Origin of the sequence: Cellulosimicrobium sp. NPDC055967 (assembly GCF_042269845.1) — a bacterium.
Classification (GTDB): Bacteria; Actinomycetota; Actinomycetes; order Actinomycetales; family Cellulomonadaceae; genus Cellulosimicrobium.
This window is the reverse complement of the sequence record NZ_JBHJYJ010000003.1, coordinates 1-396,234: the sequence shown is the minus strand read 5'-3', so window position 1 is coordinate 396,234 and position 396,234 is coordinate 1. Positions and strand designations below refer to the sequence as shown.

Below are 396,234 nucleotides of genomic sequence, written 5' to 3'. Positions count from 1 at the left end.
CCCACGCCGTGTCAGTCAGCTCACCACGCCCCACACCCACAACCCGGACATTACCGGACACATGCCAAGAACATTCGCAGGACAGGGCCTAGGGCCCACCTACGAAGCGCGTCGCCAAACGACCGGGGCGTGGGCGAGAGGCCGGCCGTCGGGAGGGCCTGGTCCTCGGTCAGAGCGAGCCGCGAGGGACGACCCACTCCTGCTGGAACCCCTGGACCGAGGCGGCGATGTGGTCGCTGAAGTCGGAGTCGTAGTGCAGCACGGTGAGACGGTGTCGGTAGGCATATGCCGCGATCATCACGTCGACGGGACCAACCGACCGCAGCTTGCCGTGTGTCGCCAACGCTCGCTGGATGTCCTCGCAGGTGTCGTTGAGGTCGTCAGCGGGCTCGAGGTACACCCCGACGGCGTCGAGGAACCGCTGCTGCTTGTCGAAGTCCTCCTGGGACGTGGCCGAGTAAAGGAACTCCAGACGCTGGGGGGTGACCGTGTAGATCACGTCGGTCAGGCCGTCCACTGCGTGCCGAACCTCAGGAACCTTGATCCGACCCCACACCGAGTTGTCGACGATGTAGCCGGCCACGCCTCACACAGTCCGTTCGACAGGTCGGAACTGGGTGACCTCCGCGAGGTCGGAGACATCCAGGTCATCGAGCATCGACAGCGCCTTTCGCTGAGCGTGAACTCGCTCCTCGCGCATCTCCTCCTCGTCGACGGCGTTCTGGATCAGATCGATGACCATCTCTTGGTTGGACTTGTAGCCGAGGAGCTTCTTGGCCCGGGCCAACGCCTGCGGGTTCGCGCGCACCACCGTGGGCTTGGCCTCACCGGCCCGCAGGTCGACATGAACTCGCGTGACGGTCTTTGAGACAGTCCTGGCCGTCGCCGTTGCCCCGTCCGGGGCGTCGGCCTTGCGCTGCTTCGCCATGCTCATGATGGGCTCCCCTCGACATCCCCTCCAGGATATCAGATCGGAGCGGATCGATATCGCGGATGCTCGGCCACACCAGTCCCGGCCTGGGGCGGTCGACCCAGCGCCGGACGCTTGTGTCGTCGTGCCACTCGGGTGTCAGTCCTCGACGAGCTCCAGGTCCCCCGGGAGCCAGGTGCGGTCGAACCACGGCTCGAGCGGCCCGTAGAGGCGCAGCATGGGGAACCACGACCTGCCCGGGACGGTCCCGACCCAGTTGGACTCGCGTCCCGCCGGGGGCTCCGGGCCGAACCACAGCACGGTGCTGCCGTCCTCCTCCGTGGCCACGGTGCCGCTGAGGCTCAGGAGGCTCGGGTACGGGTCGTCGGTCTGGAGCAGCGACCGGGTCTGGGTGTCGTAGAGGTCCACCGACCAGAAGTTCTTCGCGGGCGGGTTCGGCGGCAGCACGAGCCGGTACGTGCGCGCCCCGTCGAGGATCCGGCCCTGCGCGTCGTGGGCCGTGTAGGCGTACGCCGACCCGGCCCCGACCTGGGCGTGCGCCATGGCGGGGGTGATGACGGTCGCGAAGAAGTGGAACTGCGTGCGCGCGTCCAGCAGGCGCGCGCCGTCGGCGAGGAACTCGTACGAGCCGCCGAGGAACGCCTGGAGCCAGCTCGACCCGGGCGCGATCCGCGCCTCCGGGTCGCGCGGCGAGTAGACGAGCGCACGGCTGACCGCCGCGCCCGCGCGCGCGGCGGTGTCGAGCGTCGCGCGCAGCTCCGGGCTCGGGGCGAACGGGCGGCCGGGCGCGATGCCCACGGCGCGCAGCAGGCCCGCGCGCTCCGGGTCGAGCGCGCTCGTCGGCTCCTCCGCGACGATCTCGGCGACCTCGTCGAAGAACGAGGCGTCGTTGGCGTGCACGGTGTTGACGCGCGTCCCCGCGATGTTGACGAACTCGGTCGGCGGCGGGTCCCCCGCGTCCGCGAGCGGGTAGATCCGCGTCTCCTTCATCGCCGGGACGCCGCCGAGCGCGCGCAGCACGACCCAGTTGGTGAACGTGGGCGTCCGGTAGACGAAGTAGCGGTCCGGCACCTCGTCGTCGTAGCCGGGCGGGAGGAACAGGTAGCGCCCGCCCTCGCCGCGGTCCGGGCCCGCGATGCCCATGTCGGCCACGTAGCGGAACCAGAAGTCGTCCACCACGCACAGCGAGTTCTTGGGGGGCTCGATGACGAGCGGGCCCGTCTCGCGCAGGTCGACGAAGAGCGACCCGTACGTCGTCGCCGTGTTCGGCGTGAGGAAGATGCCGCCCGAGTCGGCCCGCGGGTCGGTGTAGCCGACCTGGTTGGAGCGCAGGAGGCCGAGCTCGCGGAACCCGCGCCGCATCGCCACGAGCGACGCGCCGGGCATCGCGCTGAGGAACGCCTCCACGCCGCGCAGGAAGTCCAGGGACCCGTAGAGCCGCTCGACCGACTCCGGGGTCGGCACCCCGTCGACCAGCTCGAACCGCCCCAGCGGCGTGTCCACCGGCGACGGCGTGCTCACCGCGGCGACCGCCGCGGCCAGGGCGTCGGCCCCGGCGCTCGTCGCCGTGCTGGTCCCGGTGCTGGTCCCGGTGCTGGTCTCGGTGCTCGCGTCGGACATGGCTCAGGCCCCTTCGTCGATCGGTGCACGGCACGCGCGCTCGACGCCGAGCGGCTGCGCCGACCGTAGGTCGAGGGCCACCGCACCGCCACCGGGAGGAAGGCTTGACCCTGCCCCTGGGGCGGACCCGAGGCTCGCCGCATGGACGTCTCGCGCTACGCCACCCACAGCCCCTACTCCGACCCGCGTCACCACGGGCCGCTCCTCGCGGCCGTGGCACCCGACCCGGCGAGCCTGCACGCGGCCGTGACGAACGCCGTCGTGCACTACCGCGCCGGGGCGACCACCGCCACGCCGGACCAGCTCGACGACGTCGACCGGCGCTGGACGGCGTCGATCCTCGACGCGGTCGTGGAGCGCTCGCCCGGCCACCTCGACGCGCCCCGCTCCCCCGAGCGTCAGGTCGGCGGATGCTGCCGCGACCACTCCCTCCTCGCCGTCGCCGTCCTGCGCGAGCACGGCGTCCCGGCCCGGACACGCCTCGGGTTCGCGGGCTACCTCGGGTCGGACGGGTTCCACCACGACCACGTCGTCGTGGAGCGGCACGACGGCGCCCGGTGGGTGCGGTCCGACCCCGAGCTCGCGCCCGACGACGTCGCGTTCGACCCGTTCGACCTGCCGGCCGGCGAGGGGTCGCCCTTCGAGACCGCCGCGGAGGTCTGGACGGCGTACCGCGCCGGACGCCGCGACCTCGCCGACCACGGCGTCGGTCCCGACGTGCCGTGGCTGACGGGGCCCGGGCTCGTGCAGCGGTACGTGCTCGCCGACCTCGCGCACCGGCAGCGGCACGAGCTCCTGCTGTGGGACGTGTGGGGAGCGGCCGCCCTGCCCGGCGCCGCGCCGGACGCGCGTGCCGTGGCGCTCACCGACCGGGTCGCCGACCTCACGCTCCAGGCTGACGCGGGCGACCGGACCGCCGAGGCGGCGCTCACCGTCCTGTGGGCGACGGACGACCGCCTGCGGCCCGGGCGCTACGTGACGACGTGGTCGCCCACCGGCCGGCTCGGCTGGACCGACCTCACCGCGCGCCGGACCGGCTGGGCCGCCGTCCCGCGGGACGCTGCTCTCGTCGGGTGAGCCCGTCGGGTGCGCCCGTCCGGCCCGACGGGTGAGCCCCGCGGGCGGGTCTCGTCGGCCGGGCCGGGGTGCGGCTCAGCCGAGCAGCGCGACCGTCTCCCCGTCCCAGCGCAGGAGCCGGCCCTGCACGGGGACGAACGACGCCCGCTCCCCGTCCAGGTCCTGCTCCCAGACGACCGATCCCGAGGACAGCTCGAGCGCGACCATGCGAGGGTGCGTGCCCGTGGCCGGGTCGACCAGCACGAGGATCGCGCACCGACCGTCCGTGAAGGCCTGCGTCACCCTCGCCGACCAGCCCTCGTAGCCCCCGAGGTCGTCGAGGAACCGCGACCACGTCGGCTCGCCGGAGAGCGCGTCGAGCCCGAAGACCGTGCTCGCCGTCCCGACGACGGCCGTGCCCTCCGCGAGCACGTGGACGACCTCCGGGACGCGCGCGCCGTCGTACGTCCACAGGCGCGCACCCTCCTCGTCGTACGCGCGCAGGTCGATCCCGTCGCGCACGAGGAGCACGCCGGGCGCCGGGTCGTCGGTCGCCTGCGGGTCGAGCACCTCGCCCGGTGCGTCGAGGACGGGCACCCCCGCGGCGTCGAGCACCCGGTCGGGTCGCAGCGCCCCGGTCGTGCCCTGCCGGTCGGTGTCCACGAGGAACCGCCCGCCCGCGAGCGGCACGGCGCCGTCGGCCGGCAGGTCCGGGTCGTCCAGGCGCTCGCCGTCCGGGAGGAACGACGCCGCGACGCCGCAGCCGACGACGTCGACCAGCGACTCCGTCGCGACGAGCGTGAGCCGGTCCGGGTCGATCTCCTCGCCGCCCGTCTCCGGGTCCCACGTGGTGCACGACCACGGCACGTCCTGGAACGGGAGCTCGCTGCGCCAGCGCACGTCGCCCGTCAGGGCGTCCTCGACCGTCACGACCACGTCCCGCCCTGCGACGCCGTCGACCGACTCGCCCGCACCCGGGTCGACCGCGACGGGCGGCCCGCTCGGCTCCCCCGGCTCCCCGACGCGCTCGGCCCGGACCAGGCCGCCGTCGGGGCCCGGCACGAGCACCGCGCCGCCCACCGCGACGTCGCGCTCCCCCACGACCTGCCCCGCCGCGCCGAGCACCGTCACGTGCGCCGGGGGGACGTCCGCGCCCGGCTCGGGCTGTGACCGCGCCCCGGGCTCGTACCAGAACGGCCCCACGCCGGACCCCGCGACGCACACGACCTCGCGCGAGGTGGCACCCGACGGCTCCCACGGGCTCCACGACGACCCGCACACGGCCTCGTCCCCGCCGAGCGGGGCGCGCCAGGCCTCGGCACCGGTGTCCAGGTCCAGCGCGACCGCCTCGTCGCCCTCGACGGTGACGAGCAGGCCCGGCAGGAACCCGACGCCGCGGTCCGTCGCGGCCGGCGCCGTCCACCGCTCGGTCGGGGCGGCGTCGAGGGGCCGCACCGCCCCGCGCGCGACCTCGAGCCGCTCCTGCGCGTCACGGCTCGTCACCGTGTCGACGACGAGCATCCCGCCCACGAGCACCGCCACGACGCCGGTCACCACGGCGGCGGCGACCCAGCGCGCTCGCCTGCGGTCCCCGCGCGGCTCGCGCGGCTCGCGCGGCTCGCGCGGCTCGCGCGGCTCGCGCGGATCAGGGGGCGTCCCCTCGACGCCCACCCCGTCCGGGCCGTCGCCGGCGGGCACCGTCGCGTCGTACGCCCCGAGACCGGGAGGGGTTCCGCGCGGGAGCGCACCGAGCAGCACGGGGTGCGGCGCGTCGAGGAGGTCGGGGTCCACGTCCATCCCGGCCGACTCGACGAGCTCGAACGTGCGGCGGTCGTCACCGCCGTCTCGTCGTCGGAGCGGCACACGCTCAGAGTAGGACGGCCGTCAACCGAGCCGGGTGATCTCCGTCTCGCTCATCCGCAGGAGCCGCCCCTGGAGCGGCGCGACCCAGGAACCCCCGTCCTGACCGGTGGTCTGCGCCGTCCACGCGACGACGCCGTCGGCGAGGTCGAGCGCGAGCAGCGACGTCGTCCCCGCCTCCCAGTCGGAGACGGCGAGGATCGCACGGGACCCGTCCGTGTAGGCCACGTCGGCCGACCAGCCCGCCCCGACCTCCAGCCCCGCGCTCAGCTCCTCGCGGTCGAGCGACCAGCGTTCGCCGCCCGTCGTGAGGTCGAGGCCCGTCAGGGCGCCGTCCCCGTACCCCTGGGAGACGACGAGCGTCCCGCCCGCGGCGACCAGCACCGCGTCGGGGTTGCTCTGCTCGGACGTGCGCCACAGCTCGGTGCCCTCGGCGTCGAACGCGACGAGGTCCAGGCCGTCCCGCACGAAGGTCGGCACCGGGCGCCCGTCGGTCGCCGTCGGCGAGAGGACGCTGCCCGGCGGCTCCCAGTGCACCGACCCGTCCGCTCCGAGGACCGCCGGTGCCGACGTCGGCTCCGTCCGGACCGTCGGTATCCAGTCGTAGCCGGTCGGGTCACGGAAGTAGGTGCCGTCGACGAGCGCGACGACCCCGTCGACGGGGTTGTCGGGCTCGTCCAGACGTGTGCCGTCGGGCGTGAACCACGACGTGACGCCGCAGCCCTCGACGCGCACCAGGCGCGTCTCGACCGCCGTCCACAGGTTCTCCAGGTCGGCGCGGATCGTCTCCTCGCCGTCGGCCTCGCTCCACGTGATGCACTGTCCCGCCCCGGCGACGAAGGGGAGCTCCGCCTCCCAGCGCACGTCGCCCGTGAGCGCGTCCTCGACCTGGACGACGGCGGGACGGCCCTCCGGGATGCCGCTCAGCTCGCCCGTCGTCAGGTCCTGCTCGACCACGGCTCCGTCGCCCGTCGGCATCTCGCCCACGCGCTCGGCGCGGAGGACCGTCCCGTCCGGGCCCGGGGTCAGGAGCGCGCCGTCCGTGCTCGCGTCACGCTGACCCAGCACCTCGCCGTCGTCGTCGACCACCGTGATCGTCCAGGTCGCGGCGACGACGCGCCCGGTCATGGGGTCGAGCTCCAGCGAACCGTCGCGGACGATCCCTCCCGAGGACTCGGGGACGGGGGCGACGCACACGAGCGTGTCGTCCGGCTCCCCCGACGGCAGGGACCAGAAGGGCCCGCTCCCGCACGTCGCGTCCTTCCCGACGTCGACCCGCCAGCGCTCCTCGCCGCTGTCGAGCGAGACGGCGACCGCCTCCCCGTCCGCGACCGTCACGATGCTGCCGGGCAGCAGCGCGAGGCCACCGGTGAGCCCCACGTCGGTGGTCCACTGCTCCCGCGGGGCGTCCGGCAGCGGCTCGACCCCGCCCGGTGCGGCGCGCAGGCGGTCGAGACCGGCCCGGCCGTGCCACGCGTCGACCGCGAGCATCCCGCCGAGCACGAGCGCGACCCCGGCGGCGACGGCCCCGACGACGGCGGCGCGTCGCCCGGGTCGAGCCGCCCGCGGACCGTCGGGGCCGTCCCCCGCGGAGGGAGGCTCGTCCCCGTCGGGCGCGTCCTCGGCGTCCTGGTCCGGGGCGTCGGGTCCGGGAACGGCTGCGTCGAGGGCGACCGGCCGCACCGCGCCCGACCGCGCGGCACCCGACCAGACCGGGCCTGCGGCGACGGTGCGCGGCGCCGCAGCGGGCCCGGTCGCGGAGCCCCAGGCCGGCGTGTCGTCCTCGAGGTCCGCGTCCGCGTCCGCCGACTCGACCAGCTCGAAGGTCAGTCGGTCCCGGGCGTCACGGCGTCGGAGCGGCACGCCGTCCAGCCTAGGGGACCTCGCGGTAGCTCCCGCCCCGGACGCGCGCCGCGCCCGTGCCGCTCCGGTGACGCCCGACGACCGGCGCGTGACGCCGTCGTGAACTCTCGACGAACACTCGTGCTCGCCCCGGCCGCGACCGTCGCGGCGCCGCCACACTGCCCGTGTGCACGACGAACTCACCGAGCTGGCCCAGCACACCGCGATACGCCCGCCGGCGCGCGCGAGCGGCACCGTCGCCGACCTCGCGCGGCCGGTCCTGTCGGTCGGCTCCTCCATGCCCGTCGGGCAGCTCGAGGTCGTGTTCCGCAACCCCGACGTCGCGTGCGTCGTCGTGCACGACGACGAGGTCCCCCCGCCGGGCGCTCCGGGCCCGCGCACGGGGGTCGTGGTGCGCGCGAGCCTCGTCGCCGCGCTCACCGGCCGGCTCGGCTACGGCCGCGCCGTCCTGGAGCGCCGGCCCGTCGCGAGCGTCACGGACTGGGCCCCGCTCGTCGTCGCGCCGACGGCGGCCGTCACGGAGGTCGCGACGCTCGCCATGTCCCGGCCCGACGACCGCCGGTACGACGACGTCCTCGTCCGCGGCGGCCGCTGGGCGAGCGTCGGCGCGGCGGAGCTCGTGCGCTCGCTCGTCGGCACGCTCGCGGAGCGGTCCACGCACGACCCGCTCACGGGACTGCTCTCGCGCCGCAGCACGTGGCACTCGCTCACGCGGCGCTGCCGGCTGGTCGCGCACGGCGGCACGCGCGTCGTGCTGCTCCTGCTCGACGTCCAGGACATGGCCGGTGTCAACGCCGTCCACGGGCAGGACGCCGGGGACGCCCTCCTCACGGGGGTCGGTCGGAGCCTGCGGTCGTGGCTCCCCGGGGGTTGCGAGGCGGGCCGCGTCGACGGCGACCGGTTCGCGGTCCTCGCGACCCTGCCCGCGATGGGCGACGTCGAGGCCGCCGCGAGCGCCGAGGCCCTGCGCCAGGAGGTCCTCGCCCAGCTCGGCGCGCCCGAGGGCCGGATCCGGCCGACGTTCCGCACGTCGCTCACGTGGTCCGTCGCCGGAGCGGCGGACGCCGACGAGCTCGTGCGCGAGGGCGAGGCCCGCCTCGCGGCGGCCCCCACCCCGCCGAACACACCCACGCCGCCGAACACACCCACCCCGCCGAACACGACATGGGTGCCGTTATCCGTCGGATAACAGCACCCATGTCGTGCTCGACAGCGCGTGGAGGCGTGGTCGACCGGCCGGGCCGAGGGTCGGGCCAGGGGTCAGGCCACGCCGAGGTAGGCCTCCTTGATGCTCGAGTCGGCCAGCAGCTCCTTGCCGCCGCCGGTGCGCACCACCTCGCCCGTCTCCAGCACGTAGGCGCGGTCGGAGCGCGACAGCGCCTGCTGCGCGTTCTGCTCCACGAGCAGGACCGTCGTGCCCTGGGCGTTGATCTCCGACACGATGCGGAAGATCTGCTGGATGACCATGGGCGCGAGGCCCATCGACGGCTCGTCGAGCAGCAGGAGCCGCGGGCGAGCCATGAGCGCGCGCCCGATCGCCAGCATCTGCTGCTCGCCGCCGGACATCGTGCCGCCCACCTGCTCCTTGCGCTCGGCGAGGCGCGGGAAGAGGTCGAACACCCGGTCGAGGGTCTCGTCGTGCTCGGCCTTCGACGCGAACGTGCGCGCGTACGAGCCCATCTCGAGGTTCTCGATGACGGTCATGCCGGGGAAGATCCCGCGGCCCTCGGGTGCCTGCACGATGCCCTCGAGCACGCGCAGGTGGGCCTTCATCCTGGTGATGTCCTTGCCGTCGAAGAGAACCTTGCCGCGCGAGACCGGGCGGATGCCCGAGATCGCGCGCATCGTCGTCGTCTTCCCGGCGCCGTTCGCCCCGATGAGGGTGACGAGCTCACCCTCCTCGACGGTGATCGAGATGCCCCGCACCGCCTCGATCCGCCCGTAGGCGACCGTCATGTCCTGCAGCTCAAGCAGAGGCATCGTCGCCACCTCCTTCGGTCGTGGGGGCGGCGGGCCGGTCGTCGGCGGCGGTCGGCTCCCCGTCCATCTCCTCGTCGGGAACGCCCAGGTAGGCCGCGATGACCTTGGGGTCGCTCGTGACCTCGTCGGGCGTGCCGTCCGCGATGACGCGCCCGAACTCGAGCACGACGATCCGGTCCGTCACCCCGCGGACGAGACGCATGTCGTGCTCGATGAGCAGGACGGTGTAGCCGTCGTCGCGGATGTGGCGGATGAGGTCCATGAGGGACTCCTTCTCCGCCGGGTTGAAGCCCGCCGCGGGCTCGTCGAGGCACAGGAGCTTGGGCTCGGTGGCCAGGGCGCGCGCGATCTCCAGACGGCGCTGGTCGCCGTAGGAGAGGTTGCGCGCCTTCTCCGTCGCCCGCCCGCCGACGCCCACGAACTCGAGCAGCGCGAGCGCCCGGTCGATCGCGTCCCGCTCCTCGCGCCGGTGGCGCGGGGTGCGGAACAACGCGCCCGGGACCGAGGTGCGGTGCCGCGCGTCCGACCCGACGACGACGTTCTCGAGCGCCGTCATCTCGTTGAACAGGCGGATGTTCTGGAACGTGCGGGCGATGCCGCGCTGCGTGATCCGGTAGCGCTTGAGCTTGCCGACCGGGGAGCCGTCGAACACGACCTGCCCCTGCGTGGGCCGGTAGACGCCGGTCATCGCGTTGAACGCCGTCGTCTTGCCCGCGCCGTTCGGCCCGATGAGGCCCAGGATCTCGCCGCGCCGGATGTCGAACGTCACGTCGTTCAGCGCGACGAGGCCGCCGAACTGCACGGTGACGTTCTGCATCTGCAGCAGCGGCTCGCCGACCTTCGCGTGGACCGTGCGGTCCGGCGCGACCATCGCGTCGACGAGGTCGGGGTTCGCGAGCTCGGGCCGCACCTCGGCGACGTCGACGATCGCGGGCTCCTCCAGGACGGCGCCCGGCATGTAGAGGTCGGCGCGCGAGGAGTCGGCGCGGCCCGACGACGCGAGGTGCTCGTCGCCGTGCTCGCCGCCCGCACCGATACCGCCGGGGTCGTGGGTGCTCATCGGGTCTCCTCCCCGTCCGTCGTGCTCTCTCCCGTGCCGGTCCCGCCCGTCGTCGGACGCGAGCCGCCCGACGCCGTGGCGACGGCCGGGGAGCCCGGCCGCGCACCGTCGTCGGACCCCGACCGCGTGGCGGCCTGCGCCGTGCGGCGCGCCGCCACGTAGAGCTCGCGCCCGTAGGCGAGCAGCTTCTGCCGGACGGGGATCAGGCCCTGTGGACGGAAGATCATGAGCACGACCAGCGCGATCCCGAAGAACAGGTACCGGTAGCTCGCGATCTCGTTGCCGTTGATCGGGATGCCGAAGAGCTCGGTCCGGCCGAGGAAGAAGTTCGGCAGGTACACGATGATGAACGCGCCGAGGATCACCCCGAGCTTGTTGCCCTGCCCGCCGAGCACGACCGCGCAGAGGAAGAGCACGGAGTTGATGACGTTGAAGTTCGTCGGGATGACGAACTGCACCTGGCCCGCGTAGAGCGCGCCCGCGACGCCGCCGATCGACGCGCCGATGACGAACGCCCACAGCTTGAAGCGGAAGGTCGGGACGCCCATGATCTCCGCCGCGTCCTCGTCCTCGCGGATCGCGACCCAGGCGCGCCCGACGCGCGAGCGCTCCAGGTTCCCCACGAGGAGGAGCGAGATGACGATGAACACGAGGCTGAGCCAGTACCACCACACGCCCGAGTTGAGCGTGCCCGCGGCGTTGCCCGCGGAGAAGACGCCGTTGGGCAGCTCCTCCGAGGCCCCGACGCGCGGGTAGGCCACGCCGCGCAGGCCCTGGCCGCCGCCCGTGAGCTCGTCGAGGTTGTCCGCGAGGAGCCGGACGATCTCGCCGAACCCGAGCGTGACGATGGCGAGGTAGTCGCCGCGCAGGCGCAGCGTGGGCGAGCCGAGGATCAGGCCGGACAAGGACGTGATCGCGACCGCGACGGGGAGCGCCGCGAGCCAGGCCCAGTCGCTCGACAGCCACTCGTCCGTCTGGTTCCACGGGCTGTCCGGGCTCGTGAGGATCGCGACCGTGTACGCGCCGATGGCGTAGAAGCCGACGTACCCGAGGTCGAGCAGGCCGGCCTGGCCCACCACGACGTTGAGGCCGATGGCGATGAGCGCGATCATGCCGAACTGCGCCATCACGCCGCCGAAGTTGGTGCCCACCGTGGTGAGCACCGGGATGTTGAGCACCGGCACGAGCGCCATGAAGATCAGGAACGGCACGCCGATCAGCCACTGGGTGGGCCGCGCCTGGGCGTCCCACCACAGGCGGAACCGGTCGCCGACGCCGCCGTGCGGGCGGTCCTTCGTCGCGACCCGGCCCACGGGGGGCATGGACGTGGGACGGCCCTCGGGCGCCGGCTGCGGTGCGGGGGTCGAGGTGCTCATGCGCGGGCCCTCCCCAGCGACTCGCCGAGGATGCCCGTCGGACGGAACATGAGGACGACGATGAGGAGCACGAACGCGACGACGTCGCGCCACTCCGTCCCGAACACGACCTGGCCGTAGTTCTCCATGACGCCGAGCAGCAGGCCGCCGAGCAGCGCGCCGCGCAGGTTGCCGATCCCGCCGAGCACCGCGGCGCAGAACGCCTTGATGCCGAGGATGAAGCCGCCGGAGTAGATGATCCCGTTCGGCACGCGCAGCGTGTACAGGAGCGCCGCCGCACCGGCGAGGATGCCGCCGATGAGGAACGTCAGCATGATGACGCGCTCGCGCGAGACGCCCATGAGGGTCGCGGTCACCGGGTCCTGCGCGACGGCGCGGATGCCGCGGCCGAACTTGGTCCGGTTGATGAACATGTCCGTCGCGAGCGCGAGGACGAGCGCCGACAGGATGATGACGAGCGTGATGTTCGTGACCGGCGCGCCGCCGATGGTGAACTGCACCTCGGGCTGCACGAGCCGGATCGGCTGCTGCGCGTTGACGCCGCCCAGGGTGCCGCCCGTGAGCTTCGGCAGCACGAAGTGCACGAACTCCTGGATGATGAACGACATCCCGATCGCGGTGATGAGGAAGACGAGCGCCGGTGCGCCGCGCCGTCGCAGCGGCCTGTAGGCCACGCGTTCCAGCCCGACGGCGGCGCCGCCCGCGACGAGCATCCCGCCGAGCATCGCGATGCCGAGGTAGAGGACGGTGAGCGCGATGCCCTTGTCGTACGCGTTCCCGCTCGGGTAGAAGCCCAGGAGCATGAGGGTCGCGTACTGCCCGAACATGCCGAGCATGAAGACCTCGGAGTGGGCGAAGTTGATGAGCCGCAGCACGCCGTAGACGAGCGTGTAGCCGACGGCCACGAGCGCGTAGATCGCGCCGTACGTGAGGCCCTCGATGGTGAGGCCCCAGAAGTTCCGGGCGAGGCCCGCGATGTTGAAGTCGATGAGGGACTGGTGGACGAGGGGACCGGCGGTCGCGCTGTGCATCAGCGCGTCAGCAAGAGCGGGCATGACGCTCCCTGATTCTTTCTCTGGTGTACGAGGTCGTGGTCCACGACGGGCGCCCCGCCCGCCGACCCCCGCGCGGTGCGGGGGCGTCGGGGCAGGGCGCCCGTCGTCGTCGGACTACTGGACCTCGTAGATCCAGATGAGCGCCGAGGCGAGCTCGCCCGTGTCGTCCCACTCGTAGGTGCGGGCCAGGCCCTCACCCGAGTAGTTCGCCACGTAGTCGATCAGGCCCGCACGGTCGGTCACGCCCGAGGCGATGCCGGTGAGCATGACCGTCGCGAGGTCGTAGCCCTCGACCGAGTAGACGCCCGGTGCCTGGCCGGCCGACTCCTCGTACATGGCCGCGAAGTCCTCCGGGGCCGGGCCGCACGGGCAGGAGAGGATCGCGCCCTTCGACGCGGCACCCGCCTGGGAGACGAACTGCGGGTCGTTCGTGCCGTCCGCCGAGACGAACGGGATGTCGACGCCGCCGTCGCGCAGGCCCTGCACGAACGGCGCGGCCTCCGCGTAGTAGCCGGCGTAGAAGACCGCATCGGCGTCGGCGCCCGAGATGATCTGGACGGCGGCCGAGAAGTCCTTGTCGCCGGTCTTGACCTCGGCGGCGCAGTCCTCGTTCGCGGCGTCGCCCAGGCCCTCGGTGATCTGCTGGGCGAGGCCGATGCCGTAGTCCGAGTTGTCGGAGACGACGCAGACGCTGCCGAACTCCTTCGTGTTGACGAGGTACTTGGCGACCGACGGACCCTGGACGGCGTCGTTGGCGAGGCCGCGGAAGAAGTTGGTCCAGCCGTTCGTCGTGAGGTCGGGGTTCGTGGCCGACGCCGAGAGCGACAGCAGGCCCGCCTGGTTGAAGACGTCGCCGGTCGCGGCGGTCTCGCCCGAGAACGCCGGGCCGAGCAGACCGAGCACGGACGCGTCGCCGACGATCTGCGGCGCGACCTGGGTGGCCTTCTGCGGGTCGCCCTCGGTGTCGAACGGCTTGAGCGTGACCTGGCAGCCGGGGTTCGCCTCGTTGAACGCGTCCACCGCGACCTGCGCCCCGTACTGGATGTTCAGGCCGAGCGCGGCGTTCGGGCCGGTGAGGGCACCAGCCATCGCGATCGACGTGCCCTCGGCGCACTCGGCGCTGCCGTCGCCGGCCGGGTCGGCCGGGTTGCCGGCCTCGGTCGCCTCGACCTCGGCGCCGTCGATGTCGATCTGGACCGACGGGACGATGCTCAGGTCGGCCGAGCCACCGTCGTCGGTCTCGGTCGACGTCCCGGTCGTCTCGTCGTCTCCGCCGCCCTGGGACTGGGGACCGCAGGCGGTGAGGACGAGAGTGGCCGCGAGGAGCAGGGCAGCACCCCCGCTCGCCCGTCGTGCTGTGCGATGCATGCCAACCTCCGTGGTCCTGATCCCCGCGGAGGGCGGCCACGCCGCTTCTCTCCGCGGTCGATCGCTGAATTCAACACTGAATTGCGTGCTGAATAGTGACACAGGTCACCCGGGGGCGAAACCGGCCCGCGGACGTGTCGCCCGGAGCCCTCCGCGGCATCTCGGAGGGCTCCGGACCCACGAATCCGCGGGAGGTGGCGCCTCCGCGTTCCTGGGTGACGCGAACGTAGGCGGATCGGATTTCGTGGGACGCAGGGAGTTGTTACCGACTCGTAACGTAAGGGTCTCGTTTCGTTCCGTGGACGGTACGGATGTGCCGTTTTCGGCGTCGGCCTACGGTGGGGTGATGGCCCTCGCATCCCGCATCCTGCACACCCGATGGCTCGTCCGGTCCCCGATCACCCTCTTTCGGTCCGGCCTCGGCTTCCTCGCCGGAGGCAGGCTCCTGCTGCTCGCCCACCGCGGGCGCACGACGGGAGCCACGCGCTACGTCGTCCTCGAGGTCACGGACCGACCGGCACCCGGCACGTGGGTCGTCGTCGCGGGTCTGGGACCGCGCTCGCAGTGGTACCGCAACGTCGTGGCGGACCCGCGCGTGCTCGTCTGGGTGGGATGGCGGCGTCACGTACGGAGCACAGCACGCACGCTCGCGCCCGACGACGGCGCCCGCCTCCTGCGCGGGTACGCCACCCGGCACGAGCGCGACTGGGCGATGCTGGAACCGGTGCTCCGGGAATGGGCAGAGCCGCTCGCCGCCGAGCGCGAGGAGGCCGACTGGCGACGGGTCGTGCCCGTGGTGGAGCTGACCGCGCTCGGGGCGTGACCTGCGACGTCGGGCCCTCGTGAGCACGTCGCGACACTCGCCGGGCAAGCCATGGCCAAGAAGGGGCATACCCTGTACGGTTGACCCCGAGATTGCAGTGCCTCGCTTGTCCTCGCGTCGTTGTGACCGCCACCCGGCGGGCGCCCGGCGGACCTTGTTACCCAAGAGTTGACGACGAACACCGTGATGTACTCCCCTGCGCCCGCGGGGGGTGTTTCCACACTCTTGAAGGAGTAACAATGGCTACCGGAACCGTGAAGTGGTTCAACAGCGAGAAGGGCTACGGCTTCATCGCCCCCGAGGACGGCTCGGCCGACGTGTTCGCGCACTACTCCGCGATCCAGTCGCAGGGCTTCCGCACGCTGGAGGAGAACCAGCGCGTCGAGTTCGACGTGACGCAGGGCCCCAAGGGCCCGCAGGCGGAGAACATCCGCGCGATCTGATCCGATCTCCCCGGTGACGACCCTCGCGGGTCGCGCCGACCGATCGTTCACCGAGTGCCCCCGACCCTCCGGTCGGGGGCACTCGTGCGTCCGGGCCCGGTCGTCCGTCGGGTGAGGTGCCGAACCGGTGGCTGCGGGTCACGCGACGCTCGACATGACGCGTCACCCCGGGCTCGGCGGAGAGCGCGCCCTCGCGAACCCGGGGTCGCGGGGTACGGGAGGGCGCGGGTGGCGCCCAACCCCGGGTTCGGCGGCGCGGGCGGAACCGCGGGGCGAGGCTCCGCGTTGGTCCGGGAGTGAGCCGTACCGGCCACGAGCCACGCGCGAGCGCACGACGCCGCGCCACCGAACTCGGAGGACGACCCATGGGATTCCTGGACCGGCTCCTCGGCCGCGAGCCGCGCGACCCGTACGGCGCCCCGCAGGCGGGCCCCTACGGCTCGCCGGCGCAGCACCCGACCCAGCACCCCGGGCCCGCCTGACGCCCGCGCAGCGGCGACAGGTGCTCACGGAGCTCGGGGAGCAGGTGCCGGCGTCGGAGCGCGCGACGTCCGACGCGCCGCAGGACCTCGCCCGGATGGCGACGCGGGCCGAGATGCGCCAGCCCGGGACCCTCGAGCGCACGTTCGCCGGTCGCGGGCAGGGCGCACCCGGCTTCGGCGCCATGGTCGGCTCGAGCCTGCTCGGCACGATCGCGGGCGTCGTCATCGGCTCGGCGGTCGCGAACGCCCTCTTCGGGCCCGCGTTCGCCGACCCGACGCAGCCCGTCGCGGAGGACGCCGCGGCCGAGCAGGGCGCCGCGGACCCCGGCGCGGCCGAGGGCGGCGACGGCGGTGCCGTCGAGGCCTCGGGCGGGGACCCCGCGGGCGGCGGGTACGACGACGGCGGCGGAGACTTCGGCGGCGACTTCGGCGGCGACTTCGGCGGCGGCTTCGACGACTTCGGGGGCTTCGGCGAGTTCTGACCCGGCTCGACCGCCGGCTCCCGACCCCGTGACGGCGGGGCTCCGACCCCGTGACGCCGGGGCCGACATCCCTGGCCGCGGTCCGGATCCGTGCCGGCACCGCCGTCGGCCTGTGCCCGTCGTCGGGCCAGGTCGGCGGCGGGGCAGGTCGGCGGCGGGACAAGTCGGCGGCGGGTCAGCCCAGAGGCGCGGAGCCCGTCAGCCCGAGGAACGCGCCGAGCTCTTCCACGCCGCGCGTCGAGTGCGGCAGCGCGTCGGTGAGCCCGGGCGACCGCACGACGACCGCGCGCCACTGCGCCCGCGAGACCGCGACGTTGACGCGGTGCCGCGACAGCAGGAACCCGAGGCCGCGGGAGGCGTCGCGGCCCGAGGACGCGGCGAGCGTCACCACGACGACCGGCGCCTCCTTCCCCTGGAACCGGTCGACCGTGCCCACCTCGACGTCCGGGTAGCCCGCGGCCTCGAGCGCCGCGCGCACGGCCCACACCTGGGCGTTGTACGCCGCGACGACCAGCACGTCGCCCTGGCCGAGGGGACGTTCCTCCGTGGCCCCGTCGACCGTCGTCGTCCACGACCGTCCGAGGACGCGCTCCACCTGCCGGACGACCTCGGCCGCCTCCTCGGGCGAGCGCACCGAGTTCCCCTCGTGCTCCACGAGCACCTGCTCGACGCCGGGCGGGACGCCGTCGAGCACGCGGGCCGCGGTGCACGGGTGCGCGTGGAGACGGTCCTCGTACGCGAGGGTGGAGACGGCCTGCGCGAGGCGCGGGTGCAGGCGCCACGTCACGGGCAGGAAGTAGCCGCGGCGCGCGGGCAGCACGCCGTGACCGTCCGCGAGCCAGCCCAGCGCCGAGCGGTCGACGGGCTCCGGGTGGCGTCCCTGGCTCACCTGCGGGAGCTGCTGCGGGTCGCCGAGCAGGAGGAGCCGGTGCGCGGCGCGCGACACCGCGACGGTGGTCGCGAGCGAGAGCTGGCCCGCCTCGTCGACGACGAGCAGGTCGAGCGTGCCGGGCGGGAGCCGGTCCGCCGCGAAGTCCCAGGCGGTGCCGCCGACGACGCGCGGCCCCGGCTGCGTCGCGAACGCCGCGAGGTGGGTGCCGTCGAGCTCGTCGTACACGGCGCGCGGCGACGGGCCGTCCGCCGCGACCTTCTTCGCCACGACCTCGCGCGGGACGCCCGCCCCGAGCACGACCGCCCGCAGCATGTTCTCGACGACCGCGTGCGACTGCGCGACGACCCCGACGCGCCAGCCCTGGGCGACGAGCCGGGCGACCACGCGCGACCCCACGTACGTCTTGCCCGTCCCGGGCGGCCCCTGGACGGCGAGGTACGAGTCGTCGAGGCGTTCGACGGCGGTCGTGACCGCCGTGACCACGTCGCCGTCCACGACGGGCGGGAGCCCGGGAGCGGCCGGACCGTCGGCACCTGCCGGGACGCGCGCGCCGTCCGACCGCACGGCGGTCTCCGGCGCAAGCCGCGGGGGTCGCCGCAGGAGCACGTCGGTCGCGGCGTCGAGCGGCAGCGACCCCGTCGTCCGCCACGTGCCGAGCGCGGCCCGGGCAGCGGCCTCCGCGGCCGCCTCGAGCGGCTTGGCGCTCGGGCCGGGAGACGGGGTGAGGGCGACGGGGGTCGCGTCGAACGGCTCGGCACCGGTCGGGAGCTGCTCGCGCACGACCAGCACGTCCCGGTCGCCCGCGGGCGTCGCCCGACGCCCGGCGTCCACGACCGACGCCCCCGTGAGCCAGCCGCGCACGCCGTCGGCGGCGGTCTTGGCGCACGGGGGCAGGGGCGGGTCGTAGAGCACGTACGGCGCCACCCCGACGCGCAGGTCGCTCCCCTCGGGGAGACGACCCACGAGCTCCAGGCGGCGCGACCGCGTCCGGCGCCCCGGTTCGACCTCCCAGCCCGAGACGACCTCGGCCTGCTCGACGAGGAACGCGTTGCGCCTCCCCAGCCACTCGTCCACCGGGAGCGAGAGCCGCGAGTAGTGCTCGTGCCAGAACGGCTTCGCCTCGCGCCGGAAGTACCCCGCCGCCGCGCCGTACAGCGCGAGCGCCCGCTCGTCGTCGCCGCGCCGGGCCCGGTCCTCCCCCACGACCTCCCGGATCTCCTCCTCCAGCACCACCGCGGACGGCCGCTCCCGCAGCTCGACGTCCGCCGGATCTTCACCCCGCCTGTCGGGCGCGGTCTCGCCCCTGGGAGAGGTGACGGACATGGCGGTGTCGGGGGAGGTGCGCGCCGTCGTGGTCGGGTCTGGCGGGAGCGCCGCGAGGGACGAGCGGCGCGGATGGTAGACGGCGCGCACCTCCCCCGACACCGCACCCGAGGCGACCACCTCGGAGGCGAGAACCGCATGACGCAACCACTCCCCCAGCCGCAGCGTCGACACGCAGTCGTACCGGTTGTAGTCCGCGATCCCGCGGAGCAGCTCTTCGGCCTCGTCGTCGCGCCCCGCCTCGCGCAGGGCGGTGTACTCCGCGTACGCGACGACGGACGCGGCGGCGGTGGTCACGTCGCCGGTGCGCAGCTCGTCGCCCATGTAGAGCGGCTCGAGCTTCTTGATCGACCGGGACTTGTCGGAGACGTGCAGCGCCTGGCGCACGACGGCGTACAGGTCGACGAGCACGCCGTCGCGCAGGAGGTCGTCGACCTCCTCCTCGTACACGCCGTGCCGCGCGGCGATGGCGAGCAGGTGCGCGCGCTCGTAGTCGGCGTAGTGGTAGACGTGCAGGTCCGGGTACGTGCGGCGGCGCGCGTTGACGTGGTCGACGAACGCGACGAGGGCGTCGCGCTCCGCCGCGAGGTCGTGCGCCCAGAGCGCGTGGAAGGGAGGGCGGTCCTCGGGCGCGGCGGGGCGCTCGACCCAGCCGAACAGGTAGTCGAGGCCCCAGCTCGTGCCGCCCTCGTCCGTCCACAGCGGGTCGCCCTCGAAGTCGAAGAAGACGTCGCCGGGGCTCGGCGCGGGCAGCGCGAGCACGGGCGTCGGGTCGTCGATGCGCCACGAGAGCTCGTGCGGCCCCGACGCGTCGGCCCACACGACCGTGCCGTCGGACGGGCCCGTGCCGAGCTGGAGCGCGGCCTGACGCCGCACCTTCGCGAACGTGGACCGGCTCATGCCGTCGGGGACCGGCGTCTCGTCGGTCGCGGCCGCGAGCTCGTCGATCGTGCGGATCCCCGCCGCGTGCAGCCGTGCGCGCTGCGACTCGTACACCCCGCCCACGAGCAGCACGTCGCGGTGGGACTCGATCTGCGCCCGGCATTCGGCGCAGCGCCCGCACGCCCGGACGGCAGGGTCGTCCCAGGGGGCGCGACCGTCGCGCGCGACGTGCTCGGCCGTGAGCCGCACGAGCCGGTCGCGGCGGTCCCGGAACACGGGCAGGAGGTCCGCGAGGCAGTGGGACGTGCGCTCGCGCGTGCCGAGCACGAGCGAGACGTCGGGATCGACGGGCACGCCCGCGGCCTGGAGCTGGTCGCCGTACGCGGCAAGCTGCAGGAGCGCGGGGACCTTGGCGCGCCGCGCGAGCTTGGTGTCGACGACGGCGTAGCGGGCCGCCCCCGCGTCGTCGGTGCCGGTCCGGACGAGGAAGTCCGCGCGCCCGTGGAAGGAGCCGTCGAAGAAGGCCGCCTGGTGCACGACGTCGGCCCCGGCCTCGAGCGCGGCGAGCGTGCGCGCCTGCGCGGCCACGAGCTCGTCCCAGGAGATCCCGCGGGGCGGCTCGAGGCGCACGACGCCGCGTCCCGTCGTCGGGTCGAACGCGCCGTGCGCGGCCTCGTAGCGCGCGAGGACCTCGCGCTCGTGCCGCGCGCCGAGCGCGGCGGTGCGCGCGAGCACGGCGTCCTCCGCCGCGTCGGGACGCGGGGCCCGGCCGAGCTGCTCGTCGAGCCGGCACAGGAGCCGGTACTCGCACTCGGCGGCGACGACGAGGTCGCTCGCCGAGTGCACGAGGGCGCGCTCGCGCGCGGGCGCGCCGCCGGTGGCGGTCCGGCCAGGGTCGGCCGCTGCGGTCCGCAGCGCCGGCTCGTCGACGAGGAACACGCACACCTCCGGGTCAGGGGACGACCGCCGCCGAGACGGGAGCAGGGCCGCCTCGCCGGTCTGCGTCCGTTCTACCAGCGACCACCCACGACGCCGGGCCGCGGGCGCGGCCGTGCCTCGGGCGCACGCCCGGGGGACAGCGGTTCCGGCGCCGTCCTCCCGGCCGGCGCGATTCGTGCCGGAGGCCACGACTCCCCTACTGTTCCCGTCGAACCCGGAGCCCCGTCGAGACCCCGCGTCCCCGTCGACCGTGACCCGGGCGCTACCGAAGGAGGACCCATGGCCGTGCGGTTCGTACCGCCCCCGGGGTGGCCCGTCCCCGAGGGCTTCACCCCCACGACCGACTGGCACCCGGACCCGTCCTGGCCGGCCCCGCCCCCGGGGTGGGTGTTCTGGGAGGACGCGGCGGCCTCCGCGTCCCCGGTGTCCCAGGTACCCTCGGCCCCCGTGCCCCTCCCGGACGCGCCGGTGCTCCGGACGACCGAGCCGCTGCCCTCCGAGCACCTCGCTCCCGCGGGGGCGACGCCGACCCGCCGGTCGCTGCGGGAGCGCTCGTCCGGCGCGACCCCGGCGGTGGGTGTGACCGGGGTCGCGCACCCCGCGGGTCCTGCGGCCGACGCGACGCACGTGGCGACGCTCGCCCCGGTCGCGACGGGCGCCGTCGACGACCACCCGGTCGCCAGCTCCACGATGATCCTCCCCGCGCTCGGCGCGCTGCTGGACGACCCTGCCGCGCGCCCGACGGTCACGGCACCGGCGGTCTCGGCCGGGGCCGCACGCTCCGGCGTCGTCCCCGTCGGTCCGACGCCCACTGGCCCGGCCGCGGCACCGCCGCGCGCGACGGCGAGCCCGGTGCGCGCCACCGGGGGCGTCGGTCCGCTCGCGCTTCCCGGCGCCGACGACGACGAGGACGCCGCCCCCGACCGCGGCCGTCGGTGGCTCGTCCCGACCGCCGTCGGCCTCGCGGGCGTCGCCCTCGGCCTGCTCGTGGGCATCGGCCTGACGCTCTCTGCGCAGGGCGAGGCGCAGCGCGAGAAGGCCGAGGCGCAGCGGGTCCAGAGCGAGGTCGCGGCCGAGCGCGAGCAGCTCGAGTCGGAGCGCGCCGACCTGGAGTCGCAGCGCGCCGAGCTCGACGCGGCGACGACGCAGCTCACCGAGCGCGAGGCGGCGATCACGAAGGCCGAGGAGGACGCCGCCAAGCGGTCGCAGGAGCTCGACGACCGGCAGAAGCAGCAGGACGAGCGCGACGAGCAGCAGGACCAGCCCGGCAACGGCAACGGGAACGGGAACGGGAACGGGAACAACGGCAACAACGGCAACACCGACGACGGCGGCTGGGACTGGGGCGACTGGGGCTGGTGAGGCTGCAGCGGTCCCCCGCGAGCCCGGGGCTCACTTCTCCGGGTCGGGGTGCTCGGCGAGGCGTGCGTAGCGACTGAGGATGCGCGGCCAGCCGGTGAAGCGCGACCGCACGCGCTCGCTGCCGGGCGCCCAGCCGCCGTGCTCGAACCGCACGGCGGTCCCGGTCGCGCTCGGCCGCAGGTCGAGCCGGACGAGCGACGCCCGGCCGGGCGGCTGACCCGGGGTGAACGTGTGCGCGAGGTGCGTCGCCCGCTCCCAGAGCGTGACGCGCCCCCACACGTGCTCGTCGACGCCGTGGGACGCGACCACGCGGCCGCCGACGACGGGCTCGACGACGAGCCCGGAGAACGACGCGGCGTCGTCGGTGAACCCGGGCGGCCACCACTCCGCGATCCGGTCGGCGTACGTGTCGAAGGCGACCTCGAGGGGGCACGCGAGGCGGAGCTCGTGGACGATCGGGGCGAGGCTCATGCGGTCCTCCCGGGGACGACCCGGACGCGGCGGCGGACCCGCGTCAGGAGCATTGAACTGCGCCGCCCCACGTCCCGCCACCGGTGGCCCACGGTCGCCGGTCCTCCGCGAACGTCTCCACGAACGTCTCACGGACACGTCACGGCTTCCGGTCGCGGAACGCACGTCGTTCACGGAAGGTGGGAGGCGTGCTGACGCGATCCCTCTCCCACTCCCTCGCCCCCGCCCCGGACAGCGAGACCCCGATCTACGACGCGCTCGTGGTCGAGCACGAGAACATGCTGCCGCTCGTGCACCTGGGCCGGGCGCTCAGCGGGGAGATGGTCACGGTCGCACGCCCCACCGGTCTCTCTCCGCGCCTCCTCGCGGCGCACGACACCCCTGCGCTCCCGCGCCGCCGTCGCGCAGGCTGAGCGGAAGCGCCAGATCGACCCCCGCGTCACCAGGTCGACCCACCGAGGGTCGATCTCGGACGCTCGGGCCGATCTCGCGGCCACCCGTCGACACCCGTCCGGCGGCGTCGCCTACAGCACGTGCGCGAGGAACGACCGCGTGCGCTCGTGCTGCGGGTCGCCGAGCACCTGCTCGGGCGTGCCCTGCTCGACGATGACGCCCTCGTCCATGAAGACGACGGTGTCCGCGACCTCGCGCGCGAACCCGATCTCGTGCGTCACGACCATCATCGTCATGCCGGACCGCGCAAGGTCGCGCATGACGGCGAGCACCTCGCCGACGAGCTCGGGGTCGAGCGCCGACGTCGGCTCGTCGAACAGCATGAGCGAGGGCTCCATCGCGAGCGCCCGCGCGATCGCCACACGCTGCTGCTGCCCGCCGGAGAGCTGCGCCGGGTAGTGGTCGGTGCGGTCGGCGAGGCCGACGCGCCCCAGGAGCTCGGTGGCCCGCGCGCGCGCCGCCGCCTTCCCGAGCCCGTGCACCTGCACCGGCGCCTCCGCGACGTTCTCGAGCGCGGTCATGTGCGGGAACAGGTTGAAGCGCTGGAACACCATGCCGATGCACGAGCGCTGGCGCGCGACGACCTTGGGGTGCAGGCGGTGCAGGCGTGTGCGCCCGTCCTTGGTCACCTCGCGGTAGCCCATGAGCTCGCCGTCGACGCGGACGCGCCCGCCCGTGATCTCCTCGAGCTCGTTGACGCAGCGCAGGAGCGTCGACTTGCCCGACCCGGACGGCCCCAGGACGACGCACACCGACCCGCGCGGGACCTCGAGGTCCACGCCCCGGAGCACGTGCAGGTCGCCGAACATCTTGTGCAGGCCCTCGACCTGCACCATCGGCGTGCTCGTGCCGGCCTGCGCCCGGTCCTCCGTGCGGCCGGCCGCCGAGGATGCCGCGTCGTGCGTCCCGCTCACGGGGTCACCTCCAGGAAGGGGTCGTCCTTGGTCGTGCCGGACGCCGCGATGAGGTCCTGCTTGCTGGGCTTCCGGCGTCCGCCGCCCGCGCCTCCCGGCCCGCGCCCGCGGCGTCGGGTCGTCTGCGTGCCGAACCCGCGGCCGTAGTACCGCTCGATGTAGTGCTGGCCGACCATGAGGACGCTCGTGATGAGCAGGTACCAGATCGCCGCGACCATGAGCAGCGGGATCGGCAGGAAGAGCCGGTTGCCGATGGCGTTGGTCGAGTACTGCAGGTCGAGCGTGAACGGCACGGCGAGGACGAGCGACGTCGTCTTGAGCAGGGAGATCGTCTCGTTGCCCGTCGGGGGCACGATGACGCGCATCGCCTGCGGCAGCACGATGCGCCGGAGGATCTTGCCGTCCTTCATGCCGAGCGCCTTGGCGGCCTCGGTCTGGCCCGGGTCGACGGACCCGAGGCCCGCGCGCACGATCTCGGCGAGGTACGCGGCCTCGTTGAGCGAGAGCCCGATGAGCGCGCACACGAACGCCGTGAACAGGTCCGCCGTGCGGAACTCGAAGAACTCGGGACCGAACGGGATGCCGAGGCTCAGGCGCGGGTAGAGCACCGAGACCAGGCCCCAGAACACGAGCTGGGTGTAGATCGGGGTGCCGCGGAAGAACCAGATGTAGCCCCAGCTCACCGACTTCATGACGGGGTTGTCCGACCGTCGCATGATCGCGAGCAGCACGGCGAGCACGATCGCGATCGCCATCGAGCAGAACGTCAGCACGAGCGTCCAGCCCACGCCGCGCACGACCGTCACGTCGCGGAAGTAGAGCCAGACGACGTCCCAGCGGAACTTCTCGTTCGTCAGCAGGGCGTTCGCGGCCATCGCGGCGAGGACCAGCAGCACGACGGCGGAGATCCACCGGCCGGGCCGCGGGACGGGTCGGGCGTGGATGCGGTCGGGGACCGGGTCGTCGCCCGGTGCGCCGGCGGCGTCGCCGCCGGGTGTCCTACCGGTCATGGTGCACCTCGGGGGGTCGGGGCTCGGGGCACGAGCCGGGCCGCACGGACGACGTCGTCCGCGCAGGCGTCCAGTGTGCCGGTCGCGGGGGGCCGCCCCCCCCCCCCCCCCCCCCGCGGGGGGGGGGGGGGGGGGGGGGGCCCCCCCCGGCCCCCCCCCCCCCACGACGGAGGCTGGGTCGGGGTGGCTGGACGGGGGCGTCAGCCGACGGACGGGTTGATCTCCGCGGTCTCGAGCGCAGCGTCGCCGCTGCCCCACGCACCGAGGATCTCGACGAGCTGGCCGCTGTCCATGAGCGACTGCAGCGCCGCCTGGATCGCGGCGGCGAGCTCGGTGTCGTCCTTCGCGACGACGACGCCCTGCGGCGCGCTGTCGAACACGTCGCCGAGCTGCTCGAGCTGGCCGCCGGTCTGCTCGACCGCGTAGCCGATGACCGGCGAGTCCGCGTAGAGGACCTGCGCCTTGCCGCCCGCGACGTTCGTCGTGGCGTCGGACTGCGACTCGTACTGGAGGATGTCGATCTTCTCCTCGCCCGCGTCGGTGCACGCCTGGCTCTGCACGGCGATGTCCTCGTCCTGGATGGTGCCGGTCTGGACGGCGACGGTCAGGCCGCACAGGCTCGCCGGGTCGACGTCGTCCGGGTTGCCCGCCGCGACCGCGTACGCGGAGCCCGCGTTGAGGAAGGAGATCATGTTGGCCTCCTGCATGCGCTCCTCCGTGATCGTGAAGGAGGAGATGCCGGCGTCGTACTTGGTGCCCAGCGCCGGGATGATCGCCGGGAAGTCGGCCGACTGGACCTCGACGTCGAGGCCGAGCGTCGCGCCGACGGCCTTGATGACGTCGATGTCGAAGCCGATCGGGGTCGTGCCGTCCGCGTCGATGAACTCGGCGGGGGCGTACTCCGTGTTCGAGGCGACGACGAGCGTCCCCGCGGACGCGACGTCCTCGGGCAGCAGCGCCGCGGCCGCGTCGTCGACCTCGATGGTCGAGGGGTCGAACGACGGCGCGGACGACGTCTCGTCGGATCCTGCGGTGCTGCCATCCGTCCCGGTCTGGGAGGCGTCGGTGCACGCGGTGAGCAGGAGAGCGCTCGTCGCGGTGAGCGCGACGAGGCCGAGGGGGAGCTTGCGCAGGGTCGTACGCATGGTGTTCTCCGATCGGGTGGGGGCCGGGCAGGGGCAGCGTAGACACCGATCGTCTCCGTCGTGTTACGTCAGCACCCGGCCTGGAGGCCGAGGAACGTACGGGGAACAGAGGACCCGGCGGTGCGCAGCACCTGCGCACGAGTGTGAGGCCGCACCGCTCCACTCACCAAACCGGCAGGAACATCGACGCCGAACCGTGACGAACCGCCCCGCTCGGCGGCGACGCCGGGGCTCGTCAGCCCGCCAGGAGACGCTCGACGTAGCCGCCGAGGAAGCGGGCGTCGGGGTCGTAGCGCTGGACGAGGTCGCCGAAGTCGTCGAAGCGCGGGTAGAGCGCCGCGACTGAGCCCGGGTCGTGGACGAGCGCGTGCGAGAGCTTGCCCCAGTGCGGGCGGGCGCCCAGGGGGAGGAGCGCGGCCTCGACGTCGGGCAGGACGCGCGCGACGTCGTCGAGCAGGGGCTTCCACGTGAGGTGGACGCCGACCGCCGCGCCGTCGAACGGGCTCAGCCACAGGGGCTCCGCGTCGGCCGCGACCGTACGGACCTCCCCGACCTGGAGCAGCGGGGTCACGCGCGGGCCGAGGTCGCGCATCGCCGCGAACGCCTCCTGCGCCCGCGCGCGCGGCACGAGGTACTCCGACTGGAGCTCCGCGCCGTTGCTCGGCGTGAAGTCGAGCCGGAAGTGCGGCAGCCGCTCGTTCCACGGGCCGGGCTCGCCGAGCTGGCGCGTGCAGTGCACGGGGTCGACGCCGGGCAGGGGGTGCAGCATGGTCGCGGCGGGCGTCGCCCCGAAGAGGTCCTCGCGCGCGGTCCCGGCCGTCCCCGGCGCGAGGCGCGACTTGCGCCAGACCTGCTGCACGCCGTCGGGCCCCCAGTCGGTGAAGAGGCTCACCGAGTACGCCGACGCGGTGAGCTCGTCGTAGTGCGCCGTGACCGCGTCCCACGGCAGCCTCACGTGCACGTCCTGGCGCACGTCGAACGTCGGGACGGTCTCGAGCTCGACCCGCGTCACCACGCCCAGCGCGCCGAGCGCGACGACCGCGCCCGGGAAGTCCGCGTCCCCGCGCCGCAGGAGGCGCCGCTCGCCGTCGCCCGTGACCAGCTCCAGCCCGACGACGGCGCTCGCGAGCGAGCCGACAGCGTCACCCGAGCCGTGGGTCGCCGTCGCGACGGACCCCGCGACGGAGATGTGCGGGAGCGACGCGAGGTTCGCGAGCGCGCGGCCCGCCGCCTGCACGTGCCGCGTCACGTCGCCGTACCGCAGCCCCGCGGCGACCGACGCCACGCCCGTGGCCGGGTCGACCACGACAGGCAGGCGGCCGTCGTCGTACCGGTCGAGGACGACGTGCGTGCCGGTCGTGTCCGCGACGTCCCCGAACGAGTGCCGGGACCCGAGCGCCTTGACGCGCGGCGAGCGCCGCACGACGTCGGCCAGTGCCTCGGGCGTCCGGGGATGCACGACCTCGACGGAGGAGTAGGTGAGGTTCCCGGCCCAGTTGCCGGAGCGTGCGGGTTCGGCGGTCGTCGTCACACCCCCACCCTGCCACCCCCCGTCCCCGCCGAACACGACATGAGGGTCGTTCTGAGGCCCAGAACGACCTCCAGGTCGTGCTCGACGACGGGCAGGGCCGTGCTCGGCGAGCCGGACGGGGGGGTTGTCCCCACCTTCGGTCGGGGGCGGCCTGGGGTCCGCGGAACGGGACGAAGCGGTGAGATCGAGACATGACGACCAGCGCACGTCCTCTCTCCGCTCCCGCACGGTCCCGGCATGTCTCGCCCGCCGCGCCCCCGGACGCCTCCTCCCTGGCCGCGGACGCCCCCGGGCGGCCCCTCCGCGGCGGGCTCGCCGCGTTCTGGACGCTCGCGTTCGGGCTGTCCTGGGCGTCGTGGGGCGCCGCGTGGCTGCTCGGCGGCGATCTCGCCGACCCGCTCGTGTTCGCCCTCTTCGCGCTCGGCGGCTTCGGCCCGAGCCTGGCCGCGCTCGTGCTGCGGGTGGCCGGCCGCCGCAGCCCGCGGGCCGCGCGCTGGGGCGCGGCCGGGCGTTGGCTCCCGGCCGCGGTCGGGATCGGCGCCGCGCCCGCGGTCCTGACCGCGCTCGTCGTGCCGTTCCTCGGCGGCCCGACGGCGGACCTGTCGGCCGGCGCGGCGGCCGTCGCCGGGTCGGGCGGACCGCTCCTGTTCGCCCTCGTCTCGCTGTGCGCCGGGCCGCTGTCGGAGGAGTTCGGGTGGCGCGGCTACGCGCAGCCCCGCCTGCGGCGTCGGCGCTCGCCGCTCGCGACGTCGGTCGTGCTCGGCGCCGTGTGGGCGGTCTGGCACCTGCCGCTGTTCGCCCTCACCGGGACGTGGCAGTCGTCGCTCGGCCTCGTGAGCGTCGAGGCGGTGCTGTTCCTGCTCGCGATGATCCCGCTCTCGAGCGCGTACTGGCTGGTCAGCGAGCGCCTGCGGGGCGGGGTGCCGGCCGCGGTCGCGCTGCACCTCGTGGGGAACGTCGCGCTGACGGTCCTCGCCGTGACGTCGCCCGTCGCGATGGCGGTGTACGTCGGCGTGATCGTGCTGACGTCGGTGCTGATCCACCTCGTCACGCGCCCCGGCACGCCCCGCCCCTGAGCCGGGGCGAGGTCAGGGCGTCACGAGCTCCACCGGGTGCTCGGCGAGCACCTCGCCCGTCTCCGCGTCGAGCACGACGACGGTCGACGGCGGCAGCGCGGACAGGTCCGGCACCGTCCAGTCCTCGACACCCGTGCAGGTACGGCGGTCGAACGACTCCAGGACGGTGCCGGTCGTCGTCTCGACGGTGACCGTGGCGGGGTGGTCGAGCACCTGGCGGGGCCACTTCTCGACGTCGAGCCACCCACCGGCGTCGCTCGCCGGGGTGCCGTTCCACCAGCCCTCGAGACCGCCGAGCTCGGTCGGCTCGCCGTCGTCGCCGCGGACCTGGACCGGCGTGCCCGCGGTACCGGTGAAGGTGCCGCACTGCTGCACCCCGTTGGTCTCGACCGGTGCCGGCGCGGGGGTCTCCGCGGCGAGCGCCGGGTCGTCCCCGGGGGCCTCCGCGACCGGTGCACCGCCGACGGCGTCGCTCGGCTCGGTGCCCGCCGCGCGGCCGGTCAGCGCCGCGGCGACCCCGACCCCGAGCACCGCGACGACGAGCGCCCCGCCGACCAGCGGCGCCCGCCAGCGGGTCGACCGCCCCGGTCCGCCGTCGTCCCCGGTGCCGTCCGGGCGTGCCCTGTCGTCCTGCGCGGTGTCGCGCATCGTCTCCCCCTGTCCCCTGCGTGGCCCGCCGCTCTGCGGGTGCCCGCACCCTACCGGCGTGCGGGCGCGGTGTCAGCGGGTCGGGACCAGTGCGCGGAGACGGCGGCGACCTGCTCGTCGAACGCCGCCGTCTCCGCAGGCGTGGGCGCGCGGCGCCACTGGGGCTCGACGACGACGCCCCGCGCCCCGACGACCCAGCGCCACCGTCCGACGACCACGCCGTCGACGGCGAGCGCGTGGATGAACGACCCGAGCCGGTCGCCCAGGTCGACCCCCTCCGCCACGACGACCGCACGGGTCTCGCCGTAGGACATGAGGAGCTCGTCGTAGCTCTGCAGCAGGTCGACGACCGGGCGGTCCGGGTCGCCGTCGGGCGCGAGGGCGCCGACGAACGGGCCGGGATCGACCACGCGGGGACCGGCGTCGGCGAGCCGCCACAGGGTCGCCCCCTCCAGCGCGCCCGCGCCGGGCACCGCCACGACCTCCTCCCCGAGCAGGTCGAGCGCGTGCCGCACGTCGGTGAGCGTGAAGCCCGACCACTGCGCGACGTCCTTCACCGTCGCGTACGCGCGGCTCGCGAGGTAGCGGCGCAGCAGCTCGACGAGCGCGGCGTCGCGGTCGAACCGCTCGCCGAGCGGCCCGTAGCCTGCGGGGACGCGGTCGTCGAACGCGGCGTACGTCTGCTGCTTCCCGTCGAGGGGCCCGCTGATCAGCAGCCGGTCGAGCTCGGCGTGCGCGAGCACGTAGCCCAGGGCGAGGCCCTCGAGCGGGCGGCCACGCGCGGCGAGCAGGCCCGCGAGCTCGCGACGCGTCCGGGGCCGCTCCTGGACCGCCGCGACGACGAGGTCGATCTCGGCGGCGTGCCCGGTCGTCCCGACCTGCCGGTACATCGTCCCGTTCGCCTGGTGCACCCGGGGCGCGCTGAGCTCGAGGAGCCAGCGGACGTCGTCGGACCGGACGAGGTGCCAGGTGGGGCGCAGCACGTGCGTGCGCACCACCTCCGCGCGGTCGCAGGCCGCGGCGGCCCCGGCCGCACCGGGCCGTGCGTCGGGCCGCAGCCGGCGCGTGAGGCCCCACAGCGCGGGGTGGAACTCCTGGCCCTGCACGGCGACGAGGTGCCCGACGGCGGTCGGCACGTCGGGCAGGTCGGGCGACCGCAGGCGGTGCGCGGCGAGGCGCGCCGCGCGCACGTGGCGCTCGTCGATCGCCGCCTCGCTCACCGTGCCGCCCCCGTCCCGCCCGGCCGGGTCACGACGCCACCAGGTCCTCGGCGACGACGTCGGTCCCCGTCACGCCGACGCGCACCCCGCCCTCCACGACGGAGACGGAGTCGAGCGCGACCCCGTCGGGCAGGTCGAGCGGGACCCGCAGGTCGGACAGCGCGCGGGAGATCCCGGACGGGAGGTCGTCGACCGACACCGTCCCCAGGCCCGTGCGGACCGCGACGACGTCGACCGCGAGCTCGGCCGGGCCGGAGACGCGCGGCGTCACGTCGACCGTGATCGTCGCGCCCAGCAGGTCGAAGGCCAGCGACAGGACGTCGTCGGTCGCGGTGATCCCCACGTCCAGGCCGGTCTGCTCCGCGACGATCTGCTGCAGCGACTCGGCGGCGATGACCCCCGACGCGGTCCCGGACGCGATCCGGTGCGGCTCCGACGTGCTCACGCCCTCGGCCTCGACCTGCACGTCGGAGATCGCGTAGCCGCCGAACGACGCGGTGTCCGCGGAGCCCGTGACGTGCGACAGCTCGCCGCGCGCGAGCTGCGTGAGGAACGGGAACCCCGAGATGTCGAGCTGCGCCCCGGTGACGTCGTCGGCCTGCTGCTCGAACGCCGTCACCGCGCCGCGCTCCGCGGCACCGACGGCGACCCGGTCCGCCACGACGGCGACCGCCACGATCACCACGAGCGTCACGAGCAGGCCGACCAGTCGCTTCATGCGCCCACCCTAGGTGCCGAGCACGACCTTGCTGTCGTTCTGACGCTCGTGGCGACGGCAAGGTCGTGCTCGACGCGGGGTGTCGGCGTGCTCGTCCCGGACGTAGATTGCCCGGCATGACCTCATCCCGGCACCCGTACCGCATCGGCGTCCAGCTCCAGCCGCAGCACGCCGACTACGCCCAGGTCCGCGACGCCGTGCTGCGCGCGGAGGACCTCGGCGTCGACATCATCTTCAACTGGGACCACTTCTTCCCCCTGACCGGCGACCCCGACGGCAAGCACTTCGAGTGCTGGACCATGCTCGGCGCGTGGGCCGAGCAGACCGAGCGCGTCGAGATCGGCGCCCTCGTGACGTGCAACAGCTACCGCAACCCGGACCTCCTGGCCGACATGGCGCGGACGGTCGACCACATCAGCGGCGGGCGCCTGGTCCTCGGGATCGGGGCGGGCTGGTTCGAGAAGGACTACGACCGGTTCGGGTACGAGTTCGGCACCGCGGGCGGACGCATCGCCGACCTCGCCGACGCGCTGCCGCGGATCAAGGCGCGCTGGGCGGCGTCGAACCCCGCGCCGACGCGCGACATCCCCGTCCTCGTCGGTGGCGGCGGCGAGCGCAAGACCCTGCGCGTCGTCGCGGAGCACGCGGACGTGTGGCACTCGTTCGGCGACGCGGAGACGCTCGCGCGCAAGAGCGCGATCCTCGACGAGCACGGCGAGGCCGTCGGCCGCGACACCGCCGCGCTCGTCGAGCGCTCGGTCGGCGTCTCGCGGCCGCCGTCGGAGTCCGCGGACGCACTCGTCGCCGCGGGCGCGACGCTGTTCACGGTCGGCACGAGCGGGCCGGACTACGACCTGGCGCTCGTGCGGGAGTGGGTCGCCTGGCGCGACGCCCAGGGCTGACCACCGCGCCGAGCACGACGAGCAGGAGCCCTGCGCGCCACCACCACGGCGACCGGTGCACCGTCCGCCCTCCCGTCCCGTCGTTCGATCCCTCGGCTCCCGCGGGGCGCGGGTCGGCCGCCGTCAGTACGACAGTGTCCGCCACGGCGACGACTCGGTGTCCAGGAGTCGTCGCACCGCGCGCTTGAAGTCGGGCAGGTCCTGGTCGATCGGGGTGCGGTTGCCCGCCGACCAGAACGCGCGCCCGGCGAGGAACCCGTCGCCGAACTGCTCCCACGACGCGTACGCGGGGCGCGACATCACGACGGCCTCCTCGATCGCGGCCCACGCCCGCTCGGGCGTGACGAACCCGGCGTCGACCGCGAGGCGGCTGACGTGCACGACCCGGGCCGCGTCCCACGCCGCGATCGACGGCGGCAGCGGGTCCGCGAGCTCGCCGTGCCCGCCCACCTGCGCCGACGCGCTCCAGCCCTGGTAGAAGGAGACCGCGCGCTCGGGGTCGAGGCCGCGCGCCGTCGCCTCCTGCCGCGCCTGGGCGGCGTGCTGCTCGGCCGCGCCCTTCGCGTCACGGCGACTCAGCCGGCCCGAGTACAGCTCCTCGACCTTGGGCATCGCGATCGCGTAGTAGCCGCGGTGCCCCTGGGTGAGCAGGAACTCGTACGTGCGCTCGACGTCCTCCGCGCCCCGCACGTTCCACCCCGCCGCGAGCGGCTTCGCGGCCGTGCGGGCGTCCGCCTCCACCGTCAGCGCGTTGATGGGCAGCACGCCCTCGACGGCGTAGACCGCGCCGAGCGCGAGACCGCGCTGCTGTGCGGGCGTGAGCCCGGGAGCGTCCTCCTTCGCGTACAGGTCCGCGGTCCCCGAGAACATGTCCTTGAGCTTGTCGAACAGGCCCACCGTCGCTCCTTCGTCTCCCCGCGCCACCGACGCGGTCCGTCGCCGCGGTCGTCGCGGCCCCCGGGCAGCGTGACCGCGCGGGCGGCGCCGGGCACGCGTCCCGAACGATCCCGAACGGCGCGGGCGCGTTCTTCACCCGGTCGTCCGCGCCCGGGGCCTCGCGCGCGGCGCGGTCACGTCGGGCGCCGGTCGGTGGCCGTCGCTGGCCTGGCGCGGTGCCCCTCGACCCGCCGCCGTCCCCCGTGGGCGCCGGGTCGGTGGACGAGCTCGCGACCCGTCTGCGGGCGCTGCGCGCCTGGGCCGGCGACCCCTCGTACACGGAGATCGCACGGCGCGTCGGCGCGCTCCGCACCGCGCGGGGAGTGCCCGCCGCGGAGTCGCGCCCCGGCCGCGTGACCGTCTACGACGTCCTCCGGGACGGTCGCTCGCGGCTCGACGTCGACCTCCTCGCCGACGTCGCGCAGGCCCTCGGCGACGCGCGTCCCGCCGGGTGGCGCGCGGCGTACCGGACGGCTGCGCAGGCCGCCTCCGCGCAGGGCACCGCCGTGGACGCGGCGGCGCGCACCGGGCCGCGCGCCGCAGACCGACCGCTCACCGCGGCGCCGACCGTGCGGCGGGGGCCGGTCGCGCGACGGGGGTCGGTCGCGCCCGACCGTGCGCTCGTCGGCCGGGACGGCGAGGTCGCCCGGCTGGTCGCGGTGCTCGCGGAGCCACCGGACGAGGACGCGCCCGGCAGCGCCGCACCGCGCGTCGTGACCGTCACGGGTCTCGCCGGGACGGGGACGACGAGCGTCGCGCTCGCCGTCGCGCGCGAGGTCCCGGCGGACGTGGTCGTGCAGGTCGACGTGCACGGGGAACCGGGCGGCGCGGCGTCCTCGGCCGCCGTCGTGCTCGACGCGCTGCTCCAGGCGCTCGGCGCGCCGCCGCCCGCGGCGGACGCGCGCAGCCTCCCCGCCCTCGCCGCACGCCTCGCGACCACGCTCGGCGGGCGTCGCACGACCGTCGTCCTCGACGACGCGACCGACGCCGCGCAGGTCGCGGACGTCGTCGCGCACCTGCCGACCACGGCGCGCGTCGTGGTCACGGCGCACCGCGTGCTCGACCTTCCCGGCGCGATCGGCACGATCCTGGACCCACTACTCGAGGACGCCGCGCTCGCGCTCCTCGGGTCGGTCGTCGGCGCGGACCGCGTGGCCGCGGAGCCGGAGGCCTCGACCCGACTGGTTCGCGCGTGCGGGGGCCTCCCCGCGGCGCTGGTGCGCGTCGCCGACGACGTCCGTGCGCGGCCCGGCTGGTCGCTCGCCGACCACGCCCGCCGGGTCGAGGAGCTGCCCGGACCGACCCTGCACCCGGCGCTCGCCGCGGCGCACCGCGGCCTCCCCGCCGACCACGCCCGCGCCCTGCGCCTCCTCGCCCTCGTCCCGGTGCCGCTCGCCGCTGCCTGGGTCGCCGTGCTCCTCGGCGTCTCGACGAGCGAGAGCCACGACACGCTCGCCGCGCTGGAGCGCGCGCACCTCGTGACGCACGGGCCGCACGGCGAGGTCGTCGTGCCCGACGCCGTCCGCACCCTCGCCGCCGACCTCGCCCGGTCCGACGACCCGTTCTCCGCGCGGGCCACCGCCGTCGCGCGGCTCGCCGCCCGGCTGCTCGACGCCGCCCGGCCCGCCGTGCGCGCGACGTCGCCCCACCACGACGCACCCGTGCGCACGGCCGGGCCGGGCTCGACCGGGCCAGGGGCGAACGGGTCGGACTCGGCCGGGTCGGACTCGGCCGGGCCGGGGGACGCGGCGGCCGCGCGCACGACCGACGTCGCGCTCGCGTGGCTCGACGCCCACCGTGACCTGCTCGTCGCGACGTCGGCGCTCGCCGCGGAGCACGAGCTCGCCGACGTCGTGACCGAGCTCTCGGCCCTCCTCGCGCCCTACCTCGACTCCGCGGGCCGCTGGGACGACGCGGTCGCGGTGCACATGGCGGCAGTCGAGCACGGGCGGCCCTCCGGACGGTCGCAGGCCGGGCGGGACCTCGGGCGAGCGCTCGAACGGCTGGGCCGGTACGACGAGGCGCTCGCCCAGCTCGTCCGCTCGCTCGAGCGCGGCGACGACCCGCGCCCCGGCCAGACGCTCAACCGCGTCGGCAACGTGTACAAGCGGCTCGGTCGCCTCGACGAGGCCGAGACCGCGTACCGCGACGCGGCGGCCGGTGCGCGGACCGCGGGCGACCCGGTCAGCGAGGGTCGCGCCGTCGGGAACCTCGCGGACGTGCACCGGATCCTCAGGCGGCACGACGACGCGCGTGCCGGCTACGAGCGGGCGCTCGCGCTGTCGCGGCGCGTGGGCGACGTCCTCAACGTCGCCATCGTGTCGAGCAACGCCGCGATCCTCTCCGAGGCCGAGGGCAGCCTCGACCGCGCGCTCGCGCAGCACCGCGACGCGCTCGCCAGCGCGACGTCGCTCGGCGACGCAGGGCTCGCGACGCGCGCCCGGGTGCACGTGGGACGACTCCTCGTGGGCTCCGGCGAGACCGGGGCCGGCGTCGCGGAGCTGCGGGCCGCGGTGGGGGCCGCCGTCGCGCTCGGGGACCCCGACGCCGAGGCCGAGGCCCGCAGCGCCCTCACGACCGCGCTGCTCGCCGCGGGCTCCGTCGCCGAGGCGGTCGCGGCGGGCGAGGCAGCGGTCGACCTGGCGCGACGCGTGCGCGCACGACTCGTCGAGGCGGAGGCGCTCAACGCGCTCGGGGAGGCCGTGCTCGCCGCGGGGGACGCCCATCGCGCGGCGGACCTGCACGACGCGGCCCGCGCGCTCGCCGTCGAGCTCGACGACGCCGCCGAGGAGGCCCGTGCGCGGCGCGGGCTGGCAGCCGCCGGGCACGGGGGCGGGGACAGCGGGGTTCCCGGCCCCGCCTGAGGCCGCCCGCCGTCTCAGCATCCGATCGCGTACGGCGTCCGGGAACATGTGGCGCCCCGCCCGCGGTTGCCGCTGTCATGGCCTCCACCCCACCCGCGACCCCGGCGCCGACCGCGCCTGTCGCCGCCCAGCCGGGCACCGGACCCTCCACGAGCCCCGCCGCTCCCGCCCGACCCGGGCGCATCAGCGCGGGCCTCGTCCTGCTCCTCTCCGCGCTCACCGCGATCGGTCCGCTGACGATCGACCTGTACCTCTCCGCCTTCCCGCGCATCGTCGACGAGCTCGGCACGACCGAGTCCCGCGTCCAGCTCACGCTCACCGCGACCCTCGCGGGGCTCGCGCTCGGCCAGCTCCTCATCGGGTCGGTCTCCGACGCGATCGGGCGCCGCGCACCCCTGCTGGTCTCCCTCGCGGTGTACGTCGCCGCGTCCGCGGGGATCGTGTTCGCCGGGTCCGTCGCCGCGCTCACCGGCCTGCGGTTCGTCCAGGGCCTCGCCGCGGCCGCCGGGATGGTGCTCTCCATGGCGATCGTGCGCGACTCGTTCGAGGGCTACCAGATCGGCAAGGTCATCGCGCGGCTCATGCTCGTCGTGGGCGTCGCGCCGATCCTCGCCCCGACCATCGGCGCCCAGTTCCTGCGGCTCGGCTCGTGGCGCGGCATGTTCGTCGCGCTTGCCGTCGTCGGGGCGGTGCTGTTCGTGCTCGTGCTGCTCCGCCTGCGCGAGACCCTGCCCGCGGAGCGCCGGCGCTCGGGCGGGACCGTCGCCGCCCTGCGCTCGTACGGATCGCTCCTCACGGACTGGTCGTTCATCGGGCTCGCGCTCATTGCGGGCTTCTACATGGCGGCGATGTTCACCTACATCTCCGCGTCGACGTTCGTGTTCCAGGACTTCTTCGGCATGTCCGCGCAGCAGTACGCGATCGTGTTCGGCGTCGGCGCGGTGTCGGTGACCGCGGGCAGCCAGATCAACGGCGCGCTCGTGGGCCGCGTGGCGCCCGAGCGCATCCTCCAGGGCGCGGTCGCCGCGGGCTTCGTCCTCTCGGGCGGCCTGCTCGTCGCGGCGCTCGCCGGCGGCGGGCTCGCGTGGCTCGTCCCGCTCATCGTCCTCACGCTCGGCACCGCGGGCTTCGTCATGCCGTCCGTCCCCGCCATCGCGCTCGAGCGCAACGCGCACCGCGCCGGGAGCGCGGCGGCGCTCATCGGGGCGTTCCAGTTCGGCGTCGGCGCGGTCGTCGCGCCGGTGACCGGGCTGCTCGGCGGGTCGCCGCCCGTGACGATGGCCGCCGTGATGTTCGGTGTCGTCGTCGTCGCGGGGGTCGTCCTGCTCGGCCTGCGGCACACGTTCGGCGCGCCCGTCCCGGACGACGCGGCGGACGCCCTCGGCACCCGGGACGCGGCGGAGGTCGGCAGCACGACCACCACCGACGGGCCGACCGGCGGACCCCCTGCCGCGGGCGCCGTCGACCAGACCGGGCACCGGGCGGCCGTCGACGTCCCCGACGACGCCGCGGCGCTCGCCGACGCCGCGGCGCTCGCCGAGGCCACGGTGCTCGCCGACCGGGGCGCCTGACCCGGCGCTCCCCCGGCGCCGAGAACGACACCACGCGCCGTCGAGCACGACGTTGCTGTCGTTGTCCGGCGGATAACGACAACAACGTCGTGCTCGGCGCGGAGAATGGGTGGGTGACGCCCGACGAACCCGACTATCCGCTCGGCGCGCGCGGCGCGCCGACGCTCGCGGCGCTCGACGCGCACCTCGTCGAGTGCCGGGCCTGCCCGCGGCTCGTCGCGTGGCGCGAGCACGTCGCCGACGTCAAGCGCGCGTCGTTCCGCGAGGACGACTACTGGGCCCGACCCGTGCCCGGGTTCGGCGACGAGCGCGCGGGGATCCTCGTCGTCGGGCTCGCGCCCGCGGCGCACGGGGCCAACCGCACGGGCCGCATGTTCACGGGCGACCGCAGCGGCGACTTCCTCTTCGCGTCCATGCACCGCACGGGCCTGGCCAACCAGGCGACGTCCGTGACCGCCGACGACGGGCTGCGCCTCACCGGGATCCGCGTCACCGCCCCGGTGCGGTGCGCCCCGCCCGACAACAAGCCGACGCCCGAGGAACGCCGCCGGTGCGGGCCGTACCTCGCGCGCGAGGTCGAGCTGCTCGGCGCGACCGTGCGCGTCGCGGTCGTGCTCGGTGGCTTCGGGTGGCAGGCGCTCCTGTCCACGCTCGCGGAGCAGGGCTGGGACGTCCCCCGGCCCCGGCCACGGTTCGCGCACGGTGCGGAGGTGACGCTGCGCCGGCGCGAACCCGCGCCGGCCGGCGCCGCGGCGGGACGTCCCGCGAGCGCGGTGCCCGACGTCGGGCAGGCGGCCCCTGCGCCGACCCTCACCCTCCTGGGGTGCTTCCACGTGAGCCAGCAGAACACGTTCACCGGGCGGCTCACGCCGCAGATGCTCGACGACGTGCTCCTCCGCGCGCGCACCCTCGCCGGCCTGGGCGCACCGGGCTGAGCCCCCGGCGCCGAGAGATGCGCTCCGGGGCGAGGGATCCACCCGGACGTGCAGCGCTCGGCCGCAGACGCAGCGCTCGGCGGCGGGTACGACGCGCGGCCGCAGACGCAGCTCTCGGCCGCGGGTACGACGCTGGGCCTCGGGCGCGGCGCTCGGCCGACGTGCGCCCGACGGGGTCGTCTACCGGGTCGCGGTCGTCGGGGACTGACGTCGCGGCGCGTCCGCCCAGCGGCGACGCTCGGCCACGCGGGGCAGGACGCGACCCACGAGCCGGAGCTGCTCGCGGCGCGCGATGACCTCCATGCGCCGCAGCTCGCGCTCGAGCGGGGACGATGCTGCTGACATTGCTGCTCTCCTTCGACGGCACCGGGCGGCGGTCCACCACGCCGCGGTCGCGACGGTCCCGGTGATGACGCGCGACGACCGCGGTCGGTCGTCGCCCTGCCCCCGTAGGAGGGACGGACGCGGTCCGGGTTCGTGACACCCGCCGCCGCGCCCGTCCGGTCCGCTCACGCCGTCGGGAGGGCGGACTCCTCGTACTGCTCGACGAACTCGCCCGTCGGCGGGATCGGGGTGATGACGTCGAGGAGGACGCCGTTCGGGTCGGCCGTGATGAAGTGCCGCTGGCCGAACGCCTCGTCGCGCAGCGAGCGCAGGATCGGCAGGCGCGCCGCGACGAACCGGTCGTGGACGGCGTCGACGTCCTCGACCTCCAGGTTGAGCAGGAGCCCGTTCGCCCTCCCCCGCCCGCTCTCGGGGATCGTCTCGTGGTCGCCGTCCAGCACGGCGAGGTTCACCGCGTCGTCGTGCACGGACTGCAGGTGCACGTACCAGTCGCTCGTGAAGAGCGGCCGGAGGTCGAGGTGCTCGACGTAGAACGCCGCGGTCGCCGCGACGTCTCCGGTCATGATCACCGGGTACCAGCTCGTGATGCGCACGCGTCTTCTCCTCCTGGTGATGGGCGGGCGGCCGCCCGAGAGAACAAACAAACAGGCTGTATGTATCTAAGAATGACCTACAGTCTGTCGGTATGCAAGAGACCCGTCGCACCAACGCCGAGCGCACCCTCGCGACCCGGACCGCCCTCGTCGCAGCGGCGCGCGAGCTGTTCGTCGACCCCGGGTACGCGGAGGCGTCGACGCCGCAGATCGCCGCGGCCGCGCACGTCACGCGCGGCGCGCTGTACCACCACTACGCGGACAAGCGAGACCTGTTCCGGGCGGTCGTCGAGGCCGAGGCGGAGGCCGTCGCACGCGAGATCGAGGCGCGGACCGGCCCGCTCGGCAGCGCGCACGAGACCGCGGCCGCGGGCGACACCCGGACGGCACCTCGCACGAGCGACGCACCCCCCGGCCCCCGCTCGCGACGCGCGCCCGGAGCGCCCGGGGTCCCCGAGTCACCCGACGCACCCGACGCACCCAACGCCCGCGGGATGCTCGTCGAGGGCGCGCGGGCCTACCTCGACGCGATGGCGGTCCCCGGCCGGACGCGCCTGCTGCTCGTCGACGCCCCGGCCGTGCTCGGCGCCGCCGAGGCCGACGCGCTCGACGCGCGCCACGCCCGTCGCACGCTGCGCGTCGGGCTCGCCGCCGCGATCGACACCCCGCCCGACGACGCCGCTCCCCACGTCACCGCACCCGACGACCCCGCTCCCCACATCACCGCGCCCGACGACACGCCCGACGGCGCCGCGACCGACGACGAAGCCCGCACCGGCCGGGGGCGCGACGGCGGCTCTCAGCGCGCGGGGAGGAACCTGCCGACGTCGCCGCGCGTCGGGGACGACGTCGCGCACGACGACCGCCTCGACGCGCTGACGCTCCTGCTCTCCGCGGCCTTCGACCGTGCGGCGCTCGCGCTCGACGGCGGCGCGCCGCCACACCCCGTGCGCGCGGCGGTCACGGAGCTCGTGGACCGGGTCTGCGCGCCGCGAACCACTCGATGACGCCCGCCCGCGTGCGCTCGTGCCGCTCGACGGTGAGCCCCGCGTCGAGCACCCAGCGCAACGGGCGGCGGCGGAAGTGCTCCCCGGCGAGCGGGACGCTCACGACGTCGGCCGTCGCCTGGAGCGCGCGGAGCGACCACGACGTCGACTCGACGTGGTCGGCGAGGACGAGCAGGCCGCCGGGCCGCAGCACGCGGAGCATCTCCGCGAGCGCGGCACGGTGGTCGGGGATCGCGCAGAGCGAGAACGTGCAGACCACGGTGTCGTAGGCGTCGTCGGGCAGGTCGAGCCGCTGCGCGTCACCCAGCCGGAGGTCAGCGTCGATCCCCTGCTCCGCCGCCCGGCGCCGCGCGAGCGCGAGCATCCCCGGGCTCCACTCGACACCCACCAGACGGCCGTCGAGCACGTGCGCGGGGTAGTGCACGAGGTTGAGGCCCGTGCCGATAGCGATCTCCAGCGTCTCGCCCGTCGCGAGCCCGCACGCCCGGGGACGGACGTCCGGGAAGAAGCGGCGCTCGGCGACGGCCATGCCGCGGTCGTAGGCGCCCGCCTCGCGGTCCCAGCGCCGCCGCAGCCGGGCGGCGCGCGGGGTCACCGCGCCGTCGCGCCCGGTCGGTCCTGCCATCCGCACCACCCCTCGCCGCCCGTGGGCGGTCCGTTGCACCCGGCAGCGTCGACCGGTCGTCGGCGCGGCCGGCCGACGTCGTGCCCTCGGCGTCCCCGGCCGACGTCGTGCCCTCGGCGTCCCCGGCCGGCGTCCCGGGCCGGCACCGCCGTCCTCACGCTCGCACGGTGAGCGTGCTCCCGCCTCCGGGCACGCGCCGCACCTCGATGCGTTCCGCGATGGACTGCTTGAGCGCCTCCACGTGGGACACGACGCCGACGACGCGCCCGCCCGCCCGGAGCCGCCCGAGGGCGGCGAGGACGGCCTCGAGCGTCTCGGGGTCCAGGCTGCCGAACCCCTCGTCGACGAAGAGCGTCCCGAGCTCGACGCCGCCCGCCTCCGCCGTGACGACGTCCGCGAGACCCAGGGCCAGGCACAGGGACACGTAGAACGTCTCGCCGCCCGACAACGTGCGCGGGTCGCGCTCGCGCTCGGTGACGTGGTCGAGGACCTTCATCGCGAGCCCGCGCTTGTGCGCGCGCACGTCCTCGCGCGTCTCGCTGCGCACGAGCTCGTACCGGCCCGACGACATCTCGGCGAGGCGCTCGTTCGCGGCGGCGACGACGTCCTCGAACCGCTGGACGAGGACGAACGTCGCGAGGGTGAGCGCGTGGGCGTTGTCCCCGGAGCCGGACGCCAGCGCGGCCATGCGCGCGACCGGCTCGGCGGCGGCCCGTGCCCGGGCCCAGTCGTCCGCCGCCGTCCCGATCCCCTCCGCGGCGACGCGCGCAGCCTGTGCCTGACGGGCGACGAGCTCGTGCCGACGACCCGCGGCCCGGGCCGTCGCCTCGGCCTCCGCGACGGCCGCCCGCGCCGCGGCGACGTCGGGCTCTGCGTCCGCGGAGAGGTCCGCGGCGAGGTCCGTGAGGGCGGGGTCGGCGAGCGCCGCGGCCGTGGCGGCGCACGCCGCCTCGTGCTCGGCGACGCGGCGCGCGAGCGCCCGCCGGTCCGGCTCGTCGAGCACGGCGGCGAGGGCGTCCGCGGCGTCCGCGAACCCCGACCGGTCGACGATCGCGCTCAGCTCGGCCGTGCGCTCCTCGACGGCCCGTGCCGCGGCGGCGACCGCGGCGCTCGCGTCGGCGAGGGCGTCGATCGTGCGGAGCCTCTCCTCGAGCGCCGCGGCGAGCACGGCGACCGGGTTGCGGGTCCCGCCCTCGTCGGCGAGGGCGTCGGGCAGGTCGGCCAGCTCCACCAGCGGTCCGGCCGCAGCGACCTCCGCGCGGATCTCCGCCCGGTCGGTGTCGAGCGCCGCCTCGAGCTCCTCGAGGCGGGCCGTCGTGCCGGCGATCCCCTCCGCGAGCGCGGCGGCACGCTCCTGGAGCGCGGCCGTGCCGGCGTCGAGGGCGTCGAGCTCCCGCTCCGCGTCCGCGCGCTCGCAGGCCGCCGCTCGCGCGCCCGCGACGAGCGCGTCGACCTCCGCGACCCGCTCCGCCGCCTCGTGCGGCGTCAGCCCCTCGGCGTCCCGACGGCGCGCCGTCAGCCGCTCCGCGAGCACCCCCGCGCGGGCGGAGGCGTCGTGCAGCGCCTGCTCCGCCTCGGCCCGGCCGCGCTCCGCGTCCTCGACGTCCTGCGCCGTGGGGTGGTCGTCCGCGAGCGGTGCCGGGGCCGGGTGGTCCGTCCCGCCGCACACCGGGCACGGTGACTCCTCGACGAGGCCCGCGGCGAGCTCGCCCGCGAGGCCGGCGATGCGGGCCGCTCGGACCCGCGCCTCCTGCTCGACGGCGGCGCGCGCGACCGTCGCGGCTCGCGTCCGCGCGGCCCGGGCCGCCTCCTCCTCCCCCGCGAGCGCCGCCGCCTGTCGGGCCGCCTCCTCGACCGCACGTGCACGCAGCGCCTGCTCCTGCAGGGCACCGAGCGTCCCGGCCCTCTCCGCGAGCGACGTCAGCCGCAGGCGCAGCTCCTCGCGGTGCGCCGGCCGCGCGGCGAGCTCGTCGAGCGTGCGCGCTCGCTCCTCGGCGGCCTGCACGACGTCCTTGCGTCCGTCCGCGACCTCCTGGTCCCGGGCCGGGAGCGAGGCACCCACGGGGAGCAGCCGGGTCACACGCACCCCAGCCGTCGCGACGTCGGCGCGCAGCGCCTCGAGCGTCGTCGGGTCGGCGTCGGCGAGGGTCGCGGGCGCGCCCGTCCGGGCGAGCGCGAGCCGGTCGTGCGCGGCGGTGAGGAGCTGCTCCGCGCGGACGAGGCCCTGCGCCGCGGGGGCGACGACGGCGGCCTGGGTCGCGGCGTCGACGCGACGTCGGTCGTCGGCGACCCGTGGTTCCTCCTCCGCGAGCCGCGCCTCCTCGACGCGCAACCGCGCGACGCGCTCCACCGCGTCGGCGAGCGCCCGCTCGGCGTCGAGCCGGTCGCGAGCCGCGACGAGCGTCGCGTTGGTCGCGAGCTCGCGCTCGGCCAGCGCCTCCGCCTCAGCCTCCAGCCCCGCGACCCGCGCGAGGGCGAGCGCGTGCACGCCCGCGGCCGGGGCCGGGGCCGGGGCCGGGGCCGGGGCCGGGGCCGGGGCCACCGTCTCCCCGTTCGCCGCCGCGGGCAGGAGGGACTCCCCGTCCGCGACCCGTCCGTCGTCGAGCGCGGACGGGGACGACAAAGCGGTGTCCGCGGTGTCCGCGGTGTCCGCGGTGTCCGCGGTGTCCGCGGCGTGCGCGGCTCCCGCGGCTTCCGCGGCGTCGACGCTCGCGGACCCGTCCGCCTCGGTCCGCGCCAGGTCCGCCACGGCCCGGGCGAGGTCGGCCTCGTCGGCCCGCCGCAGCCGCGCGTCGTCCTGCGCGGCCTCGCGCAGGCGCCGGGCGTCGTCGGGCACGAGCCCCGCCGCCCCGGTGAACCGCTCGACCGCGCCGCGCACGCCCTGTCGCGCGCCGTCCGACCGTGCCCGCGCCGTGCGCGCGAGCTCGGCGAGCCGCACCGCCGCGCGGTGGTAGAGCTCGGTGCCGAAGACCTTCTGCAGCAGCACGGCCCGGTCCTCGGGCTTCGCGCGCAGGAACGTCGCGAACTCGCCCTGCGGCAGCACGACGGTCTGCACGAGCTGGCGCCGGTCGAGCCCGACGATCCGGCGGATCTCCTCCCCGGCCTCGTCGAGCCGCGCCGAGAGCAGCTCGCCCGGCGGGCCGTCGACCCCTGCGAAGGCTTCCGGGGACGGGACGCCCGCCAGCCGCCAGAGCCGCACCGAGGCCTGCTGGGTCGTCGTGCCGGTGCCGCGCTTCTTGGGCCGGCGGTACTCGGGCGTCCGGCGCACGCGGTACACGCCCGACGGGACCTCCAGCACGAGGTCGACGAACGACTCGACGTCGGGCGCCGCGAACGCCGAACGGAGGCGGTCGTCGCTCGCGGCCTCGGAGGCGACCTTGCCGTACAGCGCGAAGACGATCGCGTCGATGACCGTCGACTTGCCCGCGCCCGTGGGCCCGTCGAGGAGGTAGATCCCGGACGCGCCGAGGGACGCGAGGTCGACGTGGTGGAGGCCCGCGAACGGCCCGATCGCCTGGAAGGTCAACGAGTGCAGGTGCATCAGGCGCTCCGCTCCTCCGCCAGCGCGAGCTCGAACGCCTCGCGCAGCACGGCGACCTCCGCGTCGCTCGGCGCGTGGCCCGCGACGTGCTCGACGAAGTCCCGCGCGACGTCGAGCGGGTCCCGCCCCGGCCCGACGGCGGTCACGACCTCCCGCTCGGCGGGGCGCGGCGGGCGGTGGGTCACCTGGAGCGCGTGCGGGAAGCGTCCCCGGACGCGCGCGTAGAGCTCCGCGGGGCGCACCGCGTCCGTCACGACGACGCGCAGCCAGTCGTCCACGTGCGGCTCGCCCGCCTCCCCGAGCAGGTCGTCGAGCGTCCCCGTGACCTCGGCGAGCCGCCGCGGCACGGGCGCGGGGACGAGGTCGACCGCCGCGTCCGGGTCGCCGCCGGTGGCACCCGCCAGCCGGTCCAGGTCGACGAGCGCCGTGGACTTGCGCTGGTGCAGCTCCGAGAAGGAGAACGCGAGCGGAGATCCCGAGTAGCGCGCGACCGTCGCCGACCGGCTGCCGTGACCTGCGGTTTCACGTGAAACGTCGGGCACGGTCACGCGCTGCGGCCCATGGAGGTGCCCGAGCGCGACGTAGTCGACCCCCCAGCCCCCGAACGCGGCCGCGGGCACGGCGTCGACGCCGCCCACGCGGATGTCCCGCTCGGACTCCGACGCGAGCCCGCCGACCACGAACGCGTGGCCGACGACGACGGCCCGGGCGGCCGGGTGCTGCACGCGGCGGCGGGCGAGGTCGGCCCCCACGCGCCGCATCGCCGCGGCCATGACGGCCTCGTGCGACCGGGCGAGTGGCCTCCGCGCGGCGCCACCGACGCTCCGGTCGGGGCGCCCGTGCCCGGCGTCGTCGTCCTCGGCCAGGGCGTGGCGCGCCGTGTCCGGGTCGAGGTACGGCAGCGCGTAGACCAGCAGCGGGGCGTCGCCCTCGGCCGCCCGCCCCCGCGGCCCGGGGTGCGGCGCGAGGACGACGGGCGTCCCGACGTCGGACAGCCGCGCGCGCAGGTGCACGCCCGGGCGCATCACGCGGTCCCCGAACCCGAGCCGGACCGCGGAGTCGTGGTTCCCCGGCGTGACGACGACGTGCGCGTGCTCCGCGAGCCGCGTCAGGGTGTCGGACAGGAGCGAGACCGCGTCGACCGGCGGGATGGCGCGGTCGTACACGTCACCCGCCACGACGACGGCGTCGACGTCCTCCGTGCGGGTCAGCTCGACGAGGTGGTCGAGGTGCGCGGCCTGGTGCTCCAGCAGGTCGACCCCGTGCAGCGTGCGCCCGAGGTGCCAGTCGGACGTGTGCAGGATGCGCATGACCGCACCGTACCGACCACGTCCCACAGGCCGAAGGACCGACGGCGGTGCGGTCCGACCTGCGGCGGGGCACCGGGACGCGGACGCGCTCACCGGTAGGGTCGAGCGACACGGCGCCCGCACGGGCGCCCCACCGACGGAGGACCCATGGACCGACGCACGCTCGACCTCGCGGTCCCGATGGTGTACGGGGCGCTCCTGGCCTGTTCCGCGCTGTGGTTCAAGGACGCGCTCGTGCCGATCGCCGTCGTCGGCGGCATGCTCACCGGGCTCTACTGGGCGGCGCTGCGCCAGAAGCTCCCGGTGCAGAACCCGCCGCACGGCTCCGGCCGTCCCGGCACCCAGGACGCGCCGCCGCCCCGCGACGACGACCCGCCGTACGGCTCGGCCTGAGTCAGACCGCTCCGACGACCTCGATGGGGCCGGTCGTCGCGCCGCTGCGCTCCACGGGGATGCGGCCACCCATGCCGATCATGTCGAGCAGCTCGACGATGCTGGTCGACGGGTCGCGGAGCACCACGTCCCGACCGTCCTCCTCACCGAGCATGTAGAGCTGGATGATGAACGCGATGCCCGACGAGTCGATGAAGGTCACGTCGGCGACGTCGACCACGACGCGACCTCGCGTGTCCAGCACGTAGGACATCGCCTCGCTCGCGCGGTCGCGCAGCGCCGCGTCGATCTCTCCCCACATCGTCACGACCACGCCGCCGTCCGCCGGGGCGTAGACGATCCCGCTCGTCCGGTCGATCGCGCTGCCTGTGTCCACGGTTCCCGCTCACCGTCTCTCTCGAGTCGTCCTGCGTGCTGTCGGCCGCCCCTCCGGACAACGTCCGGTGGTGGCGGCCTGTTCCCCGCGCGCCCCCGCGAGGCTCCGTCCGGTCGTGCGCGCCGCCGTCGGGCGACGGGCCGCGCCGGACGACCGTGACCGGAGCAGGACGAGTCTGCACCCGACGCGCTGCGCGCACCAGCCCCCGCGGGGGTGGTCCTCGACCTTTCTCCGAACCCACACAACCGCCGCGCCGCGGCCGGTCGGACGCCCTACAGGGGCTCGGTGACGTCCGCGACCTGCGCGCCCAGCGCGCCGACGAGCGCCTGCCCGTCCACCGTCGCGGCGACGCCGTGCGCGCCCCCGCCGATCGAGACGAGACGCGCCGCGGCGTCGGACCCCGTGCCCTGCCCGTCGGCGTCGCCCGCGACGTCGACGTCGTCGCCCTCCCCCGGCCCGGCCACGACCCGGACGTCCGCGACCACGGGCCACGGGTGCATCGAGCCGAACGGGGTGATCGTGCCGCGCTCGTAGCCCGTGACGTCGCGCGCGACCTCCTTGTCCGGCATCGACAGGCGCGAGACCCCGAGGAGCGAGCGCAGCTTGGGCCACGAGATCTGGCGGTCGCCGGGGACGAGCACGAACAGGTAGTCGTCCTCCGCGCGCCGCACGACGATCGTCTTGAGGACGCGCGACGGGTCCACGCCACGGGCCGCGGCGGCCTCCTCGAGCGACCCCACCCGGCCGTGCCGCGTGACGGTGTAGTCGATGCCCGACGCCTCCAGCGCCGCCAGGGCGCGCTCGCTGCTCATGGCACCGACACTAACCGCCGCGTCCGACGCCCACCCCGCCGTGCGACCCGGGCTCCCGCACGTCAGACGTCGTCGAACTCCGTGACGACCGTGCGCCAGTACTCCGCGCCGTCGCGCGTGCGGTGCACGAGGCCGGCGTCGACCATCGCGCGCCGCAGCGACACGGGGTCCGCCGCGCGGGCCGCGAGCCGCTTGGTCAGCGTGAGCTCGGTGACGGGCTCCTCCAGCGGCAGCACCTGCGCCGCCAGGTACCGCACGACGAGCTCGCGGTCCCGCTGCCGCTTGGGCGAGCGCAGCAGGCGGCCGTCGACGAGGAACCGCTCGTGGCCCGTCGGGCGAGGCGTGGGGACCGACGCGAGCAGCGCCGCGAACCGCTCCGGCGCGGCACGCAGGAACCCGGTCTCGTCGCGCACGACCACCCCGGCCGCGAGGAGCGGTGCGAGCCGCCGCCGCTCGTCGGTCGAGAGCACGGCCTCCGCCGGTCGCTCCGTCACGACGCGCGCGAGCACCCCCAGCCGTCCCGCGTCCGCGAGCGACGCGACGACCTGCTTCCACGCGTTGTCCGGCGGCACCGCACCGGCCTCCTCGACATCCACCCCCCGACCCTAGACACCCCCGGCGTCCAGACCTTGAGAGTTGTCGGCGCCCCACGGGTCCGGGACGCCGGGGCGCCGACAGGTGCGGGGCTCACGCGAGGTGCACGACGTCGCCCGTCCAGCGCTGCCGCAGCCACCGGTCGTGCGACGCGACGACGACGGCGCCCGGCCACTCCTCGACGGCCGCCATGAGCTCCCCGGCGAGGGTGAGCGACACGTGGTTCGTCGGCTCGTCGAGGAGCAGCACGTCCGGCGCCTGCGTGACGAGCATGGCGAGCACGACGCGCCGTCGCTGGCCCACCGACAGCTCCGCGAGCGGACGCCCGAGGTCGCGCGGCGCGAGCAGCCCGTGCGCGTCCACGGCGGCCTCGCGCGCACCCGCCCGGTCGGCCGGGTCCCAGCCCTGCGCGAGGGCGAGGAGCTCGCGCGGGGTGCGGTCGTCGTCGTGCAGGTGGACGTCCTGCTCCAGCAGGCCGACGCGCACCCCCCGCGCCCGTCCGACCGTGCCCGCGTCGGGCACGAGGTCGCCCGCGAGGACGTGCAGCAGCGTCGACTTCCCCGCACCGTTGGCGCCCGTGACGAGCAGCCGCGTGCCGCGCGCGACCTCGATCGAGGGCACGCCCGACGCCGTCATGTCGAGCCGGTCGGCGCGCTCGCCGGGTGCGCCCGTGCCCGCCGGTCGGTGCACGACGACGCCCCGCGCCCACGCGACGACGTCGCCGCCGCCGAGGGTCGCCGCGCCACCGCCGTCCGGCGGGGCGAAGCGCAACGGCGGCGGGGGCTTGCGCACCTGGTCGCGCTCCAGGGCGTCGAGGCGCTGCTGCGCGTTGCGCACGCGCCGCGACACCTGGCTCTGGACGCGCTCCCCCTTGAAGTCGTAGAGGATCTTCGCCTGGTTGCCGCGCTCGCGGTTCTTCGAGACGTCGCGCGCGGTGACCGCCACGGACCGGCGCAGCTCGGCGAGCTCCGCCTGCTCGGCCTCGAACCGCTGCTCCCAGCGCGCGCGCTCGACGCGCTTGGCGTCCAGGTAGTCGCTGTACGTGCCGCCGTACAGCGTGGCGGCGCCCCCGCCGGGGCGCGGGCCGCCGTTCGCGGGGCCCCGCAGCGGCTCGGCCACCGGGTCCAGGTCGAGGATCTCCGTGCACACCTCGTCGAGGAAGACCCGGTCGTGGCTCGCGAGCACGACGGCGCCCGGGAGCGCGCGCAGCGCCGCCGCGAGGAACTCGGCCGCGTCGTCGTCGAGGTGGTTCGTCGGCTCGTCGAGCAGCAGGGCGCCCGGCTGCCGCACGAGGAGCGCGGCGAGCCCGAGGCGCGTGCGCTGCCCGCCCGAGAGCGAGCCCACGGCGCGGCCGGCGACGCCGTCGACGTCGAGCCCCAGGCCCGCGAGCGTGCGTGCGGCCCGGGCGTCGGCGTCCCACACGTCCGCGAGCTCGGCCCGGGCGAGGGCGCGCGCGTACGCCTCGTCGGCGCCTCCGACGGGCCCCTCGACAGGCGACCCGGCAGTCACCGAGCCGGCCGGACCCGCGAGAGCGAGCGCCGCCTCCTCGAGCTCGCGCTCGATCGCCCGGACGCGCGCGAGCGCGTCGTCGACGACCGCACGCACGGTCGTCGAGGGCGGGTACGGGAACTCCTGGTGCAGGAACCCGAGGTCGTCGGGCCGGGTCACCGCCCCGTCGTCGGGCGCGAGCGTGCCCGCGAGCACGCGCAGCAGGGTGGACTTGCCGACGCCGTTCTCGCCGACGAAACCCGTGCGGTGGCCGGGGTCGACGGCGAGGTCGACGCCGCGCAGGACGGGACGCCCTGCGAACGACACGCGGACGTCGGACGCACGCAGGACAGGGGTGGAACGGGCCATGGGTGATCACCTACCAGGGTGCCCGGGCGGCACGCGCACGCGCCGGGACGGCGCGGGGGCCACGACGACGGGCTCGACGGGACGGAGCGGTCGGGGCAGGTGAGGATCACATCGTCGACGAGGCTACGCGGTCGCCGCGCACGGCGCACGGGAATTACCCCGCAAGGTGCGCGGCACGGGCGGGCGACCGGACCACAGGTCTGGTGGGCTCGGCGGTCGCGCGTCAGGGTGCGGTCGTCTCCGTCGCGTCCGCGGCAGGCTCCTCGGTGGGCGCCGACGTCGGCGCGACGGTCGGGTCCTGCGTCGGCGCGGGGTCCGTGGGCTCGGGGTCCGGCGTCGGTTCGGGATCCGGCGTCGGCTCGGGCTCCGGCTCGACGACCGCGGGGCCGGTCGAGACGACGATCGTCACCGTGCTCCCCTTCGCGAGCTCGGTGCCCGAACCCGGGTTGACCGCGATCACGGTGCCCGCCGCGGCGGCGTCCTCCTGCGTCGTCACGCTGACCTTGAACCCTGCGTTCGCGAGCGCGGCCGCGGCCTGGGCCTGCGTCGTGCCGACGAGACCGGCCGGCACGGCGACCTTCGCGGGCTCCTCCGGCTCGGTCGGCGTCGTCGGCTCGGTGGGCTCGGTCGGCGTCGTGGGCTCGGTCGGCGGGGTCGGGGTGGGCTTCGGCGCGGGCGGCAGGGTCGGGGTCGACGGCTTCTGCGGCGTCGTCGGCGACGTGCCCTCGGAGGGCGTGTAGCGCGTCGGCATCTTGCCCGCGGCGAAGAACTCGAAGTGCCACGGCTCGGGCTTGGACCCGTTCGGCCGCGCCCAGGCGGGGTTGTCCCAGCCGTAGTCCGGGCCGTGCGTGCGCAGCCACACGTACTCGCGCGACGTCCCGGACGGGACGTTGCCGCCGATGTCGATCGCCAGGCCCCAGCCGTGCTGGGACGTCCCGGGGACCGCGGCGAGGTAGGGCTTGATGGCCTTGAGCCGCACCTGGTCGTCGTAGGGGCGGTACGCGTCGGTGATCTTGAGCGCGTACCCGAACTCCTTCTGGAACTCCGCCGCGAGCGCCTCGAGCTGCTCCGCCGCGTCGCAGCGCAGCGTCTTGCCCGGCGCGAAGTCGAGCGCGCACAGCGCCTCGGGCGGGATCCGTCCGTTCTGGTACTGCGCCGTCGAGCCCGCGTACCGCTCGACCACCTCGGCGAGGCGCTCCGCGAGGGTCGTGCCCGCGAGCGCCGTGACGCCGGCCGCGGGGACGACGCCGACCGGGGAGAAGTCGGTGCCGAGCAGGTCCGCGAGGTGGGTCGCCGAGACGACGACGTCCTCGAGCGTCACGTCGCCGTGAGCGTGGTCGTCGTCCTCTCCGTGCTCGCCGTCACCGCTGTCAGGCGACGGGTCGGCGAAGTCGTCCGAGCTGCCGTCGAGCTCACCCGGCGCGACGCCGTCGGGAGCCGGCACGGCGTCCTCGGGGAGCGTCCGGTCGCCGGGCGACGTCGTGCCGCCGGTGGAGCCTGGGCCCGTCGGCCCCGTCGGCGCGTCGCCCGACGGAGACGGGCTCGGCGACCCGCTCGGGCTCGGGGACGCGCTCGGGTCGGGGCTGCTCGTCGGGCTCGGGGACGGGGCGGTGCGGGTGGCGGACGTGCGCACCACGTCCGCGTCGCCCGCGGCGTCCACGGACGCCGGCTGCTGCGCGGGGCGCCCGGAGGGCGTCGTCCCCTGGTCGTCCGTGCCGGGGAGCGCGGGGTCGTCCGTTCCCGTGCCCGGGTCGAGCGGCTCCGGCAGCGCGGGGACCTCGGCGTCGTCGAGGGACTCGTCGAGGTCGAGCCCGCCGTCGGGGACGACCTGGACGGGCACGCGGCGCGCGGCGTCCTGCTGGGCGAGGTACGTGGCGAGGAGCATGCCGAGCTCCGCGCGCGCCTGCTCGACCGGGGCGGTGACCTCCCCGTCCGCGAGCGCGTTCGCCGTGGCGAGGACCTCGATCGCGCCGTCGAGCTGCTGGTCCTCGTCGAGCCCGGCACCGAGCGTGCTCGACAGCGCCGAGACCTGCGTCGCGGTCGTGGCCTCTGCGGAGAAGAACGACGCGCCCGGCCGGGGCTCGACGCTCCCGGCGAGCGCCGCGGCGAGCGTGATCGCGAGCGCCGAGGAGATGAGGACGTGGGAGACGCTGCGGGCCCGCCGCGCGAAGGTCGGCGTCGGGGCGGGTGCGGGCGCCGCAGGCTCAGTCGCGTCGGGCACGTCGTCCGTCGCGCCCTCGTGCTCCGCCGTGGTGCTCACCGCTCACTCCCGTGCTTCGTGCCCTGCCACGGACCTGCGGTCCCGCACGCCGGTTCAGCGCGTCGTCGCGCCCGACGTCACGGGTGCGCGCGCCCGCCGGTCGGTGTGCTGCACGCCACAGTGCCCTCGTCCGCCTACCGTACACCGCCTCCACGAGGCTCTCACCCCCGTCTCATGTTCGAGGGGGAGAATGCCGGCATGAGTTCACCCACGCGTCACCGCAGGTCAACGTCACGCTCGCTCGCGCTCGGCGCGGCCGTCGTGGCGACCCTCGCGCTCGCCGGGTGCGCGGAGGACGGCTCGGTGAGCGTGCCGGAGTTCACCCTCTCCGGCGACCAGGTGCAGCAGTTCCTCGACGACGCCCGGTCGCAGGCGGAGACGATCGGCGACGACGTCCGGTCGCTCACCGACGACCTGGGGTCGCTGTCCGGCGACGCCCGCACGCGTGCCGAGGACGCCGTCGCGGCCGCGCAGGAGGCGGCGGACGAGGCGCGCGCCGCGGCGGACGAGGCGGCCGCGGCCACCGAGGACACCCGCGCCGAGGCCGAGCAGCGGCTCGCCGACGCGGAGACCGCGCTCGAGGACGCCTCCACCGAGCTCGACGCGGTCGCGGACTCCCTCTCCGGCGCCGACGCCGCCGTCCGCGACGCGCTCGAGAGCCTGCGCACGCGCGTCGACGAGCTCCGCGCCGACCTCGAGGAGTCCACCGGCTCCTGAGCGGCCCCGCCGCAGGGCCGGGCGAGCGCGCACCGGTGACCTAGGTCCCCGTGGGCGACGACCTTTGCCTGACGTCCACCCTTCCTTCACAGGGGTTTGCTTGGTCTCAGGAGCCCGACCGCACCGGCCGGGTCGATGAGAGGGGACAGTGATGAAGGGGACGATCGAGCGGAACGCCAACACACCGCTCCCCACGGTCGAGGGCAACGAGCCGGAGACCACCAGCCTCGCGGAGCGCGCTCCGCGGCACACCCAGGTCGTCCTCGGCGTCCTGCGGATCGTGGTCGGCTTCTACTTCCTCTGGGCCTTCCTCGACAAGACGTTCGGGCTCGGGTTCGCGACCCCGGCCGAGCGGTCGTGGATCAACGGGAACAGCCCGACCACCGGCTTCCTGTCGAACCTCGAGGGCACGTTCTCGGGCTTCTTCGGCGGCCTCGCCGGCAACGCGTTCATCGACGTGCTGTTCATGGTCGGCCTGCTCGGCATCGGGCTCGCGCTCATCCTGGGCATCGGCATGCGGGTCGCCGCGGTGAGCGGCACGCTCCTGCTCCTGCTCATGTACCTGGCCGAGCTCCCGCTCGTGACCAACCCGATCATCGACGACCACATCACGATGGCCCTGACGATCATCGCGCTCACGCTCCTCGGGGCGGGCAGCGTGCTCGGCCTCGGCCGGACGTGGAAGAAGATCCCGTTCGTCCAGCGCAACCCCTGGCTGGTCTGACGGTCACGACAGCCCGCCGTGTGCGGCGGGCCTACGGGGCGACCGATACCGCGCGACGATTCTGAGGCCGTCGCTGCAGGGAGTCGCTCCCGGGGGAAGAGGGACGTGCGGGCGGTGGGGAGACCACCCGCACGTCCCGCCCCTCGCGCCCGGCAGGGCGACCGACGCTCGACGGAGCGGGTCGCCCGCCGGGCGCCTTTCTGTCCCCACCCGCGTGGCCCCCGATGTCAGCCGAAGCGGGCGAGCAGCTCCGCCGCCTGGGGGTCGCCCTGGGCGGCGGCCTCGCTCCACAGCGTCATCGCCTCGGCGACCCGGCCGGCCCGCAGCCGCAGGACGCCGAGGCTCGTGCGCGCGGTCGGCTCGCCCGCGAGCGCCGCCTGCTCCAGGAGGTCCTCGGCGTCGAGGGCGCGGCCCGCGCGGACGTAGAGGTCCGCGAGCGCTGCGGCGACGCGCGCCTCGCCCGCCTCGGCCCAGCCCTCCAGGAGCGCGACGGCGTCGTCGCCCGTGAGCGCGCCGTTGCGCGTGAGCTCGACGGCGGCCTCCCAGCTCTCGCCCGACGTCGCGACCAGGAGGTCGGCGGCGGCGCCCTGCTCCCCCAGCTCGGCGAGCACCTGCGCGAGCCGCACGGAGGCGCCCTCGACCTCCTGCGCCTGCTCGTACCACCGGCGGGCCGCGTGCAGGTCCCCGCGCTCGCTCGCGACCTGCGCGGCCATGAACGCGCCCAGCCCGTCGCCCGCGAGCCCCGCGAGCTCGAAGCAGCGGAACGCCTCGGCGGCGTCACCCGCCTCGTGGTGCGCGACCGCCAGGCGGTAGACCGCCCCGGGGACGCCGTGCTCGACGGCTGACTCGTAGAACGGCACGGCCGCGGCGGGACTGCCGAGGGCGCGCAGGTCGTCGGCGATGGCGACGAGCTCGGCGGGGTCGTCGGGGTGCAGGTGCCCGACGGCGGCGCGCAGGTCGGCGAGCGCGGTCGCCGTGGCGGGGCCCGTGCTCCGGTCGGTGGTCGGCATGCGGCACCGCGTCCCTTCGGCCCCCTGCGTCGACGGCCTCGGTCGGCTCGCGCCGGGCCGGTTGCGGTGAGCGACCGGCAGGACGGCGACGGACGTCCCGAGATGTGGACGCACGATAGCGCGCGGGTGTCGCCCACGTCACACCCCCACGTCAGGTGGGGTGCTGCCCGGGGCCTCCCGTCTGGGAGACTGGCTCGGGTGAGCGGAACGACCGACCTGCCGACCGCCGTCGGGCAACGCGTGCTGGACGCCGTCGTGGCGGTGACGAGCGACCTCGACCTCCCGCAGGTGCTGCGGCGCATCGTCGAGGCGGCCATGGAGCTGACCGGAGCCCGGTACGGGGCGCTGGGCGTGCTCGACGCCTCGGGCCGCGAGCGCCTCGCGCAGTTCATCCCGCTGGGCCTCTCGGACGACGAGGTCGCCGCGATCGACCACTGGCCGCACGGCGAGGGGCTGCTCGGCGAGCTCATCGACCACCCGGAGCCCATCCGCGTGCCGGAGATCGCCGACGACGTCCGCTCGGCGGGCTTCCCCGAGGGGCACCCGCCGATGCACACGTTCCTCGGCGTGCCGGTCCGGGTGCGCGAGACGGTGTTCGGCAACCTGTACCTCACGGACAAGCGGGTGCCCGGGGCGGGCGGCGAGGACTCCACGACGGAGTTCACGGCCGAGGACGAGGCGGCCGTCATCGCGCTCGCCGCGGCCGCGGGTGTCGCGATCGAGAACGCGCGGCTCTACGGGCGCGCCAAGCAGGTGGGCGTGCTCGAGGACCGCGACCGCATCGCGCGCGACCTGCACGACGTGGTGATCCAGCGCCTGTTCGCGTCGGCGATGACGCTCATGAGCGTGCAGCCGCTCGTCGCCGACCCGAACGCGCGGACCCGCATCGAGGAGACCGTCTCCGACCTCGACGAGACGATCCGGCAGATCCGCTCGACCATCTTCGCCCTGCACACGGCGACCGACCCGGACGCGCCGTCGATCGAGGACCGGTTCCGCGCCCAGGCGGAGGCCGCGACGACGGTCCTGGGCTTCGCCCCGGAGGTGAGCGTCGAGGTCGCGGCCGAGGGGTCGGGCGCGGGCGTGTCCGACGGCGGCCCGAGCCTGCCCGCCGAGGTCGCCGACCAGCTCGTCGTCGTGCTCGGCGAGTCCCTGACGAACGTGGCCCGGCACGCGCAGGCGAGCCACGTCGTCGTGCACCTGTCCGTGACCGCGCACGAGGCGCGCCTCACGGTGACGGACGACGGCGTGGGCATCCAGCCCGGCGGTCGCCGCTCGGGGTTGCGGAACATGCAGGCGCGCGCGGCGGCGCTGGGCGGGTCGAGCACCGCGACCGCGCTGCCCGACGGCGGCACGCGCCTCGAGTGGTGGGTGCCGCTCGTCTGACGCGGCCCGGTGCCTCTCGGTCCGTGTCGGCCGAGGGTCGGCCGAGGGGTCAGCGCAGTATCCGCCGCCCGGTGACGATGCGCGGGACGACCTTGATGACGCGGTCGCGCACGCCCGGCACGAACGTCACGAGCGGGAGGGCGAGCAGCCGTGCGCGCTCCACGGGTTCCGTGACCTCGAACGTGCGGCCCACGAGCACGACGGACCACCCGGAGCGGGCCTCGGCGTCGAACTGGTCCACCTCGAACGCGACGACCGCCCGGCTCGCCGCGACCGCGAGCTTGGAGCCCTCGGCGGTGCGGAACACGACGTCCGGCCCGTCGAGGACGAAGTTCACCGGCTGGATCGCCGGCAGCGCGTGGTCGGTGTAGACGATCCTGCCCACGGGGACGGTCGCGAGGAGCGCGTAGCTCTCCTCCGGCGTGAGCTCCGAGAGCCCTGCCGAGGCGCGGGGGCGCTCGGCCGTCATGGCCCCCGCTCCCGCCACCGGTGCCCCTGTCCCGGTCCGCTCGACTGTGTCCATCTCCACATCGTCGCGCCGCGGTGTCAGATCGGCGAGTGCCGAAGGTCCCGACGCCACGCGGTCGCCCGGACCTTCGCCGTCGGCCCCCGGTCCGTCGGGCGACGAGCCCTCGGGCCCCGCGGGCCGCGCCCCGGCGCCGCCCTCAGGGACGGAAGGGCTGGCCACCGTGCTGCCGGTCCCCTGCCGGCGCGCCCGCGCCCGGGGTGCCCTGGCGCGACGCCTCCTCCTGGCGCATCTCGGTCGCGAGCACCGCGACCTGGGTGCGCCGCTGCAGGCCGAGCGTCGCGAGGACGTGCGAGACGTAGTTCTTGACCGTCTTCTCCGCGAGGTAGAGGCGCTTGCCGATCTCGCGGTTCGTCAGGCCCTCGCCGATGAGCGCGACGATCTGGCGCTCCTGCTGGGACAGGCCCTCGAGCCGGTCGGGGGTCTCGTCCGCGGCGTGGCGCAGGCGCTCGAGCACGCGCGCGGTGCTCGCCGGGTCGAGCAGCGACCCGCCCGCCGCGACGGTGCGGACCGCGCCGACGAGGTCGGAGCCGTGGATCTGCTTGAGCACGTACCCCGACGCCCCGGCGAGCACGGCCTGGAACAGCGCCTCGTCGTCGGCGAAGGACGTGAGCATGAGGCAGCCGACCTCGGGGAGCTCGGACCGGATCTCGCGGCACACCTCGACGCCGGAGCCGTCGGGCAGGCGCACGTCGAGGATCGCGACGTCGGGCCGCGTCGCCTTGATGCGCGCGAGCGCGGAGGCGGCGGTGCCGGCCTCGCCGACGACGGTGATGTCACCGGCCGCCTCGAGCAGCGCGGCGACGCCGCGCCGGACCACCTCGTGGTCGTCGAGCAGGAACACACGGATCGGGTGGGGAGAGCCCATGCCCTCAACGTAGCCCGTCGGGGGCGGATTCTCGCGCGGGTGCGGTGCTCGCGCCGCAGGTGCGGGACCTTCGTCCCGCGACCGGGAGCCGAGGGTCCTCGCGGGCGAGGGCGGTCGGGGGGTGCGCGGGGCCGGGGTCGGGGGGTATCCAGGAGGTGTGCAGGCGGTGGGAGGGAACCCGCCGCGAAGGGGACGAGGGACCGAGGTGGGAACCGTGAGCGGATCGACGCAGCAGGTCGTGCTGGTCGGTGTGGACGGCAGCGCGACGAGCGGCAAGGCCCTGGACTGGGCCGTGCGCGAGGCGGCCCGCCGCGACGCGCAGCTGCGCGTGCTGCACGTCGCGTACGTGCCCGTGGTCGCGACGCCGTTCGTCGGCGGCGCCTACTACCCGAGCGTCGAGGAGCTCGGCGAGATCGCCGGGCCCATCCTGTCGGCCGCCGCCGAGCGTGCCGCGCACGTCGACCCCACGGTCCCCGTGCGCACCACGCTGCGCTCCGGCCCGCCCGCGGAGGCGCTCCTCGACGAGGCCAAGGACGCCGACCTCGTCGTCGTCGGGTCGCGCGGGCTGGGCTCGGTCGGCTCCATGTTCTTCGGCTCCGTCGGGACCCGGCTGGCCGCGCGCTCGCCGGTGCCCGTCGTGGTCGTGCCGCCGGTCGTGGACCGGGCCGAGCGCACGACCGACGTCGTGGTCGGCGTCGACGGGTCCGTGCACGGCGACGCGGCGCTGCGGTTCGCGCTCGACGAGGCCGCCCGGACCCGGTCGCGCGTCGTCGCGGTGTGCGCGTGGCGGCTGCCCGTCGGACCGCTGTGGGAGGAGAACCCGTCGTTCTACACCGCGGCCGAGCGCGACGCGCGGGCCGAGGCGTCGCGCACCGTCGAGGCCGCGCTCGCGCGCGTGCGGACCGCCGAGCACGACGACGTCCTCGTCGAGACGTTCGTCGTGGACCGCGAGCCGTCCGTCGCGATCCGGGAGGCCGCGGCGGGCGCCGCGCTGACCGTCGTCGGCTCGCGCGGTCGCGGCGACCTGCGCGGGATGGTCCTGGGCTCCGTGAGCCAGCAGGTGCTGCACCACGCGACGCACCCGGTCGCGGTCGTGCACGCCACCCGCGCCTGACCCGACCCGCCGAGCACGACATGAGGGTCGTCATCCCGCGGACAGCGACCCTCATGTCGTGGTCGCGCTAGCGTCGAAGGCGTGACCAGCGCATCGCAGTCCCTGTCCCACGACCCGTCCTGGCCGCGGGCCGGCGACTGGCCCGCGCTCCCCGCGGGTGATGTCGACGTCGCCCTGCTCGGGGTCCCCGCCTGGCGCACGTCGCTCTCCCCCACCGGCGCGCACGCGACGCCCGCCGCCGTGCGCGACGCGCTGCGCCGGTTCAGCCCCGCCCTCGCCCCCGACCGCACCCTGCCCGACGGCGGACCCTCCGCCCGCGTCCGGCCCGCCGTCGCGACCGGGCCGGACGCGACGGGCCCTTCCGGGACCGGGCGGGCAGCGTCGTCGGGCCGTGCCGGGCCCGTGGACCTCGCGGGCCTCGCGTTCGCGGACCTCGGCGACGTCGACGAGCCGGACGGCGCGGAGGGCGAGGCGCGGACGCGCGCGGCGGTCCGCGCGGCATTGGAGCGCGCCCGCCTGCTCGTCGCGCTCGGGGGCGACAACTCCGTGACCGTCGCGACGGCGCTCGGGGCGTGGGGCGACGACCTCGCCACCGCGGGCCTCGTCACCCTCGACGCCCACCACGACCTGCGCGACGGCGTGTCGAACGGGTCGCCCGTGCGGCGGCTGGTCGAGGCCGGCCTCGACCCGCGCCGGGTCGTGCAGGTCGGGATCGCGGACTTCGCGAACTCCGCCGAGTACGCGCGCCGCGCGGTCGAGCTCGGGATCACGGTCGTGCACGTCGACGAGCTGCGGCGGCGCGGGCCGGAGGACGTGATGCGGGCGGCGCTCGAGATCGCCGGTTCCGCGGGCGGGCCGGTGCACCTCGACGTCGACGTCGACGTGTGCGACCGCTCCGTCGCGCCCGGCTGCCCCGCCAGCGTCCCCGGCGGCATCGCGGCGTGGGAGCTCCGCGCCCTGGTCCGCGCGGCGGCCCGTGACGACCGCGTGCGGTCCGCCGACGTCGTCGAGGTCGACGCCACCGCCGACGCCCCCGACGGCCGCACCGTCCGCCTCGCCGCCCTCTGCGTCCTGGAGCTCGCCGCCGGCGTCGCCCTCCGCGAGGTAGAGCGTCCGGTCGCGACGTAGGACGCGGCGAGCTCTATCTCGTGACGGGAGGCTCTACCTCGGCGGGAGGCGGACGCCGTTCTGCCAGACCGCGGCGACGAGCGGGACGCCCGGGCGGTAGGCGAGGTGCACGCGGCTCGGGGCGTCGAGCAGCACGACGTCGGCCCGCGCCCCCGGGGCGAGGTGCCCGACGTCGGCCCGCCGCAGCGCGAGGGCGCCGCCCGCGGTCGCGGACCAGACGGCCTCGGCGACGGTCATGCGCATCTCGCGGACCGCGAGCGCGACGCACAGCGGCATGGACGACGTGTAGCTCGACCCGGGGTTGCAGTCGCTCGCGAGCGCGACGACGGCGCCCGCGTCGAGGAGGCGCCGCGCGTCGGGGTAGGGCTGGCGCGTCGAGAACTCCACGCCGGGGAGAAGGGTCGCCACGGTCCCGGCGACCGCTCCCGACTCCGCCCCGCTCCCGGGCGCCGTGTCCGCGGCGGCCCCCGACCACGAGCCCCCGAGCGCCGCGACGTCGGCGTCGGTGAGGTACGTGCAGTGGTCCACCGCGGCGGCGCCGAGCGCGACGGCGAGGCGCACACCCTCCCCCGGCGCGAGCTGGTTCGCGTGCACGCGTACGCCGAGGCCCGCCGCCGCGCCCGCCTCGAGGACGCGACGCGACTGCTCGGGCGTGAACGCGCCCGTCTCGCAGAACACGTCGACCCACCGCGCGTGCGGGGCGCACGCGGCGAGCATGTCGCCGCACACGAGGTCGACGTACGCGTCTGCCCGACCCGCGTACTCGGGCGGCACGACGTGCGCCCCGAGGAACGTGACCTCCGGCGTGACCTCGCGCGCGAGCCGCACGGACCGCTCCTCGTCGGCGACCGTGAGGCCGTAGCCGCTCTTCACCTCGACCGTGGTCGTGCCCTGCCGGGCCGCCTCGTCGAGGTGCCGCGCGAGGCCTGCGCGCAGGTCGTCGTCGGACGCCGCGCGCGTCGCCGCGACGGTCGACCGGATGCCTCCCGCCTCGTACGGGCGCCCGGCCATGCGCGCCTCGAACTCGGCGGCGCGGTCGCCCGCGAACACGAGGTGCGTGTGGGAGTCGACGAACCCGGGGATCACCGCGCGCCCGCCCACGTCGACGGTGACGTCGGGCTCGCGGCCGCCCAGCGCGCGCCCGACGGCGTCGCGCGCCTCCCGCGCCGGCCCCGCCCAGGCGACGCGGCCGCCGTCGAGCAGCACGACGGCGTCGGTCACCAACCCGGTCGGGTCGCCGTCACCCGTGCCGGCCCCGCCGGGCACGTTGGTCGTCAGCTCGCCGATCCCGGTGAGGAGCGTCGACCCACTCGCCGAACCGGGGCCGACGGTCCGCCCAGACGACGCCGAACCCAGGGTCTCTCCCCAGGACGTGCCCTCCGTGGGGAACGACCCCGGGTTCGGCACCGGGGGGTGGGCCATCAGGACTCCCGCGTCGGGACGCGGAGGCCGTTCCGCTCGGCCGTGGCCATCGCGTCGTCGTAGCCCGCGTCGACGTGGCGCAGCACGCCGAGGCCCGGGTCGTTCGAGAGCACGCGCGCGAGCTTGGCCGCGGCGAGCGGCGTGCCGTCCGCGACGGACACCTGGCCCGCGTGGATCGAGCGGCCCATGCCGACGCCGCCGCCGTGGTGGATCGACACCCACGTCGCGCCCGACGACGCGGCCGTCAGCGCGTTGAGCAGCGGCCAGTCGGCGATCGCGTCGGAGCCGTCGGCCATGGCCTCCGTCTCGCGGTACGGGGACGCGACCGACCCGGCGTCGAGGTGGTCGCGGCCGATGACGACCGGCGCGCGCACCGCACCCGACGCCACGAGGTCGTTGAAGGCCAGCCCCGCGCGGTCGCGCTCGCCGTGCCCGAGCCAGCAGATGCGCGCGGGCAGGCCCTGGAACGCGACCCGCTCCTGGGCGGCGCGGATCCAGCGGTGGAGGTGGTCGTCGTCGAACAGGTCGAGCACGGCGGCGTCGGTCGCGGCGATGTCGCGCGGGTCGCCCGAGAGCGCGGCCCACCGGAACGGGCCCTTGCCCTGCGCGAACAGCGGCCGGATGTACGCGGGCACGAACCCCGGGAAGTCGAACGCCCGGTCGTACCCGCCGCGACGCGCCTCGTCGCGGATCGAGTTGCCGTAGTCGAACACCTCGGCACCCGCGTCGAGGAACCCGACCATGCCCTCGACGTGCCGGGCCATGGACTCGCGCGCGCGGTCGGTGAACTCGTCGGGCTTGGCCGCCGCGTAGTCCGCCCACTCCTCGACCGGCACCCCGACCGGGAGGTACGAGAGCGGGTCGTGCGCCGACGTCTGGTCCGTGACGACGTCGACCTCGACCCCGCGCCGCAGCAGCTCCGGCACGACCGTCGCGCTGTTCGCCTCGACCCCGACCGACAGCGCCCGACGCTCGCGCCGCGCGTCCTCGACGAGCCGGACCGCGGCGTCGAGGTCGTCGGCGACGACGTCGAGGTACCGCTCGCGCACGCGCCGGTCGAGGCGCGACCGGTCGACGTCGACCACGAGGCACGCGCCGCCGTTGAGCGTCACCGCGAGCGGCTGCGCGCCGCCCATCCCGCCGCACCCGCCGGTGAGGGTGAGCGTCCCGGCGAGCGAGCCCCCGAACCGCTTCGCGGCGACCGCGGCGAGCGTCTCGTACGTGCCCTGGAGGATGCCCTGCGCGCCGATGTAGATCCACGACCCCGCCGTCATCTGCCCGTACATCGTCAGGCCCATCGCCTCGAGCCGCCGGAACTCCGGCCACGTCGCCCAGTCCCCCACGAGGTTCGAGTTCGCGAGCAGCACGCGCGGCGCCCACTCGTGCGTCTGCAGCACCCCGACCGGCTTGCCCGACTGCACGAGGAGCGTCTCGTCGTCCGCGAGCGTCGTGAGCGTGCGGACGATCGCGTGGTAGCTCGGCCAGTCGCGCGCCGCCCGGCCGGTGCCGCCGTAGACGACGAGGTCGTCGGGCCGCTCCGCGACCTCCGGGTCGAGGTTGTTCATGAGCATCCGCAGCGGCGCCTCGGTCTGCCACGACCGTGCGGTGAGGGTCGTGCCGCGCGGCGCGCGGACCGGGACGGGGGTGCCGAGTCGGTGGGTCGGCTCGTGGGTCATGGTCGTCTCGCTCCTTCGGGGTCGGTCGGGCGGGAGGTCAGGCCAGGTGCCCGACGGCGGCGCTCGCCGCCGCGACCACCGCACCGCTCGTGACGAGGCGGGTCACGGCCTCGATGTCGGGCGACAGGTAGCGGTCCGGGCCGGGACCGTCGACGACGGTGCGCACGAGGTCGCGCACGGCGCCCGTCCCCCGGGCGGGGTGCAGGGACCCGCCGTCGCAGCGCAGGTCGAGCGCGCGCGTCGCGGTGAGCAGCTCGATCGCGAGGACGCGGCCGAGGCCGTCGACGGCGCGGCGGAGCTTGCGCGCCCCGGCCCAGCCCATGGACACGTGGTCCTCCTGCATCGCCGACGACGGGATCGAGTCGACGCTCGACGGCACGGCGAGGCGCTTGAGCTCCGAGACGATCCCCGCCGCGGTGTACTGGGCGATCATGAGCCCGGAGTCGACACCCGGGTCGTCCGCGAGGAACGGCGGCAGACCCTCGTTGCGAGCCTTGTCGAGGAACCGGTCGGTGCGGCGCTCGCTCATGCTCGCGACGTCGGCCGCGGCGATGGCGAGGAAGTCGAGCACGTACGCGACCGGCGCGCCGTGGAAGTTCCCGTTCGACTCGACGCGGCCGTCCACGGTGACGACCGGGTTGTCGATCGCCGCCGCGAGCTCGCGACGCGCGACGGCGGCGGCGTGGTCGAGCGTGTCGCGCGCCGCGCCGTGCACCTGCGGCGCGCACCGCAGCGAGTACGCGTCCTGCACGCGCGTGCACTCCGGGCGGCCCTCGGCGTCGAGCGTGCGATGGCTCGCGACGACGGGCGAGCCGTCGACCAGGGCCCGCAGGTTCGCGGCCGACGCCGCCTGGCCGGGGTGCGGGCGCATCGCCACGAGGTCCGCGGCGAACGGCGCGTCCGAGCCGAGCAGCGCCTCGACGCTCGCCGCCGCCGCGACGTCGGCCGTCGTGAGCAGGGACCGCAGGTCGTGCAGCGCGAGCGCGAGCATGCCGAGCATGCCGTCCGTCCCGTTGATGAGCGCGAGGCCCTCCTTCTCGCGCAGCGTCAGCGGGGCGATCCCGGCGGCGGCGAGCGCGTCGGCGGCAGGCACGAGCGCTCCCGTCGCGTCCCGCACCTCGCCCTCGCCGAGCGCCGCGAGCGCGACGTGCGCGAGCGGCGCGAGGTCGCCCGAGCAGCCGAGCGACCCGAACTCGCGCACCACGGGCGTCACCTGCGCGTCGAGCATCGCGGCGTACGTCTGCGCGACGACGGGTCGCGCCCCGGTCCGCCCGGTCGCGAGCGTCGCGAGCCGCAGGAGCTGCAGCGCCCGCACGACCTCCTGCTCGACCTCGGGCCCCGACCCCGCGGCGTGGGAGCGCACCAGGCTGAGCTGGAGCTGCGCGCGCCGCTCGACCGGGATGTGCCTCCGGGCGAGCGCGCCGAACCCGGTCGAGACGCCGTAGTGCGGGCGGTCGTCGTCCGCGAGCCCCTCGACGACGGCGCGGGTCGCGGCCATCGCGTCGACCGCCGCGTCGGCGAGCCGGACACGCGCGCCGTGCCGCGCGACGTCGACCACGTCGTCGATCGTCAGCGGTCCGGCGCCCACCTCGACGGTGCGCGTCGTCGAGCCGGGACCGCCGGAGGCCCCGTCCAGGACCATCGGGGGATGCGTCGTCGTTGCCATGCCGTCAGCACACACCGTGCTCCGGGGCCGCCGACAGGCCCGCGCTGCAGGTTCGGTCTGGGATCCCAGACAACCACCGGGGGATCTCCTCAGGCCGGCGAACCGCCGGCGACGGCGGAGGTCCACGCCGCGAGCTCGGCGGCCAGCGCGACCGGGGCGTCGAGCTGGACCAGGTGCCCCGCGCCGGGGAGCCGCCGGACCGACGAGCCGGGCACCGCGGCCTGCAGCCGATCGGCACGGTCCACGGGGATCCACGTGTCCTCGGCGCCCCAGACGACGTGCACCGGCTCGGTGAGCGTGCCGTAGAGGGGCTCGATCTCGTCGGTGAAGCGTTCGTCTGCCTGGGCGATCTGCCGATAGAACGCGGCCTGGCCCTCCGGCCCGGTCCAGGGCGCCACGAGCGCCTCACGCTCGGCCGCCGTGAGCCCGCGGTGGCTCGCGCCGGCGACGTAAGCACCCACGATCCCCTCGTGCACGCCGGCCGGGACCCGGGCGAACACGTCGGCGTTGTCCCGGACGAGCCGGAAGAAGGGCGATCCCCACGGGGAGAGCACCACCACGTCGACGAGGCAGAGCGAGGCGAACCGTGCCTCGTGCAGCAGGCGGGCCCGCAGGGCTACGGCGCCGCCGACGTCGTGCGCAACGACGTGCGGCGCGTCCAGCCCCCACGTCTGCAGGAGTTCGGCGAAGAGCAGGCCCTGCGTGCCGAGGTCGACGTCGTGCTCGGGGTCCTTCGAGGAGGCGCCGTAGCCGGGCATGTCCCACAGGTAGACCGTGAAGCTCGACGACAGCGCCTCCGCGTACGGGCGCCAGAGCCATGACGACCACGGCGTCCCGTGCAGCATCACGAGCGGCGGGCCGGACCCCAGTCGGTCCCACGCGACGCGTCGGCCGCGCCACTCCAGCGTCCTGGTGAGCGCGCCCGACGGCGTGCGTCCGTCGTCCCGGGGCGCGCCTGCTCCGTCCATGTCGGGTCAGGAGCCCACGTAGGCCGCGAGGTGCTCGCCCGTGAGGGTGGACCTGGCCGCCACGAGGTCGGCCGGGGTGCCCTCGAAGACGACGCGGCCGCCGTCGTGGCCGGCGCCCGGGCCGAGGTCGACGATCCAGTCCGCGTGCGCCATGACCGCCTGGTGGTGCTCGATGACGATGACGGACTTGCCCGAGTCGACGATCCGGTCGAGCAGGCCGAGGAGGTTCTGCACGTCGGCGAGGTGCAGGCCGGTCGTCGGCTCGTCGAGGACGATGACGCCGCCCTTGTCGCCCAGGTGCGTCGCGAGCTTGAGGCGCTGGCGCTCGCCGCCGGACAGCGTCGTGAGCGGCTGGCCGAGGCTCACGTACCCGAGGCCGACGTCGTCGAGCCGCTCGAGGATCGCCTTCGCCGCGGGGACCTTGGCCTCGCCCGACGAGAAGAACTCGCGGGCCTTCGAGACCGGGAGGTCGAGCACGTCGGCGATGTTCAGCCCGCCGAGCGTGTAGTCGAGCACCGCGGCCTGGAACCGGCGGCCGCCGCAGTCCTCGCAGGGGGTCGAGACGGTCTCCATGAAGCCGAGCTCGGTGTAGATGACGCCCGCGCCCTTGCACTCGGGGCACGCGCCCTCGGAGTTCGCGCTGAACAGGGCGGGCTTGACGCCGTTGGCCTTGGCGAACGCCTTGCGGATCGGCTCCAGCAGGCCCGTGTAGGTGGCGGGGTTGCTGCGGCGCGAGCCTCGCACCGCGCTCTGGTCGATCGTGACGACGCCCTCGCGCCGCGACACCGACCCCTCGACGAGCGAGCTCTTGCCCGACCCGGCCACCCCGGTCAGGACGACGAGCACCCCGAGCGGGATGTCGACGTCCACGTCCTGCAGGTTGTGCGCGTCCGCGCCACGGATCTCCAGCGCACCCGACGGCGAGCGCACCTCGTCCTTGAGCGTCGCCCGGTCGTCGAGGTGGCGGCCGGTCACGGTGTCGCTCGCGCGCAGCCCCTCGACCGTGCCCTCGAACGTCACGTGCCCGCCGGCCGTGCCCGCGCCCGGGCCGAGGTCGACGACGTGGTCGGCGATGACGATCGTCTCCGGCTTGTGCTCGACGACGAGGACCGTGTTGCCCTTGTCCCGCAGCTGCAGCAGGAGGCCGTTCATGCGGTCGATGTCGTGCGGGTGCAGGCCGATGGTGGGCTCGTCGAAGACGTACGTGACGTCCGTGAGCGACGACCCGAGGTGGCGCAGCATCTTGATGCGCTGCGACTCGCCCCCGGACAGCGTGCCCGACGGTCGGTCGAGGCTGAGGTAGCCCAGCCCGAGCTCGACGAACGACGCGAGGTTCTCGCCGAGCGCGTCGACCACCGGCGCCATGCTCGCGGCGGCCGGGTCGTTCCTGAGGTCCCCGATCCACGCGGCGAGGTCGGTGATCTGCATCGCGCACAGGTCGGCGATGTTCACGCCGCGAATCTTCGACGAGCGCGCCGACTCCGACAGGCGCGTGCCCCCGCAGTCGGGGCACGGCGCGAACGTCGCCGCCCGCTCGACGAACGCCCGGACGTGCGGCTGGAGCGAGTCGACGTCCTTGGAGAACATCGACTTCTGGATCTTGGGGATCAGGCCCTCGTAGGTGACGTTGATCCCCATCGCCTTGATCTTGGTGGGCTCCTTGTAGAGGAAGTCCTGCATCTGCCGCTCGGTGAACTCGCGGATGGGCCTGTCGCCCGGGAAGAACCCGGACTCGGCGAACCCCCGCACCATCCACCCGTCCGCGGTGTACCCCGGGACCTTGATCGCGCCGTCGAGCAGCGACTTCGAGTCGTCGAAGATCTCCGTGAGGTCGAGGTCGGAGACGGAGCCGCGCCCCTCGCACCGCGGGCACATGCCGCCGTGGTAGATCGCGTTGCGCACGATCGTCTTCTCGCCCGTGGCCGACGTCATGATGCCGCTCGCCTTGCGCGCGGGGACGTTGAAGGAGAACGCGGGCGGCGGGCCGATCTGCGGCTCCCCGAACCGGCTGAACAGGACCCGCAGGATCGCGTTCGCGTCGGTCACCGTCCCGACCGTGGAGCGCGGGTTCGCGCCGAGGCGCTCCTGGTCGACGACGATCGCCGTCGTCAGGCCCTCCAGCACGTCGACGTCGGGCCGGTCCAGCGTGGGCATGAAGCCCTGCAGGAACGCCGGGTACGTCTCGTTGATGAGGCGCTGCGACTCGGCCGCGACCGTGTCGAACACGAGCGAGCTCTTGCCGGACCCCGAGACCCCCGTGAACACCGTGAGGCGCCGCTTGGGGATCTCGACGCTCACGTCCTGGAGGTTGTTCGACCGCGCCCCCTGGACCCGGATGACGTCGTGCGCGTCGGGGTCCTGTGGCGTCGCGGCCTGCGTTCCCGTCGTCGTTGCCGTGCTCATCGTGTCTCCTCGTCGTCGAGCCTCGTCGCGCGGCCACCGCCGACCCGGTCGACCGGCCGGTCGACGGCGCCGACCGGCCGACCTCGGCAGTCCGGTGAAAGTCTGCCCGAGAACGGGTCGGTCCGGCGCGCGGATCCTGCCGCGGCGCGCGGCCTTCCGGTGTCAGGCGCGCGGCCGTCCTGTGCCAGACCGGCCACGCGGGCGCGGTTCATCGCGGCGTGAGCCGCACGAGCGGGTACTGGCGCTCGGCCTTGCTCTGGTACTTCGCGATCCGCGGCTGCTCCGTGGCGACGCGCTGCCACGCGCGCTCCCGGTCCGCGCCCGCGAGCTCGTGCGGCACTGCAGGGACGGGCGCCCGCCCGGGCAGCTCGATCGCGACGTCGTCGGGGCGGGCCGTGAGGTTCGCGTGCCAGTCCGGGTTGCGGCTCCCGCCCCCGGACGCGACCACGAGGACGGCGTCGCCCTCGTCCGGCAACCACATGAGCGGCGTCTCGCGCGGCACCCCGCTGCGGCGGCCCAGGGTGTGCAGCACGAGGACGTCCATCCCCATGAACGTCGCCCTGCCGCCCCGGACCTTGCGGACGAGCCGCGCGTTCGAGCGTCGCTGCATCCAGCGCGAGAACCGTCCCGGCGTGCCCGGGGCGCGCCCCGCGCCGTTCGTCGTGCGTCCTTCGGTGCTCATCGTCGTCTCCTTCGTCCTCGTGGTCGGCCCCGCCCGTCGGGCCGGTCCGTGGTGCGTCGTGGTGCTGCGTCGTCGGTGCCGCGTCGTCCCCCGGGGGCCGGCCGGGGACGACGGAGGTCCTCACCGCTCGTCGAGCACCTCGCCGTCGAGCGCCTCGTGGTCCGTCGTGAGGCCGAGCGTCGCCCCGACGAGCGGGACGTCGCGCGCGGCCTGCGCCGCGGTCTGCATCGCGGCGGCCGAGTCCCAGCGCCAGATGTCGAGGTACGTCCCGTCCTCGAGCCGGACGAGCGTCGCGGCCGTGAAGGCGGGGTTCGCCGCACGCAGCCCCTGGATCAGCGCGCTGCGCTGCTCGAGCATCTGGGCCAGCCGGCCCGTCTCCACCGTGTACCGGTGCGTCCTGACGACGGCCATGGTCGTCTCCTCTCCGTCCCGCCCGGCGCCTCTCGCCGTGCCCTTCCAGGCTCGGGCCGCCCGCGCGGGCGAACAACGGCCGATCCGGCAACGGTGCTTGCGCCGGGGGTTAACGAACGCGACGATCGTCGGGTGGAGCTGCGCGACATCGAGATCTTCCTGACGCTCGCCGAGGAGCTGCACTTCGGGCGCACGGCGGAGCGCCTGCACGTGTCGGCGCCCCGGGTGAGCCAGGCGATCGCCAAGCAGGAGCGCCGCATCGGCGCCCCGCTCTTCGAGCGCACCAGCCGGCGCGTCGCGCTCACGCCCCTCGGGGAGCAGCTGCGGGCCGACCTCGAGGCCGGGTACCGCCGGATCCTCGAGGGCGTCGAGTCCGCCGCGAGCACCGCACGGTCCGCGCGCGAGACCCTGACGTTCGGCGTCATGGGGCCGCTGTGGCAGGAGCTCGCGCCCGTGACCGCGCTGTTCCGCGCCCGCAACCCGCACGTCGACCTGCGCATGCGTGAGGTCCGCATCGACGAGCCCTTCCGCCTCCTGCGCGACGGCGAGGTCGACGTCGCGCTCCTCTGGCTGCCCGTCGAGGAGAAGGACCTCGCGGTCGGCCCGGTGACGTTCACCGAGCCGATCGTGCTCGCCGTCGGGCGGACGCACCCGCTGGCCACGCGCTCGTCGGTGTCCGTCGCGGAGCTGGCCGACGAGAACGTGCTCCCGTCCGGCCTGCCCGTCCCCGACTACTGGGAGGACGCCGTCAGCCCCGTCCCCCGCAGCGAGCCCGACCGCGGCGGCACCACCCCGACGCGCGAGGAGGTGCTGTGGCGGGTCATGTCCGGCGACGGCGTCGCGGTCGCGTGCGCGCAGGGCATCCGCTACCTGGAGCGGTCCGACGTGGCCTACGTGCCGCTCGACGAGCGTCCCGTGCTGCGCTGGGGCCTCGTCCGGCGCGCCGGGCCGATTCCCCCGCTCGTCGCGGAGTTCTCGCAGGTCGCGGCCGAGCTCGGCCCGCTCGCGCTCACCTTCGACCTCGAGGCCGCGGGAGCGAGCGGCCGCGTCTGACGGCGCCCGCAGCGGGTGTCCCGTCGACGGCCGTGCGCCGAGAGGGACGGTCGCTCAGGGGCGCTGCTGGATGCGGATCTCGTTGCCGGCCGGGTCGCGGAACGCGCAGTCGCGCACGCCGTAGGACTGGTCGATCGGCTCCTGCACGACCTCCGCCCCCGCGGCCTCGATCTGCGCGAAGGTCGAGTCGACGTCCGCCGTCGCGAGGTTCACCCCGAAGTAGGCGCCCTTCGCGACGATCTCCAGGAGCGCGCGCTTGTCGTCGTCGCTCAGGCCGGGCGTCACGGCCGGCGGGTGCAGCACGATCGCCGTGTCCGGCTGGTCGGCCGGGCCCACCGTGATCCACCGCATCCCCTCGTAGCCGACGTCGTTGCGGACCTCGAAGCCGAGGACGTCGCGGTAGAACGCCAACGAGGCGTCGGGGTCGGTCTGGGGCAGGAAGCTGGCGTTGATGGTGAGGTTCATGAGAACGACGCTAGGACCGCCGCCCCACCCGCGCTTCTCGATTCCTGACCGGTCGCGTGACGCGCCGCGCGACACACGCCGGCATCCCGTCGAGCCGCTCCGCGCCGGGGACGGTGCCGGTCCCGCCCGGACGCGCCCGCCCGGCGTCGGTCGGGGTGCCGGCCCCGATCCCGGGCGACGCGGCTGCCGCGGCCGTCCGAGACTCCACGGGCACGGGGGACCCGGCGTCGGCCTCCGCCGCGCGGCGCCGGTAGACGCTCGGCGGCACGCCCACGAGCTCGGTGAACCGCGTGCTGAAGGTCCCCAGCGACGAGCACCCCACGGCGAAGCACACGTCCGTGACGCTCAGGTCGCCACGACGCAGCAGCGCCTTCGCCCGCTCGATGCGCCGCGTCATGAGGTACGCGTACACCGACTCCCCGTACGCGGCCCTGAACTCGCGGCTCAGGTGCCCGGCCGAGACGTGCACGCCTCGCGCCAGCGCTGCGACGTCGAGCGGCCGCGCGTACTCGCGGTCGATCCGGTCCCGCACGCGCCGCAGCCGCGCGAGGTCGCGCAGGCGCTGGTCGTCGGGCAGGGTCGTCACGCCTCGATCGTGCCACGGCCCTACGGTGGTCTCCATGCCGAGCGACGTCCCCGCCGCGCGCCAGGCCGTCCGCGTGCTCACCTACCTCGCCGCGCAGGCCGGCCCGTCGCCCGCGGCCGCCGTCGCACAGGGCCTCGGGCTCCCCCGGTCGACCGTCTACCACCTGCTGTCCGTCCTCGTCGACGAGGGGTTCGTGACGCACCTGCCCGAGGAGCACCGCTACGGGCTCGGGACGGCGTCGCTCGCGCTCGGCTCCGCGTACGCGCGCCAGGCGCCGATCGCCCGCCTCGCCCGGCCCGTCGTCGCGCGCCTCGTCGAGTCGACCGGCGAGAGCGCCCACCTCGCCGTCCTCAACGGGCGCGAGGTGCTCTACCTCGTCGAGCAGCGAGCGCCGCGCCGCCCCACGCTCGTGACCGACGTCGACGTCCGCCTCCCCGCCCACCTCACCGCGAGCGGTCGCGCCGTCCTCGCGGGCCTGCCCGCCGCCCAGGTCCGCGCCCTCTTCCCCAGCGCGGCCGCGTTCGCCGACCGCACCGGCGTCGGGCCGCAGTCCCTCGGCGCGCTGCGCGAGGTCCTGCGCGGCGTCCGCCGGCGCGGCTGGGCCGAGGAAGACGGCGAGGTCACCCCCGGCCTCGCGTCCGTCGCCCACGCGGCGGTGGACCACACCGGCCTCCCCGTCGCCGGCATCGCCCTCACCTTCTGGGCCGACGACGCCCCGCCCGCCCGCCGCGCCGAGCTCGCCGCCGCCGTCGGCCGCGCCGCCACCGAGGTCAGCCGCCGCCTCGGCGCGCGCGAGCGCCCCGCCCCGCCGAGGTAGAGCCCTGGTCGGTCGAGGTAGAGCCCTGGTCGGTCGACGTAGAGGCATGGTGTGCGCTCGTGGCGAGGGCGTTGCGGACGCCGGGTGTGCGGACTAGATTTTTCGGCGTGCCGAACTTTGCTTCCCGGGTCACCGGAAGATCCCGCGCTCGCGCGGCCGTCGCGATCGGGGTGACCGCGCTCGCGCTCGCCGGGTGCTCCGCCGGGACGGACGCGGGGGGCGAGGCCGACGCCGACGACGGGCGGCCGGTCGTCCTCACGACGTTCACCGTCCTGGCGGACATGGCGCAGAACGTCGCGGGCGACCACCTGCGCGTCGAGTCGATCACCAAGGTGGGCGCGGAGATCCACGGCTACGAGCCGACGCCGGGCGACCTCCGCAGGGCCGCCGACGCGGACCTGATCCTCGACAACGGCATGGGGCTCGAGGCGTGGTTCGGGCGGTTCGTCGAGGGGCTGGACGTGCCGCACGTCGTCGTGAGCGAGGGCGTCGAACCCATCGCCCTCGGCGACGACACGGCCGAGGCCTACCAGGGCAAGGACAACCCGCACGCGTGGATGTCGCCGGTGAACGGCCGGCTCTACGTGCAGAACATGGCCGACGCGTTCGCCGAGCTCGACCCGGCGCACGCGGACGACTACGCGGCGAACGCCGCAGCCTACTCGGCCGAGCTCGCCGCGGTGCACGACGAGCTCACGACGGCGCTCGACGCGCTGCCCGAGGGCCACCGCGCGCTCGTGTCGTGCGAGGGCGCGTTCCCCTACCTCGCGCGCGACGCCGGGCTGGCGGAGAAGTACCTGTGGGCGGTCAACGCCGAGCAGCAGGCGACGCCGCAGTCGGTCGTCGGCGCGATCGAGTTCGTGGAGCGGCACGACGTCCCCGCCGTGTTCTGCGAGTCCACCGTCTCCGACGACGCGATGCAGCAGGTCGCGCGCGAGTCCGGCGCGGCGTTCGGCGGGATGCTCTACGTCGACTCCCTCTCCGCGCCGGACGGCCCCGTGCCGACCTATCTCGACCTCCTGCGCCACGACACCGAGACCATCGTCGCGGGCCTCACCGGCACCACCGCGGGCGGTGACGCGTGAGCGGGGGCGGGCGCGCGCCGTCGGGCACGCCCGCGATCGACGTGCGCGACCTCACCGTCCACTACGGCGACGTCCTCGCGCTCGACGGCGCGACGCTCGCGCTCGGGGCGTCGAGCGGGCGCGGGACGGTGTGCGGGCTCGTCGGCATGAACGGCTCGGGCAAGTCGACGCTGTTCAAGGCGGTCATGGGCATGGTCCGGCCGGACCGCGGCACCGTCCTGGTCGACGGCGCACCCCCCGCGCGCGCCCGGCGCGCCCAGGCGGTGGGGTACGTGCCGCAGAGCGAGGACGTCGACTGGGCGTTCCCGCTGAGCGTGCGCGACGTCGTCATGACGGGCCGCTACGGCTACCAGGGCTTCACGCGCCGCACGCGCCCCGCCGACCGGGAGGCGGTCGCGCGCGCGCTGGAGCGAGTCGAGCTGACCGACCTCGCGGACCGGCAGATCGGCGCGCTCTCGGGCGGGCAGCGCAAGCGCGCGTTCGTCGCACGCGGGCTCGCGCAGGGCGCGACCGTCCTCCTGCTCGACGAGCCGTTCGCCGGCGTCGACAAGCGCACCGAGGCCACGATCACCGCGCTGCTGCGCGAGCTCGCGGCGGGTGGCGCGACCGTGCTCGTCTCGACCCACGACCTGCGCGCCCTGCCCGAGCTCGCGGACGAGGCGGTGCTGCTCCAGCAGCGCGTCCTGCTGCACTCGACGCCGGACGAGGTCCTGCGGCCCGAGAACCTCGCGCTCGCGTTCGGCGTGGAGGTGGCGCCGTGACCGACCTCCTCGCCACCCTGCTCGAGCCGCTGTCGTTCGAGTTCCTGCGCACCGCGCTCGCCGTCACGGTCACCGCCGGGATCGTGTGCGGCGTGCTGTCGTGCTGGCTCGTGCTCGTGGGCTGGTCCCTCATGGGCGACGCCGTCTCGCACGCCGTGCTGCCCGGCGTCGTGCTCGCGTACGTCGTGGGGGCGCCGTTCGCGCTCGGCGCGCTGGTGTTCGGCCTGCTCGCGGTCCTGCTCATCGGCGCGGTCCGCGACACGAGCCGCGTGAAGGAGGACGCGGCCATCGGGGTCGTGTTCACGACGCTGTTCGCGCTCGGCCTCGTCCTCATCTCCGTGACGCCGAGCCAGACGGACCTCAACCACATCCTCTTCGGCAACCTGCTCGGGGTGTCGCGCGCGGACCTGCTCCAGGTGCTCGCGCTGGGCGCGGTGACGCTCGCGGTCGTCGTGCTCAAGCGGCGCGACCTCACGCTCTACGCGTTCGACCCGACGCACGCGCACGCGATCGGGCTCTCGCCGCGACGGCTCGGCGCGCTGCTGCTCGGCCTGCTCGCACTGACGGTCGTCGTCGCCCTCCAGGCCGTCGGCGTGGTCCTCGTCGTCGCGCTGCTCATCACGCCCGGCGCGACGGCGTACCTCCTCACCGACCGCTTCTCGCGGATGCTGTGGATCTCGCCGCTCGTCGCGGCGGTGTGCGGGGTCGTGGGCATCTACGTCAGCTACTACCTCGACACCGCGTCGGGCGGGACGGTCGTCGTCGCGCTGGGCGTGGCGTTCGCGCTCGCGTACCTGTTCAGCCCGCGGCACGGGCTGATCGGGGCCCGTCTGGCCGCCGCCCGACGCCGCCGCCTCGTCCGCGTCTGACCCTCGTCCGGCGGGACGGTGCCCGCTCCGGACGTCGGCGACGTGTCACCCACGTGCGCTGTGTGCGAAATCTCCATGAATTCGCCCACGATTCCCTGGCTCTTCTCAGGTTCGACCGGGAGACTGGGTGCCATGTCAGCGAGGACGAGCGAGCCCACGACGCCGCAGCGCACGCGCACGTCTGCCCGGTTCGCCGCGGCGAGCCTGCTCGCGCTGGCCATGATGCTCCCGATGTGCGCCACGGCGACCGCCGCCGAGGTCCAGCAGCTCATCGCCGACGCGCAGGTCCAGACCGAGACGATCGGCGACGACCTGGACCGCGTCCACGCCCAGCTCCCCGCCCTCCACCCCGTGCTCCGCAACGACGTGCTCGACGCCGTCGAGTCGGTCCAGGCGGCGACGGACGAGGCCCGCTCCGCGCTCGACCGCGCGTCCGACGGCGACGAGGCCGCCGACGGCCGGGCCGCCGTCGCGCTGGCCGACGCCCAGGTCGCCCTCGACGCGGCGTCCGCGCAGCTCCGGTACGCGACGGACCTCGCGCACGACGCGGGCGAGGGCGTCGCCGTCGCGCTCGAGCGGCTGCAGGCCCACATCGACGTGCTCCGCGGCGAGACGAGCCGCGCTGGGGTCTGACCCCGCCCCCTCTCCACGCGAGATCGACCCGCACGGTCGAGATCGACCTTCGGAGGGTCGATCTCGTGACGGGGAGGTCGATCTCGCGGCCCGGCCGCCGCCGCGCGGTCCGTCGCGTCGCTTCCTACGATGGCGGGATGCCGCGCGTCACCGGGATCGTCAAGCCGCACGAGGCGTTCCCCCGGGTCGCCCGGCTCGATCGCGCGGTCAACGGCTGGACCAACCGTCGCGCGCTCGGGCCCCGCGCCGACGCCGCGCTCTCGCGGCTGTCCGCCGCGGCCGACCACAGCGTCCTGTGGGCCGGGGCCGCACTCGGCATCGCCGCGACGGGCCCGCGCGGGCGCGAGGCGGCGCTGCGCGGCTACGGCTCGCTGCTCGTCTCGAGCCTCCTGGCCAACGTCGTCGGCAAGACCGTGTTCGGCGGCGAGCGCCCCTCGCTCGAGCCGCTCCCGCTGTGGCGCCGGCTCGCCGACCCGCCGACGTCGCCGTCGTTCCCGTCCGGGCACTCGGCGTCGGCAGCCGCGTTCGTCACGGGGGTCGCGACCGTGCGGCCCGCGCTGGGCCTGGCCCTCGCGCCGCTCGCCGGCGCGGTCATGTACTCGCGCCTCCACACCGGCTCGCACTGGTTCTCCGACGTCGCCGCGGGCGCCGCGCTCGGGGCGGGGGTTGCCCTCGTGGGGCGTGCGCTCGTGCCCGGTCGGGCCGAGCGCGGCCCCGACGTCCCTGCCGGGCCGCCCGCCGTCGTCCCCGCGCTCGACGACGGGGTGGGGCTGTTCGTCGTCGTCAACCCGGCGGCCGGGTCGGGCCGCCTGCTCAAGGAGGACCCGCTCGTCGCGCTGCGCCAAGGCCTGCCGCGCGCCGAGGTGCACGTGCTCGGCGAGGGCGACGACCTGCGGCGCCTCTTCGACGAGGCGGCCGGCCGGGGCGTCCGGGCGCTCGGCATCAGCGGCGGCGACGGGACCGTCTCCACGGCCGCGGCGGCGGCCCGCGCGCACGACCTCCCGCTCGCCGTCTTCCCCGGCGGCACGCTCAACCACTTCGCGCGGGCCGCCGACCTCACGTCGACGAGCGCGACGGCCGCGGCGGTCCGCACGGGCTCGGGCGTGACGATCGACGTCGCGGACCTCGAGGTCGACGGCCACGACGACCGGACCGTGCTCAACACGTTCTCCGCCGGCGTCTACCCGGAGCTCGTCACGGAGCGCGAGAAGCACGAGCACCGCCTCGGCAAGTGGCCGGCGGCGGTGCTCGCCGCGGCGCGGGTCCTGCGGCGGGCCCACCGCGTGCGGATGGAGGTGGACGGGCACGAGGGCGAGTACTGGTCGCTCTTCGCGGGCGTCAACCGCTACTTCCCGCAGAGCCTCGCCCCGGTCGAGCGCCGCCGCCTCGACGACGGCGTGCTCGACGTCCGCACGGCCCGCGCCGAGCGGCGCGCGAGCCGGCTGCGCACCTTCCTCGAGGTCGCGGCGGGCGACACCGGGACACGGATCGCACGGCGGGTGCCCGGCGTGCGCCGGCACCTCGTCGTCGACGCGACGACCGTCCCGACGCTCGAGCTGCGGTTCCCCGGCGGGGGCGCGGTGATCGGCCCGGACAACCCGTCCGCGTCCGACGGCGGGGCCTCGCCCGAGGCGGCCGGGTCGCCGCCCGTGGTGCTCGCGCACGACGGCGAGACGCTCACGCTCGACGCGGTCGCCGACGCCGGGCCGATCACCGTGCGCCTCACCATGCGGCCCGGCGCGGTCCGCCTCTACGCCCCGAGCGACCCGACCCTGGGGTGAGGCGTCGCACCCATACCTTTTGTCCCGTTTTCACGGACATCGGGGAGAACTCCCCCTGTTCAGACACACACGACATGGCCCACAATGAGCCCCGCAGACGCGCGGACGGCCCGTCCGCGCCTCCCCAGGACCCGGCCTCGTCGGCCCACCCAGAAAGCAGAAGAACCATGGCCCAGCAGTACCCCGCCGCCCCCCAGGCTCCCGCCGGCTACGCCGCCCCGATCGAGGACCCGGGCAAGACCCTGGGCATCGTGGGTTTCGTGCTCGCGTTCGTCTTCGCCATCGCGGGCATCGTCGTCAGCGCGATCGCGCGCAAGAAGAGCAAGGAGGCGGGCTTCGACAACCAGCTCGCCAAGTGGGGCCTCATCCTCAGCATCATCTTCACGGTGCTGGGCGCCATCGGGACGATCATCTACATCGTCGCGATCGCCGCGCTCGTCGCGAACGGCGCCGTGACCTCGACGTACTGACGTCCCCGCGCCGCCCGCCGGCGCCCCGTCCGACGGCCGTCGTCCCGCCCGGGACGGCGGCCGTCGTCGTGCGCGGGGCGGTGGCCGTCGTCGTGCGCGGGGGCGGAGGCACGCGAGCGTGCCCGGTCGCGGAAGATCCTGCGGCCGGGCACCGTTGAGACGGCGCACGACCGCGCCGCCGGTGAGCCCCACCGGTCCCCCGACGGTCGCCCGACCGCAGGAGCAGACGATGACCGACGACACGACCTCCCCGACCGCACCCGCGCACGCCCCTGCCGACCCGGCCGCCGTCGAGCTGGGCCTCGACACGTTCGGCGACGTGACCGCCGGCCCGGACGGCGCGCTGCTCAGCGGTGCGCGGACGATCCGCGACGTCGTCGAGGAGGCGGTGCTCGCGGACCAGGTCGGGGTCGACTTCTTCGGCGTGGGCGAGCACCACCGCGCGGACTTCGCGATCAGCGCGCCGGAGGTCGTGCTCGCGGGGATCGCGACCCGGACGTCGCGCATCCGGCTCGGGTCCGCGGTGACCGTGCTCAGCTCCGACGACCCGGTGCGCGTCTTCGAGCGGTTCTCGACGCTCGACGCGCTGTCCGGCGGGCGGGCGGAGGTCATCCTGGGGCGCGGGTCGTTCATCGAGTCGTTCCCGCTGTTCGGCTACGACCTCGCCGACTACGAGGTGCTGTTCGAGGAGAAGCTCGACCTGTTCGTCCACCTGCTCGACGAGGGGCCCGTCACGTGGTCGGGCACGACCCGTGCCGGGCTCGCCGACCAGGAGGTCTGGCCCAAGACCGAGAGCGGTCGGCTCCGCACGTGGGTCGGCGTGGGCGGGTCGCCCGAGTCGGTCGTCCGGACCGCGCGGCACGGGCTCGGCCTCATGCTCGCGATCATCGGCGGCGAGCCCGAGCGGTTCCGGCCCTACGTGGACCTCTACCACCGCGCGGTCGAGGAGCTCGGGAACCCGGTGCTGCCGGTCGGCGTGCACTCCCCCGGCCACGTCGCCGACACCGACGAGCAGGCGCAGGAGGAGGTCTACGAGCACTTCGCGGCGATGAACAACCGGATCGGCCGCGAGCGCGGCTGGCCCGCCTACCACCGCGGGCGGTTCGCCCACGACGTGCGCGACGGCTCGCTCTACGTCGGCTCGCCCGAGACCGTCGCGCGCAAGATCGCCCGCACGGTCCGGCTCCTCGGGGCCGGCCGGTTCGACCTCAAGTACTCGACCGGCACGCTCCCCCACTCGGCCATGCTGCGCAGCATCGAGCTCTACGGCACCCAGGTCGTCCCCCGCGTCCGCGAGCTCCTCGCAGAGTCCTGACCCCGCCCCGTCCGTCAGCCCCGGCCCGGCCCCGCCCCGCCGTCGAACACGAGGTTGCTGTCGTTATCGGGCTGATAACGACGGCAACCTCATGCTCGACGGCGGGCAGGGTCGTGTTCGACGGCGGCCGGTCCCCCCGGGGGGTGGTCCGTGGGCAGCCAGTCGGCGGGTCAGCCGATGGCGGCCGTGCGCTCGGCGGTCGGCGGGTCAGCCGGTGGCGGCCGCGCGGAGGGCGGCGGCCTCGAGGTCCGGCGGGAGCCCGACGGCGGGGCGGTCCGCACGCTGCGGCGTCGCCTCGCCCGCGGCGTCGAGCGTGCGGAGCCAGGCCCAGGTGTCGTGCACGGTCTCGTTCACGTCCCGGGGGCGGAGCCCGAGGGCGTACGCGCGCGAGGTGTCGGAGCCGTGGAGCGCGTCGTGCAGCTCGCCGGGCGGGAGCCACACCGGGAGCTGCGTCCAGGGCTCGATCCCTGCGGCGAGCACCACCTCCGGCTCGACCCACACGAGCTCGGCGGGCGGGTTCCCGGCCGCGGCGGCGTCGTCGGCCGTCACGGCGACGCACGCGGCGAGCAGCTCGCGCATCGTCGTGTGGCCCGGGGCGCTGACGACGTCGACCGGCCCCGACGCGCCCGCGAGCGCCACGTCCAGCGCGAACGCCGCGAGGTCGCGGGCATCGACGTACTGCAGCGGCAGGTCCTCCGGCCCGGGCGCGAGCACCGGCCCGCCCTGCGCGACGCGCCGGAGCCACCACGGCAGCCGCCCGACGTTCTCCCGCGGGCCGAGGATCAGTCCCGCGCGCAGCAGGACGGCCCGGTCGCCGAGCGCGTCGACGGCGGCGATCTCCGCCCCCCGCTTGGCGCGGGCGTAGTCGTCGTGGCTCGTGTCGTCCGGGTCGCCGTCGACGACCGACGCCGTCTCGTCCGCTCCGCGGGGCTTCGGGAACGGGTACACCGAGCGCGACGACACGTAGACGTACCGGCTGTCGCCGGGGATCCTGCCGGCGAGCAGCCGCGCGGCGTCGCGGACCGCCGCGGGCGCCCACGACCACGTGTCCACCACGGCGTCCCACGTCTGCGGGACGTCGTGGGCGCGCAGCGCGTCCAGGCCGTCCGGCCGGGTGCGGTCGCCGACGAGCTGCCGGACGCCGTCGGGCACGGGCGTGCTGCCGCGGTTGAGGACGGTCACGTCCCAGCCACGGGCGAGCGCGTCGTCGACGACGGCGCGTCCCACGAAGTCGGAGCCGCCGAGCACCAGGAGCCGGGTCATGGCCTCACTCTGACGCGTCGTCGGCGCGCCCGCAGCACGTTACGCCGCGGGCAGACGCGGAGCAGGTCTTCGAGCGCGCCGCGCGCCTCGGTGCCGCCTCGTCGCTCCGCACGCCCGACGCGCTGCACCTCGCCGCCGCACAGGTGCACGGGTGCACCGCCCTGTGGACGAACGACGCGCGGCTCGCCGTCGCCGGGCGCGGGCTCGCCGTGGACGTGCTGCGCGGCACCTGACCCGGACCCCCGGTGCGCGCACCGGCCGACGCTCAGTCGGGGTCGGCCGGGTCCAGGGGTGCGTCGGGGTCGAGGTTGACGACGCCGCGCCGCCAGTAGCCGTGCACCTCGACCTGGTCGGGCCGCGCCCCTGACCGCCGCAGGTCGCGGCGCACCGGGACGAGGTCGGTCGCCTCGCCGGCACCGAACACGTACTCGTCGGCGTCGAGCGGGCCGAGCGCCCTCACGGCCTCGGCGAGCTGGCCGGGCCCGTCGGTGCGGTAGAGGATTTCCGCCGTCGCCCGCCCGAGCTCGTCCTCGACGAACGCCTCGTCCACGTCGTCGCCGATCTCCACGATCGCGGTCACGGGGACGTCGGGCCCGACGGCGTCGACCCACCGGGCGAGCGCCGGCAGCCCGGCCTCGTCCCCGACGAGCAGCAGCCGGGCGACGCCGTCGGGCATGTCGCGGCTCGTCGTCGGGCCCGCGAGCACGACCTCGTCGCCGACCTGCGCCCGAGCCGCCCACGCCGATGCCGGACCGCCGTCCCCGGTGGGCGGCGCGCCCGGGTCGGCGCCGCCGTGCAGCACCCAGTCGACGTCGACCTCGGCGACCCCGTCGACCGTCCGCGTCGTCCGCACGGTCATCTCGCGCGAGATCGACACGACGCCGGTCGGGCGCTGGAGCGCGCCGTCCGGTGCGAGCGTCGGGGCGTGCAGCACGCCGGTCGCCGGGTCGGGCAGGAAGACCTTGACGTGGTCGTCCGGGCCCGGGGCGCGCAGCGTCACGAGCGACGCCTCCGGAGGGGTGCCGTGCGAGTCGGCGACGTCGCGGAAGGTGACGCGCCGCAGCGCGCCGGACGTCTCCTGGACGCGGTGCACGCGCACGCGGCGGGGAACGAGGTCGAGGGTGGTGCGGGCTCGGGTGAACACTGCCCCATTCTGCGCCGAGCACGACATGAGGGTCGGTATCCGGCGCTTTCCGTCCTTCAGGTCGTGCTCGACGGCGGGTCAGGTCGTGCTCGACCGACGTCGTGCCCGGGATCGGGACCACGTGCGGACCGCGGCGCACGCCTCGCGCCGAACACGACGTGAGCGTCGTTTTCCGCCGCTTTCCGTCCTTCAGGTCGTGCTCGACGGCGGGTGGGGTCGTTCTCGGCGCCGCCCCCGACGCGAGGCCCGACGGTGGTGCTCGCCCGCGTGGGTGGGGGCGCCTAACGTGGCGGGATGGACGTGGAGGTGCGCTCCGCCGTCGGGCGCTACGACGACTTCGCCACGGTGGTCGGACCGCGGAAGGCGGGCGTGCACGCGTGCTGGTGCATGTCCTACCGCGACAGCCGGGTCAGCGCCGAGGACCGCCCCGGGTTCATGGCCGACCTGTGCACGACCGACCCCGGGCCGGGCGTGCTCGCCTACGTCGACGGCGACGTCGCGGGCTGGTGCTCGGTCGCGCCGCGCAGCACCTACCGGCGGCTCATGAACGCCCGGACCATCCCGTTCGTCGACGACCTCGACGCGTGGAGCGCTGTGTGCTTCGTCGTCCGGGCCGGGTACCGGCGCCGCGGGCTGATGCACGACCTGCTCGCCGGCGCGGTCCAGCACGCGGCCGCGCACGGCGCGCCGGCCGTCGAGGGCTATCCCGTGGACGCGGGCGGCGAGCGCGTCGACGTGATCTCCGGCTACGTGGGTACCGTCGCGCTGTTCGAGCGGGCCGGGTTCGTGCGCGCGGCCCCGACCACCGGTGTCAGCGGCGGCGTGCCGCGGGTCGTCATGCGGCGAGACCTTGGCCGAGCCGTGAAACCCAGGTTTCACCCGGCGCCGGGCTGACAGCAGAGGCCACTCGGCGCGCAGCAGCGGGCGTCGCGCACACGAGGATCGACCGGTGATCACCCGGGCTTGATCAGGTCAGTGTCCAGCGGCTCGGGTCTTGATGGCCTCGAGGACAGGGCCGGCCGCGGTGATGGTGTGCTCGCCGAGGGTGATCTCGATGGTGCGGTAACGGCGGGTGGGCTTGACGAACTTGCGCAGGGACCAGCCGGTCGTTTCCTCGATCCACCGGCCCACAGCGATCGCGGCGAACACGATCAGGAGCTCCACAAGCCGTGCGGGCTCGTCCGACCGTGGTAGGCGCCTCGGCACTCGCAGCGACAGGTCGGCCACCGTGCGGACCGGCGCTCGAGGTGACGATCCTCCGTCCCGACGACGACGGCACGAAGGCGGCCTGATGTTCCCGCGGCGTGCTGACCGTCCGCTCCCCGTTCGAGTCGTGTCGGCGGCGTCCGGCATGCTGGATGCCGAACCGTCGGTCATCTGGAGTGAGGCGTCGAAGTGTCCGTCCTCAGTACCGCGCTGGGCTTGCAGGAGCTCGTCAAGGACGACCCTGCGCTCACGCTGCTGCGCGCCGAGCACCTGCCCGTCGTGGTCGCGGTACTCGGCGAGCACCTGGGGGGTGATGTGCACCGCCGCCCCGCGGAGGAGCTGTACGACCTGGTGGAAGCGGACCTCGACGAGCTACGTGCTCACCTCCACCTGCCACTGACGGGTCGTGCGTACTGCGACGCGTGGCGGGCGAACGGCTTCCTCGTCCGGCGCCCGGCCGTCGAGTCCCGCGGCGAGACACTCGAGCTCTCACCCGGTGCGCTCGCCGCGATCCGTGTCGTCGAGCAGATCACGACGCCGCGTCAGGCGGTCACGGAGTCGCGGCTCGCGAGCATCGTCGGGCGCCTCGCGGACCTCGCGGTCGAGACCGACCCGGACGTGACTCGTCGCCTCGCGGCCCTCCAGGCGCAGCGCGACCGGCTCGACGAGCAGATCTCCCGGACCGCGGCGGGCGAGCCCACGCTCGACGACCGTCGCGCCGCCGAACGCCTCCTGGACATCCTCACCCAGGCGCACGACGTGCCGGCCGACTTCGCGCGCGTGCGTGCCCGGTTCGAGCAGCTCAGCCACGACCTGCACGCGAGCGTCCTCGGCTCCGACCAGTCCTCGCGCACGGTCCTTGCGGAGGTGTTCCGCGGCGTCGACCTCATCGCCTCCTCGGACGAGGGACGGACCTTCGCGGCCTTCTCGCGCCTCGTGCTCGACCCGGCGCAGGGGGCCCAGGTGGACGACGCCGTCACGCGCCTCCTGCGCCGCGAGTTCGCCGCCGACCTCGACCCGGGCGAGCGGCGCTTCCTGCGCCGGTTCATGCGGTCCCTCAAGGAGCACTCCGCGGAGGTCCAGGGTGTCGTGACGACCTTCGCGCGCGGCCTGCGTCGGTACGTGCAGTCCCAGGACTACCAGCGTGACCGTGCCCTGCGCCGACTCCTCGACGAGACGGTCGCCAAGGGCGTCGCCGCCGCACCGCGCACGAAGCCCTACTCCCCCACCGACGTCGTGCTGGAGCTGACCTCGGTCCCGCTGACGAGCATCGGCGAGCTACGCCTGCACGACCCGGCCGAGATGGACGCGACCGCGCCCATGGAGGTCAACGCGGGCGGTGTCGCGAGCCTGGAGAACCTGCGCGCCATCGCGCGCGAGACGGAGATCGACTTCGCCGAGCTCGCCGACGCGGTGGACGCCGTGCTGGCCGGGCGCGCGACCGCGACGGTCGGCGAGGTCCTCGCCGCGCACCCCGCGACGCAAGGCATCGCGAGCGTCGTCGGGCTCCTCACGCTCGCGGCTCGGCACGGCACGCGCGACGACGAGACGACCGAGATCCTCACCTGGACCGGGCTCGACAAGATCCCGCGGCGCGCCGACGTCGTCGTCCATCGCTTCACGGAGAGGACCGCACGATGACGGACGTGACCACGACCGCCCCGGCCCACGCCGGAACCGAACCCGCGGGCACGGACGATCCGCTCGCCCCCACTTCCCCGGACGCGTTGTGGCACGAGGACACCGGGACCCTCGCGAGCGAGTCAGCCCGCCGCGCACTGCTGACCCTCGTCCGCGGCCCGTACCTGTCCGCGGCACGACACCCCGCCCTGTGGTCGGCCCTGCTCTCGGACGAGTCGGCGATCCGCTCCCGGCTGCACGACCTGTTCCTCGACCTCGTGGTCGACCTGGACGCCGAGCTCGCGTTCGTCCGGCGCGCACGCACGGACGAGGTCGAGGTGCCGAGCACCGTCCGCACCGTCCAGCTCACGTTCCTCGACACTGCGATGCTGCTCGTCCTGCGCGAGCTGCTGCTCTCCGGTCAGGGTGAGCGGCGCGTCATCGTCGGGCGTGACGAGGTGTTCGAGCGGTTGCAGGTGTTCCGCACCCGGGATCGTGACGAGCAGGACTTCTCCCGGCGGCTCAACGCGTCGTGGACGAAGATGCGCAACACGCTCCGCGTCGTGCACTCGGCCGGCGCGGCCCGTGCCGACGACGACGACCGGGTCGAGATCTCCCCCGTGCTGCGCGTCCTCGTCGACGAGCAGCAGGTGCGCGCTATCGGCGCCGAGTACGACCGCATCGCCGCGGCGGAGGTCGCAGACCGCCCGACGAACCAGGAGACGGACCGATGACGACCCCGACCCTCGCGCCCCTGGCAGCGGGCCAGTGGCGGCTCGCGCGCGTCGAGCTGTTCAACTGGGGGACGTTCGGCGGGTTCACCCCGATCGGCGTCGCGCGCAGGGGACACCTCGTGACAGGGGCGTCGGGCTCGGGTAAGTCATCCCTGCTCGACGCGGTCGCCGCCGTCCTCACACCGGACAAGTGGCTGCGTTTCAACCTCGCCGCGCAGGACACCGGCGGCCGCGGTGAGGACCGCAACCTCGTCAGCTACGTCCGCGGCGCGTGGAGCAAGTCCGCGGACGAGCACGTGGACCGCGTCGTCACGACGTACGCACGGACGGGCTCGGTGTGGAGCGGCATCCTGCTGCGCTACGAGGACGGCGAGGGCGGCACGGTGGTTGCCGCACGCCTGTTCCACCTGCGCGGCGCGAGCACCGACCGCTCCGACCTGCGCGACGCGTGCCTCCTCCTGCGCACCCCCGTGACGCTCCAGGACCTGGGCCCCTTCGTCGAGAAGGGCATCGAGGCGAAGGCGCTCAAGACGGCGTTCCCCGGCGAGACGGTGACGACCAACGGCAGCCACGCGCAGTTCTACGTCCGGCTCCGCCGCGCGCTCGGCATCGATCACGAGAACGCCCTGCTACTCCTGCACAAGACGCAGTCCGCGAAGAACCTCAGCACCCTCGACCAGCTCTTCCGCCAGTACATGCTCGAGCCGCCGACGACGTTCGCGCAGGCCGACAACGCCGTCGCGCAGTTTGGCGAGCTGCACCGCGCGCACCAGCACGTCGTGACGCTGCGCGAGCAGGCGGAGCACCTGGGCCGGATGGCCGAGGTCGGAGACGAGCACGAGAAGGGCCTCGCGCTGCAGGACCAGTCCGACCGCCTGCTCGCCGCGCTCGACGGCTACGCGACCGGGCTCGAGCTGGATCTGTCCCGCACCGTGCACCACGAGCTGCTCTCGCGGCACGCCCGGGCCCAGGACGACGCGCGCGCCGCCCGTGACGAGGCGAAGCGAGCACGCGAACGCTACGACCTGGCGGTTGAACACACGGCCCGGCTGGGCGGCGGCGAGGTCGGGGCGCTCGCCGGGCGCGTCGAGGACGCGGAGCGTGCGCTGCACGAGGTCGAACGACGCTGGGAGTCGTTCGCGCACGAGCTGCGAGACGTCGGAATCGTCGACACCCCGACGACCCGTACGGAGCTCGCGGAGCTCGCCGAGGTGGCGCGCCGCACCCTCGCGGCGGAGCCCACGGCCGTCCCGCACGACGTCCTCGACCGTGCCGCTCGCACCCGACGGGAGCTCGCGCGGCTCGAGGCGGAGGTGGACGCCATGCGGAGGGGGCGTCCGACGAACATGGACCCGGTGCTGACCTCGATCCGCACCCAGGTCGCGGCCGAGGTCGGCATGCCCGAGGCGGCGCTGCCGTTCGCGGGCGAGCTGATCGACGTCCGCCCCGAGCATGCCGTCTGGACCGGAGCGATCGAGCGCGTCCTGCGTCCGTTCGCCCGGACGCTCCTCGTACGACCCGAGCACCTCGCGGGCGTGCGGCGCGCGATCGACCGACGCCACCTCGGCACACGATTCGTCGTCGAGGTCGCCGGTCGCGGGGCCGAGGCTCCGCGTCCCGCCGCATCGCCAGACTCGCTGCTGCACAAGGTCGACGTCGCACCCGGGCCGCTGCACGACTGGCTCGTCCACACCCTCACGCAACGGTACGACTACGCGTGCGTCGAGACCGCCGACGACCTCGACCACGTGGCTCGCGGGGTGACGCCCGCGGGGCAGGTCAAGACGTCCGCGACGCGGTACGAGAAGAACGACACGCACCCGGTCGACGATCGCCGACGCTGGGTGCTCGGGACGGACAACGCGGCGAAGCTGGGGGTGCTGCTCGAGGCACTGGCCGCCGCCCGCACCGCCCGCGACACCGCGGAGGAGGCAGCCGAGGCGGCCCAGCAGTCCCGGTACCGGGAGGCCGCGCGTCGACTCACGCTCACCCGCGTGACCCGCACGACGTGGGACGAGATCGATCGCGAGGCGGCACGGACCCTGGTCGCAGAACGCCGTGACCAACTCGAGGACGCGACGCGCACGAGCCCCGACCTGCGAGACGCGCAGCTCCGCCGCCAAGAGGCCGCAGACGAGGACGCCGCCGCCAACGAGCGCGCGAACTCCGCGGAGCAGGCATCGGCCGAGCTCAAACGCCTGCTCGTCGAACGCGAGGAGCGCATCGGTGACCTCGAGGCACGGCGCACGGAGGGTGACCGCCTCGACGGGGAGGTCCTCGAGCAGCTCGATCGGAGGTTCCACAGCGACCGGCGCCGCCTCGGGCCCGACGACGTCGCGCGGGTCACCACGCAGGTCACCCACCGTCTGTGGGAGGAGCGGTCGGGCGCGGAGGCGGCGCTGCGCGCCTCGGGCGAGCAGTTCGTCCGGCTCGCCACGCAGTTCCGTGGTCGGTGGCCCGCGACGGCCGCAGACCTGACCACCACCGTCGACGACCGTGCCGGCTACCGCACGGTCCTGGACGACATCGTGGCGCGCGGGCTGCCCGAGCACGAGGCCGACTTCCTGCGGCTGCTGCGCGACCGGTCGGTCGAGCTCGTCGGACACCTGCGCGGGGAGATCCTCGACGCGCCGCAGCGCGTCGCCGAGCGGGTGGACAGCGTGAACGACTCGCTCGCGCTGTCCCCGTTCGACGAGGGCGTCACGCTCATGATCGAGCCCAAGGTCCGCCGCTCGGAGGAGGTCACGGCCTTCCTCTCCGACCTGAGCAGCGTCATCGACGGGTCCTGGGAGGCCGACGACCTCGAGGCCGCCGAGCGACGGTTCGCCGTCCTCGCCGAGCTCATGCGGCGGCTCGCGTCGAACGAGGGCAAAGACCGCGGGTGGCGCCAGCGCTGCCTCGACACGCGCGAGCACGTCACGTTCCTCGCGAAGGTGCTGGACGACGACCGACAGGTGGTCGACGTCTACGACTCCGGCGGTGGTCGGTCCGGCGGTCAGCGGCAGCGGCTCGTGATCTTCTGCCTCGCGGCCGCGCTGCGATACCAACTCTCCGACGAGGGCGAGGTCGCCCGGTACGGGACCGTGATTCTCGACGAGGCCTTCGACAAGGCCGACGCGGAGTACACCCGGATGGCCATGAACGTGTTCGTCCGGTTCGGCTTCCAGATGGTGCTCGCGACGCCCCAGAAGCTCCTCCAGACCATCGAGCCCTACGTCGGTGCGGTCACGCACGTCACGAACCCCGACCGCTACCAGTCTCTCGTGGCCGACGTGACGTTCGAGGAGGGGCGGTGACGGCGCGCCGTCCTGTGCCCGTCACCCCCGCCGACGTCCGTGGGCGCGCCCAGCGCCTCGTCCAGCAGCGGCGCGGTGGTTGGGCCGCGCGGGACGACGCACGGCCAGCGGTCCTCGACGTCCCGCTGCACCCCCCGACCGAGGACGACGTCCGACGCGACGAGGCCGCGGCGCGCGCGTGGGTCGACTCGTGGCGGGCGGTGCGCCCTGCGGACGCGGTCGTCTGGACCGAACGGCGGTGGCCGCGCGTCGGTCGACAGCGCGTCCCCGACCGTGTCGTGCTGGACGGGTCGGACGCGATCGCGTCTTTCGCCGGCCACGGCGTACACGCGCACTGGAGGGCGCTCGACGAGCGATCCGCCGTCGTGCGAACCCGGATCACGGCCGAGGGCTCGGGTACCGAGCTCGACGGCATCGCGCGGGCGATCCGCCGGAACACCGCGACCCTCAGCACGATCGCGGCGGACGACCTGGAGCGTGCGCTCGACGTGGCGACGTGGCTCGCGCAGCGACCGGATTCGGGTCTGCGCGTCCGGCAGGTCCCCGTCCGCGGGGTCGGGACGAAGTGGCTCGAGCGTCACGTCGGCCTGGTCACGTCGTTCCACGAGGCGCTGACCGGCTCGCCGACGCTCGGGCTGGCCCAGGACCAGAACCTCGTGCGCGTCCGGCTCCTCGACCCCGGGCTGCTGCCCGGTGCGCCACGCACCTTCGGCGCCTCTCCCGCCGAGCTCGTCCGGCTCGCCCTCGACCCGGACGCCGTCCTCGTCCTGGAGAATCTCGAGTCCCTGCTGTCCCTCCCCGACGACGACCCGGCGCTGGGTCGAGCTCTTGTCGTCCACGGCTCGGGCTACGCCCTGCCACGACTCCGCGACGTCCCGTGGATCGCCGACCGCCCGCTCGTCTACTGGGGAGACATCGACTCCGACGGGCTCGCGATCCTCGACGACCTCCGCGGCTGGCACCCCCGCGTGACGAGCATCCTCATGGACGAGCAGACGTTCACGGCGCATCACGACCTGTGGGACGTCGAAGCCCGCCCGGTCCTGCGCGAGCCGACGCACCTGACACCCGACGAGCGCAGGAGTCTCGACCGTGTCCGTGCCGAGGGTGGTCGACGGCTCGAGCAGGAGCGCATCCCGTGGGAGACGGCGCTCACCGCAGTCCGGGTGGCGGTCGCCGCGGCGACTCGTCACGCTGGGCGCTCGTCAGGCGCCCTCGGTCGGATCTGAGGTCCGCGGCGCTGCTCGGCTTCTCGGCGACAACTCCCACGGGTCGACGACGTCCACCCCTGTGCCGACGAAGTCGCGGACGTTGCGCGTCGCGAGCGTCGCGTCGTGCACACGACAGATCGCGGCGATCTGCGCGTCGGCCATGCTCATCGGCCGCCCCGCTCGCTCGCGGAGCGCGAGGAGGGTGCCCCCGACGCGCGCGGCGTCGGCGTCGTACGCGAGCACCCTGTCCGAGAAGGTCGTGGTGACGTGCTCCTCGATGAGCGCGGCGAGGCGGTCCCGGCGCCGCCCCTCGGGCAGCCGAGCCACGCCGTGGACGATCTCGCCGACGGTGACGGCCGTGATCCACAGCGCCTCCGGAGCCTGCGCGTCGAGCCAGCGGAGCACGCGCGCCTCGGGTACCGGGCGGATCGCCTCGGACACGACGTTCGTGTCGAGGACGATCACGCGTCCGCGACCTCGCGGTCCGACCCGCCCGGCTCGTCGGAGAAGTCGACGGCGCGTCCGTGTTCCGAGCGCGGGGGCAGGTCGAGCTCGACCGTCAGCCCGGCGTCGGCGAACGAGCTGTGGATGAACGTGCCGAGCCCGCGTTCCAACCCGCTCGGTGCCGTCACCGCAGACGTGAGGATCGCGCGGATCTCCGCCTCCATGGACCGGCCGTGCTCTGCGGCCCGGGCACGCAGCCGTTCGCGCACGTCGTCGTCGAGCCCTCGGATCGTCAGCGTCGCCATCTCGACCACCTCCGAGAACCACGCTAGCAAAACGACAGCACCGTCGGCCAGGGTCGTCCCGCCCTCGGGAGCAATGAAGTTGCGACGGGTTGAGAGAATGGACCGTCGTGAGTACCGAGCCCGCAGCGAACCAGCCTGACGCGCGCCCTGCCCAGCAGGGCGGCGCCGCCGAGGGCACCCCGCGCGAGGGTCGTCGTCGCCGCGGGAACCGCCGCGGACGCGGACAGGGCGACCGCCCGACGTCGGGCACCTCGACGACCGCGACGGCGACGCGGCGCGGGCGGGGCGAGCGGCCGCCGTCGGGCCCGCGGCAGGTGAGCCGCGCGCAGCTCGATCGGGCCGCGCAGGCACGCGAGGCCGTGACGGTCCCGCCCATCACGTACCCGGAGCAGCTCCCCGTCAGCGCCCGACGCGCGGACATCGCCGCCGCGATCCGCGACCACCAGGTCGTCATCGTCGCGGGCGAGACGGGCTCCGGGAAGACGACGCAGCTCCCCAAGATCGCGCTCGAGCTCGGGCGGGGCCGCGCGGGGCAGGTCGGGCACACGCAGCCCCGCCGCATCGCCGCGCGGACCGTCGCCGAGCGCATCGCGGAGGAGCTCGGCACGGAGCTGGGCGGCGTCGTCGGGTACCAGGTGCGGTTCACCGACACCTCCAGCGAGGACACGCTCGTCAAGGTCATGACGGACGGCATCCTGCTCGCGCAGATCCAGCGCGACCCGGAGCTCCTCGCGTACGACACGATCATCGTCGACGAGGCGCACGAGCGGTCCCTCAACATCGACTTCCTGCTCGGCTACCTCGCGCGGCTCCTGCCACGCCGCCCCGACCTCAAGCTGATCATCACGTCGGCGACGATCGACTCCGAGCGCTTCGCGCAGCACTTCTCCCCCGCACACCTCGCCCAGCTCGGCGGCGCGCCGGACTACGTGGTCGACGCGCTGCCCGACACCGCGCCCGTCGTCGAGGTGTCCGGCCGCACCTACCCGGTCGAGATCCGGTACCGGCCGCTGTCCCCCGACGTCGACCCCGGCGCCTCCACCGGCAGCGGCACGAAGGCGAAGGGCCGCGCGGGCGCCGAGGAGAAGGACCTCGTGACCGGCATCGTCGACGCGTGCGACGAGCTCATGCGCGAGGGGCACGGCGACATCCTCGTGTTCCTCTCCGGCGAGCGCGAGATCCACGACGCCGCCGACGCGCTCACCGGCCACCTCAAGGACCGCGTCACCGACCCGAAGCACCCGCAGCGCGTCGAGATCCTGCCGCTGTACGCGCGGCTGTCGTCGGCCGAGCAGCACCGCGTGTTCCAGGCGCACACGTCGCGGCGCATCGTGCTCGCGACGAACGTCGCCGAGACGTCGCTGACCGTGCCGGGCATCCACTACGTCGTCGACCCCGGCACGGCCCGCATCTCGCGCTACTCCAAGGCGACCAAGGTGCAGCGCCTGCCCATCGAGCCCGTCTCGCAGGCGAGCGCGAACCAGCGCTCCGGCCGCTCCGGCCGTGTCGCCGACGGCATCGCGGTGCGCCTCTACTCCGAGGACGACTTCCTCTCCCGGCCCGAGTTCACCGAGCCGGAGATCCTGCGCACCTCCCTCGCGTCGGTGCTGCTCCAGATGATCTCCGTCGGCGTCGTCGAGACCCCCGACGAGGTCGCGCGCTTCCCGTTCGTCGAGCCCCCGGACACGCGCGCCGTGCGCGACGGCGTCCAGCTCCTCACCGAGCTCGGCGCGCTCGCCACGTCCGACGGCGTCACGCGCCTCACCGAGGTCGGGCGCGTGCTCGCGCAGCTCCCCATGGACCCGCGCCTCGCCCGCATGATCTGGGAGGGCTCGAGGCTCGGCGTCGCGCGCGAGGTCGCGATCATCGCCGCCGTCATGTCGATCCAGGACCCGCGCGAGCGCCCCGCCGAGGTCCGCGCGCAGGCCGACCAGGCGCACGCGCGCTTCACCGACCCGCACTCCGACTTCCTCACCTACCTCAACGTCTGGGAGTACGTCCGCGAGCAGCAGCACGAGCTCTCGTCGTCGGCCTTCCGCCGCCTGTGCAAGGCCGAGTACCTCAACTTCCTGCGCATCCGCGAGTGGCAGGACGTCGTCGCCCAGCTCCGCGAGATGTCCAAGCCCCTCGGCATCGACATGTCGTACAAGCCGCGCGCCGGGCGCTCCGGATCGGGTTCGGCGGAGGGGGCCTCGGGCTCAGCCGCCGCGGACCCGACCACGGCTCCCGACCCGGCCGCCGCCGAGCAGAGCGCGGCGTACAAGCGCGCCTGGGACGGCGACACGATCCACAAGGCGCTGCTGTCCGGGCTGCTGTCGCAGCTCGGGATGCAGGACACGGGCGACGTCAAGGCGTCGTCGGTCGCGCACCTCAAGGGCGAGGCCCGGGCCAAGGCGCTGCGGCGCGCGCAGAAGCAGGCGCGCAACGAGTACACGGGTGCACGCGGCGCGCGGTTCGCGATCTTCCCCGGGTCCCCGCTCAGCAAGAAGCCGCCGGCGTGGATCATGGCGGGCGAGCTCGTCGAGACGTCGCGGCTGTGGGCGCGCGACGTCGCGCGCATCCAGCCCGAGTGGGCCGAGGACCTCGCGGGCGACCTCGCGCGGCGCACGTACTCCGAGCCGCACTGGTCGACCAAGCGCGGCGCCGCCATCGCGACCGAGAAGGTGCTGCTCTACGGCGTGCCGATCGTCGCGGACCGCAAGGTGCTCTACGCCAAGGTCGACCCCGAGGCCGCGCGCGAGATGTTCGTGCGGCACGCGCTCGTGCAGGGCGAGTGGACGACGCACCACCGGTTCTTCCACGACAACCGGAAGCTCCTCGCCGAGGCGGAGGAGCTCGAGGCGCGCTCGCGCCAGCGCGGGCTCGTCGTCGACGACGACGCGCTGTTCGACTTCTACGACGAGCGCGTCCCCGACGACGTCGTGTCCGCCGCGCACTTCGACCGCTGGTGGAAGACGGCGCGCCGCCGGGACCCCGACCTGCTCACCTTCACGCTCGAACAGCTCGTGCCCGACGCCGAGCAGATCGACACGTCCCAGTTCCCCGAGACCTGGCCGCAGGGCGAGCTCACGCTGCCGCTCACCTACCAGTTCCAGCCCGGGACCGACGCCGACGGCGTCACCGTGCACGTCCCGATCTCCGTGCTCAACCGCGTCGTCCCCGACGGGTTCGACTGGATGGTCCCCGGCCTGCTCGACGAGCTCGCCACGGCGACGATCCGCTCGCTGCCCAAGCCGGTCCGCGTCCAGCTCGTGCCAGCACCGGACGTCGCGCGCGACGTCGTCGCCTGGCTCCGCGAGCACACGCCCGCCTGGGAGGACATGGCCCGCGCGGGCGACATGGCCGAGCCGTTCCCCGTCGCCTTCACGCGCGCCGTCCGGGCGCTGCGCGACGTCGTCATCCCCGACGACGCGTGGGGCCCCGAGCAGGAGGCGCGCCTGCCCGCGCACCTGCGCATGACGTTCCGCGTCGAGGACCCGCGCGGCCGCGGCGGGTCCGTCGTCCTCGACGAGTCGAAGGACCTCCTCGCCCTCCAGCGTCGTCTCGCCGCGCAGAACCAGGCGGCGGTCCGCGCCGCGGTGAAGGGCGCGGTGGGTGCTGCTCTGCGCGAGGCGGCTTCGGGATCGGTTCCCGGGTCGGGTGCGTCGGTCTCTGGGTCGGGTTCGGCGGCGGAGGGGGCGTCGGTGCTCGGGCTACCATCCGCGCCGCTCGTTCCTCACGGCGCTCCCGCCAGGCCCGCCACGCCCTTCGCATCCGACGCCCCCTCCCCCGCCTCCGCGTCCGGCTCGCCGACGCGCCGCGGACAGGGCACGGCGCCGGACGGCGCAGCGTCGCCCTCGGCGTCCGGTTCGCCGCGGCGAGGCGACGCACCGCCCGCAGACCCCACCACGGCCGCGCTCGTGAGCGAACGCACCAACCTGATCACCTGGCCCGACGACCTCACCGACGGGCGGCTGCCCGCGACGGTGTCGACCGACCTCGGGGGTGGGGTCGTGGTGCGGGGGTACCCGGCGGTCGTCGAGGAGCAGGACGCGAAGGGCAAGCCGGTCGTCGCGCTGCGCGTGCTGGCCGACGCGACCGCGCAGGCGCGGGAGCACGCGCGGGGGGTGCGGCGTCTGCTGCTGACGGAGACGGCGCTGCAGACCGGGCGCATCACGAGCCGGTGGAACGGGACGCAGTCGCTCACCATGGCGGCCAGCCCGTACCGGAACACGGACGCGCTCGTCGCGGACCTCCAGCTCGCCGCGGTGATCGCGCTGACGAGCGGCGGCAGCGGGCCGTACGGCACGCAGCCGGACGTCGCGGCGATCCGCGACGCCGAGAGCTACGCGGCGGCACGGACGTTCGTGCGGGCGCACCTGGAGGACCAGGTGCACCAGGTGGTCGGGCACGTCGTGGCGGCGCTGACGGCGTCGCGCAACCTCGACGCGGAGATCCGCGCGTCGAACAGCCTCGCGCTGCTCAACACGCTCACCGACCTGCGCGACCAGGCTGCGGGCCTGATCCACGACGGGTTCGTCTCCCAGACCCCGCCCCGCCGCCTGCCGCACCTGACGCGCTACCTGCGCGCGGCGTCGTACCGGCTGGAGAAGGCGCAGACGAACCCGAACCGCGACGCCGAGCTCGCGTGGCGCGTCCACGACGTCGAGGAGGCGTACCAGCGCGCCCGGGCCGCCTACGCCCAGGGCCCGGCCGACCCGGTCCGCGCGGCGGACCTGGCCGAGGTCCGGTGGCTGGTCGAGGAGCTGCGCGTGTCGCTGTTCGCGCAGCAGCTCGGCACCGACGGCCCGGTGAGCGAGAAGCGCATCCGCAAGCTCCTCACGCCCGACGGCTGGTGACACGAGGCGGCGCACGGCGCGGGCGCCGCCCGCCGCCTCGCGGTCAGCAGGTCTCGAACACGTACGAGTACGGCTCGCCCGTCTCCTCGACGGGGTCGAACCCGCTCACGTCCGTGTCCGGCGTGACGAGGTAAAGGTCGCGCAGCACGGTCAGGGGTGCGCGGTCGCCGAGAGCGCAGACGTCGGCGAACGTGAGGCCCTCGCCCGCGAGCGGGCCGGGGTACTCGACCTGCAGCACGTGGTCGCCGTACACGTCGGTGTACGCGGAGCACTCGTCCCAGACGGCGCACTCCTCGGTCACGGCGAAGTCGAAGCCGAGGTCGTCGTGCGCGACCTGCGTGATCTCCGCGGCGTTCTTCTGGGCGATGGCGAGCCCGGCGTCGTGCGCGAGACCGACGTACGCCGTCGCGAGCGCGTGCGCGCCGGCCTCGTCGATCTGGTCGAACCGGGTCCAGGTGTCGAGGTTGTCGATCTCGACGGCGTCGAACCCGTCGTCGGCGCACCCGGTGACGACCGGGCCGAGGAGGTCGAGGATCCCGTCCCGCTGCGCGGCGGTCGAGGGGTCGAGCACGAACTCGTCCGGCCAGTCGGGGTCGATCACGAGCTCCCCGCCCGCGTCGTGCAGCAGGAGCTCCTCGTGGTCGAGCCAGAGGTCGGCGTCGTCGGGCTGCGTCTGGAACCCGTTGACGTAGCAGACGTTGTACGCGCCCGCGAGCGGCGTCGCCGTCGCGTCGCGCACCACCACGTCGGGGGCGACCGGCCCGGATCCCGCGTCGACCTGGTCGTACGCGCCGCCGAGCTGGTAGTCGAGGATCCCGCTCGTGGGCGGCAGCTCGACCGCGGCGGGGGTCGTCGCGTCGGTGGAGGTCGTGCGCGCCGTGTCCGGGACGGGGCTCGTGCCGCCGACGGCGGGGCCGCCCGCGCACGCGGTCAGCACCAGCGCCGAGCCGAGGGCCAGGCCGGTCGTCGTTCGTCTCATGTGCTCGTTCCTCTCGTCGTGACGCGCTGCCCGCGCGCCATGGTGGGGGTGCCGATCAGGAGATGCAGGACGGTCCGAGGTGTCAGGCGAACACCTGCGTGCAGAGCCGGTCGACGGCGTCGCGCACAGCCCCTCGCGCCGGGGCGAGGTACTTGCGGGGGTCGGTGACCCCGTCGTTCGCGTCGAGGAAGTCTCGCACCTGACGCGTGTAGCCGACGTTGAGCGCGGTCCCGACGTTGATCTTCCGGATCCCGCGCGCGACGGCGTCGCGCAGCATCGCGGCGGCCACGCCGGACGACCCGTGCAGCACGAGCGGGACGGGGACCTCGGCGGCGATCCGCTCGACGAGGTCGAGGTCGAGCTCCGCGGTCGTGCTCGTCATGGCGTGGGAGCTGCCCACGGCGACGGCGAGCCCGTCGACACCGGTCGCGGCGACGAAGGACGCCGCCTCGTGCGGGTCGGTCCGCACGCCGGGCGCGTGCGCACCGTCCTTGCCGCCGATCGCGCCGAGCTCGGCCTCGACCCACAGCGTGGTGTCGTGCGCCGACCGGGTGAGGTCGCGGGTCGTGGCGACGTTGTCCGCGTAGTCGAGGTGGGCGGCATCGACCATGATCGACGTGATCCCGAGCCGCCACGCCTGGTCGACGACCTGGCGCGCGAGGTCGACGTCCTGGACGTGGTCGAGGTGCAGCGAGACGGGGACGCGCGCCGCGACGGCGATCTCGCGGCAGGCCGCGACCAGGGCCGTCATGCGGCCCTCGTGGTAGCGGACGGCGTTCTCGCTGACCTGCAGGATGCCGGGTGCCCCGGAGTCCTCGAGGCCGGCGACGATGCCCTCGGCGTGCTCGAGCGTGATGACGTTGAACGCGAGCACGGCGCCGCCGTCGCGCGCCGCCGCAGCGACGAGGTTGCCCGTCGCGGCCAGGGTCACAGGGCACCTGCCGGCACGAGGGCGCGCAACGGCTCGGGGAGCAGGTCGCCGTGCGCCGTGACGAGCTCGTCGCACAGGGCCCAGATCTGCTCCGGCGTGAGGGTCGAGGACGCGTTCGGGTCCATGAGCACGGCCTGGCGCACGAGCCGAGGGTCGCCGGTGCGCGCCGCCTCGACGGTGAGCGCGCCGACCGAGACGTACGGCTGGTTGAGCGCCGCGCACTGGGCCGGGAGCGAGCCCATCGGCACGGGGCGCAGACCGTCGCCGTCGACCGCCGCCGGGACCTCGACGACCGCACCCTGGGGCAGGTTGCCGATCAGCCCGTGGTTGGGGACGTTGACGTGCACCTCGCGCGGCGTCCCGGTGATGAGCGAGTGGATGATCTGGGGCGCGTACTCGCTCGCGCCGTCCTCGAGCGCGAGGTCCTCGCCGGCGGCGAGCGCACGCCGCGCCGCCTCGAACTCAGCGACGTTCTCCCGGCTGATGCCGACGTACTCGAGCGGCTGCAGGCGGTAGCGCTCGATCTGATCGTCGGAGCGGAGGAACCAGGGCAAGTACTCGGAGGAGTGCTCGCTCGTCTCCGTCGGGTAGTAGCCGAGGCGACGGAAGATCTCGACCCGGACGCGACGCTCGAGCCCGGGGTCGCGGCGGATCGTCTCGCGCAGCCGGGGGTACAGCGACTCGCCCTGGTGCTCCCACTCGAGCAGCCACGCCTGGTGGTTGACCCCCGCGGCCCGGTACCGCGTCTCCTCCACGGGGACGCCCACGAGCTCCGCGAGGTCGTGCGCCGTCCAGTAGACGGAGTGGCAGAGCCCGGCGACCTTGAGGTCGGGAGCGACGGTGGAGACCCACCACACGTTCATCGCCATCGGGTTCGTGTAGTTGAGCAGCCACGCCTGCGGGCACAGCTCGCGCATGTCGGTCGCGATGCCCTCGAGCACCGGGAACGTGCGCAGCGCGCGGAACACGCCGCCGACGCCGGTCGTGTCGCCGATGGTCTGGCGCAGGCCGTGGCGCGCGGGGATCTCGAGGTCCCTCAGCGTCGCGTCGATGCCGCCGACCTGGATCATGTTGACGACGAAGTCGGCACCGTCGAGGGCCCGGCGACGCTCGGCGTACGCCTCGACGGTGGCCGACGCCCCGAGCTGGCGGCTCACCTGACGCGCGGTGCCCTCGGCGACGCGGAGCCGCTCGGGGTCGATGTCGTGCAGCACGAGGCGGGCGTCGGCGAGCTCCGGGTAGCGCAGGATGTCGGCGACGAGCTGGCGGGTGAAGACGACGCTCCCGGCGCCGACGAACGCGATGCTGACCATGTCGACGATCCTGGGCGCCGTCGAGCGCACTGTGCAAGAATACGATCAGATTTCGCTGATAACACTCACTCTGACTGAGCGATTTGCCTCGTCCGCTGCCGAGAGCGTCGGACACCCGCCCCGCAACCGCCGGAAGGAAGCGCATGTCCGTCGCACCCGACGCCGCGCCCCGCGCGATCTCCCACAAGCGCAGCGACCGCATGATGCGGGCGTTGACGTACGTCAACGAGCACGGCACGGCGCGCCTCACGGAGCTGGTCCGTGAGCTCGGCGTCTCCTCGGCCACGATGCGGCGCGACCTCGCGGACATGGAGGAGCAGGGCCTCGTGCTGCGCACGCACGGCGGGGTGCGCGCCCTCGACCCCACGACGGAGGTCCCGGTGCTCCTGCGCGACTCCCGGTTCCGCGAGGCGAAGCTGCGCATCGCGCAGCACGCCGCCGGGCTGCTCCCGCCGGGACGCTACTCCGTCGCGATCAGCGGCGGCACGACGGCGGCGGCCGTCGCGCGCGCCCTGGCGACGCGACCCGACCTCGCGATCGCCACGAACGCCCTGACGACGGCGACCGAGCTCGCCGCGCGCAGCAACCTGCAGGTCATCATGACCGGCGGGTTCGTCCGGTCGAGCTCGCTGGAGGCCGTCGGCGTGCTCGCCGAGCACACGTTCAACGCGATCAACGTCGGCACCGCGTTCCTGGGCACGGACGGCATCAGCGTGCGCGGCGGCGCGACGACGCACGACGAGACGGAGGCGCGCACCAACCACGCGATGGTCGCGCACGCCGAGCGCGTCGTCGTGGTCGCGGACGGCTCGAAGGTGGGGCGCGTGACGCTGGCCAAGATGGCGGACCTCGAGGAGATCGACGTGCTCGTGACGGACTCGTCCGCCGACCCGGCCGCGCTCGACGCGATCGCCGCGGTCGGCGTCGACGTCCAGGTCGTGCCCGACGACGGTCCGGTCGCGGCCGTGCGGCCGACCGAGGGGCCGACCGCGCAGCGCTGACCCCGCAGCGGGTCTACGGCACCGGGAGCGCCACGGTCTCGACCGTGACCTCGCCGACGAGACGGCGGGCCAGGTCCGCGTCCAGGACGGCCGCACCGGGGACCTGGGCGTTGGCCGTGCCCGCGGCGGCACCGAGCGCCACCGCCTCGGCGAGGGACGCCCCCGCGTCGAGCGCGACGAGCATCCCGCCCAGGAACGAGTCGCCGCTCCCCACCGGGAAGCGGCCGACGTTGCCCTCGAGCCGCACGCGCAGGACGCTCGTGCCGTCGCTCGCCCACGCCCCCTCCGCGCCGTCGGTGACGACCACGAGGCCGCCCGACCGGTCGCGGAGCCCGGTGACGAGCACTGGACCCGGCGTGTCCTCGGGGACGCCCAGCAGCTCCGCCGCCTCGCCCCGGTTCACCTTGACCAGGTCCGGCCCCTCGCCCACGGCGCCCGCGAGCGCCGGGCCGTGGCTGTCCACCGCCACGCGGGCACCCGCCGCCCGCAGCCGACCGACGACGGTGCCGACCATGCTCGGCGCGATGGTGCCGGGGAGGCCGCCGGACAGCAGCCACCACCCGCCCTCGCGCGTGGCGAGGTCGAGCGCGAGCCCGACGACGCGGTCGAGGGTGTCCGGCCCGACGGGGACGGCGCGCTCGTAGATCTCGGTGAGCGCACCGGTGCCCGCGGCCAGGACCGAGACGCACGTGCGCGTCGGGTGCTCTCCCGTCACGACGTGCAGGTCCACACCGTCGGCTCTCGCCCCGGCCGCGACGTCCTCGCCCGACCCCCCGGCGAGGACCGCGACGGCGGTCGTGCGGGCGCCGAGCGACGCCGCGGCCCGGACCGCGTTGAGCGCCTTTCCCCCGCCGACACGTCGGACCTCGCGCGGGCGCTGGATCCCCTCGAGCGCGTCGACGACGTACGTGACGTCGAGCGAGGGGCTGAGGGCGAGCGCGGAGATCATGCGAGCGCGGCCCGGAGCACGGCGAGCGAGGCCTGTGCTCCGGTGCCGCCCGGGCCGAGCGTGGACAACGAGCCGGCGCAGGCCGCCCAGCGCACCCGCTCGGCCTCGTCCGCGACCCCGTGCGCGAGGGCCGCGAGGTAGCCGGCGTCGAAGCTGTCACCGGCGCCGGTCGTGTCGACGACGTCGACGGCGAGACCCGGTGCACGGACCACCTCCCCGACCCGACCCACCGACCACCCACCGCGCGCACCGTCCTTGACGACCACGCGCGGGCCGCGCGCGGCGACCGCCCGGGCGAGCGCGACGTCGGGCTCGTCCGCCGACCCCTCCGGCGAGCGGGCGCCCAGGGCGGCGGCGACGGCGCGCAGCTCGTTGCGGTTCGGCAGCAGCACGTCCACGTGGGGCAGCAGGTCTGCGAGCCCGGTCCAGCGCTCGGCGGGGTCCCAGTTCGTGTCGAGGCTCGTCGTCCACCCCCGCTCGCGTGCGGACGCGAGGACCGCGGGCAGGTCCGCGGCGAGACGCGGCTGGAGGAAGTACGACGCGACGTGCACGACGCCGAGCGGCCCGTGCCAGCCGTCGAGCACGGCGAGCGTGTGGGAGCCGGCGAGGGTCGGGATCGTGCCGGGGACCGTGAGGATCGCCCGGTCGTCGGGCGTGGAGAGGATGACCGAGAGCCCTGTCGGCTCGTCGTGGGCGACGTCGACGGCGGACACGTCCACCCCGGCGGCGCGCAGCGCGTCGAGCGTGAAGGTGCCGAACGTGTCCGCGCCGACGCGCGCGACGAGCGTCGTCGGCACCCCGAGGCGCGCGACGCCGGCCGCCGCGATGCTGGCCGAGCCGCCGAGGACGAGGTCGCCGGAGTCGGCGAGCTGCTCGGCCTGGCCGAAGCGCGGGACGACGTCGCCACGCAGCACGAGGTCGACGTTCGCGTCGCCGACCACGACGACGGGTCGTGCAGTCGTCCGGTCGGGTCCGTCGGGCAGGGTGTAGGGCGTGGTCATCCCTTGACTCCGGTGAAGGTCATGGTGGCGATGAACTGGCGCTGGGCGAACAGGAAGAACAGCACCAGCGGCAGGGTCGCGACGACGTTGCTCGCCATGAGCAGCGACCAGTCGGTCCGGCGCGCGCCCTGGAAGTTCGTGATCCCGAGCTGGAGCGTGAACGACGACGGGTCGTTGATCGCGATGAGCGGCCAGACGAGGTCGTTCCACGAGCCGAGCAGCGTGAAGATCGCGAGCGTCGCGAGCGCGGGCCGCGCGAGCGGGAGGATGATCCGCCAGAACGTCGCGAGCCGGGAGCACCCGTCGAGGACGGCCGCCTCCTCGAGCTCGGGCGGGAGCGACAGGAAGAACTGGCGCATGAGGAAGATCCCGAACGCCGACGCGAGCCACGGGACCATCGCGGCGGCGAGCGTGTCGATGATGCCGATGCGCGCGAAGAGGACGTACGTCGGGACCATGAGGAGCTGGGTCGGGATCATGATCGTCGCCATGATCGCGAGGAACCCGAACGTGCGGCCCGGGAACTTGAGGCGTGCGAACCCGTACCCGGCGAGCGAGCACAGCACGATGTGCGACGCGACGGCGACGACCGAGACGAGGACGGTGTTCGTCGTCCAGCGCAGCACGTCGGTCTCGGTGAAGAGCTTGACGTAGCCGTCGAGCGTGAGCTGCGAGGGCCAGAACCGCGGAGGGAACCGGTTGATCTCCGCCTCGGGCGTGAGCGACGTGAGGAACATCTGCACGAACGGCGTCGCGAACAGCGCGGCGACGGGGACGAGCAGCAGGTGCCACAGCCAGGCGCGTCGCCGCCGGCGCCGCGGTGCAGGGGTGGCGGTGGTGGCGGCGGGGAGCGGGCCGTCCGGGGCGCCGGGCGGCGCCGCCTGCGGTCCGCCGGGAGTCGTGGCGTAGGCGGCAGGTCCGGGAACGGTCGTCGACATCAGAGTCCACCAACCTTCGTGCGGCGGGAGTAGAGCGTCACGGCGATGGTGATGAGCAGGGTCACGGCGAACAGCCCGTACGCCACGGCTGACGCGTACCCGAACTCGAGCTCCTTGAACGCCGCCTTCCACAGGTAGTACACGACCGTCTCGGTCGACCCGAGCGGGCCGCCGCGCGTCGTCGTGTAGACGAGGTCGAAGAGCTGGATCGCCTGGATCGTCTGCCAGATGGCGACGAACACCGTGACCGGGGCGAGCTGGGGGAACGTCACGTGCCAGAACGACTGCCACCGGTTCGCGCCGTCCACGCGGGCGGCCTCCGCGAGCTCGACCGGGATGTCCTGGAGCGCGGCGAGGTAGATGACGGTCGTGAACGCGGCCTGGCCCCACAACGACATGATCGTGATGACGACCATCGCCTGTGACGGGTCCTCGAGCCAGCCCTGCTGCGGGAGGCCGAGGACGCGCAGCACGTTGTTCACGAACCCGAACTGCGGGTTGAACAGGTAGGTCGTGAGGATGCCGGTGGCCGCCGCGGAGACCACGAACGGCAGGAACACGAGGGTGCGGTAGACCCCGACCAGGACGAGCCGGCGGTTGAGCGCGACCGCGAGTCCGAGCCCGAGGAAGAGCGACGCCGGGACGAACAGCGCGGTGTACAGGAGCGTGTGCCCCACCGCGGCTCCCAGCTCGGCGTCGGTCAGCATGCGCCGGTAGTTGTCCGCGCCCACCGGTTCCGGGGTGGAGAAGCCGTTCCAGTCCTGCAACGACAGCAGGAACGCCCAGACCGCGGGGAAGATCGACAGACCGACGACGAGCAGGGTCGCCGGGGTGACGAAGCCCCACCCGGCGAGCGCCTCCCCCGTCCGGCGGCGCCGCGGGGCCCGCCGGACGGGGGTGGGCACGATCGTCGGCGTCACTGGTCCGCCAGCGCTTCGTCCGATCGGTCGGCGGCCCGCTCGAGCGCCTCGCGCGGTTCTCCCTTGCCCTGGAGGACCTCCGAGACCGCCGTGCCGACCGCCTCGGAGAGGTTCACGTACCCCGGCACGGTCGGTCGAGGGATCGTCGCGTTCTCGCTGTTCTGCGCCATGACGTCCAGGCCGGGCATCGCCGCGACCTGTGCCTGGAACTCCGGCGAGTCGATCTCGCTCTCGCGCAGCGGGAGGTTGCCGTAGACGACGTTCCAGCGCACGTCCTGCTCGGGGTCGGTCAGCCACCTCGTGAACTCGTACGACCAGTGCTCACGGTTCGCGTCCTGGTGGTCGAACAGGACCCAGAGGTCGGCGCCGGAGATCGTCGTGTGCTCGCCGTCGTAGGCCGGCAAGGGGACGACGCCGTACTGCGTGCCCGCGACCTGGAGGTCGTACAGCGTCCACGGCCCGGACGTGACCATGCCGATCTGGTCGCTCGCGAAGATCTGCGTGAACTTGGTGTCGGTCTGGTCGAGGTAGACCGACCCGTCCTCGACGGCCATGTCGCGCAGGAACGTCAGCGCGTCCACGCCGGCGTCGGAGTCGAACGTCGCGGTCGTGCCGGACTCGTCGAGGATCTCCCCGCTCCGCTGCCACAAGTGCGGCCAGAACTGCCACGTCGTCTCCTCGGAGCCGGAGACCCCGTAGGCGTAGCCGTACGTGCTCGTCGAGGGGTCCGTGAGCTCCTTCGCCGCGGCGCGGAAGTCGTCCCACGTCCAGTCCTCGGTCGGGTAGTCCACGCCGGCGGCGTCGAACACCGTCTTGTTGTACAGGAGCGAGAGGTTGTCGACGACGGCCGGGAAGCCGATCGTCGTCTCGCCGTCCGGCTGGGCGGTGGCGCGAGCGGCGCCGGAGAACTCGTCCCAGCCGACGTCGGGGTCGCTCACCTGGTCGGTGATGTCGAGCGTGCGCTCCGACTCGGCGAGCTCGCTCGCCCAGGAGCCGAACGCGTAGGAGATGTCCGGGTAGGTGCCGCCCGCGAACGAGGACGACAGCTTCTGCAGCAGGTCCTCCGTCGACGGCGCGCCCGACGACACCTCGATCGTCACGTTGGGGTGGAGCTCCTCGAACTCCTCGGCGAGGCCCGTGAGGATGGTCTGGGCCTGGTCGGCCTGGCCGGTCCACCACGTGAGCGTGACGTCGGCCTCGGGGTCGAGGGTCGTGGCGCCCTGGGTCCCGGACGAGCACGCCGCGAGCAGCAGCGCGCCGGAGACGACGACCGCTCCGGCGGCTCCCCGGGCCACGGTGAGAGGACGGTCGGGACGGCGGCGGGTGGGATGACGGAACATTGTCGGCCTTGTCTCTTGGGCGGTCTCTTCGTCGAGTGTCCGGGTACTGCGTCCCCGTCGTTGACGGGCTGTCGCGGGTCGTCCTCAGCCGAGGACGACGGAGCGGGTGAGGTGGCGCGGCGCGTCCGCGTCGAGGCCGCGGTCGGTGGCAAGGGCGACGGCGAGGCGCTGGCACTGCACGAGCTGGACGAGCGGGTCCCCCTCGAGGTGCACGACGGTCGCGCCGGTGCGCCGCACGTCCTCGGCGAGCGCCGGGTCGTCGTCGCCCAGCAGGATGACGAGCGTCGCGTCGGTGGCGACGGCGACCGGCCCGTGCCGGTAGTCGAGCGCGGGGTAGGACTCGGACCACGCCTGCGCCGCCTCGCGGATCTTCAGCGCCGCCTCCTGCGCGAGGCCGTAGGCCCACGAGCGGCCGAGGAACACGAAGTGCTCGAACGCGCCCGGCTCGACGGGCAGCGGCGTCGCGAGCGCCTGCTCGGCCTGCTCGACGAGGTCGGAGAGGTCCTCGCCGAACGCCTGGCGGGCGACGGCGAGCACGGAGGTCGGGAACCGCGTCTGGACGACCGACTCCTCGTCCGCGAGGTCGAGCACGAGGACGTCGTCCGCCGCGAGGGCGACGGGCGTACCTGCGACCCCGACGACCGCAGCGGTGCGCGTTCCTGCGGGGACGGCCGCGAGCGCCTCGAGGCACTCGCTCGTGGTCCCCGAGCGGCTGATGACGACCACGCGGTCGTAGGGACGCGTCGGGTGCCACTCCGACGCGTACGCGGCGTCGGTCTCGCCGAGGCCCGCGTCCTCACGGAGGACCGCGATCGCCTCGGCGACGAACGCGCTCGTCCCGCACCCGAGCACGAGGACGCGCTCGCCGGGCGCGCCGAGCACGGAGCCGGTGGCGGGTCCGCCCGCGAGGGCCTTGGCCCACACGTCGGGCTGGCTGTGGATCTCTCGCTCGGTGACGGCGCTCGGGCTCACGTGCTTGTCCTGTCGTCGGCGGGGTCGTGACCCCGGGTCCAGCGGTGGTGGGTGCCGCACGGCGCGGACCCGATGCCCAAGATCCTGCTCATCGTCTGCGCGATAGTCACGCAGAGTGGCACATTCACTCACTATGAATGATCGGTTCGCGTAACATCCGTGAAATCTGCGCGCGCGGGGCAGATGCTCGAGGACGTGACCGATCCTCTCCATCACGCCACCCCGCCCCCGGTGCCGCCCGTACCCGGCCTGCGGCTCGCCGACTGGGAGCCGCGTGCCCGCGTGCGGCTCCCCCGGACCGACGTCACCCGGGCCGCGGTGGCCGCCGTCGACGTCCACAACCACCTGGGCCGCTGGCTCACCGCCGACTGGTGCGCGCCGGACGTCCCCGCGCTGCTCGACCTGCTCGACCGCACGAACGTGCGCACGGTCGTCAACCTCGACGGCCTGTGGGGCGACGAGCTCGAGGCCAACCTCGACCGGTACGACCGCGCGCACCCGGGCCGGTTCCTCACCTTCTGCCAGGTCGACTGGGGGGCGCTCGCCCACGCGGGCGGCGAGCGCGAGGTGCAGCGGCAACTCCGCGACGCCGCGGCGCGCGGGGCGCGCGGCCTCAAGGTGTGGAAGAACCTCGGCCTGACCGTCACCGGCCCCGACGGCGCCCTCGTCGCGCCCGACGACCCTCGCGTCGTCGAGACGCTCGCGCTCGCGGGCGAGCTCGGGCTGCCCGTCCTGATCCACGTCGCCGACCCGAAGGCGTTCTTCGACCCGCTGGACCGGTACAACGAGCGCATCGACGAGCTCTCCGCGCAGCCGTCGTGGTCGTTCGCCGACCGGTCCCGGTTCCCGTCGTTCGATCACCTGCTCGACGCGTTCGAACGCCTGCTCGTCGCGACGCCGGGGACCACCTACGTCGGCGCGCACGTGGGCTGCGTCGCCGAGGACCTCGACCACGTCTCACGGCTCCTGCGGTCCGCACCGAACCTCGTCGTCGACGTCGCGGGCCGGCTGGGCGAGCTCGGGCGTCAGCCACGGCGCTTCCGCCGGCTCGTCGAGGACTTCCCCGACCGGGTCCTGTTCGGCACCGACGCGTTCCCGTTGTCTCGCGAGCAGCTCGAGACGCACTTCCGGTTCCTCGAGACGGCCGACGAGCACTTCTCCTACGCCCCCGGCGACCCCGTTCCGCCGCAGGGTCGGTGGGCCATCTCGGGCGCGGACCTCCCGGCGCACCTTCTGCCGGCGCTCTACGCGGGGAACGCGTGCCGGGTGCTGAAGCTCGACGGGTCCTGACCTCCCGGGTCAGGGCAGCACGACCTCCCGCGCCGGGTGCACCGACGCGTCGAGCACGACGCGGTCGCTCAGCGGTTCGTCGAGCTCGACGACGAACGGCGTCGGCGGGTTCGACGGGCAGTCCGCCTCGCCGGTGCGCGGCTCGACGCCGACCGTCACGGCGATCGCGTCGTCGCGCACCGCGAGGTCGGAGAGCCGCACCCGCCCCTCGGCGTCCTGTCCGCTGTTGCACGCCATCTCCGTGACGAGCAGGTGCACCTCGTGCGCGTCAGGCACCGGCGGGTGCTCCGGGTCGAGCGTGAGCGTCGCGGTGCTGAGCCCGCCGAGGTCGGCGCGCAGGGCACAGGTCTGCGCGACGGTGAGGGACCACGTCGGCACGGGGTCTCCGTCCGTGGCGTCGGTCAGCTCGATCACGAGCATCTCGTGGGTCCGGACGTCGCCGGCCCCCAGGTCTTCCGGCTGGTCGAGCACGCGCAGCAGGGCGACCCGCTCGGCCCCGACCACTCTCCCCGTACGTGCCACGCGGTCCTCCTTCATGTCCCGAATGCGTGGCGACCGGGCGCGACCGTGCGGGCCTGCCGTGGCCGGGGTGACGACCCGCCGCTTTACTCGTGGTGAGTGACAGCGTGCGCACTGTCACACTGTCGGACAAGACAAACCCCATACGGATGTCTTGAAATGGGACCCATCGACCACAACCGTCGTCCGACGAGGCGACGCCCGCAGGTAGGGGGACACCATGACACGAGCCGTCGTCACGGGCTACGGGGCGGTGACCCCGGTCGGGCTCACCGCGGCGAGCACCTGGGACGCGCTGCTGCGCGGCGAGCCCGGGGTGCACGCCATCAAGGACGACTGGGCCGCCGACCTGCCCGTGCGCATCGCGGCGCGGGTGGACGACGCGTTCGCGGAGGGGCTCGCCGTGCGCGAGGCGCGCCGCACGGACCGGGCCGAGCAGCTGACGCTCGTCGCGGGCCGCGAGGCCTGGGCCTCCGCAGGGACGCCCGACGTCGATCCCACGCGCCTCGCGGTCGTCGTCGGGTCCGCGAACGGCGGCATCGCGACGACGCTCGACCAGTCCCACGTGCTCGACGAGCAGGGGCCCCGGCGCGTCTCGCCGCACACGGTCACCATGCTCATGGCCAACGGGCCGGCGGCGTGGCTCTCGATCGACCTGGGCGCCAAGGCCGGGGCGCGCGCACCGATCAGCGCGTGCGCCGCGGGGTCCGAGGCGATCACGATGGGCCGGGAGATGATCCTCGCCGGGTCGGCGGACGTCGTCGTGTGCGGGGGTGTGGAGGCGGGCGTCCGGCCGTTCTCCCTCGCCGCGTTCGCGGCGGCGCGCGCCATGTCGACCCGCAACGACGAGCCCGAGCGCGCGTCGCGCCCGTTCGACGTCCACCGGGACGGCTTCGTCATGGGCGAGGGGGCGACGCTCCTCGTCCTCGAGAGCGAGGAGCACGCGCGGGCGCGCGGCGCTGCGGTGCACGGCGTCGTCGCCGGGGCCGCGCTGACCTCGGACGCGTTCGACATCGTCGGCGGGGACCCGGAGAACCAGGCCCGGACGATCGGGATGGCCCTGCGCGCCGCGGGCCTCTCCCCCGCCGACGTCGGCCTCGTCCACGCGCACGCGACGTCGACCCCCGTGGGCGACGTCAACGAGTCCGACGCCCTGCACGCGGCGCTCGGCATGCCCCCGCCCGTGACGAGCACCAAGGGCGCGACGGGCCACCTGCTCGGTGCCTCCGGCGCGCTGGGAGTCCTCGTCGCGCTGCTCGCCGTGCGCGACGGCCGGGTGCCGCCCACGCTCAACCTCGACGCGCTCGACCCGGCGATCGACCTCGACGTCGTGCGGGGTGCCGCCCGGGACACGACCGCCCGCCACGCGCTGGTCAACGCGTTCGGCTTCGGCGGCCACAGCGCGAGCGTCGTCGTCTCGCGCGACTGACCCCTCGGCCCGAGAACGAGGTCGCTGTCGTTCTCGGCGCCAGAACGCGAAGAACCTCGTGCTCGACGGCGAGCAACGCCGTGCTCGCGCGAGGATGGGGACATGGACCTCGACGCCCGGCTCGCCGACATCACGACGCTCACCGTCGACGCCATCGTCAACGCCGCGAACTCGACGCTCCTCGGCGGCGGGGGTGTCGACGGCGCGATCCACGCCGCGGCAGGGCCCCGGCTCCTGGAGGAGTGCCGCCGCATCCGGCGCACGACCCTCCCCGACGGCCTGCCCGTCGGCGACGCCGTCGCCACCGGCGCCTACGACCTCCCCGCCCGCTGGGTGGTCCACACCGTCGGGCCGGACCGGCACCGCGGCCAGACCGACCCCGCGCTCCTCGCGTCGTGCTTCACGCGGTCGCTCGACGTCGCCGCGGGCCTCGGCGCCGCGACCGTCGCCTTCCCCGCCGTGAGCGCGGGTGTCTACGGCTGGGACGTCGACGACGTCGCGCGCGTCGCGGTCGAGGCCGTCCGCGGCTGGTCGGGCGCCGGGGCGGGCACCGACTCCGGCACCGGGGTCGCCGCCGTGACCTTCGCGCTCGCGTCGCCGCGCGCGCTGGCAGCGTTCGAGGCAGCGCTCGGACGCTGAGCCCGGGCTCAGGGTCGCCGGCGCGAGGATCAGGGTCGGTTCGGGGGACATCCCGATACCGACGCCGCACCCGCGCTCCTACCGTCGAGGTATGAGCACCTTCGACGCCTCCGCAGCCTCCTTCCGGCCGACCCTGTCCCGGCCGCGCCACGGTCGCATGATCGCGGGCGTGTGCGCAGGGATCGCGCGCCGCTTCGGCTGGGACCCGACCGTCGTGCGCATCGTCGCCGCGGTCTCGATCCTGCTCCCCGGCCCGCAGGTCGTCGCCTACCTGATCCTCTGGGCCCTCATGCCGAACGACCGCGACTGAGCCCACCCTCTCGCCGCCGAACCCGGGGTTGCGGGCGATCTCGGGCTCGAGACCGCCCGCAACCCCGGGTTCGGCGTGGGGCCGGGGCCGTCAGCCCGGGAGGCCGCGCATGCGGCGCCGGGCGACGACGATCGTCGCGCCGCCGGCGACCAGCACGACGGCGAGGCCCACCAGGGCGCCGACGTGCGCGCCGGTCGTGGCGAGACCGTCGGGACGGCCCGACCCCGCGCCGTCGGACCCTCCGGCCGTGCCGTCCGCCCCGAGCACCTCGAGCTCCGTCCACAGGACGCGTCCGTCCACCTGCCCGACGACCGCGAACCGGTGCACGCCCGCCGCGGCGTCGGCCGGGACGGTCACGGTCGCCGTGAGCGTGCCCGAGGCGTCGGCACGGTACATCCCGAGGTCCGCCGGCGTGGAGAAGAGGGTCGCGGAGACCCACTCGCCGGGCGCGAAGCCCGCGGCCGTCGCGGTGACCTGCTCGCCCGCGCGGACCCGCGCCGGGGAGAGGGTGACGCCGCCGTGGTTCGCGTCGGTGAGGTCGTCGGCGTCGACCGTGTGGAGCGGGGTCGACGGCGGCTGCTCGCCCGCGCCGGGCGTCTCGCCGGGCTCGCCCGGGCCACCCGGGTTCTCGCCGTCGAGGTGACCCTCGAAGACGTCGCTCGCGGCGCCGAGGCGCAGGAGCACCGTCTCGCCCGTCGCGTCGGCAAGGCCGTCGTTGTCGGTGATCGCCCAGACGGTGCCGTCGCCGCCGATCGTGAGGCCCTCGAGCTTCTCCTGCGTCCAGCCGTTCGTGGCGCGCAGGTCGGGCAGGACGTCGTACGCGAGCGTCTTGGTCACGGCGACGGGGGTCGTGGACGCGGCCCCGACGGCGACGTCCGGCACGTCGACCGCGTAGACGCGCTTGACCGTGGCGGCGGGGCCGTTGAGCTTGTCGCGCTCGATCACGGCGAGCGTGTCGTGGTCGACGACGGTCACCTCGCTCAGGCCCATCCAGTCGCCGCCCGTCGTGGTCTGCTCGAGCGGGTACGCGAACCAGTCCCACGTGCCCGACGCGACGTCGTAGCGGCCCAGGCGCGCGGTGCCCGCCGTGCCGCCCTCGTCGGTCGTCAGGCCGCGCTGGAGCGCGACCCACACCTGCTCGCCCGTCCCCGCAGTCCCGTCGGCCGTCGAGACCGCCGGGGCGACCGCGACGCCCTCGATGCCCTGCTTGCCGAGACCCGCGGCGACGCCCTCGGGGAGCGCGACCGACTCGACGACCGCGCCCGCCGCGTCGACGCGCACGATCGCGTTCTCCCCGCCCTTCGCGCCCTCGACGCCGAGCCAGAACCCGCCGTCGGCGCGCGCCGCGACGCCCTCGACGTCGAGGCCCACCGGGGCGCCGTCGCGCGTGAGGGTCACGGTCCGGTCGATGACCGCCGGGGAGCCCTGGCCGAAGCCGCGCACGTCGAGAGACAGGAGCTGCGTCGTGGAGTACGCGGCGTCGGTCGCCGTCCACAGGCGCTGGGGATCGATCGGGTCCGCGGTCAGCGCGCCGAGCGCGCCCCAGCCGATCGGGGCGCCGGCCTGCGGGCCCTCGGTCGCGTCCGCGGAGACGACGCTCGGGAACTGCGGCGTCCCCGCGCCGTCGGCCCACTGCGCACCGCGCCCGAACACCGTGACGGCCGACCGCACGCCCACCCCGGCGTCGTCCTCCTCGCTCGACACGACGAGCAGGTCGCGCTGCGGGACGACGAGCAGGCCCTCGGGGCCGTTGGTCGTCGCGAGCACCTGGACGAACCGCGGGGCGCTCGGGGCGGAGACGTCGTAGACGGCCACGAAGTTCGAGCGCTCCGAGCCGACGAACGCGTAGCGCGTCCCGCCGAGCGTCGCGACGGTCAGCCCCTCGGGCTCGACGCCCTTCTTCGCGGCGCGGTCCTCGGTGTGCAGGCCGACGCGGACGGCGAGGCGCTCGAGCTCCGCGCCCGCGTCCCACACGACCTCGCCCGACGCGGCGTCGAACACCGACCAGCCGCGCGACCCGCCCTTCCAGTCGCCCTCGTTCGCGGTCGCGACGTGCGCGTCGTCGAGCCAGCCGATCGCGTCGGGCTCGCGCGGCGTCGCCGGGATCGACCCGGTCTGGTCGATCACGCCGTCCTTCTTCACGTCGATCCCGGACACGGCCACCGCGCCCGCGGAGAAGACGTTCTCGACCTCGCCCGTGGCGATGTCGACGACGGCGACCCCGTTGTTCTCCTGGAGCGTCACCGCGACCTTCGTGCCCGCGGGGTTGACCGCGACGTACTCGGGCTCGGGGTCCTGCGGGGTGTCGAGGCTGGCGGCCGCGACGACCGGGAGCGGCGCACCGGCCTCGTCGAGGAAGGAGACGGCGCGGGTCGACCAGGCGGCCGGGTCGTCGCCCGGCAGGTCGAGGATCTGGAGGAAGCCGCCGGGGAGCTGCGGGAGGTCGCCCTCGTCGCCTCCGCCGGCACCGCCCTCGGGCGTCGCCTCCTCGTCACGCTGGTTCTCGATCGCGACGACGGCGTGCGAGCCGTCGGGCGTGACGGCGATCGAGTCGGGCTGGCCGCCGAGGTCGAGCGACCGCACGCGCTCGCGCGTCGCGAGGTCGACGACGTCGAGGCGCCCGCTCGGCTCCGTGAAGCTCACCGACGTGTCCACGACGACGAGGACGTACCCGCCGACGACCGCGACCGACGTCGGCTCGTCGTGCTCCGAGCCGAGCTCGGCGAGGCTCAGCGTGCCGAGGCCCTGCGGCGCGCTCGGGTCGGTGATGTCGAGGAAGCCGATGCGGCGCGCGAGCGCGTCCGTGTGGACGACCGTGCGCCCGTCCTCGCTCACCGCCGAGATCTCGGCGACCGTCTCGGCAGCGGCGTCCTCGCCGGCCGGGCGGTTCTGGAACACGGGGTACGTGGCGAGACGGTGGAACGTCTCGTCCGCGGCGGGCGCCGTCCAGGCGGCTTCCGCCGCGAGGCCGAGCGCCGTCGTCGGGGCCGATGCCGCCCCGGCCGGGTGCGCGGGAGCCGCCGCGAGGGCGGGCAGCGCGCCCAGGCCCAGGGTGAGCGTCGCGCCCGTGGCGACGAGCGCTGCGAGGCGCGTGCGGCGGGCCGGGACGCGCACGGGGGTGCGCGTCACCTTCCGCTGCGGGGCCCGCTCAGGGATGGTGGACATGTCTCTCCTTCGACGAGGGTCGAGCAGAGGCTGGTGTCCCGCGGTGGCGCGACGACGACCGTCCCGGGACCGCCGGGTGACCGGTGGATGAACAGTGCGCACCGGCGCGCGCGGGCCGCCGGAGGCCGTCCATGTGCCCCGAGCAACAGGTTCCGCGGTGGAGTACCTGATACTTCGGCCCCGTGACCGAATCGTGACGGCGGAAGTACCTAGTACTCGCTGTCCACCCCGTCCCGCCGGTTGCTAGCGTCTTTCGAGATTTACCTGCTACTCCACGTCCCACCAATGTTGGCGGGCGCGGCCCCGGCGCACTCTCACGCCGGGTGAGCACACGACCCGCCTCTCTCCGCGCCACGCCCTCCCCCGCTTGTCTTCTCCCCCACTGCCGACCGCCCCGCGACGACGCCGGGCGCGAGGAAGGACGACCGATGACACAGCACGCCTCTCCCCGACCGTCGCGCACGCACACGGTCCTCACGTCCGTCGCGCTCGCCGTGCTCGCCCTCGCGGTGGCCGGCCTGATCGCGTTCCTGCTCGTGTACAACGGCAAGGTCGCCGACGGCGCCACCCGCCTCGACGACGGCGCGGCCCAGCTCTCGGACGGCGCGTCGACGCTCGCCGACGGCACCGCCGAGGCGCAGGACGGCGCCCAGCGCCTCGCCGACGGGGCCGGCGACCTGGAGGACGGCGCCGGCGACCTCGTCGCCGGGGCGCAGCAGGCGTCCGACGGCGCGGCCCGGCTCGCGGCGGGCGGCACCACCGCGCTCGAGGGCGCGACCGAGCTCGCCGCCGGTGCGGACGAGCTGAACGCCGGAGCGGCCCGCCTCGCCGCGGGCAGCAAGGACCTCGACGCCGGGGCTGCGCGCCTCGCCACGGGCAGCAAGGACCTCGACGCCGGGGCTGCGCGCCTCGCGGCGGGCAGCACGCGCGCCGCCGACGGCGCGTCGCAGATCGCCGCGGGAGCGGGCGACCTCAGCGCGGGCGCCGGCGACCTCAGCGCCGGGGCCGCGCGCGCCGCGAACGGCTCCGCCGACCTCGCGTCCGGTGCCGGTCGGCTCGCGACGGGGGCCGGCACCCTCGCCGCGGGGACGACCGAGCTCCGGACAGGTGTGCGCGAGAGCCTCGGCGCAGGGGTCCAGGCCCTCGACCAGGGCCAGGCGCAGCTCTCCGGCGGCGCGGCGCGACTGGCCGGTGGGGTCGCCGCGGCAGACGGCGCGGTCGGCACGATCCAGGCCGGGGTCGACCAGCTGCAGGGAGGAGCGGCCCAGGTGCGCGGCGGTGCGGTCGCCCTCGGCGGAGGCGCCGACGAGCTGCAGGGCTTCGCCGGCGAGCTCCAGCGCTCGGCCGTGACCGTCGGGACCAACCTGGACGGCCTGGCGGCACAGCTGGACAAGATCGCGCGCGGAGAGGTCGCGGCGACCCCGGAGACCCTGGGGACGATCGCCGCGAACCTCCGCGCGCTGGGCAACGGCACCGAGTCGGCTCCCGGCGCGTCCGCGCAGATCGCGGGCGGCGCGGGACGACTGGCGTCGGGCGCGGGCGGGCTCTCCGCGGGCGCGGCCGACGTCACCGCCGGCATCGACCGGCTCTCCGCCGGCCTCGGGGCCGGCACCCCGGAACGGCCCGGGCTCACCACGGGGCTCGCGCGGCTCCGCGCGGGACTCGGCGAGGGCACCCCCGCGCAGCCGGGCCTCGCAGCGGGGGTCCAGCAGCTCCGGACCGGCATCGACGTCCAGCTCGCGGGCGGCATCGACGCGCTGGCCACCGGCGCGACGACCCTGGACGGCAAGATCGGCGAGCTCGAGACGGGTGCCGCGACGCTCCACGGGAAGGTCGGCGAGCTCAGCGCCGGCGCCTCGCAGGTCGCGGACGGCAACGCCGACCTCGCCGCGGGCGCCGCGCGCGTGAGCGGCGGCAGCGCGTTCCTCGCGACGAAGACCTCCGAGCTCGCGACCGGCACGTCCGACCTCGCCACCGGCGCCGCCGACCTCCGGGCCGGGACGACCAAGGCCGCCACGGGCGCCGCCGACCTCTCCGCCGGAACAGTACGGCTGCGCACGGGCGCGGGCGACCTGTTCGCCGGGACGACCCGCCTGGAGGACGGGACGCTGCGCCTGCAGGACGGGCTCACGACGCTGTCCACCGGCGCGACGACCCTCGCGGCGGGCAACGCCGCGCTCGCGGAGGGCTCGGCGACCCTGCACGCCGGGACGACGACGCTCTCCGCCGGGGCGTCGGACCTGCACGACGGCAGCACCCGCATCGCGGACGGCGCGGCGGCGCTCTCCGACGGCACGGTGACCCTCTCCGACGGCACGACGGAGCTCAGGGACAGCGTCGAGAACAGCCCCGTCGGACGGGTATCGCTCGGCATGTCGGCGCTCGTCGGCGGGTCCGTGCTCGCGGGCGTCGCGGGCGTCGGGCTCGGGCTGCGCCGTCGGCTCGCGGCGGTCTGACCGACCGTCGCGCACGGCCGGGCGGCCCCTCCTCACCGCGCGGCCCTCGGCTCGAGGGCGGCTTCACGTCGACGGTGTCGCCCTCGCGGGCGGCGGTCCCGGTGGACAGGACTCCGGGACCGCCGCCCTTCTTCGTGCGCACCGACCGCGGACCCGGGTCGATCTCCCGCCGCGGACCCGGCGCGAGCCACCGGACCGCCACGGGCCACCGGACCGCCACGGGCCACCGGACCGGCACGGGTCACCCGACGCGCACGGGCTACCGTGACCGCGTGACGCTGCTCCTCAAGCTCGTGCTGGCGCCCGCCCTGGTGGTCGCGTCCACGCTCGCCGGGCGGCGCTGGGGATCCCGGCTCACCGGCGTGCTCGTCGGGCTGCCCGTCGTGGCCGGACCGATCCTGCTCATCACCACGCTCGACCACGGCACCGCGTTCGGCGCCGCCGCCGCCTCCTCGGCGCTCCTCGGCCTCACGTCCCTCGCGCTGTTCGCCGTGGTGTTCGGCTGGTGCTCGCGCCGGACGGGCTGGCTCGGTGCGCTCGCGGCGTCGTGGGCCGCGTGCCTCGCGGCGGACGTCGCGCTCGCCCGGCTGACGCTGCCCGCCGGGATCGCGTTCGTGGTGGCGCTCGCGACGTTCTGGGGCGCGTCCCGCGTCATGCCGCCCGACGCGCCGGGCCCTCCGCCGTCGTCCGTCCCGTCGCCCTGGTGGGACCTTCCCGCCCGCGCTGCGACGACGGCGGCGCTCGTCCTCGCCGTCACCACCGCGTCGGGCGCGCTCGGGCCGGCGACGACGGGCGTGCTCGCGCCGTTCCCGATCGCGTCGAGCGTGGTCGCGGCCTTCGCCCTGGCGCAGCGCGGGTCGGCCGAGACCGTCCGCCTCCTGCGCGGGCTGCTGGCCGGGCTCACCGGGTTCGCGGTGTTCTGCCTCCTCGTCGCGCTGCTCGTGGACCGGCTCGGCGTCGCCCCCGCCTTCGGGATCGCCCTCGCCACGAGCGTCGCCGTGCAGGCCGTCGTCCCGCTCGCCGTGCGGCTCGCCGCACCCTCGGCAGCACGGCACGTCGACGACGAGCACGCGTCGACCACGCCGGACGACGGTTCCCGTGACCCGGCGCGGACGGGTCGCCGCTAGCTGCCGCCCAGCACGCCCAGCACGCCCCGGACGGCGATCACCGGCAGGGCCACGAGCATCGCGCCGAGCCCCCACCGCGAGAGGTCGGACGACTCCAGGTCGGGGCGGTCGAGCCGGACCGAGTCGGGGTCGCCCGCGCGCTGGACGACCGGGACGACCTGACCCGGCCGGTACTGCCCCGCGGGCACCTTCTGCTCGGGACGCACGCCGCGTGGACGGTCGCGGGTCGCCAGGACGATCATCTCGGTGGGGTGCTCGACGACCGAGCGTCGGTTGAGCAGGGGCGTGGGCACGACCTGCACGACGACCGCCGTGCCGCGCAGACCGCGGCGGTACGTCCCCGCGACCCTGCTCCGGTACAGGAAGAACACGAGCACGAGGACCCAGAGCACGAGCGTGACGACCGCGACCGCCACCACCAGGACGACCGGCGGGATGCCGCCCAGGTCGGTCTCCCCGCTCACCGGAGGACCGTCCCGCAGAGCGCCGCGCGCTCCGTCCGTCCGTCCGTCACCGCGGGCCTCCCCTCAGCCCCCAGGGCTTCCTCCACCGGTCGGTCGCCGACCCTACCGTCCTGCGCGGCACCGCCGCGACGACCGTCGGCCCACGCCTACTGCCGACGCCGCCGGGCGAACACGACCGCCGCCCCGCCGAGGAACACCAGGACCAGGCCGGCGCACCACGCGAGGGCGAGGACCGCCGTCGGCCCCAGGTCCGTGACCGGTGCGCCCGTCGAGTCCATGCCGACGAGCAGGCCGCGGATCGTCTCGATCACCGGCGTGACGGGCTGGTGCTCCGCGAACCCGCGCAGCCACGACGGCATGGTCTCCGGCGGCACGAACGCGCTCGACACGTACGGCAGGAACAGCATGAAGAAGCTGAACCCCCCGGCCGCCGCGGGCGAGCGCACGAGCACGCCCACGACGGCCGCGACGCTCGTGATCGCGAGCACGTACGCGGCGACGACCCCGACCGCACCGAGCCACTCGAGCGCGTCCGCGTCGGGCCGGAAGCCGATGAGGAACGCGACGCCCAGCACGACGGCCGTCGTCACGAGGTTCTTCACGACGCTCGCCACGACGTGCCCCACGAGCACCGTCCAGCTCGCGATCGGCATCGACCGGAAGCGGTCCATGATGCCGCCGGACATGTCCTGCTCCACGGCGATCGCCGTGTTCGACGCCCCGTACCCCGCGCAGAGCAGGATGATCCCCGGTGTCGCGTACGTGACGTAGTCCGTGCCGACGCTCATCGCGCCGCCGAACACGTACACGAACAGGATCATGAGCATCACGGGCAGCACGAGCGCGAGGACCAGCTCGTCCGGCTCGCGGCGCACGAGCCGCAGCGAGCGCGCCACCATCGTCCCGGCGTCGGCGAGCACGTGGCGGCCCGGCCGGGCCGAGGGGGCGGGGAGGCGCGGCGTCGTGCCCGACGGCGCAGCGGCGGTCTGGGCGGTCATGCTGCGGTCTCCTCGCGATCGGCCTCGTGGTCAGCCTCGGTCGTGCCGCGGTCCCGGTCTCGGGTCCGCGCAGCGTGGCCCGTCAGGGTGAGGAACACGTCGTCGAGCGTCGGCTCGCGCACCTCCCACCGCACGGGCTCGACGCCGGTCGCCGCCACCGCGGCGAGGACGTCGCGCACGTGCTCGACCGACCCGTCGGTCGGGACGCGCAGGGCGGTCGGACGAGAGTCCGCGCGGTCGGGACCGGGGGTGGGGGGCTGCGAAGGCGCCGAGGCCACCACGGTCTGCGCGGAACCGACCCGCGCGGCCTCCTCAGGCGTGGTGAACGTGAGCTCGACGCTCGCGTCGCCGACGCGGCGCTTGAGGTCGGACGGGGACCCCTCGGCGACGACGCGGCCGTCGTCGACGAGCGCGACACGGTCGGCGAGCTGGTCGGCCTCCTCGAGGTACTGCGTCGTGAGGAACAGGCTCGTGCCGTCGGCGACGACGCCGCGGATCACCTCCCACATCGTCTGGCGGCTGCGCGGGTCGAGGCCCGTCGTCGGCTCGTCGAGGAACATGACCTGGGGGCGGGTGAGGAGCCCGGCCGCGAGGTCGAGCCGACGGCGCATGCCGCCGGAGTAGGTGCCGACCCGACGGTCGGCGGCCGCGGCGAGGTCGAACGCGTCGAGCAGCCCGTCGACCCGGCCGCGCGCGGCCCGGCGGGGCAGGTGCGCGAGGCGACCCATCATCGTGAGGTTCTCGCGGCCCGTCTGCTTCTCGTCGACCGCCGCGTACTGGCCGGTGAGGCTGATGAGCCCGCGCACGCGCGCGGCGTCGCGTACGACGTCGTGGCCCGCGACCGTCGCCGTGCCACCGTCGGGGCGCAGGAGCGTGGCGAGGATGCGGACCGTGGTGGTCTTCCCCGCCCCGTTGGGGCCGAGCAGGGCGAGGACCTCGCCGCGGTGCAGCGTGAGGTCGACGCCGTCGAGCACGCGCACGGGCCGACGTGGGGTCCCGTAGCTCTTGCGCAGGCCGTCGGCGTGCACGAGCACGTCCGGTGCGGGCATGTGGCCTCCAGGGTTCGGGCGGCAGAACCGCGTGAGATCGAAACTGTTTATGCGATCTACTGTTTCTGTGTACGGTAGACACGGTTTCGCGGGCGGTCAAGGCCCGCGGGAGGATGGCGCGATGACCCCGACCGACCCCGCCGAGCGACGCGCCCTCGCATCCCCCGAGGAGCAGGTCGCGGCGAACGACCTCCCGCCCGTGCTCGCACGCCTCTGGGGTCGCGTCCCGGGGCCGCGACGCGGCCCCAAGCCCGCGCTGACCGTCGAGCAGGTGGTGCAGGCCGCCGTCGACCTCGCCGACGCCGAGGGCCTGCCCGCGGTCTCCATGGCTCGCGTCGCGGAGGCTCTCGGCTACACGCCGATGGCGCTCTACCGGTACGTCGAGAGCAAGGACGAGCTCCTCGTCCTCATGGCCGACGCCGCCGCCGACGTTCTCGCACTGCCCCCGTACGACGAGGGCGACTGGCGCGCCGGTCTCGAGGCCTGGACGCGCGCCCAGATCGCGGGCGTCCTCGCGCGGCCGTGGTTCCTCGACCTGCCCCTGACGACGGCGCAGGTCGGCCCGAACCGGCTGCGCTGGATCGATCGCGCGTTCGCGATCCTCGCACCGCTCGACCTGACGGTGGACGAGAAGCTGCAGGTCGTCGGGCTCCTCGCCCAGCACGTGCTCGGCGAGGGCCGCGTCCAGGTCGAGACCCGGCGCGCGGCCGCGGAGGCCGTGCGCCGCGCCCAGGGCCTCCCCGCCGACACCCCCGAGGCCGACCTCGACGCGGACGCGGTCGCCGCCGCCAACCCGTACGCCGACTACGAGCTCGTGCTCACGCGGCTCGTCGACCCCGAGACCTACCCCGCGCTCACCGGGGCGCTCTCCACCTGGACGCCGACGGCCGTCCAGCCCGACGACTGGGAGAGCGACATCGGATTCGGCCTCGACATCCTCCTCGACGGGATCGAGGCCTTCGTCGCCCGGCGCGCCGCCGCGCGCGGGGCCGCCGACCGCGACTGACCGGCCACGCTGCCGGGTCCGAGGGCGAGACGTCGTCGATGCGCAGGGCCGGTCAAAGGGCCGGTCAATGGGCCGGTCGAGGGGCCGGTCGAGGGGCCGGTCACAGGGCCGGTCAGGGGGTCGGCTGGACCGGGGCGTCGGGCACCTGGACGTCGGGCAGGTCCGGCAGGTCGAGCGTCGGGACGTCGATGCTCGGGATGTCGATGCCCTCCATCCGGTCGCGCAGCTCCTCCTGGCGGATGCGGTTGTTCTCCTGGATGCAGGAGAGACGGGTCGCGGGACGGCCGCCGCACTCCTGGACCTCCGAGTCCGGGTCGCGCGGGGCCTTCGGCGACTGGACGTAGCGGCCGTCGGCGTCGTGCGCGTTCGGCGTGACGGGCAGCGCGACGACGGCCGCGACGCCGCCGAGGGCGAGGAGCGCCGTCAGGACGAGGAGGACCGCTGCGCCCAGCCCGGCGCGGACCGCCGCGGCGGCGCTCACGGACGGGCGCTCGTCCGACGTCGCACGCTGCTGCGCCGCCACCCGCCACGCGACCCACAGCCCGACCAGCACGGGGAGCACGAACGCCACGGCGGCCAGCGCCGCGACCGGACGCGCGTCCTCGCGCGCGAGCGCCCCCGGCCCGATCGCCGCGACGACGACCGCGACGATCCCCAGCACGACCGTGCGACGCACCGCGGCCCCCCGCAGACCCGAGCGCAGCCCGGCGATCCGCGCCGCGCCCGCCGGGCCGGGCGGGAGGTACCCCAGGTCGCGCGTCTGCCTGAGCATGGCCGCGTGCAGGACGGCGGACGTCACGGTCGTCACCGCGAGCACCGCGCCCAGGGCGACGAGGAACCCGCGCACGACGACGGCGTCGCGCACCACGTAGAGCAGCGCGAGCCCGGCGAGCACGCCCACCCAGCCCACGACGACCGCCGCGACGGTCCCGCCCCGGAACGGCGTCTGGCGCAGCGTGCGGCGCAGCAGCCCGCGCGGGACCTGGAGGAGCACGGGGAGCACGCGCAGGGCCGTGATCGCCGTCCACAGCAGGACGACGATCCCCCACAGCGGCACGCTGCCGACGGAGGCGTCGCCCATCGAGAACGTGACGACGAGCGCGACCGCCCCGACGAGCAGCACCGGCATCTCGACGAGGCGCAGCACCTGCTGCCACACGCTGAGGTGCAGCAGGTAGCCGGCCTCGGCGTGCTCCGGGTTCATCGCGAGGACGCTGCTGTACCCCTTCGCGCTGCGCCCGGTGTCGAGGGCGAGCGCCGCGTCGAGGTAGAGCAGGTCCTCGTGCTCCGGGGCGACGGCGAGGCCCTGACGCACGAGGGTGCGCGCCCGGTCGTCGTCCCCGAGCCGCGACCACAGCCGTGCCGCCTGCGCGAGCCGGTCGGGGTCCTCGGGCGCGAGCGCGAGCGCACCGTCGATGCGCTCGCGCGCGAGCCTCCGGTCGGCACCGCGAACCCGGCCCGACAGGTGGGTGTCGGCGAGCTGCAGGTGGTACCGCGCGTCGTCGGGGTCGAGCTCGAGCGCCTTCGCCGCGGCCTCGCGCGCACCCTGCACGTCGCCCGTGTTCTGGCGCGCGACCGACAGCAGGTGCAGCGCGCCGTCGGCCGCGGGCTGCGCGCCGACGACCTGCTCCAGGAGCGGCAGCGCCTCGGCCGACCGCTGCAGGTGCAGCCGCACCCAGGCGGCGGCCAGGAGCAGCCGCGGGTCGTCGGGCACGCTCGCGAGCGCGTCGTCGACCTCGTCGAGCGCGCGCTCGGGTCGCCCCATCTGGACGAGCAGCTCCGCGCGCGAGGCGACGGCGCGCGGGTCGGTCGTGGTGGTCACGGTCGGGTGCCTCCGCGGCTCAGAGCATGCGCCGCGCGCGCAGGTACGCGGCGAGGTCGTCGTAGCGGCCGTCGTTGTTCGCGAACGTGACGACGTTGCGCGCGGACTGGAGCCACGCCGTCGTCGAGGGGCGCACGTCCGCGAGCGCCGCCTCCAGGTCCGCCATGGTGATCGGGCGCACCTGCCCGGTCGCGATGGAGTCCATCATCGCCTTCTCCGCGGCCGTCGCCGCGAGGTGCTCCAGGTCGGCGCCGGAGAAGCCCTCGGTGCGCCGGACGACCGCGCGCAGGTCGATCCCCGCGACCGGGCGGCCCGCGAGGTGGTGGCGCAGGATCGCCTCGCGCGCGGGCTCGTCGGGCGGCAGCACGAGCACGACACGGTCGAACCGCCCCGGCCGCAGGAGCGCCGTGTCGACGTCCCACGGGTGGTTCGTGGCGCCGAGGACGAACAGCCCGTCGTTGTCGGAGCCGATGCCGTCCATCTCCTGCAGGAGCTGGTTGACCACGGTCCGCATGCCCGACGACCCGGAGTACTGCGCGCGCTTGCCGCCGATCGCGTCGACCTCGTCGAGGAACAGCACGGCGGGCGCGAGCTGTCGCGCCCGCTGGAACAGGGCGTGGAGGTTCTGCTCGCTCTCCCCGATGTACTTGTCGAGGATGTCCGCGAGCGTCACGGTGAGGAACCGTGCGCCGAGCTCGCCGGCGACGGCCCGCGCCATGTACGTCTTGCCGGTCCCGGGCGGCCCGTAGAGCAGGAGCCCGCCGCGCAGGGACTTGCCGAACGCCTTCGCGATCGCCTGGTTGCGCATCGGCTCCAGGAACGCCTCACGGATGCGCTGCTTCACCGGCTCCAGGCCGCCGACGTCCGCGAGCGTCACCGTCTCGCGCGAGACCTCGAGCAGCCCGGACCCGTCGTCGGGGGCGTCGTCGCGCGCAGGGACGAGGAACGGCTGGCCGCCCGGGGCCGGGACGCCGCCGCCGTCCTCGTGGGGCGGCCCCTCGCGGGGCGGCACCTCGCCGGCCGGTGACTCGACGGCCGGTGGCTCGACGAACGGGGCCGGGACGTGGACGCCCACCTCGTGCTCCAGCCGGTCCCAGTCGATGCCCGACGGCGCCGCGGGGCCCGGGGCCGCGGGGGTGCCGCGCACGGCAGGCTGCACGGGCTCGGCGGGGATCCCCGTGGTCGGGTTCGCGGGCGCACCGGGGGCGCGCGGGACGGTCGTGTCGGACGGGACGCCCGTGATGATCCCGTCGTCGAGGCCGCCGGGGGCGGACGCCGGCGCGTGCAGCCCGGCGACCGGGGCCGGCGGCGTGGCGGGTGCCGTCGCGGGCCGGTCGGCCACGGGGCTGCTTCCCGTCGCCGCGGCGACGGCCGAGTCCTGGACGAGGCGCAGCGCCTCGCCGTCCGACGGGTCGATCCGCAGCGCGGCGCTCGCCTGCTCGAGCGCCTCGACCGGACGCCCCGCCGCCAGCAGGAGGCTCGCGTAGTGGACGCGCAGCGGGGCGCTCGACGGCGCGGCCGCCACCGCGGCGGCGAGCGCGGCCAGGGCGTCGGACATGGGTGCTCCTCGGGTCGGGCGGGGACGACGACGCCGGTGCACCCGTGAGAGCGGCCGGCCGGGAACAGTGTGCCCCGGACCGGTGACGCCGACCATCGGCACAACTCCCCGAGGCAACTGCTTGCCGCAATGGAAAGTAGATGCTTGGATGGCATCCATGAGCACCGACGACACGACCGCCCGCCCCGCCCCCAGCCCGGCCGAGGCCACCTCCGCGCTGGAGCACGCCGCACGGCTCGCCGCCTCGACACGGACCCGCGGCTGGCGCTGGGTCCGCCTCTACCTCTCGGGCTGGGCGGCGGCGAGCGTCGGCCTCGTGCTCGCCCTGGGCCTCGGCGGGCGGATCGGGTTCGTCGTGGGCATGAGCGCCTGGGCCGTGATCGTCACGGCGGGTGTCACGTGGGCCGCGCGCCAGGGCAGCATGGCCGCCGGCACGCGCCGCCGCCTGGTCCTCGGCGCCGGCTCGTGGGCCGTCGTCTACGGCGCGACGCTCTTCGTCGGGCTCGACCGGTTCGCGGGCGACGTCGCGTTCTGGGTCCCCGCCGCCCTCGTCAGCGCGGTCCCGCTCCTCCTCGCGGCCTGGCTGCCCGCACCGCGCGACGCGGCGGCGTCCGCGTGACCGCCGGACGCGGCGCCGCCGACGACGCCGTCGAGCACCACCCCCGCCACACGCTCGACGAGGTGATCCACTCCCCCGTGCGCCTGTCGGTCGTCGCGGCGCTGTCCGGCGTCGAGAAGGCGGACTTCAAGACCCTGCGCGACACCATCGAGCTCTCCGACCCGACGCTGTCCAAGCAGCTCACGGTGCTGGAGGCCGCGGGGTACGTGGAGATCTCCAAGGAGCGCTCGGGTCGTCGCGCGCGCACGTGGGTCCGGCTGACGAGCACCGGGCGCGACGCGCTCGCCGCGCACCTCGACGCGCTGCGTGCCATCGCGGACCTCCGGCTGCCTCCGGCGCCGTCCCCGGGAGCCTGACCGTGCACAGGCCCGGACACCGCGGCCCCCGTCCACAGCGGGCGCCGGACGGCGCCTCCGTGTCGGCGGGACCGGGCAGAGTGGACGCATGACGACCGACACGACCGCGTCGACACCCCTCGCGGTGCCCGACGACGCGCCCGCCGACGCCCCCGGTCCCGGCGCCCGCTGCTTCGGCGACGGGGACCCGCTCTACGAGGAGTACCACGACACCGAGTGGGCGGTCCCGGTGCACGGGGACACGGCACTGTTCGAGCGCCTGGCGCTCGAGGGGTTCCAGTCCGGCCTGTCCTGGATCACCGTGCTGCGCAAGCGCCCCGCCTTCCGCGAGGTGTTCGCAGGGTTCGACCCGGAGGCCGTCGCCACGTTCGACGAGCCCGACGTCGAGCGCCTGCTCGGCGACGCCCGCATCATCCGCAACCGGCAGAAGATCACCGCGACGATCGACAACGCGCGCGCCCTCCTGGTGCTCCAGGAGAGCGGGCGCACGCTGGACGAGCTGATCTGGTCGTTCGCACCACCGGCCCGCCGCGAGCGCCCCGCGACCTGGGGCGACGTCCCGGGGCTCACCCCCGAGTCGACCGCGCTCTCGAAGGCGCTCAAGAAGCTGGGCTTCCGGTTCGTCGGGCCGACGACGGCCTACGCCGCGATGCAGGCGTGCGGCCTCGTGGACGACCACCTCGCCACCTGCCCCGTCGTGCTGCACCGGCCGTGAGCAGCGGCGAGCCGCACCGCGGTCCGCCCTCCTCCCCGGGGGACGGCCCGCGACTCCGGTGCCGGCAGGGCGAGCAGACCCGTCGGGCATCTCCGTGCGCGGCCCTCGCTGGCGCCGACCACATGGTGAGACGAGGTGCGACGATGGCCTCATGAGCGCGTACGTGTCCGTCCTCGACCTCTTCTCCGTCGGCGTAGGTCCGTCGAGCTCGCACACCGTCGGGCCGATGCGGGCCGCGAAGGCGTTCGTCGCGGCCCTGGACGACCGCGGCGCGCTGGGCGAGGTCGCCGGCCTGCAGGTCGTGCTGTGCGGGTCGCTCGGGGCGACGGGCGTCGGCCACGGCACGCCGGACGCCGTCGTCGCGGGGCTGCTCGGCCTCGACCCCGAGACGTGCGACCCGGCGCGCGTCCCCGGCTCGTGGGAGAAGCTGGGCGACGGGGCGCCCGTCACGCTGCTGGGCCGGCACCGCATCACGATGACGAGCGACGACGTGCGCCTCGCGCCGCTGACCCGCATGCCCGGCCACCCCAACGGCATGCGGTTCACCGCGCTCGACGCAAGCGGGGCGCCGCTCGCGGAGGAGGCGTACTACTCGGTGGGCGGCGGGTTCGTGCTCACCGCCGCGGCGCTCGAGTCCGCGGCCGCGAACGAGGCGGCGCAGGTCGGCGCCGAGCTCGCGGGCGAGGCGATCGACCCCGGGACGGAGCCGACGGGCGTGCCGTTCCCCTTTGCCAACGCCGCCGAGCTCCTCGCGCTGTGCGAGCGCGAGCGCACCTCGATCGCGGCGCTCGCGTGGGCGAACGAGTCCGCACTGCGCCCCGCCACCGAGGTCGAGGCGGGCGTCGACCGGATCTGGGACACCATGAGCGCGTGCGTGGACGCCGGGCTCGAGCGCGACGGGGTGCTGCCCGGCCGCCTCCAGGTCCGCCGTCGGGCGCGGGCGCAGCGCGAGCGTCTCGAGCTGGCCGACGAGCGCGGCGCCGACACGACGATCGAGTGGCTCCAGGCGTTCGCCATGGCCGTCAACGAGGAGAACGCCGACGGGCGCCGCGTCGTGACCGCCCCGACGAACGGCGCCGCCGGCATCATCCCCGCCGTCGGACGCCACTTCCTGCGCACCCACCCCGACGTCGCCGCGGACCCCGCGCGCCGACGTCGGGCCATGCGCACCTACCTCCTCACCGCCGCCGCGATCGGCGCGCTCTACAAGCGCAACGCGTCCATCTCCGGCGCGGAGGCCGGCTGCCAGGGCGAGGTCGGCTCGGCGTGCTCCATGGCGGCGGGCGCGATCTGCGCCGTGCTCGGCGGGACGCCCGCCCAGGTGGAGAACGCGGCCGAGATCGCGATGGAGCACAACCTCGGGCTCACGTGCGACCCCGTCGGCGGGCTCGTCCAGGTCCCGTGCATCGAGCGCAACGCCATCGCCGCGTGCACGGCCGTCTCCGCGGCGCGCCTCGCCCTCCAGGGCGACGGCTCGCACGTCGTCTCGCTCGACACCGTCATCGAGACGATGCGCCAGACCGGCGTCGACATGTCGACCAAGTACAAGGAGACCTCGACGGGGGGCCTCGCCGTCAACGTCATCGAGTGCTGAGCCGGAGCGCAGCGAAGCAAGCGCAGGCTCCAGCACGACCGACAGCCCGCGTGCCGAGCCGGAGCGCAGCGGAGCAAGCACAGGCTCCAGCACGACCGACAGCCCGAGTGCCGAGCCGGAGCGCGAATCACCAGGTGCGGCGCACGGACGCCTTGGTGCCGGTCACGAGGCTGCGCGCCGGGACGTCGTCCGCCACGACCGCGCCGGCTGCGACGACCGCGTCGCGGCCGATGGTCACGCCGGGCAGGATCGTCGCCCCGGCGCCGATCCACACGTTCTCGTGCACGTCGATGGGCCCGCCGGTGAGCCAGACCTTGCGGTCGTCGGTGTCGACCGGGTGCCCGACGGTGACGAACGTGACCTTCGGCGCGACCATGACGCGCTCGGCCAGCCGGATGCCGGCGTAGTCGAGGAACGTGCAGTTCTGGTTGACGAAGACCCGCTCCCCCAGGTCGAGGTTCAGCCCGTGGTCGGTGAAGAACGGCGGGTAGATCGTCACGCTCGGGGGCAGCGGGCGGCCGAGGATCTGCGCGAGCAGCCGCGCCCGGCCGTCCTCGTCGTCGAACGGCAGGACGTTGAGCCGGGAGGTGAGCTCGGTGGCCCGCAGCACCCTCTCGGACATGGCGCGGAACTCGGGGCCGTGGATGCGCATGAGCAGGTCGCTGGGCATCCCCCGATCCTGCCTCCGGGTCAGCGGACGGCGCGCGACGCCTCGCGGGCGGCGACGACCTCCTCGACGACGTCGGCCACGCCGGCCTCGCCCGGCGAGGCGGCGATGTGCTCGCCGAGGCGCTGGCTCGCGCGGGCGTACGACGGGTCGGCGAGCAGGCGCCGCACCGCGCGTCGGACCTGGCCGGGGCGCGGGGTGCTCGTCCGCAGCCGCACGCCCGCGCCGGTCCACGCGACGCGTGCGGCGACCTCCGCCTTGTCCTCGGTCTTGCCCGCGACGACCACGGGGACGCCGTGCCGCAGCGCGTGGTGCACCCCGCCGTAGCCGCCGTTCGTGACGAGGACCGAGGTGCGCGGGAGCAGCGCGTCGTACGGGAGGTACTCGGCCGCGCGCGCGTTCGCCGGGAGCGGCCCGAGCGACCCGACGGGCCGTCCGCCGGTCGCCGCGACGACCAGCACGTCCTCGCCCGCGAGCGCGCGCAGCGTGGGGACGAGGAGCTGGGTCGGGTCCTCGTTCGCGACGGTCCCCTGCGTGACGTGCACGACCGGCCGGCGGGTGTCGAGGTCGCCCCACCACGCGGGGAGGTCGCCGTTCCCCGCCGCCGGGCGCGGCGGGCCGACGAACCGGACGGGGGCCGCGACGTCGGGCCGGGGGTACTCGAGCTCGGGGACGGTGAGCTGCACGACGGCGTCGGCGTCGGCGGGCCAGCCGAGGAAGAACGTGCCGCTCGGCTCCCCGCCCGCCGCTCGGACCATGTCCTGCGCCGCGCGCTGCGGGGCGGCGAACGCGACCCGCTCGACGAAGGCGTGGAGCGCACGGTTGCGCAGGACACCGAGGGGGCCCCGCGCGGGCAGCACCCCGAGGCCGAACGGCGCGGTGTGGTCGCTCTTCAGCCCGAGCGGGAAGATCCCGAGCGCGAGCACCGGTGGTCGACGGTCGGCGGGCACCGAGACGAGCGGCATCGCGCCGAGGAACAGGGGCTCGACGAGCACGACGTCCGCCGGGCGCTCGGCGAGGGACGCGAGCACCGCCCGGTGCTGCGCCGCGCCGGGCGTCACGAAGATCTCGAGCATGTCGTGGCGGATCGCGTCGAGCCCGGTGCGCCCCGCGCGGCCGGGGAACGCGGCGGCGAGGTCGCGGTCGTCGAAGTCGGCCGCGGCCGGGAGCGGGACGTGCTCGGCGCCGGCGGCCTCGACGGCGGCGCCGAACCGGGCGCCGGTGAGGAACCGGACGTCGTGCCCGCGGGCGACGAGCGCTCGGGTGACGGCGAGCAGCGGGGTGACGTGGGCGTGCACCGGGGTGGAGCAGAGCAGGACGGTGGCCATCGGTGGGGCCTCTCTCGTGGCGGCGCGCGTCGCGCCGGTCGGACGGGAAGGCGCAGGACCGGGCCGTCTGCGCGAGGGACGCCGGTGGGGAGACGGCGTGTGAGAAGATCGATCAACCGTCAGGAGTATTCATCACCTTCAAGGGGTAGTCAATAGTGGTGCCTCGTGCCTATACGTCCGACCTCCGCACCGAGCAGGCCGCGCGCACGCGCGAACGGGTCGTGCGCGCCGCCGCGCACGAGCTGACCGAGCACGGCTACGAGCGCACGACGCTCGCGCGCGTCGCCGCGCGCGCAGGCGTCTCGCTCGAGACGGTGAAGGCGCACGGCCCCAAGCGCGCCCTGCTGCTCGCCGCGTTCGAGCTCACGTTCGCCGGGTCGGAGGGCCAGGAGTCCCTGGGCGAGCGGCCCGAGGGACGCTCGGTGGCCGGCACCACCGACCCCGAGGAGTTCCTCGACGGCCTCGTCGCGCTCGTCGCGGCGGCGAACGAGCGCGTCGCCGGCCTGTGGTCCGCCTTCACCTCGGCGGCGCGCTCCGACGACGCCGTCACCGCAGAGCTCGACGCGCTCCTCGAACGCCGCCGCGCAGACCTGCGCGCGAGCGTCGACGTGCTCGCCGCGCACGGGTTCCGCCCCCGGGCACCGCGGGACGAGGCGGCCGAGTCGCTGTCCTACCTCCTCGCACCCGAGGGCTGGACGCACTTCGTCGCGGGCGCCGGCTGGTCGGGCGAGCGGTACCGCGCCTGGCTGCGCGACGGCGTCGTGCGCCTCGTCGCGGCGCCCCCGGAGGACGACGCCGACGCCTGAGCCCTGGCGCGCCGTCGGGCACCGCGCCTACCGTGTGCCATGAGCACGCTCACCCCCGGCTTTCACGGCCGGCCGCGCCCGCAGGGCGTGGCGCTCCCGCCGGGCCAGTACGTCGAGACCGGGTTCCCCGTGCTCTCGGCGGGGCCCACACCGCGCGTCGACACCGCGACCTGGCGGCTCGACGTCACGACCGAGACCGGCACGACGCACGCGTGGTCGTGGTCGGACCTCATGGCGCTCCCCCAGGACGAGCCGACCGTCGACATCCACTGCGTCACCCGGTGGTCGAAGTTCGGGACGTCGTGGCGCGGCGTCTCGCTCGACACTCTCCTCGCCGACGTCGAGTCGACCGCCGACTTCGCGATGATCGGCTGCTACGGCGGGTACACGACGAACCTTCCCGTCGCCGAGCTGCTGGGCGGCAAGGCGTGGGTCGTGCACACGTTCGACGGCGCCCCGCTGCACCCCGTGCACGGCGGCCCGGCGCGGCTGCTCGTGCCGCACCTGTACTTCTGGAAGTCGGCCAAGTGGGTCAACAGCATCACGCTCATGCCCATGGACCGGCAGGGCTTCTGGGAGCGCCTGGGCTACCACGACCTCGGCGACCCGTGGCGCGAGCAGAGGTACCAGGGTGACTAGCGCCCGCGGGACGATCGCGGTCGCGCGATGACCGAGGCGCCCGTCCGCCTCGGTGCCCGGTACGCGACGCCGTCGCGCTGGCAGATCGCGACGCTCGTCGACGCGTGGGCGGAGAGCCCGTCCGCACGGACGCTCGTCCTCGAGGTCCCCGCCTGGCCCGGGCACCTGGCGGGTCAGCACGTCGACCTGCGCCTCACCGCGCCCGACGGCTACACCGCCGAGCGCAGCTACTCGATCGGCAGCACGGCGACGCGCGCGTCCCTGCCCGACGCCGGCTCCCCCGCGCGCGTCGAGGTCACCGTGCAGCGCGTCCCCGGCGGGGAGGTCTCGACCTACCTCACCGACGTGTTCGCGGTGGGCGACGCGATCGAGCTGCGCGGGCCGGTCGGCGGCTGGTTCGTGTGGTCGCCCGAGCGCGACGGCGGGACGCCCGTCCTGCTCTCCGCGGGCGGGTCGGGGCTCGTCCCTCTCATGGCGATGCTCCGCACGCGCCGCGACGCGGGCGACCGGACCCCGTTCCGGCTCGTGTACTCCGTCCGCCGCCCCGAGGACCGGCTGTACGTCGCGGACCTCGACCGGCTCGCCGCCGCGCACGACGGGCTCGACGTCCAGGTCGTCTACACGCGCTCGGTGCCGCTGGGATCGATGCGCGGGCCGGGTCGCCTCGAACGACGCGACCTCGCGGCGTGGGGCTGGCCCGCCGAGATCGAGCCCGCGTGCTTCGTGTGCGGGCCGACGGGGTTCGTCGAGGCCGTCGCCCGCCAGCTCGTCGCGCTCGGCCACGACCCGGCGCGGGTCAAGACCGAGCGCTTCGGTCCCGCCGGAGACTGACGGACGTCCCCGGGGCCCTACCTGTGCGCAAGCCTGGCCCGCCGTGCGACATAGTCAGGTCGTGAGCGTGGCGCGTGCGCCATGGCAGTTCCACGAGGGGGCGGCATGACGACCTGGACGACACATCGGCCCGGCAGGCGGCGCAAGACCGCTCTGACCGGGGTCGTGGCCGTCGCGACCCTGGTGCTCGGGGCGTGCGCGACGCCGTCGAGCGAGCCGCCCGCGGTCACGACCGCGGACGTGGAGCGCCGGGTCGTGACCGTCGCCGACGCTCCCGCGACGGCCTCCGTCGTCGAGGCGACCGAGCGGCTCGGCCTGACCATGCTCGACGCGGCCCCGCGCGAGGGCAACGTCGTCGTGTCGCCGGCGAGCGCCGTCGTCGCCCTCTCGATGCTCGCGGAGGGCGCGCGCGGCGAGACCGCCGCGTCGCTCGACGCCGCGCTCGGCGCGAGCGGGCAGGACCGGACCGACGCCGTCAACGCCCTGCTCGCCGCGCTCCAGGACTACGACGGCGACCCCGCCCTCGTGCAGAAGGACGAGCTCCCGAAGACCCCGCTCGTGCACGTCGCGAACCAGGTCGTGCTCGACGACCAGGCCCAGGTCCACGACACCTACCTCGAAGCGCTCGCCGCCGGGTACGACGCGGGGGTGCTCGAGACCGACCTCGGCTCGGAGGCAGGCCTGGAGCCGCTGGGCCGGTGGGTCCGGCACCACACGGGCGGGCTGATCGAGGAGTCCGCCGTCGAGCCCGACACCGACTCCCGCCTCGCGCTCCAGAACGCCGCGCTGCTCGCGGCGCGCTGGTCGTCGCCGTTCGAGGAGCAGGCGACGCGCCCGAGCCCGTTCGTCCTGGCGGACGGGGCCGACGTCGACGCCGAGGCGATGCACCAGGAGCACGACTGGCGGTACGCCGAGGTGGACGGGTGGCAGGCCGTCCGGCTCCCGTACACCGAAGGCTTCCACGCCGACGTCGTGCTCCCGCCGGACGGTGTCGACCCGGCGACGCTCACGCCGGAGACGAGCGCTGCCCTGCGCGCGGCGCTCGACGCCACCTCGCGCCGCAGCGTCGCGCTCACCCTCCCGACGCTCGACGTCGACGCCGAGGCACCGCTCGACCTGAAGCCCGCGCTCGCTGCAGCCGGGCTCGGCGACCTGCTGGAGACGCCCGACCTGACCGGCATCAGCGACGAGTCGGGTCTGAAGGTGACGCAGGCGTGGCAGCAGGCCGTGCTGCGCGTGGACGAGGACGGCACCGTCGCGGCGGCGGTGACGGAGGTCGTCGTCGGCGTCGAGTCCGCGCCCATGATCGAGGACGTCGTCGAGCTGCGCGTCGACCGGCCGTACGTGTTCTCCGTGTCGCACACGGACACGGGGTGGCCGCTGTTCACCGCCGCGATCCGCGACCCCCGCCACTGACGAGAGGACGGCGAGAGCACCATGGCTCCGCAGACGAGCAGAGTCCGGACCGGCGCCGCCGTCGCGGCGGCGGCAGCCGCCGTCGGGCTGGTCACCGCGTGCGCGACCGGCGTCCCTGCCGGGCCCGATCTGCCCCTCGCGACCGCCGATGCGGCACGTCACGTCGTGACGGTCTCCGACGCGGACGCCACGCCCGACGTGGTCGGCGCGACCGAGACGCTCGGCCTGACGATGCTCGGTGCGGCCCCGCGCGAGGGCAACGTCGTCGTCTCGCCGGCGAGCACCGTCGTCGCCCTGTCCATGCTCGCGGAGGGCGCGCGCGGCGAGACCGCCGCTTCGCTCGACGCCGCGCTCGGCGCGAGCGGGCAGGACCGGACCGACGCCGTCAACGCCCTGCTCGCCGCGCTCCAGGACTACGACGGCGACCCCGCCCTCGTGCAGAAGGACGAGCTGCCGAAGACCCCGCTCGTGCACGTCGCGAACCAGGTCGTGCTCGACGACCAGGCACAGGTCCACGACACCTACCTCGAGGCGCTCGCGACCGGCTACGGCGCCGGGGTCCTGCACACGGGGGACCTCGGGACGGCGTCGGGCATCGCCCCGCTGAGCGACTGGGTCCGGTTCCACACGGGCGGGCTCATCGAGAAGAGCGCGGTCGAACCGGACGTCGACCTCCGCCTCGTGCTGCAGAACGCGGTGCTCTTCGCGGCGCGGTGGGAGGCGCCGTTCGACGAGGGCGAGACCCGGCCGGCACCGTTCCGGCTCTCGACCGCCGAGCAGGTGGACGTCGAGTCGCTGTCGCTCACCGAGTCGTGGGCGTACGCCGAGCACGACGGCTGGCGCGGCGTGCGCCTCCCCTACGTCGACGGGTTCCACGCGGACGTCGTCCTGCCTCCGGAGGGGACCGACCCTGCGACGATCACGCCGGCACGCACGACCGCGCTGCGCGTGGCGCTCGACGCAGCGACGCCGCAGCGGGTGGCGCTGACGATGCCGACCCTCGACATCCCGGTCGAGCGCGCGACGGACCTGCTCCCCGCGCTCACCGCCGCCGGGCTGGGCGGGTTGTTCGACCCCGTCGACCCACCGGACCTCAGGGGCATCAGCAACGAGGACCTGTTCGTGTCGCAGGCGAAGCAGCAGGCGATGCTCCAGGTCGACGCCGAAGGCACCGTCGCGGCGGCCGTGACGGAGATCGGCGCGCTGGCGATGTCGTCGGAGGCGGAGATCGTCCCGCTCAGCTTCCGCGTCGACCGCCCCTATCTCTTCTCCGTCTCCCACACCGACACCGGCTGGCAGCTCTTCACCGCGGCGATCCGCGACCCTCGCCACTGACTCCCCCGGCGTGCCCCCGGTCCACCGACGTAGACCCGTGGTCCACCGAGGTAGAGCCTCGGTCGGACCTCGGCTGTACCTCGCAGGCCAGGGCCCTGTCTCGACAGACGGCGACGAACCGGGCGCATCGGGTGCTTGCGACATCTCTTGACGTGTCCTTCACCCGGCAGTAGCGTTCTTGCGTGTTGACGCAAGAAATCAACACTCCGTTGTGCGGTGCGGCACAGCGGTACCGCAATTCTCGAAGGTACTGACCCGAGCCAGCCGGCCCCCGGCCGGACGTGCGCCGTGGCCCGTCCTCCGACCCGGGCGTCCGGTCCGGCGCGGGGTCGCGCTCGGCGCGGCCTGACGCCCGTCGACGACGACGGGAGATCGAGGACATCGATGAGACATCGACCCAGCACGTCGAACCGCACACCCGCCGGGGCGCCGCAGCGCCGGCTCCGCCTGCTCGCCGCGACCGCGGCGGCGACGGCCCTGCTCGTCCCGCTCGGCCTGACGACCACCGCGACGGCGGCGCCCACCGTGCTGTCCGCCGGCAAGCCGACGGCGGCGAGCAGCAACAACTCGCCGTACCTGTCCGGCAACCTCACCGACGGCAACCAGGGCACCTACTGGGAGTCGACCAACAACACGTTCCCGCAGTGGGCGCAGGTCGACCTCGGCGCGGCCGCCACGGTCGAGGACCTCGTGCTCAAGCTCCCGACGGGCTGGGAGACGCGCAACCAGACCCTCAGCGTGCAGTCCAGCACCGACGGCTCGACCTTCTCCACGATCAAGGCGTCGCAGGCGTACGCGTTCGACCCCGCGTCGGGGAACACCGTGACGATCGACGTGCCGGACACGTCCGCCCGCTACGTGCGCGTGCAGATCACCGCGAACACGGGTTGGCCCGCGGGCCAGCTCTCCGAGCTCGAGGTGCGCGGCACGGCCGGCGGCACCGACCCGGGCGGCCCCGGCGACCCGGAGCCTCCGACCGGCACCAACCTCGCGCTGAACAAGCCGATCGAGGCGTCGTCGACCGAGTGGCAGTTCGTGGCGAAGAACGCGAACGACGACAGCACCTCGACCTACTGGGAGGGCGCGGGCGGCCAGTACCCGAGCACGCTCACGGTCTCGCTCGACGCCGCCGCGCAGCTCACGGACGTCGTCGTCAAGCTCCCGCCCGCCTCCGTGTGGGGCCCGCGCACCCAGACCTTCGAGGTCCAGGGCCGCGCGACCGCGACCGGTGCGTGGCAGACGCTCAGGCCGTCGGCGGGCTACGCGTTCTCGCCGAGCACGGGGAACACCGTGACGGTCCCCGTCACGGGCACGGCCAAGGACGTGCGCCTGCGCTTCACCGGCAACACCGGCTCCGGCAACGGCCAGGTCGCCGAGCTCCAGGTGTTCGGCACCGCCGCGCCCAACCCGGACCTCGTCGTCACGAGCGTCACCGCGACGCCCGCCTCGCCGCTCGAGTCGCAGGCGATCACGCTGTCGGCGGTCGTGAAGAACATCGGTACGCAGGCGTCCGCCGCGACGGACGTCGCGTTCACGCTGAACGGCCAGACCGTCGCGACCAAGCCGGTCGGCGGCCTCGCGGCCGGCGCCCAGGTGACCGTCACGGCCGACGTCGGCGCCCGTCCCGCCGCGAGCTACGCGATCGGCGCGGTCGCCGACGCGGGCGGCACGGTCGCCGAGCAGAACGAGGGCAACAACGCGTACGCGAACCCGACCCCGCTCGTCGTCACCGCCGTCCCGAGCTCGGACCTCGTCCCGACGCTCACGTGGTCGCCCAGCAACCCGTCCGCGGGCGGCACGGTGACGTTCTCGGCGACGATCGCGAACCAGGGCAACGTCGCGACGTCGACGGCCGCGCACGGCCTGACCGTGACCGTGACGAACAAGGCGACCGGCGCCGTCGTGCGCACCCTCACGGGCTCCGCGAGCGGAGCGATCGCCGCGGGCGCGAGCAGCGCGAGCGTCGACCTCGGCCCGTGGACCGCCGCGAACGGCAACTACGACGTCAAGGTCGTCGCCGCGCCGGACTCGACCGAGGTCGCCGCGAAGCAGGCCAACAACACCGCCACCCGACCGCTCTTCGTCGGGCGCGGCGCCAACCTGCCGTTCGACACCTACGAGGCCGAGGACGGCGTCACGGGCGGCGGCGCGACCGTGCTGGCGCCCAACCGCGTCGTCGGCGACCTCGCGGGCGAGGCCTCCGGCCGGCGCGCGGTGACGCTCAACCAGACCGGCGCGTACGTCGAGTGGACCACCAAGGCCCCGACGAACACCCTGCTGACCCGCTTCTCCATCCCCGACTCGGCGGGCGGCGGCGGGACGACCGCGACCCTCGCGATCTACGTCGACGGGCAGTTCCTCAAGAACATCGACCTCACCTCGCGCTACGCGTGGCTCTACGGCAACGAGACCAACCCGGGCAACCAGCCGGGCCAGGGCGCGCCACGGCACGTCTACGACGAGGCGAGCACGCTGCTCGGCACGACCGTCCCGGCGGGCTCGACGATCCGCCTCCAGAAGACGGCGAGCAACACGAGCCAGTACGCGATCGACTTCGTCGACCTCGAGCTCGCGACGCCGCAGGCGAACCCGAACCCGGCGCAGTACACGCAGCCCGCCGGCTTCACGCACCAGGACGTCCAGGCGGCGCTCGACAAGGTCCGGATGGACACGACGGGCACGCTCAAGGGCGTCTACCTGCCAGCCGGCGACTACCAGACGTCGAGCAAGTTCCAGGTCTACGGCAAGGGCGTCGACGTCGTCGGTGCCGGGCCGTGGTTCACGCGGTTCTTCGCGCCGCAGGGCCAGGAGAACACCGACGTCGGCTTCCGTGCCGAGGCGAGCGCGAACGGCTCCACGTTCCGCGACTTCGCGTACTTCGGGAACTACACGTCGCGCATCGACGGCCCGGGCAAGGTCTTCGACTTCGCCAACGTGAAGGACATGACGATCGACAACATCTGGGTCGAGCACATGATCTGCATGTTCTGGGCGTCCAACATGGACGACTCGGAGGTCACGAACTCCCGCATCCGCAACACGTTCGCGGACGCGATCAACATGACCAACGGCAGCGCGAACAACCACGTGCACAACAACCAGGCGCGCGGCACGGGCGACGACTCGTTCGCGCTCTTCGCGGCCACCGACAACGGCGGCAGCGGGCAGCGCGGCAACGTGTTCGAGAACCTCACGTCGACCAACACGTGGCGTGCGGCAGGCCTCGCGGTCTACGGCGGCCAGGACAACACGTTCCGCAACATCTACATCGCGGACACCCTCGTCTACTCGGGCGTCACGATCAGCTCGCTCGACTTCGGGTACCCGATGGAGGGCTTCGGCCCGGCGCCCACCGTGTTCGACGGGCTCACCGTGGTGCGCTCCGGCGGGCACTTCTGGGGCGACCAGGTGTTCGGGGCCGTGTGGATGTTCTCGGCGTCCAAGTCGTTCGGGAACATCCAGGTGAACAACCTCGACGTCATCGACCCGACGTACTCCGGGATCATGTTCCAGACGAACTACGTCGGCGGGCAGCCGCAGAACACGTTCCAGAACCCGACCTTCACCAACGTCACCATCACGGGGGCGAAGAAGAGCGGTGACCGGTACGACGCCAAGTCGGGCTACGGCATCTGGGCCAACCCGATGCCGGAGGCGGGCCAGGGCCCGGCGGTCGGCACGGCGACGTTCACCAACCTCACGTTCTCGGGCAACTTCCGGGACATCGAGAACACGACGTCGACCTTCACCATCACGCGCAACTGACGTCCGTCCGCACCCGATCGACGCCGCAGCCCGCCTCACGGGGCGGGCTGCGGTGCGCGCGCCGCGCCCAGGCCGGTCGACGGCGCGCCGTCGCCGAACCGCCACCGCATCGCCGTGTGCTCGGCCCCGCGCGCGTACGCGAAGACGACGTCCGGCCGCACGGCGAACACGTACGCCTCCCCGCCGCCGCCCGCCGTGTCCCAGAACGCGCCGTCGCGGACCTCGAAGTGCCAGTCGTACTTGCAGCGCCACCGCTCCGCGAGGCGGTGCAGCGTCGCGTCGTCGGTGACGCGCACCGCGTCGCCCTCCACCACGACGTCCATGCCCTCCTCGTACCGGTTGGCCCCGGTCGTGAGGACGACGTGCGGGTTCGCCGCGAGGTTGCGCGCCTTGCGCTCGTCGCGCCCCGTGCAGAAGAACAGAGCGCCGTCGGCCGTCACGGTGAGCAGGGGCGTGACGTGGGGCCGCCCGTCGGGCCGCACCGTCGACACCCACGACACCCCCGCACGCTCGAGCGCCTCCCGGACGGCTGACCACGGCACCCGTGGCGCCTCGGGCGTGCTGTAGGCGGCGAGCAGGTCGCCGTGGTCGACGGTCGGGGCGGGCGTCTCGGTCATGGGGTGCTCCTGTCGAGGCTCGTCGGACGTCGGGGTGGACCGTGGCCGCGCCCGGATCTCATCGGTGCCCGACGCGCGGGACGCGCCTGCGTCCCGACGGTGCGACGTCACCGGGGTGTGACACAGTGGGGACCAGCCCCCGACGTCGACCGGAGACCGCCGCGCCCCCATGACCTCGACCCCGACCGAGCACGCCGTGACCCAGCGACCCCACCGGGCGGCGCGGATCGAGGACCGGTGGCGCGCCGTCGTCTCCCGCTTCCAGAAGGCGCGCGGGTGGCGCCCCCGCGTCGAGCCGTTCGCGGGGTACGGCACCCCGCGGCGCGTGCGCGTGCTGGCGCGCGTGCTCCTCGCGAGCCCCGCGTTCGACCCCGCGCTGCACGAGCGCGAGTCCGCCGACCGGCGCGGCTGGCGCTACTTCTTCACCGCGCCCGCCCCGCGCGAGGAGGTCCGCGTGCACGTCGGCGACGCGACCGTCGACCTCGTCTCCGACCGCAGCGGCTACCTCGACGCGACGATCGACGTCGCGCTCGCCCCCGGCTGGCACGACGTCACGTTCCGCCCGTCCTCGGGCGCGGTCGCGACGGGCCGCGTGTTCGTCGTGGCCGACGGGCGCCGGCTCGGCGTCGTGTCCGACATCGACGACACCGCGATGGTGACCGCCGTCCCGCGCCCCCTCATCGCCGCGTGGAACACGTTCGTCCGGCACTCGAGCGCGCGCGTGCCCGTGCCGGGCATGGCGGCCCTCTACCGCGGGATCGCGACCGAGCGCCCCGGCACCCCGTTCGTCTACCTGTCCACGGGCGCCTGGAACACGGCCGCGAACCTGCGCCGGTTCCTGCAGCGCCACGGGTTCCCGCCCGGCCCGCTCCTGCTCACGGACTGGGGCCCGACGAACACCGGCTGGTTCCGCAGCGGCCCGGAGCACAAGGACACGTCGCTCGACCGCCTCTTCCGGGAGCTGCCCGACGTCGACTGGCTGCTCGTGGGCGACGACGGCCAGCACGACCCGGACATCTACGCGCGCGCCGCGCGCCGGCACCCCGACCACGTCGCGGCCGTCGCGATCCGCGAGCTCACGCCCGCGCAGCAGGTCCTCGCCCACGGCTCGCCGCTGCCCGCACCCGGCAGCCTGCCCGGCGAGGTGCGCGGCGTCCCGACGGCGCACGGCCCCGACGGCGACGCCCTCACCCGCGCCCTCGCCCGGGCTCTGGGCCGCTAGGACGCGCCGACGAGTCCTCGCGCGCCGGGCCGCCCGGCGCGCCGGGATGCTGCGCGTCCTCGCGGGTGATTGCCTGAGGGGATGACGACGCCGGAGCTGCCCTTCCCCACGCCCGAGCCCGAACCCGAGCAGCCGCGGCGGACCTGGCCGTGGATCGTGCTCACTATCGTGGCGGTGCTGGTGATCGCCCTGGTCGTGTGGCTCGTCAACCGCCCGACGCAGGACGCGCCCGCGGCGGAGACCCCGACCGCGACGGAGTCCCCGAACCCGTCGCCGACGGACCCGGGCACGCCGAGCGACGACACGTCGACGCCCGCCGCCGAGGGGTGCCCCGCGGCGGGCGACGGCGTCCCGGCGGGGGCGGGCACGCACGAGATCGTCGACGTGGACGGCGACGGCCGCCCGGACACCGCGTGGCTGACCGGCGGCGCGGACCGCGCGTTCGGGATCACGACGGCGTCGGGCGCGACGTTCTCCGCGCCGATCGAGTCCGCGAGCCCCGTCGCGGCGAGCGCGATCGCCCAGCTCGTCGCTGCGGGCGACGCGACGGCCCCGATCGCGCTCGTCGACACCGGGCGCGAGGTCCTGCTGTTCTCCGCCGCCGACTGCGCGGTGACCCCGACGCAGAACGCCCAGGGCGAGCAGTACACGTTCGACAAGGGGTTCACCGGGTTCGGCACGGGCGTCGGCTGCACCGAGGTCGACGGCGAGCTGCACCTCGCGGGCCTGAACGCCGTGTCCGACGACGGCGCGTCCTTCACCGTGTCCCGCACCTTCGTCGACCTCGACGCGGGCGCGAAGACCGCCACGAACGGCGAGGAGGAGACGGTCGCGCAGGACGCGGCCCCGGACGACCCGGTCGTCACCACGGCGCAGGCAACGAGCTGCGGCGACCTCGTCGCCGGCCAGGACGGCCCGGTCGAGCCCCAGTAGCCGCCGAGCACGACATGAGGGCCGTCAACCGTCGGATAGCGACCCTCATGTCGTGCTCGACCGCGTGCGGTGTCGTGCTCGACGGCGAGCGACGTGCGGGGGTCGGCGCTACCCGCGGCCGCAGGCGCGGCAGGTGCCGCGGCGGCGGAGCCAGTAGGCGTAGGTGGCCGCGCCGAGGGCGAGGGACCACAGCGGCCACAGGAACGTCGGGCCGACGGCGCCCCACGAGTCCGCGGTGAGCGCCAGCCGGCTCTCGCCGAGCCCGATGACGATGAGCGAGAGCCCCGCGGGGAGCACGGCGACCGCCACGATCGTCGCGGGGACGACCGCCAGCCCGACCGGGACCCTGCGGCCCGCGAGCCCGACCATCCACCGGGGGAAGACCTCGCCCCAGCGCTGGAACAGGCCGAGGGTGAGCACGGCGCCGACGAGCGCGAAGCCGCCGAGCCCGAGCGCCGCGACCAGGCCGTCCTCCCCGGCGAGGTCGGCGACGTTCTCCGCCGAGAAGCCGAGCGGGATGCCGAGGACCCAGGCGATACGCGTCACCGCGTAGAACGTCGGGATCGCGGCGGCGACGAGCGCGGCCGTCCGGCCCCAGCGCGCCGCGGCCGCGGGCGTCGTCCAGGCCGGGTCGTGGCCGTCGTGCCGCCGTCCGCACGACGCGCACGCACCGACCCCCCGGCGCACGAACCGCCACGTCGAGGCGACGAGCAGCGCCGCGCCGGCCAGGAGCGCGAGCTGCGTCAGCGGGCCCGCGCCGAGGAAGTCCTGGAACGCCGCCCGGATCACCGGGTCGAACGGCGCCATGACGAGCGTGACCGGCAGGTACCCGAGCCGCGCCAGGATCGACGCGTCGGTGAGCGCGAGGACCCCGGCCGAGACGACCGCGGTGGCCGCGACCGTCAGCGCGCGGTCGGCCCGGCCGACGGTGCCGTGCCGGGCCCCGAGCCACGCCCGCAGCGCGGTCGCCGCGCCGACGAGCGCGAGGACCGCGACCCAGGGCGTGAGCGTCGAGCCCGCGACCCCGCTCAGGGCACCGAACGACAGGTCGTTCGCGTCACCCACCGCGAGCGTGCCGCCGGTCAGGGTGACGACGAGGGCCGCGACGCCCCCGACCGCCCACCACGCGGCGGCTGTCGGGGCGATCCACCGCCCGCGGGCCGCGTGCGCCCCAGGACCGGGCGGCGCACCGGCGAGGGACCCGACGACGACCGTGCGCGGGCCCGACGGCGTGGTGACGGAGGACGGGGGCGGGGTTCGTGTGCTCATGACTCGACCCTCGCGCCCGGCGGGCCGCGACGGATCACCCGCGGCGACGACGTCGCTCCCCCGTGCGGGGGAACGCTCGCGGCCGGTCAGCCCACCCGGACGAAGCCCGACTCGTAGGCGCGCACGACGGCCTGCGTGCGGTCGCGCACCCCGAGCTTCGCGAGGACGTTGCCGACGTGGGTGCGCACCGTCTCGACGCCGAGGTAGAGCTCGCCCGCGATCTCCGCGTTCGACAGCCCCTGCGCGACGAGCCGCAGCACCTCGCCCTCGCGCTCGGTGAGCTGCGCGGCGCGCAGCTCGTCGCCCGCGGGCGGGCGGGCCGTCGCGAGGCGCCGCACCGCGTCGGGGAACAGGAGCGACTCGCCCCGCGCGACGACCCGCACGGCCTGCGCGACCTCCTCGGGCCGCGCGCGCTTGAGCAGGAAACCGTGCGCGCCCGCGCGCAGCGCGTCGAGCACGTGGTCGTCGTTCTCGAACGTCGTGAGGACCAGCACGCGCGGCGCGTCGTCGCGCGCGAGGAGCGCCCGCGTCGCCGCGATCCCGTCGACGCGCGGCATGCGCACGTCCATGAGCACGACGTCGGGTCGCGCCCGCGCGACGACGCCCGGCACCTCCGCGCCGTCCCCCGCCTCGCCGACGACCTCGAGGTCCGGCTCCGCGCCGAGGATGACGCGCAACCCCGCGCGCACCAGGGGCTCGTCGTCCACGAGCACCACGCGCGTCGTCCCGTCGGTCATCCGCCCGATCCTGCCAGGGGGAACGTCGCGCGCACGACCCACGCGCCGCCGTCGGGCGCGGGACCCGCCGAGACCTCCCCGCGCAGCAGGTGGGCCCGCTCCCGCATCCCCGCGAGACCACGGCGCTCGCGCTCGGGGTCCTCGGCGGCCCGGCGCGGTGCACCCGGACCCAGCGGGTTGCGCACCTCGACGACCAGCGCGCCGCCGGGACCCCCCGCCACGCCGACGGCGACCGGCTCGCCCGGGGCGTGCCGGAGCGCGTTCGTGAGCGCCTCCTGCACGACGCGGTACGCCTCCTGCGAGACGGCGCGCGGGACGTCGGCCCGCGCGTCACCGCCCGTGCGCCGCACGTCCGCCCCGGTGCGGCGCGCGTCGTCGAGCAGGGCGTCGAGGTCGGCGAGCGTGCGCGCCGGGCTTCGCACGGGCGCGCGCGAGCCGTCGCCCGTGGCCGCGGCGACGTCCGCGCGGAGCAGGCCGAGCACGTGGTCGAGGTCCGCCATGGCGGTGCGCCCCGTCTCCTCGATCGCGGCGAGCGCGGCACGCGCGGCGACCGGGTCGCGGTCGAGGAGACGGGCGGCCGCGGCGGCCTGCAGGGTCGTGACGGTCAGCGCGTGGCCGACCGAGTCGTGCAGCTCGCGCGCGAGCCGGCCCCGCTCGGCGTCGCGGTCGGCCGCCGCCTCGAGCTCCGCGATGCGCTCCGTCTGGTCGGGGCCGAGGAGCGGGAGCGCCGCCTGCCGCAGCACCGCGCGCGCGAGCGCGACGGCGTACGGGACGGCGAGCAGCGCGAGCACCGCGGTGACCAGCCACGTCCATGCGGGCAGCGCCTCCCACGGCCGCCAGTCGGTGAGGAGGACCGGCTCCACGCCCGTCGCGGAGAGGACGAGCTGCGTCGCGACCGGGACGAGGAACAGCACCACGACGAGCACCGCGGCACCGAGCGTGAGGTGCAGCCCGTACCAGGCCGCGGCGCGCCAGCGCGTGGCCGCACCGGTTGCCGGTGCCCCCGGTGCGGGCAGCGGCACGTCGACGTCGAGGAACGTCCGGACCGCCGCGATCTCCAGCGAGCGCACCGTGGCCAGGAACGGCGGCGTGCTCACGAGGACCGCGGAGACGAGCGCCAGGACGAGGATCGCGACGCGCGGCGTCTGCAGCGAGGCGAACATCTGCACGAACCCGGCGACCAGCGTCACGTACGCGCCCGCGACCACTCCGCCGACCACGAGGTAGACGCCCGCCCGGACGGTGGTCGCGCTGCGCAACGGTGCGACGACCCGTCCCCATCCGCCCCGCCCCGGTGCGGTCGCCGCACGGGTCGGGCGGGCGTCGTCGGGCGTCATGGCCCCAGTCTCCCGGGACCGGGCAGGGCGCGCCTCCCCCGGCCGGGGGAACCGCACGAGCCGACCGCCCGTCCCCGCGCGGTCGCGCCCGGCCGCTGGTCCAATGGGCGCATGGTCGGCTTCTGGTGGGGCCTCGTCGGCGCGTCGTCGCTGCTCCTCGGCGCGGCGCTGGTCTTCTGGCGACCGCCGGGCCAGCGGCTCGTCGGGCTCATCATGGCGTTCGGCTCGGGCGTCCTCATCAGCGCGGTCGCGTACGACCTCGTGGAGGACGCGTCCACGCACGCGAGCGGGCTCGTGCTGCTCGCGGGCCTCGCGGGCGGCGCGCTGACGTTCTTCGTCGGCGACCGCATCATCGACCGGATGGGCGGCGAGGGCCGCAAGCGGTCCACCGGCGTGCAGGCGGAGTCCGTCCAGGCGGCGGGCGGCACGGGCGGCGCGGCGATCGCGCTCGGCACGGTGCTCGACGGGATCCCCGAGTCGGTCGTGCTCGGCGCGACCCTCATCGGGGGCGGCGGGGTCAGCGTCGCGATGCTCGCCGCCGTGTTCGTCTCGAACCTGCCCGAGGCGATGTCCGCGACGTCGGGGCTGCTCAAGGCGGGCACGAAGCCGTCACGGCTCTGGGTGCTGTGGGGGTCGACGACCCTGGTCTCGGCGCTCGCGGCCGGGATCGGCTACGTCGCGCTCGACGGCGCGTCGCCCGCGGTCGTGGCGGTCACGCAGGCGTTCGCCGCGGGGGCGCTGCTCACCATGCTCGTCGACACGATGATCCCGGAGGCCACGGAGTTCGGCGGCCCGGTCACGGGCCTGGTGACCGTGCTGGGCTTCGCGACGGCGTTCGGGCTGAGCTCGCTCTGAGCGTCAGGCCGCGAGGTCCTGGCCGCTCATGCGGTGGATCGACGCCATGACCTCGTCCGTGAGCTCGCGCCGTGCCTGCGCGGGCTTGGTGCCCGCCGTGATCTGGCGCTGCGGGTCGATGGGCTTGCCGAAGTGCACCTCGACGCGGTGCAGGCGCGGGATCCGCTTGCCGATCGGCTGCACCTTGTCCGTGCCGCGCACGGCGACGGGGACGACCGGGGCGTGCCCCGCGAGCGCCAGCCAGGCGACACCGGTGCGGCCGGCGTGCAGCTTGCCGTCGCGCGAGCGCGTGCCCTCGGGGTAGATGCCGAACGCGCCGCCGCGCTGCAGCACCTCGAGCGCGTCCTCGAGCGAGCGCTGCCCGGCGCGCGGGTCGTCGCGCTGGACGGGGATCATGCCGATCGTCGTGAAGAACCAGCGCGAGAGCCGGCCCTTGAGCCCGCGGCCCGTGAAGTACTCGGCCTTGGCGAGGAACGTGACGTGCCGCGGCGCGACGATCGGGATGAGGATCGAGTCGATGAACGACAGGTGGTTGCTCGCGAGGATGACCGCCCCGTTGCGCGGGATGTTGTTGCGTCCGGTCACCTGTGGTCGCAGCAGCACGTAGGCGAGCAGCGACAGGATGAGCCTCAGGACGCGGTAGGTCATCCGTTCATTGTGCACCGTCGTCGGCGCACGTCCGTGCACGCGGTGTTCCACCCGCTCGGGTCGGGTGTCGGACCCCCGCCCTACCGTGTCCGATGAGCTTGACCGTTCCGTTGGCACTCGCGAACACCAGGGGGAAAACCATGACAGAGCCTGCTGTGCCGTGCAGCTGCGGTACACCGATCGCTGACGATGCGCGATTCTGTTCCCGATGCGGCAGTCCGACAGTCCGACATGCACGGATCTGCCAGAGCAACGACGGCCCTGGCGTCAACATCGGCGGCGGGGTCAGCGCCGGGCGCGATGTCACGGTCAAGACGGGAGCCGAGTGGGACACTCGTGTCCCGATCGACTACGAGCGCGGAACTGTCCGGTCCCTCCTGCTCCCACCGGACCTGCTGTCAATCGTCGCCGGCGCCCTGGGGATCGGAACCACGCTCCTCGGCACAAGGTTCGACGTTCCGGTCTTGTCGATGACTCTGGTCGTCGTCGGCCTGGGCCTCCTTGCTGTCGCGTTCCTCGCCGTCCGTGCTCATGCTGACCTCCGCGCCAACAAGTTCCACTGTCTTCCGCTCGGGCTCGGGCTGCTCGAACGCGACCCGAACGGAAGGGTCGTCCGCTCGGACGTTCCGAGCAGCTTCTGTCCATACTGCCGCCCGGACAGCCCCGGCACCCTGACGCTGACACCGTCCCCAGCGGGTCCCTACTGGGCATGCTCCGAGTCGACGCAGCACCGGCTCCGGTTCGACCACACACAGATGCCGTCGATGCGCTGAGCCACCTCGCTGCAGGATCGCGCACCCTCGAACCAAACACGCCGGGCACGACGGCGCCCCGCACCCGGCGCGAGGGGGTCGCTCGGGTGCGGGGCGGCGTCGGGCACGACGCTGTGCCTGCTCGGCAGGTGCGTCTACGGGGTCGCGGTCCGCGGGAGCGGGGCGACCGCGTGCTGCCGGGGAGTCGTGCTCTCGCCGTCGGCGGCACCACCCGCGGGCGCCGCCTCGGGCGCCGGGGAGGGCGCCCCGTCGACCTGCTGCTCGCCCGCGACGGGCGCGGGGTTCGCCGCGGGCTCCGCCGGCGGGACCGTGTCGGTGGCCGCGGGCCGACGGGTCGAGCCGTTGATGACGCCGTCGTCCTCGAGGTCGTCGAGGTCGTCCTCGTCCACCGCGCTCGCACCGTGCTCCGCGCCCGCGGCGAACACGGACGGGTCGGGCGGGTTGCCGAGCTTGACGTGGTTGAACAGCAGGTTGAGCAGGATCGCCATGACCGCGGCGGAGCTGATGCCCGAGTGGAAGATGATGCCGAACCACGTGGGGAACTGGTCGTAGAAGTCGGGCTTGGCGATGGGGATCATGCCGAACGAGATCGACGCCGCCACGATGATGAGGTTCATCGGCCGGGAGTAGTCGACCTTCGCGAGCGTGCGGATACCCGAGGCGGCCACCGAGCCGAACAGCACGACGCCCGCACCGCCGAGGACCGGCGTCGGGACCGCGGCCACGACGCGGCCCAGGACCGGGAGGAGGCCGAGGACCACGAGGATCGCGCCGCCCGCCGCGACGACGAACCGCGACTTCACGCCCGTGATGGCCACGAGCCCGACGTTCTGCGCGAACGCCGACTGCGTGAACGAGCCGAAGAACGGCGAGACGACGGACGACGCCATGTCGGCGCGCAGACCGTTCGCGATGCGCTTGCGGTCCACCTTCGTGCCGACGATCTCGCCCACGGCGATGATGTCCGCCGTCGTCTCGGTGAGGGTCACGAGGATGACGATGAGCATCGAGATGATCGCGGCGATCTCGAACGTCGGGGCGCCGAAGCCGAGGAACGACGGGAAGGCGGCGACCGGGCCGTCGCCGACGCCGGAGAAGTCCGCCTTGCCCAGCGCGAGGGCGATGAGGGTGCCGACGACGATCGCGATGAGGATGGACAGGCGCGAGATCGTGCCGCTGCCCACCTTCGACAGCAGGATGACGATCGCGAACGTCAGCGCGGCGAGGCCGATGTTGCTCACCGAGCCGTAGTCGGGCGCGCTCGCGTTGCCGCCCATCGCCCAGTTGGCCGCGACGGGCATGAGGGTCAGCCCGATCGTCGTGATGACGACGCCCGTGACGACCGGGGGGAAGAACCGGATGATCTGCGCGAAGAACGGCGTGATGAGCAGGCCGACCGCCGACGCGACGAGCACCGCGCCCAGCACCCCGGGGATCCCTCCCCCGCCGTTGACGATCGCGACCATCGTCGACACGCCCGCGAACGACACGCCCTGCACGAGCGGGAGCTGCGAGCCGAAGAACGGGATGCCGAGCGTCTGCAGGATCGTCGCGAGGCCGCCCATGAAGAGGGACGCCGCGACGAGCGTCCCGATCTCGGCCCCGGTCAGCCCGGCGGCGCCGCCCACGATGAGCGGTGGGGCGATGATGCCGCCGTACATCGTGAGCACGTGCTGGAACCCGTACCCGAACGTCGACCCGATGGGCAGCCGCTCGTCCTCGGGGCGTACCGGACGACGTTCTGCGCCGTCCGTGGCCCTCGTGGCTCGCGCGTTCATAGCGGACCTCCTCGTCAGCTATCGTTCCGCTTGGCGGAAAACTACTTCCACTATTCGAACGCCGAGTGTGACGTGTGTCAAGTCCCCTCCGGCAACTCGCACGTGGCCAGCGCGAACACCCCCGCGAGCTGTCAGCACCTCGTCGTCCTGGAGCGCGACCACGTGCTGACAGCTCGCGAGGGCGTCAGCCCGCGACGAGGCGGCGGGCTGCGGCCGAGTGCTCGGCGACCAGGGCGCCGAGGTCGAGGTCCGGGATCGCGCCGTCGACGACGCGCCACTCGCCGCCCACCATGACGCGGTCCGCGCGGTCGGCGCCGCACAGCAGGAGCGCGGCGACCGGGTCGTGGGAGCCGGAGAAGCGCAGCTCGTCGAGGCGCCACAGCGCGAGGTCGGCCTGCTTGCCGACGGCGAGCACGCCGACGTCGTCCCGGCCCAGGACGCGTGCGGAGCCCCGCGTGCCCCAGCCGAGCGCGCGCGTCACGGGGATGTCGGCCCCGTACCTGAGTCGCTGGAGGTAGAGCGCCTGGCGCGCCTCCAGGATCATCGTCGAGGCGTCGTTCGACGCCGAGCCGTCCACCCCGAGCCCGACGGGCGCGCCCGCGTCCTCGAGCTCCACGGCCCGCGCGATCCCGGACGCGAGGCGCATGTTCGACGTCGGGCAGTGCGCGACGCCGGTCCCCGCGGCCCCGAGGCGACGCACCTCGTCGTCGTCGAAGTGGATGCCGTGGCCCAGCCACGCGCGGTCCGTGAGCCAGCCGACCGACTCGAGGTAGTCGACCGTGCGCAGCCCGAACCGCTCGCGGCAGAAGTCCTCCTCGTCGATCGTCTCGGCGAGGTGCGTGTGCAGGCGGACGTCGAGGTCCTCCGCGAGCGCCGCGCTCTCGCGCATCGCGTCGGTCGTCACGGAGAACGGCGAGCACGGCGCGAGCGCGATCTGGACCTGCGCCCCGGCGCCGCGCTCGTGGTGGCTCTCCACGAGGCGCTGCGAGTCGGCGAGGATCACGTCCAGGCTCTGCACGACCGACTGCGGCGGCAGGCCGCCGTCGTCCTGACCGAGCGTCATGGACCCGCGCGTGAGGGTCGCGCGCATCCCGAGCCGCTTGACGGCGGCGACCTGCAGGTCGATCGCGTCGTCCAGGCCGGCCGGGAAGACGTAGTGGTGGTCGGCCGCCGTCGTGCAGCCGGAGAGCAGCAGCTCGGCGAGCGCGACGGTCGTCGCGAGCTCGTGGTCGCGCGGCGTGAGCCGCGCCCACACCGGGTACAGGCGCTGCAGCCAGGGGAAGAGCGGGGCGTCGGCGACCGGCCCCCAGGCGCGCGTGAGCGTCTGGTAGAAGTGGTGGTGCGTGTTGATCAGGCCGGGCGTGAGCACGTGCTGCGACGCGTCGAACGTCTCGTCGACCGGCGCCGACGGCTGCGCTCCCGCCGAGACGACCTCGGCGATCACCCCGTCCTCGACGACGACCCCGCCGCGCGCGTCCGGCGCGTCCGGGGCGTCGTCGGCGGTGAAGACGCCGAGCGGGTCGCGGACCCAGGTGCGGGTGCTGGTCATGGTGCCTCCTGGTGGCTCGTCGCTCACCGGGGCGCGGCTCCGGCGCCACGGTGCGCCGGCTCAGTGGTCCTGTCTGCCGATCCAGGTGCCGCGGGACCCGCGGCTGGGCCGACCGTAGGCCGGGCCGCGACGGACCGTCAACCCCGGCGGACGACGCCGCGGGCCTCCGCCGCGCGCGACCTGCGGCGCTGCGGGATCCTGGGACCCGCCGCCCGCCGACACCCGGAGAACCGCCCGTGAACGTCTACGCCCCGCTCGTCCCGGTGTTCGTCGTCGCGCTGCTGGCGCCGCTGCTCGCAGGGCTCATGCCGGCGCGGTCGCGCGTGCCGCAGGTGGTCGTGCTCCTGCTCGGCGGCATCCTCATCGGCCCGTCCGCGCTCGGCCTCGCGACGCCCGCCGACGTCACGCTCCTGTCCGACCTCGGCATGGGGTTCCTGTTCCTCCTCGCCGGGTACGAGCTCGAGCCGAACCTCCTGCGCGAGCGCGTCGGGAAACGCGCCGGGGCGGCGTGGCTGACGTCGCTCGTCGTCGGGGCGGCCCTCGTCCTCGCCGTCGTCGGCCACGACTCCCCGCACGCGGTCGCGGCCGGGGCGATCGCGCTCACGACCACCGCGCTGGGCGTCGTGCTCCCGATCCTGCGCGACGGCGGTCAGCTCGGGTCGCGGCTCGGGCGCACCGTGCTCGTGGTCGGGGCGGTGGGCGAGCTGGGACCGATCGTCGCGATGGCGGTGCTGCTCGGGACGCGCGAGAGCGGGGTCGCGGCGATCCTGCTGGTCCTGTTCGCCGTCGTCGCGATCGCGCTGTCCGCGCTCCCGGGCCGGCTGGGGCGCCTCAAGGCGCTCGGCGGCGACCGCCTCTTCAGCGCGGCCGAGCACGGGACGGGCCAGAGCACCCTGCGCCTCACCGTGCTGCTGCTCGTCGCGCTGCTCGCGCTCGCCGCGGGGCTCGGGTTCGACGCGGTGCTGGGCGCGTTCGTCGGCGGCATGGTGCTGCGCCGCTGGGCGCCCGGCGACGTCGAGGCGCTGGAGAAGAAGCTCGACGCGGTCGCGTGGGGCGTGTTCGTTCCGGTGTTCTTCGTCAGCTCCGGCATGGGCCTGGACATCGACTCCATCGTCGCGTCGCCGCTGCTGCCGCTGACGTTCTTCGCGCTCATGGTGGTCGTGCGGGGCGGGCCGGTGCTGCTGTGGTTCCGGCGCGAGCTGCCCACGGTCGAGCGCGTCCAGACCGCGCTCTACGCCGCGACCGCGCTGCCGCTGCTCGTCGCCCTCACGGAGATCGCGGTCGAGCAGGAGGCGATGACGTCGCGCGTGGGCGCGGCGCTCGTCGGCGCGGGCGTGCTGTCGGTGATCGTGCTCCCGATGGTCGCGAGCCGCCTCGGCCCGCGACCCACGACCACCGCCGACACCACGGACGCCAGCGACCCGCCGAGCGGTGCACGTACGCACGAGTGAGGCACCCCGGGGTGCACCCTTCGTGCGCACGTGCAGCGCTCGACGCGGGCCGTCAGGCGAGCGGGCAGGACGTCAGAAGGTCCACTGCTGGTTGGTCGAGCCGTGGCAGTCCCAGATCACGAACCGCTGGCCCTCGTAGAGCGGGTTGCCGCCCTCGGCGTCGAGGCACTTCCCCGCCTGCGGGTTGCGCAGCGTCCTCGCCCCCGCGTCGTAGGTCCACTTCTGCGCGTTCGTGCCGTTGCACGTCCAGAGCTGGACCGCCGTCCCGTTCGCCGTGCCGCTGCCGCTCACGTCGAGGCACTTGCCGAGCGCCCTGATGGTCCCGTCGCTCCCCCGCGTCCAGGACTGGGCGACGTTGCCGTTGCACGGGACGATCTGCACGCGGTTGCCGTCGTGCGTCTGGCCCCACGGGACGTCGAGGCAGTACCCGTTCGTGATCCGGATCGTCCCGGTCCCGGTCGGGAGGCTGCCACCGGGGTTCGGGTTGGAGGTTCCCGAGCCGTTGTCGTAGACCCGGACGTAGTCCACCTTCATCTGCTGGGGGAACGAGGTCGTGCCGTCGGGGTACCCGGGCCACTGCCCGCCGACCGCGACGTTGAGGATGAGGAAGAACGGCTGGTCGAACACCCACGCGTTCGCGCCGACGCTCGCGCGCGTGACGCGGTGGAACTGCTGGCCGTCCACGAACCACGTGATCTCGCCCGGCTTCCAGTCGACCGCGAAGGTGTGGAAGTCGTCGGCGAACGACCAGCCCTGCGGGTGCTGGTACATGCCCGTGATGCCGGCGCCGCCCGAGTACCCCGGTCCGTGCACCGTGCCGTGCACGCGGTGCGGCTCGAAGCCGACGTTCTCCATGACGTCGATCTCGCCCGACGCCGGCCAGCCGACCCCCGGCAGGTTGCCGCCGAGCATCCAGAACGCCGGCCAGATCCCCTGGCCGCGCGGGATCTGGATGCGCGCCTCCACGCGCCCGTACTGCGGCTGGAACTTCCCCTGCGTCGTCATGCGGGCGGAGGTGTAGGACCCGTCGGCCTCGCGGCGCGCGGTGATGACGAGGTGGCCCTGTCCGTCGAGCGCCGAGTTCGCGCGCGACGTCGTGTAGTTCTGGAGCTCGGCGTTGCCCCACCCTCCGGCGCCCGTCTCGTGGTTCCAGCGGGCGGAGCTCGGGGCCGAGCCCGCGGCGCCGTCGAACTCGTCCGACCAGATGACGTCACCCGGCGCAGCGGTCGCGGCGGGGGCCGCGACGAGCGCCGCGGCGCTCACGGTGAGCGCCGTGACCGCGACCGCGACGACGCGGCGCGCGGTCTCGCCGACGCGCGGTGCCCGACGGCGTCGCGGCCGGCCGGGTCGTGGGCGGGCGCCCCGCAGGGGCGTGGGACGGGGTGAACGCTGACGTGCGAGGTCCATCGATCCTCCAGGTCCGGCGGCGGCTGCCGCCTGCGTCTCGCCACGGTGCGCGACGTGCTCTCGGCGCGACCCTGCACCGGGGCGGGGGCCGCTCCTCGGCCCTCCGCCCGCGAACCTACGGGGTGTCGGGCTTGTGAGCGAGCGCTCTCTCGGCGTGTCGTGGAATCGCTCCCACATCCCCCCTCGTGAACTGCAAGGCGCCGAGGCCAGGGTCCAGGCGCCCCAGGCTCAGGCCGTCGCCGGGACTGCCGCGTCGAGGATGGCCTCGGCCGCTCGGCGCGCCTGGCGCGCGACGTCGACGTCCTGCGTGATGGCCGCCGTCGTCTGCGCTCCCTCGGCGAGCAGCACGACCTGGAGCGCGACGTCGTCGGGCAGCCCCGCCTCGCGCACGACGTCACGGGCGTACCGCTGGAACGACTCCTTGTGCTCGCGCACGGCCGCGGCGACGGCGGGCGACGTCGCGCCGAGCTCGCCGAACGAGTTGATGAACGCGCACCCGCGGAATCCTTCCTCGCGGAACCACGCGTCGAGGAAGCCGAACACGGCGAGCAGCCGGTCGCGTGGTGTGGTCGCGCCGGCCGCCGCGCGGGTGATCCCCGCGTCCCACTGCTCGGTGCGGTGCCGCAGCACGGCGACCACGAGGTCGTCCTTGGACGGGAACAGCGAGTAGATGCGCTTGAGCGACACCCCGGCCTCGGCACGGACCGCGTCCATCCCCACGGACTGGACGCCGCGGGCGTAGAACAGCCGGTCGGCGGCGGCCACCACCGCCGTGCGTGCGCTCGCGTCATCGAGCATCGTCATCTCCTGTTCACGTCGCGCCACTTGCGCTGAGAACCATCGTTCTCTAGTGTAGCGACCACCGGGAGAACGATCGTTCTCTCGACTCTGCGAAGGGAGCACGGCCATGGGGTACATCACCGTCGGGCAGGAGAACTCCACCGACATCGAGCTCTACTACGAGGACCAGGGCACCGGCCAGCCGGTCGTCCTCATCCACGGCTACCCCCTCGACGGGCACAGCTGGGAGCTCCAGAAGCGCGAGCTGATCGCCGCCGGCCACCGCGTCATCACCTACGACCGCCGCGGGTTCGGCGCGTCGAGCAAGGTCGGCAGCGGGTACGACTACGACACCTTCGCGGCCGACCTCAGCACCGTCCTCGAGACGCTCGACCTGCGCGACGTGATCCTCGTCGGGTTCTCCATGGGCACCGGCGAGCTCGCCCGCTACGTCCACAACCACGGGCACGAGCGTGTCGCCAAGCTCGCGTTCCTCGCGTCGCTCGAGCCGTTCCTCGTCCAGCGCGACGACAACCCCGAGGGCGTCCCGCAGTCCGTGTTCGACGGGATCGCCGAGGCGGCCCGCGCCGACCGGTACGCCTGGTACACGCAGTTCTACAAGGACTTCTACAACCTCGACGAGAACCTCGGGAAGCGCATCAGCGAGGACACCGTCCGCGCGAGCTGGATCACCGCGATCGGGTCCGCCCCCGTCGCCGCGTACGCCGTCGTGCCCACGTGGATCGAGGACTTCCGGGCCGACGTCGAGGCGGTCCGCGCGGCCGGCAAGCCGACGCTCATCCTGCATGGCACGAAGGACAACATCCTCCCGATCGACGCGACCGGGCGCCGCTTCCGCGAGCTCGTGCCGGACGCCGAGTACGTCGAGGTCGAGGGCGCGCCCCACGGCCTGCTCGTCACCCACGCGGCCGAGGTCAACGAGGCGCTGCTCGCCTTCGTCGGGCGCTGATCACCGCGGCGGCCCTCGGGGCCCGGGCGCCGGGAGACCGGCGCCCGGGCCGTCGTCGGGCTCAGCGTCAGGCGACCGACACGCGGTAGTCGTCGGCGTCGTCGTCCCAGGCCAGGTCGACGGCGCCGGCGGCCTGCGCCGCCTTGCAGAACTGGAGGAAGCCGCGGTACCCGAGCGCCTTCTCGCTGAAGTCGGGGCGCTTCTTGCGGATCGCGTTCTTCAGGCCGGACAGGACGGTCGAGCCGCCCTCCTCCCGGACCACGTCGCGCACGAGCGCGAACGCCTGGTCGGTGTCGCCCTGCGCGGGCAGCGACACCTCCGGGTCGCCCGTCGCGGGTCCCGGCGCGAGCTCCACGAAGCTCCGGTCGGCGAGGAACCGCAGGAACTCGCCGAAGTTGCGGAACCCGTAGTCGGCCTCGCTGAACGTCGGGTCCTTGCGCAGGAGCGTGCGCTTGAGCACCGACGCGGTGACGGGTCCGCTCGTGGACGCCTCGAGGTCCGCGAGCGTCTGCGCGACGCGCACCTCCATGGGGACGTCCTCGCCCGACGGCGCGTCGTCGTCGCCCTCGGGGGTCGTCGCGGCGAGCGCGGGCTCGTCGGCCGGCTGCTCGACGGGCGTCGTCTCGCCGTCGACCTCGGCGTTCTCGGTCACGACGGGCTCGCCCCGCCGGGACGAGCGCCCGACGGCCTCGCCGAGCTCCGCGAGCGCCGCCGCGGCCGGGGTCTCGACCTCCGGCTCGGCGATCTCGGTCGCCTTGCGACGTCCGGACGTGCGCCCGCCGGAACGCTTCGCCTTGGCCCCGCCCGACGCCGTCGCACCGGACGTGCGCGAGCCGCGGACCGAGCGGGGCTCCGGCTCGTCCGGGACGTCGACGCCCTCGAGCCGGTCGTAGAAGAGGAACTCGTCGCACGCCGGCGGCAGGAGGCGCGACGTCGACTTCTCGACGCCCACGCCGATCACGCGCTTGTTGAGCTCGCGCAGCTTGTGGACGAGCGGGGAGAAGTCGCTGTCCCCCGTGCACATGACGAACGTCGAGATGTAGTCGCGCTCGAACGCCATCTCGATCGCGTCGACGACCATCTTGATGTCGGCCGCGTTCTTGCGCGACGCGCCCATGCGCTGCGGCATCTCGATGAGCTCGACCTGGTGCCGCGTGAGCGAGCGCCGGTCCTCGTCGAAGTACGACCAGTCGGCGTAGGCGCGCCGCACGACCACCCGCCCGCGCACCGCGAGCGCGTCGGCGATCGGGCCGAAGTCGAACGTCATGCCGCCCAGGTGCTCGCGCGCGCCGAGCGCGAGGTTCTCGTAGTCGATGAAGACGGCCAGGCGTTCCTCGGTGTCCATGCCCGCCAGCCTAGGTGCAGAGGCCGCCCCCGCCCCGCCGAACCCGGGTTCATGCGGTACCGCCCTCCGCCGAACCCGGGGTTACCCCCCACCTCGACGCCGATCTGGCGAACAACCCCGGGTTCGGCATCGTGAGCAGATGTGTACGAGCGTACGCATCGTGCGTACGATCGTCCGCATGTCGTCTCCTCCTCCCGTGCGGCCGGCGCCGGACGTCCGGCGGGCGCGGGTCGCCGTCGCCGCGCTGTTCCTCACGAACGGCGCGCTGTTCGCGAACCTCGTGCCGCGCTACCCCGAGATCAAGGCCGGGCTCGACCTGGGAAACGCCACGTACGGGCTCGCCGTCGCGGCGTTCCCCGCGGGGGCGATCACCGCCGGGCTCGCGGCCGCGGCGCTCGTGCGGCGCTTCGGGTCGGCGCGCGTCGCCGTCGCGGGCACGGTGCTCACCGCGGCCGGGCTGCTGCTCGCAGGCCTGGCGCCCGCCCTGCCGCTTCTCGTCGTCGCGCTGTTCGCGGCGGGCGCGACGGACGCGTTCACCGACGTCGCGCAGAACGCCCACGGCCTGCGCGTGCAGCGCCGCTACGGCCGCTCGATCATCAACGGCTTCCACGCGCTCTGGTCGGTCGGCGCCGTGGTCGGCGGTGGCATGGCCGCCGCCGCGATCGCGCTCGACCTCCCGCTCGCCGTGCACCTGGCGATCACCGGCGCGCTGTTCTCCGTCGTCGCGCTCGTCGCCCTGCGCGCGTGCCTGCCCGGGCTGGACGGCGAGGTGCCCGACGGCGTCGCGGGCGAGGCCGGGACGCTCACCACCCCGGGCGCCCCGACCAGCACCGAGGCCGCCGCGGCGGGCGCCGCCGCGCGGACGTCCCGCACGCGCACCGCCGCGGCCCTCGCCGCGCTCGTCCTCGTCGCCGTCGCGGGCACGCTCGTGGAGGACGCGGGCAGCACGTGGGCGGCGGTCTACCTCTCCGGATCGCTCGGCGCCCCGGCGACGCTCGCCGCCGCCGGGTTCGTCGCGCTCGTCGGCGCGCAGTTCGTCGGTCGGCTCGTCGGCGACCGCCTCGTCGACCGCTTCGGCCAGCGCGCCGTCGCCCGGACCGGGGGCGGGCTCGTGCTGCTCGGCACGGGGCTCGCGCTCGCGTTCCCGTCCGTCCCGGGCACGATCACCGGGTTCGCCGCCGCCGGGTTCGGCGTCGCGACCCTGGTCCCCGCCGCGATGCAGCAGGCCGACGAGCTCCCGGGACTGCGCGCGGGCACGGGGCTCACGCTCGTGTCGTGGCTCATGCGCCTCGGATTCCTCCTGTCCCCGCCGATCGTCGGGCTCGTCGCCGACGCCACGAGCCTGCGCGCCGGGCTGCTCGTCCTGCCGCTCGCCGGCCTCGTCGTCGTGCTCCTGGCCGGGGTGCTCGCCCCGCGCCGGCGCTCCACGGGCCGACCGGGCCCGGCCGGCCACGACCGGCATGATGACCACGACCGCCGCACGACCGCGCCCGAGGAGGCCACCACCGCATGACCACCGACTACTTCGCCGGCGACGACCGCACGAGCTACGAGCGCATGGCCGCGGGCGACCTGTACGTCGCCGACGACCCCGAGATCGCGCGCGGCGTCCACCGGGGCATGGTCCTCGTCGACGCGTTCCACCGCGCCGTCCTCGACGGCGACGGCGACGACACCCGTGCCCGCGAGATCCTCGCCGACCTGCTCGGGTCGCTCGGGGAGGGCTCGTGGGTCAAGCCGCCGCTCGCGGTCGACTTCGGCAGCAACGTGCACCTCGGAGACCGGACGTTCGTCAACTCCGGGCTCACCGCGCTCGACGTCGCGACGATCACCGTCGGCGACGACTGCCTCCTCGGGCCGAACGTCCAGCTCCTCACGCCGACCCACCCCGTCGACCCGCAGCCCCGGCGCGACAAGCTCGAGGCCGCCGAGCCCATCACGCTCGGCGACAACGTGTGGCTCGGCGGCGGCGTGATCGTGTGCCCCGGCGTGACGATCGGCGACAACACCGTGGTGGGCGCGGGCTCCGTCGTGACGCGCGACCTGCCCGCGAACGTCGTCGCGGTGGGCAACCCGGCCCGGGTGATCCGCGAGAACATCTGACCATGAGCGCCCCCGCGGCCCCGACCGGGCCGACCCCCCGCGCCCGCCGCCACGACCCCGAGCGCCGCGACCGCATCATCGACGCGTGCCTCGACGTCGTCGCCGAGCACGGCGTCGCGGGCACGTCGCACCGGCGCGTCGCGGCCGCCGCCGACGTCCCGCTCGGGTCGATGACGTACCACTTCGCCGGGATGGACGAGCTGCTGCGCGAGGCGTTCGGCCGGTTCGCGCGCGACGCCGCCGCCCAGTTCGAGCGCCGCATGAGCGACGCGCGCACGACCGAGGAGGCCGTGCAGGCGGTCACGACGCTCATCACGCACGACGTCTTCGCGACGCAGCGCGACCTCGTCCTGTCGCACGAGCTCTACACGCTCGCGGCGCGCGACCCGGCCTACCGGACGCTCAGGAACGACTGGATGCGCCGCAGCCGCGACGCGCTCGGCCGCCACTTCGACCCCGCGACGTGCCGCGTGCTCGACGCGTTCATCGAGGGCATGACCATCCACCGCGCGCTGGACACCGAGCCGCACGACGACGTCGACGTCCTCGGCGCGGTCCGGCGCCTCACGCAGGTCCCGTGACCGGCGGGCGACCCCGTCAGGGGGTCGTCACGTCGAACAGCTCGCAGGTCGTGCCGTAGTAGGCGTCGGTCGTGCCGCGGTGGGTCATGCCGATCCGCCGGCACACCGCCTGGGACGCCGCGTTGTCGGGATGCGTCACCGCGACGACCCGGTCGAGACCCCGCTCGAACGCGTGCGCCAGGACGGCGGCCGCCGCCTCCGACGCGTACCCGCGGCCCCACACGTCGGGGTGGAAGTGCCACCCGATCTCCGTGTCGCCCGACGGCTGCAGCGGGTCGCCGGTGCCGGACGCCGGGATGGGCTTGAGCAGGATGGTCCCCACGGGCGCGCCGTCGGGCAGCCCCGTGCCCTCGCCCTCGCGCGGGACGACCGCCCAGACCCCGTGCGTGCCGTCGTCGGCGGCCGCCCAGCGCTCGACCCGCTCCAGCGCCTCGTCGCGGTGCTCCAGGACGCGCGGCGTCACGCCGACGAACCGCATGACGTCCCAGCGCGAGTAGATGTCGAGGACGGCGTCGGCGTCGTCGGGCTGCCAGGGGCGGAGGGTGAGCCGGGGCGTCGTCAAGGTCTGCATCGCCCCAGGCTACGAGGCCCACAGGTGCCCGGGGGCCGCGGCGTCAGACGATCTTGGGGAAGGTCGCGAGGAAGACGACGCCGACGACGAGCACCACGCACGCGAGGCCGACCATGGCCCAGGAGGCGCGCTCGGAGCGGAACCGGCCCGCGAAGGCGCCGAAGAACAGCACGAGCGCGAAGAGCACGGTCGTCAGCGTGTAGTTGTCGCCCCGCTGGTTGTTGACGAGCGCCTGCGCGAAGAGGGCGTCCGCACGCTCGTCGGCCTCGACCGCCTCGACCGCGCCCGGCGGGACGTACACGTCGAGCGCGAACGGGCTGGGCGCGGCGTCGGGGTTCTGCAGGGGACGCGACGCGAGCCACTCGTCGAACGCCGGCTGGAAGTGGGGCGTGAACCGCGCGCGCGTGAACTCCTCGAGCTCGGTGTCCCCGGTCGCGTACGCCTCGAGCCACAGGCCGAACACCTGGAGGTCGATCGACCGGGCGGTGTCGGCGTGCGCGCGCTGCGTCGACGCCTCGATGCGCTGGGTCGACGCGCGCGAGAACGCGATCGACATCTCGCCGCCCCACTTGCTGGCCTCGAACCCGCTCCAGGCGGTGAGGACGGCCGTCACCGCGAGCAGCACGACGGTCACGGTCTCGCGCCACGAAGGGCCCGCGTGCTCGCGGTTCTCGGCCTGCTCGCCGTCCGCTGCCTGCTGGACCTGCTGGACCTGCTCGACCTGCTCGCCCTCGTCGGCCACGGCAGGACCGTAGCCCGCGCCGTGGATTCGCGCGCGGCGGGCGCCGTTCGTCGCACGCGGGCCACCGTTCGTCGCACACCTCGACCGCCGGTCGACGTGACCTGGATCACCCCCGCGCGGGCTCCCTAGCCTTCCGAGGTCGGACGCAACGACGCGACCCTGGAGAGGCTCGATGACGACAGACACCCGCGCGGCGCGGAACGCCGCCCCCGACGAGCCGGAGATCGTGCCGGACCCGTCGCTGCCCCCCACGGCGGTGCCCGAGGACCGCACCCGGACCCGCTGGACCCCGCAGAAGGTCGCCCTCTGGGTCGCGATCTCGCTGCTCGGCGGCATCGCCTGGGTCATGCTCGCGGTCGTCCGCGGCGAGACGGTGAACGCGATCTGGTTCGTGTTCGCCGCCGTGTGCACGTACCTCATCGGGTACCGCTTCTACTCCAAGGTCATCGAGCGCTACGTCACGCGCCCCGACGACCGCCGGGCGACGCCCGCCGAGTCGCGCGAGGACGGCAAGGACTACGTCCCGACCGACCGCCACGTGCTGTTCGGCCACCACTTCGCCGCCATCGCCGGTGCGGGCCCGCTCGTCGGCCCGGTGCTCGCCGCGCAGATGGGCTACCTGCCGGGCACGATCTGGATCATCGTCGGCGTCGTGCTCGCCGGCGCGGTGCAGGACTACCTCGTCCTGTTCTTCTCCATGCGCCGCGGCGGGCGGACCATCGGCCAGATGGCGCGCCAGGAGCTCGGGCGCGTGGGCGGCACCGCCGCGATCGTCGCGTCGCTGCTCATCATGATCATCATCGTCGCGATCCTCGCGCTCGTCGTCGTCAACGCGCTCGGCGAGAGCCCGTGGGGCGTGTTCTCCGTGTCCATGACGATCCCGATCGCGCTGTTCATGGGCGTGTACCTGCGCTACCTGCGCCCGGGCAAGATCACCGAGGTCTCGGTCATCGGCTTCGTCCTGCTGCTCGCCGCGATCATCGGCGGCGGCTGGATCGCCGACACCGCCTGGGGCGCCGACCTCTTCACCCTCGACCGCACGACCATCGCCGTCGGCGTGATCGTCTACGGCTTCGTCGCCGCCGTCCTTCCCGTGTGGCTCCTGCTCGCCCCGCGCGACTACCTGTCGACGTTCATGAAGGTCGGCGTCATCGTCGTCCTCGCCGTCGCGGTGATCGTCGTGCGGCCGGAGATCACGGTGCCCGCGATCAGCGAGTTCGCGAGCGGCGAGACGGGCCCGGTCGTGTCCGGGGCGTTGTTCCCGTTCCTCTTCGTCACCATCGCGTGCGGCGCGCTGTCCGGCTTCCACGCGCTCATCGCGTCGGGCACGACGCCGAAGCTCGTCGAGAAGGAGCGCCAGACGCGCTTCATCGGCTACGGCGGCATGCTCATGGAGTCGTTCGTCGCGATCATGGCGCTCGTCGCCGCGATCTCGATCGACCGCGGCATCTACTTCGCGATGAACTCGTCCGCGGCCGCGACCGGGGGCACCGTGGAGGGGGCCGTGGCCTTCGTCAACGGGCTCGGCCTCATGGGCGTCAACCTCACGCCGGACATGCTCACGTCCACGGCCGAGGCCGTCGGTGAGCCGTCGATCGTGTCCCGCACGGGCGGCGCCCCCACGCTCGCCCTGGGCCTCGCGCACATCATGCAGCAGCTCGTGGGCGGCACCGCGATGATGGGCTTCTGGTACCACTTCGCGATCATGTTCGAGGCGCTGTTCATCCTCACCGCCGTCGACGCCGGCACGCGCGTCGCGCGCTTCATGCTCCAGGACACGATCGGCAACGTCGTGCCGAGGTTCCGGGACGTGACGTGGCGCCCGGGGGTGTGGTTGTGCACCGCGATCATGGTCGCCGGGTGGGGCAGCATCCTCTACCTCGGCGTGACCGACCCGCTCGGCGGCATCAACACGTTCTTCCCGCTGTTCGGCATCGCGAACCAGCTCCTCGCGGCCATCGCGCTCGCCGTCGTGCTGGCGATCGTCGCCAAGCGGGGGCGCAGCTACCAGCGCTGGCTGTGGATCGTCGCGGCGCCGCTCGCGTTCACCGCGGTCATCACCATCTGGGCGTCGATCGAGAAGATCTTCTCCCCCGTGCCCGCGGTCGGGTACTGGGCCAACCACAACGCGTTCAAGGACGCGCTCGCCGCGGGCGAGACGTCGTTCGGCACGGCCGGCTCGGTCGAGGCCATGGAGGCGGTCGTCCGCAACACGTTCGTCCAGGGCACGCTGTCGATCGTGTTCGTCGTCCTCGCGATCGTCGTCATCGTCGCGTCGGTCCTCGTGACCGCGAAGGCGCTGCGCGTCGGCGGCGGCACGAACCACGAGGACCCGCCCGTCGCGTCGCGCCGCTTCGCCCCGGCCGACCTCGTCGCGACGAAGGCCGAGAAGGCGATCCAGAAGGAGTGGGCGGCGCTGCCGCCCGAGAAGCGTCCTGCCGCGACGGGGCACCGGTGACGGTGCGGCAGGGCACGCAGGGTCCCGCCACGACGGTCCGCGCGACCGTCGTGGCGGGGCTCCGCGCCGTCCGCTGGTACGTGCGGCAGGTCATGGGCGACGACGCGTACGCGACGTACGCCGCGCACCAGCGCGCGGTGCACCCGGGCGGGGTCGTGATGACCGAGCGCGAGTTCTGGCGCATGCGCCACGCCGAGCAGGACGCCAACCCTGGCTCGCGCTGCTGCTGACGGCCTACGCTCGGCGCCGTGCTCCGCGTCCCCCTCGACCTGCTCCTGCCGCGCGTCTCGACCGCCGACGTCCGGCGCTGCGTCGCGGAGCTGCCCCGCCGCGGGCAGGAGGTCCGGGTGCGCGTGCGCGGCGACGCGCTGGTCGCGCGCCGCTGGGCCAGCGGTGCGCACGCGAGCGGCCACAGCGTGCTGCGAGCCCGTCTCACCCAGGAGCCCGACGGCGTCCGGGTGCGCGGGGCGGTCGCGCCCAGCGGGCTGGACCTCCTCCTGGTCGCGATCTGGCTCGCCGCGGCCGCCGGGCTGGCGACGCTCGGCGCCGTCTACCAGAACGGTGTCGCGTGGTGCGTCGCGCTCCTCCCCCTCGCGTTCGGCGCCGTCTTCGCCGCCTGGCTGCTCGGGGCCGCACGGTCCGGTCACGCCGTCCTGCTCCGGGCGCTCGCCGGCCTCGGCGAGAGTCCCGACCCGGACCGGCTACGGTGACGGGCGTGGCCCGCACTCCCGTCCCCGTCACGCTCGACCCGCCGCGGGGCCAGATCCCCACCGTCTCGGTCGTGCTCGCGACCGACCCCTCGACCGCGGCCGGCTGGGTCGCCGAGGCGTTCGGCTCCCAGCGCTGGAAGCGCCGCGCCTCGGACGCCGCCCACCGGGCGGGCGCCGCCCTGTGGGAGATCGGGGGCGCCGGTCGCGCCTTCTTCCTCGACGACCTCGACGTGCTGCGCTGGATCACTCCGCGCGCGACGGCGCTCGTCTCGCACGGCCGGGCCGTCGCGACGGTCGGCCCGCTCGACCCGGGGACGGGCCACGCTCCCGCCACGACCGTCGCCCTGTCCCTGGTCGACGGCGCCTTCTCGTGCCGCGAGAGCCTCGGCGCCGTCGCCCGCGGCCTGTGCGACCGTGCCGTCCGCGCCGGGGTGCTGCACCCGGACGACGTCCCGGTCTGGGCGAACGCCGTCGAGATCCCCGCCGGGTCGCCCCTGCACCCGGCCACGGGACGACAGCTCTTCCGCCGTGGCTGAGGCGACGGCCGGGCACGGGACGGTCCCGCCCCTGGTCGAGCTGGCCATGGGCGACGCCGCGAAGCGTCAGGTGCTGCGCTCCAACATGGCGCTGATCTCGATCCTCGCGCCGCTCGTGGGTCTCGCGCAGCTCCCGGCGGCGATCGCGAGCGGCAACCTGGCGCTCGCCCTCGGGTTCCTCGCCTTCGCGCTGTCCATGATCCCGCTGACGTACGCGATCGGGCGTCGCATGGTCGACCGCGCGCGGATCGTCCTCGGCGACGGGACGTACACCGTGCACGGCTGGGGCCGGACGAAGCGGTTCACGGTCGCGGACGTCGACCGCGTCGTCACCGTGGACCGCATGGCGTTCGGGATGGCCGGGGCGACGCACCACCTCATCGTCGTCGCCCCGACGAAGCGGCTGCTCCTGCTCGTCGGGCAGATGTGGGACCGCGACCAGCTCTCGACCGTCGCGCTCGACCTCGCGCGCCGCGGCGTCCCGCTCACACCCTGGCACCAGCCGGTCACGCCGGCCCAGCTCCGCGCGTTCGACCGGCGGCTCGTGCCCTGGACGCAGGCCCACCCGGTCGCGCTCGCCCTGCTCGTCGGGCTCGGCACGCTCCTCGTCCTCGTGGTGCTGTTCGTCGTCCTGGTCGCGATCCTCGTCTGAGCGTCGCGAGGACGTACCCCTGGAGGGCGTGCGGTCCTCAGGCTTCTGCGCGTGGGGCGCGACGGAGAGCGCCACCGTCGCGCGGGTCCGCGCCGAGATCCTGACGGTCACGCGCACCAGGCGCGGGCCGACGTCGTGCACGCGCGCGACCGTCGTCGAGCACGGCCTGGCCGCCGAGCGGCCGACGCCGCTGATCCAGGACGACTGGTCGACGGCCGAGGCGAGGACGCCTCAGGGCGGGACGTGACGCTGGTTACGATCGCTGCATGTCCGGGCCCGTGTTCGCCGGCGCCGTCGCCGGTCTCGTCGTGGGCGTGCTGCTCACCCTCGGGCTCGTGCTCGCGTGGCGGCTCGCGCGCGGGTCGCGCGAGCTCGGGAGCGACTCGGACCGCGCGACGTTCCGCACCCTGCACCTCGCGTCGCGCGCCGCGACGCACCTGCGGGGCGGGCTCGACGGCGACGACGTCGGGCGCGCGGCCCGCTCGCTGCGCCAGCTCCTCGGCGCGGACGCGCTCGCCGTGGTCACGGCCGAGGGCGCGGTCGCGCTCGACGGCAGCACGACGCTGGAGCCCGACGCGCGCCGAGTCGCCGAGCGCGTGCTCGCCACCGGTCGACGGCACGTCGAGAGCCGGGACCACAAGAACGGCGACGAGGCGGGCGGCGACGTCGCGGACGCCGTCGGGGCCCCGGTCGTCGCGGGCGGTCGCGTCGCGGGCGTCGTCGTCGCGTTCGCGGGCACAGTCCGCCCGCCGCTCGTGCGCGCGACGGGCGAGGTCGCGCAGTGGTGCTCGGCGCAGCTCGAGCTCGGCGAGCTCGAGGCGTCGCGCACCGCGCTCGCGCAGGCCGAGCTGCGTGCGCTGCGCGCCCAGATCAGCCCCCACTTCGTCTACAACGCGCTCGGCGCCATCGCGTCGTTCATCAGCACGGACCCGGAGCGGGCGCGCGACCTCGTGCTCGACTTCGCCGACTTCACGCGCTACTCGTTCCGCGGCCGCGGCGACTTCACGACGCTCGCGGACGAGCTGCGCTCCATCCACTCCTACGTCGAGCTGGAGCAGGCCCGGTTCGGGGAGCGCCTCGCCGTGACCCTGCAGATCGCGCCCGAGTCGCTGACGACCGTCATCCCCTTCCTGTCGGTGCAGCCGCTCGTCGAGAACGCGGTCCGGCACGGCCTGGAGCCCCAGGAGCGCGGCGGGACGATCGTCATCACCGCGCGCGACGAGGGCACCCAGACCGAGATCACGGTCGAGGACGACGGCGTCGGCATGGACCCGGCCGTCGTGCGCGAGCTCCTCACGTCGCGCGGGAGCGAGCACGTGGGCCTGCGCAACGTCGACCGGCGCGTGCGCCAGCTCTACGGCGACGACCACGCGCTCGACATCGAGACCGCCCCCGGCTCCGGCACGCTCGTGCGCCTGCGCGTGCCCCGCTCCCAGCCCCTGCACGAGACGGAGGTGAGCGTGCCGTGACCGGCACCGACCCGACCCCCGGCCCGGCGCCCCAGGACCCGGCCGCCGTCGGGCTCGACGTGCTCGTCGCCGACGACGAGCGGCCCGTGCTCGACGAGCTCGTCGCCCTGCTGCGGCGCGACCCGCGCGTGCGGACCGTGCTCGGCGTCGCGACCGGCTCCGAGGCGCTGCGCGAGCTCTCCTCGCGCGCGGTCGACGCGGCGTTCCTCGACATCCACATGCCTGGCCTCACCGGCCTCGACCTCGCCCGCGCGCTGTCGCGGTTCACCGACCGCCCCGCGGTCGTGTTCGTCACCGCCGACGAGGCCCGCGCGCTCGAGGCGTTCGACGTCGAGGCAGTCGACTACGTGCTCAAGCCCGTGCGCCGCGAGCGCCTGACCCGCGCCGTCGACCGGGTCGTGGAGCGCGTCGCGGACCGCGCCGGGCGCGGCGTCGGGGCCGGGGCCGGCGTCGGGACCGGCGGCGTGCCCGACGGCGGAGCCTCACCGTCCGTGAGCGCGGCCCCTCCCGCGCCGGCCGCCCGGCCGCGCGAGGCGCCGGAGGACGAGACGCTCGTCGTGACGGTCGGGACGACGACGCGCCTCGTCCGCCGCAGCGCGGTGCGGTGGGTCCAGGCGCAGGGCGACTACTCGCGGCTCGTCACGGACACCGAGCAGTTCCTCGTGCGCGAGCCGCTGTCCGACCTCGAGGAGCGCTGGGCGCCCGCCGGGTTCCTGCGCGTCCACCGGTCCTACCTCGTGGACCGGGCCGCCGTGACCGCGGCACGGTTCGGCGGGGCGCAGCCCGCGCTCGTCGTGGCGGGGCACGAGGTGCCGGTGAGCCGCCGCATGGTCCCGGCCGTGCGGGAGGCGCTGCTCGGCCCGCACCGGGGCCCGTCGTGAGCGGCCCGGACCCGTCGTCGGGCGCGGCCCCGACCGACGACGGACGCGCTCCCGCTCGAGAGACGCACCCCGAGGTGCATCCCCCGGCCCGGGGTGCAGCACCCGGCGAGGGTCGACCCGAGCGCGTGCGCGTCCGGTCGACCGATCCCCTGCCCGCCGGCGGACCCGCGGCCGGCGTCCCGGCGGGCGGGCCGCCGTCGGGCACGTCCACGGCCACCCCGCGTCGGCCCGAGGAGCCGGACGCCGCCGCGGCGCACTACACGCGCGGCCTCGTGCGGGCCCAGCTCCGGCTCGGGCTCGCGTGCGTGGTCTCGTTCCTCGCGGTCGTCGCGCTGCTCACGGTGACGATGAGCGCGGTGCCCGCGCTGGACTCCGTGGTGCTCCTCGGCGTCCCGCTCCCCTGGCTCGTGCACGCGTACGGGTTCTACCCCGTGATCGTCGCGTTCGCGGTCGTGTTCGCCGTCGCGGCGGCGCGCAACGAGCGCCGGTACCGCGCGCTCGCCGAGGGATCGGGCGGGTCCGTGGATCCCGCCCCCGACGAGGCGGGCGCCCCGTGAGCGCGCTGCCCCTCGTCGCGATCGGGCTGCTCCTGCTCGCGACGGGGCTCATCGGGTTCTACGGCCTGCGCATCTCGCGCACCACGAGCGACTTCTTCGTCGCGTCGCGCACGGTGCGGCCGGTGTGGAACGCGTCGGCGATCAGCGGCGAGTACCTGTCCGCGGGCACCTTCCTGGGCCTCTCGGGGCTCGTCCTGCTCTCGGGCGCCGAGGCGTTCTGGTTCCCCGTCGGGTACGCGGCCGGCTACCTGCTGGTCCTGCTGTTCGTCGCGGGCCCGCTGCGCCGCAGCGGCGCGTACACGATCCCCGACTTCGTCCACGCCCGGCTCGACTCCGTCGTCGCGCGCCGCGTCACGAGCGTGCTCGTGCTCGTCATCGGGTGGCTCTACGTGGTGCCGCAGCTCCACGGCGCGGCGCTCGTCATCACGAGCGTCGCGCCCGTCCCGCCGTGGGTCGGGTCGGTGGGGATCGCGGTCGTCGTGAGCGCCGTCGTCGCGGCGGGCGGCATGCGCTCCATCACGTTCGTCCAGGCGTTCCAGTTCTGGGTCAAGCTCACCGCGCTCGCGCTGCCCCTCGTGTTCGTGCTCATGGCGCTCGGCGGCGCGTTCGAGCCCGGGGGTGCCAGCGTGACCTTCGACCCCGCCGCCGTGTTCCCGCACGACGCCGGGCCCGGCGGCCTCGACGCGTACGCGACCGTGTCGCTCCTGCTCGCGCTGCTGCTCGGCACGACCGGCCTGCCGCACGTCCTCGTGCGCTTCTACACCTCGCCCGACGGCGGCTCGGCCCGCCGCACGACCGTCGTCGTGCTCGTGATGATCAGCGTGTTCTACATGGTGTCCAGCACGCTCGGGCTCGTCGCCCGGGTCGTCGCGCCCGACCTCGCGACGCCCGGCGTCGCGGACACCGTCGTGCTCACCCTGCCGACCCGCCTCGTCCCCGGGCTCGGCGGCGAGCTGCTCGCCGCGCTCGTCGTCGCCGGGGCGTTCGCCGCGTTCCTCGGCACGTCGTCGGGGCTGGTCGTGGCGCTCGCGGGCGTCGTGAGCCAGGACCTGTTCGGCGGGACCGTGCGCTCGTTCCGCTGGTCGGCGGTCGCGTGCACGCTCATCCCGCTCGCGTTCGCGCTCGTCACCATCCCGCAGGGGCTCGTGACGAGCGTCGGGACGGTGTTCGTGTTCGCCGCCTCCGCGCTGTCGCCGGTGATCCTGCTCGGCGTGTGGTGGCGCCGCCTCACCGCACGCGGCGCGGTGGCGGGGATGGTCGTGGGGTCCGTCCTGTGCGCGACGGCGCTGCTCGCCTCGTCCGCGCTCGTCGCCGCGGGCTACGGTGCCGGCCCGACCGGGGATGCAGCCGACGGCGTCCCCGGCGTCGTGCGTGCCCTGCTCGCCCAGCCCGCGGCGTGGACCATCCCGCTCGCGACCGCGACCGTCGTCGTCGTGTCGCTCCTCGACCGGCACGGCCCGCCCCTGCGCACCGACAGGTTCCTGCGGCGCCTGCACGTGCCGGAGCTCCGGCGTCGTTGACGACGGTGTGAAGCCTGAGATCTGTAGCGTGGAAAGCGTGAAATCTGTAGCGCAGGAGCCCTGACCTGGTCAGATCCAGCGCGCGCCGATCTCGTCGTGGAGCTGCTGGGTCTTCTGCACGCGCAGGACGCCGTCCTCGACCGCGGCCTCCAGGCCGACCTCCCGTGCGATCGCGACGATCGCGTCGCGCTGCTCCGGGTGGTCGTCGGCGTCGCCGCCGTCCCACAGCTCGAGCCACCGGTCGGTGGGGTCGTCGCTGCCGCAGTCGGCCCACACCCGGCAGATCCGGTCGAGCTCGTCCTGGGTCATCGGGCGGGTCGGGGTGGCGTACACGCGGGCTCCTCGGTTCGTCGCTGTCTGAGGCTGTCGGCTCACCGTAACCACTGCCGGCGGGCCAAGTACGCACCACGGAGGTATGGTCCGATCGCATGCAGCCGATGCCTTCCGCCGAGATGGTCTCGCTCATCTCCTTCCTCGCCGCTCTGCTGATCTTCTTCAGCATCGACGTGCGGACCCGAGACACGCAGGATGACGCTCCCTGGCACAGCCACCTGTTCTCGTGGTCGTCGCGCCTGGGCGGGGTCTCGACGGCCCTGGCCCTCTCGCTGGGCTGGATCGATCTCTTCCTTCCGGACGAGGACAGCCCGATCCACGTCGCGTTCGTGGCGGTCCCCGGGACGCTGGGTGTCGTGTGCGCGATCGTCCTGGGCGTCGAGATGCTGTGGCAGCGAGATCGCACCTGAGCGAGCCTGGTGGCGCGGTCCGTCCGACACGGGGACCGATGTCGCCCGTCTCAGCAAGCGGTCACTCTCGACCGCATGTCGGATGGGTCGTAGGATCGTGCCAACCATCCAGAGCGGTCGAGAGTCCTGGCTCGACGACACCGCAGCAACCCGCCGACGGAAGCCTCCCGAGGACAAAGGTGCTAACGCCAGGGTCGATGGAGCGACTAATGGTCTCAGAGGCATCCTTCGCGCACCGTCCGGGCAGCACGTGCCCGACGGCGGTCGCGCACGCACGCACCCCGGGCGAGGCGACGTCGTGAGCGTCGCGGACGCCGTCGGGCAGGCCCACGGCGGGGCGGCACGGCCGACGGTCTCGTTCGAGCTCATGCCCCCGCGGCGCCCGGACGCGGCGCCCAAGTTCTGGGAGACGGCACGCCGTCTCGTCGCGACGCACCCCGACTTCGTGTCCGTGACGTACGGGGCGGCGGGCACCGACCGTGCGACGGCTCGCCAGGTCGTCGGGCGGCTGCTCCAGGGCACGCCCGTGCTGCCGATCGCGCACCTCACGTGCGTCGGGGCGTCGCGCGAGGACGTCGAGGAGGTCATCTCCGACTTCCTCGACGAGGGCGTGCGCAGCTTCCTCGCGCTGCGGGGCGACCCGCCGCGCGACCAGCCGGACTGGCAGCCGGCGCCCGACGGCGTGCGGTCGTCGACCGAGCTCGTCGCGCTCCTGCGCGAGGTCGAGGCATCGCGCTGCGCGGCCGACCCGGCCGCGGCGCTGCGCGGCGCGGCCCGGCCGCTGACGATCGCCGTCGCGACGTTCTGCGACGGCAACCCCGCCGCCGGCACGACGCGCACGCAGGAGGTGCGCCGCCTGTGGCAGAAGCAGCAGGCCGGCGCGAGCTTCGCGATCACGCAGCTCTTCTACGACGCGTCGTCGTACACCGACTTCGTCGCCGAGGCCCGCGCGGCCGGCGTGACGATCCCCATCCTCGCCGGGCTGCTGCCCACGACGGAGCCCGCGCGGCTCCGCCGCGTCGAGGAGCTCACGGGCGTGCGCGCGCCCCAGCACCTGCTGGACGCGCTCGACGCCCTGCCCGACCCGGAGGCGCAGCACGCCTACGGGATCGCGTACTCGGTCGACCTCGCGCAGCGCGTCCTCGACGCGGGTGCGCCCGGTCTGCACGTGTACACGTTCAACAAGCACCGCGCCGCTCTTGACCTGCTCGAGGGTGTCCGCCTCGGCGGCGGGTCGGCCGGGACGGGAGGCAGCGCCAGCGCTGCCGCCGCCCCGCTCGTCCCGGACCTGGCCAGCGGGCCGTGGGTCACCGGCACCTCCCTGCCCACGACGAGCGCCGCCACGCACGGCACGCCCGTCTGACCGGTCCTCCGGACCAGCAAGAGGTTTCGATCATGACCACTTCCGTACCCTCCCCTACCCAGATCCAGGCCGGCTTCCCCGCCGGCACCGTGCTCGGCTACCCCCGCATCGGGCGTCGCCGCGAGCTCAAGAAGGCCGTCGAGGCGTTCTGGGCCGGGCGCACGAGCGCCGACGAGCTCGAGGCCACGGCCCGCGAGCTGCGCCTCGCGACCGCGCGCCGGCTCGTGGACCTCGGCCTCGGTGCCGACGACGCGGCGGTCCCCGGGTCGTTCTCCTTCTACGACCAGGTGCTCGACGTCGCCGCCTCGCTCGGCGCGGTCCCGTCGCGGTTCGCGTCGCTCACCGACGACGCCGGCCGCCTCGACCTCGCGGGCTACTTCACCGTCGCGCGCGGCCAGGGCGACGACGCCCCGCTCGAGATGACCAAGTGGTTCGACACCAACTACCACTACCTCGTGCCCGAGATCGGCCCGGACACCCCGATCCGGTTCGTCGACGACCGCATCGTGCGCGAGTTCGTCGAGGCCAAGGAGGCCGGCGTCGTGACGCGGCCCGTCGTCGTCGGGCCGGTGACGTTCCTCGCGCTCTCGAAGGCCGCCGAAGACGCCCCCTCGGGCTACTCGCCCCTCGACCGCCTGGACGACGTCGTCGCCGCCTACGCCGACCTGCTGCGCGCGCTCGCCGCCGCCGGTGCGCCGTGGGTCCAGCTCGACGAGCCGATCCTCGTCACCGACTCGGTCGACGTGCCGTTCACGGAGCTCGCGGCAGCGGTGGAGTCGGCCTACCGCACCCTCGCGACCGACCTCCGCCCAGTGCCGAACCCGGGGTCGCTCCCCACGGAGGCCGCCGGGTCGGGAGAGATCCCGGGTTCGGCGCAGGACGCGCGGCCCGCGATCCTCGTCGCGACGCCGTTCGGCGGGTTGGAGACGTCGGTCGACGCCGACGGCGGGACCCACGACTTCCTGGCGACGCTCGCGGGAACGGACGTCGAAGCGATCGCGATCGACGCCGTCCGGGCAGACCTCCCGGACTCGCCCTACGACGACCTCGTGTCGAAGACGATCGTCGTCGGCGCGATCGACGGGCACAACATCTGGCGTGCCGACCTCTCCGCGAAGCTCGACGTGCTCGATGCCGCACGCAACCTCGGGGCGGGCGCGGTCGCCGTCGGGACGTCGACGTCGCTGCTGCACGTGCCGCACGACGTGGAGGACGAGACGTTCGCCGAGGCGGGGGCGGCGTCGGGCACGACGCTCGACCCGCGCCTGCGCGACTGGCTCGCGTTCGCGGACCAGAAGGTGGGCGAGGTCGCGACGCTCGCCCGCGCGCTCACGGAGGGTCGCGACGGCGTCGCGGCCGAGATCGAGGCGTCCCGCGCAGCGGTGGCGTCACGCGCCGCGGCGAGCGGCGTCGTCGTGCCCGCGGTGCGCGAGCGCGCCGCCGCGCTCACCGAGGCGGACTTTGCGCGCGGCGACTACGCCGAGCGTGCGGCCGCGCAGCAGGAGCGCCTGAACCTGCCGCCGCTGCCGACGACGACGATCGGCTCGTTCCCGCAGACCCCGGAGATCCGCCGCGCCCGCGCGCTGTGGACGAAGGGCGAGCTCGCGGACGCGGACTACACGACCGCGATGCGCGAGGAGATCGCGCGCGTGGTCGCGCTCCAGGAGGAGCTGGGCCTCGACGTGCTCGTGCACGGCGAGCCCGAGCGCAACGACATGGTGCAGTACTTCGCGGAGCACCTCGACGGGTTCGCGGTCACGGCGAACGGCTGGGTGCAGTCGTACGGGTCGCGCTGCGTGCGCCCGCCGATCCTGTGGGGCGACGTGACGCGCCCGGCGCCGATCACGGTCGAGTGGTCGTCGTACACGGCGTCGCTCACCGAGAAGCCGGTCAAGGGCATGCTCACCGGGCCGGTGACGATCCTCGCGTGGTCGTTCGTGCGCGACGACCAGCCACTGGGCGACACCGCGAACCAGGTGGGCCTCGCGCTGCGCGACGAGATCGCGGACCTGGAGGCCGCGGGCATCGGGATCGTGCAGGTCGACGAGCCCGCGCTGCGCGAGCTGCTCCCGCTGCGCAAGGCCGACCAGCCTGCGTACCTCGACTGGTCGGTCGGCTCGTTCCGGCTCGCGACGTCAGGCGTGGCGGCGGCGACGCAGATCCACACGCACCTGTGCTACTCGGAGTTCGGCGAGGTCATCGGCGCGATCGACGGCCTCGACGCCGACGTGACGTCGGTCGAGGCGGCGCGCTCGCGCATGGAGATCGTGCCGGAGCTGCGCGACGCCGGGTACGCGCGCGGCATCGGGCCGGGCGTCTACGACATCCACAGCCCGCGCGTGCCCTCCGCCGAGGAGGTCACGGAGCTGCTGGAGCTCGCTGTGAAGTCGATCGACCCGAAGGTCGTGTGGGTCAACCCCGACTGCGGCCTCAAGACCCGCCGCTACGAGGAGACCGTGCCGTCGCTCGAGCACCTCGTCGCGGCGGCGAGGGCGGTTCGCGCGACCTTCGCCTGACCCAGGAGATAGCAGACATGCGATGTATGCTTCATCGCATGTCTGCTACCTTCGATGAAGGTCTGGTGCGCCGTACGACGAGCACGAACGCTCTCCAGTCGCATCTCGATGCCGTGGTCAGCCACGGGACCGGACAGATCGTCGCGCTGCGCGGGCGACGACACGTCGGCAAGTCCACCCTGGTCGAACAGTTCGTCGAGTCGGCGGAGGTGCCGTCTGTCTACGTCCCCGGCGTCTACGGGTCATCGGTGCGGCGCCAGCTCGACGACGCCACCCGAGCGATCGTCGAATCTCGCCGTCCGCTGCCGGACGCCGACCTCCTGACCCAGGCTCCGGCCGCCTCGTGGCGGGAATGGCTCGGCCGCCTGTCCGTCGCAGCACGGTCCGGACCTGTGATCGCCGTTCTCGACGAGTTCCCGTGGATGGTCGCCGCCGACCCGGCCCTCGAGGGCGAGCTGCAGGCCCAGTGGGACCGGACGCTGGAGAAGCTACCGATCCTGCTGGTCCTCATCGGCTCCGACGTCGCGATGATGGAACAGCTGTCGGCGCACGGTCGCCCCCTCTTCGGACGCCTGCGCCCGTGCGCCGTCGCACCGCTCGACCCGGCCGAGGTGGCGTCTGCGCTCCCGGGCCGCAGCGCGTTCGACGCCTTCGACGCCTACCTCGTCACGGGCGGGTACCCGCGACTGCTCACCGACCTCGCGAGGTCAGGGCGGAGCCCCGAGGAGTACGTCAGGGCCTCTCTCGCCGACTCCTACAGCCCGCTCGTCACGACGGCGCGGCTCACGCTCGACGCCGAGTTCCCCGACGCACCCGCCGCGTACCGGGTGCTCGCGGCGATCGGCTCGGACGACACGGCGAACCCCGGGTTCAGCGACGTGCTCTCCGCGATCCAGGACTCCTCGGAACGCAAGGCGCTGGAGACCGCGACGACCCGGGCACTCAAGACCCTGACGGAGACGAAGTCGCTCGTCGAACGCGAGGTACCGGCCTGGGCCGCGCCGGGGGGCCGGCTGCGTCGCTACCGGATCACGGATCCGTACCTTCGCTTCTGGTTCCGCTACGTCGAGCGGAGGGTGGAGCAGATCTCGCGCGGTCGAGAGGATCTCGCCATCACCGCCTTCGATCGCGACTGGGCGAGCTGGCGAGGACGAAGCATCGAACCGGTGGTCCGAGAAGCGCTGACCCGTCTCTCGCGGGACGACGAGCGGCTCGCCGACGTCGAGACGGTGCACCCGTGGTGGACCCGGGACGGCGGTGTCGAGGTCGACGTGGTCGCCATGACTCGCGACCGCTCTTCGCTGGTCGGTTCCATCAAGTGGCGGCGGGAGCGCGGCGTGTCGGCCCGGGAGATCAGCGCACTGCACGCCGTGCGCGGCCGGGTCCCGCGGGCGGCTGACGCGCTCGTCGCCGCCGTCAGCCCGTCGGGCGAGGTCCCCACCGGTGCTGACCTCGCCTTCAGCGCCGACGACCTGCTGGACGCATGGCGTCGATGAGGACCCGGAGCGCACCGCGGCGGTCGGGACGCCGCAGGCCACCGCGCGGCGCCACCCGGCGCCACGCGGGAGCCGTCCGCTCAGCGCTCCGCGGCGCCCGACATCGGGAGGGCGAACGCGAGCGTGCAGGCGGCGAGGCCGCCGACGAACAGCCACACGCCGCCGTCCACACCCGACATGCCCGAGCCCATGAGCACGAGCCCGCCCAGGAACAGCGCGAAGGCGACGACGAACCGGGCGACGGCGCCCGCGCGGTCCGCGACGTCGCGCCCCTCGGTGCCGGTGGGGATCTGCTGCGTGTCCTGCGTGCTCACAAGGGCTCCTTCGGTGCGGGTCAGTCCAGGTACCCCTCCACGGTACCGGGGTCGCGCACGGTCGCGGCATCCGGGTCGCTCCCGAACTCGCGGGCCGCGTCGCGCTGCCGCAGCAGGTCCCAGCACTGGTCGAGCTCCACCTCGATCGCGCGCAGCCGCTCGTGCTCCTGCCCGCCGGTGATCTCGCCGTGCGCGAACTGCTCGCGGAGCTCGCGCTCCTGCGCCACGAGGTCGCCGATCGTCCTGCGGATGCCGCCGTCGCTGGTCATGCGCACCACGGTATGCCCGACGGCGCACGCGCGCCCGGGCGGTCGGGCGGCACGTGGGACGTCCTAGGCTCGGGCCCATGACGACGACGATCGGCCGCACCGTCCTGCTGTGCCACGACCTCGACGCGAGCGCCGCGTTCTGGGCGGACGGGTTCGGGTTCGGGACGCTGTTCCGCGGCGAGACGGACGGCTTCCCGCTGCTGCACGTCGGGCCGGGTCGCGTCGACGAGCCCGGGCTCTGGCTCGTCCCGCTCCCCGCGGGCGGCGCGCCCCTCGTGCGCCACGGGCTGCCGAACCTCGTGCTCTACGTCGACGACCTCGACGCGACCCTCGCGCGGCTCGCCGCCGTGGGGGTCGCGCCGTTCGTCGGGCCGGACGCCGACGCCGAGTCCGGGGGCCGGTTCGCGCACGTCCACGACCCCGACGGGCACCGGATCGTCGTCGTGCAGCTCGGCCCGGTGGCCGACCCCGCGTAGGGCTACCGCGCCAGCACCCAGGTCGCGTCGTCGGCGAGGATCGTCACCTCGTCGTCGTCGACCACGACGAAGCCGCCGCCGATGCGCAGCTCCGCCGTCGGACGGTCGGGCGTGCGCAGCCGCACGCGACCCGCCCTCAGGGTCGCCGCGACCGGCTGGTGCCGTGCGAGGATCCCGAGCGTGCCGGACACCGACGGCACCGTGACGCTGCGCGCCGGGCCCGACCAGAACACCCCGGACGGCACCACCACCTCCACGGACACCAGGCGCTCCCCCACGGGAGCGGCGGTCTCGGACGGTGACGGCGCGACGGGCACGGAGGATCCTCCTCGACGACGGGTGGCGGAGCCTCCGAGTCTCGCGCCCGCGAGCGTCCGGACCAGCCGTCTTTCGTCCCTTCCGGGTCGCCGGAGGTCACCGGCTTCGTGGCGTCCGTGCCGAGCCCGGGGTCGCTCCCCACGCGGGGCGAATCCTGGGGAAGAACCCCGGGCTCGGCGGCCGGACGGCGCCGCGCGAGCGGAATCACGTTGACGGGGGCGGTGCGCGGGGCGCACCATCGAGGGTGACGGTTGCCGAGGGCAGCCGTTCGTCGTGCCGGACGGGCACGACCACGGATCAGGTCGCGCCGGACGGCGCACCGCACGGGACGAGGAGACGCGGATGCACGGCACCGCAGGTTGCGGGGTGGCCATGGCGGCCTGCTCGGGCCCCCTCCCCTCCCGCACCGTCACCCGCTGAGACCAGCCTCCGGACGCCGACAGGGCGCCCGCCCCGTCGAGTGCTGGGTGTTCGTCGTCACGACGCGTTCCTGACGACACATCCCCCGCACACAGCAGGTCTTGGCGACGGCGGTAGCGGGCATGCCGTCCTCCCCGCCTTCCCCGCCTCGGACGAGCGACGTCGTCGTGCGGCCACCGCGACCCCGCGTCGCCGTGAGCCGACCGCCTGCGCCGCCGCACGCCGTCGGGCAGGGTGGGACCGTACCGACACGGAAGCCGTGAACCCATGATCCCCCTGACCGAGAAGCAGATCCGCGCGTCGTTCGTCAACGCCTCCAAGCGGGAGGCCGCGCAGGCGACCCTCCCCGACCTCGACACGCTCGACTGGGACCGCCTCGACTACCTCGGGTGGCGCGACCGCAAGGCGCCGCTGCTCGCGTACGCCGTCGTCGTGGTCGACGACGAGCCGCGCGGCGTCCTGCTGCGCTCCACCGACGCCAAGACGGGCGGCATGCGCAAGCGCGCCGTCTGCGCGTGGTGCGAGGACGTCGTCGTGACGGACGACGTCAGCCTCTACGTCGCGCGACGCGCCGGCGCCGCCGGGCGCCGGGGCAACACCGTCGGCACCCTCATCTGCACGCAGTTCCTCTGCTCGCAGAACGTGCGGCGCACCCCGACCCGCACCGAGATCGGCGACGACGAGTCGATGCGCGAGCTGTTCGTCGAGCTCCGCGTCGACGGCCTCCGCGAGCGCTCCGCCCGCTTCGTCACCGAGGTCATGCGCGACGCCTGACGCACCACGGCTCTCTCTCGGCGGACACGGGCTCTACCTCGGAAGCCCCGAGCTGTTTCCCTCACCGGGAGTCGGTGACGCCGAGTCGGGAGCCGAGGCCGGAGCGGGGGTGGGGCGGGTCGTGGCGGGTCTGGCGGGAGCCCGCGAGGAACGAGCGGGCGGATGGTAGACCCGCCCCGCCCCCGCGGAGGTCTCGGCGGAAGCCAGCCCCGCGGCGTCGGACCGCCCGCCACTCCCCGGCCACCAGTTCCACCGCCCGAGGAGGGTCATCGTCGCGGGGAGGAGGAGGCCGCGCACGACGGTCACGTCGAGCAGCACGGCGACGGCCATGCCGACGCCGACCTCCTTCATCGCGACGAGCTCGCCCGCCGCGAAGCCGAGGAACACGATGCCGATGGCGACGGCCGCCGTCGTGACGACCGGGCCGGTCGCGGTGATGCCGCGGAGCACGGCCCGGTCGTTCGCGGCGCGCGGGTCCTCGCCGGGCGTGCGGGCGCGCCACTCCTCGGCCGTGCGCGCGAGGAGGAACACCTCGTAGTCGGTGGACAGGCCGAACACGAGCATGCCGATGAGCAGGGGCGTCGTGACGTCGAGCGCACCCCAGGGCTCGAACCCGAGCAGCGAGGCGCCGACACCGTGCTGGAAAACGGAGACGAGCACGCCGAGCGTCGCGGCGAGCGTGAGCAGGTTGAGCACGAGCGCCTTGAGCGGCACGACGAGCGAGCCGGTGAGCAGGAACAGGAGCACGAACGTCGCGAGGACGACGACGCCCGCCGCGAGCGGGAGGCGCTGCGCGAGGTGCTCCTGGGTGTCGACGACCTCGGCGGCCGGGCCGGCGACGTGCACGTCGAGGTCGCCGGTGTCGATCGCGCGGATCGCGCGCAGCAGGTCCTGGGCCTCGGCGGCGGTCGCGTCGCCGCCCTCGCCGACGTCGGGCGTGACGTCGACGACGAGGACCTCGGGCGGGTAGTCGGTGTCCTGCATCGCGTCCTCGACGCCCGGCAGTGCCGCGACGCGGTCGAGGTAGGCGGACGCGGCCTCGTCGCCGCGGGGCGCCTCGACGAGCACGGTGATCGGGGTGACCCCGAGGTCGGCGAAGCGCGACGTCGACGCGTCGGCGGCGAGGCGCGCCTCGGCGTCGGCGGGCAGGGAGTGGACCTCGGAGCTGCCGAGCGTCATCGAGCCGAGCGGCGCGGCGAGCGCGACGAGGAGGGCGGTCGCGCCGAGCGTGACGAGCACGGCGTGCCGCTGGGCGGTGCGCGCGAGGCGCCCGAGCGTCCCGGCCCCGCCGCGACCGGTCCACGGGTGGGACCAGGTGCGGGCGCCCGGGGCGGGGATGGCGCGGTGCCACGTCGCGACGAGCGCGGGCACGAGCGTGAGCCCGGCGGCGGTCGCGACGAGCACGACGACGGCGCCGCCGACGGCCATGCCGGAGAGCAGCGAGTCGCCGAGCAGGAGCAGGCCGGTGAGGGCGATCGCGACGGCGAGCCCGGACGCGAGGACGGCGCGCCCGGCGGTCGCGAGCGTGCGCCCGACGAGCTCGTCGAGCGGGAGGCCCGGGTTCTCGGCGCGCTCCTCGCGGAAGCGCGCCAGGACGAGCAACGAGTAGTCGACCGTGAGCCCGAGGCCGAGCAGCGTCACGACGTTCACGGCGAACTCGTTGACGGGGACGACCCCCAGCAGGCCGCTCAGCACGAGGAGCGCGACCGCGATGGCGGCGAGCGCGGACAGCAGCGGGACCAGGCCCGAGCGCAGGCCGCCGAGCACGACGACGAGCACGACGAGGAGGACGGCGATCGCGACGCCCTCGCCCACGGCGGCGTCGGTGATCGCCTGGTCGACGAACGCCTCCTCGGCGAGGAGGGCGCCCCCGACGAGCACCTCGGGGGTGTCGATCGTGTGGAGCGCGTCGGCGACCTGGTGCGCGAGGGCCAGCGCGTCGTCGTCGGACAGCGCGGGGTCCAGCTCGACGATCACGAGCGAGCCCTGGCCGTCGTCGGCGATGAGGCCGCCGCCGGTGTAGGCGTCGAACAGCTCGACGACGCCCGGCATCGCGCGGATGCCGTGCATGACCTCGCTCGCCTGGGCGATCAGGTCCGTGGAGAAGTAGTCGCGCCCCGACAGGACGGCGACGACGGTCTCGCCCTCGGGCGAGAGCTCGTCGAGGCGCTCGGCCGCGAGGGCGGAGGCGCTGCCGGGCGGCGCGGGCTCGACGTCGGTGGTCTTGTCGAAGACGGCGCCGCCGAGCACGGCGCCGAGGACGAGGAGGACCGCCCAGACCCCGAGGACGACGCCGCGGCGACGCGCGGCGAACCGTCCGGTCCGGTGCAGGAGGCGTCCGAGCGCCATGGGCAGTCCTCCTCGTCGAGGGACGTCGTGCGGAGAGAGTCGGTCGCGCAGGAGCGGGGTACGAGTCCTGCGCGGACGGTGGGGTGAGGTCAGCACCCTACGCGAGGGTGGGAGCGCCGTCGGACCACGCTCCGCCCGTGCGAGGGGCGTGCCCCGGGATCACCGAGGGGTGCAGAAGGGGGGTGAGACGGGACGGGCGGGGACGGCTCGTGCTGCCGCCCCCGCCCGGTCCGTCCCGGGGCGGACGGCTCACGCCGCCCGCCCCGGGGTCTCAGCTCAGCCGCAGCTCGCGGCCTCGTAGGCGACGTCCGCCTGGAACGTCAGGTCGCCGCCCGTCGCGGCCACCTGGGCGGTGCCCGCCTCGACCGAGGTCGAGCGCGTCGCGAACGACTGGTACGCGGAGGCACCCGGCTGGACGCCGGTCACCGTCTTCGTCCCGAAGGGCGTCGTCAGCGTGATGTCCGCCGGCACCGTGTCGTCGTTCGTGGCACGGACCGCGACGTAGACCTTGCCCGCCATGCAGCGGGTCTGGACCGTCGTCGAGATCGCGAGCTCCTCGACCGGCTCGTCGGTCAGCTCCTTGAACCGGATGTTCCGGTAGTTGACCATCTCGCCGCTGCCGTGGTTCTGGACCCCGACGAAGCTGTTGACCAGGCGGGCCGGGTCGGTGCTCGTGAAGTCGTTGACCAGCACGTCGTTGAGGTAGATGCGGATGCGGTCGCCCTCGACGCGGATGTCGTACGCGTTCCACTGCCCGACCGGGTTGAGGGCGGCGTCCCGGGCTGCCTCGTCGGCGCCCTGGAACGTGTAGACCGCGCCGGTGGTGCGGTCGTCGGCGTCCGTCGCGTCGATCTGGATCTCGTAGCCCTTGTTGACGGCCACCCACGGGTCGTCGCCCGGGTTCGGGAACCCGACGAACACGCCCCCGTTGTCGTCCTTCGTGAGCTTCCAGTCGAGCTTCAGGCTGTAGCTCTCACCGAGCTCCTGCGCCGTGTACCAGAGCAGGCCCATGCCACCCGCACCGCGGATCGAGCAGTCGTCCTGGCGGCCGAAGCCACCCGGACCGGCCATGCGCCAGCCCTCCTGCAGGCTCGCGAGGGTGCCGTCGAAGAGGGCCGTGTAGCCGTCCTCGACCTCACCCGGGGTGCAGATGTCCGGGTTGTCGCCGAGCGAGAGCACGTCGATGTTGATGTTGCCCTCGTCGCCGTCCTCGTACTTGAGCGTGATGGTGTTCGCGCCGGCCTGGAGCTCGAGGTCGCGCGTCTGCACGCCCCAGTCCTTCCAGCTGCCCGTCGTCGGGAACGTCCACTGGCCGAGGTCCTCGCCGTTCACGTACAGCGAGACGCGCTTGGACCGCAGGTCGGGGTACGGGTGCGTGCCGTTGGCGTAGCGCACGTTCACCGCGTAGGTGCCCGCCTCGGGCGCGGTCACGGAGAACGTGCGGCCCGCGCCGACGTTCGTCATGCCCGCGGCGAAGCCGGAGCCCGAGTAGTTGCTGTGGTCCGAGCCGATGCTCGAGCTGCCGAGGGGCTGCGCGAGCTCCGCCTCGTACCAGCCACGGTCGGCCGGGGCGACGTAGCCCGGGAGCGAGTTGAGCGTGTACCAGGCCTCGGTGCTGAGGAGCTCGGCGCCGTCGGCGGACGCGAACGGACGCGGCGACCGGATGTAGACGACGTGGCCGGGCTTGAGGCCGTCGATCTTCAGCGTGACGGTCGTGCGGTCCTCGGACACCGTGGCGTCGGTGACGAAGAGGGGCTCCTCGTCGACCTTCGGGCCGCCGTACTGCTGCGTCGGCACGTAGCGCCACTGCTTGACCTGGTAGGCGTCGGCGAGCTTCTCGACGACCTCGTCGGACACCGGGTCGGTGTACTCGATCTCGAAGCCGCCCTCGACGACGCGCATCTCCTTCATGTCGAAGGAGTCCTCGTTGACGGGCACGAGCTTCTGGAGGCCGTACCGGAGCTTGCCGGACTCGCCCCAGTTGCCGCCCTCACCGGTGCCGCCCGCGTACAGCGAGCCGTCGGGGCCGTAGATGACACGGTTCACGCCGACCTCGAGGCCCGCGGTGTGGCGGAAGACCGCACCCTGGAACTCGCCGTCGACCTTCTCGAGGAACGCGCGCTGGATGCCGCCGTAGGTGACGTCGCCGATGAGCATCTGCCCGGCGAACTCACCGTCCTGGACGAGGAGCGGGTTGCCCGGGGAGTTGGCGATCTCGTTCTGCGGGAGCCACACGGCCGGCGGCGAGACGGGGTTCGCGTCGAACATCCCCGCCGGGTTCGTGTAGTGGTTGAAGAACTTGTCCTGCTCGATGTGGATGAGCTTGTTCGCCGGGAGCCACGCGCCCTGGTTGTCCGTCCCGAAGATCGCGCCCTCGGGGCCGAAGCCGATGCCGTTGGGCGTGCGCAGGCCGCCCGCGACGTACGAGACCTCACCCGTCTCGCGGTCGATCTTGATCGACGTGCCGCGGTTCTGGCCGGGCTGCGGGTTGGTCGTCGCGCCGCCGTTGTCGATGGCCACGGAGAGGTTGACGTAGAAGTAGTCCTCGTCGTGGATCAGGCCGAACGCGAACTCGTGGAAGTTGCCGCCGTCGGGCCACCCCGCGATCTTCGTGTGCTGGTCGTAGAAGCCGTCGCCGTCGGGGTCGGTGAGCTGCGTGAGCTGGTACCGCTCCGAGACGAAGATCGAGTCCTCGACGACCTCGATACCCATCGGGTTGAGCAGCTCGTCCGCGACCAGGGTCGCCGTGACGTCCTCGGGGCCGTCCGCCGTGGTGACGCCGTCGAGGAAGTAGACCTCGCCGGACACCGGGTCGGGGCGCCAGCCGCCGGAGCTGACCTCGCCCGTCGTCACGACGGCGAGCTTCTCGTCGGGCGTGAACGCGAGGCCCGAGACCTTGGGCTCGAAGCCCTCGGGGCGCAGGTCGACGAGGTCGTAGTTGGGGTTGACGCCGTCCAGCCGCAGGCCGTCGCCGGCCGTGTCGGTGGCGCCCTCGCAGTACTTGTAGCCGGGCGCGGTCACGCGCACGACGCCCGCCTCGGTGCTGAGCGCCGACGTCGGGATGACCTCGAACGTCGAGCTGCCCGGCGTCTTCCACGCGAGCGTGAGGCGCTGCTTGTCGCTGCCCTCGTAGTAGTCGACCCGGAGGTCGTGCACGCCCGCCGTGAGGGTCGCGCTGCCCTCGACGGAGGTGGAGTCGTTCGGGCCGTCGTTCTCGAGGACGAGCTGGCCGTCGACGTAGACGAGCGCGCCGTCGTCGTTGGTCACGCGGAACTGGTACTGGCCGTCCGCGGGGACGTGCAGGTTGGCGAGGGCCTGGGAGATGAAGTTGTCCTCGGCGCCGAACTGCTCGGCGGTCGACCAGTCGATCGTCGGCATGAGCTTGTCGACGTTCGGGGTCTGGCCGGACTTGAGGGTGCAGACGGCTCCCGGGTTCTGCGCGAGCTGGAACGTGCGCAGCGTGACGCCGGGCTCCTGCTCCGGGAGGTCTGCGGCGGCGGGGACGGCCCAGCCCGCGACGACCATGGCGCCGAGGGTGAGGGCGGCCGCGCCGCGTCGGTACCTGATCCGGCGGGACACCGGCAGGCTGGTGCGTTCGAGCATCGTTGCTCCCTAATACTCGGTCGGACTTCGAGTCCACGGAGCGTAACCCCTGCCCGGCTCCGTCGATAACAACGCTGGACAGGCTAGCCCGCGTTCTATCGATGTGTCTACAACTTCCGACTTGCAGTCGACAAAAGTGCCCTGACGTGCCCGGACGTACGCTCGGGGACATGAGCGCACGCCACGGCGACATCGCCGACAGCACCGCGTCCCGGCCGTTCGCGCAGGTGGACGTGTTCACCGAGGTCCCGACCCTCGGCAACCCCGTGGCGGTCGTGCTCGACGGCGACAGGCTCACGGACCAGGAGATGGCCGCCTTCGCGCGCTGGACAAACCTCTCGGAGACGACATTCCTCCTCCCGCCCAGCCACCACGGAGCGGCCGGCGGCGCCGACTACCGCCTGCGGATCTTCACCCCCGGCGGCGAGCTGCCCTTCGCCGGGCACCCGACGCTCGGCTCCTGCCACGCGTGGCTCGAGGCGGGCGGCGCGCCCCGGGCGAGCGACGTCGTCGTGCAGGAGTGCGGCGTCGGCCTGGTGACGATCCGGCGCGAGGCGCGGGGCGCCGTCGGGCCGGACGAGGAGCCCGACGGGGACGGCGCGGGCGGGCTCGCGTTCGCCGCGCCCGACCTGCTCGCCGACGAGCCGCTCCCGGCCGACGACCTCGCGGCGATCGTCGCCGCGCTGGGCGTCCCCGACGACGCCGTGGTCGACCACCGCGTCCTCGACAACGGCCCCGGGTGGCGCGTCGTCCTGCTCGACTCGGCCGACCGCGTCACCGGGCTCGCGCCCGACTGGACGCGCCTGCGCGTCGAGCGTCCCAACCTGTCCGTGGGCGTCGTCGGGCTGTACGGGGACGACGGCGGTCCCGACGGCGCGGCGGTCGAGGTCCGCGGGTTCGCGCTCGGCATGGGCATCCCCGAGGACCCGGTCACCGGCAGCCTCAACGCCGTCGTCGGGCAGTGGCTCACGCGGGACGGCCGCCTCCCGGACCGCTACCTCGCCGCCCAGGGCGCGGCGCTCGGCCGGGCCGGGCGCGTGCGCGTCGAGCGCGACGGGTCGGGGACGGTCTGGGTCGGCGGCGCGAGCGTCACCTGCGTCGCGGGCACCGTCCGCCTCTGAGCACCCGTCGGCGACGGGCCGAGGTCCGGGTGGCGAACCCGGGGGCATCGCCGGGATCGGCGCTCGAGCTCGGCGACATCCCCGGGCTCGGCGGTCCCCGGTCTCCGTAGACTGGGGCAAGTGTCAAGAACCCCACCTGTTTCCGGGTCCGACCGCGCCCTGACGGACCGCGCGGTCGTCGCGCGCGCCCGCTGGGCGCTCATGGTCCAGTTCGGGCTGTTCGGGGTCATCGGCGCGTCCTGGATGAGCCGCCTGCCCTCGGTCCGCGAGGCGCTCGGGATCAGCGCGAGCCAGCTCGGCCTGCTGCTCGTCGTCGGGGGCCTGGGCTCGCTCGTGTCCGTGGTCTCCGCGGGGGCGGTCGTGGCGCGGTTCGGCAGCCGCACGACCCTCGTCGTCGCGACCGTCGGCAACGTCGTCGGGTTCGGGCTCGTCGCGCTCGGCACCGGGACGGGGGGCGTCGCCCTCTTCGCGGTCGGGGCCTTCCTCAACGGCGTGTGCGGCGCCCTGACCAACGTGCCGATCAACATCTGCGCAGCGTCCGTCGAGCAGCACGTGGGGCGGGCGATCCTCCCCCACTTCCACGCCGCGTTCTCGATCGGCGCCGCGTGCGGCGCCCTCGTCGCGGCCGCGTTCTCGTGGGCGCACGTCGGCATCACCGCGCAGATCGTCGTGGTGACGCTCGCCGTCACGGCGGCCCGCGCCCTGCTCATCGCCCCCGCGACGGCCCTCGCCCCCGACCGGGCCGCACCGGCCCGCTCGTCCGCGCCGGCGGGCAGCGCGGACGGGGCCGACGACGGCACCCCGCCCGCGCCCGCCCCTCGACGCGGGGCCGGGGTGCGCGCCGCGCTCGCCGCGTGGCGCGAGCCGCGCACGCTCCTCATCGGGCTCGTGCTCCTCGCGTCGTCGCTGTCCGAGGGGTCGGCGGGCAACTGGCTCTCCATCGCCGTCGTCGACGGGTTCGACGTGCGCGAGGCGCTCGGCGCGGTCGCGTACGGCACGTTCGTCGGCGCGATGACGGTGTTCCGGTTCGCCGGGACCGGGCTCATCGACCGGTTCGGGCGCGTCGCCGTGCTGCGCGCGTCGGGCGTCTCCGCGCTCGTCGGGCTGCTCGTCTTCGGCCTCGCGCCGAGCCTGCCGCTCGCGTGGGTCGGCATCGTCCTGTGGGGCTGCGGCGCCGCGCTCGCCAACCCCGTCGCCATCGCCGCCGCCTCCGACGACCCGGCGCACGCCGCGCCGCGCGTCGCGGTCGCGACGTCGTTCTCGACCGTCGCCATGCTCACCGCGCCGCCGCTCCTCGGCCTGATGGTCGACCAGGTCGGGGCCCGCCACATGCTCCTGGTCATCTGCGCCGCGACGGTCCTGTCGCTCGCCGTGGCAGGCCAGGTGCGCCCGCTCCCCCGCCCGGTGCCCCACCCCGTGGCCGCGGCGCGCACCTAGGATCACTTCATGCCTCGACGTCGACGTCCTGACCACGGCCGGGTCGCGTTCGAGCTCGAGGAGGGTCCGCGCACGGCGGACGCGGCTCCCGACGGCGACCCGCCGGGCGCGTCGGCAGACCCGGGCTCCCCGGTCGGCGACTCCGCGAGCGCGGGCCCCGACGCTCCTCGCCCGACCGGCGCGGCACGACGGCGGCGCAGACGGCGGGGACCCCCGCCACGCTGCCCGGCCTCGTCGTCCTCGTGCGGGACGACGAGGCGGTGGCCCACGACCTCGACACCGGCGAGGTCCGGTGGACGGTACCGCTCCCGCCCACCTCGCGGTGCGGCGGCGAGCTCGTGGTCTCCTCGTCGGCCCCGGTGCCCGACGACGAGCTCGTGTGCGTGACGGACGACGTCCCGTCGCCCCTCGAGGCGACGACCATCCTCACGCCGCTCACGGACGAGCCGGTCCCCGCCGCCGAGGGTGCCGAGGTCACCGTGGTCGACGCCGACGGGAACGCCGAGACCCGCACGCTGGACGCGTCGCGCGGCTGGTCCGCGCCCGGCCCGGACGGGACCGTCGCCCGGTTCCGCCGCGCGGGCGAGGCGCCGGTCGACAGCCCGCGCGTCACGGTCGACCAGACGACCGGCGTGCCCCCCGACCTCTCCACCGGCCGCCCCGCCGTCGTCACGCTGGAGGACGCGAGGACGGGCCAGGTCCGCTGGGAGCACGAGCTCCCGTTCGTGGTCGAGGAGGGGTGGTGCCCGCAGTACGCCGACGCCGAGGGCGTCACCTACGCCGACCTCGACGGAGGGACGTTCGTCCCGGGCGCAGGGCTCGTGGTCGTCCAGGGGTGCGGGGTCGACGCCTGGTTCACGGCCGACGGGACGCGGGTCGACGACCCGGGGGCGCCCGCCGACGTGCTCGCGCGGCTTCCCGACGGCGCGCTCTCCCGCACAGTCCCACGGGAATCTGTCGCCGACGGCGCGGCGTCGCCCGGACCCCCGGTCGTGCTGGAGCCGTCGGGCGAGGTCCGCTGGGAGCCCCCGGACACGGTCCTCGTCCCGCAGGCCACGGACGGCGCCGCGGGCGGCCTCGTCCTCACGCGCGAGGTCACCTCTCTCGTCGCCCGCGACGCGACGGGCGCGCGACGCTGGGAGAGCGCCGGGGTGAACGGCGCCGAGTCCGCCTACGTCGTCGCGGCGGGCACCGCCGTGGTCCGCCAGGGGATGGGCGACGTCGTCGTGGGCGTCGACGTCGAGACCGGGCGCGTGCTCTGGACGCGAACCGCCGAGGTGCTGGCCCCGCCCGACCCCGACGACGCCCCGACCCCTGCCCCGATGTCGATGGTCACGCAGGCGTTCACGGACGGGGAGCGGGCGCTGCTCGTCGTGACGACCTGGTCGGAGGACGGCGAGGGCACCGCGCGGCTCGTCGCGCTCGACCTCCGCGACGGTGACGTCGAGTGGCGCGGCGGTGCGACGAGCGGGTCGTGGTACGTCGCGGTCCAGGGCCGGCTGCTGCGCGTGGACCGCGGAGACGACGCGACCGTCACCCGGCTGGGCTGAGCCCGCGGGTCCGGCCGTGCCCGGTCAGCGCGCGAGCCACTCCTTGCGCTCCGCGGGCGGCAGCTTCTCCACCGCGGCCCGCAGCACGTCGCGGGGCATGGTCGCGGCGTGCTGCTCGAGGAACGTGCGCAGCCGCTCGGGCTCGACGTCGCCCGCGTGACGCAGCATCCACCCGACCCCCTTCTGCACGTAGGGCTCGGGGTCGTCGACGAGGAGCTCCGAGAGCCGGAACGTGTCGTCGACCTGGCCGCGCCGCAGGAACGCGGCCGTCGCGACGATCGCGGAGCGCCGGCGCGGCCAGTCCGGCGCGCGGGCGAGGTCGTCGAGGACGTCGCGCGGCCGGTCGAGGAGCCACGACCCGAGCACCTGGTACGCGGTGAGGTCGACGAGGTCCCACGTGTCGATCCGGTCGTGACGGCGCAGGAACAGCTCGACGAGCTCCGCGTGCCGTTCGACGGTGACGCGGCGGGCCGTCGCCGACTTGCCCATGATCGAGCAGCCGCCGGCCCGCACCTCGTGCACGCGGTCCTCGAGGAGCAGCTCGATCTGGTCCACCGGCAGGTCGAGCGCGCCCTTCGCGAGCGTGAACACGTCGCCCATGCGCACCCCGGCGAGCGTGTCGTCGCCCGGGAAGTACCGCGTGTAGGCGCGGCGCTGGGCCGCGGTCGCGCGCGCGAGCAGGTCGGCGCGGAAGTCGGTCGCCGTGGTGTACGGCGGCATCGTCCTTCTCCTCTCGTGCGGGCGGTCGCCCGCGGTCCGTGCGTCCCGCGCCGCGGCGCGGCCCGTGCGCTCAGCGCGGTGCCATGCGGATCGCGCCGTCGAGGCGCACCACCTCGCCGTTGAGCATCGGGTTCTCGACGATCGCGCGCACCAGGTGCGCGTACTCCTCCGGCCGCCCGAGCCGGCTCGGGTGCGGCACCTGCGCGCCGAGCGACTCCTGCGCCGCCTCGGGGAGCGACGCCATCATGGGGGTGCGGAAGATGCCGGGCGCGATGGTCATGACCCGGATCCGGTGCTGCGCGAGGTCGCGCGCGAGCGGCAGCGTGAGACCCGCGACGCCCGCCTTGGAGGCCGCGTAGGCGACCTGCCCGACCTGCCCGTCGAACGCCGCGACCGACGCGGTCTGCACGACGACGCCACGCTCCTCACCCTGCGGGTCCGGCCCGTCGGGCCCCAGCGGGTCGAGCGCGAGCATGCGCTCGGCCGCGAGCCGGACGACGTTGAACGTCCCCACGAGGTTGACGTCCATGACCCGCCGGAACGCGTCCAGGGCGTGCACGCCGGACTTCCCGAGCACGCGCTGCGCGAGCACGATCCCGGCGCAGCTCACGACGACGCGCGCCCCGCCGAGGGCGTCCGCCGCGTCGAGCGCCCGCGCGACGTCGTCCTCGCTCGTCACGTCCGTGGGGACGAACCGCGCGGCGTCCCCGAGAGCGTCGGCGACCGCGACGCCGTCGGACGACGCGAGGTCCGCGAGGACCACCCGCGCCCCTGCCGCGACCAGGCCCTCCGCCGTCGCGCGCCCGAGCCCTGAGGCCCCGCCGGTCACCAGGGCGACCGTGCCCTCGATCCGCATGTCTCACCCTCCGTCACCTGCGCGGGCGTCGTCGCCCGCCCCGCTGACCGTACCCAGGTCGACCCGCAGGTCGCGAGATTGACCCACCGAAGGCCGATCTCGGACGCTCGGGCCGATCTCGCGGCGGCACCTCCGAGGGCGTCAGTGCGACGGCACCTCCAGGCACCCGCCGTCGGCGATCGGCCCCCCGGAGTCGAGCGTCACGGCGTCGGGCGCGACCGCCCCGAACACGCAGCCGCCGGGGACCGCGACCCCCACGCCGACGACCGGGACGACGTCGCCGAAGGCGTTCCTGTCCACGACCTGCACGTTGTCGAACCCCGCCGCGACGAGCGCGGCCGAGACCTCGGCGCCGTCGACGGCGGACCCGTCGGCGACCGGGTCGAGCGCGGCCTGGACGGCGGGCACCGCGAGCGCCGCCTCGGCGTCACCCTCGGGCGTACCCGCCCGCTGCCGGTACGCCTCGTTGGACGCGTCGAGCCCGGTCTCCTGCCCGACGGCGGTCGTGTCCTCGGCCGTCGCGGTGACCTCGGGCTCGGACGAGTCGTACGACCCGGCCCACTGCTTCATGGTGATCCCTACGAACAGGGAGTACCCCACGACGCCCACGCAGGCGAAGATCACGAGCCCCACGACCACGCCGACGACGGCGCTCCCGAGGCGCGACGTGCCGTCCGTGCGAGAGTCGTCCAGGTCGGGCGTGGTCATGTCGCGAGTCTGACGGGCCGGGTGGTGGACGGCGACCGCGGGCGCGGCCTCGGCCCGAGATCTTCACATCTCGGGCGCCGCCGGGTGCAGGATGGGAGACGAGCCACCTCCGCCCGACCTCTGGAGCGCCCCGCATGAGCCTGTACGACATCCCGTTCGACGCCATGGACGGGACGACGCGCACCCTGCGCGAGCACGCGGACGACGTCGTGCTCGTCGTGAACGTCGCGTCGCGGTGCGGCCTCGCGCCGCAGTACGCGACGCTCGAGGCGATGCACGAGAAGTACCGCGACCGCGGGTTCACCGTCATCGGGTTCCCGAGCAACCAGTTCCTCCAGGAGCTCGGCACCAACGAGGCGATCCAGGAGTTCTGCTCGCTGACGTACGGCGTGACGTTCCCCGTGGTCGACCGCGTGCGCGTCAACGGGCGGCACGCGCACCCGCTCTACGAGGAGCTCAAGAAGGCGCCGGACGCCGAGGGGAAGGCCGGCCGGGTCACGTGGAACTTCGAGAAGTTCGTGGTCCTCCCCGGCGGCGAGGTGCACCGCTTCCGCCCCCGCACCCTCCCCGACGACCCGGCGATCGTCGACCTCGTCGAGGCGCACCTGCCGCGCTGAGCGCTCGCCACCTCGCGTGGGCGTCAGCGCACGACGAGGGCGGGGTGCCGCGCGTCGTCGACCCGCACGACGACGTCGGCCGCCTCCGCGGGCCGGACCTCCCGCTCGTAGCGCGCGTACGCGTCGAGCGTCCACGCGTCCGCGGGCGCGGTGCGGCGCGCGAGGGTCGCGTCGCGCAGCGCGAGGTGCACGGAGAGGTCCACCGCGAGCCCGCGGCCGAGGGCCAGCGCGCCGTCGAGCACGACGACGAGCCCCGGCTCCGCGGCGACGGGCGCCGCGCGCGTGGACCGGCTCGTCGCCGGGTCGCGCAGGCTCGGCAGGTAGCGGCCCGTCCCGCCCGGGCCGACGGCGTCGAGCACCTCGCGGTTGAGGCCCGCCACGTCGACCCACTCGTCGAGCAGCGCGTCCGGGTCCGCGCGACCGCGCTCGAGCCGCAGCGACGCGGGACGCCAGAAGTCCTGCACGCGGACCCGCGCGACGGGTCGGCCCGCCGCGCGCAGCGGGGCGACGAGCCGGTCCGCGAGCGCCTCGGGGTGCGTCGACGGGTGGCCGTCGACGAGGAGCCGCACCGCGCCGTCGGGCACCGTCGCCCGGTCGCCGCGCCGGAACCCGAGGACGAGGTCCACGACCCGGTCCACGAGGACGTCCTCGGTCACCGGTTCCACGCGCACGGCGTCAGGATGCCAGATCGCGCGGCGGCGTCTCCGGGGACGTCGGCAGGTCGGGCTCCTAGGGTGGACGCATGCTGCGCACCGTCGCCCTCAACGACCCCGCCCCCCTGCTCATGGTCGAGGGCCTGGAGAACGCCCACACGACCCTGCAGGTCGAGACGGACGCATGACCGCACCCTTCCGGCCGGGCACGGTCCGCGAGGCCACGGGCGGCATCGTCGCCCTGGGCCTCGCGACGTTCGTCGCCATCACGACCGAGCTCGTGCCCGTCGGGCTGCTGCCCCTCCTCAGCGCGGACCTCGACGTCACCGAGTCCGTCGCGGGGCTGCTCGTCACGGCGTACGCCGTCATGGTCGCGGCGCTCGCCGTGCCGCTGACCCTCGGCACCGCCCGGTTCCCGCGCAAGGGCCTGCTGCTGACGACGCTCGTGCTCTACACCGTGAGCAACGTGCTCGTCGCCGTCGCGCCGACGTTCGGCGTCGTCGCGGCGGCGCGGGCGCTGGGCGGCGCGTCGCACGCGGTCTTCTTCTCGGTGAGCATCGGGTACGCGACCCGGCTCGTGCTGCCGCACCTCACGGGCCGTGCGCTCTCGCTCGTCACCGCCGGCGCGGCGGTCGGGTTCGTGCTCGGCGTGCCGCTGACGACGACGCTCGGGACCGCGATCGGCTGGCGTCCCGCGTTCGGCGTCCTCGCGGGCGCGTGCGCGCTGGCCACCGTGCTCATCGCGTTCCTGCTGCCGCCCGTGCCGGGCGGCGGCGCTCCGCCGTCGGACGCGTCGAGCGCGAGCCGGCGCTCCGCGCTCGCGGTGGCCACGACCACCAACTCCCTCACGTACCTGGGCCAGTACACGGTCTACACCTTCGTGTCGCTCCTGCTCCTGGGCGCGGGTCTGCAGGAGTCGGCGCTCGGCCCCGCGCTCCTCGTGCTCGGGGCGCTCGGGCTCGTCGGGACGGCGTTCGCCGCCGCGCGCCTCGACCACAGGCCGCGCCGGACGACGGTCGTGACGCTGGTCGCGGTCCTGGCGGGCATGCTCGCGACCGGGCTCGCGTTCCCCGGGACCGTCGGGGTGCTCGTCGCGATCGGCGTGTGGAGCGCGGGGTTCGGCGCGGTCGCGCCGGTGTTCCAGGCGGCGGCGGTCCGCGCGCACGGGGCCTCGCCCGACCTCACGGGAGCGCTCGTCAACGCGTCGTCGAACGTCGGCATCGGCGGGGGCGCCGCGCTCGGCGCGCTCGTCCTCGCGGGGTCCGGGCTCGACGTCGTCCCGTTCGTCGGGGCGGGGATCGTCGCCGTCGCGCTCGTCGTGGTCCTCGTCGCGCGGCGCACGTTCCCTGCGGCGCCGACGGCGGTGGTGACGGACGCGCCGGTGACGGGCACGGCGGTAGCGGATGCAGCGGGGGCGGACGCGGCGAGGGCGGACGCGGCCGGGGCGGAAGTGCCCTCCGACCGGGAGGGCCCGCACGCCTAGGCTGGCGGGATGACGACGACGGTCAGGCAGGTCCAGGTCACCTTCGACTGCGCGCAGCCGGGACGCGTCGCCCGGTTCTGGTGCGAGGTGCTGGGCTACGTCCCACCGTCGCCCCCGGACGGCTTCGCGACGTGGGACGACGCGAACGCCGCGCTCTCGCCCGAGCGGCGGGACGCGTGGTTCGCGTGCAGCGACCCGGACGGTGTCGGCCCGCGCCTGTTCTTCCAGCGCGTCCCGGAGGGCAAGGTCGTCAAGAACCGCGTGCACCTCGACGTGCGCGTCGGCACCGGGCTCGTGGGCGCCGAGCGCCTCGCCACGCTCGAGGCCGAGCGGGACCGGCTCGTCGCTCTCGGCGCGACGTGCGTGCGCGTGATGGTCGCGGACGAGGATGACGAGTCGTGCATCGTCATGCAGGACGTCGAGGGCAACGAGTTCTACCTGGACTGACCAGGCTCGGCTGCCGCGCCGCGGCTCAGCGCAGGAACGGGTCCATGATCGCAGCCACCGCGCCGGCGGCAGCGTCCGCGTCCGCGTCGACGATCGCCTCGACCAGCTCGTGGTGGTGCCGGTGCGCCGCGTCCTCGTCCTCGTTCTCCTCGTCGCGCATGTGGACGGCGAACACGTCGAGCATGCTCGAGTAGAGCGTCACGTACAGGGGGTTGTGCGTCGCCTCCACGATCGCGCGGTGCAGGTCGAGGTCGGCGCTCGCGCGTGCGTCGGGGTCGTCGGTCGACCACGCCGCCTCCCGGCGGTCGCGCAGCTCGCGCAGCAGCACGACGTCGGCGTCCGTGCGGCTCGCGGCGGCGAGCGAGGCCGCGGTGCTGTCCAGGGCGAGGCGCAGCTCGAGGTAGTGGCGGCGGGTGCCTCCGGCGAGCTGACGCTCGAGGGTGCCGGTCAGCTCGGAGCGGGAGATGACGAAGGTGCCACGCCCCTGCTCGCGGCGCAGCAGGCCCGCGTGCACCAGCGACTGGAGCGCCTCGCGGACCGTGTTCCGCCCGATGCCGAACTCCGCCACCAGGGCGGCCTCGGTCGGGATGCGTTCGCCGACCGGCCAGCGCCCGGAGACCACCTCGTCGCGGAACCGTGCCGCCGCCTGGTCGATGAGTCCTACTCGACGCAGCGGCTCGCGCGTGTCAGACTGCTCGGGATTCATCCCATGATCCTATCGTCGGCCGACCTCACAGCGGAGCTTGACATGGCCACACTCTCCCCCACCCGCGTCCCGGCCGGGCGTGTCCGCCTCACCCTGTGGGCCGGGATCGCCGTCGCGCTGACGGCGATCAACCTCCGGACGGCCGTCACGGGGTTCACCCCGCTCCTGGAGATCATCGGCGCCGAGCTCGGCTACGGCGTGGCCGTGGCCGGGCTGCTCGGCACCGTGCCCGCGGTGTCGTTCGGCCTCTTCGGGTTCCTCGCCCCCGTGGTCACGCGCCGGTTCGGGCTCGAGCGCACCGCCACGGTCGCGCTGGGGCTGACGGCCCTGTCGCTCGTGCTGCGCGCCGTCTCCCCGTCGACCACCTGGCTGGTGGCGTCGACCGTGCTGGCCCTCGCCGGGATCGGCGCGGCGAACGTCGTGATCGTCCCCCTGGTGAAGGCGTGGTTCCCGGACCGGATCGCCCTGTGGACGTCGCTCTACCTGATCCTCATGCAGACGGGGCAGTTCGTCGCCCCGCTCCTCGCCGTCCCCGTCGCCGAGGCGACCAGCTGGCGGTTCTCGGTCGGGGTCTGGGCCGGACCCGCGGCGCTGGCCGCCGTCGTCTGGCTCGTCCTGGCGACCCGGATGCCCGCCGACCACCACGCGCCCGCGGCGACCACCGCGCCCGGGGCGCGGCCGCGCATCGGCCGGTCGTCGACCGTGTGGGGCCTCGTCGTCCTGTTCGCGGCGATCTCGTGGTCGAACTACGGGATCATCACCTGGGTCCCGGCCGTCCTCACCGACGCGGGCGGCAGCGCGGCGCTCGGCGGCACCATGGTCGCCCTCTACTCCGCCTGGGGCATGGCCGCCGCGCTGGTCGTGCCGCACCTCGCGACGCGGCTGGCGAACCCGTTCGTCGTGGTCGTCGCGTGCGCCGTCGTGCTCGTGACCGGGTACCTCGGCCTGCTCCTGTCCCCGCTCGACGGCACCGTGCTCTGGATGTGCGCGCTGGGGATCGGGGTGAGCACCTTCCCGCTGTGCATGACCCTCATCAACCGGCGGACCCGGACGCCGCAGACCGCGTCGGCCGTGTCGGGCTTCGTCCAGGGTCTCGGGTACGCACTCGCGTGCTTCGGCCCGATCGGCCTGGGCCTGCTGCGCGAGGCGACCGGGTCGTGGTCGGTCCCGCTCCTGGTGCTCGCCGCGACCGCCGTCCCCGGCGTGGTCGGCGGCTGGTTCGCGTGCCGCCCGCGCTTCGTGGAGGACACGGTGCCCCCGGAGCCGGTCGCCGACCAGCTGCCGCTGCGCTGAGCGCCGGGCCCCGGGCCCCGGGACCACGACCTTCCCCCGCGCCGGGAACGAGGTTGGTGTCGTTATCCGGCCGATAACGACACCAACCTCGTGTTCGGCGAGGCCTTACTGGCCCGTGAACGTGAACTGCGAGCCGGGCTCCTTGGCGACGTCGCCGTCACGCGAGTTCGTGACGGTCACGTTCGACAGGATCGCGTTGCCGCGGGCGCCGCCCATCGCGAGGATGCCGGAGCCGTTGTTGGACTGGTCGATCCGGACGTTCATGATCTTCACGTCCGGCATGTTCCCGCCACCGTTCTTGAACTGGATGCCGTCGTACGTGGAGTCGACGATGTCCGTGTCGCGGATGGTGACGCCGACGATGTCGTGCGTCTGCGGGAAGATCGTGATCGCGCCGAACTCCTGGTCCTCGTTCCAGAACGCCCCGCCGGTGCGGTAGAGCCCGTTGTTGGCGATGAGCGTCGTCCCCGAGAACGGCAGGGGGTCGTGGTCGGTCGCCAGCATGATGCCGGGGTAGTTCATGGTGTCGTAGACGAGGTTGTTCTCGATCGAGTTGTCGTAGCCGCCGTAGATCGCGATGCCGTTGGCGCGCCACGGGAGCTGGACGGTGTTGTTGCGGAACGTGTTGGAGTGGCCGATGTCGACGGCCCGGTCCTTCACGTACGGGTTGGCCCAGACGGCGAGCGCGTCGTCGCCGGTGTTGCGGAACGTCGAGTTCACGACGAGCGAGTTGCGCGTCCCGTTGCTGAAGTTGATGCCGTCCGCGTAGGTGTTGCGGATCCGCATGCCGGAGAAGACCAGCCCGTCGCCCGGGTTCCACAGCTCCGGGATGTTCGAGTAGTCGCGCCCGACCCAGACGCCGACGTTCGCGTGCTCGATCCACACGTTGGTGATCTTCGTGTTCTTGCCGAACCGGCCGTTGAGGCCGACGCCGCCCTCCTCCTGGGCGTTGTTGCCGCGGATCGTCCCGGAGCCGAAGATCGCGATGTCGGAGATCTGGGTGTTGTCGTCGATGTCGAACCCGAAGTTGCCCTCGTGCGGGTGGTTGATGACGCCCGGGGCCAGGTGCGGCGGGATGAGGCTGTAGAGCTGCGAGTGCCACATGCCCGCACCACGGATCGTCACGTCGCGGATGCCGACCTGGTTGTGCATGCCGCGGTCGAGCGGGTCGTCGGTGAGGATCTTCTTCTCCTGGCGCCACTGCCCCGCGGGGATCCAGACGCAGTCGATCTCCCCGTTCTGGTTCGCGGTGACGGCGGCCTGGATGGCGGCGGTGTCCTCGAGCCCGTCGTCCGGCACCGCGCCGTACTCGGTGATCGACGTGCACTGCGCAGGCTTGGCCAGCGGCGGCGCGACCTGCTCGAGCTCGACGAGGTCGATGACGTAGAACGCCGCGTCGTCGCCCGCGTCGCGCTGGAGCCGGAACACCGTCCCGGCCGGGAACGACCGCCCGAGCAGCGCGTGCGACTCGTCGAAGAGCCGGCGCGCGTCCCCGCCCGGGGTGTTGACCAGGCCCTCGGGCTGGTCGGTCGTGCCGTAGAGCCAGGCGTGCTTCGACGAGAGCGTCAGCTTCTGCACGAACTGGCCGTCCGCGTAGAGGCTGATCGTCTTCTCCTGGCCTCCGCCACCGGGGGCGTCGGGGATCGAGTTCCGCACGACGATCGAGTTCGTCGCGTTGGTGGAGGTGAACTGGACGTACTGGCCCGTGCTGGTCAGGCGCACGGACTCGCGGCCCGACGACTCGGTCGCGAAGTTCGTGTGGCCGAACGTGCGCAGCGCGTCGGTCTGGAGCAGCGTGCCGGTGTACTGACCGTCCTCGGCCTCGTACGTCGTGTACGGGACGGCGGCGCCGCGCCCGACGGTCACGGCGAGCGTGCCGGTGTTGTTGTCCTCGTTCGTCTCGGCGACCACGCCCGTGGCGTCGGCCGTCGCGGTCACGGTGACCCCACCGTTCGTCGCGGTCCACGAGCCGCTCGGCGTGACGGTGACGGTCGCGCCCGCGGGGACGGCGGGCGTCGTGCCGTTCAGCGTGGTGGACCCGGCGACGACGCGCGTCACGGACCCGGCCGCGACCGGCTGGTTGCCGCGGTTGCGCACCTGGACCGAGAACGTCACGACCGAGCCGACGGACGGGTTGGCCGGGTTCGAGGACACCGAGACGACCTCGAGGTCCGGTCCGGGCGCCTCGCCCACGACGAGCTTCGCCGGTGCCGTGAACGCGTTGTCCGTCTCGTCCTGCTCGACGACGGTGTTCGCCGGGTCGACGACGGCGCCGACCGTGTACTCGCCCGCGGGCCGCGTGCCCGCAGCGACCTGGACCTGCGCGCTCGCGCCGGGCTGGAGCGCGGCGACGGCGGCGGAGCCCGCGGTCGACCCGCCGAGCCTCCCGTCGAGCGTGGTGGCCGACGACGCGCGATCGCCCGTGTTCTTCACCGTCGCCGTGAGCGTCACGGGGGTCGTCGCCGTGGGCGACGCCGGGGACGCGGTCACCGCGGTGACGGTCAGGTTGGGGTTCGGCGCCGGGGCGCCGTAGACCTCGAGCTCCGCGACCTGACCGTTGCCCGCGCCCGTGTTGCCGGTGAAGCGCAGGCGCACGTCGGTCGCCGTCCCGGTCACGGGGACGTCGACGAGGTTGCCGCTGCCCGGCGCGAACGCGTAGCCGGCGGACGCCTTGAGCTCCTGCCAGGCGCCCGTGCCGGTGCGCCCCCACACGGAGAACGTCTGCGTGCGCGGGCCCCACGCGGCGTCGGGGTTGAGCCGGACGCGCACGCTGCTGAGCTGCGTGGGCGCGGCGAGCGCGACGTCGAGCGTCGACGGGTACTGCCCGCCCGCGCCCTCCCAGTACGTGGTCGCGCTCCCGTCGACCGCGTTCGCCGCGACGAACTGCCACTCCGTCGACGAGGCCGTCGCGGGGCGGCTCTTCGCGTAGTTGGTGCCGGTCGGGTCCGTCGGGTCCGTCGGGTCGGTCGGGTTCGTCGGGTCGGTGCCGCCCGTGGGTGTGCCCCACACCTGGAGCTCGGACACCTGGCCATTGCCCGCGCCGGTGTTGGCAGTGAAGGCGAGGCGCACCTCGTCGACCTCGGCGTCGAGCGGGATCTCGACCGTGTTGCCGCTCGCCGGGTCGAACCCGTACGCCGCCGACGCCTTGAGCGTGCGGAACGCCGTCTCGCCGTCGGAGCGGCCGAGCACGCTGAACGCCTGGGTGCGCGACGACCACACGGAGGGCGGGGGCAGGGTGACGACGACGCGGTCCACCTCGGCCTCCGCCCCGAGGTCGACGGTGAGGTGCGACGGGTACTGGTCGCCCGCGCCCTCCCAGTAGGAGCTCGCGTTCCCGTCGTTCGCGTTGCCCGCGACGTACGTCTCCGTCACCGACGACGCGGCGATCGGCTTGCCGAGCGCCAGGTTGGTGGCGTCCGCGGCGTGCGCCACGGCGACGACGCCGAGCGGCGCGACGAGCGCCACCGCGGCGCCTGCCACGACCGTGTGCTTCCAGGGGGTTCTCATGAACGTCCTCGTTCTCCCGCCGGGGCGGGCTCGTCCACCCGCGGGCAACGGTGCCCGACGGCGGGCGCGACCGTGCCGGCGCCGCGCCACCGTCACGGGTGGGTCGGGTCAGGGCTGGTTCAGGGTCGGGACCGGGCCCGAGGTCGGATCCGGTCAGCCGGGTGCCACGAACGACCCGTCAGGGATGGTCACCGGTCGGACCCGTGGCGGCATTCGAGAGTTGCAGCGTGTGCACTGCTTTGTGCTGAACTTCTGTCAACTTCTTGCGTCGTGCAGTACGGACGTTACGAGACGGACATCCGGGGCGTCAAGGGTGGGCGCGGAGCGAGTTCCCGGCGTGACGATGGACTGGACCGGGAACCCACGTACCCGCAGACCGCGCGGATCGAGGGCGGCTACACCGTGCTGGAGCTGCCCACGCGCGACGAGGCGCTCCGGTGGGCCGCGAAGATCGCCGTCGCCTGCCGGTGCCGACAGGAGGTGCGCGTGTTCCAGGACGACCCCGAGACCTGACGGCACCCCGGCGCGGCCGTGCGCACCGGCGCCGTCGATCCCCGTGCTGCTACCCGGTGGTGCGCGTGAGTCCGGCGGCCGCCACGGCCGCGTGCAGCGCCGCGCGTGCGGCGGCGACCTCCGGGTGCGTCCGGGAACCGCGACGGTAGGCCAGCGAGGTCCGACGACGGATGGCGAGCGGCGTGAGCACCACGCCGGCGGGAGGGCTCCCGGCCGCGAGGTCCGGCACGAGGGCGACCCCCTGCCCGGCCGCGACCAGCGCGAGGACCGCGCCGAAGTCGTCCGCGTGGTGACGGATCGCCGGAGCGTAGCCCGCGGCCTCGCAGGCCCTGACGGTCAGCGTGTGGCACAGGGTCCCGGGCGTGCCGGCGATCCAGGGCGCGGCGCGACGCTCGGCGAGCGGCCCGGCGTCCAGGGCGGCCAGGTGGACCGTCTCCTCCAGCAGCGGCTCCGTCTCGACGCCGGGCCCGACCGTGAGCGGGACGTGGTCGTACTCCTGGACCAGCGCGACGTCGACCGCGTCGCCGCGCAGCGCGGCGGGCACCGTGGCGGGGTCGAGCTCGGAGACCAGGAGCCGCAGCCCCGGGTGGTCGGAGCTCAGGCGCACGACGGCGGGCGTGAGCAGGGTCGGCACGGCCGTCGGGAAGACGCCGATGCGCAGCGTCCCGCGGAGCGTCGTGGCGGCCGAGGCGAGGTCGGCCTCGGCCTCACGCAGGACCTCGAGGATCCTCTCCGTGTGCCCGACGAGCGTCACCGCGGCCGCGGTGAGCCGCACCCGGCGGCCCGACCGCTCCAGGAGGGGCACCCCGGCGTCGCGCTCGAGCGCGGAGAGCTGCTGCGACACGGCCGAGGGAGTGTAGGCGAGCGCCTCGGCCACGGCGGCGATGGTCCCCCGGTGCGAGAGCTCACGGAGCAGCCGGAGCCTGCGGACGTTGCCCCCCGGGTCCGCACGCGTCGAGAGTGTCGGCATGCTGATCAGACGCGAGCGACCGTCCGACGTCCCGGCGATCCGGGCGGTCACCGCGGACGCCTTCTCCGCGGTCGAGCACGCCGCCCCGTCCGTCGAGCCGGACGGCGCGCCCGGCGAGGCCACCCTGGTCGGGTGGCTGCGCGAGGACGGCGGGTGGGTCCCGGAGCTGTCGCTGGTCGCCGAGACCGGGCGCCCCGATCCGCAGGTGGTCGGACACGTGGTCGCCACCCGTGGGCGGCTCGCGGACCGGCCTGCGCTCGGGCTCGGGCCCCTCAGCGTCCGTCGCGACCACCAGCAGCGCGGGGTCGCTTCCGCGCTGATGCACACGATCCTCGGTGCGGCGGACGCGCCGGGCGAGCCCGTCGTGGTGCTGCTCGGGGAGCCGGCCCTCTACTCCCGGTTCGGGTTCGTGCCCGCGAGCGCCCTGGGGATCGAGGCTCCCGAGCCGGCGTGGGGCGACTACTTCCAGGCACGCACCCTGAGCGCCTGGCGCGACGAGTACGCGGGCCGGTTCACCTACGCCGCCCCGTTCGACCGCCTGTGACGTGAGCAGCGGACCGGACGTCGCTACCCCAGCCCGTCGCGGCGACGGGCGAGGGCTGCCGACTCTGCGGCGTTGCCGGCGAGGTCGACGGCCCTGTCGTACGCCTCGCGAGACCGTCGACCGTCGCCGAGCCGACGAAGCAGGTCGGCACGTGTGGCGTGGTAGGCGTGATAGTCGGCGAGCTCGTCGTGAAGCCGTTCGACGGCTGCCAGTGCCACGTCGGGGCCGTCGAGCTCGGCGACCGCGACAGCCCGGTTGAGGGCGACGATCGGTGAGGGGTCGAGCCGACCCAGCTGGTCGTAGAGGGCGAGGATCTGTGACCAGTCGGTGTCGCGGGCGTCTCGGGCGTCGGTGTGGACGGCGCTGATCGCGGCGAGGATCTGGTAGCGCCCCGGGCGGGTCCCGCCGCGGGCGGCGGCGAGACGCTCACGCACCAGCTCGTGGCCCTCGGCGATCAGGGCCGCGTCCCACGTCCTGCGATCCTGCTCACCGAGAGAGATCAGCACCCCGTCGGCCGAGACCCGTGCCGGGCGGCGAGCGTCGGTGAGGAGCATCAACGCCAGCAGCCCGGTCACCTCGCCGTCCTCGGGCAGGAGGGTGCGGATCAGGCGTGCGAGCCGGATCGCCTCGTCGGTCAGATCCTGACGCACGGGATCAGCATGCGGCCCGGTCGCCAGGTAGCCCTCGTTGAAGATGAGGTAGAGGACGGCGAGAACGCCGGCGACGCGGACGGGTAGGTCCTCGGCAGCCGGCACGCGCCAGGGGATCCGCGCAGCCGTGATCTTGGCCTTCGCCCGGGTGATCCGCCGGCCCATCGTGGGCTCCGGGACGAGGAAGGCGCGGGCGATCTCGGGCATGGTCAGACCGCCGACCATCCGCAACGTGAGCGCCACCCGGGTCTCCATCGCCAGGGCCGGGTGGCAGCAGGTGAAGATCAGCCGGAGCCGGTCGTCGTCGATCACCCCGAGAGGCTCGGGCGGAGCGTCGCCGACCAGCATCAACGCCTCCCTGTGCTTGCCCTCGCGCTTGTTCTCGCGGCGGATGCGGTCGACGGCCCTGCGGTTCGCGGTGGTCGTGAGCCAGGCCCCGGGGCGAGGAGGCACGCCTCCCGACGGCCAGCTCGTGACGGCGGTCGCGAACGCGTCCGCGGCGGCCTCTTCCGCGATGTCGAGATCGCCGAACCGTCGGGTCAGGGAGGCGACCACCCGGGCCCATTCCTCTCGGTAGGCACGGACGATCGCTGCGTCGACGTCGAGGCCGGTCACGCGAACGGCCGCACTTCGACCTTTCGGTCGCAGATCTTCGACGCCTCGGCGGCGAGCCGTAGCGCCACGTCCAGGTCGGGCGCCTCCCACACCCAGACGCCCGCGAGGTACTCCTTCGACTCCACGTAGGGGCCGTCCGTGACGACCGCCCGCTCGCCCCGGTTGTCGACGACCGTGGCCGCGGCGGTCTCAGCGAGTCCCCCGGCGAACACCCAGTACCCCTCGGCCATCAGCCGCTCGTTGAACGCGCTGATCTCGGGCCGCCGGTCGGCAGCACCGGGCTCGGTCGAGTCGTCGATCACGGAGATCAGGTACCGCATGCGCACGCTCCCTCGTGTGTGTCCTGCAGATTCTGCGGCATGCCGCTCAGCCGTTCCGCACGACGCGACCGCGCGCGTCGGTCACGACGTGCTGCGGGCGGCCGGCCGGCCGGAAGACCTGGGTCGTCACGCCCTTGGTGTCCGTGCGCGACCAGACCAGGTCCAGCGACGTCTCCGGCCCGACGTCCGGGAACAGCCTCCTCCCCTGACCGAGGACTACCGGGACGGTGATCAGCGTCATCTCGTCGACCAGGTCGTTCTCCAGCAGGCAGCGCGTGAGCACGCCGCTGCCGTGCACCTGCAGCTCGCCTCCCGGTGTGGCCCTCAGCCCACGGACGGCGTCCACGACGTCGCCGGACAGGACGGTGACGTTCGACCACGTCGCCTCGGTGAGCGTCCTCGACGCCACGTACTTGCGTCGTCCGTGGAGCGCGCGGCTCACGGGCTCCCACCCGGGGACGTCGTGCTCCCCCAGGGTTCCCCACGAGTCGGCGAACACCTCGTAGGTCCGGCGACCGAGCAGGAACGCGTCGGCGCGCTGGTAGGTCTCGTTGATGAACCTGCGGGTCTCGTCGTCGCCCTTCCCCCGGGCCCACCCGCCCCGGTCGAACCCGCTCCTGCGGTCGTCCTCGGTCGTGTGACCGTTCCCCTGCATCACACCGTCGAGCGTGATCTGCGTCGTCGTCGTCAACTTCATGCCCGTGGCCCTTCGCCTGGCGCCGCCTCCGGTAGTGGGCAGCCTCACCACTTCGACGAACGCCACGGCCCGGATCCGACAGGTCCCGGCAGAGATCTCCGACGAGCGTCCGTGCCGAGACCGATGACAACGCGGCGGCGGTCCGGTCTCACCGGGCGTGACCTCGGTCGGCCGACAGCCACGCACAAGGGGGCCACGAGCGTGCCCAGAATCTCCCAGAGAAGGAAGGCCATCATGACGAAGCCCGTCGACGCGAGACTGACGACCAGCGAGGTCATCGACCGCTTCAACCGAGCGTTCCAAGAACGGGACGCCACGCTCCTCGTGGACATCATCGACCCTGACTGCGTCATGGAGAGCGTCCAGCCAGCGCCGGACGGTACCCGCGACGAGGGCTATGACGCGTCGTTCAGCTCGTGGAAGGCGCTCATCGACGACACGAGCAGCCATTTCGTGGTCGAGGACGTCCACACCGGTGACGAGTGGGCGATCGTCCGGTGGCGCTACGTGTGGGGCACCGGCACCGACGAGTCGGTGCGCGGCGTCAACGTCATGCGAGTCGTCGACGGCAAGATCGTCGAGGCCGCCGGCTACTCGAAGACCGCTCCGGTCGTCGCCGCCCTGGAGACGTGAGTCTCCCGGGCCCCGGGGCCTGCGGACCGGCCACGGCCGCGGCGCCTCTGTGCTTCGTCGAGCGCGTCGTTCCGCCGGCCGGTCATGGCCGAGCGAGGCGAGCGCGACGACGGCGACCCCCGCCGCGACGAGCCACAGCGGCACGCGGCGGCGCGCCGGTGCTCCCGAGGCGTTCACGTCGTGATCGTGGGGCCCCGCGGCACGGGCACGAACGCTCAGGGGTGCGACGTCGGCCCGTCATCCTGGGGTGCGCAGCACCCGTCGGCGCAGGTGTCTGCCTCGCCCTCGCCGACGAGCGCCGAGACGGGGGCGCAGCACGCGTCCCCGCGCCAGGCCTCGACACCCTCCTTCACCGCGACGGCCGCGATGACGAGCGCGGCGAGCGGGTCGGCCCAGGACCACCCGAGCGTCGCGTTGAGGACGAGCCCGACGAGCAGCACCGCGGACAGGTACGTGCACAGGAGCGTCTGCTTCGAGTCCGCGACGGCGGACGCCGACCCGAGCTCGCGGCCCGTGCGGCGCTCGAACCAGGACAGGAACGGCATGACGGCGAGGCTCACCGCGGCGAGCCAGATGCCCACGACGGAGTGCGCGGGCTCCGCCGCGCCGAGGAGCGACCGGACGGCGTCCACGGAGACGAAGACGGCGAGGCCGAAGAACGAGACGGCGATGACGCGCAGCGCGGACCGCTCGCGCCGGTGCGGGTCGGGCGCGGCGAACTGCCACGCGACCGCGGCGGCGGACAGCACCTCGACGAGCGAGTCGAGCCCGAACCCGACGAGCGCGGCCGAGGACGCGACGCGGCCGGCGGTGATCGCGACGACCGCCTCGACGACGTTCCACGAGATCGTCGCCGCGACGACCCACCGCACACGGCGCTCGAGCACGGCACGACGCGCGGCGGTCGGGGCGCCGGGACCGGGCGGCGTGCGGCCGATCGAGACGGAGGTCATGAGCACGTGCACCCGTCGGGGCCGCAGCACGTGGGGTCGACCTGGACGACGAGCCGCAGCAGGTCGTCGAGGGCCGGCGCCAGGTGGGGGTCGGCCAGGCGGTACCAGGTGCGACGGCCGTCCGGGATCGCCTCGACCAGACCGCACCCACGCAGGCAGGCGAGCTGGTTCGACATGACCTGGCGTGAGACGCCGAGCGCGTCGGCGAGGTCGGACGGGTAGGCCGGAGCCTCCCGCAGCGCGAGCAGGACGCGCGTGCGCGTCTCGTCCGACAGGGCGTGCCCCAGCCGCGCGAGCGCCGCGGTGTGGGTGAGCGTGACCGTCTCGACCATGAGCGCGACAGTACATGCTCCCCTGTATTCAGGAAACCCTGTACCGAGCACGACCACCTCTCCGCGGCCGCAGCCCCCGACCCACCCGGCGCCCGAGCCGCCGAACCCGGGGTTGCTCCTCAGGGCGCGGCGGCTGTGGGGAGCAACCCCCGGTTCGGCGCCGTGGTGGAGCTCGCTCCGTTAGTATCTGCGTATGCGTGAAGATACGAAGGGGTGCACCTTCGGGGTGGAGAGCCAGTACGTCGAGCTCGCGACGGAGGTGTTCTCGCTGCTCGCGGACGCGACGCGCGTCCGGATCGTCCTCGCCCTGCGTGACGCCGAGCTGCCGGTCAACGCGCTCGCGGAGATCGTCGGCAAGTCGCCGACGGCCGTGTCGCAGCACCTCGCCAAGCTGCGCTGGGGTCGCATCGTCCGCGCCCGCCAGGAGGGCAACCGTGTCTTCTACTCGCTCGTCGACGAGCACGCGCGCACGCTCGTGACCCAGGCCGTCTTCCAGGCGCAGCACGCCGTGGACGACCACCCCGCGCACCACGCCGACGACGCGCACGCGGTCGACGGGTCCTCCCCCGCCGCCGGGGCCGCCACGTCCACGGCGGCGGACCGATGAGCACGACCCGCCCGGCCGTCGTCGGTCACGACCACGACCACGACCACGACCACGACCACGACCACGACCACGACCACGACCACGACCATCCTCACCCGGGTGGGCTGCGCGGCTGGCTGCACGAGGTGTTCGTGCCGCACTCGCACGACGCGGCCGACTCGATCGACGACGAGCTCGTCGCGAGCGGGCAGGGCATCCGGGCGGTCAAGGTGTCGCTCGTGGTGCTCGGCGCGACGGCCCTGGCGCAGCTCGGCATCGTCGCGGTCAGCGGTTCGGTCGCGCTGCTCGCGGACACCGTCCACAACCTCTCCGACGCGCTCACGGCCGTGCCGCTGTGGATCGCGTTCGTGCTCGGCCGCCGCGCGGCGACGCGCCGGTACACCCACGGGTACGGCCGGGCCGAGGACCTCGCGGGCCTGTTCATCGTCGCGATGATCGCCCTCTCGGCGGTCGTCGCGGGCGTCGAGTCGGTGCGACGCCTCGCGGATCCGCAGCCTGTGGACAACCTCGGCTGGGTGATCGCCGCGGGGGTCGTCGGGTTCGCGGGCAACGAGGCGGTCGCCGTGTACCGCATCCGGGTGGGGCGCCGCATCGGCTCGGCGGCGCTCGTCGCGGACGGCGTGCACGCGCGCACCGACGGGATCACGTCCCTCGCGGTCGTGCTCGGCGCGCTGGGCGTCCTCGCGGGTCTCCCCCTCGCGGACCCGCTCGTCGGCCTGCTCATCACCGTCGCGATCCTCGTGCTCCTGTGGGGCACCGCGCGCGACGTCGGGCGCCGGCTCCTCGACGGCGTCGACCCGGACCTCACGGACCGCGCGCGCCACGCGCTCGACGGCGTGGACGGGCTGGAGGGCGTGGACGACGTCCGGCTGCGCTGGTCGGGGCACCGCCTCGCCGTCCAGGCGCGCGTCCTCGTGCCGCCGCAGACGCCGGTCGCCACCGCCGACCAGGTCACGGCCGCCGCCGACACGGCGCTGCGACGCGCACTGCCGTCGGTCGGGACGGTCGACGTCGTGGTGGCGCCCACTCGCTGACCGGCCACGCGCCGGGTGCCGCCGAACCCGGGGTTGCTCCCCACGGGACCTCGATCGTCGGGAGCGACCCCGGGTTCGGCGCCTGAGGGAGCGCGGGCGGGCGTGGGTGGTCGGCGTGAGGATGGAGCATGCTGCTCGCCGAGGTCGCCGCCACGTCCGACGCCGTCGCCGCCACCCGCTCGCGCCTCGCCAAGCGCGCGGCCATCGCGGACCTGCTGCGCCGCGTCGCCGCCGACGTCGGCACGGCCGGCACCGCCGGCAACGCCGACGGTACCGACGGCCGGAGCGCGCGCGACGAGGTGGAGATCGCCGTCGCGTACCTCGCGGGCGAGCTGCGGCAGCGGCGCACGGGACTCGGGTGGCGCTCGCTGCGCGACCTGCCCACCCCGGCCGAGGAGCCGAGCCTCACCCTGACCGCGGTCGACGCCGCGTTCGCCCGCATGGCCGACCTCTCCGGCCCTGGCTCGGCGACGGCCCGCCAGGCCGAGGCCGCGGCGCTGTTCGGTGCCGCGACGGCGCGCGAGCAGTCGCTCCTCGCGGGGCTCGTCTCGGGCGAGCTGCGGCAGGGCGCGCTCGACTCGGTCGTGGTCGACGCCGTCGCCGAGGCCGCCGGGGTGCCCGCCGACACGGTGCGCCGCGCGGTCATGCTCGCGGGCGCGACGGGGCCGGTCGCGCGTGCCGCGCTGACGGCCGGGAGCCCCGAGGCCGCGACCGAGGCCCTCGCGACGTTCCGGCTCACGGTGGGCCGTCCCGTGCGGCCGATGCTCGCGCAGTCCGCGCCCGACGTCGCCGCCGCGCTCGAGAAGCTCGGCGCGGGACCCGGTGGCGACGGCGAGGGCGACGCCGAGGGCGAGCACCCGCCGTCGGGCACCGCGGTGGCCGTGGACGTGAAGCTCGACGGGATCCGCATCCAGGTGCACCGCGACGGCGACGACGTGCGCGTCTTCACGCGCTCGCTCGACGACATCACCGAGCGCGTCCCGGAGATCGTCGCCGCGACGCGGTCCCTCCCGGCCCGGGCGCTCGTGCTCGACGGCGAGGCGCTCGTCGTCGGGCCCGACGGCGTCCCGCGCCCGTTCCAGGAGACCGCCGCCCGCTCCGCGACCCAGGGCGAGCGCAGCGCCGCCGAGGAGGCCGAGCTCGCGGCGTCGCTCGAGCTCTCGCCGTTCTTCTTCGACGTGTTGCACGTCGACGGCCGCGACCTGCTCGACGAGCCGCTGCGCGACCGGCTCGCGGTGCTCGACGACGTCGCGGGCCCCCACGCCGTGCGGCGCCTCGTCACCGACGACCCCGCCGACGCGGCCGCGTTCTTCGAGGGCGCCGTGGCCGAGGGTCAGGAGGGCGTCGTCGTGAAGTCGCTCGACACCCCCTATGCGGCCGGGCGGCGCGGCGCGGGGTGGGTCAAGGTCAAGCCGCGGCACACGCTCGACCTCGTCGTGCTCGCGGTCGAGCAGGGCTCGGGTCGCCGCCGCGGGTGGCTGTCGAACATCTGGCTCGGCGCGCGCGACCCCGACGGCGGGTTCGTCATGCTCGGCAAGACGTTCAAGGGCATGACGGACGAGATGCTGGAGTGGCAGACACGCCGCTTCCGGGAGCTGGAGACCTCCGACGACGGATACGTCGTGCACGTGCGACCCGAGCAGGTCGTCGAGATCGCGTTCGACGGACTCCAGCGGTCCACCCGCTACCCCGGCGGCCTCGCGCTCCGGTTCGCGCGCGTGCTCCGATACCGCGACGACAAGACCGCCACCGAGGCCGACACGATCGACGCGGTGTGGGCACTCGCGCGGTAGGCGCGGTCAGTCCGGACGGATCGGTCGGTCCGGATCGGCGAGCCGGACGGCGCCGTGCCGGTCGACGAACGCCCGGCCGCCGGACGCGTGGTCGTACACCTCGACGTCGTCCTCCGGGGTCACCGTGACGGTGAACATGTGCCGCTGGCCCCCCGGTGCCGGCGGGTACGGCCGGAGCGCATATGCACCTCTGTTCGCCCGCACCGTCTGCTCTGGCGTCAGGCGCGCCCACGAGAGGCGTTCGCGCAGCCAGGACGGCTGCGTCTCGACCGACCGCGGGAACCGTTCGAAGTCCCTCGCGTAGTCCTCGGGGCCCGGGGGCGGCAGGAACCACGGCTCGGTGTCGAAGTCGTACGACACGCCGACCTCGCCGTCGGCGCGCACCGTTAGCGAGATCGTGAACCAGGCGCCCAGGCCGGCCGGCGCGGTAGCGGACCGCAGTTTCGCGAGGGCCTCCTGGAAAGCCGGGGACGTCGGCTCCTGCGCGCGACCCGGTGGCCACCCGCCGACGAGCGACACGTGCGCCTGCGTCCGGTCGGCCACGACGGACGCGCGATACGACAGCTCGTCCCAATGCTCTGTCTGGGCCGCCGCCAGCTCCTGCACCAGCACCGTCACCAGACGCATCTGAGCGTCAGCAGCAGGCGACTCGTCGGCGGCGGGTCGTCGCGCGCCGCGCCCGCCGAACGGCCACCGTCCTCCGCGCGGGCTCACGGGCGACCCTCCCCGACCCGCACCGGAGCGAGCCCCGGCGTCCTGACCTCGACGACCGTCATCGCACGCCTCCCCGTCGCCTGGCCCCGGACCGGGACCGACCTCCGCGCATTCTGCCGCACGCCAGGACCCGCCCGTCCGCGGAGACGCGCGTGCCCGCGTCACGGCACGAGGCCGTGACGCGGGCACGTCGGGCGCGGGTCAGCAGGTCGGGATCGTGACCGTCTGCTCGACCGTCTGCTCGCCGTCCGGGCCGGTGGCGGTCACGGTGACCACGAGGTCACCGGTCGCGCCGCGCGCGGCGAACGACTGGTAGGCGTTCGCCCCGGGCGCGACGTCCGAGAACGTCTTGGCCCCGAGCGCCGAGGCGAGCTCGACGTCCACCGCGGCGTCGGAGACGTTCACCGCGCGGACCGCGATGTACGGCTTCCCGGCGAGGCAGCGCGGGCTGAGCGTGACCTCGACGAGCTCGACGTCGGCCGGCTCCTCCAGGGCGTCGATCGCGCCCTGGAGCGCGAGGCGTGCGTCGCGCAGCGCCGCGTCCGACGCCGCGGCGTCGTCCCGGGTCTCGGTCGCCGCGGCGAGCGCCGTGCGGAACGCCTGCCACGACTCGGGGCTGTACCCCTCGTCGGTCAGGGCCTCCGCGCTCGTCACGAGGTTCTCGAGCCGACGACGCTCGGCCGGCACGAGCTGGTCGGTCGCCAGCCCGAGACGGCGCGCCCGCTCGTCGACCTGCGCCTGGGCGGCACCGGCGTCGGCGAGCAACGACCGCGCTGCGGCGAGCTCGCGCGAGAAGACACCCGCGTCGATGCGGCCGTACCGCTCGATCTCCGCCTCGAACGCCTCGGCGCCCTCGATCGACGCCGCGAGCGCGGCCGTGTCGGTCGGCGGGACCTCGACCTCGTAGGCGTCGGTGAAGAACCGCATGCTGTCGAGGTTCGCGACGTACGGGTGGTCGGCGTACGCCTCGGTGGACAGGCGCACCCATACCTGGTGCGTGCCGCGCACCGTGCTCGGCAGGTCGACGACGGCCGTGCCGTCCGTCGTCCAGCTCGACCCGGTGTTGGCCAGCGGGACGGTGACGAACGGCTCGCCCGGGTTCGCCGGGTCGAACGCGTCGAGGTACACCGACAGCGCGGAGTTGCGCCCCGACCGGTTGGAGTTGTGCACGTAGTGCACGGAGAGCTGGTCGAGCGCGGCGGAGCCGAGGTCGATCTCGCCGTACGCGAGCCAGTCGCCGTCCGCGGTCCCGCCGACGTTCGTCACCGGCCCGCTCGTCCAGGTCGAGCTCTCGTTCTTGAGCCCGCGGCCCGAGTTCGAGGTCCAGGCCTCGGACTCGACGACGACCGACGTCGGGCCGCCCGGCGCGAACGTCAGGCTGTCGAGGTTCGCGACGTACGGGTGGTCGGCGTACGCCTCGGTCGTCAGGCGCACGAACACCTCGTGCGTCCCCTGCACCGTCTCCGGCAGGACGACGGTCGCCGTCCCGTCGGCGGTCCAGCTCGACCCGGTGGTCGGCAGCGGCACGGTGACGAACGGCTCGCCCGGGTTCTCCGGGTCGAACGCGTCGAGGTACACCGACAGCGCCGAGCTGTTCCCGGACCGGTTCGAGTTGTGCACGTAGTGGACCGACAGCTCGCCGAGCGGGAGCTCACCGAGGTCGACCTCGCCGTAGGCGATCCAGTCGCCGTCCGCGGTCCCGCCGACGTTCGTCACCGGCCCGCTCGTCCACGTCGAGGACTCCTTCTTGAGCCCGCGACCGGAGTTCGCGGTCCAGTCCTCGGCCTCGATCGTCACCGTCGGCGACTCGCCCGGCTGGCCCGGGGCCGCCGGGTCCTCGGTGCTGAACCGGAACCAGTCGAAGTTGCCGACCCAGCTCCGGCCCGACGGCGCGAGCAGCTCGAACGTGACGGCCTTCGCGTCGACGAGCGCCTGCACGTCGCCGAGCTCCGCCGTCACCTCGGTGTACTTGCCCCAGCCGCTCGTGCCCTTCAGGTCCACGGTCGCGACCACGGGGCCGTCGACCTCCCCCGCGTGCACGCGCACGGTGCTCGGCGTGTCCGTCGGGGCGAAGTTCGTGTCGTACCGGACCGTGAGGAAGCGCGGCGGGGTGTCCCCGGCGGCCGTCTCGAAGGTCATGTCGCGGTACTGCACCCACGACCCGGAGCGCACGCCGCCGAGGTTGCCGGACGAGCTGTTCGCCTCGTTCTTCAGCTCCCCGCCCGACCACGCCTCGGACTGCTCGGCCTCGAGCGTGCGGTAGCCGCCGCCCGTGAGGTCGAGCGCGTCGATCGCCGCGCCCAGCCGGTCGGCGGCGAACCGCAGCGCGATGCTCGTCGCGGCCTCGTCCGCGAGGGCGTCCTGCGCCTGGGTCAGCGCGGTGGAGAACCGGTCGAACGTCACCGAGGAGTAGTTCCCGTGCCGCACGAGCACGGCGTCGTCGACGAGACCGGCGAGCGCGTCGCGCTCGGCGGACGCGGCGGACAGGCGCAGCGGGGAGAGCACGGAGACGCCCTGGCCGCGGAGCGACGACGCGGCGACGCCGTCGGCGAGCGCGCCGTCGCCCAGGTGGACGTAGAAGCGCGCGTCGGCAGACGCCGTCCCGGTCAGGGAGACGGTGAGCGCGGTCGGTGACGTGACCGTCACGGCCGCCGTGACGCCGTCGGGCAGCCCGACGACGCTCGCCGCCCCGCTCGCGACGAGGTCCGTGCCGACGGACGCGGCGAACCGCGCGCCGTCGAGCGTGAGCGTCACGGTCGCGTCGAGCGCGCCGCCGTCGCCGGTCTGCACGGTCGTCGGGTCGGCGCTGACGCGCGGCCCCTCGGCGGGCTCGTCGGAGGCGGTGCTCATCGAGAACGCGGGCTCGGTGTCCGTGCCCCAGTCGCTCGGCTGCTCGCCCATGCGGAACGCGAGGTCCGCGCCACCGATGACGGTCGCGTAGTCGACCCACGTGTTGCCGAACGGTGCGCCGTCGAGCGTCGCGGACTGGACGTAGAACGCGTCCTCGGAGACGCCGTCGGCCGTCACCGTGAAGGCGCTGCCGTCGTCGTACGTGATGGTCGTGGAGTCGAAGAACGGCGACCCGATCTGGAACTCGTCCGACCCGGCGGTCACCGGGAACAGGCCGACCGCCGCGGCGACGAACATCGTCGACATCGTGCCGGCGTCGTTGTCCATCGTGGGGAGCATGCCGCGCGGGTCGAGCTGGTAGACCTTCGTCTTCACGGGCGGCGTGAACTCGCCGCCGCCGCTCGGGACCGCGCTGGAGGAGCCGGTCGCGATGTACCGGTTCCAGGTCTCCTTCGTGTAGATCGCGCGCGCCCACTTCTGGGTGAGGCTCGGCTCGCCCGTGTAGTTGAACAGGTACGGCGCCTGCAGGTCGATCTCGTTGGCGTTCGAGTGGAGCATGGCCTTGCCGTCGTCCGGCGCGTGCTCGCCGAACATGTGGCGCATCGCGAGGCGGGCCGCCTCGGGGCCGCCCATCGCCTCGATCAGCGCGTCCATGTCGTACGCGTCGTACCAGTGGTACTGCCAGAGCGTGCCCTGGTAGAGGCTCGCGGCCTCGAACTTCGCGTAGTCCGCGGTCTGCCACGAGCCGTCGGCGGCGCGCGGCGTGAGCAGGCCGACCTGCGTGCCGTCGGCCGCGGTCCACGCGCCCGGCTTGGTGAGCTTCTCGATGGGCCACGACGCCTGCTCGCGCATCGACTGCGCCTCGTCCGTCAGGCCGAGCTCGTCCGCGATCACGGAGAGGCCGTACTGGTCGTAGCCGCGCTGGACCGACGCGCCGGGGTTGCCCGCCACGTAGCCGCGCTGGAGCTCGTCCGCGCTGTACTGCCCGGCGAGCCGCTTGAGCGCCGGGTATGCCTCGTCGAGGCGGTCGAACCCGTCGAAGCCCTTGGCGATCGCGTCGGCGACCACGACGGACGACCGCTCCCAGCGGACGGTCGGGACCGAGTGCACGAACCCGCCGAGGCCGCTGCCCGTGCCGGTCGCCTCGGCGTCCGCGAAGAGGTAGACGAGCGACTGCACCATGTCGCGGTACAGCGCCGGGTCGATGTAGGCGATGACGGAGAACTTGCGGAAGTCGTCCCACGTGGCCCACGAGTCGTAGTACGTGAAGCCCTGCGCCGCGTGCACCGCGCCGTCGACGCCGCGGTACGTGCCCGACGTGCTCGTCGCGTTCATCGGCATGGCGAACATGCGGTAGAGGTGCGTGTAGAAGAGCTGCTGGAGCTCGCCCGTCGGGTCCGTCGCCGTCGAGGCGTCGATCGCGACCCGCCCGAGCGTCGCGTTCCACTCGGCCCGCGTGCGGTCACGGATCGCGTCGAAGGACAGCTCCCCGAGCTCGACCTGCTGGTCGATCCGCGCCTGCTCGACGCTCACCGGCGACAGCGTGACCTGCAGGCCGACGTCCCCCGCGTCGGCCGGGTCGAACGTGAGGACCGCGCCGGTGTCGACGCCGTCCTGGGCCGTGGCGTCGACGAGCTTGTCGTCGTCGCCCCAGGTCTGCACCGTCGCGGGCTGGAGCGTGCGCGCGGTGTAGTACAGCGTGTACGCGGCGTTGTAGAAGTAGCCCGTGACCTGCCCGGACAGCTCCACGGTGCCGTCCGCGCGCGTCTCGACCTGCACCGAGGACGACCGGCGGCTCGTGTTGTTCGTCTCCAGGTCGACGACGAGGCTCGGCGTCGAGCCCTCGGGGAACGCGTAGCGGTGCACGCCCGAGCGCGTGGTCGCGGCGACCTCGGCCTCGATGGTGCCCGGCGCGGCCGCGATGGCGCCGTCCTTGCCCGCGGTGTTGCCGAGCCCGACGGAGTAGAAGCCCGGGCCGGCCTGCTCGTCGTCGTGCGAGAAGGTGTGCGCGTAGGTGCCCGTGCCCGGCCGCGCGGTGTACGACCCGGAGGTCGGGACCACGAGGATGTCACCGCCGCCGCCGGAGCCCCCCACCCCGTCGAGGTTGGTGTGCGTGAAGCCCGAGATCTTCGACTGCGCGTAGTCGTAGCCGGTGTTGTTGCGGCCCGGGGTCGTGCGCGGGTTCACCTTGGCGAGGCCGTTCGGTGCCTGCGCGGCGGGCATGTCGTTGCCGAAGTCGCCCTCGGTGCCGACGAACACGTCGACGAGCGATGCGAGGTCGCTCTCGGCGGAGGGCGCCGCGGGGGCTGCGACCGCGGCGGCGGGCGGCAGGACGCCGACCGCGAGGGCCGCGGCGAGCGCCCCGGCGAGGGCTCCGCCGAGCCGGCTGCGGCGGCCTCGTCGGGGGTGGGGGTCGGACGTCGGGCTGGCCCCGCGTCGTCCGACAGCGCTGTCAAGACGCGCGGCAGATGGTCTGGCCACGAAAGCTCTCCTTGGGGGGTCGTGCCGAGGCTGCTCCGCCTCGCCGCGCCCACGGTACGTGCCGGACCGGGCCGCCTCAAGACCCCGTCCGCGAAGTTCACCTGCCCGACGGGCGCGGTTCCCTGCCCCGACACCGGTCTGCCGAGCGCCCGCGGCCGTCCGAGAACTCGTGCCGAGACGCTGCATCCGCGCGGGCCTCCCCGCCGGAAGAGGGGGTGTCAACAGCCCGAGCGCCCGGTCCCGACCGGGCCCCGCAACCGGAGGACACCATGCACCGCACCGCACGACGCAGCGCCGCGCTCGCAGGCGCAGCCACCCTCGTCACCACCCTCGCCGGGGTGGGAGCTCTCGCGCTCCCGGCCCACGCCGCCACCGCCGACGGCGCCTCCCTCTCCGTCCTCCACGGCGTGCCCGACACCCCCGTCGACGTCTGGGTGAACGACGAGCTCACGCTCGACGACTTCCAGCCGGGCGACCTCGCCGGCCCGCTCGACCTCCCGGCCGGGTCCTACAGCGTCGCGATCACCGCGCCGGACGCGACCGACACGAGCTCCCCGGTCATCGGCCCGGTCGACCTCGAGCTCGCGGCCGGGACGAGCTACACCGCCGTCGCGCACCTCGACGCGGGTGGCGATCCGACCGCGACGCTCTTCACCAACTCGACCGAGCCGACGGCGGCCGGCCAGGGCCGCCTGACCGTGCGCCACGTCGCGGCGGCGCCCGCGGTCGACGTGCTCGCGGGCGGCACCGCGGTCGTCACGGGGCTCGAGAACCCGAAGGAGGCCGTGCTCGACCTGCCGGCCGGCACGGTGTCGGCGTCGATCGCCGCCGCGGGCACGACGGACCCGGTGCTCGGGCCGGCCGACCTCACGGTCGCCGAGGGCGTCAACACGATCGCCTACGCGTGGGGCAGCCTCGAGGCGGGCAACCTCGCGCTCGCCACGCAGACGGTCGAGGGGCTCCACTCGTCGCCGTCCGGCGTGCCCGCGGGCCTCTCCGGCCTCGCGGCCGAGGCACCGAGCAGCACCGCCACGGGCATCGTGATCGCGTTCGGCGCGTCCCTGTTCGGGCTGCTGCTCGTCGCGGCGGTCGTCATGCTCGCGCGCGCATGGCGCGAGCAGCACGCGCACGCCACGCACCCCGTCCGGAGCGACCGGGACGCATGACGCAGCGCACGAACCCCGGTCCCGTGCGCCCCGCCCGGGGTGCGCGGGACCGGCTCCTGACCCTCCTGGGGGCGGTGCTCGTCACCGCAGCGGTCGTCGGCGGATGTTCCCCGCCGTCCGCCGACGAGCCGGCCGACGGACTCCTCGGACCGACGGCCGACACCCCGCCCGTCCCGGCCCCCGGCCGGGGCGGGGCGGGGACCGCAGGCCCGTCCGGGCCCACCCGGGACGTGCCCGTCCGACCAGCCCAGGACGTGCCCGACCCCGCGCCGCCCGCGCCCACGCGCGTCGTCGTCGCCGACCTCGACGTCGACCTCCCCGTCGAGCCGGCGGGCGTCGACCCCGAGGGCCGGATGGCCCTGCCGGGCAGCGGGGACGTCGCCGCGTGGTACCGGTTCGGCCCGGCACCCGCGAGCCCCGCCGGCACGACGGTCGTCGCGGCCCACGTGGACGACCCCGACGGCGTCGGGCCGTTCGCCCGGCTCGCGGAGATCACGACGGGAGCGCGCGTCGACGTCGTCGACGCGACGGGCGCCTCGTACACCTACACAGTGACGGACGTGCGGAGCGTCCCCAAGCCCGACGTCCCGCTCGACGAGCTCTTCGACCGCACGGGCGAGCGCCGCCTCGTGCTCGTGACGTGCGGGGGCGCGTGGGACCGCAACCGGCGCTCGTACTCGGACAACGTCGTCGTGACGGCGACGCCCGTCCGGTGACGCCCCTCGTCGGCAGGCGCCCGCGGGGCGCCCCGCGAGCGTACGACCGCCCCGGCGCTACGATCGCTGCTACCCGCTCGCCGCTGCCGCCCGCGCGGTCGGCGCCGACCCTCGAGGACCCGCCCTGAACGTGACCGAGACCGGGACGCCCGACCCGGACCTGTGGCGACTCGGCCGCGCGTTCGCGGACGGCGACGAGGGCGCCCTCGCGGAGGCCTACCGGCGGTGGTCCGCGCTCGTGCACACCCTGGCCCTGCGGTCGCTCGGCACGCGCGCCGACGCGGAGGACGTGACGCAGCAGGTGTTCGTCGCGGCCTGGCGCGGCCGGTCGCGGTTCGACCCCGACCGCGCGCGGCTGCCCGCGTGGCTCGTCGGGATCACGCGGCACACCGTCGCCGACGCGCACGAGGCCCGCGCCCGGGTGCGACGGTCCGAGCAGGCGGCCGCGACGGAGCCGCGGCCCGCCGTGGACGAGGACGCCGACGTCGGACGCGTCGCCGACCGCGTGCTCCTCTCCGACGAGCTGCGGCGGCTCGGCGATCCCGGCCGGACGATCCTCGAGCTCGCGTTCTTCCGCGACCTGACGCACGTGCAGATCGCCGAGGAGCTCGGCCTCCCGCTGGGTACGGTCAAGAGCCACGTACGACGGAGCCTGATCCGGCTGCGCGACCGATTGGAGGTGGACGGTGCAGCACATCGATGACGAGACCCTCGCGCTCCTCGCGCTCGGCGAGGACGTGCTCGACGACGACGCGCGCGCGCACCTCGCCTCCTGCGCGGAGTGCGCCGACGCCGCCGCCCGGCTCGCGCGCGTGGCCGACGCGTTCGACGGCGCCGACGCGCCCGACGAGCTCGTCGAGCCGCCCCCGGCGGTGTGGTCCGCGATCCGTGCCGAGCTCGACCTGCCTACGGCGAGCACGGACCTCGACGAGCCCGCCGCCGTCACCCCGTCCCGTGCCGACGCGCCGGACGGCGAGCGCGCGGGGGCCGTCGTCGTGCCGCTCGCACCGCGTCGCCGACGGGTCTGGGTACCGGTCGCGGCGGCCTCGGCCGCGCTCCTCGTGGGCGTCGCGGGCGGCGTCCTGTGGGAGCGGCGCGAGGCCGAGCCGCCCGAGACGACGGTGGCCAGCGCGACGCTCGACCCGCTGCCCGACTGGGAGGACGCGAGCGGCGACGCGCGTGTCGAGGAGCAGCCCGACGGGCGGCGCCAGGTCGTCGTGACGGTCGATGCGCCGGTGCCCGAGGGCACGTATCGCGAGGTGTGGCTCCTCGCCGAGGACCTCAGCGGCCTCGTGAGCCTCGGCGTGCTCGACGGCGCGGAGGGCCGGTTCGACCTGCCCGACGGCCTGGACCTCACGCAGTTCCCCGTCGTCGACGTCTCGGAGGAGCACTTCGACGGCGACCCCGCGCACTCGGGCGACTCCGTCGTGCGGGGACCGCTCGACGTCTAGCCTCGCGCCCGCACCACGCCGGGCCTCACGCCCGCTCGTACTCCGCGAACGTCACGCCGGAGCGGAACGTCTGCGTGCTCGTCGACCGCCAGGACAGGGGTGCGTAGGTCCGCTCGCCGAACAGCGGGATCCCGGCTCCGAGCATCACCGGGTTGACCTTGAGCGCGAGCCGGTCGATCTCGTCGACGAGCACCGCGGCCAGCGCGCCTCCGCCGCACAGCCAGATGCCCTTGCCGTCCTCGCGCTTCAGCGCTCGCACCGTCTCGACCGGGTCGGAGCCCGTGAACTCGACCCCCTCGCTCCCGCTCGGCGCCTCGTGCGACCGGGTGAAGACCACCTGCCGCAGGTGGCGGTAGGGGTTCGTCAGGTGGTGGTCGGGGAGCCCGACGGCATAGGTGTTCCACCCCATGAGGACCGTGTCGAAGGGGCTGTCGACGAGCGGGAGCCCCGCGGCGGCGGCCAGGTCCGTCGGCGCGGTGCCGCCGTACCGCGCCCAGATCGGCTGCATGTGGTCGCCCTCGGCGAGGAACGCGTCGAACTCGCCGTCCGGACCCGCGATGTACCCGTCGAGGCTGACGGCGACGTAGTAGGTCAGTTCTCGCATCATCTCTCCAACTACTACAGGTGAAGTGGTCGGTACGAGACTACAACAGGTGCAGTGGTTGCGATACCGTCAGCGCATGGCGAAGAACTCCACACGGCGGAGCGCCCTGGCGGACGCGGGCATCGCCGTGCTCGCACGCGAGGGGTCGCGCGGCCTGACGCATCGCGCGGTCGACGAGGAGGCGGGCGTCCCGACGGGCACGACGTCGAACTACTTCCGGAGCCGGGACGCCCTCGTCGCGGGGCTCTTCGAGCGCATCGGCGCACGCCTCGCGCCCACACCGGACGACCTGGAGCGACGCGCCGCCCAGAAGCCGGACCGCGCGCTCTTCGCGGACTACCTCCGCGACATCGTGCGCCGGCTGTCGGCGGACGCCGACGTCACGCGGGCCCTGTTCGAGCTGCGGCTCGAGTCCGGCCGCCGTCCCGAGCTCGCAGCCCTGCTCGGGCCGTGGCTGCGCGCGGGGTTCGAGGCCGACGTCGAGTTCAACCGGTCGGCCGGCCTGCCTGGAGGGCCCCGCGAGATCGCCCTGTTCCACTACGCGATCGACGGGCTGCTCCTCGACCTGCTCACGACCCCGATCGACCCCGGCGTCGCGGCCGACGACGTCATCGACGCACTCGTGGCAGGGCTGCTCCCGGAGCGTTGATCGGGCGAACCCCCGGCGGCGATGACAACCCTACGCGCGGCGACCGTCGAGGCGGTCGAGCCACGCCCGGACCGGGCCCGCGGACACGAGCCCCGAGCCCGCCCCGGCGAGCTCGTCCGGCACGCGCGCGAGCGCGTGACGGGCACGCCCCGCCAGGCCCGCGTCCCCGAGCCGAACGGCGGTCTCGGCCACGAGCGTCCACCGCAGCTCGCACAGGTGGTCCGCCGGGGGTTCCGGGACCGCGCGGGCCAGGTCGGCGGCGCCGCGACGGTCGCCGGCGTCGAGCGCGAGCAGCGGCTCGACCCACGGCGCGTACGGCCCCGGGTCGCCGAGCCCGGCGAGCGGGCGGCCGTGGCGGAGCCGGACCGTGAGCAGCGCGAGCGGGAGCAGCCCGTCACGCACGCCCGGCATGCGCACCCCGGCCAGCAGGTCGTCGGCGGCCCGGTACGCGCGCGCCGCGGCGTCGGGCGGCGCGGTCTCGGCGTCGCGCATCGCCCGGTACCAGGCCGTGAGCATGGGAACCACGGGCGACTCGTACCCGGCCGCGACGTCCTCCGCCGCGGCGGCGTGGGCGTCGGCGTCGCCGAACCGCCCGGCCCCCGCGGCGGCCTGCATCCGGACGAGGTGCCCGAGGATCGCGAACGTCGGCAGGTCGTGGGCGGCGGCGAGCGCGACGAGCTCGGCACCCGTCGTCTCCCGCTCCGCGCCCGCGCCCGGGCGTTGGAACGACTGGAGGAACCGGGCGTTGAGCGCGAGCGCGAGCGTCCCCGGGTCGCCGACGTCGCGCGCGACGCCCACCGCGTCCTGGGCCGCGGCCCACGCCCACGCGTCGCGCGTCCCCCGGTGCTCGATCCCGACGACGGCGAGCAGCCGCGCCCGCAGGACCGGCGCCGCGTCGGGGCCCAGGCGGCGCAGCGTGCGCCGCGCGACGCCGACGAGCGCGCCGGCCGCCTCGGGGTCGTCGCTGCGCGTCCAGACGGCGGGGACGTCGTACGCCGTGACCGTGCGGGCGGTGAGCACCGGGTCGCCCGTCGCCTCGGCGGCGAGCGCCGCGGCGACCCGCTGCTGCTGCGCGGTCGCGAGGTGGTCTCCCCCGGCGATCGCGAGCGTGCGCGCGACGTCGACCGTGGACCGCAGCTGCGTGCGCGAGGTCGGGGCCGTCACCGCGAGGCGGGGCCCCGGCGTCGGGCCGTCGAGCGACGGAGCCTGGTCGAGCACGTCGCGCTCGAGACGCGCGAGCTCCGGTCCCGGGTCGAGGCCGAGCTCGTCGGCGAGCCGGCGACGCGCGCCGCGCACGACGGCGAGCGCGTCCGTCTGGCGCCCCTCGCGGTACAGCGCGAGCGCGAGCAGCGCCCACGCGTGCTCGCGCCACGGGTGCGCGGCGGCGTGCGCGTCGAGCGCCGCGACCGCCTCGGCCGGGCGTCCGTCCGCGAGCAGCGCCTCCGCGAGCAGCTCGACCGCCCGCGCGTGCACCTCGGCGAGGTGCCGCCGTTCGGACCGTACCCACTCCTTGTCCGGCAGGTCGGCGTACGGCTCGCCGCGCCACGCCGCGACCGCGTCGCGCAGAGCACGCGTGCCCGACGGCGCGTCCCCGGCCCCGATCCCCGGCGTGGCGCCGGGCGCGGGGGCGTCCGGACCGTGCGTCGTCGGTCCACCCACCGGGGCGACGGCCGACTCCAGCCGCGCCGCGTCGAGCGCGCCGTCCGGGAGCCGCAACGCGTAGCCGCCGTGCTCGGTGACGAGCACGCGCGGCCGCGTGCGCGGTGCCCGCTCGGGTTCGAGGCGGCGGCGCAGGTCGCCGACGAACGTCGCGAGGGCACCGCGCCGGGCGCGGGGGTCGTGCTCCGCGTCGTCGTCCCACAGGTCCGCCGCGAGCCGCTCGAACGAGACCGGGCGACCGCGTGCGGCGGCCAGCCGCGCCAGGAGCTCGCGCTGACGAGGCCCGCCCGGGTCGACCTCCGCGCCATCGCGCAGCAGCCGGACGGGCCCGAGCACCTCGACGCGCAGCTCCACCACCCGGCCATTCTCGCTGGGCCGCGCCGCGGCGACGAAGGCGACGGCGCGTGCGCGCGGAACGGCGGCCCGCGGCACTGATCGGACGCTGATCCGCCGCTCCGAGGATGGTCACAGCCGTCCGGGCACGACCTGCGGCGGCCCGCACCGCCCCGAGAGAGGACCCACCCCATGCACATCCCCGGCTTCGAGACCCGCACCGTCGAGGTCGCGCCCGGCGTCGCGCTGCGCGCGGAGACCGCGGGCGAGGGCACACCCGTCGTCCTGCTGCACGGCTTCCCCCAGACGCGCCACATGTGGCGGCACGTCGCCGCCGACCTCGCGCGCGACCACCGCGTCGTCGTGCCCGACCTGCGCGGCTACGGCGACAGCGCGAAGCCCGCGGCGACCACGCCCGACGTCTACGCCAAGCGCACGATGGGGAACGACGTCGTCGCGCTCGCCGACGCGATGGACGTCGACCGGTTCGTCCTCGTCGGCCACGACCGGGGCGCGCTCGTCGCGTTCCGTGCCGCGCTCGACCACCCGGACCGCGTGAGCCACCTCGGCGTCCTCGACGTGGTGCCCACGCTCGACACGTGGGGCGTGCTCCACGGCGTGGACGCGGCGGTCGCGTTCCACCTCTACCTCATGGCCCAGCCGCCGGGCCTGCCCGAGGCGATGATCCGCCGCAGCGCCGACGCGTTCTTCGGGCACTTCCTCGACGCGTGGACCCGGAACCCCGCGTCAATCCCCGCCGACGTCAGGGCCCACTACCTGGAGGCGAGCCGGGACGCCGTCGACTCGATCGTGGCCGACTACCGCGCGACCGCCACGATCGACGTCGTGCACGACCAGGCGTCGCTCGACGCCGGCGACCGGCTCGCCATGCCCGTCACCGTGGTCCAGCAGGACTGGGGCGCGCAGCTCGGGTACGACGCCGCGGGCGTCTGGCGCCGCTGGGCACCAGACCTGGAGCACCTCACGACGACGGCCGGGCACTTCATGGCCGAGGAGTCCCCGGCCGACGTCGCAGCGGTGGTGCGGGCGCTCGGCCGGCGTCCCCTCCGCGAGATCGACCCGTCCGTCACGACGTCGACCTCCTGAGGGTCGATCTCGGACGCTCGGGCCGATCTCGCGTACCGGCGCGTGGCGGCTCGACGGTGTCCGACGCGACGGGCGTCAGCCCCGCGCGCGCGCGAACTTGTCCGGCTCGTAGGTGTAGCCGACGGACGCCTTGCGCTCCGGGACCGGGTCCCGCCCGGTCGTCACGGCGAGGCGGTCGACGGCGTCGACCTCGGCCGTCGAGGGCAGCTTCACCACGACCTCGCGCGTCGCGAGGAGGTCGAGCGCCGTCTGGGAGCGCGCGCCGAGGCCGAGCACCGCCGTCCGGCCGAGCCAGAACACCGACGACATCGGGGCGAGGTTCGCGCGACCGTCCGTACCGACCGTGCTGCGCAGCGCGACGGGCGTGCCGAAGTACAGGATCCCGGGGTCGATCACGACGTGCGACGGGGCGGGTCGGGCCGAGGTGGTGGTCATGGACCCAGCCTCGCCGCGGGCGCACGCGACGTCTGGCGGCCGTCGGACGTCGCGTCCGCGACTCGACGGCCGCGCCTACGACAGCAGCACGGCGACCCGATCGACGCGGTCGTCGTCGGCCCGGGTGCCCTCCTCGACGACCTGCCGCGCGAGCTCGCGCAGTCGGACGTTGCGCTCGTTCGACGCGCGCCTGAGGAGCGCGAACGCCTGCTCCGGCCGGACGCCGAACGCCGCGGCCACGACCCCCTTCGCCTGCTCGATCGGGCCCCGGCTGTCGGCCGCAGCGGCGATGTCGCGCTGCGCCTGCCGTCCGGCCTGCGCACGGACCGGTCGCGTCACGTCGACGAAGTACCCGAGCAGCTCGACGACCTGCCCCGTGTCGCGGTCGCGCCGGCCCTGGCCGACGACGACGAGCACACGCTCCCTGCCGCGCGCGTCCATGATGCGGTGCAGGCTCGAGAAGGGCGCGCCGTCCCGCCGTGCGCGCTCCAGCACGTCGCGGACGCGGTCGCGGTCGTCGGGGTGCTTGTGGGCGAGCACGAGCGACGTCGTCGGCACGACGTCGCCCGGCTCGAAGCCGTGCAGGCGGTACGTCTCGGCCGACCACCACCAGGTGTCGGTCGCGAGGTCGACCCGGTACTGCCCCAGGGTCGTGTCGTCGCCGAGGGACAGCGGGTGCAGCGTTGCGTGATCCTCCAGGGACATGGGTCGTCTCCGTCGTGGTTCAGCGGGTCGTGAGCCAGGTCCAGACTCAGACCCGGACTCTAGTCCGGCGCGGCGGTTCTGCAACCCGCCGCCTGCACGGCGCTCCGACGGTGCAGGTCTCGTCGCCGAGCGAGCGCCCGGGGTGGTGGAAAACTGGACGAGGAGCACGAGGACCGGACGGAGGCGGACGTGGGCGCGTCGGAGCTGCTGGGCCTCCTCGCCCGAGCGCTCGCCGAGTCCGACGGCGACCTGCCGATGCCCGAGCGCATGTGTCAGGCGTGCGCCACGGTGCTCGGCGCCGAGAGCGCCGCGCTGACGGTCGCCGCGACGGCGGACGACCGCCTCACGGTCGCAACGGTCGACGGGGTCGCGGCGCGCGTCGAGGACCTCGAGGACACCCTGGGCGAGGGGCCGGCCCGGCTCGCGCTCGCCGAGGACCGCGTCGTGGTGCGTGAGGCCGACGGGAGCCGTGACGGCGGCGCCTTCCCAGTGTTCTCCCGCGTCGTCGGACCGATCGACGGCACGTACCACGCCGTCCCGATGCACGCCGGTGGCCAGGTCGTGGGGGTGCTCAGCCTGCTCACCGCCTCGTCCACGCTCGCGCGCGAGCCGGTCGACGTGCAGTTCCTCGCGGACGTCGTCGGGCTGTCGCTCCTGGCCGACCTGCAGTCGCTCGACTGGTCGACGCGCGCCGAGGTGCACCAGGCGACGGGGATGGTCACGGTCCAGCTCCGGGTCGCGCCCCGCGACGCGCTCGCCGTGCTCCGGGCGCACGCCTTCGCCCGGTCGACCACGCTCGAGGAGGTCGCCGAGGAGGTCGTCGGACGACGCCTGAGCTTCACGTACGACGCGAGCAACACCGTCCGGACGCTGCGGGCCGAGGAGCCCTGACGCACGACCCGAGCAGGCCCGGTCGGACCGCCATAGGCTCGACGGCGTCGTCCTGTCCGCCCCGAGGGGAGCCACCGTGCGCGCGACCGTCATCCACGCCCCGTACGACGTCCGCGTCGAGCAGCGCGACGACCCGCGACTGCTCGCACCGACCGACGCGGTCGTGCGCGTCGAGGCCGCGTGCGTGTGCGGCTCGGACCTGTGGACGTACCGCGGGGCGAACCCGATCGAGCACCCCGTGGCGATGGGCCACGAGTACGTCGGCACCGTCGAGGAGGTGGGCGCCGACGTCCGGACCGTGCACCCGGGACAGCTCGTCGTCGGGTCCTTCTTCGCGTCCGACAACACGTGCCCGATCTGCCGCGCCGGCTACCAGACGTCGTGCGTCCACCGCGAGCCCGTGCGCGGCGCCCAGGCCGAGCTGCTGCGCGTCCCGCTCGCCGACGGGACGCTCGTCGCGACGCCCGAGCGGCCCGACGACGACCTCCTGCCCGGGCTGCTCACCGCGTCCGACGTCCTGGGCACCGGCTGGTTCGGCGCCCGCGAGGCGCAGGCGGGACCGGGCCGGACGATCGTGGTGGTGGGCGACGGCGCCGTCGGCCTGCTCGCGGTCCTCGCCGCCGCGCAGCTCGGGGCGGAGCAGGTCATCGCCATGAGCCGGCACGCGCCCCGCCAGGAGCTCGCGCGGGCGTTCGGCGCGACGGAGGTCGTCGCCGAGCGGGGCGACGACGGCGTCGCGCGGGTCCGCGACCTCACCGACGGGCTGGGCGCGCACGGCGTGGTCGAGGCCGTCGGCACACCGGGGTCGATGGCCCAGGCGCTCGGGGCCGTGCGCCCGGGCGGACACGTCGGCGTCGTCGGGCTGCCGCACGGCGTCGAGCTTCCCGTCGTCGACATGTTCTACCGGCACGTGCACTGGTCGGGTGGCCCGGCGCCGGTCCGCCAGTACCTGCCCGAGCTGATCGACCTCGTGCTCGAGCGTCGCATCGACCCCGCGCGCGTGTTCGACCTCGAGCTCTCCCTCGACGACGCCGCCGAGGGCTACGCCGCGATGGACGAGCGGCGCGCGATCAAGTCCCTGCTGCGCCCCTGACGACGCACCTCGCCGACGACCTCGGGCGAGGTGCCGTCCAGGGCAAGGTCGTGCAGGTCGCCGATCGAGTGGTACTCGGTACTGGCGCACGGGACGTAGGCGATGGCGAGGACCACGTTTCGTGTGCGTCATGGTGCCGGCGCGGAGCGGGGTCCGCTGGTCAGCGGTCCTTGAGCTGATCAGTGACGCGGCCGCGCAGGACGAGGGGGGTGAACGCGACGGCTAGCGCATAGCCGGCGAGTGCGGCGGCGCCTGCCTGGGTGAGGGCGACCGTCAAGACCGGGGTGGCGATGCCACCATTCGTGGCAGCGAGGACGGTGGTCGTGACGAGCACGGCGGCGGGGAGCGCTGGGGCGAGGACGAGGGCGAGCTCGACGGCGACGAGCGTGGTGAGGGTGGCGGTCCTCGTGCCGAAGGCCCGGTAGACGGCGAGCTCGGTGCGCCGTGACCAGGTGGCGAGGGTGGCGACGAGTCCGAGCAGGATGGCGCCGACGGCCCAGGGTTGTAGTGCGATCGCGGCGCTCCATTGGTCGGCGGGGCCGAGGACGTCGGCCGCGGGCGGGGAGAAGGGGGCGATGGTCGCGGGCAGGCCCGTGAAGGTGTAGGCCAGCAGGTCGTGCCCGGTCTCGACCGCGCCGGGTTCGGTGCGGATCCAGCACTGGCTGAGCGGGGCGTCGGCGGGAGCGGGGACGGTGACCCCGGAGGTGAGCAGGCCGAGAGGCACGGTGGCGGGGACAGTGATGTCGAGTCGGGCGACGCGGTCGCCGTCAGCATCGTGGAGCCACCCGCCGGGGCCGACGGTACCGAGGGACTGCAGGTCTGCGCCGAGCGTCGCGGTGCTGGGTGGGGCGTCGGGGTAGAAGACCTGGACGGCGCTGCCGGTCAGGCCCACGGCCTGAACGGATCGGGAGCCGCGGTAGGGGTAGAAGGGTCCCGGCGCACTCGCGGTGACGCCGCCCGCAGCGGCGATGCCGGGGACGAGGGCGAGGCGGGTGCAGGCGGTACCGGGAAAGGTGATGCCGTCGTCGGCGGTGATCGTCCAGACGAGCGACCCGCCCACGCGGCGCTGCGCCTCCTGGGCAAGCGCCTGCTGGGCTTGGACGACGACGAACGCGAGTACCGCGGCGAGCACCAGGAACGCCAAGGCCGCGGTCATGGCGTGACGCGGGCCGAGGTTGCGGCGCGCCTCGGCGGCAAGCTCGTCAGGACGCCACATCGGCGCTCTCCTGCGTCCGTGAGGCAGCGGTGACGGGTTCGAGGTGGACGACCCGGTCGGCCATCTCGGCGATCGCGGGATCGTGCGTGGCGAGCAGGACGGTGGTCCCTGCCGTCGCCTCGAACAGGGTCCGCGCCACAGACCTCGCGGTGGCAAGGTCGAGGTTGGCAGTGGGTTCGTCCGCGACGATGACGGCCGGGGCCGTCATGAGCGCGCGGGCGACGCCTACACGCTGCGCCTGCCCTCCGGACAGGGTGCGCGCGACCTGGTCGTGAGCCGTGATGCCGACGGCGTCGAGCAGATCGCGGGCACGGTCCTCGCTCGCGACGCGCCGACGCCCGCGCGCCAGGGCGGGCAAGGTCACGTTGTCCAGTGCGGTGCGGCGCGGCAGGAGGTTGACGGTCTGCAGGACCCAGCCGAGCTCGTCACCGAGCACGGTCGGTGCGTCGCGCACGGTCCGTGGCGTGCCTGCGACCAGGATCTCCCCCCGGTCAGGGGCGAGCAGGAGCCCGGCGACGGCGAGCACGGTGGACTTGCCCGCGCCTGACGGACCCATGAGCGCGAGCGACGTGCCGACCGGGACGTCGAGGTCGAGGTCGAGCACGGTCGGCAGCGCCGAACCGGGATAGGTGACGGTGATCCCGCGCAGGGTCAGGGACACGTCACGTCACCAACGACCTGCAGCGGGTTGACCAGCACCTCCACAGCCGAGGGCAGGTCGGGCGCGAGCTGGGCGGCGCCGTTGAGCGATGCGCCCAGCACCGTGACGGCCACGGGCTCCCGCGTGTCGGCGAGCACGACGCACGTCGCCCCCGACTCGTCGGTCACGACCGACGCGCCCGGGACGGACTGCCCCGGGGCACCGTCGACGAACCGGGTCCGCCCCTCGACCCGAACCGGTCCCTGCGCAGGTACCTCGCCGGAGAGGAGCACGCTCGCCGCGGCGGCGAGGTCGGGCACCGTCCATGTCCCGTCCTCGGCGCGCTCCAGAGGCACGGCGACTCCCGAGACGAGGAACTCGTACGGCCCTGCGGGGCCGCGTGTCGTCCCGGACACGCTCGCCTCGGTGATCGTCGCCGCCGCGGTGAGGACCTCCTCGCCCGCAGCCGGGGCCGGGGCGCCCGCGACGACCTCGACCGTCTGCGCGACGTAGCCGTCGTAGGGCAGGTGGACGAACCAGGTCGGGTCCACCGTCCCCGTCGGTGACGATGCCCCGAGCGCACTCTCGTACGCGCGCACGAGCCGCACCGTCGCGGCGTCCATCGTCCCGGTCGCCTCGACCGCCTGCTCCGGGACCAGCACCGACAGCACCCTCTGTGCCGCAGCCACGTCCGGGCCCTTCGCCCCTGCAGAGAGGGAGCGGAAGAGCACCGCGTCGTCCGCGTACGCCACGACCTGCACACCGTCGACCGCGAACACCGGTGCCCCGGACGCCACCGCGTCCCCCGGACCGATAGTGACCGCGGTCACCGTGCCCGACCGGCCCGAGGACACCACCGGCGGCGCCTGCTCCGGCACACCCGACAACGACGCCGGCTCCGAGAAGTCCACCACCGTCTCACCGACAGGCACGGACACCGCGACCGGGTCCGGATCCAGTTCTGCCAACGCGCCCGCCGACCCTCGCGTCACCACCCACGACACCGCCACGGCACCCAGCACGAGCACGACCACCGCGACGGTGTACCACGTGCCGCGGGGGCGCCCAGCGCTCGTCGTCCTGCTCATTCGAACCCGTACAAGCGCACGGAGAACCGGTCGTAACAGGACATCACCGGGTGCTCGGCGCCTCCCGCATCGACGAACGCGCGGATCTTCTCGATCACGGCCGCGCCGTCGTCGGCTGCCGTCACCTCGACGCCGGTGCTCGCCATGCACTCGGCGAACTCCGCGAACTTCTCCTCGCGCTCGGCGCCCGAGAGCACGTTCTGGTCCTGGTAGGCGATCTCGGCGTCCGCGTAGTTCATCTCGGACTCACACGCCAGCAGATCGTCCTGCCGCTGCTCCACCTCGCCCATCTCGGCAGCCGTACCGTCCAGATCGAAGGTGTACGTCAACTCGTCCTCACGCTGGTAGACGTCACCGACCGGGTAGCCCTTCTCCTCCATGCAGTCCCGCGCGTACTGCACGATCCCCTTGTACTGCGCCTCGGAGATCTCGCCACCCTCGTACGGCTCGACCCCAGCGGTCGTGCTGGCCGCCCCGCCCCCGCTGCACGCGGTGAACGAGACGGCAAGCACGACCAGGGCAAGACCCTTCACTCCACGATTGATCACGCGAGCAGTTCGCCGATCAGCAAGAGAGCGGCTTGTAGGCGGTGCGCTTCTCGGCGGCACTCGTCCAGATGTCGACTCCTCCACCCGCGGTGCGGTACGAACCGCCGGTGCAGCTGGTGGACGAGGACGCCGTGAGGGTCGTCGTACCGCTCGAGTACTTGATCGGTGCGGTGACGGTCTTGGTACCCTCGAGCCGCGCCCACGACTCAGCCACGAAGGCGTTGGTGCCGCACGTCGTCGTAGAGCTGAAATAGATCTTGCCAGCCCCGCTCGTCGGCGACGACGGGTACACGCCGCACCGGCTGTCGATCGCGGATGCTGAACCCGCCACTCCCACCGTTGCCGCGACACCAAGCGCGAACGCGGTCAGCGTCCCGGCCACCTTCCTACCCATGGAATCCACGTTGTCATCCTCTCGGTAGTTGCCCCGAGAGATCGTCCGAGGTGGCCATAAGGTAACGGAATCGCTTGTCTCTGTCCACAGATCCGGTACAGATCGCAAAACCATCCGCACCGGCTCTCCTAGGACGGCGGCACCGCGACCCGTGATCTCACGCGCAGGGCCAGCGCCGTGTCCACGTCGTCGGCGGCGCGGGCGAGGTCGGCCTCGAGTTCGGACGGGGCGGGTGGCGCGTGAAGCGGCTCCTGGGGGTCGCGCTCGGCATCCTCACGGCGATCGGCGGGTTCGTCGACATCGGCGATCTGGTGACGAACGCCGTGGTCGGGTCGCGGTTCGGGCTGTCGCTCGTGTGGGTCGTGGTCGTCGGCGTCGTCGGCATCTGCCTGTTCGCGTCGATGTCCGGCCGCGTGGCGGCCGTGAGCGGGCGCGCGACGTTCGAGATCATCCGCGAGCGCCTCGGCCCCCGCGCGGCGGGCGCGAACCTCGCGTCGTCGTTCGCGATCAACCTGCTCACGCTCACCGCCGAGGTGGGCGGCATCGCGCTCGCGCTGCACCTCGCGAGCAGCGTCGAGCCGCGGCTGTGGATCCCGGTGGCGGCGCTCGCCGTCTGGCTCGTGCTGTGGCGCGTGAAGTTCCAGGTCATGGAGAACGTCGCGGGGCTGCTCGGGCTGCTGCTCGTGGGGTTCGGGGTCGCGCTCTTCCTGCTCGGCCCGGACTGGGGCGAGCTGCTGCGCCAGGCCGTGCCGCCCTCGCCCCCGGCGACGGAGCACGTCGCGACGTACTGGTACTACGCCGTCGCGCTGTTCGGGGCCGCGATGACGCCGTACGAGGTGTTCTTCTTCTCCTCCGGCGCCGTCGAGGAGGGGTGGACCGCGAAGGACCTCGCGCAGAACCGGGTCAACGTGCTCGTCGGGTTCCCGCTCGGCGGGCTGCTGTCCGTCGCGATCGCCGCGTGCGCGGCCGTGGTGCTCCTCCCGGCGGGCATCGGGGTGTCGTCGCTGTCGCAGATCGTGCTCCCCGTGGCGGAGGCCGGCGGGACGCTCCTGCTCGCGGTCGTGATCGTCGGGATCGTCGCGGCGACGTTCGGCGCGGCGCTGGAGACCGCGCTGTCGAGCGGCTACACGCTCGCGCAGTACCTCGGCTGGTCGTGGGGGAAGTTTCGCCGCCCGGCACGCGCCGCACGCTTCCACGTGTCGATGGTCGTCGCGCTGCTGCTCGCCGTGGCGATCCTCATGACGAGCGTCGACCCGGTGGCGGTCACCGAGATGTCGGTCGTGTTCTCGGCCGTCGCGCTGCCCCTCACGTACGTGCCGATCCTCCTGGTCGCGAACGACCCGGAGTACATGGGCGAGCACGTCAACGGGCGCGCGACCAACGCGCTGGGCATGGTGTACCTGGTGATCGTGGTCGTCGCGGCCGTCGCGGCGATACCCCTGATGATCGCGACGGGAGCGGGGTCATGAGCCGGGACGCCTCCACGCCGACGGGGGTGCGCGTCGTGGACGCGCGCCTGCACCTGCTCAGCCGCCAGGTGCTCGACGTCGACGGCGAGCCGGTCACGACCGTCGACGACCTCGAGCTGGTCGCCGCGGACGGCACCGGGCCGGGCGACCGGTCGGACGACGCCCGGCGCGACGCGGTGCCCGGCGAGCCGGCGGAGGTCGGCGCGCTCCTCACCGGCCCGGTGCTCGTGACGCGTCTCCTCGGCGGCCGACCGCCCGCGTCGCGCTGGGAGCGCGTGCCGTGGTCCGACGTCGGGCACGTGGGCACGGCGCTCGAGCTCACCGTCCGCGCGGACTCGCTCGACCTGCACTGGACCGAGGACTGGCTGCGCGAGCACGTCGTCGGCCGCGTCCCCGGCGGCCGGCACGACCCGGAGGAGGAGCGGTGATCCTCGGCGACCTGCTCGACGCGCGCGTCCTGGGGCCGGACGGCGCGGGCCTCGGGTTCCTCGTGGACGTCCGGCTCGCGCTCGACACGCTGCCCGACGACGGCCCGTCCGACGGAGCGGACGACCCCGACGACGCGCACCCCGAGGACCGGGCGCTGAGCGCGAGCGTCCGGCGACGCAGCCGGGTCGGGCGGGCGCGGGTCGTCGGGATCCTCGTGAGCCCGCGGACCGGGTCGTCGATGCTCGGGTACGAACGCACGGGCGTGACGGCCCCGTGGCCGGTCCCGCAGCTCGTCCGTCGCCGCCACCGCGGGACGTTCCTCGTGCCGTGGGACGACGTCGCCGCCGTCGGGCAGGGGGAGGTCCGCCTCGCCGCGGGGTACCGGCAGGAGGACCCGGCGCTCCCCTGACGTCGGGCGCGACGGTCGGCCGGAGAGGCACATCCGGTCGAGGGAGGCACTTCCGCGTGCAGCGCTCGGCCGAGGGTGCAGCGCTCGGCGCGTTGCGAGCGGGCCGTCGCCCCGTGACGCTGGACGGGACGGTGAAGCCACCCGCCGTCGGACGTCCGGGCGGAGGCACGACGACACCGCGCCCCGCCCGGCGACACGGGAGGACCCATGAAGGCGCTGTTCGTGAGCTGCACGCTCAAGAAGTCACCGGAGCCGTCCAACACCGAGGCGCTCGGTCGCGTGGTCGCCGAGGCGCTCCAGGACCGCGGCGTCGAGGTCGAGCACGTCCGGCTCGTCGACCTCGACGTCCTGCCGGGCGTCGTCACCGACGCCGGCGAGGGCGACGAGTGGCCGGGCGTGCACGAGCGGCTGCTGGGGTCACAGATCCTCGTCGTCCTCACGCCGACGTGGCTGGGCCGCCCGTCGTCGGTCGCCCAGCGCATGCTCGAGCGCATGGACGCGATGCTCTCCGAGGACGGGCCCGACGGCGCGCCGGTCGCCTACAACCGGGTGGCGGGCGTCGTGGTGACGGGCAACGAGGACGGCGCGCACCACGTCATCTCGGAGGTCAGCGGTGCGCTCGCCGACATCGGCTACACGATCCCCGGCCAGGCCTGGACCTACTGGAACCAGGGCCCCGGGCCCGGCCCGGACTACGTGCAGACCGGCCACGGCCACGAGTGGGCGCGGGAGACGGGCCGCCTCATGGCGCACAACCTGCACGCCGTCGCGACGGCGCTCGAGGCGCACCCGGTCCCCGCCCCCGGCTCCTGACCGACGACCGCTACGACTCCGCGATGCGCTTGATCGCCGCGAGGCGGCGGTCCCAGGCCGCGCCGATGGCCTCGAGGGCGCGCGCGGTCTCCTCCAGCCGGGCGCCGACCGCGCGGTAGCGGACCTCGCGGCCCACGCGGACGGACTCCACGAGCTCCACCTCCGCGAGCACCCCCAGGTGCTTCGCGATGGCCTGGCGGCTCACCGGCAGACGCTCGGCGAGCGCGGACGCCGAGAGGTCCGCGCTGCCGAGCTCCTGGAGGATCCGCCATCGCGTGTCGTCCGCGAGCGCCGAGAACACGGGGGCGAGCTCCGTCGCGGGTGCGGTCACGCGCGACCGCCCTCGGCCGCGAGCGCCCCCTCGAGGAGCTCGACGAGCTCGTCGAGCTCGCTCGTCCACCCCTGCTGGTGGCTCTCGAGCAGCCCGTCGGGGTCGGCGACGAGGTCGAACCCGGTCTCGACGACGCGCAGGACGGTCGTCGGCCCCTGAGGCTCGAGCGTGAAGCGCGCGACGGTCGAGCTGGTCTCGTCCATGACCTGCCCCACCGGGGTCCCCCACCGGAAGGCGAACGCCGTCGTGGGGTCGTACTCCTCGATGCGCACCTGGACGTCGGGCGCGTCCGGCCAGCTGAACACGCCCTCGCCGCCGACGCGCAGGTCCGGCAGCTCGGTCCGCTGGCCGAACCAGCCGCTGATGAGGTCCTCCTGGGTGAGCGCCGCCCAGACGCGGGCCGCCGGGGCGTCGATGGTCACGGTCCGGGACACGGTGTACGACTCGCGGTCCACGACGGCCGGCTCGTTGGTGGTGGTCATGGTGCTTCTTCTCCGCTGGGAAGGGCAACTGCGTGCAACCCCAGAGTTGCACGGACCTCCACCCGGGCGCAACCCTCAGGTTGCACCAAATCGAAGGCGCGCCCGGTCACGCGCCCCCGAGCGCGATCCCCGCCACCGCGGCCGCGAGGCACACGACGAGCATCCCGAGCGCGTGCAGCAGCGCGACGGCGCCGCGGCCCGCGAGCAGGAGGCGCGCACCCTCCACGGAGGCCGTCGAGAACGTCGAGTAGCCGCCCAGGAACCCGACCCCGAGCACCGCCGCGACGTCCCCGTGCCCCGGGTGCGTCACTCCCCAGCCCGTGAGCAGGCCCAGGAGGAAGCACGCGGTGACGTTCACGACGACCGTGCCGAGCGGCGTCGACCACCGGTTGTGCCGGGCCACGAGCGTGTCCAGCAGGAACCGCGACGCCGCGCCGAGCCCACCGGCGAGGGCGACGAGCGCCAGCTCGGGCACGCCCGTCACCGCGCCGCACCGCCCCGGGCGACCAGCCGCCGTCGAGCCACAGCGGCGAGCGCGATCCCGCCCACCGCGGCCGCGACGCCGAGCGCGACGCTCCCCAGCGCGTACGCGGCGCCGAGGGCGGCGTGCCCCCCGCTCGCGAGCCGCTCGACCTCGACGACGAACGTCGAGTACGTCGTGAAGCCGCCGAGCACGCCCGTCCCGCAGCCGAGGCGCACGCCCCGCCGCCACCCGGCGTCCGGACCCGAGCGGAGCAGCGTCTCGAGCAGCACGCCGAGCACGAACGACCCCGCGAGGTTGATCCAGAACGTCGTCCACGGCCACGACCCGGGCACGGGGGCGAACGCCTGCTCGAGGAGCGCGCGCGCCGTCGTGCCGACCGCTCCCCCGACCGCGACGAGGCCCGCGAGCGCGAGGAGCGGGGTCCGTCGTCTCACCTCTCCCACGGCGTGCGGAGCTCCTTCCAGTCCACGACCGCGAGGGGGACCGTGAGCACGGGGCGGTGCTGGTGGTGGGCCAGGTGCGCGGCGACGGACCCCTCGACGAGCTCGCGCAGGTGCGCCGTCGACCCGGGCGCGCGCGTCCCCACGACGATCACCGCGGCGTCGACCGCCCGCGCGAGGTGCGTCAGCGCGCGGTCGGGGCGGCCCGCGAGGTAGCGCAGGCCCCACGCCACGCCTGTGCCCCGCAGCCCCGCGTCGACCTCGTCCCGCAGGCGCGCCTCGACGTCCTGCCAGATGTCGTCGGCGGAGTCCGGGTCGAGCGGCGCGTGCGTCACCGAGCCGTCGGGGTGCTCCTCGACCACGTGGCGGGAGGTGTCGGCGTACGCGGCGACGACGCGCGACCCGGCGGCTCCCGCCCAGGCCGCGGCCGTCCGCACGACCAGCGGGTCGCCGCCCGGCACGACGCCCACGACCACGGGGTGCCCGGCGAACGGGACCATGCGGTCGAGCGCGGGCTGGGGCACGGGTCTGGCTCTCATGCGGACCTCTTCCCGCGGGCAGCACCCTGCCCGCCGACGTGCGACGAGACAGGAACCATCAGCCCTGGCGGCGGTTCGGGCGGCTATGCCCCGGCGGGATCCATCACCGCCCCCAGGGTAACCAGCCCGGCCGCCGACCGCTCAGCCGGCCTTGGTGTCCAGCCACTTCTTCTCGCCGAACGACTTGGCGAGCTCGTGGTCCGTGATGACGAACCCGACGGCCTGCGCGACGGGCAGGATCTGGTCGCGCTCCAGCCCGTCGTCGATGCCGAGCCGGTACAGCATGACGACGGTCCCGGTGTTGAGCATGACCCCCGGCGAGTCCCCGTCGTCGAGCAGCGCGTACGAGCCCTGGAACCCCGGCTGCGGCACCGCGGCGGCGAGGGTGGGGTGCGCAGGGCCCGAGGTGTCGGCGAGGGGGTCGCCCTCGGGTGCGGCGTTGAAGGCGGCGGCCACGCGCTCGGCCTCCTCCTCCGACCCGACGTCCACCAGGACCAGGTCGAGCGCGAGGGTCGGGCCGTCGTCGGACACGACGCGGGCCTCGAACCCGGCCTGGCACGAGCCCGCGATCGCCTCGATGGCGGGGATCGCGGGCAGGTCGTCGCACGCGAAGTCGCGCCGCGCCACGAGCGCGATGCGGTCCTCGTTGACGAGGTAGTCGTTGTCGGAGAAGTAGTCCCACGACATCGGCGCCAGCGCCGGGCCCGACTCCGGGTCCATCTCCGCGCCCGCGCGGTACTGCTGCTCGAGCCACGGGTCGTCGTCGGTGACGTCGGTGTCCACCGGCTCCTCGGTCGCCTCCGGCTCGTCGGTCTCCTCCGGCTCCGCCGGGGTGTCCGTCGCGGGCGCCTGCTCGGCGGTCGTCGGCTCCGGGGCGGGCGACGCGTCGTCGCGCACCGCGAGCCACACGCCGAGGCCGCCCGCGACGAGCACGAACGCCCCCACGCCCGCCAGGACGGGGACGAGCCACTTCCGCGAGCCGCGACCGGGCGGCGTCGTGTACGGGGAGAAGCCGTAGGGGTCCGACGACGGGGCCGGCGGCCCCGGCACGACCGTCGCGTCGTCCGGCGCGCCGTAGGCCGGCCCCGACGCGTACGGAGCGGGCGGGCTGCCGTACGGCGCGCCGGGCGCCGACGGGCCCGCGTACGGGCCGGGAGGCGGTGGCGGCGGCGCGTACCCCGGCGCCGTCCCCGCGGGCGGCCAGGTCGCCCCGGTGTCCGCGGGCGGGAGCGTCGCGTGCGGGTCGCCCTGCTGCCCGGGGCCCCGGCGACCTCCCGTGCCGTAGGGGTCGGTGTCGTACGGCGCCTGCGCGTGGGGGTACCCGTAGCCGGAGGCGGAGGCGCCCTGTCCGCCCGGGCTCGTCCCGCCGTCGTCCCCGTACCGTCGCGGCGGCCGCATGACGGTGTGGTCGTCGACCGGCTCGTTCGGGTCGGTGGGGTGGGACATCGGACGGGTCCTCTCGTCGCGGGCGGCTCGTGCAGGGTAGCGGAGTCGCGCGCGCGGTCGTGCGGGACCCTCACGGCCCACGACGCACGTGGCGCCACCCCTGGCGCGCGGACCGTCGGGACGCCAGGATCGGTCCATGGGGAGACGACTGCACGTGGCGCTCGGCACGATCTGTGCCCTGGCGCTCGGCCTGGGCACCGCGACCGCGCTCGGGCAGGACGCCGGCGCGGCGACGGGAGGCACGGTCACGGCCGTCGCCGCTCCCGGCGTCACGGCCCCGGCGGCAGGGGGCTACGTCTTCCGGCCCGGCGACCCCATGATCTTCCACAACGGCGGGACGGCGTCCGGGGGCTACGAGGGCGCCTGCACGGGCGGCTACGCGGTCGCCGGGGACAGCGGGACCTTCCTCCTCGGTCCGCGAGCGTGCTCGGTGATCTTCTCGTCGGTGCGAGGCAGCGACCGCCTCTACGGCTGGACGTTCTCCCAGAACTACCCTGACGGGAACGCCCTCGTGCGCGAGGTCCCGGGGGACGACGCGTACCAGGTCGTCCGCGACCCACTCACGGGGAGGACGCCGGGCGACGGCCGCGTCGTGGGATGGACCGCGTCCGCGGCGCAGCCGCGGGGGATGCTCGTGGGCAAGATGGGAATCGGGAGCGGCTGGACCGAGGGCCGGATCACCGGGGCCGTCATGTTCCGCGGGATGACGCTGCTCTGCACGGACATGCGCACGGACCTCGGCGACGCGGGCGCCCCGGTCTGGCGCTCGGACGCCACCGGCCTGCGCGCGCTCGGCACGATCCAGGCGTACGACCCGAGCACCCGGACCGGGTGCTACCGGCCGATCCAGGAGACCTTGGCGATCTACGGCGCGCACCTCCCCACCTTCGGGCCGTCGCAGGGCCGCCCGGGCTTCGGCACCCTCGCGCCGGGGATGCCGTGGCTCGACGGCGGCGACGCGTTGGCGGTACCCGTGAAGAACATCCCGGTCGGCACGGACTGGCGGGCGCCCGTCGCCCCGCTCGGCTCCTGACACCACCCCTGCCGCGGCGGGTCGTCCGTACGGCGGACGGCGTGTGACCTGTCTGACGGGTGATCTCCTCCCCAGGGTGGACACGCCCGCGGGGCGGGCAGCGTACGCTGCGGGTGGGTCACCGGACGACGGGCAGGGGGAACTACCGCTCGACCGACGAGAGACCGGACCGCCGTCCGACCCGCAACCAGCGCTCATGAACATGCTCACCTGGACTGCCGTAGACAACGGGACCTGGCGTGCCCGCAACGCGTCGCGCGAGTACGTGATCCGGCGCGACGACGCCGACACGTGGACGCTCGACGGGCCGGGACGCACCTGGGTCGCGCTGCCGAACCTCGAGGTGGCCAAGGAGGTCGCCGCGCTCGCCGACGAGGTCCACCACGACGACGACAGCATGACCAGCTACCACGTGGTCACCGCCACGGGCGCCCGGCGCGGCGAGCCGTTCGGCGCGGACAGCGACGAGGACGCCATCGACGTGCTCCGCGCGCGACGCCGCGCGGGCAACCTCCCGCTCGCGCCGTTCCGGCTCGAGACGAGCGACGGCCGCCTGGTCGGCTCGTGGCAGAAGGCCGTGGAGATCCCGGCCCGCCCGGCGACGTCGCACGAGGGGACGTCCGGCCCCGTCTGAGGTCGCGGCGTCCCGGCGCCGACGTCGGGTCGCTCAGCCCCCGGCGCGCAGCGCCGCGACGTGCGCGGCGCGCTGACGACGGCTGCTGTCCACGTGCGCCTCCGCCAGCGTGGCGGCACGCGCGCCGTCCCGCGACGCGACCGCCTCGAACAGCTCCGCGTGCTCCTCGGTCACGTGCGCGAGGTCGTCGTGCTGCGACAGCGCCCAGCGCACGCGGCTGCGGATGCCCTGCATCATGTCCCGCAGGAGCCGGTTGTCCGCGAGCTCGGTCACGATCTCGTGGAAGTCGGCCGCCGAACGGCGCGACCCGACGCTGTCGGCCGTGCGCGCCCCCTCCTGCTCGCTCGCGAGCGCGCGCCGGAGCCGGTCCAGGCCCTCGGCGCCGTGCCGCTCCGCCGCGAGACGGAACGCCAGCGGTTCCAGCACCTCACGGACCTCGTCGAGGTCGGCGAGGTCCGCCTCCGAGAACTCCCGCACCACCGCCCACGTGTGCGGCCGCAGCACGACGAGCCCTTCCCCCTCGAGCGCCTTGAGCGCGTCGCGGACGGGGATGCGACTCACGCCGAAGTCGGCTGCCAGGTCCCGCTCGACCAGCCGGGACCCCGGGACGCGCACCCCGTCCAGGATCTCGTCGCGCAGCATCGCCGCGACCCGGGCGGACTCCAGCACTCGCTCCTCGGCTCCGGACACCGGTCGATTCTCCCACCGCGCCCGACGCGCGCACGCGGGTGCGGACGGGCGGGGCCCCCGGGTGCGCGCTCGCTCCCCGTGCCGTGGAGAGCGCCCGGCATCCGTGGGAGGGTGGAGGGACACGCGTCGAACGAGGGAGTTCCGATGTCGAGCACCACCCGTCCCCCCGTCCTCCGCCGGGCGCACCGCGCCCGCCTCGCCGGGGCGGTCGCGCTCGCCGTCGGGGTCGCGCTCGCGGCGCCGGCCGCGGCGGTCGTGCCCACGGCACCCGAGACCGCGGCACCCGGCGCCGCGGTACCCCGGGCGGCGGCGCCCGACGACGGGTACGACGTGATCTTCGACGGCACCGCGGCGTCGTTCGAGGCCTGGGAGTACGCGGGCGACGGCGGTTTCGACCTGCTCGACGACGGCACGATCCGCTCCCGCGCGGGCGCGGGCGGCGGGTTCGGGACGCTCTGGTACCCGGTGCGCCAGTACGGCGACTTCTCGCTCGTCGTGCAGTTCCGCGACGACGCTCCCGGCGACGCGCGCGCCAACAGCGGCGTCCAGGTCCGGTTCCCGGACCTCTCCGGGCCCGTCGACGGGTGCCCGACGACGTTCAACGGCAACGAGACCGGCAACCTCTCGTGGATCGCCGTGAACTGCGGCCACGAGATCCAGGTGAACGACTCGCCCGAGGGAGGGTCGAACGACCCGCGCAAGACCGGCTCGGTCTACGGGTTCGCCGACATCGGGCTCGACCGCGCCCGACCCACCGCGAAGGGCACGTGGAACGAGCTGGAGGTGCGCGTCGTCGGGCAGCACTACACCGTGATCCGCGACGGGGTCGTCATCAACGAGTACGAGAACCTGCCGGGCGTCCCGTTCCCCGACCGCCCGCTCGACCCGGACTCCAGCAGCCGCGGCCTCGTCGGGTACGTCGGCCTGCAGGCGCACGGGTCCGCGCCCGACGTCGTCACCTACCGCGACGTGCGGGTCCGCGAGCTCCCGCCCGTCCACGTCGAGGTCGACGCGCGGTGCCTGGCCGGGACGGCGCACGTCGCCGTGCGCGCGCTGAACGTCGGGGAGGACGCCGTGGACCTCACCCTCGGCGCGGCCACGGGCGAGCGCTCGTTCGCCGACGTCCGGCCGGGCCGCAACGCCTACCAGGCGTTCAGCACGCGGGCAGCGTCGGTCGAGGCGGGCACGGCCACGCTGACGGTCGCGGGCGACGACGGACCGGTCGTCGTCGAGACGCCGTACGCCGGGGTCGACTGCGGCTGAGCAGGGCGGGCGTCCTGGTCGGCCTGCCCGGGTGACCGTCAGAAGTACTGGCTGGCCGCCTGGTAGCCGCTGATCGCGCCCAGGATGAAGCCCACCGCGGTGCACGCGATCGCGACCCCGAGCGCGATCTTCGCCGTCTTCTCGTTCCGGCGGACCGCGATCGCCGAGAAGACGATCGCGAGCACGCCGAACACGATCGGCAGGAAGAACACCGCGATCGGGCTGAACACGTATGCGAGGATCGTGCGCCACGTCATCGGCTGCGGGCCGACGGGGGCGTACGCGCCGTAGCCGGGCTGGCCGTAGGGGGCGCCGTACGGCTGCTGGCCCTGCGGCGGGTACGGCGCCCCGTAGGGCTGCTGCCCCTGCGGCGCGTACGGCGCCACGGGCGGAGCCTGCGGAGCCATCTGCCCGTAGGCCGGCTGGTGCTGCTCGGGCTGCGCGGGCTGGCCGTACGCGGGCTGGCCCTGGCCGTACGGCGCCTGCGCCCCGTAGGGACCGGGGGCGGCCGGCTGCCCGTAGGCGGGCTGGCCCTGCCCGTACGGCCCGGGGGCCTGCGGGGGCTGCTGGGCGTCGCCGCCCGGGTGCTGCTGATACGGAGGCTGGCTCACGGCGTGTTCCTTCGTCGCGGGTGTCGCCGTCCCGACGGCGGCGTGGTCCGAAGGCTAGCGCCTCCGACCCACGCGCGGGGAACGGCTCGGGACGGCGAGATCTCGGGGTCTACGACCCCGCGGGCACGGTGATCTCGACGAGCGTCGCGTCACCCAGGTCGCCCGTCGCGATGACGACGCCGCGCTCGCGGTAGTCGCCCGCCCGCGGGGTCGTGGGGACGTCGACGAGCGCGCCGAGGTCGGACCCTGCGCGCACCCGGACGCTCTCGCCCGGCTCGGCGACCCGGTAGACGACCCGGCGCGTCCGCCCGGCGAGCGAGAGGTCGACGGCCAGGCCGTCGGCCGCGGCGGGCAGCACGGGGTCGACGACGAGCGCGCCGGTCGACCCCGAGCGCTCCGTGAGGCCGAGCACGCCCTGGACGAGCTGACGCAGGTAGATGCCCGGCCCGCTGGAGTACACGCGCCACCCGCCGCGCACGCCCACCGTGCCGTCGCGCAGCCGGTCGAAGTCGCGCGCGAAGCTCTGGCGGTCCGGGAAGTCGGCGTCGCTCGACGAGAAGTACGCGTTGCGCTGCCGCGGCGCGGCGTGCGCGAGGCGACGACCCAGGTCGACGGGGCTGATGCGCAGCAGCTCGTCGAGCGCGCGGCCGCGGCCCAGGGCCGCGAGCGCCTCGACGTAGCGGATGTGCGCGTGCACGTACATGAGCCCGATCTCGCGGCCGACGTTCGCCGCCTGCTCGGCCCGCAGGAACGTGTGCGGGACGCCCTCGTCGAACGCGGCGGGGTGGTCCATGAGGCGCACGCCGTCGGGGAAGTGGAGGTGCTCGACCACGAGGCGCTCGTGGTGGTCCGCCTCCTCGGGCGTGAGGATGCCCGCGATGATCGACTGCGTCATGGGGATGAGGCGGTACCGCATCCCGGAGACCGTGTCGGACGGGTGGATCACGAGCTCGTCGCCGTCGGACCCGTGCCGCACGTACCCGGCCAGGACGCCGTCGACGAGCGCGCGCTCGCGCAGGTCGGCACGCACCTCGGCGGCCAGGGCCCCGGCGCGCGCCGAGAGGGCGGCGTGGTCGCCGCTGCCGGACGTGGTGCGGGCGAGCAGCTCGGCGGCCTGCACGAGCAGCGCGGACGTCCACGTGGACGCGAGGTCCGTCCGCATGCGCGGGTCGGCGGGCTGGAGCGTGTCGTCCCAGTCGCCCTCGCCGTACGCGGGCAGGGCGGTGCCGGGCAGGCGATCGCGGTCGAGGTGGTCGAGCAGGCGGGCGACGTGGTCGCGGACGGTCGCCTCGGCGTCGGGCCCGGTCCGCGCGGGGCGACGGTGCGCGTGGTCCCAGAACGGGACCGGCTCGTCGAGCACCGCGAGGTCGCCGCTCGCCTCCAGGTACTGCGCGAGCGCGAACAGCGGCCACACCACGACGTCGCCGTGCGAGGAGTCGTTGTAGCGCTCGCCGTACGCGTCGAACATGAACCACTGCGGGAACTCGCCCCACGTGTGCTGGTGCGCGAGGACGCGCAGCACGATCGCCCGCGCGACGTCGTGCCGCCCGCCTGCGAGCGCGAGCTCGAACGGTCCCTGGCACACGTCGCGCGTGCCCCACGCCGCGCCCGAGTACTGCTCCAGGCCGTGCGGGACGAGGAAGTGGATCAGGGCGTCGTGCGCGTACCAGAGCACGAGCAGGTCGAGCTCCTGCGTCTCCAGCTCCGCGTGGGGCGCGAACCGCAGGCCGCGCACGACCCCCCGGACGGTCGCGAGGTGGCCCGCGAGGGTCGCGCCGAGGTCGGCGAGCGGGTCGTGCGCAGGCTCCGTGAGGGCGAGCGCGGCGTCGGGTCCCTGGAGCGAGGCGGTGATCGCGACCCGGAGCGCGCCGGTGTCGGTCGTGCTCGTGAGGCGGTGCGCGGTCCCGGCGGACGTGCCCGCGGGAGCCTCCGGGTCGAGCGCGACCGGCGCGCTCGACGCCACGACGTACCGCAGGTCCGGGTAGTGCGCGTCGACGTCGCCGCCCGGGACGGGGTGCACGACGACGGCCTCGCCGGCGTCCGCCGCCGGGGCCACGTGCTCGACGACCCAGCCGCCCGCCTCGTCGTCGAGCTCGAGGGTCGCGGTGACGTGCAGTGGTCGGTCGCAGCGCACGTCCACGTCGATCCGGTTCTCGCGGTCGTGCGCGACGGTCCGCACGTCCACGCGGCCGAGCGGCGTCTCGTAGACCCAGCGGACGCCCCCGACGTCGAGGACGAGCGCGGAGGGCAGCCCGAGCAGCCGGGGCCCGTGGCCGTCCTCGACGAGCACGCGCAGCCCGCTGCTGCGCAGCAGGTTGAGGTGGTGCCGGTGCACGGTCGCGAGCCGGTTGGCCGTGGTGTTGCCGAGCACGACGTGCGAGGCGAAGACCCCGGGCGCGAACGCCGTCGTGGAGAGGACGTCGTCGGTGGGCAGCACGTCGTCGCCCGCCTTGAGCACGTGCCCGTGCGAGCGCTCGGTCACGGTGTCCTTGCGCGCGTCGACGACGTGCGTCCCGGTCGCGGTGAAGAACGACAGCAGCGTGCCGTCGGCGTCGCGCTCGGGCAGCAGCACGTCGTCAGAGCCGAGCCCGACGGCGGCGAGCAGGTCGGCCTCGCCGAGCTCGTCGCCCGCGAGGAGCGGCGCGTCGCGCAGCACGGACCCGGACCGCGGCAGCGGGGTGGTCGCGCGCTCGTCCGCCGCGGCGGCGACCGCGGCCGCGGCCCAGCCTGCCACCTCGTCGAGGTGCGCGGCGAGCGGGCCCGGCGCGTCGGGGTCGACGACGGTCACCGCGTGCACGCGGGCCGTCCCGCCGGACAGGTCGAGGGGACGCGAGACGAGGGTCGGCATCGCGTACTCGTACTGGAGCACGCCGGAGTCCACGGGCCCGAGCAGGCCGTGCGGGACGCCGTCGCGCCGCGCCCGCGCGGTGAAGACCTGGAGCGAGTCCGTGAGGTGCGCGACCGCGCCCTCGACGAGGAACGCGACGGCCAGCGGGAGGCGCGGCTGGGCGGACATGGTCTGCCGGCTGACGAGCACGGTGCCCGCGTCGGGGTGCTCCATCGCACGGTGCAGCAGGTACTGGCACACGTACGGCTCGCTCGACAGCGCCGCGGCGGGCGGCGCGAGCGCGAGGTCCTGCGCGTGCACGACGTCGTAGCGGACGTCCGCGGGCGTGGCGGGCCCGGCCGTGAGGTCGACCCGCCAGACGAGCGTGCGCCCGTCGAGCGTCAGCGCGACGCGCGTGGCGAGCCCGAGCGCCTCGCCCGACCACACGACGCGGTCGGTGCCGACCTCGACCGACGTCACCGCAGGTGACGACCCCGTGAGTCGCGCGACCTCGACGCCGCCGTCCGCGCGGGTCGCGCGCAGCAGGACGCCGCCGGGCATGCGGTCGTGCTCGCCCGGCAGGTACTGGTTGACGAGCAGGCCGCCCGTGCTCACGGCGCGCACGTCACCCCCGCCGGTGAGCTCGACGGTCAGCTCGCCCGAGGCGAGCGTCGCGCCCGCGAGGGGGGTCGTGCGTGCGGGGCTGGCGGTGAGGGTCACGCGGTCTCCTGCTCGGTGGTGCGGGTCTCGGGTGCTGCGGGGGTCGTGCCCTCGGGGCGCAGCAGCGCGAGGAACTGGTCGAAGAGGGCGACCATGTCGACGTTGTCGGGGTCCAGCAGCCACTGGAGCTGCAGGCCGTCCATGACGGCGGAGAAGAGCTGGCCGATCGCCTGCGGGTCGACCTCGGGGCGCAGCTCGCCGCGCGCGACGGCGTCCTGGAAGCGCGTGTCGTCCTGGTGGCGCAGGGCGCGGTAGCGGTCGCGCACGACGTCGTGGGCCGGGTGGGCGGTGTCCGTCGCCTCGGCGGCGACCACCACGTGCAGGGACACGAGGCCGGGGGTCTCGGCGTTGCGCCGGACCTGGTCGCGGATGGTCGTGAGGAGGTCCGCGCCGGCGGCCTCGTCCTCGGTGCGGCGCACGAGGTCGCGCCGGTCGCGCTCCTCGAGCGTCGCCGTCAGGAGGCCCGCCTTGCTGCCGAAGTGGTGCAGGAGCCCGGCCTCGGAGATGCCGACGCGCGCCGCGATCTCGCGCAGCGAGCTGCCGCGGAAGCCCTGCTCGCCGAACACCTCGACGGCCGTGCGCAGGATCTCGCGACGGCGCTGCTCGCCCCGGACGATGCGTCGGTCGGGCAGCCCGGCCGCCGTCGTGCCGCGGGTCGCGGTCGTCGTCGCTCGGTTCCCCACGGCCCCCGCCGTCCCCGTCGTGGCGCCGCCACCTGCGGAGTCGCTCTCGTTCATCACCGTCTCCTTCGCCAGTCTCTCGGCGCCAACGGTACGGCCTGGACGCCCCGGTTGAAAATACTAACCGAGCGCACGCTAAGGTAGTTTCCACAGCGGCTCACACCAGACGAGCCGACTGCTCGATGAGGAGGATTGCTCATGAAGCTCGGACGCAAGGCGGTCGCCATCGGCGTCGTCGGACTCCTGGCCCTGACCGCGTGCGGTCGCGCGGACGACGAGTCGACGGGTGAGGGGACCGCAGCCGGGTCCACCACGACGGTCGACGACGCCCCCGCGGAGGGTGACATCACGATCTGGGCGATGGGTGAGGAGGGCGAGAAGCTGCCCGACTTCGTCCAGGGCTTCACCGACGAGAACCCCGACGCGAACGTCGAGGTCACCACGATCCCGTGGGCCGACGTCATGACGAAGTTCCAGACCGCCGTCGCCGCGGGTACCGTGCCCGACGCCATCATGATCGGCTCGTCCTTCATGCCGACGATGGTCGCCACCGGCGGCCTCGCGCCCGTCCCGGACGGCCTCGTCGACAGCGCCGACTTCGTCGAGGGCGCGGCCGCCTCCACCGTCGCGGACGGAGTCGAGTACGGCGTGCCGTGGTACGTCGAGACCCGTGTCCTGTACTACCGCTCCGACCTGGCCAAGGCGGCCGGGGTCGAGGCGCCCACGTCGTGGGAGGAGCTCACCGCCTTCGCGCAGGCCATGCAGGCGAACGGCTCGACCTACGGCCTCCAGCTCCCGATGGGCGACGCGGAGGACTCCACGCAGGTCATCCTGCCGTTCTACTCGCAGGCCGGCGGTTCGGTCCTCAACGAGGCGGGCGACGCGTTCGACCTCGACAACCAGGCGATGATCGACGCGCTCGACTACTACGCGTCGTTCTTCACCGAGGGTCTGTCCCCGCTGTCGGGCTACGGCGACTCGCAGAACAGCGCGTTCGTCGACGGCTCCGACCCGGCGTTCATCTCCGGCCCGTGGATGGTCAACGTGCTCGCCGACCTGCAGGGCGAGGACTGGGTCGAGCAGAACGTCGCCACCGTCCCGGTGCCCGCGGGCTCCGCGAACAACGACTCGTACATCGGCGGCGGCCACCTCGGCGTCTTCGCCGAGGCCGAGAACCCCGACGGCGCGTGGAAGCTCGTGCGCTGGCTCGCCCAGCCCGAGACGCAGCAGGCCTGGTTCGACGCCACGAGCGACCTGCCCGCCCTCACCACCGCGTGGGACTACGAGCCGCTGACGTCCAACCCGCGCACCCAGGTGCTCCAGGAGCAGCTCGACAACACGATCGCCCCGCCGACCGTGCCCAGCTGGGACGAGCTCTCCGCGACGATCGAGACCGAGGCCGAGAAGGTCGCGAACGGTCAGGTCACGTCCGAGGACGCCGCGAAGGCGATCCAGGCCAAGGCCGACACGCTCGGGCTCGGCTGGTAACAGGGCCCGTCAGTCATGACCACCACCACCGAGGGACGGCGCCGGCGCACGGCCGGCGCCGTCCACCGGCGACGGCAAGCGCTCGTCGCCTGGCTGTTCGCTCTCCCGTTCGTCGCGATCTTCGCGGTCTTCATGCTGGGGCCGCTGCTCGCGTCGTTCGGGATGTCGTTCTCGGACCTCACGATCCGTGACATCAAGACGCCGTTCGCGGTGAACTTCGTCGGGCTCGAGAACTTCACCGGCGTCTTCCAGGACGAGCTGTTCCGCAAGGCGCTGCTCAACACCTTCTACTTCGTCCTCGTCGGCATCCCGCTGACGATGGTGCTCGGGCTCACACTCGCCGTCGCTCTCAACTCGGGCATCGAGAAGTTCCGCAGCGTCTTCCGTGTCGGCTACTACACGCCCGTCGTGACGTCGATCGTGGCGGTGGCGGTCGTGTGGCGGTTCATCCTCCAGGACTCCGGCCTCGTCAACACCGTGCTCGGCTGGGTCGGCATCGACGGCCCCGACTGGCTCAACGACAGCACGTGGGCCATGCCGTCGATCATCGTCATGGCCGCCTGGCGCAACATGGGCACGCTCATGATCATCTTCCTGGCCGGCCTGCAGGCGATCCCGCGCGACGTCTACGAGGCCGCCGAGGTCGACGGCGCCGGCTCGTGGCGCCGCTTCCGCTCCATCACGGTCCCGCTCATGCGCCCCACCCTGCTGCTCGGCGCCGTGCTGCTGTCCGTCGGCTTCCTCCAGGTGTTCGAGGAGCCGTTCGTCATGACCAAGGGCGGCCCGGTCAACTCCACGCTGACCATCAGCTACTACGTCTACAACCAGTTCGGCTACGGCAACTACGCGTTCGCCTCCGCGGCCGCGTACGTCCTGTTCGCGCTGATCGCCGCGCTGGCCGCCGTCCAGTTCCGCCTGCTGCGGTCGAAGGAGGATTGACATGACCGTCACGTCCTCGCGGACCACCTCCGCGACGTCGACGCCGGAGGGCGCGCTCCGCCGTCGGCCGCGACGCCCGATCCGCTGGTCGCGCGGCGCCACGTACACGGCGCTCGTCGTCGGGCTGCTCCTGACCCTCATGCCGTTCATCTGGATGGCGCTCGGCAGCTTCAAGACGCAGGGCGAGCTCCTGCAGCGGCCCATCACCTGGTGGCCCGAGAACCCGACGCTCGACAACTACGAGCGGTGGCTGTCCCAGCTCAACTACGGGCAGTACTTCACCAACTCGATCGTCGTCGCCGTCGTCGTGGTGCTCGGCAACATCATCTTCTGCTCGATGGTCGGCTACGCCCTCGCGAAGATGCAGTTCCCCGGCAAGAAGGTGCTGTTCGCGCTCGTCATGCTCACGCTCATGGTCCCGGGCGTCGTCACGCTCGTGCCGATGTTCGTGCTCGTGTCCAACATGGGGCTCGTCAACACCTACCCGGCGCTCATCCTGCCGTTCCTCGCCGGCCCGCTCGGCGTGTTCCTCATGAGGCAGTTCATGCTCGGCATCCCGGACGCGCTCATCGAGGCCGCCCGGATCGACGGCGCGGGCGAGTTCCGGGTCTTCTTCCGGATCGTGCTCCCCCAGTGCGGGCCGCCGCTCGCGACGCTGAGCATCCTCACGTTCCTCGGGTCGTGGAACAACTTCCTGTGGCCCCTGGTCGTCGCGCAGACGGAGAACATGTACACCCTTCCCGTCGCGCTCTCGCTGTACTCGGTCGGCTCGAACGGCACCTACTACGGCCTGCTCATGGCCGGGTCCGTGCTCGTCGTGACGCCGATCCTCATCCTGTTCCTGTTCCTGCAGCGCTACTTCGTGCAGGGCATCGCCATGACCGGCATCAAGTGACCGGCGACCGACGAGGAGTGCCTGTGTCGATCACCTTCCCCGAGTCCTTCGTCTGGGGCGCCGCCACGGCGGCCCACCAGATCGAGGGCAACAACGTCAACAGCGACTGGTGGGCGCGCGAGGTCGACCCGGCCTCGACCCTCGCCGAGCCGTCGGGCGACGCCGCCGACTCCTACCACCGGTACGCCGACGACATCCGGCTGCTGGCCGAGTCCGGGCTCACCTCATACCGGTTCTCGATCGAGTGGGCGCGGATCGAGCCGGCCGAGGGCCGCTTCTCGCGGGCCGAGGTCGACCACTACCGCCGCATGATCGACTGCTGCCTCGAGCACGGGGTCACGCCGCTCGTCACGCTGCACCACTTCACGTCGCCGCGCTGGTTCGCGGAGGACGGCGGCTGGACCGACCCGCGGTCCGTCGAGCGGTTCGCTCGGTACGTCGAGCACGTGCTGCCGCTGCTCGACCGCGCGTCGCACGTGTTCACCATCAACGAGCCGAACATCCTCGCGATGATGATCACGGCCGCCAAGGGCACCGAGCAGCTCCAGGCCGGCACGATGCACGCGCCCGACCCGGTCGCGACCGAGCACCTCATCGCCGCGCACCGCCGGGCCGTGGAGCTCGTGCGGACCGTCGGGGTGCCCGTCGGGTGGCCCGTCGCGCCGCAGCAGTTCTTCGCCGACCCGGGCGCCGAGGAGGTCCTGCGCGAGTACGCCTACCCGCGCGAGACCGTCTTCCTGGAAGCCGCGAAGGGCGACGACTTCATCGCCGTCCAGGCCTACACGCGCACGCGCATCACGGTGGACGGCCCGCTGCCCGCTCCCGAGGACTCCGAGAAGACCCTCACCGGGTGGGAGTACTACCCGGCCGCCATCGCGGAGGCCGCGCGCCTCGGGCACGAGATCACCGGCCTGCCGGTCCTCGTCTCCGAGAACGGCATCGCGACGGCGGACGACGCGCGGCGCATCGACTACACACGCGACGCCCTGCGCGCGCTGCACGCCGAGATGGAGGCGGGCCTGCCGCTGCTCGGCTACCTGCACTGGTCGCTGATCGACAACTACGAGTGGGGCTCGTTCGCCCCGACGTTCGGGCTCGTCGCGTGGGACCCGGAGACGTTCGAGCGCACGCCCAAGCCCAGCCTCGGCTGGCTCGGCGGCGTCGCGCGCGGCACGGTCTCGCTCGACGACTGACACGCCGCGGCCACGGCCGCGCGCCGCACGCTCCCACAGGTCACGACGGGGGGCGGGGACATCGTCCCCGCCCCCCGTCGTCGTCCGTCCGCCGGGTCGTCAGCCCGCCGCGCGGGCGTCGGTCTCGAACTGCGCCGCCGCGGCGACGGTGTCCGGGTTCTCCAGGAGCGCGGCGCAGAGCGCGGTCGACAGCGTGAAGTCCTCGATCCCGCGGGCCGCGAGCGCCGCGACCTTGGTCGTGTCGCGCAGGCTCGCGGCGAGCACGCGGCACCCGCCGTCACCGCTCGCCCGGCCTCGCCGCAGCGTGGCGTGGAGGTCGACCGTCTGCTCGACGCCGTCGAGCCCGAGGTCGCCCATCCGCCCCACGTAGGGCGCGACCCAGCCCGCGCCGGCCGCGTCCGCGAGGAGCGCCTGGGAGGCGTGGTAGACGGCCGTGACGAGCACGGGAACCCCCTCGCGCGTCAGCCGGCGGGAGACGGCGAGGCCGTCGCGCGTCGCGGGCAGCTTGACGACGACGTCCGGCCCCAGGTCGACGAGCTCGCGGCTGTGCGCCTCGAGCGCCGCCTCGTCCGCGCCGACGGCCTGGAGGAACACCGTCTCGGCCCCGGCCGCGCGCGCCCACCGGTGCACGGCGGGGACGTCGTCGACCGTGAGCCCCGACCGGTACAGGATCGTCGGGTTCGTGGTGACGCCGGCGAACAGGCCGGTCGCGAGGAGCCGCTCGACCTGGTCGCGGTCGGCGGAGTCGATGTACAGCATGCGTTCTCCCTGGTGGTGCGGTCGGGCCGCGGTGGTGCGGTGCGGTCAGGGCACGGTCGGCCGGGGCCGGTCCGCGACCGTGGCGAGCAGGTCGTAGTAGGGGGCGTCGATCGTCGCGGGCGCGTCGCGCGGCGGGACGGCGTCGAGCACGGCGGGCGCCCACGACGCGGCGACGTCCGCGACGGTGGCGCCCTCGAGGACGGCGACCGCCTGGACGCACGCCCCGCGCGCCGTCGCCTCGGGGGCCGCACGACGCACGACGGGGCGGCCGAGGGCGTCGGCGAGGACCTGCCGGTACGCGAGCGACCGGGCGCCCCCGCCGTTGACGACGACCTCCCCGCTCGTGTCGACGCCCACCCGCTCGAGCGCGCGGGCCGCCCCGACGAGGCCGGCGACGACACCCTCGAACGCGGCCAGCGCGAGGTCCTCCCGGGTGGTCTCGCCGGTGATCCCGCCGAGCACGCCGGTCGCGCCCGGTCGCCGCGGGGTGCGCTCGCCGTCGAGGTAGGCGACGAGCGTCGGCCGCTCCCCCCGGACGGGGGCGGCGAGGGCGAGCCGCTCCAGGGTCGCGTGGTCGACGTCGAGGAGGCGCGCGAACATGTCGGTGACCTTGGCGGCGTTGAGCGTGCACGCGAGGGGCAGGTACCCGCCGGTCGCGTCGCACACGGAGTCGACCGTGCCGAGCGGGTCGACGACGGACGTGCGGCGGGGGCTGAGCACGACGCCGGAGGTGCCGAGGGAGACCCCGAGGTCGCCCTCGACGAGGCCGAGCCCGACGGCGGCGAGGTGCTGGTCTCCCCCGCCCGGTCCGACGACGACGCCCAGCCCGAGCCCGAGCTCGGCCGCGACGTCCGGGCGCACGGTCCCGGCCGCGGTGTCGGGCCCGAGGACGGTCGGGAGGACGTCCGCCCAGGCGACGTCCGACGTGACGAAGCGCTCCAGGAGCTCGGGCCGCCAGACGCCGCGGTGCACGTCGAGGTAGCCGGTCCCGGCGGCGTCGGACCGGTCGGTGACCGTCGACCCGGTGAGCCGGTAGGTGAGGTAGTCGTGCGGCACGAGGACGTGCGCGACGCGCCCGAGGAGCGCGGGGTCGGTCTCCGCCACGTGCGCGAGCTTCATGATCGTCAGGGCGGACGACGGCGCCATGCCGACGTCGCGCATCCACGGCTCGAGCCCGTACTCCTCGGCGATCCGCGCCGCCGCGGGGCCCGCCGTCGTGTCGTTCCACAGCGGTGCGGGGGCCAGCGGCTCCCCGCTCCGGTCCAGGAGCACGAGCCCGTGGCACTGCGCACCGACGGCGAACGCGACGACCTGCGCCGGGTCGGCGTCGGCGTCGCGCAGGGCACCCGAGAACGCCGCCCGGAACGCGGCCCACCAGTCCCGCGGGTCCTGCCGGCTGACGGGCGGTGCGGTCCGGGGGTGGGGCGCGGAGGCGGTCCCGACGAGCGCGCCGTCGTCGCGGCGGCGCAGCTCGACGGTGCAGGACTGGGTCGACGAGTCGACCCCTGCGACAAGGTCCATGGCTACTTCCAGTAGGGCTCGAGGGGCGGCAGCTCCTGGGGCGCCTCGTCGATCTTGCCGACCGCCCCGGAGGGGTGCGAGTGCAGGACGTTCGCCCACGAGTACCCGCGCATCCGCATGAGGACCACGGCGAGCGCGTCGCCCCACGCTGCCGTCACGAGGGTAGAGCCCATCGCGATGACCTCGCCGGGGTCGATCCCGGGGATCATCGTCAGCTCGACCACGACGTCCGCGTTCCGCGCGAGGCGCGAGGAGGCGTCCGCCGTGACCGCGACGACCGTGTCGACGCCGCGCTCCTTGGCGCGCACGACCAGGTCGTTGATCTCGTCGCTCCCGCCCCCGCGGGAGATCGCGACGAGGATGTCGCCCGGGGCCATCGCGCCCATCGTGCCGTGCAGCGCGTCCGCGCCCGAGATGAACACCGACGGGGTGCCAGACACGGAGAGCAGGTGCGCCATGCGGCGCGCGACCGCGCCGGACGTGCCGGCCCCGGTGACGAAGACCTTGCCCGTGCACTCGTACACCCGCTGGACCACGTCCAGGAACACGTCGCCCAGGTCGGTCACGCTCGCGGCGACCCCCTGCGCCTCGTGCGCGACGACGGCCCGCGCGGTCTCGAGCACGGCGGCACGGCGTCGCGTCGTGGTGTCGGGGATGGTCATGGGTACTCCTCGTCCAGGGGTTCTCGGTGTGGTCACGCGGCGCTCCAGGCCGCGTGCCGCAGGTCCACGGAGGACAGGTCGCCGGCTGCGACGACGTCGCCGTCGCACCGGCCCTCCGTGAGGGTGACGACGTCGTCCGCGAGCTCGAGGATCTCCTCCTCCTCGCTCGACACGACGACGACCGTGAGCCCGTCGTCGTGCGCGAGCGAGCGCAGGAGCCGGTGGATCTCGGTCTTGACGCCGATGTCGACACCCTTGGTCGGCTCGTCGAGCAGCAGCACGCGGGGTGCCTGAGCCAGGACCCGGGCGAGCAGCACCTTCTGCTGGTTGCCGCCGGACAGGCGCTCGACGGGTCCCTCGCGGTCCCCGCGGACCTGCATGCGGTCCATGAGGGCCGTCGCCTCGCGGCGCATCCGCCGCTTGTCGAGCAGGCCGAGCCGGCGGTACCGGTCGAGGACCGGGAGGACGACGTTCGTCGTCGCGTCCAGCCCGCCGACGATGCCGTCGACCTTGCGCTCCTCGGTCAGGTAGACGAGCCCGCGCCGCTGGGCCTCGGCGGGGGTCGCGGGCCGGTACGGCGCACCGTCGAGCTCGATGCTCCCGGCCAGGACCTTGTCGAGGCCGACGAGCGTGCGCAGCAGCTCGGTGCGGCCGGCGCCGATGAGCCCGTAGACGCCCAGCACGCGGCCGGGGTGAGCCGTGAGGCTGACGTCGGCGAGCGCGGGCGTGCGCAGGTTCCGCACCACGAGGGACGGGCGTGCGCCCGCGTCGAGCGGGACGACGTCGGTGCGGTGCGCCGCCTCGGTGACGCCGCCCGTCGAGGCGACGGCCTCGTCCCCGGCGATCGCGTGCACGACCGCCTGCCGGTCGACCGTCCCTGCCGGGCCGGCGATGCGGACCTCGCCGTCGACGAGCGCGACGACGTGGTCGGCGACCGCGTACAGCTCGTCGAGCTTGTGGTCGACGAGCAGGATCCCCAGGCCCTCGGTGCGGGCCAGGTCGCGCACGGTCTCGAGGAACCGCTCGACCTGCCCGCCCTCGAGGCTCGTCGTCGGCTCGTCGAGCAGCAGGTAGCGCGCGTCACGCGCCACGGCCACGGCGATCTCGAGGAGCTGGCGGGTCGCGACGGGGTAGGCGCCGAGCTTGCGGTCGACGTCCACCGCGAGGCCGAACCGGTCCGCGAGCGCGCGGGACTGCTCGCGCATGGTGCGGCGGTCGAGCGCTCCGCCGCGCGTCAGCTCACGGCCGAGGAACACGTTCTGCGTGACCGTGAGGTTCGGCAGGAGCGACAGCTCCTGGTAGACGGTCGAGATCCCGGCGTCGAGCGCGGCGGTCGGGGAGCCCTGGGGCAGCGCGTCGCCGTCCACGGTCACCGTGCCCTCGTCGGCGGGGTGCGCCCCGGCGAGCACGCGGAGCAGCGTCGACTTGCCGGCGCCGTTGTGCCCGACGAGCCCGGTGACCGTGCCCGCCGCGAGCGTCAGGTCGATGCCCTTGAGCACCCGCACGTGCGAGAAGCTCTTGACGATCCCGCTGGCCCGCAGGGCGCCGCCCTCGGCGGCGCCCCGCGGGACCGACGTCGTGACGTCGGTCATGTCAGCCGACCTCCCCCGGCGCAGGGGTCTCGCCGACGGTGAACGCCTTGAGCGGCAGGAGGATCTCCGGCTCGACGTCCTCGCCGTCGACGTACGCGCGGATCTGCTCGGTCACCTGGGTGCCGTAGCTCTCCGGCTCCTGCGCGACGCACCCGCGGTAGACCTCGGTGAGCGTCTCCTCGGAGGCGCAGAACCCGTAGAGCGCGACGTCGGTGCGGTTGCCCAGGGCCTGGAGCGCGCCGTAGACGGCGGGGCCGGTCGAGGCCCAGATGACGTTGATGTCCTGGTTGCCCTGGAGCATCTCGCCCGTGACGCGCAGCGAGTCGTCGGGCTTGACGTTGCCGTCGACCTTGGCGACGACCTCCGCGTTCGGGTTGGCCGACACCGCGTCGGTGAAGCCCTCGTCGCGGATGACGACCGGGCGCTCGTCGGGCTCGGTGATGAAGCCGATGCTCAGCGCGGCGTCGGCGCCGAGGTCCTCGAGGACCTTCTCACCCATCGCGCGGCCGCCCGCCTCGTTGTCCGCGCCGAGGTACTGGACGATCGTCGCGCCCTGCGCGGCGAGCGCGTCCTCGTCGACGATGACGTTCACGGTGAAGACGGGCACGCCGGCGTCGTTCGCCGCCTTGACGATCCCCGCGGCGGGCTCCGACTTCACGGGGTTCAGCGCGAGCGCGCACGGGTCCTTCTGCAGCATGGCCTCGACCTGGGCGAGCTGCTGGGCGTCGTCGTCGTTCGCGACCTGGACCTCGACGTCGAACCCGTTGGCGGCGCCGCCGTCCTCGAAGCCCTGCTTCATGGCCACGTAGTACGGGTTGGTGAGGTTCGGGAGGCTGACCGCGACGTACGGGTTCTCCCCGTCGCAGGACGCGGGCAGGGTGGTCTCGGCCTGGTCGGTCGAGCCGCTCCCGCTCGCGTCGCCGGTGCCGGTGCCGGTGTCGACGGCGGAGCAGGCGCCCGCGAGGGCGAGGGCGGTCACGGCGAGGGCCGAGACGATGATCTTGCGTCGCATGAGTACTCTCCTTCGAGCGGTGGGGGGTCAGGACGTGGCGCGCGCGGCGCGACGTGGTTGCAGGAGCTGGAGGAAGAGGCGGCCTCTCCCCCCGGTGGTCGAGAGCGAGCGGCGGTAGGTGTCGAGGCTGACGCCGGCGAGGATGATCACGCCGATGACGAGCGGCTGCCAGAAGCTGTCGACGCCGACGACGTTCATGCCGTTCGAGACGGTCGCGATGAGCACCGCGCCGAGCAGCGCGCCGCCGATCGAGCCGACCCCGCCGAACAGGCTCACCCCGCCGACCACCGCGGCGGCGATCGAGTAGAAGAGCTCGTTGCCCGACCCGGCGGACGGGTACCCGACCATGAGGCGCGAGGTCGTCACGACGCCGGCGAGCGCGGCGCACAGGCCGGAGACCGCGTAGACGAAGAGGGTGGTGCGCCCGGTGTGGATGCCCGCGAGGCGCGCCGTCTCCTTGTTGCCGCCGAGCGCGTAGATGTGGACGCCCGTGCTCGTGCGCGCCAGGAGGACGCTGAAGACGACGGCGACGAGCGCCACGATGAGGATCGGCGTCGGGATGCCGAAGACCCCGCCGCGCCCGAGGAAGGCGAACATCGGGTCGCGCACCGTGACCGACGCCGCGCCCGTGAGGATCATGGGGATGCTCCCGGCGATGCCGAACATCGAGAACGTCGCGATGAACGGGGGCAGGCGCAGGTAGTGCACGAAGATCCCGTTGACGAGGCCGACCGCGACGCCGACGACGAGCGCGAGGACCGTGGCGGCCCACCAGGGCAGCCCCGCCTGCATCCCGAGCGCCGCGGCCATGCCCGTGAGGGCGAGGTTGGACCCCGTCGAGAGGTCGATGCCACCGGTGAGCAGCACGAAGGTCTGGCCCAGCGCGAGCAGCGCCACCACGGCACCGTTCAGCAGCAGGACCTCGAAGTTCCCGGCGGTGCGGAAGTTCGGGGACAGCAGACTCATCACCACCACCACGAGGACCAAGATCCCCGCGATCCCGACCTCGTCGGGGACGCGTCGTCGCGACATGTACTTCTCGCCTCCTTGCGGGTGCTCATATGAGCACGCGATTGCTCGTATGTCGATAGTATGAACACCACGAGGCCGCAAGCAACGCGCCTCGATCACAGATCGGTAACACATGCGCAGACGAGCGCTCAGATGAGCAAGAATGGGTGACATGACGGACTTCTCGCGCCACGAGCTCGCACACGTGGCCCGCCGCTACTACGTGGACTCGGCCTCCAAGGTCGAGATCGGCGAGGAGCTCGGCGTCTCACGGTTCAAGGTCGCCCGGATGCTCGAGCAGGCGCTCGAGGCCGGGATCGTGACCATCACCATCGACGACGCCGGCGTCGTCGACCCGGCCCTCTCCGCGCGCCTGCGCTCGCACCTGGGCCTGGACGAGTGCCTCGTGGTCCAGGGCCGCGACACCGTGTCCGAGCTGCGCGAGGACGTCGGCGCGGCCGCCGCGGAGCTGCTCACCCGGTCCCTGCGCCCGGGGAACACCCTCGGCTTCGCCTGGGGGCGGACGCTCACCGCCATGACGGAGCGCCTCACCGCGCTGCCGCCCGTGACCGTCGTCCAGCTCACCGGCGCGGTCGGCTCCGACCTCTCCGACTCCCCCGTCGAGGTGATCCGCCGCGTCTCCCTGCGCGCCGGGGGCGACGCGCACGCGATCTTCGCGCCCCTGGTCGTCGAGGACGCCGCGACCGCGGCCACGCTGCGCCGCCAGCCCGACATCGCCCGTGCGCTCTCGCTCTTCGACCGCGTCGACGTCGCGGTCGTGGCGATCGGCTCGTGGGACCCGCCGATCTCCCAGCTCCGCGAGGTCCTCGGGCGCGACGAGCGGGACGACCTCACCGCACGCGGGGTCCGCGCCGAGATCGCGGGCATACTCCTCACCGCCGAGGGCGACCTCGTCCCCGACTTCGCCGAGCGGTGCCTCTCGATCTCCGCACGCCAGCTCGCCCGCGTGCCCCAGGTGATCGCCGTCGCCGCCGAGCACGAGAAGGCGGCCGCCGTCCACGCCGTCACCCGGTCCGGACTCGTCTCCGCCCTCGTCACCGAGCAGCGGTGCGCCGAGGCCCTGCTCGACCTCCCGCCCGTCGCGCGCGGCACGGGCCGATGAGCGCCCCCCGCACCCGCGTCGCCGCCTCGTTCTGGTCCACGCCGCGCGACCGCGTCGCCTCGGAGGCCGACCGGCTCGCGCGCGCCGGGCTCCGCACCGTCCACTGGGACCGGACCGACGGCCGCTACGCCGCAGCGGGCGGCTTCACCGCCGCGGAGGCAGCCGCCGTGACCGCCGCCAGCGGGCTGGCCGCCGAGGCGCACCTCATGGTCGAGGAGCCGCTGCGCGAGGTCGACCGCTGGACCGACTTCTGCGAGCTCGTCGTCGTCCACGCCGGGACGCGCGACTGGCACACCGCGCTCGACCGCGTCCGCGCCCGGGGCGCGCGTGCCGGCGTCGCGCTCTCGCCCGGCGTCGAGGTGCCGGAGGTCGAGCCCGGGACCGACGTCCTCGTCATGTCGATCACCCCCGGCCACGCCGGGTCGACGTTCCAGGTCGACGCGCTCGCCACGGTCGGGCAGGTCGCCGCCCCGGGTCACGCCGTCGGCCTGGACGGCGGCGTCACGCGCTCGATCGTCCCGCAGGCGCTCCGCGCGGGGGCCACGTGGCTCGTGTCCGGGACGGACCTCGTCGCGAGCGACGACCCGCACGGCTGGCTCACGGCGGCGCGTGCGACAGGGATCGCTCCGCGGCGCGACGAGGCCGAAGGAGCCGGATGAGCGCCACGCAGCCCGGTCGACGGAACGTCCCGCTCGCCGCCGTCGCGGCCGAGGCCGGGGTGTCCGTCCCGACCGTGTCGAAGGTGCTCAACGCGCGCGCGGACGTCTCGGCGGCGACGCGCGAGCGCGTCGCCGAGGTCCTGCGGCGCCACGGCTACGAGATCCGGCCTCCCACTCCCCGGCGGACGGGACTCGTCGACGTCCGCATCGTCGACTTCGAGGGTCCGTGGTCCGAGGCGGTCGTGCGCGGTGCGGTCGCCGAGGCGCGACGCCTGGGCCTCGACGTCGTGCTGTCCGTGGAGCTGGATCCCGACGACTGCGGCGCGTGGGTCCGGCACGCGCTGACCCGGGGCACGGACGGGCTCGTGAGCGTCGTCGCGGTCCCCGACGCCGAGGCACGCGCGACGCTCGCAGCGGCCGGGGTGCCGCTCGTCGTCGTCGACCCGCGCCGTCGGCCGCCGGAGGACGTGCTCAGCGTGGGCGCCGCGAACTTCCAGGGGGCGCTCGAGGCGACCGCGCACCTGCTGGCGCTCGGGCACCGGCGCATCGCGACGATCACCGGCGTCCCGGAGCAGGACAACGCGATCGCGCGGCTCGCCGGCTACCGTGCCGCGATGATCCAGGCGGGCGTGCCCGTCGACGACGACCTGGTCTGCCTGAGCACGTACGGCGTCCCCGCGGGCTACGAGGGGACGCAGCGCCTCCTCGCCCGAGACGACCCTCCGACCGCGATCTTCGCGTGCAGCGACGACACGGCGCTCGGCGCGCTGCGGGCGCTGCGCGAGGCCGGGCGGTCCGTCCCGGGCGACGTCTCGCTCGTCGGGTTCGACGACCTCCCCGTCGCACCCTGGACCGACCCGCCGCTCACCACGGTCCGCCAGCCGCTCGTCGAGATGGGCGCGTCGGCCGTCGGGCTCGTGCACCGCGCGCGCACCGCGAGCGGGCACACGCTGCGCACCGAGCTCGCGACGAGCCTCGTCGTCCGCGAGTCCACCGCTCCCCCGCGGTCGTGACGCGACCCTGACGCGCGCCCCGGCGCGTGCCGGGACCGCGGCGGGCGGGAGGGACGCGGTCCGCGTCCCTCCCGTCGTCGCGTGCCGGTCGACCGGCGAGCAGGCCGCCGGTCAGCCGCAGGAGACGCCCGCGTAGCGGTAGGACAGCTCCTGGGTCGTCGACCCGTCGTCGGACGTGACCGTCACCGTCGCGGTGCCCGACGGGATCTCCGCCGTGCGCGCCGCGAACGACTGGTAGGTGCTGCGGTGCGGGACGACGTCGTCGAACGACCGCGACCCGTAGGGCGTGGCGAGCGTGACGTCCGCGCGGCCGTCCCCCGTGCTCGTCGCCCGGACGGCGACGGCCGCCCGGTGGCCGAGGCAGCGTGCCTGGACCTGCACGTCGGCGCCCACGCCGGGCGTGAGGTCGGCCGTGGCGGAGAACGACTCGGCCGCCATGAGCGGGCGCAGCCGCTGCTCGAGCTGGTCGTCGACGAAGTAGTCCTTGAGGCGCGAGTCGTCGAGGACGTTGCCGATCGCGGCGACGATCATCGCCTGGTCGAGCGACAGGTAGCGCTCGGCGACGGTGCCCGAGCGGACGGCGACCGAGTCGTAGAACCCGCCCGGCCCGTACGCGCCGAGGTCGTCGGCGAGGTGGGTGAGGTTGTCGAGGACGCCCTCGGTGTCGTACGCGAGCCCGAGGAACGACGCGTGCGGCGTCACGACGCCGTCGCCGAACTCCGGCGCGGGGTTCGTCGCCTCGCGGCAGCCCTCGAACCCGAGGTCGACGTCGGTCTCGCCGTCGGACAGGTAGCCGTCGGAGCGCAGGCCGATCGCGTCGACGCCGTACTCCGCGTACCCGCCGAGGGGGTTGCTCGCAGGCGAGAAGCCCCAGGCCCCGTAGCCGGCCTCCTCGAGGCCGTGCTCCTTGTGCGCGCGCACCACGAGCGGGTGGTTGACGCCCCACGACGTCGGGCCCCACTCCGCCTCGGGCACCAGCATGTCCGGCATGAGCGCCTCGAACATCGAGCCGCCCCAGCCCGGGACGACCGCGAGGTCGCGGTACCGGTACGCGCCCTCGAAGACGGGGACGCCCAGGTACTCGCGCGTCTCGCCGATCGGCTTCTGCTCCTGCCACGACCAGTCGCACGTGTCCGGGAACGTCCGGTGGCTCGCGTAGTACGCCTCGGGCGGCACCTCGCCCTCGGCGATGCCGAGGTAGGTCGCGATGCGCGTCTCGGAGACCGTCGTGTCGTAGTGGTGGCACGTGTAGTAGACGTCGGTGCCCGTGCCGAGGTAGTCGCCCGCCACGGAGCAGCCGGGCGGCTCCTCGTCCCAGAACCCGCCGCGCAGCAGCCCCACGCCGAGGTCCGGGCGCGCGTCCGGATTGTAGAAGGCGCCGAAGTGCATGTCGTCGTAGATCGCGCGCGCCTCGTCCGCGAGGCTCGGCTTCGCCTCCGCGACGACGCGCAGCCCCGCGGCCAGCCAGCCGTTGTCCACCGAGCTGAGGAACTGGTGGACGACGTCGCCGCTGTCCGGCCACGTCTCGACCCGGTCGCCGGTCGCCGGGTCGTACCAGTTGTAGAACATCCCGCTCGCCTCGTGCCGGTCCAGCGACGCGACGGTGTCGAGCGTCGTCGCGAGACGGTCGCGCGCCTCGTCCGCGCCGACCAGGCCCAGGTCGCGCGCGACGACGGTGGACCACAGCCAGCCGCCGATGTTCGTCGGCGACGTGTACGCACTGCTCGACGCCGGGTCCAGGTCACCCTCGATGTTGTCCGCGGGCAGACCGGTCTCCTCGTCCGTCATGGCCTCCAGCGACGTGTACGTGTCCTCCAGGTACGTCTCCAGCGTCGCGCGCTGCGCACCGGTCAGGGCTGGCGGCCCGACGTCAGGCGTCGCCGTGGCCGGGACGCCGGCCCCGCGCGGGGCGCTCTCCGCCGCGGCCGGGACGGCGAGGCCCACGGCGAGCGCGAGTCCGCCGGCGAGCCCACCGGCGACGAGGCCCGTCGCTCTGCGTCGGCACCGCGTCGTCTCGCACGCGCGGTCGGTCGATCCATCCATCAGGCACTCCTTCGTGTCGCGCCCCGAAATTTCGGCCGAGCTTTCCGAATGGGGGCGGCGAGGGTAGCCCGATCAGTGGGGCCGGTCAACGGGTGGCGACCCTGGGACGGTCTCGTGGGGTCGGAGGGCCGACGGAACCGGGAGAGCGCGTGGGACGTCGTCGTGCCGCCGCGGTGCGGACGCGCTCGGCCGCGGTGATCCAGAGGAGCCCGAGGTCCGGCGGCCATCATCGTGTATCTCGTCAGCCGTTCGTGTCGTACTGGCTACGGCTGGCCTGCACGGCGTCCATGTTGTCCTGCGCCCAGGCCCTGAGCTGGCGCGTGGTCCGCTGGAGCGAGAGACCGAGATCGGTGAGCGTGTAGTCGACGGTGACGGGGACCGTCGGGGTCACGGTGCGAGTGAGCATCCCGTCCCGTTCGAGAGAGCGGAGGGTCTGGGTGAGCATCTTCTGACTCACCCCCGCGATCATGCGCGACAGCTCGGAGTAGCGCAGCGAGATCGGCTCCCCGTCGCCGCCGGGGCCGTCGCCGCCCAGCGCGCACAGAACCAGCACGACCCACTTGTCGGAGAGCCGGTCCAGCAGCTGACGGCTCGGGCAGGTGGTCAGGAACGCGTTGTAGGCATTCCTGGCCCGGGCACGCCGTTCGGCTGCGGTCTGCGTCGCCATGAGTCCCGTCCTTGCTCGGGGAGGTTACGCACTTCAGGGTGCGCACTTCCTTCTGGAGAGTTGCTCTCTCATGCTCGTGCACGGCGAGGTGGAGCACCAGCCGATGAAGCACGCACACGAGAGGTATGACGAGATGACCACGGACACGACCACGCTCCCCGGGGGGACGTGGGACCTCGGCGGACGCACCGTCACCCGGTTCGGGTACGGGGCGATGCAGCTCGCCGGACCCTGGGTGATGGGGCCGCCCACCGATCGGGACGGCGCGATCGCGGTACTGCGCGACGCCGTCGAGCAGGGGATCACCCACATCGACACCAGCGGCGCCTACGGGCCGCGCGTCACCAACGAGCTGATCCGCGAGGCGCTGCACCCCTACCCGGAGTCGGTGCTGATCTCGACCAAGGTCGGGGCAGACCGCGACGCCGAGGGCGGCTGGCCCACTGCCCGCACGCCAGCGGATCTGCGCCGCCAGGTGAGAGAGAACCTCGAGTCCCTCGGCGTCGAGCAGCTCGACCTGGTGAACATGCGCATGGGCGATGCCCACGGGCCACAGCCCGGTTCGATCACCGAAGCCGTGGAGACGCTTGTCGAGCTCCAGCAGCAGGGACTCGTCCGACGGCTCGGAGTCAGCAACGTCACCGCCGAGCAGGTCGCCGAAGCCCGTGCGGTCGCGCCGATCGTGTGCGTGCAGAACATGTACAACCTCGCCCACCGCGGGGACGACCGGCTGATCGACGACCTCGCCTCGGACGGCATCGCCTACGTCCCGTTCTTCCCCCTGGGAGGGTTCAGTCCCCTGCAGGCAGATGCCCTCTCGGACGTGGCAGCGCGTCTGGACGCCACCCCGATGGCCGTCGCCCTCGCCTGGCTCGTGCAACGCTCCGCGAACATCCTCCTCATCCCCGGTACCTCCCAGGTCGCGCACCTGCGCGAGAACCTCGCCGGAGCAGCGCTGACCCTCTCGAAGGAGGACATCGCCGAGCTCGACACCATCGGTCGCTGACTCCACGACCGACGGGGGCCGGCCCGCCGCCCGCCGGTCGGACCCGCCTGGCGGGCCACCCTGGGGGGCCGGTAGGCAACCGGGGTGGAAGGTGGCACGCATCCGCCTCGCCGCAGCCCTGAGCGATACTCAGCGCCCGACGCGCCATCGACGAGTCGCCCGAGACCTGTGGGAGAGCATCACCGACGCGAGGGCAAGAATCAGAACCCCCGCGTTGGCGACGAGAGTTCCTGCCCAGGTCGTCGGCGGGATGCCGAGAGTGAAGCTGGCGGCGTTGAACACCGTGTGGCTGAGGATGCACAGGAGCACCCCGTTCGTGCCCGCCATCCTGAAGATCGCGCCGTAGAGGAAGCGGAACGCCATGATCTGGACCGCGAACATCCAGAAGTCGATCAGACCGGACTCGTGGTTCGTGCCAGGGATGAAGAAGAGCGGCACGTGCCAGAGGAGCCAGATGATCCCGACCACCAGCGAGGAGGCGACGAATCCCCACCGACGATCAAGGCCGGGCTGCAGCGCGGTCATCCAGCCGGCCTCCTCCATGCCGCCGATGACGAGATTGCCCGGCAACGACAGGAAGAACATGAACCACGGGACCGCGTGCACGGAAGGGCCGGAGACCAGCAGGTGGAGCGCGAAGTACACCGCGAGCGCGGAGAAGGCGAGCAGATGCCCCGCAGGACGACCCCGGGCGGCGAAGACGAGCCCCAGCCACCCTCGGAGACCCGAGACTCTGTGGTTCGCTCGCAGGACGACGTAGGAGGCGATCGCGGGCGAGATGATGTAGATCGCGAACGGCACGTTCGCCAGGAGTTCGGGGACCGTGGAGACGACGTTGTGCACCTCGTAGCCGAAGCGGACCGCCACGATCAGCCCACCGGAGAGCCCATAGGCGATCAGAAAGGTGAGCACCACGAACTGGCGAGCGATCCGTGCGTCCGTCACCCGGCAACGATAGGACTCGAAACCGGCGCGGGACGCGGCTCGTCCAGGAGCGCGACACGGTGTCAGCGCGAGAGACCAAGAAGGTGCCTAGTGCACGCGCTACACGTTCGAGAGACCCACCCTCGAGATGATCACCATGCCACTGCCGATGACCTGCCCGCGACGCACCCACTGCCGAAGCGTCTCAACCGAACCTTCTGGGGAGAGCTGTTAGGGGCTCGTTGGGCGTCGCCGCGCGCCGATTGGGCGATGGTCGACGCTACTCCGCTACTCATCGCCTTTCAGCGAGTCCCCGAGGGGAAGACTGTACCCAAGAGCCGTCTGCACATAGACGTGCAGGTGGACAGCCTCGAGCGGTTCTGCCGACGCGCCTTTTCTCTGGGTGCAGCAACAGTGCGTACGGAGGCGGGGAATTCGGACGTGGACGGCTACATCGTGCTGCGCGATCCCGAAGAGAACGAATTCTGCCTGGTCGCCGACTCTGGCGACTGGATGTCGTGGGTTCATGCGGAGTTCGAGAGGGCCGCCAACGAGGTTGAGCGAGCTGACTAGCGTCAGGCCCGTCTGCTTCGGCCGCTCGCCGCGAAGGGCGAGCGGCCGGAGCAGTGGGCTAGGCGTTTTGGAGATTCCAGACGGTGAACGTTGCCTGGGTGGACTTGACCTCGTGCTCAACGCCCTCGACGAGCGAGGCGTCTCCAAGCACTCTCTCGGCACCCTGGAGACTCTCTCCTGGGATCTGGATCTGCACCGGCCCGCGCCCAGCGAGGATGAGCAGACGAGTGTCTTTGTCCTCACGCACGAAGAGCAGCGCATCGTCGTGGGCGTAGAGCCACCGCAGTGAGCCGTCCCGGAGAGCGGGAAAGGCCGCCCTGAGAATAGCGGCGGCGCGGTAATCATCGGCGAGGGAAGGGACTTCGCCCCAGGGGATGGGTGTACGGGAGTGTTCGCCGTTCTCACCGGTGAGTCCGAACTCGTCGCCGGCGAAGAGCATCGGCGTGCCCGGGAGGGTCATGGACAGTCCGAGCGCGATCCGTTGGGTCGCCGCGTCGGCTCGCTGGGCGAACCGGGCGAGGTCGTGGGTATCGATTGCGTTGAGGCTTGCCAGGCGCACGGGCCAGGGGTAGGTGGCGGTGAAGTGGCGGTAAGCGTCCAGGAGGGACCGTGCGCTGATGCGGGGCCGGCCCTCGTAGGGGATGCCGAACTCCAGGTCGCCACCCGACCCAGGAGTCCGAAGCCAGTGCCACACAGGTCGAGTGAACCCGGCATAGCTCATGGTGCCGTGCCATCCCGAACCATCGAGGTCGGGGCCGGCGTCATTCGTCGATTCCGCGTAGAGGACGGTGTCGGGCGCTACCTCGGCCATGGTCTGGCGGATCGTCCTCTGGATCTCCAGGTTGAGGTCGTCCCGCCCGAGTCGGCCGGTCATGTTGGCCACGTCGATCCGCCAGCCGTCCAGCTCGAAGGGGGGCTTGAGCCATCGCGCGACGACGGAGTCGGGCCCTTCGACGAAGCGGCGGCGCAGCTCGGGTGAGTTCCAGTTCAGCTTGGGCAGGGACCGTACGCCGTACCAGGCGATGTAGTCGGTCTGCTCGGCGTTCTTCCAGTAGTAGAAGTCGCTCTCGGGCGCGTCCGGGTTTCCGTAGGCGCGTTGGAACCACTCGTGCAGAGCGCCGGTGTGGTTGGTCGTCAGGTCGCCGATAACGCGCATGCCTCGCTCGTGGGCGGCGCGGACGAGGCGCACCAGGGCGCCGTCTCCCCCTAGGGCCGGGTCGACCCAGTCGAACGTCGAAGCGTCGTACCGGTGGTTGGACTGTGCGGGGAAGAACGGGGTCAGATAGATCAACGTCGCGCCGAGCGACTGGATGTGGTCGAGGTGCTCGACCACTCCGTCGAGATCTCCTCCGAAGAACTGGACCTGCGTGCGCGGTCCGCGCGCTACGACCGAGTCCGTCCACTGGGCCGGGGATGCCCAGTCCGGGATCTCCCGGTTGCCGGCGCGCTTGGACCGTGCGAAGCGGTCGGGGAAGATCTGGTAGATGACCTGGTCAGTCGCCCAGGCGGGCGCAGGGGGGTACGTCGTCATCCGGAAGTCGAGCGCGTCGACCGGCTCGCTCGCACCGAGACCGGCACCGTTGAGCCACCACGCGCTGCCGTCGGCGGCGTTGACCAGGAACCGGTAGCGCGTGACAGGGTTCTCCGCGCTCAGTGAGCCCTCCCACCACACGGCATCGACATCCCGGCGGGGTGCAGTCTTGAGCGGTGCCAGCGGGGTAAAGCGTGCCTCGTTGTCGTTCAGTGCGCGGACGAAGACCGAGACCGGTGCCCCGAAGGCCTTGGGCACGCGGACCCGCACACGCACCTGGTCACCCAGAGCTCGAGGAGGGTGCGGAACGTACAGCTCGGAGCCGTCGTGGTGTGGGTGGGAAGAGAGTTTCAGCATCATCGCCTTCTTCGCGAGCGTCGGGGTGATGGACGCATGGCCACGCGAAGAAGAGCTCACCGCGTGGGGTCACCATCCACGCTAGCAAGTGATTTCAGGCTCTGCAAGAACTTTCAGACAGTGCGGCGGGGTCCTGTGGATTCCCGGACGATGAGTTCGGGGCTGAAGACGTACTCGGTGCGGGAGGCCGGTATGCCGTTGATCTCGCCGACCAAGGCGTCGACGAGGGCGAGGCTCATCGCGGTGACCGGCTGGCGGATGGTCGTCAGCGGGGGCCAGGAGTGCCGCGCGACGAGAGAGTCGTCGAAGCCAACGACCGACAGGTCGTCGGGCACGTCCAGATCGTCGCGGCGGGCCTGAGTCAGAGCGCCGAGAGCGGTAACGTCGCTACCGCAGACGATCGCCGTGCAGTCCTGAGCCAACAGCGCTCGCGTAGCGGCGCTACCGCCGTCCTCGGTGAACGGGGCGCACTCGACCCTTGCGTCGGCTCCCACCGCCTCGGTCACAGCCTCGAACGCCTCGACCTTGCGGCGCGAGGAGACGAAGTCGACGGGCCCGGTGGCGAGACCGATCCTCTGGTGACCCATCGAGGCCAGGTGGCGGACCGCGAGAGCCACCCCGGCCTTGTCGTCGACGGAGAAGAATGCGGCATCGAGCCCTTCGCGGTGCCCGTTGACGAGCGCGAGCGGGATCCCGAGCTCTCGTAGCTGCTGGTATCGGGCCAGGTCGTGCGTGGTGTCGGCGTGACGTCCGCAGACGAACACGATCGCTGCGGCACCTGCCTCGAGGAGCATGTCAATGTACTCGTCCTCGTGCACGCCTCCATCGCTCTGCGTGCCGAGAACAGGCGTGAAGCCGCGGCGGGCGAGGTTCGATCCCAGTGCCTGGGCGAACGCCGGAAAGATGGGGTTGGAGAGCTCGGGCAGGATCAACCCGACCGATCGACCGCTGCGTCGCCGCAGCCGTGCCGGACGCTCGTACCCGAGCAGGTCCAGGGCCGTGAGCACCGCCTGCCTCTTGGCTGCGGCGACACCAGGGCGGTCATTCAGCACGCGACTCACGGTTGCCTCGCTGACGCCCGCCTGCGCGGCGATGTCTGAGAGCTTCGCCGTCATGGTTGCCAAGGCTAACATCGGGGACTTTCCGGGCCCTGTTGCCGTCGCGTCATCACAGCGTGCGCTGCTGGGGTCACGTCACTTCACGGCGCCGGCAGTCAGCCCGCCCACGATGTACTTCTGCAGGACGAAGAACAGCGTCACCACCGGGAGCGCGGCAAGCACGGCCCCGGCGGCAAAGACGGGCCAGTTGGCAGACGTCTGCTGGGAGACGAACTGGAACAGTCCCACTGCAAGAGTCTGGCGGTGCGGGTCGGTCAGCACGACGCTGGCGACCACGAACTCGCTCGTCGTGGCGATGAACGACAAGAGCCCCACGACCGCGAGCACCGGAGCCGACAGACGCATCACGATCGTGAAGAAGATCCGGGCGTGCCCGGCGCCGTCCAGCTTTGCGGCCTCGTCGATCGAGCTCGGGACCGTGTTGAAGAACCCGTAGAGCAGGTAGGTGTTCACGCCCAGAGCTCCCCCGAGGTAGACGAGGATGAGTCCGGACTGGGTATCGAGGCCGATCGAGGGGAAGACCTCGCTGATCGAGTTCATCAGCAGGAAGATCGCCACCACGCCCAGGAGCTGAGGGAACATCTGGATCAGCAGGATCGAGGTCAGTCCGAGCCGGCGTCCGCGGAACCGCATCCTTGAGAACGCGTAGGCCGCAAGGCCACCGAGCAGCACGGTGGCGGCTGCGGTGGTTAGCCCGATCACGAGAGTGTTCACGAACCACGCGCCGTACGGCTGGACCGGGTTGGTGAACAGGCTGACGTAGTTCGTCAGCTGGACGGACGCGAACAACGCGTTCGCGCTCACCAGGCTGCCGTGCGGGTTCAAGGAGGCCGAGACGATGTAAAGGATCGGGAACACCGCGACGACCGTGGTGACGATAGCCACGACGTAGCGGCCGGCCAGCGTGAGGCTGCGCCCACGGCGACGCCCGACCGAACTACGTGTGTGCTGGCGCTGCGTGGCAGGTGAGGTCAGCATCAGTGGATGTCCTCCAGAGCTCGGGTGCGGCGGAAGCTGATCACGGAGATCAGACCGACGAGGACGAAGACGATGATGGCGAACGCGCTCGCCAGGCCGTAGTCGCGCCCGCTCGTCTCACCGAAGGCGACCTTGTAGACCAGGGTGATGAGGATGTCGGTGGCGCCGACGTTCATCTCGCTCGAGATGTCCTGCGGGCCGCCCTCGGTCAGCATGTAGATGACATTGAAGTTGTTGAAGTTGAACGCGAACGCGGCGATGAGCAGGGGTGCCATGGAGACCATGAGGAGGGGGAGCTTCACGGCGCGAAAGACTGTCCACGCGTTCGCCCCGTCGACACGGGCTGCCTCGACGTACTCGTTCGGGATCGACTGCAGGGCCCCGGTCGCGACCAGGAACATGTAGGGATAGCCCAGCCAGAGGTTCACGACCAGGATGCTCACCTTCGCTAGCAGCGGGTCGGTCAGCCACGGGACTGCTGCGCCGCCGAGCAAGACCTGGTTGATGAACCCGAACTGAGAGTTGAGCAGACCACCCCAGATCAGCGCGGACAGGAAGGCGGGGAACGCGTAGGGCAGGATCACCAGGACGCGGAACGTGCGTCGGAACCGCAGGCGCGGCTCGTCCAAGACGATGGCGAGGAAGACCCCGATCGCGAACGTGCCCGCGACCGTGACACCGGCGAACACGAAGGTCCAGACCAGGACGGACAACAGCGGCCCACGGATGGACTGCTCCCCGAAGGCCCGGGCGAAGTTTTCCAGTCCGACGTTCACCTTCCAGCCCGGCATGATCTCTGCTCCGTCCGAGGCCGCGAAAGAGCCGCGGCCCGAGTCGGAGTAGACGACGCCCGTAGCCGTGTCGACGAAGGTGTCTGTGGCCTCGTCGTAGGTCATGGTGGAGGTGTAGAGGTACGCCTGGGAGCCGTCCGGGGTGCGCAGCACGCCCTCGTCGAGGTTCTCGTCGAGAGGGACGCTCATGGCGGCGATGCGCTGCTGGTCCGCCAGCATCTCGGCGAACCCGAGCGTCGCGTAGCCCGGGACCCCGACCGCACGTCCTTGGTCGAACGTCGCATCCGGTGCTGCACGCAGCGGGGTGTCCACGGTGCCGAGCGAAGCGCTCCCGTCAGGGTCGGTCACGAGAAACCACAGGTCTCCGGCGCGCTCGAGGACGACCATGTCGAGTGCGGGTGATCCCTCGACCCTTGTCACGGACTTGCTCTCGATGACCGCAATCGCGTCCTGCTTGCTCCCGACGTGCCCGTCGCCGTAGTTCGTGAAGGCGATGTAGGCGCTGAAGACGATGACGTAAACCTGGAACACGAGCAGGAACACGGTGCCCGGTACCAGGTACTTCGCGGGCAGCATCCCGGGGCGCAGGTACACGACGTTCACGGCCACAGCACCGAGAACCGCCAGTGCGGCGACCGGCCAGCGGCCATCCAGGGCGAGCACGCTCGATGCGTAGACGACCAACGCGTCCAGTACGGCCAGAGCGGCGATCTTGGCCAGCAGGACGGCCGGCCGGGAATGCTCGAGACCGCCTCGCCGTGGGGCGGCCGGGGGCGCGGGGCGGGAAATGGTGAGGGACATGCTGCTCCGTCGTACGTGGGGGGGTGGGTTGAGTCAGGACCAGACCGGGGCGCCCATGCACCGCGCCCCAGCCTGGGGTCCTGCAGTCCGGGCTCAGCCCGTGATGTCGGCCTGGATCTTGGCCGTCATGTCCGCCCACGCGGTCGCCGGGTCACCGGCGGTGTTGTTGATCAGCGCCGCCTCGGTGGCGCCCCAGTAGTTCCAGACGGCACCCATCTCGGGGATGTTCGGCATGGGCACCCCCGCCAGGCCCACCTCGCCGAACGCGGCCACGCTCGGGTCCTGCTCCGAGGCGACCTCGAAAGCACTCGTCAGCGCGGGCGGGCGACCGCCGGCAGCGAACAGGTCGAGCTGGACGTCCTCACGCCCGAGGTAGTTGACGACGAACTCGTTCGCGGCCAGAGCGTTCTGGCTCTTCGCGCTGATGAAGAAGCCCTGCACCCCGACGAACGGCGTCAGCGGCTCCGTCCCGGCCGGCGGGATCGCCTCGATCGCGTAGTCGATCCCTGCCTCGTCGAAGGCCGGGAGGTTCCACGGGCCAGAGAGCATGTACGGAGCCTTGCCCGCGGCGAACTCGTCGCGGGCGATATCACCGGTGACGTTCGTGTTCAGCGCGCCGGCGCTCCCCCACTCGACCAGCTTGGCAGCGAACTCGTTCCCGCCCGCACCACCGATGAGGAGCTGGGTCGGGTCGTAGTTGCCCTCGTCGTCAGTGCCGAACAACGGCGCACCCAGCGAGGTCTGCAGCGGGTAGAGGTGGTACGGATCCGACTCCGGACCCGACGGCACGAGCACCGGGTACGCCGCAGCACCACTGGCTACGACTTCCTGCCCCTTGGCAACCAGCTCGTCCCACGTCGCCGGCGTGGAGTCAGCCAGTGCGGTGTTGCGCAGCAGCGCGATGTTCTCCAGCGAGACCGGCAGCCCATAGGTCGTGCCCTCGTACGTCATGGCGCGCAGCGCGACCTCGGGGAACTCCTCAGCCTTGTCCCCGAGCTCGACCGGTGCCACCACCCCGTTCTGCACGAACTGGCCGAGCCAGTCGTGGCCACCGATGATGACGTCGGGGCCCTTGCCTGTGGGGACCTGCTTGACGAAGTCCTCCTTCATCACGTCCCCGTACTCCTTCTGCACGAGCTTGATCGCCACCCCCTTGTCCGCCTCGAACTGGGTGGCGATCTCCTTGAGCTCCTCGGCGCGGTTCGCATCGACCCAGACCGTCAGCGGTTGCGTCGAGGCCGAAGTTTGTTCCTCGGCGTCAGGGGTGTCTCCCGACGAGCAAGCGCCCAGAGCTCCTGCCATGAGCAGTGCCCCCGCGATCAGGCCAGCCGTGGCCCTTGTCTGCACCTTCATTGGTGTGCCTTTCTGCGTGTGCGTAGGACCGCAGGAGGCTGGACTGCCCTTGTCCCTCGCTCCGTGGCGGCCCTCGTACGATTGCAGAAACTTACAGCAACTGCAAGGGGTTTCACCCGCGTTCGTTGCTGAACCACTGTTCGGCGAACCGAACGAGGGCGCCCAGGCGCACTGCACGACACCTGGCGCGGCCAATGGTCACAGCAGTGACGGCACCCGGTTCGCTCTCGAGCGCATCCCCCGCCCGCGCAAAGTCAGCCGAAGACACCTTTGGCTCTAGCCAGCTGCACCACTGAGTGCCGCCGTCCATCTCGAGGCGAGCGCCGTTGCGGACGAGTTCTCGCGTGGCGCCAGCGGCCTTGAGCTCTGCGTGATGCAGCGCCGTGCACTTGTCGAAACCCACCCCTAGGAGGACAGCCATCGCATCGAGCTCGACCAGGCGATCCAGGGGCGAGTTGGGCCCGAACGGGTCCTGCAGGGGGTGGGTTCGAACGATGTGTTCCGCGAGCGGCCCCTGGGCGGCGAAGGAGCGATGCGGGTGCGGGCTGCGCCGAGTCGTCGGCTGCGCGCGAAAGACCTCGGCCAACGCCCCCATCGAACGCGTCGGCGTGAGGTCAACGTCGAACACCGGCAGCCCATCCCGGATCCTCGCCCGGGTCGCCGCGTCGCACGCCGGGTCGTCAAGGAAGTCCGGATCGCATAGCTGCCAGCTCTGCGCGGGCATCACCAACGTCCCCTCCTGGCCCACGACCTCCCGCAACGCCTGCAGGACCACCTGCTCGCCCCCAGGCACGACACCGAACGCAGACAGCGAAGCGTGCACGATCGCGACGTCTCCGCGTCCCAATCCCAGTGCGCGCAACCCCGTCACGATGTCGGATGACGAAACGAGCATCGGACTTTCAGATTCTGTAAGATGTTTCATACGGTCACTGTGCGGCACGCCACCGAGTGGCGTCAACGGGCGTCCGAGGGCACGCGCGGGAGTTCTGCGCTCAGTGCGTGGGCTCGACGGGGACGGCGACCTCCATGACCGGTCCCGTCTCCCCTGTCCCCCAGGACGGCAGGTAGATCTCTCTGTTGTCGCCCACCGGAACGTGTCCGGGAGCGGCCCGCCCGAACGACAGGAGATCGTGAATCACCACAAGCCGACTCTGGTCTTCAGCTCCGCTCGCGTCGAGCGCGACGAAGCACTCGAGATGGCGAGCGTCGGTTCGCAGGACGAAGCCCGGCGGAGGACGCAGGAGCTCAGCGACCGGAACCCAAGCGGTAATACGCGCGGCGAAGCCCTCCGTCGCTCGCTCGTGATACTCCACGAACGGAGGCCCCTCAAGGTCCACCTGGACCGACCGCAGCACCTGGAAGAGCGACTCCGTCGCCTCGGCGAGAACCCGAGGCAACTCGCCCAGCGTCGCCTCGCGGCCGCTGCCCAGCACCAGACGCCCCGGGACCTCCCGCAGATTCACCTCGAGGTCGAGGTGCGGACCGTCCGCGAGCACTGAGCGCACGTACTCCCCGGCCTCCAGCGACAACGCCAGCGACGCGCGTCTCTCGCTCCACAGCTCGTCGAACTGGCCCACGGCATCGGTCGCACCGAGCACGAGGTCCACCTCGCCCAACGACAGGCCCACCCCGCGCAACAGCCGGATCAGCCGCGCCCTGGGCACCTGGTCAGCACCGAGCATCCGCCGCGCGTCAGCCCCTTCTCGATGCGCCACGAGCAGTCCGCGGTCGGCGTACATCCGCACCGCCTTCTCGCTCAACCCCGCCGCGTGTGCGACCTGACCCGTCGTGTACTCGTCCATGCCTGCGACGCTAGATCGTGCCCTTGGGGAAGCCGCAACCCCAGGCGCCCAGGCTCGAGGAACGGCACCCGCCAGGCCAGTCATGCCGGCGCGATGACAGCGGACCACGCCTCTCCCGATCGATGATCGTCTCGTGGTCTTGCACGATCAGCAAGGTCCCCGACGAGACTCTGAGCCAGACGCGGTGTCGTACCGTGCTGCGGTGATCCGTCGGCCTCACACGCTCGTTGGCTGAGCGGCGGCGATGGCGAGCACGAATCCCCCCGGTGCGAGGGCGTATCCCACGTCGTCTCCCCAGGACTTGGCCACCGCATCCGCGAGCGGCTCCGCACCCAAAGCGATGGCCCGATCCAGCGTGGTCGGCGCGTCCATGACATCCAGGTAGAGCTCTGTCGGCTGACCGCCGCGCGCGGCACGCGGCGCTCTGGGGCGACTCAGGTTGCTACATCTGCATGTCGGCGAAGCGCTGGTAGTGACCTTGGAACGCGACGGTGATCGTGTCGGTAGGGCCGTTACGGTGCTTGGCGACGATCAGGTCAGCCTCGCCCGCGCGCGGCGACTCCTTCTCATAGGCGTCCTCGCGGTGGAGCAGGATCACCACGTCAGCGTCCTGCTCAATACTGTTGTGTGCGGCGATGCCGTTGGCGACGAAGTTGTGCCCGTCGAGGACGGTGGCGTCGTAGACCTGCTTCTCCCCCATCGGCTCGATCGAGACGACCTCGTCCCACAGGAGGTCGTTGACCGCCATGATCTCGAGCTCCTCGCTCTCAAGCACGGCCGCGATCTTGCCGAGGCGATGCCTCGACGGAGAGTTCTTCCACGGCGCGCTGCCACAGAACTGGGTCCCGATCGCTTCGGCGAACTCACGGTGCGTCATGCCGCGCTCGACGAGGATGTCGCGGACGTCGTCCCAAACCCGGCGCGGGACGGTGTCGACGTTCGTGTTGGCGCGCGTCTCGCGGATGATCGTCAGCAGCTTCTCGGCGATATCGCCTCGGTCGCCGTGCACGCCGATCTCCTGGAGGAAGCGGCGCTGGTCGTCCACCCCGCTCACGTCCAGCGTGTACCCGGGACGGTACGACCCCTTGGGTGTCGCCGTCCGTACACGCGTCGAGATGCCGAAGCGCAGCAGGAGGCGTGACAGCCCGTCGACGATCTCGCGCGAGGTCGAGGCGTAGTAGATCCGCCCGCTGCGCCCGTTCTTGTTGATCGTCACCAAGCCGTCCGTGGCCCAGATGTGCTTGATGAAGAGCGCGATCTGGCGCTTCGGCAGGTGGAAGACGCTCGTCGGGATGAACTTCTCGTGGCTGCGTGCGCCGAACAGCCCCATGTCGTCGAGCCACTCGGCGATCGGGTTCCGGCGACCCCTGGCGAGCCGGTAGGGCGCGGGGAGGCGCAGGGTCGTGACTCGGGCCGCGGCGTAGTCGTCGCGGATCGGGGTGATCCCGAAGGCACCCGCCGCCTCGGAGACGGTGGCGAGGTTCCGCTCGTCGATGGAGGCATAGCGGATCGGCTGTCGCTTCACGAACGACCCGTCGCCGAGGAGGTGAGCCAGCATGACGACCTTGCGGTCGTCCCACTCGAGGTTCCGTTCCGGCCCGGGGACGTGGCGCGGCACACCGATGCGCGACCCGACCTCCAGGTCTCCGAGCGCGGTCCAGCCGTCATAGGTGAGGAACGGGTGGTTCGCCGTCGCCTCGATCTCCTTGCCCGACGCCAGTCGCATCCGGAACACGGGCTTCACGCCCGTGGGGAACACGTGCGTGAGGTGGCGGCGGACGTACTGGAGCCGGTCGTTGAGCGCCCACACGGGGACGTCCTTGGCGTTGAGCGCGAAGAGTTCGCCCAGGCTCGTCTCTGCGCCGGTGTCGGCGCGCAGGATCTTCGTGTCCTCGGTGAGGCAACCCGACTCACGCAGGTCGCTCATCTGCGGCTTCTTGTCTCCACGCTGCTCCGGACCGCGGTTCAGCTGCGAGATCGCGATGACCGGGACCTCGAGCTCCTTCGCGAGGAGCTTCAGCGCACGCGAGAATTCCGAGACCTCCTGCTGGCGCGACTCGACGCGCTTGCCGGAGCTCATGAGCTGGAGGTAGTCGATCACGACGAGCTTGAGGTCGTGACGCTGCTTGAGGCGCCGGCACTTCGCCCGGATCTCCATGAGCGACATGTTGGGCGAGTCGTCGATGAACAGCGGCGCCTCCGCCACCTTGCCCATGGTCGACGCGAGCTTCTGCCAGTCCTGCTCGTCCATCTTCCCGGACCGCATCCGCGTCAGCGGAACCCGCGCCTCCGCGGCCAGAAGTCGCATGGTGATCTCGTTGCGGCTCATCTCCAGCGAGAAGATGACGGACGCCATCTGGTGGTGCACCGCGGCGTGAGTCGCGACGTTGATGCCGAGCACGGAGTTGTGCGTCGGCACCATCGATCGTCCTGCCAGGTACAGGTGCGAGGGATGGTCGACCTCGACGCAGCGCACCGGCACCGACTCGACCCGGCGGACGTCGACGACGAACCGTGACGTGGGCCGCGCGGTGCCCGGGCGACGACGCTCCTTGTGGACGAGGCGCTTGCGCTCCAGCCAGAACACGTCGTCCTCGGTCGTGAAGGTGATCGTGTACGCCGTCGACGACGCCTCGGTCCGCCCCTTCACGGTCTTCGTCGACCATCCCGTGCGGTACCCGAGCGACAGGATGAGCTCACGCGTCTCGCGTGCGAGCCGCTCGTTCGTCAGGCTGATCTGGACGCTGCCCTGCGGCATGACGGTGCCGTCGGTATCGAGCAGACCCGCCAGGAGCTCCCGGCGCTGGGACTCGCTCGCGCGGAGGTACGCAGCCGGGATGTGGTCGGTTCCCGACGCACCGGGCGCGCGCAGGTCGTCCGCGTCCGGCCGCGCGACGTAGCCCAGCCCCTCGAGCCGCATCGCGATCTCGGGGTCGGCGGACGTGAACTCGGCGCGTCGGGAGCTGCCGTCGCCCAGCCAGACCCCGAGTGCATAGGGATGGATCGGGAGGTCGGCCTCGGGAAGGTCGAGCGGCGCCGCGGTGGCGATCGAGTGGTTCGCGCGCCGGTCGGCCGTCGCGGTCCGGACCGTGGCGGCGAGCTCCTCGGTCGTGCGCACGGACGACTCAGGCGTCTCGCCGGCGCGTGCCGCGCGCCGCTGGGCGCGGGTCGAGGTCACCCACTGGTGCTGCGCGTCCGCGACGATCACCGTGCCGTCGTCGAGCTCGACCTCGTAGCACGGGCGGTCGACCATGACCTCGGTCGCCCCGACGACGCGCGTGGGTGTTCCGTCCGCGGACACGAGCAGGTCGCCGACCGCGACGTCGCCCATCGTCGTCCAGCCCGACGGCGTGACGAGGGGCGTGTCGAGGGCGAGGGCCTTGCCGATGGCCGGTCGCGCCGCGACGACGATCATCTGGCCGGGGTGCAGACCGTTGGTGAGCCGGTCGAAGTCGGAGTAGCCGGTGGGGACGCCGGTCATGCCCTCGCCGCGGCCCTGGGCCGCCTCGATCTCGTCGAACGTCGGGCCGAGGATCTCCGAGAGCGGAAGGTAGTCCTCGGTGGTCCGACGCTCGGTGACGGCGTAGACCTCGGCCTGGGCGTTGTTGACGATCTCGTCGACGTCGCCGCCGTCGGTCGCGTAGCCGAGCTGGACGATGCGCGTGCCGGCCTCGACGAGGCGCCGGAGCACGGCGCGCTCGCGCACGATGCGCGCGTAGTACCCGGCGTTCGCGGCGGTCGGGACGCCAGCCATGAGGTCGTGGATGTACGGGGCGCCACCGATGCGCTGGAGCTCGCCGCGCTTGGTGAGCTCCGCGACGACGGTGATGGCGTCGGCGGGCTCGCCGCGGCCGTAGAGGTCGATGATCGACTCGTACACGACCTCGTGCGCGGGACGGTAGAAGTCGGAGCCGCGGATCTGCTCGATGACGTCGGCGATGGCGTCCTTGGACAGCAGCATGCCGCCGAGCACGCTCATCTCCGCCGCGACGTCCTGGGGCGGTGTCCGGTCGAAACCTGACGGCCCCGGGCCCCCGTAGCTCTCCTCGAGCTCCTCGATCGACATGCGCCCCTCGCTCCCCCGAAGCCGCCACGACCCACGAGGGACCGCGCGACCGGGACAAACCTTCGTCGTACACGTGTTCTACCGCGGGCCACCCACACGACTGTCCCGGTGACCGCGCCTCCCGCCTCCGACAGGCACGACCCCGCGACACTAGAACGCCGTCCTGCAGGCCGCAAACGACCCTGTGCACGCCCGGTGGACAGGGACCCCCGAACCTGTGGACACAGTCCCCGTCACTGTGCACACCCGGTGGATAACCGTGTGGACAACGTCACGATCTCCCTGTGTACATCAGCGCGAGGGGCCTCTGACCAGCCTCGTCACTACCCTCAGGGGTGTGGAAGAAAGAAAGTCCGACGACACGCCGACGACACGCCGGACACCGCCCGGCCACTCCGGCGACACCCGGACGCCACCCGACCCCGCGCCGTCGTCCACAGGACGCCGCACCCGCTCCCTGCTCGACCGCGAGATCCTCGCGCTCGCCGTCCCCGCCCTCGGCGCGCTCGTCGCGGAGCCGCTCTTCGTCCTCGTCGACAGCGCCGTCGTCGGCCACCTCGGCACCGCGCAGCTCGCCGGGCTCTCGCTCGCCTCGACGCTCCTGGTCACCCTCGTCGGGCTGTGCGTCTTCCTCGCCTACGCGACCACGGCCGCCGTCGCCCGCCGCATCGGCGCCGGGCACACGCGCGAGGCGCTCCAGTCGGGCGTGGACGGCCTGTGGCTCGCCGTCGGGCTCGGCGTGCTCCTCGCCGCCGCCCTGTGGGCGACCGCGCCCTGGGCCGTCGGGGCGATGGGCGGGACGGGCGACGTCGCCGAGCACGCCGTCGTCTACCTGCGCTGGTCCGCCCTCGGCCTCCCCGGGATGCTCCTCGTCCTCGCCTCCACGGGCGTCCTGCGCGGCATGCAGGACACGAAGACGCCCCTGTGGGTCGCGGCAGGCGGCGCGACGTTCAACGCGGTCCTCAACGTCGTCCTCGTCTACGGTGCGGGCCTCGGGATCGCCGGCTCGGGCATCGGGACGGCCGTCGCGCAGCTCACCATGGGCGCGGTGCTCGTCGTCGTGGTCGTACGCGGCGCGCGCCGCCACGGCGCGTCCCTGCGCCCCGCGGCCGGCGGCATCTGGTCGAACGCGCGCGCCGGGGCGCCGCTCTTCGTCCGCACCCTCTCGCTGCGCCTCGCGATCCTCCTCACCGTGTTCGTCGCGACCGGGCTCGGCGAGGTCACGCTCGCCGGCTACCAGGTCGTGAACTCCGTCTGGGGGCTCGCCGCCTTCGCCCTCGACGCGCTCGCCATCGCCGCGCAGGCGCTCGTCGGCCACGGGCTCGGGGCCGACGACGTCCCGCGCGTCCGGGCCGTCCTGCGCCGCACCCTGCAGTGGGGGGTCGCGGCGGGCGCAGCCCTCGGGGTCGTCATGGCCGCGGGCGGCTGGTGGTTCGCGCTGCTCTTCACGTCCGACCTGGAGGTGCGCGCCGCGGTGGCGGTCGGCATGGCCGTGTGCGGGCTGCTCCTGCCCATGGCGGGCTGGGTGTTCGTGCTCGACGGCGTCCTCATCGGCGCCGGAGACGGCCGGTTCCTCGCCTGGGCCGGGATGCTCACGCTCGTGGTCTACGTGCCGTTCGCCCTCGCCGTCCGGCAGTGGGCGCCCGACGGCGCAGCGGGCCTCGCGTGGTTGTGGCTCGCCTTCGCGGGGGTCTTCATGGCCGCCCGCGCCGTCACCACGGGCCTGCGCGCCCGGGGCAGCGCCTGGATGGTCACCGGGACGGCGTGAACAGCACCAAGGCCCGGCCCCTCCGAGGAGGGACCGGGCCTTCGAGGACTGCTCAGCAGCAGATCAGGCAGCGACGACCTTCACCGCGAGGGTCGCGGAGACCTCCGGGTGGAGGCGGACGGAGACCGTGTAGTCCCCCGTCGCCTTGATCGGCTGGCCGATCTCGATCTTGCGCTTGTCGACCGACGCGCCCGCGGCGGTCACGGCGGACGCGATGTCCGCCGTCGTCACGGCACCGAAGAGGCGACCGGCAGCGCCGGCCTTCGCCTCGACGACGACCGGCTTCGACTGCAGCGAGTCGCGGATCGCCTTCGCGTCGTCGAGCGACGCGATCTCGCGGGCCTTGCGCGCCTTGCGGATCGCAGTCACCTGCGACTCGGCGCCCTTGGACCACGGCGTGGCGAGCTTGCGCGGGACGAGGAAGTTACGGGCGTACCCGTCCTTCACCTCGACGACGTCGCCGGGCTCACCGAGACCGGTGACCTCGTGGGTCAGGATCAGCTTGGCCATGAGTTCTCTCCCTTCCCGCTCAGCGAGCCGTCGACGTGTACGGCAGCAGCGCCATCTCGCGCGCGTTCTTCACCGCACGGGCGATCTGGCGCTGCTCCTGGACGGAGACGCCGGTCACGCGACGCGCACGGATCTTGCCGCGGTCGGAGATGAACTTGCGCAGCAGCGCGGTGTCCTTGTAGTCGACCGACTCGATCTTGGCCGACTTCAGCGGGTTGGACTTCTTCTTGGGCTTGCGCACCACAGGCTTCGCCATGGTGTTGCTCCTCTACAAGGTGCGATCCCCGCGCGCGGTCCGCACCGGCGAGCGGTGCGGCACCCACGGGGACGGGTGTGTGTTCTGGGAGTGGCGGGCGATCAGAACGGGGGCTCGTCGGAGAACGAACCACCGGACGACGCGGGGCCAGCCGTGGCCCACGGGTCGTCGCTCTGCTGCTGACCGCCGCCGGAGCTGAATCCGCCGCCGGAGGCGCCGCCGGAGTTGGCGCCACCTCCGTAGCCGCCACCGCCGCCGAAGCCGCCGCCACCGCCACCCGAGCGCTGGGCGCGGGTGACCTTCGCGGAGGCGTAGCGCAGGGAGGGACCGATCTCGTCCACCTGCAGCTCGACGACGGTGCGCTTCTCCCCCTCGCGGGTCTCGTACGAGCGCTGGACGAGGCGGCCCTGCACGATGACGCGCATGCCCTTCGTCAGCGACTCCGCGACGTTCTCCGCGGCCTCGCGCCAGATCGAGCAGCGCATGAACAGGGTGTCCCCGTCCTTCCACTCGTTCGACTGGCGGTCGAAGGTCCGCGGCGTCGACGCCACCGTGAAGTTGGCCACCGCCGCACCCGAGGGGGTGAAACGCAGCTCCGGGTCTCCCGTGAGGTTCCCGATCACCGTGATGACGGTGTCACCTGCCATAGCCAGCTCCTTCGTGTGTCGTCTGTGTCGTCGACGGCGCCGTGCGCCTCGCTCGTAACGTTCTCGCGTCGCTCATCCCACCACGCGGCGCCCACACGCGCTAAGGCGTGCAGCATCCCGGTGCAGGACGGTCGAACGGGGGACGCGGGGAGGATCAGCGAGCGTCCGTGCGCAGGATCTTGGTCCGCAGGACGACCTCGTTGAGGCCGAGCTGACGGTCCAGCTCCTTGGCGGTGTCGGAGGTCGACGTGAAGTCGACGACCGCGTAGATGCCCTCGGACTTCTTGTTGATGTCGTACGCCAGGCGGCGACGACCCCAGATGTCCACCTTGTCGACGGAGCCGCCGTCGGTCTTGATGACCGACAGGTACTTGTCGAGCGACGGGGCGACGGTGCGCTCCTCGATCTCGGGGTCGAGGATGATCATCAGTTCGTACTGACGCATGCGGATAACCCACCTCCTCTGGTCTTCGCGGTCACGGTCTCTCCGTGACAGGAGGGTTCATGCTTCATGCTGCTGCCGTCCGACGGGCGGACGGCAGCTCCCCAGGGTACCCGCTCGGCGCGGAACGCTGGAAATCTGCGGAACGGCCGAGGTCAGGGGTTGTTGCCGTTCCCGCCGCCGCCCCCGGGCCCGCCACCGCCGGGATTCTCCGTCTCCGTCGGCGACGGGTCAGGGTTCTCGGGGTCCGGCGGCTGCTGGCCCGGGTCCGTCCCCTTCGAGACCACGAGCGCGATGGTCGACCCTGGTGGGACCTCGGCGATCGACGACTGGCTGATGACGAAGCCGCGCGGCTGCTGGTCGGAGAACTCCTCGGTGATCCGCACCTTGAGCCCTGCCGCCTCGAGCTGGGCGCGCGCGGCCCGGCTCTCCATGCCGACGACGCTGGGCACGGTAACGTTCTCCGGCTGCTCGGGCTCGACCGGCTCCTCCGGCTCCGTGCCCTCGGTCGGCGTCTCCGTCGGGGTCTCGGTGGGCGTCTCCGTCGGCTGCGGCTTGGGCGGCGTGTACGGCAGGAACTCGCCGACCGGCAGGTTCGCCGTGGCGGCCTGCATGTACGACGTCCACGCCTCGACCGGCCACGAACCACCCGTCATCTCCGGGTTGCGCATGTCGGCCCAGCGCCCGAACGGCGTGATCTGCTCCTGCTCACCGTTCGGACCGTTCTGGTACAGGCCGACGACGGTCGCGAGACCCGGCGTGAAGCCGGCGAACCAGGCGGACTTGTTCTCGTTCGAGGTCCCGGTCTTGCCGGCGGCCGGGCGGCCGAGAGCCTGCGCAGGCTCACCCGAGCCCTGCTCCACGACCTGCGACAGCGCGTACTGCGTGGCCGCCATGGTCTCGGTGCTGAACTCCGCCGCACGGTCTTCCGCACCGGGCGCCTGGTACCTGAGGTTCCCGCGAGAGTCGACGACCTTCGCGACGATGTGCGGGGTCGACTTCTGCCCGCCGGCCGCGATGGTGGCGTAGGCGTTGGTGAGCTCGAGCGGCGTCACCGTCGCGGTTCCCAGCACGTTGGCCGCGTTCGCGAGGACCTCGGTCTTGTCGGAGATGCCCAGTCGGTGCGCCACCTCGGCGGTCTTGTCCGGACCCGTCTCGATGTTGAGCTCCGCGTAGACGGTGTTCACGGAGTTTGCCGTGGCCTTGACCAGGTCGACGTTCCCGTACGACGCGTCGCCGAAGTTCCGCACTTTCCAGTCGTTGCCGTCGTTGGCGCCCGGGAACGTCTTGGGGCTGTTGCCGTCGTAGCGCTCGTCGAGCGTGTGATCGTTCTCCAGCGCCGCGATGAGCGTGAACGGCTTGAACGTCGAGCCGCCCTGCGCAGCGCCCTGGGTCGCGTCGTTGAAGGGCTTGCTGAGATAGTCGGCACCACCGTAGAGGGCACGGATGGAACCGTCGTTGGGGTCGATCGACACGATGGTGGCGCGCAGGTTGGGCGAGACCGGGTTGTCGTCACCGCGCGACTCCTGAGGCAGAGCGGCGATCGTGTCCTGAGCGGCCTTCTGCATGGTCGGGTCGATCGTCGTCGTCACGCGGTAGCCACCGGTGAGGAGGTCCTCCTCCGTGATGCCGATCTTGTCGAGCTCCTTCTGCGCTTCCACGAGCAGATAGCCCTGCGGTCCGCCCAGCTTGTCGGACTTCACGTACTCGTTCGGCATCGGGAACCCGGCGCCGACCGCCTCGTCGAACTGCGCCTTGTCGATGTGCCCGTCCTTGAGCATGTTGTCGAGCGTGCGCTTCCAGCGGTACGTCGCCTGGTCGAGGTCGTTCGCCGGGTCCCAGTACGTCGGGTTCGGGATGATGCCCGCGATCATGGCCGACTGCGAGACCGTGAGGTCGGCGGCGTTCACGCCGTAGTACTTCTGCGCAGCGGCCTGGATGCCGTTGGCTCCACGGCCGAAGTAGATGGTGTTGAGGTAGTTGCCGAGGATGTCTGCCTTGTCCTGCTGCTGCGTGATCTTCAGCGCGAGGATCGCCTCGCGAGCCTTCCCGACGTAGTCGGTGACCGTGTTCGTGTAGTAGCGCTCGACGTACTGCTGCGTGAGCGTCGAGGCACCCTGGCGGTCGCCGCCCTGGAGGTTGTTGAGCAGCGCGCGCCCGATGCCCTTGACGTCGACTCCCGAGTTGGTCCAGAACGTGCGATCCTCGGACGCGACGACGGCGTTGCCCACGTGGTCCGGCAGCGTCGCGAAGTCGACGAGCGTGCGATCCTCGGAGGCGAACGTGCCCATCTCCGTCGTGTCGTCCCCGTAGTAGACCGTGGAGGTCTGCTTGGTGACACCGGGAAGCGTGCTCGGCACCTCGGTCGTGAACCATGCGGCGACGAGCACGCCCGCGACGAGCGCGACGCCAGTCAGCATGGTCCCGACGACGACGCGCCACGACGGCAGCCAGCGACGGAAGCTCTTGACGTGCGAGCGCGGGTAGTTGAAGAACCGACGGCGCCCGCGGGGGGTCGTCCGTCCGTTCGTCCTCGTGGATCGCGCCACGGTCTACCTTCCTCTGGGGGGCAACGGGAAGCCGGCTCCACGTCGTCCGCGGACCTGCTCGTGGCCCGCCGCGAGCGGACCACCTGCCCGACGGCGCGTCCCCGCCTCGAGCGCGGGACGTCGTCGGGCACGGGGGCGGCACACGCCGGACCACCCTGAACAATAGGGCGTCACCCTGTCGGGACAAGGGCCTGCCGCCGTGACAGCGCGATCGTGCGCCATTGATTCGCCGCGGCGTCCCGCCGCCTCCGCGGGTCCTTCACATCTGTGGCGCGATGCGCGACACTCCCCGAAGATTGCACGACACATCGAGACGACCTAACCTGTCGATGTATCGACTCGATACATCGAGTCGACCATCAGGTCACAGCGAGCCCGCCGCGGCACGCCCGAGGAGCGTCAGGAGGTGGGTTCGTGCGCAGCAAGACGCCGGTGCTCGAGACCGCGATCCTCGGCCTCCTCAAGGAGTCGCCCCTGCACGGGTACGAGCTGCGCAAGCGGCTCAACCTCATGCTCGGGTCGTTCCGCGTGCTGTCCTACGGCTCGCTGTACCCCGCCCTCAAGTCGTTGGTGGCCCGCGGGCTCATCAGCGGCACCGAGCAGTCCGCGGCGCAGTCGACGCTCGCGCCCGCCCTCTCGGGCAAGCGCGCGCGGATCGTCTACGAGCTGACCGCCGAGGGCAAAGAGCACCTCCAGAGCGTGCTGGCCTCGTCGGGGCCGGCCGCGTGGGAGGACGAGAGCTTCGACGTCCGGTTCGCGTTCTTCGCGCAGACCGACGCCGAGACCCGCATCCGCATCCTCGAGGGCCGGCGCACCCGGCTCACGGAGAGGCTGGAGGCGGTCAGAGAGTCCGCGGCTCGCACCCGCGAGCGGCTCGACGAGTACACGCTCGAGCTGCAACGTCACGGACTCGAGCAGGTCGAGCGCGAGGTGCGCTGGCTCGACGGTCTCATCACCACCGAGCGCGACCGGAGCTTCGGGCACTCCCGGAGCACCACCCGTGCGCGGTCCAGCAGCACCCCGCATCCTGCGGAAACTTCCGAGCAGGAGCCCGACGGCGCAAGGCGACCCGAGGACCCTGGAACATCGAACACCAAGGAGCGAGGATGACCTCCATCCGCGTCGCCATCGTCGGAGTAGGCAACTGCGCATCGTCCCTCGTCCAGGGCGTGCACTTCTACCGTGACGCCGACCCGAGCAGCACCGTCCCGGGCCTCATGCACGTGCAGTTCGGCGACTACCACGTGTCGAGCCTGGAGTTCGTGGCGGCGTTCGACGTCGACGCGAAGAAGGTCGGCTTCGACCTGTCGGAGGCGATCAACGCCTCGGAGAACAACACGATCAAGATCGCGGACGTCCCGCCGCTCGGCGTGACCGTCCAGCGCGGCCCGACCCTCGACGGCGTCGGCAAGTACTACGCGCAGACGATCGAGGAGTCGGACGCGGAGGCGGTCGACGTCGTCGCCGCGCTGCGCGAGGCGCAGGTCGACGTGCTCGTCTGCTACCTCCCCGTCGGCTCCGAGCAGGCCGCGAAGTTCTACGCGCAGGCCGCGATCGACGCGGGCGTCGCCTTCGTCAACGCCCTGCCCGTCTTCATCGCGTCCGACCCGGAGTGGGCCGCGAAGTTCGAGGAGGCCGGCGTCCCGATCGTCGGCGACGACATCAAGTCGCAGGTCGGCGCGACGATCACGCACCGCGTGCTCGCGAAGCTCTTCGAGGACCGCGGCGTCGTGCTGGACCGCACGTACCAGCTCAACGTCGGCGGCAACATGGACTTCAAGAACATGCTCGAGCGCGAGCGCCTGGAGTCCAAGAAGATCTCCAAGACGCAGGCCGTGACCTCGAACCTCGAGGGCCCGCTCGGCGGCAAGAAGGAGGACCGCAACGTCCACATCGGCCCGTCGGACTACGTCGCGTGGCTCGACGACCGCAAGTGGGCGTACGTGCGCCTCGAGGGCCGCGCGTTCGGCGAGGTCCCGCTGAACCTGGAGTACAAGCTCGAGGTCTGGGACTCCCCCAACTCGGCCGGCATCATCATCGACGCCGTGCGCGCCGCGAAGATCGCCAAGGACCGCGGCGTCGGCGGCCCGATCCTCTCGGCCTCGACGTACTTCATGAAGTCCCCGCCGGTCCAGATGGAGGACACGAAGGGCCGCGCGCAGCTGGAGGCCTTCATCGCCGGTGAGGTGGAGCGCTGATCCGGAGCGCAGCGAAGGTTGAGGGCCCGGCACGCTTTTCGCCGGGCCCTCGGCCGTAGCGGAGCGCAGGACCAGCGCGACCAGCAAGGTCGAGCGCTGACCTGGAGCGCTGATCCGGGGCGCGACGGAGGTGTGAAGCCCGGCGCGTTCGGCGCTGGGTGACGACGGGCGAGGCCCCTGCCGATGATCGGCAGGGGCCTCGCTCGTGTGCTCGTCGGTGCGTCAGACGCAGGGGCTGCCCGCGTCCCAGGCGCCGTACGCGTCGGTGCCGGGCTGGGACCCGGTGGTCCACCACTGCGCGGTGTAGTTCACACCCGCGCGGGTGACGACGTCGCCCGTCGTGTAGGTGCGGCCGGCGTCCCAGGCGTCGCCGCACGCGGGTGCGTCTCCGGCGGGGGCGGTGCCGGCGCCGCCGATGGCGCGCCAGGGGCCGTCCGGCTGGCCGGGCTCCTGGTTCCGGGTCCACCAGGCGGCGCGGTACTCGACGCCGTCGTGGTAGACGACGTCGCCGGTGCCGTACACGCCGGTCGCGTACCAGGGGGCCGCCGCGTCGGCGGGGACGAGCGGACCGGGGGTGGCGGTCTCGAACGTGCCGCGGAGGGTCCCGAGGAGCTCGTTGTCGTCGTCACCGGCGAGGTCCCAGAAGTAGCCGCCGCCGTAGCCGTTGGTGGCGAGGTACTCGGCCTTGGCGGTCACGGAGCGCGGGGTGTCCGCGGTCCACCACTCGCCGTCGCCGTAGAAGTAGCCCTGCCCGGCGACCTCGTCGTAGTACTCCGGGAGGCCCTTCGCCTTGATCTCGGAGTAGTACGTGAACGGGAGCGCGCCGTCCGCCGCGGCACCGGGCGTCGGGTCGGTGACGTTCTTCCAGCCGTAGCCGTACGCGGCCATGCCGAGGACGAGGTTCTCCTTGGGCCACCCGGCCGAGTGGTAGGCGCCGAGGACGCCGTCCGCGGCGAGGCCCCAGTTGGCGGGCTCGCCCGTCGTCGGGTCGTCGTAGACGTGCAGGTTGCCCTGGTGCCCGGTGCGGGTGGTGTTCCAGTCGCCGTGGTAGTCGTAGCCCTGGACGTTGATGAAGTCGAGCGCGTCGATGAAGCGCGGGTCGAGCCAGCCGCCGTAGGTGCGCGGTGCCCAGCCGGCCGGTGCGAAGCCGGTGATGAGGTAGTCCTCGCCGGTCTCGGCGCCGAGCTCGTCGAGCTCGGCGCGCAGGAGCTGCGCGAACTGGACGAAGTTCTCGGCGTCCTCCTCGGGTCGGGGCGTGGGGTGCTCGCCGGTCGCGCCGGGCCACTCCCAGTCGAAGTCGACGCCGTCGAAGATGCCGGCGGCGACGCCGTCGCCACCCTTGGTGCCGTTCTCCGCGTCCTGGACGACGGGCAGGTTGCCGCGGAAGTACACGTCGAGGCAGGACTCGACGAGGCGCTCGCGGTTCTCCGGCGTGGAGACGGCGTCGGAGAAGTTGTCCGACCAGGTCCAGCCGCCGAGCGAGATGAGGACCTTCAGGCCCGGGTTGGCCTCCTTGAGCTTCTTCAGCTGGTTGAAGTTGCCGGCGAGCGCCTGGTCGGCGGAGTCCGCGACGCCGTCGACGGCGTGCTCGGCGGGCTTGAGCTGGACGTAGTCGTTGAGGGGGTCGCCCTCGAGGCCGCCGTCGAGGGGGTCCTCCCGGTCGGTGATGTCGCAGACCAGGTCGGTCGTGACGTTGCCGAACGCGTAGTTGAGGTGCGTCAGGTCGGACGCCGCCCCGGTGGTCTGGAGGTCGGCCACCTGGTAGCCGTCCTCGTTGCCGGCGTCCCACGCGGGGTAGTAGCCGACCGTCTTGTAGCCGTTGGCGCCGTCTCCGCCGGCGGTCGCGGGTGCGGCGTGCGCCGTCCCGACCGTGCCGACGACGAGTGCCGCCGTCGCTGCGAAGGCGAGCCCTGCGGCTGCCGTCCTGGGGGTTCGTGTCATCGAGAATGCCTCGCTGCTTCTCCGGGCCCGGCCACTGTGGCGGGTCGTGACGAAAACGCAAAGGTAACCTTCCTAACGATTCTTGCCCAGCCGTTCCCAGGATGCGAGAACGGCGCGTCGTCGGCCGGGCTCCCTCGACCGCCTAGGGTTGAGGGGTGAGTGTCGTCGCCGAGCTGCGAGCGCTGCTGCGGCTGCGCGGGTTCCGCAGGCTGTTCGCCGTCCGCCTCGTCTCGCAGGCCGGGGACGGCATGTTCCAGGTCGGCCTGGCGTCGCTGCTGTTCTTCTCGCCCGAGTCGCAGGGCACGGCGGCGGCGATCGCGGGCGCGTTCGCGGTGATGCTCGCGCCGTTCACGATCGTGGGCCCGTTCGCGGGGGTGTTCCTCGACCGTTGGCAGCGCCGCCAGGTCCTCGCGTGGGGCAACGCGGTGCGCGTGGTCATCACGCTGGGGATGGCGGCGCTCATGCTCTCGGGCGGCGTGAGCGGGTGGATCTACGCGCTCGGCCTCGCGGCGTTGTCGGTGAACCGCTTCCTCCTCGCGGGCCTGTCCGCGGGCCTGCCCCGCGTCGTCGACGGCCCCCTGCTGCTCACGGCGAACTCCCTGACCCCGACGCTCGGCGCCGGCGCGGCGTTCGTCGGGGGCGGGATCGGCTTCGTCCTGGGTCTCGCGTTCGAGCCGGGCCGGGTCAAGGACTCGTCCGCGCTCGTGTGCGCGGCGCTCGTCTTCGGTGCCGCGTCGCTGCTCGCGCTGCGCCTCGGCCGCACGGAGCTCGGCCCGGAGCGGCCCGCCGAGTCGGCGATCCGGTCGGAGATCGTCAAGGTCGCGCGCGGCCTGGCCGACGGCGCCCGGTACCTCGTCGCGCGTCGCACGCCGGGCCAGGCGCTGCTCGCGATGGCGACCCACCGCTTCCTCTACGGCGTGGTCTTCATCGCGTCGATCCTCATCGCCCGGAACCTCCTCGACGCGGGGAGCCAGACGGCGGGCATGGCGACCTTCGCGATCGTCGTCGGGCTGACGGGTCTGGGCGGTGCGGGGGCGATGGTGCTGACCCCCACGCTCTCCCGGTACACGGGCCCGCAGGTGTGGATAGCGATCATGCTGCTGCTCGCCGCGGCGAGCCAGCTCCTGCTCGTGACGACGCCGTCGCGCGCGGTCGTGTACACGGGTGCCGCCCTGCTGGGGCTGGCCGCGCAGGGCACCAAGATCGCGGTGGACACGATCGTCCAGCGCGACACCGACGACGAGTACCGCGGCCGGGCGTTCGCGTTCTACGACGTCCTGTACAACGCGGCGTTCGTCGGGGCGGCCGCGCTGGCGGCGTTCACCCTCCCGGACACGGGCTGGTCGCGCGGCGTGTTCGTCGCCCTCGCGGTCGCGTACGCGCTCGCCGCGCTGGTGATGTGGACGCGCGGTGCGCGGACCCCGGCCGGGGCGGGGGACGCCGTCGTGCCCGACGCCGAGGCCGCCTCGCGGGCGACGCCCGCCTGAGCGGGACGCACCGCTCCCGGCCGATCTCCGGGTCCGGTCCTGCCGTCGGCGTACCGATGAGTCCGGGGCGGAAAAGAAGTCGTCACCGTCGGCGGGAATAACGCAGGATGGTGAATGGTCGTACAGGGTACGGATCGTCGTGGCCGACCGCGTCGATCGTCCCGGGTCACCCACGCTCCCCCGTGGTCCTGCCGACCGAGAACCGACACCGACGTCGCGTGCACCGCACGCGATCCCCGTGCTGCCCTGCGCAGCCCGCACTGCCCCGACCGGGTCCGAACCTGAGCCCGGGCCGCCACCGACGCGAGCGGAGACACCCCCGTGACAGCCTCCCCCACCCACGACACCTCGGCACCCGTCGACCGGCTACCCCGGGCGGACTTCCTCGTCATCGCGCTGCTGCTCGGCTCCGCGTTCGTCGTGATCCTCAACGAGACGACCATGAGCGTCGCGCTGGCGCCGCTCATGGAGGACCTCGGCATCACGGCCAGCACGGGCCAGTGGCTCACGACCGCGTTCATGCTGACGATGGCGGTCGTCATCCCGGCGACCGGGTTCCTGCTCCAGCGCCTCGGGACGCGCGGCGCGTACCTGCTCGCGATGTCGCTGTTCAGCGCGGGCACGCTGCTCGCCGCCGTCTCCCCCGGGTTCGCGTGGCTGCTGGTCGGCCGCATCGTGCAGGCCTCGGGCACGGCGATCATGATGCCGCTGCTCATGACGACGATCATGACGCTGGTGCCGCCGACGATCCGCGGCAAGGTCATGGGGAACATCTCCATCGTCATGGCCGCCGCGCCCGCGCTCGGCCCGTCGCTCTCGGGCCTCATCCTCAACTCGCTGAGCTGGCGCTGGGTGTTCGGGATCGTCCTCCCGATCGCGCTCGTCGCGCTCGTCCTCGGCTTCCTGTACATCCGGGACGTCGCCGACCGTACGCACTCGCGCCTCGACCCGTTCTCGCTGGTCCTCGCGGCGTTCGCGTTCGGCGGCCTGGTCTACGGGCTGTCGAGCATCGGCGAGGCCGCGCGCCACACCCCCGTCGTCCCGCCGGCGGTGCCCATCGCGTTCGGCGCCCTCGCGCTCGGCGCGTTCGTGTGGCGCCAGCTCGTGCTGCAGCGCGAGGACCGCGCGCTCCTCGACCTCCGCGTGTTCACGCACCGCGGGTTCAGCGTGCCGCTGGGCATCATGGCGGTCGGCATGGTCGCCATGTTCGGCTCCCTCATCCTCCTGCCGCTGTTCCTGCAGGACGCGATGGGCCTCGAGCCGCTCGCGACCGGCCTCATCGTGCTCCCGGGCGGGCTCCTCATGGGTCTGCTCGGCCCGACCGTCGGCCGGCTCTACGACCGGGTGGGCCCGCGCCCGCTCGTCATCCCCGGCGTGAGCGTCGTCGCCGTCGCCCTCGCGGCGTTCACGACGATCCACGCGGACTCGTCGCCGTGGTTCGTCCTCGCGCTGCACGTCACGCTGAGCCTGGGCCTCGCGTTCATGTTCACGCCGCTGTTCACGTCCGCGCTGTCGGCGCTCGAGCCGCACCAGTACTCGCACGGGTCCGCGTCGATCGGCACCGTGCAGCAGCTCGCGGGCGCCGCCGGCACGGCCATGTTCGTCGCCGTCATGACGACCCGCTCCATCGCCTACGGCGAGGCGGGCGCGTCGCCGCAGGCGGCGCTGGCCGAGGGCGTCGGGGACGCGTTCGTCTGGGGCACTGCCGTCATGCTCGTGGCCGTGGGCCTCTCGTTCCTCCTGCGCCGCCCCGCGCCGCAGGACCACGGCCAGGGCCACGGCCCCGCGGAGGACCGGACGCAGGACGCATCGGTCGAGGACGTCAAGGTCGAGGCGGCTCTGGCCACCGACGACGTCTGAGTCCTCGCCGCGTCGCGCGCCCGCCCGGAGGCGACGCGACCGCCGAGGGCGAGGCCGGAGGGGCGGTCGTGCCGGGTCGTGGCGGGTCTGGCAGGAGCGGCGCGAGGAACGAGCGGCGCGGATGGTAGACCCGGCACGACCGCCCCCGAGGTCTCGCCCGGACCGACCAGGACGCGTCGCCGCTCAGGAGGTGGACGACTCCGGCTGGTCGCCCCACCAGGCCAGGAGGTCCGCTCGCGCCGTCTCCTCGTCGACCGGGCCGCGGTCGAGGCGCAGCTCGAGCAGGTGCTTGTACGCCTTCCCCACCACCGGTCCCGGCCGGATCCCGAGGATCGCCATGATCTGCTGACCGTCGAGGTCCGGGCGGACGGCGTCGAGCTCCTCCTTCTCCTGGAGGGCGGCGATGCGGCGCTCGAGGTCGTCGTACGACTCGCGCAGCCGCTGGGCCTTGCGCCGGTTGCGGGTCGTGCAGTCGGCGCGCGTGAGGCGGTGCAGCCGCTCGAGCAACGGTCCGGCGTCGGTCACGTACCGGCGCACCGCGGAGTCGGTCCAGGCGCCGTCGCCGTAGCCGTGGAAGCGCAGGTGCAGCTCGACGAGCCGGGCGACGTCCTTGACGACCTGCTTGTCGTACCGCAGCGCCTTGAGGCGCTTGGCGACCATCTTGGCCCCGACGACCTCGTGGTGGTGGAAGCTCACGCCGCCGCCCGGCTCGAAGCGCCGCGTCGGCGGCTTCCCGACGTCGTGCAGCAGCGCCGCGAGGCGGAGCACGACGTCGGGAGCCGGGACCGCGCCGTCGGGCCCGGTCTCCTGGGCGATCGCCTGGTCGAGCACCGTGAGCGAGTGCTCGTAGACGTCCTTGTGCCGATGGTGCTCGTCGATCTCGAGCTTGAGCGCGGGCAGCTCGGGCAGCACGTGGTCGGCGAGGCCGGTGTCCACGAGCACCTCGAGCCCGCGGCGCGGCGACGTCGCGCACAGCAGCTTCGAGAGCTCGTCCCGCACCCGCTCGGCGGACACGATCTCGATGCGCTCGGTCATGAGGACGAGCGCGGCGAGCGTCCCGCCGTCGACGTCGAACCCGAGCTGGGCCGCGAAGCGCGCGGCGCGCATCATCCGCAGCGGGTCGTCGTCGAACGACCGCTCGGGGGCGATCGGCGTGCGCAGCACGCGCCGCGCGAGGTCGTCGAGGCCGTCGAACGGGTCGACGAACGTCATCTCCGGCACCCGGACCGCCATCGCGTTGACGGTGAAGTCGCGGCGCGACAGGTCGCCCTCGAGCGTGTCGCCGAACGCGACGACGGGCTTGCGCGACGTCGGGTCGTACTCGTCCGTGCGGTACGTCGTCACCTCGACGACGAGGTCGTCGGCGGCTCCCCCCCGGCCGAACCGCTTCGCGCCGATCGTGCCGAACTCCTTGCCGATGTCCCAGTGGGCGTCGCCCCAGCGCGCGAGGAGCGCCTCGGTCTCGTCGGGGGACGCGGACGTGGCGAAGTCGAGGTCGTTGCTCGCCCGCCCGAGGAACGCGTCGCGGACGGGCCCGCCGACGAGCGCGAGCTCGTGACCGGCGGCGCGGAACGCCTCGCCGAGCTCGATCGCCGCGGGTGCCATCTCGGTGAGCACGGCGAGGGCTCGGCGCTGCAGGTCGAGCGACTGCGGCGTCGGCTGAGATGCCGGCGGGGGTGACGGCGGGGACGACGAAGGCTGGGGCACGACACCCAAGCCTGCCAGATGCGACGCCCGCACCGGGGAGCCGGTCCCGGGGACCCGACGTCCACTCGGTAAAGTTGGGACATGTCCACCCCTGCGCACGCCGACGAGCCCCGGAGGGATCCGGCGGGCGGGCGTGGCAACGGTCGCGGGCAGCCCCTCCCGGTCCCCGCCCCGCCCGGCGGGCACGCGCTGCGCATCGACCCGCGCTCGCGCCCGGCCCCCGCGCCCCCGCCGCTGCCCGTGGTCGACGAGGTCTCGGCCGGCGGGCTCGTCGTCACGATCGTGGGCGGCGACGTGTGCGCGGCGATCATCGCGCGGCGCAACCGGGGCGGTCGCCTCGAGTGGTGCCTGCCCAAGGGCCACCTCGAGGGCGACGAGACGCCGGAGCAGGCCGCGGTCCGCGAGATCGCGGAGGAGACGGGCATCCACGGAGCGGTCCAGGAGCCGCTCGGCGTCATCGACTACTGGTTCACCGGCGACGACCGCCGCGTGCACAAGGTCGTCCACCACTTCCTCCTGCGCGCGACGGGCGGCTACCTCACGGTCGAGGGCGACCCGGACGGGGAGGCCGAGGACGTCGCGTGGATCCCCGTGGCGGACCTGCCCGACCGGCTCGCCTACCCCAACGAGCGCCGGATCGCCGCCGTCGCGCAGAGCGTCCTCGAGGGCAGACCGGCGCGGTTCCACGGGGTGGTCGAGAGTAGGGTGACCAGGACGATCGTCCGCTCGCCCGGCCGTCCGCACGACGGCCGCGGCGGCCAGGCACCGCCCGCCCCACGGAGCTCGACCGACCACTCATGACGCCCTCCCCCAGCAGCGGCGCGCGCCCCGGCGGCGCCGCGTCGGTTCCGCTCCTCGGCAGGTCCGCTCGGCTCCTCGTCGCCCTGGTCGTCCTGCTGGTCCTGACCGTCGGCGTCGTCCTCGGCGGATCCCTCGCAGCGACGGGCGCGACCACGGGCGCGACGGCCGGGACGACGGCCGGCACCGCCACGGAGACGGAGGACGCGGTGACGCTCGAGGTGGCGTCGCTGCAGCCGACCGTCCTCGGTCCGGGCGCCACCCTCACCCTCACCGCGCGCGTGACCAACGGGACCGCCCAGACGCTCGGGTCGCCCGCGGTGGCGCTCGGCATCGAGCGACGCGTGCTGAGCACCCGGTCGGCGCTCGAGAGCTGGACCACGACCGGGCCCGACGGCCGTGTCGGCGCCGGCGTCACGACCCAGGACCTCGGAGCACCGCTCGCACCGGGCGGGAGCGCGGACGTGACGCTCACGGTCCCGGTCGCGGAGCTCAACCTGAACGCCGGCAGCGAATGGGGCCCGCGCGGCATCTCCCTCACGGTGTCCGACGGCGGCGCGCGCCTGGCCGTGCAACGCACCTTCGTCCTGTGGGAGCCGTCGAGCGAGGTGACGCCGCTTCGCCTGAGCGTGGTCGCGGCCATGACCGGTCCGCCGGTGGACCCCGACCCCCAGGCGTACGACGACGCGCTCTCCACCGCGGTGGGGACGGACGGTCGCCTCGGGCGGCTGCTCGCGGCGACCGGCAGCGCGCCGGAGGTCGCGTGGGTCGCCGACCCGGCCCTGCTCGCGGCGGCGACGGGCGCGGCCGACCCGGCGGTGAACGCCTGGGCCGACGCCGTGGACGCCGCTGCCGCGGGCCGGTCCACGTTCGCGCTGCGCGCCTACGACCCGGACGTCGCGGCGTTCGCCCACGCGGGTCTCGCGCTGCCGGAGGGGACCCCGCTCCCCGCCGCGCCCGACCCGACGACCGACGAGGCGGCGACCGACGACGCGGGGAACGACGCGACGGAGGACGACGCGGACGCCACGCGCGAGGCGGCCGTCGGCTCCGGCGCCCCCGCGGCCGACCCGACGGCCGGGTGGCGGACCGACCTCGCCTGGCCGGGAGACGCCGTCCCCGACCTGACCACGACGACGCTCGCCGCGGCGTCGGGCGCGACCGCGACGGTCGTCGGCCCCGGCGGGCTCGTCCCGGACGAGTCGCTGACGTACACCCCCTCCGGGGTCGCCGAGGTCCCGACCGCCGCCGGACCCGTGAAGGCGCTCGTCGCCGACGCGGTGCTCACCGCCCTCCTGTCCGCCGGCGACGGCTCGGGGGTCACGGCGACGCAGCGGATCCTCGCCGAGACCGCGGTGATCGCCCGCGAGCGCCCGGCCGAGCAGCGCCACGTCCTCGTCGCGCTGCCCCGGAGCTGGGACGCCGAGCCGACGCTCTTCACGGCGCGCCTCGACGCCCTCGAGTCGGCCCCCTGGGTCGACCTCGCCCCCGTGGACGACCTGCTCGCGACCGCGCCGCCCGCCGTCGAGCGCACGCCGCTCCCGGACTCGGGCGCGGCCGAGGGCGAGATCACGGGCGCCCAGCTCCGCGCTCTCGACCGGTCGCGCACCGACCTCGCCGCGTTCGCGACCGTCGCCGCCGACCCCGTGACCATCACGCGCCCGCTCGAGCCCGGCTTCGTGACGCCGACCGCCGTCGCGTTCCGCGCCGCGCAGCCGTCGCGCGTGCTCGCCGTCCAGCACGCCGAGCAGCAGTCCGCCGCCGTCCGGGGCACGCTCTCCGTGGAGACACGCACCCCGTTCCTCTTCGTCGCCGAGCAGGAGGACCTCCCGGTCCGGGTGAGCAGCACGCTGGAGCAGGACGCGACGGTCGAGGTCGTGCTGCGGCCGGACGACCCGCGGCTGCGCGCGCCGGAGCGCAGGACCGTGACGATCCCGGCGGCCACGCGGGACGCCGACGGCGACCTGGTGGCGACCGAGACGAGCGTGGGCGTGCCCGTCGAGGGGTTCGGGAGCGGGAACGTCACGGTGGAGGTCGAGCTCGTCAGCGCGGCGCAGCCCCAGGTCCGCGTCGCGGAACCGCAGGAGTTCGTCGTGCGCGTGCGTGCCGACTGGGAGTCGGTCGGCACGGTGGTCGTGGCGGTGCTCCTGGCCCTCGCCCTGGTCGCGGGGATCTGGCGCACCGTGCGGCGCGGCCGCTCGCCACGCCGTCTGGCGGGCGCCACCGTGGACCAGCCGGCGCCGCCCGCGCAGGACCCGGCGTCGACCGCGCGGCCCGCCCGACGGGACGAGGAGCGGGTCGAGTGAGCCCGGACCAGCCCCGGCACGTCCGGCCCGCCGGCGCGGGGCACGGCACACGGCCCGGTACGACGCGCGACGTCGTCCCGTCCGGGGCGCTCCCGGGCGACCCCGCGGCGTCGGGCACCCCGGACGAGACCGCGGAGGCCGGGGCCACCCAGGCACCCGCCCCTCGCACGGGCGGCCTCGGCCGCTCGTCCGCGCTCATGGCGTCCGGCACCTTCGTCTCGCGCGGGCTCGGCCTCGTGCGCAACGTCCTCCTGGTCGCCGCGATCGGGACCACCGGCCTCGTCGCGGACGCGTTCGACGTCGCGAACAAGATCCCCAACGTCCTCTTCGCGATCCTCGCGGGCGGCGTCCTCAACGCGGTCCTCGTGCCGCAGATCGTCCGTGCGTACCGCGCGCACAACACCCAGGAGCGGCTCGACAAGCTGCTCACGCTCTCGGGCGTCGTGCTGGTCGCCCTCTCGGCGCTGCTCACGGCCGGGTCGAGCATCCTCGTCGCGCTCTACACCGGGCCGGGGTGGACCGCGCCGCAGACGTCGCTCGCGGTCGCGTTCGCCTTCTGGTGCACGCCACAGCTCTTCTTCTACGGGCTGTACACGCTGCTCGGGCAGGTGCTCAACGCGCGGGGCCAGTTCGGACCGTTCATGTGGGCGCCCGTGCTCAACAACGTGGTGTCGATCGTCGGGTTCGGGGCGTTCATCGCGATCTACGGCCCCGCCGCGGTGGGCAACGTCGACGACCTCACGCAGTGGGACGGGCCCAAGATCGCGCTGCTCGCGGGGACCGCGACGCTCGGCGTCGCGGCGCAGGCGCTCATCCTCGTCGTCCCCCTGTGGCGGGCGGGCTTCCGCTGGCACCTGCGGTTCGGGCTGCACGGCATCGGGCTGCGCTCCGCGGGCCAGGTCGCGCTCTGGACGTTCGCCGCCGTCCTCCTCGAGCAGGTCGGCGTCCTGTTCACCACGCGCTTCGCGAGCGAGGCGCCGCGCGCGGCGCTCGCGCAGGCGTTCGGACCCTACCGCGACGACCCCGGGACCCTCGGCGCCGTCACGGGACTCGTCACCGGCGCGCCGGACGCCTTCTCCGGCGCGCTCGCCGTCGCGGGGAACGCGGCCTACACGCAGGCCCTCATGATCTATCTGCTGCCCCACTCGCTCGTGACCGTGTCGATCGCGACGGCGCTCTTCACCGGCATGAGCGCCGCGGCCCACGCGGGCGACCTCGCGCGCGTCCGGCACGACCTCTCGCGCGGCGTGCGCACCGTCGGGGTCTTCACCGTGTTCGCGACGGTCGTCCTGGTCGTCCTCGCCCTGCCGATCACCAAGCTCCTCGTCCCCTCCGTCGACGCCGCGTCCGGCGAGGCCGTCTCCGAGGTGCTGCGCGCCATGGCGCTCGGGCTCGTGCCGCTCGGCGGCATGGTGCTCATGAAGTGGGTCTACTACGCGTTCGAGGACGGCCGGACCGTCTTCTGGATCCAGGTCCCGGGCACGCTCGTGCTCGTCGGCGTGTCGTGGCTCGCGACGCAGGTCCTGGCACCCCAGCTCTGGGTCGTGGGGATCGGCCTCGCGATGAGCGTGTCCAACCTCGTGGCCGTCGCGCTGCGCACCGTCGGGCTGCGACGCACGCTGCGCGGGCTCGACGGTGCCCGGATCCTGCGCCTCCACGTCAAGGCCGGGCTCGCCGCGCTCGCCAGCGCCGTCGCGGGCTGGGGCGTGCTGCGGGGGTTCGTCGTCCTCACCGGGGACGGCCCGGACGGCATCTACGGGCTCTCGTGGTGGCAGGCCGTCGTCGTGGTGTCCGTCGCCGGGGCCGTCATGACGGCCGTCTACGCGGGCGGGCTCAAGCTCATGCGGGTGCGCGAGCTCGACCAGCTCGCCGGTCCGGTCGTGGGCCGCGTCCGACGGCTCGTGCGACGGTGAGCGCCGTCCGACCACCCGGAACCAATCGGGTGATACGCGGGCAATCAGGGCCCGCGTACCATGGTGTGTCGACCACGAGTCCCACGGAGGAGGTCCGGTGAACGGCGTGGCCCCAGGAACACTGCTCGTCGCGCGCTACCGGCTCGACGAGCAGCTCGCGTCCGACCTGTCGGACGTCACCGCATGGTCGGCGCACGACCAGATCCTCGACCGGCCCGTACGGATCTCGCTGGTCTCCGGCGCGCACGTCGCCGACGCCCTCGACTCCGCCCGGCGCGCCGCGCTCGTCGTCGACCCGCGCCTGACGCGCGTCCTCGACGTCGGGACGGAGGACGGCGTCGCGTACGTCGTGACCGAGCGCTACACGGGCATCACGCTGAGCGAGGTCGTCGCGGGCGGCATCGTCGACCCGCAGCAGGCCCGCGCGATCGTCGGGGAGGCAGCGGCCGCGCTCGAGGTGGCCCGGAGGCGGGGCGTCCACCACCTCGCGCTGCGGCCCGACGCGCTCCGCGTCGACGGCAGCCGCGTCCTCCTCACGGGCCTCGGTCTCGACGCGGGCGTGGCGGGCCACGACCAGCACGACGCCGACCGGACGTCGCGCACCGACGCCGTCGGGCTCGTCGCCCTCCTCTACTACGCGATGACCGCACGGTGGGCCGGACCGTCCCTGGACGTGCCCTGGATCGCCCCCGACGCCATCCACCCGCTGCCCGCGCAGCGCGCGGGAGACGAGATCCTGGCGCTCTCCACCGTCCGCCCCGACGTCCCCGCCGAGCTCGACGCGCTCTGCGCGCGCGCCTTCGCCGGTACCCACGGCACCGCGGAGGAGTGGACGGCACCGCCCGCGGGCGACGTGCCCCGCTCCCCCGCCGACGTCGTCAGCGCGGTCGAGCCGTGGGGCGAGGTCTCGGTCGTCGCCGCCCTGCCGTCCTTCGTGCAGCCCGCGAGCGCGGGCGTGAGCCGCCAGTCCGTCCGCACGGCGTTCGACGGCGGGACGAGCGCACCCCCGGGCACGCCGCCGCCCGCGCCCCCCGTCCGGCGCCCGACCACCGGACGCATCCACCGCGTGGGTGACGTGCCCGGGTCCGCCGGTCCCGGCGTCGCGTACGCCGCCGGGGTCGCCACGGGAGCGACCGCCGCGGTCCCCCCGCCGGCACCGGACTCGGCGACCGCGGCGTACGCGGTCCCCCCGCCGCCCGTCGGGTACGACGCCGGCACCGCACCCGTCCAGTACGCGGCCGCCCCACCGCCCGTTCCCCCCGTCACGGAGGAGCCGCAGGCCTGGAGCGAGCCCGCACCACGACGGCGCGGTCCCCGCCGCTTCAACGCGACCCCGATCGTCCTCGTGCTCGTCCTCGGCCTCGTGGTGTGGGGTGTCGTGTGGGCGGTCGGCACGGCGTTCGACGGCTTCGGGCCCGCTCTCCAGACGAGCGAGGAGGAGCCCACGGGCGAGGGGTCGCAGGCCCCGTCCGAGGGCGGCACTGGTACCGCGGAGGGAGAGCAGCCGCCCCCGGTGACGGACGTCCGCCCCGTGATCGCGTCGGGTCAGGCCCTGGACCCCGAGGGCGACGCCTCCGGGAACAACGACGGTGAGCACCCCGAGCTCGCCCCGCTCGCCTACGACCAGCAGCCCGACACCACGTGGTTCTCGCGCCGGTACAACGCCGCAGACTTCGCCGGCCTGCGCACCGGGATCGGGTTCGCGGTCACGCTCGAGGAGAAGGCGCCGGTCTCGACGGTCGTGCTCGACACGTCCGCCACCGGTGGCAACGTCGAGATCCGTGCCACGAGCCCGGACGCCCCCACCGAGGGCACCGTCCTCGCCTCGGGGCCGCTCGCTCCCGGCGCGGAGTTCACGTTCGACCAGCCGGTCGAGGCGGAGTCGATCGTGCTGTGGTTCACCGAGCTGCCGCAGAACCCGTCCGGAGAGTTCCGCGCGGAGATCAACGAGATCCTCATCTCCTGACGCTCCGGCCCGGAGGACCTGCCTCCGGTCGGCCGTCGCCGACCTGCGGTGCGTGGACGGCCCGCGCGCCGTGCGACCGGTCCCCGTAGCGTGCCGAACACCCGTACCGTGGAACAGAAGCCGCCCCGGCGGCGTTCACACTCTCGCGTGGTCGGCCGCCACGCACCGAGCATCGAGGAGAGCACGTGACCGAGCAGTCTGCCGTCCAGAACCTGATCGTCGTCGGGTCCGGTCCCGCGGGGTACACCGCGGCGATCTACGCGGCGCGCGCGGGGCTGGCCCCGCTCGTGCTCGCGGGATCGGTCACCGCGGGTGGCGCCCTGATGAACACGACGGACGTCGAGAACTTCCCCGGGTTCCCCGACGGGATCATGGGTCCCGACCTCATGGAGAACATGCGCAAGCAGGCCGAGCGGTTCGGCGCGCGCATCGAGTGGGACGACGCCACGCTGCTGGACCTCGAAGGACCGGTCAAGACCGTCGTGACCGGCAACGGCGAGACGTACCGCGCCCGCGCCGTCATCCTCGCGACCGGGTCCGCCTACCGCGAGCTCGGCCTGGACGACGAGAAGCGCCTGTCCGGCCGCGGCGTCTCCTGGTGCGCGACGTGCGACGGGTTCTTCTTCCGCGACCAGCACGTCGCCGTCGTCGGTGGCGGGGACTCCGCGATGGAGGAGGCGACGTTCCTCACCCGGTTCGCGGAGAAGGTGACCCTGGTCCACCGTCGCGACGAGCTGCGCGCGTCGAAGATCATGGCCGACCGCGCCCTGAACGACCCGAAGATCGACTTCGCCTGGAACAGCGAGGTCGCCGGGATCGGCGGCGAGAACAAGGTCGAGGCGCTCACGCTGCGCGACACCGTGACCGGTGAGGAGCGCGAGCTGCCCGCGACCGGCCTGTTCGTCGCGATCGGTCACGAGCCCCGCACCGAGCTCGTCAAGGGCCAGATCGACCTGGACGACGAGGGCTACATCCAGGTCGTCGGGCGCACCACCGCGACCAACCTCGAGGGCGTGTTCGCGTGCGGCGACGCCGTCGACCACACCTACCGCCAGGCCATCACCGCCGCCGGCTCCGGGTGCGCCGCCGCGCTCGACGCGCAGCGCTACCTCACCGAGCTCGCCGACGCCGCCGGCCTGGAGGACCTCGCCGGCACGCCGAGCACGCCGAACCCGGACGAGCTGCCCGAGGCGCTCGCCGAGCTCCAGGCCTGAACCAGCGTCCCCGTCACCCACCGAGTCCTACCGCAGGAGGTCACCATGCCGACCGTTCCGGTCACCGACGACACCTTCCGTGCCGAGGTCCTCGAGTCCGAGGTCCCCGTCCTGGTCGACTTCTGGGCGACCTGGTGCGGCCCGTGCCGCCAGGTCGCACCGATCCTCGAAGAGCTCGCCGAGGAGTACGACGGCAAGATCAAGATCGCCAAGCTCGACACGGACGCGAACCCCGAGACGACCGGTGCCTACGGGATCGTGTCGATCCCGACGCTGAACGTCTACGTCGGCGGCGAGCTCCAGAAGTCGATCATCGGGGCGCGCCCCAAGCGCGCGCTCACCGAGGAGATCGACGCCGTGCTCGCCACGGCGGTCTGAGCCGCATCCGACCACTGCCCGGGGGGCGGACCGCGAGCACCGCGGTCCGCCCTCCGGCGTCTTCACGGGATCCCCCGACGCACCGTGCGACACTGGGGGTCGTGACTGGACCGACGACTCCCCCGCAGCAGCCCGCTCCCAGCGGCACCCGCCTCGACCCGTGGTTCGGTGCGTACGCAGAGCGAGCGCACGGGATGCGAGCGTCGGAGATCCGGGCGCTGTTCGCCGTGGCGAACCGCCCCGAGGTCGTGTCGCTCGCCGGCGGCATGCCCTACCTCGAAGGGCTCCCGCTCGACCAGATCGCCGACACCATGCAGCGCCTCGTCGCGACGCGCGGTGCGACGGCGCTCCAGTACGGGTCCGGGCAGGGCGACGAGACGCTGCGCGAGCAGATCCTCGACGTGGTCCGGCTCGAAGGGATCGAGTGCCACCCCGACGACGTCGTCGTGACGACGGGCTCGCAGCAGGCCCTGGACCTCGTGACCCGGATCTTCGTCGACCCCGGTGACGTCGTCGTCGCCGAGGCGCCGAGCTACGTCGGCGCCCTGGGAGTGTTCCGGTCGTACCAGGCAGACGTCGTGCACGTGCCCCTCGACGAGCACGGCCTCGTCCCCGAGGCGCTGGAGGAGACGCTCGCCCGCCTCGCCGCGGACGGTCGCCGCGTCAAGCTGCTCTACACCGTGCCGAACTTCCACAACCCCGCCGGGGTGACCCTCACCGCGGAGCGCCGTCCGCGCATCCTGGAGATCGCGCAGCGCTACGGCGTCCTCGTCATCGAGGACAACCCCTACGGCCTCCTCGGCTTCGACGGACAGACTCTCCCCGCGCTCCGCTCGCTCGACGAGGACGGCGTCCTGTACCTCGGGTCGTTCTCCAAGACCTTCGCCCCCGGGTACCGGGTCGGCTGGGTGGTTGCGCCCCACGCCGTGCGCGAGAAGCTCGTCCTCGCCAGCGAGTCCGCGATCCTCTGCCCGTCGAACGCCTCGCAGCTCGCGATCGCCGCCTACCTCGACACGTGCGACTGGAAGGGGCAGATCAAGCAGTTCCGCGAGCTCTACCGCGAGCGGCGCGACGCGATGATCGGTGCGCTCTCCGAACACCTCCCCTCGGCCCGCTGGACCGTCCCGGACGGTGGCTTCTACACGTGGGTGCAGCTCCCCGAGGGCCTCGACGCCCGATCGATGCTGCCGCGCGCCGTGACGGCCCGTGTCGCCTACGTCCCCGGCACGGCGTTCTACGCGGACGGCACGGGCTCGAGCCACGTGCGCCTCTCCTACTGCTTCCCGACCCCCGAGCGGATCCGTGAGGGAGTCCGACGCCTCGCCGGGGTCGTCAACGCCGAGCAGGAGCTCGTCGAGATCTTCGGCACGAACGCCGAGCTCGACCCCGACGTCACGGACGTCGAGAACCCCTCGCCCAACCTGGCCTGAAGCCCTCTCACCACGACGCCGAGCGGACCCTACCGGGAGACGCCGGCACCGAACAGGAGTCCGTCAACAGTGGACACGACCACGGGTACCCCGACGGCGACGGACGAGGCCGGTGGCGCGGCCGCGACCGACGCGCAGCGCCCTGACCAGCACCTTCGCCTCCTCCGGCTCGACGACGAGGTGCCCTCGGGCGGCCACGTCGTCATCCTCGCGGGCGGACTGTCGCACGAGCGCGACGTCTCGTTGCGCTCCGGACGCCGCGTCGCCGAGAGCCTGCGCGCCGCCGGCCTCGAGGTGACCGTCCACGACGTCGACGCGGACCTCCTCCCGTTCCTCGACGCGACCCGCCCCGACGTCGTGTGGCCGCTCCTGCACGGCGCGAGCGGCGAGGACGGCTCGATCCGCGACGTGCTCGACCTCGTCGGCGTGCCCTACGTGGGGACCGGACCGCGGGAGAGCCGCGCGGCGTGGAGCAAGCCCGTCGCGAAGAGCATCGTGCTCGGCGCGGGCCTGTGCACGCCCGAGTACGTCACCCTCCCCCAGAGCCTGTTCCGCGAGCTCGGCGCCCAACCCGTCCTGGACGCGGTCGTCGCGCGGCTCGGCCTTCCCCTCGTGGTCAAGCCGACCCATGGCGGCTCAGCACTCGGCGTCACCCTCGTGGAGCGTGCCGACCAGCTGCCCCGTGCCATGGTCGACTGCTTCGCCTACGGGGACGTCGCCCTGATCGAACGTGCGGTGCGCGGCGTCGAGCTCGCGGTCAGCGTCGTCGACGTCGGCCAGGGACCCGAGGCGCTTCCGCCGGTCGAGATCGTCACGACCGGCACGTACGACTTCGATGCACGGTACAACCCCGGACGCACCGAGTACTTCGCCCCTGCGCGCCTGGACGACGACGTGCTGGGCATCGTCCGCGAGGTCGCGGTCCGCGCGCACGTCGCGCTCGGACTGCGCGACCTGTCCCGCACGGACGTCATCCTCGACCCGGACGGCGTCGTGCAGTTCCTCGAGGTCAACGTCGCGCCGGGCATGACCGAGACGTCGCTCCTCCCCCAAGCCGCGCGCGCCGCCGGTCTCGACCTGGGCCACCTCTACCGCTCGCTCGTCCAGACGCACGTGCGCCACTGAGCATCGTCGGAAGCCCGCGGCGCGCGGCGGCGCGCCATGTTTCACGTGGAACGTTGGTTGCCGACGCTCTCGCCGCGCGGTCCTCCCACGCTCCTCCGGCTGGCGGCCTTCCGTCGCGATCCTCGTGGGGCCGAGGTGCGTCTCTCGCCGCCGAGACAGTGGTGCGATCGGTGCATGGCTCGGCTCAGGCTCTCGGGGGGGCACGTGGCGTCGTCGTGGCTCGCGGCTAGTCCGCGCAGGACTAGGCTGCAGGGCTCCACGCGATGTGAGCTGGCGCTCAGTCCGGCCGCGAGCTCGTGGGGACAGCTCGTGCGTGTCGAAGCTCTGTCGCGGCTCTCGGACGTCGTCGGCATGCTGGTCGACAGATCTTTCGGCGTGGCTCACCCGACGTGGTCGGGTCGTGTCGAGATACGGCCGTGGCCGTGGCAACCGTGGCCGTGGCCGTGGCCGGCCTCGGTGGAGCGGTGGCCGCCTTGCCAGCGATCGTGACCCAGGAGGAAGACTCCCTTTCGGACGACATCATCGTCGGCATCAGCATGGGTCGACAGGCGTTCTTCTCCGGTCCACCCGATGTGGCCGGGTCGCGTCGTAGCGCCGCCTGGGGAGGGCGCCTATCTCGGTGAACCGCCGGCCGCCGTGGCGGTGATCGTGACCTGGAGAGGAGCTGCATCCATCTCTCTCGACCGACACCTCGTCAGCGTGTCGGGGACGTCTTCCCTGGTCCACCCGACGTCGTCGGGTCACGTCGAGTCTCCACGTGGCCGAGGACGACCTACCTCGGTGAAGCAGCAACCGCCTCGGCGGCGATCGCGACCAGGGAGGAGACGCGTCGAGGTTCCTCCTGTTTCACGTGGAACGCGTCCCTCGTGGGGCCGCTCAGGGCCGCTCCAGCATCCGCCTTCCGCATGAAGCCCTCCCCTACCGCGCAGCCGGCCATGTTCCACGTGAAGCCACTCGCTTCCCGCACATGGCCGCGCCCTCCACGTGAAACCCCGAGAGCGGAATCCCGTGGGGCCCCGGCAGACGCCCGGGTCACCACGTGAAGCCACTCCAGCACCGCGCTGACGACCGCTCTTCCGACATGACGCCCGCGGCGACCACGAAGGCGTCCGCTGCTACGGGCAAGGCCCGTGGCATCCAGAGCGCACCATCAAGTCTTGCCCTTCCACCGGGCACCCTCTGGCGCAACTCCCGATCAGTCGTGGCTTGCAACATGGCGTCGACGAACTGACGGACGGCCCGGTGCGCTCACCGCGGGGACTCTCGAACCACGTGGACCACCACGCCTCCCCGAGAAGCGCGACCGCGTTGTTCCACGTGAAACCACGACACCGCCATGCTTCCGCTCGCGCGTCTCCTCATGGCCTACGCCGCCGAGCTCGACGCGCCAGCGTCGAGCTCGTGCGCGAGAACGCGCGATCGCCGACGCCGAGCCGCGACGTTCCACCCTGACACGTGCCAGTGGCGTCACAGCGAGTCCGACGACGGCTTGGTCCGTGCGCTCTCCGCGCGGAAGAGGGCGCCAACGAGCATCGCTCTCCGCGCCGCCACCTCGCGTTCGGCGAGAGCCACACCTGCGAACGCACAGTGTGAGACGACCCTCGCTTGACCCACGCGACGCGGGCCCCGATCGATGACGAGGGCCGGATCGGGGCCGCTCGACGGGAGGCGCGGCGTGCTCCCGCGGTTGTTCCACGTGAAACGGCGCTGGAGCCATCGGGGACTGCCAGTGGCGCGGACATCCCGATCTCAACGGCAGAAGATGCGCACCGCGACATCCACGAGATCCGAGGTCGAGCGGACTCCCACCGGACCCGCCGGTGCCGGCGAGTCCGGCGCCGCGCGACCAGCGACGCTGCCCCACGACGCTCCCCTCCCCCACACCCGGTGGGCGTCCGTCACCCTGGCGACCCGGTGCGCCGGACCTGCCGACGGCCGTCCTGAGATCGGGACGGTGCCGGTCATATCGACCGGCGAGCGCGAGGAAGAGCGACTGGGTCCGGGGCGAGACGGTCGCCACTCACGAGTCCGGCGTGCGCGCCCGGGAGCGGCGATGCAAGGCCGTGACCGCCGCCGGCACGTCGAGCCCCGTGCGACAGTCCCGGCCTGGGTATCCGATGCCGGGCGTGGGCGAACCCGCTAGCCCCGCTCGCGCCCGGCGCGCGGAGTCCGCACCCGACCGGGAGCGGCGATACAAGGCCGGGACAGCCGCTGGCACGTCAAGCGGCGTGCGACAGTCCCGGCCTGGGTATCCGGCGCCGGGCTTGGGCGACCCGCTCGCGGCTCCCGCGTCCGACGTGCGGGCTCCGCACCCGACCGAGGACCGCGATGCAAGGCCGGGACTTCCGCTCACACTTCACGCACCGTGTGACAGTCCCGGCGTGGGTACTGGGCGCCGCGAGCCGCGGCGCGGCTGGACCGGTCCCGGTCCCTCCTAGCCCCGGCCCGAGCCCGAGCCCGAGCCCCAGCCCCAGCCCCCGCGACACTCCCCCGACTACTTGCGCAGAAGGCCCGGGTCGTTCGGTGCCATCACGTCCAGGATTCGGTTGAGGTCCTCGACCGACGCGAACTCCACCGTCAGGCGCCCCTTGTTCTTGCCGAGGTCGACCTTGACCCGCGTCTCGAAGCGGTCCGAGAGCCGATGAGCGAGCTCGTCGATCGCGGCGGAGCGCTGACCCGCCCGCGGAGCGCGCGGAGCGCGACGCTGCCCGTCGAGTCCACCCATCGCGACGATCTCCTCCGTCGCACGCACCGAGAGCCCTTCGGCGACGATGCGCTGGGCGAGGCGTTCGATCTCAGCTCCGTCGGTCAGACCCAGGAGCGCGCGGGCATGGCCAGCAGAGAGGACACCTGCCGCGACGCGACGCTGCACGAGCGGCGGGAGACGCAGAAGTCGCAGCGTGTTCGAGATCTGAGGACGGCTGCGGGAGATCCGCTCAGCGAGCTCCTCGTGGGTGCACCCGAAGTCGTCGAGGAGCTGGCGGTACGCCGCTGCCTCTTCCAGGGGATTGAGGGCACTGCGGTGCAGGTTCTCGAGGAGCGCGTCGCGCAGCAGGTCGGCATCATCCGTCTCGCGGATGATCGCGGGGATCACGTCCAGTCCGGCCGCCTGCGTCGCGCGCCACCGCCGCTCGCCCATGATCAGCTCGAAAGAACCGTCCTCGCCCGGGACGGGCCTGACGACGATCGGCTGAAGGACGCCGATCTCACGGATCGAGCCCACCAGCTCGTCGAGGTCGCCTTCGTCGAACACCGTGCGCGGCTGACGGGGGTTCGGACGGATCGACGCCGTCGGAATCTCGGCGAAGCGTGCACCGGGGACCGGAACGAGGTCGTCCGCTGCGCTCCCCGTCCACTCCTCGGAAGCGGTGGTCACGTCGCCCGAGAGGACGTCCGACGTCGCGTCACCAGCGGCGAGTCCGGTCGTCCCATCACGCTTCCCCGTCTCAGGCGCGGTTTCACGTGAAACAGCGTCAGGAGTCACCTCATCGCGCGCCGCCGTACCGTCGTTGCCCTCCTGCGGCGCGGCAGGCGAACCTCCGACCTCCGAGCCGCCCAGCGGTGCGGACTCCACGCTCAACGCGTCCAGCTCGGCGAGGTCGCGGGCCGAGAGCGACGTCAAGGAGTCGACGTCGGCCGGCCCTGAACCAGACTCGGCAACCAGGGTCACGACGGGAGCGACGACCTCGGTGCTCTCCACCGCGCCCGGCTCGTCCGCCGCGGCTGCACCGTCGCCCGATACGTCATCGGTCCGCGGCTCGTCCGACGCAGGGCTCGGGAAGAACACGTCAACGGGACGCTTCCCCTCCGAGCTCGTCGGGATGAGTGCCCCAAGCCCTCGACCGAGCCCCCGACGCTTCTCGCTCATCGCAGTTCCTCCTGCCGCAGGCCGGGACCACCGATGGTGCCGGCAAACTCGTGTTCCGTTCGAACCGTCCGGCTCTCACTACCGGGCGCGGCGGTGAGACCCTGCTCCCGCTTCGGCTCCTGCTCAGGGACCGCATCGAGATCGGGATCCTCTGGCCTGTTCGCACCGCGTTGCGTGAGCTCACGCGCAGCCTCGAGGTACGCGAGCGCGCCCGTCGATCCAGGATCGTAGGTCATCACCGTCTGTCCGTGACTCGGCGCTTCAGAGATGCGTACCGAGCGCGGAACGGTCGTCCTCAGCGTCTGGTCGGGGAAGTGCTCCCGGACCTCGGCAGCCACCTGCTGCGCAAGGTTGGTGCGACCGTCGTACATCGTGAGAAGGATCGTCGAGACGTGGAGGCCGGGATTGAGGTGCGACTTGATGAGCTCGATCGTCTTCAGGAGCTGGCTCAGTCCTTCCAGCGCGTAGTACTCGCACTGGATTGGGATGAGCACCTCCCGACCGACCACGAAGGCATTCACCGTGAGCAAGCCGAGGCTCGGAGGGCAGTCCACCAGGACGTAGTCGATAGGTTCCTGGCCGTCACGCTCTCGTCCCGCCAGGTATTCATCGAGTGCGCGTCGAAGCCGTGTTTCACGTGAAACCAGCGAGACGAGCTCGATCTCGGCTCCGGAGAGATCGATCGTCGCCGGAACGCACCACAGCGTCGGGATGTCGGGGCACTGCTGGACGGCGCTGGCCAACGGGTCACCGTCGACGAGGACCTCGTAGACCGACGGTGTCCCGGCGCGGTGCTCGACTCCGAGCGCCGTCGAGGCATTTCCCTGGGGGTCGTTGTCGATGACGAGCACGTTGAGTCCCGCCAGCGCGAGCCCCGCGGCAAGATTGACGGTCGTGGTGGTCTTCCCCACCCCGCCCTTCTGGTTCGCGACCGTGATGATGCGCGTCGATGCAGGGCGGGGGAAACGCCGGCCCTGGAGGTCGATGCGACGCCGGGCATCCTCGGCGAGCTGAGCGGCGAGGGGAGTCGAGTCGTCCGTGATCGGCAGGCTCGCCATGAGCGCTGCTCTCCGATCGTCCTCACTCCCGGAGCTCCGAGCCCCTCCCCCGTCGTGGGAGAGCGACGTCGCCGACCGATCCTGAAGCTCTCCAGGGTCGACAGGGCTTTCCGTCACGCGTCTCATCCTCTCCGTCGTCGCTTCCCAGCATGCGCCGTCCGATCCACTCATCCGTGGAGGTCGGGCGCTGGTCGTCCCCGTGTCGCCACACAGCGGTGGCGACGCCCAGGGACGGGTTCAGCGTGCCCCAGTCTGCCGCACGATCCGCACGGCAGTCGTGGTCTCCACACCCGGGATCGTCGGCGCGTCGACGATCTCGGGCTCGCCCCCCTTGAGCCGGCGCAGCACCTTGCGGGCAGGGTCGATCTCTCGGGCAACGTTGCGGCCCTTCAGGACGATCATCTCGCCACCCGGTCGGACGAGCGGCAACGACAGCCGGACCAGCTTGTCCAGCGCGGCCACGGCGCGCGACGTCACGGCGTCGCACTCGAACGCTCCGTGGTACTCCTCGGCGCGCCCCCGCTTCACCTCGATGTTCGCGAGGTTCAGGTCCGATGCGATCTCCGACAGCCAGGCGCACCGCCGCTCCATCGGCTCGACCAGGTAGACGGTGGCGTCTGGACGCATCGCCGCGATCACGACCCCGGGAAGGCCCGCGCCCGACCCGATGTCCGCGATCACGCCGGTCTTCGGGAGGAACGGGACCACCGCGGCGGAGTTGAGGATGTGCCGGTCCCAGATGCGAGGGACCTCGCGCGGCCCGATGAGTCCGCGCAGCTCGCCCTCGTCGCGCAGGCGGTCCGCGAACCGTTCGACGGTCGGGAACGCCGCACCGAAGTACTCGGCCAACGCCTCCCGTGAGATCTCCGGTTCTACGTTGCCGTCAGCCTGGTCGTGCATCGGCTCTTCTGCCTCCTCGTCAATGGGCACGCCACATCGTTTCACGTGAAACGCCTGGCGGCGTGTCCGATCAGCACGTGATCCTCCTCGCCCCGTGAGGTCGGCCAGACGCTGAGTTCCACCGACGTCGACCACCGGGGATCCGCGACGCGCACATTGCGGCGACCGAAGAGACTCACCTGGTCAGCACCGCCCGACGCGCACACGAGCGAGCATCACCGACGGACCCGCGCCCCGTTCGTGACAGCCCTCCTGGATGGACACCGTCAGCGTGCTGTCCCCCTAACGACGGTCGCCCCCCGTTTCACGTGAAACGGGGGGCGACGGTCGTCAAACGGGAGACTGTGTCAGTCCGCGGGATAGATCACCACGTAGCGCTGGGGCTCGACCCCCTCGGAGTCGCTGCGCAGGCCGGCGGCGGCCACCGCGTCGTGGATCACCTTGCGCTCGAACGCGTTGAGCGGTTCCAACGAGACCTTCGCCCCACCCGACTGGACACGCGAGATGGCCTCCTCGGCCTGTGCGGTCAGCTCACGCCGACGGTCGGCGCGGAACCCCGCGACGTCGAGCATCAGTCGACTCCGCTCCCCGGTGCGGGCCTGGACGGCCAGGCGAGTCAGCTCCTGGAGCGCGTCGAGGACGTCCCCACCGTCGCCCACGAGCGAACGCAGCGCCGCAGGGTCGTCGGCGACGATCTCGACCGCCGCGCGGTCGTGCTCGACGTCGATGTCGATGTCGCCGTCGAGGTCGGCGATGTCGAGCAGCTCCTCGAGGTAGTCCGCCGCGATCTCACCCTCCTCCTCCAGGCTGGTGGTCTCGCGCGTCGACTCGTCGGTGGCGGCCTCTTCGGGCGCGGGGGTCTCGGTAGGCGTCATGACGGTGCTCCTCACGGCGGGCGCGCTCGGGCGCGGGTCTACTTCTGCTTCTTCTTCTTGGGCGCGGGCTTCGACGTCGTGGGAGACGACGACCCCTTCGCACCGTGGTCCGTCACAGGGCCGTCCTCAGCCACGGGCGCGTCCTCCACCGGTGAGTTCGCAGAGCCCGTGTCAGACGACGTCCCTGCAGGGCGCACCGGGGCGGCGCCCTTCTGGCGGTCCTTGCGCTTCGGCTGCTGACGCTGGCCACGCGGCTGCTCGATCACGGGCGTCGCATCCTCGACGATGCCCTTCGCCGCACGCTTGCGGGCCTGACGCTCCTTGAGAAGGCGCTCGGCCTCGGAGCCCGGCGCGGGCATGCGCCGGATCGTGTAGAACTGCTGCCCCATCGACCAGAGGTTCGTCGTCGTCCAGTAGACGAGCACGCCGACCGGGAAGTTGACGCCCGAGACCGCGAAGATGAACGGGAAGACGTAGAGCATCATCTTCTGCGTCGACGCCATCGGACCCTCGAGAGCGGCCTTCGGCATGTTCTTCATCGTGAGCTGGCGCTGCGTGAAGAACGTCGTGGCGCACATGGCGACGATGAGAACGGCGATGACGATCTTGGTCTGCAGGTCGTCGGTCCGCAGGAAGACGTCGGAGAGCTGGGCCCCGAACACCGACGAGCTCTCGATGTCGCTCGCGACCGCGGAGTTGATCGGACCGATCGGGTCATCCGTGCCGTTCGAGATCGGCACCAGCCCGTTCAGCACGCGGAAGAGCGCGAAGAAGATCGGCGACTGCAGCAGGATCGGCATGCACGACGCGAACGGGTTCGTCCCGTGCTTGCGGTACAGGTCCATGGTCTCGCGGCTCATGGCCTCGCGAGACGCCGGGTCCGTCTTCCCCTTGTACTTCTTCTGGATCGCCTGCATCTCGGGCTGCAGCATCTGCATGCCCCGCGAGGCCTTGATCTGCTTGAAGAACAGCGGGATCAGCAGGATGCGGATGATGATGACCAGGCCGACGATCGACAGCACCCATGCCGGACCGGGACCGTCGGAGAACCCCAGGTACGTCAGGCCCTGGTGGCACAAGTACATGATCCAGGCGACTACCCACTCGATGGGGTAAAGGATCGCGAAGAAGTCCATCCGTGACTGCTCCCTCAACTTCGGACAAAGCTTGTGAATCGCCCGTGGTCGGGCTGCGGTCTAGTGCGTGTGTCGTGCCGGCGGAACGTCGTCGACCCCACCGAGGCTCCAGGGGTTGCAGCGCAGCAGCCGCCAGAGGGCGAGGCCCGTTCCGCGCAGGGCGCCGTGACGACGCACCGCCGTGAGGGCGTACTGGGAGCAGGACGGGTAGTACTTGCACGTGGGACCCGTCATCGGGGAGATCACCGACTGGTAGGCCCGGATCATGCCGATGAGGGTGAGCGCCGGGACACGACGCAGCACGGCGACGACGCGACGCACGATGCCGGGAGCTCCGCCGGTGTCCTCGGGGGACTCCGCGCCGGGAGCGTCGACCGGGTGCGTGGTCGTCATCGATCCACGCCCGAGCGTTCGTGGAGACGCCGGACAGCGCGCTCGAGCCCGCTGTCGAGGTCGGCGCTCAGGGCGTCGAAGGACGCCACCGCCGAGGCGGGAAGCGCTCGGACGACGGCGCGGCCGTGCGCGGGCAGCGCGTCGAGGCGCGCCGCGGTCGCGGCACGCAGGCGACGCTTCACGAGGTTGCGGTGCACCGCGTTCCCCACTGCCTTGGAGACGACGAAGCCGACCTGTGGATGCGCGTCCCCCTCGAGATCCTCCGAGAGGTGCACGACCACGGTCGACCTACCCGCACGCACGCCGCGGCGCACCGCCCGCTCGAAATCGACGGAACGGCGCAGTCGGTGCGCCGCGGGGAGCACGTGGTATCAGGCAGAGAGCTCGGTGCGGCCCTTGCGACGGCGGGCAGCCAGGATGGCGCGGCCGGCACGGGTCCGCATGCGCAGCCGGAAGCCGTGGGTCTTCGCCCGGCGCCGGTTGTTCGGCTGGAAGGTCCGCTTGCTCACGAGGTACTCCAAGAACGTCGGGGAGGTACACCGTCTATGTCCTCGACGATGCAGTGACAGGTCCCGGTTGGAGCCTGTCGGTGGTTCAGGTGGTGCATCGTGCGGTCGCCCGCACGCACGCCGTCCAGGCACGCAGATCGAGTGGGCCATTGCTGGGGGCACCGGATCCTTGCAGGCAGCTCACGACGCGAGGCCTCGTGTCGAGTCTCCTCCACGCGGGCGCGCCAAGAACACCTGGAACGGCTGTCTGACGTTACGCTGCGCGACCCCCCCGGGTCAAACCAGGAGACGTGAGATACGCCGCGGCGCGGGTGCCGCGTCGTCGCGCTCCCCACGGCACCCCGCGGGGCCTGAGAGCATCCCCACCCTACAACCCACAGCCTGTGGACAACTATGTGGACGAGGGGTTCCCATGGCACGATCGACCTCAGCATCACCACACCCGTGACCTTCCTTCGTCGGCGCACCCTGCCCGGCCCGTCAGCGCGCGCTCGACGGTCGGCTCCACGCGCCGGCGCACGCCCTCGACCTGTGAGGAACTGCCCGTGGCCAACCCGGACGAGAACATCGCCGACGTCTGGGTGCAGACCCTGAGCATCCTCGAGGCGAGCCCGGACATCACGCCGCGGCAGATCGCCTTCATCCGCCTCGCCAAGCCGCTCGCGATCCTCGACGACACGGTCTTCATCGCGGTGCCGCACGAGCAGACCCGCACCTATCTCGAGACGCGCGTGCGCGACGAGCTCGTGACGGCGATGTCCTCCTGCCTCGGGCGTGACGTCCGCTTCGGCATCACGGTCGACCCGGAGCTCAGCTCGGACCCGGTCGTCGCGCCCGCATCCCGTCCCGCCGTCGAGCGGCCGTACATCGAGCCGGACGACGGCCTGCCCGACCTGCCGCCCCCTCCTCCGCCCCGGCCGCAGGCCGAGCCGAGCAGGCTCAACCCCAAGTACGTCTTCGAGACGTTCGTCATCGGGTCGTCGAACCGGTTCGCGCACGCCGCTGCCGTGGCTGTGGCCGAGGCACCCGCCAAGGCCTACAACCCGCTGTTCATCTACGGGGACTCGGGCCTCGGCAAGACGCACCTGCTGCACGCGATCGGCCACTACGCGCACAACCTGTACCCCAACGTCCGTGTGCGCTACGTGAACTCCGAGGAGTTCACCAACGACTTCATCAACTCCATCGGCGAGGGCAAGGCCGGCGCGTTCCAGCGCCGCTACCGGGACGTCGACGTCCTTCTCATCGACGACATCCAGTTCCTCCAGGGCAAGGAACAGACGATGGAGGAGTTCTTCCACACGTTCAACGCCCTCCACAACGCCAACAAGCAGGTCGTCATCACGTCCGACCTCCCGCCGAAGCAGCTCAACGGGTTCGAGGACCGGCTCCGTTCCCGGTTCGAGTGGGGGCTCATCACCGACGTCCAGCCGCCGGACCTCGAGACGCGAATCGCGATCCTCCGGAAGAAGGCGTCGAGCGAGCGCCTCGCAGCCCCGGACGACGTGCTCTCCTACATCGGGTCTCGCATCTCGACGAACATCCGCGAGCTCGAGGGCGCGCTGATCCGGGTGACCGCCTTCGCGAACCTGAACCGCCAGCAGGTGGACCTCCCGCTCGCGGAGATCGTCCTCAAGGACCTCATCACCGACGAGGACAGCGCCGAGATCACCCCCGCCGCGATCATCGCGCAGACGGCCGCATACTTCGGCCTGACGATCGACGACCTCTGCGGGAGCTCGCGCTCGCGCGTCCTGGTCACCGCGCGCCAGATCGCCATGTACCTGTGCCGCGAGCTGACCGACCTGTCGCTGCCCAAGATCGGCCAGCAGTTCGGCGGGCGCGACCACACGACGGTCATGCACGCGAACCGCAAGATCACCGAGCAGATGGCCGAGCGACGGTCCACCTACAACCAGGTCACCGAGCTGACGAGCAGGATCAAGCAGCAGCACCGGGGCTGAGACGCGACGACGTGCCGGACCACGCACCCCCACCGTCGCGGGACGTGGTCGCACCGCTCGGGGGCGCCAGCTCGCCGTCGCCCCCGACGATCCACACAGATCCACAGAGATGCCCACCGGGGTGCATCATCCTGTGGATACTGCCCTCTCGAACGCCATCGCGACGCGCACGATCCCCTGTTCACACCTTCGTACACAACGTGTGGGCCGAGTTGTCCACAGTCATCCACAGGCCATCTGTGAGTTGTGACATCGGCGTGATCTTGGGATCCTCGATCGACCACAGGGACCTACGACGCTCCACGATCGGCGCAGTATCGAGCGTTTTCCCCGGTCCGACTGTGGAAACGGTGCGTCGTACACAGTCTGTGGACGGCACTCGGAGGCCCCCGCTGTGCACGCTTCTGTGGATAACTGTGGACGACGGGCCCTACGGTGTGGACGACGGGGCACCGATCGGTGGACGGCGTGTGGGGACAGATCGGTCGCCCACAGGCCGTGCGACTTTCCCACAGCGGGACCACCGGTTCGTCCACACGCATTTTTCCCGTCTGACCTGCAGAGACACCCGTTTTCCACGCATTCCACAACCCCTATGACGACGACGAAGGTGTGATCTAGGGGGAATTCCACACGCCTTCATCAGGCTCCGGCGGCCGACCCGCACCCCCGCCCAGCCACCATCCCGACCACCGTCCCGACCACGATGCCGTACCCACCGAACGACAGCCATCGACGAGGAGACGGGAAGCACCGGTCGCACGAGCCGACGCCGTGACGCGATCGATGCACAGGACCGTCCCCAGGAGCGTCGTTCCAGTTCCTCCGGACCGGCTCCTCGCGTAGGGTTCATGCACGACACGTGTGCGCGGACCTGCGACCCGAGCTCCCCGCGTCCACCGCCCACGGGCCTCCCGCGAGCGGCCAGGACGCGCTCGGCCCGACGACGGTCCGGGCGCCGAGGCGCGGCCGGACGGCACATGTGAAGATCGAGTCCGATCAGGACGTTGGGACGAGAGGGTGTGGGATGAAGTTCCGGGTTGAGCGTGATGTCCTGGCCGACGCGGTGACCTGGACGGCGCGGACCCTGCCGACCCGCCCACCTGCCCCGGTGCTCGCGGGCGTGCGGCTCGAGGCGGACGCGTCCGGGACGATCGGCCTGTCGAGCTTCGACTACGAGGTCTCCGCCCGCTCGGAGATCCCCGCCGAGGTGAGCGAGCCCGGCACGGTGCTCGTGTCCGGCCGGCTGCTCGCCGAGATCTCCCGCGCGCTCCCGGCGAAGCCGGTCGACGTCGTCCTCGAGGGCAACAAGGTGACGGTGACGTGCGGCGCGAGCCGCTTCACGCTCCTCACCATGCCTGTGGACGAGTACCCGGCCCTGCCCGCCATGCCCGAGCTCTCCGGCACGGTCTCCGGCGACGAGCTGACGAACGCCGTCGCGCAGGTCACGGTGGCGGCGAGCCGCGACGACACGCTCCCGCTCCTCACCGGCGTGCGGGTGGAGATCGAGGGTGAGAAGATCACGCTCCTCGCTACGGACCGCTACCGTCTGGCGCTCCGCGAGCTCACGTGGACCCCCGTCACCCCCAGCTACTCGGCGGTCGCCCTCGTCCGCGCCCGCACGCTCAACGACGTGGCCAAGTCCCTCGGCAGCTCGGGCCTCGTGAACGTCGGCCTGAACACCGGCACCGGGGTGGACCTCATCGGCTTCGAGGCCGGCGGCCGCCACACCACGTCGCAGCTCGTCGACGGGGACTACCCGGCCGTCCGCCGGCTGTTCCCCGACGAGACCCCGATCCACGCGGTCGTCCCGACGGCCCCGCTCATCGACGCGGCCAAGCGCGTGTCGCTCGTCGCCGAGCGGAACACGCCGATCCGGCTGTCGTTCACGGACGGGCAGGTCGTGCTCGACGCGGGCCAGGGGGACGACGCCCAGGCGTCGGAGGCGCTGGAGGCGGTGCTCGTGGGCGAGGACATCTCGGTGGCCTTCAACCCGCAGTTCCTCCTCGACGGCCTCGGGGCCCTCGGCACGGACTTCGTGCGCCTGAGCTTCACGCACCCGAACAAGCCCGTGGAGTTCACCGGGCAGGACTCGCTGGACGGCGAGGACTCGTCGCACTACCGCTACCTGCTCGTGCCGATCCGCTTCGCGGGCTGACCCGCGAGGACCCCTCTCGCACCACCGCCCCGACCGCATCACCGCACCCCGGAGGACTCGCATGGTCACGCGCATCGGACTCGTCGGCCTCGGCAAGATGGGCAACAACATGCGGGCGCGCATCCGCGCCGCCGGCATCGAGGTGGTGGGCTACGACCCGCGGCCCGAGGTCTCGGACGTCGCGACTCTCGCCGACCTCGTCGCGGCCCTGCCTGACGACGGTCCGCGCGTCGTGTGGGTCATGGTCCCGGCGGGCGAGCCGACCCGGAGCGTGGTGACCGAGCTGGGTGGCCTGCTCGGCGCGGGCGACTTCGTCATCGAGGGCGGCAACTCGTACTACGCCGAGGACCAGGCGCGCGCCGCGGAGCTGAGCGAGAAGGGCGTGGGCTACCTGGACGTCGGCGTCTCCGGCGGGGTCTGGGGCCTCGAGAACGGCTACGGACTCATGGTGGGCGGCGACCGCACGCACGTCGAGGTCGCCATGCCGGTCTTCGACGCCCTGCGCCCGGAGGGACCGCGCGAGGAGGGCTTCGTCCACGCGGGCGAGGTCGGCGCCGGGCACTTCGCGAAGATGGTCCACAACGGCATCGAGTACGGCCTCATGCAGGCGTACGCGGAGGGCTACGAGCTCCTCGCCGCGAAGGGCGAGCTCGTCAAGGACGTGCACGGCACGATGAAGGCGTGGACGCGCGGCACGGTCGTGCGGTCCTGGCTCCTCGACCTCTTCGTGAAGGCGCTCGAGGAGGACCCGCAGCTCGCGGCGATCGACGACTGGGTCGACGACTCGGGCGAGGGCCGCTGGACGGTCGACGAGGCGATCGACAACGCCGTGCCGCTGCCCGTCATCTCGGCGGCGCTGTTCGCGCGCTTCGCCTCGCGCCAGGAGCAGTCCCCGGCGCTCAAGGCCGTCGCGGCGCTGCGCCAGCAGTTCGGCGGGCACGCCGTGAAGGCCGCCGACCCGGCCTGACCGGTCGGCCGTCCCCCGGCACGTCCTCGCGATGTACGTCTCCCACCTGTCCCTCGTCGACTTCCGCTCCTACGAGTCCGTCGACGTCGAGCTCGCCCCGGGCGTGAACGCCCTCGTCGGGCAGAACGGCCAGGGCAAGACGAACCTCGTCGAGGCGATCGGGTACGTGGCGACGCTCGCGAGCCACCGGGTCGCCGGGGACGCGGCGCTCGTCCGCGCCGGCGCCCCGCGCGCCGTCGTGCGGACGCGGGTCGTCCGGGGCGACCGGGCGAGCACCGTCGAGCTGGAGATCGCCTCCGGCCGCGCGAACCGGGCGCGCATCAACCGGTCCCCCGCGAAGCGGCCGCGCGACGTCCTCGGCATCGTGCGGACCGTCCTCTTCGCGCCGGAGGACCTCGCGCTCGTCAAGGGCGACCCCGACGGTCGTCGCCGGTTCCTCGACCAGCTCGCCGTGCTCCTCGTCCCCCGGGTCGCCGCCCTCCTCGCGGACTACGAGCGCGTGCTGCGTCAGCGCGGGGCGCTCCTCAAGTCCGCGACCGCGCTCCGGGGTCGCGGCCGCGGGGCACGCCGTCCCGCGGCCGCGGAGCCACCGCTCGACGACGACGCGCCCGAGGGCGCACCGTCTCCCCTCGCGACGCTCGAGGTCTGGGACGCGCGGCTCGCGAGCCTCGGCGCCGAGATCACGGCGCTGCGCCTCCAGCTCGTGGCGGCCCTGACGCCGTACGTCGCGGAGGCGTACGAGCAGGTCAGCGCGGGGCAGGGCGAGGCGCAGATCGCCTACCGCTCCTCGGTCGAGGAGGCGCTCGACCCGGACGGGACCGTCGGCACCACGCCCGCCCGGGGCGAGCCGGACCGGGACGGCGACGGCCCGACGTCGGGCCTCCCCGACGCGTCGACGCTCGAGGCGCGCATGCTGGATGCCATGCGGGCGGTGCGGGCGAAGGAGATCGAGCGCGGGGTGAACCTCGTCGGGCCCCACCGGGACGACGTCGTCCTCACCCTCGGCGGGCTCCAGGCCAAGGGCTACGCGAGCCACGGCGAGTCGTGGTCGTTCGCCCTCGCGCTGCGCCTCGCGTCGTACCGGCTCCTCCGGGACGGGGCGCCGGCGGGGCTGGACTCCCTCCTGTGGGCGGACCAGTGGGGTCCCGACGGCGAGCCCGTCCTCGTGCTCGACGACGTGTTCGCCGAGCTCGACGTCCGGCGACGCGAGCGGCTGGCCGAGCTCGTCGCGGACGCGGGGCAGGTCATCATCACCGCGGCCGTGCCGGACGACGTCCCCGCCCTCCTGGACGGGGCGCGGTTCGTCGTGCAGGACGGGACGGTGAGCCGTGTCGAACCGTGACGCGGCGCCGGGCGCCGAGCCGTCGGACGCCGTGGAGGACCGGGACGGCGCGGAGCCTCGTGCCACGAGGCTGCCCGTGGGGGACGTCGTGGAGCTCACGCCGCCGGCGGAGGTGGCGCGGCAGGCGCTCAACCGGGCGAAGGCGGCGGCGCGGGCGAAGGGCCTGCGGCCGGGCCAGGAGCCGCGGCGCCGGATCCTCGCCGACCCGCCGACGTCGGGCGCCCGACCAGGTGGCCGCGACCCGCAGCTCCTGGGCGACGTCGTCGCGCGCCTGCTGCGCGAGCGCGACTGGGTCGCCGACGTGTCGGTGGGGGGCGTCGTCGGGCGGTGGCGCGAGGTGGTCGGGGACCAGGTGGCGGACCACTGCGAGCCGGAGACGTTCGAGGACAAGGTGCTCGTCGTCCGGGCGGACTCGACGGCGTGGGCGACGCAGGTGCGCCTGCTCGCACCGCAGCTCCTCGAGCGGCTCGCGCACGAGGTCGGCGAGGGCGTCGTGGAGACGGTCACGGTCCTCGGGCCCGCGGGCCCGAGCTTCCGGCGGGGGAAGAAGTCCGTCCGCGGGCCCGGTCCGCGCGACACCTGGGGCTGAGTGCCCGACGGCGCGTCCTCGCGCCGTCCTGCGGGCCGCGCCGGGGCTCGGGGCGCTCGGACACGACGAGGCCCGCCGTGACCGGGGCACGGCGGGCCTCGCGAGTGGTGACCGGTCAGGTCACCACGTCAGGGTCAGGACTGCACGCGGCGGCGCAGCCAGAACACCAGGACACCGCCGCCGACGAGCAGGGCGGCGAACGCCGCGGCGCCGGCGACGGTCGCGCCGGTCGTGGCGAGCGCGGGGCCCGACGGCGGTGCGGCCGCGTCGACGACGCCGACCGTGCCCGCGGGCGGGTTGGCGCACTCGCTCGTCGCCGGCGGGTAGGAGACGACCGTCGAGTAGGACGGGTTCACCTCGAACAGCACCTCGACGCCGTCACGGGTCCACGCGTAGTTGCCCTCGGTCTCGACGTACGAGCCGTCCTCCGTGAGGAGCCAGCCCGGCCACTGCCGCGGCTCCTGCGCCGAGGCGCCGGGCCACAGGACGCGGCCCGAGAGCGGCTGGTCCGTGACGGTCCAGTTCTCGCCGTCGCCGGGGTTGAGGAACGTGATCGTCAGGGGGTTCTCGTCGTCGACCTCGATGCCCGCGGGGAGCGAGACGGCGTAGCCCAGGTAGGGGACGTCTCCCTCGCACACGGCCGTGATCTCGCCCGCGACCAGGGCACAGTCCTCGGCGGCGGGCTGCAGGGCCGCGATCGGGAAGAGCGCGCTGCCGTCGTCGAGCAGCTGGTACCCGGCCAGGTCGGCACCGAACACGAAGCCCTTCGCCGGCGTCGCGAGCACGCCGTCGGTCCGGACCAGGTAGGTGACCTCGGGGCTGTCCGTGGGCTTCACCGGGACGGCGTCCGCCTCGCAGGACTCGATCGTCGCGGGCGGGACCGGGGCGACGGCGGTCGGCTCGACCTCGTCGTCCACAGGCGCGATGTCGCAGTCCGCGGCTGACGGGAGCGTGACGCCGAACTCGTCCAGCTCCTGGTGCGTCCAGTCGACGAGGTGGCCGTCCATCGAGGAGCCGTCGGGGTACGTGATCTCCTCGGGCATCGTGTAGTCGTCAGGGCCACCGCGGACGAGGTCCTGCTGGATCCCCCAGCCTTCGCACAGGTCCTTCCCGTCGAGCGTGCCCTCGGGCAGCTCCGTGAACCAGTGCTCGCCCGACTTCTGCTCCTCCGGGGAGAGCGTGAGCGTCTTGGTCGTGAGCAGGTCCTGCGGCCCGGAGTTCTCCCAGGCGGCGTCCTTGGAGGCGTCGAGCTTCGGGTAGAGGTAGATCCCGACCTGGACCTCCTGGCCCTGGCCCGGGCACGCGGTCGTCCTGCCGGTGAGGACCTTCGTCCAGCCGTTCCTGCCCTGGGGGTCGTCCCACGCCTTGATGCTGACCTCCCACGAGGTCGCCCGCGTGGGGTCGGGCACGGCGTACGTCCCCGCGAAGGAGCCAGGGAACGTCTGGCTGTCGACCTGCCGGCCGTCGAGGGTGACGGTGACGGTGTTGTCCTTCTTGCCCCGGGCGGAGTACTGGCTGAGGTTCACCGAGAGCTCGGTGCACGTGGCGCGGACGTCGGGCGTGTGGGCGGAGGCGGGGGCCGCGGTGGCCACGAGCAGGCCACCGAGTGCGAGCGCTGTCGCCGCAGCGCTCGCGAGGAGTCTCTTCACGAGGTGAGGGTCCCTTCGGGGTGAGGCCGCCCGCACGCGGATCACTCCTGCGCGGACGACGCGCGAATCATGATGGTGTGTGGTATTAGACCACTTTCCGGGCCAAATGCCGATTCCCGACTTGTGGGAAAGGGAGGGTTCCCACGCCCGTGCCGAGGACGCGGTCCGCCGAGCCCGCTCCAGGCCTCGGGAGCTCGTACGGAGGCATCTCCCCCACCGGTGGACAAAGGCTGTGGACAACTGTGTGGACGAGTCTCGGCGGCGACGTGCGGATCGCGTCGGGAATGCCCGGTCAGCCGTCCCCAGGAGCGCCACAATCCGCGGAATTCGGCTCGTGGCGGGTAGACTGGGGACGTCATTCCGGGTCTGTTCACCACCCGCGCGCGCAGCCCTTCCGAGGAGGTGCGGCCAGCCGTCCACGGCCGGTCGTCCGCCGTGGCGGAGGAGCCGACGTCGACCGTGGTACGGGCCCGGAACCCTTGAGCAGCGGCGACCGCTTCCGCACGAACGCGGGCGCTGCGTGCACGACGACGAGGAGCAGTCCTGCCCGTGGCAGACCACACCGACACCGCCATCTCCGACCCGACGGCGTCCGCGGAGGCGGCACCCTCGGCGGGCGGCGGCTACGACGCGAGCAACATCACCGTCCTCGAGGGCCTCGAGGCGGTCCGCAAGCGTCCGGGCATGTACATCGGCTCGACCGGCGAGCGGGGCCTCCACCACCTTGTGTACGAGATTGTGGATAACTCTGTGGACGAGGCCCTCGCCGGGCACGCGGACACGATCGACGTGACGCTCCTGGCCGACGGCGGCGTCCGCGTCGTCGACAACGGCCGCGGCATCCCCGTCGCGATCCACCCCACCGAGGGCAAGCCGACGCTCGAGGTCGTCATGACGATCCTCCACGCGGGCGGCAAGTTCGGTGGCGGCGGGTACGCCGTCTCCGGGGGTCTGCACGGCGTCGGCATGTCCGTCGTCAACGCGCTGTCGACGCGCATGGTCTCCGAGGTCCGCCGCGACGGGTACTCGTGGCGCCAGGAGTTCACGGAGGGCGGCAACCCGGTGACGCCCGTCGAGCGGCTCGAGCCGTCGGACGAGACGGGGACGACGCAGACCTTCTGGGCCGACCCCGGGATCTTCGAGACCACCGAGTACGACTTCGAGACGCTGAGGGCGCGCTTCCAGCAGATGGCGTTCCTCAACAAGGGGCTGTGCATCACCCTGACGGACGAGCGCCCGGCCCACCTCGACACGGGCGACGAGGTCACGGGCGGCGACGGGCCGGCCGACGCGGACGGCGTCTCGGAGGCGGACGGCACGACGTCGGACCCCACCACCCCCGCGCGCACCGTCACGTACAAGTACGACGGCGGCCTCGTGGACTACGTCACGCACCTCAACGCGGCCAAGAAGGTCGAGCTCGTCCACCCCGACGTCATCGACTTCGAGTCGGAGGACACCGAGAAGCGCATCTCCGTGGAGATCGCGATGCAGTGGACCAGCTCGTACTCCGAGTCCGTCCACACGTACGCGAACACGATCTCCACGACGGAGGGCGGCACGCACGAGGAGGGCTTCCGTGCGGCGATGACCTCGCTGGTCAACCGGTACGCGCGCGACAAGGGCATCCTCAAGGAGAAGGACGACAACCTCACGGGCGACGACATCCGCGAAGGCCTGACCGCCGTCGTCTCCGTCAAGCTCGGCGAGCCGCAGTTCGAGGGCCAGACCAAGACGAAGCTCGGCAACACCGAGGCGAAGACGTTCGTCCAGCGCGTCGTCCACGAGCAGCTCACGGACTGGTTCGACTCGCACCCGAACGAGGGGCGCGACGTCATCCGCAAGGCGATCCAGGCGTCGCAGGCGCGGCTCGCCGCCCGCAAGGCGCGCGAGGCGACCCGGCGCAAGGGCCTGCTGGAGTCGGGCGGCATGCCCGGCAAGCTGCGCGACTGCCAGTCGAACCGCGCCGAGGAGTGCGAGATCTTCATCGTCGAGGGCGACTCCGCCGGTGGCTCCGCCGTCCGCGGTCGCAACCCGCGGACGCAGGCGATCCTCCCGATCCGCGGCAAGATCCTCAACGTCGAGCGCGCGCGCCTCGACCGGGCCCTGTCCAACCAGGAGGTCCAGTCGATCATCACCGCGTTCGGCACGGGCATCGGCGAGGACTTCGACCTCACCAAGCTCCGGTACCACAAGATCGTCCTCATGGCCGACGCCGACGTCGACGGCCAGCACATCGCGACGCTCCTGCTCACGCTGCTCTTCCGGTACATGCGCCCCCTCATCGAGAACGGGCACGTCTACCTCGCGCAGCCGCCGCTGTACCGGCTCAAGTGGTCGAACGCGCCGCACGACTACGTCTACTCGGACAAGGAGCGCGACGCGTTCCTCGCGTCCGGGCAGGCCGCGGGCAAGCGGATCCCCAAGGAGAACGGGATCCAGCGCTACAAGGGTCTGGGCGAGATGGACTACTCGGAGCTGTGGGACACGACCATGGACCCCGAGCACCGCACGCTCAACCAGGTCACCCTGGACGACGCCGCGGCCGCGGACGAGATCTTCTCCGTCCTCATGGGCGAGGACGTCGAGTCGCGCCGCAGCTTCATCCAGCGGAACGCGAAGGACGTGCGGTTCCTTGACATCTGACCAGCCGGTGCCCGCCCCGCGCGGGCGACCGGCCCGCGAACGCGCCCCGGCGGCGCGGACCGCGGCAGGCGACGAGCACAGCGAGCACGCACGAACGAACGAACGAGGTAGACCGTGACCGACGAGCAGAACCCCGAGATCGAGCCCACCGCCCCCGGCGACGGGGACGAGGCGGTCGTGCACGCGGACGGCACGGCGGTCGCGGTGCACCACGGCCGCATCGAGCAGGTCGACCTGCAGCTCGAGATGCAGCGGTCGTACCTCGACTACGCGATGAGCGTCATCGTCGGGCGCGCGCTGCCCGACGTCCGGGACGGCCTCAAGCCGGTGCACCGCCGCGTGCTGTACGCGATGTACGACGGCGGCTACCGCCCGGACCGGTCGTACTCGAAGTGCTCTCGCGTCGTCGGCGACGTCATGGGCAAGTTCCACCCGCACGGCGACAGCGCGATCTACGACGCGCTCGTGCGCCTCGTGCAGGACTGGTCGCTGCGCTACCCGCTCGTCGCGGGACAGGGGAACTTCGGCTCGCCCGGAAACGACCCGGCGGCCGCCCCGCGGTACACCGAGTGCCGCATGGCCCCGATCGCCATGGAGATGGTCCGGGACATCGACAAGGACACCGTCGACTTCCAGGACAACTACGACGGCCGCACCCAGGAGCCGGCGGTCCTGCCGTCACGGTTCCCGAACCTGCTGGTCAACGGCTCGGCGGGCATCGCGGTCGGCATGGCGACGAACATCCCGCCGCACAACCTGCGCGAGGTCGCCGAGGGCGTCCAGTGGCACCTGGACCACCCCGAGGCGAGCCGCGAGGAGCTCCTCGCGGCGCTCCTGCTGCGCATCAAGGGCCCGGACTTCCCGACCGGCGCGACGATCCTCGGCCACAAGGGCATCGAGGAGGCGTACCGGACCGGCCGCGGCTCGATCACGATGCGCGCGGTGGTCAACGTCGAGGAGATCCAGGGCCGCGTGTGCCTGGTCGTCACCGAGCTCCCGTACCAGGTGAACCCGGACAACCTCGCCGCGAAGATCGCCGACCTCGTCAAGGACGGTCGCGTCCAGGGCATCGCCGACATCCGCGACGAGACGTCGGGCCGCACGGGCCAGCGCCTCGTGATCGTGCTCAAGCGCGACGCGGTGGCGAAGGTCGTGCTCAACAACCTCTACAAGCACACGCAGCTCCAGGACACGTTCGGCGCGAACATGCTCGCGCTGGTCGACGGCGTCCCGCGCACGCTGAGCCTCGACGCGTTCGTCCGGCACTGGACGACGCACCAGCTCGACGTCGTGGTGCGGCGCACCCGGTACCTGCTGGCCGAGGCCGAGCGCAGCATCCACATCCTGCGCGGCTACCTCAAGGCGCTGGACCTGCTCGACGAGGTCATCGCGCTCATCCGCCGCTCCCCCGACGCCGACGAGGCCCGCGCGGGCCTCATGGGGCTGCTGGGCGTGGACGAGATCCAGGCGACGGCGATCCTCAACCTCCAGCTCCGCCGTCTGGCGGCGCTCGAGCGGCAGCGCATCATCGACGACCACGACGAGCTCGAGCGCAAGATCCTCGACTACGAGGACATCCTCGCCAAGCCGGAGCGCCAGCGCTCCATCGTCGGCACCGAGATGGGCGAGATCGTCGCCAAGTACGGCGACGAGCGCCGGACGACGATCCTCCCGTTCGACGGCGAGGTCTCGATCGAGGACCTCATCGCCGAGGAGGAGATGGTCGTCACGATCACGCGCGGCGGCTACGTGAAGCGCACGCGCAGCGACAGCTACCGGGCGCAGAAGCGCGGCGGCAAGGGCGTGCGCGGCGCGCAGCTGCGCGAGGACGACATCGTCGACCACTTCTTCGTGACGACGACGCACCACTGGCTGCTGTTCTTCACGAACCTGGGACGGGTCTACCGCGCCAAGGCGTACGAGCTGCCCGAGGGCGGCCGCGACGCCAAGGGTCAGCACGTGGCGAACCTGCTCGCGTTCCAGCCCGGCGAGAAGATCGCCCAGGTCCTCGACCTGCGCGACTACGGCGCCGCGGAGTACCTGGTGCTCGCCACGCGCCGCGGTCTCGTCAAGAAGACGCGGCTGTCGGAGTACGACTCGCCGCGCTCGGGCGGGCTCATCGCGATCAACCTCCGCGAGGACGAGTCGGGCACGCCCGACGAGCTCGTCGCGGCGCTCCTCGTGGACGCCGACGACGACCTCATCCTCGTCTCGCGCAAGGGCCAGTCGATCCGGTTCCCGGCGGGCGACGACACGATGCGACCGCTCGGCCGCGCGACGTCGGGCGTGACGGGCATGAAGTTCCGCGAGGGTGACGAGCTGCTCTCGGCCGACGTCGTCGAGGAGGGTTCCGACCTCTTCGTCGTGACCGAGGGCGGGTTCGCGAAGCGCACGCGGATCGACGAGTACCGGGTCCAGGGCCGTGGCGGTCTGGGCATCAAGGTCGCGAACCTGGTGGAGGCTCGTGGAGATCTCGTGGGGGCTCTGGTGACAGAGGCCGACGACGAGGTGCTGGTGATCATGGAACGCGGGAAGATCGTGCGGTCCGCGGTCGACGAGGTGAACCTCACGGGCCGCAACACGCAGGGGGTGACGTTCGCGAAGCCCGACAAGGGCGACCGCATCATCGCGGTCGCGCGGAACGTCGAGCGTCGCCTCGGAGAGGATCGGGATACCGTGGAGGGCGAGGACGGGACCGGCACGGCCCCGGGCGGCACCGACACGAGCAGCGCACCGATCACCGACCCGACCGCCTCGTCCGACGAGGCGAGCGGGACCGAGCCGGCCCCCGGAACCACCGAGGAAACCAGATGAGCAGCGAGAACAACGCACCGCCGACGATCACGCCCCGGCTGACCGTGCCGCGTCCCGACACGGACACGACGTCGCGTGCCGGGGGCGCGACCGCGCCGAGCAAGCACGGTGAGTCGAACGGCGCGTCGAACGGTGCGGCGTCGGGCGCCGTCCCGCCTCCTCCTCCGCCTCCTCCGCCGGGCCCGGCCTCGAGCCAGGCCGCCGCGGAGCGCGGTGCCGACGACGACGGCATGGAGCGCGCGTCCGGCGAGAGCCGTGTCGCGGTCGCCCGCGCGGGCGCGGTGAAGGCGGCGGCCGCAGCCATCGCCGCGGCGAAGAGCGCGGCCAAGAAGGTCTCCGCGGCGGTCCCGGCCGCGCCCGCGGAGGCCGACCCTCAGCAGCCCGGTCATGACGAGATCGACGACGAGACGGTGAGGCGCGTGCCCACGACCAGCGCGACAGCCCCGAGCGCCACGGCGGCGTCCGCGGCGTCCACGAACACCCCGGCGCCGGCGGCGATGCACTACTCCGCCGCGGGCGTCTCCGGCTCGGCGACCCCCCTCACCGGTGCCACACCCGCCGTCGGCCCGGCGACGGGCGCGACGCCCACGGTCCGGAACGACGGCGGCCCGCGCCGCGTCCGGCTCGCGGTCTCGCGCATCGACCCCTGGTCCGCGATGAAGCTCGGCTTCCTGCTCGCCGTCGCGATCGGCATCATGACCGTCGTCGCGACGGCCGTGGTCTGGTACGTCCTCGACGGGATGATGGTCTTCGCCAAGATCGAGGACCTGTTCACGCAGATCGTCGGCACCGAGACCGAGGTCGACATCCAGCAGTACGTGGCGTTCGGCCGTGTGATCTCCATCGCCACGCTGCTCGGTGTGGTGAACGTGGTGATCATCACCGCGCTGTCGACGATCATGGCGTTCCTGTACAACATCGTCGCCGCGCTGGTGGGCGGCGTGCACCTCACGCTCACCGACGACTGACCGAGGACGGCTCCCGACCGGGGGCCACGGACCCCTCGGTTTGGGTCTGCGGCTCCCGGTGGGGTAACCTCAATCGCTGCCTGCGAGCGGAGCGGCCCCCCGGGGCTGTCCGGCGAGGCGCGTACGGGCCTATAGCTCAGACGGTTAGAGCGCTTCCCTGATAAGGAAGAGGTCAGAGGTTCAAGTCCTCTTAGGCCCACTGCCGAACGAACCCACTCGAGGGGGAACGTCATGAAGAAGCTTCTCGTCCTGCTCCTCGCCGCCGGCGCCGGATATCTCCTGTGGCGCAAGTACACGGAGGACAACGCCGAGCGTGACCTCTGGGCAGAGGTCACCGACACCTTCGAGTGAGCACGTCTCACTCCTGACCGGCCCCAGGCCGCGTCACCCGGGGCCATGGCGCAATTGGTAGCGCACCTGCTTTGCAAGCAGGGGGTTGGGGGTTCGAGTCCCCCTGGCTCCACTCCGTCGATGATCCGTGTCTCGTCGTCGACCGTACTCGAGGTCGACAGCACCCTCCTCACCGCCAGTCCGGGCGTCACGAAATCTGTCGTTGCCGGTCGCTGCCCGGCGTGCGTGGGATCAGCCAGCAGCGGTGCGGTGCTCGGCCCAGTGCTGGGTGAGCCAGTCCACCTGCTCGTCGCGGAGTTCGAGGGTCAACGGCTTCTGGTGCAGGCGCGCGTACTGTGCGTAAGATCCGAGCTCCTCGGCGACGTCGACCCGGCGGCGCTCAGGGTCGACGGCGAGCAGACCGTCGTCGAAGAGTCGATGAATGTCTCGACGGAGCATCAGGTCGCCGTGTGCGCGGTGCTCGCCGATCCTGGCGTAGCTGTAGAGGTGACCTGCTTCGAGGACTCGTGCGGGTGCCGCCCCCGTGAACGCGCACCTTTGGCCCTGGGCCGCGAGCAGTGCCTCCCGGAACTCTCGCTGGCCACGGCGGACACGGACCAGAGACTCCCGGAAACCCTGAGGCACGTCGACTGCGATGCCGAGCGTCGGACCCCACGCGACGTCCGGGATTCGTCCGACCACCCGACTGAGGGCGCGGTCGGCGTGCTTGCGCGCCAGGACGTCGCGGAACGACGCCCAGTCCAACCGCCGCATCGCGTTGAACTCACCCTTGTTCGTCTGAACTTCGCGGATCTCACGGTCGTTCAGGAGACCATCAAGGTCCGTCCACGCGGCGTCGTACCGAGCACGGTAGATCTCCACCTCGACCACCTCGGACCGCGGCGTGTCGAACTCGGCCTTGCAGTCGTCGCAGCGGAACGTGGGCGCCTTGGTCTTGCGCGGCTTGATCGCCGTAGTCCGGCAGGCGGGGCACCGGTTCTGCAGCTTCTGGCCCGTGGACCGCTCGATCGCCTCGATGACAGACACCCCGAGCAGCCGGCGCTTGTCCCACAGGGCCACAGGGTCACCGACCATAAGGTTCTTGTGGTTGACGACCTTGCTGTCCCAGGAGTAGTAGGCGTCGTACTCGTCGTCGTAGCCTTCGTTGCCGCCGTAGCCCCGGTCGTCGCCCGCAGCCATCAGCAACCATGCGCGCCGGGGCTCTCTGATGGCCATGGCCAGAGCTTTCCGTACCCGAACCGCTCACAGCAAGCGAAGGATGGTGGTCCTCGGGTCAGCCCCGGCGGTTGGCGCGACAGGCTGCCTCACGCAACGACTACAGTGACGCATGTAGTGGCGACAGTGAACTACAGTGAGGTGTCATGGAGACGAGCCAGGGTCCGATCGAGCACGTCGTTGCGCGGCTTCGCGCAGCGTCGACGGATCTCTCGTCCGTCGAGGTGAAAAAGGCTGCGGGAGGAGTTCCCAAGGACGTCTGGCCCACGGTGAGCGCGTTCTCCAACGGCGACGGCGGGCTCATCATTCTCGGGCTCGACGAGTCGACAGGGTTTGCTCCGACGCAGGGCTTCGACGCCGCCGCGATTCGTGATGGCCTGATCGACGGCTTCAGGCCTCGCGGCGGAGGTGAGTCGCCGGGTCCGGTGAGCCCTCGGCCACTCGGCTCGATCGACATCGCGGTCGTCGACGGGGCCTCGATCGTCGTCGCCGACGTGGAGCCCTTGCCGGCGGCGATGAAGCCCGCCTTCGTGACGACACAAGGCAAAGAGGGCGGAACCTTCGAGCGGGTCGGTGACGGCGATCGTCGGATGAGCACCTACGGCATCTTCCTGCTGTCGACCGACGGCGCGCAGCCGCGTGTCGACACTGAGCCTGTGCGTGGCGCCTCCCTCGACGACCTCGACATGAAGCAGGTCGAGCGGTTCATCGCGCGCCTGCGCCGTCGTCGCCCACGATCCGTTGCGGACCTGACGTCCACAGTCGACATCCTGACACGCCACAACGTGCTGGCGTCAGACGGACGAACACCTACCGTTGCCGGACTGCTCGCGTTCGGGCGCTACCCGCAACACTCGCTCGCGCAGGCGATGGTGACGTTCGCGGTCTATCCGGGAAAGGCGAAGGACGTCTACGCAGGCGAGACCCGCATGCTGGACCGCCGCGTGATCGAGGGCCCGATCCCGGCCATGGTCGACGACTGCGTCAGGGCCGTGCTGCAGAACATCCCGGTGCGCCGCGTCATCGTCGGCGCCGGAGCCCGTGATGAACCCGAGATCCCCGAGGTCGCGATCCGCGAGGCTGTCACGAACGCGCTCACGCACCGCGACTACAGCCCGTGGGCACTCGGCGACCAGGTGCGCGTGGAGCTCTACCCCGATCGACTGGAGATCACGAACCCGGGAGGCATCTGGGGTGGGCGGCGCGTCGTCGACCTCTTCGACGGGTCTTCACGCTCACGCAACGCCGTGCTCTCCGCCATGCTCGCCGACGTCCCGATGCTCGACCGTGACGAGTCCGTGTCCGAGAACGCGGGATCTGGGATTCCGACGATGACGGGTGCGCTCGGGCGAGCGGGACTCGCCGCACCCCGCTACCTCGCCACCGTCACCTCGATGGCAGTCGTGCTGGATCGGCACGGGCTGCTCAACCCGGAGACCAATCAATGGCTCGCCAGCATCGGGGCCGACACGCTCGACCCTGACGCCCGGCGCGCGCTCGTTCTCGTCCACCGTGGGTACGCAGTCGACGATCAAGTCCTGCGGGCTCAACTGGCGATGGACTCTGCGGACGCCAGGGCAGTCCTCCGTGGGCTCGTCGACGCGGGATGGCTCCAGTACCCGCGGCGGACGGACGGTGCGTATCGCGAGGGCCACCGCCTCGAGGCTGCCGAGACCCTCTTCTCGGAGCGCGCCACGGAGATCCGATGGGAGGGGACCCTCGACGAGAGGATTGTCGAAGCGCTCACCCCTGGACCGGAACTGTCGGTCCACGAGATCGCGGAGCTCCTTGGCACGACCGCCGGATCACTTCGCCCACGACTGCGTGTTCTCGTGGCAGAGGGGGCGATCGTGGCCACCGCGCCACCGACGAGCAGGAATCGGAAGTACCGGCTCTCTCGCCCCACGGTCTGACTCGGACGGCGATGGGGGTCCGCACCCCCAGGTGCGGACCCCCTTCACGCAGTGCGCGATGTCCGACGTCCAGCGTGCCGCGCTGGCTGGGTCAGACGTCGTCGGCCTTCTTGGCGGCGTCCTCCGCGGCGTCCTCGGCTGCCTCGCGGGCCTTCTTGCCGGCGTCGCCGAGGTCGTCCTTCGCGTCCGCGGCGGCGTCCTTGGCGGACGACGCTGCGCTGCGGGTGGTGCTGCGGGCGCGGCTGGTGGCCTTCTTGGCCGCGTCCTTGGCGTCGGAGACGGCGTCGCTGACGCGGTCGCTGACGTCGTCGCGGACCTCGGCGGCACGCTCGGCGAGCTTGTCGGTCGCCTCGCGGCCCTTCGCCACGGCGACGCCCGCGGCCTCGCCCAGCGACTCGGCGGCGTCCCCGACGGCGTGCCGGGCGTCGCCGACGACGTCGTCGAAGTGGACCTGCTGCTCCTCCTGCTCCCACGGCTCGGCCCAGGGGTCGGTCGTGGGCTGCGCGCGCCGGTAGAGGACGTAGCCGACGCCTGCGGCGGTGACGCCGCCGGCGATCCACCAGAGGGTGCGGCCCTTGCCCTTCGACGCGTCGGCCTCGGCGGCCTTCGCCGCGGCCTTGTCGGCCGCGGCGGCGAGCTTGGCCGCCGCCTTCTCCGCCGCCTTGTCGGCGTGCTTCGAGGCCTTCTTGCCGGCCTTGCCTGCGGCCTTCTGGGCCTGCCTCGCGGCCTCCGCGGCGGCCTTCTGCGCCTCCTTGGCGAGCTTGCGCGCCTTCTTGCCGGTCGCCGCCGCCGTGGCAGCGGACGCGGCGGCGGTCGCCTCGGCCGCGTTGTCGGCCGCGCGCTGGGCGGAGTCGGCGGCGCTGGCGGCGGCGGCGTTGAAGCTCGCGACGATCTTCGGCAGCACGTCGTCGACGAGCTTGTCGTGCGCGGTGTCGATGGCGGGCGCGGCCTTGCCCGCGGCCTTCTCGACGCGCGGCGCGGCGGCCTGGATGCTGTCCTGCCACGCCTTCTCGACGCGCGGCTGGAGCCACTCGAGGAACGCCTCCACCTTGGGCGTCCCCCACTCCTTGGCCTGCACCGCCGCGTCCTTGGCCTGGTCGGCGAGCTGGCTCGCCGCGCTCTGCGCGGTCGCGGCGGCCTGCGCGGCCTGGTCCTTGAGCTTCTCGGTGTCGATCGACTCGAGCGTGTCCTTGACGGAGTCGCTCGCTGAGCGAGAACGGGTCATGCGTGCTCCCCGGGGTCGTCGTCCGACGGGACGAAGGTGCGGATGCGATGGGCGTTTCCGACCACTCTGCCACCACCGTGCCCGCCCCGCGAGACGTCGCGTCCGACGGGTCGCGCGCGGGTCTCGTGGGAGGATGGTGCCCATGTTCGCAACCCTCCACACGACCGCAGGTGACATCCGGATCGAGCTCCTGCCGAACCACGCCCCGAAGACGGTGGCGAACTTCGTCGGGCTCGCGCAGGGCACCACGACGTGGTCCGACCCCCGCACCGGCGCAGAGCGCACCGAGCCCTTCTACGACGGCCTGATCTTCCACCGCGTGATCCAGGACTTCATGATCCAGGGCGGCTGCCCGCTGGGCACCGGCACGGGCGGTCCCGGCTACACGTTCAACGACGAGATCCACCCCGAGCTCCAGTTCGACCGTCCCTACCTCCTGGCGATGGCGAACGCGGGCCTGCGCCGCAACCCGGTCACGGGCGAGGCCGAGGGCACCAACGGGTCGCAGTTCTTCGTCTCGACCGTGCCGACGCCGTGGCTCAACGGCAAGCACACGATCTTCGGCGAGGTCGCGGACGACGCGTCCCGCGCGGTCGTCGACGCGATCAACGCGACGCCGACCCGCCCGGGCGACCGCCCTCAGGAGGACATCGTCATCACGTCCGTCACGATCGAGGACTGACCATCTCGACGACACCTCCCGGGCCGCCCGGCCCGCCGGCGTACGGGACGGCAGGGCCGCACGACGGTCCTGCCGTCCCGCCCGTGTGCCCGCGGCACCCGGACCGGGTGTCGTACGTGCGGTGCCAACGGTGCGGCCGCCCGGCGTGCCCCGAGTGCCAGCGCCCGGCCGCCGTCGGCGTGCAGTGCGTCGACTGCGTGCGCGACGCCGCCCGGCAGGCGCCGACCCAGCGCACCGCGCTCGGAGGCAGGGTCCGCGGTGGCCCGCCGGTCGTGACGTTCACGATCATCGGCCTGTGCGTCGTGAGCTGGGTCCTGCAGCTCGTCACGGGCGGGACGTGGACGAGCATGCTCGCGTTCGCCCCGTGGATCGGCGAGCTGCAGCCCTACCGCTTCCTCACGGCGGCGTTCCTGCACTCGACGAGCCCCGTCCACATCCTCTTCAACATGTACGCGCTGTGGGTCACAGGGCCGTTCCTCGAGCAGCAGCTGGGGCGGCTGCGGTTCACGGCGCTCTACCTGCTGTCGGCGATCGGCGGCTCCGTCGGTTACCTCGTCCTCGCAGGCGGCCCGACGTCGGTCGCGTGGATGACCCCGGTCGTCGGCGCCTCGGGCGCGGTGTTCGGGCTCTTCGGCGCGATCCTGCTCGTGCTGCGCAGGACGGGCCGGAACGCGATGCAGATCGTCGTGCTCATCGGCATCAACTTCGCGATCGGGCTCTTCTTCACCGGCATCGCGTGGCAGGCGCACCTCGGTGGGCTCGTCGTCGGCCTCGTCCTCGGGGCCGCGTACGCGTACGCGCCGAAGGAGCGTCGCACCGTGGTGTCGGTGGGCGCGACGGCGGTCGTCGCCGTGGCTCTCGTCGCCGCGGCATGGCTGACGTACGCCTCGGCGGACCAGTTCGGCCACCTCGTCGGGTGACTCCGCCGAGCGGCCCGGGGAAGTTATCCCCAGGGTTACTCACAGGTGTGGAACTACACCGGTGTCGTCGGCATCCCTCGGGGACGCCGGTCGTCGTCCGGGCGCGCAGGAGCCTGCAGGCGGTCCGCGCCCGGACGGCCGACGTCGTCGGGACGGCTACTTCCAGCGCGTGGTGAGCGCGAAGCCCGCGATGATGAACGCGAAGCCGACGCCGAGGTTCCAGGCACCCAGCGGCGGGATCGGGAGCTGCTTGGGCCCGCTGAGGTAGAACAGCACGATCCACGCCAGCCCGAGGAGCATCAGCCCGAGCATCGTGGGCACGAGCCAGCGCGGGTTGCCCGACTCGGGCTTGGGCACGCTCGGCGGGCGCTGCGGCTTGGGCTTCTTGCGCGACTTCGACTCGGGCACGAGGGTGGGCTCCTGTCCTGGTGGGGTCCGCTGCGGCGGCGTCGGGACGCACCGCGGGAGCGGACGCCTGCCGTCGTCGTGCAGGAACCGTGCATGGCTCGGGCGAAGGTCGTCGACGCGCCGCGGGGCTCCGTGGGAGCACGGATCCGTCACGATCGTGGACGACGTTCGTCGACTAGCGTAGTGGGCGCACACAATAGGCACGGACACCGCGCGCGGGCAACGGCCCGGCCGCGGCGACGACGACACGACAGACGCACGGCAGAGACACATCGGCGAGACGGTCGACGACCTCGTCCGCCCCAGGAAGGAGACGGTCCGTGAGCAGCACCGACCCCGCCTCCGCGACGCCGGACGAGCCTGCCGCACCCCCGCGCTCGCGCCGGGTCCGGTCCGCCGTGACCGTCGCCCTCGTCCTCGCGCTCGCCGGCGTGATGTTCACGGCGAACGCACGGCTCGCGCGGGGCGACGACTCGCGCCACCCCGAGAACCTCGCGCAGCTCGTCGACCGGGAGTCGGACCGCGTGGCGGACCTGTCGGCCCAGGTGGACGCGCTCACGGAGGAGATCGCGGGACTGTCGCAGACCGGCGACGCCCCGCCGGGCGTCGACCCCGACCTCGCGTCGCGCACCGCGGTCGCGGCGGGCACGACGCCGGTCAGAGGCACGGGCCTGTCCGTCACGCTCGACGACGCCCCTCCCGAGGGCAACTACCCGCCGCAGATCCGCCCGGACGACCTCGTCGTCCACCAGCAGGACATCCAGTCCGTCGTCAACGCCCTGTGGGCCGGCGGCGCGGAGGCGATGACGCTGCAGGGCCAGCGCGTCACCGCGACGTCGGCGTTCCGCTGCGCGGGCAACATCCTCCTGCTGCACGGGCGCGTGTACTCGCCGCCCTACGTCGTGGAGGCCGTGGGCGACCCGGACGCCCTGCGCGACGCCCTGGAGCGCTCGCCGGGCGTCCAGGTGTACCAGGAGTACGTCGACGCGGTGAACCTGGGCTGGTCGGTCGAGGACAAGTCCGACCTCGAGCTCCCCGGATACCAGGGCGCGCTCGAGCTCCGCTACGCCCGCCCCTCCGACGCGGTGGCGTCGTGACGGCCACCGCGCCCGTGCCGGTGCGGCACGCGGGCCGCCGCGCCTCCGGGCGCGGGGCCGTGTCCACGGTCGTCGGCGTCGTCGGGGAGCTGCTCATCACGCTCGGCATCCTCCTGGGGCTGTACGTGGTGTGGCAGCTCTGGTGGACGGACGTGCAGGCGGACCGCGTGCAGGCGCAGGTGCTGGAGGAGATGGGCGCGCCCACCCCCGACGCCGCGGACGTCGCGCCGGAGACGGCGGTCCGGCGGGACGCACCCCCGGTCATGGCGCCGCCCGCCCTCGGCGAGGTGTGGGGCACGCTGTACGTCCCGCGCTGGGACGGCAAGATGATGCCGATCGCGGAGGGCACGGACAAGCGCTCGATCCTCGACCAGGCGATGGCCGGGCACTACCCGGAGACGGTCATGCCGGGCGACGTCGGGAACTTCTCGGTCGCCGGGCACCGGCAGACGTACGGCAAGATCTTCCACGACGTGGAGGAGCTCCAGATCGGCGACCCGATCGTCGTCGAGGCCGGCGGGGTCTGGTACGTGTACCGCGTGGACCACATGCAGGCCGTGAAGCCCGACCAGGTGGAGGCCGTGGCGCCCGTCCCGTGGCAGCCGGGCGTCGAGCCGACCGAGCGGTACCTCACCCTGACGACGTGCCACCCGATCGGGCTGAACTCGCTCGTGGCCCGGTACATCGTCAACGCGAAGCTGGACTACTGGATGCCCGTCGAGGACGGCACGCCGCCGGACCTCGTGGGCCAGGCGGCCCCTGCCGCCGAAGGGAGCGCGTGATGTACGGGGCGCTGTGGCGCGTGCTGCCCGGGCCCGCGTGGGTCCGGGTGCTGATCCTGCTCGTCCTCGCGGCCGCCGTGGTGCTCGCGTGCTTCGAGTGGCTGTTCCCGATCGTGTCCGCGTACATGCCGTTCAACGACCCCAACATCCAGACCGACGCCGCCGGCGCAGCGTCCGTGGAGGCCCCGCGATGACCCACCAGACCCGCATCCTCGTCGTGGACAACTACGACTCGTTCGTCTACACGATCGTCGGCTACCTCGACCAGCTCGGTGCCCAGACCGTCGTCGTGCGCAACGACGCCGTGCCCGAGCCCGACGCCGAGGGGCGGTTCCACGACGCCGACGGCACCGTCTTCGACGGCGTCCTCGTCTCCCCCGGCCCGGGAACCCCCAAGGAAGCCGGGCAGAGCGAGCAGGTCATCCGCGCGTGCGCGGCGTCCAGGACGCCGATGCTCGGCGTGTGCCTGGGGCACCAGGCGCTCGCCGAGGTGTACGGCGCGACGGTCACGCACGCGCCCGAGCTCATGCACGGCAAGACGAGCCTCGTCGAGCACGAGGGCGAGGGCGTCCTGGCCGGGCTCCCGGCGCCCTTCACCGCCACGCGGTACCACTCGCTCGCCGTCGTGGCCGACACCGTGCCCGCCGAGCTCCAGGTGACCGCCTCGACCGCCGGTGGCGTCATCATGGGCCTGCAGCACCGCGACCTGCCCCTGCACGGCGTCCAGTTCCACCCCGAGTCCGTGCTCACGGAGGGCGGTCACCGCCTGCTCGCGAACTGGCTCGAGGCCTGCGGGCTGGACGACGCCGTGGAGCGCTCGGCGGGTATGGCACCGCTCGTCCGCCAGTAGCCCCGGGAGCGACCCGTCCGTGGCCATGGCACGGGCACAGGACTCCAACCCCGCTGGTCCCGCCGGCTGACCGCTCGTCCGCCGGACGACGACGGGCCCCCACCTCGCGAGGTGGGGGCCCGTTCGTCATGCCGGGCCGGGCGGCGCGTCAGTCGCCGTTGTTGCCGCCGTTGCCTCCGCCGCCCCCACCGCCGGGGCCGCCGCCGTTGTCGCCACCGGTCGACGGGCCGGGGCCGGTCGACACGATGAGCGAGACCTCGGTGCCGACGGGGACCTCGGAACCACCCCGCGGGTCGGAGCCGATGACCGTACCGGCGGGCCACTGGTCGGACTCCTGCGTCTGCCGGGTGCCCGCGTTGAGCTCCGCGCCGCCGAGCGCGTCCCTCGCCTGGTCCTCGGTCATCCCGACGAGGTTGGACGGGACCGTCGTCGTCTCCGCGGCACGCGGGATCGCGACCTTGAGGGTCACGCGCGACCCCTGGGGGACGCTCCCGGCGTTGGGCTGCTGCGAGAGGACCTGGTTCTCGGCCTCGTCGGACTCCTCGTCGCTGCGGTCGACCCCGAGACCGAGGGCCTCGATCGTCGCCTTCGCGGCGTCGAACTGCTGACCGGTGACGTCAGGCAAGGCGACGAGCCCGCTCGACACCAACAGGTTGACCGTCGACCCTGCGGGCACGGACTGGCCCGCGCCCGGGTCCGTCCGCGTCACGGACCCCTTCGCGACGTCCGGGGAGTCCTCCGTGGCGACGTCGCCGACGTTGAGACCGTTGTCCGCGAGGTACTGCCGGGCCTCCTCCTGGGTCTTGCCCTTGAGGTCCTGCAGCGTGACGGCGTCCGGTCCGGCGGAGAAGAACGCCGTGACCGTCACACCGAGCTCCTGGGTGGTGCCTCCCGCCGGGTCGGTCTTCGTGAACGTCCCCTCGGGCTCGGTCGACTCCTGGTCAATGGCCTGCGCGTACTCGAAGCCGGCGTCGGTGATCGCCTTCTCGGCCTCCTCGGGCGTGATCGGCGCCGAGAGCGTCGGGACCGTGCCCGTCGTCGGCTCGTCCTCGCCCTGGCTGTTGATGACGAGCATGGTGATGATCGCCGCGAGGGCGAGCACGCCGATCGCGATGAGGGTCCACATGAGGCCCTTGCGGCTCTTGGGCTCCTCCTCGTCCTCCCCCGGGACCTCGTCCCCGGGCGGGACGGCCGGTGCGACGCTCGTCGCCCACGGGTTCGGGGTGGCGGCCGCGGGCGCCATGACCTGCGTGGCGGACTCGACCATCGTCGGCTGGAGGTCGGCCGCCGCCGCGGCGGCACCGAGGCCCGCGGCGGCTGCGGCCACCCCGAGCGCCGGGGCCGTGATCGCCCCGCCCCGCACCGCGTTCTCCAGGTCCGCGCGGAACTCTGCGGCGTTCGAGTAGCGGGCCGTGCGGTCCTTGGCGAGCGCCTTGAGCGTGATGCGGTCCAGGACCTCGGGCACGTCGGGCGCGACGGCGCTCGGCGTCGCCGGGGCCTCGCGCACGTGCTGGTAGGCCACCGCGACGGGCGAGTCGCCGATGAACGGCGGGCGGCCGGTGAGCAGCTCGTAGAGCAGGCAGCCGGTGGAGTACAGGTCGGAACGGGCGTCGACCGTCTCGCCACGCGCCTGCTCCGGCGAGAGGTACTGGGCGGTGCCGATGACGGCCTGCGTCTGCGTCATCGTGGCGGCCGAGTCCGCCATCGCGCGGGCGATGCCGAAGTCCATGACCTTGACGGCGCCCGTGGGCGTGATCATGACGTTCGCGGGCTTGATGTCGCGGTGCACGATCCCGGCGTGGTGCGAGTACTCGAGCGCCGCGAGCACGCCCGCCGTGATCTCGACGGCCTCGTCGATGGGGACGGCCTGGCCGTCGCGGAGGATGTCGCGGACCGTGTGGCCCTCGACGTACTCCATGACGATGAACGGGACGTGCACCGAGTTGCCGGTGGCGTCCGCGTGGACGTCCTCGCCCGTGTCGTACACCGCGACGATGGCGGGGTGGTTGAGGGACGCCGCGGCCTGGGCCTCGCGGCGGAAGCGCGCGAGGAACGTGGGGTCGCGGGCGAGGTCGGACCGCAGGATCTTGATCGCGACGGTGCGACCGAGGCGGTTGTCGTGCCCGATGTGCACCTCGGCCATGCCACCACGGCCGATGAGCTCACCGACCTGGTAGCGCCCGGCAAGCACTCGGGGAGCGTTGTCCACCACTCATTCGTCCTTCGGTGTCGTCGGAGCCGCGGGCGCGTCCGCTCGCGGCACATCTGGCGCAATCATCCCACTGGAGGGCGTCCGGGAAAGCCGGGAACACAACGATGTCGTCACGATGTCACCCTCCGGAGGGGGCCGGGGAGCCCGACGCGGCGTCGTCGGGGACCGTCTCGACGACGGCCGCGAGAGCCGCGTCGGCGTCGCCCCCGTCCCGGTCTCCCAGGGAGGCGATCGTCGCGACGACCAGCACGAGGAGCAGGCCCAGCAGCGCCACCAGCGGCCACGTGAGGCCGTTCGGCAGCCCGCCGAGGCGCCGACCCGTCGTCGTCGACGTGCGGCGGCCGGAGGACGCCCGCGACGGGGCCGCCTGCGACTGCCGTCGGGCCTCCGCCCGCGTGGCCGGTGCCGCCGACGGGGTGCTCGCGGCCGAGCCGGCGCCCGGGCGCGTGCCGCCGCGGGCGGGCTGCGGACGTCGCGACGAGCGCGTGCCGCCGTGCATCTCGCGGCGCGGCGGGTAGGCGCGGGGACCGGCCGGGTCCTCGCCCGCCGTCGTGGGGACGGGGCGCTCCCACGGCAGGGCGGGCCCGGGGGCGGGCGGCGTGTCGGACGGCGGAGCGGTCGCCTGACCGACGGGCTCGGCGTCGCTCTCGGCGAGGTGGCCACCCGCGGGCTCGGCGGCGTGGGCGCCTGGTCGGGCCTCCGGGGCGATCCACGGCGTCGCGGGGTCGACCGGGTGCGGGTCGCGCACGGCGGCCGGGATGACGAGGGGCGTGATGACGGGAGCGGGGTCGGGCTCGGGCACGGGAGGGGCGTCGTCCGCCGTCGTGCGGGCGCGCCGGGCGCGCCGCGTGTTGACGGACGCGCCGGCACGGGCGGACCACGGGTCGGCCGCGAGGCGGGCCTGGATCTCCTCGAAGACCCGCGCGAGCGCGTCGGCCGGGTGCGGCCGCGCCAGCGGGTCCTTGGCGAGCATGACCATGACGAGCTCGGAGAGCTCCGGGTCCACCGACGACGGGAGGGGCGGCACGGGCTCGTTGACGTGCGCGACCGCGATGTCGACCGGGGTGGACCCGGTGAACGGCCGGTTCCCGACGATCGACTCGTACGCCACGATGCCCAGCGCGTAGATGTCCGACGCGCCCGTGGCCGCCTGCCCGACGGCCTGCTCGGGCGACAGGTACTGGGCGGTCCCCATGACCATGCCGGTCGCGGTCATCGGGACCTGGTTGGCCGCGAGCGACACGCCGAAGTCGGTGATCTTCACCGTCCCGGACCGGTCGATGAGGATGTTGCCGGGCTTGACGTCGCGGTGCACGACGCCGGACAGGTGGGCCGCGTGGAGGGCGCGCGCCGTCTGGGCGAGGATCGGCAGGAGCCGCGCGGGCGGCAGCACCGGCTCGCGCTCCAGCAGGTCCGCCATGGGCTCGCCGACGACCAGCTCCATGACCAGGTAGCCGGAGCCGCTGGTCTCCCCGTAGTCGTACATCTGGGCGATGTTGGGGTGCGAGAGCGCAGCGCTGTTGCGGGCCTCGGTCCGCAGCCGGTTGAGGAAGTCCTCGTTCCCCGCGTACTCGGTCCGCAGGACCTTGACGGCCACCTCGCGCCCGAGCGCGTCGTCGGCCGCGACCCACACCTCGCCCATGCCGCCGACGGCGATGCGCCGCACGAGGCGGTAGCGGTTGCCGAGCGTCAGCCCCCTCACGGGCTTCATCCGTTCAACACCGCCTCCATGACCGCGCGCGCGATCGGCGCGGCGATCGCGCCGCCCGTCGCCTCGTTGCCGAGCGAGCCGCCGTTCTCGACGATGACCGCGACCGCGACCTGCGGGTCGTCGGCGGGCGCGAAGCTCGTGAACCACGCGTGCGGGGCGGCCTCGCCGCCCGTCTCGGCGGTGCCCGTCTTGCCCGCGACCTGCACGCCCGGGATCTGCGCCGCCTTCCCGGAGCCGTTCTGCACCACACCGAGCATCATCTGCGTGAGCTGGTCGGCGGTCGACGGCGACACCGACGTCCGCAGGCGGCGCGGCTCGGACTGGCGCACCACGTCGAGGTCGGGGTTGCGGATCGTCTCGACCGTGTACGGGGCCATCTGCACGCCGTCGTTCGCGATCGCCGCGGCGACCATCGCCATCTGGAGCGGCGTGACCTTGACCTCGCCCTGGCCGATGCCCGCGCGGGCGATGCCCGCCGGGTCCGCGCCCGGGGTGCCCTTCGCGGGGAACTGGCTGGGGGTGACGTCCATCGGGATCTCGAGCGGGGCGTCGAAGCCGAAGTCCTCGGCCTGGTCCCGCATCGCGTCCTCGCCGAGCGTCATGGCCAGGTCGCCGAAGGCGGTGTTGCAGGAGATGCGGAGCGCGTCCGCGAGGGTCATTTCCCCCGTCGGCGAGCAGCGCGACCCGCCGAAGTTCTTCATCGTCTGCGTCGACTGCGGGTACGGGAGCTCGTCCGGTGCCGGGATCACGGTCTCGGCCGTGTACTGCCCGCTCTCGAGCGCCGCGGCCGAGGTGACGATCTTGAACGTCGAGCCCGGCGGGTACGTGTTGCCGCGGATCGCCCGGTTCGACATCGGGTTGCCGTCGGCGTTGAGCAGCTCCTGGTAGCGCTCGCGCGCGAGGGCGGTGTCGTGCGTGGCGAGCTCGTTGGGGTCGTAGCTCGGCTTGGACACGAGCGCGAGGACGCGGCCGGTCTTCGGCTCGATCGCCACGACGGCGCCGCGCTGGTCTCCCAGCGCGTCCCAGGCGGCCTGCTGCGCCGCGGGGTCGATCGTCAGCTCGACGGACGCGCCCTGAGGCTGCTTGCCGGTGAACAGCGCGCTGAGGCGGTCGAGCCACAGCGAGCTCGCCTCGCCGTTCAGGTAGTCGTTCTCCTTGTCCTCGATCTCCGTGCGCCCGTTGGTGAGCGAGAGGAACCCGGAGACGGGCGCGTACAGCGGGCCGTTCGCGTACTGCCGCTGGAAGCCGAACGCGTCGTCCACCGGGGTCGAGGACGCGATCGCGTCGCCCGCGACGACGATCGGGCCGCGGAACTTGTTGTACTCGCGGTAGATGGTGCGGGCGTTGCGCGAGTCGTTGTTGAGCGAGTCCGCCTGGACGAACTGGATGTACGTCGTCGACACCATGAGCGCGAGGAACATGACGAGGACGACCGTCGCGACGCGACGCAGGGGGACGTTCACCGGGCTCCTCCCCAGGGGTCGGTCTCCGGGTGGGTGCCGTCGGGACCGGGACGCCGCACGACCTCCGTGCGCAGCTCGTCGGGGTGGTGGGCGGAGACCTCGCCCGTCTGTCCGACGGCGGGCTGCACGCCCGTCGTCGCGCGCGTCGGACCGGTGACGGGTCCCGCCGAGGGGCCCGCGGCGGGCGCCCCGACCGTGGTGGGTGCGTCGTCGGGCCGCGCGCCGACGGCGGGAGCGCCGCTGCCGACGACCTCGACCGGCTCGGAGTCGGGGCGCGTGCGCGCCCCGCCGGGGGCCACCTGCCCGCGCACGGGCAGGGACGAGGGCCGGCGCGCGTCGTCGGAGATGCGCAGCAGCAGGCCCACGACCAGCCAGTTCGCGAGGAGCGACGACCCGCCCTGGGCGACGAACGGCATGGTGAGGCCCGTGAGCGGGATGATCCGCGTGATCCCGCCGACGACGACGAAGAGCTGCCACGCCATGACGAACGCGAGGCCGCCGGCGAGCAGCTTGCCGAACCCGTCGCGGACCCCGATCGCGGTGCGCAGGCCGCGCTCCACGAGGATGAGGTACGCGAGCAGGATGCCGATGAGGCCCGTGAGGCCGAGCTCCTCGCCGAGCGAGGCGTAGATGAAGTCGGAGAACGCGTACGGGACCGTCCGGGGGTAGCCGGCGCCCCAGCCGGTGCCGAACAGCCCGCCGTTGCCGAGCGAGAACAGGCCGCCCACGAGCTGGCCGGACCCACCGACCTTGCGGCCGAAGATCTCGGCGTCGAACGGGTGGAGCCACACGTCGACGCGCGCCTGCACGTGGCCGAACGTCGAGGCCGCGAGGACCGCGCCGACCGCGATGAGCAGCAGGCCGATGACGACCCAGCTCACGCGCTCGGTCGCGATGTACAGCATCGCGACGAACAAGCCGAAGAACAGGAGCGACGTGCCGAGGTCGCGCTCGAACACGAGGATCGCGAGCGAGACGAGCCACACGATGATGATCGGCCCGAGGTCGCGCAGGCGCGGGAGCTGGAGGCCGAGCACCTTGGGCCCGGCCAGCGCGAGCGTGTCGCGGTTCGTCACGAGGTAGCCCGCGAAGAAGATCGCGAACGCGATCTTCGCGAACTCGGCGGGCTGGAGCGAGAAGCCGAAGACGTTGATCCAGATCTGCGCGCCGTTGATGCGCGTGCCCAGGCCCGGGACGAGCGGCAGCGCGACGAGCACGATGCCCGCGATCATCGCGGTGTACGTGTACCGGCGCAGGGTCCGGTGGTCGCGGAGGAACCAGATCACGGCGAACGCGCAGAGGATGCCGAGCGCGGTCCACTGGAGCTGGCGCGGCGCGAGGTCCTGTTGACCGCCCGTGATCTGCGAGCCGAGGTCGAGGCGGAAGATCATCGCGAGCCCGATGCCGTTGAGCGCGACGGCGATCGGGAGGATCACCGGGTCCGCGTACGGCGCCTTGAACCGCAGCAGCACGTGGGCGGCGGCCGCGAGCACCACGGTGCCGATGCTGTACACGTAGAAGCGGCCCGGGAGCTCGCCCGTGAGCTGCAGGCCCACGAGCGCGTACGCCCCGATGCCCAGCGCGAGCGCGAGGACGAGCAGACCGAGCTCCGCGCCCCGGCCGGGGCGCACCTCGGTGGTCTCCACCGTGGCCATCAGGCCCCCGAGCCGGCGCCGTCGGTGGGTGCCGGGGTCACGTCGGGCGCCCCGGCCTCCGGGGTCTCGGCGGCACCCTCGGTGGGCGCCTCCGTGGTGCCGTCGGTCGCGGGGGCGTCGGTGGACTCCTCCGCTGCCTCGGCGACGAGGCGCTCCGCGCGCGCACGGGCGTCCTCGAGCGACTCCGCGGGGATCGTGGTCTCCAGGCGGTCGACGACGTAGCCCGGCAGGTCCGCGACGCGCGTGCCCGTGAGCTCGATCGGCGTCGACAGCGTCACCGGGCCCGCGTTCTCCGGGATGCCGCGGAACACGGCGACCTGGCCGTCGGCGACCCCGACGTAGTACTGCGTCTGCGTCCAGCGGTAGCCCGCCCACCCGGCCACGCCCAGGCCCGCGACGACGAGGAGGATCGCGACGACCGTGATCCAGCGGCGTGGCGCGCGGCCGGGCCGCACGTCGTCGTCGCCGTCCCCCGGGGTGTCGGCCGGTGCCGACTCGCCCTCCGCGGGGTCGGTCGCGCCGTCCGCGGCGGGCTCCTCGGTCGCGGCGGGCGCGTTCGCGCTCGCCATGAGCGCCGCGGCCCGGGCCGCGGGGCCGTCCGCGGCCGACGTCGGCGCGTCGCGGTCGATCGCCGCGGACCCGACGATCTGCGCCCCGGTGCCGGGCGCCGCGCCGTCGGGCAGGACGTCGAGGTCCAGGATGTCCGCGACCACGACGGTCACGTTGTCCGTGCTGCCGGCGCGCAGCGCGAGCTGAAGCAGGTGGTCCGCGCACTCGTCGACGTCGGGGGTGTCCGCGAGCGTCTGGGCGATCGTCTCGGGGCTGACGAAGCCCGAGAGGCCGTCGGAGCACAGGAGCCACCGGTCGCCCGGCTTGGCCTCGCGCACCGACATGTCCGGCGTGAGGTCGATGTCGAAGTCGCCGAGCACGCGCATGACGACGTTGCGCTGCGGGTGCGTCTCCGCCTCGTCGGGCGAGATCCGGCCCGTGTCCACGAGGTGCTGCACGAACGTGTGGTCGGTCGTGACCTGGGTGAGCTCGCCGTCGCGCAGCAGGTACGCGCGCGAGTCGCCGAGGTGCGCCATCGCGAGCTTGTTGCCCGCGCGCAGGATCGCGGTGACGGTCGTGCCCATGCCGACCAGCTCGGGGTCGGTCACGCTCCGGTCCACGAGGTCCTGGCGCGCGTGGTCGATCGAGCGCTCGAGCTCGGCGAGCGCGTCGTCCGGGCCGTGCGACTCGCCGTCGAGCGGCGCGAGCGCCGCGATGGCGATCGACGACGCCACGTCGCCCCCGGCGTGGCCGCCCATGCCGTCGGCGACGACGAGCAGGTGCGGCCCGGCGTAGCCCGAGTCCTGGTTGTTGGAGCGCACGAGCCCGACGTCGGAGCGCGCGGCGTAGCGCAGGGCGATGTTCACTGCGGGCTACCTCTGCAGCTCGACGACGGACTGACCGATCCGCACCCGCGTGCCCGGACCCAGCGGCGTCACCTGGCCGATGCGCTGGTCCTCGACGTAGGTGCCGTTGGTGGAGCCGAGGTCCTCGACGAACCAGGACCCGTGCTGCGGGAAGATGCGCGCGTGGCGCGACGAGGAGTAGTCGTCGTCGAGCACGAGCGTGCAGCTCGGCGCCCGCCCGATGAGGATCGACGACGTCGTGAGGGGGATCGTCGTGCCCGTCAGCGGGCCGGCGGTGACGACGAGGCGGGACGGCCCCGCGGGCGCGGCGGGGCGCGCGGGCTCCGGCGCCGCGGCAGGGGTGGGGCCCGACGTCGGGCGCGCGGCCTGCGCGGCGCCCTTGCGGCCCCGGCGTGGCGTGATCTTGGTGCCGTACAGGTCCCGACGCAGCACCCCGATCGCGGAGAGCACGAACACCCAGAGCAGCACCAGGTAGCCCAGCCGCAGCAGGGTGAACGTGAGATCGGTCATGCGGGCCGGATCACCACTCCTCGTTGTCGGACGCGCCGGTCCAGAACATGATGCGGGTCCGGCCGATCGTCAGGGAGTTGCCGTCCAGCAGCGTCGCCGCGGGCACCTGGTGCCCCTCGACGAACAGGCCGTTGGTCGAGCCGAGGTCCGTCGCGATGACCCCCTCCGGCGTCACGCGGATCTCCAGGTGGCGGCGCGAGACCCCTGGGTCGTCGACGACGATGTCGGCCTCCGAGCCGCGGCCGATGACCGTGACCGGACCGGTGAGCAGGTAGCGCTGCCCGTCGATGTCGACGAGCGGGTGCCGCGTGCTCGGGGACGCGGACGTCGCGGGCGCCACGTTGCCCCGCACGCTCGCCGAGCGGAGCTGGAAGCGGCCGACGTCGAGCGTGTCGTTCTGCTCGAAGCTCACGCTCACCGGGCCGACGAAGGCGTAGTGCTGCGACGCCGCGTACTGCGTGACGTTCGACGCCAGCTCGTCGGCGAGCGTCTCCGCGCCCCACCCCTCGACCTGGCCGAAGTCGTCCACCGACAGCTCGATGGTGAACTCGTTGGGCACGACGGTGCGCTCGCGGTCCACGACGGCGGCGCGGTCGTCGACCTCGCGCCGCAGCGCGCTCGCGAGCTCGACGGGCTTGACCTCGCTGCGCCCGACCTTGGCGAACGCGTTGTTCACCACGCGCTCCACGCCCTTCTCGAAGCGGTCCAGGACTCCCATGCCACCTCCTCCCTCGTGCTCGCTCGTGCCGCGGCTCGTGCCGCGCGGTCGTCGTCTGCTCCTCCGGCCGTGCTCCTGGTGGCCCCCCGTGCATACCCGCGTCCCGGGCAGACTACCTAGATCGTATCGATCACGTCTGCGCCGGAGGCCCGATTCGTCGCACGATCTCCGGACGGATGTGGCGCGTTCGTGGTGGACCGTGTGAACGTCGGGCGCGCGGTCGTCGGCGCCTCGTGGCGGTGCGCGACGACAGGCACGTGGCGGCCGTCACGTCGGGCCGGGCGGTGCCAGGCGCCGTCGTGCATCGTGCTAGTCTTCTGCGGCACGCGCGAGTGGCGGAATGGCAGACGCGCTGGCTTCAGGTGCCAGTGTCCGAAAGGGCGTGGGGGTTCAAGTCCCCCCTCGCGCACGTGGAGAGGGTTTCGACTTCCGAGTCGGAAGGCCCTCGGAAAGTCCCGGTCAGGTGATCCTGGCCGGGACTTTCTGTGTTGGTGGGCCGGTGTCTGGGCGGTGCTGAGCGCTCGGCGGTGGTGCAGGCCGGTCGAGCTCGGCCGCCCTGGCCTCGCCGTCGCCGCGTCGGGAGTGCCAGCGGTGGAGCCCGAGGGTGCTCGCGGCGGTGAGGCTGCATGGTCGTCCGGGCCGCGAAGGTGCCGTCGGAGTGGACCCGACCGGGATGGTGGTCTTTCTCGGGTCGCCGGTGCCGGTGAATGCTGAGTCCGCCGTGCCGACGGTGTTTTTTCCAGACGGGCGCGTCTCGCGACGTCGGTGTCGAAGCCGGCCGTCTCGCCCGTGCACAGACACCGGGGACGCCCTGGATATCACCCGATGCCTCACCCGGGTATCTGCTCGGCGTCGACATGCTCGTGGGGCAAGGCCGTGGTAGCAAGGGAGCCGAAGAGCTCGCAAACCTTGTCCGGCCTGGTTCGACGAAGGAGTGGTGAACATTTGTCTGTCTCACCGTCCCTGCAGCGCGCGCCTCTTGTCGCGCGAACTCCCCTGGTCCCGTCTATGGCTGGATAGCTCGTGAGCGCTGACGACCGGCCAGGGCGTTCGCCGTGCTCGAGGACGCACCCGCACCCAGGTCCGAACAGCCCGTCGCGACCACCACAGGAAATAACGCGTGGGCTGACTTCGAATCACACCGCGATCTTCTTTTCAAGATGCTTCTCGGCGCGGCTCGCCAGCTCCGGTGCTTGCCGACACGGGCACATGGCGGACGCAGCAGGGCTGGTCGTCCCCACCGACGGGGGCGCCGCTGTCCTGTCGAGCGACGCCCGTAGCGGAAGGTCAAGAGCCCGTGACTGAGGACGCACCTCGGGAGCGCATCACGGATCGTGTCGTCGCGGCTGTGCGATCGCTCCGCGTGCTCGGCGACCGTCAGTCGACGCAGCGCGCCCTGGAGCCGGAGCGCGGCCTGCCGGGACTGCTCGGCGCGGTCGGCGCCGCGTTGCTCGCGTCCACCAGCGCGACCAACGACGTGCAGGACACGCTCAACGAGCTCGCGGCGCGATACGGCAGACCCGAGCTTCGTGTCTACGTCCTCCCCACGCTCATCCTGATCGAGGACCCCACGACGACGCAGACCGCGGTGTTCCCTGCGGAAGGGAAACCTCTGCGGCTGGACCAGGTCGGCGCGATCGACCACATCGTGCGACACGCGCTCGGTGAGCAGCCGCCCCCTGACGGCGTCATCGCCCGGATCGCCGAGGTGACCGCCAAGAATCCACGGTTCGGCCCGATCCTCACCGTGCTGGGTCACACGCTGTTGACCCTCGGCTTCGGGCTCGTCGTCAACCCCGCGCTCAACGCTCTACCCGTCTACGCCGTGCTGGGCGTCGTCGTCGGCACGATCGTGCTGTACGGCTCACGGATCGCGACCCTCGCACTGATCCTCCCGGTCTTCACCGCGTTCACGGTGACGGTCCTCGTCGGGCTCGTCGCCCGACCGCTCGTCGACGACAACTCTCTACGTCTCGTCGCACCGTCACTGGTGTCGTTGCTGCCCGGGCTCACTCTGACGATCGCCGCGGTGGAGCTCACCTCGGGCCAAGTCATGGCCGGCGCAAGTCGACTGGTCTACGGGATCGCGCGCCTCGGCCTTCTCACGTTCGGGGTCTTCGCCGGCCTGTCGGTGATCAAGGAGACGGCGACGAGCAGCGACGCGAGCCAGCTCGGCGCGTGGGCCCCGTGGTGCGGGCTCCTCCTCGTGGGCCTGGGCTACTACGTGTTCGAATCCGCCCCGCGCGGGTCACTCGTCTGGATCCTCTATGCGCTCGTGGTCGCCTACGCCGCCCAGTCCTTGGGCAACCTCCTGCTGGGGGCGGAGCTCTCCGGGCTCGTCGGCGCTCTGGTGGTCGTCCCTGCCGTCTACTTCGCGGCCCGGTACCCCGGTGCCCCACCACCGCCGATCATGCTCACCTCTGCCTACTGGCTGCTCGTGCCCGGATCGATGGGGTTCATCGGACTCACCGAGGCTGCGTCCGGAACAGCCGGTGCGGCGCACACGATCATGGCCACGCTGGGCTCGCTCCTCGCGATCGCCATCGGCATGCTCCTGGGAGGAGGACTCAGCAAGGACGCGGGCGCGGTGCTGAGAGTCTGGCACCACCGATCGAGCCGTCACGCACCGAAGACGACGCTCCCAGCGCGCACGACCACGACGCACGGGCGGACGTGAGGCGCACCGTCGTGCCCCTGCGTCGCCACGATGTCATCGGCTCCGACTCGCCGATGCCAGGGCGGTCCCGGACGTTCCGGGCTCGCTCTCGATGGTCGCGTTCGTGGCGAAGAGCGCGCTCAGCTCGATCGCCTCGTTTCTCGTCGAGCATCCGAGCTTGCGGTAGATGGACTTGAGCTGTGACTTGATCGTGTTCGGCGAGACGTGGAACCGGGCAGCCAGCTCAGCGACCGTGCGATGGAGCGGGAGCGCGTACAGCACGCGCCGCTCGCTCTCCGTCAGCGCCGACCGGTTGGGCACGTCGCGCAGCTCGAGGCCGTCGACCGACCGGTCGAACTGGAGAGCCGACCGGTCGCCCAGGCGATCGCGGACGGCGTCGACGAGCTGCCGAGGCGTCGACGCGAGCAGCCGACGGATGTCGCCCGTGCTCGCGGCGCGAGCGATGGCGAGCGCCGTGTGGTGGCTGACCCTCCCGTTGTGCGCCAGCTCGAGCCAGGCCGAGAGCACCACGTGCTCGGCACGCAGACGAGGGCCGAGCGGCGAGTCGCCGGCGAGCCGCCGGAGCGCCTTCGTCGCGGCGTCCAGACGGCCCAGCTGGAGGTCGACCCTGACGGCGGCGAGCCTGGTCATCGGCCCGCAGCGGGCGCGATCCTCGGCCAGGCGCCGTGCGGTGACCTCATCGCCCATCGCGAGCAACGCCTCGATCGACACGGCCGCGACGATGTCGTCGGCGATCGAACCGTGCTGACGCGCATGCGACTCCTGAGCGAGCTCGGCCACCTCGATCGCCTCGCTCGGCCGGTGCTGAGCGACGAGCGCGCGTGCACGGGCGAGCAGCGCGAACGGCCACGTCATCTCCACGCTGTGGTAGGGCTCGAGCCCCGCGAGCCGCAGCTCCATGTCCGCGCTCATCCGGTCGACGGCGATCAGGGCCTCGGCGGTAGCCTCGGTCGCCTGCGTCGACCGCTCGTGCGCCGGGGTGGGGCCGGGCTTGTCAGAGGCCTCGTCGAGCGCCGCCCGCGCGTCGTCCAGCGATCCGCGCAGCGCGTGGGCGAGGGCGAGCCGGCTCAACGCGAACCGCTCCGCATCCGGCTGGATCGAGTGCCGGCCGAGCTCTCTGGCCGTCGCGAACTCCAGGAGCGCCCGGCGTGAGTCGCCGGCCAGGAGGTACGTCGAGCCGATCTGGACGCGCGCGAACCAGAGGGGCCCGTCGGTGCGCTGGTGCCACTCGGCATCGACGTTCGCGAACCGCTCCGCGAGACGCTGGGCGCAGACCACCGCCGCCGCGACGTCCCCGCTGAGGCGGAAGGCGAGCATCTGGGCGAGGGCGAGGAAGTCGAACTCCTCCGGGCTCAGGGTCCGCGCCTCGTCGGGATCGATGAGCGGCTTGAACGGGCGGTGCGTACGTGCGAGGAGCGGCGTCATCGGATGGACGATGCGGAGCGCGAGGTACCGCTCGAGCACCGGGGGCGGCAGCCCTTCGATCGTCTGTACGAGCAGGTCGTAGTGCGAGCTGTAGAGCGGCCAGAGGTTCGTCATCGCTGCCGCCGCGATCCCGTCGGACGAGCCCGAGGCGACCGCCTGCTCGAGCGCCGCGAGCGCTCCGGCAGGGTCGTTGAGGTTCACGGCGCTCTCCGCCCCGCGCCGGTGGCCGACGCTCTCCTGGACCGGTCCCGCGCGGCCACCGTGCGCCCGGGCGCCCAGATCCACCCGTCGTCGCGAACATCGTTCGACATCGTCGTAAAAACCTCCAGATCGGCCGTTCCGGGCCGCAGGTCGACAATCCCAACCCAGTCGTACCACGGGACCCCCCCGTCAGCATGCCCAGAAAGGGGCATTCCGGGTGAAGGTGCGGGTGAAAGGCCGGGTGGTGCACCGTGTGAGGGGGCGGGGGAAATTGCTCATTCGACGTCCGGTGCGGAAGTCGTGCTGGTTAGCATCGCCGCATGAGCGCATCCACGGCGGCAACCCAGCGAATGATCATTCGGAATGTCCGAGTATTCGACGGCGTGAGCGAAAAAACGCTCGACAATGCGGACGTACTGGTCGAGGGCCAGCACGTCGTCACGGTCTCGTCGTCACCCGTGGGAGGCCACGAGACCGACGGCGTCATCGAGATCGACGGCGCGGGGAAGTTCCTCATGCCCGGCATGAGCGACGCGCACGCGCATTTGATGGGCAACGCCAACACCATGATGGATTTCGTCCAGGGTCCGACCGGGACGTTGTACGGCAACACCATCGCGGAGGCGCGGCGCATGCTCCTGCGCGGGTTCACGACGGTGCGCGACATGGGCGGGGACACGGCGCCGGTGAAGGCACTCATCGACCGCGGTGTCTTCGAGGGCCCGCGCATCTTCCCGAGCCAGGCGATGATCTCCCAGACGTCGGGGCACGCGGACTTCGCGTTCGTCTACGACGTGCCCCAGGAGTTCGGTGGTCGGCCGAGTCGCACCGACGATCTCCACTTCACGCGTGTCGCCAACGGCGTGCCGCATGTCCTCGCCGCGGTGCGCGAGCAGCTGCGGCAGGGAGCGAGCCAGATCAAGCTCACTCTCGGCGGCGGCGCGGCCTCGATGTACGACCCGTTGAGCACGCTGCAGTACACCCCGGAGGAGATCCGCGCCGCTGTGCAGGCGGCCGCCGACTACGGGACCTACGTCGCCACGCACGTGTACACCGTGGACGGCATCCGACGTGCGATCGACGCCGGCGTCCGTTCGATCGAGCACGGCCACCTGGCCGACGAAGCCACGATCCAGCTCGTCGGGGAGACGGGGACGTGGCTCTCGATGCAGCCGTTCGCAGAGCCGGACCATCACTACCCCGACCCGGCGCGCGCCGCGAAGAACGCGCAGATCTGCACGGGGACGGAGCAGGTGTACGAGTGGGCCAAGAAGTACGGCGTCAAGACCGCGTGGGGGACCGATCTTCTCCTGGAGCCGCAGTCGGCGTCCCGGCAGAGCGTCATGGCGGCGCGCATGAGCGAGTTCTACAGCAATGTCGAGGCGCTGAGGATGCTGACGTCCGGGAACGCGGAGCTGTTCGAGCTCGCAGGAGAGCGGAACACCTACCGTGCCGGAAAGCTGGGCGTCATCGGCGAGGGGGCGTGGGCCGACCTCGTCCTGGTCGACGGCGATCCGCTCGCCGACCTTTCCGTGATCGCCGACCCCGACGCGAACTTCAAGCTCATCGTCAAGGGCGGAAAGGTCGTCAAGAACACGCTCTGACCGCGGCGGAGGTGACCTCGGAGAAATCCTGGTGACCGAAAGGAGAGCGGACGCCGAGCCCGCCGGAGATGCGGTGCGACGTTCGCCGGTGGCGCGATGACGGCCTCCGCCCGATCGGCATGCCGCCACCGTCGACCCACGACCGACCCACCCCACCGAGCACCAGGAGGACAGCATGACCGTCAACACCACGAAGGCTCGCCAGACGACGAACATCGACCCGACGCTGAGCGTCAACCCGGTCTTCGTGCGACCCGGAGAGGCGACGGAGCTCGACAAGTTCAAGATGCCCGGGGGGCCGAGCCTCCCCGAGACGGCGTACCAGATCGTTCACGACGAGGCGATCCTCGACGGGAACTCGCGCCTGAACCTGGCGACGTTCGTGTCCACGTGGATGGACGACTACGCGCTCAAGCTCTACAGCGAGTCGGCCGACAAGAACATGATCGACAAGGACGAGTACCCGGCGACCGCAGCCATCGAGGACCGCTGCTGGCGGATCCTCGCGGACCTCTGGCACGTGCCCGACCCCACGGACACGATCGGGACCTCCGCGATCGGCTCCTCCGAGGCGTGCATGCTCGGCGGGCTGGCGCTCAAGCGTCTCTGGCAGGAGAAGCGCAGGGCCGAAGGAAAGTCGACCGAGCGGCCGAACCTCATCATGTCCGCCGCGGTGCAGGTCGTCTGGGAGAAGTTCTGCAACTACTGGGACGTCGAGCCCCGGTACGTGCCTGTCACGCCCGACCACCTGGTGCTGGACGGCTACAACCTCGAGGACTACGTGGACGAGAACACGATCGGCGTGGTCGCGATCCTCGGCCAGACCTTCACCGGGCTCTACGACCCTGTCGAGGCGCTCGCGAAGAAGCTCGACGAGATCGAGGCGAAGACCGGGCTCGACGTCAAGATCCACGTCGACGGGGCGTCCGGCGCCATGGTGGCGCCCTTCTGCCAGCCGGACCTCGTCTGGGACTTCCAGATCGACCGCGTGAACTCGATCAGCACGTCCGGTCACAAGTACGGACTGGTGTACCCCGGCGTCGGATGGGTGGTCTGGCGCAGCACCGCCGTGCTCCCCGAGAGCATGATCTTCCACGTCAGCTACCTCGGTGGGGACATGCCGACGCTCGCGCTGAACTTCTCCCGGCCGGGGGCGCAGGTCCTGCTGCAGTACTACCAGTTCCTGCGCCTCGGTCGGGAGGGCTACCGGGAGGTCCAGCAGAACTCGATCGACGTCGCCACCTATCTCTCGAGCGGGATCGCAGAGATCGGGCCGTTCGAGCTCATGAGCAAGGGCGACACCATCCCGGTGTTCGCCTGGGTGCTCAAGGACGGGTACACGGACAAGTGGACCCTGTACGACCTCGCCGACCGACTCCGGATGAAGGGCTGGCTCGTCCCGGCGTACCCGATGGCGGACGACATGGCCGACGTCGTCCTGCAGCGCATCGTCGTCAAGGTCGGGCTCAGCCGCGACCTCGCCTCGGCGCTCCTGGCCGACATCAGGGGCGAGGTCACGTTCCTCGACGCGCTCGACGCACCGCTCCCGCGAGAGGCCTCGAGCGGGTCGCACTTCCACCACTGAGCGGGCACGGCGGGGCGGGGGCGGTCTCGCCGCCCTCGCCCCGCGGCCGTCCCGTCCACCCGTCCTGCCGGCCCATCGAGGGGAACCGTCGCCATGAGCGAAGCGATCATGACCGCGTCCGTCCGACCACGGCCGTTCCTGGTCCCGACCCTGACGAAGCAGTGCTGGGGGTTCATGATCGGTTCGTCGTTGTTCGCGATCGGCTCGGCACCGGGGTTCGGGTCGTGGGCAGGGTCGTCGGTCGCGAACCTCCTCTACTTCGTCGGGGCGCTCTTCTTCACCGCGGCCGGGTTCGCCCAGCTGCTCCTCAGCGGGGCGGTGAGCGTCCCCGTGCACTACGCGCCCGGGCGCATGGTGCGGGCCGAGTGGCTGACCGCGGCCACCCAGTCCTTCGGCACGATCATGTTCAACGTCAGCACCACCGCCGCCCTGTACGCGCGATCGCGCCACGCCGAGACGGAGTACGTCTGGAACCCGGACGCGGCGGGGTCCCTGGCGTTCCTCGTGAGCGCCAACCTCGCGTTCGTCGCGTACGCACGCGCAGGCGCGACGTGGTGGGACCCGCGGCGGATCGGGTGGTGGTCGGTAGTCGTCAACTTCGTCGGCTGCGCCGCGTTCGCGGTCTCCGCGGTCGGGGCGTTCGTCCTCCCGAACGGGTCGGCGATCAGCAGCTCGCTCGCAAACGGCGGGACGTTCGTGGGTGCGCTCTGCTTCTTCGTCGCGTCGCTCGTCGTCCTGCCGTGGTGGAGCCGCCGGCGCGCGTCCGACGCCGTCGGCGCCGCCGCGAGGCGGGACGGGAGCCCGGGGCCGGGACCGTCGGACCGCTGAGGCGGGCGACCGGCGGGCCCACCACCCCTGGACCGACCCCGGAGGGCACGTGCTCACAGTTCTCGCAGACCTGCTGACGATCGGTGTCGCCGTGGCGATCAGCCCGCTCGCGATCGTCGCCGTCATCCTCATGGCCACGTCCGGCAAGGGGCGCACCAACGGCACGGCGTTCGTGCTCGGCTGCTACACGTTCGCGATCGTGTTCATCGGCCTGCTCGTGCTCCTGGGGCGATCGAGCGGGACGGACGAGGCAGGTTCCGAACCGCACTACGCCGTCGACGCCCTCGAGATCGCGCTCGGGCTGGCGCTCGTCGCGCTCGCGGTCGTGCAGTGGCGGAAGCGGTCGTCGACGGAGACACCGAAGTGGATGGAGAGCATCGACCAGCTCACGCTGATGAAGGCCTTCCTCATCGGCGTGCTCATCTCCGGTCCGCTGTCGCCCAAGGACCTGCCGCTGCTCATCGCCGCCGGCGGTCGGATCTCGCAGGCCTCGCTCGCCGTGGCCGAGGTCGTCGCGGTGATCCTCGTCTTCGGGCTCCTCGGCGTGACGGCGGTGGCGGTCCCGTGGGTGCTCAGCGTCGTCGCCCCGGGCCAGGTCGAGAAGAAGCTCGCCGCGCCGCGGGACTGGCTCGTCGCGAACCACGCGGTCATCATGACGGTGCTGTTCGTGATCCTGGGGACCAAGCTGATCGGCTCCGGCGTCTCCGACCTGACGACCGCCGGAGGGTCGTGACGTGTCGACCGAGATGCTGCTGGTCGTCATCTCTGCGGTCGTCCTCATCGTCGTCGTCACCGTGCTCGCCCGGAAGGTGGGCGTCGCCGGCCCGCTCGTCCTGGTGGGCATCGGCGTCGCGGTCAGCTACGTCCCCGCGATCCCTCCGATCTCGGTCGAGCCGAACCTGATCCTCGTCGGGGTGCTGCCCCCGCTCCTGTACTCCGCCGCCGTCGCGGCGCCCCGGATCGAGTTCCGCCGGGACTCGACCGCGATCGGGGGGCTCGCCGTCGTCCTCGTGATCGTCAGCGCGCTCGTGCTGGGAGTGTTCTTCGCCTGGGCGGTCCCCGGCCTGGGGCTCGGCCTCGGCATCGCCCTCGGGGCGATCCTGAGCCCGACGGACGCGGTCGCCACCTCGATCGTCAAGGAGCAGGGGGCGCCGCGCCGCGTGCTGGCGGTGCTGGAGGGGGAGAGCCTGCTCAACGACGCCACGGCCCTCGTGACCCTGCGGACGGCGATCGCCGCGGCCGCGGTGGGCTTCTCGGTGCTCGGTACGGTCGGCTCGTTCGCCTGGGCGGTGCTGTCCGCCGTCGTCGTCGGGGCCGGGGTCGGCGCGATCGCGCTGCGGGTGCGGGCCTGGACGGGGAGTGCGACCGCCAACACCGCGCTGGGACTGACCGTGCCCTACCTGGCCTACCTTCCGACCGAGGCGCTCGGTGGCTCGGGTGTCGTCGCCGCTGTCGCCGCCGGGATCGTCTGCGGACGCGGTGCGACGCGCTGGCTGACGCCGGAGCAGCGGATCTCCGACAAGCTCAACTGGCGGACGGTCGAGTTCGTCCTCGAGGGCGCCGTCTTCCTGGCGATGGGCCTCGAGCTCTACGGGATCGTCTCCCACGGCGACGCCGACGGGGCGCACCTGCTGGGTGCGCTGTGGATCGCGCCGGTCGCGCTCGTCATCCTGACGGGCATCCGCGCCGCCTACGTGTTCCCGATGCTCGGTCTGCACAACGTGCGGGTCCGCAGGTCGGTCAACAAGCGCCTCGCCGCGCGGGAGAAGGCGTTGCGCGACGGAGAGGATCCGCCTCGACCGCTGGTGGTCCTCGGCGAGCGACGGAACGCGAGCGCACCGGAGTCCATCCGTCGCCTGCGCAACGACATCGACTACTACGAAGCGGCGCCGTTGACGTGGAAGGACAGCACCGTCGTCGTCTGGGCGGGCATGCGCGGCGTGGTGACCCTCGCGGCGGCCCAGACGCTCCCGGAGCAGACCCCGGCACGGGACCTGCTGGTCTTCATCGCGTTCGTCGTGGCCGCCGGGAGCCTGATGCTCCAGGGTCTCACCCTGCCGGCTCTCGTCCGTCGGCTCAGCGGCCCGGCCGCCGACCGCGACGCGCCCGACGACGTGCGCCTCATCCATGCCGACCTGCACGACGTGGCCGAGCGAGCCGTCGCTCGCCGCACGGTGGCGCGTCCCGACTCGACGGCGTTCCCGCCGGAGCTCTACCGGTCGTCGCGGCCGTGGTTCTTCGAGATAGGTCGTGCGCGGCACGACGCCGGTCCCGACGCGCTCGAGTTCGAGCTTGCGCTGGTCGGCATCATGAGGGAGCGCCTGCGTGGCCTCACGTCCTCCGGACAGTACGACAGCGGTGCCGCGCAGTACGTCTTCGACGAGCTCGACGCGTACGAGATCACGCTGCGGCTCCACCTCGCCGGCGGCGAGTGACGAAGAGCCTCACCCAGCGAGGCGTCGCCGGACGGTGCTCAGCTCGCGAGGCGTGAGACCGCCCGACATCAGGTACTCCGCGCTCCCGCCGCCGGCGCCGACCCACGCGAGCGCCTGCTGGATCGCGGACGGGGGCGTCCCGGTGGCGAGCGTCCGCAGCTGCGGCGTGACGGTGATGCCGAGCGACTCGATCATGTGGATCATGCCGTCCGCCCACGGACCGGAGAGATTGCGCTGGGACTGCGCGTAGTCGTCGACGGTCGCCGTGCGCTCGACCCCCACCGCGTCGAGGAGCAGCGCGACGGCCACGCCGGTCCTGTCCTTGCCGGCGGTGCAGTGGACGACCACTGCCGTGGGAGCGCCGTCGTGCGAGGCCGCGACGATGCGCGCGACCTCGGCGAACGCCGCGGCGGACCGCTGCAGCATCCAGACGTAGAGGTCGCCCAGTGCCGGCAACGACTCGATGCCCGCACGGACGTCGTCCGACGACGGCGCGCCCGCCGGGCCCGTCAGGGCACCGATCTGCTCGCCGATGGCCCCCTGGGCGATCGCCAGCCGGACCGTGTCGAACGGCCTCGTGCTCGGCAGCCGGTCGGGCGCGGCCTCGCGTTCGGCGGAGGTGCGGAGGTCCGCGACCACACCGATCTCCGTCGCGGCGAGCTGGGCGACTCCCTGGTCGGTGAGGCTCCGCAACGCCTCCGACCGGTAGAGCACCCCCGGGCGGGTGTAGCCACCGCCCTGGAGCGGGAGCCCGCCGGTGTCGCGAAAGTTGTACAGGCCGTCGAGGGTGGTCACGGTGCGGCTCCTCATGCCCGGACGGTTCCGTAGCGGAAGCCGCGCACGATGTTCACGAGGCCGAGGACGATGAGGGAGAGGCCCAGGAGCCACCACAGCACGGTGACGCCCCACAGCGGTGTGAGGAGCAGGACGACGCCCGCGACGATCGACAGGATCGCGAACAGGATCGAGATCGTCTTCGAGGCGGCGTCACGGAGCGAGGTCAGGTCCACGATGCCCTCGACGATCCACAGGATCCCGACGAGGATCCCGAGGAACAGCGCGAGGAAGGTGGTGGTCTGGCCGAGGTTCAGGAAAGCCAGGACGCCCGCGACGATGAACACGACCCCGAGGAGGATCCGACCGACGCGCGCCCACCCGCCCTTGCCGCCGCTGAAGAGCCCGAGCCCGAGGTGGACGAGGCCCGCGATGATCGCATAGGCCGCGACGATCGCGGTGACGACCATCGCGGTACGTCCCGGCCACACGAGAATGAGGACGCCGAGGATCGCGCTGACGAGCCCGCTCACGCCGACGGCCGTGCGGATGCCGTTGACCGTGCGGATCGTTCCGGAATTCGTGCTCACAGACGTCCCTCTCGTGCAGTCGGTCGCATAGCCTCTCGACGACGACCGTGCCGGCCGCGTCGGACATTGCTACGCCTATGAGATCGATTGTGTCCACGGCGTCGCGATCCTGCCTGGGAATGCCCTGAATATCACCCCGGCGGTCACCCCGGCGGTCACCCGATATTCCATTGAATGCGCGCGGGAGAGCGGAAAGATATGCTCGCCCGGACGCCGCCGCGCATCCGTGCGGAACGGGCTCTTCGTCGGCGCACCGAATATCCCCGCCGATCGGTTGCTCGCACGTCGTCCTGCGACGAGAGGTCATGCGGCATGTCGACACCGGGCCCACGCACCGTCGCCGAGAACGACGAGCCCGGCTCCCTCGGCCACCGCCTGCGGGCGGTCATCCGGGCGAGCGGCGTCGTCGCGCTCGTCCTCGGGATGCTCGTCCTGGCCTGGCCGACGAGGACCGCACAGGTGGCGGCCGCGATCGTGGCGGTCTACGCGCTCGTCGTGGGCGTCGTCTACCTGGCGTTCGCGTCCTCGCGCTCCCGCGCGCGAGGTGCACGCGTCGGGTTCGGGCTGCTGGGGGTGCTCGGCGTCGTCGTGGGCGTCGTCGCCCTGACCCACCTGGGCCGCGCCACGGTGTGGCTCGCCGATCTCGTGGGCATGCTCGTCGGCATCCTGTGGATCGTCGAGAGCGTCGTCGCCGTCGTGACGATGCGCTCGGAGGCGGCGGCCCCCGGTCCCCGGCGTCCGGCGGGCTGGACGTTCGCGTTCGCGGGCGTCAGCGCTCTCGCCGGGGTCGTCCTGCTGCTGGCTCCGATGTGGGGTGTCGCTGCGCTGTGGTGGGTGCTCGGCGTCTCCCTCGTCGTCCTCGGCGTGATCCAGATCCTTCGGACCGTGCGGACGGGCGCGACCCCGCGGGCGGCCGCGACCTGACCTCCGAGAGGTGTCGCAGAGCCCACTCGACCCGGCCCAGGGCGAAGAGCGCCGACGCCTGGGACGCGCTCGCGTCCGACGGCAACCGATGGACCTGGGAGACGACTGACGCGGCGAACGTGGACGTGCCGTCCCGCGCGTGGTCGAGCCGACCCCGGGTGGCGTCCGCAGCCGCTCGGACGTCGGCGATCGCCTCCTGAACGACGAGGTCGCCCGTGCCGCTGCTCCCGGCCGCCTGCGCCCCGCGCACCATCACCGCCTGCGCGAAGGCCCCGCACGCGCGGGTCGCGACGTACATGAGATGGATGGCGGACACCTCTGACACGTGGCGGCCGAGCAGCGCCGTCGACATCGTCTCGACGGTCTGCTCGGCGTCGTCCCGTGCAGCCTCGAGGTCGTGCAGGGCAGCGAGGGCCTCGTCACCGTCGCCGCGCCCGCCGAACGTACGGTCCCCGACCTGGAGCAGCTGGTCCAGCGCATGGAAGTAGGCGCTCACCGTCACCAGCAGGGCGGGGTGCGAGCTCGCCGAGAGGATCAGGTAGGCGCACAGGACGCCGATGGCCGCTCCCGCCAGGGTCTCCTCGAGCCGGAGCTCGAGGATGTCGTGGCGGAGGGCGCCGAGCATGGCGTAGATCGCGACCACGACGACCGTCATGAAGAACGACGTGTAGACGTAGTTGACCGGCCCGAGGTAGAGCATGCCGAACACGGCGACGACGCTGATCCCGACGAGGACGCTCGTGTGCTGGTCGGCCAGGGAGACGGCCCCGACGCCGACGACGATGCCTCCCACCGTCCCCGCGACCCGCCGGTACGCACGGGTGAGGACGCCACCCCGCGTGGTCGTCCCTGCGAAGATGACGAACGCGCTCATCACCGCCCAGTACCAGCGGCTCGCGGAGATGGCTTCGCCGACGGCGGCCGCCGTCGACGCCGCGATCATCGCCTGCACCGCGAGCCGGCTCGTCGGCGCCCACTCCCGCCACGGCGTCCAGCGCGGGTGGGGCACGCGGCGCTCGGGACGTGGTGCGGCAGCGCCGACGCCGGTCCACGCGTGGGCTCTCGACGGGTCCGGAGCACCGACCGGGGGCATCGGGGTGCCACGTGTCTGCTCGGCCTGGCGCAGTCGGGCGTGCGCGAGCGTGCTCCGTGCGACGAGATACTCCAGGACGCCGTCACCACGGGGTCGCCCTCGCGAGGAGAGCGTGCGGGTGGCCCACGCCCTCGCGGCCTCGACGCGGGCGCTCGACGGGTGCGGGCCGAGCACCGCGTCCAGGTGCGCGAGAGCGGTCGGGACGGCGCTCTCCCTGGTCCCCGCTCGGCGATCGGCAGCACGGGCCAGCTCGTCGCACGTCTCCTCGGTGCAGATCCGGGCGTCGAGCACGAGCCGGGCGAGCGACCGCTCGCTGCAGCCGACGTGGCGGGACGTGGAGTAGTCCTGCTGCCATGACGTGAGGGCACGGCCGACCGCGTCGATCCGGGCGAGCCGGGTGCGGAGCGTGCCGGTGCGGGCCGGGTGGGACGCGGAGCGGAGTGCGGTGGCGGACGCGATGCGCAGCTCGGCCAGGAGGGCGAGCAACGTACGGCGAGGGTGCTCGAGCCGGAGGAGGGCGCGGGCGACGGCCTGGGTCGCGACCGCGCCGACGGCGATCAGGCAGTAGGCCGGCAGCTCTTCCGGGGTGGGCCGCATGAAGAGGGTGAAGAGGTAGCCCATGAACGCGAGCATGCCGATCGCTGCCGCTCGGGGCCCGTACCGGCGGACCCACGTCGCAGCGCCGGTCAGTGCCACGAAGACTGCGAGAACCGCTGGTCGGTGCGCGGACAGCAGCGCGGCGACGGCGACCGCCGTGGCGACCGTGGGGACCAGGAACAGGGCCGTGCCGGCGCGGGCGCGAGGTGTGCGGTCCTTGACGACGTTGCCTGCCTGGGCCGACAGGAACACCGCCATGGCCAGGAGGGCGGGGTCGGCGTGCAGACGTCGCACGACCTCGAGCGCGAGCACCGCGCTGCACAGCACGCCTGCCGACACGACCGCCGCGGAGGTCAGGCGCCTGCGTCCGGGATCGCGTGCAGCCAGGTTCTGCGCGACGAGGCGCGGTCCGTCGGGACGCCGTGAGGCGACCACCACGGGGCCTACGGGGCCGTCGCCTCGGCCCGCGCTGCGGCGAGGAGCCGGTTCGCCAGGACGTCCATGTTCCGGCCTACGACGACCGAACCACTGGTGTCGGGCCGGACGACTCGTGTGCGCATGAGGTCCTCCTGGGTGCGATCTTCCCGCGTCTGGAATCATCGCGCGGTGCATTTCCGTCGCCCATGCCACATGGTCGGACGAGTCACGGTCGTACCGCGGCTCGCGGCGTGTCATCCGCATTTCCTACGTCGAGATCTCTGGGCGTGTCGCGCCGTTTGACGGTAGCACCGGCCCTTGTCAGGAGTGCGGCGGGCCAGGAACTTCACCTGAGCGCGCACACGGGTCGTCACCCGTTCCTCACCCGTGCACGACGCAGTCCGGGTGCGTGCTGCGCGGCCTCCTGCGGGCCGAGGCGCAGCGGAGCCGGTGGGGGATGCCAGGGTGATGTGACGGGTGATCTTTGCCAGGTATCACGGGTCGACCGAGAGTTTTTGTGCGGACCGCGCCAAACTCGTGCACCGAGGCACGAGCCCGTGCACCGACGGAACGCGGTCGTCCGCTGACGCGGAACAATCATTGTCCGGGAGGCGCCCAGGCGACGTCCATATGCACTCGCTGCACACCGCGGGGCGACGGGGAGGAACGATGGCCAATGCCCTGAGGGTGTTTCGCCGCGATGCCCGGAGAATTCTTCAGGTACCGAAGGTGTGGGCCATCGTCCTGGGGCTCGTCATCATGCCGTCCATGTACGCGTGGGTGAACATCCTCGCCTTCTGGGATCCGTACTCGGACACCGAGCACGTCAAGGTCGCGGTCGTCAACCTCGACGAGGGGGCGTCGTCGGAGATGACGGGAGAGCTCAACGTCGGCGACCAGATCGTCGACCAGCTCAAGACCAACGACCAGCTCGGGTGGGGATTTCTCGAGAAGGACGCCGCGATGCGCGCGGTGAGATCCGGAGAATACTATGCCGCCATCGTCGTCCCGCCCACCTTCAGCAAGGACCTGCTGAGCATCACCACGGGGACCTACGTCCGCCCGGAGCTCGACTACTACGTCAACGAGAAGGCGAACGCGATCGCTCCGAAGATCACCGGCGTCGGAGCGTCGACCCTCGATTCTCAGGTGAACAGCACGTTCGTCTCCACCGTGGCGAAGACCATCGCCGAGGACCTCGAGAAGGCCGGCGTCGACACGGGGGCCCACCTGCTCGACGCGAGGACGACGACGCTCGACGCTCTCGACGCCACCGTCGGAGAGCTGGAGGCCGCGCGCGGCGGCCTCGCGGACCTGCAGACGACGCTCGCCGACGCGGGGACCGCGCTCACGGACGCCAAGAGCGCGCTCACCCAGGTGGACGAGACGATCGGCGACGTCCAGTCCTCGATCACCGAGGCTCAGACCCTCGTGGCCGACGCGCAGCAGGACCTGGTCTCGTTCACCGACTCGGTCACGTCGGCGTACGTGTCCGGCGCCACGCTGCTGTCCGGGGCGTCGGCGCGGCTGAACCTCGCCGTCACCACGCTCTCGGCAGGTGTGCAGCACGCGAATCTCACCATCGGCACCGCGATCGACGACGCGGGGGCCGTCGCGGACGCCAGCAGCACGGTGCTCGCCGAGCTCCAGGCGCAGCTCGCGACGATGGACCCGGCGGACCCCGGGTATCGCGAGCTGAGCGAGGCGGTCGACCGGCTGGCGGAGCGCAACGAGGCGGACCGGCAGCTCCTCGGCGACCTGGCGGCGCTCAACCAGGACATCACGGACGTCTCCACAGCCCTCCAGACGACCGCCACCGCGATCAACGGCGCCGTCCAGGACTCGGCGAGCTCGGCGGGCGCCATCCACACCGTGCTGATCGGTACCGTCCCGGAGATCAACCGGACCATGGCCGAGCTCTCGGCGAGCGCCGGCGCGTTCTCGACCGCGCTCGAGGCGCAACGAGAGCTGGTGACGCAGGCGGTCGTGCTCCTCGACGGTCTCGAGGGGCAGATGGCCGAGGCGAGCTCCGCGGTCACCCTGCTCGACGGCAACCTGGAGAGTGTCGAACAGGACCTCGAGAGGTTGCGGACCGACGTCAGCGCTCTGAGCAGCGCCGAGGTCTGGCGCAAGCTGAGCGCGCTGACCGAGCTCGACCCGCAGCAGGTCGCGCAGTTCATGTCGTCGCCGGTGGAGGTGAAGCAGCACAACCTGTTCCCCGTGGCCACCTACGGGTCCGCCATGGCGCCGTTGTTCACGAACCTCGCTCTGTGGATCGGTGCGTTCATGCTCGTCGTGCTCCTCAAGCAGGAGGCAGACACCGACGGGATCCCGGACCTCACCGTGCGCCAGGCCTACCTCGGGAGGTGGATGCTCCTCGCAGCGCTCAACGTGCTCCAGGCGCTCCTGGTCAGCATCGGCGACGTCGTCATCGGGGTGCAGATGGCGAGCGCCCCAGCGTTCGTCGCGACCAGCGTCTTCGCCGGGCTCGTCTACGTGTCGATCATCTACGCGCTCGCGGTGTCGCTCGGCTACGTCGGCAAGGGTCTGGCGATCCTGCTCGTGATCATGCAGATCCCCGGTGCCTCGGGCATCTACCCGATCGAGATGATGCCGGGCTTCTTTCGGTCCCTGTTTCCGCTCTTCCCCTTCACCTACGGCATCGACGCGATGCGCGAGACCATCGGCGGGTTCTACGACGGCTACTACTGGCGGTACGTCGCGGTGCTCCTGCTGTTCGCGGTGCTGGCCTTCGTCCTGGGGATGTTCCTGCGGCAGAGGCTCGGCAACTTCTCGCGGCTGTTCAACGTCAAGCTGGCCGAGACGGGGCTCTTCGTCAGCGAGGACGTGCAGATCTTCGGTTCCCGGCGCCGCCTCGGCCAGATCGTCCAGGCGCTGAGCGATCGACAGCGGTTCCGCGAGGAGACGGCACGTCGGGCGGAGTGGTTCGCGAAGCACCATCTGACCGTGATCCGGCTGGCGTTGCTGATCGGTCTCGTCGTGAGCGCGGTACTTCTGGGCATCGCCTGGGTCGTGCCGGACGCCAAGGCGACGATCCTCGGCCTCTGGGGCGTGCTGTGCCTGCTCGTGATCGGGACCATCGTGACGATCGAGTACATCCGGCAGAACATCGTCTTCGCGGGGAAGGTGGAGGGGATGCCCGAGAGCACGCTGCGGCAGGTCCTGGCACGGGAGGAGCGAGCCACCCGCTCGGACACGCCTCTGGCTGAGCTCCAGGGGCACGGGGACCGGTCGTGAGGAACGTCTCCCTGCTCTTCCGTCACGACCTGCGGCAGGCGACGCGGAGCACGATCGCCCTCGTCGTGCTGTTCGGGGTCGTCGTCATCCCCTCGTTCTTCGCCTGGTTCAACGTGCTCTCGAGCTGGGACCCGTTCGGCAACGTGAAGAACCTCAAGGTCGCGGTGGCCAACGCTGACGAGGGGTACGAGGGTGGGCTGTTGCCCGTGCGGATCAACATCGGGGATCAGGTGCTGTCCGCCCTGCGCGCCAACACCGACCTGGACTGGGTGTTCACCAGCCCGGAGGAGGCGATCCGGGGCACCGAGGCGGAGGAGTACTACGCCGCTCTCGTGCTCCCCGCGGACTTCAGCCAGCAGATGATGACCTTCCTCGTGCCGGGCGCGACGTCGGCCCGGATCGACTACTACACCAACGAGAAGACGAACGCGCTGTCGCCGAAGATCACGGGCGAGGCGGCGACCGAGGTCTCCGTGCAGATCAACGAGACCTTCACCAAGACGTTGAACGAGGTCGGGCTGGGGGTCGTCTCGTCTCTCGCGGACAACCTCGAGGACCCCGAGACGCGCGCGGCCATCTCGCGGCTGGAGGCGAACGCCACGGCGCTCGCCTCCCAGCTGCGCGCGGGAGCCAGCAGCGCGCAGGCCCTCGGCATGCTCGTCTCGTCCAGCAAGCCGCTGGTGAGCAGCGCGTCGTCGCTCGCGACCTCGTCGGTCGACGCCCTGCGCGAGACGGCCGGGGCGATCGGTGACGGGTCGAACGCGGCACGGGCACTCGGTTCCACGCTGGACACCGCGACGGAGTCGCTCGCTGCGGCCTTCTCGACGAGCGCTGACAGCTATCGAGAACTCGGGGCACAGGTAGACCAGCTCTTCACGTCGCTGGACTCGCAGAACCAGACGGCGGTGGCGACCTTGAACACGCTCGCCGCGCAGGTCGACTCGCAGATCACCGCCTACCAGGGAGTGCGAGACGAGCTCCAGGCGCAGGCGGACGCTGCGACCGACCCCGTGCTGCGCGACGCGCTCGAGCTGGTCGTCTCTCGCATCGACGGAGCCCTCGCTCGCCAGGAGCTGTTGCGCGACCGCCTCCAGGAGGCAGCGACGCGGCTGTCCCAGGGCGAGACGGACAGCCAGGCGACGCGTGACGAGGTCATCGCTCTCGTCGACGAGGCCAGGAACGCCGTCGAGGGCGTCCAGAGCTCGTACGCCGACAGCCTGAGGCCCCAGCTCGACCGGCTCGCCGGCACGCTCTCGTCGATCAACGGCGGCTTCGTCGCCATCGGTGACGACCTGTCGGGCGCGGTCTCTGCGTTGTCGGAAGGCTCCGGGTCCCTCGCTGGCGTGCTCACGGCCGCCGAGGGCACCATGACGACGATCGCCGGGGATCTGGACGCCGCGGCCGCCCGGTTCGACGGCGTGGCCTCCGCGCTGCGCGAAGCCTCGGAGTCGGGCGATCTCAGCAAGCTCACCGAGATCGTCGGCCCCGACCCGGAGACCTTCGCCGGCGAGCTGAGCTCTCCCGTGGCGCTCAAGACCATCCCGGTGTTCAAGGTCGACACGTTCGGTGCCCAGATGGCGCCCTTCTACTCCGTCCTGGGCCTGTGGGTCGGTGCGCTGCTGCTCTCGGTCCTGATCCGGGTCGACGTGGTGCGGGATCGTCTACCGGCCGGGACGGACCTCACGCTCCCCCAGGAGTACCTCGGCCGCTACGGCATCTTCGCCGTCCTCGCTCTCCTGCAGAGCTCGCTGCTGTACGTCGGGCTCATCGGCTTCGTCGGCGTGCGGCCGGTCTACCCGGCACTGCTGATCCTCGCGGGCTGGGTGATGTCGCTGGTCTTCTCGCTCATCACGTACACGCTGGTCCTCTCGTTCGGCGAGGCCGGCAAGGCCCTCGCCGTCTTCCTGCTCGTCGTCCAGATCTCGGCCGGGGGTGGGGCCTACCCACTCAGCGTCCTCCCGCAGTGGTTCCAGAACATCAGCCCCTTCCTCCCGGTCTCCCACGCGACGACCGCAGTCCGCGCGGCCATCGCGGGGATCTACGACGGGGACTACTGGATCTCCCTCGGTTGTCTCGCTCTCTTCGTCCTCCCCGCCCTGCTCCTCGGTCTCGTTCTCCGGGTCCCGCTCATCGGTCTCAACGACGACCTCGCCAAGGCGCTCGAGTCGACCCGGCTGATGTAGCAGCGGGAGAGAGTCGGTACGCCGCCGACCCTCCTGCGACACGAGCGTGACGCTCCCCGTCGGCAGGGTGCGACGGTCAAGCGGGAGTCAAGAACACCCGGCTTGCGCAATGGGAAACCGGTATCCTACGATCGGGAAACCGGTTACCCAGATCTCTACCTCCTCCGAGGGCCTCGACGAGCTCGTCGAGGCGGGCCAGCCCGACGTCGTCGTCGGGAGCCGCGCAGTGCGCACGACCCGGCGCCCGCGCACCAGGACGAGGTCGCCGCGTCGACCGACGCGAGCGCGGACCTGGCCACCGCGAGTCACCACGCACCGCCCCCAGTTCGATGACGAAAGGTGAGGCACCACGATGAGACGACCCGTCGCACGACGACTGCTCGCGGCCACTGCCGCGACGGCCCTGGCGGCCACGATGGGCGTGACCGCCCTGACCAGCACGGCGAACGCCGCCGTGACCGGGAGCGCGACCGGCTACGCGACCCTGAACGGCGGCACGACCGGCGGTGCCGGCGGCCAGACCGTCCGCGCCACGACCGGCACCCAGATCCACGCGGCCCTGTGCAACAGGGCCAGCGACGACACCCCGATCGTCATCGAGGTCGAGGGCACCATCAACCACGGCAACACGGCCAAGGTCTCGGGCGACAGCTGCAACACGGCGGCCGGCGTGATCGAGCTCAAGCAGGTCAGCAACGTGACGATCGTCGGCGTCGGCAACGGCGCGACGTTCGACCAGCTGGGCATCCACCTCCGCGAGGCCAGCAACGTCATCATCCAGAACGTCACCGTGAAGAACGTCAAGAAGTCCGGCTCGCCCACGTCGAACGGCGGCGACGCGATCGGCATGGAGAGCGACGTCCGCAACGTGTGGGTGGACCACGTGACGCTCGAGGCGTCGGGCGGGGAGTCCGAGGGCTACGACGGCCTGTTCGACATGAAGGCGGGCGTCCAGTACGTGACGCTGTCCTACAGCATCCTGCGCAACTCCGGCCGCGGCGGCCTCATCGGCTCGAGCGAGAGCGACACGTCCAACGGGTTCGTGACGTTCCACCACAACAAGTACGAGAACCTCGACTCGCGCACGCCGCTCCTGCGCGGCGGCATCGCCCACATCTACAACAACCACTACGTGCACCTCAACGAGTCCGGGATCAACTCGCGGGCCGGGGCGAAGGCGAAGGTCGAGAACAACTACTTCGAGGACTCGAAGGACGTCCTCGGCACGTTCTACACGGACCAGAAGGGCACCTGGCAGGTCGCAGGGAACGTCCTCGACAACGTGACGTGGTCGAGCCCGAGCGGTGACATCCAGCCGGCCGGTCCGAACCTGACCTCCACGACGTCGGTCAGCATCCCCTACTCCTACACGCTCGACGGCGCGAGCTGCGTGCCGAACCTCGTGAACCAGACCGCGGGCGCGAACAAGGGCCTCAAGGTCTCGGACGGCTCGTGCACGCCGCAGACGCCGGACCCCGACCCCACCGACCCGACCGACCCGACCGACCCCACGGACCCGACCGACCCGCCGTCGGGCACCAACCTCAGCCTCGGCGCCGGCGCGGACGGCTCGAGCAAGGCGAGCGGGACGAGTTACGGCAACGCGATCGACGGCAGCACCGCGACGTGGTGGTCGCCCAGCGGCTCGACGGGGACCGTCTCCGTCAAGTGGGGCACCGCGACGACCGTCGGCAGGGTCGTCGTCAAGGAGGCCGCGGGCGGCGGCAGCATCGGGACGTGGCGGCTCGTGAACAACGACACGGGCGCCGTCCTGAAGACGGGCAGTGGTGCGGGGACGATCACGTTCACCGCGACGTCGCTCAAGAAGATCAACCTCGAGATCACCGGCGCGTCGGGCACGCCCCGCGTCGCCGAGCTCGAGACCTACGCCGGGTAGCCCGACCCTCCTCCGGGAGACCCGTGCACGACCCCGGGCGGGACCACCTGGTCCCGCCCGGGCTCGACGACGGCCCCGCCGCGCCGTCCGCGGCGGGGCCGTCACTCTGTCGGGGCGTCGTCCGGTGCCCCGTAGCGTCGCGCGGTCGCGACGGCGCGGTCCCGCAGCAGGTCGCGCAGCGGTGCTGGGTCCAGCACCTCGGCGTCCGGCCCGAGCTGCCACACCGCCCAGACGGCGTGCCGGAGGTCCTGGAAGCTCACGTCGAGCACCAGCAGGCCGCCGTCGGCGACGGACTCGGCGTGGACGGAGACCGCGGTGCCTACGAGCACGTCCCGTCGGTCCGGCACGAGCCGGACGCGCGCGACGACCTGGTCGTCACCGGCCCGGAACCGGGCGCTTCGCTCGCGCCAGAGCTGCTCGAGGTCGACGACGTCGGGACGGTCCGCCGGTTCGGCGAGCGCCACGGCGGCAAGGACCCGGGAGAGGCGGTACGTACGGTCCTCCCCGCCGACCGTGGCGAGCAGGTAGCCCGTGCCGCGGGCGGTGACCATGCCCACCGGGTCGACCTCGCGCGAGGCCGGTGTTCGGCCGACGGCCGCATAGCGGATCCGGAGCTTCCGCCCGCCGAGCACGGCGCGCCGGACCTCGCGCAGGACTGCCACGGGGACCTCCTCGGCAGCCTGCCGGCGAGCGAGCAGGTCGATCTCCGGCTCGACGAGGATCCGACGGGCCGCGTCGTCGGCCGCGCCACGGTGGGCCTCGGGAAGCGCGTCGACGACCTTGCGGACGGCCGACGCGAGCGCGCTTCCCAGGTCGAGCACATGCCCACCACGACCCGACGTGGCGGCGAGCACGGCGAGCGCCTCGTCCGGGGTGAGGCCAGTGAGCTCCGTGCGGAACCCGGGCAGGAGCGTGAAGCCTCCGTGCCGGCCGCGCTCGGCGTAGATCGGCACGCCTGCGGCGGAGAGCGCCTCGACGTCCCTCAGGACCGTGCGGGTCGACACCTCGAGCTCACGCGCCAGGGTGGTCGCGGACAGCCGGCCCCGCTGTCGGAGCAGCAGCACCAGGGAGACCAGCCGGTCGGCGCGCACCTGAGAAACGTACCGGGATACATGACAGGGGGTGTCGTCTATCGCCGAGAGGCTCGGAGACGGGTGTGCGGGACGTCGGCCACGAGGGTCGACGCGCGCGCCCGGCAGGACGAGTCGGACGGAGTCGGCATGGCAGTGGAACGAACGGCGATCAACCCCGTGACGTGGTCGCAGGAGCTGGGGTTCAACCAGGCGGAGCTGGTCTCGGGGCACGCCCGGACCCTTTTCTGCTCCGGGCAGACGGCGATGTCGCACGACGGCCGCCCCCGGCACGAGGGTGATCTCGCGGCGCAGCTCACGCTGAGCCTGGACAACCTGGAGGCGGTGCTGAGCCAGGCGCGCATGACGCTCGCGGACGTCGTCCGGCTGAACGTCTACACGACCGACGTCGACGCGCTCCTCCAGCACTACGGGGTGCTCGCCGCACGGCTCGGGGCCGCGCGCGTGGCCCCGGCGACGACGATGCTCGGGGTGACCCGCCTGGCGGTCCCCGGACAGCTCGTCGAGCTGGAGGCGACCGCCGTCGCCTGACCGAGCACGCACGCGGCGCCGGGACCGGGGTCACCCCGCTCCGGCGCCGCCGGCGTTCCCGTACGGCTGGAAGAGCAGCGACGAGGCGCGGGGCTTCCGTGTCCTCGCTCCGGCGCACCCCGGCCTCGAGTGCGGCGCTGGCCCACGCGCGCCCGCCCAGGGCTGACGGGTGGCCGTCCGGTCACCGTAGCGGGGGGCGGGAACCACACCTAGATCTGCTAGGGTCTCTATCCCTAGAAGAACTAGGCATAGGAGTGCCATGCGAATCGACAAGGACCTCGTGGCCGCGTCGGCCACCCCGCTCGTGCTGGGGATCCTCGCGGACGGCGGGTCGTACGGCTACGCGATCCTCAAGCGCGTCGACGAGCTCTCGGGAGGCCGCATGCAGTGGACCGACGGCATGCTGTACCCGCTGCTGCACCGGCTGGAGAGGCTCGGTCTCGTCGAGGCGTCGTGGGGCACGTCCGACGTCGGACGGCGCCGCAAGCACTACGCGATCACCGCCGCGGGACGCGAGGCGCTCGTCGAGCGCCAGGCCCAGTGGGACGTCGTCGCGCACGCGCTCCACCAGGTCTGGCGAACGGCGCAGGACGGGCTGCCGACCCCGCCGCGCGTCGCGGAGGGGTGGGCCTGATGGGCGCCACGACCGCCCCGGCGGACGGGGTGAGCCCGGGCCCGCACGCCGCGCTCGAGGCCCAGATCGACCAGTGGCGCGGCTACGTCCGCCGCCGCGAGGCCATCTCCGGCGCGGACGTCGACGAGATGGAGGACCACCTGCGCGAGCGGGTCGAGGACCTGCGCGCGACCGGGCTCGACGACGACGAGGCGTTCCTCGTCGCCGTGAAGCGCATGGGCACGCTCGACGACCTGTCGCGCGAGTTCGCGCAGGAGCACTCCGAGCGGCTGTGGAAGCAGCTCGTCCTCGTCGGCGAGCAGCCGACCGGCCGCACGCGGTCGTGGCGCGAGCTCGCGGTGGTGCTCGCGCTCGCCGTCGCGGTGGGCGTCACGGTCAAGGTCGCGACCGTGCTCCTCCCCTGGGAGACGGTCGGCCTCAACGTCGGGCTCCTCGTGCTGCCGTTCCTCACGGCCTACCTCGCGTGGAAGCGGCAGGTCACGGCACGGGTGGTCGGCGCGCTCGTCGTGCCGTTCGTCGCGCTGGGCCTCGTCCTCAACCTGTACCCGTTCCAGCCCACGGACTCGACCTTCGTCCTCGCGGCGCTCGCCGCCCCCGTTGCGCTGTGGTCCGTCGTCGGGCTCGCGTACGTCGGCGGGCGGTGGCGTTCGCACCCACGACGCATGGACTTCGTGCGGTTCACGGGCGAGCTCGCCGTGTACTACACGCTCATCGCGCTCGGGGGCGGCGTCCTGCTGGGCCTGACGATCGGGGTCTTCTCGCTCGCCGGCGTCGACCTCGAGCCCTACCTCGACTCCTGGATCCTGACCCTGTGCGTCCCGGCGGCGCTGATCGTGGCCGCGTGGCTCGTCGAGGCCAAGCAGAACGTCGTCGAGAACATCGCGCCCGTGCTGACCCGCGTCTTCACGCCGCTGACGCTCGTCATGCTCCTCGCCGCGTTCGTCGTCCTCGCGACCGCGGGGAACCTCGCCGCCGTCGACCGCGAGCTGCTCATCCTCATGGACGCGATCCTCGTGCTCGTCCTCTGCCTGCTCCTCTACTCCGTCTCCGCGCGCGACCCCCTCGCGCCGCCGTCGTTCTTCGACGGCCTCCAGGTCGTCCTCGTCGTCGCGGCGCTCGCGGTCGACGCCGTCGCGCTCACCGCGATGCTCACGCGCATCGCCGAGTTCGGGGTCAGCCCCAACAAGGCCGCCGCGCTCGGGCTCAACCTGCTCCTGCTCGTGCACCTCGTGTGGTCCGCCGTCCTGGCGACGGCGTTCCTGCGCGGACGGCGGCCGTTCGCCGACCTCGTGGCCTGGCAGACCCGGTTCCTGCCCGTGTACGCGGCGTGGGCCGCGATCGTGGTCGTCGTCTTCCCGCCCGTGTTCGGGTTCGTCTGACGGCGTGCCGTGCCGGGCCCGCAGCGGGCCCGGCGCGGCACGGAGCCGGGCGGTCGCTCAGCGGACGGGCTGCGGCGCCGAGTCGGTCACCGGGAGCGACGGCGCGTCGCCGCCGGCCGTGAACATGCGGCGCACGAGCGGGCGCAGCGCGCGCGACAGCATGACGCGGGTGGTCGCGCGCAGCACCGCGGCCTCCAGCCGGCTCCCCGGCACCATGCGCGCGATGCCGCCGCCGGGGATCTTCTTCCCCGCCTCGACGAACGGGGCGACGTCGGCCGCGTAGCGCCGCGCCGCGCCGGCCGGGTCGTCGGGGGTCGCCCCCAGCCGCGTGGCGAGGAGGTAGGCGCCGACCAGGGCGGTCGCGGTGCCCTGGCCCGTCATGGGCGAGCCGCACGACGCCGCGTCCCCCAGGAGCACGACCCGGCCGGCGACGGGGTCGGGGACGTCGATGCGCACGAGCTCGTCGAAGTAGAGGTCGGACGCGTCGGACATCGCGTCGAGGATCGTCGGGGCGTGCCAGCCCGCGCCCTCGAGGAGGCCGCGGACCAGCGCCTCCTGCCCCGCCCGGTCGCCGCGGAGCGCGGGGTCCCGGTCGACCCGGAGCGTGAGCAGGGCCTTCGAGGTCGAGGGGTCGAGGTCGGGGCGGATCCCGAACGTCGCACCGGGCACGAACCGCATGGCGAACCAGCCCGGCTCGACGTCGTCGGGCGTGGGCAGGGTGAAGAACGCCGCGTAGCCGCCGAGGTACGTCGCGAACTGCTCCTCCGGGCCGAACGCGAGCCGGCGGGTCGCGGAGTGGACGCCGTCGGCCCCGACGACGAGGTCGAAGCGCGCGTCGTCGGCGTGCTCGAACGTGACGTCCACGCCGTCGGCGTCCTGGGTGAGCGCGGTGATGCGGTCGCCGTAGCGCAGGTCGAGGAGGCCCGGTGCCTCGTCCCCGGCCGCGACGAGCGCGTCGAGCAGGACGCGCGCGAGGTCTCCGCGCGCGATCTCGATCTCCGCCACGGCGCCCTCGCCGTCGAAGGCGGCCATCGACATGCGGCCGAACACCCGACCCCGACCGTCCACGTAGGCGAGGCCCTCCTCGTGCACCCGGCGCTGCTCGATGCCGGGCATGAGGCCCAGGCGGGTCGCGACCTCGCGGCTCGCGCCGCGGAGGTCGACCGCCTGGCCCCCGGGACGCGGGGCCGTGGCGCGCTCGACGAGCGTGGTGCGGCGGCCCTGCCGCACGAGCTGCAGCGCGAGCGCGAGCCCGGCGATGCCGCCGCCGGAGACGAGGACGTGCGGGGTGTGGTCGGTGCCGGTCATGTCGGTGCCCTCCGTTTGGACGTTCGTCTTAAACACATGTCTAACAGAGGGGTGGCACGCTTGTCTAGAACATTTGTCTGACTCTCGAGATAGACTGTCCCTCGTGGGAAACCGTGAAGACCTCCTCGCCGGCGCGCGCCAGGTGATCGTCGAGCGCGGCGTCGCCAAGGCGACCGCGCGCGAGATCGCCTCCGCGGCCGGCGTCAGCCTCGCCGCGATCGGCTACCACTTCGGCTCCAAGGAACGCCTCCTCACCGAGGCGCTCCTCGAGTCGCTCGGCAGCGGCATCGGCGACTCGATGGAGGCGGTCGTCCAGGAGACCGCGTCGCTCCCGCTCCTCGAGGGGTTCGCCGCCCTGTGGAACCGCATGCCCGAGGTGTTCGCCGCGCACCGCGAGGCCCTGCTCGCGAGCCTCGAGAACTCCGTGCGCGTCCTGCGCGACGGCGAGGCGAGCCGCGAGCTGGCCGCTGCGACCGGGCAGGGCTACCTCGGGATCCTCGAGCACCTGCGGGCGGCTCGCCCCGAGCTGAGCGAGGACGACCTCGCGGCCGTCGCCCGGCTCGACTTCGTGCTCGTGCAGAGCCTCGGCATCCTCTGGCTGCTCAGCCCGGACGCGATCCCGAGCGGGGACGAGCTCGCGCGCGCCGTCGCCGTCATCGCCGGACGGGTGGACGACGAGGGCTGACGCCGCGCGCGCCCGGGCGTAGCGTGACGGCATGGCCGCCGCCACTCCCGGAGGGCCGCCCGAGGACGGGCTGGTCGACTGGTTGCTCGACGCCGACCCGGCGCTGCGGTGGCGGGTCGAGCGCGACGTCGTGCACGCGCCTCCCGAGGTCTGGGAGGCGACGCGGGCGCGCGTCGCGACCGAGGGCTTCGGCGCGCGCCTGCTCGCGCTGCAGGACCCCGACGGGCAGTGGGCGGGCGGCGCGTACTTCCCCGCGGACGCGGGAGCGGTGGACGCCGGCGGAGCACCCGAGGAGGGCCAGCCCTGGACGGCGACGACGTGGTCGCTCGTCGCGCTGCGCGAGTGGGGGCTCGACCCGGGCGTGCTGCGCGCGCGCCGCACGCCCGAGCTGCTCGCGGCGCACAGCCGGTGGGAGTACGACGACCTGCCCTACTGGGGCGGCGAGGTCGACTGGTGCATCAACGGGTACACGCTCGCGGCCGGCGCCTGGCTCGGGGTCGACGTCTCCGAGCTGCTCGCCGCCGTGCTCGCCGGCCGGCTGCCCGACGGCGGGTGGAACTGCGACTGGGTCGAGGGCGCCACCGTCTCCTCGTTCCACTCGACCCTCAACGCGCTCAAGGGGCTGCTCGCCTATCAGGAGCTCGCCGGCGGCGGCGAGGAGCTGCGTGCGGCGCGCCGGTCGGGCGAGGAGTACCTGCTGCGCCGCGGCCTGTTCCGCCGACTGAGCACGGGCGAGCCCGTCGGGGACTGGGTGTTCCGCCTCGCGTACCCGTTCCGTTGGTACTACAGCGTGCTCAACGCGCTGGTCTACCTGCGCGAGGCGTCGCTGCTCGACGGGACGCCCCCCGACCCGCGCGCGGCGGACGCCGTCGAGCACGTCCGCCGCGCCCGGCGCCCGGACGGCACCTGGCTCCAGGGCCGGCGCCACCCGGGCCGGGTGTGGTTCGAGGTCGACTCCCCCGCGGGCGAGCCGTCGCGCTGGCTCACCTACCACGCGACCGTCGTCCTCGACTGGTGGGACGGCGCGGACGTCAGGACGTAGGCACGCCCGACACGACCTCCGCGCCGTCGAGCACCGCGATCAGCTCGTCGAACCACTCGACGTAGCTCGCGTAGGTGAACGGCCGCTTGTCGTCCCACCCGACGACCTGGCCCGCCTGCACCGCGGGCAGCCCCGCGTAGACCGGGTTCGCGGCCATGGCCTCGTCGGAGCCCGTGTAGCTCAGCACGACGTCGGCCGGGTGGTCCGGCACGCGCTCCCAGCTCAGCTCGGCCCAGCCCTCCTGGTCCTGCGGCCCGCCGATCGTGAAGCCCAGCTCCTCGAGCAGCGCGAGCTGGCCCAGGTTCTTCTGCCCGACCCACAGCTGCTCGGCGCCGTTGAGCGGCAGGATCGTCAGCGGCTTCTCCGCCGCGATGCCGCGCAGCGTGTCGAGCCGCTCGTCGAACGCCGCCTTCGCCTCCGTGACCTCCGGCGAGCCGACGTCGCCGCCGAGCGCCTCCGCGAGCGACGCGTAGTCCTCGATCACCTCGACCACCGGGCGGCCCGAGAACCTCATGCCGACGAACGGGGCGACCGCCGTCGCCTCCTCCGTGACCGTGTCGTCCCACCAGGTCCAGGCCGTGCCGTCCTCGTTGCCGAACCCGATCACGAGGTCGGGCTCGAGCGCGAGCAGCTTCTCCAGGTTGAGCTCGGCGTCGGCGCCGACGACCTCCATCTCGTCGACCTGCGCGGTGCCGATCGACAGCGCGCCGGCGTCGGAGAAGCCGTAGCCGAACACCCCGGCGGGCCGCACGCCGTAGTCCCACAGCGCCGCGGCGGTGTAGCCGTCGACGACGAGGCTGTCCGGCGCCTCGTCGAGCGTGTACGTCGTGCCGTAGCCCGAGGACGTCCAGGACCAGCCGTCCGCGGCCGCGTCGTCGGCCGCGTCGTCGGTCCCGGGCTCGGTGCCGGCCGAGCACGCGGCGAGCGTGACCGCGAGCCCGACGGCGAGCGCGCCCGCGGCGAGGGAGCGCACCGGGCGCCGGTGCAGGGTCGGGCGGGCTGCCGTGGGCAGGGTGGACGAGGGACGGGTGGTGCGGGTCATGCGTTGCTCCTCGGACGAGGCGGTGCGGGCGAGCGCAGGACGGTGGGGGGCCGGTCGGGCGGGTGGGTCGACCGGCGGGGAACGGGGCCACGCGGTCAGGCGCGGCGGGGACGACCCTCGGGCACGACGAGCGGGGTGCCCGTCACGGGGTCGGCGATGATGCGGCACGGCAGGCCGAACACGTCCTCGACGAGGTCGGCCGTCACGACGTCGGCCGGTGCGCCCTCGGCGACGACCGCGCCGTCCTTCATGGCGATGAGGTGCGTCGCGTAGCGGCACGCGTGGTTGAGGTCGTGCAGCACCGCCACGAGCGTGTGCCCGCGGTCGCGGTTGAGGTCGGCGCACAGCTCCAGCAGCTCGATCTGGTGCGCGATGTCGAGGAACGTCGTCGGCTCGTCGAGCAGGAGGAGGGGGGTCTCCTGCGCGAGGACCATGGCGACCCACACGCGCTGGCGCTGCCCGCCGGAGAGCTCGTCGACGAGGCGGCCCGAGAGCTCGGTCGTCCCGGTCGCGGCGAGCGCCCCGACCACCGCGGCCTCGTCCTCGCGCGACCACTGCCGCAGCAGCTTCTGGTGCGGGTAGCGCCCGCGCGCGACGAGGTCGGCGACGGTGATGCCCTCGGGCGCGATCGACGTCTGCGGCAGGAGGCCGAGGCGGCGAGCGACCTCCTTCGCGGGGATCGACGAGATCGACCGGCCGTCGAGCACGACCTGGCCCCGCGACGGCTTGAGCAGGCGCGACAGCGCGCGCAGCAGCGTCGACTTGCCGCACGCGTTCGGCCCGACGATCACCGTGAACGACCCGTCGGGGATGCTCACGTCGAGGTCGGAGGAGATGACGCGGTCGTCGTAGCCGACAGTGATCCCCTCGGCGTGCAGGCGGTCCGCGGGCGGGACGCGGTCGGCGCGCGCGCCGGTCGGCGCGTCGGCGACGCGCGGGGCGGCCGCGAGGTTCGTGAGAGCCACCGGGGTCGTTCCGGTCTGCGGGTTCGTGGTCACTTGCGGGCCTCGCGCACGAGGAGCCAGACGAGGTAGGCGCCGCCGACGCTCACGGTGACGACGCCGACGGGGAGCTGGGTGGGAGCGAACGCGCGCTGGGCGACGAGGTCGCTCGCCGCGAGCAGGACGGCGCCCATGACGGCGGCGGGGAGGATCCGCACGCCCGCGGCGCCCGTGAGGCGGCGCGCGAGCTGCGGTGCGGCGAGCGCGACGAACGCGATGGGCCCGGCCGCCGCGGTCACGAGGGCCGTGAGCGCGACGCCGACGATCACGAGGGCGAGGCGGACCCGCTCGCTGCGCAGGCCGAGGGCGGCCGCGGCGTCGTCCCCGAGCTCCAGCAGCCCCATGCGCGGCGCGAGCCACAGGAGCGGGAGCGCGAGAAGTGCCGCGAGCACGCACGCGGGGACCGCCTGTGCCCAGGTCATGCCGTTGAGCGACCCGGCGCCCCACACGGCGGCCGCCATCGCGGTCTCGAGGTCCGCCTTGATGATGAGCCACTGGTTGACGGACGCGAGCATCGCGGACACGGCGATGCCGACGATGATGAGCCGGAAGCCCTGGACCCCGCGCCGGTAGGCCAGGAGGTACACGACGCCCGCGGTGACGACGCCGCCGACGAGCGCGCCCGCCGCGACGCCGACGTACCCGCCGCCGAGCAGCATGATGACGACGAGCGCGCCCGTGTAGGCGCCGGTGTTGAACCCGATGACGTCCGGGCTGCCCAGCGGGTTGCGCGTGAGCGACTGGAAGATCGCGCCGCTCGCGCCGAGCGCCGCACCGAGCACGAGCGCCATGAGCGCGCGCGGCAGGCGCCACTCGACGACGACCATGTGCACCGGGCCGTCGGCCGCGCCCACGAGCGCCTGGAGGACCTGCGGCACCGTGAGCGGGTAGTCGCCGGTGGTCAGCGCGACGACGCCGATCGCGAGCGCGACGAGCAGCAGCACCCCGCACACCCCGAGCGTGCGCAGGTCGAGCCGCAGGCTCGCGCGGCCGCCGAGCCCGCGCACGACGCGCGTGGGGCGACCGAAGTCGACGCGGTGCGCGCCGCCGTCGGGCAGGGAGGGGTCCACGGGCGCGTCGTCCCGGACCGGGGCGCTCACAGCCCGCTCGCCTTCGAGCGGCGCACGAGCGCGATGAGGACGGGGGCGCCGACGAACGCGGTGACGATCCCGACCTGCAGCTCGCCGGGCATGACGACGACCCGGCCGACGACGTCGGACACGAGCAGCAGGACGGGCGCGAGCACGGCCGAGTACGGCAGGATCCAGCGCTGGTCGGGGCCGACCGTCCAGCGCGCGACGTGCGGCACCATGAGCCCGACGAACGCGATCGGCCCGGCGGCCGCCGTCGCGGCGCCGCACAGCAGCATCACCGCGATGCCGACCAGGATGCGGGTGCGCCCGACGTGCGCGCCGAGCGAGCTCGCGAGGTCGTCGCCGAGCGCGATGGTGTTGAGCGGGCGCGCGACGACGAGCGCGATGACCAGCCCGACCACGACGAACGGCGCGATCGTGCCTGCCATCTCCATGGTGCGGCCCGCGAGGGAGCCGGCGCCCCAGAAGCGCATGCGGTCGAACGCCGCGGGGTCGAGCAGCGTGATGCCCTGCGAGATGCCGCCGAGCACGGCGCCCAGCGCGACGCCCGCGAGCGTGAGGCGCACGGGCGTCGCTCCCCCGTGCCCCTGCGACCCGATGGCATAGACCGCGACGGTCGCGACGACCGCCCCGGCGAACGCGAACCAGATGAAGGACTGGATGTCCGTGAACCCGAGGAACGCGACCGCGAGCACGACGGCGAACGCCGCGCCGGCGTTGACGCCGAGGATGCCCGGGTCGGCCAGCGGGTTGCGCGTCATGGCCTGGATGAGCCCGCCCGCGACCCCGAGCGCGGCGCCGACCAGGAGGCCGACGATCGTGCGCGGCAGCCGCAGGTCGCGGATGATCACGTGGTCGCCCGAGCCGTCGTACCCGGTGAGCGCGTCCCAGACGGTGCCGAGAGGGACCGGCTTGGAGCCGACGACGAGGCTGAGCACGATCGCGAGCACGAGGACCACGACGGCGACGAGGAGCCCGAGGCTGCGGCCCGCGTTGGTGCGTGCGACCCCGGCCGGGCGGTCGTCGCGTCCCGTCGCGGTCCGGGGGCTCCCGGCGGGGAGGCCGGCCGGTGCGTCGGCGGTCGCGGGCGAGGTCATGGTGCTCGGATCTGCTCGGGGGCGTGGGCCCGGTCGGAGGTGGCCTAGTGAGGTTACCCTCACCTTAATTCATGCCGGGGTGGGCTCGGCAAGACCGTGCGGCCGGTGGCGTGGGTGACACCCCTCACGACCGGACCGCGCTCGGAGCCCGCTCCGGGCGTCGTCGCCGGGCGCCAGGAGTTCCTGACAGCGGTTCCCCCTCCCGGAGGGCCGTGTGCGAGAGTGGCCGCATGACCCCGCACGTCCCCGTCGCCGCCGACCACGTCGTCACCGTCGACGACCAGGGTCGCCGGACCGGTACCTTCGACCGCGCCGCCGTCCACACGACCGAGACGCCCCTCCACCTCGCCTTCTCCTGCTACGTGCTCGACGACGCGGGCCGCCTGCTGCTCACGCGGCGCGCGCTCGGGAAGCGCACGTGGCCGGGCGTGTGGACCAACTCCTTCTGCGGGCACCCGCGCTGGACCGAGACCACCGAGGAGTCGATCGTCCGCCACGGGCGGCACGAGCTCGACCTCGAGATCACGGGCCTCGAGGTCGCGGTGCCGGGCTTCCGCTACCGCGCCGTCGACGCCTCCGGCGTCGTGGAGAACGAGATCTGCCCCGTCTACGCGGCGAGCGCGGCGGGCACGGTCGAGCCGAACCCCGACGAGGTCATGGAGACCGCCTGGGCGGACCCGCGCGACGTCGCGCGCGCGGTCGCCGCGACCCCGTGGGTCTTCAGCCCGTGGATGGTGCTCCAGGTCGCCGCTCTCGGCGCCGCGAGCACCCAGGGCGACGGCCCGACGGCGCGTCTCGCCGCGGCGTTCGGGCCCACCTCGGCCTGACGCCGGCGGCGACCCGCCCGCGAGACGCTCAGCGTGTCGGCTGCGGGTGCCGCGCCCGGGCGCTGCGCAGATGTTCCGGGACCGCGAGACGGTCCGCGCCCTGCGGCGAGACCTGCACGGGCTGCGCGGGCAGGGCGAGCGCTTCGACCTGCTCCGCGCCGGGCACCCCGGCCGCGCGTGCGGCGTCGCCCAGCGCGCGGACGACCAGCTCCTGGCGACGCGGGTCGCGGGCCGAGAAGACCCAGAGGTCGACGGCGGTCGCGGTCGCGAGGTCGACGTGCAGCCCCCGCGCGTGCGCCTGGCGGAGCTGGGTCGGCGCGACCCCGACGAAGGTCACGGCGCGGCGCGACCAGAGCACGGTGCGCGACGCCGTCGACACGCCGCGGTCGGTGAGCAGCAGGCCGAGCGTGCGCGGGCTCGCGACGGCCGCGCGCACCGTCCGGACGTCGAGGGCCGCGAAGGGCACCGCGACCGGGCGCAGGAACGGGGCGAACGAGCCGACGAGGATCCCGTGGTCGAGCACGACCAGCTTCTCGGAGCCGAGGAACCAGAGGATCACCGCGGCGATCGCCGCGAAGGACGGCAGGAGGTAGCCGATCGCGGCGGGCCCCGCGTTCCCCACGAGCGCCGGCCCGACGGAGAACACGAGCACCACGACCACCGTCACCGCCCACGCCGGGGCGTTCGGCGTCGCCGCCGACACGTGCCGGACCGTGCCGAGGCCCGACCGCGCGGCGTGGTGCCGGACCTTGCGCGTCGCGCGCGCGCCGGTCGTGGGCGCCGCCGTCGGCCCGCTCATCGACCGAGCAGCTCGAGCGGGAGCCGGCGGACCGTGGCTGCCCCGACCTCGGACAGCGTGAGCGAGGTCGGCGCGCCGTCGGCCCCGTGCTCGCCGCCCCGGACCGTGTACACGCCGTCAGGGGTCGCGTAGACGCTCACCTGCTCCAGGACGTCGGATCCCGCGTGCACCGCGCCGAGCGTCGTCACGGCCAGCGCCCCGGCGAGCTCGGGCAGGCTCGGCGCCTGCGCAGCGAAGTCGTCGGGCGTGAACGTCTGGGAGCGACCGTCGATCAGGGCCTGGGAGCCCGGGTCGACGAAGACCGCGAGCCGGCCCGCGAGCTCGGACAGCGGGTAGACGCTGAACGCGTGGTGGCCGCTCGGGGCCACCTCCTCCTCGAGCACGCGGTCGTCCTCGTGGAGGTAGACGTACACCCAGTGCCGGCCGACCGACGTCGTGCGCTCGACGGACAGGATCGCGTGCGCCGTGCGGCGCAGGACCAGCGGACCCGTGATCTCCGGGACGGCCTCGATGCCGACGGCCGGCCGGCCGTCCACGGGCTCGGCCGCGGCCGCGTCCTCGCTCGGCACGACCATGCCGCGCGCGAGGAGCGAGCGGAGCGCGACGCGGCCCACGAGCCCGCGGTCCGCGCCCTCCTGCTCGTCGAGCCACGGCACCGCCACGAGCTGGGGGTTCTGCAGCCCGTCGAGGATGACGATCTCCTCGTCGGTGAGCGTCACGACGTGCGTGACCTCGCCCGGGGTCGCTCGCTCCAGCGCGCGCTCGGCCGCGGCGATGTCCGACGCGGACCACCGCATGGTCTGCTGGGTCACGAGAAGAGCCCTCCGACGAAGTCACCGGCGGCGGAGAGCCCGTCGCCGATCGCGTCCCCGACGTCCGACGCGACGTCCCCGATCGTATCGACCGCGTCGCCGGCGAAGTCGGTCACGGTGTTCCACCCGTCGGCGAGGTACGGGCCGGGGTTGGTGGCGAACCCCGAGATCGCGTCCCAGTTGTCGACGACGAGGTTCCCCAGCGCCCAGGCGCCCGCGACGACGCCCGCGCCCACCACGATCCCGATGCCCACGGGGTTGGTGAGCATGCCCGCCATCATGAGCATCGTCCCCGCGCCGCCCACGACCGACAGGCCGCCCATGACGCGGTCGACGCCGCCCCGCACGCCGTCGTACTCGGTGTTGAACATCTGGTCGAAGCCGCCGATGACGCCGAACAGGCCGCCGACGCCGCCCGCGAGCCGGCCCGCCGTCCCGAGCCCGCCCAGGAGCCCCATCGCGTCGTCGAGGACCATGCCGCGCGCGAAGACCGACGCGCTCGCGGCGGCGTCGGACAGGTCGGCGAGGCGGCTGGCCTGCAGGAACGCGGTGAGGGACTGCCCGACCTTCCAGGCCTTCAGCCCGTCGAGGACGAACATCGTCGACTCCCCGAGGGTCTCGCCGACGTCCCAGATCGACCCGGCGAGCGTGGTCCCGCCGCCGAGCGGCCCGCCGCCGGGGCCCGTGGGCACGCCCGGGCCGGGCACGCCGGGGGACGGGATCGCGCCGCCCTCGGTGCTCGTCAGGTACTGCTCGTCGGCGTTGCGCAGCACCGCCTGCGACGCCTCGGCCAGCGTCTGGCTCACCCCGCGCAGGAGCGCCACCGAGGACCCGGTCCACTCGCCCCGGAACTGGTCGGCGTCGCCGCCCTGCCACCGACCGGCGGCCTCCACGAGGCCGCTGACCTCGGACGTCGTGCTCACGAGCTGGTCGGAGGCGGAGCGCAGCGACTGCGCCAGCCTCCTCAGCTCGGTGACGTCGGCGCCCCACATCCCGCTCACGTCGTCTGGTCCCCTCGTCGATCGGTGTCCCCGCCGCGCCCCGATCTGTCACGGAACGTACGAAACGGGCATCGGGAGGCTACCGCGCGCACCCGCCCCGCGGCGACGGGGAGAGCTCCCCCTCGGTGCGCGACGGGCCCGGCGCGCATGTTCGGCGACGGCGCCCGCACGGGTGACAATCGACGCATGCCTGCCGCGGTCCCCGACACCCCCGCCACCTCCGACCGGGCGGCCGACGTGCCCGTCCCCGCCCGGGACGCCTCGTTCGAGGAGCACGTGGCGTGGGCCCGCGCCGTGCCCGTGGTCGGGTTCGACCTCTCCCCCCTGGCGGACCGCGTCGTCGAGGACGCGCTGCCGTGGGACTACGCCGCGCTCGCACGCGAGCTGGTCGGCAGCGGGCGCGGCCCGGTGCTCGACCTCGGGACCGGTGGCGGCGAGCTGCTGTCCACGCTGGGCCCGCTGCCCGCCGGGTCGGCGGCGACCGAGGGCTGGGCGCCCAACCTGCCCGTGGCCCGACGCCGGCTCGAGCCGCTGGGCGTCGACGTGCGGCCGGTCGAGGGCGACGACGAGCAGCTCCTGCCGTTCTTCGACGGCCAGTTCGCGGTCGTGCTGGACCGGCACGAGGAGTTCGACCCCGACGAGGTGCTGCGCGTGCTCGAGCCGGGCGGGGTGTTCCTCACCCAGCAGGTCGACTCGCGCGACGGCCTGCGCCTCAACACCGCGCTCGGCACCGAGCTCCCGTGGGACCCGGACTCCGTGACGCTCGCCGCCGCGGTGGAGGTGCTGCGGGACGCGGGGTTCGTCGTCGACGTCGCGCGCGAGCACGAGGGCCTGCGCCGGTTCCGCGACCTGTCCTCGGTGCTCTGGTACCTCAAGCTCATGGCGTGGCAGGTGCCCGACCTGGCGTCGCTCGCGCCCGAGGCGGTCGCCCGGTACGAGGCGCCGCTGCGCGCCCTGCACCTGCACCTGGCCGCGGGCCACGAGTTCGTCGACGAGGCCCCGCGCTTCCTCGTCGTGGCCCGCAAACCCTTCTGACGCCCCCACCCCACCCCATCGCTGTGGGCATGAAATGGGCCCGGTTCTGCGGCGAGAACCGGGCCCATTTCATGCCCACAGCGGGCCGGGGCGCGGTGGGGCCGTCGAGTCGCGGACCACGAGCTCGTGGTCGGTGCGGCGGCGGCGCGGGCGGGCCGACGGCGGCCGGAGCGCGAGCTCGAACGCCGTCGCTCCCATCTCGCTCATCGGGAGGCGCACCGTGGTCAGCGCGGGCGCGAGGTCCTGCGCGACCTGGATGTCGTCGAACCCCGTGACGGACATGTCGCGCGGCACGACGACGCCGCGCTCGCGCAGCAGCGACAGCACGCCCGTGGCCATGGCGTCGTTGAGCGCGAGGATCGCGGTCGTGTCGGGGCGCTGGGCGAGGATGCGCTGCGTGGCGTCCCGCCCGCCCTCGCGCGTGAACGGCGCGTGCACCACGAACAGGTCGTCGGGGTCGAGGCCCTGGGCCGCGACCGCGCTCCGGATGCCGGCCATGCGGTCCGCGACGGTCGTGAGCCGCTCGGGCCCGGCCGCGACGGCGAGGCGCCGGTGGCCCAGGCCGAGGGCGTGGTCGGTGAGGCTCGCTGCGGCGGCCTCGCTGTCCGGGAGCACGGCGTCGCTGTGCAGGTGGTGGCGCCCGATGACGACGACCCGCCCCCCGGACTCCTGGAACGCCTCGAGCTCGCGCGCGGCGTCGGCCTCCATCGCGGGCTCGACGTACCCGGACCCGGCGACGAGGATCGCGCCGACGCGGTGCGCGCGCATGAGCCGGATCTGCGTGACCTCGGCGCTGGGCTCGCGCTCGGTGTGGCTGATCTGGACGCTCCAGCCGTGCTCGGTCGCGACGCGCACGACGCCGCTCGCGATCTCGGAGAAGTACGGGTCGCCGATCTCGTAGACGAGCAGGCCGGCGACCGACGTCGTGCCTCCCGCGAGCGTGCGCGCGTGCGGGTTGGCGATGTAGCCCATCTCCGTCGCGACCTCGCGGACGTGCTCCGCGAGCACCTCCGAGACGCCGTCGCTGCCCGACAGCGCGCGCGACGCGGTCGCGAGCGAGACGCCCGCCCGCTCGGCGACGTCGACCAGCCGCAGCGCGCTGCGACCCTTCGTGGTCCGACCTTCTCGACGCACCCCTGCTCCGCTCGTCCGTGCGTCGCCCGGTCGGCGGCCCGAGGGCCCTCCCCGACGTGACGCTTGCCACATCCGCTGTCCGCACCGTACTCTAGCGGAAGCGCTTACGAAAGCGCTTTCGCAATGACGCAGTCTCGTACGCAGCAGTACGGCCCCAGGTCTTCACTACGACGAAGTAGGGAGAGTCACGTCCATGCATTCTCGGTCGACTCCACGGATGTCCACCCGCCCCCGCTCACGCCGCGCGCTCGCCCTCGCGGCCGGCGTGTCCGCGACGGCGCTCGTCCTCACGGCGTGCTCCGGCGGGTCCGACGGCGAGGGCGGAGGCGGCGGGTCCGACGACCCGATCGTCATCGGCATCTCGCTCCCGCTCACCGGCGACTTCTCCGAGCCCGGCAAGGGCGTCCAGCGCGGCTACGAGGCCTGGGCGCAGTTCGTCAACGAGGACGGGGGCCTCCTCGGGCGGCAGGTCGAGCTCAAGATCCTCGACGACCAGTCCAACGCGGACCGCGTCGTGCAGGACTACGAGGCGCTCATCGCCCAGGACGAGGTCGACCTCGTGTTCGGGCCGTTCTCCACGCGCCTCGTCGTCCCGAGCGCCCGCGTCGCCGAGGAGTACGGGATGCTCTTCGTCGAGCCGGCCGGCGCCGCCGCGGAGGTGTTCGAGCAGGGCTTCGAGAACCTGTTCTACGCCGCGCCCGCCGTCGCCGACGACCACTACAACTACCTCGCGGACCACATCCTCGACATGCCCGAGGGCGAGCGCCCGCAGACGGTCGCGGTGGCGTCGATGGACGACCCGTTCGCCCAGGGCACCGCCTACGGCCTGCGCGACAAGCTCGCCGACGCCGGGCTCGACATCGTCGTCGACGAGGTCTACCCGCCCAACACGACCGACTTCTCCTCCATCGCCGCGAAGATCAGCGACTCCGGCGCCGACATGGTCATCGGCGGCACGCAGTACCAGGACGCGGTGAACCTCATCGTCGCGCTCCAGCAGCTCAACTACCAGCCCACGCTCGCGGCGTTCTCCACGGCGCCGACCAACCCCGAGTTCTCGGCGGCGATCGGCGCCAAGACCGAGGGCATCCTCTCGCCCACCGGCTACACCGAGACCGCGAGCTGGCCGTCCAACGTCGACTTCGTCGAGCGGTACACGGAGCTGCACGGCAACCCGCCCGGCGAGGACGAGGCCAACGCGTACACGACCGGCCAGGTCGTCGCCGCCGCGGTCGAGGCCGTCGGGTGCGCCGAGCAGGGCGAGTGCCAGCAGGAGCTCGTCTCGTGGCTGCGCAGCAACGAGGTCGACACCGTCGTCGGGCCGTTGACCTGGGACGAGACGGGCAAGCCGCAGGGCGCCCACCTCATCCAGCAGTACGTGGACGGCGAGATCCAGATCGTCCTGCCGCAGGACGCCAAGGAAGCCGACTTCGTCTTCCCCAAGCCGGCCTGGTGATCACCTCGTGACAGGAACGCTCCTCTTCCAGAGCCTCGTGCTCGGCGTGCTGCTGGGAGGGCTCTACGCCCTCCTGGCAGCGGGCCTCACCCTGTACTTCGGCGTGATGCGCGTCGTGATGATCGCCCACTCGGCGTTCCTCATCCTCGCCGCGTACCTCGCCTGGTTCTTCAACCAGCAGACCGGCATGGACCCGCTGCTGTCGCTCGTCATCACGGTGCCGCTGTTCTTCCTCGTCGGCGTGGGCATGCAGCGGCTGCTCATCACGCGCCTGCGGCCCGCGACGCTCACCATGATGTCCGTCCTCCTGACGTTCGCCGTCGCGCTCTTCATCGAGGGCATGATCGGCTTCGTCTGGAGCGGCACCCAGCGGCGCATCCAGCTCCCGTACTCGGGCGCGAGCATCGAGTTCTTCGGGGCGCGGATCGCCGTCGTGAAGCTCGTGGCGTTCGGCCTCGCCGCGCTCTCCCTCGCGCTGCTGTACCTGCTCATGAAGCACAGCCGGTTCGGCCAGGCGCTGCGCGCGACGATCCAGCACCGCGAGGCCGCGCAGCTCGTCGGCATCAAGACCGACCGCGTCGCGGGCTACGGCTTCGGCCTCGGCCTCGCGACCGCCGCGATCGGCGGGACCGCGCTGTCGCTCGACGCGACGATCTACCCGTCGCTGCACTGGCACTGGATCGGCCCGCTCATGGCGATCATCGTCGTCGGCGGCCTCGGGTCCATCCCGGGCGCCGCGATCGCAGCCATGGTGCTCGGCATCGGCCAGAGCCTGCTCCAGGTGCCGCTCGGCACCACGTGGGCGCAGACCATCTTCTACGTCGCGCTGTTCGCGACGCTGATGCTGCGGCCCCAGGGATTCTTCGGAGGTCGCCTTGCCCAACGCTTCTGACACCCGTCCCGCGAGCCGCTCGGCCGGCCGCGCCGGGGGTGCCGCCGGCGCGGTGCCCGACGGCGCGGGCCCGGGCGCCGCTCCCGCCGCACCTCCCGCACGCCGCCCCTGGGGCCGCGTCGTCCGCCTGGCCGCGCTCGTCGTCCTCGCCGTGCTCGTCCTGGCCTTCCCCACGATGGCGCCCAACGCGTACATCCTCTCGGCCGGCATCGTCGTCCTCAGCTACGCGTGCACCGCGACCGCCTGGAACTTCATGGGCGGCTTCACGGGGTACGTCTCGCTCGGGCACGCCGCGTTCTTCGGCCTCGGTGCCTACGCGACCGGGCTCCTGATCCGCGACCTCGGGCTCCCGAGCTTCGTCGCCTGGCTCGTCGGCGGGGCGGTCGTGCTGCTCGTGACGATCCCCGTGGGCATCGCGGCGCTCCGCGTGCGCGGCGCGTCGTTCGTCATCGTCTCGATCGCGTTCGTGCTGATCCTGCTGCTCGTCTTCCAGGCGTGGGGCACGTTCACCGGCGGCTCCGACGGCCTCGTCGTGCCGCGCCCGTTCCCGGACCTGCTGCGGCCCGAGCACCACCGCACGTTCTTCTACCTGTTCGCGGCGCTGCTCGCGGTCATGCTCGTCGCGTGGTGGGCGATCGACCGCTCGCGCTTCGGCACCGGCCTCAAGGCGGTCCGCGAGGACGAGGACAAGGCCCAGGCCCTCGGCGTCCCGACGCGCAACTACAAGCTCGTCGCGTACGTCGTCTCGGCGACCTTCACCGGCCTCGCGGGCGGCATGTACGCCCTGTGGTTCGGCGACCTCGACCCGATCTTCCAGTTCTCCATCATGCTCGGCGCCTACATGGTGCTCATGGCGCTGCTCGGCGGCGTCCGGCACCTGTTCGGCCCGCTCCTGGGCGCCGTCATCGTCGGCTCCGGCCTGGAGTACTTCAAGCTCGAGTTCGGCGACACCCAGTTCCACCTCGTCGCCACCGCCCTGCTGCTCGGCGTCGTCGTCCTCTTCATGCCCGACGGGATCATCCCCGCGGCCCAGTCGCTCGTGAAGCGGTTCGGCCCGCAGGACTCCTCGATCCGCGAGATGACGGCGGCCGAGCTCCTCGAGCGCAACCGCGCCGCGGCCGGCGAGCCGGCCGCCGGGCCCGCGACCGCCGTCGTGCAGGAGCCACGCGAGGGCGAGCCGACCGCCGCGGGCACGGGAGAGGACGAGGACCGATGACGACGACCACCACGCACCAGACCACCCGCAACCTCGAGACCGTCGGCCTCACCAAGTCGTTCGGCGGCGTCCACGCCGTCCGCGACGCGACGGTCACGTTCCAGCACGGCAAGATCAACGCGCTCATCGGCCCGAACGGCTCGGGCAAGACGACGTTCTTCAACTGCGTGACGGGCATGATCAAGCCGGACTCCGGCACGGTCACGTTCCGCGGCGAGGACATCACGCGGCGCGCGCCGCACAAGATCGCGCGCGCCGGGATCGGGCGCAGCTTCCAGCTCTGCCGCGTGTTCCCGCGCATGACCGTCCTCGAGAACATGCTCGTCGCGGTCCGGCGCACGCGGGTGCGCGAGCTGCTCGCCGGGGCGCGCAACCCGGAGGAGATCGACAAGGCGCGCGCGCTGCTCGTGCGCGTCGGCATCGACCACCTGGAGAACGTCGAGGCGCGCAACCTGTCCTACGGGCAGCAGAAGCTTCTCGAGCTCGCGGGCGTTCTCATGGGCGACCCGGACACGATCATGCTCGACGAGCCCGCGGGCGGCGTGAACCCGGCGCTCATCGGCCGCATCGGGACGCTCGTGCAGGAGCTCAACGCCGAGGGCAAGACGTTCCTCGTCGTCGAGCACAACATGGACATGGTCATGAGCCTGTCCCACCACGTCATCGTGTTCGACCGGGGCCGGCCCATCGCGGAGGGGACCCCCGCCGTCGTGCAAGCCGACCCGCGAGTCCTGGAGGCCTACCTTGGTGTCTGACCCGACCCCCGGAGCGGGGGCGAAGCAGGAGTACCTCCTCGAGCTGGACGACGTCCAGGCCGGGTACGGCCGCGCGGCGATGGTGCTGCGCGGGCTGACCATCAAGGTCCCGGCGGCGACCGTCGTGTGCCTCGTCGGGCCCAACGGCGCGGGCAAGTCGACGGTGCTCAAGGTCGCGAGCGGGCTGCTCAAGCCGCGCTCCGGCCGCATCCTCGTCGGCGGGCGCGACGTCACCGGCCAGGGGCCGCAGGAGATGCTGCAGTCCGGCCTGGCGCACGTGCTCCAGGGGCACAGCGTGTTCCGCGAGATGACGGTCGCGGAGAACGTGCTGCTCGGCGCGTACACGCTCCGCGACAAGCAGAAGATCGCGGAACGGGTCGCGTTCGTGCAGAACCTGTTCCCCATCGTGGGCGAGCGGTGGAAGCAGCTCGCCGGACTGCTGTCCGGCGGGCAGCAGAAGCAGGTCGAGTTCGCGCGCTCGCTCATGGTGAGCCCCGAGGTCGTGCTGCTCGACGAGCCGTCGATGGGCCTCGACCCCAAGACGACGTCGACCGTGTTCGAGCAGGTCGTGCGCATGCGCGACGCGGGGGTCGCGGTGCTGCTCGTCGAGCAGAACGCGCGCCGCGCGCTCGAGACCGCCGACATCGGGTGCGTGCTCGACCTCGGGCGCGTCCACATCACCGGCCCCGCACCCGAGCTCCTCGCCGACCCCCAGCTCTCCGAGCTCTACCTCGGCGGCCGGCCCGCCGAGCGCTCGCTCTCGCAGAACGGATGACCGCCCGCATGACCAGCCAGACCCCGGACGCTCCCGCGCCCGACCGACCGAGCACCCGCACCGTGCGCATCGTCATGAACGGCGTGACGGGCCGCATGGGCTACCGCCAGCACCTCGTCCGCTCGATCCTCGCGATCCGGGACGACGGCGGCGTCGAGCTCGACGACGGCACGCGCCTCCAGGTGGAGCCCGTGCTCGTGGGCCGCAACCGCGCCAAGCTCGCCGAGCTCGCCGCGCGCCACGGCGTCGCCGAGTACACGACCGACCTCGACGCGGCCCTCGCGGACGACACCGCCACGATCTACTTCGACGCGCAGGTCACGTCGGAGCGGACCAAGGCGATCCTCAAGGCGCTCGGGGCCGGCAAGCACGTGTACACGGAGAAGCCGATCGCGGAGTCGGTCGCCGAGGGCGTGGAGCTCGCCGAGGCGGCGCGCGCGGCCGGGGTGATCCACGGCGTCGTGCACGACAAGCTGTACCTGCCGGGACTGCTCAAGCTCAAGCGCCTGATCGACGGCGGGTTCTTCGGCCGCATCCTGTCCGTCCGCGGCGAGTTCGGGTACTGGGTGTTCGAGGGCGACTGGCAGCCCGCGCAGCGCCCGAGCTGGAACTACCGCGCCGAGGACGGCGGCGGGATGGTCCTCGACATGTTCTGCCACTGGAACTACGTGCTGGAGAACCTGTTCGGGCCGGTCGAGGCCGTCATGGCGAAGGCCGTGACCCACATCCCCGAGCGCTGGGACGAGCGCGGCAAGCCCTACGCCGCGACGGCCGACGACGCCGCGTACGGGATCTTCGAGCTCGCCGGGGCGGACGGCCCGATCCTCGCGCAGGTGAACTCGTCGTGGGCGGTGCGCGTGGACCGGGGCGAGCTCGTCGAGTTCCAGGTCGACGGGACGCACGGGTCCGCGGTCGCGGGCCTGTTCGGGTGCCGCATCCAGCCGCGCGCCCGCACGCCCAAGCCCGTGTGGAACCCGGACCTGCCGACCGACCAGGACTTCCGCGCGCAGTGGGAGCAGATCCCGGACAACCAGGAGTTCGTCAACGGGTTCCGCGCGCAGTGGGAGGAGTTCCTGCGCGACGTCGACGCGGGACGGCCCCACCCCTACGACTTCGACGCCGGCGTGCGCGGCCTGCGCCTCGTGGACGCCGGGTACACGTCGTCGCGCGAGGGGCGTCGGGTGGAGCTGGGCGCCGCGTCCGGGACCCCCGGCGGCGCGGCGTCCGGGGTGGGGGCGTGAGCGCGTCGGGCGGGGTGCGGATCCCGCTGCCCGACGGCGGCACGCGGCTCGTCGAGCTGCGCGCGCCCCGGGAGTGGGCGGACCACCCCGACCCGTACGCCTCGCGCGTCGCGTTCGCGGCGGCGCACGTCGTCGCGGACCCGCGGGGCGAGAACGTGCCCGGCGCGCCGGCGGTCGTGGACTGGGACTCGACCCTCGCGTTCCGGCGGCACCTGTTCCGGTACGGGCTCGGGGTGGCCGAGGCGATGGACACCGCGCAGCGGAACATGGGGCTCGACTGGCCCGCGGTCCAGGAGCTCGTGTCGCGCAGCGCCGCCCAGGCCCGTGAGCTGGGCGCGCGCATCGCGTCCGGCGCGGGGACGGACCACCGGTCGCCCGACGAGCTGCGGACGGTGGACGACGTGATCGGTGCGTACGCCGAGCAGGTCGAGTTCGTCGAGGGCACGGGGTCGCAGGTCATCCTCATGGCGTCGCGGCATCTCGCGCGCGTCGCGACGTCGGCCGACGACTACCTGCGCGTGTACGACGCGATCCTGTCCCAGGTGCGCGAGCCGGTCGTCCTGCACTGGCTCGGCGAGGCGTTCGACCCGAACCTGCGCGGCTACTGGGGGTCCGGGGACGTCGACACCGCGACCGCGACGTTCGTCGACCTCGTCCGGGCGCACGCCGCGAAGGTCGACGGGGTCAAGGTGTCGCTGCTCTCGGCGGCGCACGAGGTGGGTCTGCGCGCCGTACTTCCCGACGGCGTCCGGTTGTACACCGGCGACGACTTCCACTACCCGGAGCTGATCCGGGGCGACGGTGAGCGGCACTCCGACGCGCTGCTCGGCGCGTTCGCGGCCGTCGCGCCCGCCGCCTCGGCCGCGCTGACGGCGCTCGACGACGGAGACCTCGACCGCTACGACGCCGAGATGGCGCCGACGCTCGCGCTCTCGCGGCACGTGTTCGAGGCGCCGACGTACTACTACAAGACCGGCATCGCGTTCCTCGCGTGGCTCGCGGGCCACCAGCCCGGCTTCACGATGGTCGGCGGGCTGCAGTCCGCCCGGAGCGTCGTGCACCTCGCGCGCGCCTTCGAGCTCGCGAACGAGGCACGCCTCCTGCCGGACCCGGACCTCGCCGCACATCGCCTCGGTCTCGTGCTCGCGGCGGCGGGCATCGAGGAAGGCACCACTGCCCGTGCCGCCGCGGAGGCGGTCGCATGAGCACCGAGATCTCGGAGTTTCCGTCCTCCGGCTCCCGGACTCCCGCCGACCAGGCGATCCCGGCGGCCGAGCAGGCGGTCTCGGCTCGTCCTGGTGCCGGGACGGACCAGGATGGCCCGTTCGGCGGGGAGAGGGGTGCCGTGGACGTGCCGAGCGGGGTGGCCGCGCGGGTGGCGACACCGGGGGTCGGCGATCCTCGGCTTGCGCGGCTCTCCCTGAACCAGCGGACGACGGCGCGGTGGTCGCTGCGCGAGGCGATCGACGGCTGCGTCGCCGCGGGGCTCCCGGCGGTCGGGGTGTGGCGCGAGCCGGTCGCCGACGTCGGGCTCGACACCGCCGTGCGGTGGGTGCGCGACGCCGGGCTGCGGGTGTCGTCCGTGTGCCGCGGCGGCTTCTTCACCGCGAGCGACCCGGACGCGCGCGCCGCCGCGCACGCGAGCAACCTCGCCGCGATCGCGGAGACGGCGGCCCTCGGCGCGCCGACGCTCGTCCTCGTCCCGGGCGGGCTGCCCGACGGGGACCGCGACCTGATCGGTGCACGGGCGCGCGCGGCGGACGCGATCGCCGCGCTCGTCCCGGCGGCGCGCGACGCGGGCGTCACGCTCGGGATCGAGCCCATGAACCCGATCTTCGCGGCGGACCGCGGCGTCGTCTCGACGCTCGAGCAGGCCCTGGACCTCGCCGAGCCGTTCGCGCCCGCGGAGGTGGGCGTCGTCGTCGACACGTACCACCTGTGGTGGGAGCCCAAGGTCCACGAGCAGATCGCGCGGGCGGGTGCCGCGGGACGGATCGTCAGCTACCAGGTGTGCGACTGGATCACCCCGCTCCCGGCGGACACGCTCCTGGGCCGCGGCATGATGGGCGACGGCCACGTGGACTTCGCCGCGTTCACGCGCTCGGTCGCCGCGGCGGGCTACGTGGGCGACGTCGAGGTCGAGATCTTCCACGCCGACGTCTGGGCCGCCCCCGGCGCCGACGTCGTGGCGACGCTCGCCCGCCGGTACGTCGAGCTCGTCGAGCCCCACCTCGTGCGCTGAGGGTCGCCGGCCGACGGGCCGGGGCGAGACCGCCTCGGTCGGTCGGTCGGCGCCGGGTAGGGTGCCCGGAGGCCCGAGCACGGAGGTGGACGGATGGACGGGGCGCCGCGGACGCGGTTCGTGGGCGACACGAAGCAGGCGCGCACGTACGCGTGGTTCCTGACCTTCGCCGCCGTCGTCCCTCCCGCCGTCGTCGCGGTCTTCGTGCTGGGCTGGTACCGCGCCCAGGTGTACGGCTGGACGGAGAGCTTCCGCAGCTACCACGCGGGCGACCCGTTCCCCTGGGGCTGGGTGGCCGTCGGCGTGCTGGCCTGCGTGTTCCTCGGCCGGTTCGCCGTCCGGCAGTGGCGCCGGTACCGCGCGCTCGTGGCCGACGACCGCCGCCGCGGCGTGCGCCCGTCCTGACGGGCATGGGGACCGCTCACCATCGACCTCGCCCGCTCCGCCTCCGTACCCTGTCGGCGGCGCCGGCACGGCGTGGCCGACCGGGGAGCGTGCGGGGGGTGCGGGTGAGAGCGCAGAGGGGCGAGGAATGAGCAGCGGGATGTACGGGGCCGACGTCGAGGCGCTGCGCTCGCTCGCGGGCCGCGTGGCGGACGGCGCGCAGGCCCTGGAGCTGGCCGCGGCGGCGATCGAGACGGCCGTGGGCCGAGCGGGCTGGGAGGGCTCCGACGCCGTCGAGTTCCGCACCGCGTGGACGTCGACCCTGCGGCCGAGCCTGACGGGCACCGCCGCGCTGCTCACGGACGCCGCCGACCTCCTGCGCGGCAACGCCGAGCAGCAGGACGCGACGAGCCGCGACGGTGGCGCGGGCGGGCCGGGCGGGCCGGGCGGCCCGGGTGGCCCGGGTGGCCCGGGCGGCCCCGGTGGGCCCGGCGGACCGGGTTCTCCGGGTGGGCCAGGCGACCCGGTGACCCAGGGTGGCGACGGCGGTCCGCCGGACTGGCTGGTCCCGCCGTCGTGGCTCACGACGGACATGACCCAGGGCGGCGTGCTCAACTGGGCCGCGTCCCAGGGAGTCGACGCCTGGGCCGCGATGAACAAGCTCGACGACCCGCTCAACGTGGCGGGGCTCGCGGACCACCTCGCGTCCGCCGGCAAGGTGCTCAAGGGCGCCGGGTTCCTGTTCGACGGCTACTCGGTGTACAGCGGCTCGGTGCAGGCGTGGGAGGGCTTCGCGGAGGGCGACGGGTTCAAGGGGACGGACGGCGTCATCACCGCGGGGCTCGGCGCCGCCGGCATCGGCGCGGCGATCTTCCTCGCGAGCAACCCGGTCGGTTGGGCGATCGCGGGTGCGGGAGCCGTGTGGGGCGTCGCGACCCTGCTCTCCGGCGACGTCCCCGTGACGAAGCGCATCGCCGACGGCGCGGGCTGGCTGTGGGATCGTGGGGGCGACCTCGCCGACGGTGCCGCCGACCTCGCCGGCGACGTGTGGGACGCGGGCGGGGACTTCGTCGACGGGGCGACCGAGACGCTGAAGAAGGTATGGCCGTGGTGACCGCGGCGCACGCGCCGGACCGGGGCCATGGTCCGCACGAGGAGAGGGACGACCGATGACCACGCAGACCGAGGCGGCGAACCGTCCGGACGACGGGCTCATCGAGCTCACGGGGCCGGAGCTGCTCGTGCTCCTGTCGCTCAACGAGGGACCTGCCGCCACGAGGACGCGCGAGAACCTGCGCCTCCCCGACGTGCCCGCCGACTCCGCCCTCCTCGCGGCGGGGCTCAGCTCGCTCGTCGTGCGACGGCTCGCACGTGTCGAGGGCGAGGTGCTCGCACCCGTCGGCAACGTCGTCCCGCTCACGCGCGTCCTCACGACCGCGACCGAGTGGGTGGAGGCGGCGGCGATCGCGGACGAGCGCACCAACGCCGCGCTGCTCGTCGGCGCGCAGGGCGGTGCGGTCGTGCTCGAGCCGCGCCCGTTCGGCATCTGGCACGTGCGCCCGCTCCAGATGGGCGACCCTCTGCCCGACGCCGCGTCGCGCTTCGTCCGGGCCGCCTTCGCGCAGCTCCCGGGCCGGCCGTTCGGAGGGAGCGTCAAGGTCGTCGACGGGTCCGGGGCCCGCACGGCAGCCGTCCGTGTCGAGGCCGACGGGACGTGGGAGATGACGAGCGGTCCGGCGGGCGACGAGCCCGCACCGTCCCCCATCACGCCCGACCCGACGTTCGGCGTGCTCGCGACCGCGGTCGCGTGACCTGCGGCCCTCAGAGGTCCTGGAGCGACGCCTCGCGCTCGTCGTAGGCGCTGCGCGCGGCGGCGATGCGCTCCTGGTGCGCCTCGGTCCACACGACGAGCGCCTTCGTCGTCGCGTGGAGCGACCGGCCCATCTCGGTGAGGGCGTAGTCGACGCGCGGGGGGACGGTCGGGTAGACCGTGCGCTCGACGATGCCGTCCCGCTCGAGCTGGCGCAGCGTGCGCGACAGCATGCGCTGGCTGATGCCGTCGATCTCGCGCTTGAGCTCGGTGAACCGCATGACGCGCCGGTCGAGCAGCGCGATGGCGAGCAGCGACCACTTGTCCGCGATGCGGTCGAGGATCTGCCGCACCTCGCAGTCCTCGCGCGCGTCCCACTGCCAGACCTCGACGTCGCTCTCCCACTTTGCCGGTGGGCAGCCGTGACGGTCCTCGGGGGTCGGGACGTCGTCGGGCGCGCCCGCGCGAGCAGCCTCGTGCCCGTCCGCGGTCCGTCCGCGCGCCGCCACGGTATCCACGGTGATACCTGGTGAGTCGAATGTGCCGTCTTCCATGCCTCCTGATCCTGGCCCACGATGGGCTCGGTATCAAGAGGTAACCGAGTACCGAGCGGTACTCAGGAGGAAGGGGACGGTCATGACCGACGGGACGACGAGCCGCAGCCGCGAGAGCGCGCGGGCGGCCGCACGCTTCACCCTCCGGGACTGGGGGCTGCTCCTCGTGCTGTGCGGGGCGATCTTCCTGGAGGGCAGCGACATCGCGATGCTGTCCGTCGCGCTCCCCGGGATCCGCGCCGACCTGGGGCTCGCGACCAGCGAGCTGGGCGGGGTCGTGACGGCGTACGTCGTCGGGTACGGCGGGTTCATGCTCCTCGGCGGGCGCGCGGCCGACCTCTACGGCCGCCGCCGGATGTTCGTCCTGTGGCTGCTCGTCTTCCTCGTCTTCTCGGGGCTCGGCGGGTTCGCGACCGACGCCTGGATGCTCCTCCTCTCGCGCTTCGTCACGGGGGTGGCGGCCGGGTTCCTCACGCCGGCCGGGATGTCCCTCATCACGACGTCGTTCGCCGAGGGGCCGCGCCGCAACCGCGCGCTGGTCGTGTACGGCGCCGCGGGGGCCGCGGGATTCTCGCTCGGGCTCGTCGTGGGCGGGCTCCTGGCCGCGATCCACTGGCGGTGGGTCTTCTTCGCCCCGGTGCTGCTCGCCGTCGTGCTCCTCGCGCTGGCGCTCGTCACCGTCCCGCGCGACACGACGGGCCGCGTCCGCGGCGCGCTCGACGTCCTCGGCGCCGTCCTGGCGACGAGCGCCATGGTCCTGCTCGCCGTCGGCATCGTGCGCCTCGAGCACCCGGGCGAGGGGCTGGCGTGGACGGTCGCCGCGCTCGGGGGCGGTGCGGTGCTTCTCGCGGCGTTCGTCGCACGCCAGCGCCGGGCCCCGCACCCGCTCCTCCCGCTGCGGCTCTTCCGGTCGACCGAGCTCGTGCGGGCGAACGTGACGGCCGTGCTCTTCGCGGGCGGGTTCTACGGGTTCCAGGTGCTCCTCACGCTCTACCTGCAGGAGCTGCGGGGCTGGACGCCGCTGCAGACCGGGCTCGCGATGCTCCTCATGGCGATCGACGTCGTCCTCGCGCCCGTGCTCACGCCGCGCCTCGTGGAGCGCTTCGGGGTGCCGCGCGTGATCGTCGGCGGTCTCGTCGCCGGGACGCTCGCGGCGGCGTGGTTCCTCGCGTCGGGGCTCGACTGGACGTACGCCGTGATGGTCCCGTCGATGGCGCTCGTCGGGGTCGCGTTCGCGCTGGTCTACGGGCCGATCGCCATCGCGGCGACCACGGGCGTGACCGACGCGGAGCAGGGCGTGGCCGGCGGCGTCCTCAACACGTCGTTCCAGCTCGGCGCGGCGATCGGCATCTCCGCGGCGACGGCGGTCAGCGTCCTCGCCCTCGGCGACGCGACGGGGCCGGAGGCAGGCCTCGCCGCCTTCCACACCGCGCTGTGGGTACCGGTCGCGGCGTTCGCCCTCGCGGCGGTCGCGATGGGAGCGCCGCGCCGCCGTCGGGCCGTCGTCGAGCCGGCCGGTCCCGCCGCCGCCGCGACCCCGGTCGCCGAGGCCGCCCTCCCGGAGCCCGCCCCGGCGCCGGCCACCCGCTGAGCGCAGGAGACAGTCGCGTCCGGACGTGCCGGACGCGACTGTTTTCATGTACTCAGCGCGGGGCGCGGGCAGCAAGAAGCCCGCGGGCTGGAGGGTTCCTCCTGTCGTGCTGGACGAGGGCACGACGCCCGCGGGCTCCGGTGGTTGCGTGGTACTCGCTCGCCGTCGGGCGCCTCCCCTCGGGGGACCCCGCCCGGTTCACGGGCTCACCGCATCCGGTCCGTTGCTGGATCGGTTGCGCGACGACTAGGCCCTGTCCTGCGAATGTTCTTGGCATGTGTCCGGTAATGTCCGGGTTGTGGGTGTGGGGCGTGGTGAGCTGACTGACACGGCGTGGGCGC

General features: G+C 73.6%; 345 protein-coding genes, 3 tRNA genes, 5 pseudogenes and 2 riboswitches. Of the genes and pseudogenes, 177 read left to right on the top strand and 176 right to left on the bottom strand.

All coding sequences use genetic code 11. The features are described from left to right. Positions 1–169: 169 nt before the first annotated feature. From ACFC2L_RS06605 to ACFC2L_RS06595, 3 genes are all read right to left on the bottom strand, one after another. Complete coding sequence (locus tag ACFC2L_RS06605; RefSeq protein WP_375823484.1) at positions 170–583, bottom strand: PIN domain-containing protein; 414 nt, start codon at positions 581–583, stop codon at positions 170–172. 3 nt (positions 584–586) lie between these two features. Continuing rightward, positions 587–934 (bottom strand): hypothetical protein, encoded by a 348-nt coding sequence (locus tag ACFC2L_RS06600; protein WP_375823483.1) that lies wholly within the window; start codon positions 932–934, stop codon positions 587–589. Between the two features lie 135 nt (positions 935–1,069). Next, positions 1,070–2,551 carry a DUF1254 domain-containing protein gene (locus tag ACFC2L_RS06595; RefSeq protein ID WP_375823482.1) on the bottom strand — a complete coding sequence of 494 codons (1,482 nt, stop codon included), beginning with the start codon at positions 2,549–2,551 and terminating at the stop codon, positions 1,070–1,072. 141 nt (positions 2,552–2,692) lie between these two features. Here ACFC2L_RS06595 and ACFC2L_RS06590 point away from each other — a divergent pair, with 141 nt between their 5' ends. Then, complete coding sequence (locus ACFC2L_RS06590; protein WP_375823481.1) at positions 2,693–3,628, top strand: transglutaminase-like domain-containing protein; 936 nt, start codon at positions 2,693–2,695, stop codon at positions 3,626–3,628. 75 nt (positions 3,629–3,703) lie between these two features. Here ACFC2L_RS06590 and ACFC2L_RS06585 read toward each other — a convergent pair whose 3' ends face one another. Both ACFC2L_RS06585 and ACFC2L_RS06580 read right to left on the bottom strand, forming a co-directional pair. Continuing rightward, complete coding sequence (locus ACFC2L_RS06585; protein ID WP_375823480.1) at positions 3,704–5,470, bottom strand: hypothetical protein; 1,767 nt, start codon at positions 5,468–5,470, stop codon at positions 3,704–3,706. A 21-nt stretch (positions 5,471–5,491) separates the two neighbouring features. Further along, positions 5,492–7,330, bottom strand: a complete 1,839-nt coding sequence (locus ACFC2L_RS06580) for a PQQ-binding-like beta-propeller repeat protein (RefSeq protein ID WP_375823479.1) — start codon at positions 7,328–7,330, stop codon at positions 5,492–5,494. 166 nt (positions 7,331–7,496) lie between these two features. On the opposite strand from ACFC2L_RS06580, the gene ACFC2L_RS06575 reads away from it, so the two are divergent. Then, positions 7,497–8,519: a GGDEF domain-containing protein gene (locus ACFC2L_RS06575; protein WP_375823478.1), complete on the top strand. Its 1,023-nt coding sequence runs from the start codon at positions 7,497–7,499 to the stop codon at positions 8,517–8,519. A 71-nt stretch (positions 8,520–8,590) separates the two neighbouring features. Here the strand turns inward: ACFC2L_RS06575 and ACFC2L_RS06570 are convergent, their stop codons facing one another. The 5 genes from ACFC2L_RS06570 to ACFC2L_RS06550 form a co-directional block, all read right to left on the bottom strand. Next, entirely contained in the window at positions 8,591–9,310 is a 720-nt protein-coding gene (locus ACFC2L_RS06570) for an ABC transporter ATP-binding protein (protein WP_375823477.1), read from the bottom strand. Next, positions 9,297–10,370 (bottom strand): ABC transporter ATP-binding protein, encoded by a 1,074-nt coding sequence (locus tag ACFC2L_RS06565; RefSeq protein WP_375823476.1) that lies wholly within the window; start codon positions 10,368–10,370, stop codon positions 9,297–9,299. Before ACFC2L_RS06565 ends, ACFC2L_RS06570 begins: the two co-directional genes overlap by 14 nt. Beyond that, positions 10,367–11,746: a branched-chain amino acid ABC transporter permease gene (locus ACFC2L_RS06560; RefSeq protein ID WP_375823475.1), complete on the bottom strand. Its 1,380-nt coding sequence runs from the start codon at positions 11,744–11,746 to the stop codon at positions 10,367–10,369. The genes ACFC2L_RS06565 and ACFC2L_RS06560 overlap by 4 nt, the downstream gene beginning before the upstream one ends. Then, on the bottom strand, positions 11,743–12,801 hold the full coding sequence (locus ACFC2L_RS06555) for a branched-chain amino acid ABC transporter permease (protein WP_375823474.1): 1,059 nt from the start codon (positions 12,799–12,801) through the stop codon (positions 11,743–11,745). Before ACFC2L_RS06555 ends, ACFC2L_RS06560 begins: the two co-directional genes overlap by 4 nt. A gap of 114 nt (positions 12,802–12,915) precedes the next feature. Continuing rightward, positions 12,916–14,169, bottom strand: a complete 1,254-nt coding sequence (locus ACFC2L_RS06550) for a branched-chain amino acid ABC transporter substrate-binding protein (RefSeq protein WP_375823473.1) — start codon at positions 14,167–14,169, stop codon at positions 12,916–12,918. A 346-nt stretch (positions 14,170–14,515) separates the two neighbouring features. Between ACFC2L_RS06550 and ACFC2L_RS06545 the strand changes: the two genes are divergently transcribed. The 3 genes from ACFC2L_RS06545 to ACFC2L_RS06535 all read left to right on the top strand — a co-directional run bounded on the left by ACFC2L_RS06545 (position 14,516) and on the right by ACFC2L_RS06535 (position 16,399). After that, positions 14,516–14,992, top strand: a complete 477-nt coding sequence (locus ACFC2L_RS06545; protein ID WP_375823472.1) for a nitroreductase family deazaflavin-dependent oxidoreductase — start codon at positions 14,516–14,518, stop codon at positions 14,990–14,992. Between the two features lie 239 nt (positions 14,993–15,231). Beyond that, entirely contained in the window at positions 15,232–15,435 is a 204-nt protein-coding gene (locus ACFC2L_RS06540) for a cold-shock protein (RefSeq protein ID WP_047231069.1), read from the top strand. A 502-nt stretch (positions 15,436–15,937) separates the two neighbouring features. Next, entirely contained in the window at positions 15,938–16,399 is a 462-nt protein-coding gene (locus tag ACFC2L_RS06535) for a hypothetical protein (RefSeq protein ID WP_375823471.1), read from the top strand. Between the two features lie 175 nt (positions 16,400–16,574). Here the strand turns inward: ACFC2L_RS06535 and ACFC2L_RS06530 are convergent, their stop codons facing one another. Beyond that, entirely contained in the window at positions 16,575–20,435 is a 3,861-nt protein-coding gene (locus tag ACFC2L_RS06530; protein WP_375823470.1) for a TM0106 family RecB-like putative nuclease, read from the bottom strand. A gap of 279 nt (positions 20,436–20,714) precedes the next feature. On the opposite strand from ACFC2L_RS06530, the gene ACFC2L_RS06525 reads away from it, so the two are divergent. Further along, positions 20,715–21,797, top strand: coding sequence for a hypothetical protein (locus ACFC2L_RS06525; protein WP_375823469.1), 1,083 nt, complete (start codon positions 20,715–20,717; stop codon positions 21,795–21,797). A 30-nt stretch (positions 21,798–21,827) separates the two neighbouring features. Here ACFC2L_RS06525 and ACFC2L_RS06520 read toward each other — a convergent pair whose 3' ends face one another. Next, a complete protein-coding gene (locus tag ACFC2L_RS06520; RefSeq protein WP_375823468.1) occupies positions 21,828–22,268 on the bottom strand; it encodes an SRPBCC domain-containing protein in 441 nt (146 codons plus the stop codon). A gap of 188 nt (positions 22,269–22,456) precedes the next feature. Between ACFC2L_RS06520 and ACFC2L_RS06515 the strand changes: the two genes are divergently transcribed. Then, a complete protein-coding gene (locus ACFC2L_RS06515; protein WP_375823467.1) occupies positions 22,457–22,681 on the top strand; it encodes a hypothetical protein in 225 nt (74 codons plus the stop codon). Positions 22,682–22,792: 111 nt separating this feature from the next. On the opposite strand, the gene ACFC2L_RS06510 is transcribed toward ACFC2L_RS06515, so the two are convergent. The 4 genes from ACFC2L_RS06510 to ACFC2L_RS06495 all read right to left on the bottom strand — a co-directional run bounded on the left by ACFC2L_RS06510 (position 22,793) and on the right by ACFC2L_RS06495 (position 27,321). Further along, the gene (locus ACFC2L_RS06510; RefSeq protein ID WP_375823495.1) at positions 22,793–23,557 is read right to left on the bottom strand and encodes an amino acid ABC transporter ATP-binding protein; all 765 of its coding nucleotides are present in this window, start codon (positions 23,555–23,557) and stop codon (positions 22,793–22,795) included. A gap of 74 nt (positions 23,558–23,631) precedes the next feature. Next, a complete protein-coding gene (locus ACFC2L_RS06505; RefSeq protein ID WP_375823466.1) occupies positions 23,632–24,645 on the bottom strand; it encodes an amino acid ABC transporter permease in 1,014 nt (337 codons plus the stop codon). A gap of 200 nt (positions 24,646–24,845) precedes the next feature. Next, the gene (locus tag ACFC2L_RS06500) at positions 24,846–25,790 is read right to left on the bottom strand and encodes an ABC transporter substrate-binding protein (RefSeq protein ID WP_375823465.1); all 945 of its coding nucleotides are present in this window, start codon (positions 25,788–25,790) and stop codon (positions 24,846–24,848) included. Between the two features lie 235 nt (positions 25,791–26,025). Further along, entirely contained in the window at positions 26,026–27,321 is a 1,296-nt protein-coding gene (locus tag ACFC2L_RS06495) for an FAD-binding protein (protein WP_375823464.1), read from the bottom strand. A 191-nt stretch (positions 27,322–27,512) separates the two neighbouring features. On the opposite strand from ACFC2L_RS06495, the gene ACFC2L_RS06490 reads away from it, so the two are divergent. After that, positions 27,513–28,397: a CPBP family intramembrane glutamic endopeptidase gene (locus tag ACFC2L_RS06490; protein ID WP_375823463.1), complete on the top strand. Its 885-nt coding sequence runs from the start codon at positions 27,513–27,515 to the stop codon at positions 28,395–28,397. Positions 28,398–28,409: 12 nt separating this feature from the next. Here the strand turns inward: ACFC2L_RS06490 and ACFC2L_RS06485 are convergent, their stop codons facing one another. Genes ACFC2L_RS06485 through ACFC2L_RS06475 form a run of 3 tightly spaced genes read right to left on the bottom strand, consistent with a single transcriptional unit; the run spans position 28,410 to position 30,983 of the window. Beyond that, a complete protein-coding gene (locus tag ACFC2L_RS06485) occupies positions 28,410–29,045 on the bottom strand; it encodes a hypothetical protein (RefSeq protein ID WP_375823462.1) in 636 nt (211 codons plus the stop codon). Positions 29,046–29,095: 50 nt separating this feature from the next. Further along, entirely contained in the window at positions 29,096–30,265 is a 1,170-nt protein-coding gene (locus ACFC2L_RS06480) for a DNA glycosylase AlkZ-like family protein (protein ID WP_375823461.1), read from the bottom strand. A 28-nt stretch (positions 30,266–30,293) separates the two neighbouring features. Continuing rightward, complete coding sequence (locus tag ACFC2L_RS06475; RefSeq protein WP_375823460.1) at positions 30,294–30,983, bottom strand: DUF2993 domain-containing protein; 690 nt, start codon at positions 30,981–30,983, stop codon at positions 30,294–30,296. Positions 30,984–31,099: 116 nt separating this feature from the next. On the opposite strand from ACFC2L_RS06475, the gene ACFC2L_RS06470 reads away from it, so the two are divergent. Continuing rightward, positions 31,100–31,885, top strand: a complete 786-nt coding sequence (locus ACFC2L_RS06470) for an LLM class F420-dependent oxidoreductase (RefSeq protein WP_375823459.1) — start codon at positions 31,100–31,102, stop codon at positions 31,883–31,885. Between the two features lie 123 nt (positions 31,886–32,008). Here the strand turns inward: ACFC2L_RS06470 and ACFC2L_RS06465 are convergent, their stop codons facing one another. Next, positions 32,009–32,782, bottom strand: a complete 774-nt coding sequence (locus ACFC2L_RS06465; RefSeq protein WP_375823458.1) for a DUF1266 domain-containing protein — start codon at positions 32,780–32,782, stop codon at positions 32,009–32,011. Between the two features lie 215 nt (positions 32,783–32,997). On the opposite strand from ACFC2L_RS06465, the gene ACFC2L_RS06460 reads away from it, so the two are divergent. The 3 genes from ACFC2L_RS06460 (at position 32,998) to ACFC2L_RS06450 (ending at position 38,191) form a co-directional block, all read left to right on the top strand. After that, positions 32,998–35,685 carry a tetratricopeptide repeat protein gene (locus ACFC2L_RS06460; protein ID WP_375823457.1) on the top strand — a complete coding sequence of 896 codons (2,688 nt, stop codon included), beginning with the start codon at positions 32,998–33,000 and terminating at the stop codon, positions 35,683–35,685. A 77-nt stretch (positions 35,686–35,762) separates the two neighbouring features. Beyond that, positions 35,763–37,256 carry a multidrug effflux MFS transporter gene (locus ACFC2L_RS06455; RefSeq protein WP_375823456.1) on the top strand — a complete coding sequence of 498 codons (1,494 nt, stop codon included), beginning with the start codon at positions 35,763–35,765 and terminating at the stop codon, positions 37,254–37,256. A gap of 113 nt (positions 37,257–37,369) precedes the next feature. Next, positions 37,370–38,191 (top strand): uracil-DNA glycosylase, encoded by an 822-nt coding sequence (locus ACFC2L_RS06450; RefSeq protein ID WP_375823455.1) that lies wholly within the window; start codon positions 37,370–37,372, stop codon positions 38,189–38,191. 180 nt (positions 38,192–38,371) lie between these two features. Here the strand turns inward: ACFC2L_RS06450 and ACFC2L_RS06445 are convergent, their stop codons facing one another. Together ACFC2L_RS06445 and ACFC2L_RS06440 are read right to left on the bottom strand one after the other, a co-directional pair. Beyond that, positions 38,372–38,536 carry a hypothetical protein gene (locus ACFC2L_RS06445; protein WP_157759503.1) on the bottom strand — a complete coding sequence of 55 codons (165 nt, stop codon included), beginning with the start codon at positions 38,534–38,536 and terminating at the stop codon, positions 38,372–38,374. 164 nt (positions 38,537–38,700) lie between these two features. Continuing rightward, complete coding sequence (locus ACFC2L_RS06440; RefSeq protein WP_375823454.1) at positions 38,701–39,129, bottom strand: VOC family protein; 429 nt, start codon at positions 39,127–39,129, stop codon at positions 38,701–38,703. A 92-nt stretch (positions 39,130–39,221) separates the two neighbouring features. Here ACFC2L_RS06440 and ACFC2L_RS06435 point away from each other — a divergent pair, with 92 nt between their 5' ends. Continuing rightward, positions 39,222–40,136, top strand: a complete 915-nt coding sequence (locus ACFC2L_RS06435; protein WP_375823453.1) for a helix-turn-helix domain-containing protein — start codon at positions 39,222–39,224, stop codon at positions 40,134–40,136. On the opposite strand, the gene ACFC2L_RS06430 is transcribed toward ACFC2L_RS06435, so the two are convergent. The 3 genes from ACFC2L_RS06430 to ACFC2L_RS06420 all read right to left on the bottom strand — a co-directional run bounded on the left by ACFC2L_RS06430 (position 40,090) and on the right by ACFC2L_RS06420 (position 45,612). Then, entirely contained in the window at positions 40,090–40,761 is a 672-nt protein-coding gene (locus ACFC2L_RS06430; protein WP_375823452.1) for a class I SAM-dependent methyltransferase, read from the bottom strand. The genes ACFC2L_RS06435 and ACFC2L_RS06430 overlap by 47 nt on opposite strands. Positions 40,762–40,915: 154 nt before the next feature. Continuing rightward, positions 40,916–44,302: an AAA family ATPase gene (locus tag ACFC2L_RS06425; protein ID WP_375823451.1), complete on the bottom strand. Its 3,387-nt coding sequence runs from the start codon at positions 44,300–44,302 to the stop codon at positions 40,916–40,918. Further along, positions 44,302–45,612 carry an exonuclease SbcCD subunit D gene (locus tag ACFC2L_RS06420; protein WP_375823450.1) on the bottom strand — a complete coding sequence of 437 codons (1,311 nt, stop codon included), beginning with the start codon at positions 45,610–45,612 and terminating at the stop codon, positions 44,302–44,304. Before ACFC2L_RS06420 ends, ACFC2L_RS06425 begins: the two co-directional genes overlap by 1 nt. A 147-nt stretch (positions 45,613–45,759) precedes the next feature. Between ACFC2L_RS06420 and ACFC2L_RS06415 the strand changes: the two genes are divergently transcribed. Continuing rightward, on the top strand, positions 45,760–46,005 hold the full coding sequence (locus ACFC2L_RS06415; protein ID WP_375823449.1) for a hypothetical protein: 246 nt from the start codon (positions 45,760–45,762) through the stop codon (positions 46,003–46,005). A 1-nt stretch (position 46,006) separates the two neighbouring features. Here ACFC2L_RS06415 and ACFC2L_RS06410 read toward each other — a convergent pair whose 3' ends face one another. The 5 genes from ACFC2L_RS06410 to ACFC2L_RS06390 form a co-directional block, all read right to left on the bottom strand. Further along, positions 46,007–46,381 carry an STAS domain-containing protein gene (locus ACFC2L_RS06410; protein ID WP_244286300.1) on the bottom strand — a complete coding sequence of 125 codons (375 nt, stop codon included), beginning with the start codon at positions 46,379–46,381 and terminating at the stop codon, positions 46,007–46,009. Positions 46,382–46,653: 272 nt separating this feature from the next. Continuing rightward, the gene (locus tag ACFC2L_RS06405; RefSeq protein WP_375823448.1) at positions 46,654–47,193 is read right to left on the bottom strand and encodes an aminoacyl-tRNA deacylase; all 540 of its coding nucleotides are present in this window, start codon (positions 47,191–47,193) and stop codon (positions 46,654–46,656) included. A gap of 62 nt (positions 47,194–47,255) precedes the next feature. Further along, positions 47,256–47,789, bottom strand: a complete 534-nt coding sequence (locus tag ACFC2L_RS06400; protein ID WP_375823447.1) for a DUF2087 domain-containing protein — start codon at positions 47,787–47,789, stop codon at positions 47,256–47,258. Positions 47,790–47,880: 91 nt separating this feature from the next. Further along, positions 47,881–49,644, bottom strand: coding sequence for an ABC-F family ATP-binding cassette domain-containing protein (locus ACFC2L_RS06395; protein ID WP_375823446.1), 1,764 nt, complete (start codon positions 49,642–49,644; stop codon positions 47,881–47,883). A gap of 223 nt (positions 49,645–49,867) precedes the next feature. Further along, the gene (locus ACFC2L_RS06390; protein WP_375823445.1) at positions 49,868–51,904 is read right to left on the bottom strand and encodes a PASTA domain-containing protein; all 2,037 of its coding nucleotides are present in this window, start codon (positions 51,902–51,904) and stop codon (positions 49,868–49,870) included. A 198-nt stretch (positions 51,905–52,102) separates the two neighbouring features. Between ACFC2L_RS06390 and ACFC2L_RS06385 the strand changes: the two genes are divergently transcribed. Continuing rightward, positions 52,103–52,621, top strand: coding sequence for a hypothetical protein (locus ACFC2L_RS06385; RefSeq protein WP_375823444.1), 519 nt, complete (start codon positions 52,103–52,105; stop codon positions 52,619–52,621). A gap of 151 nt (positions 52,622–52,772) precedes the next feature. Continuing rightward, positions 52,773–53,345, top strand: coding sequence for a hypothetical protein (locus ACFC2L_RS06380; protein ID WP_375823443.1), 573 nt, complete (start codon positions 52,773–52,775; stop codon positions 53,343–53,345). Positions 53,346–53,572: 227 nt separating this feature from the next. On the opposite strand, the gene ACFC2L_RS06375 is transcribed toward ACFC2L_RS06380, so the two are convergent. Beyond that, the gene (locus ACFC2L_RS06375) at positions 53,573–54,355 is read right to left on the bottom strand and encodes a tetratricopeptide repeat protein (RefSeq protein ID WP_375823442.1); all 783 of its coding nucleotides are present in this window, start codon (positions 54,353–54,355) and stop codon (positions 53,573–53,575) included. 198 nt (positions 54,356–54,553) lie between these two features. Here ACFC2L_RS06375 and ACFC2L_RS06370 point away from each other — a divergent pair, with 198 nt between their 5' ends. Continuing rightward, positions 54,554–55,741, top strand: a complete 1,188-nt coding sequence (locus ACFC2L_RS06370; protein ID WP_375823441.1) for a GAF domain-containing sensor histidine kinase — start codon at positions 54,554–54,556, stop codon at positions 55,739–55,741. Between the two features lie 49 nt (positions 55,742–55,790). Here ACFC2L_RS06370 and ACFC2L_RS06365 read toward each other — a convergent pair whose 3' ends face one another. Further along, positions 55,791–56,264 carry a pyridoxamine 5'-phosphate oxidase family protein gene (locus ACFC2L_RS06365; protein ID WP_204538192.1) on the bottom strand — a complete coding sequence of 158 codons (474 nt, stop codon included), beginning with the start codon at positions 56,262–56,264 and terminating at the stop codon, positions 55,791–55,793. Between the two features lie 142 nt (positions 56,265–56,406). Then, a complete protein-coding gene (locus ACFC2L_RS06360) occupies positions 56,407–57,135 on the bottom strand; it encodes a response regulator (RefSeq protein ID WP_375823440.1) in 729 nt (242 codons plus the stop codon). Positions 57,136–57,349: 214 nt separating this feature from the next. Here ACFC2L_RS06360 and ACFC2L_RS06355 point away from each other — a divergent pair, with 214 nt between their 5' ends. Both ACFC2L_RS06355 and ACFC2L_RS06350 read left to right on the top strand, forming a co-directional pair. After that, on the top strand, positions 57,350–58,249 hold the full coding sequence (locus ACFC2L_RS06355; RefSeq protein WP_375823439.1) for a universal stress protein: 900 nt from the start codon (positions 57,350–57,352) through the stop codon (positions 58,247–58,249). Positions 58,250–58,330: 81 nt separating this feature from the next. Next, positions 58,331–59,377 (top strand): arginase family protein, encoded by a 1,047-nt coding sequence (locus ACFC2L_RS06350; protein WP_375823438.1) that lies wholly within the window; start codon positions 58,331–58,333, stop codon positions 59,375–59,377. 33 nt (positions 59,378–59,410) lie between these two features. On the opposite strand, the gene ACFC2L_RS06345 is transcribed toward ACFC2L_RS06350, so the two are convergent. From ACFC2L_RS06345 to ACFC2L_RS06315, 7 genes are all read right to left on the bottom strand, one after another. Then, positions 59,411–60,799 carry an amidohydrolase family protein gene (locus ACFC2L_RS06345; RefSeq protein ID WP_375823437.1) on the bottom strand — a complete coding sequence of 463 codons (1,389 nt, stop codon included), beginning with the start codon at positions 60,797–60,799 and terminating at the stop codon, positions 59,411–59,413. Beyond that, positions 60,799–62,475, bottom strand: coding sequence for a urocanate hydratase (gene hutU / locus ACFC2L_RS06340; RefSeq protein ID WP_375823436.1), 1,677 nt, complete (start codon positions 62,473–62,475; stop codon positions 60,799–60,801). Before hutU ends, ACFC2L_RS06345 begins: the two co-directional genes overlap by 1 nt. A gap of 37 nt (positions 62,476–62,512) precedes the next feature. Beyond that, a complete protein-coding gene (gene hutH / locus ACFC2L_RS06335) occupies positions 62,513–64,117 on the bottom strand; it encodes a histidine ammonia-lyase (protein ID WP_375823494.1) in 1,605 nt (534 codons plus the stop codon). Positions 64,118–64,230: 113 nt separating this feature from the next. Then, complete coding sequence (locus ACFC2L_RS06330; protein WP_375823435.1) at positions 64,231–65,109, bottom strand: alpha/beta fold hydrolase; 879 nt, start codon at positions 65,107–65,109, stop codon at positions 64,231–64,233. 6 nt (positions 65,110–65,115) lie between these two features. Continuing rightward, positions 65,116–67,512, bottom strand: a complete 2,397-nt coding sequence (locus tag ACFC2L_RS06325) for an ATP-binding cassette domain-containing protein (RefSeq protein ID WP_375823434.1) — start codon at positions 67,510–67,512, stop codon at positions 65,116–65,118. 208 nt (positions 67,513–67,720) lie between these two features. After that, positions 67,721–68,194 carry a nitroreductase family deazaflavin-dependent oxidoreductase gene (locus tag ACFC2L_RS06320; protein ID WP_375823433.1) on the bottom strand — a complete coding sequence of 158 codons (474 nt, stop codon included), beginning with the start codon at positions 68,192–68,194 and terminating at the stop codon, positions 67,721–67,723. A 120-nt stretch (positions 68,195–68,314) separates the two neighbouring features. Further along, on the bottom strand, positions 68,315–68,605 hold the full coding sequence (locus ACFC2L_RS06315) for a hypothetical protein (protein WP_205205596.1): 291 nt from the start codon (positions 68,603–68,605) through the stop codon (positions 68,315–68,317). Positions 68,606–68,737: 132 nt separating this feature from the next. Here ACFC2L_RS06315 and ACFC2L_RS06310 point away from each other — a divergent pair, with 132 nt between their 5' ends. Next, positions 68,738–69,658, top strand: a complete 921-nt coding sequence (locus ACFC2L_RS06310; RefSeq protein ID WP_375823432.1) for a LysR family transcriptional regulator — start codon at positions 68,738–68,740, stop codon at positions 69,656–69,658. Between the two features lie 54 nt (positions 69,659–69,712). Here the strand turns inward: ACFC2L_RS06310 and ACFC2L_RS06305 are convergent, their stop codons facing one another. After that, entirely contained in the window at positions 69,713–70,123 is a 411-nt protein-coding gene (locus tag ACFC2L_RS06305; RefSeq protein WP_375823431.1) for a VOC family protein, read from the bottom strand. A 229-nt stretch (positions 70,124–70,352) separates the two neighbouring features. Beyond that, a pseudogene (locus ACFC2L_RS06300) lies at positions 70,353–70,745 on the bottom strand (helix-turn-helix transcriptional regulator); the annotation flags it as partial. Here ACFC2L_RS06300 and ACFC2L_RS06295 point away from each other — a divergent pair. From ACFC2L_RS06295 to ACFC2L_RS06260, 8 genes are all read left to right on the top strand, one after another. After that, positions 70,744–71,526 carry an IclR family transcriptional regulator gene (locus ACFC2L_RS06295; RefSeq protein ID WP_375823430.1) on the top strand — a complete coding sequence of 261 codons (783 nt, stop codon included), beginning with the start codon at positions 70,744–70,746 and terminating at the stop codon, positions 71,524–71,526. The pseudogene ACFC2L_RS06300 and the gene ACFC2L_RS06295 sit on opposite strands and share 2 nt — an antisense overlap. Before the next feature lie 107 nt (positions 71,527–71,633). Further along, positions 71,634–72,611, top strand: coding sequence for a metal ABC transporter substrate-binding protein (locus tag ACFC2L_RS06290; protein WP_375823429.1), 978 nt, complete (start codon positions 71,634–71,636; stop codon positions 72,609–72,611). Next, on the top strand, positions 72,608–73,372 hold the full coding sequence (locus tag ACFC2L_RS06285; RefSeq protein ID WP_375823428.1) for a metal ABC transporter ATP-binding protein: 765 nt from the start codon (positions 72,608–72,610) through the stop codon (positions 73,370–73,372). Before ACFC2L_RS06290 ends, ACFC2L_RS06285 begins: the two co-directional genes overlap by 4 nt. Continuing rightward, positions 73,369–74,241, top strand: coding sequence for a metal ABC transporter permease (locus ACFC2L_RS06280; RefSeq protein ID WP_375823427.1), 873 nt, complete (start codon positions 73,369–73,371; stop codon positions 74,239–74,241). The genes ACFC2L_RS06285 and ACFC2L_RS06280 overlap by 4 nt, the downstream gene beginning before the upstream one ends. A gap of 132 nt (positions 74,242–74,373) precedes the next feature. Beyond that, positions 74,374–74,874 (top strand): hypothetical protein, encoded by a 501-nt coding sequence (locus ACFC2L_RS06275; RefSeq protein WP_375823426.1) that lies wholly within the window; start codon positions 74,374–74,376, stop codon positions 74,872–74,874. A gap of 137 nt (positions 74,875–75,011) precedes the next feature. Beyond that, entirely contained in the window at positions 75,012–76,655 is a 1,644-nt protein-coding gene (locus ACFC2L_RS06270; protein ID WP_375823425.1) for a phosphatase PAP2 family protein, read from the top strand. A 167-nt stretch (positions 76,656–76,822) separates the two neighbouring features. Next, positions 76,823–77,125, top strand: a complete 303-nt coding sequence (locus ACFC2L_RS06265) for a hypothetical protein (RefSeq protein WP_204538222.1) — start codon at positions 76,823–76,825, stop codon at positions 77,123–77,125. A gap of 229 nt (positions 77,126–77,354) precedes the next feature. Continuing rightward, the gene (locus tag ACFC2L_RS06260; protein WP_375823424.1) at positions 77,355–78,440 is read left to right on the top strand and encodes an LLM class flavin-dependent oxidoreductase; all 1,086 of its coding nucleotides are present in this window, start codon (positions 77,355–77,357) and stop codon (positions 78,438–78,440) included. A gap of 207 nt (positions 78,441–78,647) precedes the next feature. On the opposite strand, the gene ACFC2L_RS06255 is transcribed toward ACFC2L_RS06260, so the two are convergent. Beyond that, positions 78,648–79,703 carry an NAD-dependent epimerase/dehydratase family protein gene (locus tag ACFC2L_RS06255; protein WP_375823423.1) on the bottom strand — a complete coding sequence of 352 codons (1,056 nt, stop codon included), beginning with the start codon at positions 79,701–79,703 and terminating at the stop codon, positions 78,648–78,650. A 71-nt stretch (positions 79,704–79,774) separates the two neighbouring features. On the opposite strand from ACFC2L_RS06255, the pseudogene ACFC2L_RS06250 reads away from it, so the two are divergent. Then, positions 79,775–79,936, top strand: a pseudogene (locus ACFC2L_RS06250) (type II toxin-antitoxin system VapC family toxin); the annotation flags it as partial. Between the two features lie 32 nt (positions 79,937–79,968). Here the strand turns inward: ACFC2L_RS06250 and ACFC2L_RS06245 are convergent. Beyond that, the gene (locus tag ACFC2L_RS06245) at positions 79,969–80,847 is read right to left on the bottom strand and encodes a siderophore-interacting protein (RefSeq protein ID WP_375823422.1); all 879 of its coding nucleotides are present in this window, start codon (positions 80,845–80,847) and stop codon (positions 79,969–79,971) included. A 294-nt stretch (positions 80,848–81,141) separates the two neighbouring features. On the opposite strand from ACFC2L_RS06245, the gene ACFC2L_RS06240 reads away from it, so the two are divergent. After that, positions 81,142–81,741, top strand: coding sequence for a GNAT family N-acetyltransferase (locus ACFC2L_RS06240; protein ID WP_375823421.1), 600 nt, complete (start codon positions 81,142–81,144; stop codon positions 81,739–81,741). A 78-nt stretch (positions 81,742–81,819) separates the two neighbouring features. Here the strand turns inward: ACFC2L_RS06240 and ACFC2L_RS06235 are convergent, their stop codons facing one another. Then, on the bottom strand, positions 81,820–82,011 hold the full coding sequence (locus tag ACFC2L_RS06235; RefSeq protein WP_375823420.1) for a hypothetical protein: 192 nt from the start codon (positions 82,009–82,011) through the stop codon (positions 81,820–81,822). 231 nt (positions 82,012–82,242) lie between these two features. Between ACFC2L_RS06235 and ACFC2L_RS06230 the strand changes: the two genes are divergently transcribed. Genes ACFC2L_RS06230 through ACFC2L_RS06215 form a run of 4 tightly spaced genes read left to right on the top strand, consistent with a single transcriptional unit; the run spans position 82,243 to position 88,932 of the window. Continuing rightward, positions 82,243–83,694: a DUF3375 domain-containing protein gene (locus tag ACFC2L_RS06230; RefSeq protein ID WP_375823419.1), complete on the top strand. Its 1,452-nt coding sequence runs from the start codon at positions 82,243–82,245 to the stop codon at positions 83,692–83,694. Next, positions 83,691–84,407: a DUF4194 domain-containing protein gene (locus ACFC2L_RS06225; protein WP_375823418.1), complete on the top strand. Its 717-nt coding sequence runs from the start codon at positions 83,691–83,693 to the stop codon at positions 84,405–84,407. The genes ACFC2L_RS06230 and ACFC2L_RS06225 overlap by 4 nt, the downstream gene beginning before the upstream one ends. After that, the gene (locus tag ACFC2L_RS06220; RefSeq protein WP_375823417.1) at positions 84,404–87,703 is read left to right on the top strand and encodes an ATP-binding protein; all 3,300 of its coding nucleotides are present in this window, start codon (positions 84,404–84,406) and stop codon (positions 87,701–87,703) included. The genes ACFC2L_RS06225 and ACFC2L_RS06220 overlap by 4 nt, the downstream gene beginning before the upstream one ends. Next, positions 87,700–88,932: a Wadjet anti-phage system protein JetD domain-containing protein gene (locus ACFC2L_RS06215; protein WP_375823416.1), complete on the top strand. Its 1,233-nt coding sequence runs from the start codon at positions 87,700–87,702 to the stop codon at positions 88,930–88,932. Before ACFC2L_RS06220 ends, ACFC2L_RS06215 begins: the two co-directional genes overlap by 4 nt. Here ACFC2L_RS06215 and ACFC2L_RS06210 read toward each other — a convergent pair. Together ACFC2L_RS06210 and ACFC2L_RS06205 are read right to left on the bottom strand one after the other, a co-directional pair. Then, complete coding sequence (locus ACFC2L_RS06210; RefSeq protein ID WP_375823415.1) at positions 88,909–89,379, bottom strand: type II toxin-antitoxin system VapC family toxin; 471 nt, start codon at positions 89,377–89,379, stop codon at positions 88,909–88,911. The two genes, ACFC2L_RS06215 and ACFC2L_RS06210, sit on opposite strands and share 24 nt — an antisense overlap. Then, positions 89,376–89,663 carry an Arc family DNA-binding protein gene (locus tag ACFC2L_RS06205; protein WP_154797530.1) on the bottom strand — a complete coding sequence of 96 codons (288 nt, stop codon included), beginning with the start codon at positions 89,661–89,663 and terminating at the stop codon, positions 89,376–89,378. The genes ACFC2L_RS06210 and ACFC2L_RS06205 overlap by 4 nt, the downstream gene beginning before the upstream one ends. A gap of 107 nt (positions 89,664–89,770) precedes the next feature. On the opposite strand from ACFC2L_RS06205, the gene hrpA reads away from it, so the two are divergent. Then, a complete protein-coding gene (gene hrpA / locus ACFC2L_RS06200) occupies positions 89,771–94,501 on the top strand; it encodes an ATP-dependent RNA helicase HrpA (RefSeq protein WP_375823414.1) in 4,731 nt (1,576 codons plus the stop codon). 43 nt (positions 94,502–94,544) lie between these two features. Here the strand turns inward: hrpA and ACFC2L_RS06195 are convergent, their stop codons facing one another. The 3 genes from ACFC2L_RS06195 to ACFC2L_RS06185 all read right to left on the bottom strand — a co-directional run bounded on the left by ACFC2L_RS06195 (position 94,545) and on the right by ACFC2L_RS06185 (position 97,724). Continuing rightward, entirely contained in the window at positions 94,545–95,480 is a 936-nt protein-coding gene (locus ACFC2L_RS06195) for an endo alpha-1,4 polygalactosaminidase (protein ID WP_375823413.1), read from the bottom strand. A gap of 82 nt (positions 95,481–95,562) precedes the next feature. Then, positions 95,563–96,411 (bottom strand): class II fructose-bisphosphate aldolase, encoded by an 849-nt coding sequence (locus tag ACFC2L_RS06190; protein WP_375823412.1) that lies wholly within the window; start codon positions 96,409–96,411, stop codon positions 95,563–95,565. Then, positions 96,408–97,724, bottom strand: a complete 1,317-nt coding sequence (locus ACFC2L_RS06185; RefSeq protein ID WP_375823411.1) for an alpha-glucosidase/alpha-galactosidase — start codon at positions 97,722–97,724, stop codon at positions 96,408–96,410. Before ACFC2L_RS06185 ends, ACFC2L_RS06190 begins: the two co-directional genes overlap by 4 nt. A gap of 143 nt (positions 97,725–97,867) precedes the next feature. On the opposite strand from ACFC2L_RS06185, the gene ACFC2L_RS06180 reads away from it, so the two are divergent. Further along, positions 97,868–98,725, top strand: coding sequence for a DeoR/GlpR family DNA-binding transcription regulator (locus tag ACFC2L_RS06180; protein WP_375823410.1), 858 nt, complete (start codon positions 97,868–97,870; stop codon positions 98,723–98,725). Between the two features lie 13 nt (positions 98,726–98,738). Here the strand turns inward: ACFC2L_RS06180 and ACFC2L_RS06175 are convergent, their stop codons facing one another. From ACFC2L_RS06175 to ACFC2L_RS06150, 6 genes are all read right to left on the bottom strand, one after another. Then, entirely contained in the window at positions 98,739–99,674 is a 936-nt protein-coding gene (locus tag ACFC2L_RS06175; RefSeq protein ID WP_375823409.1) for a 1-phosphofructokinase family hexose kinase, read from the bottom strand. After that, the gene (locus ACFC2L_RS06170) at positions 99,671–100,675 is read right to left on the bottom strand and encodes a carbohydrate kinase family protein (RefSeq protein WP_375823408.1); all 1,005 of its coding nucleotides are present in this window, start codon (positions 100,673–100,675) and stop codon (positions 99,671–99,673) included. Before ACFC2L_RS06170 ends, ACFC2L_RS06175 begins: the two co-directional genes overlap by 4 nt. Further along, positions 100,672–101,613, bottom strand: coding sequence for a carbohydrate ABC transporter permease (locus tag ACFC2L_RS06165; protein ID WP_375823407.1), 942 nt, complete (start codon positions 101,611–101,613; stop codon positions 100,672–100,674). Before ACFC2L_RS06165 ends, ACFC2L_RS06170 begins: the two co-directional genes overlap by 4 nt. Then, complete coding sequence (locus ACFC2L_RS06160; protein WP_375823406.1) at positions 101,613–102,518, bottom strand: carbohydrate ABC transporter permease; 906 nt, start codon at positions 102,516–102,518, stop codon at positions 101,613–101,615. The genes ACFC2L_RS06165 and ACFC2L_RS06160 overlap by 1 nt, the downstream gene beginning before the upstream one ends. Positions 102,519–102,529: 11 nt before the next feature. Continuing rightward, the gene (locus ACFC2L_RS06155; protein WP_375823405.1) at positions 102,530–103,828 is read right to left on the bottom strand and encodes an ABC transporter substrate-binding protein; all 1,299 of its coding nucleotides are present in this window, start codon (positions 103,826–103,828) and stop codon (positions 102,530–102,532) included. 129 nt (positions 103,829–103,957) lie between these two features. Next, on the bottom strand, positions 103,958–104,845 hold the full coding sequence (locus tag ACFC2L_RS06150) for an SIS domain-containing protein (protein ID WP_375823404.1): 888 nt from the start codon (positions 104,843–104,845) through the stop codon (positions 103,958–103,960). 195 nt (positions 104,846–105,040) lie between these two features. Here ACFC2L_RS06150 and ACFC2L_RS06145 point away from each other — a divergent pair, with 195 nt between their 5' ends. Continuing rightward, positions 105,041–106,135: an amidohydrolase family protein gene (locus ACFC2L_RS06145; protein WP_375823403.1), complete on the top strand. Its 1,095-nt coding sequence runs from the start codon at positions 105,041–105,043 to the stop codon at positions 106,133–106,135. Positions 106,136–106,144: 9 nt separating this feature from the next. Here ACFC2L_RS06145 and ACFC2L_RS06140 read toward each other — a convergent pair whose 3' ends face one another. Then, the gene (locus ACFC2L_RS06140; protein WP_375823402.1) at positions 106,145–106,657 is read right to left on the bottom strand and encodes a hypothetical protein; all 513 of its coding nucleotides are present in this window, start codon (positions 106,655–106,657) and stop codon (positions 106,145–106,147) included. A 217-nt stretch (positions 106,658–106,874) separates the two neighbouring features. On the opposite strand from ACFC2L_RS06140, the gene ACFC2L_RS06135 reads away from it, so the two are divergent. The 3 genes from ACFC2L_RS06135 to ACFC2L_RS06125 all read left to right on the top strand — a co-directional run bounded on the left by ACFC2L_RS06135 (position 106,875) and on the right by ACFC2L_RS06125 (position 109,032). Beyond that, positions 106,875–108,083: a beta-ketoacyl-[acyl-carrier-protein] synthase family protein gene (locus ACFC2L_RS06135; protein WP_375823401.1), complete on the top strand. Its 1,209-nt coding sequence runs from the start codon at positions 106,875–106,877 to the stop codon at positions 108,081–108,083. Positions 108,084–108,185: 102 nt separating this feature from the next. Further along, entirely contained in the window at positions 108,186–108,722 is a 537-nt protein-coding gene (locus tag ACFC2L_RS06130) for an O-acetyl-ADP-ribose deacetylase (RefSeq protein ID WP_375823400.1), read from the top strand. A 91-nt stretch (positions 108,723–108,813) separates the two neighbouring features. Next, complete coding sequence (locus ACFC2L_RS06125) at positions 108,814–109,032, top strand: PspC domain-containing protein (protein WP_375823399.1); 219 nt, start codon at positions 108,814–108,816, stop codon at positions 109,030–109,032. 90 nt (positions 109,033–109,122) lie between these two features. On the opposite strand, the gene ACFC2L_RS06120 is transcribed toward ACFC2L_RS06125, so the two are convergent. Continuing rightward, on the bottom strand, positions 109,123–112,197 hold the full coding sequence (locus tag ACFC2L_RS06120; protein WP_375823398.1) for an esterase-like activity of phytase family protein: 3,075 nt from the start codon (positions 112,195–112,197) through the stop codon (positions 109,123–109,125). Between the two features lie 428 nt (positions 112,198–112,625). Between ACFC2L_RS06120 and ACFC2L_RS06115 the strand changes: the two genes are divergently transcribed. Together ACFC2L_RS06115 and ACFC2L_RS06110 are read left to right on the top strand one after the other, a co-directional pair. Then, the gene (locus ACFC2L_RS06115; RefSeq protein ID WP_375823397.1) at positions 112,626–114,653 is read left to right on the top strand and encodes a hypothetical protein; all 2,028 of its coding nucleotides are present in this window, start codon (positions 112,626–112,628) and stop codon (positions 114,651–114,653) included. Positions 114,654–114,925: 272 nt separating this feature from the next. After that, complete coding sequence (locus ACFC2L_RS06110; protein ID WP_375823396.1) at positions 114,926–115,780, top strand: hypothetical protein; 855 nt, start codon at positions 114,926–114,928, stop codon at positions 115,778–115,780. Here the strand turns inward: ACFC2L_RS06110 and ACFC2L_RS06105 are convergent. From ACFC2L_RS06105 to ACFC2L_RS06095, 3 genes are all read right to left on the bottom strand, one after another. Then, on the bottom strand, positions 115,777–116,244 hold the full coding sequence (locus ACFC2L_RS06105; protein ID WP_375823395.1) for a hypothetical protein: 468 nt from the start codon (positions 116,242–116,244) through the stop codon (positions 115,777–115,779). The two genes, ACFC2L_RS06110 and ACFC2L_RS06105, sit on opposite strands and share 4 nt — an antisense overlap. Before the next feature lie 146 nt (positions 116,245–116,390). Beyond that, positions 116,391–117,242, bottom strand: a complete 852-nt coding sequence (locus tag ACFC2L_RS06100; RefSeq protein ID WP_375823394.1) for an ABC transporter permease — start codon at positions 117,240–117,242, stop codon at positions 116,391–116,393. Further along, positions 117,239–118,291 carry an ATP-binding cassette domain-containing protein gene (locus ACFC2L_RS06095; protein ID WP_375823393.1) on the bottom strand — a complete coding sequence of 351 codons (1,053 nt, stop codon included), beginning with the start codon at positions 118,289–118,291 and terminating at the stop codon, positions 117,239–117,241. Before ACFC2L_RS06095 ends, ACFC2L_RS06100 begins: the two co-directional genes overlap by 4 nt. A 121-nt stretch (positions 118,292–118,412) precedes the next feature. On the opposite strand from ACFC2L_RS06095, the gene ACFC2L_RS06090 reads away from it, so the two are divergent. Then, positions 118,413–119,297 carry a TetR/AcrR family transcriptional regulator gene (locus ACFC2L_RS06090; RefSeq protein WP_375823392.1) on the top strand — a complete coding sequence of 295 codons (885 nt, stop codon included), beginning with the start codon at positions 118,413–118,415 and terminating at the stop codon, positions 119,295–119,297. A gap of 112 nt (positions 119,298–119,409) precedes the next feature. Here the strand turns inward: ACFC2L_RS06090 and ACFC2L_RS06085 are convergent, their stop codons facing one another. Together ACFC2L_RS06085 and ACFC2L_RS06080 are read right to left on the bottom strand one after the other, a co-directional pair. Then, complete coding sequence (locus ACFC2L_RS06085) at positions 119,410–121,119, bottom strand: tetratricopeptide repeat protein (RefSeq protein WP_375823391.1); 1,710 nt, start codon at positions 121,117–121,119, stop codon at positions 119,410–119,412. Positions 121,120–121,138: 19 nt separating this feature from the next. Continuing rightward, a complete protein-coding gene (locus ACFC2L_RS06080; RefSeq protein WP_375823390.1) occupies positions 121,139–122,677 on the bottom strand; it encodes an ATP-binding protein in 1,539 nt (512 codons plus the stop codon). Between the two features lie 157 nt (positions 122,678–122,834). On the opposite strand from ACFC2L_RS06080, the gene ACFC2L_RS06075 reads away from it, so the two are divergent. From ACFC2L_RS06075 to ACFC2L_RS06060, 4 genes are all read left to right on the top strand, one after another. After that, the gene (locus tag ACFC2L_RS06075) at positions 122,835–123,296 is read left to right on the top strand and encodes a hypothetical protein (RefSeq protein WP_375823389.1); all 462 of its coding nucleotides are present in this window, start codon (positions 122,835–122,837) and stop codon (positions 123,294–123,296) included. Beyond that, positions 123,293–123,652: a winged helix-turn-helix domain-containing protein gene (locus tag ACFC2L_RS06070; RefSeq protein WP_375823388.1), complete on the top strand. Its 360-nt coding sequence runs from the start codon at positions 123,293–123,295 to the stop codon at positions 123,650–123,652. Before ACFC2L_RS06075 ends, ACFC2L_RS06070 begins: the two co-directional genes overlap by 4 nt. 88 nt (positions 123,653–123,740) lie before the next feature. Next, entirely contained in the window at positions 123,741–124,367 is a 627-nt protein-coding gene (locus ACFC2L_RS06065) for a DNA-3-methyladenine glycosylase I (RefSeq protein ID WP_375823387.1), read from the top strand. A 151-nt stretch (positions 124,368–124,518) separates the two neighbouring features. Continuing rightward, positions 124,519–125,961 (top strand): L-serine ammonia-lyase, encoded by a 1,443-nt coding sequence (locus ACFC2L_RS06060; RefSeq protein ID WP_375823386.1) that lies wholly within the window; start codon positions 124,519–124,521, stop codon positions 125,959–125,961. A 127-nt stretch (positions 125,962–126,088) separates the two neighbouring features. On the opposite strand, the gene ACFC2L_RS06055 is transcribed toward ACFC2L_RS06060, so the two are convergent. Then, positions 126,089–126,631, bottom strand: coding sequence for a DapH/DapD/GlmU-related protein (locus tag ACFC2L_RS06055; RefSeq protein WP_375823385.1), 543 nt, complete (start codon positions 126,629–126,631; stop codon positions 126,089–126,091). A 20-nt stretch (positions 126,632–126,651) separates the two neighbouring features. After that, on the bottom strand, positions 126,652–127,956 hold the full coding sequence (locus ACFC2L_RS06050) for a glycosyltransferase (protein ID WP_375823384.1): 1,305 nt from the start codon (positions 127,954–127,956) through the stop codon (positions 126,652–126,654). 158 nt (positions 127,957–128,114) lie between these two features. On the opposite strand from ACFC2L_RS06050, the gene ACFC2L_RS06045 reads away from it, so the two are divergent. The 6 genes from ACFC2L_RS06045 (at position 128,115) to ACFC2L_RS06020 (ending at position 136,748) form a co-directional block, all read left to right on the top strand. Then, a complete protein-coding gene (locus tag ACFC2L_RS06045) occupies positions 128,115–128,762 on the top strand; it encodes a TetR/AcrR family transcriptional regulator (protein WP_375823383.1) in 648 nt (215 codons plus the stop codon). Positions 128,763–128,801: 39 nt separating this feature from the next. Continuing rightward, positions 128,802–129,401 (top strand): sulfite oxidase-like oxidoreductase, encoded by a 600-nt coding sequence (locus tag ACFC2L_RS06040; RefSeq protein WP_087470305.1) that lies wholly within the window; start codon positions 128,802–128,804, stop codon positions 129,399–129,401. A gap of 27 nt (positions 129,402–129,428) precedes the next feature. Further along, positions 129,429–130,232, top strand: coding sequence for a ferredoxin reductase (locus ACFC2L_RS06035; protein ID WP_375823382.1), 804 nt, complete (start codon positions 129,429–129,431; stop codon positions 130,230–130,232). Positions 130,233–130,337: 105 nt separating this feature from the next. After that, positions 130,338–131,648 carry a serpin family protein gene (locus ACFC2L_RS06030; protein ID WP_375823381.1) on the top strand — a complete coding sequence of 437 codons (1,311 nt, stop codon included), beginning with the start codon at positions 130,338–130,340 and terminating at the stop codon, positions 131,646–131,648. 21 nt (positions 131,649–131,669) lie between these two features. After that, positions 131,670–132,983, top strand: coding sequence for a serpin family protein (locus ACFC2L_RS06025; RefSeq protein WP_375823380.1), 1,314 nt, complete (start codon positions 131,670–131,672; stop codon positions 132,981–132,983). 384 nt (positions 132,984–133,367) lie between these two features. Beyond that, positions 133,368–136,748: a discoidin domain-containing protein gene (locus ACFC2L_RS06020; protein ID WP_375823379.1), complete on the top strand. Its 3,381-nt coding sequence runs from the start codon at positions 133,368–133,370 to the stop codon at positions 136,746–136,748. A 35-nt stretch (positions 136,749–136,783) separates the two neighbouring features. On the opposite strand, the gene ACFC2L_RS06015 is transcribed toward ACFC2L_RS06020, so the two are convergent. Continuing rightward, complete coding sequence (locus ACFC2L_RS06015; protein ID WP_375823378.1) at positions 136,784–137,365, bottom strand: pyridoxamine 5'-phosphate oxidase family protein; 582 nt, start codon at positions 137,363–137,365, stop codon at positions 136,784–136,786. A 196-nt stretch (positions 137,366–137,561) separates the two neighbouring features. Between ACFC2L_RS06015 and ACFC2L_RS06010 the strand changes: the two genes are divergently transcribed. Both ACFC2L_RS06010 and ACFC2L_RS06005 read left to right on the top strand, forming a co-directional pair. Next, positions 137,562–138,587 carry an App1 family protein gene (locus ACFC2L_RS06010; RefSeq protein ID WP_375823377.1) on the top strand — a complete coding sequence of 342 codons (1,026 nt, stop codon included), beginning with the start codon at positions 137,562–137,564 and terminating at the stop codon, positions 138,585–138,587. Positions 138,588–138,668: 81 nt separating this feature from the next. Further along, positions 138,669–139,520, top strand: a complete 852-nt coding sequence (locus ACFC2L_RS06005; protein WP_375823376.1) for a hypothetical protein — start codon at positions 138,669–138,671, stop codon at positions 139,518–139,520. Between the two features lie 108 nt (positions 139,521–139,628). Here the strand turns inward: ACFC2L_RS06005 and ACFC2L_RS06000 are convergent, their stop codons facing one another. The 3 genes from ACFC2L_RS06000 to ACFC2L_RS05990 all read right to left on the bottom strand — a co-directional run bounded on the left by ACFC2L_RS06000 (position 139,629) and on the right by ACFC2L_RS05990 (position 142,863). Then, positions 139,629–140,789 (bottom strand): hypothetical protein, encoded by a 1,161-nt coding sequence (locus tag ACFC2L_RS06000; protein ID WP_375823375.1) that lies wholly within the window; start codon positions 140,787–140,789, stop codon positions 139,629–139,631. Positions 140,790–140,875: 86 nt separating this feature from the next. After that, a complete protein-coding gene (locus ACFC2L_RS05995; protein WP_375823374.1) occupies positions 140,876–141,526 on the bottom strand; it encodes a response regulator in 651 nt (216 codons plus the stop codon). Further along, positions 141,523–142,863: a sensor histidine kinase gene (locus tag ACFC2L_RS05990; RefSeq protein ID WP_375823373.1), complete on the bottom strand. Its 1,341-nt coding sequence runs from the start codon at positions 142,861–142,863 to the stop codon at positions 141,523–141,525. Before ACFC2L_RS05990 ends, ACFC2L_RS05995 begins: the two co-directional genes overlap by 4 nt. A 111-nt stretch (positions 142,864–142,974) precedes the next feature. Between ACFC2L_RS05990 and ACFC2L_RS05985 the strand changes: the two genes are divergently transcribed. Further along, complete coding sequence (locus ACFC2L_RS05985) at positions 142,975–143,718, top strand: ZIP family metal transporter (protein ID WP_375823372.1); 744 nt, start codon at positions 142,975–142,977, stop codon at positions 143,716–143,718. 3 nt (positions 143,719–143,721) lie between these two features. Here ACFC2L_RS05985 and ACFC2L_RS05980 read toward each other — a convergent pair whose 3' ends face one another. Further along, a complete protein-coding gene (locus tag ACFC2L_RS05980) occupies positions 143,722–144,366 on the bottom strand; it encodes a 1-acyl-sn-glycerol-3-phosphate acyltransferase (protein ID WP_047230993.1) in 645 nt (214 codons plus the stop codon). 92 nt (positions 144,367–144,458) lie between these two features. Here ACFC2L_RS05980 and ACFC2L_RS05975 point away from each other — a divergent pair. Continuing rightward, a pseudogene (locus ACFC2L_RS05975) lies at positions 144,459–144,587 on the top strand (zinc-ribbon domain-containing protein); the annotation flags it as partial. A gap of 177 nt (positions 144,588–144,764) precedes the next feature. Here the strand turns inward: ACFC2L_RS05975 and ACFC2L_RS05970 are convergent. The 3 genes from ACFC2L_RS05970 to ACFC2L_RS05960 all read right to left on the bottom strand — a co-directional run bounded on the left by ACFC2L_RS05970 (position 144,765) and on the right by ACFC2L_RS05960 (position 148,466). Further along, positions 144,765–144,899: a hypothetical protein gene (locus ACFC2L_RS05970; RefSeq protein ID WP_375823496.1), complete on the bottom strand. Its 135-nt coding sequence runs from the start codon at positions 144,897–144,899 to the stop codon at positions 144,765–144,767. A gap of 374 nt (positions 144,900–145,273) precedes the next feature. Continuing rightward, on the bottom strand, positions 145,274–146,917 hold the full coding sequence (locus ACFC2L_RS05965) for a nucleobase:cation symporter-2 family protein (protein ID WP_375823371.1): 1,644 nt from the start codon (positions 146,915–146,917) through the stop codon (positions 145,274–145,276). A gap of 184 nt (positions 146,918–147,101) precedes the next feature. After that, positions 147,102–148,466: an 8-oxoguanine deaminase gene (locus ACFC2L_RS05960; protein WP_375823370.1), complete on the bottom strand. Its 1,365-nt coding sequence runs from the start codon at positions 148,464–148,466 to the stop codon at positions 147,102–147,104. 236 nt (positions 148,467–148,702) lie between these two features. Between ACFC2L_RS05960 and ACFC2L_RS05955 the strand changes: the two genes are divergently transcribed. Continuing rightward, entirely contained in the window at positions 148,703–149,917 is a 1,215-nt protein-coding gene (locus ACFC2L_RS05955; RefSeq protein WP_375823369.1) for a cation:proton antiporter, read from the top strand. A 72-nt stretch (positions 149,918–149,989) separates the two neighbouring features. Here ACFC2L_RS05955 and ACFC2L_RS05950 read toward each other — a convergent pair whose 3' ends face one another. Both ACFC2L_RS05950 and ACFC2L_RS05945 read right to left on the bottom strand, forming a co-directional pair. After that, positions 149,990–151,324 carry a ricin-type beta-trefoil lectin domain protein gene (locus tag ACFC2L_RS05950; RefSeq protein ID WP_375823368.1) on the bottom strand — a complete coding sequence of 445 codons (1,335 nt, stop codon included), beginning with the start codon at positions 151,322–151,324 and terminating at the stop codon, positions 149,990–149,992. A 228-nt stretch (positions 151,325–151,552) separates the two neighbouring features. Continuing rightward, positions 151,553–152,128 carry a TetR/AcrR family transcriptional regulator gene (locus tag ACFC2L_RS05945; RefSeq protein ID WP_375823367.1) on the bottom strand — a complete coding sequence of 192 codons (576 nt, stop codon included), beginning with the start codon at positions 152,126–152,128 and terminating at the stop codon, positions 151,553–151,555. A 103-nt stretch (positions 152,129–152,231) separates the two neighbouring features. Here ACFC2L_RS05945 and ACFC2L_RS05940 point away from each other — a divergent pair, with 103 nt between their 5' ends. Further along, on the top strand, positions 152,232–153,074 hold the full coding sequence (locus ACFC2L_RS05940) for an alpha/beta fold hydrolase (protein WP_375823366.1): 843 nt from the start codon (positions 152,232–152,234) through the stop codon (positions 153,072–153,074). Between the two features lie 67 nt (positions 153,075–153,141). Here the strand turns inward: ACFC2L_RS05940 and ACFC2L_RS05935 are convergent, their stop codons facing one another. Then, complete coding sequence (locus tag ACFC2L_RS05935) at positions 153,142–154,419, bottom strand: NYN domain-containing protein (protein ID WP_375823365.1); 1,278 nt, start codon at positions 154,417–154,419, stop codon at positions 153,142–153,144. 178 nt (positions 154,420–154,597) lie between these two features. On the opposite strand from ACFC2L_RS05935, the gene ACFC2L_RS05930 reads away from it, so the two are divergent. Genes ACFC2L_RS05930 through ACFC2L_RS05920 form a run of 3 tightly spaced genes read left to right on the top strand, consistent with a single transcriptional unit; the run spans position 154,598 to position 157,103 of the window. Then, the gene (locus ACFC2L_RS05930; RefSeq protein WP_375823364.1) at positions 154,598–155,932 is read left to right on the top strand and encodes an MFS transporter; all 1,335 of its coding nucleotides are present in this window, start codon (positions 154,598–154,600) and stop codon (positions 155,930–155,932) included. Then, on the top strand, positions 155,929–156,522 hold the full coding sequence (locus ACFC2L_RS05925; protein WP_375823363.1) for a sugar O-acetyltransferase: 594 nt from the start codon (positions 155,929–155,931) through the stop codon (positions 156,520–156,522). The genes ACFC2L_RS05930 and ACFC2L_RS05925 overlap by 4 nt, the downstream gene beginning before the upstream one ends. A gap of 2 nt (positions 156,523–156,524) precedes the next feature. After that, positions 156,525–157,103, top strand: coding sequence for a TetR/AcrR family transcriptional regulator (locus ACFC2L_RS05920; protein WP_375823362.1), 579 nt, complete (start codon positions 156,525–156,527; stop codon positions 157,101–157,103). Between the two features lie 16 nt (positions 157,104–157,119). Here the strand turns inward: ACFC2L_RS05920 and ACFC2L_RS05915 are convergent, their stop codons facing one another. Further along, positions 157,120–157,674, bottom strand: coding sequence for a GNAT family N-acetyltransferase (locus ACFC2L_RS05915; RefSeq protein WP_375823361.1), 555 nt, complete (start codon positions 157,672–157,674; stop codon positions 157,120–157,122). Between the two features lie 43 nt (positions 157,675–157,717). Continuing rightward, positions 157,718–158,416, bottom strand: coding sequence for a hypothetical protein (locus ACFC2L_RS05910; protein WP_375823360.1), 699 nt, complete (start codon positions 158,414–158,416; stop codon positions 157,718–157,720). 172 nt (positions 158,417–158,588) lie between these two features. Here ACFC2L_RS05910 and ACFC2L_RS05905 point away from each other — a divergent pair, with 172 nt between their 5' ends. The 10 genes from ACFC2L_RS05905 (at position 158,589) to ACFC2L_RS05860 (ending at position 167,199) form a co-directional block, all read left to right on the top strand. Continuing rightward, on the top strand, positions 158,589–160,874 hold the full coding sequence (locus tag ACFC2L_RS05905) for a carbon starvation CstA family protein (protein ID WP_375823359.1): 2,286 nt from the start codon (positions 158,589–158,591) through the stop codon (positions 160,872–160,874). Then, positions 160,871–161,104: a YbdD/YjiX family protein gene (locus tag ACFC2L_RS05900; protein WP_375823358.1), complete on the top strand. Its 234-nt coding sequence runs from the start codon at positions 160,871–160,873 to the stop codon at positions 161,102–161,104. The genes ACFC2L_RS05905 and ACFC2L_RS05900 overlap by 4 nt, the downstream gene beginning before the upstream one ends. An 18-nt stretch (positions 161,105–161,122) precedes the next feature. Beyond that, positions 161,123–161,584, top strand: coding sequence for a hypothetical protein (locus ACFC2L_RS05895; protein ID WP_375823357.1), 462 nt, complete (start codon positions 161,123–161,125; stop codon positions 161,582–161,584). A 5-nt stretch (positions 161,585–161,589) separates the two neighbouring features. Further along, positions 161,590–162,120 carry a hypothetical protein gene (locus ACFC2L_RS05890; protein ID WP_375823356.1) on the top strand — a complete coding sequence of 177 codons (531 nt, stop codon included), beginning with the start codon at positions 161,590–161,592 and terminating at the stop codon, positions 162,118–162,120. Continuing rightward, on the top strand, positions 162,113–162,772 hold the full coding sequence (locus ACFC2L_RS05885) for a hypothetical protein (RefSeq protein ID WP_375823355.1): 660 nt from the start codon (positions 162,113–162,115) through the stop codon (positions 162,770–162,772). Before ACFC2L_RS05890 ends, ACFC2L_RS05885 begins: the two co-directional genes overlap by 8 nt. 28 nt (positions 162,773–162,800) lie before the next feature. Beyond that, positions 162,801–163,019, top strand: coding sequence for a hypothetical protein (locus ACFC2L_RS05880; RefSeq protein WP_375823354.1), 219 nt, complete (start codon positions 162,801–162,803; stop codon positions 163,017–163,019). A 19-nt stretch (positions 163,020–163,038) separates the two neighbouring features. Next, positions 163,039–164,241: a sensor histidine kinase gene (locus ACFC2L_RS05875; protein ID WP_375823353.1), complete on the top strand. Its 1,203-nt coding sequence runs from the start codon at positions 163,039–163,041 to the stop codon at positions 164,239–164,241. Next, positions 164,238–165,122 carry a LytR/AlgR family response regulator transcription factor gene (locus tag ACFC2L_RS05870; RefSeq protein ID WP_375823352.1) on the top strand — a complete coding sequence of 295 codons (885 nt, stop codon included), beginning with the start codon at positions 164,238–164,240 and terminating at the stop codon, positions 165,120–165,122. The genes ACFC2L_RS05875 and ACFC2L_RS05870 overlap by 4 nt, the downstream gene beginning before the upstream one ends. A gap of 125 nt (positions 165,123–165,247) precedes the next feature. After that, positions 165,248–165,679, top strand: coding sequence for a heavy metal transporter (locus ACFC2L_RS05865; RefSeq protein ID WP_375823351.1), 432 nt, complete (start codon positions 165,248–165,250; stop codon positions 165,677–165,679). Beyond that, on the top strand, positions 165,676–167,199 hold the full coding sequence (locus ACFC2L_RS05860) for a cation acetate symporter (protein WP_375823350.1): 1,524 nt from the start codon (positions 165,676–165,678) through the stop codon (positions 167,197–167,199). The genes ACFC2L_RS05865 and ACFC2L_RS05860 overlap by 4 nt, the downstream gene beginning before the upstream one ends. 69 nt (positions 167,200–167,268) lie before the next feature. On the opposite strand, the gene ACFC2L_RS05855 is transcribed toward ACFC2L_RS05860, so the two are convergent. Then, positions 167,269–167,532 carry a hypothetical protein gene (locus tag ACFC2L_RS05855; RefSeq protein WP_087470335.1) on the bottom strand — a complete coding sequence of 88 codons (264 nt, stop codon included), beginning with the start codon at positions 167,530–167,532 and terminating at the stop codon, positions 167,269–167,271. A 95-nt stretch (positions 167,533–167,627) separates the two neighbouring features. Here ACFC2L_RS05855 and ACFC2L_RS05850 point away from each other — a divergent pair, with 95 nt between their 5' ends. From ACFC2L_RS05850 to ACFC2L_RS05835, 4 genes are all read left to right on the top strand, one after another. Beyond that, the gene (locus ACFC2L_RS05850; protein ID WP_375823349.1) at positions 167,628–167,942 is read left to right on the top strand and encodes a hypothetical protein; all 315 of its coding nucleotides are present in this window, start codon (positions 167,628–167,630) and stop codon (positions 167,940–167,942) included. A 101-nt stretch (positions 167,943–168,043) separates the two neighbouring features. Beyond that, a riboswitch (SAM riboswitch) is annotated at positions 168,044–168,146 on the top strand. Positions 168,147–168,309: 163 nt separating this feature from the next. After that, positions 168,310–169,305 (top strand): methylenetetrahydrofolate reductase, encoded by a 996-nt coding sequence (locus tag ACFC2L_RS05845; RefSeq protein ID WP_375823493.1) that lies wholly within the window; start codon positions 168,310–168,312, stop codon positions 169,303–169,305. Between the two features lie 32 nt (positions 169,306–169,337). Next, on the top strand, positions 169,338–171,821 hold the full coding sequence (metE, locus tag ACFC2L_RS05840) for a 5-methyltetrahydropteroyltriglutamate--homocysteine S-methyltransferase (protein WP_375823348.1): 2,484 nt from the start codon (positions 169,338–169,340) through the stop codon (positions 171,819–171,821). A gap of 38 nt (positions 171,822–171,859) precedes the next feature. After that, positions 171,860–173,317 carry an ATP-binding protein gene (locus ACFC2L_RS05835; RefSeq protein WP_375823347.1) on the top strand — a complete coding sequence of 486 codons (1,458 nt, stop codon included), beginning with the start codon at positions 171,860–171,862 and terminating at the stop codon, positions 173,315–173,317. Between the two features lie 80 nt (positions 173,318–173,397). Here ACFC2L_RS05835 and ACFC2L_RS05830 read toward each other — a convergent pair whose 3' ends face one another. Beyond that, on the bottom strand, positions 173,398–173,631 hold the full coding sequence (locus tag ACFC2L_RS05830; RefSeq protein WP_375823346.1) for a hypothetical protein: 234 nt from the start codon (positions 173,629–173,631) through the stop codon (positions 173,398–173,400). A gap of 20 nt (positions 173,632–173,651) precedes the next feature. Next, positions 173,652–173,900: a DUF2630 family protein gene (locus tag ACFC2L_RS05825; protein WP_375823345.1), complete on the bottom strand. Its 249-nt coding sequence runs from the start codon at positions 173,898–173,900 to the stop codon at positions 173,652–173,654. Between the two features lie 77 nt (positions 173,901–173,977). On the opposite strand from ACFC2L_RS05825, the gene ACFC2L_RS05820 reads away from it, so the two are divergent. Beyond that, the gene (locus ACFC2L_RS05820) at positions 173,978–174,376 is read left to right on the top strand and encodes a VOC family protein (protein ID WP_375823344.1); all 399 of its coding nucleotides are present in this window, start codon (positions 173,978–173,980) and stop codon (positions 174,374–174,376) included. Between the two features lie 2 nt (positions 174,377–174,378). Here the strand turns inward: ACFC2L_RS05820 and atpC are convergent, their stop codons facing one another. Then, complete coding sequence (atpC, locus tag ACFC2L_RS05815) at positions 174,379–174,693, bottom strand: ATP synthase F1 subunit epsilon (RefSeq protein WP_375823343.1); 315 nt, start codon at positions 174,691–174,693, stop codon at positions 174,379–174,381. A 688-nt stretch (positions 174,694–175,381) separates the two neighbouring features. Here atpC and ACFC2L_RS05810 point away from each other — a divergent pair. Continuing rightward, a complete protein-coding gene (locus ACFC2L_RS05810) occupies positions 175,382–175,888 on the top strand; it encodes an FBP domain-containing protein (RefSeq protein ID WP_375823342.1) in 507 nt (168 codons plus the stop codon). A 33-nt stretch (positions 175,889–175,921) separates the two neighbouring features. Here ACFC2L_RS05810 and ACFC2L_RS05805 read toward each other — a convergent pair whose 3' ends face one another. Both ACFC2L_RS05805 and ACFC2L_RS05800 read right to left on the bottom strand, forming a co-directional pair. Then, complete coding sequence (locus ACFC2L_RS05805; protein WP_375823341.1) at positions 175,922–178,237, bottom strand: MMPL family transporter; 2,316 nt, start codon at positions 178,235–178,237, stop codon at positions 175,922–175,924. A gap of 276 nt (positions 178,238–178,513) precedes the next feature. Further along, positions 178,514–181,840 (bottom strand): family 16 glycoside hydrolase, encoded by a 3,327-nt coding sequence (locus ACFC2L_RS05800; protein WP_375823340.1) that lies wholly within the window; start codon positions 181,838–181,840, stop codon positions 178,514–178,516. A gap of 170 nt (positions 181,841–182,010) precedes the next feature. Between ACFC2L_RS05800 and ACFC2L_RS05795 the strand changes: the two genes are divergently transcribed. From ACFC2L_RS05795 to ACFC2L_RS05780, 4 genes and pseudogenes are all read left to right on the top strand, one after another. Beyond that, the gene (locus ACFC2L_RS05795; protein ID WP_375823339.1) at positions 182,011–182,961 is read left to right on the top strand and encodes a PhzF family phenazine biosynthesis protein; all 951 of its coding nucleotides are present in this window, start codon (positions 182,011–182,013) and stop codon (positions 182,959–182,961) included. 120 nt (positions 182,962–183,081) lie between these two features. Next, positions 183,082–184,398 carry a sugar MFS transporter gene (locus ACFC2L_RS05790; RefSeq protein WP_375823338.1) on the top strand — a complete coding sequence of 439 codons (1,317 nt, stop codon included), beginning with the start codon at positions 183,082–183,084 and terminating at the stop codon, positions 184,396–184,398. Positions 184,399–184,610: 212 nt separating this feature from the next. After that, positions 184,611–185,108: pseudogene (locus ACFC2L_RS05785) on the top strand (hypothetical protein); the annotation flags it as partial. 15 nt (positions 185,109–185,123) lie between these two features. Beyond that, entirely contained in the window at positions 185,124–185,948 is an 825-nt protein-coding gene (locus ACFC2L_RS05780) for a PQQ-binding-like beta-propeller repeat protein (protein WP_375823492.1), read from the top strand. Positions 185,949–185,972: 24 nt separating this feature from the next. Here ACFC2L_RS05780 and ACFC2L_RS05775 read toward each other — a convergent pair whose 3' ends face one another. The 3 genes from ACFC2L_RS05775 to ACFC2L_RS05765 all read right to left on the bottom strand — a co-directional run bounded on the left by ACFC2L_RS05775 (position 185,973) and on the right by ACFC2L_RS05765 (position 188,232). Continuing rightward, on the bottom strand, positions 185,973–186,668 hold the full coding sequence (locus tag ACFC2L_RS05775; protein ID WP_375823337.1) for a DNA alkylation repair protein: 696 nt from the start codon (positions 186,666–186,668) through the stop codon (positions 185,973–185,975). 70 nt (positions 186,669–186,738) lie between these two features. After that, complete coding sequence (locus ACFC2L_RS05770) at positions 186,739–187,524, bottom strand: SDR family NAD(P)-dependent oxidoreductase (protein ID WP_375823336.1); 786 nt, start codon at positions 187,522–187,524, stop codon at positions 186,739–186,741. Positions 187,525–187,665: 141 nt separating this feature from the next. Then, the gene (locus ACFC2L_RS05765) at positions 187,666–188,232 is read right to left on the bottom strand and encodes a DUF6993 domain-containing protein (RefSeq protein ID WP_375823335.1); all 567 of its coding nucleotides are present in this window, start codon (positions 188,230–188,232) and stop codon (positions 187,666–187,668) included. Between the two features lie 134 nt (positions 188,233–188,366). Here ACFC2L_RS05765 and ACFC2L_RS05760 point away from each other — a divergent pair, with 134 nt between their 5' ends. Further along, positions 188,367–188,849, top strand: coding sequence for a glutathione peroxidase (locus tag ACFC2L_RS05760; protein WP_375823334.1), 483 nt, complete (start codon positions 188,367–188,369; stop codon positions 188,847–188,849). 23 nt (positions 188,850–188,872) lie between these two features. Here the strand turns inward: ACFC2L_RS05760 and ACFC2L_RS05755 are convergent, their stop codons facing one another. Then, positions 188,873–189,520: a uridine kinase gene (locus tag ACFC2L_RS05755; protein ID WP_375823333.1), complete on the bottom strand. Its 648-nt coding sequence runs from the start codon at positions 189,518–189,520 to the stop codon at positions 188,873–188,875. 166 nt (positions 189,521–189,686) lie between these two features. On the opposite strand from ACFC2L_RS05755, the gene ACFC2L_RS05750 reads away from it, so the two are divergent. Continuing rightward, positions 189,687–190,985: an MFS transporter gene (locus ACFC2L_RS05750; RefSeq protein WP_375823332.1), complete on the top strand. Its 1,299-nt coding sequence runs from the start codon at positions 189,687–189,689 to the stop codon at positions 190,983–190,985. A gap of 9 nt (positions 190,986–190,994) precedes the next feature. Further along, positions 190,995–191,432 carry a VOC family protein gene (locus ACFC2L_RS05745; protein ID WP_375823331.1) on the top strand — a complete coding sequence of 146 codons (438 nt, stop codon included), beginning with the start codon at positions 190,995–190,997 and terminating at the stop codon, positions 191,430–191,432. Between the two features lie 25 nt (positions 191,433–191,457). Here ACFC2L_RS05745 and ACFC2L_RS05740 read toward each other — a convergent pair whose 3' ends face one another. Continuing rightward, positions 191,458–192,138, bottom strand: a complete 681-nt coding sequence (locus ACFC2L_RS05740) for a FadR/GntR family transcriptional regulator (protein ID WP_375823330.1) — start codon at positions 192,136–192,138, stop codon at positions 191,458–191,460. Between the two features lie 42 nt (positions 192,139–192,180). Here ACFC2L_RS05740 and ACFC2L_RS05735 point away from each other — a divergent pair, with 42 nt between their 5' ends. After that, positions 192,181–193,431, top strand: coding sequence for a CynX/NimT family MFS transporter (locus ACFC2L_RS05735; protein ID WP_375823329.1), 1,251 nt, complete (start codon positions 192,181–192,183; stop codon positions 193,429–193,431). 105 nt (positions 193,432–193,536) lie between these two features. Here ACFC2L_RS05735 and ACFC2L_RS05730 read toward each other — a convergent pair whose 3' ends face one another. Then, the gene (locus ACFC2L_RS05730) at positions 193,537–196,938 is read right to left on the bottom strand and encodes a CARDB domain-containing protein (RefSeq protein ID WP_375823328.1); all 3,402 of its coding nucleotides are present in this window, start codon (positions 196,936–196,938) and stop codon (positions 193,537–193,539) included. 270 nt (positions 196,939–197,208) lie between these two features. Here ACFC2L_RS05730 and ACFC2L_RS05725 point away from each other — a divergent pair, with 270 nt between their 5' ends. Next, on the top strand, positions 197,209–197,451 hold the full coding sequence (locus ACFC2L_RS05725) for a hypothetical protein (RefSeq protein WP_375823327.1): 243 nt from the start codon (positions 197,209–197,211) through the stop codon (positions 197,449–197,451). Positions 197,452–197,500: 49 nt separating this feature from the next. Here ACFC2L_RS05725 and ACFC2L_RS05720 read toward each other — a convergent pair whose 3' ends face one another. Next, positions 197,501–198,421, bottom strand: coding sequence for a LysR family transcriptional regulator (locus tag ACFC2L_RS05720; protein ID WP_375823326.1), 921 nt, complete (start codon positions 198,419–198,421; stop codon positions 197,501–197,503). Between ACFC2L_RS05720 and ACFC2L_RS05715 the strand changes: the two genes are divergently transcribed. Then, positions 198,420–198,965 carry a GNAT family N-acetyltransferase gene (locus ACFC2L_RS05715; protein WP_375823325.1) on the top strand — a complete coding sequence of 182 codons (546 nt, stop codon included), beginning with the start codon at positions 198,420–198,422 and terminating at the stop codon, positions 198,963–198,965. The two genes, ACFC2L_RS05720 and ACFC2L_RS05715, sit on opposite strands and share 2 nt — an antisense overlap. Positions 198,966–198,988: 23 nt before the next feature. Here ACFC2L_RS05715 and ACFC2L_RS05710 read toward each other — a convergent pair whose 3' ends face one another. Genes ACFC2L_RS05710 through ACFC2L_RS05700 form a run of 3 tightly spaced genes read right to left on the bottom strand, consistent with a single transcriptional unit; the run spans position 198,989 to position 201,247 of the window. Continuing rightward, positions 198,989–200,230 carry an RNA polymerase sigma factor gene (locus ACFC2L_RS05710; protein WP_375823324.1) on the bottom strand — a complete coding sequence of 414 codons (1,242 nt, stop codon included), beginning with the start codon at positions 200,228–200,230 and terminating at the stop codon, positions 198,989–198,991. Then, a complete protein-coding gene (locus tag ACFC2L_RS05705; protein WP_375823323.1) occupies positions 200,227–200,550 on the bottom strand; it encodes a YciI family protein in 324 nt (107 codons plus the stop codon). Before ACFC2L_RS05705 ends, ACFC2L_RS05710 begins: the two co-directional genes overlap by 4 nt. Before the next feature lie 46 nt (positions 200,551–200,596). Further along, positions 200,597–201,247 carry a dihydrofolate reductase family protein gene (locus ACFC2L_RS05700; protein WP_375823322.1) on the bottom strand — a complete coding sequence of 217 codons (651 nt, stop codon included), beginning with the start codon at positions 201,245–201,247 and terminating at the stop codon, positions 200,597–200,599. A 234-nt stretch (positions 201,248–201,481) separates the two neighbouring features. Between ACFC2L_RS05700 and ACFC2L_RS05695 the strand changes: the two genes are divergently transcribed. Further along, positions 201,482–201,880 (top strand): nuclear transport factor 2 family protein, encoded by a 399-nt coding sequence (locus ACFC2L_RS05695; protein WP_375823321.1) that lies wholly within the window; start codon positions 201,482–201,484, stop codon positions 201,878–201,880. Positions 201,881–202,095: 215 nt separating this feature from the next. On the opposite strand, the gene ACFC2L_RS05690 is transcribed toward ACFC2L_RS05695, so the two are convergent. Together ACFC2L_RS05690 and ACFC2L_RS05685 are read right to left on the bottom strand one after the other, a co-directional pair. Beyond that, on the bottom strand, positions 202,096–202,833 hold the full coding sequence (locus tag ACFC2L_RS05690; protein WP_375823320.1) for a cation transporter: 738 nt from the start codon (positions 202,831–202,833) through the stop codon (positions 202,096–202,098). Then, positions 202,830–203,165, bottom strand: a complete 336-nt coding sequence (locus ACFC2L_RS05685; protein ID WP_047230949.1) for a helix-turn-helix transcriptional regulator — start codon at positions 203,163–203,165, stop codon at positions 202,830–202,832. Before ACFC2L_RS05685 ends, ACFC2L_RS05690 begins: the two co-directional genes overlap by 4 nt. Positions 203,166–203,358: 193 nt before the next feature. On the opposite strand from ACFC2L_RS05685, the gene ACFC2L_RS05680 reads away from it, so the two are divergent. The 3 genes from ACFC2L_RS05680 (at position 203,359) to ACFC2L_RS05670 (ending at position 206,599) form a co-directional block, all read left to right on the top strand. After that, the gene (locus ACFC2L_RS05680) at positions 203,359–203,772 is read left to right on the top strand and encodes an ArsR/SmtB family transcription factor (protein ID WP_375823319.1); all 414 of its coding nucleotides are present in this window, start codon (positions 203,359–203,361) and stop codon (positions 203,770–203,772) included. Further along, positions 203,769–204,806, top strand: coding sequence for a cation diffusion facilitator family transporter (locus ACFC2L_RS05675; RefSeq protein ID WP_375823318.1), 1,038 nt, complete (start codon positions 203,769–203,771; stop codon positions 204,804–204,806). The genes ACFC2L_RS05680 and ACFC2L_RS05675 overlap by 4 nt, the downstream gene beginning before the upstream one ends. A gap of 128 nt (positions 204,807–204,934) precedes the next feature. Beyond that, positions 204,935–206,599, top strand: a complete 1,665-nt coding sequence (locus tag ACFC2L_RS05670) for an ATP-dependent DNA ligase (RefSeq protein WP_375823317.1) — start codon at positions 204,935–204,937, stop codon at positions 206,597–206,599. Between the two features lie 6 nt (positions 206,600–206,605). On the opposite strand, the gene ACFC2L_RS05665 is transcribed toward ACFC2L_RS05670, so the two are convergent. Together ACFC2L_RS05665 and ACFC2L_RS05660 are read right to left on the bottom strand one after the other, a co-directional pair. Further along, entirely contained in the window at positions 206,606–207,226 is a 621-nt protein-coding gene (locus ACFC2L_RS05665) for a hypothetical protein (RefSeq protein WP_375823316.1), read from the bottom strand. 288 nt (positions 207,227–207,514) lie between these two features. Next, a complete protein-coding gene (locus ACFC2L_RS05660; RefSeq protein WP_375823315.1) occupies positions 207,515–212,644 on the bottom strand; it encodes a glycoside hydrolase domain-containing protein in 5,130 nt (1,709 codons plus the stop codon). A gap of 269 nt (positions 212,645–212,913) precedes the next feature. On the opposite strand from ACFC2L_RS05660, the gene ACFC2L_RS05655 reads away from it, so the two are divergent. From ACFC2L_RS05655 to ACFC2L_RS05640, 4 genes are all read left to right on the top strand, one after another. After that, entirely contained in the window at positions 212,914–213,810 is an 897-nt protein-coding gene (locus ACFC2L_RS05655) for a DUF4397 domain-containing protein (RefSeq protein ID WP_375823314.1), read from the top strand. Beyond that, positions 213,807–214,526 carry a class F sortase gene (locus ACFC2L_RS05650; RefSeq protein WP_375823313.1) on the top strand — a complete coding sequence of 240 codons (720 nt, stop codon included), beginning with the start codon at positions 213,807–213,809 and terminating at the stop codon, positions 214,524–214,526. Before ACFC2L_RS05655 ends, ACFC2L_RS05650 begins: the two co-directional genes overlap by 4 nt. Before the next feature lie 130 nt (positions 214,527–214,656). After that, positions 214,657–215,229: an RNA polymerase sigma factor gene (locus tag ACFC2L_RS05645; protein ID WP_375823312.1), complete on the top strand. Its 573-nt coding sequence runs from the start codon at positions 214,657–214,659 to the stop codon at positions 215,227–215,229. Beyond that, complete coding sequence (locus tag ACFC2L_RS05640; RefSeq protein WP_375823311.1) at positions 215,213–215,977, top strand: anti-sigma factor domain-containing protein; 765 nt, start codon at positions 215,213–215,215, stop codon at positions 215,975–215,977. Before ACFC2L_RS05645 ends, ACFC2L_RS05640 begins: the two co-directional genes overlap by 17 nt. Positions 215,978–216,002: 25 nt before the next feature. On the opposite strand, the gene ACFC2L_RS05635 is transcribed toward ACFC2L_RS05640, so the two are convergent. Next, the gene (locus tag ACFC2L_RS05635; RefSeq protein WP_375823310.1) at positions 216,003–216,581 is read right to left on the bottom strand and encodes a dihydrofolate reductase family protein; all 579 of its coding nucleotides are present in this window, start codon (positions 216,579–216,581) and stop codon (positions 216,003–216,005) included. 76 nt (positions 216,582–216,657) lie between these two features. On the opposite strand from ACFC2L_RS05635, the gene ACFC2L_RS05630 reads away from it, so the two are divergent. Continuing rightward, positions 216,658–217,230 (top strand): TetR/AcrR family transcriptional regulator, encoded by a 573-nt coding sequence (locus ACFC2L_RS05630; protein WP_047230940.1) that lies wholly within the window; start codon positions 216,658–216,660, stop codon positions 217,228–217,230. A 30-nt stretch (positions 217,231–217,260) separates the two neighbouring features. Here ACFC2L_RS05630 and ACFC2L_RS05625 read toward each other — a convergent pair whose 3' ends face one another. Next, complete coding sequence (locus ACFC2L_RS05625; protein WP_375823309.1) at positions 217,261–219,246, bottom strand: BTAD domain-containing putative transcriptional regulator; 1,986 nt, start codon at positions 219,244–219,246, stop codon at positions 217,261–217,263. A gap of 168 nt (positions 219,247–219,414) precedes the next feature. Here ACFC2L_RS05625 and ACFC2L_RS05620 point away from each other — a divergent pair, with 168 nt between their 5' ends. Then, positions 219,415–220,329: an alpha/beta fold hydrolase gene (locus tag ACFC2L_RS05620; protein ID WP_375823308.1), complete on the top strand. Its 915-nt coding sequence runs from the start codon at positions 219,415–219,417 to the stop codon at positions 220,327–220,329. A gap of 75 nt (positions 220,330–220,404) precedes the next feature. Here ACFC2L_RS05620 and ACFC2L_RS05615 read toward each other — a convergent pair whose 3' ends face one another. Both ACFC2L_RS05615 and ACFC2L_RS05610 read right to left on the bottom strand, forming a co-directional pair. Further along, the gene (locus tag ACFC2L_RS05615) at positions 220,405–220,764 is read right to left on the bottom strand and encodes a hypothetical protein (RefSeq protein WP_375823307.1); all 360 of its coding nucleotides are present in this window, start codon (positions 220,762–220,764) and stop codon (positions 220,405–220,407) included. A 75-nt stretch (positions 220,765–220,839) separates the two neighbouring features. Then, positions 220,840–221,469 (bottom strand): PAS and ANTAR domain-containing protein, encoded by a 630-nt coding sequence (locus tag ACFC2L_RS05610; RefSeq protein WP_375823306.1) that lies wholly within the window; start codon positions 221,467–221,469, stop codon positions 220,840–220,842. Positions 221,470–221,658: 189 nt separating this feature from the next. On the opposite strand from ACFC2L_RS05610, the gene ACFC2L_RS05605 reads away from it, so the two are divergent. Continuing rightward, positions 221,659–222,360 (top strand): ANTAR domain-containing protein, encoded by a 702-nt coding sequence (locus ACFC2L_RS05605; RefSeq protein WP_375823305.1) that lies wholly within the window; start codon positions 221,659–221,661, stop codon positions 222,358–222,360. Between the two features lie 76 nt (positions 222,361–222,436). Continuing rightward, entirely contained in the window at positions 222,437–223,453 is a 1,017-nt protein-coding gene (locus ACFC2L_RS05600) for a zinc-binding dehydrogenase (protein ID WP_375823304.1), read from the top strand. A gap of 160 nt (positions 223,454–223,613) precedes the next feature. Here the strand turns inward: ACFC2L_RS05600 and ACFC2L_RS05595 are convergent, their stop codons facing one another. From ACFC2L_RS05595 to ACFC2L_RS05575, 5 genes are read right to left on the bottom strand one after another with little or no spacing between them, the layout of a single operon-like run. Continuing rightward, positions 223,614–224,669, bottom strand: coding sequence for a hypothetical protein (locus tag ACFC2L_RS05595; protein ID WP_375823303.1), 1,056 nt, complete (start codon positions 224,667–224,669; stop codon positions 223,614–223,616). Then, positions 224,656–225,330, bottom strand: a complete 675-nt coding sequence (locus tag ACFC2L_RS05590) for an ABC transporter ATP-binding protein (protein WP_375823302.1) — start codon at positions 225,328–225,330, stop codon at positions 224,656–224,658. The genes ACFC2L_RS05595 and ACFC2L_RS05590 overlap by 14 nt, the downstream gene beginning before the upstream one ends. Then, entirely contained in the window at positions 225,321–226,397 is a 1,077-nt protein-coding gene (locus ACFC2L_RS05585; protein WP_375823301.1) for a hypothetical protein, read from the bottom strand. The genes ACFC2L_RS05590 and ACFC2L_RS05585 overlap by 10 nt, the downstream gene beginning before the upstream one ends. Further along, positions 226,394–226,930: a hypothetical protein gene (locus ACFC2L_RS05580; protein ID WP_375823300.1), complete on the bottom strand. Its 537-nt coding sequence runs from the start codon at positions 226,928–226,930 to the stop codon at positions 226,394–226,396. Before ACFC2L_RS05580 ends, ACFC2L_RS05585 begins: the two co-directional genes overlap by 4 nt. Positions 226,931–226,961: 31 nt before the next feature. After that, positions 226,962–227,348 (bottom strand): hypothetical protein, encoded by a 387-nt coding sequence (locus ACFC2L_RS05575; RefSeq protein WP_375823299.1) that lies wholly within the window; start codon positions 227,346–227,348, stop codon positions 226,962–226,964. 230 nt (positions 227,349–227,578) lie between these two features. On the opposite strand from ACFC2L_RS05575, the gene ACFC2L_RS05570 reads away from it, so the two are divergent. From ACFC2L_RS05570 to ACFC2L_RS05555, 4 genes are all read left to right on the top strand, one after another. Further along, a complete protein-coding gene (locus tag ACFC2L_RS05570) occupies positions 227,579–228,808 on the top strand; it encodes an NRAMP family divalent metal transporter (RefSeq protein ID WP_375823298.1) in 1,230 nt (409 codons plus the stop codon). After that, complete coding sequence (locus tag ACFC2L_RS05565; RefSeq protein ID WP_375823297.1) at positions 228,805–229,236, top strand: hypothetical protein; 432 nt, start codon at positions 228,805–228,807, stop codon at positions 229,234–229,236. Before ACFC2L_RS05570 ends, ACFC2L_RS05565 begins: the two co-directional genes overlap by 4 nt. After that, positions 229,233–229,646, top strand: coding sequence for a PRC-barrel domain containing protein (locus ACFC2L_RS05560; RefSeq protein ID WP_375823296.1), 414 nt, complete (start codon positions 229,233–229,235; stop codon positions 229,644–229,646). Before ACFC2L_RS05565 ends, ACFC2L_RS05560 begins: the two co-directional genes overlap by 4 nt. Positions 229,647–229,853: 207 nt before the next feature. Continuing rightward, positions 229,854–230,459 (top strand): flavodoxin family protein, encoded by a 606-nt coding sequence (locus ACFC2L_RS05555; protein ID WP_375823295.1) that lies wholly within the window; start codon positions 229,854–229,856, stop codon positions 230,457–230,459. Between the two features lie 10 nt (positions 230,460–230,469). On the opposite strand, the gene ACFC2L_RS05550 is transcribed toward ACFC2L_RS05555, so the two are convergent. The 6 genes from ACFC2L_RS05550 to ACFC2L_RS05525 form a co-directional block, all read right to left on the bottom strand. Beyond that, complete coding sequence (locus ACFC2L_RS05550) at positions 230,470–230,790, bottom strand: ArsR/SmtB family transcription factor (RefSeq protein WP_375823294.1); 321 nt, start codon at positions 230,788–230,790, stop codon at positions 230,470–230,472. Further along, positions 230,787–231,272, bottom strand: a complete 486-nt coding sequence (locus tag ACFC2L_RS05545) for an SRPBCC domain-containing protein (RefSeq protein ID WP_375823293.1) — start codon at positions 231,270–231,272, stop codon at positions 230,787–230,789. The genes ACFC2L_RS05550 and ACFC2L_RS05545 overlap by 4 nt, the downstream gene beginning before the upstream one ends. Positions 231,273–231,378: 106 nt before the next feature. Continuing rightward, positions 231,379–231,756, bottom strand: a complete 378-nt coding sequence (locus ACFC2L_RS05540) for a fluoride efflux transporter FluC (RefSeq protein WP_375823292.1) — start codon at positions 231,754–231,756, stop codon at positions 231,379–231,381. Then, positions 231,753–232,190 (bottom strand): fluoride efflux transporter FluC, encoded by a 438-nt coding sequence (locus ACFC2L_RS05535; RefSeq protein WP_375823291.1) that lies wholly within the window; start codon positions 232,188–232,190, stop codon positions 231,753–231,755. The genes ACFC2L_RS05540 and ACFC2L_RS05535 overlap by 4 nt, the downstream gene beginning before the upstream one ends. Beyond that, entirely contained in the window at positions 232,187–232,735 is a 549-nt protein-coding gene (locus ACFC2L_RS05530) for a universal stress protein (RefSeq protein WP_375823290.1), read from the bottom strand. Before ACFC2L_RS05530 ends, ACFC2L_RS05535 begins: the two co-directional genes overlap by 4 nt. 42 nt (positions 232,736–232,777) lie before the next feature. Then, positions 232,778–232,852, bottom strand: a riboswitch (Fluoride riboswitch). Between the two features lie 24 nt (positions 232,853–232,876). Beyond that, positions 232,877–234,181 (bottom strand): hypothetical protein, encoded by a 1,305-nt coding sequence (locus ACFC2L_RS05525; RefSeq protein WP_375823289.1) that lies wholly within the window; start codon positions 234,179–234,181, stop codon positions 232,877–232,879. Between the two features lie 136 nt (positions 234,182–234,317). On the opposite strand from ACFC2L_RS05525, the gene ACFC2L_RS05520 reads away from it, so the two are divergent. Continuing rightward, positions 234,318–235,214: a hypothetical protein gene (locus ACFC2L_RS05520; RefSeq protein WP_375823288.1), complete on the top strand. Its 897-nt coding sequence runs from the start codon at positions 234,318–234,320 to the stop codon at positions 235,212–235,214. 196 nt (positions 235,215–235,410) lie between these two features. Further along, positions 235,411–235,848 (top strand): hypothetical protein, encoded by a 438-nt coding sequence (locus ACFC2L_RS05515; RefSeq protein ID WP_375823287.1) that lies wholly within the window; start codon positions 235,411–235,413, stop codon positions 235,846–235,848. A gap of 33 nt (positions 235,849–235,881) precedes the next feature. On the opposite strand, the gene ACFC2L_RS05510 is transcribed toward ACFC2L_RS05515, so the two are convergent. After that, positions 235,882–236,538: a GntR family transcriptional regulator gene (locus ACFC2L_RS05510; RefSeq protein WP_375823286.1), complete on the bottom strand. Its 657-nt coding sequence runs from the start codon at positions 236,536–236,538 to the stop codon at positions 235,882–235,884. Positions 236,539–236,682: 144 nt separating this feature from the next. On the opposite strand from ACFC2L_RS05510, the gene ACFC2L_RS05505 reads away from it, so the two are divergent. Then, positions 236,683–237,801, top strand: a complete 1,119-nt coding sequence (locus ACFC2L_RS05505) for a DUF1080 domain-containing protein (protein WP_375823285.1) — start codon at positions 236,683–236,685, stop codon at positions 237,799–237,801. 38 nt (positions 237,802–237,839) lie between these two features. On the opposite strand, the gene ACFC2L_RS05500 is transcribed toward ACFC2L_RS05505, so the two are convergent. From ACFC2L_RS05500 to ACFC2L_RS05490, 3 genes are all read right to left on the bottom strand, one after another. After that, positions 237,840–238,412, bottom strand: coding sequence for a hypothetical protein (locus ACFC2L_RS05500; RefSeq protein ID WP_375823284.1), 573 nt, complete (start codon positions 238,410–238,412; stop codon positions 237,840–237,842). Positions 238,413–238,521: 109 nt separating this feature from the next. Beyond that, entirely contained in the window at positions 238,522–241,959 is a 3,438-nt protein-coding gene (locus ACFC2L_RS05495; protein ID WP_375823283.1) for a GH36-type glycosyl hydrolase domain-containing protein, read from the bottom strand. Then, on the bottom strand, positions 241,956–242,696 hold the full coding sequence (locus ACFC2L_RS05490) for a TetR/AcrR family transcriptional regulator (protein ID WP_087470391.1): 741 nt from the start codon (positions 242,694–242,696) through the stop codon (positions 241,956–241,958). Before ACFC2L_RS05490 ends, ACFC2L_RS05495 begins: the two co-directional genes overlap by 4 nt. Positions 242,697–242,837: 141 nt before the next feature. Here ACFC2L_RS05490 and ACFC2L_RS05485 point away from each other — a divergent pair, with 141 nt between their 5' ends. The 4 genes from ACFC2L_RS05485 to ACFC2L_RS05470 are packed head-to-tail and all read left to right on the top strand — an operon-like array spanning position 242,838 to position 247,154. Continuing rightward, complete coding sequence (locus ACFC2L_RS05485) at positions 242,838–244,127, top strand: extracellular solute-binding protein (protein WP_375823282.1); 1,290 nt, start codon at positions 242,838–242,840, stop codon at positions 244,125–244,127. A 15-nt stretch (positions 244,128–244,142) separates the two neighbouring features. Beyond that, positions 244,143–245,066, top strand: coding sequence for a carbohydrate ABC transporter permease (locus tag ACFC2L_RS05480; protein WP_375823281.1), 924 nt, complete (start codon positions 244,143–244,145; stop codon positions 245,064–245,066). 1 nt (position 245,067) lies between these two features. After that, complete coding sequence (locus ACFC2L_RS05475; RefSeq protein WP_375823280.1) at positions 245,068–245,961, top strand: carbohydrate ABC transporter permease; 894 nt, start codon at positions 245,068–245,070, stop codon at positions 245,959–245,961. A 23-nt stretch (positions 245,962–245,984) separates the two neighbouring features. Next, entirely contained in the window at positions 245,985–247,154 is a 1,170-nt protein-coding gene (locus tag ACFC2L_RS05470) for a glycoside hydrolase family 1 protein (RefSeq protein WP_375823279.1), read from the top strand. 99 nt (positions 247,155–247,253) lie between these two features. On the opposite strand, the gene ACFC2L_RS05465 is transcribed toward ACFC2L_RS05470, so the two are convergent. The 6 genes from ACFC2L_RS05465 to ACFC2L_RS05440 are packed head-to-tail and all read right to left on the bottom strand — an operon-like array spanning position 247,254 to position 253,732. Then, complete coding sequence (locus ACFC2L_RS05465) at positions 247,254–247,913, bottom strand: transaldolase family protein (protein WP_375823278.1); 660 nt, start codon at positions 247,911–247,913, stop codon at positions 247,254–247,256. 45 nt (positions 247,914–247,958) lie between these two features. Further along, positions 247,959–249,434 (bottom strand): FGGY family carbohydrate kinase, encoded by a 1,476-nt coding sequence (locus tag ACFC2L_RS05460; protein WP_375823277.1) that lies wholly within the window; start codon positions 249,432–249,434, stop codon positions 247,959–247,961. Positions 249,435–249,436: 2 nt separating this feature from the next. Next, positions 249,437–250,096: an SIS domain-containing protein gene (locus tag ACFC2L_RS05455; protein ID WP_087470396.1), complete on the bottom strand. Its 660-nt coding sequence runs from the start codon at positions 250,094–250,096 to the stop codon at positions 249,437–249,439. A 32-nt stretch (positions 250,097–250,128) separates the two neighbouring features. Then, complete coding sequence (locus tag ACFC2L_RS05450) at positions 250,129–251,688, bottom strand: sugar ABC transporter ATP-binding protein (RefSeq protein ID WP_375823276.1); 1,560 nt, start codon at positions 251,686–251,688, stop codon at positions 250,129–250,131. A 1-nt stretch (position 251,689) separates the two neighbouring features. Further along, a complete protein-coding gene (locus ACFC2L_RS05445; RefSeq protein WP_375823275.1) occupies positions 251,690–252,700 on the bottom strand; it encodes a substrate-binding domain-containing protein in 1,011 nt (336 codons plus the stop codon). A gap of 27 nt (positions 252,701–252,727) precedes the next feature. Next, positions 252,728–253,732, bottom strand: coding sequence for an ABC transporter permease (locus tag ACFC2L_RS05440; protein ID WP_375823274.1), 1,005 nt, complete (start codon positions 253,730–253,732; stop codon positions 252,728–252,730). A gap of 151 nt (positions 253,733–253,883) precedes the next feature. On the opposite strand from ACFC2L_RS05440, the gene ACFC2L_RS05435 reads away from it, so the two are divergent. Genes ACFC2L_RS05435 through ACFC2L_RS05425 form a run of 3 tightly spaced genes read left to right on the top strand, consistent with a single transcriptional unit; the run spans position 253,884 to position 256,506 of the window. Next, positions 253,884–254,834: a sugar-binding transcriptional regulator gene (locus ACFC2L_RS05435; RefSeq protein ID WP_375823273.1), complete on the top strand. Its 951-nt coding sequence runs from the start codon at positions 253,884–253,886 to the stop codon at positions 254,832–254,834. Continuing rightward, positions 254,831–255,493 carry a hypothetical protein gene (locus ACFC2L_RS05430; RefSeq protein WP_375823272.1) on the top strand — a complete coding sequence of 221 codons (663 nt, stop codon included), beginning with the start codon at positions 254,831–254,833 and terminating at the stop codon, positions 255,491–255,493. The genes ACFC2L_RS05435 and ACFC2L_RS05430 overlap by 4 nt, the downstream gene beginning before the upstream one ends. Further along, positions 255,490–256,506, top strand: coding sequence for a LacI family DNA-binding transcriptional regulator (locus ACFC2L_RS05425; RefSeq protein WP_375823271.1), 1,017 nt, complete (start codon positions 255,490–255,492; stop codon positions 256,504–256,506). Before ACFC2L_RS05430 ends, ACFC2L_RS05425 begins: the two co-directional genes overlap by 4 nt. A gap of 111 nt (positions 256,507–256,617) precedes the next feature. Here ACFC2L_RS05425 and ACFC2L_RS05420 read toward each other — a convergent pair whose 3' ends face one another. Then, positions 256,618–258,549 (bottom strand): glucoamylase family protein, encoded by a 1,932-nt coding sequence (locus ACFC2L_RS05420; protein WP_375823270.1) that lies wholly within the window; start codon positions 258,547–258,549, stop codon positions 256,618–256,620. A gap of 241 nt (positions 258,550–258,790) precedes the next feature. Further along, positions 258,791–259,216, bottom strand: coding sequence for a winged helix-turn-helix transcriptional regulator (locus ACFC2L_RS05415; protein ID WP_375823269.1), 426 nt, complete (start codon positions 259,214–259,216; stop codon positions 258,791–258,793). A gap of 133 nt (positions 259,217–259,349) precedes the next feature. Between ACFC2L_RS05415 and ACFC2L_RS05410 the strand changes: the two genes are divergently transcribed. Continuing rightward, complete coding sequence (locus ACFC2L_RS05410; protein ID WP_375823491.1) at positions 259,350–260,222, top strand: aldo/keto reductase family oxidoreductase; 873 nt, start codon at positions 259,350–259,352, stop codon at positions 260,220–260,222. Between the two features lie 129 nt (positions 260,223–260,351). Here the strand turns inward: ACFC2L_RS05410 and ACFC2L_RS05405 are convergent, their stop codons facing one another. Beyond that, positions 260,352–261,167, bottom strand: a complete 816-nt coding sequence (locus tag ACFC2L_RS05405; protein WP_375823268.1) for a CPBP family intramembrane glutamic endopeptidase — start codon at positions 261,165–261,167, stop codon at positions 260,352–260,354. Between ACFC2L_RS05405 and ACFC2L_RS05400 the strand changes: the two genes are divergently transcribed. After that, positions 261,060–261,719, top strand: a complete 660-nt coding sequence (locus ACFC2L_RS05400) for a VOC family protein (protein ID WP_375823267.1) — start codon at positions 261,060–261,062, stop codon at positions 261,717–261,719. The two genes, ACFC2L_RS05405 and ACFC2L_RS05400, sit on opposite strands and share 108 nt — an antisense overlap. A 58-nt stretch (positions 261,720–261,777) precedes the next feature. Here ACFC2L_RS05400 and ACFC2L_RS05395 read toward each other — a convergent pair whose 3' ends face one another. From ACFC2L_RS05395 to ACFC2L_RS05355, 9 genes are all read right to left on the bottom strand, one after another. Continuing rightward, complete coding sequence (locus ACFC2L_RS05395) at positions 261,778–263,667, bottom strand: glycoside hydrolase family 13 protein (RefSeq protein ID WP_375823266.1); 1,890 nt, start codon at positions 263,665–263,667, stop codon at positions 261,778–261,780. 53 nt (positions 263,668–263,720) lie between these two features. Beyond that, positions 263,721–264,722 carry a LacI family DNA-binding transcriptional regulator gene (locus ACFC2L_RS05390; protein WP_375823265.1) on the bottom strand — a complete coding sequence of 334 codons (1,002 nt, stop codon included), beginning with the start codon at positions 264,720–264,722 and terminating at the stop codon, positions 263,721–263,723. Positions 264,723–264,800: 78 nt separating this feature from the next. Further along, positions 264,801–265,703 (bottom strand): sugar ABC transporter permease, encoded by a 903-nt coding sequence (locus tag ACFC2L_RS05385; RefSeq protein WP_375823264.1) that lies wholly within the window; start codon positions 265,701–265,703, stop codon positions 264,801–264,803. Continuing rightward, complete coding sequence (locus ACFC2L_RS05380) at positions 265,703–267,295, bottom strand: ABC transporter permease subunit (protein ID WP_375823263.1); 1,593 nt, start codon at positions 267,293–267,295, stop codon at positions 265,703–265,705. Before ACFC2L_RS05380 ends, ACFC2L_RS05385 begins: the two co-directional genes overlap by 1 nt. Positions 267,296–267,388: 93 nt before the next feature. Further along, on the bottom strand, positions 267,389–268,597 hold the full coding sequence (locus ACFC2L_RS05375; RefSeq protein ID WP_375823262.1) for an extracellular solute-binding protein: 1,209 nt from the start codon (positions 268,595–268,597) through the stop codon (positions 267,389–267,391). Positions 268,598–268,760: 163 nt separating this feature from the next. Continuing rightward, a complete protein-coding gene (locus tag ACFC2L_RS05370; protein WP_375823261.1) occupies positions 268,761–269,543 on the bottom strand; it encodes an aminoglycoside N(3)-acetyltransferase in 783 nt (260 codons plus the stop codon). Positions 269,544–269,643: 100 nt separating this feature from the next. Further along, positions 269,644–270,453 carry a MerR family transcriptional regulator gene (locus tag ACFC2L_RS05365; RefSeq protein WP_375823260.1) on the bottom strand — a complete coding sequence of 270 codons (810 nt, stop codon included), beginning with the start codon at positions 270,451–270,453 and terminating at the stop codon, positions 269,644–269,646. A 216-nt stretch (positions 270,454–270,669) separates the two neighbouring features. Then, positions 270,670–270,825, bottom strand: coding sequence for a hypothetical protein (locus ACFC2L_RS05360; RefSeq protein WP_375823259.1), 156 nt, complete (start codon positions 270,823–270,825; stop codon positions 270,670–270,672). 70 nt (positions 270,826–270,895) lie between these two features. Then, a complete protein-coding gene (locus ACFC2L_RS05355) occupies positions 270,896–274,519 on the bottom strand; it encodes a replicative DNA helicase (RefSeq protein ID WP_375823258.1) in 3,624 nt (1,207 codons plus the stop codon). 457 nt (positions 274,520–274,976) lie between these two features. Here ACFC2L_RS05355 and ACFC2L_RS05350 point away from each other — a divergent pair, with 457 nt between their 5' ends. After that, positions 274,977–276,287 carry an MATE family efflux transporter gene (locus ACFC2L_RS05350; RefSeq protein WP_375823490.1) on the top strand — a complete coding sequence of 437 codons (1,311 nt, stop codon included), beginning with the start codon at positions 274,977–274,979 and terminating at the stop codon, positions 276,285–276,287. A 63-nt stretch (positions 276,288–276,350) separates the two neighbouring features. Here ACFC2L_RS05350 and rplI read toward each other — a convergent pair whose 3' ends face one another. The 5 genes from rplI to ACFC2L_RS05325 all read right to left on the bottom strand — a co-directional run bounded on the left by rplI (position 276,351) and on the right by ACFC2L_RS05325 (position 280,691). Next, positions 276,351–276,797, bottom strand: coding sequence for a 50S ribosomal protein L9 (gene rplI / locus ACFC2L_RS05345; RefSeq protein WP_047230914.1), 447 nt, complete (start codon positions 276,795–276,797; stop codon positions 276,351–276,353). Positions 276,798–276,816: 19 nt separating this feature from the next. Then, positions 276,817–277,053 carry a 30S ribosomal protein S18 gene (gene rpsR / locus ACFC2L_RS05340; protein ID WP_021481584.1) on the bottom strand — a complete coding sequence of 79 codons (237 nt, stop codon included), beginning with the start codon at positions 277,051–277,053 and terminating at the stop codon, positions 276,817–276,819. Between the two features lie 101 nt (positions 277,054–277,154). Then, positions 277,155–277,700, bottom strand: coding sequence for a single-stranded DNA-binding protein (locus ACFC2L_RS05335; RefSeq protein ID WP_021481583.1), 546 nt, complete (start codon positions 277,698–277,700; stop codon positions 277,155–277,157). A gap of 154 nt (positions 277,701–277,854) precedes the next feature. Continuing rightward, the gene (gene rpsF / locus ACFC2L_RS05330) at positions 277,855–278,145 is read right to left on the bottom strand and encodes a 30S ribosomal protein S6 (protein ID WP_009863694.1); all 291 of its coding nucleotides are present in this window, start codon (positions 278,143–278,145) and stop codon (positions 277,855–277,857) included. Positions 278,146–278,297: 152 nt separating this feature from the next. Continuing rightward, on the bottom strand, positions 278,298–280,691 hold the full coding sequence (locus ACFC2L_RS05325) for a transglycosylase domain-containing protein (protein WP_375823257.1): 2,394 nt from the start codon (positions 280,689–280,691) through the stop codon (positions 278,298–278,300). A gap of 414 nt (positions 280,692–281,105) precedes the next feature. Here ACFC2L_RS05325 and ACFC2L_RS05320 point away from each other — a divergent pair, with 414 nt between their 5' ends. Beyond that, complete coding sequence (locus tag ACFC2L_RS05320) at positions 281,106–281,801, top strand: helix-turn-helix transcriptional regulator (protein WP_375823256.1); 696 nt, start codon at positions 281,106–281,108, stop codon at positions 281,799–281,801. Continuing rightward, the gene (locus tag ACFC2L_RS05315; protein ID WP_375823255.1) at positions 281,798–282,889 is read left to right on the top strand and encodes an inositol-3-phosphate synthase; all 1,092 of its coding nucleotides are present in this window, start codon (positions 281,798–281,800) and stop codon (positions 282,887–282,889) included. The genes ACFC2L_RS05320 and ACFC2L_RS05315 overlap by 4 nt, the downstream gene beginning before the upstream one ends. Before the next feature lie 222 nt (positions 282,890–283,111). Here the strand turns inward: ACFC2L_RS05315 and ACFC2L_RS05310 are convergent, their stop codons facing one another. Then, positions 283,112–284,830, bottom strand: coding sequence for a glycosyl hydrolase family 18 protein (locus ACFC2L_RS05310; protein ID WP_375823254.1), 1,719 nt, complete (start codon positions 284,828–284,830; stop codon positions 283,112–283,114). 155 nt (positions 284,831–284,985) lie between these two features. On the opposite strand from ACFC2L_RS05310, the gene ACFC2L_RS05305 reads away from it, so the two are divergent. Beyond that, on the top strand, positions 284,986–286,317 hold the full coding sequence (locus tag ACFC2L_RS05305; protein ID WP_375823253.1) for an MFS transporter: 1,332 nt from the start codon (positions 284,986–284,988) through the stop codon (positions 286,315–286,317). Positions 286,318–286,638: 321 nt separating this feature from the next. Further along, on the top strand, positions 286,639–288,177 hold the full coding sequence (locus ACFC2L_RS05300; RefSeq protein WP_375823252.1) for an MDR family MFS transporter: 1,539 nt from the start codon (positions 286,639–286,641) through the stop codon (positions 288,175–288,177). 183 nt (positions 288,178–288,360) lie between these two features. Here the strand turns inward: ACFC2L_RS05300 and ACFC2L_RS05295 are convergent, their stop codons facing one another. After that, positions 288,361–289,884, bottom strand: a complete 1,524-nt coding sequence (locus ACFC2L_RS05295; RefSeq protein ID WP_375823251.1) for a CCA tRNA nucleotidyltransferase — start codon at positions 289,882–289,884, stop codon at positions 288,361–288,363. Positions 289,885–289,965: 81 nt separating this feature from the next. Here ACFC2L_RS05295 and ACFC2L_RS05290 point away from each other — a divergent pair, with 81 nt between their 5' ends. The 8 genes from ACFC2L_RS05290 (at position 289,966) to ACFC2L_RS05255 (ending at position 301,014) form a co-directional block, all read left to right on the top strand. Further along, positions 289,966–290,685, top strand: a complete 720-nt coding sequence (locus ACFC2L_RS05290) for an NUDIX hydrolase (protein WP_375823250.1) — start codon at positions 289,966–289,968, stop codon at positions 290,683–290,685. Next, positions 290,682–292,988: a DUF6049 family protein gene (locus ACFC2L_RS05285; RefSeq protein WP_375823249.1), complete on the top strand. Its 2,307-nt coding sequence runs from the start codon at positions 290,682–290,684 to the stop codon at positions 292,986–292,988. The genes ACFC2L_RS05290 and ACFC2L_RS05285 overlap by 4 nt, the downstream gene beginning before the upstream one ends. Then, entirely contained in the window at positions 292,985–294,901 is a 1,917-nt protein-coding gene (murJ, locus tag ACFC2L_RS05280; protein WP_375823248.1) for a murein biosynthesis integral membrane protein MurJ, read from the top strand. Before ACFC2L_RS05285 ends, murJ begins: the two co-directional genes overlap by 4 nt. Before the next feature lie 97 nt (positions 294,902–294,998). Then, complete coding sequence (locus ACFC2L_RS05275; protein ID WP_375823247.1) at positions 294,999–296,867, top strand: protein kinase family protein; 1,869 nt, start codon at positions 294,999–295,001, stop codon at positions 296,865–296,867. A gap of 185 nt (positions 296,868–297,052) precedes the next feature. Beyond that, complete coding sequence (gene trxB / locus ACFC2L_RS05270) at positions 297,053–298,081, top strand: thioredoxin-disulfide reductase (protein ID WP_375823246.1); 1,029 nt, start codon at positions 297,053–297,055, stop codon at positions 298,079–298,081. Between the two features lie 45 nt (positions 298,082–298,126). Continuing rightward, positions 298,127–298,459, top strand: a complete 333-nt coding sequence (trxA, locus tag ACFC2L_RS05265) for a thioredoxin (RefSeq protein ID WP_087470418.1) — start codon at positions 298,127–298,129, stop codon at positions 298,457–298,459. Positions 298,460–298,560: 101 nt separating this feature from the next. After that, complete coding sequence (locus tag ACFC2L_RS05260; protein ID WP_375823245.1) at positions 298,561–299,889, top strand: PLP-dependent aminotransferase family protein; 1,329 nt, start codon at positions 298,561–298,563, stop codon at positions 299,887–299,889. Between the two features lie 180 nt (positions 299,890–300,069). After that, on the top strand, positions 300,070–301,014 hold the full coding sequence (locus ACFC2L_RS05255) for a D-alanine--D-alanine ligase (RefSeq protein ID WP_375823489.1): 945 nt from the start codon (positions 300,070–300,072) through the stop codon (positions 301,012–301,014). A 2,494-nt stretch (positions 301,015–303,508) separates the two neighbouring features. On the opposite strand, the gene ACFC2L_RS05250 is transcribed toward ACFC2L_RS05255, so the two are convergent. From ACFC2L_RS05250 to rpmH, 8 genes are all read right to left on the bottom strand, one after another. Beyond that, positions 303,509–304,882: a ParB/RepB/Spo0J family partition protein gene (locus ACFC2L_RS05250; RefSeq protein WP_375823244.1), complete on the bottom strand. Its 1,374-nt coding sequence runs from the start codon at positions 304,880–304,882 to the stop codon at positions 303,509–303,511. Continuing rightward, positions 304,879–305,940 (bottom strand): ParA family protein, encoded by a 1,062-nt coding sequence (locus tag ACFC2L_RS05245; RefSeq protein ID WP_375823243.1) that lies wholly within the window; start codon positions 305,938–305,940, stop codon positions 304,879–304,881. Before ACFC2L_RS05245 ends, ACFC2L_RS05250 begins: the two co-directional genes overlap by 4 nt. A 237-nt stretch (positions 305,941–306,177) precedes the next feature. Then, positions 306,178–306,975 (bottom strand): 16S rRNA (guanine(527)-N(7))-methyltransferase RsmG, encoded by a 798-nt coding sequence (gene rsmG, locus ACFC2L_RS05240; RefSeq protein WP_375823242.1) that lies wholly within the window; start codon positions 306,973–306,975, stop codon positions 306,178–306,180. A gap of 212 nt (positions 306,976–307,187) precedes the next feature. Further along, positions 307,188–307,715 (bottom strand): protein jag, encoded by a 528-nt coding sequence (locus ACFC2L_RS05235; RefSeq protein ID WP_375823241.1) that lies wholly within the window; start codon positions 307,713–307,715, stop codon positions 307,188–307,190. A 38-nt stretch (positions 307,716–307,753) separates the two neighbouring features. After that, positions 307,754–308,851: a membrane protein insertase YidC gene (gene yidC / locus ACFC2L_RS05230; protein WP_375823240.1), complete on the bottom strand. Its 1,098-nt coding sequence runs from the start codon at positions 308,849–308,851 to the stop codon at positions 307,754–307,756. Positions 308,852–308,911: 60 nt separating this feature from the next. Further along, on the bottom strand, positions 308,912–309,244 hold the full coding sequence (gene yidD / locus ACFC2L_RS05225; protein ID WP_375823239.1) for a membrane protein insertion efficiency factor YidD: 333 nt from the start codon (positions 309,242–309,244) through the stop codon (positions 308,912–308,914). Continuing rightward, positions 309,241–309,609, bottom strand: a complete 369-nt coding sequence (rnpA, locus tag ACFC2L_RS05220; RefSeq protein ID WP_375823238.1) for a ribonuclease P protein component — start codon at positions 309,607–309,609, stop codon at positions 309,241–309,243. The genes yidD and rnpA overlap by 4 nt, the downstream gene beginning before the upstream one ends. Positions 309,610–309,615: 6 nt before the next feature. Then, on the bottom strand, positions 309,616–309,753 hold the full coding sequence (rpmH, locus tag ACFC2L_RS05215) for a 50S ribosomal protein L34 (protein WP_034225701.1): 138 nt from the start codon (positions 309,751–309,753) through the stop codon (positions 309,616–309,618). A 545-nt stretch (positions 309,754–310,298) separates the two neighbouring features. Between rpmH and dnaA the strand changes: the two genes are divergently transcribed. The 5 genes from dnaA to ACFC2L_RS05190 all read left to right on the top strand — a co-directional run bounded on the left by dnaA (position 310,299) and on the right by ACFC2L_RS05190 (position 316,773). Further along, entirely contained in the window at positions 310,299–311,717 is a 1,419-nt protein-coding gene (gene dnaA / locus ACFC2L_RS05210) for a chromosomal replication initiator protein DnaA (RefSeq protein WP_253051590.1), read from the top strand. Positions 311,718–312,744: 1,027 nt separating this feature from the next. Then, positions 312,745–313,875: a DNA polymerase III subunit beta gene (gene dnaN / locus ACFC2L_RS05205; protein WP_375823237.1), complete on the top strand. Its 1,131-nt coding sequence runs from the start codon at positions 312,745–312,747 to the stop codon at positions 313,873–313,875. A gap of 61 nt (positions 313,876–313,936) precedes the next feature. Beyond that, positions 313,937–314,842: a phosphogluconate dehydrogenase (NAD(+)-dependent, decarboxylating) gene (gene gnd / locus ACFC2L_RS05200; protein ID WP_375823236.1), complete on the top strand. Its 906-nt coding sequence runs from the start codon at positions 313,937–313,939 to the stop codon at positions 314,840–314,842. Between the two features lie 31 nt (positions 314,843–314,873). Continuing rightward, the gene (gene recF, locus ACFC2L_RS05195; protein WP_375823235.1) at positions 314,874–316,184 is read left to right on the top strand and encodes a DNA replication/repair protein RecF; all 1,311 of its coding nucleotides are present in this window, start codon (positions 314,874–314,876) and stop codon (positions 316,182–316,184) included. An 88-nt stretch (positions 316,185–316,272) separates the two neighbouring features. After that, positions 316,273–316,773, top strand: a complete 501-nt coding sequence (locus ACFC2L_RS05190) for a DUF721 domain-containing protein (RefSeq protein WP_375823488.1) — start codon at positions 316,273–316,275, stop codon at positions 316,771–316,773. A gap of 134 nt (positions 316,774–316,907) precedes the next feature. Here the strand turns inward: ACFC2L_RS05190 and ACFC2L_RS05185 are convergent, their stop codons facing one another. After that, the gene (locus ACFC2L_RS05185; RefSeq protein WP_375823234.1) at positions 316,908–318,422 is read right to left on the bottom strand and encodes a hypothetical protein; all 1,515 of its coding nucleotides are present in this window, start codon (positions 318,420–318,422) and stop codon (positions 316,908–316,910) included. A 573-nt stretch (positions 318,423–318,995) separates the two neighbouring features. On the opposite strand from ACFC2L_RS05185, the gene gyrB reads away from it, so the two are divergent. The 6 genes from gyrB (at position 318,996) to ACFC2L_RS05155 (ending at position 325,313) form a co-directional block, all read left to right on the top strand. Further along, a complete protein-coding gene (gene gyrB, locus ACFC2L_RS05180) occupies positions 318,996–321,068 on the top strand; it encodes a DNA topoisomerase (ATP-hydrolyzing) subunit B (RefSeq protein ID WP_375823487.1) in 2,073 nt (690 codons plus the stop codon). 114 nt (positions 321,069–321,182) lie between these two features. Next, the gene (gyrA, locus tag ACFC2L_RS05175) at positions 321,183–323,882 is read left to right on the top strand and encodes a DNA gyrase subunit A (RefSeq protein ID WP_375823233.1); all 2,700 of its coding nucleotides are present in this window, start codon (positions 321,183–321,185) and stop codon (positions 323,880–323,882) included. After that, positions 323,879–324,850 (top strand): DUF3566 domain-containing protein, encoded by a 972-nt coding sequence (locus tag ACFC2L_RS05170; protein ID WP_375823232.1) that lies wholly within the window; start codon positions 323,879–323,881, stop codon positions 324,848–324,850. The genes gyrA and ACFC2L_RS05170 overlap by 4 nt, the downstream gene beginning before the upstream one ends. Positions 324,851–324,975: 125 nt before the next feature. Then, a tRNA-Ile gene (locus ACFC2L_RS05165) sits at positions 324,976–325,049 on the top strand. A 32-nt stretch (positions 325,050–325,081) separates the two neighbouring features. Then, entirely contained in the window at positions 325,082–325,201 is a 120-nt protein-coding gene (locus ACFC2L_RS05160; protein ID WP_208863433.1) for a DLW-39 family protein, read from the top strand. Between the two features lie 39 nt (positions 325,202–325,240). Next, a tRNA-Ala gene (locus ACFC2L_RS05155) sits at positions 325,241–325,313 on the top strand. A 119-nt stretch (positions 325,314–325,432) separates the two neighbouring features. Here ACFC2L_RS05155 and ACFC2L_RS05150 read toward each other — a convergent pair. After that, positions 325,433–326,416: an HNH endonuclease gene (locus tag ACFC2L_RS05150; protein ID WP_375823231.1), complete on the bottom strand. Its 984-nt coding sequence runs from the start codon at positions 326,414–326,416 to the stop codon at positions 325,433–325,435. Between the two features lie 146 nt (positions 326,417–326,562). On the opposite strand from ACFC2L_RS05150, the gene ACFC2L_RS05145 reads away from it, so the two are divergent. Continuing rightward, a complete protein-coding gene (locus ACFC2L_RS05145) occupies positions 326,563–328,329 on the top strand; it encodes an ATP-binding protein (protein ID WP_375823230.1) in 1,767 nt (588 codons plus the stop codon). 91 nt (positions 328,330–328,420) lie between these two features. On the opposite strand, the gene ACFC2L_RS05140 is transcribed toward ACFC2L_RS05145, so the two are convergent. Further along, positions 328,421–329,554, bottom strand: a complete 1,134-nt coding sequence (locus tag ACFC2L_RS05140) for a hypothetical protein (RefSeq protein WP_375823229.1) — start codon at positions 329,552–329,554, stop codon at positions 328,421–328,423. A gap of 142 nt (positions 329,555–329,696) precedes the next feature. Between ACFC2L_RS05140 and ACFC2L_RS05135 the strand changes: the two genes are divergently transcribed. Both ACFC2L_RS05135 and ACFC2L_RS05130 read left to right on the top strand, forming a co-directional pair. Beyond that, complete coding sequence (locus tag ACFC2L_RS05135) at positions 329,697–330,236, top strand: peptidylprolyl isomerase (protein WP_087470435.1); 540 nt, start codon at positions 329,697–329,699, stop codon at positions 330,234–330,236. Between the two features lie 197 nt (positions 330,237–330,433). Then, the gene (locus tag ACFC2L_RS05130; protein ID WP_375823228.1) at positions 330,434–331,156 is read left to right on the top strand and encodes a rhomboid family intramembrane serine protease; all 723 of its coding nucleotides are present in this window, start codon (positions 330,434–330,436) and stop codon (positions 331,154–331,156) included. A gap of 156 nt (positions 331,157–331,312) precedes the next feature. On the opposite strand, the gene ACFC2L_RS05125 is transcribed toward ACFC2L_RS05130, so the two are convergent. Further along, positions 331,313–331,564, bottom strand: a complete 252-nt coding sequence (locus tag ACFC2L_RS05125) for a cell division protein CrgA (protein WP_087470436.1) — start codon at positions 331,562–331,564, stop codon at positions 331,313–331,315. 320 nt (positions 331,565–331,884) lie between these two features. Here ACFC2L_RS05125 and ACFC2L_RS05120 point away from each other — a divergent pair, with 320 nt between their 5' ends. The 4 genes from ACFC2L_RS05120 to ACFC2L_RS05105 are packed head-to-tail and all read left to right on the top strand — an operon-like array spanning position 331,885 to position 334,293. Next, the gene (locus tag ACFC2L_RS05120; RefSeq protein ID WP_375823227.1) at positions 331,885–332,661 is read left to right on the top strand and encodes a DUF881 domain-containing protein; all 777 of its coding nucleotides are present in this window, start codon (positions 331,885–331,887) and stop codon (positions 332,659–332,661) included. After that, the gene (locus tag ACFC2L_RS05115; protein ID WP_375823226.1) at positions 332,658–333,443 is read left to right on the top strand and encodes a class E sortase; all 786 of its coding nucleotides are present in this window, start codon (positions 332,658–332,660) and stop codon (positions 333,441–333,443) included. The genes ACFC2L_RS05120 and ACFC2L_RS05115 overlap by 4 nt, the downstream gene beginning before the upstream one ends. Further along, the gene (locus ACFC2L_RS05110; RefSeq protein ID WP_375823225.1) at positions 333,443–333,637 is read left to right on the top strand and encodes a hypothetical protein; all 195 of its coding nucleotides are present in this window, start codon (positions 333,443–333,445) and stop codon (positions 333,635–333,637) included. The genes ACFC2L_RS05115 and ACFC2L_RS05110 overlap by 1 nt, the downstream gene beginning before the upstream one ends. Then, positions 333,634–334,293 carry an aminodeoxychorismate/anthranilate synthase component II gene (locus tag ACFC2L_RS05105; protein ID WP_375823224.1) on the top strand — a complete coding sequence of 220 codons (660 nt, stop codon included), beginning with the start codon at positions 333,634–333,636 and terminating at the stop codon, positions 334,291–334,293. The genes ACFC2L_RS05110 and ACFC2L_RS05105 overlap by 4 nt, the downstream gene beginning before the upstream one ends. A gap of 148 nt (positions 334,294–334,441) precedes the next feature. On the opposite strand, the gene pknB is transcribed toward ACFC2L_RS05105, so the two are convergent. The 7 genes from pknB to ACFC2L_RS05070 form a co-directional block, all read right to left on the bottom strand. After that, entirely contained in the window at positions 334,442–336,502 is a 2,061-nt protein-coding gene (gene pknB, locus ACFC2L_RS05100; RefSeq protein WP_375823223.1) for a Stk1 family PASTA domain-containing Ser/Thr kinase, read from the bottom strand. A 121-nt stretch (positions 336,503–336,623) separates the two neighbouring features. Then, complete coding sequence (locus tag ACFC2L_RS05095; protein ID WP_375823222.1) at positions 336,624–338,216, bottom strand: protein kinase; 1,593 nt, start codon at positions 338,214–338,216, stop codon at positions 336,624–336,626. Beyond that, positions 338,213–339,679, bottom strand: a complete 1,467-nt coding sequence (locus ACFC2L_RS05090; RefSeq protein WP_375823221.1) for a peptidoglycan D,D-transpeptidase FtsI family protein — start codon at positions 339,677–339,679, stop codon at positions 338,213–338,215. The genes ACFC2L_RS05095 and ACFC2L_RS05090 overlap by 4 nt, the downstream gene beginning before the upstream one ends. Then, positions 339,676–341,334 (bottom strand): FtsW/RodA/SpoVE family cell cycle protein, encoded by a 1,659-nt coding sequence (locus tag ACFC2L_RS05085; protein WP_375823220.1) that lies wholly within the window; start codon positions 341,332–341,334, stop codon positions 339,676–339,678. Before ACFC2L_RS05085 ends, ACFC2L_RS05090 begins: the two co-directional genes overlap by 4 nt. Next, on the bottom strand, positions 341,334–342,749 hold the full coding sequence (locus ACFC2L_RS05080) for a Stp1/IreP family PP2C-type Ser/Thr phosphatase (RefSeq protein ID WP_375823219.1): 1,416 nt from the start codon (positions 342,747–342,749) through the stop codon (positions 341,334–341,336). The genes ACFC2L_RS05085 and ACFC2L_RS05080 overlap by 1 nt, the downstream gene beginning before the upstream one ends. A 6-nt stretch (positions 342,750–342,755) precedes the next feature. Continuing rightward, entirely contained in the window at positions 342,756–343,259 is a 504-nt protein-coding gene (locus tag ACFC2L_RS05075; protein ID WP_375823218.1) for an FHA domain-containing protein, read from the bottom strand. Between the two features lie 10 nt (positions 343,260–343,269). Then, positions 343,270–343,977: a DUF3662 and FHA domain-containing protein gene (locus ACFC2L_RS05070; protein ID WP_047230883.1), complete on the bottom strand. Its 708-nt coding sequence runs from the start codon at positions 343,975–343,977 to the stop codon at positions 343,270–343,272. Between the two features lie 326 nt (positions 343,978–344,303). Between ACFC2L_RS05070 and ACFC2L_RS05065 the strand changes: the two genes are divergently transcribed. Both ACFC2L_RS05065 and ACFC2L_RS05060 read left to right on the top strand, forming a co-directional pair. Continuing rightward, positions 344,304–344,386, top strand: a tRNA-Leu gene (locus ACFC2L_RS05065). Between the two features lie 939 nt (positions 344,387–345,325). After that, complete coding sequence (locus ACFC2L_RS05060; RefSeq protein ID WP_375823217.1) at positions 345,326–346,654, top strand: threonine/serine exporter ThrE family protein; 1,329 nt, start codon at positions 345,326–345,328, stop codon at positions 346,652–346,654. Positions 346,655–346,687: 33 nt separating this feature from the next. Here the strand turns inward: ACFC2L_RS05060 and ACFC2L_RS05055 are convergent, their stop codons facing one another. Next, the gene (locus ACFC2L_RS05055) at positions 346,688–348,280 is read right to left on the bottom strand and encodes a LuxR C-terminal-related transcriptional regulator (protein ID WP_375823216.1); all 1,593 of its coding nucleotides are present in this window, start codon (positions 348,278–348,280) and stop codon (positions 346,688–346,690) included. Between the two features lie 383 nt (positions 348,281–348,663). On the opposite strand from ACFC2L_RS05055, the gene ACFC2L_RS05050 reads away from it, so the two are divergent. The 5 genes from ACFC2L_RS05050 (at position 348,664) to ACFC2L_RS05030 (ending at position 354,732) form a co-directional block, all read left to right on the top strand. Next, positions 348,664–349,884: an amidohydrolase family protein gene (locus ACFC2L_RS05050; protein WP_375823215.1), complete on the top strand. Its 1,221-nt coding sequence runs from the start codon at positions 348,664–348,666 to the stop codon at positions 349,882–349,884. A gap of 175 nt (positions 349,885–350,059) precedes the next feature. After that, the gene (locus ACFC2L_RS05045; protein WP_375823214.1) at positions 350,060–351,469 is read left to right on the top strand and encodes a glutamate decarboxylase; all 1,410 of its coding nucleotides are present in this window, start codon (positions 350,060–350,062) and stop codon (positions 351,467–351,469) included. 93 nt (positions 351,470–351,562) lie between these two features. Next, positions 351,563–352,297, top strand: a complete 735-nt coding sequence (locus ACFC2L_RS05040) for a hypothetical protein (protein ID WP_375823213.1) — start codon at positions 351,563–351,565, stop codon at positions 352,295–352,297. A 49-nt stretch (positions 352,298–352,346) separates the two neighbouring features. After that, complete coding sequence (locus tag ACFC2L_RS05035; RefSeq protein WP_375823212.1) at positions 352,347–353,030, top strand: GAP family protein; 684 nt, start codon at positions 352,347–352,349, stop codon at positions 353,028–353,030. A 1-nt stretch (position 353,031) separates the two neighbouring features. Then, positions 353,032–354,732 (top strand): cation:proton antiporter, encoded by a 1,701-nt coding sequence (locus ACFC2L_RS05030; protein WP_375823211.1) that lies wholly within the window; start codon positions 353,032–353,034, stop codon positions 354,730–354,732. A gap of 9 nt (positions 354,733–354,741) precedes the next feature. On the opposite strand, the gene ACFC2L_RS05025 is transcribed toward ACFC2L_RS05030, so the two are convergent. Together ACFC2L_RS05025 and ACFC2L_RS05020 are read right to left on the bottom strand one after the other, a co-directional pair. Further along, positions 354,742–355,527 carry a tyrosine-protein phosphatase gene (locus ACFC2L_RS05025; RefSeq protein ID WP_375823210.1) on the bottom strand — a complete coding sequence of 262 codons (786 nt, stop codon included), beginning with the start codon at positions 355,525–355,527 and terminating at the stop codon, positions 354,742–354,744. 11 nt (positions 355,528–355,538) lie between these two features. Then, positions 355,539–356,096, bottom strand: a complete 558-nt coding sequence (locus ACFC2L_RS05020; RefSeq protein ID WP_375823209.1) for an HdeD family acid-resistance protein — start codon at positions 356,094–356,096, stop codon at positions 355,539–355,541. A 312-nt stretch (positions 356,097–356,408) separates the two neighbouring features. Here ACFC2L_RS05020 and ACFC2L_RS05015 point away from each other — a divergent pair, with 312 nt between their 5' ends. Then, the gene (locus ACFC2L_RS05015) at positions 356,409–357,020 is read left to right on the top strand and encodes a DUF308 domain-containing protein (protein WP_375823208.1); all 612 of its coding nucleotides are present in this window, start codon (positions 356,409–356,411) and stop codon (positions 357,018–357,020) included. Between the two features lie 556 nt (positions 357,021–357,576). Here ACFC2L_RS05015 and ACFC2L_RS05010 read toward each other — a convergent pair. After that, positions 357,577–357,963: pseudogene (locus ACFC2L_RS05010) on the bottom strand (FUSC family protein); the annotation flags it as partial. Positions 357,964–359,757: 1,794 nt separating this feature from the next. On the opposite strand from ACFC2L_RS05010, the gene ACFC2L_RS05005 reads away from it, so the two are divergent. The 3 genes from ACFC2L_RS05005 (at position 359,758) to ACFC2L_RS04995 (ending at position 366,465) form a co-directional block, all read left to right on the top strand. Continuing rightward, positions 359,758–362,385 carry a YhgE/Pip family protein gene (locus ACFC2L_RS05005; RefSeq protein WP_375823207.1) on the top strand — a complete coding sequence of 876 codons (2,628 nt, stop codon included), beginning with the start codon at positions 359,758–359,760 and terminating at the stop codon, positions 362,383–362,385. Next, a complete protein-coding gene (locus ACFC2L_RS05000; RefSeq protein ID WP_375823206.1) occupies positions 362,382–364,568 on the top strand; it encodes a YhgE/Pip family protein in 2,187 nt (728 codons plus the stop codon). The genes ACFC2L_RS05005 and ACFC2L_RS05000 overlap by 4 nt, the downstream gene beginning before the upstream one ends. A 352-nt stretch (positions 364,569–364,920) precedes the next feature. Beyond that, complete coding sequence (locus ACFC2L_RS04995; protein WP_375823205.1) at positions 364,921–366,465, top strand: polysaccharide lyase family 1 protein; 1,545 nt, start codon at positions 364,921–364,923, stop codon at positions 366,463–366,465. Between the two features lie 101 nt (positions 366,466–366,566). Here ACFC2L_RS04995 and ACFC2L_RS04990 read toward each other — a convergent pair whose 3' ends face one another. Then, positions 366,567–367,556: a helix-turn-helix transcriptional regulator gene (locus ACFC2L_RS04990; RefSeq protein ID WP_375823204.1), complete on the bottom strand. Its 990-nt coding sequence runs from the start codon at positions 367,554–367,556 to the stop codon at positions 366,567–366,569. A 135-nt stretch (positions 367,557–367,691) separates the two neighbouring features. On the opposite strand from ACFC2L_RS04990, the gene ACFC2L_RS04985 reads away from it, so the two are divergent. The 3 genes from ACFC2L_RS04985 (at position 367,692) to ACFC2L_RS04975 (ending at position 370,100) form a co-directional block, all read left to right on the top strand. Then, a complete protein-coding gene (locus ACFC2L_RS04985; protein WP_375823486.1) occupies positions 367,692–368,087 on the top strand; it encodes a RidA family protein in 396 nt (131 codons plus the stop codon). A gap of 259 nt (positions 368,088–368,346) precedes the next feature. After that, positions 368,347–368,721, top strand: a complete 375-nt coding sequence (locus tag ACFC2L_RS04980; protein ID WP_375823203.1) for a PadR family transcriptional regulator — start codon at positions 368,347–368,349, stop codon at positions 368,719–368,721. Next, entirely contained in the window at positions 368,721–370,100 is a 1,380-nt protein-coding gene (locus tag ACFC2L_RS04975; protein WP_375823202.1) for a permease prefix domain 1-containing protein, read from the top strand. The genes ACFC2L_RS04980 and ACFC2L_RS04975 overlap by 1 nt, the downstream gene beginning before the upstream one ends. A 57-nt stretch (positions 370,101–370,157) precedes the next feature. On the opposite strand, the gene ACFC2L_RS04970 is transcribed toward ACFC2L_RS04975, so the two are convergent. Beyond that, positions 370,158–371,408 (bottom strand): FAD-dependent monooxygenase, encoded by a 1,251-nt coding sequence (locus tag ACFC2L_RS04970; RefSeq protein WP_375823201.1) that lies wholly within the window; start codon positions 371,406–371,408, stop codon positions 370,158–370,160. Between the two features lie 103 nt (positions 371,409–371,511). Here ACFC2L_RS04970 and ACFC2L_RS04965 point away from each other — a divergent pair, with 103 nt between their 5' ends. Together ACFC2L_RS04965 and ACFC2L_RS04960 are read left to right on the top strand one after the other, a co-directional pair. Next, positions 371,512–372,093, top strand: a complete 582-nt coding sequence (locus ACFC2L_RS04965) for a TetR/AcrR family transcriptional regulator (protein ID WP_375823200.1) — start codon at positions 371,512–371,514, stop codon at positions 372,091–372,093. A gap of 31 nt (positions 372,094–372,124) precedes the next feature. Next, the gene (locus tag ACFC2L_RS04960; protein ID WP_375823199.1) at positions 372,125–373,135 is read left to right on the top strand and encodes a squalene cyclase; all 1,011 of its coding nucleotides are present in this window, start codon (positions 372,125–372,127) and stop codon (positions 373,133–373,135) included. Here ACFC2L_RS04960 and ACFC2L_RS04955 read toward each other — a convergent pair. The 4 genes from ACFC2L_RS04955 to ACFC2L_RS04940 all read right to left on the bottom strand — a co-directional run bounded on the left by ACFC2L_RS04955 (position 373,125) and on the right by ACFC2L_RS04940 (position 377,369). Next, positions 373,125–374,177, bottom strand: coding sequence for an ABC transporter substrate-binding protein (locus tag ACFC2L_RS04955; RefSeq protein WP_375823198.1), 1,053 nt, complete (start codon positions 374,175–374,177; stop codon positions 373,125–373,127). The two genes, ACFC2L_RS04960 and ACFC2L_RS04955, sit on opposite strands and share 11 nt — an antisense overlap. 95 nt (positions 374,178–374,272) lie before the next feature. Beyond that, positions 374,273–375,055 carry an ABC transporter ATP-binding protein gene (locus ACFC2L_RS04950; RefSeq protein WP_375823485.1) on the bottom strand — a complete coding sequence of 261 codons (783 nt, stop codon included), beginning with the start codon at positions 375,053–375,055 and terminating at the stop codon, positions 374,273–374,275. 116 nt (positions 375,056–375,171) lie between these two features. Then, a complete protein-coding gene (fepG, locus tag ACFC2L_RS04945; RefSeq protein WP_375823197.1) occupies positions 375,172–376,278 on the bottom strand; it encodes an iron-enterobactin ABC transporter permease in 1,107 nt (368 codons plus the stop codon). Then, positions 376,275–377,369, bottom strand: a complete 1,095-nt coding sequence (locus tag ACFC2L_RS04940; RefSeq protein WP_375823196.1) for an iron chelate uptake ABC transporter family permease subunit — start codon at positions 377,367–377,369, stop codon at positions 376,275–376,277. Before ACFC2L_RS04940 ends, fepG begins: the two co-directional genes overlap by 4 nt. Positions 377,370–377,599: 230 nt before the next feature. Here ACFC2L_RS04940 and idi point away from each other — a divergent pair, with 230 nt between their 5' ends. Further along, positions 377,600–378,196: an isopentenyl-diphosphate Delta-isomerase gene (idi, locus tag ACFC2L_RS04935; protein WP_375823195.1), complete on the top strand. Its 597-nt coding sequence runs from the start codon at positions 377,600–377,602 to the stop codon at positions 378,194–378,196. A gap of 28 nt (positions 378,197–378,224) precedes the next feature. Here the strand turns inward: idi and ACFC2L_RS04930 are convergent, their stop codons facing one another. From ACFC2L_RS04930 to ACFC2L_RS04920, 3 genes are read right to left on the bottom strand one after another with little or no spacing between them, the layout of a single operon-like run. Continuing rightward, positions 378,225–378,995 carry a hypothetical protein gene (locus ACFC2L_RS04930; RefSeq protein WP_375823194.1) on the bottom strand — a complete coding sequence of 257 codons (771 nt, stop codon included), beginning with the start codon at positions 378,993–378,995 and terminating at the stop codon, positions 378,225–378,227. After that, on the bottom strand, positions 378,992–379,807 hold the full coding sequence (locus ACFC2L_RS04925; RefSeq protein ID WP_375823193.1) for a hypothetical protein: 816 nt from the start codon (positions 379,805–379,807) through the stop codon (positions 378,992–378,994). The genes ACFC2L_RS04930 and ACFC2L_RS04925 overlap by 4 nt, the downstream gene beginning before the upstream one ends. Further along, complete coding sequence (locus ACFC2L_RS04920; RefSeq protein ID WP_375823192.1) at positions 379,804–380,808, bottom strand: hypothetical protein; 1,005 nt, start codon at positions 380,806–380,808, stop codon at positions 379,804–379,806. Before ACFC2L_RS04920 ends, ACFC2L_RS04925 begins: the two co-directional genes overlap by 4 nt. 186 nt (positions 380,809–380,994) lie before the next feature. On the opposite strand from ACFC2L_RS04920, the gene ACFC2L_RS04915 reads away from it, so the two are divergent. Beyond that, positions 380,995–381,843, top strand: a complete 849-nt coding sequence (locus tag ACFC2L_RS04915) for a class I SAM-dependent methyltransferase (RefSeq protein WP_375823191.1) — start codon at positions 380,995–380,997, stop codon at positions 381,841–381,843. Positions 381,844–381,912: 69 nt separating this feature from the next. On the opposite strand, the gene ACFC2L_RS04910 is transcribed toward ACFC2L_RS04915, so the two are convergent. Next, the gene (locus ACFC2L_RS04910; RefSeq protein WP_375823190.1) at positions 381,913–382,977 is read right to left on the bottom strand and encodes a LacI family DNA-binding transcriptional regulator; all 1,065 of its coding nucleotides are present in this window, start codon (positions 382,975–382,977) and stop codon (positions 381,913–381,915) included. Between the two features lie 217 nt (positions 382,978–383,194). Between ACFC2L_RS04910 and ACFC2L_RS04905 the strand changes: the two genes are divergently transcribed. The 11 genes from ACFC2L_RS04905 (at position 383,195) to ACFC2L_RS04855 (ending at position 393,749) form a co-directional block, all read left to right on the top strand. Then, on the top strand, positions 383,195–384,433 hold the full coding sequence (locus ACFC2L_RS04905) for an amino acid ABC transporter substrate-binding protein (protein WP_375823189.1): 1,239 nt from the start codon (positions 383,195–383,197) through the stop codon (positions 384,431–384,433). Positions 384,434–384,440: 7 nt separating this feature from the next. After that, entirely contained in the window at positions 384,441–385,325 is an 885-nt protein-coding gene (locus ACFC2L_RS04900; RefSeq protein WP_024841626.1) for a branched-chain amino acid ABC transporter permease, read from the top strand. Next, positions 385,309–386,541 (top strand): branched-chain amino acid ABC transporter permease, encoded by a 1,233-nt coding sequence (locus tag ACFC2L_RS04895; RefSeq protein WP_375823188.1) that lies wholly within the window; start codon positions 385,309–385,311, stop codon positions 386,539–386,541. The genes ACFC2L_RS04900 and ACFC2L_RS04895 overlap by 17 nt, the downstream gene beginning before the upstream one ends. After that, on the top strand, positions 386,538–387,296 hold the full coding sequence (locus tag ACFC2L_RS04890; protein WP_375823187.1) for an ABC transporter ATP-binding protein: 759 nt from the start codon (positions 386,538–386,540) through the stop codon (positions 387,294–387,296). The genes ACFC2L_RS04895 and ACFC2L_RS04890 overlap by 4 nt, the downstream gene beginning before the upstream one ends. Further along, positions 387,289–388,071, top strand: a complete 783-nt coding sequence (locus ACFC2L_RS04885) for an ABC transporter ATP-binding protein (protein WP_375823186.1) — start codon at positions 387,289–387,291, stop codon at positions 388,069–388,071. The genes ACFC2L_RS04890 and ACFC2L_RS04885 overlap by 8 nt, the downstream gene beginning before the upstream one ends. Before the next feature lie 8 nt (positions 388,072–388,079). Further along, a complete protein-coding gene (locus ACFC2L_RS04880; RefSeq protein WP_375823185.1) occupies positions 388,080–389,312 on the top strand; it encodes a Gfo/Idh/MocA family protein in 1,233 nt (410 codons plus the stop codon). Next, positions 389,309–390,517, top strand: a complete 1,209-nt coding sequence (locus ACFC2L_RS04875) for a dihydrodipicolinate synthase family protein (RefSeq protein WP_375823184.1) — start codon at positions 389,309–389,311, stop codon at positions 390,515–390,517. The genes ACFC2L_RS04880 and ACFC2L_RS04875 overlap by 4 nt, the downstream gene beginning before the upstream one ends. After that, positions 390,514–391,554, top strand: coding sequence for a sugar phosphate isomerase/epimerase family protein (locus ACFC2L_RS04870; RefSeq protein WP_375823183.1), 1,041 nt, complete (start codon positions 390,514–390,516; stop codon positions 391,552–391,554). The genes ACFC2L_RS04875 and ACFC2L_RS04870 overlap by 4 nt, the downstream gene beginning before the upstream one ends. Positions 391,555–391,647: 93 nt before the next feature. Next, positions 391,648–391,959, top strand: coding sequence for a hypothetical protein (locus tag ACFC2L_RS04865; RefSeq protein ID WP_375823182.1), 312 nt, complete (start codon positions 391,648–391,650; stop codon positions 391,957–391,959). 127 nt (positions 391,960–392,086) lie between these two features. Beyond that, positions 392,087–393,052: a WXG100 family type VII secretion target gene (locus ACFC2L_RS04860; protein WP_375823181.1), complete on the top strand. Its 966-nt coding sequence runs from the start codon at positions 392,087–392,089 to the stop codon at positions 393,050–393,052. Between the two features lie 55 nt (positions 393,053–393,107). Then, complete coding sequence (locus tag ACFC2L_RS04855; protein ID WP_375823180.1) at positions 393,108–393,749, top strand: hypothetical protein; 642 nt, start codon at positions 393,108–393,110, stop codon at positions 393,747–393,749. 10 nt (positions 393,750–393,759) lie between these two features. Here the strand turns inward: ACFC2L_RS04855 and ACFC2L_RS04850 are convergent, their stop codons facing one another. After that, the gene (locus ACFC2L_RS04850; RefSeq protein ID WP_375823179.1) at positions 393,760–394,266 is read right to left on the bottom strand and encodes a winged helix-turn-helix transcriptional regulator; all 507 of its coding nucleotides are present in this window, start codon (positions 394,264–394,266) and stop codon (positions 393,760–393,762) included. 118 nt (positions 394,267–394,384) lie between these two features. On the opposite strand from ACFC2L_RS04850, the gene ACFC2L_RS04845 reads away from it, so the two are divergent. Next, positions 394,385–395,893 carry an MFS transporter gene (locus ACFC2L_RS04845; RefSeq protein WP_375823178.1) on the top strand — a complete coding sequence of 503 codons (1,509 nt, stop codon included), beginning with the start codon at positions 394,385–394,387 and terminating at the stop codon, positions 395,891–395,893. Positions 395,894–396,234 lie beyond the last annotated feature (341 nt).

Bases quoted from the DNA above. Each gene is read 5' to 3' on its own strand.
- ACFC2L_RS05435 (WP_375823273.1), top strand. From the start codon at position 253,884: ATGACGGACTTCTCGCGCCACGAGCTCGCACACGTGGCCCGCCGCTAC.
- ACFC2L_RS04860 (WP_375823181.1), top strand. From the start codon at position 392,087: ATGAGCAGCGGGATGTACGGGGCCGACGTCGAGGCGCTGCGCTCGCTC.
- ACFC2L_RS05565 (WP_375823297.1), top strand. From the start codon at position 228,805: ATGAGCCGGGACGCCTCCACGCCGACGGGGGTGCGCGTCGTGGACGCG.
- ACFC2L_RS05620 (WP_375823308.1), top strand. From the start codon at position 219,415: ATGCACATCCCCGGCTTCGAGACCCGCACCGTCGAGGTCGCGCCCGGC.
- ACFC2L_RS06540 (WP_047231069.1), top strand. From the start codon at position 15,232: ATGGCTACCGGAACCGTGAAGTGGTTCAACAGCGAGAAGGGCTACGGC.
- ACFC2L_RS05505 (WP_375823285.1), top strand. From the start codon at position 236,683: ATGTCGAGCACCACCCGTCCCCCCGTCCTCCGCCGGGCGCACCGCGCC.
- hutU (WP_375823436.1), bottom strand. From the start codon at position 62,475: ATGACCCACGAGCCGACCCACCGACTCGGCACCCCCGTCCCGGTCCGC.
- ACFC2L_RS05915 (WP_375823361.1), bottom strand. From the start codon at position 157,674: ATGCAGACCTTGACGACGCCCCGGCTCACCCTCCGCCCCTGGCAGCCC.
- ACFC2L_RS06015 (WP_375823378.1), bottom strand. From the start codon at position 137,365: ATGACCGAGACGCCCGCCCCGACCGTCGACCACGGCGACCTGCTCGCC.
- ACFC2L_RS05875 (WP_375823353.1), top strand. From the start codon at position 163,039: ATGTCCGGGCCCGTGTTCGCCGGCGCCGTCGCCGGTCTCGTCGTGGGC.
- ACFC2L_RS06255 (WP_375823423.1), bottom strand. From the start codon at position 79,703: ATGACCCGGCTCCTGGTGCTCGGCGGCTCCGACTTCGTGGGACGCGCC.
- hutH (WP_375823494.1), bottom strand. From the start codon at position 64,117: ATGGTCCTGGACGGGGCCTCCGGCGGTCCCGGCTCGACGACGCGCACC.
- ACFC2L_RS05045 (WP_375823214.1), top strand. From the start codon at position 350,060: ATGACCGTCAACACCACGAAGGCTCGCCAGACGACGAACATCGACCCG.
- ACFC2L_RS05990 (WP_375823373.1), bottom strand. From the start codon at position 142,863: ATGACGCCCGACGACGCCCGCCCGACCCGTGCGGCGACCGCACCGGGG.
- ACFC2L_RS05800 (WP_375823340.1), bottom strand. From the start codon at position 181,840: ATGCTCGAACGCACCAGCCTGCCGGTGTCCCGCCGGATCAGGTACCGA.
- ACFC2L_RS06525 (WP_375823469.1), top strand. From the start codon at position 20,715: ATGGCCGTGCGGTTCGTACCGCCCCCGGGGTGGCCCGTCCCCGAGGGC.
- ACFC2L_RS06550 (WP_375823473.1), bottom strand. From the start codon at position 14,169: ATGCATCGCACAGCACGACGGGCGAGCGGGGGTGCTGCCCTGCTCCTC.
- ACFC2L_RS04980 (WP_375823203.1), top strand. From the start codon at position 368,347: ATGCGAATCGACAAGGACCTCGTGGCCGCGTCGGCCACCCCGCTCGTG.
- ACFC2L_RS06305 (WP_375823431.1), bottom strand. From the start codon at position 70,123: ATGAACCTCACCATCAACGCCAGCTTCCTGCCCCAGACCGACCCCGAC.
- ACFC2L_RS06455 (WP_375823456.1), top strand. From the start codon at position 35,763: ATGGCCTCCACCCCACCCGCGACCCCGGCGCCGACCGCGCCTGTCGCC.
- ACFC2L_RS05685 (WP_047230949.1), bottom strand. From the start codon at position 203,165: ATGGTCGAGACGGTCACGCTCACCCACACCGCGGCGCTCGCGCGGCTG.
- ACFC2L_RS06040 (WP_087470305.1), top strand. From the start codon at position 128,802: ATGAGCACGCTCACCCCCGGCTTTCACGGCCGGCCGCGCCCGCAGGGC.
- ACFC2L_RS05150 (WP_375823231.1), bottom strand. From the start codon at position 326,416: ATGGCCATCAGAGAGCCCCGGCGCGCATGGTTGCTGATGGCTGCGGGC.
- ACFC2L_RS06260 (WP_375823424.1), top strand. From the start codon at position 77,355: ATGACCGACGACACGACCTCCCCGACCGCACCCGCGCACGCCCCTGCC.
- ACFC2L_RS05760 (WP_375823334.1), top strand. From the start codon at position 188,367: ATGAGCCTGTACGACATCCCGTTCGACGCCATGGACGGGACGACGCGC.
- ACFC2L_RS05825 (WP_375823345.1), bottom strand. From the start codon at position 173,900: ATGACCAGCGACGGCGGCATCCGCAGGACGATCGGCGACCTCGTGGCG.
- ACFC2L_RS06100 (WP_375823394.1), bottom strand. From the start codon at position 117,242: ATGACCGCCCAGACCGCCGCTGCGCCGTCGGGCACGACGCCGCGCCTC.
- ACFC2L_RS05430 (WP_375823272.1), top strand. From the start codon at position 254,831: ATGAGCGCCCCCCGCACCCGCGTCGCCGCCTCGTTCTGGTCCACGCCG.
- trxA (WP_087470418.1), top strand. From the start codon at position 298,127: ATGCCGACCGTTCCGGTCACCGACGACACCTTCCGTGCCGAGGTCCTC.
- ACFC2L_RS05520 (WP_375823288.1), top strand. From the start codon at position 234,318: ATGGGGAGACGACTGCACGTGGCGCTCGGCACGATCTGTGCCCTGGCG.
- ACFC2L_RS04940 (WP_375823196.1), bottom strand. From the start codon at position 377,369: ATGACCTCGCCCGCGACCGCCGACGCACCGGCCGGCCTCCCCGCCGGG.
- ACFC2L_RS06130 (WP_375823400.1), top strand. From the start codon at position 108,186: ATGGACCTCGACGCCCGGCTCGCCGACATCACGACGCTCACCGTCGAC.
- rpsF (WP_009863694.1), bottom strand. From the start codon at position 278,145: ATGCGTCAGTACGAACTGATGATCATCCTCGACCCCGAGATCGAGGAG.
- ACFC2L_RS06470 (WP_375823459.1), top strand. From the start codon at position 31,100: ATGACCTCATCCCGGCACCCGTACCGCATCGGCGTCCAGCTCCAGCCG.
- ACFC2L_RS05655 (WP_375823314.1), top strand. From the start codon at position 212,914: ATGCACCGCACCGCACGACGCAGCGCCGCGCTCGCAGGCGCAGCCACC.
- ACFC2L_RS06005 (WP_375823376.1), top strand. From the start codon at position 138,669: ATGACGACGCCGGAGCTGCCCTTCCCCACGCCCGAGCCCGAACCCGAG.
- ACFC2L_RS05905 (WP_375823359.1), top strand. From the start codon at position 158,589: ATGACGACAGACACCCGCGCGGCGCGGAACGCCGCCCCCGACGAGCCG.
- ACFC2L_RS06175 (WP_375823409.1), bottom strand. From the start codon at position 99,674: ATGATCTCCGCGCTCGCCCTCAGCCCCTCGCTCGACGTCACGTACGTC.
- ACFC2L_RS05465 (WP_375823278.1), bottom strand. From the start codon at position 247,913: ATGCTGTACATCGACTCCGCCGACCGCGACCAGGTCGAGCGGCTCCTC.
- ACFC2L_RS05750 (WP_375823332.1), top strand. From the start codon at position 189,687: ATGACCGCACCCTTCCGGCCGGGCACGGTCCGCGAGGCCACGGGCGGC.
- ACFC2L_RS05690 (WP_375823320.1), bottom strand. From the start codon at position 202,833: ATGACCTCCGTCTCGATCGGCCGCACGCCGCCCGGTCCCGGCGCCCCG.
- ACFC2L_RS05380 (WP_375823263.1), bottom strand. From the start codon at position 267,295: ATGTCCCTCACCATTTCCCGCCCCGCGCCCCCGGCCGCCCCACGGCGA.
- rpsR (WP_021481584.1), bottom strand. From the start codon at position 277,053: ATGGCGAAGCCTGTGGTGCGCAAGCCCAAGAAGAAGTCCAACCCGCTG.
- ACFC2L_RS05740 (WP_375823330.1), bottom strand. From the start codon at position 192,138: ATGAATCCCGAGCAGTCTGACACGCGCGAGCCGCTGCGTCGAGTAGGA.
- ACFC2L_RS05140 (WP_375823229.1), bottom strand. From the start codon at position 329,554: ATGACCCGTTCTCGCTCAGCGAGCGACTCCGTCAAGGACACGCTCGAG.
- ACFC2L_RS06330 (WP_375823435.1), bottom strand. From the start codon at position 65,109: ATGGACGGAGCAGGCGCGCCCCGGGACGACGGACGCACGCCGTCGGGC.
- ACFC2L_RS05245 (WP_375823243.1), bottom strand. From the start codon at position 305,940: ATGGCGAGCCTGCCGATCACGGACGACTCGACTCCCCTCGCCGCTCAG.
- ACFC2L_RS05355 (WP_375823258.1), bottom strand. From the start codon at position 274,519: ATGTCGATCGAGGAGCTCGAGGAGAGCTACGGGGGCCCGGGGCCGTCA.
- ACFC2L_RS05235 (WP_375823241.1), bottom strand. From the start codon at position 307,715: ATGACGCCTACCGAGACCCCCGCGCCCGAAGAGGCCGCCACCGACGAG.
- ACFC2L_RS06320 (WP_375823433.1), bottom strand. From the start codon at position 68,194: ATGAGCACCGAAGGACGCACGACGAACGGCGCGGGGCGCGCCCCGGGC.
- ACFC2L_RS05290 (WP_375823250.1), top strand. From the start codon at position 289,966: ATGTCCACCCCTGCGCACGCCGACGAGCCCCGGAGGGATCCGGCGGGC.
- ACFC2L_RS05630 (WP_047230940.1), top strand. From the start codon at position 216,658: ATGGCGAAGAACTCCACACGGCGGAGCGCCCTGGCGGACGCGGGCATC.
- ACFC2L_RS05515 (WP_375823287.1), top strand. From the start codon at position 235,411: ATGAACATGCTCACCTGGACTGCCGTAGACAACGGGACCTGGCGTGCC.
- ACFC2L_RS06560 (WP_375823475.1), bottom strand. From the start codon at position 11,746: ATGAGCACCTCGACCCCCGCACCGCAGCCGGCGCCCGAGGGCCGTCCC.
- ACFC2L_RS06520 (WP_375823468.1), bottom strand. From the start codon at position 22,268: ATGAGCCTCGCCCCGATCGTCCACGAGCTCCGCCTCGCGTGCCCCCTC.
- idi (WP_375823195.1), top strand. From the start codon at position 377,600: ATGACCCCGCACGTCCCCGTCGCCGCCGACCACGTCGTCACCGTCGAC.
- ACFC2L_RS06295 (WP_375823430.1), top strand. From the start codon at position 70,744: ATGCCGAGCGACGTCCCCGCCGCGCGCCAGGCCGTCCGCGTGCTCACC.
- gnd (WP_375823236.1), top strand. From the start codon at position 313,937: ATGGTCACGCGCATCGGACTCGTCGGCCTCGGCAAGATGGGCAACAAC.
- ACFC2L_RS05595 (WP_375823303.1), bottom strand. From the start codon at position 224,669: ATGTGGCGTCCTGACGAGCTTGCCGCCGAGGCGCGCCGCAACCTCGGC.
- ACFC2L_RS05160 (WP_208863433.1), top strand. From the start codon at position 325,082: ATGAAGAAGCTTCTCGTCCTGCTCCTCGCCGCCGGCGCCGGATATCTC.
- ACFC2L_RS06120 (WP_375823398.1), bottom strand. From the start codon at position 112,197: ATGTCCACCATCCCTGAGCGGGCCCCGCAGCGGAAGGTGACGCGCACC.
- ACFC2L_RS05455 (WP_087470396.1), bottom strand. From the start codon at position 250,096: ATGACCATCCCCGACACCACGACGCGACGCCGTGCCGCCGTGCTCGAG.
- ACFC2L_RS05835 (WP_375823347.1), top strand. From the start codon at position 171,860: ATGTCTGCTACCTTCGATGAAGGTCTGGTGCGCCGTACGACGAGCACG.
- ACFC2L_RS04955 (WP_375823198.1), bottom strand. From the start codon at position 374,177: ATGACCCGCACCACCCGTCCCTCGTCCACCCTGCCCACGGCAGCCCGC.
- ACFC2L_RS05705 (WP_375823323.1), bottom strand. From the start codon at position 200,550: ATGCGGTACCTGATCTCCGTGATCGACGACTCGACCGAGCCCGGTGCT.
- ACFC2L_RS05440 (WP_375823274.1), bottom strand. From the start codon at position 253,732: ATGTCGCGACGACGCGTCCCCGACGAGGTCGGGATCGCGGGGATCTTG.
- ACFC2L_RS05585 (WP_375823301.1), bottom strand. From the start codon at position 226,397: ATGAGCAGGACGACGAGCGCTGGGCGCCCCCGCGGCACGTGGTACACC.
- ACFC2L_RS05085 (WP_375823220.1), bottom strand. From the start codon at position 341,334: ATGGCCACGGTGGAGACCACCGAGGTGCGCCCCGGCCGGGGCGCGGAG.
- ACFC2L_RS05420 (WP_375823270.1), bottom strand. From the start codon at position 258,549: ATGGATGGATCGACCGACCGCGCGTGCGAGACGACGCGGTGCCGACGC.
- yidD (WP_375823239.1), bottom strand. From the start codon at position 309,244: ATGACGACCACGCACCCGGTCGACGCTCCCGGCGCGGAGTCCCCCGAG.
- ACFC2L_RS06595 (WP_375823482.1), bottom strand. From the start codon at position 2,551: ATGTCCGACGCGAGCACCGAGACCAGCACCGGGACCAGCACCGGGACC.
- ACFC2L_RS05650 (WP_375823313.1), top strand. From the start codon at position 213,807: ATGACGCAGCGCACGAACCCCGGTCCCGTGCGCCCCGCCCGGGGTGCG.
- ACFC2L_RS04855 (WP_375823180.1), top strand. From the start codon at position 393,108: ATGACCACGCAGACCGAGGCGGCGAACCGTCCGGACGACGGGCTCATC.
- ACFC2L_RS05310 (WP_375823254.1), bottom strand. From the start codon at position 284,830: ATGACACGAACCCCCAGGACGGCAGCCGCAGGGCTCGCCTTCGCAGCG.
- ACFC2L_RS05850 (WP_375823349.1), top strand. From the start codon at position 167,628: ATGCAGCCGATGCCTTCCGCCGAGATGGTCTCGCTCATCTCCTTCCTC.
- ACFC2L_RS06170 (WP_375823408.1), bottom strand. From the start codon at position 100,675: ATGACCACGCCCTACACCCTGCCCGACGGACCCGACCGGACGACTGCA.
- ACFC2L_RS05475 (WP_375823280.1), top strand. From the start codon at position 245,068: ATGACCGTCACGTCCTCGCGGACCACCTCCGCGACGTCGACGCCGGAG.
- ACFC2L_RS06545 (WP_375823472.1), top strand. From the start codon at position 14,516: ATGGCCCTCGCATCCCGCATCCTGCACACCCGATGGCTCGTCCGGTCC.
- ACFC2L_RS06425 (WP_375823451.1), bottom strand. From the start codon at position 44,302: ATGCACCTGCACTCGTTGACCTTCCAGGCGATCGGGCCGTTCGCGGGC.
- ACFC2L_RS05075 (WP_375823218.1), bottom strand. From the start codon at position 343,259: ATGACCGATCTCACGTTCACCCTGCTGCGGCTGGGCTACCTGGTGCTG.
- metE (WP_375823348.1), top strand. From the start codon at position 169,338: ATGACCACTTCCGTACCCTCCCCTACCCAGATCCAGGCCGGCTTCCCC.
- ACFC2L_RS05135 (WP_087470435.1), top strand. From the start codon at position 329,697: ATGTTCGCAACCCTCCACACGACCGCAGGTGACATCCGGATCGAGCTC.
- ACFC2L_RS05530 (WP_375823290.1), bottom strand. From the start codon at position 232,735: ATGAGAGCCAGACCCGTGCCCCAGCCCGCGCTCGACCGCATGGTCCCG.
- ACFC2L_RS05490 (WP_087470391.1), bottom strand. From the start codon at position 242,696: ATGAACGAGAGCGACTCCGCAGGTGGCGGCGCCACGACGGGGACGGCG.
- ACFC2L_RS05485 (WP_375823282.1), top strand. From the start codon at position 242,838: ATGAAGCTCGGACGCAAGGCGGTCGCCATCGGCGTCGTCGGACTCCTG.
- yidC (WP_375823240.1), bottom strand. From the start codon at position 308,851: ATGGACTTCTTCGCGATCCTTTACCCCATCGAGTGGGTAGTCGCCTGG.
- ACFC2L_RS06500 (WP_375823465.1), bottom strand. From the start codon at position 25,790: ATGCGTACGACCCTGCGCAAGCTCCCCCTCGGCCTCGTCGCGCTCACC.
- ACFC2L_RS05070 (WP_047230883.1), bottom strand. From the start codon at position 343,977: ATGGGAGTCCTGGACCGCTTCGAGAAGGGCGTGGAGCGCGTGGTGAAC.
- ACFC2L_RS05415 (WP_375823269.1), bottom strand. From the start codon at position 259,216: ATGGCGACGCAGACCGCAGCCGAACGGCGTGCCCGGGCCAGGAATGCC.
- ACFC2L_RS06030 (WP_375823381.1), top strand. From the start codon at position 130,338: ATGACGACCTGGACGACACATCGGCCCGGCAGGCGGCGCAAGACCGCT.
- ACFC2L_RS05095 (WP_375823222.1), bottom strand. From the start codon at position 338,216: ATGAAGCCCGTGAGGGGGCTGACGCTCGGCAACCGCTACCGCCTCGTG.
- ACFC2L_RS05525 (WP_375823289.1), bottom strand. From the start codon at position 234,181: ATGTCCCACCCCACCGACCCGAACGAGCCGGTCGACGACCACACCGTC.
- ACFC2L_RS05445 (WP_375823275.1), bottom strand. From the start codon at position 252,700: ATGCGACGCAAGATCATCGTCTCGGCCCTCGCCGTGACCGCCCTCGCC.
- ACFC2L_RS05950 (WP_375823368.1), bottom strand. From the start codon at position 151,324: ATGGACCTCGCACGTCAGCGTTCACCCCGTCCCACGCCCCTGCGGGGC.
- ACFC2L_RS05145 (WP_375823230.1), top strand. From the start codon at position 326,563: ATGGAGACGAGCCAGGGTCCGATCGAGCACGTCGTTGCGCGGCTTCGC.
- ACFC2L_RS06125 (WP_375823399.1), top strand. From the start codon at position 108,814: ATGAGCACCTTCGACGCCTCCGCAGCCTCCTTCCGGCCGACCCTGTCC.
- ACFC2L_RS06220 (WP_375823417.1), top strand. From the start codon at position 84,404: ATGACGACCCCGACCCTCGCGCCCCTGGCAGCGGGCCAGTGGCGGCTC.
- ACFC2L_RS05920 (WP_375823362.1), top strand. From the start codon at position 156,525: ATGAGCGCCCCCGCGGCCCCGACCGGGCCGACCCCCCGCGCCCGCCGC.
- ACFC2L_RS05460 (WP_375823277.1), bottom strand. From the start codon at position 249,434: ATGGACCTTGTCGCAGGGGTCGACTCGTCGACCCAGTCCTGCACCGTC.
- ACFC2L_RS05945 (WP_375823367.1), bottom strand. From the start codon at position 152,128: ATGACGATGCTCGATGACGCGAGCGCACGCACGGCGGTGGTGGCCGCC.
- ACFC2L_RS06240 (WP_375823421.1), top strand. From the start codon at position 81,142: ATGGACGTGGAGGTGCGCTCCGCCGTCGGGCGCTACGACGACTTCGCC.
- ACFC2L_RS05250 (WP_375823244.1), bottom strand. From the start codon at position 304,882: ATGAGCGAGAAGCGTCGGGGGCTCGGTCGAGGGCTTGGGGCACTCATC.
- ACFC2L_RS05675 (WP_375823318.1), top strand. From the start codon at position 203,769: ATGAGCACGACCCGCCCGGCCGTCGTCGGTCACGACCACGACCACGAC.
- ACFC2L_RS05555 (WP_375823295.1), top strand. From the start codon at position 229,854: ATGAAGGCGCTGTTCGTGAGCTGCACGCTCAAGAAGTCACCGGAGCCG.
- rplI (WP_047230914.1), bottom strand. From the start codon at position 276,797: ATGGCCAAGCTGATCCTGACCCACGAGGTCACCGGTCTCGGTGAGCCC.
- ACFC2L_RS06075 (WP_375823389.1), top strand. From the start codon at position 122,835: ATGAGCACCGACGACACGACCGCCCGCCCCGCCCCCAGCCCGGCCGAG.
- ACFC2L_RS06055 (WP_375823385.1), bottom strand. From the start codon at position 126,631: ATGCCCAGCGACCTGCTCATGCGCATCCACGGCCCCGAGTTCCGCGCC.
- ACFC2L_RS04845 (WP_375823178.1), top strand. From the start codon at position 394,385: ATGACCGACGGGACGACGAGCCGCAGCCGCGAGAGCGCGCGGGCGGCC.
- ACFC2L_RS05425 (WP_375823271.1), top strand. From the start codon at position 255,490: ATGAGCGCCACGCAGCCCGGTCGACGGAACGTCCCGCTCGCCGCCGTC.
- ACFC2L_RS05615 (WP_375823307.1), bottom strand. From the start codon at position 220,764: ATGACCACCACCTCGGCCCGACCCGCCCCGTCGCACGTCGTGATCGAC.
- ACFC2L_RS06430 (WP_375823452.1), bottom strand. From the start codon at position 40,761: ATGGCAGGACCGACCGGGCGCGACGGCGCGGTGACCCCGCGCGCCGCC.
- ACFC2L_RS05995 (WP_375823374.1), bottom strand. From the start codon at position 141,526: ATGACCGACGGGACGACGCGCGTGGTGCTCGTGGACGACGAGCCCCTG.
- ACFC2L_RS05765 (WP_375823335.1), bottom strand. From the start codon at position 188,232: ATGACCACGCCCGACCTGGACGACTCTCGCACGGACGGCACGTCGCGC.
- ACFC2L_RS06315 (WP_205205596.1), bottom strand. From the start codon at position 68,605: ATGGCCGTCGTCAGGACGCACCGGTACACGGTGGAGACGGGCCGGCTG.
- ACFC2L_RS06180 (WP_375823410.1), top strand. From the start codon at position 97,868: ATGTCCGTCGCACCCGACGCCGCGCCCCGCGCGATCTCCCACAAGCGC.
- ACFC2L_RS05670 (WP_375823317.1), top strand. From the start codon at position 204,935: ATGCTGCTCGCCGAGGTCGCCGCCACGTCCGACGCCGTCGCCGCCACC.
- ACFC2L_RS06570 (WP_375823477.1), bottom strand. From the start codon at position 9,310: ATGCCTCTGCTTGAGCTGCAGGACATGACGGTCGCCTACGGGCGGATC.
- ACFC2L_RS06065 (WP_375823387.1), top strand. From the start codon at position 123,741: ATGACGACCGACACGACCGCGTCGACACCCCTCGCGGTGCCCGACGAC.
- ACFC2L_RS06375 (WP_375823442.1), bottom strand. From the start codon at position 54,355: ATGCCGACCACCGACCGGAGCACGGGCCCCGCCACGGCGACCGCGCTC.
- ACFC2L_RS05335 (WP_021481583.1), bottom strand. From the start codon at position 277,700: ATGGCAGGTGACACCGTCATCACGGTGATCGGGAACCTCACGGGAGAC.
- ACFC2L_RS06265 (WP_204538222.1), top strand. From the start codon at position 76,823: ATGGCCCAGCAGTACCCCGCCGCCCCCCAGGCTCCCGCCGGCTACGCC.
- ACFC2L_RS04915 (WP_375823191.1), top strand. From the start codon at position 380,995: ATGCCTGCCGCGGTCCCCGACACCCCCGCCACCTCCGACCGGGCGGCC.
- ACFC2L_RS04880 (WP_375823185.1), top strand. From the start codon at position 388,080: ATGACCAGCCAGACCCCGGACGCTCCCGCGCCCGACCGACCGAGCACC.
- ACFC2L_RS04970 (WP_375823201.1), bottom strand. From the start codon at position 371,408: ATGACCGGCACCGACCACACCCCGCACGTCCTCGTCTCCGGCGGCGGC.
- ACFC2L_RS06035 (WP_375823382.1), top strand. From the start codon at position 129,429: ATGACCGAGGCGCCCGTCCGCCTCGGTGCCCGGTACGCGACGCCGTCG.
- ACFC2L_RS06420 (WP_375823450.1), bottom strand. From the start codon at position 45,612: ATGCGCATCCTGCACACGTCCGACTGGCACCTCGGGCGCACGCTGCAC.
- ACFC2L_RS06565 (WP_375823476.1), bottom strand. From the start codon at position 10,370: ATGAGCACCCACGACCCCGGCGGTATCGGTGCGGGCGGCGAGCACGGC.
- ACFC2L_RS05410 (WP_375823491.1), top strand. From the start codon at position 259,350: ATGACCACGGACACGACCACGCTCCCCGGGGGGACGTGGGACCTCGGC.
- ACFC2L_RS06600 (WP_375823483.1), bottom strand. From the start codon at position 934: ATGAGCATGGCGAAGCAGCGCAAGGCCGACGCCCCGGACGGGGCAACG.
- ACFC2L_RS06395 (WP_375823446.1), bottom strand. From the start codon at position 49,644: ATGGCCCGTTCCACCCCTGTCCTGCGTGCGTCCGACGTCCGCGTGTCG.
- ACFC2L_RS04995 (WP_375823205.1), top strand. From the start codon at position 364,921: ATGAGACGACCCGTCGCACGACGACTGCTCGCGGCCACTGCCGCGACG.
- ACFC2L_RS06165 (WP_375823407.1), bottom strand. From the start codon at position 101,613: ATGTCGACGACCGTTCCCGGACCTGCCGCCTACGCCACGACTCCCGGC.
- ACFC2L_RS06325 (WP_375823434.1), bottom strand. From the start codon at position 67,512: ATGAGCACGGCAACGACGACGGGAACGCAGGCCGCGACGCCACAGGAC.
- ACFC2L_RS05170 (WP_375823232.1), top strand. From the start codon at position 323,879: ATGAGCAGCGAGAACAACGCACCGCCGACGATCACGCCCCGGCTGACC.
- ACFC2L_RS05935 (WP_375823365.1), bottom strand. From the start codon at position 154,419: ATGGACACCGAGGAACGCCTGGCCGTCTTCATCGACTACGAGAACCTC.
- ACFC2L_RS06385 (WP_375823444.1), top strand. From the start codon at position 52,103: ATGAGTTCACCCACGCGTCACCGCAGGTCAACGTCACGCTCGCTCGCG.
- ACFC2L_RS06405 (WP_375823448.1), bottom strand. From the start codon at position 47,193: ATGAGCAGCGAGCGCGCCCTGGCGGCGCTGGAGGCGTCGGGCATCGAC.
- ACFC2L_RS06590 (WP_375823481.1), top strand. From the start codon at position 2,693: ATGGACGTCTCGCGCTACGCCACCCACAGCCCCTACTCCGACCCGCGT.
- ACFC2L_RS04975 (WP_375823202.1), top strand. From the start codon at position 368,721: ATGGGCGCCACGACCGCCCCGGCGGACGGGGTGAGCCCGGGCCCGCAC.
- ACFC2L_RS06510 (WP_375823495.1), bottom strand. From the start codon at position 23,557: ATGGTGCAGGTCGAGGGCCTGCACAAGATGTTCGGCGACCTGCACGTG.
- ACFC2L_RS05960 (WP_375823370.1), bottom strand. From the start codon at position 148,466: ATGACCAGCACCCGCACCTGGGTCCGCGACCCGCTCGGCGTCTTCACC.
- ACFC2L_RS05365 (WP_375823260.1), bottom strand. From the start codon at position 270,453: ATGGACGAGTACACGACGGGTCAGGTCGCACACGCGGCGGGGTTGAGC.
- ACFC2L_RS04865 (WP_375823182.1), top strand. From the start codon at position 391,648: ATGGACGGGGCGCCGCGGACGCGGTTCGTGGGCGACACGAAGCAGGCG.
- ACFC2L_RS06435 (WP_375823453.1), top strand. From the start codon at position 39,222: ATGCAAGAGACCCGTCGCACCAACGCCGAGCGCACCCTCGCGACCCGG.
- ACFC2L_RS05375 (WP_375823262.1), bottom strand. From the start codon at position 268,597: ATGGCAGGAGCTCTGGGCGCTTGCTCGTCGGGAGACACCCCTGACGCC.
- ACFC2L_RS05985 (WP_375823372.1), top strand. From the start codon at position 142,975: ATGGTCGGCTTCTGGTGGGGCCTCGTCGGCGCGTCGTCGCTGCTCCTC.
- recF (WP_375823235.1), top strand. From the start codon at position 314,874: ATGTACGTCTCCCACCTGTCCCTCGTCGACTTCCGCTCCTACGAGTCC.
- ACFC2L_RS06205 (WP_154797530.1), bottom strand. From the start codon at position 89,663: ATGGCGACGCTGACGATCCGAGGGCTCGACGACGACGTGCGCGAACGG.
- ACFC2L_RS05735 (WP_375823329.1), top strand. From the start codon at position 192,181: ATGGCCACACTCTCCCCCACCCGCGTCCCGGCCGGGCGTGTCCGCCTC.
- ACFC2L_RS05015 (WP_375823208.1), top strand. From the start codon at position 356,409: ATGTCGACACCGGGCCCACGCACCGTCGCCGAGAACGACGAGCCCGGC.
- ACFC2L_RS05370 (WP_375823261.1), bottom strand. From the start codon at position 269,543: ATGCTCGTTTCGTCATCCGACATCGTGACGGGGTTGCGCGCACTGGGA.
- ACFC2L_RS06000 (WP_375823375.1), bottom strand. From the start codon at position 140,789: ATGAGCACACGAACCCCGCCCCCGTCCTCCGTCACCACGCCGTCGGGC.
- ACFC2L_RS05480 (WP_375823281.1), top strand. From the start codon at position 244,143: ATGACCACCACCACCGAGGGACGGCGCCGGCGCACGGCCGGCGCCGTC.
- ACFC2L_RS06275 (WP_375823426.1), top strand. From the start codon at position 74,374: ATGTCAGCGAGGACGAGCGAGCCCACGACGCCGCAGCGCACGCGCACG.
- ACFC2L_RS05845 (WP_375823493.1), top strand. From the start codon at position 168,310: ATGCCCCCGCGGCGCCCGGACGCGGCGCCCAAGTTCTGGGAGACGGCA.
- ACFC2L_RS06225 (WP_375823418.1), top strand. From the start codon at position 83,691: ATGACGGACGTGACCACGACCGCCCCGGCCCACGCCGGAACCGAACCC.
- dnaN (WP_375823237.1), top strand. From the start codon at position 312,745: ATGAAGTTCCGGGTTGAGCGTGATGTCCTGGCCGACGCGGTGACCTGG.
- ACFC2L_RS06080 (WP_375823390.1), bottom strand. From the start codon at position 122,677: ATGTCCGACGCCCTGGCCGCGCTCGCCGCCGCGGTGGCGGCCGCGCCG.
- ACFC2L_RS05970 (WP_375823496.1), bottom strand. From the start codon at position 144,899: ATGAGCACGGACGGCGAGGAACGCGACAGCAAGGAGGCCCAGGCCGAC.
- ACFC2L_RS05665 (WP_375823316.1), bottom strand. From the start codon at position 207,226: ATGCGTCTGGTGACGGTGCTGGTGCAGGAGCTGGCGGCGGCCCAGACA.
- ACFC2L_RS04905 (WP_375823189.1), top strand. From the start codon at position 383,195: ATGTCCACCCGCCCCCGCTCACGCCGCGCGCTCGCCCTCGCGGCCGGC.
- ACFC2L_RS04890 (WP_375823187.1), top strand. From the start codon at position 386,538: ATGACGACGACCACCACGCACCAGACCACCCGCAACCTCGAGACCGTC.
- ACFC2L_RS05390 (WP_375823265.1), bottom strand. From the start codon at position 264,722: ATGACGGCGAAGCTCTCAGACATCGCCGCGCAGGCGGGCGTCAGCGAG.
- ACFC2L_RS06025 (WP_375823380.1), top strand. From the start codon at position 131,670: ATGGCTCCGCAGACGAGCAGAGTCCGGACCGGCGCCGCCGTCGCGGCG.
- ACFC2L_RS05745 (WP_375823331.1), top strand. From the start codon at position 190,995: ATGACGACGACGGTCAGGCAGGTCCAGGTCACCTTCGACTGCGCGCAG.
- ACFC2L_RS06445 (WP_157759503.1), bottom strand. From the start codon at position 38,536: ATGTCAGCAGCATCGTCCCCGCTCGAGCGCGAGCTGCGGCGCATGGAG.
- ACFC2L_RS05720 (WP_375823326.1), bottom strand. From the start codon at position 198,421: ATGCCGACACTCTCGACGCGTGCGGACCCGGGGGGCAACGTCCGCAGG.
- ACFC2L_RS05450 (WP_375823276.1), bottom strand. From the start codon at position 251,688: ATGACCGACGTCACGACGTCGGTCCCGCGGGGCGCCGCCGAGGGCGGC.
- ACFC2L_RS05610 (WP_375823306.1), bottom strand. From the start codon at position 221,469: ATGTCCCTGGAGGATCACGCAACGCTGCACCCGCTGTCCCTCGGCGAC.
- ACFC2L_RS04870 (WP_375823183.1), top strand. From the start codon at position 390,514: ATGAGCACCGAGATCTCGGAGTTTCCGTCCTCCGGCTCCCGGACTCCC.
- ACFC2L_RS05700 (WP_375823322.1), bottom strand. From the start codon at position 201,247: ATGAAGTTGACGACGACGACGCAGATCACGCTCGACGGTGTGATGCAG.
- ACFC2L_RS05040 (WP_375823213.1), top strand. From the start codon at position 351,563: ATGAGCGAAGCGATCATGACCGCGTCCGTCCGACCACGGCCGTTCCTG.
- ACFC2L_RS05635 (WP_375823310.1), bottom strand. From the start codon at position 216,581: ATGCGAGAACTGACCTACTACGTCGCCGTCAGCCTCGACGGGTACATC.
- ACFC2L_RS06475 (WP_375823460.1), bottom strand. From the start codon at position 30,983: ATGAAGCGACTGGTCGGCCTGCTCGTGACGCTCGTGGTGATCGTGGCG.
- ACFC2L_RS05820 (WP_375823344.1), top strand. From the start codon at position 173,978: ATGACGACGACGATCGGCCGCACCGTCCTGCTGTGCCACGACCTCGAC.
- ACFC2L_RS06415 (WP_375823449.1), top strand. From the start codon at position 45,760: ATGGACCGACGCACGCTCGACCTCGCGGTCCCGATGGTGTACGGGGCG.
- ACFC2L_RS05795 (WP_375823339.1), top strand. From the start codon at position 182,011: ATGAGCGCACGCCACGGCGACATCGCCGACAGCACCGCGTCCCGGCCG.
- ACFC2L_RS05385 (WP_375823264.1), bottom strand. From the start codon at position 265,703: ATGCTGACCTCACCTGCCACGCAGCGCCAGCACACACGTAGTTCGGTC.
- ACFC2L_RS05805 (WP_375823341.1), bottom strand. From the start codon at position 178,237: ATGGCGCTCGGACGCCTCCTGCACCGGACCGGACGGTTCGCCGCGCGT.
- ACFC2L_RS06555 (WP_375823474.1), bottom strand. From the start codon at position 12,801: ATGCCCGCTCTTGCTGACGCGCTGATGCACAGCGCGACCGCCGGTCCC.
- ACFC2L_RS05730 (WP_375823328.1), bottom strand. From the start codon at position 196,938: ATGAGAACCCCCTGGAAGCACACGGTCGTGGCAGGCGCCGCGGTGGCG.
- ACFC2L_RS05285 (WP_375823249.1), top strand. From the start codon at position 290,682: ATGACGCCCTCCCCCAGCAGCGGCGCGCGCCCCGGCGGCGCCGCGTCG.
- ACFC2L_RS05360 (WP_375823259.1), bottom strand. From the start codon at position 270,825: ATGGACGCGCCGACCACGCTGGATCGGGCCATCGCTTTGGGTGCGGAG.
- ACFC2L_RS06365 (WP_204538192.1), bottom strand. From the start codon at position 56,264: ATGGACACAGTCGAGCGGACCGGGACAGGGGCACCGGTGGCGGGAGCG.
- ACFC2L_RS05940 (WP_375823366.1), top strand. From the start codon at position 152,232: ATGGGGTACATCACCGTCGGGCAGGAGAACTCCACCGACATCGAGCTC.
- ACFC2L_RS06185 (WP_375823411.1), bottom strand. From the start codon at position 97,724: ATGGTCAGCATCGCGTTCGTCGGCGCCGGGAGCGTCGTCTTCACCCGC.
- ACFC2L_RS05545 (WP_375823293.1), bottom strand. From the start codon at position 231,272: ATGACCACCACCAACGAGCCGGCCGTCGTGGACCGCGAGTCGTACACC.
- ACFC2L_RS06135 (WP_375823401.1), top strand. From the start codon at position 106,875: ATGACACGAGCCGTCGTCACGGGCTACGGGGCGGTGACCCCGGTCGGG.
- ACFC2L_RS05105 (WP_375823224.1), top strand. From the start codon at position 333,634: ATGACCCACCAGACCCGCATCCTCGTCGTGGACAACTACGACTCGTTC.
- ACFC2L_RS05110 (WP_375823225.1), top strand. From the start codon at position 333,443: ATGTACGGGGCGCTGTGGCGCGTGCTGCCCGGGCCCGCGTGGGTCCGG.
- ACFC2L_RS06115 (WP_375823397.1), top strand. From the start codon at position 112,626: ATGACACAGCACGCCTCTCCCCGACCGTCGCGCACGCACACGGTCCTC.
- ACFC2L_RS05715 (WP_375823325.1), top strand. From the start codon at position 198,420: ATGCTGATCAGACGCGAGCGACCGTCCGACGTCCCGGCGATCCGGGCG.
- ACFC2L_RS05930 (WP_375823364.1), top strand. From the start codon at position 154,598: ATGTCGTCTCCTCCTCCCGTGCGGCCGGCGCCGGACGTCCGGCGGGCG.
- ACFC2L_RS04930 (WP_375823194.1), bottom strand. From the start codon at position 378,995: ATGAGCGGGCCGACGGCGGCGCCCACGACCGGCGCGCGCGCGACGCGC.
- ACFC2L_RS05965 (WP_375823371.1), bottom strand. From the start codon at position 146,917: ATGAACGCGCGAGCCACGAGGGCCACGGACGGCGCAGAACGTCGTCCG.
- ACFC2L_RS06485 (WP_375823462.1), bottom strand. From the start codon at position 29,045: ATGCGCGACACCGCGCAGGACGACAGGGCACGCCCGGACGGCACCGGG.
- ACFC2L_RS05770 (WP_375823336.1), bottom strand. From the start codon at position 187,524: ATGCGGATCGAGGGCACGGTCGCCCTGGTGACCGGCGGGGCCTCAGGG.
- ACFC2L_RS06060 (WP_375823386.1), top strand. From the start codon at position 124,519: ATGAGCGCGTACGTGTCCGTCCTCGACCTCTTCTCCGTCGGCGTAGGT.
- ACFC2L_RS05315 (WP_375823255.1), top strand. From the start codon at position 281,798: ATGACCTCCATCCGCGTCGCCATCGTCGGAGTAGGCAACTGCGCATCG.
- ACFC2L_RS06090 (WP_375823392.1), top strand. From the start codon at position 118,413: ATGACCCCGACCGACCCCGCCGAGCGACGCGCCCTCGCATCCCCCGAG.
- ACFC2L_RS06360 (WP_375823440.1), bottom strand. From the start codon at position 57,135: ATGGGCTCTCCCCACCCGATCCGTGTGTTCCTGCTCGACGACCACGAG.
- ACFC2L_RS06195 (WP_375823413.1), bottom strand. From the start codon at position 95,480: ATGAGACGAACGACGACCGGCCTGGCCCTCGGCTCGGCGCTGGTGCTG.
- ACFC2L_RS06020 (WP_375823379.1), top strand. From the start codon at position 133,368: ATGAGACATCGACCCAGCACGTCGAACCGCACACCCGCCGGGGCGCCG.
- ACFC2L_RS05980 (WP_047230993.1), bottom strand. From the start codon at position 144,366: ATGACCTACCGCGTCCTGAGGCTCATCCTGTCGCTGCTCGCCTACGTG.
- ACFC2L_RS05680 (WP_375823319.1), top strand. From the start codon at position 203,359: ATGCGTGAAGATACGAAGGGGTGCACCTTCGGGGTGGAGAGCCAGTAC.
- ACFC2L_RS06505 (WP_375823466.1), bottom strand. From the start codon at position 24,645: ATGACCGGTAGGACACCCGGCGGCGACGCCGCCGGCGCACCGGGCGAC.
- ACFC2L_RS06050 (WP_375823384.1), bottom strand. From the start codon at position 127,956: ATGGCCACCGTCCTGCTCTGCTCCACCCCGGTGCACGCCCACGTCACC.
- ACFC2L_RS05695 (WP_375823321.1), top strand. From the start codon at position 201,482: ATGACGAAGCCCGTCGACGCGAGACTGACGACCAGCGAGGTCATCGAC.
- ACFC2L_RS06095 (WP_375823393.1), bottom strand. From the start codon at position 118,291: ATGCCCGCACCGGACGTGCTCGTGCACGCCGACGGCCTGCGCAAGAGC.
- ACFC2L_RS04960 (WP_375823199.1), top strand. From the start codon at position 372,125: ATGGCCGCCGCCACTCCCGGAGGGCCGCCCGAGGACGGGCTGGTCGAC.
- ACFC2L_RS06345 (WP_375823437.1), bottom strand. From the start codon at position 60,799: ATGGCCCACCCCCCGGTGCCGAACCCGGGGTCGTTCCCCACGGAGGGC.
- ACFC2L_RS05005 (WP_375823207.1), top strand. From the start codon at position 359,758: ATGCACTCGCTGCACACCGCGGGGCGACGGGGAGGAACGATGGCCAAT.
- ACFC2L_RS05810 (WP_375823342.1), top strand. From the start codon at position 175,382: ATGATCCCCCTGACCGAGAAGCAGATCCGCGCGTCGTTCGTCAACGCC.
- ACFC2L_RS06270 (WP_375823425.1), top strand. From the start codon at position 75,012: ATGCCGCGCGTCACCGGGATCGTCAAGCCGCACGAGGCGTTCCCCCGG.
- ACFC2L_RS06490 (WP_375823463.1), top strand. From the start codon at position 27,513: ATGACGACCAGCGCACGTCCTCTCTCCGCTCCCGCACGGTCCCGGCAT.
- ACFC2L_RS05925 (WP_375823363.1), top strand. From the start codon at position 155,929: ATGACCACCGACTACTTCGCCGGCGACGACCGCACGAGCTACGAGCGC.
- ACFC2L_RS05775 (WP_375823337.1), bottom strand. From the start codon at position 186,668: ATGCCGCCGTACACCACGGCGACCGACTTCCGCGCCGACCTGCTCGCG.
- ACFC2L_RS06380 (WP_375823443.1), top strand. From the start codon at position 52,773: ATGAAGGGGACGATCGAGCGGAACGCCAACACACCGCTCCCCACGGTC.